Below are 352540 nucleotides of genomic sequence, written 5' to 3' on the forward strand. Positions count from 1 at the left end.
GTTTTAATCATGTCATTGCCGAGTTGAATAAACAGCTAATTGAAAAATAGGAGGAATGCAAGATGGATTTTAAAACAGATTTTAAACCACTAACGGTAGACCCTGACAAAATATATGATTATAGCTTTTCAATCATTGCTGAAGAAATGGGCAATCATGATTTTTCTGAAGATGAATGGAAGATCGTCCGCAGGGTCATTCATGCTTCAGCGGATTTTGAATTGGGAAGAAGTGTCATCATCCATCCAAATGCCATTCAAGCTGGTGTGGAAGCCATTCGCAAAGGAAGGCATGTCATTGCTGATGTGCAAATGATCGAGAGCGGTACAGGCAAAAAAAGATTTCAAAAACACGGCGGGGACGTTCATTGCTATATTTCAGATCCGGATGTGATGGTCGAAGCAAAACGTTTGAATACGACAAGGGCAATCATTTCGATGCAAAAAGCCGTAAAGGAAAATGAAGGGGGCATTTATGCCATTGGCAATGCACCTACCGCTTTACTTGAGCTCATTCGCCTTATTAAAGAAGGGATTGCAAAACCGGACTTAATTATTGGAATGCCTGTTGGGTTTGTTTCTGCAGCAGAATCGAAAGAGGAACTCGCTAAGATCACAGAAGTTCCATTCATTACGAATATTGGACGAAAAGGTGGAAGTACTGTCACTGTTGCCGCATTGAACGCGATTTCCCTTTTAGCTGATAGTTAAAAAACATGGAAAAGAAAGTGAAAAAAGACCCCTCACAAATGCGTCATGGATATACGACGGGAGCATGTTCGACAGCCGTGACCAAAGCGGCATTGACTGCATTGATCACGGGGGATGCACTAGAGGAGGCAACGATTTCCTTGCCAATTGGCCGAGATGCCACTTTCACTATTGAGAAATATGAAATATCGGAAAATGCGGTTAGTGCAGAAACGGTTAAAGATGCTGGAGATGATCCCGATGCCACACATCTGGCCCATATTATCTCTACTGTCAGCTGGTCCGATACACCTGGGATTATCCTGGATGGAGGGACCGGAGTTGGTCGTGTGACCAAACCCGGGCTTCCCGTTCCTGTAGGGGAAGCGGCTATTAATCCTGTACCGCGCAAAATGATTTTAACCACTGTGCAGCAAACATTGGAAGAATTTAAGATCAATAGAGGAGTGAAAGTCGTCATCTCCGTACCCGCAGGTGAAGAAATAGCGAAAAAGACATTAAATGGCCGCTTGGGGATTGTGGGAGGGATTTCCATTTTGGGAACAAGGGGCACTGTCGTCCCTTTTTCCAGTTCCGCCTATATGGCAAGTATCGTCCAGGCTATCAGTGTCGCCAAAGCGAGTGGGTGTGAGCACCTTGTCTTAACGACTGGCGGGCGCAGTGAAAAGTATGCAATGGGCCTACTTCCAGATTTACCTGAGGAAGCCTTTATTGAAATGGGTGATTTTGTAGGCTTCTCACTTAAGCAATGTAAGAGGCAGGGAATTAAAAAGGTCTCACTGGTCGGTATGATGGGTAAATTCTCCAAAGTGGCCCAAGGTGTGATGATGGTGCATTCAAAAAGTGCCCCGGTCGACTTCGGTTTTCTATCGGAAATAGCCCAAAGCGTTGGAGCCGATGATGACCTTGTTCTTGAAATCAAGAATGCAAACACAGCATCACAAGTCGGGGACATGATGTCAGCCATTAATAATTTTGATTTTTTTAATAAACTATGTGAATCTTGCTGTCACTCTGCGATAAACCAAGTGAAGGGCGGCATTGAAATGGAAACGGCGATTTATTCGTTGAAAGGACAATTACTGGGAAGGGCTGTTGGAATTGAGTCAATCGATTAAATTAATTGGGATAGGGGATAACGGTCAGGAAAGCTTACTGCCTCAATATGCCCAATGGATAGAAGAAAGTGAAGTGCTGGTCGGAGGTGAACGGATCTTATCCTTCTTTCCGAACTATTCTGGCAAGAAGATTGCCATAAAGGGCGGCTTAAAAAAGGTCGCGGAACAACTGCAGGATGAAACTCGTCCAACCGTTGTCTTAGCTTCCGGTGACCCATTGTTTTATGGAATGGGAGGCTATCTTTCCAGCAAAATCAACATGGAGGTTTACCCATATTTCAGTTCCATTCAGCTTGCTTTCGCAAAAATGGGGGAAAGCTGGCAAGATGCCTTCCTCGTCAGTATTCATGGCCGCAGTATGAAAGGGCTGGCCCAAAGGATTGATGGGAAAGCGAAAGTGGCCTTACTTACAGACAGTGAAAATAGTCCTGATCAACTGGCTAAATATCTCCTTTCGTTCGGAATGACTGAATACCGGGCATTTGTGGCTGAAAACCTTCAAGGAGAAGCCGAAAAATCTGGCTGGTATGAACTAGATGAAATGACGGAGCGGGAATTCTCTCCCTTGAATGTCGTCATTTTGAAAAGAAAATCAGAAGGTCCAAGCTGGTCCTTGGGGATAGAAGATGAAGAATTTTCGCAGCGTAAGCCGGACAAAGGCCTCATAACCAAAAAGGAAATTCGAGTATTGAGTCTGCATGCGTTGAATCTAAGGAAAAACAGCATAGTTTGGGATGTTGGGACGTGTACGGGATCAATGGCAATTGAAGCGGCCAAGCTTGCATCCGAAGGTCAAATCTTCGCAATTGAAAAAAATGAGCCTGATTTAGAAAACTGTTATCAAAACCAACGTAAATTCCGTACCGATATAACGGCGATTCATGGTAAAGCCCCGCAGGGATTGGAAACTTTTCCAGATCCTGATGCGATTTTCATTGGCGGGACCGGCGGCGAAATGGGAGAGCTGATCAATACTTGCTGCAAACGGCTTAAAGTTGACGGCAGGATCGTTCTAAATGCTGCGACGATTGAGAATCTTTACCGGGCTAATGAGGCATTTGCTGAAGCTGGTTTTCACACTTCCATCATGCATGCGCAAATCTCCAGAAGTAAGCCAATATTGGGAATGAACAGATTTGTACCGCTTAATCCGGTTTATATCATTACTGCACAACGAAAGGAAGACATGAATGAGTAATCTTGGTACATTATATGGCCTTGGCGTGGGCCCGGGCGATCCAGAACTTATTACGGTAAAGGCATTTCGCGTGATTCAGGAATCACCGGTCATTGCGTATCCAAAAAAAAGAAAAGGGAGTAAAAGCTACGCCCATCGCATTGTTGAAGTTTACATTCGTCCTGAAGAGAAGGATATGCTTGGCCTTGTTTTTCCGATGACGAAAGATCAAACGATCTTGGATCGGGAATGGAACGGAACGGTTGAAAAAGTTTGGCAAAAATTAAATGAAGGTAAAGATGTAGCTTTCGTTACGGAAGGCGATCCGCTTTTATATAGTACGTTCATACATATGATGAAATTGATGCAGGAGTTGCATCCCGAAGTCGAAATCAAGACGGTCCCGGGCATTTCTTCCTTTAATGGATCAGCGTCAAGGCTGGGCATCGCTTTGGCTGATGGTGATGATCATGTAGCGATTGTTCCTGCAAGGGATGATTATGAAGCGATGAAGAAGGCGATCGAGGATCATGATGCCGTGGTGTTCATCAAAGTGGCAAAGGTCATCGATTTAATGATTTCCGTTTTAAAAGATTTGGACTTACTTGAAAAGGCATCGGTCGTAACCAAAGTCACTTCCGATGAAGAAGTGATTTGGAAAGTGAGTGAATTGGAAGGACTCGAACTAGAATACTTAACATTGATGGTGGTGAGAAAATGAAGATATATATTGTAGGGGCCGGCCCGGGTGATCCGGATTTGATTACTGTAAAAGGATTGAACATTCTCCAAACGGCCGATGTGATTTTATATACGGATTCATTAGTGAATGAAGAATTGATTGCTAAGGCAAAACCCGATGCTGAGGTGCTAAAAACGGCTGGAATGCATTTGGAGGAAATTGTTGGGATCATGGTCGAGCGTGTTAAAGAAGGAAAGATGGTTGCCAGAATCCATACAGGGGATCCTGCCATGTACGGTGCAATCATGGAACAAATTGTCCTATTGAAGAAAGAGGGTATCGGTTATGAGGTGATTCCTGGCGTTAGTTCGGTGTTCGCCTCAGCAGCGGCAATAGGAGCAGAGCTGACTATCCCTGATTTAACCCAGACACTCATATTAACGAGGGCTGAAGGACGTACACCAGTTCCGGAATTTGAAAAATTACGTGATTTGGCTAGTCATCATTGTACGATTGCCCTTTTCTTGAGTGCGACCTTGACCAAAAAAATCGTTAAAGAACTCCAGGAAGCCGGTTGGAAGGATGATACACCGGTCGCAGTCATTCAACGGGCAACATGGCCGGACCAAAAAATTGTCCGTACCACGTTAGTGAACTTAGATGATGATATGCGTCAAAATGGTATCCGCAAGCACGCGATGATTTTGGCTGGATGGGCTTTGGACCCTGACATCCATGATAAAGATGAATACCGTTCCAAACTATATGATGCGAGTTTCACCCACGGTTTCAGAAAAGGTGTTAAACCATGATCATTGAATTGAAAGAAGCGGAACTTGCTCCCATTAAACGGTCCCACACTTATGCGATCGTAGCGATTACAAAGCATGGTGTCGAGCTGGCGCGAAAATTACATACCCTTTTTTCTAATTCCGACCTATATTACATGAGAAAGTTTGAAAAAGGGGACGAAGAGCACAAAAAGATCCAACTTTTTTCGGGCAGTGTCCGTATGCTATTGCCAGCTTTATTCAAGGAATATAAAGGAATCATACTAATTATTTCTCTCGGGGCAGTAGTCAGGATGATTGCACCCATTTTGAAGGATAAGAAAACGGATCCAGGTGTCGTAGTCATTGATGATAAAGGGGAAAATGTTATCAGTGTACTGTCAGGGCATCTGGGAGGGGCAAATGAACTGACAAAGGAAGTTGCTGCAGCCCTTGATGCAAGAGCTATAATCACAACGGCTTCGGATGTACAAAAAACGATTCCTGTCGACTTATTCGGCCAGCGCTTCGGCTGGATTTGGGATTCAGCAGAAAAATTGACGCCAGTAAGTGCTTCCGTAGTAAATGAAGAGCATGTTGCCGTTGTACAGGAATCAGGTGAACGGAACTGGTGGCATTATGATACGGCATTACCTGAACGAATTATCGTATACCCATCCATTGAAGAAGCGCTTCAAGCAAAGCCGCAAGCTGCTCTGGTTGTGACTCACCGCATGCTTAAGCAGTCGGAAAAGAGGATCCTGGAAAATGGAATCGTGTATCGTCCAAAGGTCATCGCCCTCGGTATCGGGTGCAATAGGGGAACGGAGGCTGCTGAAATTGAGCAGGTGATTGCAGAAACACTAGCCGATTTATCATTTTCATTAAAAAGCGTTAAGGCTATCTGTACAATTTCCTTGAAGAAAGACGAACTCGGCTTGATTGAAGTAGTTGAAAAATATGGCTGGGAATTCGTGCATTATGAACCCGAAGAGCTTAATCAAGCCAAAATCGAAGCGCCATCGGATACAGTATTTAAATACACGGGTGCATATGGTGTGAGTGAACCGGCTGTTAGGATTTATACTAAAGCTGAACAATTGGAGCTGGTTAAGAAAAAATCGGGGAACGTAACCATATCAGTTGGGATCATTCCTTTTTAAGGGGGGAGAAACAAATATGAACGATAGAAGATTGGTAATTGCGGGTACCGGAAGCGGTGTCGGAAAAACGACATTGACCATCGGAATCATGGCAGCCCTCCAGAAGAAAGGCTATACCGTTCAAGGGTTCAAATGTGGTCCTGACTATATTGATCCTACTTATCATACCGCAGTTACAGGACGGGTTTCACGCAATCTTGACAGTTGGATGTTCGAACATGACACTGTCCGGGAAATTCTTAACAAAGCTAATGCAGGAGCTGATATATCGATCATCGAAGGAGTCATGGGCTTCTTCGATGGCAAAAGTCCGTTAGCCAATACAGGATCGACGGCTGAAATCAGCATCATCACGCAAAGCCCTGTCCTGTTGGTAGTCAACTGTGCAAGCATGGCTCGGAGTGCAGCTGCCATCGTAAAAGGATTTCAGGACTTTTCGACCGGTCCTAACATCATTGGGGTCATTGCCAATCAAGTGGGAAGTGTAGGCCATTACAAAATCGTCAAATCAGCCATTGAGCAAGAATGCGATGTACCGGTGCTGGGATATATGAAACGGGAAATGGATATTGATATTCCAAGCCGTCATTTGGGCTTGATTCCTGCGATTGAACGCGGTGAACTTAACCCTTTTTTCGATAAGCTTGAACAATTGGTCATGGAAACGATCGATATCGATCAGTTATACCGATTGTCAAAGACAAATCCCGTTTCCAGTGGGAACTCAAATATTTTTCAACCCAAAAATGAAAGTGACGTGTGCATTGCCGTCGCAAAAGATGCAGCCTTCAATTTTTATTATCAGGAAAACCTTGAATTACTTGAAGCATATGGGGCGAACATCAAGTATTTTTCTCCATTAAAAGGGGAAGAAGTTCCATTGGATGCCGATGGTTTATATCTTGGAGGCGGTTTTCCTGAGGAATTTGCAGCTGAACTTTCCGGTAACGTGGATGCTATCAAATCCATCAGAACCTCCATTGAAAAGGGGATGCCGACTCTAGCGGAATGTGGCGGTTTCATGTTTTTGAGCAAATCGATTGAAACGACTTCCGGAGAGACGCATCAGATGGCAGGAATGATACCGGGCAGGATTAAAATGCAGAAAAAGCTTGCAGCACTAGGATATCGTGAAATTACAGGAACTCCAGGCAATTTTTTAATCAATGAAATCGAGCAGGCAAAAGGTCATGAATTCCACTACTCGACATTTGAAGCGGATGCTGATCTTACACATGCTTATGAAGCCAAAGGCAGATTCGGTTCGAAACAAGAGGGGTGTGTATTGGGCAACCTTGTTGCTGGGTATACCCACTTTCATTTTGCTTCCAATCCAACACTGGCTAAGAACTGGATCGATGCTTGCTTAAAACAAAAAAACAGATCTGCCCATGAAACTATCAACTAGTAAAAGGTATTTTTTGAAGCTTAAGAGGAGGCGCGAGCATGAAACCGGGAAAAGTTCATCTGGTCGGTGCGGGTCCCGGAGATCCGAAACTGATTACGGTATATGGACTGGAATGTATCCAAAAGGCGGATGTCATTGCATATGACAGGCTTGTCAATCCAGAACTATTAAACTATGCAAAAGAAGATGCAGAACTGGTGTATTGCGGGAAATCACCAGGGAAACATCATCTCATTCAAAATGAAATACATGAACTTTTAGTGGAGAAAGCCTTACAGGGGAAAAACGTCACCCGTCTGAAGGGTGGAGATCCATTTGTCTTCGGGCGGGGCGGTGAGGAAGCGGAGATACTGGCTGCTAACGGGATTGAATATGATATCGTCCCAGGAATCACAGCAGGAATCGCAGCACCGGCTTATGCGGGCATCCCGGTAACCCACCGTGAACATGCCTCAAGTTATGCCATTGTGACAGGCCATGGCCGTGATTACAAGGGGCAGGATAACCTGAATTGGCAGGCGTTGGCTCAAGGCATCGATACCATTGCCTTTTATATGGGAATTGGTAATATGCCGTTCATCTGTGAAAAATTGATGGAGCATGGCAGGGATGGTAAAACGCCAGTGGCCGTCATTGAATGGGGCACGACAGATAAACAAAGGACGATCACCGGTACTTTGAGTTCGATTTCTTCGAAGGCTGTAAAAGAAGAAATTCAAAATCCGTCAATCTTTCTAGTAGGGGATGTCGTCCAATTAAGAGAAAAAATCCAATGGTTTGAAAGAGTGATTGAATCAGAGTCCATTATGGAAGGGAATGAGTTGGAATGTCCATCATTCAAGAATTGAAGGAACGCCGGGCGATAAGGAATTACGAAGAAAAAGAAGTGGAAGATCAAAAAATCAGGCAGTTATTGGAAGCGGCTACGTATGCCCCTAACGACCGATTGCGTGAACCTTGGAGTTTTTATGTAATCAAGGGAGAAGCGAAGCACCGGTATGAAAGTTTGGCAGAAAGGTATCTACATGAGCGCTTCCCTACCAAACCAAAATTGATTGAAAGTTCACTGGAAGTTGTTAAGACGACACCGCTCATCATTGTCGTGACTTCTGATATTTTGCCGGATGATCCAGATTCATCCGAAGACAATGTATTCGCGTCTTGTTGCGCTGTCCATTCGATGTGGCTTGCCGCAAAAGAACTAGGTCTTGGATTCGTTTGGCGGACTAGAGGAGTGGGTCTTGTCAGGGATGAACGCCTGCACGAATTTATCGGCTCACCGGATAACAAAAAAGTGATTGGCACCATTTTTGTCGGATACCCTAAAGGAGATCAACCGGTTCCTGCTACTAAAAGGACTTCATACATAGAAAAAACAGTTTGGCTATGAGGGTAGGTGAGTGAGTGGCACGCAGAGGATTAATGCTTATTTATACGGGAAACGGGAAAGGGAAGACGACTGCCTCATTAGGGGTGACTTTAAGGGCAATCGGCAGAGGAATGAATGTCAAATACCTTCAGTTCATAAAATCTCCAGAGCGTACATATGGGGAAGCATTGGCATTGGGAAAATTAGGAGTTAAAATGGAACAGCTAGGTATTGGTTTCACATGGACCAAAACCCCGGAAGAGCATCGCAATGCATTGGCGTTAGCTTGGGAAAAGGTGAAGCTGGCCCTTGCTGATCCGGGCATTGATTTACTTGTTTTGGATGAGCTGAACAATGCTTTAGCCATTTCCAAATTCCCGATTGATGATGTCTTGCCATTGGCTGAAGTCATCGATGCAATTCGAAATCGTCCCGCTCATATGCATATAGTCATTACCGGTAGGGACGCCAAGCCAGAGCTTATGGAAATGGCGGATTTGGTTTCATCGATTGAGGCGACCAAGCATTATTATGACGAGGGTATCGGTGCAGTCAAAGGATTAGAGTTTTAGGGGGTGAGCGTAATGAAGGCACGATCCATCATGATACAAGGGACGTCATCCGATGTAGGGAAAAGTTTGATTTGTACGGCGTTTTGCCGGGTATTTTCCAATAAAGGATTACGTGTGGTCCCTTTCAAATCACAAAACATGGCTTTGAATTCTTATGTAACCTTGGATGGCGGTGAAATCGGACGGGCTCAGGGAGTACAGGCGGAAGCAGCACGGATAACGGCAACGACTGATATGAATCCGATATTACTGAAACCAAAGCAGGATATGGTTTCGGAAGTGATCGTTCATGGAAAGCATTTTCTTGATATGAATGCAAAAAGCTATCGGTCCCAATTTGTCCAGGAAGCCATGCCCATCATCCGTAAATCGGTGGAAAAACTACAAGATGAATATGACATCATAGTACTCGAAGGGGCAGGAAGTCCTGCTGAAATTAACCTTAAGGACCGGGATATTGCAAATATGCGAATGGCTAAACTCACGGATGCGGCTGTCATTTTAGTGGCCGATATTGATCGTGGTGGAGTATTTGCGTCCATTATCGGGACACTTGCCTTATTGGATCAAGAAGAACGAGATAGTGTAAAGGGGATCATCATCAATAAATTTCGTGGCATGCGTGAATTGTTGGACGATGGCATTGAATGGGTGGAAAAGGAAACCGGGATTCCGGTCCTCGGGGTGCTGCCCTATCTAGACGTGAATATTGAAGCGGAAGATTCACTTGCCCTCTCTTCCTTACGTTTTAAAAAACCTAAAAAGGCTGAGTTTCCGATCGATGTAGCCGTCCTGAGATTTCCGCGGATCTCCAATTTTACAGATGTGGATCCTTTTTTCGATGAACCCGGAGTAGGTGTCCGACTTGTTAGCAGTGTCCATGAGTTAGGTAATCCCGATCTGCTAATTTTGCCGGGTACAAAAAACACGATGGAAGATTTAGAGTGGTTGAAACGTATGGGATTGGACGGGGCCATCGATGAACGGCGGAAACAAGGAACGATGATATTCGGCATATGCGGCGGTTTTCAAATGCTAGGGACTAAACTTTTCGATCCCGACGCGGTCGAGGGTGACGGTGAGAACGCAGAAGGGCTTTCGCTACTTCCGGTGGAAACCGTCTTTCAAGCAGAAAAGAAGACGGTACAAATGGAAGGTGTCCTTTCTGCTGGGATAATGGAAAGTCAAATGAATCTTAACGGTTTCGAAATACATTTAGGCAGAACGACATTGAAGTCACAAGTAAGGCCCTTTCTATTATTGAAGGATGGAAGAGAGGATGGAGCCATTTCCAATGACAACCAAGTTATGGGAACATATCTCCATGGAATATTCCATAATCGCTTGTTCACTAGATTACTGGTTAACCAAATTCGACGGAACAAGGGGTTGGATGAAGTGAAGGAAATCGTTCAAAGCGACTCGGAGCGCAGGGAGGAAGCGTATAATCTCTTGGCTTCCCATCTGGAAGAAAACATTGATATGGATACCATCTATCAATGGCTGCAGCTCGAAACTGCAGAAAGTTGAACAAGAGTCAGACGGTGCTTAGTAGGTTGATCAAGTCCCTTTTATCTGCAAGAAAGATCAATTTTGAGCTACAATTCCTTTTATTTAGCCATAATAAGTGACAGAGGCATACAAGATATGTTATGTTGTCTTCTCTACATATTTTATACAAAATAAAAGGATGAGGTGTTCATATGAATAAAACAGAATTAGTGAGCAGTGTTGCAGCACAAGCTGAACTGACAAAAGACGAAGCAAAAAAAGTAGTGGATGCATTGTTTGAAACAATCACGGCTACACTTGCTAAAGATGAAAAAATCCAATTAGTTGGTTTTGGTACATTTGAAGTGCGTGACCGTGCTGCCCGTACAGGAAGAAACCCGCAAACTGGCGAAGAAATACAAATTGCAGCTAGTAAAGTACCTGCTTTTAAAGCAGGTAAGGAATTAAAAGAAGCTGTAAAATAAAAGGTGAACGAAGAAAAAAACCTGGCGATGAAATATGCGCCAGGTTTTTTGTTTACTGACTGATTCGGAAACAGATAATATATACCGAATGTTACTCAGAAATGGAAAAGATAAAAAATCGACTTTGTCATCTATTCGTATGTTGTAAGAGCCATTTGGAGTTTCATTAATTGAAGGGATTAGGGCGTTCCCATGACCAACAATGAAAAAAGCCGACTCCATGAAGCAGTAATGGACTGTAACACAAATGAAAAAAAATTATAGTACTTATTAATAAGGTTTATACTGTGACTATGTTAGGCTAAATGAATAACAGGCTTTAAAACCAAAATAAAAGAGGTGAAAGATATGCTGAAGAAAATAATGAAAAAAATCAAACAGCTTTCCCAAGGCAGCAGTGAGCGAAGACATGGTCATTATCGCCGAGGCAGCAGCAGCAGCCGAGGTTACAAAAGGTATCCCATGAGTGGAAGTGACCGCTACAAGAGAAAAGGGCGGGGCAGCAGCAGCTAATGCAATTTCTCTAATGCAGCTTGCAGATCCAATGAGATTTCACTGATATCTGAATAAGGTTCTTGGATGTCTAATAACCTTTTCAGGATATGCACGGTTTCTTTTTCTAACGAAAGCTCTTCTGTCCAAGGAAGAGCCTTTTTATTTTTGGCTGAGTACGTCGTATAAAGTATATATAAGAGTATCTCTCCCAAGTCGTAAAAATCCTGCCGTTTCAGCTCCAAAATGGATTCCTTTGCAAAATCGGCCGTAACGTTCATTTTAGACAAACCAAAGTCTATCAAAATAGGCTCATGGCCTTTAATTAAAATATTTGGAATACGCAAATCTTGATGGTATATGTCATGGTTGTGTAGATAAGATACTAATTCGACCAGATCTTCAAGAAAAAATAGAGACTCTTTCTCATTGAATGTTATATGATTTAAGAAAATATGGTCTTCTAAATTATCCCCTTCAATGAAATTCATCACAAAATAAACATTCCCGTCATGTGAAAATTTCTCGTGAAATATGGGCATGTTTTTGTGATTTAACATACGTAATATGGAAATTTCATTTTCAAACTGTTTCAGCTCTTTTTTGCTGCGGCGTTTACTTCTCCGAAGTTGTTTGATCACTTTATTCTCATTCGTTTTCAAATCATTGCAATGATAAACAATCCCGTAGCTTCCTGTTCCAATTACAGTAGTGATTTCGTAGCGGTTATGTAAAACCACTCCTTTTTTTAAAGGTATATCTACAAAAAATTGATAGATCTTTCTAAAGGTACGCAAAATGGAAACTTCCCTCACCACTTTCATTTATTTGAATCAAGCACACATATAACCATTTTGATGAACTGAACATGGATAGTTTAACACTGATTTTTGATAATGCGGTAATGAAAGTCTTTTCTTCGGGGAGTTCTTTTGAAAGTCCACAATTAAAAATAAATTTTTCCTATAATTTCACATTATGAAATTATATGGTTTTTAAAAATATTAAGTTTATTATAATGAATTCATAATAAAAGAGTAGGAGGTGACAAGATGGATGGGCGCGAGTTGAGAAATTACTTTGGTGAATTTCCAACCGGAGTTACGATAGTGTGTTGGTTTGATGGGGTTTCCTCGGATCGCCCCGCTTGCTTAAGTGTCAATTCATAAAGAAGCAAAAGCCTGAAATAGCATGAAAGATAAATCTTTTACCATTAAAATTTGCGGGCAGTAAACAGGAACACTTGGATGGAATGCGAACCATGGAAAGAGAATGATGCTGTTGATCATTTATTGTTCATCGATGAGGTCCAGGAATTATATCGCGAAGATTTGGAAGCGCTTACTTTTTATCGAGGGAAAATGGGGGGATCAATATGGGCATTAAAACGGGCGAAGAATATATTAATAGGATTAAATCAAGGAAGCCGGAAGTCTGGCTTGGCGGAAGAGTGGTTGAGGATATTTATAATGAGCCAATTTTTAAACAGCCGATACAAGAAATTGCGAAGTTGTATGACATTCAACATGACCCGGAATATCAAGATGAAATCACCCACATTTGTAAAGAAACCGGAGAACGTGTTAACAATGCTTTCTTATTCCCGAAGACAGCAGAGGATTTGCAAAAAAGAAGTAAACTATTTGAAGTGTATGCCAGGATGACATATGGACTTATGGGGAGAACGCCTGATTTTTTAAATGTCGTGGTCACTTCCATGGCACATAATTCCTGGTTTCTTGATAAATACAACAAAGACTGGTCAAAGAACATCAAGGATTATTATACCTATATTCGTGACAATGATTTATTCTTAACACACGCAATCATAAATCCTCAAAATGATCGAAGCAAGCAATCTCATGAACAAAAAGAAACATATACCCATTTAGGGACCGTTGAGGAAAAAAAGGAAGGGATATTGGTCCGAGGTGCAAAGATGTTAGCCACCCTGGCGCCCATTACTGATGAGGTGATTATCTATTCTTTTCCTGGATTCACACCAGGAGATGAACGTCATGCGGTAGCATTTGCCCTGCCGATCGATACGCCTGGACTGCGCATAATCTGCCGGGAACCAATGCAGGACGGAACACGCTCGATGTTCGATCATCCACTAGCCTCCCGCTATGAGGAAATGGATGCCCTGCTTGTATTTAATGATGTCCTGGTTCCCTGGGATCGTGTCTTCTTATACAACAATGTGGAGGCGGCAAACCGCTTGTATCCAATGACGGGGATCGCTGAACAGCCTGCTCACCAATCGGGCGTGCGTGGATATATTAAACTGGCATTTGCTGTTGAGGTTGCTTGTAAAGTGGCAGACTCTATCGGGGTTGATGGATTCCTGCATGTACAGCGTGATTTGGGTGAACTTGTTCAATCCGTCGAAGTCATCCGTTCACTGCTTCGGGTAGCGGAATATGAGTACACGATCAATGACTACGGTGAGGCCCGGCCAAATCCGGATGCATTGGAAACGATTCGTGGCTTCCTACCGGAGATGTATCCCCGTGCCATAGAGGTGATACAGACCATAGGAGCTGGAGGGCTTTTGATGTCTCCGACAGGGGCCGACTTTGATAATCCCGAATTGCGCAGTGATATCGATAAATATTATGGAGGACGAAGCGGGGTTTCAGCGGAAGAGCGCGTTCGGGTGTTTAAACTGGCTTGGGATTTATGCGGGGAAGCATTTGGGCAGCGCCTCCTTCAATACGAACGCTATTACACGGGTGATCCAGTTCGGAAAAGAGCGATTTTTTATAATAAATATAAGAAAAACAAGAACTTTACCATGGTGGATGAGGTGCTTAACAAACCGAAGCAAGTAGCCATCAATGCGGTTAAACAGTAATTTTAATAGTTGAATAGGGAGGGGGGGCGACATGATTTCGTCCGTTGAGAAGGTAATAAAGATACTTGATTTATTCACTAATGAAGAACCCTCACTTGGAAATAAGGAAATCGCTGAAAAATTGAATATGAGTCCAAGCTCAGCTCATCATTTAGTGAAAACGATGTGTAAGGAAGGGATGCTGATTCAAGTCAAAGATCGAAAATACCGGCTTGGATGGAAGTTACTTGAGTGGAGCAGTAAAGTCATGTATCAGCAGGATATTCATTATGAGGCAGGTCCGATCATAAGTAATCTTGTCCTGCAATTTAGAGGGAATTCTCACATTGGTATGTTTCACGAAGGAGAAGTCAGGTTTGTGATGAAAATGTCGTCCCCTCATGCTGAGCATATAACCACATATATAGGAGCAAGAAAACCAGCTCATTGTACGAGCACCGGAAAAGTATTACTTGCCTTTAATCCATCCTTTATTCAGCCTACGCTTGCAAAAGGGCTATTGAAGCACTCAACAAATACGATAACGTGCATTAACAAATTGAATGAAGAATTAATGGCCGTCCGCAAACAAGGATATGCGATTAGTGATGATGAAAATGATTTTGGGTTATATGGTGTTGCTGCCCCCATTAAATCCTACAATGGCCAAGTTATAGCTGCCCTTAACCTTGTTGGTGAGCGAAATTATATGATTGGGAAAGAAAAAACGAGAATTATTCAGTCTGTGATACGATCTGCACAAATGATTTCAAAACAAGTAGGTTATATGTCGTTAATGTAAATTTTCAGACTATTAAGAACATTGGAGGTAGTTTATTTATGAAAGGATATGCTCAATCTTCAAAATTACAGGCTAGGTCATTAAATCTAATGAAGGTTATTGAAGACAATAAAAATTTATTGAAACCGCCGGTTAATAACAAAGTGCTTTGGGAAGATTCCGAATTCATTGTCATGCTTCTTGGTGGTCCGAATTATCGCCGTGATTTTCATGTAGACCCTTCTGACGAGTTGTTTTATCAGATAAAAGGCTCCTGCTATGTAGAATGCATCAACCAAAGCGGGGAGCGTGAAGTAGTGGAGGTGAAAGAGGGGGAAATGTTTATGCTGCCAGCTGATGTGCCTCATTCTCCTCATCGTGTATCTGATACTTACGGCATTGTCATAGAGCGCAAGCGTGCAAAAGAAGAGCTTGAAGATTTTGTTTGGTTCTGCGGGAATTGTAACCATAAGATGCATAAAGTTACGATCCAATTGACCAATATTGAGGTCCAGGTGAAAGAGGCGATCGAGGCTTTCAACGGAAGTAAAGAACTTCGCACCTGTAGTGAATGCGGTCATGTTATGTCAGAAAACGTTGAGGCTTGGAAATGCGAATAGATTTTCATACACATATTCTTCCGTTGGACCTGCCCGACTTAACCGGTCAATTTGGTCAGGGACGCTGGCCGGTGCTAGAGCAGAAATGTTCTTGCGGGGCGGATATCATGGTAAGTGGAAAACTGTTCAGGAAAGTGACTGACCAGGTATGGGACCCGGAAAAACGCATTCAGGATATGGATGCGGAAGGAGTCGATATGCAGGTTCTCTCACCGGTGCCAGTGACATTTTCATACTGGGCGCCAATTGACCAGGCGCTATACATGTCCCAGTTCCAGAATGATTTCATTGCTGAGACTGTGAACAGGCATCCTGACAGGTTCATCGGTCTCGGTACCGTACCGCTTCAGGATTTGAAAGTGGCAATTGGTGAAATGGAACGCTGTAAATTTGAGCTTGGCCTGGCGGGAATCGAAATCGGTACTAACGTAAACGGAGAGAATCTGGATTCACCTGTTTTATTGGAATTCTTCCAAATGGCTGAAAAATGGAATGTCCCGCTGTTTATACATCCATGGGAGACAATGGCAAAAGACCGAACGGAACGGCATAACCTCATGTATACAGTGGCGATGCCGAGTGAAACGGCATTGGCGGCAGCAAGCATTGCATGGAGTGGCGTCATGGAAAAGTTCCCAGATCTGAAAATCTGTTTTGCACATGGAGGGGGCTCATTTCCATATATTTTACCGCGAATCGATCAAGGGTGGGAAGTATGGCCGGAATTAAGAAAAACATCAATGCCACCAAGCCATTATGCACAAAAGTTTTATTTCGATTCCCTGAACTATGATACCCGGAATATTCAGTATTTGATTGCCCGTTTTGGATATAAGAAAGTGCTGATGGGTTCCGACTATCCATTTTTATTGAGAGAAAAGCCTCCTGGTCAAGTTATTGATGACACGCTAAATCTCTCAGATGAAGTGAAAGCGAATCTACTTGGAGGAAATGCATTGAGGTTTTTAAATTTGGACTCGCGAGGGGAGAAGCATGGAAAAACAGATCAAAGCGCCAGAACAAGTACTTGAGGAACTTGGTATCATGCTTGAGCCTCCAAGGGAAGCGGTCGGCAACTATGTCAGCCACGTCCGGGTGGGAAATCTGATTTTCACATCCGGACAAGGTGTAGATGATTTTCACGGAAAGGTTGGCAAAGAGCTTACGGAAGAGGAAGGGTATCAGGCAGCGAGACAGTCAATGATTAACCTTCTGCGAGTGCTGAAGGATGAGCTTGGAGAACTATCCAGAGTGAAGAAGGTCATCAAAATTCTCGGAATGGTTAATTCAGCCGAAAATTTCACAGGACAGCCCAAAGTATTGAATGGCGCATCTGACCTGCTGGTGGCCGTATTTGGAGAGAGGGGCAGACATGCTCGGTCAGCAGTGGGAATGGCCCAGCTTCCAAATAACACTGCAATTGAAATTGAAATGATTGTGGAAATACAAGATTGAGGCACATGACTAAGCCAGTGTCTCAATGAAGGGAGAGGGATGTTCATGCAAGCAGCAAAAAATAGTATGAATACAGTTAAATCAATAGATTGCCGGCACTTCATTAACGGGGAATTCCTGAACCCAAATCAATCCAAGACTTTTGACAATATCAATCCCGCAACGGAAGAAATACTTGGATGGGTTGCAGAAGGAGGGAAAGAGGAGGTGAATCAGGCTGTTTCTGCAGCAAGAAATGCGCTTAAAGGTCCTTGGAAATCTTTTACCGATAATGAACGCTCGGCGGTTCTAAGGCGAATCGGCGATCTCATTTTGGAAAAGAAAGAAGAACTGACAATGTTGGAGACCCTTGATACAGGGAAACCATATAGCCTAGCACTGGAAATGGACATCAAGCGTTCAGCTCACAATTTCCACTTTTTTGCAGACTATATCACTACACTTGGTAATGAATCCTTCAACCAGAACAACATTGCACTTCATTATTCTATTAGGCGGCCGGTAGGAGTGGTAGGGATGATTAATCCTTGGAATTTACCATTGTTATTATTGACTTGGAAATTGGCACCATGCCTGGCAGCCGGCAATACAGCGGTTATGAAACCAGCTGAACTCACTCCGATGACAGCGACGAAGTTAATGGAGATTTGTAAGGGAGCGGGAGTTCCCGATGGCGTTGTCAATCTTGTGCATGGATATGGTGTAAATTCAGCAGGAGCTGCTCTAAGTGAACATCCGGATGTCGATGCGATAACATTCACTGGGGAAACAAAAACGGGAACGGCGATCATGAAGGCTGCCGCGCCCACGTTGAAAAAAATCTCTTTTGAATTGGGTGGGAAAAATCCGAACATCGTGTTTGCAGACTCGAATCTTGATGAAGTAATCGAAACGACATTGAAATCAAGCTTCATGAACCAAGGTGAAGTTTGTTTATGTGGATCACGAATCTATGTTCAGCAAGGATTGTATGACGAATTCCTTGAAAAGATGGTTGCCCGAACAAAAAAATTAAAAGTCGGGGACCCGTTTGATTCCGAAACGGAAGTAGGGGCTGTAATAGGAAAAGAACATTTTAAAAAAGTGATGACATACATTGATCTGGCGAAAGAAGAAGGAGCGAGAATATTAACTGGAGGAAGAAGGGCAGGACAGTTTGAAAAAGGATTTTTCATTGAACCGACGATCATTGCCGGAGTTACGCGTGAATCCCGTTGTGTACGGGAAGAAATTTTTGGTCCTGTGGTAACGGTCATGCCTTTCGAAACGGAAGAAGAAGTATTGGAGCATGCTAATGACACTCATTACGGACTGGGGGCAACGATCTGGACCAATGATTTAAGGAGAGCTCATCGAGTCGCTTCTAAAATAGAAGCAGGCATTATCTGGGTGAATACCTGGTATTTGCGTGATTTGCGCACACCTTTTGGCGGCATGAAGCACAGCGGCATCGGCCGCGAAGGCGGATCGCATAGTTTCGAATTTTACAGTGAATTGTCAAACGTCACGATTAAACTATAAAAAAGGAGGAAAGCAACATGAACGTTAGTATTACAGATTGGTCTGCCAGGTTTTTAAAAGCGGAAAAAACAGGAATGGGAATTTCAGCCCCTACAAGTGAAATTCCGGATTTGGATGTGGAGGATGCTTACCAAATTCAGCTTGAAACTATTCGAAGGAAAACCCAGGCCGGTCTGTTAGTATCAGGTAAGAAGATAGGCTTGACTTCAAAGGCTATGCAGGAGGTTCTGGGAGTGGATGAACCGGATTATGGACATTTACTTGATGCGATGAAAATGGAAAATGATGGATGTATTTCGAGTTTGCGGTTAATCCAGCCAAAAGTGGAGGCAGAAGTAGCTTTCATATTAAGGAAAGATTTACATGGCCCCAATATTACGGTTGATGATGTAATCGAGGCCACTGATTATGTGGTTGCTTCGATCGAAGTGGTTGATAGCCGGGTGAAGGACTGGGAGATTAAACTTTCGGACACTGTGGCGGATAATGCATCATCCGGCTTATATATTCTGGGAGATAACAAAATTCACTTAAGTGAAATCGACCTCCCTTCCATTCAAATGAGTCTATATAAAAATGGCGAATTCATTAACCAAGGAACAGGTGAAGCGGTACTTGGAAATCCAGCAACGTGCGTAGCATGGCTAGCAAACAAACTGCATCGGTTTAAAGGTTCTTTGAATGCAGGAGAAGTCATTTTATCAGGTGCATTATCAGCAGCGATCGAAGCGAAACCGGGTGACCGGTTTACTGCTGACTTTGGAGAAAAACTTGGTAGGGTATCGGTTAATTTTGAGTGAAAGGAGCCAGCGGCCTTGAAAAAACTAAAAGTAGGCATTATTGGATCAGGTAATATCGGAACGGACTTAATGATGAAGATTCATCGGTCGGATGTTCTGGAAATGTCGGTAATGATTGGTATCGACAAGGAATCAGAGGGTTTGGAGATGGCTAGGATGCATGGACATCATGTCATTGACAATGGCATGGATGGTTTTTTGGAAAGGCCGGAGCTTGCAGACATTTTATTCGATGCCACATCTGCGAAGGCGCATGTTTTTCACTGCAAAGCCTTGGAAAAGATGAACAAGAAGTTGATAGACTTGACTCCGGCCGCAATCGGACCGTTTGTCGTTCCTTCCGTGAATTTAACAGAAAATTTGAATGAGGCGGTTGTTAACATGATTACATGCGGCGGTCAGGCGACAATCCCCATCGTTCATGCGATCAGTCAAGTGGCACAGGTCGAATATGCCGAAATCATAGCGACAATTTCCAGCAGAAGTGCCGGTCCTGGAACTCGGGCTAATATTGATGAGTTCACCCAAACGACGGCAAGGGCCCTGGAAAAGGTGGGGGGAGCGGCAAAGGGAAAGGCCATTATTCTGCTGAATCCGGCCGAACCGCCACTCATCATGAGGGATACCATACATTGTCTGCTTCAATCAGATTCCTTTGATGTGAAAGCGATAACAACGTCCATAAAAAAGATGGCGAAAAAGGTTTCTGAATATGTTCCAGGATACCGCCTGAAGACAGAGCCGATATTTGATGGGAAACAAATAACAGTCCTTCTGGAAGTGGAAGGGTTAGGGGATTTTCTTCCCGTATATGCTGGTAATTTGGATATAATGACCGCTTCAGCTGTAAAAGTTGGGGAAGAAATCGTTAAAAGCCAATTCAAACAATATGTTTGAAAAAGATAATCGGAACTGTAAAGGTGGGGTTGAATTGCATAAAGATATATTGGTTACTGAAGTTGCATTGCGGGATGGCAGCCATGTAGTGGCACATCAATTCACCATTGATCAAGTAAAGAACATGACTGGGAAACTTAGTGCTGCAGGTGTCCCTTATATTGAAGTGTCGCACGGAGATGGCTTGGGCGGATCATCGCTACAATATGGTTTTTCAAAAGTGAATGATATTGAATTGGTGGAAGCCGCTGTTGAAGCTGCAGGCGAATCCGTTATTTCAGTACTTTTAATCCCTGGTATAGGGACGATCGACCAATTAAGAGAAGCCGCTCAAGTGGGGGCGAAAATGGCGCGGATTGCAACCCACGTAACGGAAGCGGACGTCTCAAAGCAACATCTGGAAGCTGCAAAACATCTCGGTATGGAAGCAATTGGGTTTTTAATGATGTCTCACATGGCATCACCGGAAAAACTACTTGAGCAAGCCACTTTAATGGAATCCTATGGAGCGGATGCTGTGTATGTTGTTGATTCCGCAGGTTCTTTTTTGCCCAAAGACGTGAGGACGCGGGTCCGGTTATTAAGATCAAAGCTGAATATCGATATTGGTTTTCATGCTCACAATAACTTATCACTCGCTGTGGCAAATTCACTTGTTGCAATTGAAGAAGGGGCGAATAGAATCGATGGCAGCATCCGTTGTCTCGGTGCAGGTGCTGGTAATACCCAGACGGAAGTGCTTGTTGCCGTTCTGGATAGGATGGGTATCCGTACCGGAATTAACTTATATAAAATGCTTGATCTTTCTGAGGAAGTTGGAAATGCAATCATGCTCAATCCACAGGAAATAACAGACTCGAGTTTAATCATGGGTTATAGTGGCGTGTACTCCAGCTTTTTATTGCATGCAAATAAAGCGGCGAAAAAGTATGGAGTTGACGCCCGGGATATTTTGATGGAGCTTGGTCGACAAAAAGTGGTTGGTGGTCAGGAAGATACCATAATTGAAGTAGCTGAGCAAATGGCGTTTCAGAAAGAAGGGACTTTAAGATGAAACTAGATCAACTGGCAAAACGGGTAGTCGAATCTCAGAAAAACGGTCGTGAGATGGATAAGCTTACATTATCCAATCCTGATCTTACTGTAAATCAAGCATATGAAATTCAGAAGTTGAGCATAAATGAGACGCTCACTGATGATAACAGATTCATCGGGTGGAAGATGGGCTTGACGAGCAAAGCCAAACAACAGCAAGTTGGGGTGGAGGAAGCGATATATGGCAGGTTGACATCTGCCATGGAACTAACTAAACCAGTATTAAAAGTTGGGGAACTCATCCATCCGCGAGTGGAACCTGAATTTGCTTTTTTATTCAAGGACGAACTGAAAGGTGCAAATATAACCGAGAAAGATGTCTGGCCGGCTGTGGAATGTGTATTTCTCGCTCTTGAAGTTATTGACAGTCGCTATAAAAATTTTTCTTTTACACTTACCGATGTAGTGGCGGATAACGCATCCTCCGCCAAACTCCTGCTAAGCAATCAAGCTTATTCTCCGTATCACACGGACTGGTCCCAAGTAGAAGTTACGCTATATCAAAATGGTGAAATACAAAAGAGGGGACTTGGAGAGGCTGTACTCGATCACCCGATTCATTCGATTGTGGAACTGGTAAAAATGATTAGCCGTGAAGGACTTTCCATTCAGGCTGGAATGATTGTTTTGGTAGGCGGAATAACAGATGCCGTTTCCATACAGGCAAACGATGAAATAATGGCAGATTACGGTGAACTGGGGAAACTGACATTACATGTTATAGCATGAAATATGGCAAAAAGGAGGTAATATATTGCGTGAGGTCAATGCTTCGGAAGTGGTAGGTAATAGTAAATTTGGCCGTTTTCATTTAATGGTCTTCTTGTGGTGTTTGTTCGCCATTACCTTCGATGGATTTGATATAGCCATGTACGGAGTAGGTTTGCCATTGATGATGGAGGAATGGAACTTGACGCCAGTCGAAGCTGGCGGAATAGCAAGTTATTCATTGTTCGGAATGATGGTAGGAGCACTCATTTTTGCACCTTTGGCGGATAAAATAGGGAGAAAAAAAGTGCTGGCCATTTGTATAGGTATATTCAGCGTTTTTACATTGCTTTCAAGTTTTGCCCCGAATCCTGCCTTTTTCTCGGTTATGCGATTTATAGCAGCCTTGGGAATGGGAGGATTAATGCCAAATGTCATCTCCTTAATGGCGGAATACTCACCCAAAAAGAATAAGGTGCTCATTGTAACCGCTATGTACTGCGGTTATTCCATCGGAAGCATACTTGCTTCTTTAATTGGAATGTATGTAATGGAACAACTGAGTTGGAGGGTTTTGTATTGGATAGGGGCGCTTCCCTTACTGGCACTGCCATTCTTCATGAAGCAATTTCCTGAATCGCTTTCGTATTATGTTATTCGAAAACAAGGAGCAAAGATTGCTGGAATCCTGAATCGCATTGATCCAGACGGCGACTATAAAGAGTCGGACGATTATGAGTTTGCCAAAGTCCAAGAAAGGGCAAAGGGCTTTCCAGTCAAGAAACTCTTTGAAAATAAGCGTACGCTTAGCACATTTGCGTTTTGGGTAGCCGCCTTTAATTGTTTACTAATGGTATACGGACTCAATACATGGTTACCCAAAATCATGCAGCAGTCGGGATACGGCCTTACATCCAGTTTATCTTTCAATCTTATATCAGGAATAGGACAAATTGGCGGATCGATAATTGGCGGGTACTTAGTTGGGAAAATAGGCCATAGAAGAGTACTTGTATCCCTCTGTGCCATAGGTACGGTCTGTTTTGTCATATTAGGATTGACCTCTAATCCAATAGCATTATATATTCTGATCGCTTTTGGAGGAGCCTGTACAGTCGGCACGATGAATTTAGCCAATACGTATATATCCGAATATTATCCGCGGGAGATAAGGACTACCGGGATAGGCTGGGCCTTGGCTTTTGGTAGAATTGGAGCCATTGTTGCCCCAACATTAATAGGATTGCTGCTGGCTGCAAACTATTCGCCGCAAAATGCATTCATGGCCTTCACCGTTCCGAGCATAATGGCTGCCTTGGCGTTACTCGTTGTGAAAGAGAGGTATGGCAGCTATGATAAACTACAGCTTGAGGGAAATATAAAACTAAAAGCAACGTCGAATATATAATATTGTTTTTTAGTAGATGGCCTATATGTCAGCGGACAGTCATGCAACTGTTCTCTGACATATAGGCCATTTTTTAGAGAATAAAAGAATTCACGAGTAAAATGGCTAAATTCACGAGTAAACCGGCCAAACTCACGAGTAAAACAGTTAAATTCACGAGTAAACAAGTAGAATTCACGAGTGAATTCTGTAATGAAACCCATGGATTAAAGTGCCGTTAAACGCCGGGTAAATGGGGGTTATGCAAGATTGAAAGTTTAGTAACCCTAAATCAAGAAAACTTTTCTAATACGTTTGACAATTGGATTTATCGTGTTAATATAAAGGCAAATGAATTTAATATACAATTTGTACCACTAGGGGTGCTTTATAGGTAAAAGTTGATTTTTTACCGACAAAAGCTGAGATTGAAGTATGACTTTAAGACCCTTAGAACCTGATCTGGTTTATACCAGCGTAGGGAAGTGGGGTCTGGAACTATACATTTCTGTATTATTTCTTGTACAACCACTTTCTTTACGTTTAAGAAAGTGGTTTTTTGTTTGCAAAAAAAGGGGTGATAAGTGTTTTTTTCTGTAACGTTCAATGAAAAAATACAATTTGGAGGTAATGGACATGAAGTTTTCAGAGGAAATCCGTAAGGAAGTTGATCACATTTGGGAAGCTAGTTTTAATCATCCGTTTGTAGCAGGAATAGGAGATGGCACATTGCCATTGGAGTGTTTCCGTTTTTATGTCATGCAAGATGCCTATTATTTATCTCATTTTGCTAGAGTTCAAGCCTTAGGGGCAGTCAAAGCTACAGATTTACATACAACAAGCAGGCTTGCCGGCCATGCACAAGGAACATATGAAGCGGAGTTGAAGCTTCATGAGAATTTTTCCGAGAGATTAGGCATCACAAAAGAAGAACGGGAAGATTTCAAGCCTGCCCCGACTGCCTATGCTTATACTTCCCATATGTATCGTGCGGCTTATTCGGGACATTTAGGAGATGTTATTGCAGCTATCTTGCCGTGTTACTGGCTGTATTATGAGATAGGTGAAAAGCTGCAAGGGTGCATGCCCGAAGAGCCAATTTATCAAGAATGGATAGCGGCTTACGGAGGAGAGTGGTTCCGCACTTTGGTGGAAGAACAAATTGCGAGGCTGGATGAGATTGCTGAAAAAGTAACTGAAGAAGATAAGGCGAGAATGAAAGAGCATTTTATTCTCAGCAGCCAATATGAATACTCATTTTGGGAAATGGCTTATCGTTTAGAGACATGGCCCGTTCATAAGGGAACATTAGAAGTATAAAAGGAGAATGAAACAATGAAAAAAGGATTGAAATTAACGGATATATTAGTCACGATCGTGATTGCGGTAGCATTTGGAATCGTTTATATCCTTTGGGGTTCGATTTATTATTCCGTTAAACCTTTAGGATTACATCTGGATCAACTTATTTATGGAATGTGGTTTATAGCTGGCCCTGTCGCCTTTTTCATTTTACGGAAACCGGGTGTGGCACTTTTGGCGGAGATAGCTGCAGCTTCCGGGGAATTCTTTCTAGGCTCCCCATGGGGGCTGACTGTACTGTTATATGGGGTGGTCCAAGGTTTGTTCGCGGAACTGGTGTTCATGGGGTTCAAATATAAAAAATTCAATATGCCGGTGGCCGTTTTAGCTGCGATGGCTTCCTGCCTGGCATCAGTTATCATGGATTTTGCATACGGGGAAATAGGTGCGCTTTCTACTTGGAATCTATCGTTATTCATGATAGCGAGGTTTGTGGGTTCCATATTCTTTGCAGGTGTGACCGCTTATTATCTAGTTAAAGTCCTGGAAGCAACAGGGGTAACTAATCTTGTGCGTCCGGTTTCCAATAAAGATTATGCAGAACTTGATTAAAAGAAGAGGTTGAGGGCCATGGAACCAATCGTTTCTGTTGAAAAGTTAAGAATGAAATTTCCCGGTGATGAATCTTTGATATTCAAGGACCTATCACTATCATTTGATCAGGGAGAAAAAGTGTTATTGTTGGGACCATCTGGATGTGGTAAGTCCACTCTGTTGCAAGTGTTAAGCGGATTGATTCCGAATTCCATCGAAGTCCCGATGAAAGCGGAGAAATTGAAATGCCCTTCTTCATGGGGGTATGTTTTTCAAGACCCTGATAGCCAGTTTTGCATGCCATTTGCCGATGAGGAAATTGCCTTTGTCCTAGAGAATCTTTCCGTCCCTAAAGAAGAGATGAAAGAGAAGATTCAAAATCATTTCCGTAAAGTAGGATTGAACCTAGACCATACAAGTATTGACACATTATCAGGCGGGATGAAACAGCGTCTGGCAATTGCTTCAGTATTGGCCCTTGAACCAGAAGTGATATTTTTAGATGAACCGACCGCCATGCTTGATCCAGAAGGAACGAAAGAAATCTGGGACTTGTTGAAGGAAGTCGGAAAAGACAAAACGGTTATTATCGTCGAACATAAAATTGACCATGTTTTAGAATTCATCGAACGAATCGTGCTTTTAAACGATGACGGTCAAATCATAGCTGATGGTCCAAGAGACACCATTCTTTCCCTATATAAAAATGAAATGAGAGAACATGGAATTTGGTTCCCTGGTGTTTGGGATGAATATATACAGAGTAATGCACCCACTAGGGAATACCATTTTACAGATGGTTTACCCCTTCTGGATGTGCAAGGATTTAGCGGTTTTCGGAATAAAGAGGAAAAAATACACGTTGAAGAGCTGAAGGTCCATTCAGGAGAATGGATTGTGATCAGGGGAGAAAATGGCGCGGGCAAGAGTACACTTTTGCATGCATTGATGCAATTCATAAAAACGAAAGGTACGTATGAATTAGTGGGGAACCCCATTAAAATGGTGAAAAATCCAACGGATCATATGACGTTTGTCTTTCAAAATCCTGAGTTTCAGTTCGTTGCAAATACTGTATATGAAGAGATTGCTTATTCATTGCGTATTGATAAAAGGCCGCAACAAGAAATAGATGAGAGAGTCCGCTCATTGCTTAAAGTTTTCCGTCTTGAGGCACATCGGGATAAACATCCATTTCAATTATCAATGGGGCAAAAGCGTCGCTTAAGCGTAGCAGCCTCAATCGTAATAGACAAAAAAATCATTCTCCTGGATGAGCCGACCTTTGGTCAAGATTCGAAAAATACCTTTGCATTACTGGAATGGTTTGAGGAATATCGAAGACGTGGAATAACAGTGATCATGGTAACTCATGACGATCATATTTCAAAAAACTTTGCATCCAGGATCTGGACGGTTAAGGACGGAAACGTAATAAGTGATGAAAACATCGCGCAAGCCGGATTTGTTGAGACCAAAGTTAAAAGGAGTGTCATGTAGATGAATGTTTCACACGCAGAAACATGGCTCCATGGAATTAATCCAAGCCTTAAACTTGGTGTGCTGATTGTGTTATGCATCGTGGCGTTATTCATTCACGACCTGAATTATATGATGAATATCACCATTGGCGTATTACTTTTATTTTTGTTTTTTTCCGGGCATTCGATAAAACGCATCCTGCTTTTGTCGATTCCCTTTTGTTTCATTTTTATATCCACCTCTTCTGCCATGATATTATTCGGGCAAGGTGAAAAGCTTTGGTTTGAGTGGGGCCTCATATCGATTACGGAAGAAAGTTTCATGAGGGGATTACTGGTAGGCTTTCGAGCTTTGTTCTTTGCGGTCCTTGGTTTAACTTTTTCCTTAACGACGAGACCAGTGAACTTGTTTTATTCGTTAATGCAGCAAGTTAGGCTTAAACCGAAATATGCCTATAGTTTCATGGCGGCATTAAGGCTGATTCCCATCATGATGGAGGAGTTCCAAACGATACGGAACGCGATGAAGGTACGCGGTTTCGAAAGGGGAAAAGGAATAAAATCGGTATATTTTAAAATGAAAGCCTACTCCATCCCGTTGTTATCCGGAAGCATCAGACGTGCACACCGAATCGCGGTTGCGATGGAGGCAAAGCGATTTACAGACAGTAGGGATCGAACATACTATTATGAATTCGGGTTTTCAAAAAAGGACCATGGTTTCATTCTGTATTTTATCATCCTGCTGTTGGCCGGCTTTTATCTATCGATTCAATTCCCGTTAGTATCCATTTGATTTTATGAGATTGTAACTTTACTAGTTGGGGGTTCTAGTATGAATGCACATGAATTGCATATTATTTCCACTGGGAAACAGCCAATTGAAAAGTTTGTGGAAATCGCTTCAAACATTCAGGAACATGTCGATTTCTTTTATCTAAGGGAAAAGCATAGGAGTGCATCGGAACTCTATCAAGCAGTGAGGCTATTACATGATAATAAGATTCCGCTTTCTAAGATCATCATTAATGACCGGGTGGATGTAGCCTGGGTACACAAAGTATTTGGTGTGCAATTGGCTTTTCATAGTTTAGATGCAGAAGTCGTAAAAGGAGCTTTTCCAGGGATGAATGTTGGCTGTTCGATCCATTCCATGGATGAAGCGAAAGCTGCATTCAGCAAAGGGGCCGATTACGCGATTTATGGACATGTTTTTGAAACGGCTTCAAAAATGGGACTTCCTCCCAAGGGAGTTGAGGAGCTTCATGCAATCACAAGAAATGTCAATCTTCCGATAATTGCGATAGGAGGAATAACACCTTTCAATTGCCAAGTCGTGCTGGATGCGGGGGCACGTGGAATTGCCGTCATGTCAGGTGTGCTTGAAGCTGAAAATCCGATTGAAGCCGTTAAAGAATATGCGAAGTCTTTGGGAAAGGAGACATAAGATGAATTCCATATATGATGCAATCATTGTAGGGGGAGGAGTAATAGGTGGGTCCATTGCATTTCAATTAGCCAAGCGAGGTAAAAAGGTCCTTTTATTGGAAAAAGACAGACTTGCCAGTAAAGCATCCAGTGCTGCAGCCGGGATGTTAGGGGCACAAGCTGAGTTAGATGCTGATAATCCCCTTTTTACATTGGCAAGCCGAAGCAGGGGGATGTTTCCTGCACTTGCGGAAGAATTAAAAGACATAAGTGGAATAGACATCGAATTAGTGAACAAGGGCATGTTTAAGGTGGCGCTATCGAGTGATCAAGTAGCGGAGTTGAAGAACATGATCAGAGTCCAGCAAGATGCGGGACTTGAGGCTGAATGGCTATCGACCGCCGAAATAAGGAAAACGGAACCGCTTTTATCGGATGAGATAAAAGGAGCCATGTTCATTCCGAATGATGGACAAGTTTCAGCCACGAGGCTGTCGCTCGCTTTTACTGAATCTGCAGCTGCACTTGGTGTGGATATAAAGGAATTTGTTCATGTCTCCAATCTGGTTACGGAAAACGGATGTGTAACGGGAGTCGTCACGGACATAGGTGGATTTTCAAGTGAAAATGTCATCGTGGCAGGTGGCGCTTGGAGTGCTTTCCTTCTAGAAAAATCAGGGATCAGACTCGACAGTTATCCAGTAAAGGGAGAGTGCTTTTCCGTCCTGACCGATCGTCCATTGCTTGAAAAGACAATCTTCACACATGGCTGCTATCTTGTGCCCAAAGTTGGCGGAAGAATCATTGTCGGGGCAACGGTTAAAGCGAACACTTTCGATCAAAAGGTAAGTCTTGAGGGGATTTCTACGTTAATTGAAAGAGCAACGCAATTGCTTCCGGCGATTAAAGGAACCGAATTGGAAAAGACATGGGCAGGTATACGCCCCCAAACTGGGGACGGCTTGCCGTACTTTGGTGAACATCCGGCATGCAAAGGACTTTTCATTGCAACGGGGCACTATAGGAATGGCATCTTGCTTTCTCCAATTACAGGTGTACTAATAGCGGATATTTTGGAAAGGAAGGCAAATCCCGAATGGTCCCCTTTTAGATTGGACCGTTCGATACAGCCCCTTTTTACTTGATGGAGGTGGATGAATTGGAATTAACTATTAACGGGGAAAAAATAAGGATTCCTGCTGAAGAATCAACAGTTACAGGGCTTTTACAACACTTTAATCTACATCAAAAAGTAGTGATCGTTGAATTGAATGATGAAATATTAGCAAAAGAAAGTCTAAGTGAAACACTTTTGTCAAATGGAGACAAGGTAGAGATTGTACATTTTGTAGGAGGCGGATGATATGTTAAAGATTGGTTCTCATGAATTTTCTTCAAGATTATTATTAGGTACTGGAAAATATCCAAATTTCGATGTTCAAAAACAATCAGTGGAGGTTTCGGAGACGGAAATATTAACATTCGCGGTCCGGAGAATGAACATTTTTGAAGCCAGTCAGCCCAATTTTTTGGAAAAGCTTGATTTGAAGAAATACACACTCCTTCCCAATACGGCAGGAGCTAAAACAGCCAAAGAAGCAGTGCGCATAGCCCAGCTTGCAAAAGCATCTGGCTTATGTGACATGATTAAGGTTGAAGTCATTGGCTGTCAAAAAACACTGCTGCCTGACCCGATTGAAACATTGAAAGCTGCTGAAGAATTAGTGAAGCTGGGATTCACCGTATTACCTTATACTTCGGATGATGTCTTGCTCGCTAAACGCCTGGAAGAAGTGGGGTGCCATGCAATCATGCCCGGAGCTTCACCAATTGGCTCTGGTCAAGGCATTATAAACCCACTGAACTTACGGTTCATCATGGAACAATCAGAGGTGCCGGTAATTGTTGATGCAGGGATCGGAACACCCTCTGATGCAGCAATCGCCATGGAATTAGGGGCGGATGGCGTATTACTTAACACTGCTGTTTCCGGAGCAAAAGACCCAGTCAAAATGGCGAGGGCAATGAAACTTGCCATTGAGGCAGGGCGATTGGGGTATGAAGCAGGAAGAATCGAAAAGAATGATTATGCGATTGCCAGCAGCCCGGTTGAAGGATTGAGCATTGGATGAATGAGCGTTATTCACGTCAAGAACTTTTTGGTCCTATTGGGGAAGAAGGGCAAATGAAAATTCGCAAAAAACACGTTTTGGTGATTGGAGCGGGTGCTCTCGGTACGGGAACTGCGGAAGGCCTTGTACGAGCCGGAATTGGGAAACTCACCATTGTTGACAGGGATTATGTAGAGTGGAGCAACCTTCAAAGACAACAGCTTTATTGTGAAGATGATGCACAAAAAAGAATACCGAAAGCAGTGGCAGCGAAGAATCGCCTGAATGCGCTTAATTCAGATGTAATCGTAAAATCACTTGTGGCGGATGTTTCGGTTGATGGATTGGCGAAGCTTGTTGAAGGCGTGGATTTGATATTGGATGCCACTGATAATTTCGATACAAGGATGCTTATTAACGATACTGCACAAAAATATAAAATCCCCTGGATTTACGGTGCCTGTGTAGGGAGTTATGGGATAAGTTACACGGTAATCCCAGAGACGACACCATGTTTGAATTGTTTGCTGGAAACGGTCCCGATTGGAGGACTGACTTGTGATACGGCGGGAATCATCAGCCCTGCCGTTCAAACGGTCGTTGCCCATCAAATGGTGGAAGCTTTAAAAATCCTTGTCGAAGATCATGAATCGCTGAGAAACAAAATCGTTTCATTTGATCTTTGGAAAAATGAACATTCATCCATAAATGTAGCGAAATTAAAAAAGGATACTTGTTTGTCATGTGGGTCAAATCGAACGTATCCCCACCTCTCTTATTCAAATCGAACAAAGACCGCCGTTTTATGCGGAAGGGATTCTGTCCAAATCAGGCCGGCAGTGAAGGTTGAAAGAGACTTAGCGGAACTCGAAAATAATCTTATCGCACAAGGTGGTAAGATCGACAGGAATCCTTATTTACTTTCATTTACCATTGGAACCCATCGGTTGGTCGTTTTTAAAGACGGGCGGGCGTTGATTCATGGAACAAAAAATATTGCAGAAGCAAAAACGTTATATCATCGTTATTTTGGCTGAAATGGCACCGACTTGCAATTCACGTTTATACCCGTGAAAGAGTGCCAAAAAAAGATGCCCTTATAATAGGAAGGTATCGAACATTTTCCCAATGTGACTTATTTGCTCAGAAATATAAAACGAAAGCGGTGTCTGCCTTTTTGGGGCGGCACCGCTTTGTTATGGAACGATTATATAAGCAGCTTACATATCATGACTGCTATTATGCTTCTGACGGGAGTGCTGCCTGTTTTTCACCTTATGAGAACCGCTTAACGGTGCTGGTTGACCTGGGTTATTTCCTTTAGGAGCATTTTTTCGCATATCTTTACCATCGTTTTTGTTCATGTTCGATCCCTCCTATCTCTTAAGATAATCAGTCCGTGAAATTTTATTCACATACATATATTTGCAAACCTCGTACATGCTATTGATGGACACTATATTTAAGGAGCTGATTCCAAATGCAGGATAAACAAGATAAGCGAAGGACTTTCCAGGAAGCCCAGCAAAGTTATCAACAAGTATTTGATGTTTACTCATCCATTGAGAAAAGCGCACCGAATTACGGAACGGAATTGAAACATGTGAAGCAGGAAGTGAACGAGGCCTATCAACAAATACAATCTGCTTTAGTCACCGCTTCCGAACATCAGAAAGAACAATTGAAAAAATTCGAACAGGATATCCAGGCAATCGTCAATGAGGTCAATTCTGAGGACTATTGAGTGACAGGTTCTTTCGTCATGAGTCCATGCGCATTAGTCGTGAGTTTTGCGCGTTTTACTTGTGCATTTCCTGATTTTAGAAAGGAATAGGCTTTTTGAAAAATGCAGGACATCTGCCATTTCAAAAAGCCTATCCTATTTAAAGCCTAGAAATGAGGGGAATCATTGGTTTTTCTTTCTTTTTTTATTGTTTTGTCTTTGCATTTCCGATAATGGCGGTTCATTTCCCAGTTCATCATTGTATCCAGCCCCATTACCTTGCGCTTTTGCTGCATTCATACCTGGTATAACATGATTTGCTTTTTGTTTTGTCATTTCGACACCTCCACCCATAGAATGCGATAATGTCGAATGATTATGTATGAAGTATCAATATGTTTTGCTGGAATAATTTATCAGGCCGAAAATAGGGTTATTTTCAAGAAAATGCATATCAGCAAGGCTTCTTACATGCACTTTAATATGTGGGGGATTTTTTTCTATAAGAGAAACTTATCAAAAACAATAACTTTCTTGTTATTTACTTATACTCATTTCTATATTAGTATTAAGTTGAAGGAAGAGTTAGGGTGGGAGAAGAGAGAGAAAATTCGACAAACTAACTTTTTTACTTATATTTATAGTAAACATGGTTTCAGTGGACCAGGTTTTACTTTCATGTGCAGAATACGTTCTGACAGTTTAATAGGGGGTAATATTCATGACGAAAAATGACGTATACCAAGCGCGTAGGTCCTTTGAAATTGATGGGCAACGCTACAACTACTACAGCCTAGACGCTATTGAAAAAGCAGGGGATGGCCAAGTATCACGCCTTCCATATTCCATTAAAGTATTACTTGAAGCGGTACTTCGCCAAGTAGACGGAAGAGTAATCACAAAAGAACACGTTGCGAACCTTGCTAAATGGGGAACAAGCGAGCAACAAGATATAGATGTTCCGTTCAAGCCTTCACGTGTAATCCTACAAGATTTCACTGGTGTTCCAGTTGTTGTTGATTTAGCTTCTTTACGTAATGCTTTCGCAGCACTTGGTGGAGATCCTGACAAAATCAACCCGGAAATCCCGGTTGACCTTGTAATTGACCACTCTGTACAAGTCGATAAAGCGGGTACAATGGATTCCCTAGATGCCAATATGGATCTTGAATTCGAACGTAATGCAGAGCGTTACCAGTTCCTAAGCTGGGCTCAAAAATCATTCAACAACTATCGTGCAGTTCCACCGGCAACTGGTATCGTTCACCAAGTTAACCTAGAGTACCTTGCGAACGTGGTTCATGCTGTTGAAACTCCAAACGGTGACTTCGAAGTATTCCCTGATTCTGTTTTCGGTACAGATTCACATACTACAATGATCAACGGTATTGGTGTTCTTGGTTGGGGTGTCGGCGGTATCGAAGCAGAAGCAGGCATGCTTGGACAGCCTTCTTACTTCCCAGTTCCAAAAGTCGTTGGTGTTAAACTGACTGGCCAACTTCCTAAAGGTACAACAGCTACTGACCTTGCATTGAAAGTAACACAAGTTCTTCGTGCACATGGCGTAGTTGGTAAATTCGTTGAGTTCTACGGCCCAGGAGTAGGTTACCTTCCACTTGCTGACCGTGCAACAATCGCTAACATGGCTCCTGAATACGGTGCTACAGTTGGTTTCTTCCCTGTTGATGCAGAAGCGATCGATTACATGCGCTTAACTGGCCGTGATGAAAAACAAATTAAAGTGGTTGAATCATACTGCAAAGAAAATGGTTTGTTCTACTCTCCTGAAAACGAAGATCCAGCATACAATGATGTTGTGGAAATCGACCTTTCAGCAATTGAACCAAACCTTTCAGGCCCTAAACGCCCGCAAGATTTGATTCCACTTTCTCAAATGAAAAAATCTTTCCATGACGCAATCAATGCACCTATGGGCAACCAAGGTTTTGGCATGGACAATTCTGAATTGGATAAAGAAGTAACTGTTAAATTTGCCGATGGCAAAGAAACGGTAATGAAAACAGGTGCGATTGCAATTGCTGCAATCACAAGCTGTACGAACACTTCTAACCCGTACGTAATGCTTGGAGCAGGTCTTATTGCTAAAAAAGCAGTTGAAAAAGGCTTGACTGTTCCGGATTATGTAAAAACATCATTGGCACCAGGTTCTAAAGTTGTTACTGGTTACCTTCGTGATGCAGGTCTTCAACCATACCTTGATCAATTAGGATTCAACGTAGTTGGTTACGGCTGTACAACATGTATCGGTAACTCAGGTCCATTGGCTGACGAAATCGAAGCAGCTGTTGCTGAGGCAGATCTTCTGGTAACTTCAGTACTTTCTGGTAACCGTAACTTTGAAGGCCGTATTCATCCACTAGTTAAAGCGAACTATCTTGCTTCTCCAACTTTGGTTGTTGCATATGCACTTGCTGGTACTGTGGACTTCGATCTTAACAATGATTCACTTGGTAAAGATAAAGATGGTAACGATGTATATCTTGCTGATATCTGGCCATCACAAGAAGAAGTTAACGCTGCTGTTAAAGCAACAGTTACACCGGAATTATTCCGTAAAGAATACGAAACAGTATTCAACGATAACAAACGTTGGAATGAAATCCAAACAAGCAACGAAGCGATTTATGCTTTCGATTCTAAATCAACATACATTCAAAATCCTCCATTCTTTGAAGGATTATCACCAGAACCGGGTTCAGTTAACCCACTTTCCGGCTTGCGTGTAGTTGGTAAATTCGGTGACTCAGTTACAACTGACCACATTTCTCCTGCAGGTGCAATCGGTAAAGATACACCAGCTGGTATCTATCTTCGTGAAAACGGTGTGAAACCGCGTGACTTTAACTCTTACGGTTCTCGTCGTGGTAACCATGAAGCGATGATGCGCGGAACATTCGCAAACATCCGTATCCGTAACCAAGTTGCTCCAGGTACAGAAGGTGGATACACAACTTACTGGCCAACAGGCGATGTAATGGCTATCTATGATGCTTGTATGAAATACAAAGCTGATGGAACAGGTCTTGCAGTAATCGCTGGTAAAGACTATGGTATGGGAAGCTCTCGTGACTGGGCTGCGAAAGGTACTAACCTTCTTGGCATCAAAACAGTCATCGCTGAAAGCTTTGAACGTATTCACCGTTCTAACCTTGCATTAATGGGTGTTCTTCCACTTCAATTCAAAGAAGGCGAAAACGCTGAAACGCTTGGATTGACTGGTAAAGAAGCGATCGCAGTTAAAATCGACGAAACAGTTAAACCGCGTGATATCGTAAAAGTTACAGCTACTGATGAAGCTGGAAACGTAAAAGAATTTGATGTACTTGTTCGTTTCGATTCCGAAATCGAAATCGACTACTACCGTCACGGTGGTATCCTTCAAATGGTATTACGTAATAAATTAAAAGGCTGATTTCAGCTTTTGGGAAGCGGTAAACCTATTATAGGTTTACCGCTTTTTTTTTGTGTCAAGTTTATGAAACAATGAGATATCATGATATGATTTATAGGAATTGCACTTTTCCGCATACCCTTTTATTGTTAAGATGGAATAGGGAAGTTGTTCTAATTCTGGAAATGGACTAATATTTTTATTGTAATGGGACTAGGAGGACGAGTATGCTTAAAAAAATTATTGCTTCGGTGGCCTTACTATCACTTATTACTGTAGCGATCGTGCAGGCGATGGATAATGAATCGAAGGGAAATGACGAAAAAGATGCTTTGGGCGGATTGAAAATTGGAGCTAAAGCACCGAATTTCTCCCTGAAAACTTTGGATGGTAAACAAGTTGAATTATCGGATTATGAGGGCAAAAAGGTAATGCTCAATTTTTGGGCAACGTGGTGCCCGCCTTGCAAGAAGGAAATGCCGGATATGGAGAAATACACACAACAAGCGGGTGATGATGTCGTCGTACTTGCAGTCAATATTGACCCTGAAAATGATGTACAAGCATTTGTGGAGGATAATGGAATTACTTTTACCATACCGCTGGACAGTCAAAGTGCAAAAAATCCAGTGAATGAGCGCTACAAAATTCTTAGCATACCGACAACTTACTTCATCGACAAAAAAGGCATTATCAGGAATAAGGTAATTTCAGCCATGACATTAAAAGATATGGAACGAAATATAAATAGTATGCAGTAGGGGAACTTTATGTAGTTAGCGAAACTCCTGCCAACCGAGCTAGATGCCTGGCGGCAGTCGGAGGAATGTTTTTGAATACAGTCTGACGGAACCTTTATGAGGTTCCGTTTTATTGTATGTTAACAAAGTTGTCAAACTTTAATGGAAAAATCAAAAAAATTAAAAAATTATTGTTAATGTTCATGGAAAAAGGGTTAAAGTATAGAGAGCGGATAAATGGAATTTTAATCAGGTTAAAAATCTGATAATTATGACAATTCAAGGGATGGAAACCATATAGTCATAATTTTACGTTAATTTGGCAATACTGAAAATTATATTAAAAATAAGTAGGTGAAAAGCATGAAAAAAAGAAAAAGGACATTTGAAGAATTAATTAAAGAAAACAAAAGGGAATTATTGATGGACGTTAAGCAAATGGAAAGACTTGAGGAACGTCTTGAAAAAAAACATATGCAAAAGGCTGAATAGGTTTTGCTTAAAAAGAGCCAGTGCCATGAAGGTCCCTTCAAGGTGCTGGCTCTTTTTTCATGGCTTTTTCAAAAACTGGCATTCATGAATTTCCTCTTTTTTATCCATGATAAGAGAAGGATAAGAGAAGGAGGCGATAAAATGGGTAATCCAAAAAAAGATTCCAAACACTTTAGACCGAGCCATCTAGGGACACAACCAATAGCAGCAGGTGGGAATAACGGTAAGAAAATGCAGGACAAATCCGGGAAACATCCTCAGGTCATTCAAACTAAAGGCGAGTAATCAAGGCTTAATAAAGTAATCGTAATAATATTATGTAAATAATAAAACATGAGGTGAAAATAATGGGCACAAATAAGCACAATCCGGATAATCGTTTAGATAATGTTGAAAAAATTCAAGATGCAATAGAAAATACGGAAGAGAACATAACCGCTGCAAATGAAACGTTATCATTCTCTTCAGGGGAAGAAAAACAGGCAATTCAGGCTAAAAATGAACGAAGAAGAAAGAGCATTGATGGAATGAAGGAAGAAATGCAAGATGAGCAAGAAGCACGGGAAAGCGGTTATAGTAACGATAATATTTAAACAAAAAGGGGAGAAAGAGATGAGAAATCTTTCTCCCCTTTCATTTTAGGTTCAACGCAGGGAATCAGTCTATAAAGACAGCTTAAATGAAATTTGCACAATTGTTATGATAAAATGTTTATTGCAAGAGAAATGAAAGTGGGGAAATAAAATGTTCATAGCAGAAAACGAAATTGAAGTGCGGTATGCAGAGACAGATCAAATGGGTGTTGTTTACCATGCGAATTATTTAATATGGATGGAACTAGGCAGGACAAAATTGATAAATGATTTAGGGTTTTATTATGCTGATATGGAAGCGGATGGCATCCTCTCACCTGTTATGGATATTCAGGCTTCGTATAAAACCCCTGTTAGATATGGTGATAAGGTAAAAATTAAAACCTGGATTGAAAAATATGATGGTTTACGCGTCGTTTATGGGTATGAGATCGTTAATGGGAAAAATGAAGTGGCGGCTACAGGTCATTCTTCCCACGTTTGCGTTAAAAAGGAGAGCTTCCGCCCGATATCCATTAAACGCATGTATCCTGAATGGCATGAGGCCTATGAGAAAAATAAAAAGCAGGATGAATTGGTTTAATTACAATTATTGAGGTGATCAAAAATGGCTTTTGGGATTAAACGGGTAGACGTGGTAGCCTGGAAGCAGAAAATCGATCAAGGCCAAATAGCTTTTTTAACTCATTATTGGCTGGATGACCGATTTCCCGGTTGCAAGACGGTAACAAAGGTCGGATGCAAGGATTTAAGGCGTTTATCGGAGTGGGGTAAGCAATACGGGCTAAAAAAAGAGTGGATTCATCACAGGAAGGATGGCTATTCTCATTTTGATCTTTTAGGGGATAAACAAGCGGAAATTCTTAGGGCGGAAGATATTGAAGAGCGCCTGCTCGATTGAACAAGAAAAAACAGCAGTTTACACCGCTGCTTTATTGTCAAGCACTCTTTTCATATTGAAATTCTGGTTCCGTCAGTTTTTCATTAAAAGTAATAAGTAAATCGTGGCCATCAAAGTACCATAAATCTTTTTCTTCTACATAAAAATTAATCTCGTTCATAGTCGTTGCGGCCGCTGCATTTTCCGGTTCTTCTTGCATGATACCTAATGAAAAGCCGCTTTGGACGGTACTATGCCCGCCATATCTTACATAAAAGCGCAAATGAGAGCCTTCTTGAAGCCCCAGTTCATCAATATACCACTTAGCTGCTTGATCGGAAATGGTCAGTTTCATACTCATTCTCCTTCCTAGAGGTTCGTTATTTAAGTATAAAGTAATTATGCAGTAGATGCGAATAATGTGCGTTTAAGAAAGGAAATAACCATGGATATTATATATAATATTTGTTTCATAACTCGAAAAAGATCCAACGAAGACGAAGTGTTGATGCTATTTCGCCAAAAGGATCCCAATCGGCATAAATGGAATGGCATAGGCGGGAAAATAGAAAAAGGTGAAACCATCGATGAATCGATGGAACGCGAAATTCTTGAAGAAACTGGATTGAAAGTAAGGGGGATGAGCTTTCGAGGGATCGTGACATGGAATGAAACAGGTGGAATGTATGTTTACAGAGCTGAAGATGCAGGGGGAGGGCTATCTGCCTGTGATGAAGGGGAACTTGCCTGGAAGCCATTTCAATGGGTTATGGAGGCAAGTGAAGTTGTGTCCAACATAAAGTATTACCTGAAAGATATATTACAGGATGAACCACCACAAGAATTTGCATGTACCTATGAAAATGAACAATTAATATCAGTCAAAAAGAAGCCTCTGCCTGATATGGCAAAAGAATTGACTTTCAATTGAAAACCGCCCATGTGCGGTTTTTTTGCCTTTTTGATTCCTGAGCCCTTTAACAAAGTGGCAGGGGAATATTGATATATTTATGAAGCAAGACTCTGAAATTATATATTGTGAGGATTAAACGAAATGCCATCTAATTAATTTCCTTATAAAGACGGGGCTTGTAAAAGGGAATCCGGAAATGGTATTACCCGTAAGATCGTTTCGTACCCATATGAGCACACACAAAAATAGCTGCAGATTCCTGCAGCTATTTTGTATTGCCTTTTTCTTTTGCTTCAGCCTCGGCAAGCTTTCTCAGCAAGACTGGTGTAGGCATATGCATGATTTGCTCTAAAGGCAAGTTTAGTGACTTGGATAACTTTAATGCAGTTTCCGGTGATATTTGCAATGGCTTCATGGCACTTTCTCCTAACGATATGTAATAACTAGTTCCAGTGTAGCCTCTGTTCAACAATTATTCAATCCTTACTTGACTCTTTCTCCATTAAACGAATTCCAAACCATTCTTTCGATTTGAAGTTAATGTAAAAATAATTTAGGTCCTTTTACCTTGACAAAAGAATCTTGTAGAGTCCAGAATGAAATATAAATAGTCTGAATGAATCATTTTTTTGGGGTAATCTGATTTCCTTTCAATTAAACGGATATAAAGAACCACATTTTGCTGTTGGGATATAATGGATTAGCTTTGTCATGATTTACAAAATCAGGGGGAGTGGGATATGGGCATTTTCATAAAAGTGAAGCCAATAAAAGCAAACTGGTTTCAAAAAGCAAATGAAACAGATGGCATATTGGATGTAAGCAGTGAACAGGTGAAACTTCAGGTTAATATCATCGATTTAACGGAATACGATTTAAAGCTGATCCATGCTTTTAGAGAGGCAATCGAACCCCAGGTTGAGGGAGTTGTGGATGCCTTTTATCAATCGATTCTGCAGGTTCCTGAATTGAAAGGGATTATAACGGCGCACAGCACAGTGGGAAGATTGAGAAAAACGTTAATTACTCATATGTTATCTCTATTCAATGGTGTGATTGACGATGATTTTGTTAAATTGCGGACAAAGGTGGCGAAGACTCATTATCGTATTGGCTTACAGCCCCGGTGGTATTCATCCGGTTTTCAAAATGTACAGAATCACTTGCAAAGAATTGTCTTTGAACAAACCAAGAATGAAGATGAGCAGCGGGCATTAATATCAGCGATAGGAAAGATACTCAATCTCGAACAGCAATTAGTCCTTGAGGCATATGAAGTGGAACATTTAAAGGCTAGGGAAAATCAATATAAAGAAATAAAAGAGGAAGTAAAAAGGAAAATCTCGTTAGTTAGTGAAGAAGTCTTGTATTTAAGTGAAGAAACGGATGCTTCCGTTAAGCAATTGATAGAAAACGGGCAATTTGTCAAAATGCAGATCGCAACGCGCGCTGAACAATCACTTCGTTCAAAAACAATGGCTGAAGAGGGGCAGAAGCGTATGCAGATCTTAACGGAAAAGATACAAAACCTTGTTAATTTCATGAAAAATGTTGATGAAAAGATCGTTTTATTAAACCAATCTTTCTTAAGCATCACCGAGTTTGTTAAGCTTGTACAGGGAATGGCCGACCAGACAAATTTACTATCATTGAACTCAGCCATCGAGGCAGCACGGGCAGGTGAACATGGTAATGGATTTGCGGTTGTTTCGAATGAGGTCAGGAAACTTGCTGAACAGACTAAAAAATCGATAGCTGAAATAGATGCAATCGTGCAATCATCAAATGAATACATGAAAGATGTTGTTGATTCTGTCCTAAGGGTTAAAGAAGTGGTTCAAGCAGGTGAGAAGGAATCTGGATTAACGGAAAATTCCTTCAATGAAATAATCGGAGTCATCAAAGGGAATATAACGGATTCTGCAGAAATGGAAATGACAATCCAGGGATTAGTGTCAATCATCCAGGAAATCGGTAGCGCTACTGAAAAGGTTTCGAGGCATGCCAGTATCCTGAATAACACGGCAAATGAATTGTAGAAAGTAAAATAGGCCCATGCATACGGGCCTATCTTCACATGGTAATGCACATGTTCTTATAACCATTTTACTTTAGGTTCAGTTTTATCGATAATCCGCTTGATGTTTGCACGATGCCGGTAAAAAATGAAGATCGTTATTATACCGATTACAATAATAAGCGGCAAATCACCAGTATGAAACACTAAACTGTAGATGAGAGCAAGTAGACAAGCAATCATGGAAGAAAGCGAGACATATTTGGATATGTATAAGGATATGAAGAATATGAAAACGGCAAAAACGAAAAATAATGGTTCATATGCAAGAATGACACCAGCAGAAGTTGCAACAGCTTTACCGCCCCGAAAGTTTGCGAAAATGGGAAACATATGACCGATGACCGCAAAAACTCCGGCTAGCAATGGATTCATTCCCAGACCAAGCATATCCGGCAGAAAAGTTGCTAGGGTACCCTTAAGAATATCCATGGTAGTAACGGTTAGTCCTGCCTTGACACCAAGTGTCCTGAAGGTATTTGTCCCGCCTAGATTTTTACTGCCATGCTCCCGGATGTCGATTTTGTAAAATGTTTTACCGATTATTAAACCGGACGGAATCGAACCGATCAGGTAGGCAGCCAGTATAGTGATAAATGTAAGCATTCTATTACCCTTTCTTTAAGAAAAATCTTCTTTTTTTATCACGTTTAAGGAAGATTGTTCCCTTTTTCAAAAATAAACGTGTAGAAATAGCTAAAAACAGCCCTGAAATACCTGTTAAGCTTCTCTTATTGTAACATTTTCGTGACAAAATGGTACGGCTGTCCAAAAAAAAATCCACTAAAAAAATGAATTTTCCTTGATGGACCTACATCTTTTGATATACGTTAAGTTCATGAACGGTAAAAGGTTTAGACTTCCTTATTTTCGTAAATATAAAATGAACGATGCCTCCTTGTATAAATTGTTACAATACGTGGTAGTCTGTATGAACATAAGAAAGTTAAGTGAGTCATGCCTTTTCGAAACTTATTCTTTCTTGTATAATGATTTTTCTTAATAATGGTAATAAACAGCTTTTCTCTGTAAAATACCTTTGTTAGGAATACTCTTTAATCAAATATTACATTTTATTATAAAGGGGATTGAAAAGAATGATAGAAAATCCAAGCAGAGAAGAAATGGGAAAGATGTTGAAAAAATCGAAGCGCATCGCTGTCGTTGGTTTATCTGATAACCCTGAGCGCACTTCTTATATGGTATCGAAGGCCATGCAGGATAGCGGATATGAAATCATTCCTGTAAACCCTGCTGTATCTGAAGTGCTGGGTGTAAAGGCAGTTAAGGCACTGAAAGATATTGAAGGGCACGTCGATATCGTCAATGTTTTCCGCCGTTCAGAGTTCCTTCCGGAGATAGCCAAGGAATTTGCAGAAATCGATGCAGATATCTTTTGGGCGCAGCTAGGAGTGGAAAATGAAGAAGCCTATAATTTTTTGAAAGAAAAAGGACATACTGTCATCATGAATCGATGTATAAAAGTCGAACACGCCCTTACTAAGTAAAATGAAGAGCGGAACTTCCGCTCTTTTTTTAAGGTATCGCTTTATTTCTGGAGAAAAACTGAAAGGCAGCCATAGCGGGCATTGAGCGGTCGGGCAAAATTAAGCCATTAAAGCTTAATTTGATTAAAATAATAAAAGTATATTTGCCAAATGAAAATTTACCGCTACAATTAGAATGGTAGCTATGATACGTTTTGTTCCATACAAATGTGCTAACGCTAATAAAAAGGACAAAAAAATAGAACACTTGTTCTTTGTTCGTGAAAGTATTATACTTGTTATAATGATAATAACGTATAAATGGATTTGTTAAGCTAGTGAGTCATTTCATTGCAGTATGATTTGGCCCGGAAATTGTGTTTAGTAAGGAAAGGGGAATTTCTGTGGCAAAGAAAGTAAAAACAATCGAGTACAATGATGATGCAATTCAGGTACTGGAAGGACTCGAAGCGGTCAGAAAACGTCCCGGTATGTATATCGGCAGTACTGATGCACGCGGACTTCATCATTTAGTGTACGAGATTGTAGATAACTCCGTAGATGAGGCTTTAGCTGGATATGGAGACCAAATTAGTGTGAAAATACATAAAGATAACAGTGTAAGTGTGTCCGATAAAGGGCGTGGAATGCCTATTGGCATGCATAAATTAGGTAAACCGACGCCTGAGGTCATTTTAACGATTCTTCATGCTGGAGGTAAATTTGGACAAGGCGGATATAAAACGAGTGGAGGCCTTCATGGAGTCGGTGCTTCGGTCGTTAACGCGTTGTCTGAATGGCTTGTCGTGACAATCAAGAGGGACGGGTTCATTTACGAACAACGTTTTTTCAATGGCGGAAAGCCAGAAACCACACTGGAGAAAATCGGCAAAACAAATCAAGCTGGGACCAAAATCCACTTCAAGCCCGATCCTAAAATATTTTCGGTGACGACTTTTAATTATGAGATCCTGTGTGAGCGTCTTCGCGAATCAGCTTTTCTTTTAAAAGGCATGAAGATAGAATTGACGGATGAGCGTAACGACCATAATGAAATTTTCCACTATGAAAATGGCATTGAAGCGTTTGTCGATTATTTAAATGAAGAGAAAGAAACACTCCATAGTGTAGTCAGCTTAGAAGGGGAACAAAATGGGATTGAAGTCGAACTTGCCTTTCAATTCAACGATGGTTATTCAGAAAATATTCTAAGCTTCGTGAATAACGTTCGTACAAAAGACGGAGGCACCCATGAGATTGGTGCAAAAACGGCCATGACAAGGGCATTTAATGATTATGCCAGAAAAATGGGGCTATTAAAGGAAAAAGATAAAAACCTCGAAGGTACCGATATACGTGAAGGCTTGTCTTCAATCATTTCAGTGCGCATCCCTGAAGAACTTCTTCAATTCGAAGGACAAACCAAAAGCAAGCTTGGAACCAGCGAAGCCCGTTCTGCAGTCGATTCCATCGTATCAGAGCACCTAGCCTACTTTTTTGAAGAAGATCCGACCACGAGTACCCTATTGGTTAAAAAAGCGATTAAAGCGTTCCAGGCAAGGGAAGCGGCACGCAAAGCCCGTGAAGACGCAAGAAGCGGGAAAAAACGGAAAAAATCCGATGCCATCCTTTCCGGGAAATTAACACCAGCCCAATCGAAAAATCCCGAACGAAATGAATTGTATCTTGTAGAAGGTGACTCTGCTGGGGGGTCCGCTAAACAAGGGCGGGATCGCCGTTTCCAAGCAGTTCTACCTTTGCGGGGTAAAGTTATCAATACGGAAAAGGCAAAACTGGCGGATATTTTTAAAAACGAGGAAATAAATACAATCATCCATGCCATCGGCGGAGGTGTCGGGGCGGAGTTCAATACGCCGGACACTAACTATGATAAAGTGATCATCATGACTGATGCCGATACGGATGGGGCCCATATCCAAGTGCTGCTGCTGACTTTCTTTTACCGATATATGAAGCCGTTAATAGAGTCAGGAAAGGTTTACATTGCCTTGCCCCCTTTATATAAAGTGAGCAAAGGGACAGGGAAGAAAGAAGTCATTGAATATGCTTGGAGCGATGAGGAGCTCCAGGGAGCGATAGACAAGGTGGGGAAAGGCTATATGATTCAGCGCTATAAAGGGCTGGGTGAGATGAATGCCGATCAATTATGGGATACGACCATGAACCCGGAAACAAGGACATTGATACGTGTGAAGATCGATGATGGAGCACGTGCAGAAAGACGTGTGACAACTTTGATGGGAGATAAGGTTGAACCGCGTCGTAAGTGGATTGAAGCCAATGTCGCTTTTGGTCTCGAAGAGGAATCGAATATTTTAGATAATGAAAATATGTCGATTGAAGAGGAGGTCATTAACGATGGTATTTGAAGAAACGTTTCGGGATTTGCCGCTTGAAGAGGTAATTGGTGACCGCTTCGGCCGTTATAGTAAATATATTATCCAAGATCGGGCACTTCCTGATGCAAGGGACGGCTTAAAACCGGTGCAGCGCAGGATATTGTATGCGATGCATGTCGAAGGAAACACTCAGGAAAAAGGATTCAGGAAATCCGCAAAAACGGTCGGTAATGTAATCGGTAACTATCACCCTCACGGAGATTCATCCGTTTATGAGGCAATGGTTCGGATGAGCCAAGACTGGAAGCTGCGGAAGGTCATGGTCCAAATGCACGGAAACAATGGTAGCATTGATGGTGATCCGCCTGCTGCGATGCGGTATACGGAAGCAAGGCTTTCATCGATTGCCTCCGAGATGCTGCGGGATATTGAAAAAAGGACGGTCGATTTTGTACCGAACTTTGATGATACTTCAGAAGAGCCCATTGTATTGCCTGCAATGTTCCCTAACCTGCTTGTAAACGGCTCTACAGGAATTTCAGCCGGCTATGCCACTGAAATCCCCCCACATCAACTAGGTGAAGTCATTGATGCTGCCATTATGCGAATCGATAAGCCGGAAGCGACAGTCGCTGATTTAATGACTGTCATTAAAGGGCCGGATTTTCCTACTGGCGGTATCATTCAAGGAATTGAGGGCATTCGTAAGGCCTATGAAACAGGTAAAGGGAAAATAATCATTCGCGGGTTGGCGGAAGTGGAAACGATTCGGGGCGGCAAACAGCAAATCGTCATCACTGAAATCCCATATGAAGTCAATAAAGCAAACCTTGTTAAGAAAATGGATGAATTCCGTCTAGACCGGAAAGTGGAAGGTATCGCCGAAGTAAGGGATGAGACCGACCGTACAGGACTGCGCATTGTCATCGAACTGAAAAAAGAAGCAGATGCAAATGGAGTTCTGCATTATTTATACAAAAATTCCGATCTCCAAATTGCATACAATTTCAATATGGTTGCGATTTATAAAAAACGGCCAACATTGATGAGCCTGCCTAAAATGCTCGATGCTTATATCGAACACCGTAAAGAGGTAATCGTGAACCGTTCACGTTATGAGCTGCAAAAGGCACATGACAGGGCACATATCGTCGATGGATTGGTGAAAGCTTTATCCATATTAGATGAAGTCATCGCTGTCATCCGGGCTTCTAAAGACAAACGGAACGCTAAAGATAACCTCATAGCTAAATTTGCTTTTACAGAAGCGCAAGCTGAAGCCATTGTCTCCTTGCAGTTATATAGGCTGACAAATACGGACATTACAGCACTTGAAGCAGAGGCAGCGGAATTGAAGGACAAAATTGAGGAATTGACAAAGATTCTTGGCAGTGAAAAAGTTCTTCTTCAAGTAATTAAAAAAGAACTTCGATTCATTAAAAAGGGCTTTGATGACGGACGGCGTTCCAAAATCGAAAAAGAGATTGAAGAAATCAAAATAAATCTTGAAGTCTTGATTGCGAGTGAAGACGTGATGGTTACCGTTACGAAAGAAGGCTATGTCAAACGGACATCGTTACGATCTTATGCAGCGTCAGGAGGTCTTGATTTTGGCATGAAGGATTCCGATCGCCTGCTCCAGAGGCTTGAGATGAATACAACAGATGTCCTGTTGCTGTTCACATCCAAAGGGAACTACCTCTATTGTCCAGTTCATCAGCTTCCTGATATTCGCTGGAAGGAAACCGGACAGCATATCGCGAACATCATTCCAATCGACAGGGAAGAACAAATCATAAAAGCGATTCCAATCAAAGATTTTACCATGCCGGAATTCTTAGTGTTCATCACGAAAAATGGCATGGTGAAAAAGACAGAATTAGCTTCCTATAAAGCCCAGCGTCATTCAAAACCGCTGGTTGGTGTCAATTTAAAAGGTGACGATGAACTGGTCGATGTCCATCATACCGATGGGCAGGCTGACCTTTTCCTAGTCACTCATAATGGCTATGGTTTATGGTTTGATGAAGAAGAAGTAAGTGTTGTCGGTGTCCGGGCAGCCGGAGTCAAAGGGATTAACTTGAAAGAAGATGACTATGTCATTGGCGGAAAAGTTTTGGCCAAGGATAGTAAAGAATCGATCTTTATCGTTACACAGCGCGGGGCCATAAAGAAAATGAAATTAACCGAGTTTGAAAAAACGAGCCGGGCAAAACGCGGTGTCGTGGTCTTGAGGGAATTGAAATCGAATCCTCATAGGGTCATTGGTTTCGATATCATTAACAAAACCGACAGTCTATTCATTCTTTCCGAAAAGGGAACCATTGAAACGATTCATGCCGCTTCATTAAAAAATCATGATCGATATACGAATGGATCATTTGTTTTTGATGAAACGGTTAGTGGAAAAGCGAAAGAATTATGGAAAATATCATTGGAAGATGACACCGCCATAGAGCAGTGAATCATTTTTTTGAACGGGATGCTGCCTTGATCAGCATCCCGTTTTATTTTCCTGAAAATGATCAGTTATATCCACAGGCCAGCACTACAGTTGAGTCTTTTTACGAAAGTAATGTCTTAATTCAAAAATGACTTATTGAGTCAAATTTAAATCCTAGTATTATGAACCTAATATTATTAAGAAAGCAGCAAATAATTCAATTTTGAATTTTAGCATTAACTGAATCAACGTATCAAAACGATTTATTTTTGGCACACTCCTTGCATATTGTTAGTATGACTTCTTTATTTTTGAATGAAGAAAGGGGAGGACCAATGGATAGACCTTGGATAAAGCATATCCCGTCCGGAAATCCAATCGAGATTGATATTCCTGAAATTTCATTGACAGAACTATTTTTTCAATCAGTCGAACAGTATTCGGATAATACAGCGGTAACGTTCATGGAGGAAAGGTATACATATTCAGAGTTGGGGAAGTTAGTGAAAAGATGTGCCCGCTTGCTTGCTGATGAAGGGATTGGAAAGGGAGATCGTGTGGCTATCATGCTTCCTAATTGTCCCCAATATCCAATTGGTTTTTTTGGAACTCTTTTGAATGGAGCCATTGTTGTCCAAATCAATCCAATGTATAAGGCGAACGAATTAATGCATGTCCTGAAAGATTCAGGTGCAAGGCACATCATTGTACTCGACGATTTATTGCCCATAGTTGAAGCCGTCATAGCTGAAACGGATGTTGAAAAGGTGTTGATCGTGTCTCTGGAAAAGGGAAAATGTGAAATGACAAAAAAACTGCTATCTGTAACAGAGGCGGATTTCACTGTGGAGATTGAACCTGCTAGAGATGTCGCCGTCCTCCAATATACTGGAGGAACGACAGGGCGTTCTAAAGGCGCGATGCTAACCCATCGTAATATCGTAGCCAATACGCTGCAAAGTGCAGCCACTTCAAGAATCAATACTCAAAAGGGGAAGGAAAGGGTACTGGGCGTTTCCCCATTATTTCATGTTTACGGCATGACTTCAGGGATGAACCTGACGTTTTATAATGGCGGGGAATTAATTCTTGTATCCCGATTTCAGGTAACGGAGATTGTCGATATTATCACTAATCTTAAACCGACTATTTTTCCAGGGGTACCGACGATGTATATTGCTTTATTACAATATTACCAGTCCCATCCATTTGATTTGCATACTTTGAAATCTTGCGTTTCGGGTTCGTCACCATTGCCATTGAATGTATTGTCAAGGTTTAACGAACTTAGTGGAACAAAGATTGCTGAGGGCTATGGACTGTCCGAGGCGTCACCAGTCACGCACCGGAATCCAGTCAGCGGCCTGCAAAAACCCGGAAGTATCGGGATTCCGATACAAAATACGGATGCAGCCATAATTGACAGCATTACAGGAGAGCCAGCCCTCTTGGTTGATACACCAGGTGAATTGGTCATTAAGGGTCCACAGGTAATGAAAGGTTATTGGGGCATGCCTGAAGAGACGCGGCAGACGATTCAAAACGGATGGCTGCATACCGGTGATATGGCCAAGATGGATGAAGATGGCTTCTTTTACATTGTGGGACGGAAGAAAGAGATGATCATCGCAGGCGGATTCAATATTTATCCAATTGAAATTGAAGATATACTATACAGCCACCCTAAGGTTCTGGAAGCTGCCGTCTTTGGCGTTCCCGATCAATATCGCGGTGAAACGGTACATGCAGCGGTAGTTCTAAAACCAAGTGAAAGAATAACTGAAAACGAATTGAAGGATTATTGCCGAAAGCAGCTCGCTGCCTTCAAGGTCCCAAAAGCGATCACATTTGAAAGTGAACTTCCGAAGACGGCGGTCGGTAAAATTTTAAAACGCAAGCTTCAAGAAAAACATATCGCTCATTCGAACTAGATATGAAAGCGTTAACAACCAATTCGCAGATAAAGGGGAATGCAAATGGACTTTCGCTTAGATGAAGACATCCTGCTACTTAAAGAAAATATACGCCAGTTTATCGAAGAACAAATCGATCCATTTTCCATGCAGATAGAGGATGAAGATCATATCCCGGAATCCATCATAAATTTATCGAAGGAAATCGGGCTATTCGGACTTAGTATCCCGGAAAGGTATGGCGGACTCGGAATCGGGATGGTGGGAAAATGTGCTTTATATGAGGAAATCGGCAAAACACATAATGGATATACCACTCTGATTGGGGCCCACACCGGTATAGGGACGGTAGGGATAGTTGAAATGGGCAATGAAATGCAAAAGGAAAAATATCTACCAGATATGGCAAGCGGTAATAGAATTGGCGCTTTTGCTTTAACTGAGCCTGCAGCGGGGTCCCATGCTACGAATCTCAAAATGACGGCGGTCAAAAATGGCGATAAATATATTTTAAATGGTACCAAGCATTATATAACGAATGCAGATGTAGCAGATATTTTTACAGTTATGGCCGTTACAGACAAAGATAAAGGGGCGAAAGGGATCACCTCATTCATAGTAGAAAAGGATTTTCCGGGTTTTAGAGTTGGTAGCCTGGAAAGGAAGATGGGTCTTCGAGGCTCACATTCGGCCGAATTATTTTTTGAAGATTGCGAGGTTCCTGCTGAAAATGTACTGGGGGACGTCGGCCAAGGGTATGTAAATGCCTTGAAAATCCTTGCAAATGGTCGGGCAGGCCTTGCTGCCCGTAATTTAGGTTCCTGTCAATACCTGCTCGATCTTTCTACCAAATATGCCACAGAACGTGAACAATTCAATGTCCCGATCATTGATCATCAAGCCGTATCCCATATGATTGCCGAGATGGCAATGGAAATAGAAGCACTTCGCTCATTCACATACAGGGTCGCATGGATGGTCGATCAGAAAGAAAAAATCATTAAAGAAGCGGCCATGCTCAAGTTGTATGGTTCGGAAGTATATAATCGTATCGCTGATAAGGCCGTTCAGATTCATGGCGGGATGGGATATATGAAGGATTATCCAGTTGAACGTTTCTATCGGGATGCCCGAATCACCAGAATATATGAAGGTACGTCCGAAATCCAAAAGAATATCATTACCGGGCAATTAAAGAGAAAATATCAAAACTAGTCTAATTGGAAAGCGGAGGGGTTAAAATGGATTTACGACTATCAGATGAACAAAAAATGGTGCAAAAAACAATACGCAAGTTCGTGGAAAATGAATTGATTCCATTGGAAAATGAAGTACTTCGCAATGAAATGGCAGGAAAACCTAGTTTACCAGAGGGGACATTGAAAGATTTACAGGAAAAAGCAAAAAAAGCCGGGTTTTGGGGCATTAATACCCCGGAGGAATTTGGCGGGGCAGACCTAGGTCAGCTCATGATGGCAATTGTCTTGATGGAAGTATCAAAAACGTTTGTACCATTCAGTTTTGGAGGTTCGGCTGATAACATCCTTTATTATGCAAATGAAGAACAGAAACAGAAATATCTGATCCCTACGATTAATGGTGAGAAAAAGTCCTGTTTTGCCATGACGGAACCGGGAGCTGGGTCCGATACGAGAAATATTAAAATGACGGCAGTAAAAGAAGGGAACGAATGGGTGCTGAACGGTGAAAAAACGTTCATTACCGGAGGAAATGATGCCGATTTCGTCATGGTCATTGCCGTAACAGACAAAGAACGTCATCAAGCGACCGGAACGGAAGGGGTAACCTGTTTCATTGTAGACCGTGATATGGGCTGGAGATCAGAGTATATCAATACGATGGGAGAATGGGGACCGGCCGGTTTAGTTTTTGATAATGTCAGGGTACCCGAAGAAAACATCTTAGGGGAAGTGCATGGCGGTTATAAACTAGGCTTGGAATGGATAGGGTTTGCAAGATGGATCGTAGGCGCACGCGCTGTCGGTTCTGCAGAAAGATTGCTGCAAATGGCAATAGAATACGCTAAAGAACGAGTCACATTTGGTAAACCGATCGCTGAGCGCCAGGCCATTCAATGGCAGATAGCTGATTCGGCTGTAGAGATTGAAGCGGCAAGATGGCTTGTATTGAATGCGGCTTTTACACTTGATAATGGAGAAGACAACCGCCATTTAGCTTCAATGGCTAAACTCTATGGAGCCAATATGGGGAATCGTGTCGTGGATCGAGTATTGCAGATACATGGTGGCATGGGCTATACGAAGGAGCTTCCCATCGAACGTTGGTACCGCGAGGCAAGGCTTTGGAGGATTTATGATGGTACGGATGAAATACAGCGTATGATCATTTCCCGAAATTTGATTAAGGGTCATGTTAAATTAGGACAATTCTTATAATAGATTAGGAGGAAACGATTATGTCAGGGAGATTTTCAGGGAAAACAGCTTTAGTTACAGGTGGAAGCAGGGGGATTGGCCGGGCGATCGTCGAACTGTTTGCCAGTGAAGGCGCAAACGTGGCGATTATCGATATCAACGAAGAGGTTTTGACAGCAACAGGAAATGAATTAAGGGACAAGGGTTATACCATTTTTACCAAAGTGACCAACGTGGTCAATCCAGAAGAGGTGGAAGCATCGATAAAAGAAATAGCCGACACATTCGGATCGCTTGATATTCTCGTGAATAATGCTGGGGTCATCCGGGATAATTTACTTTTTAAAATGACCGATTCAGATTGGCAGACGGTAATGGATGTGCATTTAAAAGGTACTTTCAATGCAGTACGTGCCGCCCAGAAGCATATGGTTGCAAATAAGTACGGAAGAATCATCAATATATCATCCACTTCGGCCCTTGGGAACCGCGGGCAGGCTAATTATTCAGCCGCAAAAGCTGGGCTTCAGGGGTTAACAAAAACACTGGCGATTGAACTTGGCAAATATGGGATAACGGCTAATTCGGTCGCACCAGGCTTTATCGAAACCGAAATGACGAAAGAAACAGCTAGGCGGGTGGGAGTGAGTTTTGAACAATTCATCCAGGATAGGGCAAATAGTATTCCGGTTGCCAGAAGCGGTTTGCCAAGTGATATTGCTCATGCTGTTGCATTCTTTGCCGATGAGGCATCCTCATTCATTAGCGGGCAGGTTTTATATGTTGCGGGCGGTCCAAAAAATTAAGGGAAAAGGCGGGATGTTATGTTCAACGATAGTATTGGAAAACGATCCAAACCCGTTATAAATATAGTTGAACGGGGAGCCGTAAAAAAATTCGCATTATCGATTGGTGATCCCCACCCGATTTTCATTGATGAAGAAACAGGCAGGCAATCAAGGTACGGTACGAATATCGCTCCACCAACTTTCCCAAGGGTCTTTGATTTTGGGACGATTGAAAGCTTAAATCTCCCGAATAAAGGCTTGATTCACGGTGAGCAGGTATATCGCTATAACAGGCCGCTGAAGGTAGGGGAAGAAATCAGCTGTTATACGGAAGTGAAAGACTATTATGAGAAAAAAGGGAAACAAGGGGAAATGGGATTTCTAGCCTTTAAAAATTATGGGACGGATGCAAATGGGGAAATTGTCTTCACTGCTGAACAGCTTGTCATTTTAAATGAAACGATCAGAAGGATGGTGATGAGTAAGTGACGACATTAACCGAACTTCATATTGGTGACTCGTTACATTCTATCGAGCTTGCACCTGTAACGCGACTGGACCTCATTAAATATGCCGGCGCATCAGGTGATTTCAATCCCATTCATACCATTGATGAGGAAGCAAAAAATGCTGGTCTTCCAGGTATCATCGCACATGGAATGTGGACGATGGGAAACCTCGCAAAGCTATTCAGTAATCTTTATGAAATTGGCTTTATCGAAGAATACAAGATTCGTTTCAAAGGCATGGTTTTCCTGAATGATGTCATAACTCTTCAAGCGGATCTAAAAGAAAAAAATGGGAATAGATATTTTTTCAACGTAGCGGCCACTAACCAGTCAGGTAAGGAAGCGATCAGTGGAGAGGTTATTTTTAAGACTTACTGAGGTAAAGTAGTGATGAAAATTATTTCATCACTACTTTTTTTAGGAGCGAAATTCGACAATTTTAAAGGAGTTTCGAAAATTATCCAGAATTGTACTTAAAAAGAATTCTTTTTGCGGCGGTGAATAGTAATGAATCAAGTGAAACAGGATTCTCAGCTTAATTTGCTCAAAGAGTGGACCTTTCCTGCACTAGTCGTGGATTCTGCAAATCGGATTAAGGATTGGGGAAACTATTTTAATCAATTGTTAAGCCAGGATGGTAATAATACATTAACCGAACAATTCGATGAGTGGCAATTTCTCGATAATAAAAGGCTTGCAGCTGCAAGGCTGCATGATAAACGGTATTTATTTTTATTAATGAAACAAATGGATGCTGACAATATTCTTTATATAGGCAGGGAAACAGAATTTTTGGACGATTTACTGATTGATGCTCATGAAACGGATAAATTGAATCGCGCACTGGATGCAATAATCGAAAATTCCTATGATGGAATATACATCACCGATCAAGATGGAATCACACTTTATACCAATTCGGCAATTGAACGGATCACAGGCATACCAAAAGAGTATTATATCGGCAAATCTGTGGACCAATTGATTAAACGCGGCATACTGAATGCGTCGGTGACTCATAAGGTAGTGAAGCTGAGACGAACGGTATCAGTCGTACAGGATAATTTTGCGGGAAAGGAGACATTGATAACAGGGAGTCCCGTTTTTAATGCAGAAGGGGAAATAGAGCAAGTCGTTACGAATATAAGGGATTTATCTGATTTAAATGAACTGATGCATGAGTTGACGAAAGCTAATGAACTGAATAATCAATATAAGCAGGAAATTGAGAAACTGCGGAAGATAACGAGCAAAGATGGAGTCGTATTCGTCAGTGATAAAATGAAAATGATTTATGAGATAGCAGAAAGAATATCGGATATTGATGCGACAGTACTCATACTGGGGGAAACGGGTGTTGGAAAGGATGTCCTTGCCCGAAATATCTATAATCGGAGCATCCGATCTAAAAAAGGAGACTTCATCAAAATAAATTGCGGGGCAATTCCCGCTGATTTATTGGAATCCGAGCTCTTTGGATATGAAGGAGGGGCATTTACCGGAGCCAATCAAAAAGGAAAACCAGGGATGTTTGAACTGGCAGAGAGTGGTATCCTATTCCTGGATGAAGTCGGTGAGCTTCCCCTGCAACTTCAGGTGAAGCTGCTCCGGGCCCTTCAGGAAAGGGAGATTCAAAGAATCGGAGGTACAAAACCAAAGAAAATCGATGTTCGCATAATAGCAGCCACGAACCGAAATCTTTCGGAAATGGTTAAATCGGGTGATTTTCGTGAAGACCTCTTTTATAGGTTGAATGTCATTCCGATCACGATACCTCCTCTAAGGGAAAGAAGAGAGGATATCTTGGCATTGACTGACTTGTTTTTAACAAAAGCAAACGAACAATATAAATTCTCAAAAGAAATAGATTCGCGGTTGAAGGAATATTTTTATCAACATGATTGGCCAGGAAATGTCCGTGAATTGATTAATATAGTGGAAAGGCTCGTCGTGCTGACGGATAATCGAATATTATCGATTAACGACCTTCCGGAAGAATATCAGCCGGAAAATCGGAATCAACCGAACCTCAATGCTACCTTAACTTTAAAAGAAGCGGTGGAAAGAGCCGAAAAGGAAATTTTGACGAAAGCGGCTCAAACTTACCAAACTACATATGAAATAGCAGAAGCCCTGGATTCCAGTCAGGCAACAATCGTGAGGAAACTTAAAAAATATCGATTAAAGGTCAGTGGAAAAGAATAGATGAGTTTGAACTGTAACTCCCATTGTTAGAAAAATGGGAGTTACAGTTTTTTTGACTATACGATAGGCGAAAATTCAATAAAAAATATAGATTGAATGTAAACCAAAGACGAAAAAATAGATTGGAGCAGCAGTGTCCAACCTAGATTCACCAGCTGTAAACATCTTTGGCTAGAGCAGGTTCTTACTGAGGAAACCAGTCTGCACCCACAACCACGATTATTGGGATGAATAGCAGGAGAGGGTATGATACAGCGTGGTAGAATAAAACTATATTTATTTACAGTTCCGATAAATAAGAGGAAAAGCCGATTTATACATGGGAGGAGGAATATGTAAGGTTACAGAATTAATTTATCAACTCAGATTTTCGCTCAAAGCTTCAGAATGTCAGAGACAAACAGGGGAAATTATCAATAAGATATCTGATTAAATCCTATTCAATATATTGATTTAAACGGGTTTATTAAAGCTTTAAAACTTGGTAAGCCATTGAAAATCATGTATATTATTTTTATACACATACAAGGGTAGTGGATCATTTTAATTGGAAAATATATATAAAGAACCAGCTACACTAGTTCAGCCTAATTATTTTCAAATAAATCACTAGAAGGGAGATATAGAATTTGGACTCACTCCAGTTAATTGAATATGACATAGCCCTGCTTGTACGTCTAACAACATCCCCCAGTAGACAAATAGGCAACCTAGATCGATCCGAGTTTTTATTGCTAAGTGAATTGGATAAGCATGGGCCACTAGGCATTAATGAATTGTCAGACCAATTGAGACTGAATGTGTCTACCGCAAGTCGCCAGGTTGCCGCTATGGAGTCAAAGGAATTCATTCGCCGCTATCCAGATCCGAAAAACGGAAGAATCAGCTTAATTGTCATGACGAAAGAAGGGCAAGAAATATTACATAATGCTCAGAAGTCTCGTCAAGAAAGATTATCCGATATTCTTAAAGACTGGTCAGAGGAAGATTTAAACGTTCTTCAGAGGAATTTAACACGTTTGAATCAGGATATTAAGAACTGGAAACAAAGATAATCCGAATTTTGATAAGCAGAAACAGTATTGTTTATTACATTTTAATGAACCTTTTCATGAAAAAGCCTAATTCAAATGTTCTTATTTGAATTAGGCTTTTTCATTTTTCCGTGTTATAGGTTTGTTTGGGTAATATTTTTATTGCTATATTTTATATATGTTGTATAATACAAATTGTAAATAGCAAGTTTGGGTAAGTTGCATGTTTAACTGCTCAATATGAATGGATGGTGAAGACTTTTTTCTTTTAAAAATATTAATGAATGGAATTTGACATTCAAAATTAGCTTAGAAAGAAAGGGGGAATTATATGAATTCACAAAATAATGTTTTGAGTGGCGAGATAAAGAAACCCCTCTTGCCGGAATATGTGCTCATATCTATATTAACGTTATTTTCATTTGGGCCTCAATACTTTACAAGTCTTTCCTATATCTTGAATCAAATGGTTATTCAAAATGGACTTAACTTAAGTACACACGTTATGTTACTTCCATCCATTTGCTCAAATTTGGCTTTTTCGCTAGGTCTCCCATTTGGACGTATCCTTCCCATGAAATATGGAACAAGAAAAATTTATCTTACTTTCATTTTCATATTCCTTGGTGGAACGATCATCAATATTCTATGCTGGGGGATCATTCCGCTCACCCTTGGCAGATCACTCCAAGGTTTAGGGGCAGGTGTATTGTTTCTGACAATCCTACCGCTTAGTTTAAGGTCTTACCCAAACAAGGTGCGGAATCTGTTTATATTGTTTGCGATAGGTGGTTTATTTGGTTGCAGCGCGGTAGGTGCATTTGTTGGATCCTTATCTTTAAGTATTTCTGAGTGGCGATGGATATTCTTGTTAAATATTCTCTCATCCCTCATTTGCCTTATAATCGGGTTCAGAATCTTACCCAAAACGAAGCCAGAGTTAAATTCAGGAACGATGAAACATAACATGAAAGGAATTTTCTTATTCACCTTATTAATATTGGACTTGATTTTCCCGCTGTATAACTTACAAGAACACGGATTAACATCAAATCAGGTTTGGCCATTTTTTGTGATTGCTCTTCTATTGGCGTTATTGTTCATAGCGGTTGATTTTAATGCTGTTGATCCCTTTATTCCAATCCGATCATTGTGGTCAGCAAAAACAGTTTCAGGAACAATTATGGCTTTAACTGCTCATATTGCTCTTATCGTCGCGATTGCAGGAGCTAATGGGTTTTTGCGTAACATTCTTGATCCTCCATTCATATACCTTACTTATTTTTATTTGTGGTTTTTTGTTGGATTCTTGGCGTCAGGTATCGTCTGTACTCTGCTGTATGACAAATGGGGTGCAGGCAGGCTGGGAATGGTAGGTTCCATCATCATAATAATGATCAGTATTCAATGGAGATCAATGGGAACCGAGGTTTCTTTAACGGCAATAAATGTTCAAATGGCTTGTATTGGCGTAGGCGTAAGCATGGTGCTATTATCAGGGGCATTGGGAACAGCACTAGCAGGTGACATTCACAAGGCAGTACTACGGTCGTCATCCCTGCATTCTATGAGAAATTTATTTGGTTCAATTGCTGGACCAGTAATAGGATGGTTTGCTTATCGAATGCATGCGATTCACTATGAAGATGTTCGAGGGGAAATATCACTATTGAACCCCGAAACTAACTCAGAGATGGCCGGATTGGTCCGCAATTATATCAATAATGGACATACACTGACAGAGGCAAAAAGCATGGCCTATTATTCAATGGGTGTGAATAGTCAAAAAGGTGCGCTTCTAGGAGCTTACCATGATTTATTTACCATTCTCCTGGTATTAGGCATAATCATGTTGTTAGCTTCCATCGGAAAGGCTGTAACGGGCAAAGGAAGGTCGCTAGTGCAGAAAGAGCAGCATATTTTACTTCCAGCACCATTGGAAAAAACGAATAAAAAGGGGAAATACGTATGAGTAAAGGTCGTTTAATAATAGCCAATATTTTGGGTGTTCTTGTTGTAATTGCTTTGCTAGCAGGCGGTGCATACTTTTATTATCAAAATGAGAACTTTGTTAAAACTGATGATGCGAAAGTATCTGCAGACATGGTTCAAATTGTAGCACCAGCTTCTGGTATGCTCAAAGATTGGGATATTAAAGAAGGTAAAGATGTTACAAAAGGAAAGGCAATAGGAACAATTGATGAAGAAGGTCAAGCCGTTTCCATAAAGTCTACCATGGAGGGAACGATTATTAAAAATGGAGCCGGAAATGACCAGTTAGTACAAGGTGGCCAAGTGCTAGCCCAAGCTGCAGACCTCAAGCATTTATACATTACAGCTAACATCAAGGAAACAGATTTAAAGGATATTGAAAAAGGCGATTCAGTGGATATAAACGTAGATGGGGATACCGATGTAACTTTCGAAGGAAAAGTAGAAGAAATCGGCTATGCTACTAAATCTGTATTTTCGACTTTACCAGAATCGAATACGGGCAATTTCACAAAGGTCACTCAAAAAGTTTCTGTTAAAATCTCAATTATGAATCCATCTGCCAAAGTACTTCCTGGTATGAATGCTAAAATCAAAATCTCGTTGTAGACGAAAATTAGCATGAATTCATCCAAGAGGAGTGGAAACTTTTATGAAAATCTATGTAGTCTATGATAGTGAAGGTGAACATACAAAGGCATTGGCATATTCAATAGTAGAAGGTGCGCAAGAAGTGCATGGTGCAGAAGTGCATATGGATCATGTGGATCAGGCAGATGTATATAAGCTATCAGAAATGGATGCGATTGTATGGGGATGTCCTGGACATTTCGGTACGATTAGCTCTGGATTGAAAGCTTGGATTGATAAATTAGGCTTCTTATGGGCAGAAGGTAAGCTGATAAACAAAATTGGTGCTGTATTTTGTACGACTGCTACCGTCCATGGAGGATTAGAAGCAACGATGCTTAACCTCATTACTCCCATGCTTCACCAAGGGATGATTATCGTGGGCTTACCTGGTAATATTCCGGAAAATGCTCTATATGGATCTTATTATGGGGTAGGGGTTTCCTGTCCTGTTGATAGTGCAGATTTTCTTCCTGAGCAAGCCCAAGAGTTAGGAAGAGCTTTAGGAAAACGTGTAGCCGAAGTCGCACGAACTTCAGCACATGTACAGTAAGGAGTTGGGCAGATGGTGACCATTATTGCTTGTATAGTATTGGCTATGGCTGTTATCGCGGGATTGTTCAAGATAAATTTTTGGTCATCCTCAAAAGAAGAAGAGGTACATGAAACGGTTATAAACGAAATTGGTAAGGAAGCTTTCCATTCACCTGACAAATCTGAATTGGTTCCAGAGGAGACTCTAACCGGTTCCGCTGGGAAGGTTAAGCACATGAACGATCAGGCCTACCGCCAAGCCCTTCAATGTTTCCAGGATACGATGCAGGAAGATTTAAACCTCAAGCGATTGGCTATGAAGGATGAAGAATATAGAAAAGCTTTAAAAAACATGAATCGTAAGCGTGAGAATGAAAAAAACTGAGAAGTGTAGAAAAATTCCTAAGGATTAACTAACTCTAAAAAGTGAGGTAACATTAAATCGTGAGTTAAGTACACCTGCAAGGTAACGGTTCTTAGACATTATAATGCGTGACCCATTCGATCGGTAAGAGATTAGAGGAATAACAATAATATAATAGGTGATCTCTGTGGTAAAAGCTGATAAGGAAATCTTGACGAAAGCGGCTTAAACCTAGCAAATTACCATGAAATCGGAGAAGCGCTTGATTCCAGTCAGGCAACAATTGTGAGGAAACTTATAAAATATCGATTAAAGGTCAGTGGAAAAAGAATAGGAAAGTATGAACAGCACCTGCAATTTTGGATATTATCCAAATTGGAGGTGCTGTCTTTTTGACTGAATTCCTAATTATATTTACGCTTTTTTGGGGGATGACGGGCTTTATTACCTTAGAATAATTATTGGTTCTTAGGTTGCGTTTTTGTGCATTATTACCTGCTAATGTATGAAATGATGGAAGTTATAAACGGGATTTTTTGGTTCCTTTCCTTTTAAATTTTTTTATTGATTCAGAAATGATTTTTTCAGTCAATAGTGAATGAAGGACATCCCGTATGGAACCGATACTTTTGAGATTTTACAATTCAATAATGAATTTACAGACTGGTTATTAGCCTTATTGAAGGTAATTTAATGTTTGGCACAGCACTTGCATTTAATAACAGGAAATTAATCTACGGAATGATCCTCCCATGGAAGGTGCGAGGTGAAAGGGGTGAAAAAACCCGACGGCTACCATGGATAAACCGTCATTAAACAGAAAATGGAATCATTGGCTTTCCCTAAATACAGCTTGTCTGCACAATCGTTACGCCTAAAAAAATGAAAGCGCTAACAATGAATCAAGAGAATTTTCCGCAACACCTAAGCTATTCTATAGGCGGAGAATAACAGGGAATTAAAGCTTATTGGCCTTCCCGAGATGTTGATGCTATGGGAGAGTATGTGAAAGTGTTTTTAATACAGATGTGTGCTTTTAAAATATGGACAGGATTGTGAGCCAGGAATGAACAGCAAAGTGAAATTCATTAATTTTCAAGGAGGAAGTAAATGGAAATTTTGATCCAGCAGCTTTTTAATGGTTTGACGATTGGCAGCGTATATAGTCTTGTTGCACTGGGATTGACGCTAGTATATGGAATTTTGCATATTCCGAACTTTGCACACGGTGCCCTATATATGTTGGGAGGATATATCACGTTGTCAATGATGACATTATATGGGGTCAATTACTGGATTGCCATGTTCGTATCCATTATCGTTGTTGGTTTGTTGGGAGTCCTTTTGGAACGTTTCGTGTTCCGCCTGTTAAGGGAGGCACCTCCGTTGCACGATAAGATTGCAGCCATCGGCATTCTCCTTTTTCTTGAAGCTTTTGCCCAATTTGTCTGGGGTGCCGACTTCCATACTATGACTTCTCCATATGGTCAAGTCGTCAATATCCTGGGACTGACGTTCACACTTCAGCGATTATTGATCATCGTGTCAGCTATCGCAGTAATGGTTTTACTTTACCTTTTCCTAAAAAAAACTTATGCAGGTTCGACGATAATTGCAATGGCCCAAAGCCGTGAAGGGGCATCATTAGTAGGGATCAACATTAATAAAGTCGCGATGCTTACCTTCATGATATCGGGGGGATTAGCAGCCATCGCTTCATCCCTTGCATCACCGATTAATCTTGTTTTTCCCGGCATGGGGCATTTAGTCATCCTAAAAGCCTTCGTCATTATCATATTGGGTGGGATGGGCAGCATCCCGGGGGCGATCGTAGGTGGATATATCCTAGGTTTCAGTGAGAGCCTGGGTGCAACTTATATTTCAAATGATTATAAAGACATCATTGCATTCATACTTTTAGTCATCATATTAACGGTGAAACCAACAGGTCTTTTTGCAAAGGGGGAGAGGTAGTGTGAAGATATTAACGAAAAGAAATGGGATTATCGCTCTTATCGTCTTTGCTTTTTCATTCCCCTATATCGCGCAAAACGATTATTATCTCCATATGCTGACACTTTCGTTCATCTGGGCGATAGCTGTTTATGGAATCAATTTATTATCAGGCTATACTGGATATCTCTCGCTTGCACATGCTGGATTTTTTGCGATTGGAGCATATTCTCTTGGCCTGCTCACAGTAAAAGCGGGAATGAACTTTTGGCTGGCACTAATATGTGCATGTTTAATAACATGTGCCATTGGGTTTTTAATCGGTTTGATTGCGCTGAGGACAAAGGAACACTTTTTCGCGATTTATACCCTATGTGTGGGTTACATCATATATCTGGTGATCGATAAATGGGAGGGACTTACAGAGGGGGTTAGGGGATTGATCGGGATCCCTGCTCCTGGGAATATAGGGCCGGTCACATTTGATACTGCAGCATCCCAATATTATCTCGTTCTCATTTTCCTGCTTGCAGTGATTTTAATCGTGTATCGAATTATTCGCTCGTTGACCGGCAGAACGTATATGGCCATCAGGAACAGCGAGGACCTTGCACAAACGATTGGTATATCCACAATGAAGAATAAGTTAACCGCATTTGTCCTATCCACATTCTTCGCAGGTTTGGCAGGTGCCTTGTATGCTTCATTCATTCGTTTCATTGGACCTGATATCGGATCAACTGCCATCATGTTCGATCTATTGATGTATTTATTGGTTGGTGGAATCGGGACACTTTCAGGTCCATTGGTAGGAACATTATTATTAGTAATCCTGTCGCAGAATCTGCAATTCCTTCAAGAATATCGAATGCTGATATTCGGACCATTACTTACGGTGATCATTATCTTTTATCCGCGCGGAATAGCAGGGGCCTTCTTTGATTGGCAAAGAAAGCGAAAAGATAATTCGCTGTCCGGGGTTAGGGGCGAATTGCACATAAAAGCTGAGGAGGGATGAATTTGCTAATCGAAACTAAGAATTTGACAAAGCGTTTCGGAGGATTGGCGGCCGTCAATAATGTGGATTTTTCAATTGAAAAAGGTAGAATCAATGCAATAATCGGGCCAAATGGTGCAGGGAAATCCACTTTTTTTAACTTGATCAGTGGCTTTCATCGACCAACTTCCGGGACGGTTCTTTTTAAAGGGATTGATATCACCAAACTTCCTGCCAATGAAATAGCGGGGCTCGGAATTTCAAGAACCTTTCAAACGACAAGCCTTTTCGATCAATCGACCGTGTTGGATAATGTCATTGTCGGTCATAGACTGCGAACAAAATCCAATTTGGTGGATGCCATTCTAAGAACAAAACGTTTAAAACGGGAGGAAGCGGCTTGCAGGGATAAGGCTATGGAGGTGCTTGATATTGTCGGATTAACGGAATCGGCTGACAGAATGGTCTCGAGCATCTCGCAGGAGGAAAAGAAACGGACAGCCATTGCCCTAGCCCTAGCGACAGAACCGGAAATCATCTTTCTTGATGAACCTGCTGCGGGAATCAACCCGGATGAAACGGAAGGTTTGACAGAACTGATTAAAAAATTGAATCGATCGGGACTGACCGTTTGTTTAATCGAGCACAAAATGCATATGATCATGAACTTGGCAGACCACATCATGGTCCTTAATTACGGAGAAAAAATTGCCGAGGGCACACCTAAGGAAATCCGCGGAAATGAAGCGGTCATTAAAGCCTATTTGGGAGGGAGTGCCAGTGCTTAAGTTAACAGATGTCGCCGTGAATTATGGAAGTTTCACTGCGATAAACCATGTGAATATCGAAGTTGCCGAGGGAGAGATCGTTGTTTTGCTAGGAGCTAATGGGGCAGGAAAAAGCACGACTTTTCGTTCAATAAGCGGAATCAGTAAGCTTTCCAAGGGGGAAATCCATTTTCAAGGCATGCCGATAGGGGGCCGTGCCCCGGATAGGAATGTCCGGGAGGGGATCGTTCAGTGTGCCGAAGGACGTAAACTGTTTCCACAGATGACCGTTCAGGAAAATCTGCGGATGGGTGCCTATGTGCATCGAAAGAAAAAAGCGGAGATCAAGGATTCCTTGGAATACGTTTATCACTTATTCCCGATTTTAAAAGAAAAGCATCATGATGAAGCGGGAAGCCTGAGCGGCGGCCAACAGCAAATGCTCGCAATTGGAAGGGCTTTGATGTCGAAACCGAAATTGTTGATGCTTGATGAGCCTTCGGTGGGACTCGCTCCACTCATTGTCGAACAAATGTTTCAAGTCATTGAAGAAATAAACCGCGAAGGAATCACAATCCTGCTTGCTGAACAAAACGCGAATGCTGCCCTAAGCATTGCAGATAAAGGATATGTTTTTGAAAATGGGGAAATTGTCGTTCAAGGGACAGCAAGTGAGTTATTAGCCAATGATGAAGTAAGGAAAGCGTATATTGGGGCCTGAATAAATTGAATGGGGGATTTTTATGAAAAAACTGAAAGTATTATTTGTCTTTCTCCTGCTAACCATCACTGTTTTGACCGGGTGCAATAAAGGGGATAGCCCTGTGTCTAGCAGTGGCAGTAAAGGAAAAAATGACAATGTCGTAAACATCGGTTTTAGCGGTCCTTTAAGCGGGGCAGCAGCGTTATATGGGAAACGGACATTGAATGGTGTCGAAATGGCCGTCAATGAAATTAATGATGCTGGTGGTTTTGAAGTAGATGGTAAGAAATACACGTTGAACTTAGTATCGTTGGACGATAAATACTTACCTAATGAAACCGGGTCGAATGCTAAACGTTTAATTCAGGAATATGATACGCCGATCATTTTCACGCCTCACAGCGGAGGCGTGCTGGCACTTCAGGTTTTTAATGAACAAGAGGAATTCATCATTGGTGCATATACGAGTGAACCGGCAGTGACCGAGAGCGGAAATTCATTAACTGTTCGAATTCCACCGAATTACGAGGGGTATATCGAGCCTTTTACAACATATGCGATGGAAAACTTCGGCAAGAAAATTGCCGCTTTGCCAACATCTTCGCAATACGGTAAAGACTGGACGGAAGCCGTGCTCCCACATTGGGAAAAGCAAGGCGGAAAAGTCGTTTATAATTCTTCGATTGATTTCGCCAAAGAAACCGATTTCTTTACGATTGTCACAAATGCCTTGAAAAAAGATCCTGATGTGCTATTCATCGGTGGAGCTTCGGAACCTACGGCAAAAGTGGCGAAGCAAGCTCGGGAGCTAGGATTTAAAGGCGGTTTCATCATCATGGATCAAGCAAAGCTGGATCAAATGAAGCCGATTGCAGGTTCATATGAAACATTGGAAGGCTCGATTGGCGTTCTGCCATTGATGGACTCAGATGAAGAAGCAGTGCCTGCATTCGTCGAGAAATATCAAAAGAATTATAAGGAAGATCCAAGCTCCGAAGTAGGATTGAATTATATCGCCATGTATGCGTTTGTGGAAGCGATGAAATCTGCAGGCAGCGTTGATGATGCCAAGGCCATCCGTAAACATATGCAAGACGGACTTTCAAATATAGGGCCAGATCAAAAAATATACGATATTCCCTCGATTGATGAAAATGGAGGATTTGCATCAACTATTGTCGTCGGTGCAGTAGAAAACGGGAAAGTGGTCCCTATCCGTTAACTGGGTAAAGGAGTGCAGGTGTACCGGGTCTGGCGTAGTATACTAGTTTAGCATTTTGCAAAATTGCGTGTATCGTTCCTAATAAGGTGACGGTACACGTTTTTTTGTTGAAAAAATCCACACTAAAAATAGTAGGCTCCTTTGGGTAAATTAAGCCACTCTGAAAGGGATAGATGCAAGTCCGCCAGCATCGGGGTTTTGAAGAACGGAGATTGCCGGTTAACAAATTTTACAAAAATATCTTGTCTCTTAGTAATGAAAACGCTATCATTGAATATAATATGAAATATAATTTCATTATTTTCTATTAAAAAATGAAATTATATTTAAGTGATTGTTTATAGGAGGATTCAATTGTCTATGGAAGAACATTTGCGTTCATTAACGACTGAATTACGGAACGAAAAGACGATGAATATCGACAGTGTTAATACAATGGACATCATTTCTGCAATCAATAAAGAAGATTTTAAAGTGGCAGCAGCAGTTCAGGAGGTATTGCCAGAGATTGAAAAGGCAGTTGAATGGGCTTGCGAATCGTTAAAAAAAGGAGGGAGACTCATATACATCGGAGCAGGAACGAGCGGAAGGCTCGGAGTGCTGGATGCCGTGGAATGTCCCCCGACTTTCAGCACTCCGCCTGATAGGGTGCTGGGAATAATCGCAGGAGGGGAAAAGGCATTTGTTCGGGCTGTTGAAGGTGCAGAGGATAAAGAAGAGTTTGGGGAAAATGACCTGATTGACGTGGCGCTTACAGCAAATGATACGGTTATTGGCATTGCGGCAAGCGGGCGCACTCCTTATGTGAAGGGCGCTTTACGTTATGCAAGAAAGGTCGGGGCTAAAGCGGTCGCTTTATCATGCAATAATAACGCGAGCATCACGAAAGAAGCTGATATAGGGATTGAAGTGGTGGTCGGGCCGGAAGTGTTAACAGGATCCACGAGAATGAAAGCGGCAACCGCACATAAAATGGTACTCAATATGATTTCAACGGCAACCATGATCCGATTGGGCAAAGTCTATGAAAATCTTATGGTCGATGTAAATGTCAGTAATCAAAAACTGAAGGACCGTGCAGTAAACATCATAGAAACAGTAACGAATGCTGACTATGATCAAGCTTTGAATACGCTTGAAAAGGCAAATAATCAAGTTAAGCCAGCGATTGTCATGATAAAAACGGCAACAGATTATGAAAAAGCAATGGAGTTACTGGAAAAAGCGGATGGAGATGTCAGAAAAGCCATCTCGATCTATGAAGATTAGGAGGGAAGCAATGGCTACAGGAGGATTATCCATTATACAGACGATGTTGAGCAAGCTGCCGCAATCAGAACAAAAACTAGCGGAATATATTCTACAGAATCCTCATGAAGTTGTGAACAGCACTGTACAGGAATTAAGTACGTCTGCCCAAACAAGCGGGGCTGCTGTTATTAGGTTGTGTAAATCGCTTGGAATAAAAGGATTTCAAGATCTGAAAATAAGGATTGCTGGAGATTTGATGAAGACGGTTGAACAGGGCTACCGGGATATCGAGCCTTCTGAATCACTGTACCGGATTGTGGAAAAAACAACGAGTAATTCGATTCAGACCATCCGGGACACATCTGAAATAATCGATCATGATAATCTCAAACATGCCATAACGCTGATGCTGAATGCAAAAACCGTCCACTTTTGCGGTGTGGGTGCTTCGAATATAGTTGCTGCGGATGCTCAGCAAAAATTACTTCGCATCAATAAAGGAGCAACGGCTTTTACAGATATGCATTTAGTTGCAACCCTGATTGCAAATGCTGATGAGAATGACATCGTTTTTGCCATTTCATTCTCTGGGGAAACACCTGAAGTTGTCAATATATTGAAGCTGGCAAAGGAACGTGGGGTCAAGACAATCGGGCTGACTCATTATGGCCAAACAACGGTATCTTCTTTGTGTGATGCCACTTTGTTTACATCCTATTCGAATGAAGCACCATTTCGAAGTGCAGCAACATCCTCACGATTGGCGCAATTATATATGATTGACATTTTGTTTTTGGGGATGGCTTCAGAGCAATATGAAGAAACTGTCCAATATATTGATAATACCAGGACTGCCATTAAATCGATGACAGATCGATATAAATGATTAATGCGAGATTTGACAAAGGGGGCTTATGAATGGGTAAGGGGGATAAGTACGCCAGTTTAGCAGAAGAGTTATTGGGGAAATTAGGTGGGGCATCTAATGTTGCCGATGCTGCACATTGTATGACCAGACTGAGGGTATTGCCAATTGATCGTTCGAAAGTAAAAATGGAAGATATAAAAAATACGGAAGGCGTTTTTGGCGTCATTGAAGAGGAAACGATACAAATCGTCCTCGGGCCAGGCGTGGTGAACAAGGTTCATACAGAATTTGAAAAGCTTCTGGAGGAAGCTTCGGGAGATTTGAACTTAAAAGAAGTAGCCTCGAAGAATAAATCAGAGATTGATAGGAAAAACGCAAAACCGTTTAAACTTTTTTTACGCAGGATTGCAAGTATTTTCATCCCTTTAATTCCAGCCTTAGTGGCATCTGGTTTGATTACCGGTATTACAAAGGCAATCGTTCAAGCGGGCTGGCTTGCAGCAGAATCACAATTAGCCATCATTTTAACCGTTATCGGATCCGGTCTGTTTGCCTACTTGGGGATTTTGGTTGGGACCAATGCTGCAAAAGAATACGGCGGATCACCTGCACTTGGTGCCCTTGCTGGTATCTTGGTCATAAACCCGGCCGTCGGCGACATTTCATTGTTCGGTGAAAATTTGCTCCCTGGCCGCGGTGGATTGATAGGAGTACTCTTTGCAGCTATTTTCATAGCCTTGGTGGAAAAACAGGTCAGGAAATTCATTCCTCAATCACTGGATATCATTTTGACGCCAACCATCGCTTTACTCATTACCGGGATTGTCACTTACATTGTATTTATGCCGGTAGGAGGGTTTTTATCGGATGCCATTACGAATGGGTTATTGAATGTATTGGATTTCGGTGGTGTTGTAGCTGGATTCGTGCTTGGGGCTGCTTTCCTCCCTCTCGTCATTACTGGTTTACATCAAGGTTTAACGCCTGTCCATCTAGAATTGATAAATTCGATTGGTGATGATCCACTGCTTCCCATTTTGGCGATGGGTGGCGCGGGCCAAGTGGGAGCGGCATTTGCCATCTATATGAAAACGAAGAAAGCAAGTTTGAAGAGAGCTATCGGAGGAGGCCTTCCTTCAGGAATGCTAGGTATTGGTGAACCCCTTATATTTGGAGTGACCCTGCCATTGGGCCGGCCCTTCTTAACTGCATGTTTAGGTGCAGGAGTAGGCGGAGCATTCCAAGCTCAATTCGGGATTGCCACGTCTTCCATCGGTGTGTCCGGACTGCCGCTTACCTTTCTAGTTCATCCAAACCAAATCGCCCTGTTCCTTGCTGGGTTGTTCATTTCCTATATAGCAGGGTTTATTTTTACGTATCTGTTCGGATTTAAAGATGAAATGGCGGTTGAATTTAAGTGATCGGAATTTCTTTTTATCTACAGGACCCGCATGCAGAAACACAAATTATACATGCTGCTAACCTAGGAGTGAAGAGAGCATTTACCTCGCTCCATATTCCTGAAGAAAAGGGAGACCTCGTGAAGAGGATGATCAGGCTTTTAAAGCTTGCAGAGGACTATGGAATGGAAATCCATGCAGATGTCTCATTAAATACGCTTGATCATTTGGGGATTAACAAATTTATGGATTTATGGCCATTAGGTATTAAAGGGATTCGCCTTGATGATGGGTTCGATAAAGAAACGGTCATATCTTTATCTAAGGTGTTTTCACTCTCACTAAATGCAAGTACGTTGAATGAAGATGAACTTTTAGCCGTGCTTGGGGGCGGAGTGGAACCGGAAAGTCTGATAGCTTGGCACAACTTTTATCCAAGGCCTGAAACGGGCCTTGAAGAAGAGTTCTTTCATGAACAAAATAGAATGTTCAAGAAATACGGCATACCGATCTTTGCTTTCATCCCGGGTGCAGGAAGTAAACGCGGTCCTCTTCATGAGGGTCTTCCAACGCTTGAAAAACACAGGTTGATGAATCCTTACGCCGCCGGAATTGAGCTGATCCAGCATGTGGAAGGAGTTTACGTTGGAGATCAAGGAACGGAGGGTAATTTGCTTGAGAATCTAACTGCATATAAAAATCTGAACATTCTAACCATTAGAATAGCATCCCGACTTTTGCAAAGCGGTCAGTATAAATTGAGGCCAGATGTTTCTCAAGATGTTTTCCGGCTGCAGAATACCCGGGTCACCGCAAATGTTGAGCCGAGTAATACAGCTGCACGAAGCCTTGGATCCATAACGATGGACAATAATGCTTATGGAAGGTATCGGGGAGAGGTTCAAATTTGCAAAAGAGACCTAGGGGCAGACCACCGAGTCAACGTTATAGGAAGAGTTATAGAAGAAGATATTCCCTTGCTGTCCCTTCTAAAGCCTGGTCAAACAATAAAACTTATAATTGAGTAAACAATTGGACTCAAAGAATCCAGGGATAAATGGATACATTTCATGAAGGCTTTTTAAAGAGGCGGCTGCTGGGATTCCCGATGCTGCCTTGATTTCTTTATAGTATCTATATAGTTCATTTCCATTCATTTTTACCCTTCACGGCAGTGGTTTGGAATTGTTGCTAACAGAACTGAAAAGAATACAAGGGAGGAAGCCTGAATGATAAAAAGGATATGTGCCCCAGCTGGAATCGCATTATGTTTGGTTTTATCCATTATGGGAGGGAATGCGACAGCAAAGGGATACGAGAATGAAAAAACGGTTTCTGATATTCAGGAAATCGTAGAAAACATGACAATCGATGAAAAAGTCGGTCAAATGCTCATGCCGGATTTTCGTAATTGGCAAAAACAAGGAGAAACAAAGGCAACCGGGTTTATTGAAATGAACTCGGAAGTTGCAAGCATCATCAAAAAATATCATCTGGGCGGTGTGATTCTGTTTGCTGAGAATGTAGTCGATACCGAACAAACGGTTCGGCTCACGGATGGTTTGCAGATGGCAAGCCCGGACCTTCCGCTGTTCATAACGATTGATCAGGAAGGAGGAATCGTAACTCGTCTTCAAACTGGAACGAACCTTCCTGGTAATATGGCACTTGGTGCAGCCAGAAAAGAGAGTTACGCTTATCAATCTGGAGAAATTATTGGTAAGGAACTGTCGGCACTTGGCATAAATGTCAATTTCGGACCGTCTGTCGATGTCAATAATAATCCTGGAAATCCTGTTATTGGCGTTCGTTCCTTCAGTTCCGATCCGGAACTTGTATCAAAGCTTGGCATTCAGATGATAAAAGGATTGCAAAATCAGAACATGATAGCGACGACCAAGCATTTCCCTGGCCATGGAGATACAGCAGTCGACAGTCATTATGGCCTTCCCCTTGTTTCTCATGATAAAGAGCGTTTGCGCTCCATCGAGCTGCCTCCTTTCCAAAGAGCCATCGATGCTGGAGTTGATATGATGATGACTGCACATGTTCAATTTCCTGCATTCGATGACACTACCTATATCAGTAAAAAAGACGGTCAAGAAATTATGGTTCCTGCAACGCTGTCACAAAAGGTCATCACGGGTCTATTACGTGAAGAAATGGGATTTGATGGTGTTGTGGTTACAGATGCTTTGAATATGAAAGCCATCGCGGACAACTTCGGACAGGAAGAAGCTGTGGTCCTTGCCCTGAAATCTGGTGTTGATATTGCTTTGATGCCGGCACAGGTTAATTCGCTTCAAATGGAAAAGAATATAACCTCAGTATTCAATGCAGTGAAGGCGGCAGTGGCAAGCGGGGAAATTCCTCTAAATCAAGTCAATCTTTCTGTAACGAGGATACTTGAACTAAAAGTGAAAAGAGGGATATTAAACCCGGAAGATACTCCTATAGATAAAAAAATCGAAACCGCGCTTCAAGTGGTCGGGAATGAAGATCATTTAAAAAAAGAAAGGAAAATGGCGGAAGATGCCATCACTCTATTGAAAAATGAACACAAAACATTGCCTTTCAAACCTAAGAAAAATGATAAAGTTTTAATTCTTGCTCCTTTTGATGACCAAGTTGAATCAATGTCCAGGAGCATCAGCGAATTAGCTGATAAAAAGAAAATAAAGAAAGTCCAAATAACGGGTATGAGTTTTTCAGGAAAGTCATTTACAGATCAAGTGGCCAGACTCATTGATGAATCGGATTTTGTCATAACTGGTTCCTATATTGTTAAAAACGATCCGGCTGTCAATGATGGAGTGATAGATGACAGCATACAAGATTCGTCGAAGTGGGCAACAGCCTTCCCTAGAGCGGTCATGAATCATGCAAAGAAAAAAGACAAAGAATTTGTTTTAATGAGTTTAAGAAACCCATATGATGTTGCAAACTTTGAAGAAGCGAAGGCGGTTCTTGCTGTTTACGGGTTTAAAGGGTATTCGAATGGGCGTTATAGACAGCCGAATATCCCGGCAGGCATCTCGACCATTTTTGGAGAATCAAGACCTAAAGGCACGTTGCCGGTCGATATACCTTCAGTAACTAAGCCCTCTGAAAGCCTTTATAAATATGGATATGGATTAGACATTAAATCTGGAAGACCCATTAAAAAATAAGGAGAGAAGCAATTTGAAAAGAATGATAATCCTATTTGCCATTTGCATGCTTTCTTTCGGCATCGTTTCCTCAAAAAGTGTAACAGCTGTTAAAGAGAAGAAAAAACAAAAGGTCAGTCCTGGTATTGAAGTTCTTTTAAAAGAAGAAAAGAACGTTTTAAGCGGAAAGAAAGTCGGCTTGATTACGAATCCAACTGGCATCGACTCTAAAATAACCAGCATCGTCGATCTCCTTCATGATGATCCGGATATTAATTTAACGGCTTTATTTGGTCCTGAACATGGAGTGCGTGGAGATGCGCAAGCTGGTGCAAGCGTTGAATATTATATTGATGAAAAAACAGGATTGCCCGTTTATAGTTTATATGGCAAAACGAAAAAACCGACGCCTGAAATGTTAAAGGATGTTGAGGTCCTTGTTTTTGATATCCAGGATGTCGGAACACGCTATTACACTTATATCTACACGATGGCTTATGCAATGGAAGCAGCCAGAGAAAATGATATCCCCTTTATCGTGCTGGACCGGCCGAACCCACAAGGCGGGGAGTCGGTAGATGGGCCGGTCCTTGAACCTGAATTCTCATCGTTTGTTGGGTTGTATCCAATCCCGCTTAAGCATGGGATGACGGTTGGGGAACTCGCGACTTTGTTCAATAAGGAATTTAAAATTGGAGCAGATCTCAAGGTCATCAAGATGAAAGGCTGGAAGCGAGATATGGATTATGACGATACTGGTCTCCCTTTTGTCTTGCCGTCACCGAATATGCCGACAGTTTCCACTACTTTCGTATATCCGGCTACAGGCTTGATCGAGGGAACAAATGTCTCGGAAGGCAGAGGAACGACCAAACCATTCGAGTTGATAGGTGCTCCATATATAAACAGTGATGAGCTTGCTGGGAAATTAAATGCATTAAGGTTACCCGGTGTGAAATTCAGAGCAGCGTCCTTTACACCTACATTTTCAAAACATGCAGGTAAACTTAGCCACGGAGTGGAAATTTATATAACGGATAGAGAAGAGTTCAAGGCTGTCCCTACTGGACTTCACATCATCAAGACCATTCAGGATCTATATCCCGGTGATTTCGAATTCCTTGCGGCCAACAATTTCAATTTATTAATTGGCAATGGCTGGATAATGTCAAGAATTAAAGCAGGTTCAACAGTAAATGAAATCTTGAAAGAATATCAAGTAAGGCAGGATGCCTTTAAAAAGGTTCGCAAAAATTACTTGCTCTATAAATAACTGAAAAAAGAAAAGTCCGGGTTGGACTTTTCTCAGTTTGTAGACAAAAGGGGTTCGGAATTAAAAAATTCTGAACCCCTTTTGAAATTCCCTCTGAATTTCGCCTAAAGTTAAGAGATTGGGGCTCTACGAGCCCACTATATTAGCCATTTTTGACCTAGCCATGTCCAATTGGTATCTTCTTTAAATTAATGGCAGCCTCCATTTTACGAACCAAATGGATCGGTGGCACCAGTTGATCTAAAGTAATCAGTTCAAGTTGATCTCGCTGAATAGAATCATGTTTAGAAAGCATCCTCATCACCTCAGGTTCTAATACTTCTATTTTAAAACAAAAATGACTCTAGGCAAAAGTGTTCTATCTAAAAGGTAAGACAAAGTTGATTGGAAAGGAAGGTACGAGACTCCTGCGGGAAAAGCGCGTCTAGGGGAGACCCCGCAGGCGAAAGCCGAGGAGGCTCCCCGACCGCCCGCGGAAAGCGAGTGACCTACGTTCCAATCAACGTCCAAATTGTACAAGACATAAAAATAGACAAACTCGATTTTCATCGAGTTTGTCTACAGTCTGAGAAAAGTCCGGTTGGACTTTTCTTTTTTTATGGGCTTTCGAAGGAGGAGTAAATCGCTAAGACTTTATTCCTGAATATAGTCAAATTTATAAATGAAATGAAGTTCTAAAATGGAAGGAACCGTTGTCTAATAGAATATGGGGTTTGCCCTAAATCAGTAATTGTCAGGAGGAAAGCGGAATGAAAAAATATCTTCAAAAAATAGGGCGTTCCTTGATGCTGCCAGTAGCCGTATTGCCGGCAGCCGCCATTTTAATGGGGATCGGTTACTGGATAGATCCAGCAGGATGGGGAGCGGGAAGTCCGTTAGCAGCTTTCTTAATCAAAGCAGGTTCTTCGATCATTGACAATATGGCTATCTTGTTTGCCGTTGGAGTGGCGTTGGGGATGTCGAAAGGAAAAGATGGAGCTGCCGCTTTGAGCGGGCTCGTAGCCTATCTAGTCGTAACGACATTGCTTTCCACGGACTCGGTTGCGATGCTGCAAGGAATTGAGGCAAAAGATGTAAATCCAGCATTTGTGAAAATAGAGAATGCATTTGTCGGAATCCTTTCGGGCCTTATAGCGGCAGCTATGTATAATCGGTTCAGTAAGGTCGAGCTGCCTGATGCACTCGCCTTCTTTAGCGGTAAACGCCTAGTCCCGATCCTTACTGCCGTTGTCATGTTACTGGTTTCCCTTATATTATTCTTCGTATGGCCACTCATCTACTCCTGGTTAGTTATATTCGGGGAAGGAATAAGTGAATTAGGTGCTGCTGGAGCAGGACTCTATGGATTCTTTAATCGGCTTTTGATACCAACAGGTTTACATCATGCGTTAAACTCCGTATTCTGGTTCGATGTAATAGGACTTAACGATATCGGTAAATTCTGGGCTGGAACAGGAATAAAAGGAACCACAGGAATGTATCAAGCCGGATTCTTTCCCGTGATGATGTTCGGTTTGCCGGCAGCAGCTCTTGCCATGTACCATACGGCAAAATCACGGAAGAAAAAACAAGTGGCCTCATTAATGCTCGCAGCCGGCTTCGCTTCATTTTTCACAGGCGTTACTGAACCTTTGGAATTTGCTTTCATGTTTGTTGCACCAGCCCTATTCGTTGTGCATGCCTTATTAACAGGAATATCGTTGGCTATTGCTGCGACTTTCCAATGGACAGCAGGGTTCGGTTTTAGTGCAGGATTCATTGACTTTGTTTTAAGCTCAAGATTGCCAATGGCAAATGAACCTTATATGCTGCTTCTTCAAGGACTGGCTTTTGCAGTCATCTACTATTTCTTATTCCGATTCTTGATAACTAGGTTCAATTTAATGACTCCCGGCAGAGAAGATGATACAGAAGATGAGCTTGATGGCGGAGGAGCGATTGCGGAAGCAGACAGCGGTCAAGGCGGGAATAATGAGAGCAAATTCTTTGGAATGGCTTCCGCTATTTATGAGGGATTAGGCGGAGACGCTAACGTAACATCTGTAGATAACTGTGTTACCCGTTTAAGGGTTGAAGTGGAAAATATGGGAGCTGTCGATCAGAATAAAATCAAATCAGCAGGGGTTGCCGGAATCAATATTGTGGGTCCCCAAAGCATTCAAGTCATCGTAGGGACACAGGTACAATTCATAGCTGATGAAATAGAAAAGATCAGGCGGCAATAGATCTAGTAAAACTGCATTTTGCCTTATAATGAAAAAATCTACGATCAGAATAATAATTTCTGATCGTAGAGATTATTATGGTAAAGTAATGATTTTTAAAGTGCGAAAGATTTAATTAATAAACTCTGCTCTTAAAATAGAATAAAACGAATCAATGTTCTATAATATATAAGGGTATAATGAAGGATTTGCCATGAAGCTTAGAGAAATAGTAAAGGAGCTCGTCCGTCAATCATTGATACATCGCTGATGAAGGCTGCATACATACATAACAACCTTTAAAACACGATTGAACAGGGTACTAAGATACTGAGCAAGCGATATCTTATGAATTTTTTCTGCCTTTAATATAAGGGAGGTTCCGGTCATGTATAAACAAAAAACCAAAGAGACGGACAGTAGTGTCATTGAGTTCATCGAAAACGTCGATAATCCGAAAAAACGTGAAGATGCCTACGAATTGTTGAATGTTTTTACCGAAACGACAGGTTATGAGGCAAAGATGTGGGGACCGAGCATAATTGGGTTCGGAACCTATCATTATAAATATGAATCAGGTCACGAAGGCGATGCTCCCCTGGTAGGCTTTTCACCTCGAAAAGCAAAAATCAGTTTATACTTTGCTCCAGGGGATAAAAAAAGAGAAGAATTATTACAGGCATTTGGAAAACACACTTCCGGAAAAGCGTGTGTGTACATCAATAAAGTGGCAGATATCAATATTAATGTATTGAAAGAATTGATTAATCAATCTGTCAAGTTTTTGAGAGATACATACCCGGACAATGAAATATAATAAAATGTTTGTTTAAGAGGAACAAGAAAGCGAGTGGGATTGAAAATGAAAAAAGTTAAAGTGGGCATAGTTGGGTACGGATTGTCAGGAGCTACTTTCCACGCGCCATTACTAAGTGTTTTAGAGCAGTTTCAAATAGCGAAAGTTGTGAGCTCCAATAAGGAAAAAGTCCAAAAAGATTTGAAAGATGTGGAAGTGGTAGGCAGCTTAGAGGAAATTCTTGAAGACCCATCCATTGATTTGGCTGTTATTACGACACCGAGTGGTTTGCATTATGAAATGGCCAAGCAAAGCTTGTTAGCCGGGAAGCATGTCATCCTCGAAAAGCCGATGGTTGTGGAGGCTTGGGAGGCGGAGGAGCTCATCAAGATTGCTGAGGAAAAGAATCTTCTTTTAAGTGTCTATCATAACCGGAGATGGGATAATGACTTTTTGACCGTGAAAAAACTTATGGATGATGGAGTGCTTGGGGAAATCAATACATACCAAGTCCATTATGATCGATACCGGCCTGTGGTCAGGGATAGATGGAGGGAAAAACCGGGCCCGGGATCAGGCATGCTTTATGATCTAGGATCGCATCTCATCGATCAAGCACTTCATTTGTTTGGATTGCCGCAATTCGTTTCGGCAGATGTATTTTCCCAAAAAGAAAATGCAGAAACAGATGATTATTTCCATGTGATATTAGGATATGAAAAGCTGAGGGTTATCTTGCATTCAGGCTCAATCGTTCCGTATAATGGACCGCGGTATCAGGTGCATGGAAGTAAAGGATCATTTATCAAATACGGTCTTGATTGCCAAGAGGCAGACTTAAGTGAGGGGAAAAAACCATTGGATGACTCTTGGGGTGCAGATGATCCCGAATTCTATGGTAAGCTGGTTACGGTTGAAGGAGAAAATGAGATACATGAAACCATTGAAACACTGCATGGTTCTTATTTAACGTATTACCAGGCAGTTGCCGATAGTATATTGAACGGGAAAAAAGCTCCAGTCACTGCCCAAGAGGGGTTAGCGGTCATTAAAATCATTGATGCGGCTTTTGAAAGCAGTAAAGGAAAGAAAGCCATTTATATTTAAATGAAATTAATTTCCCTTTATAACAAGATGAAATGAGAAAACTGAATGATAAGCGGCCTTATTCTAAAAATAAGGTCGCTTCAGAATGTAGACAAACTCGATGAAAGTCGAGTTTGTCTACATTTTTTTATGGCTTGTACAATTTGGACGTTGATTGGAACGTAGGGCACTCGCTTTCCGCGGGCGGTCCGGGAGCCTCCTTGGCTTTCGCCTGCGGGGTCTCCCCTGAACGCGCTTTTCCCGCAGGAGTCTCGTACCTTCCGTTCCAATCAACTTTGTTTTAACTTTTAGATAGAACATTTTTGCCTAGAGTCATTTTTGTTTAAAAATAGAATTTAAAACTTGAGGTGTTGAGGATGCTTTCTATACATGATTCTATTCAGCGCGATCAACTTGAAATGATTACTTTAGATCAACTTTTTTATTTTGGTGAAATAAAAGCTTCAACTTTAGTAAAGAATGGAGCAAATACTCGTGAATTCGAGTGTTACGGAAGATTTTGAGCAGTTTCCGCAAGAAAATGGAGCAGAGTATCCGAGAGTTGGGGACGTTACTCGTGAAATTGACGCATTTACTCGTGAGTTTGAAGCAAATATTCGTGAATACAAATATTACGCATGATTTTGAGCTAAATCCGCATGAAATAGGAGCGAATATCCGAGAGTTGGAAGCGTTACTCGTGAATTAGAGCCATTTACTCTTGAATTTGGAGCAAATACTCGTGAAATTGACGCTTTTACTCGTGAGTTTGAAGCAAATACTCGTGAATTCGAGTGTTACGCAAAAATATGTGAAGTTTCCGCATGAAACTGGAGCTAGTTCTCAAGAGATTGAAATGTTATTCGTTATTAAACTGTTTTGGAGGATTTCAATTAAAAGAAGAATGGATAAAAAAATCATAATGAAAACCCCCGGATAGCGGATGCTACTCGGGGGTTTCGTTAAGGAATAAATTTTGAAATGCCATTTAAGCTCTAAGATAAGGCCTTTGCATGAAGAGATCGCTTTTGCCAAGCCATAGTAATCATTAAAGTAATGAATAAGAGGATAAGGCCCAACATGAACGGATAGGTAATGTGGACATCATACATCATTCCCGCAAGTGTTGGTCCGAGCACATTTCCGATGCTCATATACGCATTATTCATACCCATTGCAAAGCCTTGCTCATTCCCTGCCATCTTGGAAATCAGTGTGTTAAGAACTGGACGTAAGATGGAAGTGGAAAGGAAGATGATAAGTGAAATTAAAAAGAAAATCAGGTAATTTGATGCAAAAAGTGATAGAAGGAAACCGATGGCTGCAACACTGATAAAGATATTCAGCACATTCACTTCCCCGAAACGCTGTACGATCCGGTCGACGACAAACAATTGAACTATTACACTGACGATACCGGTGGCTGTAACCATTACGGCGATGTCCTTTGGAGTTGAATTGAATTGATTATCAAGATAAAGACCAATTACAGATTCATACGCCATTAAGCCAAAGCTCATTACAAGAGTAATGATGAGTGGGATGAAATAGGGCTTTTTCACGGATAAAGCAATCTTCCGAAGCATCGTTTCAGTTTTTGCATCCATGGATTGAGTAACCTGTGCCGTTTCGCTTTCTTTTAAAACAAAAATCGAAAATACGACTGCTGATAGGGATACCAGCGCAGAAATCAAAAAAGGAAACTTCAAGCCAAAGTCAGCTAAAAAACCTCCAATTCCTGGACCGACTACAATTCCCAGGGACATGGCGGCAGATACTAAACTATTGCCTTTAGCGCGTTGATCAAATGTGGTGATATCAGCAACATAAGCAAAAATTGCGGGTATAAGCAAAGCTGCCCCGATTCCGCCAATGATACGTGAAGCATATAATAACCAAATGGAATTGACTGCATAAAAAATAAACATGGATAATGTCAAACCGACCAATCCATAAATAATCATTTTTCTGCGCCCGAATTGGTCAGTCCATTTTCCGGCAATTGGCGAAAAGATAAGTTGTGCACCTGCGAAAATGGCAATCATTAGGCCAGCAGCGGTTCCACCTTGATTAATGGAGGCCAGGTATGCTGGTAAAATGGGAATGATGATGCCGAAACTCCCTATTGCGATAAACATATTGATCATGAGGATAATGATCTTTTTGCGTTGTTCTGCTGACATGGACAGCCTCTCTCTCTCTTTAAAAATCAATAACCAATTTAATTCGCATGGTTAATTTTTTGATACGTTAATTATGTTATAGTTTTAGATAGATAGTGTCAATAAGAAAGGATTGTCAAACATGCATTCAAGTGAATTGTATAATTTACATCTAGAGATTGGGGAATTAAGCAGCCTATCACAGGAATTGGTGGAACCGTTATTGGTTAAATATGATTTAACTACTGTGCAGTATCGCGCATTGCAATTAATAGTCTTAAATGAATCCATAGCTGTTAAAGATGTTTCGAATCATTTGAAAATTAAACCTGCAGCAGGAACTGCACTAATTGATCGGCTTGAACGGAAGAAGTTGATTGAGAGGGTACACAGTGAGGATGATCGGCGGGTCGTTTTTATCCAATCCACCGAAAGTGGAAGGAATACCTATCATTCCATCAATAAGTGTTTTACCAAAACCTTTCGTGACTTTTATAGCGTCCTGAATGAAGAGGAAACGGAACGACTCAAACAAATCGTTGGGAAACTTACCGAACATCTATCGGCATGCATAGATAATAAAATATAATCTTCCTGACGTGTACAGTTTCCATTATAATAGAAAGAAGAAGCACTATATATTATTAAAGCAGTGAATTTCACTGTTTTTTAGGAGGTTAAATTATCGGAATAATTAAAAAACATTTGGATTATTCATCCCCTTGAGTAAAGCGGATAGGTCATTCAAAAATCTTTATATGGAAATCCATTAAAGAAGATATGACGGCTGGAAAATGAATATGTATTAAAAGGATACGAAGTTTTTTTCTCAGGATCCATCATGACGAACCCAGCAGGGTGCTGTATACAGTGAATCTGGAAAGAAGGAGATGGTAAAAATGTTTTCCCCATTAACTCCAATTGATTGGAAGCGCAGGGCCGTAAAATATTATCCCCATAAAGTGGCAGTCATCGATGAAGAGAAAAAGTTTACATATAAGGAATTCGGGCAGCGAACAGATCAACTTTCCAAAGCTTTGTATTCTTCGGGAATTGAAAAAGGTGACCATATTGCAGTTATGTTGCCAAATACGCATTATATGTTGGAATGTTTTTATGGCATTTGTCAAATGGGAGCGGTAATGGTTCCTTTGAATTATAGGCTTGCTGCAGAGGATTTGGAATTTATCATCAAGCATAGCGATTCAAAAATGTTGATAGTCGATGAAGAATTCACCGCTCCGATCGAAAAGATCATTACTAAACTTTCCTTGGAAAAGATCATCATCGTGCCTGTTGAAGGATATGAAACCACTTTACCTGGAATAGATTATGAGAGTTTCATCTTGCATGCAAATGATGATGGACTGCCAGAGGTTAAAATCGATGAAAATCAACTTTTGACTATAAATTACACGAGTGGAACGACTTCAAAACCAAAAGGGGTCATGTTAACTCATCGTGGGAATTACATGAACGCCGCTAACTTCATTTATCACCTAGGAGTGAAGCATGACGATGTATACTTACATACCTTGCCAATGTTCCACGCTAATGGCTGGGGAGGGGTATGGTCGGTAACGGCTACTGGCGGGACTCATGTATGTTTAAGGAAAGTCGATCCCCCTCTTATCCTCAAATTATTCGCCCTTCATAATATTACATTGTTATGTGGAGCGCCTACTGTCGTCAATATGCTGGTAAATGATCCTAAAGTAAAAGAAACAAATATCAAAGTGCGTCCACGGATGGCAACAGCAGGTGCTCCTCCAGCAGCAGCGCTTATTCAAAAGGCACAAGAAATCCTTGGTTTGAATATGATCCACGTATATGGATTAACAGAAACTTCCCCATTCATCCTATATAACGAGTGGAAGGATGAGTTTGAAGCTAAATCGGCGGACGAACAAGCAATAATAAAGGCAAGACAAGGGATTGAATTGGTTTTCAATGGGGAAACGATGGTAGTCAATAAAGAAGGGAAAGAAGTCGCTTGGGATGGAAAGGAACTGGGGGAAATCATTACTCGCGGCAATGTTGTAATGGAAGGATATTATAAGGATCCGGAAAAGACGTCCGAAGCAATTAGGGATGGCTGGTTTCATACCGGGGATCTGGCAGTTACCTATCCTGATGGATATATTGAGATACAAGACAGGGCTAAGGATTTAATCATTTCCGGCGGGGAAAATATTTCTTCAACAGAGGTAGAAGGGGTATTGTATAAACATCCAGATGTTTTGGAGGCTGCGGTCATTGCCATCCCAGACGATAAATGGGGAGAAACGCCTAAGGCAATCATTGTGCTGCAGCCCAATGCAAAAGTGACAGAAAATGAGATCATCACCTTTTGCCGCTCAAAAATGGCTCACTTTAAAGCACCGACAAAAGTTGAATTCGTAGAGTCTTTACCGAAAACGGCAACAGGTAAGCTACAAAAATACCGTTTGAGGGGAATCCATTGGAAAGGATCGAAAAAGGTAAATTAAAGGCTTTAATTATAGGGACGGATTGTCATAAAAAGTTAAAATCAAATGAAGTTCAGCAAAAAAACAAGACCAAGAATGCATTTAAAAAAGCATTCTTGGTTTTTATATTATGGAAAGCAACATTTTCTCGGTATTACTAGGAGCAGGATGGATTAATTAACGGGGCCTTTTAAATGGAAGATTTGACTTGTGTAAAAATATATACGTCATATTAGATAAACTTGGTTTTTTACCACTAACATAGACTGATACATGATAAGTGTGCTTTCCGGAATAAAATGCTGCTTTTAAACTATTAGGACTGCCAGCAAGTGCTGATGCCAGTGCAGTAGCTACTTCTGCTGGTTCGGTTGGGCCACCTGCAAACACAAGAGTACTTACGATGCTTAACCATGTTGCTCCCTTTTGATGAGCCTTTACCATCTTTCCTAATTGGGTATTTGTTAGTTTAGCTTGATGAGCAATAGGTTTGCTCATTTCAATGATGCTTGCTGTTGGTTGTATTTGTAACATCATCACTAATTAATTTGACTTCCACAATGGGGTTGACTGTTGATGAAGGTATAGTTTCATTTTTCTCTTCGGCCAATGTATTGGGGACATATGAGAATACTAATAAACTTATTATTAGTATTGAAAATAAGGATTTTTTCTTCATTTTCATAACAATATCTAATATTTTTTTGGAAAATTGGTATAATACCATACTATATAACTATATGTTGAGGTCAAAATAAATATGGAAACTAAGGAAAAAAGCTTTAAAACAGTAATAATTGTACTTATTTCTATATGTCTAGGTTTTATAATCAGGATGTCCTCAGTAATACTAGCTGATCGAAATTTATTATCTATGTACAACATAGACCTATTAATTTTATTTATAGCAATAATTGGATTAATTATATGGTTGAATAAAAAGAAAAAAAGGATCTAATTCTTCAGTTTGGAGACAAAAGGGGTTCTATAGCGAGTGTCTTGGAGGAACCGTTCAAACCCTTTAAACCCATTAGTCTTTATTCTGACTTAGAGTTAGTTTTTTAAGAAAAAGCATTATTTCCGGATAATTAGAGTAGAAACTTTCATCAATAAATTTTGTGAATTCGTAAAAAAAAGGCAGGAAGAAAAACAGATTGTTTTTCTTCCCGCCTTTTTTTATGGGTAGCATGAAAAATTTTAAAAAACCTAATGAGATTATATTATATGAAGAAACTAAGAAGCACAAAGAAAAAATAGCCTTGATCTTATAAAAATTCTGTAAATTTAATCAAACATTATAACGTTATATTGATTAGTTCGACAAAATATGATAATCTATTTTTGTAAAGAGAAATTAATGAATTCTTATACAATTCAGTGTAACCGTATACAAAGTACTTTCAATCGATAGGATGTACCGAAAAGGATGAGGGAAATGACAGATACGTTAGTTCTGAAGAATGTAAAAATGGTAGAGGGAAAAGCAGCGGATATCATCCTGGAAAATGGGATGATTAAGGAAATTGCACGACCCGGAACTGCAACAGGAGATAAGATAATAGATTATGATCAAAAAGTTTTTGTTTCGAGCGGTTGGATTGATATGCATGTACATGCTTTCCCGGAATTCGATCCTTATGGTGATGAGGTTGATGAGATTGGATATAAAACTGGTGTAACAACGGTCATAGATGCGGGAAGCACGGGGGCAGATAGGATAACCGATCTGGTTAGAAGTTGTGAAAATTCCAAAACGAATGTTTTCGCCTTTCTGAATATTTCGCGGATTGGATTGAAAAGGGTTGATGAGTTATCGGATATTTCATGGCTGGACGAAGGGGAATTAATGAAGGCAATTTCCAAGTACGGGGATTTTGTCGTTGGACTTAAAGCGAGAATAAGTAAAAGTGTAGTTGGTCCAAATGGTGTCGAGCCATTAAAAATCGCTAGGAAGTTCTCGGCTGAAACGGGTTTACCATTAATGGTTCATATCGGTTCAGGGCCGCCTGATATTAAGGAAGTCCTTCAATTACTTGAGGAAAAGGACATTATTACTCATTTTCTAAATGGTAAAGCGAATAATTTATTTGATGAAAGAGAAGAGCCGCTGCCTGAGTTGATTAAGGCAATTGAACGTGGTGTACATTTGGATGTAGGTCATGGAACGGCAAGCTTTTCTTTTAAAACTGCAGAAATGGCTAAAAATCGGGGAATCGGCTTCAATACGATCAGTACGGATATATATCGGAAAAACAGAGAGAATGGGCCAGTTTTTAATATGGCAAATGTGCTTACAAAATTTTTGTACCTCGGTTATCCATTAAAAGAAGTAATAGATGCGGTTACGGTCAATGCAGCAGCTTGGTTGAATAAACCAGAGCTTGGAAGGATTTCAGCTGGGGATATTGCGAACCTGACTTTATTCTCGATCGAGAATGAGCCGACCCTTTTATTGGATTCCGAAGGCGAAAAAAGGATGGCAGAAAAAAGAGTTGTTGTAAAAGGAGTGGTTATAAATGGAGAATTCATTGAATGCTAAATACGGTTTGAAAAGAGTCATCAATGCAAGCGGAAGAATGAGCATATTGGGAGTCTCTGCCCCAACTGACACAGTGATGGACGCGATGAAAAAAGGTGGGCAAAATTATGTTGAAATTTCTGATTTAGTCGATAAGTCAGGCCAGCATATAGCGAATTTGCTTCATTCTGAAGCAGCGGTGGTCGTAAACTCAGCATCAAGCGGAATTGCGCTTTCAGTAGCGGCAATCGTTACTGAAGGAAACAGAAGGAAAAGCGAAAGGCTTCATCAAGATCTTATTCAAAAGAATGAAATCATCATGCTGAAAGGCCATAACGTTCAGTATGGTGCACCGGTTGAAACCATGATTTATCTTGGCGGCGGAAAATTGGTTGAAGTTGGATATGCAAATGAAGGGAAAGCAGAACATATTACGGAGGCCATAAATGAAAATACTTCCGCTATTTTATATGTGAAATCGCATCATGCTGTCCAGAAAAATATGATATCGGTCGAAGAAGCATGGGAAGTGGCCAAAACGAATAATATCCCTCTGATTGTCGATGCAGCAGCGGAAGAAGATTTGGAAAAATATGTACAATTCTCCAACCTGGCGATTTATAGTGGTTCAAAAGCCATTGAAGGACCCACATCCGGTATCGTTGCTGGCAGAAAAAAATATATCGAATGGGTAAAGGTTCAATTGCACTGTATAGGAAGGAGCATGAAGGTTGGAAAGGAAACGACCTTTGGTCTGCTTCAGGCATTGGATGAGTATTTTGTCAAGACGGATAATAACGAAAAAGAAAAAGCTAGTTTACAAGTTCTCACATCACTTGACTCGATTGATGGCGTAAAAGTAACGATAGTTCAGGATGAAGCCGGACGTGCCATATATAGAGCACGTATTTCCATAAATCCTTTGATAATGGAAACGACGGCGAAAGAAGTGAACGAGCAGCTCAAAAATGGGGATATCGCCATTTATACACGAGATTATGGGATACGGCAAGGCTTTTTCGATATAGATCCGCGTCCATTGCAAGGTGATGATATAAATGTCATTGAATCACGATTAAGAACCATATTAGGAGGAAAACAAGGATGACAAACATAAACAAACGGTTATTGAATGATCGTGTAGCCTTAAATGTACTTGCAAATAGTGTGGAAAATGCAGTGGAAGTCTTTGAAGCAGCTGAAGGACATGTATTGGTTGGTGTACTCTCAAAGGATTATCCAACTGTCGAAGCAGGTGTTACAGCAATGAAAGAATATGGGGAAGCCATTGATGAGGCCGTTTCAATTGGATTGGGCGCAGGCGATAATAGACAGGCTGCAGTTGTCGCAGAAATAGCAAAATACTATCCAGGCAGTCATATTAACCAGGTTTTTCCGGCTGTTGGTGCTACGAGGGCCAATTTAGGCGAGAAGGATAGCTGGATAAATTCACTTGTTTCTCCAACTGGGAAAGTCGGTTATGTGAATATCTCCACTGGTCCAGTAAGTGCAGGCGCCAGTGAAACTGCCATTGTGCCAATCAAAGCTGCCATTGCGCTCGTTCGCGATATGGGAGGAAATGCTTTGAAATATTTCCCTATGAAAGGGCTGAAGCATGAAGATGAATATCGTGCTGTAGCAAAAGCTTGTGGTGAAGAGGGATTTGCTTTGGAACCAACAGGTGGAATCGACTTAAATAATTTCGAGACGATATTAGAAATTGCATTAGAAGCAAAAGTGCCTAAAGTCATTCCCCACGTATATTCTTCCATCATTGATGAAGCGACTGGTAAAACGAATGGGGAGGATGTACGGAATTTATTGGCCATGACGAAAAAATTGGTTGAAAAATATGCCTAAAAGAATTGTGGCATTCGGGGAAGTAATGATGCGTTTGCAGGTACCAGGGCATGAATTGCTATCACAGGCTAACACGCTGCAATACTCCTTTTCAGGCACGGGAGTAAATGTGGCTTCTGCGATGACAAAACTTGGACATGATGGGTATCTTGTGACAATGTTACCGGATAACCCCCTTGGTGATTCAGCAATTTCAGCTTTGCAGGGCTTAGGAATCGGCAGGAACTACATCTCTAGAGGCGGCAAATACATGGGGATGTACTTTTTGGAAAATGGATTTGGACAGCGGGCGAGCCGTGTCACATATTCCAATCGACTGGAAAGCAGTTTTAATACTGCCACCTTATCCGATTATGATATGGATAGGATTTCGAAAAAGACGGATATCATCCACTTTTGCGGAATCACGCTTGCAATGGCGGAAAATGTACGGGAAAGCATGAAGGTGCTGGCTAGAAAAGTCAAAGAAAAAGGCGGTACAGTCTGTTTCGACTGCAATTACCGACCTTCCTTATGGGAGGGAGGTTACACTGACGCAAAGCCTCATTATGAAGAAATGCTTTCTTTGGCTGATATCGTCATGATGAATGAAAAAGACGCCCTTTATATTTTAGGAATGAAGTCAGAAGGCTCCACAAGGGAAGAACAGCTTGTTGAGTTGATCCCTGAAGTGGCCAAGCGATTCAATATTCAATCGATAGCGGGGACACATCGTTCGATCAACAGTGATAATAGCCATACGTTGAGGGGGTATATATACAAAGAAGAAACATTTTACTTTTCCGATATCCTATCATTTTCCGTATATGATAGAATAGGTTCAGGCGATGCTTACACCAGCGGAATCTTACATGGCGAATTGCTAGGTTATTCCCCTGAAAAGACAGTGCGATTTGCTGCTGTATCAGGAATGCTGGCATGTACTGTCGTTGGAGATACTCCTTTGGCAACCGAAAAGGAGATACTCTCGTCAATGGAAGGTAAAATGGAAGATATTAAAAGATAAGGCAGGAGATTAGGAATGAATGTGAACAGGAAAAATGGACCGATGTATTTACAGATAAAAGAAATATTAAAGGATCGTATTTTACATGGGGTTTATGCCATCGACACAAACATTCCCTCCGAGCCTCTTTTGGAAGAAGAATTTAACGTAAGTAAGGTCACTGTCCGTAATGCAATCAAAGAACTCGTGCAAGAGGGGTATGTTGAAAAGAAAAGCGGCAAAGGCACTAGAGTCATAGCAAATGGTTCGATTGTCAAACTTTCCAAAGGGAAACGTTTCACAGAGCTGTTGGTGGAGGAAGGGCACTCCATTTTAAAAAAGGTGTTAAACATAAGTCAGATTGACCTTTCTTCAGACTCTAAGCTGCATTCTTTATTTGGTGCCCGTTGCATAAGTATCGAACGGATATATTTATTGGACAATGAACCTTATATTTACTTTACACATTATATTTCACTTGATTTAAACCAAGAAGAGATTAAAGAGGTCCAAATCAATTCTTTGTACCGCTTTTTGGAAGAGCAAAACGTCAAACTTGAAACATTCAGAGATGAGTTTGCCGTTGCTATCGCTCCGGATCACATTTGCGAAACACTGAAAATCGAAAACAATAGTCCAGTACTAAAGAGGATTAGGATTTCCAGTGATGGGGACGGAAATGTTACGGAATACAGTGAAGGTTATTACAACACGGCTAAACAGAACTACATTGTGACATATAACGAGCCGGTACAATAATCCCATTTATTGTATTGGTTTGAATGTAAGCGATTTCTTGGGAATGGGGAGAATATATGGATCTATATTTATTAGGAATCACGCTGATAGCAATCGTAATCGTCATTTTGGGGGTATCATTGTGGAAATGGCATGCGTTCATCAGCCTGACTGTTGCCAGTTTATTTTTAGCGATTTTTTCCGGACTGCCAATGGACAAAATCGTTGGAGCTTATGAAACGGGTGTCGGAGCGGTCCTTGGGCACCTTATTGGAATATTGGCCTTAGGGACCATCCTAGGAAAGATGATGTCCGACTCTGGAGCTGGAATGCAGGTTGCTGACTTTTTCATTAATAAATTCGGTGTGAAAAACCTGCCATGGGCAATGCTTTTATCTGGTTTCATCATTGGCATTCCGGTATTTTTCGAGGTTGGTTTAGTAATATTGCTTCCTTTGGTCATTTCCATTCGTAAATCAACCAAAGTGAACATCTTGTTAATTGGTATTCCAGTACTTGCTGGTTTATCGATCGTACATGGGCTGGTGCCTCCGCATCCTGGAGCCATGACAGCTATTGGAATTTATAATGCTAACATGGGGCAGGTACTTCTGTACTCATTGATCATCGCATTCCCGACGGCTGTAATTGCGGGACCGCTATTCGCAAAATGGATTCATAAACGGGTTATTCCTGTTGGAGAACCGGAATTGATCCGTGTCGAAACAAAGTCAAGTGGATTACCCGGCACTGGAGTATCGTTCTTCATCATCCTTTTGCCAGTATTGTTGATGGTTTTAACTGTAGTGGCGCCTTATCTGCCGCTACCGGGTTCGATTGAAAAATTCTTATTGTTTATCGGAAGTCCAGTGATCGCCCTATTAATCTCCTGTTTTGCAGCTTACTATTTCTTGGGCTACAGACAGGGAATGGACAAATCACTAATTAAAAAGTTGACGGAAGAATGCTTATTGCCATTAGCATCCATAATTCTAATTATCGGTGCTGGCGGAGGGTTCAAGCAAATTTTAATTGATAGTGGCGTAGGGACTGCGATCGCTTCCATGTCTGAAGAAATTTCTTTATCACCGATCGTTCTTGCATTCCTTGTGGCCGGATTGATTCGGATTGCCACAGGTTCTGCAACCGTCGCTTTGACCACGGCAGCAGGGATCGTTTCACCGGTCGTTGCCAATATGACGGGTGTTAATCTAGAATTGCTCGTAATTGCCACGGGAGCAGGCTCACTCATGTTCTCCCATGTTAATGACGCCGGTTTCTGGTTAGTAAAAGAATACATGGGACTAACCGTTAAAGAAACTTTCAAAACTTGGACAGTGATGGAAACATTACTTTCCTTCGTTGCATTCGGTTTGGTTTTAATTTTCGATATATTCATTTAATTAAAATGAATTTCTGCAATGTCTGATTAAGTAATATTTACCTCCGTGAACTGTCTTGGGGTGACAGATCACGGAGGCTTTTATATATTTATGAACATACTGGGGATGAGAAAATGACCGGCTGTATTTTTAAAGATAGGTCGTTGCGGAAAAACAGAAACAAAAGTCATCCACAATGGGGAGTAGTTAGTCTAGTGAAAAGGGTGGAGCTTCATCCAGGAGATGTTTGTTTGGCTCCTCGAAGATATAAGTCCTGACAGAGACTTCTATATTGCAAGATTGACAGCTTCCCGTTTACATATTCATTCTGAATATAATCCAATAAATCATTGGCATGGTTAGGCTTTTGACGTTTTTCCTGAATATAATGGAGAATTAAAACTTCTATATTCACACACTCACCTTACTTGACAAGTATTTTTTTCCATAAATAATATAACATGGGCATTCAAAAAAATATCATTTTTTGAATATTTTAACTATCGACATATTTATACAAATAAAGGAGTGATTCGGAGTAACCGATGGGAAATTTTATCGGGTAATGCAAAAAATGAGCGATATTATTTCGACTTACTTTTAAGTCGGCACAAGAAAAACCCCTGATAGATCAAGGGTTGGAGGTATAAAAATGATTTACAAGGACTTCATGCTTGTATCTTTTGTACATGTATAGGTGATAAGCGCAGTTCTGCGGATTCTCTCTTAATGGAGAATAAATAAGCTGCCAAACCTAAGAGGGCTGTAAAAATCAGCATGGCGATCGATGAACTGAAGTCCCCGCCAGACAAGTCACGAAGCCATCCCATGATATAGCTCGAAAAGCCGCCCATGATATTCGTGAATCCAATTAGACCTGCGGCTCGTCCTGCCGTTTCAGGTGTTGAATATTTTACCATGAGCATATTGCTTAGGTGGAACACACCGCCTTGACATCCCATTGCCAGTCCCATACATAGTCCGGCCAAAATAGGATTGGGGATGAAGACAGCTACAGTCAAAAAGACAGCCGTCAATGAAAATAGAATCGTGGCCATCAAACTTGGACGTCTGGTTTTGTCAGCCAGAAAACCGCATGCCAAGACAAATCCTAAAGCGAATAGCCAGGAAAGTGAAGTAATGCTTGACATTCCTTCCTTTTCGAATCCTTTTGCTTCAATGAGATATGTAGGAAGCCAAATGCTGATTCCGAAAAATAAGAAGGAGCATACGAGCATGCCGAACCAAACGATCCAGAAACGATAATCTTGGGCAAAACTCTTCTTGTTCTCGGAGGGGGCGATTTCTCTCATTTCATCATCCGTTTGGCGAATGAATGCCAATTCCTCCTTACTTATAAGGGGGTGCTCTTCTGGTGTATTCCTCGTCATTAAGATGAACATCGGGATATTTATAAATAAGTTGAAAGCAGCAAGCATAAAGAAAGCTGCTTGCCAGTGGAGTAAAGATATCACAAGCACCAAAAACACGGCTCCCATTGCCGGTCCTAAATAGTTTCCGGTAAGCCAAGATGCCTGGGCCCTCCCCAATTCGCGTTTATTAAACCAGTTAGAAATGAGCTTTCCGGAAACCGGAATCATCATCCCTTCACCAAAACCAAGAATGATCCTGCTAATTAAAAATATTTCATATGAATTTGCCAGTCCTGACATAATCATCGTGATTGTCCAAACGAATAAACCGGCGATGGCTGTTTTTCGGGCACCTAATTTATCAATGATGAATCCCCAAAAAAGATTTGAAACTCCATAAGCAATGGTGAATACAAAAGATAGAAGACCGATCTTTGCATTTTTGTCAGCACCTGTCATACCAAGTGCATGCAAGAATTCTGGATCTGTTTGAATGATGGAAATGCCAACCTTATCAATTTGTCCGAAAAACCAAAAGAAAAAAATTGGAACGGCAATATACAACCATCTTTTTTGCCCATTTAACATAATACCATCTCCTTATCGCTTTTTAGCATTCCTTAAAACACTTACCATTGAGTATAAGTGTTTTAAAGTTACCCCTTTAGAAAGGTACTAGTTTTGAATATTCATTTAAGAGTTATCTCCCGCCTTTCTTTATAATTTTGATAGATAAAAAGTAACTGTAGTGTTTTGTAAGGAAAACAAAGTTTTACTTTCTTAACGATAAATTAAAATAATTTGATTGTCAATTTAATATTTTGATAATTTTCTATTTTTAGAATATAAGCGCTTTCAGTTCAATATCGAACTTTGTTTCATCCTATGGAGGAGATGGAACTCTATCAAGCAAGGACCTAAAATGGAATTAATTCTACTTCTTTGTGTCCAAAAAAATTATTAAAAATTCTGACTTGTTGATATTGAATTTAAAATCAGGAAAATTTATAATTCATTTATATTGTTTTGTATATGAAATACGTAATACGGAAAATATCGTGATTTGACAGAGAATATCGAAGTATGAAATTTATTTATTTGTTTTTACTGCTGTGATTGGTTATATTTGGTTATATAACAACGAGCTTTTCTATTGAAACGTCAATTAAGCTAGGCCTTCCAAATAGTTTTATATATGTAAATATGCTTTAATTGACACATAAACACTATTCTATTTATACATGAAGAGTAAAGGATTGTATGGTAGTAATGGTTGCCAATTTACGATACTGATTCTTTAACAGGAATAGGGATAAGGAATAGAGCTTAAAGACACCATCTCGGTTAAAAGTTCCCGGCTTTTACTAGCCGTTTTCCGGAAGTGGTGAAAGCCTTGATTATATCTGATGTGACTCGTAGACCAGTTGTTGTTAGCAGGAAAGAAAGAAAACGGAAACTTCTGAATTGATTACAATCCATCTAAATATGATTGGAAAAACTTGCAAAGCAAAGGCCAGTGCACGCTACTGGCGCCAAAGTTCCTGTCTAGTTAAGGTAGTAAAAGAAAATAGGCAACGATTGAAGTATGCATCAAAACATTCACAAAATGAACGATCGGAAAAAAATGTACATATACTTAAAGTTCTTCTTTCTAGGTACGAAGAAAGTTTTACTGATTGAGTTATAGTCAGAAGAAAATGAGATTTATTCACAACGGGGGGGAATACTCGAATGGCAAGCGAAGAAAAAGAGAAAGAGAAATATAGTGCTAATTCATTGGTTAGGGGCTTGGAAATCATTAAGCTCTTTAATGAAGTACAGCCGAGCTTGTCTCTTTCAGAAATAGCAAAACAACTGGGAGTAAGCAGAACCGTACCATATCGTTTATTATTTACATTACAAAATATTGGTTATTTATCTCAGGATGAACATACCAAACGTTATAGTTTAACTCCTAAAGTTCTTGAATTGGGGTTCAGCTTTTTGAATAGCTTGAAATTCCAGGAAATTGTCCAACCTTATATGGAGACCTTGCGTGATGAAATCGGAGCCTCCTGCCATCTGTCCATTTTGGATGGACAGGAAGTTGTTTATGTTGGAAGTGCCCCGATCAGAGGTGTATCCGCTGTCAATGTGAACATAGGTTTGCGGCTGCCGGCACATGCTTTGGCCAATGGAAAATTACTTTTGGCATATCAACCGAAAGAATTGCTCATGCAAATGTTCAAAATATCGAACCTTACTCCTTATACAGACAAAACACTCACCGCGCCTGGTGAATTTCAAAAACAGCTGGAATCCATTCGGCAAAATGGTTATTCGATGACAAGCGGGGAATTCCACCCTGGCATCCGTTCCGTTGCCGCCCCGATCTTTGATAGGACCGGGAATGTATTGGCTGCCTTGAATGTCGTGGCAACAGAGTCTGCTTATCAGGAGGATTTCATCGATAAAATTGCCTTGCCGAAACTGTTGGAAGTTTCTCGTCAGTTATCCGTTTATATGGGATATAGCGGGGTTAAGCCATATCAACACGAAGATGTCTGAACGATTTAAAATTGATTAATAAGTGAATAACCTCTTTCGAAAGTGTGGATCTCCCAATAGGGAAATCCACACTTTTTTGTGTTAAGAAAAGCAAATCGTTACAAGTTTATCCCATAGAGGTGAACGTTTGGATTATAAAAATAGTTTTAAATATTCTAAAAATTAATTGACAATGAAGCGGTTTCATTTTAGACTTAATTCATAGACAAAACAATGTTTTGCTTATGAAACATAATTCGGTTTAGAAACAACAAATAAGGGAGGAATTTTAAAATGACAAAAGAAACTTTCTCAGTGAAGGATTTTGAAAAAAAATATGTTGCCCGATTGAAAGACCGTACTCTTGATTGGAATGTCTTGAAGTTCCAAGAAGAAATTGATCCCGCTTATAGACGCGCACAGATGAGATATATTGGACGTGGTGCCACTGCCAATAACGATACGAATGTAATTGCAGGTGAACATTTCACTTTAAGTACGATGGTGCTTCCTCCGGGATGTATCGGTCCTTTGCACCTTCATGACGATGTTGAAGAGGTGTTTTTCATTCTTGAGGGTGAAGTCACGGCATTAATTCAAGAGGACAGCTACAGTGAAGTGCATGAAATCAAATTAAGTGCGAGAGACTGCATAAGCAGCCCACCGGGGGTTTATCGGGGAATTAGGAATGACGGGGATGTAGAGGCGCGCATGCTAGTGATGCTTGGGGCAGTGAAGCCTAACTTACCGACATATCCTGAAGGCAGTGAACTGGAAGAACTGCGTAAACAACGCTCTAAAGAAAGAGAAGCCATCATTAAAGATTGATCATTTAGCCGAAAGGGCACCTGCATTATGAAAATTAATGAGGCGCCCTTTTCGATTAGATTGTTAAATATGGCCAATGCGAATGATCAAAAGGGCAATCTAAATTATGGGAGGTATAAAAAATGCTTGGGATTACTCATTTACGACATATAAGCATGATAACTCCGAATTTCGACGATCAAGCAGAGTTTTATGAAAAGGTTTGGGGTCTGGATAGAGTGGATGTTCCGGAAGAGGAGAATACGGTTTATTTCCGGGGGGCTGGACCGGAACATCATATTCTTAGCCTTCACAGGGGAGAAAAACGAGGATTGCACCATATAGCTTTTGGCATGGTAGATAAAAATGCGGTGGACCGTGCAGCAGGGATATTACAATCGAAGGGCGTTCGAATTATTGAACCGCCAGGATATTTGGATGAAGCAGGTGCAGGTTATGGCCTGCGGTTTATTGATCCGGAAAACCGCGTAATCGAGCTTTCGGCTTGGGTGGAAGTGCAAACGTCTATTTGGAGCAAGAAAAATGTTGATCCAGTGAAATTGAATCATGTTGTAATGAACACGAAGAACTTAGATATGATCGTTGAGTTTTATACGGATGTACTTGGTTTTAAAGTCACTGATTGGAGTGAGCATCAAATGTCATTCCTACGGTGCAACAGAAAGCATCACTCCATCGCCTTCAATCAAGATGAGCATGCGTCAGTCAATCATATCGCATACGAAGTCGATTCCGTGGATGAATTGATGCGAGGAATAAGCAATGTCCGAAAAGCGGGCTTGTCTGAACTTTGGGGACCTGGACGTCATGGGCCGGGAGACAATATTTTCTGTTATTTTCAAGACCCAGGCGGTTTTGTAATGGAGTATACATGTTATCTGGAAACGATCGAAGATGAATCTGAGTGGAGAGCACGTGTATGGAAACGGGTTCCGCATTTAATGGATCAGTGGGGGATTGCAGGGCCGCCGAAACCTGAAGCGCGCAAAGCAATGGGAGGAGATCCCGATCCAGGCTGGGTTGATTCTCATATAGGTGGTTCTGTCATGGCGAAAAAATGAGGAGGAGTTTGATTTCCTCCCATGATTCTTGCGCTAGTTAGCTTCTTGTTGATAAAGGACAGCATTTGAGGAAAATGGCTTTGAAAAGGAGTGAAGAGAGTGGATTTAGGATTGCAAGGAAAAGTGGCTGTCATTATGGGCGGCACGTCGGGCGTGGGATTAAAAACAGCAGAAATGTTTTTAGCTGAAGGATCGAAAGTGGCTATTTGCGGCAGAAGTGCTGAGCGTATGGAAAGTGCACAAAGTCAATTGCTCTCATTTGGTGAAAAGGAAGATATTTTTGCATCAACATGTGATGTCACCTCAAAATCGGATGTGGATTCTTTCATTAATGGTACCGCTGAGAGGTTTGGCGGAATCGATATTTTGGTGAATGCAGCCGGTCAAAGCGTGATGGGTCACTTTTTTGACATAACGGATGAGCAGTGGGAAGAACAGATTCAGTTAAAGTTCTTTGCCATCATATATGCCGTTCGTGCTTCGCATCCTCATTTAGTGAAAAGGGGAGGAGGGCGGATCATTAATATTAATGCAACGCTTGCCAAAGAACCTGAACGTCATATGGTAGCGACTGCAGCAGCAAGGGCTGGCCTCCTTAATTTAAGTAAAACCTTGTCCCAGGAATTGGCATTTGACAATATATTGGTGAATTCAGTGAGTCTTGGATTGATCCGGACCGATCAATGGGAGCGAAGAAGGTTGAAAAATGCGCCTGATATGGACCCTGAAGAGTATTACGGGGACCTAGCGAAAAAACGGAATATCCCTCTCGGCCGCGTAGGGGAAGCGGAAGAAGTGGCCAGTGTCATTGTTTTCCTTGCTTCAGACAAAGCAAGTTATGTAGCGGGTTCGACGATTGAGACGGCAGGAGCGATTGGAAAGGCAATATAAATATATTACTGAAAAAGGTAGGATAACGCGATGAAAATACATGAAGAAATAGAGTTTACGACCGCCGATTCCATCGTAAAGGAGCTTGTTCAAGCAGGTGTGGAAGCTGCTTTCGGGATTGTCAGCATTCACAATATGCCCATCTATGATGCAATTCTTAGGGAAGGGAGCATCAAACTCATTTGTTCACGCGGTGAGAGCGGTGCCGTAAATATGGCTGATGGATATGCACGCGCCACCGGGAAATTGGGTGTAGTGATTACCAGTACTGGAACAGGGGCAGGAAATGCAGCTGGTTCACTAGTGGAAGCTTGGGCAGCTGGTGTCCCTCTTCTTCATCTAACAGGTGAGGTGGCTTCTTCTTATCTTGGTACAGGCAAAGGATACATACATGAGTGTAAAGACCAGCTTTCAATGATGAGCGGAGCTTGTAAAAATGCAGCGAGGCTTAGAAACCCTGACCAAACCGCAGCAGTAGTAAGGAAGGCAATCCAAGAAGCTTTAACTGCACCAACGGGTCCGGTTACATTGGAAATTCCAATTGACTATCAATCGGTGATCATAGAAGATCTTTCAGTCGAAGGGCTACGAACTTCACCCTCTGAAACAAATTCAATGCCAATTATTCCTGAACTAGCCGTTCAAAAAATGGTAAGCGCAAGCCGTCCTGTCATATGGGCCGGTGGTGGAGTCATCAGTGCCAATGCTTCGCAAGAGCTGCAAAAATTGGCGGAAATCCTTGGTGCAGCGGTTATAACCAGTCAGTCAGGAAAAGGTTCGATTCCAGAAAACCATGAACAATGCATCGGACATTTTGCGGCATATGAAACAACAAAAGAGTTTTTAAGAAATGCAGATTTATTGATTAGCGTAGGTGTAAGGTTTAGGGGGAATGAAACATCCAACTGGAAAGTGCCGGTGCCACAAGAACATATAGCGATCGATGCGGATTGGCAGGCCATTAACCGGAACTATAAAGCCACGTTAGGTTTGGTTGGCGATGCAAAAGATATGCTTGCTGCCATCATTCAAAAGCTTGAAGAACATTCAGTTCATGCAGAGCCATCTTATTTACAAGAAGTTCTTTCACTTAGAAATGAAGTGCGCGCTCAACTCAGGGAAACGCTTGGACCGTATGAGCAATTTGTGGATGGCATGAGGGAGATATTACCAGAGGATACCATTCTAGTTCGTGATGTGACCGTACAGGCAAACGTTTGGGGCAGCCGTTTATTTGAAATCTATGAACCGAGAACATCGATTCATGCATCAGGCGGCGGAATTGGTCAAGGTCTTCCAACAGCAATCGGTGCCCAAATGGGATGTCAAGATAAAACCGTCGTTCTTATGGCTGGAGATGGTGGGTTTATGGTGAACGTCGGGGAAATGGTTACGGCAGCCGAAGAAAACTTACCAGTTATCATCGTATTGTTCGATGACTCAGGCTATGGAGTTCTTCGCAATATTCAAACAGCTGCATATGGTCGGCAGGTAGCTGTGGACTTATTGAGCCCTGATTTTGTGAAGCTGGCTGAGTCCATGCATTTTGATGCAGTGCGTATTGGTTCTGGAGATGAGTTCATATCCGAACTGAAAAAGGCTAAGGAAAGACGTAAACCTTCAATGATCGTTGTTGATATGGAAGCTGTGGGGCCAATGGCCAAACCATTTGGCGGACCACCGGGAGCTGCGGAAGCATTTAAGCCCAAAAAACTATAAGGAGGATTGAGAATGATTTCGACATACCCATTTGTTTCAGGAAAATATCTAGTTAATGGAGAATGGATAGAATTACCGGAAAAAGTCGATGTTGTAAATCCAGCAAATACATCGGAAGTAGTTGGCCAGGTGGCAAAATGCTCTGAAGAAATCGTGAATGGCGCTATTGAAGCGGCAGAAAATGCTTTTGAAACGTGGTCTCGCTCTGATATTGGGGAACGGGCAAACAGGATGAACACCGCGGCAGAAGAACTATCAAAAGTTATCGAGGAAAATGTTACAGTGTTTGTACGTGAGAATGGCAAAACACTTGTTGAAGCTAAAAAGGATTTACTGCGCTGTGTTGAAGTCATGAAGGGCTGTGCAGCAGAGTTACTTGATTGGTGGAAGCCTGAAGTGCTTCCAGGAAATCAAAAAGTCCAAATCCGAAGAAGGGCAAGAGGAGTCACGGCAATAATCACACCGTGGAATTCTCCGATGATATTAACATTTAAAAGGGTGATACCTGCTGTTTTGGCAGGCAATGCCGTTGTCGTAAAACCTGCAACGAATTGTCCCTTAACGATCATGACCTGTTTAAAAGTAGTTGCTGAACATTTTCCTCCAGGAGTCATCAATATAGTCTCAGGATCAGGAAAAGCAATCGGCGATACACTATGTTCCGATTCACGCGTAAGGACATTGGCGTTTGTCGGAAGTACGGAAACCGGGAAAGATATCATGAAAAAATCAGCTGGAAATCTGCAAAAAGTATATATGGAACTTGGCGGCAATGATCCTGCCATCATCTTGGAAGATGCCAATTTGGATGAAGCAGCTATCAAACGTTTGAGGATGGGGATTTTACGAGCAGCGGGTCAGGTTTGTTCTGCTGTAAAAAGAGTGTACGTCCAAGAATCACGATATGATGAAGTTGTGGAGAAGCTGACCAAAGAGTTCAGCCGGATGGTGATCGGTGATGGAATTCAGCCTGATGTAACCATGGGTCCATTGAATAATAAAGCACAATATGACTTTGTGAATGGCTTGATCGAACGTACCGCCAAGTCAGGAGGAAATATAATCACAACCGGCATCCAGCTGAATCCGGAAACTTGGGATAAAGGTTATTATATGCTTCCTTCCATTATTACTGGCGTCGATCAGCAGAGCGAATTGGTTCGAGTGGAACAATTCGGACCGATCATTCCAATTTTACCTTTCAATGATATCGATGAAGCTGTAAAATTAGCGAATGATAGTGAGTTTGCGCTGCGTGCATCTGTTTGGACCGAGAATGAAGATATCGCTGTCGAAATGGCAGATCGCCTTGAAGCTGGTGCGGTATTCCATAATAATCATACCGTTTTCAGCGACTTGGCCCTGGACTTCCCTGGCTTGAAAGAAAGCGGTGTTTCGCGGGAAACAAGACATTGCGGGTTGGAATTCTTTGCGGACTCATACGGGTTTGCTGATTGAGGAAGGATGAAACTACATGAAGTTAGGTTTAATCGGGTGCGGTAATATCGGAAAATTTCTGCTTCAGGCCATTAATAACGACGGACTTCTTCCAGGTGGAAGAATCGTTGCGATTTATGCCCGCCGTGAAGAAGTTGCGGCACAATTAGCTGAAGAATTCAGGACACAGCCATATCGTGATGTCGACGAACTTCTTAAATCCGATGTTGATTTAGTCATAGAGGCTGCAACGATAGAAGCAGCTGAAGAGTATGCATTGAAAGTGCTTAAAAGCGGGAAGGATCTCTTGCTAAGCAGCATTGGCGTTATGGCGAATTCCGCCTTTGAAGAACAATCAAACCAGATTTGTAAATTGAATAACGTGAATATTCTCCTTCCGTCTGGTGCGATTGGAGGTCTAGATGTACTTAAATCGGCAAAAGCGGTGAATGGCCTTGAATCTGTTTGCATCACCACAAGAAAACCGCCAAACGCATTGCCGGCAGGGTCTTCAGTGACAGAAGAAACGGTATTATTTGAAGGAACTGCTGCAGAAGCGATCAAGCAGTTTCCGAGAAACATTAATGTTGCGATTGTGCTGTCTATGGCTGGTCTTGGATCAGAAAAGACGAAAGTGAAAATCATTGCCGATCCAAATGTGTTAAAAAACAATCACCTGATAGAAGCGTCAGGTTCGTTCGGGAAACTGAAACTGGAAGTGGAAAATGATCCGATGCCAAATAACCCGAAAACGAGTTATCTAGCGGCATTAAGCGTTTTGGCGACTCTGCAAAACAAGGAAAAAAGCGTTCAGATCGGGTAATGCATAATGATGTAAAGCTTGGAAGGGAGAGAAAAAGTATGCTTAAAACTGAAAAATCCTTAGAAGAAATGTCGAAACAGCAAGTTGTTGACTATTTGAACGAAACGGTTAAACCAGAGGAAGGCGTTATACCTGCATACCTCCTTGGAGACCCAAAGGTTTATGATATAGAACATGAAAAAGTGTTTTTGAAAACATGGGTTTTTATCGGCCATGATTCTGAAGTACCGAACAAAGGAGACTTCATGACCCGTGAACTTGCTGGCTACTCGCTCATCATTACTCGTGATGCTGAAGGGGAAATCAGGGCGTTTTATAATATGTGCACCCATCGCGGAATGAAACTATGCCGTGCAGATAAAGGGAACAAGTCATTATTTACTTGCCCCTACCATGGGTTTAATTTTAAAAACACTGGTGAACTCGTAGGAGTGCCATTACAAAAGGATATATATGGGGGTAACCTTGACCGCTCGGAAATGGGCCTTCACAAAGTAAAGCTTGAATCCTATAAAGGTCTTTTATTTGGAACTTGGAATGAAGATGCAGAGCCGCTTGAAGAGTTTCTTGGAGACATTAAATGGTATTTGGATATCCTTGTAGGACGTGCAGAAATGGAAGTAATCGGAGTTCCGCAAAGATTCGTTGTTAATTCAAACTGGAAAGTTGGTTCCGATAACTTTGTTGGTGATTCCTATCACACGATGGTCACACACGGATCCATTGCCAAACTGGGCATGGTGCCCAATGCTACCTATTCAAAGCGCGGTTTTCAAATCCATACGGATAACGGGCATGGACTAAACTTAGGGACTCCTAATCCTGACTTCGCTTTTCCGGAAGAATTGAAAGATGAATTTAAAACTAATTTGTCTGAAGAACAATATGGAGTGTTATCAAACTTAAAGAATATGATTGGGAATGTCTTCCCTAACTTATCATTTTTAATATCCCATACAAAAATCAAAGACCAATTCATCTCCAACACTTCAATAAGGATGTGGCGGCCAATCGGTCACAATAAAATGGAAGTGATTGCTTGGATGCTCGTGGAAAAGAACGCCTCCCAAGATTGGAAAGATAGATCAAGAGATTCATTTATCTTGACCTTTAGTCCATCCGGTATTTTCGAACAGGATGATACGGAAGTTTTTACTGATATAACTGAAGCAGCCCAAGGCCCAATGCCTTTCCTAAAGAATCTAACCTACAATTATACAATGGGTCTTCATCGTGAACCAGTTGATTTTATAGGTCCTGGTGTTGCTTACGATGATAAATTCACTGAAGCGAGCCAAAGGAATTTTTACAAGTACTGGCTTGAATTGATGACGAAATGATAAGCGGGAGGGGGAACGGAAATGAATGTGGAGAAAATGTTGCTCAAATGTCAATTTGAACAGTGGCTGTATGATGAAGCTCAATTACTCGATGATATTGAATTTGATGATTGGTTCGATTTAATGCACTCGAGCTTACGTTATCAAATGCCTGTACGTGTTAATAAAGAAGGGGTGGAACGCCCGGATTATTCAACGGACATGTTTACATTTAATGATGATATTGAGCTGCTGAAACTGCGAGTGGATCGTTTGAAAACGGATTATGCTTGGGCGGAAATACCGCCATCAAGAACACGGCGTTTTGTCTCAAATGTACGCGTTAAAGACTATGTTGAAGGTGAAAAGGCAGTCGTCAAGAGCTACCTGCTTATCTATCGGAGCCGCAGCACGGATATTCAGCATGATCTTATTTCAGGGGAACGAAATGATGAATTCATTTTCGAAGAAGGTAAATGGAAACTTTCAAAACGAATATTCATTGTTGATCAATCAACGATAAATACCAGAAATCTTGCTATCTTCGTATAATATTGACTTGAATAAAAAGAGATAACAAGGAGGCTGGTTACAATGGCAATGGCGTTAAAGGATAAAGTAGTGTTGATTACTGGAGGCAATTCAGGTATCGGAGAGGCAGTCACAAGACGTTTTATACAAGAAGGGGCAAAAGTCAGCATCATCGGCCGCTCGATAGAAACGCTAAATAAAATGAAAGAGGAATTTGGTGAAGAAATCCTCATTAACCAAGGCGATGTAAGCAAATATGAAGACAATGAGAGGGCTGTTCAGGCCACTGTCGAGCAATTTGGAAAACTGGATGTTTTCGTTGCCAATGCAGGAGTCTTTGATGGATTTGCTAAATTTGCCGACGTAACGCCCGATGCACTTTCCGATGCATATGATTTTCTGATCGATATTAACGTTAAAGGATCCTTCTTCGGTGCTAAAGCCGCTCTTAAAGAACTGCAAAAATCGAATGGCAATATTATTTTCACCGTATCCGGTGCCAGTTTCTATCCTGATGGCGGCGGGGTGTGGTACACAGCAAGCAAGCATGCCCAAATAGGGCTGATGCGCCAACTTGCCTTTGAACTTGCTCCTAAAATCAGGGTGAATGCTGTAGCGCCTGGTGGCACTCTGACCGCATTATCAGTCATTCCTCCCCTACGTCCATTCGTTAAAATCGTGGATAATGAAACGAAGGCCAATAGCATTAAAAAAAGAAACCCTCTTCAGCTTGCACAGCTGCCCGAAGATCATGTAGCTGCATATGTCCTATTAGCATCGGACGCAGCACGTGCAATCACCGGCGAAGTCATCTCCAGTGATGGAGGATTGTCCGTTCGCGGACTGGGTTGAGTTCATAATAAAATAAACTATGGGAAGTAGGTTTATTAGTATGGCTGAATCACTATTGGGCAATAGGAATATTAATCAACTCGCATTTGTTGTAAAAGATATTGAAGCTGCTAATCTAGCTTTCACAAGACTGCTGGGCATTAAGAAGGCAGAACCATTTCTAACTGGTGACAGTTCTGTTTCGAAAGTCACTTTTAGAGGTGTAGCAACGGAATCGCAATCCAAACTGGCTTTCCTGAATACGCCGACCGTCCAATTTGAACTAATAGAACCCGATAAAAATCCAGGAACGATGCGTGAGTTCCTGGATGAAGTAGGTGAAGGGATTCACCATATAGTTTTTGATGTGGACTCTATCCAAAAGAGGCTGCCAATCATGGAGAAAAATGGTTACCCAGCTTTGCAAACGGGTGAATTCACCTCAAGTGACGGCCGATATGTATATGTGGATACACTAGATGATCACAAAACGTTAGTTGAACTGCTTGAAAGTGCGGAGCCAAGAGTAATGGCATGGGAAAGACCGGAAGATGACAGCATTCAGCCGCTACTAGGGACTAACAAAGTGGAACAGCTTGCGTTTGTTGTCAAAGACCTTGATGCGGCTTCAGATGCATATTGTAAGTTGTTGGGTGTTGAAAAATCTCCCATCATCCATTCTGGTTCATCCGATATTACAAACGTGATTTACAAAGGGAAGCCCACTGAAGGCAAATCAAAATATATGTTCATCAATACTCCGTTCATTCAAATTGAATTGATCGAGCCTGGCGAATCACCCAGTACGTGGAAAGATCATCTTGAAACATATGGTGAGGGTGTTCACCACATCTCTTTTGTCGTTAAAGACATGGAGGCTAAAATGAAGATGCTGGAAGAAATGGGCTATCCGGTCATACAGACAGGAAACTTTTTTAACGGAAAAGGCCGGTATGCCTATATGGATACAAAAGCGACCTTTAAAGTGATTATTGAATTGCTGGAACGTTTTGATGAGTAAACAAGTAACAATGATCATCAAAAGGTGTTTGGATGAATTGTCTGGGCAATTGGAACTTACATAATTAGAAATAAGAACCCCAGGGGTCATTCAATCGAAAAACCTAGCCATTTTCCCACCTAATCAGCTGATTAACTACCTAGAAGCGCAACCGTAAAAAGCATACAAGGCAATGGTCGGGAAGGGGACTTCAACCATGGCCTTGTACGGTTCGAATAAAAGTGAAAAATTTAACATCAATATGGATCGTATTGACCTTTATTGATTTTTCTACATCTTTGTCACGAATTGCCTGGATTAACTGTAAGTGCTCGTTGTTTCGTTTCTCATATCAAGATTTATCAACCAATGTAACATCCTCGTTACGGGCCGATAAAAAGGAAATTCAAAAAGAAAGCCATGATGAATCTGTAGTCTTTTGGAGAAAGGTATTTCTCGAGTAGGAATATAATAAGCGGTGAAATTCAATGTTTGCACGAATTTCCGCTATTCGGTCATTTTTATTTATTGCTTGTTGCAGTTTATCCGTTGCCTATTCCAGTTTTTTTCTCCTCTTCCGTAATTCCTTCACAGTCTTTTTGTATAGAATGGTTTTCGAGCATTTTTCTGATTTCCAATTCCTCCTGCAAAAGTTCAATATCCACATTGGATATGACCATCCCTATGCACAGGTTTCACCTGAAGCAAATTTTCCTGTTCCAAGTTCCCCAAAGCTTCACAAACCGGTGTACGGCTACAATTGAATTGCTGGGCGATATCATCTTCCGTTAAACGGACTCCGGGCAAAAATATCCCTTCAATGATCGCATTTATAATAACAAAAAATATAGCTTCCCTTAAGGGCTTAGAATAATAATGTTCTATTTGTTCTGTACTATATTGATAGTGACTGGTTTCCATGGTGTTTCTTGAAAAATATAAAAGTATATTTATTTATCTTAAAAAACGAGTGAAGTCATTTCAACGCTTCATACTTTTTATTATTTATAAAATTCAATGGGATGGATGAAACTATTTATTACTAAAGACGCTCAAAAGGCTATCTGTCCATATTGGCAGGGGATAAATCAGGGAAGCCCCCACCCAAGCTGTAACTGGGAAACTGCCTGATACTTTTGCGGAAAAAAGGTGGTAATAGAATAAGCGGAAGCACTAATAGTAGGTTTTGATATCATTTTGCCCTGACGAATGATGGATATGAAAATTCTTTTTAACAGATAACCATGCTAGAAGGGAGATTCATGTTGCTCGATTACATAAAGATGCTATGATTGAAATCGAAGCTTATTTTAAACGAAAGAGAATATAGATTGATATTTTCTTTCTTTAATATACATAGAGGAAGCAGGAGGAGTTATTAATGAACTTAGCACAATTTCCCAGGAAACGATATACACCGACATATACACCAGTTGAGAAACTAGATCATTTTTCTGAAGTTCTTGGGGGCCCATCCATTTACGTTAAACGAGACGATATGCTTGGTCTGACGGCAGGCGGAAATAAAACAAGGAAACTGGAATTCCTTGTTGCCGATGCATTGGACAAAGGCGCGGATACATTGATTACATGTGGAGGCATTCAATCCAATCATTGCCGCTTGACACTAGCTGCTGCGGTTAAAGAGAAAATGAAATGCATCCTTGTGTTGGAAGAGGGCCTTTCAAATTCTGAACCGAATTTTAACGGTAACTATTTTCTCTACCATTTATTAGGCGCTGAACAAATCAAAGTAGTGCCTAATGGAGCTGACTTAATGCAAGAAATGCAAAAAGTGGCTAAAGAAGTGACAGAGAAAGGACATCAACCTTACATCATCCCGGTTGGGGGATCCAATGTCATTGGTGCGACGGGATACGTTGCATGTGCTCAGGAGATCTTGGCCCAGTCCTTTGAGCAAGGAATTGATTTGAAAGCAGTTATTTGTGTAAGCGGCAGTGGAGGAATGCATGCTGGTTTGGTGGCAGGATTTCATGGAAATCACAGTGGAGTATCGGTAATTGGAATAAACGTAAGCAGAGGGAAAGTTGAACAAGAAGAGAAAGTTTTTCAGCTTGTTAAGGAAACTTTAACACATATCGGCATTCCGAATTCACTTCCTCGTGAGGCTGTTACGTGTTTTGATGAGTATGTCGGCCCGGGTTATGCTTTGCCTACACCTGAAATGGTGGAAGCAGTCAAGCTAATGGCAAGAACGGAAGGGATACTGCTGGATCCGGTATATACGGGGAAAGCGGCAGCAGGACTCATCGATTTAATACAAAAAGGCACCTTTAAGCCGGAGGATAACATTCTATTTGTTCATTCTGGCGGTGCTTCATCGCTATACGCCAATACGTCTCTCTTTAATTGAGATTTTACGAACCAACTGGTTCGCCTGCACCAGTTGGTCTAAAGTAATCATTTCAAGTTGTTCTCGTTGAATAGAATGATGTTCCGAAAGCATCCTCATCACCTCAAGTTTTTAATAAATCTATTTTAAAACAAAAATGACTCTAGGCAAAAGTGTTCTATCTAAAAGGTAAGTCAAAGTTGATTGGAACGGAAGGTATGAGACTCCTGCGGGAAAAGCGCGTCTAGGGAGACCCCGCAGGCGAAAGCCGAGGAGGCTCCCCAACCGTCCGAGGAAAGCGAGTGCCCTACGTTCCAATCAACGTCCAAATTGTACAAGTCATAAAAAAGGACAAACTCGATTTGGAGTTTGTCTACAGTCTGAGAGGATTCTACAGTTGTAGAATCCTCCTTTAATGTTACTTTTCGATTAAAGACGTCGTATGATCAAAAACAACTTTTCCATCAACGATCGTTAGCTGTACCTTTGTATTGGGAATTTCTTCTACTGGTATTTCAAAGAGATTTCGTTCTAATACTACGATATCAGCAAGTTTTCCTACTTCTAATGTTCCCAATTCCTTCTCCCTAAAGGAACCATAAGCTGATCCGGCTGTATAAGCTTTCAATGCTTCGGCAAGTGTGATGCGCTCATGTGGATGCCATACCGTTTTTCCGCTGCTGTCGATTCTCGTTACTGCCCGATAGATTTGCAGAAGCGGATCAAGGGTATCGATTGGGAAGTCCGTTCCGAATGCCAATTTCGCTCCGGCTTCTTGCAGTGTATTAATCGAGAAAACATACTTTTCTCGTTCTGTACCAATCCGCTCGGTATAAACACCTCTTTCAGACATCGCAAAGTGATCCGGCTGCATTGAAGCGGTCACGCCTAGCTCTTTGAAACGATGAATATCATCAGGGTGGATCACTTCAATGTGTTCAACAGAATGACGCGAATCTCGTTTACCGTTTGTCTTTTGCGCTTCCTCATAGGCATCTAAAGCAAGGCGAATCGCTCCGTCGCCAATTGAATGAAAACGAATGCTGAAGCCTTCTTTATCAGCATCAACGACCCATTTTTTGATTGTTTCAGGAGGGAACGATGATTCACCTCGTGTATTCGGTTGATCAGCATAAGGTTCAAGTAAATAAGCGGTACGGGCTGTAATGACGCCATCGATAAATTGTTTAAGTCCTGACACACGAAGTTTGTCCGATTGATACGTATCTCGTAATTTTTGGACACGTTCAAGATTGCCATTTAAAGCTGGCCATAAATGAATACGGGCAGTTAAATCTCCATTGTCTTCAAATTCTTTGAAAACATCATAATCATTAAGCATTTCCAATGCTTCTATTGCGAATAAGTCGTGGACGGATGTTACTCCTAAACCAGCCGCATGAGTGAGGAAATTCGTGAAAAGTTCTCTCTTTTGTTCTTTTGTAAATTCATAGGCATGGAGGATAACCGCGTCCATTGCTTTTTCGTATAAAAGACCATTAGGTTCCCCATTTTCGTCTTTTCCAATCATTCCATACGAAGGGTTTTCCGTATGACGGGTAATATTAGCGATTTCAAGTGCCTTTGAATTTACCCATGCGTAATGACCTTCGGCGTGAAACATAAGCACCGGACGGTCGGGGAGAATGCGGTCCAATGAAGACCGATTCGGTAATTGCTGCGTATCCCAATATCCTGCATCCCATGAAGCGCCGATTATCCAAGGATCTTGCGGGCGCGATTCGGCAAATTCACGAATCATTTCCAACGCTTCTTCTTCTGAACGGGCTGGGAATAAATTGGCACTATTCATCGAAACAGCCCCATCCATCATGTGAAGATGGAAATCATGAAAACCCGGTAGAATAAATTGGTCATTAAATTGATGGATTTTGGTATTCTCGCCTGAATAAGGTTTAACCTCCTCTTCAGAACCAACCGCAATGATTTTATTGTCCTTAATCGCAATTGAGGCGGGCTCAGGTTGATCAGAAAGTCCTGTAAATACAGCATTACTTGAAATAATTACATCAGCTAGTTGTTGATTCATTATCTATCATTCCTTTCAATTCTATAGAATAGCTTCTAATATTAAGCTTGTTCAATGGCAAGCTCAGGAGGCGGCTGTCTAAACATTTTTGTAAGGTTAAGAAGGTACACAAATCCGATCGCAAACCAAGTTCCTCCCAGTATTAACGAATAGATGTCTAACTTTATCCAAAAGAAACCTGTAAGAGAAGCTCCAATTAACGGAATGATAAGGTACCGAATGGTCCCCATTAAGGAGCGCTGCTTTTTTCGGAAATAATAGTGAGCGATAACCGAAATATTAACGAAAGTAAAAGCGAATAATGCACCAAAATTTATAAGAGATACGGCAGTTGTAAGGCTTAAGAAAAGTGCGCTTAGAGCAACGCCTCCTATAATTAATATGTTGAAGACAGGTGTACGATATTTAGGAGAAAGATATCCAAATATTTTGGCAGGAAGTACACGTTCACGTCCCATTGCAAATAAAATACGTGAAGCACTTGTTCCTGACGCAATAGCTGATGAAAAACTTGACATGATTCCTTCAGCAAGCATATAACTTATCAAAAAGTTCCCCCCGATATACATTGCAATTTCCATATAGGCAGCTTCCGGGGCTTTAAATGATTGGTAGTCAGGCCAGACAAGCTGTAAAAAGTACGAACCGATAAAATAATATAATCCACCAATGATTGTTACAAGATAAATGGCCCTAGGTATGGATTTTCGCGGGTTTTTCGTTTCTTCAGAAAGAGTTGTTACTGCATCAAACCCTAAAAAGGAAAAGCATAAAATAGGGATTATGGACATGAAGCCCGGCATATTTATATTTGAATCAATAAACGGGAGGATCGAAAAAAGCGTTCCTGCACCTTGACCATTTAAAAGCCCCTTTATTGAAAAAATGATGAACAACGCAAGTGTTCCGAATTGCAAGAATAGAAGCCCCATATTAAGCTTAGCCGCTACCTTAATACCGAGAATATTTATAATCGTAACCGTGACGATAAAGAGAATAATCCAGACGTACATAGGAATTATAGGGAAATAGGCTTTCATTGCAATTCCTAACAATAGAGCACTGATCATTGGACTGAACATATAATCCAGTATAATGGTCCAACCTACGAGAAAACCAATGTGAGGACTTAGGGATTTTTGCGTAAACGTATAGGCTGCACCCGCATTTGGAAAGGCTTTGACCATTTGAGCATAGCTGTAGGCTGTAAATAGCATAACGATAAAGGCAACGATATAAGCAGTAGTGATCATCCCGTTCGTGCTATGAACAGCAACTCCATATGTTGAAAACAAAGTAGTTGGGGCCATAAAGGCCAAACCAAAAAATACAACATATTTTAATGGAAGTGAGCGTTTAAGAGTTGGTGAGTTTGAATTATTCATATATCAGTCCCCCTATTTAAATGGCTGCATCATAGTCATTCTTTATTCCAATGCCATACTGATTCTGCAAAGCAGACTTATCTCCATGCCCAACTTTTCTATAGTTTTTATTTTCCATAGAATGGTCTATTTTCGTATTGAATTTCTAAAAATAATAAGCTGCATATTAAGTAAACGTTTGATGACAAAGATGTACATCCGCTAGTTGATCCTCTTATTCCGAATCGTTTACTTATCTTACTAAAGACCCGGCATAATCATAAACTACTTGACCGTCAACCATTGTTAACAGTACCTTTATATCTGGTATTTCTTCCACGAGTACTTCAAAGAGATTTCTTTCCAAGACGATGATATCAGCAAGTTTACCTGCTTCCAATGTCCCTAATTCCTGCTCTCTAAATGTACCGTAGGCTGGGCCACTGGTATAAGCTTTCAATGCTTCGGCAAGTGTGATGCACTCATGTGGATGCCATACCGTTTTTCCGCTGCTGTCGATTCTCGTTACTGCACGATAAATTTGGAGGAGCGGATTCAAAATATCAATTGGGAAGTCCGTTCCAAAAGCCAGTTTCGCACCGGTTTTTTGCAAAGTATTAATCGAGAAGACATACTTTTCTCGTTCAGCACCAATTTGTTCGGTGTAAACACCTCTTTCAGACATCGCTAAGTGATCTGGCTGCATTGAGACCGTAACACCCAGCTCACTAAAACGATGAATATCATCTGGATGAATAACTTCAATGTGTTCTACGGAGTGTCGTGAATCTCGTTTACCATTTGTCTTTTGCGCTTCCTCATAGGCATCTAAGGCAAGACGGATTGCTCCATCTCCAATCGCATGAAAACGAATGCTGAAGCTCTCTTTATCTGCAGCAACGACCCATTTTTTGATCGTTTCAGGAGGGAAAGACGTCTCACCGCGTGTTTCTGGTTGATCCGCATAAGGCTCGAGTAGATAAGCTGTACGGGCGGTAATGACACCATCGATAAATTGTTTCAGTCCCGACACACGGAGTTTATCCGATTGATATGTCTCTCGCAATTGTTTGGAGTGCCCAAGATCGCCATTTAATGCAGGCCATAAATGAATCCGCGTTGTTAATTTACCGTTGTCTTCGAATTCTTTGAAAACATCTAGTGATTCTATTGTCTTTAAACCATGTAAGTCATTGACAGAAGTTACCCCTAAGCTTGCTGCCTGTGCCAAGAAATTGGAGAAGATTTCATTTTTTTGTGAATTTGAAAAATTAAATGCATGGCGGATAACCGCATCCATTGCTTTTTCATATAAAATACCATTGGGTTCTCCATTTTCATCTTTTCCTATAATGCCATAGAAAGGATTTTCCGAATGACGAGTAATATTAGCAATCTCCAAAGCTTTCGTATTCACCCATGCATAATGGCCTTCAGCGTGAAACATGAGTGCCGGACGGTCAGGAAGAATATGATCCAATGAATGGCGAGTCGGTAATTGTTGTGTATACCAATAACCTGCATCCCAAGTAAATCCGATTACCCATTGATTTTCCGGTTTTGATTCGGCGAATTCGCCAATCATTTCCAGCGCTTCATCTGCTGAGCGAGCGGCGAACAGATTGACACTATTGAGGGCAACGGCACCTTGCATGATATGAAGGTGGAAATCATGGAATCCCGGCATAATTAATTGGTCTTTAAACTGATAGATTTTCGTGTGCTCACCTGCGCAGTGTTTAATTTCTTCCTCAGTACCAATCGCAACAATTTTATTGTCCTTAATTGCAATGGAGGCGGGTTCAGGTTGGTCGGAAAGACCTGTAAATACAGTATTACTTGAAATAATTACGTCAGCTAGTTGTTGACTCATCATCAATCATTCCCTTCTTTTATAGCTCTATTATTAAGCTTCCTCAAAGGCAAGCTCAGGAGGCGGCTGCCTAAACATTTTCGTTAAGTTTAATAGATAAATTAATCCGATAAGAAGCCAAGTTCCACCTAGTATTAGTGAATGTTTATCTAGTTTTATGAAAATCAATCCAATTAGTGCTGCTCCAATAAGCGGGATAATCAAATATTGAATCGTTCCTTTAAAAGATCTCTGTTTCTTTTGAAAAAAATAGTAAGAAACAACTGAAAGATTCACAAAGAAAAAGGCAAATAACGCACCAAAACTAATAAGTGATACAGCTGTCGTTAGATTTAAGAAAAGAGCGCTTAATGCAATCCCGCCAATGAGTAAAATATTGAACACAGGTGTCCGGTATTTCGGTGATAGATAGCCGAAGATTTTTTTCGGCAATACATTTTCCCTTCCCATCGCATACAAAATACGAGAGGCGCTCGTTCCCGATCCAACGGCTGAAGCAGTGGTGGAAGTTAGCCCCACTGCTACAAAGAAGCTCACAAAAATGTTTCCGCCTATATACATCGCGATCTCTAAATAGGCGGATTCAGGGTTATTGAAAGAATGGAACTCCGGAAAAATTAGTTGTGCAAAATAAGAACTTGTGATGAATAAAAATCCACCAATCATCGTTATGAAATAGATCGCTTTTGGCAACGTTCTCGTAGGGTCCTTCGTCTCCTCTGACAGAGTAGTTACTGCATCAAAGCCTAAAAAGCTAAAACATAGAATAGGGATAACAGTTAGGAGAGCAGGTGCGCTAATTTCAGGATCATAAAAGGGAACGGTGGAAAATAATATCCCTGCTCCTTTTCCTTCAAGAAGACCTTTAATGGCCAAAATAAAAAAAATGCAAACAATAAAAATTGCAAGAAAAGCATATACGTATTAAGTTTCGCTGCTAATTTAATGCCAAGGATGTTGACTGCAGTAATAATCACAATAAATAAAATGATCCAAACAAACATCGGAATGGATGGAAAATAAGCTTTCAATGAAATTCCGACGATTAGGGCGCTGATCATCGGGCTAAATATATAATCAATGATGATTGTCCAACCAACGATAAACCCTATATGTGGACTTATTGATTTTTGCGTAAACGTATATGCTGCTCCTGCTTTTGCGAACGCTTTCACTAATTGGGCATAGCTATAAGCTGTAAATAACATGACAACTAAAGCAATAGCATAAGCCGTTGGCATCATCCCGCTGGTGCTGTTTACAGCAACCCCATATGTTGAGAAAAACGTTTTTGGAGCCATGAAAGCCAATCCGAAAAAGACGACATACTTCAAAGTAAGAGTACGTTTAAGAGTTGGTGAATTCGGCATTAATCAATCCTCCTTGTGAATTTTTTACTAATGATCGTACACATTCATTAATGTGCACTTCACGAATAACTGGATTATTCGGATTATTTAATTAAAAATTCCGTATATTCAGTTAATGGATAGGTTATTTGTCTGGGCTCATTTTTGTTTTTAAGGATAACCAACATAAATAGTATCTACTTGTGAACGGATACAACTTGAGCTATGACTGAATGCTTTTAACCATTTTTTCACAATTGCCTGTCCTCTAATCGGCCGCAGAAAGGAGTTGGTAAAGAAGAGTAGCATAATGCAAGGAACAACGTGGCCTTGTCTTTTTGATTTCACACTTTTTAATAAAAGGTATCACTCCTTAGAACAAAATGATTTTTCAAAATAATGGTTTGCTATTTTCATTTAGGAAAGCATCACTCCATTCAATATGTATAAATCCATTATAAAGTCTCGTCTAACACCAGAGTAAACAGCTTCGATACAAAAAAACAGCCTTCAAAATGATAATACTTTCATTTCGAAGGCTGTTCACTTGTTACTTTTTCTTTAATCGGAATTTGTATTTCATAATAAGCTTCATCATATTGATCGGTCAGAGAAACGTCAACCTGCATAATTCGAAAGGCGTCACCGGTAATAATATAGTCATGAGTATCGCAATGATGGAGTAGCTTTTTTAGCTGGGTTAGCATTTTCTCCCTTGTGAGTCCTCCATAATAGGAACATAAAAATAGCCCATTTTCAATTTTTTGGGTTGGTTGCTCTGACTCCTCATCCTGAACAAGAATGAATGATTGAGATTGATAGTCACTTAGGTTAGCGGAAAAGTCAGATGATTGACGAATTTCATCAAAATACTCTTTCTTGATAAAATCTCCAAATTTATTGCTGGCCAAAGCAGGAATGATTCCACCAATCTTGTTTTCGAGCTCCAAATATCCAAAATAAAGGTTTTCTGTATCCGCCCAACTTACCGATCTGGCTAGCTGGATGTATTCCCGTTCTTCAAATTGTTTTATCACGATATCCGAATTGCTGTAACTGTTTGTGAAATGTTCAATATTGTATAATCGTGTCATCAAAATATTGTGGATATGTTGCAATTTCTTAATTTCTTCCTGTATATTAGCCATTGATTTTTGAAGTGATTGAACCGACTTTTTGACATTGCGGTTCGTAAGAAATTGCTTGATTTCCTCTAAGGAAAACCCGATGCTCCTTAACTCTTTGATCGTTCCGAGAACCTCATACTGGGAAATGGAGTAATAACGATAGCCAGTTTCGGGGTCAATATGATAAGGCTTTAGCAATCCAATTTTATCGTAATGACGCAATGTATCTACGGTTACACCTCGCAACTTCGCCATTTCTCCTATACTAAGCTTATTTTGCATGGCTTTTCTCCTAACCAATACTGAATTTATATATATTAATAACATGATTTCCCCCTATTATAAAGTAGCGATTCCTGTTGTGTATAGCTAGTGCCAGGAATATTTGTAGAGCACCACATTCATAAAATTGCAGTCACAAACTTAACATCCAGTATTCGATTTAAACAGGGTTAACCATTTCAGCTCTTGAAATGAATATACTTTTTTGGACTTAAAGAATCAAAATGCAGAAGAGGTAGTACAGTTCAACAGTTTTTCTTGGAAACTTGTAACCGAAACTTCCAGGCGGCCAGTACAAAGCAAAAGCGATGGTTTTCCAATTAGAATGGATATTATTTATTGCATGTTTAATGAGTAATTTGAAATGAGGGAACATATGTTTTATAATGTAATTTAAGTAATTATCCATCGAAATAGGGGAGGTATTATATGTATATTTCAATTTCAGATTTTATTAAAGAATGGAATAAAGAAGCCATACTCACTCAAAATGTCTTGGATAGTTTGACTGATGAATCCTTAGAACAACAAGTTTATTCTGAAGGTCGCACTTTAGGAAGAATTGTGTGGCATTTCACGACGAATATTCCAGATTATCTAGCTCATTTCGGGTTAAAGATAGACCGGATAGAAAGTTCGGAAAACGTTCCATCTTCAGCCCGCGAAATTGCCATCACTTTTAAAAATGTAAGTTCTCATGCAGCCAAAATTATTGAACAACAATGGACAGACGAAACCCTGGGACAAATACAAGAAGCGTTTGGAAGACAGGAAACAAATGCTTCCATCCTTATGGGGCTAATCAAGCATATTGTACATCATCGCGGACAAGTTACGGTTCTGATGCGTCAAGCAGGAATTAAACCTTCTGGGGTTTATGGACCGCCAAAAGAAGATTGGGTTCATTTAGGTGTGGAAAATCCACCGCTTTAATGACTTATGAATGCTTAAGTTAGGATCTTCTACATACCGGGCATTGGCGAATAATTAAATTCTAGTACTCCATATTATGACTGAGTTAATAATATGTTTTAGCATCCTTTGAAGGGTGCTTTTTTATTTTGCGAAAGAAGGGTTAAAACGCAGCCCTTATTTTTCCATCTGAAGCTAATGAAGGTAGGATAGATTCGTTCTTCTCCTTTTGGTTAGGCTCTATTAAATCATTAGTGCAGAATAGTTCTTTAAGATTATTATTTATAATCATGCTATTTATAAGCCGCCATATGCTGAACCCCGCCATAATTACCACAACCACCGGCACAACTATATCCGTCAATGATCAGGAGTTAAACAAAACGACTATAAAGACGAAATCTTTACCAAATCAATTAAAGCTGACTGAAAGTTTCTAGTTATAAATATCTGGATTTTGTTGAAAAATGTCGTTATTTGCGAATATCATTATCGTCATTTCTGAGATATTATAATATTGAATGAACTTTAATACATTGAAGTAATAATGCATTCTTTATATCGGGGCTCAATTAAGTGAGTGGAGGAAAATAAATGAGTGTAATCATCGAGAAGAAACGTATGGAAAACTATACTCATATGGAAGATGCAATGTTGGTAGGGAAAATCCATAATGGTGATGAGGATGCACTGGACTTTTTAATCAATAAATACAGATGTGTCGTTCAATCAAATGCATTGAAGTATTTTTTAACGGGTGGAGATAAGGAAGACGTCTTTCAGGAAGGGATGATTGGGCTATATAAGGCCATTCGGGACTACAAAAATTGCAAAAAGGCGTCTTTCAGATCATTTGCGGAACTGTGCATTACAAGACAAATCATAACGGCCGTTAAAGCGGCTATTCGCCAAAAGCATTCTCCCTTAAATAATTATGTTTCATTGTATATGCCTATCCATCAAGGGGAGTCGGAACAGGGTCTAATTGATCTAATCCCTGAACAGAGACAAAATGACCCAGTCACAATCTTAATAAAATCAGAAGAAATTTGTGATATTGAGCTAATTTTAACCGAAGTCCTTAGTGAGTTGGAAAGCAGTGTCGTGGACTTGTACCTGGAAGGAAAAACTTATTTAGAAATATCAAAGGAACTGAATGTTCAAAAAAAGACGATCGATAATGCACTTCAGCGGGTAAAAAGGAAGCTGGAGCGGCACCTCGAGTCAAGAAGAGTGGAAGAATAATAACAATCATTCTTTAAACTTTCGGTCATTATTAATTTGTAAAATAACATTGAAACAATTAATAGAATAGATAAAAGCACTTGTTAAAGCATTTTCCTGGTAATGGAGCAGTTAGTGCAGTGATATCCCATGGGAAATAAAATCCCTCTAGGTAAATGCCGATAAAAAATTCTCTGAGTATATACACAAAAAAGCCCAACTGAAACACATGGGCTTTTTACTATGTTCATTTTTTAATTCACTCTCTTCAATTGGAGATTATATCTCAATGTTTCATCGTCTGAATATAATTTGTATCCAAGTCCGTCACTGTAATTGAGGAAGACTTTATCCGGAAGATGCTTTTTAGACTCACTTGAAATTAATATGGGGACTCCAGCAATTATGAATCTCTCATCATCTTCGTTCTTATTATCAATTTTCAATTCATGCTCCACATAAATTGAACAGCTCCCAACATAAATGGCTTCAATACGAACACCTTCATTCTCTTTATAATTCACTTTTAATAGTTGTTCAATCGCTGCTTCTTTAATCTCAATATTCATAAAACCCGCTCCCATATTATTTTTTATCTATACAATCCTCTATTTATTCGTATACCCAATTGTTTATAAGTTAATGTACATAAGAATGACAAGTTTGGATTTACTGAGACTTCTTATTAAGTAAAATAAAGCCGATGTTCTTGGTCATCAGGCTTATGATTGTTTAATAAAATCACAAATAAGATCAAACACCATGTGTCAGTAACTCCATCTTTGGAATAGCTTCCTTCGCAATGATCATCCTATCGGCTTTGCTTTCATGGGCCACTTTTTGTTTAATTCAGTTATAAAAGTCTTTACATTTTTTTTATCTTTCATAATGGGGGAATAGACGTATGAAAGTGTCCTGTTAAAGGATTCATCTTTTACCTGAATGATAGAAAGGATTTTATTTTGTACATCCCTTTCAATGACACTTCGGGAAAGCAGGGCAAGCCCTGAGCCGTTTTTTATAAGTGTTTCTTTAATTCCTTGATTACTGCTTATCGTGAGTATCGATTTAATTTTCAAACCATTTGAGCGTATGACATGGTTAAGGTATTCTCGTGTACCAGATCCAACTTCCCTCGTTACCCATGCTTGGTCATGTAAATCAGTAATCTCCACATCGTCTTTATTAGCAAGTTCATGATTGTTAGAAGACACAATGAATAGCTCATCTTGCATGAATGGGTGAACAGAAAGCTCTTTTTCGTTAGTTTGACCTTCGATTAAACCAATATCCACTTTGTATAGCCGAACGGCTTGAACGATTTCTTCGGTGTTCCCAATTACCACTTGAAGTTCAAGTTCAGGATATTCCTCTTGAAGGTCGATGAGTAAAGAAGGAAGGATATACTCTCCTATTGTAAAACTCGCACCTATCTTTAATTCGCCCTTTATGGACCTATCGTGTTCCTGTATGTCTTGTCTGGTCTGTTCATAGATTGTGATCATTTGCTTGGCCCGGTCGTAAAGAATTTCTCCCGTTAAGGTGACTTTCAAAAATTTAGGAGAACGGAGGAATAATTTGGTTTGGAACTCTTCTTCTAATTTTTTAATATGTAAACTAACACTTGGTTGCGACATAAGAAGAATTTCTGCTGTTTTTGTAAAATTCTTGACTTCCACAAGGGTCACAAATGTTTTTAGAGCATCATAGTACATAGAAATTCCTCCTTATTATTAATATTCTTAATAGTTATAATAAATTATATATATTTTACTAATGATGTACCTTCCAGTAAAGTTTTAATGAGAAACTTATTTTAGGAAGAGTATAGGCTGGGAAAGCTATTGTCCTTTGTTGCGTGCCAGGAACCTATATAACTGTATTTTTCATTTTTTTTGCAGTTAAAACCGACTTGGTCTATAGGAGTAAACGAGTTAATTAATTTATGGATCGAAGTAAAATATTTAAACCCACTCGTTATACATAATAATCAACTAAGATAAGTTAATATCCCTTTGTGAGGTGGAAATCGTGCAACTTCAGGTAAGTAACAGTCCCTTTAATCAAGAGCAAGCAGAGCTCCTTAACAGCCTGCTGCCAAGCTTGACCGAAACACAAAAAATTTGGTTGAGCGGTTATCTGACTGCATCTTTGTCAGTTTCGAACACAAGTTCAGCCGACGCCCCGGAATTGGAAGCTCAAAGCGGCGGGAAGACAATATCAAAAGAAGTGACCATCCTGTATGGTTCACAGACGGGCAATGCTCAAGGGCTGGCAGAAAATGCGGCGAGTAAGCTTGAGGGTAATGGCTTTCAGGTTACCATTTCATCCATGAGTGACTTTAAAGTCAACAATTTGAAGAAAATCGAAAATCTTCTGATTGCCGTTAGCACGCATGGAGAAGGTGATCCGCCGGATAATACATTGTCTTTCCATGAGTACCTTCATGGCAGGAGGGCACCAAGCCTTGAGGGTCTCCGCTATTCGGTATTGGCGCTTGGGGACAGCTCATATGAGTTTTTCTGTGAAACGGGAAAACAATTCGATAAACGCTTGGAGGAACTTGGGGGGACACGGCTATTTCCGCGAATGGACTGTGACCTTGATTATGATGAGCCTGCTTCCGAATGGCTGGAAGGAGTCATTTCCAGTTTAAGTGAAGGGCAAGTCCGTTCTGCTGCTGCAGTTCCCGAAGCAAAAGCTTCTGTAAGTGAACAAACTTATTCGAGAACAAATCCGTTTAAAGCGGAAGTGTTGGAAAATATAAATTTGAACGGCCGTGGCTCCAATAAAGAGACACATCATCTAGAGTTATCTCTTGAGGGTTCAGGTCTTACATTCGAACCTGGTGACAGCCTTGGCATTTATCCGAAAAACGATTCGGATTTAGTGGATATGCTTCTTATGGAACTGGATTGGGATCCTGAAGAAACCGTGAAGGTCAATAAGCAGGGGGAACTTCGTCAGCTTAGGGAATCGCTCATCTCCGACTTTGAAATAACGGTATTGACCAAATCGCTCATTGAACAAGCGGCACAGCTTTCTGGTAACGAGGATTTAAAGGAACTTTTAAAGCCAGGTAATGAAGAAAGATTAAAAGAATATCGAGAAGGCCGTGATTTGCTTGATTTTGTCCGTGATTTTGGTTCATGGGGTGAATCGGCGCAAGAGTTCGTATCGATCCTTCGGAAAATGCCAGCCCGTCTGTATTCGATTGCGAGTAGCTTATCCGCCTATCCGGATGAAGTGCATTTGACAATCGGAGCTGTCCGGTATGAAAGTCATGGGCGGGAAAGAAAAGGGGTCTGCTCGATTTTATGTGCGGACAGATTACAGCCAGGGGACTTGCTGCCCATTTACATTCAGCATAACCAGAACTTTAAGCAGCCAAAGAACCCAGATACGCCAATTATCATGGTTGGACCCGGAACAGGCATTGCCCCGTTTAGATCCTTTATCCAGGATCGCGAAGAATCGGAAGCGAAAGGGAAAACGTGGCTCTTTTTCGGAGATCAGCATTTCGTGACGGATTTCCTTTATCAAACTGAATGGCAAAAGTGGTTGAAAACAGGTGTACTTACGAAAATGGATGTGGCCTTTTCCCGCGATACGGATGAAAAAGTGTATGTTCAAGACCGGATGCGCGAGCAAAGCGGGGAATTATACGAATGGCTTCAAAAAGGGGCAGCTGTATACATTTGCGGTGACGAGAAAAACATGGCACATGATGTCCATAATACGCTTATTGAGATCATTGAAAAAGAAGGCAATATGAGCCATGCTGATGCGCAAGCTTATCTTGAAGAAATGCAACAGAATAAACGCTATCAACGTGATGTATATTGAAATTTGGAAGAAAAGGAGATTACAACATGGTGAACCCACTATTGAAAGCACCAGCAGGCCCGCCAAGTGATGTTGAGCAAATTAAAGAAAGAAGCGATTATTTGCGAGGTACACTTGGTGAAGTGATGCAGGATCGGATTAGCGCCGGTATTCCGGATGATGACAATCGACTGATGAAACACCACGGCAGCTATTTGCAGGACGATCGGGATCTGCGTAATGAGCGTCAAAAACAAAAACTGGAGCCTGCCTATCAATTTATGTTGCGTGTTCGCATGGCCGGCGGGGTTGCACAGCCTTCTCAATGGCTTGTTATGGATGACCTTGCCCAGAAATACGGTAACGGAACCTTGAAATTGACAACAAGGCAGACGTTTCAAATGCATGGTATTTTAAAATGGAATATGAAAAAAACCATTCAGGAAATCCATGCTTCCATGTTGGATACAATCGCTGCATGCGGAGATGTAAACCGAAACGTAATGTGCAATTCGATTCCATTTCAATCAGAAATCAATTCCGAAGTATATGAATGGTCGAAAAAATTGAGTGATTATCTATTGCCGCGTACAAGGGCGTACCATGAAATCTGGCTGGATGAAGAAAAAGTAGTCGCTACTCCGGAATTGGAGGAAGTCGAACCAATGTACGGAAAGCTTTATTTGCCAAGGAAGTTTAAAATAGGCATTGCGGTCCCGCCATCCAATGACATTGATGTCTACTCCCAAGATCTTGGCTTCATAGCAATTGTTGAAAATGGGAAACTTGTTGGTTTTAATGTGGCGATCGGCGGCGGTATGGGAATGACCCACGGTGACAAGGCGACATATCCTCAATTAGCCAAGGTAATCGGCTTTTGCCAGCCAGACAAAATACTGGATGTGGCTGAAAAAATCATTACGATTCAGCGTGATTACGGAAACCGATCCGTACGGAAAAATGCCCGGTTCAAGTATACGGTTGACAGGCTTGGGCTCGAACCGGTAAAAGCTGAACTGGAAAATCGTCTAGGATGGAAGCTGGAGGAAGCGAGAACTTACCATTTTGATAATAATGGCGACCGCTATGGATGGGTAAAAGGTATGCAGGGTAAATGGCATTTTACACTATTTGTCGAGGGTGGCCGAATTGCCGATATCAATGATTACAAGCTGATGACCGGTTTGCGCGAAATCGCAAAGATCCATACGGGTGATTTCCGATTGACTGCCAATCAAAACCTGATCATTGCAGATGTGTCAAGCCAGAAAAAGAAAAAAATCATAGAATTGCTTGAAACGTACGGTTTGACGGATGGTGCACATCATTCGGCGCTCAGACGCAGCTCGATTGCATGCGTGGCGCTTCCGACATGCGGGTTGGCAATGGCCGAAGCAGAGCGTTATTTGCCGATTCTGATTGATAAAATCGAGGCCATCGTTGATGAAAACGGCCTGAGGAATGAAGAAATCACGATACGCATGACTGGTTGCCCGAATGGATGTGCCCGGCATGCACTCGGTGAAATTGGTTTTATCGGTAAGGCACCTGGTAAATATAATATGTATCTCGGTGCTGCTTTCGACGGAAGCCGATTAAGTAAAATGTACCGTGAAAACATCGGTGAAGAAGAGATATTAAAAGAGTTGCGTGTACTTCTTTCCCGATATGCAAAAGAACGTCAGCAAGGAGAGCATTTCGGCGACTTCGTCATCAATGCAGGGATTGTTAAAGAAGTGACAGATGGAACGAATTTTCATGATTGATTAAAACAAATGAGAGACAGGAATAATTTCCTGTCTCTTTCGGTATTCAAAGGTTTTCCGGAGTGGCTGGAACACCAATATGTTGATTCATGACCATACACATCTATCTTCTATTTATTTGACTTGCTGTTATTTTTATAGGCTACTTCTGCTTCAATCTCAATGAGGAAATCCGGCGAAACCAAACTTTCAACGCCTACTGTTGAACGAGCTGTTTTCACTGGATTTTCTTTTGTATTAAAGAAAAGAGCGTAAGCATCGAACCAACCTTGATAGTCTGGTGCATTTCCCTTGTTTGGATCTGGCGCGACATACACACGCAGATAGGTTACATCAGCGAGGGAAAGTCCTATTGTTTTCAAATCTGCTTTTAATTTCTCTAAGATTCCGATTGCCTGCTTTTCTGTATTGCCATATCTCTCATAAGTGGTTTTTCCATCCTTGTTTAAAAGAGGAGCTACTGTTCCGCTAAACAATAACCGGTTATAACTTTGAGGCACGGCAACTGAACCGGAAATCGCAGAAGTTGGGGACCCAAAAAAGGTCACTTTATCCGATTTCAATTCATCTTGTTCGTTACCTGCGGAAGCAAATGAGTATCCTGCGATTAAACATATACTTAATACTGAGAAAGCGATGATCGATTTCATAGGTGTATTCATATAGTCAGCTCCTGTTATTAATGTAACAACGATAGGTAATTTGTCTCCTTGGAAGGGACTTTACCTTCTTTTAAAAATTCTTCATGAATCCGGCTAACCATAATTCTTGCTGTTTCAGAAGCACCTGCTTGCCATCATTTAAATAACTGAGCTGTTAACCAGCAATTTAATACAGTTTTTGCGATCAGATGAAGAATTCTAAATGCCTATCGACCATTTATTATTCTGAAACCCCTGTTTGGATGATGTTAACTTTGGTTTCTATATTAATGTCCATTGTCGGATAAATATCTTTCCAATGTTCATAGGTCAATTTTTTATTTTTGGTGTGATATTTTTCCTTAAGGCCAATCGGATCAAGGGATTTTTTCTGAAAATCTTTAATAAGTCGGTTTGCTTGTTTGGTTAAATCAGCTTCCATTTCCTTTTCAATTTTCTTTATCATCTTTCTATTGGTTAGGTTTTCACTGCGCATGGATTCCTTGATTTGTCCTTTAATTTTGATCTTAATCGTGATAGAGGGATTTCTCTCTGAGCTTGATACCTCATAACTTGAACCGCTTCGGATACTTTCCACTACGATATCGCTTTCTTTCTTGTCTTTTAATTTGAATTTATATATTCCCCGCCTATGATGCTGAACTAATGTCTTGAAAATGAACATATCATCGGTTCGAACTTTCGTGACCATCTTATCTTCATGAAATAGGGCCACTCCAGAAACAGTAACTTCATTATTAATTAATTTAATTAAAGGAAGATACGAATCGCCGCCAGTTTCTAGAGCGTTTCCTAAAAAAAGATGGAGGTTAGTATCGGGTCCGTTCCCCGTTTCATTTTGTTGATTAATCAAATCCGATAAAAAGATCCCAATATTCACATTCGTATTTGGTGGTTTCGTATTTATGACATTCTTGACCTTTCCTTCAACGATGGCCAAAATGACCCTGTTTCCAAGTTGTGGCTCACGGTAGAGATAATCGGTCAGTTCTGTCATTCCGATTTCACGAACCATTTTCTCGCTGAATAAAATGATGCGTGTCTGTCCAAGCAATACCGGCTTATCCGCTTTTTTGGAAACGACAGCCTGAACATCACTCGTTGTCGTCGATGTTCCAGTTAAGATTTGATATTTACCCATCTTGTCCTGTTGGAAGATAGGGATGACGAACATTCCTTCGACATTATCATTCTTCAGTATATCGTAGCCAATGGCTTGGGACATATTGACTTCGTCTACCACCCTCGGCTCGGCGCAGCTACAAAGGAGGGGAAGAGCCAAGATAACAAGAAATAATAATTTTCTCATATACGTTTCCTCATTTTCTTTATAGAGATGATGACCAAAAGAAGAGGCAAGTATAAAGCAATAAAGAGTATGCCGTATGGATCGACTATTTTACGCAAAATATAGAGGGAATCGATATCAAAAACAAATATATTGGTTAGCAGGATAATAATCGACATCCCCCATAATGGATACTTTTGCTGAACATTGAATAAGCGTTTGAAACCTCGGCTTGCTGCCCAAAAGGCGATGGTCATGTTAGGTATGATAACGATGGCCCACCAAGAAACATCTATATATTCAAATCGCTGGATAAAGGGCAATTCAACAATGCTGGTCATTGACAGTGTCGGCCATATAGTCAGTTCCAACTGTTTTTGTGAATAAAAAACAAGTGAAACCAAATAAACGAATACGGTTATTAAGGTTGTCGTTAAGGCCCCGCCATGAGCATATTTTTGAGAAGTTTTGGCATCTTTGATGAACGGATAATACATAACGATCGTTTCAAAACCAAGCAGCGTTAATGAGGTGCTTCTGGCTCCTTTCAAAATATCCAATAGAGTGTGGTGGAAAACAGGGAGCAAATTGGTGAATTCAGAGTATTTCATGGCATAGAATAGGACAAATAAAAGCCAGTATGTCAAAATGGAGCTTAAAAAAGTAATACCCGTAATTGTTCGGAACCCTCCCGTATTTATATAATAAATCAGGATAAGAAATACTAAAGCAAACGCCCAAGATGGTACCTCTTCAAACATCCATACATGTATGACATTTATATAACTAATCATGACTGTCATTCCTAGGATCAAAAAGTAAAGAATGAATAATAGACTGAAGAAATTCCCCATCCATTTTCCGAATGCATGATTATTGGCCGAAATTATATCACCAGGGACGATACTGAAGATTTTATATATGACCCAAATCATTATATGAACGATCAGGCCGGCTAGTAGTATCGAAATCCAGCCATCGGTTCCCGTTGTCTTCGCTAAAACTCTTTGAAAACTTAAAACGCCTATTCCCGTTTGCATGGAATGCACTAAAAAAAACACATAAAACGGTGACACTTTATACTTTTCATTAACTCCAGCTTGGTTCATATAGGACCCTCATTTAAATTTAAATCATTCATTAAAATCATTTTTTTTGATTCTTGCTTTTTTGGGCTGTGGCTGTCTGGTTATATCATCAGGCCGTAAATTTACAGGCCGCGACTTTAAAAGATTAAAAGGAAGCCGAACAAAGCTGTCTTTCCAATCTTGCATGCGAAATGGGTAGATCGGTTCGAGGTACGGGTGTCCCATTGATGTTAATTTGATAAGGTGGGTCATCAAAAACACGGTTGCTATGGTAATGCCGAGCAGCCCCCAAATTTGGGCCCCGATTAAGAAGGGGAACCGCAGCAGCCGAATGGCATTCCCCATTTTATAAATGGGAGTAACAAATGATGCCAATGCCGAGAGGGCAACGATGATCAATAAGATATTACTGGTCAAACCAGCTACAACGGCTGCTTGACCGATAACGATACCGCCCACGATACCTAATGTCTGACCTACCTTTGTTGGCAGCCTGGCAGCCGCTTCCCGTAATAACTCAATGGAGATCTCCAGGAATAATGCTTCGATCAAAGGCTGAAAAGGTATTAAGTTCCTTGAAGTGACGATCGTTTCCAAAAGATCTTTAGGAATCAGTTCATAATGATAGGTCAGCACGGCTACATAAATAGGAGTAGCAAATATCGAAAAAGCGACTGCGAATATTCTTAGTAAACGGAAAGCAGATGCCGGAATCCACGGCATATTATAATCTTCCATGGTGATAAAGTATTCCAAGAAAATGGTTGGAGTAATAAGTGCAGAGGACGACCTATCGATTAACAGGGCTACTTTACCTTCAGCCAATGCACTTGCGATGCGATCAGGCCTTTCCGTATTTAGAAAAAGGGGAAACAAGGTATTTGAATTATCATATAGCAATTGCGCGAGATTGGACCCGTCCAATATTTCATCAAACTCTACGTCATTGATCCTTTGTATAACATTATCGACATTTTCCTGATCAACGATTCCTTCTATCGATAAAACTGCCACTTTCGTTTTAGACAAGTATCCCACAGTCATTTCACTTACTTGCAATCCGGGGACAGGAAGTCTTTTTCTGACTAAATTCAGATTGATATCAAGATCCTCGACAAATCCTTCTTGAGCACTTATGATTCCAAATTCAAGTTCAGGTTTCTCAACTTGTCTCCCTTGTTGGGCCGCAACATTGATTAATAGGCATTCATCAAGACTTCCATCTAAACGAAGTGCGATTTCGCCTCTCATGATCCTGTCTTCAATTACAACCCTGGTACTGGTGATCAGTGTATTTTCAATAGGAACGTTTTCTTTTATTTGCTCCAAATTTATCGTTTCCAGAGTAGGTATGACAGAAAGAACACTTTCATGAAGTACCTGTGCATCGATTAAAGAGCGATAAAAAGAGACCCAATAGCCTACACCATTATATGTTCCTTGATGGTTTATGAAATCATTGGATGAAGATAGGGTATTGAATAGGTCCCTTACTTCTGAAACTTTATCTAATTCTTCATTGTTTTCGTTTGGTTGATTTGGCTTTTTTTTGAACGTTCTGCGGTTAAACAATGTTGTCACCTCTGCACTAAAGCTTATTCTCCTAGCATTTGCAATTTAATTACAAATTAACCATTTTGGATGTTAATGTTGCTCGCTTTAGAAAGGGATACCATTAAAAAATGGTGTAAAAGCTGCCTCCATTTCCTGTAAGCATGTCATTTCCAAAATCTGTTCAGTCAGGCAACAGGACGTGAAACATATGAAACAGCCATAGAGTATATTTTTGAAGGGAAAACACTTTTATTTATAGATGGAATAGCAAATGGTTATGGCTTGAATCTGGAAAAGGAAAAAGTTCGTACACTGGGTGAACCTTCAACAGAGAGGGTTGTCCGTGGACCGAAGCTTGGGTTTATCGAAAGTCTTCAAGAAAATATTGGCTTGATAAGGCAATATTCGAACCATCCCAACCTTATCATCCAACAACAGAAGTTCGGGACGATGGAAAAACGGGAAGTTGCTTCGATTTATTTTGAAGGAAAAGCGAGCGATTCTTTGCTAAAAGAAGTCAATAAACGGATAAATGAAGTGAAAGCTACTGTTCTCCAAGACTCGGGGATGCTTGAGGAATTAATTGAAGATACATCTTTTACACCTTTCCCGCAAATCCAGAATACGGAGCGTCCAGATAAAGTATTGGCAGCTTTGCAGGAGGGCAGGGTGGTCATCATGGTTGACGGCTCGCCTTTTGCATTGATGGCACCAACGACAATCACGATGCTGCTGCAGTCGCCGGATGATTATTATGAAAGATGGGTAGCAGGGTCTTTTTTGCGTATACTTCGCTACTTTTCTTTATTTGTTACCGTATTCCTTTCAGGGATTTATATATCCTTGGTCTCGTTTAACCCTGGATTGCTTCCGTCAGGACTGGCTTTGTCAATAGCAGGTACAAGGGAAAATGTGCCCTTTCCTCCATTTGTTGAGGCAATCATCATGGAATTGACGATCGAGCTGCTTCGCGAAGCAGGCATTCGGCTCCCGTCACCCATTGGGCAAACGGTTGGGTTGGTCGGAGGAGTCATTATTGGCCAAGCGGCCGTTCAAGCGAATATTGTGAGTTCCCTCATGGTCATAATCGTTTCGATCACGACGATTACCTCTTTTACGGTACCACAATATAGCTTTGGCCTGGCGTTCAGGGCATTAAGGTTCGGGGCGATGATTTTTGCCGCCATTTTAGGTTTATACGGAACCACATTATTCTTTATCATCGTTATCAGCCATTTGTCAAAATTAACCAGATTCCAAAAGCCATATTTTCAACCAATGGATTTTATCGGTAAAAAGACCTGGAAGGATGCGTTTCTACGATTACCGAAGCGGAAAAAAGGGGGGGATTCGCTTGAGCCAATCCGAAGGCAAAATTCTTAGTGGTGAATTGGCAGCGATCATTTCATGCAGCATGTTAGGAATTGGAATGCTGACCCTTCCAAGGACGATAACGGAAAAAATCCATTCGATAGATGGATGGATTGTCTTAATTTCTAATGGAATCATTATTGCCCTTTTCGTATGCTTATTGGTTGTTCTGTTAAAAAAACATAATGTCGCTGACTATTACACATACATGGAGGAGGCCTATGGAAAGTGGCTCTCCAAAACTTATTGGGTTGGTCGTGGTGTTGTACTTTATAGGCGTGGCCAGCTTTGAAGTTCTTGCGATGAGTGAAATGGTCCGGTTTTATTTATTGGAGGAAACCCCGGTTGAAATCGTGATACTTACCATGATTTTAGCGAGTGTCCATCTTTTGACAGGCAAAATTAAAGCCATAGCAAAGGTGTGCGTTTTCTTTCTTCCTTTGACTATTTTCATCGTCTTGCTCATTTATTTGTTCAGTCTCAGGGTAGTCGATCTTAAAAACATGCAGCCAGTTCTTGCGAAAGGTGTTCTCCCTGTGATGAAAGGAATGGGCAGGGTCTTTGTCTTTTTTTGGGATTGAACTTTTCATCTTTTTATTTGGAGTCATTAAAAATCAAACCAAGGTAAAAAGTGGCGTTTTAATCGGTTTTTTAATCCCGCTGATACTATATGTCATTACATATGTTCTGGTAGTGGCTACGCTGACTGTTCCGGAGGTCATGGCAGTTACTTGGCCAACCATTTCTTTTATTCAGTCCTATGAAGTAACAGGGATATTTTTAGAACGTATGGAGCTATTTCTCTTGATCACCTGGATTCTTCAATTTTTTTTAACACATGCGATTTACTATTACTTCGCAGCAGAGGGACTGTCGAAATTCTTAACAATTCATATACGACTAATCTCATTATTTTGGTTCCCGTCGTTTTTTTCTAGCCAAAATTCCTAAAAATACAATCGAGATTTTTAAAATGAGCGATTTGCTGGGATATGTATTTCCCATGATATTGTTTGCATTGCCAATTATTACATTCGCAATCGTTCAAGTGAAAAGGAGCAGAAGAAGCAGATGAAAAGATTATGGTTGATCTTGCTTATTCCTTTGCTGACAGGCTGTTGGGACAGTAAAAATATTGAAGAATTGTCCCTTGTGGTGGGAGTGGGGATCGATAAAGGCAAAAAGAAAGACGAAATCATGTTAACACAGCAAATTCTGGTGCCGCCAGGAAATAGTGTTCAGGAGAATCAGGCCCAATTAAAATTTAAAAATGTTACCGTCAGTGCCAAAACGCTGCATGAAGCAATTAGGGATTCTTTACTCATAACCAATACGGTTTTAACCAATCATCAGCGAATCATGCTCATTAATGAAGATGTATTAAGGAAAATCCCGATGGAAGCGATCATTAATCAGTCAATACGCGATAATAATACAAGGAGAAGCTGTCTTGTTTTATTAACAAAGAGACCGACGAAAGAAATTTTGGGACGATCAGACGATGGGGAGATTCCTTCTAATGTAATCTATGAATTGAAAAATAATGACAATCGAACGAATAAGATCCTTCCTCCTCTAACACTTGGCAAAGCATCCTCAAGTTTGCAATTCAGATGGAAGCTTTGCCATCCAGGCGGTTGATATTAGAAGGGGGAAATTAAAATTGGAGGGTGCAGGGGTTATCAACAATTCAAAGTTGGTCGGGGTCATGAATGATGAAGATATAGCTGCATTAAATTGGTTGAACGGAAAGGTGAAAGGCGGAATAATCGAAGCGGAGCAACATGGAGAGCCTTTAAGTGTTGAAATAATTAATAGGACAAGGAGGAAAATCACCACGGAATTGGACGGTGATCATTTGACGATAAATATAAAGGTCGGTTACACTGGAAGACTTTCGGAGGATTGGTATGGTAAGGAAAATTCATTTGATGAAGCCTATATAAAAGAGATTGAACGTATTGCCGAGGATGAAGTGAAAAAGGATGTCGAAAAAATTGTATACAAATTACAGAATGAATATAAAATTGGGGTAGCGGGATTGTATCGGTATGTGGAAAATCAGCATCCAAAGTTTTGGGAGAAAAATAAGCAGAAATGGGACGAAATTTTCAGTAAAGCCGATATTAATTATGAAGTGGACTTAAGGATTGTAGACTTCGGTTCAAAAGGGGGGATAAAGTGAATGGGCATAAGAATGAAAACCTTCCAAATGGAAGGTTTCAGAATGTAGACAAATTCGATTAAAATCAAGATTGTCTACATTTTTTCTTGTACAAATTTGGACGTTGATTGGAACGTAGGGCACTCGCTCCAATCAACTATGCTTAATAATTTGAAAAGAAATCCTTTTGCCTACAGTCTTTTTTGAGTTACATAACCAAGGAAATGGTCCATTCAAGGCCCACCGAATGTTCTAGGCAGATTCGTCACTTCATGTGCAACCCTGATTCCGGATTGAATGGCTCCTTCAATCCATGCTGGTACGGTTGATGTATGCTCCCCAGCGAAGTGGACCCTTCCTTCAGGAGTTGGGATGTATGGAAACAAGTCCGTTTCCTGACCAGGCTTAAACATGGAGAAAGCGCCGTAGGAATACTGATTCAATGTCCAGCTATAAGAAGCTCCTGATAAAAAATGATCATATACTTGATTACCATGGATTACTGCCAAATTTTTCAATGCGTGTTGTATACGATCTTTTTCCGGAAGGATATCCCATAAAGTGGCGTCATCTTCCCATGTATAACTTGCTAAGATGAGACCGGATTCACTCTGGTTGCTCGTTTGGCTGGGGTAATAAGAAAATCTAATGGGTAAATCTGTCGTCAATTTACCGCCGAAGATTCCTTCCTTTTCCCAAAACCTATGCGTGAACTGGAGTCCAATTTTTGTTGAAGCGGCATAATGGAGTTCCCTTATTGCCTTCCACTTATTATGGGAAAAGGAATTCCGGGGTTCAATATCTATAAATTGCAGCAATTGAAGAGGGATCGTCACGATGGCAAGATCACCGGTAACCGTTAAGGGGTTTTGACTTTGAGTATGTTTGGAATGGATGGTGACTTGATTATCATGTTGGATGATCTTTGTCACTTCATATCTGAAGATTAAATTATCCTTCAATTCCGGTAGAAAGGCATAAGGAAGCCGATCATTTCCTCCTTCGATTGAAAAAAATTTCACGTCTGGATTAAAGAGCGGCATAAGCTCCCGAAGTATGGCCGGAAAAGAAAGTTCCGGGAATCCTTCTAAACCCATCAGAACTTTGATGCTTTCAATCGCCCCTGTTGATAGACTGATTCCGACTGGATTGTACTGCAAAAAGAAGCTCATGGAGTATTTATCAAACTCTTTAATGACTATTTCCCAATTCCTGCGTGGATTTTGAATGATGAAGTCAGTCACAGGCTTGATTGCCATGTTAAGTAATTCTTCAGCTGTTTTACCTCTTTCATGGGGAGCTACAGGGTACCTCAGTATATCCGGGTTCTGCTGGTATATGGCAGCGGTCGTCTTGATTCCATTGGCATAAATGGGATCATTAGGAGTCGCATTCACAAAAGTGTTGACTCGTAGACCATACTTCTTGATGTATTCAGCAACTAAGTAATGATAATTAGGAATGCGCATGGCACCGGCTTCAAGGTAGGAACCTTCTGAAAATGGCTCCCGTATAGTCAAAACACGCCCTCCGACCCTCCCGGTTGCTTCCAATATCGTAACATCGTGCCCCACTTGTTTTAAAAGGGATGCTGCAACCAACCCAGACATGCCGGCACCAATGATAATGATTTTTTTTGGGATCTGAGAAGGCCCCAGGCCATTTCTGATAACAGCCAGCATTTGATCTGGTGATAGCGGATCTTTGAAAAGGGACAAAGTGTTTTTCTCCTCTCTTGTTACACTTTCTATATGGGATTTACGCTATCTTATTCCTACTGGGTTACCATTTATGAAGGATATTCAATAATTTGTCATCTAAATGCTTAGTAACAAATTTTTTTAGTGCATTGGTGAAATCCACGTAAAATATATATCAAAAATAACCTCGATAGAATATATACTAAACAATCAACCAAAAACATCATTAAGAAAATACCGACCTACTGCAAAACCTATGAAAAATTAGTTTGTGGAATATTATTAAATATTTTCCTTTACAGAGGAGATACTACCAAGAGACAAAGGGTAGAAAGGAAGACAGTATGGATCATATACAAATGGCCCGCGCAATGTTCGGGACGAATATGGCTGTACATATCATATTTGCAACGATCGGCGTCGGGTTGCCGATGATGATGTTGGCAGCGGAATTGATGTATCAAAGGACTAAGGATTTACAGTATGTCGTCATGGCTAAACGTTGGACCAAAACATTAGGGGTTTTGCTTGGGGTCGGGATTCCGACCGGTACGATTGCGGGTGTGCAGCTTTCACTATTATGGCCTGGGTTCATGGAAGTGATTGGACGCGTCATGGCGCTTCCATTCCAGATCGAGATTTATGCATTCATGGTTGAAGCGCTGTTCATGTCAATCTATGTGTATGCTGCTGAAAAAATCAAGCCATGGGCCCGAATCGTGAGTTTATTTTTTGTTGCATTCGGAGCATTGGCTTCGGCTGTTTTGATTTCGAATGTCCATGCTTTTGAAGGGACACCTGCTGGGTTCCGGTTTGAAAATGGGGAAATCGTCGATGTCGATCCTTGGGCGGCATTTTTCAACCCAAGTTTCTTGGTGACGGCAGGACATACGGCCCTGACTGCTTATACTACAGGCGCTTTTGTCGTGGCGTCCGTCGCAGCCTATAAGATGCTGAAAAATAAATATGGCACTGCTGAATTTAATTTTCACCAAAAAGCACTGAGGCTCAGTATTGTCTTGGGCTTGGTTTTTTCGTTTTTGACGGCATTGAATGGTCATGCGACTACACAGCATTTATATAGGGAACAGCCGGAAAAACTGGCAGCGGCAGAAGGGTTGTTTGAAACACAGGACCATGCCGGACTTACCTTGTTCGGTTATACCGATAGGGAAGCCCAGGAAGTGAAGTATGGGATTGAATTCCCATGGTTATTAAGCTTTCTATCTGGTAATAGCTTCGATACGGTCGTGACCGGTTTGAACGATTTTCCGGAAGAGTATTGGCCGCCGCTTTATGTCCATATCTTATTCAACGCAATGGTCATGATTGGTTCAGGCTTAATCGCGTTGGCACTGTTTGCATTGGTATGGAATAAATGGCTGAAAAAGGAGACATATCCGAAATGGATTCTTTGGCTGTTTGTTGCGTCAGGGCCGCTTTCTGTGATTTCAATTGAATGCGGTTGGATTTTTGCCTGTACAGGCAGACAGCCATGGACGATATACAGGATGCTGACCACGGAGGATTCAGTGACTTCGTACGAAAACCTTGGATTTTTATTCACGATGTTCATTATTGTATATATCATTTTATGCGTTTCTGTCGTGTTTACACTTTTGTATTATTTCAAACGTCATTCCGTAATGGATGATATATATAAAGCCGAACAGAAAGATGTAAGGCTTTTTGATTCGAATTCATAAAAGGGGGGAAGGCGAATGAGTGATGCTCTTCTTGCAATAACACTGGTCTGGGGCTTTATTTTTCTTTATGCCATCATGGCCTCTATGGATTTCGGCGCGGGCTTCTGGGCAATGACTTACATTAAAAAGGAAGAAACGAATGCTACCAAGATCGCAAATAGCTATTTATCACCAACTTGGGAAGTGACCAATACATTTGTCGTTGGTCTTGTGATTGCGATTTACAGTTTATTTCCAGGTGCGGTTTTCCCGATAGGGGTAGCCTTGATTGTTCCAGCGAGCCTGATACTTGTCCTGCTATGTATTAGGAGTGCTTTCTTGGTTTTCTCGCATAGCGTTGACAAATATGAAAAAGCGTTAACGTATATCTCAGGATTGACGGGATTGATCATACCGGGGCTATTAATTAGCGTTTTGCCGATCACTCACCTTGGGTTTGTCGAAGGCGTGAGAGGAAATGAAGAATTGAATTTATCTAAACTTTTCACGAGTCCGAATGAATATGCATTTGTAGGGTTCGGGATTATGAGCACGCTTTTTTTATCATCTTTGCTCCTGTCCGATTACTCAAAACAGGCCGACGAAATGAAAGCATACAAAATATATCGCAGGGATGCGATGATAACGGGACCGCTTATGTTGGTCATGGCTCTGTTGGTCATGCTCACGTTAAGAAACGAAGCGAATTGGATTTACCAAGGAATGATGAAAAACTCTGCATTGTTATTCGTCTCGCTCATTTTTTTCATCATTAGCGGGATAGCACTGTACCTACCCTATTTTTCTAAGCAGGAGGTTAAAGGGATGCCACGCCTCGCTGTCATTGCGATTATCATACAGTATTTAATCGGCAGTTATGTTTATGGTATCGCTCATTTACCTTATATCATCTATCCAAATGTCACGATTCTATCAGGATTTACCGATCCAACCTCATTTCGGGCCGTGTTTGCCACGTATATCGTGGGCTTTGCGATATTAGTCCCAGGGTTCTATTATTTCTGGTCCATCTTCATGAAAGATCAGCGTAGAAAGTTCAAACGGCGACAAATGTCAAATTAGTTCATCTTTGAAAAGAGAGGTTATCACTATGAAAAAGTTAGATCTGCTAAAATATGCGGTTTTAGTCATCTCACTATTTTTGAGCTATCAAGCGGTTGAAGCGCATGATAAAAATTTTCAGGTGGATGGCACATATATATCAACAAAAAGAGATGTAACAGGTGACCAGAAAATAGACATCATCCAGGTTCAGGGACTGCCTTATGAGGAAGGTAGCAAGTTTCTGAAAAAAATTGAGTTAAGTGTGGAAAGCAATCGCCGTACAATCGACGTCCCGCTTGAAGCTGGGTATAATCCAGATCTAAAGGTTGCCGACTTGAATGATGATGGGGTCCAGGATGTATTGGTTACGGTTTTGATGGAAGGTAGAGAGCGGGTGATATCCAGTTACGCCTATACATTCAAGGATGGAAAAGTGAAGGAGCTGGAAGTACCGCCATCCGTTCCCGTAATGGCACAATTTCTTGACGGATACAAAGCGGAAATCATTATTGAAGGTCAAAAACCTGTGGTGATGGATGTCAGTTCCAGAAAACAAGCTTATGATAAATTGGGCATTTATCAAAATGGAAAACTAAATGAACCGACAGAGCTTTTGGTTGATCCTTACTCTTCACTGGATTTCAAGACCGTTTTTGGAAAAGGAAAAGCGCTTATTGGAATCCAAAATGTAAAAGGGTCCGATGAGCGTGATCCGATACTGGAGATCAAATCAGTATGGAAATATAATAATGGATGGCAGCTTGTAAAAGCCCAGGTTAAACCGGTCAAGGGTAGTAAATGACATGGTATCGACTGTTTCTTAAATAAACTGGATTGACAGCTCTTGGTTTTGAGGGCTGTTTTTTTGTTGATAATTAAAAATTGACAATTTTTAATTATTTGGTAAAATCTAAATAAATCCAGTTTATACATAATCAAACTCTTTCTTCTGGATGGAATGTAAGCGGATACAAAGGGGGTGCAGTCTTACGGAGTTAAAAGAAAAAATAATTGAAACATCGTTGACGCTCTTCGATCAGCATGGTTTTCATGGTGTCTCCGTCAACGAAATCGTTAAGGCATGCGGAACTAGCAAAGGTGGTTTTTATCACCATTTCTCTTCCAAAGATGAACTCTTATTTGTCATCCATGATTACTTTATTTCATATGTTTTAATAAAAGCACAGGAAGCCATTTCAGAAAGTACCCATCCAACAGAAAAAATGCAAAAGATCATTCAATCATTTGTTAAAGTTTTTGACCTCTATAAACCACACATCTCAGTTTTCTATCAAGAAAGCATTTACTTGAAACCACCTTATGTTGAAGCAATCAAAAAAAAGCGTCAAACGTATAAAGAAATCATTTTTTCCGTTATCAAAGAAGGTATTGACAAGGGAGTATTCCGCAGCGAATTGCCAGTGGAAATTACCGGAATGTCAATTCTAGGCATGGTGAACTGGTCCTACAAATGGTACAAAAGGGACGGCGGAAAAACGATCGACGAAATCGGTGATATTTACGTGGATTTAATTCTGAATGCCCTATTGATAGATAAACAAAAAGAAGCGGAAATCACTCAGCCATTTTTACTGAAGAACCAAGTTGTTGCGGATTGAACAATCAACTTGATTTGTACAGACCAACTAGTCGGTCTCAATAGAAAGGGGAATGAACATATGGATTTTTCACTTACAAAAGAACAGCAGATGATTAAGGAAATGGTTAGGGAGTTTGCCGAAAAGGAAATTAAACCCATTGCGATAGAGTTGGACGCAAAGTCCATGTTTGCGGAGGATGTATTCAAAAAAATGGGGAAACTCGGATTGCTTGGAATTCCGTTTCCTGAAGAATATGGCGGTTCGGGCGGAGATACGATTTCGTATGCCATTGCCGTTGAAGAGGTTGGCAAGGCGTGCGGGGGAACCGGCTTAAGTTATGCCGCAGCCGTTTCGCTTGGGGCAAGTCCAATTTACTATTTTGGAACCGAAGAACAAAAGCAAAAATATCTGGTTCCAATCACGACCGGTGAAACCCTGGCAGCTTTCGGGTTGACAGAGCCTAATGCGGGTTCCGATGCTGGCGGTACGAGAACGACTGCCGTGTTGGATGGTGATGAATATGTGATTAATGGCGAGAAAACATGGATAACAAATGCCAGCTATTCAAGAACGGTTACGGTCACTGCTGTATCGGGAAAAGATTCAAAGGGCAAAAAAATCATCTCGGCATTCATCGTGCCAACCGATACCCAAGGGCTAACGATCAATAGCAATTATGAAAAAATGGGAGTCCGGGCTTCCAATACTTGTGAAATCATTCTGGATAATGTCCGGGTGCCAAAGGGAAATTTATTGGGAGATCCAGACAAAGGGTTCAAACAATTCTTATTCACGCTTGATGGAGGACGGATTTCCATTGCAGCTTTGGCCGTCGGTATCGCTCAGGCTGCCTTTGACAGAGCTTTAGCTTTTTCAAAAGAGCGTATTCAATTCGGTAAAACCATATCAAATTTCCAGGCCATTCAATTCAAGCTGGCAGACATGGCGATGGAAATCGAATTGGCGAGGAATATGGTATATAAGGCTGCATGGTTAAAAGACAATAAAAAACCTTTTGCAAAGGAAGCGGCATACGCCAAGCTTTTTGCAAGTGAGACCGCGTTCCGCGCCAGCAATCAAGCGATTCAAATTCACGGCGGCTCTGGTTACATGCGCGAATATGAAGTGGAACGCTATTTAAGAGATGCTAAGTTATTGGAAATTGGTGAAGGCACATCCGAAATTCAAAGACTCGTTATCGCCAGGCAATTAGGCTGTTAATTTTTACGGGACGTAAAATGAACGATGATGTTTGGGTTCATTTTGGTGAAAAGCAGATGTTATCTATACAGCAAAAAGCGTTCATTCTTACCTTTATTTGATTAGGAGGAGTTTGATGTCTGATTTGCTAGATGTTACTGTCGGGAAACTGCTTGAAAGGACAGCTGGACAATATGGTGATAATGAAGCGGTTGTATACCATGAACTAGGCCTGCGCCATTCTTATCGCGAATTTGAAAAGATTTGCCGAAAGGCTGCCAGGGGGTTCATGTCACTGGATATAAAAAAAGGGGAACATATTGCTATTTGGGCATCCAATAAACCGGAATGGCTTATATCCCAATTTTCCACCGCAAAAATGGGCGGGGTGCTGGTAACGGTCAATACTAATTACCGCACAAGTGAACTGGAATACCTGCTGAAGCAATCCGATTCGACGACGATCATCCTGATGGAACAATATAAGGATCATTCTTATATAGATACGCTGTATGAAATCGTACCTGAATTGAAAAATGCAGAACCAGGAAAATTACAATCTGAGAAACTGCCAAAATTAAAAAATATCATCGTTTTAGGTGAAAAACGTTATCCCGGTACGTTTTCGTGGGATGAAGTCATTGGCGGGAGCGAATCCGTTTCGGAGGAGTCGCTGGACATGAGGATGGAGGAATTAACTCCAGGTGATGTGATTAATATGCAATATACATCAGGGACGACAGGATTTCCAAAAGGAGTGATGCTGACGCATTCCAACTTGGTCAATAATGGATTGAATGTCGCGGAATGCATGAAGCTTACCGAAGCTGACCGGCTTTGCATCCCGGTTCCGTTTTTTCATTGTTTCGGCTGTTCCCTTGGTACGATGGCATCTGTTTCAGTAGGGGCAACAATGGTGCCGGTCGTGGAGTTTAATCCGCGCATTGTCCTTCAGACAGTTGAAGCCGAAAAATGTACGGGGCTTCATGGTGTACCGACGATGTTCATTGCTGAACTTAATCTCGATGACTTTGACGATTATGATTTAAGTTCGTTACGGACTGGTATCATGGCAGGCTCCACATGTCCGATCGAAGTCATGAAAAGCGTGGTGAATAAGATGGGCATCTCGGAAATTACAATAACTTATGGTCAAACGGAATCTTCTCCAGGAATTACGATGACGAGAACGGATGATCCGATCGAACTTCGTGTTTCTTCAGTGGGAAGGGCGTTGCCGAAAGTGGAAGTGAAAATTGTCGATCCGGCTACAGGGGATGAAGTCCCGCGTGGCACACAGGGTGAACTCTGTTCCAGGGGATACCATGTAATGAAGGGATATTATAATAACGCGGAAGCCACTGAGCAGGCGATTGACCGGGAAGGCTGGCTTCATACGGGAGATTTAGCGGTGATGGATGAAAGGGGTTATTGCAAGATTACTGGCCGGCTGAAAGATATGATCATCCGTGGAGGGGAAAATATTTATCCCCGTGAGATTGAAGAATTCCTCTATCAACATCCTGCAATTGTCGATGTCCAGGTGCTCGGCGTTCCAGATCAGAAGTATGGGGAAGAGGTAGCCGCATGGATCATTTTGAAAGCAGGAGAAACCCTTACGGAGAAAGAATTGATAGAGTATTGCAAAGGGAAAATATCTTTTCATAAAATTCCGCGTTACATTCAATTTACCGATGCTTATCCAATGACTGCATCCGGAAAAATCCAAAAGTATAAGCTTCGGCAACAAACTCTTGACCTACTAACGGAACGCACTAAATAAGGAGGATATCGAATGATTCGAAAAATTCTTATCGCAAACAGGGGAGAAATAGCATCGCGCATTATTCGTACATGCAAGAAGCTGGGAATACTTACTGTCGCTGTCCATTCGGAAGCAGATTCGGATTCGCCTTTTGTGGGATTGGCGGATGAGGCATATTTATTGGGTGGTCCGAGAGTGCAGGAAAGCTATTTAAACGTCAATAAGATTTTGGAAATAGCTAAGGAAACCGGAGCGGATGCCATTCATCCTGGATATGGTTTTCTTAGTGAAAATGCAGATTTCGCACGTTCATGCGAAGAAGCCGGCTTGATATTCATTGGTCCCAAACCAGAGATCATCCAGCAAATGGGCAATAAAGTCGAGGCGAGGAAAAAGATGGAGCAAGCCGGTCTTCCATTGGTGCCTGGATTTTCACGTCCGTTAATTGATAGTGCAGAAGCGGCAGCCGTTGCCGAAAAGATTGGCTATCCAGTCATGTTAAAAGCAGCAGCAGGCGGCGGGGGAATCGGCATGCAAGCCGTTGCTAATGAAGATGAACTAACCAAAGCCTTCGAAGGGAATCAAAAACGTGCCCAATTATTTTTTGGAAATGGAGATATGTTCATAGAAAAATTAATTGAGAAGCCTCGTCATATCGAAATTCAGGTATTGGCGGATTCCTTTGGGAATGCTGTTTACTTGTGGGAAAGGGAATGCTCCGTTCAAAGGCGCCACCAGAAGGTCGTGGAAGAGGCTCCATCTTCTTTCCTTGACGAAGAAACAAGAAACAGGATGGGAATGGCTGCAGTGAAAGCGGTAAAATCCATCGGTTATAGCAATGCGGGCACTCTCGAATTTTTAGTAGATGCAGATAAAAACTTTTATTTCCTGGAAATGAATACACGCCTTCAGGTAGAGCATCCTGTCACTGAAGAAATTACGGGACTGGACTTAGTCGAACAGCAAATTAAAATTGCATCGGGCAACAAATTGGATTTCACCCAAAGTGAGATTAAACAGGACGGACATTCCATTGAAGTGCGCATTTATGCTGAAGATCCGAAAACCTTTTATCCAGCACCGGGGAGAATCACCACCATGGAACTTCCGGAAGGTGAAGGGATTCGTCATGAATTGGCGGTTCATGGAACATCGGTCGTATCCCACTTTTATGATCCGATGATCGCCAAATTGGTGGTGAGCGGCGACTCAAGGGATAAAGCGATTGAGAGATTAAGAGAAGCGCTGGCATGCTATAAAATAGAAGGAATTAAAACAAACCTTCCTTTGTTGATGGAAATAATTTCTCATGAAGCTTTTTCCCAAGGAGATACGACTACGGATTTCATTGCGAAATATATTCAAAAATTGACTGTATAACTTAAAACACAATGTTCGGGAGGAAAATAAAATGGCAGAATTAAAGGCAAGCATGGCAGGAAGCGTTTGGAAAATCGTAGCAAATGAGGGGCAAAGTGTAACCGACGGACAGGATATCATTATCTTGGAATCGATGAAAATGGAAATCCCCATTGCAGCCGAGGAAGCTGGCACCATTAAAGAACTAAAAGTGAATGAAGGGGATTTCGTAAATGAAGGCGACGTTTTGGCCGTCATTGAATAAAGGGACGGAGGGGTATGATGAATTGGCCAGAAAAAGTGACAATTAAGGAAGTTGGACCCCGTGACGGGTTGCAAAATGAAAAGGTCATAATACCTGCACAAAGCAAAATGGAGTGGATCGATCAGCTCTCTGATACAGGATTATCTTATATAGAAGTGACTTCTTTCGTACACCCAAAGTGGATTCCCCAATTGAGTGATGCCGCCCTGGTGGCTAAGGGAATAAAGCGCAAGCCTGGTATCACTTATGCGGCCCTTGTACCGAATCAAAGGGGTCTGGAGTCGGCCCTTGAAGCCAATATGGATGATATTTCCGTGTTCATGTCATCTAGTGAAACGCATAATCTAAAAAATATCAATAAGTCGATTTCCGATACCTTTCCAATATTGAAGGATGTCATCAGGACAGCAGCAAATAGCGGGAAAACGGTTAGGGGCTATGTTTCAACCGTTTTCGGCTGTCCGTATGAAGGGGAAGTTTCGACTGATCAGGTTTTCCGTGTTTGTGATCAACTTTTTGAATATGGCATCGACGAAGTCTCATTGGGTGATACCATTGGGGTCGCGTCTCCAAGGCAGGTTGCACTGTTCCTTGAACAGGCTGTAAAAAGATATGATATGAGCCAAATTGCCCTCCATTTTCATGATACAAGGGGAATGGCACTCGCAAATATTCTTGAATCACTGAATTATGGTATTGACACTTTCGACTCTTCGCTCGGAGGTTTAGGGGGATGCCCGTATGCACCAGGCGCGAGCGGAAATGTGGCTACGGATGACCTGGTTCATATGCTACATAAAATGGGGATTCACACAGGAATCAATCCCGAAAAGCTTATGAAGGCTGCGGCCATGGTTCAAAGCTTTTTGGAAAAACCATTGCCTAGCCATCAGATGGCTGTAAATAACGCACAATAAGCGAAATCGAGGTGAAGGTATGACTTCATTAGTTGATATAAGGTATGAAGAAAAGGGAATTGCCCTCGTGACCTTGAATCGGCCGGATGCTGCTAATGCTTTATCCACAGAATTGCTTCATTGCTTAGTCGAAGGGCTGGATGAATTGAAGAGAGATTCCAATTTACGAACAGTCATTATAACCGGAGCAGGTGAAAAGGCGTTTTGTGCAGGTGCGGATCTTAAGGAAAGAGCGGGTATGAATGATGATAAAGTCAAGGAGACTGTCAAGTTGATCGGAGACACGATTACGGCTGTAGAAAACCTTCCAGTACCGGTCATCGCCGCGATTAACGGTTCGGCTTTTGGCGGTGGGCTGGAATTGGCACTCGCTTGTGACATACGCATCGCATCGGATACGGCAAAGGTGGGGCTGACTGAAACTTCATTAGGCATCATCCCTGGTGCAGGCGGTACACAGCGACTGCCCCGGATAGTCGGAATGCCGACAGCGAAAGAACTGATTTATACGGCAAGGAGATTGGATGCAAAAACGGCACATGCCTTGAAAATCATCAGTCATGTATATTCACCCCAACAATTACTTGAGGAAGCGAAAAAATTGGCTAAGGAGATTGCGGTCAATGCCCCATTAGCACTCAGGGCTGCAAAAGCGGCGATCAATCAAGGGGCTGAGACTGACTTGAAAACAGGATTGCAAATTGAAAATGACTGCTATCAGACAACTTTAAAAACCCTTGACCGACTGGAGGGTCTGTCAGCATTCAAGGAAAAACGCAAACCGGTATATAGAGGCCAATGATTTCTTTGAAGGAGGAACAGGGATGGTAACGACGGATAAACTAACCGAAACGGTTGAAACGATTAAAAAAGGCGGTTTAGAAAAGTATCATCAAAAAAACGCTGAAAAAGGAAAGCTTTTCGTACGTGAACGTCTAGAGCTGCTTTTCGATGAAGGGGTAGAAATAGAGGACGCTTTCTTTGCCAATTGTGCAAGTGTTGGTCTGCCTGCTGATGGTGTGGTTACGGGCATCGGAAAAATCAATGGTCAAAGGGTCTGTGTCATGGCCAATGATTCGACTGTAAAAGCTGGATCCTGGGGAGCAAGGACCGTCGAGAAAATCATTCGCATTCAGGAAACAGCCGAAAAGTTACAGCTGCCCCTTCTTTATTTAGTCGATTCTGCCGGGGCACGAATTACGGATCAAGTAGAAATGTTTCCGGGCCGCCGAGGAGCGGGCCGCATCTTTTACAACCAAGTGAAGTTATCAGGAAAAGTCCCGCAAATTTGTCTATTGTTCGGTCCGTCCGCCGCCGGCGGGGCATATATCCCAGCTTTTTGTGATATTGTCGTAATGGTTGATGGCAATGCATCCATGTATTTAGGTTCACCGAGAATGGCGGAAATGGTCATTGGCGAAAAGGTGAGCGAAGAGGAAATGGGCGGGGCGAAAATGCATTGTTCCGTTTCAGGCTGCGGCGATGTACTTGTCAAGTCGGAAGAAGAATCGATCGCGTTTGCGCGCAGGTACTTAAGCTATTTTCCAGGAAATTATCAAGAAAGATCTAAAAGCGTAAAACCTGAGCTGCCTGCGGATTTCGAAAAAACTTTGGAAGAACTGATTCCTAAAAATCAGAATGCTGCCTTCAATATGTACGACCTGATCGATAGGGTTATAGACAGGCAATCATTTTGTGAAATCAAAAAGCTATTTGCCCCTGAATTAATCACTGGGCTTGCAAGGCTGAATGGTCAAACGATAGGGATCATAGCCAATCAGCCGCGAGTCAAGGGCGGCGTCCTGTTCCATGATTCAGCTGATAAGGCTGCCAAGTTCATCAACTTATGTGACGCTTTCCATATACCGCTGTTGTTCCTGGTGGATATTCCAGGATTCATGATTGGGACGAAGGTCGAACGGGCAGGAATCATTCGCCATGGTGCGAAAATGATCTCGGCCATGAGTGAAGCCACTGTTCCCAAGATTTCCGTCATCGTCCGTAAAGCTTATGGTGCCGGACTATATGCGATGGCCGGTCCCGCTTTTGAACCGGACTGCGTTCTTGCCTTACCGACGGCATTGATAGCGGTCATGGGGGCTGAAGCTGCGGTCAATGCAGTTTATGCCAATAAAATCAATGCGATGGAACCAGAAGAGCGCCCTAAATTCATCGAACAGAAGCGCAATGAGTATAATGAAGATATCGATATTTACCGCTTAGCCTCTGAAATGATCGTTGATGGCATCATCCAGCCGAATGACCTGCGTGATGAATTGAGCGCGCGCTTTGAAGCGTATAGCAGTAAGCAATTGACATTTACCGATCGTAAGCATGGGGTCTATCCCGTATAAAGTGTTCAATAAAAAAGCCCGGTTCATCATGACTGGGCTTTTTTTCATGGAATAAAATGAATGGTTATTTAAATAATTAGAAAATTTTTCTGATTTAGAGTTGCTAAATCACACAAGGAAGAGTACTATAATTAGTAATTAAAGATTTACTAATTACTTAATTCCATACTTAGTGAAAGAAAGTGAGAGTTGCCATGGCTCAGCAGGAAAAAAGGAAATATATTACTCCAGATGGATACACAGCAGATATTGCGATTTTTACTATTACTACGAAGAAAACGGCAGAGAAAGCCCCGCCTGAAATGTTTTTGAAGCTATTATTAATCAAACGTGCCTCAAAAGATAAGGAAGGAAGCCCCAATGTTGAAGGAGATAAATGGGCTTTACCCGGAGGCTTTGTCAATGCTGCCGAGACTGCCTATGAAGCAGCTAAACGGGAATTGAAAGAAGAAACGGGCGTAGCTGGATTCCATGTCAAGCATTTCGGGGTCTATGACCGCCCAGGGCGCGATCCCAGGGGATGGATCATATCCAATGCTTTTTATGCAATTGTCCAGGAAGAGTTTCTTCATCAAAGAAAAGCGAATGACGACGCAGCTGAGGTTGAATTGTTCACGATTCAGGAAGCCTTACAATTAGATCTTGCATTTGATCATTATACAATTATTAACGATGCGATGAATGTATTGAAAAAAGAAATGGTGCAAACGACGATAGCCCAAAAATTCCTGCCGGATGAATTTACACTTTCTGAACTGCAACGGGTTTTGCTGACAGCCAGAGATGATGCAAAAATCAGTGCAGACTCACTTTTTTATGCAAAAGCCCCGAAACTTCCGTTTTTGGAGAAAGTATTGGATGAAAAGGGAATGCAAAAGAAAACGAAACGTAATTCCTATCGGCCTTCACAGCTTTACCGGTTTAATGCAGAGGTTGTCATGGACTCTATTTACTATTAAGGGGGAATTGGTGATATGGGAAAAAAGGCATTGATCAATATAGATTATACGTATGACTTCGTTGCAGACGGGGGTTCATTGACCTGCGGGAAGCCAGGTCAGGATATCGAGAAGGAACTTGTCAGCATAACCAAGGAGTTTATCAAACAAGGCGAATATACGGTATTCGCGATTGATTTACATGAAGAAGGAGACCGCTTACATCCCGAATCGAATTTGTTTCCACCGCATAATATTAGCGGTACAATGGGTAGAGACCTATATGGGGCGTTAAAAGAGGAATATGAAACAAATAAAAATCAAAAGAATGTTCATTATATAGATAAAACACGTTATTCGGCCTTTGCAGGAACGGACCTTGATATCCGCCTGCGGGAACGTCACATTACCGATGTATATTTAGTCGGAGTTTGTACAGATATTTGTATTTTGCATACGGCAATCGACGCTTATAATTTAGGCTATAAAATTTTTGTATATGAACATGCAGTGGCCTCGTTCAATGATGCCGGTCACCATTGGGCGCTTGGACATTTTAAAGGATCTCTTGGAGCAACCATTCTATAATTTCGATACAAGCAACAGAATAGAAGGGAAGCGAATGCTTCTCTTTTGGGAGGAACTATCCATGGAAAAAAAATACAACGATGACAGTTACGCATTACACACTGACCTATACCAAATTAATATGGCTCAAACTTATTGGCAGGACAAAACACATAACCGCAAGGCAGTTTTCGAGATATTTTTCAGAAAACTTCCATTTAATAGCGGATATGCGATTTTTGCAGGACTTGAAAAAATTGTCCATTACCTTCAAAACTTTTCCTTCTCGGAAAGTGATATCGACTATTTAAAAAATGATCTGCACTATGATGAAGAATTTTTGAAATATTTGAAGAACATCCGTTTCACGGGAGAGATCCGCTGCATGAAAGAGGGGGAACTCGTCTTCGGCAATGAACCGATTTTACGGGTGGAAGCACCGCTTGGTGAGGCTCAACTCATAGAAACTGCGTTGCTTAACATTGTGAACTATCACACACTCGTGGCAACAAAGGCATCACGCATCAAGCAGGTCATCGGAGAAGAATCTGCCCTAGAATTCGGTTCAAGGCGGGCTCAAGAAATGGATGCCGCAATTTGGGGAGCGAGAGCGGCCTATATTGCTGGCTTTGATTCCACTAGTAATGTACGGGCTGGAAAGCTGTTCGGCATTCCGGTTTCAGGGACGCATGCACATTCCATGATCCAAGCTTATAAAGATGAATATACGGCTTTTCATAAATATGCTGTTTCCCATAAAGACTGTGTATTCTTGGTTGATACGTATGATACATTGCGTTCTGGCATCCCAAATGCAATCCGTGTTGCCAAGGAGTTGGGTGATAAAATCAATTTCATTGGCGTCCGTCTTGACAGTGGTGATTTAGCTTACTTATCAAAAGAAGCAAGACGTATGCTTGATGCTGCAGGGTTCCATGATGCGAAGATTGTCGCTTCCAATGACCTTGATGAATATACAATCATCAATCTGAAACAACAAGGAGCAAGAATTGACATTTGGGGCATCGGAACCAAATTGATTACGGCTTATGACCAGCCAGCGCTGGGTGCTGTTTATAAAATGGTTTCAATAGAGGGCGAAGATGGGAATATGAGAGATACAATCAAAATTTCTTCTAACCCTGAAAAGGTTACGACACCTGGCTTAAAACGAGTATATCGAATCATCAATAAAGTGAACCATCATGCTGAAGGTGATTATTTGGCAATGGAATATGAGAAGCCGCAGGAACAGGAAAAATTAAAAATGTTTCATCCTGTCCATACATTCCTAAGTAAATTCGTCACGGATTTCGATGCGGTTGATCTGCATGTGGATATTTTCAAGGATGGAAGTTTGATTTATGAATTGCCGACCATAGATGAGATCAAGGCCTTCACGCAAAAAAATCTCCAAGTATTATGGCCGGAGTACCTTCGTGCACTTAATCCTGAAGAATATCCGGTAGATCTAAGCCAGGATTGTTGGGATAATAAAATGAGGAATATAGATGAAGTTAAAGCCAAAGTTGAAAGAATGCTAACGAAATGACCAATCTATTTTATTAGAAAGCGGGGCAATGCCAATGCGTCCATTACAAAAAGAAATCGTAAAAAAATTACTTGTCCAGCCAACGATCGATCCCGAAGCCGAATTCAGGAAAAGTGTTGATCTATTAAAAGGGTATATGAAGAAAAATACGTTTCTGAAAAGCTTTGTACTTGGAATTTCCGGAGGTCAAGATTCAACACTGGCGGGCTATATTGCCCAAACCGCTGTCAATGAATTAAATGAAGAAACGAATGGCAGCGACTATAAGTTTGTTGCTGTAAGCTTGCCATATGGAGTACAGGCAGATGAAGATGATAGGCAGCTGGCTTTAAAATTCATTAAGCCAAGCCAAACGGTTACAGTCAACATCAAGGAAGCGGTGGATGCATCTGTCAAAGCTGTGGAAGAAGCAGTTTCTGAAAAGCTATCGAATTTCTTAAGGGGAAATGTTAAAGCACGAGAGCGAATGAAGGTGCAATATGATTTAGCCGGGCTGTATAAAGGCGTTGTGCTTGGTACGGACCATGCAGCTGAAGCGATCACAGGTTTCTTTACGAAACATGGTGACGGTGCAGCGGATATCATTCCTTTATACCGCTTAAATAAAAGGCAAGGAAAAGAAATCCTAAAATTCGTGGGTGCTCCTGAGCGCCTTTATACGAAAATACCAACGGCCGATTTAGAAGATGACAAACCGTTACTTCCTGATGAAGTGGCTTTAGGCGTTAGCTATGATGAAATCGATGATTATCTTGAAGGCAAGGAAATAAGAACGGAAGCAGCTGAAATCATCGAAGGATGGTATACTAAAACCGAACATAAACGCAATGAAGCCATTAATGTTTATGATACTTGGTGGAAATAACGAGTGAAAACTAAGATAAGTTATCCCGCATCACATAAGATGCGGGTTTTTTTGCAAGACCAAACAAGCACCTTGGCCAATACATCAGTAATGAAAATTTTACCGGCAAAGGGGGACTCTTACATATGGATTTATCCAGGAATATTGAAGCAACGAGCAAGGAAATTGAATTCTCGGGTGTAATCAGTGTGAAAGCGGGAGATGATCTGATCCATAGTTCAGAATATGGCTATTCCAATCGAGCGGATGAAATCATGAATACGACCGAAACAAGGTTCGGTATTGCTTTCGGTTGTAAACTGTTTACCGCGATAGCCATTTGCCAGTTAATACAAAAAGGAAAGCTTAGGTTCGATTCTAAGCTTAAAGACTGTGTTCGGATCATGTTTCCTAATTTCAATCAAAATGTGACCATACATCACCTCTTAACACACACTTCGGGCATCCCTGATTACTTTGATGAAGAAGTGATGGATGATTTTGAGGAGCTATGGAAGAATAATCCGATGTACCATGTAAAAGGATTAAAAGATTTCCTGCCTATGTTTCAAGATGAGGTGATGATGTTTCAACCCGGGGAAAGGTTTCATTACAATAATGCAGGCTATATTTTATTAGGATTGATTGTTGAGGAACTAACCGGACTTGAATTTACCGAATATATCGACAAGAACATCTTTCTGCCTTGTGAAATGAAAAATTCCGGTTATTTTTCCATGGATCAGCTACCTAAAAATACTGCATTAGGGTACATAGACGAAGAAAATGGAGCATGGAGAACCAACGTTTATTCCCTTCCCATCAAAGGCAGTGCGGATGGAGGGAAGTATATTACCACATCAGATATGTTCAGGTTTTGGGATGGGTTATTTTCCAATCAGTTACTGAATCAAGAATATACCAATCTCTTATTGGAAACCCATATTGCTACAGAAGATGAAGGGGAATACTATGGCTATGGTATATGGATCCGTAAAAAAAATGACGCGATTTTTAAATACCACCTTATGGGGTATGACCCGGGGGTAAGTTTCAATTCTGCGGTATATCCGGCAAAGCGATTGAGAACCGTCATTACTTCAAATAAAGGCATGGGTCCATACCATATTACTAGAGCGATCGAGAAAGAAGTATAAAAATAAATGGAACCTTTCCACTAATGGAGGGTTCCATTGTTTATAGTCAATCCGAATTCATTCAAGTATTTTTTAAGAAAGGGACGATTTCGCATTCAATTGATAAATTGGTTCCAGAACTTCTGGAGTTTCAAGGGAAGAACCCCTTCTGTACCCTTATTCAAGAACGAATCTTTAATGATGCGGCACACCAATTTTTTATTGTCGGAAATCTTTAAGGAGGTAGCTTTCTTAGGTTTCAAGGCTTTTCCAAACAAAGAATTTGTATATTTAAATATCTTGAAGTAGAGTATATTTAATATACTTTATTTTATCCGGTATTTTCCGATGGAGGTTCTTTTTACATTATGAAGGCAAGATATGAACTAGCGAACATGAACTTAACAGTAAGCAATGTGACTTTACGTAATGCTGCGGATAGCTATGTCCTCTTGAAAGCTGCAGATGATCAAAATAATGAAATCACGATCAAGCTTTCCCACGAACAAGCAGAATTTCTGGAAGCGGAATTAAGGGAAGTAAATCGCCGCCGCAGGGAAAATAGTCCTGATATAACAGGAAATGATCAGGAACGTATTAATGACGACGATTCTTTTAATCTGTTCAGCATTGATTTATTCAATGAAAATGAATCGAAGTAATTCCCCGAATCATATTTGCTTCTCTGTAACCTTGCTTTCGATTTAAGATAATGCTACAGAGAATTTATCATTCCCGCCAATACAAAACCCAAATTTCCAGTTATTGAAAGGCATTTGGAATGTTTTAAGCAAGGTGACCTATCGTTACCTTTATTTTGATTGCTTGAAAAAATTCTTCACCAATAGGAATAAGGATGATAGTACAGCAAAAACCATGAAAAATACGATGAACCCCCATAGGCCTATCGCCGCATCTTGAAACTCCATATTTCCTCTGCTGGTAAGGGCTTGCTGTATCTCAATGGCAAATACTAAAACAACCATGACTGTAAAGGTATAAAGGAAAGAGAGTATCGTTATACCAAAACGCATCCGGGCAATTAAATTAGATAAAAATAACACGAACAAAAATATGATGATACCGATGATTCCCATTATCCAAAAATGCAAATCTTTGTCCGTTGCATTTGAATTTAATGTGTCACTTACAAAGAATAGGATGAAATCGTGAAGATTATTGACGATTTCAGCTAATATCTGGATGATTTCTTTCATTTCTCACACCTCCAATCCTTAGATTATAGCAGGTTATAAATCTATATAGAAGAGGGAAGGTCATCGAGGCTCCCAGACTGACCTTCGGTGGAAGTAATGGGAAATCCAAACATGCTTGGAAACGAAAAAAAAACATAAATGAATGAAGAAATCAGTTCATGTAACGTCAGCTAAATAAGGGTAGACTGAACAAAATACATAGGAAAATAAAGTAATTCAAGGAAAGCAGGAGTGCCTATTTCCAATGTTTTAACACCTTAGGGATCTAAACCATAATTGTTTTAATCGGAATGCTAGAAAAAAATATTTTTACTTAATGATTTCATGGTTGGAGGAAAAAGTATGAATGATATACATAATCATGTGTTAACAGTAATTGATTTTATGAAAACCGGACACAAAACTTGCTTTGTGAAGGTCATCGGTTTTGATGCTGAATCCGGACAGGACTTTGAAGGTGAAGTTAAATTTGTCGGTGATTTGCCTTTTGGTGATTTAATACATCCCGAGCGGTCACATTTATCTTCCTCTTGCAGGGAATTTGTTCGGGATGACTTGCTGCATAGATACAGTCAAGGACAGTTTGAATGAAGTGTCGGAAATTTATATAGAGAATTCAAAGGGTTTACTTGTTTAAAATTGGTAAAATGCCGGGTATAAAGAATATGGTATGTAGGAATTTTTTTATGCCAATCTTCTCTTTTAACTGACAAAATAGCATATTTCTCCCTATTTAACTCTCGGACTATAATCCTTATAATATTAAATAGGAAAATATGACATTTAGTGTAGGATTATACTGTTTCTGAGGTGAGTTTCATGGTATATGCAGATATTTTGAGTAATATACACTCTGCTATCTCCAGTAAAAAAGCTGATTTAAATGTGAAAATTGATCGATTAGAAAATGCGAAAAACGATATTATAAAAGAGCAGAGCATGTGTCTTAACGAGATTAGGAAAATAAAAGACCCTGAGCTTGGTGGCAGCTGGACAGGGAACCGTTCGGATCACTTTCAGGATGCCCGTCATGATGCCTACAATGTGATGTTCGGTATCATTCATGACGATTATGATGATTACCAATGGAAAATCGAGGCGATGATTACAAAGCTGAATGCCGAGAATACACTTCTGAGTATAGCGGGGAATATAGCCCAAGAAGCCGACTCCCTTTTGAACAAAGGAGAAGAGGCATTTGAGCAGCTGGAAAGTAAAATATCCGATTTAAAAAGGCGGTTGTTTTAATGACGACAATCAAACTGAATCATCCTGCCGTAATGAAGCAAGTCGATCAAGTGAAGACGGCACTTGGTACAGTCACGCTTGGAAATTTGCCGGCAGGCGAGCTTGGCAACAATAAATTGGAATTCACTTCGAAATGGATCGATCGGGAAACGAACCTGGAGAAGGTCTTCGAGCAATATATCAAAATCGTCCAGAAAAATGTGGAAGATACCCGTGCCAACATTGACTTATTAAAAGAACAGGATGAAGCCATCGCTCATACGTCTTCACATGGGTATCCTGTGAGATGAAAATATATGAAGCCGAGACATTGACGGCCGCAACCCAGTCGCGTGCCAAGCAATATGAAGACCTAAAGAAGGAAGTCGCAGCCCTGAAAAAGGAATTTCAGGGCATTGTCGGCCTGGATAACGAGTTTCAGGGAGCCGGTGCTACCGCCATCAAAAGCTTCTATGAAGCGCAAATCGAGGTGGCGGACGCCTGGATGGAACTATTCACGACCCAAATCAGTTTTTTGGAAGGCATACCGGCCAGTCTGGAAGAGGCGGACCTCTCCGGAAATACGGTGGTCGAGGTTCCCTTTTTAGATGGCGAAGTGACGAACGGCATCAACCAAGCGAAATCGCTTGTCGATGAACAAGCGAACGATCTCCAAAGAATCCTGAACAGCATTGATGATATCCTGCCTCTTGATATGTTCGATCAAAAGGACTTTAATGAAAAAATCACGCTGGCCGGGTATAGACTGGATGACACCGTGACAAAGGTCGAGAATGTCGACCGGCAATTGGTCGAGGAATATGATGTGTCCGTCGGGCAGGAAAACGTGGCCGTTGGCCTCTTCCGTGCCTTGCTTGATGCCACCAAACAGGACGGCAACGTTTCGCCGATGACGTTCGATCAGTCGGCATTCAAGAGCAGTGACGTCTATCAAGTGAAGGATGAAGTCGCCGGTCAGATGAAAGACTATCAAACCTTCAAAAAGCAGCAAGCCGAAGCCCGGAAAATCGAACAGGAAATGGAAGAACTCGAAAACCGCCCATGGTACGAAAAGGCCTGGGATACGACAAAAACCTTTACAGGGGAATTCACGGGATATTATGATTCTATCAGGGCCTCGACCGGAGTCGATCCAGTAACGGGCCGCAAGCTGTCCGATGCCGAACGAATCGCCGCAGGCGCCATGGCAGCCGCTGGATTCATCCCCGTCGTCGGCTGGGCCGGACGGGCCATCAAAGGCGGAAGCGCCCTATACAAAACGGCCAAAGGACTCAACGCAGCGGACCACGCGCTCGATGCCTATAAAACGACAAAAGGCTTTAGCCTCCTCCAGAAAACCGAATACGGGATATACGGGCTCCTCGCAGCCAACGGCCTCGGTGAAGCGGCCACAGGCAAAGACATGTTCGGCAACCAGCTGACCGAGGAACAGCGCAAGAACGGACTATTGATGGCACTCGGAATCGGCGGTGTGGCTGGTGCGGCGAAGGTCGCCGATAAAGTAGCAAGCGGTACAAAGTTCATCCCTTACAGCAAGGAATTTGCGCAAAAGCAGGTTCAGAAGGTTCAAGCCTTCGGCAGGGAAATCGGCAAGGTGGAAGTACCTCTCGGGATTAGGGTCGAAGAATTAGCGACGGCGTATGGAAACAACTATAAACATGTCACATTTGATAAAACGACGATTAAGGATATCGTGCAGAAGTTTGCGGTAAAGAGTGATGGTGGTAAGGGTGTAAATGGAACTGGAAGTAAATCGGATATTAACGTTGGGAAAGAAGATTTGGAAAGACTTAGAAAAAAACTAGGTGTTCCTGAAACTCAAACAATTGCTATTGGAAAAACAGATATAAAAGGTTTAGAAGGTATAGTATTTGAGGGTGGCTCTCCCAAAGTTAGAAAAGAAGCAGGTTTACCAAGTTTGGATGAACTATATCCTGGTCGTGAAATTAAAGCTCCTTATAATAGAGCAATAAGAGGACATGCCCAGTTCATGGATCATGCAGAAGAAGGTATAATAGCTGAATTTGAGGATGCTGTTAAAAAAGCACGACTTAAACCAGAAGATATGAAGGGAACACTATATATCCATCAGTCTAATCCAAACGGAATTTGTAATAAATGTACAAAAGGTTTGTTTGATCCTGTTCCAAATGATGAAAGAGGAATATTTAAGCAAATGACTGATATGTATCCTAATTTAAAAATTAAGGTAACGACTGAAATAAATCCAAGTTTACCAAAACCAAGAGATACATTATCCTTTGAGGTAATAAATGGATTGCCAGAAAATGTGGTTAAAATAAGAAAATAAGTAGGGAATGATAGTTATGGATTTTATCAATAATCTCAATGCAGTGGCTAAGGTTGCAGTAGGATTAGTAATAGCTGAAAATATGTATAATATAATTAGTATGAATGAACTCGGATATAAAACTGGTAGAGAAGCTCTAGATTCCTGTTGGAAATGGCTAGAAGGTGAAAAAATCGATGCTGATGATTTGTGTAACTACATAGATAGCGAAGATTATGTAGATGTAGCTGAGTTTGCAAATAAAGAAAAGGATGTACAAAAACAATATGCATGGTATTCAGTTTTAGATGCTGTTTCTTATACAACTTATCAAGCATATAAAAAGGAAAAAAGAGACTTTGTTCCTCAAGTGATTGAAGTGATTGATGATGAAACGTTAAGAATATTAGGTGAAAATGCAATTGAATCTGGTTATTTTAATATTGAAAGTCTAAATAATGTAAAAAAATACTTATTGGAAAACTACTCATTAAACGATAATATTGAAAACTATAATTATATAAAAAGGGGTAGTTTACCGTTGTTCTAACAACATAAAATAGACCTTCTTCCTAAGGGAGAAGGTTTTTTTACTTAACAATACTTATTAGGTGAACCTGAGAATGTTAAGAAAAATTGAAAATAGAGCAGGGGGGATAAAAAATGAATGAATCAAAACTAAATGAATATTATCAGAAAATAGCTCAAACTGTATATGAGATGATTCCAGAAGAATGGAGTAAAGTAATTTTGTATGGAGAAGTTAATGAGGGGACAGGGACTGCGTTCTTTTTCTATCAGTCTAATATTAATGATAAACTCATATATAGTCACGATATCCCTGAATTACATAGTATTAGTAGAATAGAGATACATGGCGGAGGTTAATAAAGGTTTTAAAAGAATTATCAGATGAATTTAAAGATAATTATCAATAACAATTGACCAATTTAACTTTTACTTTAGAAAGTACAGGAAAATTTAAGGTTGACTATGATTATGAAGATCTATCAGATGCAGATGATCACGAAAGAAGGGTTATTTGGGAATATAATCGTTTGGGTCTTTTAACTGAATATGATAAGATTATTTTAGAAGAATACCTCAAGAAAGAATAATGGAGGATAAGAAAAGCTTGTTTTTTTGTATGACCTTAACGGTAAAGTTAAGGTCTTTTCATTGTAGAAATAGAATATGTATCGTTTTAAGTTATATCGGGCTCCTCAGATAAAAGGCCGTTAGGTCTAAGAATATTTATAGATAAGAAAATGGATTTACTGACCTCAGACAGGAACGTGTTCAAATACAAGGGGTACAAAGTTCATCCCTTACAGCAAGGAATTTGCGCAAAAGCAGGTTCAGAAGGTTCAGGCTACAATAACAGACATCGCGAGATCAGGAAAAACCACGTTAAAAAATATAGGTGACGAACTAGGTAAAAAAGAAATACCTAAACGGATAAGTATGGAACAAGTTTCCCTCGCAGGAGGACCAAACCTTCCCCAAATTATAATGGAAAAACAGACAATTAAGGAAGCCTATCAGAAATTCACGGTGAAGGATAAAAAAGTAGAGGGTGCTTCAGGGGAGAGTGTTCCTAAGGGTACGCGTAAAGATAATTCTGGAGTAAGTGAAGTCAAAACATTTATCGACAAAGGGCAACAGTTTACAAATGGTAGAAAAAATAGGTTAAAGCCTGATATTAGGTATAAAACTGGAGAGTATGATTACTTATATGAAACAGATAATTTAGGTAGGATTACAAAATTTGAAACAGAGAATTTACAATAAGCAGAAAGAAAAGACAGATTGTCACACAGCAAAAATACACCAGGTAAAGTAAAAGGTCAAGACCATGCAAGGCATTTGGCAGGTGATAGGTTTGGAGGATTACCTAAAATTTACAATTTGGTATCGCAATTATCTGATGTTAATTTGAAGAAATATAAGAAAGTCGAAGATAAATGGGCTGCAGCTCTAAAAGAAACACCACCAAAAAAGGTAACAGTTGATGTTGCTATAAATTACTCTGGGAATGATATGCGCCCAGACAAATTTATAGTTAATTACACTATTGATGGTAAGCCGGGCAGTGCAAAATTTTAAAATTTATAAAAGGAGTGCAATATAGTATGAAACAATTTGAAGATAGATTTAGTGAATTGCAAGCTGATATGATATCCATTTGTATGGAATATGTTGAAGATAGAGCCGATAAAGTATATGTTTATGCTTCATGTGAAGAAGATATGATATCGAGCAGTTTCTTTTATTTAATTAACAATAAGTATGTAGAATGTCATAAGGTGAACGATGCATTGGAAAATGGGGACGAAAGATATGATGTATCTACAGAACGACAGTTTATGGTATTAAATATTATCAATGATGATGCCGAAAAAATTGAAGAATTATGCAAAGAATACGAAAGAGACATGCCAACGGAGTTGAAATTAATATATGATGCTAAGAGTGGCAGTCTTCAAGCTGAATACAAGTATGATTTAGTACATACAAATGATGATATAAAAACGGCAGATGATTTTGCTGATGAGTGGTTTGAGGAGATAAAAAATAATAATCTTTAAATTGTTTAGATTTAAAGATATGCTCTAATTTGAATTCATAACTCATGAAGATTATGTCATCATGGAGTTATATAACCAGGGTGAGTAATGAATTAATTTATATAACTAGTTAAACAGCATCTGTTGCCTAAAAGGCATCAGGTGCTGTTTGTTTTTCTGGGAAGATATTCAAGTATAAAACATAAAAGAAGGAATTCACATTTAAAGAATTCCTTCTTTGCATACTATTTGTTAAGAAATGATTTTTCGAAAAATTCCAGAAGATGCTCTAGAGTGATTGGATCACTGTAAGTGGATGCTTTACTATTTATTTCAAATATACGATCGTTCTTAACTGCAGGTATATTTTTCCACGTTTCGGTCTCCACAAATGAATTAACTACGTCCGGGTTTTTACTAAAGATAATATAATCTCCAGTATATTCAGGAAGCACTTCAGATGAGAGGACATAAATGCCGGATTTAAGTGCCTTTTCTTTTACTTTTTCAGGCATTTTCAAGTCCATTGCTTGATACAATATTTCTGTTCCGCGTGCATAATTATTTCCAAATACATAAAACTCTTTAGCATCATTTTCAATGACAGAAACGGTTGCATCTTCACCAATTTTTGCACGTATCGCTTTTCCTGCTGTTTCTGCACGCGTTTCGAAATCATTAACCCATTCTTTTGCTTCCTTTTCTTTGTTTAAAAGTTTTCCAATCTCTATTTGCTGTGATAAATAATCTAATTTTCCCCATGTGAATACAACAGTCGGAGCAATTTCATTAAGCTTTCCGATATTTTTCATCTCGGATCCGGCTATGATTAGGTCCGGTTCAAGTTCAATGATTTTCTCTAGGTCATCTTCTGAAACGACTTCCACTCCCTTTAGTCTATCTTGAAAAAGGGGATTCATATTAGTCCATTGATCTATTCCAACAATATTACCTTCCAAAGCCAATACATTAGGTCCATTGGAGAGAGCAATTATTCTTTTTGGGTTTTTAGGAATCTCAACAGGACCAGTTTCTGATTGATATGTAATTGTTTCTGGTTTTGTCTTGGAATCATTATTTTCGTTCGCTTTCTCGTTGTTCCCACAGGCACTAAGAATAAGTACGAACAAGAGTAGGAAGGGTATGAATAGCTATTTCATTTTGATTTTCTCCTTACTAATTATAGTGTAGGTTAAAAATATACCAAAAAATGTCTAATTAATAATGATATTCATTTTCAATGACTACATCAACATATTAATAGGAATGATAATCATTGTCAATAACTTTCGCCAGATTGCTAAACTCCGTGAACTAAACCGTCACCCCCGCTAGTATTGCGTTTTTCTTCGTAAACCAAGTCTAGTAGCTAAAGGTGAATAACTCATTCAACCGGATGCCGCATCCTAAGAAGAGGGATAAAATTGCTCGGTTCGTGTCATCATTTTCAACATGCGTCGTTAAATACTGGATATTGAGGTCTTCCGATTGACTCTTTTTAAAATGTTGAAGAATATTTGTTTACATAACTATATTATGGTTTAATCGTTGAGAAATCATATATATTTGAACTGAAATTTGGAAGTGTATATAAATCTATAAATATAGTATAGAAAGAAAGAATTATACTAAAAAGTTAAAAGTAGGATTTTTAATCGTGTTAGCAAGTTTTTGTCTTTTATTACTAAACATTTCCGACGCCGGCTTCAGCTCATGTGACCAAATCAAAAAACGGTAATAACCAGTGAAGATGGATCAGTAATATTAACTCAAATAAAAAAAGATGTATGGGGTCATACAACATATACGGAAATCCAAGGTAATAAGGTCGGTGCGAATGGCCTTGTTATTTGGTGATATGATATTCGCGCTGGAACAAAAGAATTCTGGAATCATTGATGAAGCTAACAGGGAAGCTTGGCCAAATACGATGAAGAATTTAATGTATGTTTATAATGATACGAAGATTGTTATTCCTGGCCATAAAACTTGGGGAGATTTCATTTTGCTTCCACATACATTGGAAATTGTCCAGAATCATGGAAAATGAATTGATTTGCATTGCATTCAGTCTAAACTTTTAGCAACTTGTCCACACCTTCCATCAGTCCATGCATATACAATAGTAAGGAGGGTGTTAGGATGGAGATAAATTGTTGTTATGAAGAAAAATGTTTTGAGAACAATGACCCAAGTACAGTATGGTTTCCTGGAAAGCGTTGTAAATGTAAGTGCAAATGCAAAAAAAACAAGCGCCGTTTTTATTAATCACTAAATGAATGACTGTACAAAGTTGTTCAACAGAGGCAGGCCTAGTGGCTGCCTTTTTTATTTGGACATGCGTGATATATATTAGTGGAATTGCGCTGAAATATATAAAGATGAAAAAAACACTCAACCATTATGGCTGAGTGTTTTTAAGATGGGATATAGAAAATTAAAGTTCATTGAACTAAAGTTAATCCCTAAATAGAAGGGCGTTTCGAACATAGTATCCATTATGCGAACTCCCAAGAAATTGAACAGTAACTTGGATTAGTTTATGTAGCAGATAGCACAATCCGATGCTTTATTTTAGTTTAACTAAAATAAGACATTGGTCATCTTTATGTTGGAGAGTGTCCTCTTCATATCTAAGCGATTGTATAACTTCCTCCTTAAGTGTGGATAAAGGGGCAGCAGAATAGGTCTTTAACAATGAGTATAAACGGTCTGAACCTATAGGTTCTTCAACTCCATCTGTATAAAGGCACAGCATACTTTCCTTATTGTATGTAAGGGTATTTGTTTTAAAAATTATATCTTCAAACATCCCAAGTGGTGGCCGATTAGAACGCAACTCATATTGTTTTCGGTTTATATCCTGTAAAAGAACGGATGGATGGCCTGCATTGATATAACTAATTTCTCTCTTATCAGTATCGATTAAAAGGTAGACGGCAGTGCAGTAATGAGAAGATTTACTTGTGTTTTTGAATAAAGAATGGAGATGGTCATCTAATTCCTTCATCACCGTTTTCACTTCTGAACCTTTTAAAATTAATCTTTCAAATATGGAATGTAGTGACATGGTTATTAGGGCAGAAGAAAGCCCGTGCCCCATCACATCAAGTAGGATAAGGCCATACCGTTTGGCGTCAATTTGGTAAAAACCATATATATCACCCGATAATTGATTGGACCCTTTATAATACGCTTGAATTTCAAGATGTTCATTAATAATAGGAACTGGTAAAAGTGTCTCTTGGATTTTTTTGGCAAGACTCAGTTCTCTTTCTGTATCGACTTTATATTTTTCATTTTTTTCGTTCAATTCAATCAGCTTATTCTTTTGCATTTTCATCGTTTCATGAGCAATCTCTAAATCAGCATAAGCCTTATTCCTAGCATTTAGTGCGGTCTCTGCCTCTTTTTTCGCTATAAGAAGCTCATTTTCTAATTCGTTTCTTTTTCGCATTGGAATCACCACACACTCAATAATGGTTCTTCCATCTCGCTCTCTTTGAACAGCGTTGAGTAACACAGGTATTTCTTCATCATCTACAGACTTTAAGGATATATATATTTCCTCAATCTGATTTTCTAACTTAATCAGAGGAACCAGATAAAGCTGATGAAAGAGTATAGCTGAAGCCGAAAGGATAAAATTAATAGGCTGCCCTTGCAATTGATCGAGATTATACCCCAATAATTTAAGTAAGGTTTGATTAACGGATAAAATATCATCTTCTTCTGATAAAGTTAAATATCCGCAGGGTGCCTCATTTAGTTGTTCATTCACAAAAATTCACACCCATCTCTATCTATAAATCGTTTGTCGGAAATTCATCCAAAAACTGTCTAATTAAGAATATCGTCTCTTCAGGATGACTCATATGTGGACAGTGTCCTGTTGCTTTCATCATTTTCAATGTACTATCGGGAAGATGCTTATGAATATATTCACCTACTGCTGACGGAGCAATAACATCTTTGGAACATTGCAAAATGAGTGATGGTACTTTTACTTTCCCTAAGTCTTTACGGTTGTCTGCAAAAAAGGTAACCTCCGCAAATTGTCGTGCGATAATGGGGTCAGTAGAACAAAAACGATTCTCTAAATCCCGTTTAAGCTCTGGGCGATCTGGATTACTCATGACCGTTCCCGCAAAAGCGGTTGCCCAGCCTATGTAATTTTTGTCCATCATATCAATCAATCCTAAAAGTTGTTCCTTCTCGAATCCTCCATAATAATCATTAGGGAGATTCAGGTAGCAAGGGGAAGGACCAACCAGCACAAGTTTAGAAAAATATTCAGGATGTTTAATTGATGCCAGCATGCCAATCACACATCCAACAGAGTGTCCAACAAATATAGCATCTTTTAGATCTAATGCGGAACAAACATCAAGTACGTCTTGTGCATACCCATCAAGAGTACTGTATCTTTCCACATTATATGCCTGTATATCTGAATTACCTGACCCAACATAGTCAAATAGAATAATATGGTATTCATCTTCGAAATCTTTTGCAACTGATTGCCAGACATTTTGATCACAACCAAAACCTGGTGCAAATATCATTGGTCGTGTACCTCTTCCTCTAATCTTTACATTATTACGCAATAAAATATTGGAATTCATGATTGGCTCCTTCTAGAAGATATACTTTCTATATGGTAACACTAACCTTATTCGAATTAAAGAATTACACTTTAGCTGAAAATTGTCTGAGCTTGAACAAGAATGAGGAGAGTGGTATACACTTGGTGGAGTTTCAAGACTTTTGGAAACTCTTGGTCTTACGTATACACGAACCTCTTATACCCGGAAAAGGTCGACAAGGTTCCTTGATATGGAAAGCCTTAATATAAAAAGGGATCATGTATAAAAGAAATACGAGGGATTTTTTGATTAGATCGCTAAGAAAAATATGGTCATGATATTATATTTTATTAGATAAAGGGTTTTTGTATGGGTAACTTAAACATCTCCCTATTTATAACCCAAATCCATGAATATTGTTTTACCCTATCTAATGACTAATTGGAACAATTAAAAGCTAGCTTCAGTTTTTTTAAGCAATTATTTGAATAATAAATCGATATCGGACGCCTTCTTTGTTTTTCCTGTATAATAATACTATATTTTACATTTGGGAGGGATTATTCATGGACCAAGCCAGCAGTTTAATAGGGCTTTTTGCAATCATACCGATTTTGTTTTATTTGGGACTTATTGTTTTAAGTGTTTATTTCATAATTAAGATCATTAAATTCATCAATGCAAAGACAAGATTAGATCAAGAAAGAAATGAAAAGCTGGATGAATTGATAAAAGTGATTGGTAAAGATAAAGAAGATCAAAATAAGTCACTATAATATAAAAAAGCACAATTCCATTAAGGGTTGTGCTTTTTTTATTTAAGAACGATGAAAGCATACTAAATCCACATAAAAAGGGCGATTTTTTGTAACGTCAAGGTAGGTGTACAAGCATTTCCTAATTAGTACCATAACATATTAGGAGGTGATTGAATTGACAGTTAAATTAGAAACTTTATTGGATCGTTCAGAAAAGAATATGAGCAGCGGAATTCATCCAGTCGTAAAAGAATCAGCTTTGGAAATGGTTAAACGGGCATACCAAGAAGGTATTTTCGTGCAAATCAGCGCAGGTTATCGGTCTATGGAAGAGCAAGCAAAGCTATATGGTCAAGGTCGCCTAGGTTATATATACGATGGTAAAAACTATAGTGATTTATCGAAACCGAGATTGACCAACGCGATGCCAGGTCAATCTTATCATAACTATGGACTAGCCATTGATTATTTCATCGTCAGCGATGATGGAAAGAATGCCATATGGACAGTTGATGCAAAATGGAGGCGAGTAGCGGCTATTGGTAAATCCTTGGGCTTTGCATGGGGCGGGGATTGGTCAAACTTTAAAGATTATCCGCACTTGGATATGACGGGCGGACTGACTTATTCTCAGTTAAATGCGGGAACAAAGCCTAGACTGATATCAAAAGTGAATGGAACCACTCCACCAGCTACACAAGTCGAATCTGAAGTCATTGTAAAAGATACACCAGCAAAGGACAGCGGCAATCAAACTATCAAGTCAATTCAGAGGACATTAAATAGCAGATATAGTACAAAAATAGATGTTGATGGATATTATGGTCCCAATACTAAAAAAGCGCTGATCAAGGGTTTTCAAACCGAATTGAATAAACAATATGGTGCAAAGGTTAAGATCGATGGAATATGGGGACCCCAAACAAAAGCGGCTTCACCTAATGTTAGGGAAGGGGCGGAAGGGAATATCACCTATATCCTTCAAGCTGCACTTTATTTGGAAGGACATAATCAACATGGCATGGATGGTATCTTTGGAAGCGGAACGGAAATAGCTGTGAATGCATTTCAAAGGGCCAATGGATTATCAGCAGACGGCATCGCCGGTGAAAATACCTTTGCAAAACTATTTGGATGATATTTGAAATGGAATAGAACGATAATGCTTAAAATTAGCTTAGTGAAAAAGTCCTATGAGGGCTTTTTTTGTATAAATGAAAAAATAGCAGTCATTTTAAAAGTAAATATCCCAATCGTTTAAGAAACGAAGTATAAGAAACGTAAGAATACATATAGGGACAAGAAATGTAACCGCATTTACGAAATGAAAGTACTTTAATGCGGAATGCTTTTTGACTTTAATCACTAAATAGAAGAATGATGAAGTTGCGATCAATGGGCATAACAAGCCAAGATCAGTTAAAATGCTTGAAATTGGGTGATTCATAACACTAAGTCCAATAAGGAATGAAGCAAGGCAGATAACATTGATAACCGACAAGATGGTTGGTATTAACAACAAGTTCTTTTTTACTGTCCCCATAAATTTCGCCTCCTAGGAGATAACCCCACACATATCTTATAATATTCACGATTAGCCAGCAAAGCTTTTGATTAACTGTATACAAAGACAAAATACTCAAAATTTATCCATTCACAAATATGAATTGTAATATTTATCGAGTATTAATGCTCATTTTTATTCACTTAAAATTGACTGAAATATAATAGTTTTTTTAATTTTCCATCACATTTAGACAATAAAGTTAAAGAAGGACATAACTTTATTGGAGGAAAAAAATGAAAAAATTATGGAAAAAGCCAATTTTGCCTATCGCCTCTATTAGTCTGGCATCTGTGATGTTTGTAAATGCCATTCCCGAAACTCCAGTTCAAGCAAAATTGAATGTTCATTCACAAGTGCAAATGAAAAATCATTTGCTTCCGCTTGGAACCCCAAATTTGCAGGAGAAAAGAACTTCCATGAATCTAGCACCAGGAGTGAAGTATACCAAAATCAATCGTGGTGAAACATCTTCTAAAGACTTTTACACAGTGGATGTGGCATTTGTAGAAACCCAAAAGCAGGCAAAGATATTTTTGGGAAATTTAAAGAAAGACGGTTTCAAAAATGCCCATATTATAAAAGAAACGGATCGGGCCATGGATGACCGGAAAAAGGGAGCGCTTGGGTACATTGTTCGCATCGGTCAATATCAGCTGGAAGCGGATGCAGCCGAAATGAGAAACAAGTTATCTGAAAAGGGATATACGGGACTTCGGACTGTGTATACGGGTGAAGACGGAGAGAAAACAACAGGACCATGGGTAGTGAACGTCCTTGAAGTGGATCAGGATCGATTTCATGGGCATGTGGTGCCTGAATTAGCTAATGGTGCAGTGGCAGGAAAAGAAACATTGAGCCAAATATCTGATAGAAAGGATGCCATTGCAGGAGTTAATGCTGGATACTTTGTTATGGGAGAAAAGGATGGAACACCAGGCGATCTTGCCGGTATATTCGCAAGCAAAGGTCAACTTGTCAGTGAAGCTATAAATGGCCGTTCAGCTCTGATTTTATCTACTGTTGAAGAGAAGGCAAACATTGCATCTGTGTCCACGTCAATTCAGGCTACTTCATCTGATGGAGCGGTTAGGGAAGTTGATGGATTAAATCGGAAGCCAGGATTAATCCGCAATTGTGGCGGTGTTGGAGGGGATACGACAACAGAACGGGCAAAACATGATTTTACTTGTAAGGATGAAAGCGAACTTATCCAATATACGTCCGTATTTGGAGAAAAGACAGAATCGGGCGACGGTATGGAAGTGGTAGTAAATCATGCCGGGGTAGTGGCGGAAATCCGAAACAAGCGTGGGGGAGACATTCCAAGCAGTGGTTCTGTTCTTGCGGGAACGGGGGAGGCGGCAGAGTGGCTTCGTGACCATGCCCGACAAGGAATGAAGATTCAAGTGAAAAGTAAAATCATCGGGGATGGAAAGGAATTAAAATTAGACCAAACTACAAGTATGATTAATGGAGGTCCTCGATTATTGGAAAACGGAGAAATTTCCATTAATGCCGTAGAGGAAGGCTTTCACTGGGAAGAAGATCCAGGGTTTTATTATCGTTTTGGGGAACGTCGTAATCCAAGAACGCTTGCAGGAATCAAAGAGAATGGCAATCTATTATTTGTCACCATTGATGGACGCGCACCCGGATGGAGCGTGGGAGCTAATTTTGAAGAAAGTGCGAAAGTCATGAAGTCATTAGGGGCAGTCGATGCCATCAATCTTGACGGCGGAGGATCGACGACCATGACAGTTGGGGATGACCGAGTCACAAGACCATCTGATGCAGCAGGTGAACGCCCGATTGCCGACGGTATTCTGTTAGTAGAATAGATGGGCAGTGATTATCGTCTTCATTTATCGTTTTAGTTCAAGCGGGCCTTCACGAAAAAAATCTCTTCGGTTAGGTTTCTGAAGAGATTTTTTTGTGTGATATTTTGAAATAATTTAATATAGGGTATTTGAAATACCTTCAGCAGTTTTTAACAATAAAGAGATATGTTGTTCCATCGATTCCTTATGCCAGCGAAAGACAGGCCCGGAAATGGAGATAGCTCCAATGACTTTTCCTTTAGCACCGAAAACAGGTGCTGATAATGCAGCTACATTCTTCGTGATTTCTTCCTCATTAATTGAGTAACGGGTATTTACTATAATTTCCAATTTCTCAGAAATGGGAATTGGTGTGCGACGATGTTATAAGGCTTGTACGATAAGTCACGTTCTAATTCTAACCACACATTATTGACACTTATTCTCGCTCAAATGTGGGCATAAAAAAAGAAGACGTTGTTCACGTCTTTCCTTTTTCTTTCCGTTCAATTTCTTTTCAAACGCTTTCTACATTTTCCATATTTACATCGTCCTTCCGTTTAGCTTCATTCAATTTCATATATTTCGTTAAAGTCATTTATTTTTAATGTCGTCATAATAGCTTAAGTTTAAACGGTAATGGTTGGTAATGGTTTAGGAGTTGCCGAGATATGAAGGGTTAGTTTAAACGATAGCATACGTTCATCAGTCCAGTAATAACAAGGGTTCCAAGCGTTAATACTTATGCCAATCGACAATGCCAATGCTTCTGTGCAATGCCCGCACAATACTGGTAATCAAGATGGAAAAACGAGTGTTTTTGCACCTTATAGTTTATAATATTGAATTAAAAGAGAGAGATAAGGACGGTGAATTAAATGGGTTCAATTTCAACTGTTGCTACATACCTTAATGAAAATGCAGAATCATTAGCGAATGAAATCGTTGATGAGATTATCCATAGATTTGATTTTGAAGTTCCTGAAGATGAGATAAAGCAGGGAATTATTGTATATACCGAGTTTATAGAGTTTTTGGCAAAGGCAGTTACTTCTCCTGAAATTACCGTTCCACAAGAGATTATTGACTGGAGCAAAAAGAATGCTGAACGTGAAGCTTCTCTAATGGGAAGGATTTCTAACGTTATAGAACGTTATCATGATACACGATTAGTTTTTATTGAACGCATGACAAAAATCACTATGGAACATGGACTTTCTACCGAGGAAGTTGTTTTGGTAAATAAACGAATCAACTCTATGCTCGATATTAGTATCACTGAGACTATTTTAGCTTTTGAACGGGTTTCTTCAAGTATCATTAAACAGAGTCAAATAGAGGTTAACGAATTATCAGCTCCTATTGTACCTATCCATGACGATATTGCCGTTCTTCCTTTGATTGGTTCCTTCGATTACGATAGAGTTGAACACCTTTTGAACAAGATTGTACCAAGGATTCCTGAACGTAATGTTAAAAATCTTATTATCGATTTTTCAGGTCTTTTGACGATAGATGAAGATGTCGCTGGTTACATCTTTAATGTTAATGATGTTCTTCGTTTGTTGGGTATAAACGTAATAGTGACTGGGATACGTCCAGATTTAGCTGCTACCGTTGTTAGCAGAGGAATTGATTTGTCAGCGCTCTCAACGTATGCAACAGTTAAACAAGCAATAGCAAGCATGAAATAATTGTTTTAAGTCAACCAAAATAAGGTTGGCTTTTTCAGTTTGCAACTATTTTCTGAACTTTCCCCAATATATCCCCTATTATCATTTTCCACAAAAAATAGTTCCTCACAAAGTAACTCCATTATAAAATTAAATTAAATAAGCGTTGATCCACGTAAAGGTTCACGCATTTTCACCGATAACACGAACCCCGATATTGGTCATTGGTTGCCGTTGTCAATTGGTCACGGTGGCACGATTATAGGAAACGTATTTCCGCAGGATAGTTTTATGAATAGAAGTTGGGGAAACACGAACCCATTTAAATGGATTAATAAACAAACAGATCAACGGATAACAACAAGTTTTAACTATCTAGTGCTAATTTTGGCAAATGCAAACGGAGTGCACACCGAACAGTTCCGTAAATTTATGTATTGGTGTTTTGAAAATCAGCGTTCTATTGCAGAAGCAGAAGCAGACCCAAGACCTTCAATTGAAATTTGGAAAGAAGCTAAAAACAAAAACAACTAAGAAAAGACAACTAGGGGGAAAAATAAATGTCCGCAATACCATTAGAAAAATATACTCCAGAAACCCTCAAAAAACTTCAAGAACAAAAGTTTGAAAGCCTAATTTCTCTTAAAGTTTCAAACCTAAAACGAAAGTTATCAGACAAAGAACGGAACGTGGAAAAATGTTTCCTTATCTACCAAGAAGAAAACGACTTTTAAACCGCTATTCGATTGATTCTGGCCTCGACCATTTCAGAAAGCAGTTCTTCTTTTCCTATATAATAGTTAGAGAGTAACCCTTTCGAAATGCCCGCCTGCTTGGCTATATCGCTTATGGAAGTAGCGTAATAGCCTTGTTTTATAAATAACCCTATGGCTGCAGCGCGAATTTTTTCTCTGGATGCTTGGCGAATACGGTCATTCTCCTCGGGTGTACGTGGCATTTTATCTTCAATCCTCCATAAAAGCAGTGAGTTCTTGATATAAAACTTCAGAATGGGTGAGGGGCAGCATATGATCGGCATCCTCTATATCAATGAAACGGATGTTTGGAACCTTTTTGAAACAATCGGCAACTCGGAAATTATCTGCCAAGTCCTTTTTGCCGATAAAGAATAAAGTTTCGGTGTTCAATTCTTCTAATCGCTCCATTGCCGGCGGCCGTGGCCATATCATGCAGAATTCTGCGGGCCACTTAAGCATGCGTCCGAAATGATGCCTGAGCATTTGGACAGTGAGTTCTTTGTGCGGACTATCGATAACAACGTGATATGTTGGTGAATGAAGGGCAAGCTCTAACATCTTATCTATATTGGGGGCACTTTCCAATATCTTGTTATGATATTGTTCAAACTCCTTTGAATAGGGAAAACCAGTTAAAGAAGGAGCAATTAATACAAGTTTCGATACCCTTTCTGGGTAATTAAGGGCGAAATCAGTGGCAATCTGCCCGCCAATGGAAAGACCTATTTATCCTTATTACACTAAATTGCATTTATATTCTTTTGGATTAATAAACATAGAGAGTATACTCTAAAGGTGTAGCTGAATAAGAGGAGTGGTGGATTAAATGGTGAAAATTCGTAAGGCTTTATTTAATGAAGGAGAAATGATTCGTGAACAGAGAGTGAAGGCCTACGAAGAACATGCTCAAAGCATTCCTGAAGGGCATTGGGATGCTCTGAAAAAAGCTATATCGTCAGATGCCGATGAACAGAGGGATGTTGAACTTCTAGTTGCAGAATTAGATGGGGAAGTGGTAGGAAGTGTTGCTTTGTTTCCTGCGAAATCAGATGCCTACAAAGGACTTGTTGACATGTTAGATTATCCTGAGATAAGAATGCTTGCAGTCACACCACAGGCACGACACAAAGGTGTTGCTGAGGCATTAATCAAAGAATGTATTCGTCGAACAAAAGTAAACGGTTCACAGTACATCGGCTTACATACTGCAGATTTTATGAAAACTGCTATGCGATTGTATGAACGTATGGGCTTTGTACGATTGCCGCAATTCGACTTCCAACCTGCTGATGATGGTATCATTGTGAAGGCGTATCGACTATCTATCGAATGAATATGATCAAAAAACAATCACCTTATCATAAGGTGATTGTTTTTTGATTGTAGAATAACAAAATAATGACATCCTAAGAGTTAATCATTTAAAGGCAAAACGACAATGTCGTAAGGATGTGATTCATAACTTAATGTTTAGACATAAACGAAAAGACAGTAAGCCAAAGATAAGCTCACTGTCTTTTTGATTTAATGTTTTAAGTATACTTAATTTATAGGAAACCCTTATTAACATGTTTTAGAGCATAAATTTGATCACAAATTGATCACACAAACGATCACAAACCCCTCAAAAACCCCTCAAAAACCCCTCAAAAACCCCTCAAAAACCCCTCAAAAACCCCTCAAAAACCCCTCAAAAACCCCTCAAAAACCCCTCAATTCTACTAAACCTTCCTACTAATCCGCTCCACAATCTCCATCAAATCATCTGGCTTATGAAACTCAATCGGCGAAACGCCTTTATCGAACTCTATTGTATTGGATTCTATCATTAATACATATTTCCCATTAATCTTTCCTAAATGGATGCTTTCGCCAAAATCGGCTAATAGTCCTTTGACGGATGTACTACCAAGCTTCATTCGCATTTCGGCTTCAGGTGTATGCTCGACAATCTGGGCTGTAGCTCCGACGACTTGGTGCGTTTCAAGCCGTTCCTGAATTTCCCGCTTTTCACCCGTTCCTGAATTTCCCGCTTTTCACTGGTTTCCCAGATTTCCAGGTCCTGTTCGAATTTCTGCAGTTCATCACTGTTTCTTCGAATTGAGCGGATACATGTTCATGGACCATGTGAATGACTTGATTTTTCATGATTTCCGGCATCGATTCGCCATATTCAACGAATTTCAAGAAATCCTCGAAGTAGCGGGCATGTGAGGCCTTAGAAAATGGATTATTATCAGATGAAGACATGGTGATGGTTGAAAAGATAGTGCATAGCAAGATTGAAAAACACGGATTGCCAAAGTATCCAGCTGTACATAAAATTGGGTTTACTAATACTATACTAGATCAATTGAAATTGAATCTGCTAATTAATTAATAACAAGAAATTTCATAGATTAAATATTACATAGAAAACCACGACAGAATACATAATTAATACATAGAAAATAGCATTTAAGATATTAAGACAAGATAAAATTTACATAATACCTCATAGGTAATAAAATACTTATGAGGTGATATTTGTAGTGTTAAGAATAAATGAGCTCGATAATGCAATTGATTATTTAGAAAAAGCTAGCTTTCATTATAAGAACCGAGAAGACAAGTATTCGGATGTTTTTTTATTTGGTGTACTTCATGCATAGAAAAGCACTTAACCTAAATGGTCGAGTGCTTTTTGAGTCTTATTTAATACTTCTTTATTCTTATTAATGAAAACTTTATTTCTTAATATCATTTCTTTATTATTAAGCTCATCATTTAGTTCGGTAGTATTGTTCAGTTTCTCCAGAAGTAAGACTATTGATGGCATTGCTAATAATTCATGGAAAGCTATGTTTGTTTTAATAGATAAGATTTTTAGCTCAGTAAGTTGACGAGGAGATAAAAAAGACTCAAATGGTTGCCTTTCATTTATTTCCATAATTGTATCCTCCATATGATGTGAATGATTAAATTGTAATTTAATTATAAAATAGATAAGTTCTATAAATGTATTAATCATGTAAAGATTTGATGAATTGTAGAAGGTTGGATGAAATTAGGGTAATACCCTGTTAATATGGTAAAAAATTGATAAGGAATAGGGGGAGATTATAATAAGATACAACTAAATACTCAGATGGTTTTTCTGAAGACTCATTTTGGAAGAAGATTAAAAAATTCGGCAAAAAAGCAGGGGTTAAAGTTGTTTATGTAGCTTTACTATTGTTTTACACACTTCAAAAGCCAACTAATCCTGTTTAGGCAAAAAACAGTAATTATTGGTGCATTGGGATATTTCATACTTCCGATTGATTTAATTCCTGACCTAGTCCCAGGTGGATATACTGATGATTTTTCAGGGTTATTTGGAGCATTGATTACTGTTTCAATGTTTATCGATGAGGAAGTTAAGCTAAATGCAAAAGAAAGAATTGGGATTTGGTTTGGTGAAAGTGCAATTTCTGATACTGATTCAGTTGATGATAAATTAAATAAGAAAACTGATCAGGATGAGCAAGATAAAGATGAAGATAAGGATAAATAAATTCAAAAAGAGCACTTAACCAATAGGGAAAGTGCTTTTTTAATTTGTGAGAATGAGATAAAATAATTCCCTACTTTTCTGTACGAACACCTTTAAATTTCCCACCAGAAGTCTTTTGATCCATAAAACGTCCTGTAGATGCACCTCGTTTAACATAGTTACCATTTGGAGCTTTGAATTGGGTTCTGTTTTTTACCGCTCCATCACGATGATTTTTACCTGAATTACCTGCCAGTACGTTGGGATGATACATAGACTAGATCAGTTTACAAACATGATACATTTGGAGCTGGAAAATGAGAAGGGACATATTATTAAGGTGAAGTTTGAAGATCTTGTAGCGGTAGAAGTAATGGAGTGAAAAATGACTAAAGCAAAACCAAAAAGAAAACTGTGGATTAAGAGTAGAACATTCCTAAATGAATTTACAGTAGATGAATACTTGAAAAAAGAAGTGAATTTAATCTTAGCTAAATATACAAAATGAATAGAAATCACCAGTCTATACGATTGGTGATTTTTTATTTTCTATAATTTTACTCGTTACTATTTTCATAGATAATTTAGTGAAATGTGAATATAAGATATTTTGTTTGGAGATTATTATGTAGGACAGGAGAGTGATATTGATTGGATAAAAAGTCAAAGAAAATTAATCCTAATGATGTCGATATGACCGATGTAGAAGTTATTTCAGCGGATAATATCGATATTAATGAATATTTTAGAAGGAAGCTTTTCGAGTGTATAGCCAAAGAAGAAAGTAGGCTGTTTTTGTATAAGGAAAAGAATAAATAGTTTAATTGAAAGGACTATTCTAATGTGAAAAAGAGTAAACCAAGAAAAGAACTGCGAGGAAATGGCTATTTTGTAAATGAACCTAACTACGAATTAATGGCTAAGGCGTTTACGGAACCATACTTTAGTTTTACTAAAGGTGGATCTGGAGATGTAGAATTCGACAAATTAGGCACGATAGCTTTATTTTCTGCATTGGCAAATGATGAAGAAGGGAAACAAAAGGAATTAGATAAAATGAGAGCTCACGTTAAAAGACTTAAGAATGAAAAAAAGAAATAGATAAAGTCTTGTCGTGGTCATCTAGTTTACCCTCTGCATGCAGAGTACCGATAAAAAGGGAAGCAAACAAAACATAGCCCCCAAATACACCATCCATGTAGTATTTGGGGGCTACTTGACGTTTACCTTTATAGCGAATTTACTTAAAATAAGGAACCTTTTTCAAAGCCACACAAACTGGAACGGCAACGATAATTCCTAATATATTTTGAACGAGATCTCCAGGTATCGAAGCTAAAGGTGCAATCCAATTACCGTATAGAATCCCTTCACCAATATAATAAACAGCTATCATAAATGGAATGGAAACGATTGTTGCTATTACATTGAAAGCAATGCTAGTACCGTTGCGACCCTTTGACCAAGCGATTTTACCAACTATATATCCTTGCAAACCACGCGCCACAATGGTGATAGGTGCCCACAACGTCCACCCTCCAACTATATCAAATAACCCCATTCCTATCGCACCAGCAAGAGCTGCTTTTTTAGGACCAAATAAAATAGATGCAATAAAAAGCATAGCTGTTCCTAGATGAACTAACCCTCCATTTGCGGCAATTGGCAGTTTAATATTCAAAAAGAAAGTAGATAGGAACACAAGTGCAATCAACATTGCGGTAATAATTAAATCCATAGTTTTTTGACTTGACCTTGAATAACTTTGTGTATTTTGCATATCTGTAAACCTTCCTAACTAGAATTTTCCTATGATTTTAGCAAAAGACTGGTGTCTATAAAAGTGTCAATTTATTAAAAAACTATGAGGTCAGTTGATAAAAAATACAGATATTATACGTATTGAAAAGATAGAGGAGATGACTGTTTTTAGCTGATTTATGATAAGATAAATAAAGTTTAAAGTGGATAGGCCATATGGAGGTTATTATGAAAAAAGTTGCTGTACTACAGGATTTATCATCTTTTGGAAAATGTTCATTAACAGCTGCAATTCCGGTTCTTTCGGTCATGGGCGTGCAGGCATGCCCTTTACCAACTGCCATATTGACTGCGCAAACCGGATATCCAAGTTTTTTTTGTGAAGATTTTACATCCAAAATGAAATACTTCATAGAAGAATGGAGCAAGCTTAATGTAACCTTTGATGGAATCTATACCGGCTTCGTTACTGGTGAAGAGCAAATTAATAATATTTTCCATTTTTTAGATAAATTTTATACAAAAGAAACCATTTTACTTGTTGATCCAGTAATGGGGGATATAGGAGAAGTCTATAAACTTTTTACCGATGAATTACTGGTACTTATGAGAGAACTGGTGAAGCGTGCAGATGTCATTACACCAAATGTTACAGAGTGCTGTTTATTAACCGGATTGTCTTATGAAAAGCTGCATAGCTATTCAAACGAAGAGGACTATATTAAAGCGATAGAAGAAGCAGGGAATATGTTGCAGCAAGAAACGGGAGCTCAGGTTATCATCACTGGAATGAATCCACCGTCAGCAGATTCAGAGGAGCAGTTTATCGGAAATATGTATTTGGACGGAAGTAGAACCTTTTATAGTGCGACGCAGTATAACGGTGAAAGCTATTCAGGTACTGGTGATTTATTTGCATCTGTGATTATGGGAAGCATGATGCGTGGAGAGAACCTAGAAAAATCCGTACAGCTCGCAGTGGCATTCCTGATAGAGGCTATCAATGATTCCTCCTTGGAGCAAATTCCTAAAGTAGAAGGAGTTAACTTCGAAAAATATTTACGAATGTTATTATGAATGCTTTAAAAAATGGAAAAAATAGAGTAACAAAAGCTCAGCTTTTTGACTAACCGAGCTTTTTGTATAAATCAAATAGTACTTATATTTTGCTGAATATTGTAAAAAATCACTTAAATAATAAGGAAACTTTCTATTTACCTCACAACAGCCAGTATTTATGTTCGTTAAAGTTTGAAAAATATTTAACTTCCATAGACCTTTACAAAGATTAAGAAAAATTACTTGAAGAAAAAACAATATTATCTACAATCGAGGAATTAGAAGCTCTATTTCCTGATAAGGATAGATCAGAAATAATAAAGAAAATGCGTCAATTAGGTTGCTTAGAATTAAAAAATGCGAAAATTCGAGGTAGAGTAAAAACAGATAAAAAAGATAGACCGCCTTGTAAAATTACTTATGCTAATGAGCCTAATATGGAATTAATGGCTAAAGCATTCACTCAACTATATTTTGAAGCATTAAATAAGGGTAAACTTAACGATAAACCTAGGTTTGATGAGGAACCAAAATGTAAAAAAGCTAAGGAATATACCTCAGCTCAGGTAAGGGGAAATAATGTAGAAAGAAAAGCTAGTGATATTAACATTATTTACAATAAATTTCCTGTTTATACAAAACAACCACCAGTCATTTACGATTGGTGGTTTTCTTCGTTAATTAATATCAATATATCATGAATATTTATTTCTAAAACTTCGCAAATCCTACCAATGGTATCCCTTTGATATTGTTTTGTATCGTCATTATATAGTCTTCTAAGTGTTTCAAATTTCAAATCAGTCATGGAAGCTAACTGTCTTATAGATATATTTCTTTCATCAAGAATCTTTTTTAAATTGGACTTAACTCTGATCCCCATGAATAACCCACCTTTTCCTTCTTCATAAATAAAGTATATCACATAGAAAAAGATTGACTACAGAAAGTAGTAATATAAACTACGGAATGTTGTTGACAATTAAACGTAGTCATAATATACTTCACTTAACAACAACGGAACGTAGTCGAATGAGGGGTCTTGAAGGCTTCTAAAGTGGCTGCCAATGGAAGACAAGGGGATTTAGTTCTCCCTACTTAAAAACAGTGTCAGGTTCACGATGAACCTAACAAAAAAATTCAATTAAAAAGGGGATATTTAAATGACAACTCAAACAATTGAAGCTAAAAAGGTATTTATAACTGACAACCCAGCACAATGGATCGTATTCGAAGAAGAAATGCAAGCAGGTTTCAATTATCAACTTGCTTCAATTGAAGACCTTCACGACTACGTAGCAGCTTGTGGTGAGTACTTTACATACAACGTTGAAACTGCAGAAGGTGTAGTTGAGTGGTACACACAAGTGTTTCCTAAATGGTCTACAAATGACTACATCTTTGAATATCGGGTGATTAACTAATGAGCAACAGATACCTTCCTTCCATTACACTAGCCTCTGAAATCCTTGATGAAATAATCGCAGCCCACAGCTAGAAGTTGATGAATTAAAAATGAAACTTGATAAGTACGATAGGAAAGGGAATAAAGAAGCTGCAAAGGTAACTGTAGAAGTATACTTCGCAGCAATGAGAAAGCTAACATCTTATAAGGAAATGAAAAAATCTCTTCCGAACCGCAGTAGACAAGGGGAAATTTTTAACTTTGGAAAACCGGAACGTGAAGTTGTATGAAAACAAGCTTTATAAGAAAAGAGCCTAAGTAGCAGTATTTACTTAGGCTCTTGATAGGCATGCATTTCTAAAAAAATAAATTTAACTTCTTAATTGAAAATAGGTCTTAGAAAATATAAACAAAATAGAGAAACTACTAACAAAAGTTAGTAGTTAGATTTAAGAGTATTAATAGTATTTTAAGGGTCTAAAATTGATCACATACTGCTAACATTTTTGCTCACAAAACTCGGACTATTTATCAACTTTTATTTATGATTTTTTCGATTAGTAGTTGCAAATCATCCGGCCTATGAAACTCAATCGGCGAAACGCCTTTATCGAACTCAATTGTATCGGCTTCTATCATTAATACATACTTCCCGTTAATCTTCCCTAAATGGATGCTGTCGCCGAAATCTGCTAACAGTCCTTTGATGGATGTACTGCCTAGCTTCATGCGCAGTTCGGCTTCAGGTGTATGCTCGACAATCTGGGCTGTGGCTTCAACGACCTGATGGGTTTCAAGACGTTCCTGGATTTCCCGCTTTTCACTCGTTTCCCAGATTTCCAGGTCCTGTTCGAATTTGTGCAGTTCGTCACTGTTTTCTTCGAATTGAGCGGAAACATGTTCATGGACCATGTGGATGACCTGGTTTTTCATGATTTCAGGCATCGATTCGCCATATTCGACGAATTTCAAGAAGTCCTCGAAGTAGCGGGCATGTGAGGCCTGGTGGATTTTCAGCTCGGCTTCTTCGACCATTCCTTCTTCGGGCATGTATGGGTATTGGATGGACTTCATATTTTTAGTGGTGATTGCCATTTCAACGTGCCTAATCAAGGTCCGTTCATCCGAAATGGAAGCAACTTTCGGCTCGAAATCACATTTTAATAGGAAAACGAATGGTTCATCAAGATATTTCGTTAATTTTGCCGATGCGATTATGAAGACACCGCCACGAACGGCACTTGTATCAATATAAGACCGCGTGAATTGTTCATTTTCCTCTTGGAATTCCTGTTTTGTTTTTGCATATCGAACACGGTTAAATACATTGTAATTAGGGTTGGAATCAAGTGCATGTCCTTCTTCGACAATAAAAGAACCAATTTTCGTCGGTATTTGTTCAGTTTTTGGATGACGGTCGACTTTCCGTTTGGAAATCTTCATCAATTCCCCATCCAAAAAATCCTTTAGTGGACTTTCTTCGTATTCTTCAGTATCAAGAGTTTGGAAATGTTTAAAACGCTTATCAGCCTGATCGCCTTTTCCTTCGACTTGGATTAAATAAAAAGACAGATAGGTAATTGTAAAATCCATGAATGTCACCTTCTTCAATTATTAAGCATAATTCCCGTACTTTTTTTAAGACTTAATAAGTATAGTGATGTACTTTGATTCCGTCAAACTATTGGTGCATGAATGATCAGAATAATATTGGAGTATTATTTCATAATAATACATATACAAAAATAACGAATGATCTTATATTGGATTAAAAATATTAGAACTTATACAAGAAAAAATAAATCGAAATACTCCAATAGGTCACTTTATTGATATTAAAATAATGATTGTTAATCCTTATTTGTTAAATATATTGATATTCCTGTTGAATATTCAGGCTTACCTTCCAAATAAAATTTTAAAAACAGAATTTTACAATAATAAATCATTGACGAAGGAAGGGGTAATACGTATAATTTGAAAGTCAGACAATTCAGGAATTGTAGAAATTTGTCGAAATTTCTTCGATATAAATGAAAGTGAATTTATTTGTCTGTAATTTTCAGAATAGTTTATAAAATTTACGGAGGAAAGAACATGAGTATTTTTAGGAAGAAGTCCATTGAGGACTTGTTGAAAAACGCAGGTTCCGGCGGTAAGGGATTGAAACGGGAACTAGGAGCTTGGGATTTAACGATGCTAGGAATTGGAGCGATTATTGGGACAGGCATATTTGTATTAACAGGTACTGGTGCAGTGAATGCTGGTCCTGCACTTTCATTATCTTTCGTCATTGCTGGGCTTGCCTGTTTATTCGCTGCACTTTCTTATGCAGAATTTGCAGCTTCCGTGCCGGTATCCGGTTCGACTTATACGTATGCTTATGCAACTTTAGGTGAATTCGCCGCTTGGATAATCGGATGGGATTTAATTCTTGAATACTTATTGGCTGTTAGTGCCGTATCGGCTGGGTGGTCGGGCTATTTCCAATCATTTTTAAGTGGATTCGGAATTAACTTTCCAGAGAAATTGACGGCAGCACCGGGTTCGGTCGAGGGTGTTACGACTTATATGAACTTGCCGGCTTTTTTGATAGTCATGGCGATTACTTTTTTGATTTCCATAGGTACGAAACAAACGACCAGAATCAATAATATAATGGTCGTTATTAAAGTGTTGGTAGTGTTGTTGTTCATCGTTTCTTCTATTTATTATGTGAAACCGGAAAACTGGCAGCCTTTCATGCCATTTGGTATCGATGGGGTATTTTCAACTGCCGCATTAATGTTCTTTGCTTTCATCGGCTTTGATGCTGTTGCATCTGCTGCTGAAGAAACAAGAAATCCTGGAAAGAATTTACCACGCGGAATCCTCGGTTCCTTGGTCATTTGTGTTGTGCTTTATATGATTGTAAGTTTAATCATGACAGGTGTGGTACCGTATGCACAATTCAGCAAGGCTCTTGATCACCCGATTTCTTTGGTCTTGCAAAGCGCAGGACAAAATTGGGTTGCAGGAATCATCGATCTAGGTGCCTTCCTCGGAATGACAACGGTGATTTTGGTAATGTTGTATGGACAAACGCGAATCATGTTTGCGATGTCACGTGATGGACTGATGCCAAAATCCTTATCAAAACTTCATAAAAAATATAAAACACCTTATGCAGCTTCATGGATATTTGGTATGATAGCGGCCTTATTGGGAGCATTCATACCTCTTGGTGAATTGGCAGAGTTGGTCAACATTGGAACATTGACTGCTTTTACGATGATTTCCGTAGCGGTCATCGTTTTACGGAAAACAAGACCGGATATGAAACGAGCTTTTTATTGTCCGGCAGTACCGCTCGTTCCTGGTCTGGCAATCGTTTTTTGCCTATTCTTGATGATTCAGCTAGGGAGTCATACATGGATAAGGTTTTTAATCTGGATGGCTATCGGAGTAGTCATTTACTTCGCTTATTCCCGTAAGCATTCCAATCTTAACCAGCATGAAAAAAATCATTGAAAAAGACACTTTTTGAGAGTTTCAATTTGACGACTAAAGGAGTTATGAAGGCTATCTCCCCGAACCAAGATTTTAAATGAAAGCTTGGTTATCCTTCATGTTTTTTTGTTTTTTTGCCAGCCAGTTAAATTCAGCAGGAGTGTCGCGAATTTCTTCAATCTTGTGAGGGTTTCATAGAGATGTAAAAAACCAAAAAATATAAACTAGTCTTATTCAAGTGTTCGAAATGAGTCCAGCCTACAGTTTATTCTTAAAATAGATTCCAGTTGATTGGAACGGAAGGTACGAGACTCCTGCGGGAAAAGAGCACCGAGGAGGCTCCCGGACCACCCGCGGAAAGCGAGTGCCTGAAGTGGAAATCAACGTTTATATTCTACACTCTCTCAAAAAAGTATACGATCTGAGACACTCTCTGGAGTGTCTTTTTTGTTTGGACATATATCGTTCATAAGTCTTATGTGAAAGAAGAAAATTTCTCAAAGTGAATTAAGATAAACAGACTTTATGTCGAAATAGTATATATGGGCTAAAAAATGGGGGGCAATTCAATCATGAAAAGAATATGGAGAAATAAACAAAAGATAGATTCTATAGACTACATGCAATATAAAGAACACGTCGGTATCAATATCAAGGAATATCCGAGCGTGTTGAATCAAGTGGACATGATTCATTTGAGCATCGAGGATTTGTGCATAACTCGTTCTTTACAGGAACAAGTGAAGGAACATTTGACACAAATTGTAGGGAATTTTTATAAAAATCTAGAAAATGAACCCTCTTTAATGAAAATCATTAAGGACAATGGTTCTGTTGATAGGTTGAAAAAGACACTGCATCGTCATATGTTCGAAATGTTTAGCGGAACCATTGATGATGCGTATATTAAACAGCGTTATATTATCGCACAAGTACATGTGCGAATTGGACTTCAGCCAAAATGGTATATGAGTGCATTTCAGGATTTATTGCAATCATTGATCATTCATGTGATTTCCAACATAAAAAATATTGAGCAATATCAAGATAACATTCTGGCTGTCACTAAAATTTTTAATTTAGAGCAGCAAATAGTTTTAGAGGCATATGAACTTGAAAATGAGAAGATTCGCCAAAAAGACTTAGCAGAAAAAGAGACGATGAAACTACAGGTCAATCATAATGCAGAGGAATTGGCAGCAATCAGTCAAGAGACCAGTTCAGCAACTCAATTAATGGCAAATAAGGTAGGGGAAATTCATGATTTCACCCAAAAGGGGTCCGAGATTGCCATACATGCAGAGGGAAAGTCAAATGAGGGAGTCGAACTGTTACAGGGATTAGAGAAAAGATTGGTGAAAACGCAGGAGCAAATGACGATCATTTCAAAAGATATGGAGCAGCTTTCCAATACTTCAAAGGAAATTGAACGAATTGTCACGATCATCACTTCCATTGCCGAGCAAACGAATTTGTTGGCGTTGAACGCAGCGATTGAAGCGGCAAGAGCTGGTGAAAATGGTAAAGGATTTGCGGTTGTGGCTGGTGAGGTAAGGAAGCTATCGGAAAATACCAAGGACTCGGTATCTGAAGTAGTGAAATTGGTTAATGGAATCGCTCATTTTACCAACGTCATGAACACGTCAATTTCCATGGTTAGCGGGGAAATTACTAAAGGCACGAAACAAGGAAAAGAAACGGGCATATTTTTTACTGATATAGCAAAGGCCATGCTTTCTGTGAAAGAGCAGAATATTAAGATCACCAAGGAAATGACAGAGCTGAATGATATATTCGATGAAATTAATGAAGCGTTCAATCAAGTGGCCGTTTCCTCGGATCAATTGACTCAATTGACAATGAACTTGTAATGAAGTTGAACGGTTTTGCAGAACAGCTCTATGGGCTCATTTGTATTTTAATAAACAACTCGATAGAATATTTCTAAAAACCCCCAAAGCGGTCTATAAAATATGAACAAACTATAAATAGGGATTTAAATTACTTCCCAATGGATGCCGTTAACAGGCTGCTCAATAAATCACTTGATAAAATATAAGTTTAATGTTATATTAATAAAGCGATGAGCTAATTTGTGTAAGTCGAAGAACAAGCTTTTAGCTAAACGTCGGGATGTGGCCTGACGGTTCTGCGCCACAAACGCATCAAAGACGCCTGCTGCGTGCAGGCGTCTTTTTCATTTTATCGTTTCTTTTTTTGCAGCTTGTACGTCATCTTTGAATTCCTCTTGTATTTCTTCTGTTATTCCCTTGGTTGCATCTTTAAATTCCCTAAGTGAGGTGCCGACTGCCCGTCCGATTTGAGGCAGCTTGTTCGGTCCAAAAACAATTAAAGCTAAAAGAAGGATTAAAATTAAACCGGGAAAACCAATGTTTGATAGCATAATCAGTCACTCCAATCAAATCTATTAGTTAATATTATAGACTCCTTCCATGTATTTGCAAATGGTATTTAGGATATAATATAGTGTTAAACATCCGATGATCTTCGCAAGACAAACACTTTCAATTCCGTCTCCAGTTTATCTTGCACATTCTATCTTAAAATATTTACTTACCCAAGTATGATATTCCCTAAAAAGATATCAATGAAAGTGGGGACGTAAAGTGAAATCAGAGTGCCATTTGATGTTTTGGGCATGAAACTAATGTGGCTGCACCAGCTTAATATTTGGCATGAAATTTTTTTGTTGCATGGGAATGATTAAACTTGCAAGTTTGAAGATATTTCGGTATTATAACTATACAAGCTGCGTTGTTCGTAATGATAATTAAGTTTTAACCTTTAAGCTGTAATAGGGAGTTTTATATTGAAACAGGAATGTTATGCCTCGTCACTGACTTGGACAACAGGATTGCTTCTGCAAACACCCACTTTGAGGAGTGGTGGTTTAAAACTTTCTTACTTGAATACGGCAATTGCGGCTTACTACTTTTATAATTAGAAACCAGTCCGATAAGGGACTGGTTTTTTGTTGTTTTATGGTTTGGAACGTTGAAGATCGGTATAAAAAAAGATGATATCCAGAAATTGCGAATACCATGTTAGTAACCGGGTTATGTGAAGGCTTCAAGAATTATGAATAATATGTGAAAGTTTTTATTGAAATATCAGATAATTAGCATTTATAATAACAATTAGATAACTCGGTTCACTATTTGTATAAAAATATGTGAGTCGAATATTTTTTGAATGATTACGTAAGCGCTATCATTTGGATGGAATTATTGCAGTCACCTAGAGAGGAGAAAGATTTTATGGCTAAAATTAATACGACCGAGGTAATTAGCAACAGTAAATTTAACCGCTTTCATTTAGGATTGCTGGCATGGTGTTTTATCATTATCCTTTTTGACGGCTATGACCTTGTCGTTTACGGAACAGTCGTCCCGTTATTGACAGAGGAATGGAACCTTACTTCCGTGGAAGCTGGGGCTATGGGCAGCTACGGTCTATTTGGAATGTTGTTCGGGGCCATCTTCTTTGGTACATTAGCAGATCGGATTGGCAGGAAAAACGTAATCGCGATTACACTTATTTTATTTAGTTTATTTACGCTTTTATGTGGATTTGCGGATACGCCTACGATGTTTTCGACTTTCCGATTCCTGGCGGGATTAGGGCTTGGGGGCATCATGCCGAACGTCATTGCCTTATTGACGGATTATGCACCGAAAACGATGCGGAGCATGGTCGTTTCAATCGTTTTGTGCGGTTACTCATTCGGAGGGATGCTTGCGCCGATACTGGGCATCCTGGTTATGCCGACACTAGGTTGGGAATCAATATTCTGGTTTGCCGGAATACCATTGTTGTTTTTACCCTTCATGATGAAACGTTTACCAGAGGCTTCGACCCATCTGATCAGAATCAACAAAAAGCAAGAACTGATCAGAATATTATCCAAGGTAAGTCCGGAAAGTAAATTCGACATCAAGGACGAACTTGTGGAAGTAAAAAAAACAGAAGCCAATATGCCGATTGTTGGATTGTTTAAGGATTCCCGTACTCTTAGCACATTGATGTTCTGGATCGCCTTTTTCATGTGCTTATTGATGGTATATGGATTGAATACATGGCTTCCAAAGCTAATGATCGAGGCAGGGTATGCGTTGAATTCAAGCTTAGGTTTCTTGATCGTCCTTCAAGGCGGCGCTATCGTAGGCACGCTTATCATCGCTAAACTTTGTGATCGTTATGGTTCCAAGAAAATGCTTGTGCCGATGTATGCGCTTGGTGCTGTAAGTTTGACGCTGTTGGGAATGGGCGGAAGCTCATTTGTGATTTACACATTGGTAGCGATTGCAGGGGCTTGTACCATTGGTGCCCAAAACCTTGTACAAGCCTATGTTTCCCAGTACTATCCGCCAAATATTAGATCGACTGCACTAGGGGTGGCATCTGGTATCGGAAGGATTGGCGGTATGCTCGGGCCCATACTCGGAGGATTTTTATTATCCATCTCGCTACCCATCCAATTGAATTTCATTGCCTTCGCCATTCCGGGTCTCATTGCTGCGGTTGCCTTATCATTCGTTCCAGTGAAAATGGCTTATTATAAACATGATCATTCGGAACCAACTGAAGAAATGGACGTAGAATCCAATAAAATGAACGTCTTGTGAACTACATGCATGAAATGCACAGTGCTGGGATACCCTCGCTGTCATTTCATGCCTATTTGTTTTTTTAGCCTTTTTTGCCATACTAATGAAATGGCAAATTGACAAGAAATTGCTTAAAGGTTTTCCAGGAATTGTTTGGCGTGACCTACATTTGAGAAAAGTTGCTTAAATGTTCATAATTTCGCAATATGAGTCACTCTTACTATAAAGAATAAATGGTAGAATGATGGTACGGATAATTAATTCTCCCTTGAAGTGGAGCGAACTAGAAATTAATCTCATCTTTTGTGAGGAGTCAATACTTTGAAAATTTTAAAACATGTAATTTTTTGGTTATGCATTATAGGGACATTATTCTCTATGATTTATTTCTTTGTAGCGGACATTCCGTTATATGTTAAATTGTTAGGCGGAGCCATCATCCTTTATCTTGGTTATGATCTAATAACAGAATCAAGGAAAAGAAAGCGTAAAGAAGCCTTGGAAGCTTAATCCTTATACACATTAAAAGCCCTCTTTGATAAGAGGGTTTTTTTGTTGATTAATATGGCTAATCAACTTTGTTTATTGACAATATTTCTAAAAAACTAGGTTAATATTTAGTGGACTTAGTTCTATATATGTAGAATTTGTATTTTTAACTACAATAGAAGTTGTCATTATATGTTAGCTCGGCCAAAAAAATATAGACATCCTTAAGACTACGTCAATAGGAAAAGCAGAAAGAGGGGAAGGAAATGCGCACAATCCAAGTGTCTGAAATGATTGATGCAAAAATTTAACCGTTTTTATTTACAGATTTTATTATGTTGTATCTTTATCATCATTTGTGACGGATATGATATGTTCATGCTTGGGACGATTCTGCCATCTTTGATGGCGGAGTGGAGGATAACTGCTGTAGAGGTTGTTCAGCGGACAAGCACTAGGGGGAGTTGTCGCTTCATTGGGGGCGATGTACCTGATTCCGAACTTTGGTTGGCGGGCAGTGGTTTGGCTTGGTGCACTCCCATTAATTTTCATGCCCATACTATATAAATTGCTGCCTGAGTCAATAAATTATTTCATGACAAAAAATAAGAAAAGCAAATTGGTGAGCGTTCTGAATCAAGTGAAGGTAGACGGGCAATACACCATTAATGATCATTATGTCCTTCAGGAGCAACTCAAAAGTGAAATGAAAGGGAATCCAGTTAAGCAGTTGTTCAAAAATGGCAGGACTTTGAGCACCCTCATGTTCTGGATTTCATTTTTATGTGTTTGTTCGTAATGTATGGTTTGAGTACATAGCTGCCAAAAATCATGGGAGGGGCAGGGTATGAATTAGGTTCAAGCCTGACATTCTTAGTCTTATTGAACCTTGGAGCAGTTTTTGGGGCGATCGTTGGAGGGAAGCTTGCAGACAGATATGGTTCCAAGAGGATTCTGGTTACTTTCTTGGTCATAGGATTCATTACCTCACGATGCTGAGCTTCAAGCCAAGCATGGTCATGCTGTATATACTGATTGCCATTGCAGGAGGTACGACAACAGGTACACAAATCGTAACGAATGCATATGTATCCCAGTATTATCCGAATGAAATCCGTTCTTCAGGTGTCGGCTGGGCATTGGGATCGGCAGAAATGGCGGAATATTCGCTCCTACTTTCTGTGGGGTCCTGCTGGATATGAAGTTGTCATTGCAAGTCAATTTTTTAGCTTTTGCCATACCATGCATCATTGCAGCAATGGCGATTTGGTTCATACAGGATAACTTCAGCAATTTGACGGCAAACAGGCAGGAAAAGAAATTGATATGATGTACACCCAAGCTGGATCACTGTATGGAAATATTCAAATGAAAATCGGTCAAAACAACAAATGGAGATCGTGGTAAAAAAATCAAAGGGCCTTATGCCCTTTAATTTTTTTACTGTCTAGGGCCCCATATAATGACTGAAACACCGACCAAACAGATTACAGCTCCAATCCAGTCATATAAATCAGGGGTTTTCTTATCGATGCCCCACCCCCATAAAACAGAAAGAACAATGAAAACCCCGCCATATGCAGCATATACACGGCCAAAGGTAGGGAACGTTTGGAAAGTTGCAATGATGCCGTATAACACCAACCCGAAACCTCCGGCTAAGCCTAGATAAATGGATTTACCTTCTCTTAACCAAAGCCAAATAAGATAACCGCCGCCAATTTCCGCCAGACCAGCCATAAGGAAAATTACAATAGTAACTAACATATATGTATACCTCGCTTCCTCGTTGAATTTTATCATAGATGAATTGTAAATGATCATCCTATAAAGTGCTGTTATTGAAATTAACTGGGCATCCCCGTTAAGATGAATATGATTCTTCATAAAAGAGATATTGTTATCATGTTGTTTGTGCTGATTTGGTGTCCATCTATCTGTTGTGTTCGATGGGGTTAACATTGCTGGCGCCAAGCTTGATGCTGAACTTGATCAACACAGCTATTATGGTTTTGGGCAATTCCTGCCTGGATTATTATCGATTTTCTTTTTCCGCTCCATAAGACCTGCAGGTATTGCAGCCGGCCTCATTACAGGGGATCTGTTCGCCATAGGTATGCATCCAGCTCAGATGAATTTCTTGAATATTAATATTGGTTTAATCGCTTTATTGATAAACTTCACAGTTGCTTATGCCATCAGTATGTATTTGAAAAGAAAACAGAAAATTCTGACATCCTTTGAAGAACCAATTGCCTACAATAGTATTGAATTAGAAGAAACCTATCCAAAAAACTCTGTCATTGTCGATTAATATTACTTACGATTTATGCATTCGGATTTAATTCGACCATACATTATTGTAATAGGCTCTAATTCGTTAAATATCCAGAAAAAGACCAGTTTTTTACCTCTAACTTGGGTTGCAATACAGATGCAAAGGGTACTATACCTAAATAGGAATATAGTAATCTAGTTGAGGAGTTGCAGCCATGAAATCCCGATCATTTGCATACATGTTAGCGTTATTTCATTCAAGTATTGTCGGCCTATCTTTCTTATTCACGAAAATGGCGATTGCTGAATCGAATCCGCTTGATACTTTGGCGTTCCGGTTCACGATTTCTTTCGCCATCATTTTGTTCCTGGTCGCCGTAAAAGTCATTAAGGTGAACTATTCTTGGGAGTCGATTAAAAATCTTGTACCTCTATCTCTATTATTCCCAACTCTTTTCTTTGCCTTTCAAACTTTCGGACTTAAGTATTCGCAATCCACCGATGCTGGAATTCTTTCTGCCGTCACTCCAATTCTAACATTGATGATAGCTGGATACTTCCTTAAGGAAAAAACATCTTTATATCAAAAACTTTCGATTGTCTTGTCGGTAGTTGGGGTCATTTTCATTTTTGTGATGAAAGGGAGCACCATCAATTTTTCCGACATGCTTGGGATGGTGTTGATCCTGCTATCCTGTATTGCAACGGCTTGTTATACAACGATGACCCGTTCACTTGCCAAGGACCATACACCAGGTGAAATGTCCTTTTTCATGATGGGAACAGGCTTTGTCATTTTTAATGCAGCTGCACTCGTTACCCATTTAAAACAAGGTACGATGCCGGAATTCTTTACACCATGGTCGAGCATGGAATTCATCAGTTCCATTTTGTATTTGGGAATATTGGCTTCATTGGTCACTTCATTATTATCCAATACGATTTTATCAAAAATAAAAGCGTCCCAAATGAGTGTGTTTGCCAATCTTTCCACTGTTGTCACGATTGCAGCAGGAGCTCTCATTCTAAAAGAAAAGCTTACGATCTATGATATATTGGGTTCGATACTAATCATTTTAGGTGTAATAGGCACGAATTATTTTGGAGTGAAGAGAGAGCATTCAATAAAAGTGAATCTTGAGTATAATGAAGGGAAGTGTAAATGAATGAAAAAGGTCCTTCCAAATAGGAATGGACCTTTTTCATTTCCACCATCTTGTTTGAGGGAAATCCGTTGAACCAAGCACTACCGGTTCGCCTATTTGAGGTGTGCAGACCTGGACACCCAGGTCATTGGCTGCTTTTGTTACCCGTTCTATCGGATCTGTCCAGTCATGAAAAGACAATGTGAAACCTGCCCAATGAATGGGAATCATCCGTTTTCCTTTTACATCGATGTGTGCTTGAACAGTTTCTTCCGGAATCATATGGATGGTTGACCAACGTTCATCATATTGGCCGCATTCCATTAAGGTTAAATCAAAAGGACCGTATTTTTCGCCGATTTCTTTAAAATGGCTGCCATAACCACTATCGCCGCTGAAATATACCTTTTCTTGTTTTCCTTTAATTATCCAAGAACACCAAAGTGTCGTATTGCCATCGCCTAAACTTCTACCAGAAAAATGCCTTGCAGGCGTACAAATAAATTGCAAGTCCTTGAATGAAGCTTCATCCCACCAATTATGTTCCTGAATCAGTTCTTGTTTAACGCCCCATCTTTCTAAATGTCCACCGACACCGAGTGGGACAATGAACTGACTGACCTTATCTTTTAACTTCTTTATCGAGAAATAATCCAAATGATCGTAGTGATCATGTGAGAGCAGGACGGCATCGATAGGAGGAAGAGTATCGATATCAATAGGCAGCTCCCCGCTAAAGCGCTTGTTCCCGAACCATGGAAAGGGAGTGGGTGCTTTGCCAAACATGGGATCCACTAAAATGGTTTTCCCATCTAACTCCAACATGAATGCAGAATGACCAAACCAGGTGATTTTATTGGAATTCTTAGAAGCGGGTTCTTTTGTTCCAATTACAATAGGACTGTCGGGCTTCCTCTTTGGATTAGGTTTTAGGAAATCACGTAAAATGGAACCAGTATGTTTAAGACTCATCGCTTGACTGGCAGGAATCTGATTTTGGAATTTCCCTTTGGCAAAATTCTCTTTAGTAGTGAAACTTCTTACTTTTTCTTTGTTAGTCCGTCTTCCAAGCGGAGGATAGAGGTTAAGGAAAAGTAACAAGAGTATAAAAGTAGAAATGAGGATCTTAATAATTTTCATCATGATAGCTTCCTCCAATAGTAATCATCGCTTTTATTAATACCTATCATATCACAGAATTTATACGGTTATTTACTATGATGTCCCACAAGATAAATGATAAAGATATGATTCATAAACTGTAAATCACATTGGGTGGAGAGTTTTTTCTTATGGCAAATGTTTAAGTTTCACCCGTCTCAGGCAGGGAATAGAGGTATATATAATGAATAATATAGAGGACGGGATAAGGAATGTAGCAGCTGAAGGGTAGGGTGATAAATCGATTGTTAATGTTTTTCAGAGTCTTTGTATGGGTAGTATTTATTGCTTTATTAGCCTATGTCATTCTTTCTTGGAAATATAAAGACAAGGTTAGTAAAAGGATTGAAGCGATTCGAAAAACCTGGTATATCATTTTTATACTGGGAGCACTGATTTATTGGAATTTCTATCCGATGAGCATTTTTAATGAGTGGAAAAATTTCTTGATCATGGCTATCGTATTCATCCTGATTGATATGTTTGTGTTCTTGAGCATGTATATATCGAAGATTGGCGATAACGAGCTATCCTATGCAACAAAAGCCGTTGCGGAAAGTGATAAACTATTAACGGATAATAGGGAAAAGGTCAAGAATATGTTTCATCTCCTAAAGAAAGAAGGAATACCTGAGTATTATCAAACGAATAAGGAATACTTGGCTTATTTGAGCATTCTCCTTCAAGCATATGCAGCAAAGGAAGGGATGAACGTGAAAATCCTTCCTTTCAAAACCGAACAGGACAAGCAGTCGGTGATAAATGGGCTTCCGAACTTGAATGGCAGTACCATTCGTGCTACATTGGAAAGAGAAGATACGTATTATAATGATGAAGAAAAAATGGCTTTGCAGCCTGTTAGTATTTTGATGGAACCCTATATCCTAGACGTTAAATCAGAAAGCTTCGTTTCAGAAGTCGATTGTTTATTGATAGCATTATTAATCATGATGTTCGATATGGTCATAAAACAAAAACCAGGTGGTGAAGGATAAATGAGCATTTATGATAAAGCAGGCGACGACGTGTCAGTTACCGTAATCAAACCACAGGTTAAAATACCCGATGTAGGTTTAAGTCCCCACACTAAAAAAGTGATGAAACAGAACGAACGCATTATCCTGAAACAAAAAGAAAAAGCTGCACGCTTCAGCCGGTTAAAAAATGTTTTATAAGAAGGAAGGGGTTTTTCCTTTCCTTATGATATTTAATGGTTAACCCGCATATACTATTCATAATCAAAGAATAGGAAGGGTCTTTCAGAATATGAACAAAAAGCCCGAGAGAGTTAACATCCCGGTCCCCTCCGCTTCACCATCCGAGAAACGGATACATAAGGCAAATGCCGACCTGCTTAAGCTTTTGCAAAGGCTGAAAGCGAAACGTTGGATTTTTTTAAGGTGAAAGAAAGCCAGTCTCCTAAGGAGACTGGTTTTTTTTATTTTTTACATGATCACTCAGGGTGGAAGTATTGAATATTTTTCCGTCCAGACTCTTTGGCCATATACATGGAACGGTCCGCTTCTTTCAAAAGTGAGTCCATTTCCGTCCCATGATGAGGATAAAAGCTAATCCCTATGCTAGCTGATACAAAATGATCATTTCCATTAATGGTAATGGGCATGGCGGATAAACTGTTCAATAATAATTCAGCGTTTTGCTGAGTGCTTTTCATTAAATCCTCACAATGCGAAGGATTTAATAATACAATGAATTCATCACCACCGATTCGAGCCACCTGACTGCCTTCGGGGACGGTTTGCAAAAAACATTCTGCAGCCTTTTTAATGACGTCGTCACCAGTAACATGTCCAAAGGAATCATTGAAAAATTTAAAATGGTCAAGATCGATGTAAAGAAGGGCCATTTCATCGTTCGTTTTATCTTGATGATAATCAAAATAATTATAAATGAAGTTCCGATTATAAAGGCCTGATAAAGGATCCCTGATAATCCCCTTTTCAAGATTGATGGCATGACTAATCAAAGCTGCCATAGACTTAATGAGGGTTAGGTCATATTCTTTAAAAACATGAGGATTAATGTCGAATGCACATAATGTCCCAATGATTTCATCCTCATTCATTAGGGGAGCTCCCATAAAACACCCATTCCCGATAAACCTCGTTGCAGGGTGTCCACTAGTCAATTCATGTTTCCCCAAATTCGGGATAACGAGTGGTTCCAAGCCATTCTCAACAACTAATTTACTATAAGCCATATTATAAGGAAGGATGTCACCTTCACAAATCAACTTTGCATTTCTATTGAAGGACTTGATCATGAAACTCTGGATGGGAGTCACTATAGAAAGGAAAAATGTATTGACCTCAATGGTTTGAGCTAATAGTGCTAATACTTCTTTAGCGATGGAATCAAAATTTTTATAATAGTTGATATCTTGCTGAATCATTCTCAGGCTCCTTTTTTGTCTATATTCTTTTTAGGTTTTCTGGTGATATTTCTTATATTCAAAGCAAAGAAACAAAAGCGTAATCTGAATATCGTGACAGTTGCCCAGATTTCCTCTAAACTCAATTAAGGGGTTGGAATTGTATTATGGATGAATCATGTATCAAGAAAGTTGAAAAATGGACCTTTACTTTATTTTCGGCTTTTTTTTATTATCATTAAATTTGCCTGATTACAAAACGATTCTGGCCAAGGCTGGGTATCTCTTCATAATCCATAAATTCTGATCAGTATTTATAGCATTATACTGTAAATGAAATGGTTAGAGTAACTTTAATGTGCATATTTGGCATATTTATGATATTTACTTAGAGAGTAAAGCAACCTGGCATTTTTGCATCCTCTCATGTTAACGGAGCTCATGAATTTAAATGATAAAACGAATGTACCAAGCTCATTTTAAACAAAAATTTGGGGAGGATAAAAGGAAGTAATAAAGTACATATTGGATAATTCAAAAGGGGATCACTATGGGAAAATTAGAAAGTATATATCCTATTGCTATAGAGAATACAAAAGAAAAAATCATCCAGGATATTGATTTTTATTTAGAGAATCAAGAGACAATGCCTTCTTATTCTGCATATATTTCAGACAGGACGACTTTTATTGAGCAAATTTGGATTAATGTTTGGATAAATAAAGCATCAAATGATGTGCCTAGAAAGGAAAAAAAGGCTTTTTTAAGCGAAAGGGGATTTGTAACGGAAGGTTCAGATCATAAGCTGATCAATAGTATGTTCCGGAACGAATTAAAGAAGTATCGCCCATTTGATGGCTTAACGTGGATAAAAAAAACCTTTGCCGACAATCAAGAGGATTGGGAGAAGAGATATAAAAATGCAAGGGAGAAATTCTTTAGGCGACAAGAAGAACAGCGGCTTGCCAAGCAGCGTTGGAAAATACGCGCAAGGCTGCAAGAAGAGGCCAATTCATTTTTCGAAAATAACTCACTTCTTTTATATTTACATGTCAGGTATTATATTGCCGGTATTTTGGCAAAAGATTTTAAGAATAAGCCGAAATTCCAATATGTCGATCCGTACTTGCTTGAAGAACAATTGGTTGAAGAGGGCGGCTTTCAAGCTGCCGAATACCTAATGGTCACTGACTTTTTCGAAGAGCTGACAGGCGATATCCACTCGTTAATCGGTTGGGGCCGGAACCGTTATGAATATGAAAATTACTACTACAGGTATGAAAGGTTAGTTTCGGATTTCATAATGAAATTAGCCCCTGACAAATACTTGAACCATCTATCTGCCGCACTGCATCATGATTTTTTGGAGTCATATGGGGAAAGGCTGACGGTTGATGCCCTTCAAGGTATACTAAGCGATGAATTGGCCGAGTTGTCTCAGTCCTGTTTTGATGAGCTTCAGGAAGAATACCTTTCTGATTTACTGAAGCTTGAAGGAATTCCTTTTAATGAAATATTGCACGAAGAAATATTTGAAAAAGACGTGGAGAACAGAGAAAGAAGAAAAGCTGAAGTATTGGCAGAAGAAGCCAGGAAGCGGGCAGAAGAGCAAAGGATGATCGATGACATCATCGGTAAGGCCTATACTCCATCATTAGGAAAAAAAGTTAGATATGTTTTGCATATCGGTGAGACCAATACAGGGAAGACGCATAAGGCCCTGGAAAAAATGAAACAAGCGGAAAGCGGTATGTACCTGGCTCCACTTAGACTGCTTGCACTTGAAGTGTTTGATAAATTAAATGCGGATGGTGTACCTTGCTCATTAAAAACCGGTGAAGAAGAAAAGGCTATTGAGGGTGCTAAACATGTCTCCAGTACCGTTGAAATGTTTCATGAAAAAGACTACCATGAAGTAATCGTAATAGATGAAGCCCAAATGATTGCCGATAAAGATCGAGGCTTTTCTTGGTTTAGGGCAATTACGCAAGCTAATGCGAAAGAAGTACACATAATCGGGAGCAATAATATCAAAAAGATGCTTCTGAACCTTCTGAATGAAGCCGACTTAGAACTTCACGAATACAGACGGGAAATACCGCTTGAGGTGGAACAAAGGGAGTTTGGACTGAAGTATACCAAAAAAGGGGATGCCCTCATTTGTTTTTCTAGAAGGCAGGTACTGGAAACAGCATCCCGGCTTAAAGAGAGTGGACATAATGTCAGCATGATATACGGCAGTATGCCTCCTGAAAATAGAAAACGGCAAATAGAATTATTCAATCGCGGTGAAACCTCAGTTGTCGTTGCCACCGATGCGATTGGAATGGGATTGAATTTGCCAATACGCCGCATCGTCTTTCTTGAAAATGAAAAATTCGACGGGACACGAAGAAGAAGATTGACTTCTCAAGAAATCAAGCAAATCGCAGGCCGAGCGGGTAGAAAAGGGATTTATGACACGGGGAAGGTTGCATTTACAGCAGAAATCAAAATCATGAATAAGTTGCTGGAACAGGTAGATGAGCCAGTTCAAACCTTCACTATAGCCCCAACCTCTGCTGTATTTGAACGTTTTCAAAAATATTACCGAAACCTAGGGACATTTTTCGAAATGTGGGAGAGGTTTGAGCCTCCTAAAGGCACGAAAAAGGCTTCGCTATCGGAAGAAAGGGAGCTTTACGAACTAATACGGGATACAGAAATCGAAGCTCGTTTTTCTTTAATGGATTTATATGGTTTCCTGCACATTCCTTTTTCGGCAAAAGAACCAAGTCTGATCAGACAGTGGCTGGAAACGGTCGAAGCGATTGCCGAGAACAGTGACCTTCCTGAACCGATCATCAAGACAAGAAATCTTGAGGAATTGGAGCTATCTTATAAAGCGATAGGTCTTCATCTATTATTTTTATATCGGATGGGTAAGCGTACGGAAGCTGTTTATTGGGAGCGTATCCGTGAAGAAATCAGTGATGGCGTTCATGATCAGTTAAAAGATGAAATGTTGAATTATCAAAAAAAATGCAAGCGCTGTGGAAAAAGGCTTCCTGATGACTCACGTTTTCAAATATGTGACGCTTGTTATCATAGAGGGATTAGAAAGACGCACAGATTCAATTAAACGAATTCTTTTGATAATAACCCGAATAAATTGCATTCGGGTTATTGGTGTATGCATAAATCATTTAGTCGTTCGTTTCGATTTAGCAATAAGTGCTGCTTGCTGCTTCATTCGTTTATCCGCTTTCTTGTCATGCACCACTAGGATTGCATGAATTAATCCAGGGACATAAAAAAATAGTGTGAGGACCAAATTAAGCACAGCCTGAATGGGTTTACCGGCCAATAATACGGCTAATGGAGGGAAAATAATCGCAATTAAGTAAAGAATGGTGAACACTCTCCAATATAATGATTTTTATCTGACTTCGGTTTGTTTCTCTTAATGGTTACTTTACTATAAATGAGCGGCAATTTGGTTACTGATGTTCCATTTTCCTGATGATTCCTCTTGTAATCGCCTTGATAAATATATGCTCAATAGCCCGATTCATACCTACTGAGCAATCTGGCTCAAAGAAGCAGTCTTTTTACCCCGATATACAGGAGGGACATGGTTAATCATCGTTTTTGCTGCCATCGGTCAATGTGTCGCATTTTTTTGTGTTAGAATAATCAGAATACTAACTGACGAAAGCGGGAGATTTATGAAAAAAAAGATAGGCTGTTTGCATGCACACTATACAAATATAGAATACATAGAAACCGCATTCTCGAAATTCGATATTGAATGGCTTCATTTTGTAGATCCGGGATTAATGCAGCGGGTGTCAACGGATGAAAATTTTAATTATTCGGATGCTCAAAAAAAGGTTAAACAACAGGTCGAATGGATTGCCGAATGTAAAGTGGATGCCATCCTGATAACCTGTACAAACTATATTGCGTTATTAAACGAAGAACAACTATCTTTACCCATGCCCATCATTAAAATCGATGAGCCATATTTTGAGCAAATTTGCCAATTGCAGCAACCGCAAATGATATTATTCACGAACCCTGCCACTGTTGAAGGAACAGTCAAACGTTTAACTGCACATGCTGAAAAATATGGGACTGTGGATTTTGAAGTCATCATTATCGACGATGCCTTTGAATTCATTATGCAGGGATTGGGAGAAAGATATAATCAGGAAATCATGAATTACCTATCCCAGTTTAAAAACGAAAATAGACGGCTGTCTGTAGCTCAACTATCAATGGTCGAAGCGGCAAGGAGATATGAACTTCAGACAGGACAGACAGTTTTAAATCCATTGCATGCATTAGTTGATTCCATGATACATCAACTAGAACTAAGTTCCTTGAGTGGCGTTTGAATCCTAGGATGTATGGTGCCGGATGAACGGAATGATTGTTAAATTCAAAAAATGTCTTTGAGTATGAAAAAAAATCATTCATGATCTGGTTTATCGCAATGCAGGGATTTCAGACGACAAGCTCGAAAAAAAAGCGAGTTTGACTGCCGTTTTTTATTTAAAAAACGCTTCAGTTGATTTCAGAAATCCATCCCCTTTCCGCCTACTGTCTGCCAAGCCACATCAAAGCGGCTGCGTTGTCCTGGCTAGCCAGTAATTCGGCAGTCAGGAGTGTCGCAAAATTTGTTCAATCCAATAAGGATTACAGTAAAAAACATGAAGGATAATCTAGTCTTATTATATATTTTAGGTAAAACCCCGTTTCTACAAACTGAAATCCCTATGCAGGGATTTTTTTTATGCCTTTGTACGGATTTGTTCACGGATGTTTTCAAGTTCTTCAAGGGATAGATCCGTTAGGGAATTTTTAATTTCCTCTTCGACCCGTTTTCGGTCAAGCTCCCTATATTCGCTCCACCAATCCCGCAGCCCTTCGGTGTTTTCGAGAAGATACTCTATATCTATTTCTTCTTGCTCATCATCTGATAAATATCGCATGACCGCACCTAATAATCGATTGAGTTTAGCTGCTTCACTTTCCTTATCAGGTGAAGCGGGGGTATCTTTCACTTCTAAATCATCTTTAGCAGGAACATTCCGAGGTGTCATAATATCCTCCTGTTTTTAGTACTAGTGTGCCTAAAAAGGGCGGTTTTCAATAGCTGTTTTTCGTATTTTTGAAAAATTCTTGGTATATAAATTTCAACAAATACCTCGCTAGAATATATAAAAATATCATCATCCTTTAATTAGTTCAAAAAGTAGTCGGTTGGTAAGGGAAAAGGATAATAAAAGGAATAGCTAATGCTATTCCTTACATCAAGCGACTAATTTTCTGCATTCTTCTGCGCATCTCAAACAAGCCTCGGCACATTTTTGACAATGTTCATGATCGTGTTTTTTGCATTCATTTCCGCAGCTTTCACAAATCTTGACACAAACTTCTGCCAACTCTGAAATAAACGGGGTTCCTCTCCCTATCGCCTGTGCTAAAAAAGAGCAAATATCCGCACATTCCCGATCCAAGCGAATGCATTCCACCATCATGTTTACATGTTCTTCTTTTAAGCATGCGTCGTAACAATGATTACACGCGGTGATACAATCATTTAAAGTTTGGATAACAGATGAATAATTTTCATGTGACATGAACAATCTCCTCCTAATATGGTTTTCCCTTACTATTATCCATTAAACTATCCTTTAAACTTCTATTGGGAAAAGGTAAATGGTTCTTTAAAACTGATCGGACAAGTAATGGACTATAGGGAATGAATGAAAGGGACAATGCATAAATTTAAATGAAAGGAGTGGATATATGAAAATGTTCATTAAATTAAGTGTTGCCAGTGTCTCCGGAGCCGTCGTGTATTTGATATATAATGTCAACCAGACGCTGCGTAAAGGAATGGGAACGCTGGAAGAAACAAATAAGACACTGGAAGAGGTAAGAAATGCTGTACATGGATTGACGCAAGAGTCCAAACAACTGATCCACTCTGCCAATCAAATCACAGCGGATGTAAAAGGGAAGATGGAAAATGTAGATCCATTGCTGGAATCCGCTCAAGATGTAGGGGAAATGATTCATAATGTAACCAATTCCATGAAAGAAGCCAGTTTGGAAGGCCGACCCAAGGATTTATCCACACCGTCAGCTCCTTCAACTCGAACTAAAGGTGGGGGGGTTCAAATAAAACTCAAATAGAATCATCATTTATCTTTAAAAACAGGCACCCCGGGATTCACTAACCTATTAAAATAATCGTTTCTACTATTTAATTCAGAGGGGGAGCTTTATCTTGATTATTCAATATAGTATGGCTGCAATCGCTTTAGCCTTCATTTGGTTGGTCGTATTTTTAATAAGTACACTTCAAAAGGGAATGGTCACGATAGGGGAAGCCAATCAAACATTGGCTGAGGTGCGAAATGCCATCCACGATTTGTCCGGCGAATCGAAACAACTATTGCAAACTGCAAATGAAATCACCGACGATGTAAAAACTAAAATGAAAACGGTTGAACCATTATTGGATTCTGCACAGGATGTTGGTGAAGCGATACATTCAGTTACAAACTCTGTTAAAAAAGCCACAAACGGCTTCCGTACAGAGTTTTCCCCGAAAAAAATCAATGCGATCAAACCCAAAAGCCAAATTAGATAAAAAAGAAAAAAATAAAAATGAAAGACACTGCCCGGTTTTGGAGTGTCTTTTTTGATGGTATGTATAATGGCCGTACTCTTATGCCTCATATGGATATCGCCAGTGGTTTATATCTATAAGACCCATTTCTCTCATACAGATCTCTTAACACACTGTATGAGAATATGGAACAAACATAAATTTTGTATGGATTGTAGGACAAGAAATTATTTTTCTGTCTTGTCACCTGTAGAATGACCGGATGTTTTTGAATCACTGGAATGCTTGACGCCTTTACTAACATATGGTTTGGCGCTTTTTTTCTTGTTGGCACTTGTTTTCCAACGATTCCAGCCCTTCTTGCCCGTTCCAGTGCCCGTACCTTTACCTGTTCCGCTCTTAGCCTTAGCTTTACTCATGAAATCACTCCATTACTATTGTATGGTTAGTTTAAACCATTTTACTTGATTATTACCCAAGTATGTTGAAATATACAGTAACGAAGGGGATATGTACAGGGAAAGGCTCAATATTTTTAATCTAAATCTTTATAAACCAATAACAGCAAGGTTTTTGCCGTGCGGAACTTGCTTTTGGCTTCACTTTATCGATATCGATCTTGATTTCGTCAGTAAGATGCTTATGCCGATTTTTTTGCAAATGGTCAAGTAGTGCATGAAGGTTAATAATACCGCACCAGTGTTCATTCCTAAAATGATTCCTCCCATATTAAGAGAAGCCTGAGACCCTAGGATATACATCATTAAAAAGGCAACAATATGGGACCATACCGTATGGATGAAAGCATCTTTCACTAAACCCAGGCCGATGAGATAGGCTTGCATGGGAATGACAAAAAAATGAAAAAGGAAGTAAGGACATAATAATTTTAAATAGTATGCGGCAGATGTTGAAGAAAAAAAGAGGGAGGTCAAAGGTTCCGCAAAGAAATAAATGAAAATCACGGCCGGAACTCCATACAATACGGTGAAAGACATCGATTTTTGCAATAAAACCCTCAATTTTTCTTTATCCTGCCTTTTGTAAGCATTCGAAACATTCGGAATGAGCATGATCATTAAGGAATGCGCGATAAAGGCTGGAAAGAAGCCGATCGTCATTGCAACTCCAGTAAGCATCCCAAAATGCTCTGTAGCCACTACCGCACCGAATCCTGCCGAGAGAAGGGCAGTGTGGATCAAAAAAGGTTGGATGGCATTTGTTATCGCATGAAAGATCCTTAACCCCATGGTGGGCAGAGAAACCGCCAATAACTTTTGCCGTGCATGTTTACCGGTTGTCCGTGAGTTCGTACCGCGCCTCATGATCCGCATTTGAAGAATCAAAAGGTTGATCAAGTAAAGAAAAACGAGGAACTCACTGCCAATCAAAACAAAAAAGGCCATCAATAATGACTTTTCCTGGTTAAAATGAAATAAGTTAAAGATGAGGAAAAGCAAGCCGAATTGAATGATATCTTTTAAAAAGTTGGAAAAGGCGATCTTCCCCATTTGCTGGACACCCATGAAATAGCCTCTTGCAATCGACGAAAAGGCAACTATTGGGATCGATGTGATGAGCAGCCATTTAATATAGGGATGGTATTTGTCCATTATGGATGAGAAGGAAAGTATGAAAGGCATGACTACACACATTACCAATACGACGACTGCAGCCATCTTAAGTGCATGAATGATAAGATTATAATGCATGGCCTGTTTATTTTCCGCAACGAATTTCGAGATGGAAATATGTAATTCAAGGCTGGCGATCACATATATCAAAAAGAAAATTGGCAATATGGACATATAAAGCCCCATGCCCTCTTCGTGTAATTCTCTGGCTAGGAGCATGTTCACTAAAAATTCGATACATTCACCAAAAAACGCTGCGACAATCAAGATGAGCGTTCCTTTATAAAAAGATTTCATGTTGGTCCACTCCTAACAAGGTGTTTGTATAAAGATATGAGACATGCCATGGAATATTCATGAGGAACTGCAGATCACGGCGATACAAAATGCGATTATGCCTATGGCAATCCTTATTAATCGCTGTTGAAAGATAAAAAATTAAATCAGGGTAAGCTCGGGAAATGGAATGAAATAGATTTGGTTACATTCATTTCTAATGGGCAAATCATTAGTCATGACATTCATCAAAGAGCTTCATTTGGTGATATTCCAAACGAGGGCTTTTTTGTTACCATGGTTCCTTTGGTCGAAAGTGTCAGAAGAACATAAGAATGGGACACGAATTTCGCTTTGAAATTCATGCTATATTTTGCTATCCTTTAGCAGAGGGGATGATCAATATGAAATTCACATCTATTAGTCAATCAAATATAGATGAATTGTGCATTGCGTTTGAAAGTTGTCTTACGAAACATGACATTACATTTAAATATGTGGATATGACGGAAGAGAACGGAATCATATCGTTTATTTTTTGTGATGACCCGGAAAATGCGAGATCGGTCGACATGGAAAGTGAACGCTTCATTGGATTGGACACCGATTACATAGCCAAGGAAATTTTAGAGCCAATCCTGCCTAAATTAAAGGAATTTGCACAATATAAAATCATCGATTAAGATGATTTTTTTGTTTTGATATTTGTTTTTATTGCCCAGATGGAATTGGAAATTTAACTTCCTATTTATATACAGGGGTAGTTAGGGGAACTAAAAAAGCTGGAAAGCGGTTTACCATTGGGTAGCTGGCAGGAATGGTGACTAAATAAAAGAAATACCCTGGGTGTGTAAACATCCAGGGTATTTCTTCTTTGAAAAGCAATCTTGATGGATTGTAAAGATCGCTTTTCACCACTTACTATACTTCGCAGCGTTCTGGATTAAATGACCATTTTTTTACCGGCATTTAATTCAACTTCCTGCTTAGGCGTTTCTATGGTCTTGTTTTTCTTCACTCTAAAGTGATAAACCGCATAACATCCAAGGAAGAATGCTCCCCCGCAATACAGGGCCATTCGCTGCTCAGGAACAAATGCTAAACTGATCATGACGATGCAGTTTGTTACTAAAGCAAGAATGGGGATGAATGGGTATAGCGGAACTTTGAATTTCAGATTTTCTATCTTTCCACCTTGGCGGGTATATGATCTTCTAAAAGCAAGAAGACTAGCAGATATGGCAATCCAGCCAATTTGTGCACCTAATCCTGCAAGGGAGAGAAGAAAGACAAATATTGTGTCTGCAGCTACTACACTAGAAAGTAAAGACAAACCGGCAATCGCCAGGGTGATGAGCAGGGCATTAAGCGGAATTCCTCTCTTATTCACCAAACCGAGCTTCGGACTTGCCATACCTTCCCTTGAAAGGGAGTAGAGCATACGTGTGGCAGCATAAAGGCCGGAGTTCGCCACTGACAATAGTGCTGTAAGAATGATGAAATTCATGATGTCAGCTGCATACGGAACCCCGATGCTATCTAGTACAACAACGAATGGACTTTCTGAGATACCTGCTTTTTCCCTTGGAATCATCGCCGAAAGTACAGTTACCGAAAGAACAAAGAAGAAAAGGGTTCTCCACACCGTTTGTTTGATGGATTTTGGTATGACCTTTTCCGGGTTTTCACTTTCTCCAGCGGCAATTCCGATTAACTCTGTGCCCTGGAAGGAAAAGTTCACTGTAATCATTGTGATTAGCAGGGCCGATATCCCATTAGGGAAAAGACCCTCAGCGAAAAAGTTTGAGAAAAATGGAGTCTCTTGTCCACCTTTCATATCAATCAAACCAAACATAGCAGCACCGCCAACGATGATGAACAGAATGATGGCCAATACTTTTATGCTAGAAAAAACAAATTCCGATTCGCCAAATGCCTTTGCTGATAAGGCGTTTAGTGAAAAGATGAGAAAAGCAAAGATTGCACACCACATCCAAACGGGTGATTCAGGGAACCATCTTTGCATAAGCTGGCCTGCCGCCAGAAACTCCAAGGCAACTGTAACTGCCCAGCCTAACCAGTAGAGCCATCCAATGGCAAACCCGGTGCCAGGACCGATGAACTTTGTCGCATATGTCTGAAACGAACCGGAAACAGGCATCGCAACGGATAGTTCACCTAGACAAAGCATCGTTAAATACATGATGAAGCCGCCGACTATGTAAGAGAGGATAGCGCCGAAAGCTCCTGCTTCATGAATGGTATAGCCCGAACCGATGAAAAAGCCCGTACCAATACATCCCCCTATTGAAATCATAAATAAATGTCTTGCTTTCATGCTCCGTTTTAATTCATTTGGTTGATTTTCTGCTGTTTTCATTGAAAAACTCCTTTACCTGATGGGTGCAAACGGTTTCATTTATGGACGTTATTAGGGAATTTTTGTTTTCACAAGTCTAATAGCTTAGAATCTGATTCTTAGATGATGTCGAATTCCCTCCGAAAGGAGATTACTTCTGCATTAAATAAGCATGAGTCAATATACATAGGTACCTATGCAGAATTAATTTCGAAAGCGCCGCTTATTAAAGAAAAGGAAGCCAAGCGTCAGGAAACTAGGGATGTAAATTGATTCAAATCGATCATCCGCCAATGGAGGAAGAAGCTCATAAATGAAGTATGGGCTTTTTCCTATGGAGTATCACTTTAAAGAACTCTCTATCTTTCTATCAAAAACAAAGTGTCCGATTATTTAACTTGAGCCAATAAATCAGGAGTGATATGTTCTTCCGCTCCATAAAGTAATTTTTCCCCAAGCAATGAGCCCATTAATGCGACAGCAACTTCAGCCGTTTTATTATGCTCGTCCAATATTGGGTTTATCTCAACAAACTCTGCCGATGTAATGATATTAGCTTCAGCCAGCATTTCCATGGCAAGATGGCTTTCACGGTAGCTAATGCCTCCCATTACAGGCGTACCGACCCCAGGTGCATCATCTGGATCAAGACCATCAAGATCAAGTGATAAATGTACAAGGTCCGTACGTTCTTTCAGATAGGCGATCGATTCTTCCATCACTTTTGTCATACCCATTCTATCAATCTCATGCATCGTATAGACTTTAATTCCTTTTTCCCTGATTAACTCTTTCTCACCTTGGTCTAAAGAACGGGCACCAATGATGACAATGTTCTCTGGTTTGACTTTAGGAGAATATCCGCCGATGTTTGTCAGTGCAGGGTGGCCAAGGCCCAAACTTACGGCTAGGGACATACCGTGTATGTTTCCTGATGGGGAAGTTTCGGCAGTATTTAAATCTCCATGTGCATCATACCATATTACCCCTAAGTTTTCAGTATTCTTCGCTAAACCTGCTAATGTCCCGATAGCAATGCTGTGATCTCCCCCTAAAACTAAAGGAAAACGATTTGCTTGGATGACTTCATCCACTTTTTGACTCAATTTTTCATTACCTTCTGCTACATCCTGCAGATTCTTTAAATTTGTGTCACTATCACTTTGTGCTCTTTCCTGTATTTCTACTTTAATATCACCTTCATCACGGACAGTATAGCCAATGTTTTCAAGTCTTTCACTTAATCCTGCATATCTGATGGCACTTGGCCCCATATCTACTCCTCTTCTAGTTTGACCAAGATCCATTGGCACACCAATGATTGAAATTTCCTTTTTCATATGTAATTCCTCCTTCGATTTTTCTACCTTAGTATAAGGGTAAAAGGATAGATGACTCAACTCGACATTTTTTTGAATATTTATACGATTGAAAAAAGGGTAAAAGTCCTGGGGTAAAATTCCTATTATTGATTATTTATGAATAGGATATAGTACCATGCGGGGTATGATGGGGATTGGCTGAAATCCTTTGAAATCTGAGATTGTTAAGATTTTTATTCCAGGAATGGAAGTGATAGCGTTACCAATCGGAATCGGTGGCCGAAGGAAGATTCTGAAGATATTGAATATATTTTACTAGTTACATTTATTCATAAAAAGTAGCGGTTTCACCTTAAATGCATGGAAGGATTTTTCATTTTTATATTAAAAAAATTTTTTTGACGTGAGAATAAAGAACTTTTTCTCCAATGTGGTTAACCGCGAGTAACGATTCATTACAAAAAATAGGATAGATTACTAGAGGAAAGTGCCATTTTGAAGGGTTTGTTTCACATATACAAAAAAGGTAAAGAGCGGCTGCCCTTTACCTTCCTGTTAAACTATATGATGGTTTTAAAACTTTTTATGCCATTCCTCATTTTCAAGTGGCACACCTTTGGTACTAATATATTCTACAATCATATTTCCATGTTCAAGAACTTTATCTTTTTTAAGGCCATTGATCATTTCGTTAAAGCGGTCTTCATCTGCATCCTGTTTCTTACGTGAAAGGGTAATCCGAATGGTTGGGGAAACATCGTAATCTTTATAGATGGCTGGCTTATTCGGATCAATGTTCAATTCTTTACCGATCCCCTCATTAAAGACCAAGAGTAATTGATTATAATTGCCTATTTCTTCTTGAATCTTCTCCCAATCTTCGCTTTCTGCAATATCTTCCATTTCCTTGGATATCAACACGTCACCCAGTTCTTTTTCAACATATGGCCTGATTTCCTTCTCTGCATCATCTTGCCATTTATCAGAAAGAAATGTATCCTCCATTTCCCCTGTTTCATCATTAAAGAAAACGAGAAATTGCGTACCATATTTTTCATGTTTCACTTTAGCTGCGTATTCAAAATAGCCCCGGTTTCCCATATTGTCGTATAGGACATCATATATTTCGGTTCCTTCATCAAAAGTTTCCTCTAAATATCTTTCAGCTTGATCCCGAATCTTCTTTTCTTCATCAGGATCTGCTTTCATGCTCTGTGTGAATGAAAACAAAAGGATCACCACACCGACCAAGATGATTGAAAAAACACCTAATAAAGTAAGTAAAATCTTCTTTGTTTTGCTCAAGGAACACCCTCCTGTAATCACTGCTACTTCAAAATAATTCCCATATTATTCTAACATCTTTATCGCTCATTTTACTATGGAAATTGAGCCTATCTTCTCCCAGATGCGAAAACTAAATTACCTGCCCTCCAAAAGATCGGGATACTTTGTTACAATAAATAAATCCTTAGTACCCTAAAGGGAGAGATTGACTTGGAAACCTATCAAAGAAAAATGAACCATAATCGGGATGAATACAGAAAGATGCGGTGGAAACAGCATCGTATACAAGTTACAGGTTTATTCGATGCCGTTTTTTCGAAAAAAGTGTTCGTAGATAAAGTGGCTATCGTCGGAGCAGGCAATTGCGATGATTTGGATATAGAGTATCTGGCAACTAAATGCAACTCCATATACCTATTTGATATTGATATGGAAAGTATGGAAAAGGGTACGGCAAAGTTGCCTGAACGGACCCGGAAGAAAATTCAACTTATTGAAATTGATGTAACAGGCCTCGATAAAGTGGATTTTGATCACCACCTATCTTCCATGCTTAATCGTGGTGAAACGGCAAAGGAAATTATTCGGTATTTAAAGGATACCAAGAATCGGTTAGGTCAGCTTTCTGAACGTGTTTTTGCTAATTATTATAATGATTTTGATATCGTGGCAACTTCCGCCATTTATACTCAACTATTTTATAATTGGGCCATGGAGCTTCTTTCCGATCATGCAAACCACTATCGGAAAAAAGATGCAGAAGAGATGAAGAATGGAATTTTGGATGTAAGGGATGAGATCGTTCGTACAGTGAATCACTCTATATCTTAATGTACCAAGCAAAATGGATTCTGTATTACATGGACTGATATCTTAAAAATCGAACCTGAGTATATGGATACCATTAACGAAGGGCTGAATGCCATCTTTGCATTGGCCTCGAACGTAGGATATGGGGCAGCCTTGATAGGGGTAAAAACGTTTATTGAAAAAGTGGATAAAAGCGAATTAACCCTTCGATACTGGCCATGGGATTTTCAAGAAAACAAACAGTATTTGACCATTGGCATTATCGGGAGAAACAATCGGTTGTAATTGAATAATGGCGGGATAGATAAGCAAATAAGCTGAATCTATCCTTTTTTGATTGGTTATAGTCCCCTTAGGAATAGAGGGGGCTGGTGCCAGCAAACCATGGGAAATAAGACATAATTATATAAAAGGTATAAAAATGCGATGATATTTTTAACTATTTGTCTAATGATTTCACAATCTGGTGTGGATATAATGAATCTATTGAAAACAGAATATTCCGATAAGTGGCGGCAGGGACAACAAAGGAAGAGGTGGCAGAACTGAGGGTGAAACAATAAGGAAGGGGTGTGTTGGTTGAAAGCTGATATCGTGTTCATAAACGGCGAAGTCATAACCGTAAATCAAAAAAATGAAGTAGCGGAAGCCCTGGCAATTAAAGGAGATCGTATCTCGGCAGTCGGAACGAATCAGGAAATCAAGGTATTTATCGGAGAAGAAACAAATGTAATTGATTTACAGGGAAAGTCATTACTTCCTGGGTTTATAGATTCTCATATTCATCTTATCTTGTATGGTGTCAATCAATTGGCAGTAAGCTGTAAAGCTGAACATATCAAATCTGTAGAAGATTTGTTAATCGATCTGAAGAAGAAAGCTTCGACGATCCCTAAAGGTGAGTGGATCCGCGCTTGGGGCTTCAATGAGACCGCAGTGAAAGAAAAACGTTATCCAACAATAGCGGAATTGGATGCTATTTCAACAGACCATCCCATTATCGTGAACCGCACATGCAGCCATATAAGCGTGGTGAATAGCAGGGCGCTAGAGATTGCTAGAATGGATGAAAACTCAGAGAATCCCACTGGAGGGATCATTGAAAAGGATGGAGCGGGGAGGATTACAGGAAAACTCATAGAAACGGCAAATATGATAATGGCCGACAGAGCAAGTTATTCTGAAAGTGAACTGTTGAAAGCAGTGAAAATTGCATCTGAGCATTTCATCGCAGCAGGCATAACAAGCATTCATGAAGCAGGTGCTCATGGTCCTGAAAGTTTCCGTTTAATGCAGCAGGCCATAAAAAATAATGATATTCGTGTTCGTATTTATGCGATGGTCGGTTCATTGAATAATTCTCATGAATTTGTAAATAAAATGATGGATTCGGGAGTCATAACCGGAACTGGGGACGAAAGATTCAAAATCGGACCAGCCAAATTGTTTACGGATGGCAGCAGTACCGGTCCGACGATTGCTACCCGTGAGCCCTATTCGAGTGATCCAGGTTATTCCGGAATTCTTTATTATAAAGAAGAGGAAATCTATCAAGTATTAGGTCAAGCACATAAAAAAGGCTATCAGATCACAGTCCATGCCCAAGGGGACAAAGCGATAGAGATGTATTTAAATTGCGTGGAAAAGGCATTGAATGAATCGCCCAGAAACGATCATAGACATAGAATTGAGCATGCTGGAATAGCTTCGCAAGATTTACAAAAGAGGATGAAAGAACTTGGAGTCATCCCAATCCCCAACCCCCCATTTCCTTATGAATTCGGTGATATATATATTGAACATTACGGCAATAGGGTCAACCATATGTACGCTGCCCGTGATTTTATTGATAATGGCATCTTGGCCGCAGCCGGTTCAGATGCTCCCGTTACTGATCACGACCCTATATTAGGCATACACGTTGCTGTTAATAGAACAAGCAGGTCCGGTACGGAAATAGGTGCGATTCAATCGATTAGCGTATTGGAAGCCATTAAACTATACACATTGAATGGTGCGTTTGCTAGTTTCGATGAAGATGTCAAAGGCAGCCTGGAGGCAGGGAAGCTGGCCGATCTAGTAGTATTGAATGATAGTATATTGAAAGTGGATTCCCAAAATATCAAGGATTTGAAAGTTGAATCGACAATTCTGAACGGGGAGATTCTTTATCATAGGGAAACAATGGTGGAAATATAATCTAGCGTGATTATTCTAAAACAACTAGACCTTCACTTACATTTTTTTGGCTTAAGCGAACGAAGAAGATTTACAGGTTATCTAAAAGGGGGATATTCGCTATGAAAAAGCAAAAATTATTAATTAATGGTGAGAGGCTGAGTCGTACGCTAGAGAAATTTGCAGATTTTGGACGAACAGAAAACAACGGGGTCACACGGCTATCCCTATCCGAGGAAGATCGATTAGTCCGTGATTACTTTTGCGCTTGCTGTAAAGAATTGGGCATGACCATTAAGGTTGATGATATGGGGAATATTTACGCCACTTTAGCGGGACTTGAAAACAAACCACCTATTGTAATGGGATCACATATGGATACCGTAAAAAAGGGCGGGCGGTTTGATGGTATCTTGGGTGTAGCTGCAGGCTTGGAAGTCGTGCGTACTCTGGTCGATAATAATATCCAGCCTAAAATTCCGGTAATGATCGTCAATTTTACGAACGAAGAGGGAGCCAGATTCGAACCTTCCATGATGTCTTCGGGAGTTCTTTCGGGTAAATTCGAAAAATCCGTCATGTTGCAAAAGACGGATAGTGAAGGAACCACTTTCGAAAGTGCTTTGAATGCCATTGGATATGCAGGGGATCAAGAGTCTCGTTTAAAAGAAGCGACTGCATTTCTAGAGTTGCATATTGAACAAGGGCCCATTCTTGAACGTGAATCGCTCACGATCGGTGTCGTTGAATGTGTCCTTGGTATGGTGTGCTATGAGATAGAAGTTACAGGCGAATCCGATCATGCAGGAACCACCCCGATGAATATGAGAAAAGATGCCTTCTTCACCGCGAATAGCTTGATTATGGAGGCTCGTCAGAAGCTAGGCATGCTTGATGACGATTTGGTTTTTACGATGGGCAGAGTGAATGTGTTTCCGAATATCCATACGGTCATCCCTAATAAAGTGGTTTTTTCGCTAGAGGCAAGACATAAGGATTCCAACGTCATCGAAAAGGTGGAGGAAGTCATAAAAAGCCTTATAACTACAGGTTCAGAAGGCGGCTGCGTCATCCAAGCGAAAAAATTGTGGGACAGGGATACCGTGTGGTTCGACAAATCCATTTGCAATTTGCTTGAGCAATCGACCAATTATCTAGGCCTACCTTATAAAAGAATGGTAAGCGGTGCAGGACATGATGCACAGTTTATAGCCAGTTATATACCTACTGCCATGGTTTTCGTCCCAAGCATCAACGGAAAAAGCCATTGTGAAGAGGAACTTACTACTTGGGAAGATTGTGAAAAAGGCGTCAATGTAATATTGGAAACGGTCCTTGCCATCCAGTCATCTTAAGACGAATATATGGTTGGTTGAAAGCGGGTAATGAAAGTAAACAAAGGGTGCTATCAAACCATCAGTTCAGTATGAAAGTCAGCTTGACTGATGGTGATGCATCCGTGTATGGAACCTAAATGGGGGAGGGTATAATTTGGATGCTATTAAGCTATTGCTTTTTGTTCCGTTTATAGGGTTTTTAGGTTTATTGCCCTACGCAAATAAAATAGAACCGTACATATTGTGGATGCCTTTTTTGTTATTTTGGGTTGCATTTTGGATGGTGCTGGCATCGATTATCTTAATGATCGTCTATAAGTTCGATCCTGATAATAAAGGGAGTGATTCTGAATGAATATCTCATTACTCATCATTTCCATCTTCTTGGTTCTAGCACTTTATTTAGGGATAAAAGCAAGAAAAGGGAAGGATATGGACATGGAGCAATTTGCCGTAGGAGGCAGGGGCTTCGGTACATTCTTCATTTTTCTCTTGATAGCAGGTGAAATTTATACAACTTTTACATTCCTGGGCGGAAGTGGGTGGGCTTACTCAAAGGGTGCCGCTGCTTATTATGTTCCCGCCTATATATTCTTAGCCTACGTCCTATCATATTGGCTCGTCCCTAAAATATGGAGATATTCAAAACGGCATTCTATTATCTCTCAGCCAGAGTATTTTGCGTCTAAATATAAAAGCAGGTCAATGGGAATGATCGTTGCTGTATTGGGAAGCTTAGCCCTCGTGCCGTACATAGTCATACAGCTCAAAGGATTAGGTATCATTGTTTCCGAAGCGTCTTACGGAGCAATTTCACCAGTTGCTGCAAGTGTCATCGGTGCTGTAGTTGTAACCACCTATGTTATGATTTCAGGCATTCATGGTTCAGCATGGACAGCCATACTGAAAGATTTCATGATTTTGGTGGTCGTTATCTTTTTAGGGATTTACATTCCATTTCATTATTTCGGAGGCATACAGCCAATGTTCGAGACCGTGCAGGCTGCTAAACCGGAAATGTTGGTTTTGGCAGATCAGGGATTGAGTCAGTCCTGGTTTATGTCCACCGTTTTGCTGAATGCACTAGGATTTTATTTGCTGCCACAAACATTCATGGTCGTATTATCGTCCAATGGGGAAAGGACCCTTCGCAAAAATGCGATTGCATTACCCTTATACACATTGTTGCTGCTGTTCGTTTTTTTCATTGGATTTACAGCCATCATGGAAATCCCGGGTTTGCAAGGAGCGGATGGTGATCTCTCACTTTTAAGGCTGGCGATTCAAACATTCGATCCATGGGTGATAGGGGTTATCGGAGCTGCTGGTTTATTGACGGCACTAGTACCGGCTTCAGTCATGCTAATGGCTGCATCGGTAGGTCTGACAAATAGCTTTTTCAAAGTTCTGGTCCCTGCTGCGACTGAAACACATCAATTAATTGTCTCAAGGATAATCATTATTGGTATCTCAATCATTGCTTTAATTGTAACGGTTACAGGAGGCGAGGCTTTGGCCATCCTGAATATCATGTCTTACAGTTTAATTACGCAACTGGCCCCGTCCTTGTTTTTCAGTTTGCCAAAAACCAATATAATCAATAAGTATGGTGCGATGGCTGGAATATTGGCAGGTGTCCTGATTGTTTTATATGCGACAATTGCGGATGTGAAGGTTGCTACATTCCTGCCAAATACCCCACATGTAATTAATGATATAAGTACAGGCGTCATAGCTTTGTTGATTAATATACTAGTAACATTCCTTGTAAGTGCCCTGACTAAACATATCTCCATGCAACAGACCGAAATGAATGATTTGGACAAGATATCCTGATCCTGATTTCTTTTAAAAGTCTGGAGGAACTGATAAAACATGATTTGGGAGGGCTTTTGTGAAAATTAAAATAACGGCTTGTCAATTTCGTGTAGAAAAAGTGTCAACTTTCCTTGAATTTCAGGAACAAGTAGAAGACTTGAACACCCAAGTTCCCGAAAACTCGGATTATATCATTTTTCCTGAACTGTTAACTATCGGATTATCAGCGGCCTTTGGAGAACAGGATGCTTCGTCCGTTATCAGGATCGATGAATATACCAATCAATACAAAGATCTTTTCAGGTCACTTTCAAGAAAAAGAAAACAGGTCATCATTGCAGGCACTCATCTGGAACGCCGCGAAAATGAATACTACAATATTGCTTATATTTTTGATGAAGACGGATCAGTCGTTGAGCATAAAAAGACTCATATCTTTCCTGCTGAAGCGAATTGGCATACTTCTGAAGGCGATGAATTGGAGGTTTATTCCGTGGGTCCGGTCAAGATAGGAATAGCGGTATGTTATGAAGCGGAGATACCTGAAATTTCAAGGATATTATCAGTGAACGGGGCCGACATCATTTTTTGCCCATCATACACTTTTACAGAGGCTGGTTTTTGGCGAGTTCGCCATTGCGCACATGCGCGTGCAATCGAAAATCAGGTATATTTTGTTCATTGCCCCACTGTTGGTGAACCAGGATCACCCTTGCCGAACGGATATGGCCGTGCCAGTATCCTTAGCCCCTGTGACAGCGCTTGGCCTGCTAATGGAATAGTGGCCGAGGCGGTAATGAATGAACATACCATCATTACCGGTACAGTGGATATGGACGAACTTTATGAGAATCGAAAAAGTGGAGCAGCAACCACCTTCAAGGATCGTAATCGCCGAAAAGGTATGTATGCGAAATATGAGCCATACGAAGGGCTGAAATGATGTGTTGGATCCCGAACCATTGTCGTCCGAATGTAGGTCCAATAAAGTGCGGGGGTAGGTTAAAAAAAATGACCCCTGAAACGAGTTCTTTTACAATACCTGGTTATTCTTCGTGATTTTTCAGTTTGATAGGTGTATTAGTTATAGAACTTATCTATGCTGGCCGAAGGAATCGGAAATTGACTTAATATACAAAATATATTGTCAAATGATTGCTATATATATTAAAATATATATAACCATTTCATATTGTAATAATATAGATAGTCACCCTATTTATACCTGTAATGATGTCTGTAATGGCAGGAGGCACAACAATCATGTTTCAACAGAATACAGTATATATAGTTGGCGAATCGAAGGCACCGTTCAATAATCCAATTACACAGCAATTCAACTGCTTTTTCATCGGGTTCGTCATTGATCGTGATACGCATGAAATAGTGGATGCGGAATGCTCGACCACGATATCGATTACATCACGCTTCATTCAATCCATGTTAGTTGGTAAATCCATTCTTCGGCCCGATGAATTGGAGACAGAAATTGAGCAACGGTATTTTGGTTCATCTCAGAAAGCACTGACCGTCGCCCTTAGAAATGCCAGCATCAAATATCAGCAACTTTATAAGTTATAGCTGCTTCTTTTGTCAGTCGCAATTGAAATCCAGCTGTTAAAGAGTGCGTACGCGCTCTTTGGCAGCTGGATTTTTCTATTTAGTGCCATGCAATAATTAATAGATTAGTGTGAAAAAATGGAAATTACCTTATGTTATAAAATTTAAGGAGGTATGGAATATGATTCAAGATGGTGTGATGTTTGTCTGCTTTTTATTGGCATTTACTGCCGTGGTTGCGGTTGTGGAAAAAAAGATAGGAGGAAAGTTCTTCAAGTATGTTCCTGGTATTGTCCTTATTTATATTGGAGCGGCTCTGATGAAAACATTCGGGGTCTTTTCAGATAGTGAGTCAGTCGAAAGTGCATATAGCACCATACGGGGGCTCCTGCTGCCTGCCATGTTGATGCTTATGCTTTTGCAATGCGATATGCGGAAAATTCTCAAGCTTGGACCAAAGATGCTTTTAACTTTTTTTGCGGCTTCATTCAGCATTATTGGAGGGTTCACTCTTACTTACGTTTTAATGAACGGCTTTTATGCGGAAGGAACTTGGAAGGCATTCTCGGCTTTGAGCGCAAGCTGGACAGGGGGCTCTGCCAATATGGTGATCTTGCAAGGAATACTCGATGTGCCTGAAAATATTTTTGGCTATGCGTTGATCATGGATACAGTCAATTATTCCATTTGGGTCATGTTCTTATTTTGGCTGGTGCCTCTTGCTGGTAAATTCAATATTTGGACAAAAGCGGATACATCTTTCATTGATCAAATGACTTCCGAGCTTGAAGCGGGGGAAACCGCCAAGACGGAATTTGGATTCGTGGAATTGATCGGTTTCTTGGCGCTGGCTTTAATTGTTTCAGCAGGTGCAACCAAAATTGGGGAGAGACTGCCGGTACTCGGTGCCGCTGTGAATGGAACCACTTGGACGATCATCATCGCTTCGACCGTAGGATTAATTCTGGCTGTCACGAAGGTTGGGCGTATTGCCGGTTCCATGGAAATTTCCAAAGTCATGCTTTATATCGTCATTGGTTTAATTGCTTCCCATGCCGATTTTTCACAGCTGTTTCAAGCACCTGTATATATTATTTCCGGCTTTATGATTCTATTCTTTCATGGATTGATCATGGTCATTTTGGCCAAAATCTTTAAGTTGGATCTATTTACAATGGGAGTTGCCTCTTTGGCCAACATAGGAGGCGTGGCATCAGCCCCCATATTGGCAGGTGCATTCAACCGGGCGCTAATACCGGTCGGGATATTGATGGCTGTACTTGGCAGTCTTCTGGGCACCTATTTTGGAATTCTCACATCATATATACTCTCAAGCTTTTAAGGAAGGGTTGTTAATATGAAGATTGAAAGTTTACAAGTATCAGTGGAAACCTTGCCACTTATCAAGCCATTCAAGACTGCATTACGCACCGCAATGGAAATTGAAAACATCATGGTTTCCGTGAAATTGGAGGATGGAACGGAAGGTTTGGGGGCTGCAGCCCCTACGGTTGCCATCACAGGTGATTCTACAAAAGGAATCATGACGGTCATTGAAGAAGTAATCACACCACACCTAATTGGCCGCGACATCGAGAATATCAATGCATTGTCTCTGCTGATCCAACGATCCTGTGTAGGTAACACAAGTGCAAAAGCTGCTGTTGAAATCGCTTTGTACGACGCAGTCAGCAAACGATGGCAGCTCCCATTATATCAATATCTTGGCGGTAAATCTAATGTCCTGAAAAATGATATGACAATCAGCGTTGATGAACCTGAAGAAATGGCAAAGGCGGCATTGTCCCTTATCGAAAGCGGATTCTCTACGATGAAGATAAAACTGGGGAAGGATTGGAAGAATGACGTGGAGCGCGTTGCCTGCATTCGTGCTGCTGTTTGCGAACAGGTTATGATCAGGATTGACGCAAACCAAGGGTGGACAACAAAACAAGCGATTTCCATCATTCATGAAATCGAAGAAAGAAAGCTGAACGTTGATTTGGTGGAACAGCCCGTGCAAGCCCATGATATCGAAGGATTGAAAGAAATAAAACGCTCTGTCCAAGTGCCGATCATGGCCGATGAAAGTTTGTTTTCCCCACGTGATGCCATGAGACTCCTGAATGAACATGCTGTTGATTTCCTTAATATCAAATTAATGAAAACTGGCGGAATTCGACGTGCACTCCAAATCGCCGATATGGCAGAAGCAGCCGGGGTGGAATGCATGATCGGGAGTATGATGGAATCATCCGTTAGTGTAGCGGCCGCGGCTCATCTGGCAACCGCCCATCCAAATATAACGAAGATTGATTTAGATGCCCCATTATGGATTAAGAATGAGCCATTTGAAGGCATTCAATTTATGAAAGATCAACTTCTCATTTCCGATAAACCTGGACTGGGAGTCAAGAGGAAATCCTCTTTTACTCAATAAAAACAATTTCGAAAGGGTGAATGATTTGAAAAGGTTAACCGTTTTTGTTTTATCTTTATTTGCTTTTGGTATTTTAGTATTCAGTCCCAATGAAGCTAGTTCCAGGGAGAAGCAGAGAATTGCCTATGTTGATGTGAACGTGGCCACTCTTTGGACTGAGCCGGGATTATTAAGGGAAATCGATGCCCCTTCTGCATCGAATCCCGCTGATTTGAATGAATGGATCGGCTCAATGAAATATGAAGACAAGCTGTGGCTTGTAGGTAACCTGGAAACACAAGCTTTATATGGTTCTAAAGTGACGATTCTTGAAGAACGGGGTGAATGGGTGAAAGTAGCCGTTGCCAATCAACCTACACCCCGTAATGATATTGGTTACCCAGGATGGATGCCAAAGGCACAATTAAAAGACGGACATTCTTTTGAGAAGCAATTTAAACGAGGACTTGCCCTTGTAAATGCCCCAAAGACCTGGCTTTATTCGGATTCGAAACTTCGGTCCAAATTCATGGAAGTCAGCTTCAATACCCGCCTTCCGCTATTGCAGGTGAAAAAAGATAAAGTGAAGGTGATGACACCGAGTAATGGGGCAAAATGGATGGAAAAGCAAGACGTGTCAGTCTATCAAAATGAAAATCAAATACCAGCCCCAACCGGTAAGGACATCGTTGAATCAGGAAAAGCTTTTTTGGGGCTACCTTACCTATGGGCTGGAATGTCCGGTTTTGGATTTGACTGCTCTGGATTTACGTATACGATGTACCATGCTAATGGAATAACAATCCCAAGAGACTCTTCCATTCAGGCTCAGCATGGCAAAAAGGTTGAAAAAGAAAATCTACAACCAGGTGACTTACTATTTTTTGCCCATGATAAAGGGAAAGGAAAGGTTCATCATGTCGGAATGTATATTGGTGACGGCAAAATGATCCATTCACCTAACAGCTCAACACATGTAAGGATAGATGAAATAAAAACATCGGGATACGGAGAGGAATATGCCGGAGCAAGAAGATATATCGATTGATGCTCAATGGAGATAAACTAGAAAATAGATTATTATTTTGATAGTTTAAATTACTGCAGAATCCAAGGTGATGATTCTGACAATAATCGAAAAATAAGAATTTTTATTGGTATAAGAATTTTTGGAATTTTATTCGAAAAGAAGATTAATCTACCGTTTATATTCGTTTTTTAGCAGGTGGTTTAATTGGAGAATGTATGAAAGATTTTTAAAAGAAAAGTTATCCATAAAAACCATCAGTAGGGGAAAATAATGATTGTCCCCTACTGATGGTACTAAATATAAGTTCTGTTAAAACTATTTAATATAATATTTAACTAGGAGAATTGCACCTTTTATTTGATGGTTTCAAAAAGACGTTCCAAATCCTTATCCATAATGAAAACTTCGATTCTTTCACCTGTTTTAGTGCTTATATCACTGTGAGATGAAAGTACTTTACACCCCGTAAGATCTTCAACTATTTTTTCATAATCCTTAGTGTACATTTCACGAAGTAATGAACGCATTTTTTTCACAAGTTTTTTGCCTGAATTGTGACTCACAAGGTGCTTTTCCTCTACAGTAAGGACTCCCTTGAAACGGGTTATCAACATATCATTGATTATATAAGTTTTCGTTTCCTGAGGTCCTCTTCCAATCAATTCACGCTGGAATTTAATGAATGCTTCGCTTATTTCAGCTTCGATCCTTTTCTTTGTACTTGACATAATGCCTCCAGTTCATCGACGAATTTATGGGATTTATCATAATGCCACGTCTAAGTTCCTGTCAATAACTGTTTGTAAAACTTTAGAAAAAAGTGAAAAAGTTAGTAAAATGAAGAAAAATATCATTTTTAACGATGAATTGGGTGAATATCGTCTTAATTAATCAAATATGAAGGTTTTTAATGGTTTTTATGAGTTTACAAACCTTGAATGAGGAGCGTACAATAATCCTCATGAAAAACAATTAGATACCGGCCAAATCTCAAGTGATTGAGAACGGAGGACCCACTATTTATGGGGTTAATTCTGCATTTGCAAAAGGGATGAGATACTCTTTCGCCATCCTACCCGTCAGCTAACTTCGTCGGCTAAAGCGAAGGAGGTCATAAGACCACCTTGATTCAGGAGGCTTTTTTGTTATGCTATAGCAAAATGGCAATCTGACATTTCCGTAGGTCTTTTTATTATGCCTATAATTGAAAAGGTTTCTTGGAAGACGGATCGTGGAGTAGGCGCTAATGCTTGCTGGGCGTTAAGTAGACCAATGATTACTTTTTCTCCAACTAAATGTTTGTTACTGTATATCTTTCTTTTTCTGATTCGTCATGGTTCATGACGCTGTAGGAAGGAGATTGCATTTGTGCAGTGCTGCAAACTGGGGGAAAAGTAACATTGGTCTATTTTTTTATGCCTTAAAGGACGTCTGTCTGAGCAAAAGAACAGTTTAATGAAACCTATCTTAAAGGAGGTGAAGGAGAATATAGGCTTTATTATTGCGGGAAAAGAGAAGGGGAATGGATAATATATCCATTTCATTGGTGGCTTTTACAAAAATGAATGAATCCTAAAAAGAATATAAACGGTAATTGCAAAGGGAGCGTAGGGAGATGTTCTTATTGATAATCGTCGGGGCGGTAACGTTGTATTTAATACATGCCCTCATATATCCGGAAAAATACTAAGGGTGACTTACGGAGGAGAAGTAAATGGATTTATTGCAAATCGTTGTGGTATTGGTAATTGCGGTTGTATTAGCGATACCAATGGCTAAATATTTAACGGATGTTTATTCCCTTGAATTAACGAAACAAGATCGCGTGTTTGGAGGGATGGAAAGGTTTATCTTTAAGCTATCCGGCATAAAGACGGGAGATATGAAATGGCAGCAGTACACCAAGGCACTTCTGATAAGTAATTTAGTGATGTTTATTATCTCTTATATTATCATTCGCTTCCAAGGGGAGTTACCTGGCAACCCCAGTAAGATTGCCAACATGGAGCCATTGTTGGCATTGAATACAGCTGCAAGCTTTCTTACGAATACCAATTTACAGCATTATAGTGGGGAATCGGGACTTACTTATTTATCTCAAATGGCAGTGATCATATTCCTGATGTTCACGACCCCGGCTACCGGAATTGCTTTATGTATGGCTTTTTTTAGGGGCTTAACCAGCCAGCGGAGTCTAGGAAACTTCTATGTGGATGTAATCCGAACGATTATCCGGGTTCTGCTACCATTATCGATATTGATTGGTTTAGTCCTAGTATCCCAAGGCGTTCCGCAAACATTTAGCCCAACGGCAGTAGCGACAACATTGGAAGGAGACACCCAAAATATAGCAAGGGGACCTGTAGCGGCACTAGAATCCATTAAGCACTTAGGCACAAATGGGGGAGGGTTCTTTGGGGTCAACTCAGCCCATCCATTTGAAAATCCTAATGGTTTCACGAATGTCTTAGAAATATTATCCATGTTTCTTATACCTGCTGCCCTTCCGTTGACTTTTGGATATATGGCGAGGAATAAGAAACTAGGCTGGATCCTATTTTCAGCGATGGCATTCATGTTATTTCTCTTCTTAAGCATTACGTATATTAACGAAAAAAATGGTAATCCAGCTTTGGAGCAAATTGGTCTCTCACAAATGGAGGGGAGTATGGAGGGGAAAGAGGTGCGCTTCGGGGTGGCTCAGAGTGCATTATTCACAAGTATAACTACAGCTGCAACTACAGGATCGGTAAATAATATGCATGATACCCTAACACCGCTGGGAAGTATAGCTCCACTTGCAATGATGATGGTGAATTGTGTATTCGGCGGGGATGGTGTGGGTACGGTCAATATTCTCATGTACTCAATATTGGCTGTATTTCTTGCCGGACTTATGGTGGGACGTACACCTGAGTTTTTGGGTAAGAAAATTGAAGGCCGGGAGATGAAGTTAATAGCTATAGCGATTCTGATCCACCCATTGATCATATTAGTTCCATCTGCCATCGCTTTAGCGACACAAATGGGTTCAGCAGCTATATCAAACCCGGGCTTTCATGGTATTACCCAAGTAGTTTATGAGTTTACCTCATCAGCAGCAAATAATGGTTCGGGTTTTGAAGGATTAGGAGACAATACCCCTTTTTGGAACGTTTCCACTGGTTTAGTCATGTTATTCGGACGTTATTTTTCAATGATTGCCATGATTGCCGTCTCAGGATCATTACTGGTAAAGAAGCGTGTTCCTGAGACTATAGGAACGTTCAAAACGGATAATGGTACGTTCTTTGTCATTCTTTTAGCTTCAGTTTTGATTATTGGAGCTTTGACTTTCTTTCCAATCATTGCACTTGGACCGGTTGCTGAGTGGCTTACGATAAGATAAATGTTGAAAAGGGGCATTTCAAATGAGCAAAGAGCAAATAGCGAATGTAAATAAGAACATGGTTTACGAGGCTGGAATAGATGCACTTAAAAAAATGAATCCAAAAGTTATGTCACGCAATCCAGTCATGTTTGTAGTAGAAGTGGGGTTTGCCATTACGCTTCTTCTATCAATATTTCCTGCGCTTCTTGGCGGAGTGTCTGATAGGGGGTATAACGTTGCAGTATCCATCATTTTATTCGTAACGATCATTTTTTCTAATTTCGCCGAAGCTCTTGCAGAGGGACGTGGAAAAGCACAAGCCAATAGTCTCAAAAAGACAAAGCAGGATGCTAAAGCTAGGTTGATTCAGAAAGATGGTTCCGTAATGATAGTCGATGCCTTGCAATTACGCAAAGGTGATATGGTTTTAGTGAAGGCAAACGATATAATACCGGCGGATGGAGAAATCATTGAAGGAGTGGCTGCTATCGATGAATCAGCGATCACGGGTGAATCGGCATCCGTAATAAAAGAACCAGGGGGAGATTTTAGTTCTGTGACAGGAGGTACAAAAGTCATCAGTGATTTTATCAAAGTGAAAGTCGGTGCAGACCCTGGTGAATCCTTCCTTGATCGCATGATCAATTTGGTTGAAGGAGCAAAAAGGCAAAAAACACCGAATGAAATCGCACTTGGTACATTACTGATTAGTTTAACCATCATCTTTATACTTGTATGTACCACTCTGGTACCGATTGCGTCATATATTCAAGTTACCCTTCCAACCGCTACCCTGGTAGCTTTGCTGGTTTGCCTGATTCCCACAACAATCGGGGGCTTACTCTCGGCGATAGGAATAGCAGGTATGGATAGGGTAACTCAATTCAATGTAATTGCGAAGTCTGGAAAATCGGTGGAAGCCGCAGGTGATATCAATACGATCATCCTTGATAAAACAGGAACAATAACACATGGTAACCGTATGGCATCTGCCTTAATCCCGGCTATCGGAATTAGTCAGGAAGAGCTTAACCAATATGCCGTATACGCATCTTTACATGATGAAACCCCTGAGGGCCGGTCTGTTTTGGAATTAGCCCGAAAAAATGGATTACCTGAAAAATGGCTGGATAAAAACGGTACGGAAGGTATTGAATTTACGGCGGAAACCAGATTGAGCGGAACGGACTTTCCTGACGGAAAAAGGGTCAGAAAGGGTGCAGTTGATACGTTAATGAAATATATAGTGCAAGAGGGAGGGAAAGTGCCTATCGGTTTGAAAGATACTTGTGATGAAGTGGCCAAAAAAGGCGGCACTCCATTGGTTGTCACAGAGGGATGCCGTATTCTTGGCACTATATATTTGAAAGATACAGTGAAACCAGGCATGAAGGAACGTTTTGATGAATTAAGGAAAATGGGTATTAAAACCATCATGTGCACAGGGGATAACCCGTTAACAGCTGAAACAATCGCCAAAGAAGCTGGTGTCGATGATTTTATCGCCGAGGCTAAGCCTGAAGATAAAATCTCTGTCATCAAGCGGGAACAAGCGGATGGCAAGCTTGTTGCCATGACTGGAGACGGTACAAACGATGCGCCAGCATTGGCGCAGGCAGATGTGGGATTGGCGATGAATACAGGGACAAACGCAGCGAAGGAAGCCGCTAATATGGTGGATTTAGATTCAGATCCCACCAAAATCATTGAAGTGGTAGCAATTGGTAAACAGCTGCTCATGACCCGGGGGGCATTGACAACCTTTAGCATCGCTAATGATGTAGCTAAATATTTTGCGATAATACCAGCCATGTTCATGCAGGCAATACCTCAAATGGAAGCCCTGAACATTATGGGATTGGCGACACCCCAAAGTTCCATATTGTCAGCTTTAATATTTAACGCCATCATCATTCCCTTGCTTATCCCCTTGGCAATGAAAGGTGTTAAATATGTTCCCATGAGCGCATCAAGATTATTGACCAGGAATTTGTTCTTGTATGGATTAGGAGGCGTGTTAGTCCCCTTCTTGGGAATTAAATTAATTGATTTGCTTCTTGTAGTCTTAAAAGTGGCTTGAAAATATAAAGTAAGGACGGGTGGAAATCCATGTTGAAAAATTTCCGATTTGTTATGGTGCTTCTAATCATTTGTGGAATGGCCTATCCGATTTTGATGACAGGAATGGCACAGTTGACGATGCCCGCAAAAGCAGAGGGCAGTTTAATTAAAAATAATTCGGGTGAATTGATCGGTTCGGAAATGATCGGTCAAACTTTTAAAGATCCTGGGTATTTTCATGGCCGTGTATCTTCCATTGAATATAATGCGGCTGCATCAGGTACGCCGAACTTTGCTTCTTCAAATGAGGAATTCATAAACCGGACAAAAAAAGTCATTTCAAAGTTTTTAAAAGAAAACCCTACTATCGATAAGGCAGAGATACCATCTGACTTAATGACGAATTCGGGTTCAGGTCTTGATCCCAATATTACCCCAAATGGTGCGAAGGTACAGGTTCCTCGTATTGCTCTTAAAAGGGGATTATCCGAAAAAACAGTATATCTTCTAGTGGAAAAACATACGAGCAGCCGATCACTTGGGATTTTTGGTGAACCCCGAATTAATGTTTTGGAGTTGAATATGGCATTGGATGAATTGAAATAACCATGTTCTGGAGAGTTTAGTAGACTTCCTTTTACTAGAATTGGAGGGCCAATATGTCGGAACAATTTCGAAGGAAAACACCAGACGAAATTCTAGAGTCGATTTCCAATATCAAAAGGGGAAGGCTCAAAATTATACTTGGTGCGGTAAGCGGTTCAGGCAAGACCTACCATATGCTGCTTGAAGGAAATGAATTGAAGGAACGTGGAATTGATGTAGTTGTCGGTGTGGTCAACAAGTCCTGTAGTGGAACACTTAAACAATTAGGCAGTCTTGAACTTATTCCGACTATAGAATGGGAGCAAAATGGACACATAGAACAGGATATTGATTTGGAAAAGATTTATAAACGGAATCCCGAAGTTGTTTTAATTGATCGATTGGCACATAAAAACCATATACATGCAAAAAACGCCACCCGTTTGGATGATGTAAAGGAATTAATTAATAATGAAATCAGTGTTATTACTACCTTGAATATATATGAGTTGAAAGGAGTGAAGAAAGTCGCAGAGCAATTACTGAATGTTTCACTTCACGTAGAGGTTACGCTTCCAGAAGATACATTGACCAAAGCTGATGAAGTACGTTTATTGGACGTCACCCCTGAAGCCATATTAAAACGTCTGCAAAAAGGGGAAATAAGTGAACAAGACGAAGGCCCATTACAGTTTTTCAACAATGGTAATCTAGCCACTCTTAGGGAATTGTCACTCCGGTTTTTAGCGGAAGAAGTGGAAGAGGACCTGACTGAACACAGGGAACAAGAAGGACTAATGGGGCCTTCTGGTGCTACGGAAAGAATATTGGTCTGTGTACAATATCATTGGAATGGCTCCATATTAATAAGAAGAGGAGATCAAATTGCCAAGCGGTTGGGCGGCGAATTTTTAATCGCCAGCTTTATCCCACTATCAAAAAAATTATCAAAAGAGGAAGAAATCTTTAAAAGCTCCATGCAAAAACTGGCCAATAAATTAAATGGGAGTTTTTTTGAGATTACAATGAATGGAGACGAAATAGCAAAAGAAATAGTCGGATTTTCCATGCAGCATCGAATAACACGAATTATCCTGGGTCAATCAAAAAAGCCAGTGTGGGAAGAAGTGGTCAACGGTTCAATAGTCAATAAAATAATGAGAAAGTCAAAGAGAATCGATGTATATATTATGGCAGACCGTGTAAAAGCATTTGGTGAGAGGATCATCCCCGCAATCAAGACGGATAAAAAGAAGGAAAATCCATATCGTAGACTCTCCAATGATGAAATGCACGATAAAGTGGAACGGGTAAAAAAAGGGACATTTAAGATTTTTATCGGAGCTGCTCCTGGTGTTGGTAAAACCTATACAATGCTAAGGGAAGCAAATCAGTTGAAGGAAAACGAAATGGATGTAGTGATTGGTCTATTGGAGGCACATGGTCGAAAAGAGACAATTGCCCAAGTGGGAAACTTGGAAATCCTGCCTAAAAAACGAATTCGATATAAAAACGTAATATTGGAGGAAATGGATCTTGATGCCATTATCAGCCGGAATCCTGAAGTGGTCTTAATTGATGAATTAGCACATACGAACGTACCGGGTAACAAAAATCAAAAAAGATATCAAGATGTAATGGACATTTTGGACGCTGGAATTTCGGTTATTTCCACGATGAATATTCAACATATAGAAAGCTTGAAAGATAGCGTAAAGCAAATTACAGGTGTTTCTGTAAGAGAAACAGTACCTGACAGCATTCTCCAATTATCGGATGAACTTGAGCTGATCGATATTTCACCAAATGCGCTTAGAAAAAGGATGGAGGAAGGTAATATATATGCCATGGATAAAGTGGAACAGTCCCTTAGCCATTTTTTCAAGACACAGAACCTTATAGCGTTGAGAGAACTTGCGCTCCGTGAATTGGCGGATGATGTGGATGACAGATTAGAATCAATGATACGTAAGGAAGGAGTAAGGGGACCATGGAGAAAAGATGAAGTGATTTTTGTCTGTGTCAATCTTAGAGCGGATTCTGAGCGTTTAATAAGAAGGGGATTCCGCATAGCCTACAGACTTAAAGCGGAGTGGTATGTTATTTTCGTCAAACATCCAAATGAACGTCAAGCTGATGAAAAGGTGGTACTTGATAAACTGATAAGTCTTACACATCGCTTAGGAGGCACTTTTGAATTATATACAACGAGGGATAGACGATCTGTGTTCAAGGAGATCAAGAAACAATTACAGACCAAAAAAGCAACACAAGTCATTTTAGGACAATCAGCAAGAACGAGATGGCAAGAAATTGTCGGTGGATCTATTGTAACTCGTCTTCTACGAGAAGTCAGACATCTTGATGTTTTGATCGTAGCTGATTAATTCATTTATCAGGCTGCAATTTTTTGCAGGAGTCTATTTTCCTGTAGTCATGAGGAAAAATATGGTATAATTATTTACGGATATTTCTTAATATTATAAAAGCAAGGGGTTGCCAATGATGATCACTTTTCCAAAACCTGATGTTGAGCAATTTTTACGAACGTTTTCCATTGCTGATTTTGCTGTAAGTCCAGATGAAAAACATCTGGTTTTCAGTACCAATTTGAGCGGCAAGTATAATTTATGGGGAATGGATTTGCCAAACTCCTTTCCTTATCCTCTAACATCCATCGATCAAAGCTGCCAAGGGCTTATATATGATAAGAAGAGCCGGTTTATCATTGCTGGTTTCGATCAAGACGGTAATGAAAATACCCAGTTTTACGGAGTTCCTTTGAATGGAGGGACAATGAAGGAAATCGTTAATCATGAAAATACACGTAATTTCATGCCAAAATTATCGAATGACAGTAAAAAGCTCTATTACACGACATCCAGAGGAAATCCTTCCTTTCTAAATTCCTATTGTTTGGATTTAGAATCAGGACAGGAAAGGCTGGTACTGGAGGGGAAAGATGCAGCGACCTATTTATTTGGCTTCAGCCCTGATGAAGAAACCTTACTTTACTATAAACACTTTGCTAATACATATACTCTTCTCTATGCAAAAAAAGGGAACGAAGATATCCTGCTCACTCCGCCGACAGAGAAACAACACACAGTGAATGATGGGGTTTTTGTTTCGGATTCGATGATATATTTATTGACTGATTATGATTCGGACTTTACCTATTTGGCTTCATACAACCTTGAAACAAACAAATTCTGTAAAGTTAAAGAATTCAAGAATGAGAGTTTTACTGCCATTACTTATTGTAAAGAGAATCAATTATTATATATAACCAGTCAAAAGGGTGTAGAGGATCAATTATATGAAATCAATCTGCAAAATGAAAATTGGAGAAACATCCCCGTGCCATGCAGTGTCATTAATAAACTTGAAGTTGCTGCATCAGGCACGCTTTACTTATTTGGCATGAGTGCAACCAAGCCTCATAATATCTATAAAAATACAGGTGATGAGTGGGTATCATTAACTAAATATACTGTTCCTGGCGTCGATTCTAATGAATTGGTTGAACCGGACATCATTACATACCCTTCCTTTGATGGCCGGGAGATCGAATCGTTATTTTTTAGGGCAAAAAAGGAAAATGACAATGGTGAAGTCATTTTTTGGCCTCATGGAGGACCTCAAGCGGCAGAACGGAAGTTTTTTAGAGCTTCATTTCAATTTTTCCTGAATAACGGTTACAGTATTTTCGCGCCAAACTTCCGCGGTTCTACTGGTTATGGTTTGGAATTCATGAAAATGGTAGAGGGAGATTGGGGAAATGGACCTCGACTTGATAATGTAGCCGGCCTTGATTGGCTGATAGACCAAAGGCATGCACAAAAAGGCAACATTCTTTTGATGGGCGGAAGCTTCGGAGGCTACATGGCCCTTCTGCTGCACGGGCGACATGCGGATTATTTTAAGGCGGTTGTCGATATCTTCGGCCCATCCAACCTATTCTCATTTATCAATTCTGTACCTGAAGACTGGAAGCCAGTCATGGACCAATGGGTAGGAAACCCGGAAAAAGATAAAGAAAAACTAATCGAGTTTTCGCCTATTACCTATCTAGAATCCATGATAAAGCCAATGCTTGTCATTCAAGGGGCAAACGATCCCCGTGTCGTCAAAGAGGAATCGGGTCAAATCGTTCAAGCGTTGAAGGATAAAGGAAGAGATGTCGATTATATGCTTCTAGAAAATGAAGGACATGGATTTTCCAAAAAAGAAAATGAAATTGCTGTCTATCAAAAAATACTCTCCTTCTTAAAGCAATTCACAGCAGTAACAGAAAAGGTATAATACGTATTTTTACAAGTGAAGAACCCCTGCCGCTCACGTTCAAAGTGATGAAGCAGGGGTTTTTAAGTTTTGGGAGTTAGTAAATAGCTTCCTAATACGGCATATAAATCAGTCATTTAAAATTCAGAATTCCCCGAATAAACGCTAGTCACCTAGTCATAAAGTGCTATATAATATACGAAAAAAGTATTTTTTTGTTAAACGGAGTTGATTCGCAATGCCACGGGAATTATCGTTATACTTACTCGTAATTATATTGGCAGGTGCTTTAAGTTTGTTCCTGTGTTTATTTGCAGTATTAAAGATCAAGGATGCACCTGGAGCAAAACCCTATATTATCGTGACATTATTGTCTTCCATTTTTACTTTTTCCTATGCTTTAGAACTTTCCAGTACATCTTTGGAACAAATCATATTCTGGTTAAGGGTCGAGTACTTGGCCTTGCCTTTCATCCCAGTCTTCCTTTTGTTGATGTGCATAGAATATATAGGGCATAGAATCAAGAAGGTATGGAAATATGCACTCTTCATCATACCGTTCATCACCATTTTCATGCATTATACAAATGATTCTCATCACTTTTATTACAAATCAATGGGATTGAGAGGCGATAGTCCTTTTCCAATAATTAAATTGGTGGGCGGCCCTTGGTTTTACGTTCACTCCCTTTTTCTTTTTTTATGTGTGATGATAAGTATAATCATATTGCTAAGGCAGTTGAAAAATTCTTCATTCAGATTCAGGATGCAAATATCAATGATGGTGGCAGGTCTGATTATTCCTATATTATCAAATTACTATTATATAAATGGATTAAGCTCATATGGTATCGATCTTGGTCCTGTATCCATGAGTATCACGTTTATCTTTCATGGTGCGGCACTATTGACTTTTCAAATGTTCAATGTAGCACCGATCGCCAGGGAAACTGTTTTTGAAAGTATGAAAGAGGGTGTCATCGTTTTAAATCAACAGGGTTTGATTGTTGATTATAACCATGGAATGCGCAAAGTCATACCTTTGTTGGATGAACATACTATAGGTAAATCGATTACAAGTGTGCTAAATGGGAATCATCATCTTAGGGAAATAATCGACCTTAAGCAAGACAGTGATTTTACATGCAGCATAAATGGTGATATGGTACATTACCATATTGGTTTTTCACCCGTGTTCAACAAAAGCAACCTGCCTATCGGACAGATCATTACCTTCGCCGACATAACTGAAAGAGTGCTCATGCTGGAAAAGTTGAAACAACTTGCCAGCTTGGACGGATTAACCCAAATATTGAATAGAACATTTTTCATCAAAAAAACGGAAATTTTATTCGATGCTCTAAGCAGGGAAGGCGGTAGTGTTTCAATCATCATGTTTGATATCGATCATTTTAAAAATGTTAATGATACTTTTGGACATGAAGCAGGGGATGCGGTCATAATGCTTGTTGCAAATACTGCAAAAGAATATATTCGGGAAGGAGATCTATTGGGGCGCTATGGTGGTGAAGAATTTATCGTATGTTTGCCGAATACCGCTTTACCCACTGCATATGAGTTGGCCGATGTTATAAGGGAAAAGGTTTCTGAAAGTAATGCAGAGGTTAATGGAGAGAAGATTTCCGTTACCTGCAGTTTCGGTGTGACTCATGCATCAATTGAAGCTGGAGATCGAGGCCATTCCATCCAAACATTGATGCCACTGGCCGACCGAGCCTTATATGCCGCAAAGAAGAATGGCCGAAATTGTGTACGGATCATAGCCTAAGACTATATTATCATTCCTTTAAACCTTGAACTTGTTCTAGGTTTTTTTCATTGTGTTCATAATTGCTATATTCAGTAATCCGTGTGTAAAAACAAATTCCGTATCTTTTGAAGCTGGAGATTACTTTTTACTAGCTCTGTATACTCTATAACCGAGGCTGTTTCCGTAAGAAAAAATGAGGCGGTAATGTTCGTCCATGACTCGTTTCAAAGATTCATTCAAAGGCTGAAGGGGGCTATTTGGAGCTGAAGAATTCATTAATTCCTCTAAGACGGTACTCGATCTCAAGATTTTTACATTTGAAAATCCGTTTTGTCGGAAGGAATTTAACCATTCGGATTGCATCAATAATTCCCTTAAATGATAAAAGTTCATGATTTCCTTTTTTGAGGCAGAATCAAGGCTGGTTTCCGCTGTCATATCAATGGATAACAAAGTTCCTTTTAGTTTGAGGACCCTGTAAAATTCACTGAGTGATTTTTGTATATCAGTGAATGCAGTCGTTGATTCGGCTATGATCAAATCAAAAGAATGATCGTCAAAAGGCAGTTCTTCTATTGAATGCTCATATAGGTCGATGCTTAAGTTAGCTTGTTGGAATCTTTTTTTTGCATGTTTCACCATTTCAGGGTGATGATCAAGCGCTGATACTCGGCAAAGGAACGTTTTTGCCAAGAAAGCTGAGGTTTGCCCTGTCCCGCATCCGGCATCAAGGATTTTTGACGTATGATCGATTTTTTCATTTTTTAAGAGTTGCTTTGTCAGTTCAAATCCACCAGGGTGTGCCCCTTCGATTCCAATTATGGCTAGTGCGTCTTGGTATGAATGGTTCATGGAATTATCTCCTTTGTAAATGTATAAATGTATTTTATGCTTTGGTTTTAAAGAGTGATTTAACCATTGACAAGGAATATGGGAAAGACTTTTAAAGGAATGGTGGGTTTTTAAACCATGCAGGCTAGTCCCCTAATGCATACGATGTAGAATCGACTAACAAGGGGAGTGTAATATGGGATATCATAATTATTATCATAAATGCAGGCAAGGTGTTGGAAGACCGGTTGAAATTCGTACAAGCAGAGGAACCATACATCGGGGAATCATACACCGGGTAACGCCGAACCGTGTATATATTCGTCCATTTAACGGTGGCGGAAACCTTGGGGGTTTTGGTTATGGAGGCTTTAATGCAGGATATGGATGGGGTGCCGCAAATGGATTTGCCTTTGGCGCAATTGCATCTTTAGTCTTTCTCGCATTTCTCTGGTAATGCGAATGATGAAAATATTAAAAAACCTGAAGAATCATCAGGTTTTTTTATTTTGTACCCATTGGGTGGATTCCTAAAAAAACCGGAAAAAATATGTATGGAAGTACAACTAAGATAAAGCAGTGAGTTTTGAATGAATTTGGCTTGTTTGCCGAAGTTAAAAAGACCGTGCAAGACGGAATCCTAGGTCGTCTATGCAAAATGTAGGATGGCTGCGCCGACGACATGTAGCGCCACAACCCCTGGCATCCTCAGCCCAGCTACCTCCCCGAAAAATACGATAGGTGCCGTACACTTGTTCATCATATATATCCCAGCACCATTCCCAAACATTTCCTAGCATATCATGCAGCCCCCATGGATTCGGTTCTTTTGTTCCTATTTCATGGATTTTGCCCCCTGAATATTCGTTATACCAGGCAATGTTATTCAGCTCTCCGTACCTATAACCAGCAGTCCCGGCTTTACATGCATATTGCCACTCTGCTTCTGTAGGAAGTCGAAAACCGTTTGATTCCCAATCACAAACAATGTTTTCACCATTGATAGAATAAGACTCTCCCAGTCCAGCTTTCTGTGAAAGTAGATTACAAAAAGAAATGGCATCATACCAAGAAATATTCACAACAGGTTTTATATCCTGATTAAAAGAATTAAGTGATTTATTTGTAATAGTATAGTAGAAATCCGCAGTAACAGGATAACGGGCAAGAAGAAACGGTCTGATTTCAGCTTTCCATTTGCTTTTAATTCTATCGTCCCTTAATTCTATTTCTCCCCCTGGAACTTTCACCATTGGATAATCAATGTAACTCATTAATTCCTTTGACAATCTACCTTCCTCCTATCGACCTGATTTGCAAATTTCACCACTAGAAGAACACTGGTTTTTTAGTTATACTGCCAGAGATTTAATTTAGAACATAAATGAACGTTTTGGGAGAAGGATGAACACGTTTGACTCACTGGGGATGTGACAGGATTTTGTCTCGGTCGATGTACAATCATGCGGTTAATGAATCAATTTTAGATTGATTACGCCCCATATAATTTATATTAATATGTTTGTAGGTTTCTTATACTTTAAATTATGGGGGAGAGCAAATGAACGAGTTTTTGGAGAAAACAGCAAGATTTGAGCATCGGTTTTGGCTGCAAATCTTAGGAGACCATGCCAGGTTCATCCATGAGTCTTTAGCTCCGGTCGAGGTGGAATACATTGAAATTGCCTCAGAATTCATTCAAATTTTTGATACTCTCCTTGGTAAAGCCAATTCGGAAGAGATTTCGCAACTTACTGCCACAGCAGAACAAGAGACATTAAGATTTCGGGAGTTTAAGCTATGTCTTATAAAAGAGCATCTGGTAGGTAAAATTAAGATACATCTTTCACCTTCATTCATTAATCATATGGTGAACGAATTAGAAGAATATTTAAGATTATTGAAATATTTCAATGCAAATCAAATGCCACCGGTTTTTCATGAACTTCATCATCATTTGCTTTGGCTGCTAGATGCAGCAGGACATGCAGGTGCAATATCATCCAATATGGATGATGTTGAAAAAAGATTAACAGAGAAAAGTGAGCAATATAAAAAACATTTTAATGATTTTTATTTAAAAGCTGTTGAAATGGCTGGATTTTTACGAACCAATCTGTCAACATTCCCAGCATTGGAAAAAATGAATGCGGACGTCACATTGGAAATTAAATTCTTCCAGCACTTCCTGCTTGAATTGGAGGAGCTTGACCTCAGTGCGCAGGCTCTTGGAACTCTTTCGCCATTAATGGCCGATCATATGTGGCGTGAAGAATGTTATTATTTAACGAAACTCGCTGAATCGACAGACATGGAAAAGCCAAACTGCGATCCAGCGAAACCGAGGCTAGTCGAATAAAAAAGCACCTCATGGAGCCCTTTCTTAAATGGGCTCTTTATATGTGCTTTTTTTTGTTGATTACCATTAATGGATGTGATTTATAAAGGAAGTTAATTCCTATCCTTATGTTATACTAGAAGAACTAAAATTAATTATAGAAGTATAGGAGTGCTGAAAGATGTTTGGAAATTCTTCCAATTTGACAGATGGCATTTATTTTGGAGAATCGTTACCACAACAAATCGCTAAACACATTTTAAAAAAAATCATTGAAGGTGAAATAGAAGCTGGAGAGAAAATCGTCGAAGAAGACATTTCCAAAGAATTGAACACTAGCCGTGCACCTGTACGGGAAGCCCTTTATCTATTGCAGGTTGACGGTATTGTTGAGAGGATGCCGCGGCGGGGAACGATCGTCAAGCCATTTTCACAAAAGGAAATCATTGAATATAATGATGTTACGATCGGGCTGATCCAGATGGGCATTGATTTTTCCCAAGGGAAGTGGCACGCAGAATATAAACAATCATTACAAAGGCATTTGGAAATTGCAACAGATGAGTGTGAAAATAGGAATGTAATCGAGTATCAGAAAAGGGCAACACAGATATTTCGCTATATTTTTTCAATCGCTAATAATAAAGCATTATCAAGGTTTTTTGAAGAAGCCAGTCATATTCTCATGGTTTTTGCCCAAAGTCAATGGAATACGGAAACGATGGAAAACTTCCATTACAGATTAAAAATGTCCGTTGAGGCCATTCTAGAAGATGATTTCGTTAAAGCAAAAAATGAAATTCATGAAGCCCTGAGTCGTGGAGTGATGTAGAGTCTTTGACTCTAAAACCAAATTGTCGACAATCGACAAAATTAATGTTATGATGTAATCGTATTCAAACAAGAATATCATCACCAAGATTAAAGGGAGAAAGGGAGAATATTATGCAAGCATTCGATTTTACAGAAAAAGTAGCAATTGTTACCGGCGGCGGCGGGGGTATCGGCCGGGCAGCGTCTATTACACTTTCAGAAAATGGAGCCAAAGTGGTTGTTGTAGACCTTTCCGAAGAGGCTGGCTTGCTAACGGTAAATAAAATCAAAGAAAACGGCGGCGAAGCGAAATTCGTAAAGGCCGATGTTACAAAGGAAGACGACATTAAAAATTATGTTCAAAAAACGATAGATTCCTATGGCAAAATCGATATTTTCTTGAATAATGCCGGGTGGGAAGGCAAAATAATGCCTCTTATCGATTATCCTACGTTTTCGATCAATTAATGTCAATAAATGTACGCGGCGTTTTCTTGGGCTTAAAACATGTATTGCCCCATATGATTGAACAAAAAAGCGGCGCAGTCGTGAATACAGCTTCTGGAGCGGGTTTACTGGCAACGCCAAACATGGTGGCGTATGGCGCAAGTAAACATGCGGTTCTTGGAATGACGAAAACAGCTGGTGTCGAAGTTGCTCCACATGGTGTCAGGGTGAATGCGGTCTGCCCAGGTGTCGTCAACACGGCTATGATGCGATCGATTGAAAGCGGATTTGGCCAAGGTGATTCCGCGGCAGCAGAAACGGCTAGAAAACAGTTGGAAGCAACGACTCCGGATGGCCGGTATGCTGAGCCTCAGGAAATAGCAAATCTAATGATGTATCTAGTATCCGATCTTTCCAGCCACATTACGGGTCAAGAACTTGTAATCGACGGAGGGGCCATTTTAATCTGATAAGCAAAAAACTTTATTAAAGGGGGACCTATACATGAGTTTAAAAGGAAAAGTCATAATAATTACAGGAGCGGGCAGCGGAATTGGTAAGGAAACGGCATATAAATTAGCTGAACAGGGAGCTATTGTCGTAGCGGCTGATTATAATGATGTTGCCGCTAAGGAAACGGCTGAATCTATTCAACAAAAGGGAGGCACGGCATCTTTTGTGAAAGTGGACGTAGCTAAAGCGGAAGAAGTGGAGGCGATGGTCGAAGCAGCAATTGCCAATCATGGCACCATCAATGGCATATTCAACAACGCTGGAATTGGGCTAGTAAAACCATTTTTGGAAATGGATCCAGAATCATACCACAGAGTTGTTGATGTTGACCAACACGGCGTATATTATGGCATGTATTATACAGCAAGGAAGATGGTGGAGCTTGGTGTAACTGGGGCAACGATCGTTAATACAGCTTCTATATATGGGACGATGGTTTCAATTGGCAGCTTTAATTACCATGCCGCAAAAGCTGCAGTCATCGCCATGACTAAATCCGGTGCAATTGAACTTGCGCAATATGGGATTCGTGTCGTCGGCGTTGCACCAGGTTTTATCGAAACGCCGATCATTGGTGAAGATCCAGAGTTCCTGGACAGTTTGGCACTGCTTCATATGAGGAAAAAATTGATTCAGCCAGAAAAAGTTGCTGAAGTTGTAACGTTCTTGTTCTCTGAAAAAGCGGACGCCATTAATGGACAGGTTATCCCTGTTGATGATGGATTCTTAAGCTTTAAAGGATAATTATAATCAAAGGATTTTCGAGATAACTTAAAAAGGGAGTTTTGACAAATGAGCGAACGATTCGATGGCAAAGTTGTAATCATTACTGGGGCAGGCTCAGGCTTAGGACAAGCAGCCGCATTGGAATTGGCTAAAGAAGGGGCTAAACTTTCATTAGTTGATTTAAACGATGCATCTTTGGAAGTGACAAAAAAATTAATCTTGGAAATTGCACCAAAAGCGGACGTGCTTCTGGTCACTGCAGATGTATCGGATGAAGAAGCAGTAAAGAACTATGTAGACAAAACAGTCAGCAAGTATGGCAGAATCGATGCATTCTATAATAATGCGGGTATTGAAGGTAAACAAGCCCCTATGGCTGAATACGATAGCAAAGTTTTCACCAAAGTAACGGACATCAATATCAATGGTGTATTCTATGGTATGAAATACATTCTGCCAATCATGAAAGAACAAGGATTAGGGGCAGTGGTGAACGTTGCTTCCGTAGGTGGAATTCGTGCTGTGCTTAACCAAAGTGCGTACGTTGCGAGTAAGCATGCTGTTGCAGGCTTAACGAAAACAGCTGCCATAGAATATGGTCAATATGGAATCAGCATTAATGCCATTGCACCAGGAGTTATCTTAACGGCAATGGTAGAAGGTTCATTCAGGCAAATAGGCGGGGAAAATTGGGAAGAAGCAATGGCGGATTTCATCAGTGTAAATCCTAAGAAACGCTTTGGTAAACCTGAAGAGGTCGGCCATTTAGTCGCCTTCCTATTATCAGGGGAAGCGGAGTTCATCAACGGGGCAGTCATTCCGATTGATGGCGGACAATCTTCACAATACTAAACGTGTAAAGGGAGTGACAGTATTAGGTCACTCCCTTTTTAATCGTATCCTTTTAGTTAATGACCAAATGAATTCAAACTTTAAAAATCAATACATATGAAACGAAATGCGAACCATTAGAATAGTAACGGAACTCATAAAAAAAAACGCCATATTAAGGCGCTTAACAAACATTTAAGAAGCCAATCGTTACTTTTCTTTATCATGAAGCTTATCTTCATATTCAGTTTCCAACATACCATACAGACCGTTCATTTCTTGTTCATCCGGATCTGCACCAAACTCGTTTCTATATTTTTTCTTTTTATCATCAAGGATTTCTTCTTTTTCATTCTTCTTGTCCATACATATCACCCCAACCAATAGGGTGTCTCATTGTTCGATAAAATATGCATGGTAATCTCATTTGCAAAACATTTAATTGGGTATTCTAAATAGTTATTAGTCTTACTATTTGTTAAGATATAAATATATTAACTTAGAGGTATCGGAGAGAGAATGTGAAGAAGAAGAAACGTAAGAAATCAAAGAAAGTTTTTGTCATATTTATCCTGGTTTTTGCATTTTTGCTCATTAAGGAGATCATGAAAACCCCCTATTCCGAAAATGTTTCCACATCAGTAAATACGCTTGATTCTTTCGCGAACGTAAAAAAGTATAGCTCACTTCTTCAAGGGGAGTTGGCTAAATACGGACTTGAGGAGCATACTTCGACATTGATTGCTTTGATGCAGCAGGAAAGCCGAGGACGGGGCGGTGACCCAATGCAGGCATCTGAGTCAGCGGGTCTTGATCCAAATACAATCACAGATCCAACGGAAAGCATTAAGTATGGGGTGAAACATTTTAAGAGGATCAATGAATATGGCAATGAAAAGGGCGTGGATTTTGCCACGATCATTCAAGCATATAACATGGGAATTGGTTATATTGATTTCGTGGCGAATGAAGGGGGCAAGCATAATGAAGAGCTTGCGAAGAAGTTCTCCATGCTTCAGGTCGAAAAGAACCCCAGGCTCTATGATTGCGGCGGGGACAAGGATAATTTTCGGTACCCATATTGTTACGGTGACTACTCATACAGTGCAAAGGTATCTAAGAACATTGAGGAGCTTGGCAACAGTATATCGGCTCAAGCTGATGGTGAGTGAGGGGAACAAAAAGCCTACTGAATGAAGTAGGCTTTTTGTTCATGGTGATGCTATCTCTTTTGCGGAGTTCAAAGAATCAAAACCATTGTCATTTATTGTTCAACCATGGAAGGAGGTCGTAATGTTTATAGAGTTTCCCGGATTCCTCAATGTTTTGTGAAAGAAGGATATCAATGGAATCAAGTAAAGAGTTTAAGGCTTGTTTAACAGCACCACTCTCAAATTGCTCTAAGGGCACAGGTAACTCTACCTCGTCCAAAATAAAATGTGACCCATCCGGAAGCACCATGATATCAATGATCAAATCTTCAAAGGATAACAACTTATCAGCCATATATGTATTTTTTACAATATTAAAATAGGAACCTAAATAATTGCCTTCATTATCCCTCCAAATGTATAAATTATAAGGGCGGTCCTTCCAATAATAAGCAATCGTATAACTTCCAATGGGTATGTTTAATTCTATAGGACCCGCTTTCATCGTGAACGCATCCATGATTTCATGAAAAAGCACAACATGATGATTTTGTGCGTTTAACAGCAAACAGGCATGTTCTACAATTAAAGAGTCATAGCGGATTTTTCTTTCAATTATTTCATCGCCACGTTGAAGTGCTGTTGTGAATGTTTTGTCCATCATTCTATTTCTCCCTTAAAAACCATCTAGATCATTATGCCATTTGTTTCTTTCCTACATTGGTAAATATCAAAACCTAATTTCACAAGTACCGAGAAATTAGGCTTTAACTACTTCAAAATCGTTCACTACCAGAATGTTGTTTATTGGAACTTATCCTTGATACGCATGCTCTAAAGTTTTAATGTCAATTTTCTTCATTTGGAGCAGCGCTTTCATCATTCTTTCCGATTTTTCAGGATTGGAGTCGTTTACCATCTCGGTTAGATTTTCTGGGATGATTTGCCATGACACGCCAAATTGATCTTTCAGCCAACCGCACACTTGCGCCTTTTCATCTCCGCCTTCCGAGAGTTTCCCCCAATAATAGTCCAATTCTTTTTGATCCTCGCAATGGATGATAAATGATATTGCCTCTGTGAATTTGAATTGCGGACCGCCATTTAATGCTACGAATGTTTGTCCTTCCAACTCAAATTCCACGGTCATCACTGAACCCACTGTCTTTCCATGGATTTGATTTCCTTCATTTCCATAGCTAGTGATTCTTCCGATCTTAGAATTTTCGAAGATGGATGTGTAGAACTTTGCCGCCTCTTCGGCTTGTGAATCAAACCAAAGGTTAGTTGTGATTTTTTGAATTTTGTTTTTCATCATTTTTCTCCTTTTTTGTTTTCATCCTTGCTATATGATCATGGAAATGAGAATGGATTCGATAAGATTAAATACCTTGAAAGTACCCTTTTACTATACACCATTTATGATGAACCAAGATAATGATGTATAGTTAGGTTGTGTTTTGTGTATTCCAACCGATCATTTAACTAATCCCCTTTTTCCTTTGCTTGTTACGATATCCTTGACTCAAGGTGATGGAAATACAAAAGGATATAGAAACTTTTCAGGCGTGAAAAGTCCTATATCCAAATTCCGTTTCTCAGCTTTCGAAGTTAAATTGCCATTGGATTCCGAATTTATCGGTTAACTGACCGTAAATTTTACTCCAGAATGTTTCCTGCAGCTCTAGACCAACCGTGCCGCCTTCACTTAGTTTGTTAAAGATCGATTTAATTTCCTCCACATCATTACCGACATATGCAAGGCTGATATTATTTCCTTCTACAAAAGGCATACCAGGAAAAGTATCTGAAAACATGATATTACTACCATTAATAGTAAGCCTTGTATGCATGACTAAATCTTTCGCTTCTTCTGGAAGGGGAAATTCTGGATTAGGCGGTGTTTCCCCAAAGGTCATGATATTTGGTTGTTCCGTTCCAAAAACCTCTGCGTAGAACTCTACTGCTTGTCGACAATTCCCATTAAAATTAAGATATGCATCAACTGACATGTATCTCACTCCTATTTTCTTATTTTTCATTGCGCCCAATTTATTACTTAATGCATGATTACCTTACGAAAAATTCCGGTGGTTCAATTCCAAGGGTTCTAAGATAAATATAACCCTGTCCCCTATGGTGGATCTCATTTTCCAGGGCATATTGAAGTCTATCAAAGTGGCTTTGTGAGGGACCGAAAAAAGGATCTTTTTCAACCACTCCAAGCGTTTCCTCGGTCATTTCCTCCCACAATTTCCTCGTCTCATCCCTTACTGCTTCGCATGCTGATACGAGTTCTTCTTTGGTGGAAATTACGGCAAAGGAATCTGGAAACTCCCAAATACCCAGTGCAATTCCACGCATATATCCAGTCTCAATGTTCACGACTTCTTTAACCATCTCTGCGAAAGGGCGAAGCTTCCCGGCCGGTGTATAATGGAATAATTCCTTTTCAGGGAAAGCTTCAACCACCCGTAACGTCAATCTCCTGTTGCCTTCCAATATATTTAACAAACCCTCTTTCGAAAGAACCACCATTTCACTCTCCTTTGATCAATACTCTGTATAGAAGTTCTGTGAAAAATCGAAAAGTCCTGCAAATTCCTGAACATAAAGATTGCATAGCTTTTTTAATAAACAATGGAGCAATTCCATTAACCAATAGATAAAGTAAAAAGGGGAAATGTCATATGTTCGGTTCCTTAAATAAAACTATATTAATAAAAAATGATTAAAAAAGGCATTGCGAAATTAATGTATCAGGATGTGTCAGATGACAATTGGGATCAAGAGAACCTAACAAAGAGAAATTTAGTTTTTACTATTGAAAGCATTCGTTATATAGATGCTTATACGAAATGATTAAGCACTACACAAATGGGTAGGGAACTTTAAAGAATTATTTTGATAATTTTGTGGTAAGGATAGGTGCGTATATTGGAGAAGTTATAAAAAGGAATATATATCAAGATTATAAATGGTATGAATATGATTCTGTATATCATTTTTCTTCTGCACTTGATGAAGTGAATAGGGGCATTAAAACGGAGACGGTTCTTTACTCCAAAAAGAGAGATAGAGTTATAGTGCCATTGACTGTGGTAGCTCAACATCTGGAAGGGAGTCCGGCACATACAGATTTCTTGGAATATGTAGAAGAAACAATTAAGCGAAATTCGTAAGAGATATCTGCTTTCCTTAAACAATTGTGTTGGTTTTCAAAAATCTTCCCAAAAGAGGGAAAATTCAATTTTTGTAAATATTGATTAAATCTTTCATTTATTATACGATTTAATCAGTTATATTTTTCCAACCAGCATGATGCTTATACATAAACGATTCAATTAATAACGGAACAAGCAGAAAGGGAGAGAAGCCAATGATTAATAAAGTCGGTCAAATTATGTTATACGTTAATAACCAAGATGAGTCATTGAAATTTTGGACGGAAAAATTCGGATTTAGCAAAATTTCTGAAGAAGATAACGGCCAAGGGCTAAGATGGATTGAAATAGCCCCAACAAAGGATGCACAAACGAGCATCATCCTGCATAATAAGGAATTCATTGCTAAAATGCAGCCTGAATTAAATCTTGCTACACCTTCATTAATGTTTTACTCGGATAACCTTGATGAATTATATAAAGACTTTTCGGAGAAGAATATCAAAGTGGGAGAACTTGTAAATATGCCATCTGGAAGAGTCTTCAATTTTGCTGATAATGAAGATAATTACTTTGCGGTCATGGAAAAGAAGTAAATCATTTAGCTATAGGTAAAAAAACATCAAAACGACTAGAAAAAATATTTTTAGTCGTTTTGATGTTTTTTGATAAAACTACCCTCTTTATGTAACTAGTTAGTCTTCAGGCCTTGGCCCAGCATGAAGTCCAGAGTTCTCAACCGTTTTGATCGGCCGAATGGTTATGTCTCCATTCACGTAAATTTGACAAGATAAACGCAAATGATCTTCCATTCCTTTTTCCTCAAAGACCTTTTTTTCTTTATGTGTGACCTCCAAAAAATCACCTGCCAATATTTCCACTCTGCAAGTTGTACACTTAGCTTTCCCACCGCATCGGTGGAGAATATTTATTCCGTTATCTTCCAATGCCAATACTAATTTTTTTCCCATTTCAACTTCAAACGTTCCTTGGTCAAATACTGTTACATAAGGCATCTTATACCACCTCTTATTATAGGATATCTATCAACAGGTCATTAATATAACTATTCTCTTAACTTGTCCATATGACATAAAATAATGTGAAGTCACTGCTGATTGATAGTAAAGATGAATAATTAATTATCGTGAAGACAAACTTTAAGTACATTCATAATTATTAATGACACAAGGGATAAATAAAGCTAGGGAAAATAAGCATGGTCTTTTAGAGGCAATTAAGATGTCGAATAATTAAAGGGAGGTGCATGCCTGTGAATAATGGCCATTGTGATTTTTCACCAATGAAACAAACGTTAAAAGAGGAGATACGCCAAGTAATATCGGAATTACAGGATAACTTAGAAGCAATGGGTGATGAAAATTATTGTCTTCTTGGAAATTTCGAGAAAATAAAGGATAAATTCATATACATTGATATGAAAGCAGCAACATTTTATTTAAACTGTTATTTGTCACCATTTACGGACAAATATCCCGAATTATCAACTTGCGTTCAAAATTTATCGAATTTGAGACATGGCGGGTTGATTGTGATTCAACGGGGAGATCCCCTTGATTCATTGATTCAACCCGGTATTTCTATAGAAGCGGAGTTAACCCATTCTTTATTGGAATCGATTTTTTTTCCTGGAAATCCACTGCATGATGGTGCCGTTTTGGTTAGTCAAAATCAGATTGTTTCCGCAGCAAATGTCCTTCCGCTTTCAGACAGGTCAACCGGGGGAAAGAAACTGGGAACACGCCACCGCTCTGCTTTGGGTTTATCTGAACGGAGTGATGCCCTTGTATTGGTAGTATCAGAGGAAACAGGAAGAGTTTCATTTGCATTGAATGGGAAACTGTACCCAATTAATACACACGGGCCCATATAGATTCACACCTGGAATATTCAATCGGGTAAATAAGTAATCGCTAGATCCTTTTTAGGCTTTTGTAATTTATAGCTTATTTTATCAGAATTACAGGTACAGAAAATTTCATGAATTAATCAACCCGGTGATTTTTACCGGGTTTTTGGTTGCTTTTTATATAAAAAAAGGCATATGATAAATAAGGAGTCTCAAGCAGATAAGTTATAAAACGAAAGAGGATTTTACATGATAACCATTAAAAGTGAACGAGAAATAAATTTGATGCATGAAGCGGGCAAACTTCTTGCTGCGACGCATAGAGAAATTGCAAAAATGATAAAACCGGGAATCACGACTTGGGAAATCGAAGAATTTGTCGATAAGTACTTGGCAGAGCATGGTGCTACCCCAGAACAAAAGGGTTATAACGGTTATAAATATGCAACATGTGCATCAGTGAATGATGTGATTTGTCACGGGTTTCCGCAAAAGAAAGCCCTAAAAGAGGGAGACATCGTCACGATCGATATGGTGGTGAACCTTAACGGCGGTTTGGCGGATTCAGCTTGGACATATGCAGTCGGAGAAGTTTCCGAAGAAGCAAAGCGCTTAATGGATGTAACCAAGAATGCTTTATATAGAGGCATTGAAGTTGCACGGGCAGGAAATCGTCTCGGGGACATTGGGCATGCAATCCAGTCTTATGCAGAAGGTGAAAAGTTTTCTGTTGTCCGCGATTTTACAGGACACGGAATCGGCAAAACCATGCACGAGGACCCTACCGTCCTACATTATGGTAAGCCAGGTAAAGGTGCCCGTTTAAAAGAGGGCATGGTCATCACGATCGAGCCTATGCTGAATGCAGGAACATGGCATATGAAAATGGACCAAGACGGCTGGACGGCGAGAACGGCAGATGGAAAGCTTTCCGCCCAATATGAACATACCCTCGTCATTACAAAAGAAGATCCGATCATTTTAACGGAACAGTAAGCAAAAAAAAGAAACGGCCTTATCATAGGCCGTTTCTTTTTTTATTTTAAACTATTTCACAATAAACCTCGACAGAATATTCAGAATTCTCCTATCCCACAATAGATCGAATCCAAAAAATTAGTACTAGGCAGTTTGGCATTAAAAACTTTACTATTATGTGGCAGCACAGGATAATAAGGGGAAGGAAGAAATATTTAATTATATACAGTATTAAGGGGGGAATGACTGTGAAGAAAGGGGAGAAACTGTCTGCGACGGTAGAAACCGTTGGGTTGAGCCAGCGCGAATTTTTAACGATTTTCTTACTTCACTCTTTGAGGATAAAAGCGAATTATCCAAGGGCGATTCATCAGGACCTGAAAAATACGTTCACTGGAAAAGTGCATAGCTATGACTATTTATGTAAAATATCGAATACGCTAGTCGAATCCAATCATTTATCATTATATACGAATAAGGGAAGAAATTATTATCAAATAACGGAAAAAGGCAAAGAGCTTTACATATGGTATCAAGAAAATTTCCTGGAACGGTTTTCCGAAGTGAAAAAGGTCATTGATCGCTTCATGTTCGATTTAAGGGGGTCTGGTGAAAACCCACCGGTTGTAAATGAGCTTCCAGAAGAATACAGGTCTTATTTCTCGAAAATAATATCGGTGAAGGACCTTGTCCGTTATGTAACTTTAAAAGCCGCTTTCACTAAGAAACCCATTTATATGGGGGAAATTGGCGATCTGCTTAAAAATCAGTTCGGTTGGATCGCTTCTAACGGCTATTTATACGATTTATCTCATGAAATGGAAGAGAACGGCCTACTTGTCGGAAGGTGGGAAAGTGAAAAACGAACTAAACGGTATTTACGAATAACCGATGAAGGACAGCATCATTACAAACAGATTGCGGATTCTGCGGCCTTTCAAGTCCAGGAAATTCAAAAATACATGGCCAGTGTCGTTATGTTCTTAAAAGAAAAGAGTTATTGATTAGAGAAATGCAACCCCTTAATTTGCAAGGAGAATGAAGTTACATGCTTAAATTGAATTGCTCAAGGGTAAATGTTACTTAAGACACTTCTTAAAAAGGGGGAATGAGTGATGGCGGAAAAACAAGATGAAATGGGAAGCATATTCAGTTTCATTAAAGGCCAGGTAGATAAGCTCCCAATTTCACAATCGAAAAAAACCAAAATGCTCGACCAGCTCTTAAGGCTGAAAACGATGACTGTTGATGCAAGGGAACCGCGAATTGCACTTGTCGGAAGAAGAGGGTCTGGAAAATCCTCACTGATCAATGCGATGTTTGGTCAGGAACGGCAATATGTCAGTTCCGTTAAATCTGGAACGGGTAAGGGGAAATGGTTATGGTACCCGAGTGATGCCGAACCCAAAATTCGTTTACTGGACTCACGCGGGCTGGGTGAGAGTGAAGCTCCTACGGAAGAGTTCGAAGAAGATACACCATTGGATGAATTGATAAAAGCGGTGACTGAAGAACAGCCTGATGTGTTTCTTTTCTTGATTAAAGCAAAAGAAGCGGATTCACGTATTGAAGAAGATTTACAAGAATTGAATAAGCTGCGCAAGATCGTTAAAGAGAATCACCATTATGATGTTCCTGTCATCTGTGTGGTCACACAAGTGGATGAATTAGATCCGCCACATTATAAACAAGTACCTTTTGATGCCAATCCTAAGAAAAAAAAGAATATTGATGAAGCCATCGCTTTGATGTCAAAACGATTTAAAGATAGTGAAATACCACTTTTGAACATTATTCCTACTTGTTCGTATATTGATTTTGATGAAAGCGGAAATATTGAATATGATATGCGTTGGAACATAGATTTGCTTTCTGATTACTTAATTGAGGCCTTACCCAGTGAGGCGAAGCTGAAGACTGCCAAAGCGATGCAGAGCCAATTCGTTAAGAAGAAATTCGCGCGGACGATAGTGGGAACGTTTACGGCAATCGCAGGTCTAATCGGTGCAGAGCCAATACCTTTTGCCGATTTTCCCATTTTGACCGGCATTCAGGGTTTGATGATTGTGGTGATTGGTTTTATCGCGGATAAAGAAATCAATACGAAAACGGCAAGTGAATTCATTGCAGCGTTAGGAATCAATGTTGGCATCGGACTCCTTGTCAGGGAAGGTGTCAGGGCTGCAGTCCGTTTCATCCCAGGAGCTGGTCTAGTCGTTTCCGGTGCGGTAGCGGGTGCCGTCACTTATGGAATCGGGCAAGCCGCGATAGCTTACTTTCTCGAAAACAAAAATATTGATCAGGCGAAGGAGGCTTACAAGAACGCGAACAAAGAATATAAAAATGAAGACATTGACTCTTAATGTGTAGATTCGAACCATAAACTACACTAAGGTGATATGATAAAGTGGAGTTAGCAGTTCTGTTTCTGCTGCTGGATGGTTCAAGATTTTTGTTACTAGAGGAGGAATGATCTTCATGTCGTTTTTTCAATCACAGAAGCAAAAAGAATATATACAAAAATTAGAGGAAGCGATTCAGTCCTTTACCGGCCGATCTGAGGCACTTGATGATTCAAAGGGATTTCCTTATGAAAACATTCAGGAGTTAAAGGAATTCGGATACCCCCAATTAACTTTAGCTAAAGAGCATGGCGGATATGGCGGTTCCTTATATGATTTTCTCCTATGCCAAGAAAAAATAGCTCAATATTGCGGCCCAACAGCCTTAGGAATAGGCTGGCATGTAGGAACGGTACTTTCCTTATCGGAGAAGAGACCATGGGAAAAAGGAGTCATGAAAGAATTGTATGATGAAGTTTCGAAAGGTGCACTAATCAATACGGCAGCATCTGAGGCTGGAACGGGGAGTCCGACGCGCGGAGGCCGACCGGAAACCATCGCGATCAAAAAGGGTAATCAATGGAATTTGAATGGCAGAAAGACTTTTACTACACTCTCTCCCGTCCTTGATATTTTTCTAGTAACGGCATGGGTTCCCGAGGATGAGCGTCTTGGCACATTTTTAGTTCATCGTGATGTAAAGGGTGTAAGTATAGAAGAAACTTGGGATATGATTTCCATGCAGGGGACAGGAAGTCATGATCTGGTGTTAAAAGATGTCAGCCTGCCTGAGAAGTATTATGTCATGAAAAGCAATCCTGGTGAAAAAAGAAAACCTGAAGCGTGGCTATTACATATACCGGCTTGCTACTTGGGAATCGCAGTGGCTGCCAGAAATTACGCAGTCGAATTTGCGAAAACCTATTCTCCGAATAGCTTACCAGGACCAATCAGGGACCTTCCGAATGTTCAACGCACAATTGGGGAGATGGAACTGGAATTGGGTGAAGCACACCATTTCCTCTACTCTGTCGCAGAAAAATGGGTGCGGCAGCCTGAAAATCATGATGAATTATCGAAGCAATTGGGGGCAGTTAAGTTATCGGTCGTCAACAAATCGATTTCCATCGTCGATAAAGCGATGAGAGTCGTCGGAGCCAAAAGTTTACAACGAAACAATCCCCTGCAACGCTACTATAGGGATGTACGCGCAGGAATTCATAATCCTCCGATGGATGATGCGACAATCACCATGCTCGCAAAATCAGCTCTTTATTAATTCTTATTCAAATATTTTTTTGATGGCACTGAAATGATCGTTTCAGTGTTTTTTTCTATTCTTTTTCTAACATTATTTTGTGTTTTCGTTTTAAGTACAGTTTTTAGGTGTAGTCTTTTTTCGTACACATGTAAGACTTCTAGAGTGTGGGGAAAACTAGTATTAGAAAATCTCTGAATCGGTGCTTGGCTTTTTTATGTTTTATGGGCAGTGCAATAAATCGATTGAAGGTAGTGTAGAGAAAAGAACTTTTGAAGTGGAATTTAGTCCAGACATGTACCATAACATTAAAAAAAGAACGTGCGAATTGTAGCACGATTTCTTTTAGAGTAACATATACTTTACCGGGGTATGGTTTATCATTACCCTGGTCGTTAATTGTTTCCATACAATCCTGAGGAAAAAGGAAATGGCGTTTATACTCTGAAATTCGACGCCTGAATACTCTTATAATGCGTTTGTTGATAGTAAACCCGGAAACCTTGCTATCAGGTTAGTCCGATAGAGTTTGAGGTTGATAAAAATTTGAGGAGAATTTAAATTTTATGGTAAAGTCAAGTGCTATCCATTCGTTATAGAGGCCAAATAATAAGGAAAAAGGGGAATTTATATGAACTTAGATGGGGTTAGCAAACATCTATTAATTTGCAACGGGAAAACATGTACGAAAAATGGAGCAGAAGAAGTAACAGAGACGATTAGAGGGGAATTGAAAAACTTAGAACTACAAAAGGAGATTCACACAACAAAAACATTATGCAACGGCCAATGCAAGTATGGTCCGATTGCTGTTCTATATCCACAAGGAACCTGGTATAAAGAAATGAATAAAACAAAAAGTAAAGAACTTATTCGTCAATTGAAAGAAAATGACAATGTTCATCTAGGTTCTGAACTTTATTACCATGATGGGAAAACATTCAAGAACCAGAAGAGTGAATGAACTGTAACATCTCACTTCTATATCTAATAAGGGTTTCTGTATAGGACGCTTTTTGGAAGAAAAAAATTTCGATATTCAGTGGACTGATCATTTTTAACAAATCAGTTGATAATTCTCCCCATTAATACTAATTAAAAATAATGGTAATTGAAAATTGTTCTCTTAGAAAATTCAACAGTTTTACCAATATGGGAAAAGTACCCGATCTTTAAGAACGGGTATTTTTTATATAACATTACCTCAATTTCTTTCCTGGATGGCAGAAGAGGTAACTTTTATTTTCCTCATAATAATTTCACTAGCTTATCATTATCTATCTTGTTATGATTGATATACCTGTCTAAATCTTCGAAAAATATCGAAAGTTCGGTGTAGAAATGAATCTTATGACCAAAGATTTACTGATTAACTTTTTACTTATCCTTTTTCCGATCTTTTTATTGCAAATGAGCTATCTAGTGAAGTACGTATACCGTTTAGATGCATTAAAAGGATCCTTCCTATCGATTTTCCCTATTCTTTCACTTGTGCTATGCATGCTATTTCCCGTTGTTATAGAAGAGGATTTTGTTTGGGACCTTAGATGGATCCCATTTCTGTTAGGCGGTTTATATGGAGGCTATCGGTTAGGAATCATATTGATAGTCATCACTCTTATTATCCGTTATTTATCAGGGGGTGATAATGGATTTTACATATCATGCATCACTTTTCCACTTGTGGGTGTTTCCTTGTTTTTTATATCTAAATACTATTTGAAACTCTCTGTCAGTAAAAAAATTCTCATCGGTATATCATTAATCTTCATTGTACATATTCTCACGCAGTTTATTTCAACAGTAGTATTTGAACTTACTATCGGCATAAGTCTATGGAAACAATACTTCACGATCCAAGTCATTGGAATCGTTGTTGTAATCTTACTATGGGAGGTCATCCTCACTAATTTTCAGGTTCTCGAAAAATTAGTGAAAGCGGAAAAATTGCAAATCGTTAGCCATCTGGCTGCAAGCATATCTCATGAAGTCAGAAATCCCCTTACAGTTACCAGGGGCTATATACAAATGTTAAGCGAAGACGTTTCTTCCCATACAAAAATCAGATATGCAAATATTGCATTGAAGGAATTAGATCGGGCCACGGATGTCATTAATGATTATTTGACGTTTGCAGCCATAAGCCCTGAAAACACGGAGCGATTAAGGGTATCGGAGGAAATTCAGCATGTCGTGAACAGCATAAAACCCCTGGCTGACAATAATGGAACAGAATTGAAGTTATCCTTATTCGAAGATGGAGCTTATTATATCATGGGGGAAAGGAAGAAATTCCAGCAGAGTTTGTTCAATATCTTAAAGAATGGCATAGAATCGATGGACCATGATGGCAAAATATACGTACATTTGATTCATGCTGCCTCCACCATCCAAATTAAGATCCAAGATCAGGGAATTGGAATGACACAGGAACAAATATATCGTTTAGGTGAGCCTTACTTCACGACAAAAAATAAAGGGACGGGATTGGGCATGATGGTTTCATATAGCGTTATCAAAAGCATGGATGGTAGGGTACATGTGTCAAGTGTACAAGGGAAAGGGACATGTTTCTCCATTAACCTGCCCATACATAAATACGAGCCTAATTGAGTTTAGTGTAAATTGACAGTTTTAAAACTCATAGATTACAATTTAAGTAAATTACCAATTATTATGAAATAATTCAATGACGCATTTGATACCTAAGGGAGATGATTGAATGAAATCGCTTACAGATGGACAAATCATTTGGGAACCGACAAAGGAACGAATCGAGCAAACGGTATTGACGCAATATGTGAAATGGTTAAAAGAAAAGAAAGGTTTAACATTTCATGATTATCATGAATTATGGAAATGGTCGGTAGATGAACTGGAGCAATTTTGGGCTTCAATTTGGGATTATTGTGATGTAAAAGCCGGCAGGAAATATGACAGGGTTTTAGCGGAGCAATCTATGCCAGGTGCGAAATGGTTCGAGGGGGCAAGGCTTAATTATGCTGAAAATGCATTATTGAATAATCAAGAAGAGAAAACGGCGATATTTTTTCGTTCCGAACAAATCAGGCAGCAAGAGGTTAGCTGGAAAGAGCTGAAAGAAAAAGTGGCCTCTGTCGCCCATTCATTAAGGAAACTTGGTGTGAAATCCGGTGACCGTGTTGTTGCCTATATGCCAAACATACCCGAAGCGGTGATAGCTTTCTTGGCAACTGTGAGCATAGGTGCCATCTGGTCCAGTTGTTCACCTGACTTTGGGGCAAGAAGTGTCATAGATCGTTTCAAACAGATTGAACCGGTTGTATTACTGGCGGTTGATGGGTATCAATACAATGGAAATGTACATGATAAAACACCAGTCGTCTCACAGCTTAAACAGGAATTGGTCTCTGTTAAGCATACCGTGCTGGTTCCTTACATAGAAAAGAAGATTTTGGAAGTGAGTCTGACAGATACGATTCCGTGGGATGACCTTTTAAAAGAAAAGGCAGAATTATCTTTTGAAAATGTTCCGTTCGATCATCCGCTTTGGATTCTCTATTCATCAGGTACAACCGGGATGCCAAAACCGATTGTACAAGGGCATGGCGGTATATTATTGGAGCATTTTAAATCAACAAGAATCCATCAAGGCATGACTTCCGAGGATACCGTATTCTGGTTTACGACGACAGGCTGGATGATGTGGAATCTCCTTATGGGTGGTTTGCTAAATGAAGGTACCATCGTCCTTTATGACGGCAGTCCTTCTTTTCCGAATATGGAGGTTCTTTGGGAATTGGCGGAAGATACAGGCATGACCTTCTTTGGAACAAGTGCACCATTCCTTACGAATTCCATGAAGTTAGGAAACAAGCCTCTGGGAAAATATGATTTATCGAAATTGAAGGCTCTTTTTTCCACTGGAGCTCCATTATCTGGAGAAGGTTATAAATGGGTGTATGAAAATGTCAAAAAGGATATCTGGCTCAGTTCATCCAGTGGCGGGACCGATGTATGTGCCGGATTTGTGGGCGGAGTTCCAACATTGCCCGTGAGAATCGGAGAGATACAAGGAAGGGCATTGGGTGTTTGTGCGGAAGCCTTTGATGAGCATGGTCAAACATTGATTAATGAAGTCGGGGAATTGGTCATTACCAAACCGATGCCGTCCATGCCGCTATATTTCTGGAATGATCAAGATGGGACAAGATACTACGAGAGTTATTTCGATACGTATCCTGGCATATGGAAACATGGTGATTGGATAAAGATCGACGACAAGGGCAGCTGTATCATTTATGGACGTTCCGACTCGACCATCAATCGTTCTGGTGTACGGATGGGAACTAGCGATATCTACCGGGTCGTCGAAGCGATAGACGAGGTGATGGAAAGCCTAGTCATTGATAGGGAAGTGCTTGGCCGCGGTTCCTCACTGCTGTTGTTCATAGTCCTAAAGCCCGGGGAAAGTCTGGATCCAGCATTGACGGCAAAAATCAAGGAGCAAATCAGAGGGCATGTATCCCCTCGCTTTATCCCTGACCAAATCCATGTCGTTGGACAAATTCCTAAAACGTTGAACGGAAAGAAGATGGAAGTCCCGATACGTAAAGTATTATTAGGTTTCGAGTTTGATAAAGTAGTGAATGAAGACTCCATGGGAAATCCAGAATCGCTACAGTTTTTTAAAGAATTGGCACTCGAGTTGAATGAGAAAAAAATATTCTAGAATTCAGGCGGAGCAGAAAAGCTCCGTCTTTTATTTGTTTTTCCTGAATGGCCTTGGTGTTAATTCCCCAATAAGGTTCACTCTTCTGGAGTGGCCTGCCATCGTAAAAAATATAATACTGTTGGAAATATTTTCTTGACAATTTAAAAACAGATGAATAGAATAAAATGGAAAGTCAGTAAGTACTGACAGTCCATTCGGAGGAAGTGAGAGCATGAGTAGCAGTAATAAGCTTAGTACCGATGATAAGCTGCTGTTGGCGGCAATCGATCTAATTGCAGAGAAAGGGTACAATGGTGTTTCTACTCAGGAAATTGCTGGTTCCGCAGGTTTTAGTGAAAAAACACTATTCCGTCGGTTTGGAAGCAAGCAAAATCTTTTAGAAACGGCATTTGACCGATATCATTATGCTGAAGAGATGACCAAACTTTTTAATGAAGAGCAAATCGTGTGGGATTTGCATTCAGATTTACAACTTATCAGTCGAACATATCATGAAATCATGAATCGTAACCGGAAAATGATTATGATAAGTATCAAGGAGGAAGGCAATTTACCTGGTTTTAGAGAAAAAACACAAAAGCACCCCCAACAGTTACTGGGTATTTTGACAAACTATTTTAACACGATGCATGAAAAAGGAAAACTTATTCCCACAGACCCAGAGCTTCAGGCGTTGTCGTTCATGATGATGAATTTTGGTGCCTTTATGAACAATCTGGATACCGATGAAAACTATCCAACCGTGTCCCTGGAGGCATTTATCATGGAGAGTGTGCAAACATTTACTAGGGCTTTGACTCCCTAGTTTTTGAATAATTATAATGACAGTCAGTACTGACATGCCATGGTGATTGTATAGGATATGTCAATTTTTAATGAACTAAAAAAATAGATTAAATGTCAGGAGATTATGAATATGAAATCAAGTAATACAATAGTATGGATTAATGTATTTACAGCTAAACCAGGCAAGCTAGATGAATTGGTGGCTATCCAAGTTGAAGAGCTGCTCAATTTCAAGGAGGAATCACAAGGTGTTCCCGGTTGGATCAGCAGCCGTTGGCATCGTTCTGTAGATAATGATAAGGCAATTATGGTAACGACCTTTGAGAGTATTGATTTTCATAAAAATTGGTTAGAAAAAAGTGAATTCAGAGAACATCTTAACAAAATAAACCATCTCATTGAAGATACAGAAGGTGGGTACTACACGTTAGTGGAAGAGATTGAAAATATGTAAATCCATCAACTTATAAAGGTTTCTTAAAACAATTAATTGGCCAGTCAGTTTTTACGAGGAGGAGAAAACATTGGAAAAATTAAAGATTGGAATTATCTTAGGAAGCACACGAATAGGACGCGTAAGTCCACAAGTGGGAAATTGGGTTAAAGAAATAGCTGATAAACGAGAAGATGCAACTTATGAAATCGTCGATATCGCAGATTTCAAATTGCCGTTTTTTGGAGAAGGCACTGGTAAAGAACCAGGATTATTAGCTTGGTCAGAAAAACTCTCTAGCTTGGATGGTTTTGTGTTTATCGTACAAGAATATAATCATAGCATTACAGGGGCATTAAAAAACGCACTAGATTCCGCACGTGATGAATGGAACAACAAAGCTGCAGGCATCGTAAGCTATGGTTCAACTGGCGGAGCCCGTGCAGCCGAACATTTGCGTGGCATATTAGGGGAATTACTAGTTGCGGACGTTCGTGTAAATCCAACATTATCGCTATTTACAGACTTTGAAAACTTCAAAACGTTTAAACCAGCTGATTTACACCATGGTAATGTCCATGCAATGCTAGATCAAACAATTGCATGGAGCGGTGCGCTAAAAAATTTACGTTAAGCTTGATAGTTTACTAGCTAGGTCCTTCCTCTCTAACTATTTAACAAAAATTCATGTTAGTAAGTACTGAAACCTAAATAAAAGGTGCAAAAAGCGCTTATTCCTTAAGCTTAAGCAGCTGCTTTCCACATTCAAATCATCTTTGAACTTCAGTTATAAGTGAATTCGGATCGTATATTTTAAACAAAACGAGACAAAACGAGACAGCAATCTCATTTTGTCTCGTTTTGTTTCTGCTGAAAATAGTTAAAGTCCTAATTTTATCGCCTCCCATTTTGGCACGGCAATTGCACTATATAAGATTGACTCGCTATTACTGAATGGGGGCTGAAAAATGGAAACGGTTCAATCGAATGAAATAAAGTTATCACAGGACAAAGCTTATTGGATGTACAAGAAAATGCTGGAGATCAGAAAATTCGAAGACCAAGTTCATGAATCTTTTGCAAAAGGGATTTTACCTGGGTTTGTCCATTTATATGCAGGGGAAGAAGCGGTTGCTGTTGGTGTATGTGCCCACTTATCCGAAAAGGACAGCATTACAAGCACCCACAGAGGCCATGGCCACTGTATTGCAAAAGAATGCGACCTAAACGGGATGATGGCTGAAATCTATGGGAAAGTGACTGGGCTTTGCAAAGGAAAAGGCGGTTCGATGCATATTGCCGATTTGGATAAAGGGATGTTAGGTGCAAACGGGATAGTCGGCGGAGGCTTTCCGCTCGCATGCGGTGCAGCATTAACTGCCAAATATAAAAAGACCGATCACGTTAGTGTATGTTTTTTTGGTGATGGTGCCAATAATCATGGGACATTCCATGAAGGGATAAATCTGGCGGCAATCTGGAAGCTGCCCGTAATATTCATCGCTGAAAATAATGGGTATGGGGAAGCCACGCCTTTCAACTATGCTTCTAGCTGTAAAATGATAGCCGATCGGGCGATAAGCTACAATATCCCGGGTGTCCGGGTGGATGGGAAAGATGTATTGGCTGTGTATAAGGCTGCTGAAGAAGCCGTTCAGAGGGCTCGCAGGGGAGAAGGGCCATCATTGATCGAATGCGTTACTTATCGAAATTATGGCCACTTCGAGGGAGATGCACAGAAGTATAAAAAGGAACAAGACAAAAAGGAGCATAAACAAGAGAAAGATGCGATTGCCCTATTTAGGAATTACTTGCTGAATCAGAATCTGCTGGCGGAAAAAGAACTGATTTCTCTTGAGAATGCCGTTGAGGAATCTATTAAACAAGCAGTCAAGTTCAGTGAAGATAGCCCGTATCCAGAGGCATCCGATTTATTAAACGATGTTTATGTATCTTATTAAACTATAAAAGGAGGAATTGAGATGAGTAGAAAAATCAGTATGTCACAGGCAATAAATGAAGCAATGGCCATGGCAATGAGAAAAGATGAAAATGTCATCCTTATGGGAGAAGATGTAGCCGGCGGTGCAGAGGTCGATCATTTGCAGGATGACGAAGCATGGGGGGGTGTTTTAGGTGTCACGAAAGGATTAGTTCAAGAGTTTGGCCGGGATAGAATTCTTGATACACCCATTGCGGAAGCAGGATATATGGGAGCGGCAATGGCAGCCGCTTCGACAGGCTTGCGACCGATTGCCGAGTTAATGTTCAACGATTTCATTGGCAGCTGTTTGGATGAAGTATTGAATCAAGGTGCGAAGTTCCGTTATATGTTTGGCGGTAAAGCACAGGTTCCCGTGACGATCCGTACGATGCATGGTGCAGGGTTCAGGGCTGCAGCTCAGCATTCACAAAGCCTTTATGCCTTGTTCACCAGCATTCCTGGATTGAAGGTCGTCGTTCCCTCATCCCCCTATGACGCAAAAGGGCTCTTACTTTCAGCCATTGAAGATAATGACCCCGTCATCTTTTTTGAAGATAAAACGCTATACAACATGGTAGGGGAGGTTCCGGAAGGCTACTATACAATTCCAATCGGTAAAGCTGAAATGAAAAGGAAAGGCTCGGATTTGACAATCGTTGCCATCGGTAAACAAGTTCACACCGCGATGGAGGCTGCTGAAAAACTCACAGCTAAAGGCATTGAAGTTGAGATTGTCGATCCGCGGAGCTTGTCACCACTGGATGAAGAATCGATTCTCTCCTCTGTGGCAAAAACAAATCGTTTGATCGTGATCGATGAAGCGAACCCAAGATGCAGCGTCGCAACGGATATTGCCGCACTGGTAGCGGATAAGGGGTTTGATACGCTCGATGCGCCAATTAAGAGGATTACGGCACCACATACACCTGTCCCTTTTTCTCCACCGCTTGAAGATATTTACCTTCCTACATCAGAAAAAGTGATACAAGCCGTTTCAGAATTATTAGGGGAACCTTCCATTCTAGGAGTGTAAATAAATCCAGATGCATGCTCCAGCTTTTTTGCATAGAACTGCAAAAGTTGGAGCAACAAAACCAATGATGGACAAACAAACCATTATGAAGGGAGAAATTAGATATGGCTGTCGAAGTGGTAATGCCGAAATTGGGCATGGCAATGAAAGAAGGCACTGTTTCGTTATGGAGTAAGGCTGTTGGGGATCCAGTCGAAAAAGGTGAAGCAATAGCCAGCATCAATTCAGAGAAAATAGAAATGGATATTGAATCTCCAGCGGAAGGTACGATTCTGAATATAGCTGTTCAAGAAGGACAAGGAGTACCTCCAGGAACCGTTATCTGTTATATCGGAGATCCGAATGAAAAAATAAAGATCGATGAACCTGTTGCTGTAGATACCCAGTTGAAAATTAATGAACAAGAAAAGCCGAAAACAAAAGAGTCCCCCACTTTGCCAATGGGAGATCGATTGATGATCACTCCGGTTGCACGAAAAATGGCACAGGCAGCGAATCTTGACATTGAGAGAATTCAAGGCACCGGGCCAGGAGGAAGAATCACTAAAGAAGATGTCCAGAAAGTAATTGAGAAAAGGGATTCCATCGCGGTAAATACAGAAGAAAGAATAGTTCCGCCAAAACCAGCTTTAGAGAGTCAGCAGCAGATCCCTGTTAAGGGAATGAGGAACATCATTGCCAAACGTATGAAAGAAAGTTTGCAAAGCAGTGCCCAATTAACGCTAACGCTGAAAGTTGATGTCACTGATCTAGTCATTTTGCAAAAACAGGCTACAGAAACGCTGCATAAACACGACTCAACTAAATTGACTATAACGGACTTTGTTGCCAAGGCTGTCGTGCTTTCACTTAAAGAGCACCCTAAAATGAATAGTGCCTATATTGAAGATAATATCATTTTGTATGAGCATATCCATCTTGGATTAGCGGTTGCATTGGAGAATGGACTAGTGGTTCCCGTCATAAGAAATGCCGAAAATTTTACTCTAAGACAGTTATCGAATAAGGGTAAGGAGTTGGCCCGGTGTGCACGTGACGGTCAATTGCCAATTGAAGACATGCAAGGGTCCACTTTTACAATCAGTAACCTCGGGGCATTTGGCGTTGAGCATTTTACACCCATTCTCAATACTCCGGAAACGGGGATACTCGGAATTGGCTCTGCTTACGATACCCCGCTTTATATTGGTGAAGAATTGGAGAGGAGAACGATCTTGCCACTCAGTTTAACTTTTGATCACCGTGTACTGGACGGAGCACCCGCTGCTGCCTTTTTACAAACACTAAAACGGTATTTAGAAAAACCGATCACCGTTATTTTATAGAAAAGGAGGGAAAGCCTTGAATCGTATAGTTATTATAGGCGGTGGTCCTGCAGGGTATGTAGCGGCAATCACTGCTGCCCAGCAGGATAAGGAGGTCATATTGGTAGTCGATGGGCCATTGGGCGGAACCTGTTTAAACGAAGGCTGCATGCCAACGAAATCATTATTGAAAAGTGCCGATACGTATGACTTGGTGAAAAATGCCGGGCAAATGGGAATTCGCCTTTCCCCCCATTCGATTGAAGTCGATTGGGATACCGTACAGGAACGAAAAAGAGAGGTCATCTTTAAACTAGTGAACGGCATTCGATATTTAATGGGTAAGAATAAAATAAAAGTTATAGAGGGCAGAGCTTCTATCCTTTCAAGCAATCGACTGCGGATCGAGAACGGAAATGAAAATGAAGTGATTGATGCAAGTAAGATCATCATTTCAACGGGTTCTGAACCGATTCCACTACCTTTTGCGTCGTTTGATGGTGAATGGATCATTCACAGTGGTCATGCCATGTCACTTCCTGCCATTCCCGATTCCCTGCTAATTGTCGGAGGGGGCGTCATCGGATGTGAATTTGCCAGCATTTATAGCAGGATGGGCACCGAGGTTACCGTTATCGAAATGGGGGAAAAGCTGCTTCCAGGGGAAGATGAGGATATCACGAGCATTCTGCATGAAGAATTGAAAAAACAAGGCGTTACGGTCCATACCTCCACAGCTGTCAAAAACATCAATGCAACCAGTAAAACGGTATATTTAGAGAATAGCGATGGCAAATTGGAAGAAAAACAAGCTGATTACGTACTCGTATCTATAGGGAGAAGACCAAGAGTGAACGGAATAGGCTTAGAGGAAAACGATATTGATTTTTCCCGACTTGGCATTTCGGTGGATGATCGAATGCAAACAAGCAATCCATCGATTTATGCCTGCGGTGATGTGATAGGGGGCATCCAACTTGCCCATGTAGCTTTTCATGAAGGGCGTGTGGCGGCCCTGAATGCCTGCGGTCAATTTGCACAAGTGAATTACCGGGCAATCCCTCGCTGCATTTATACCTCCCCCGAGATTGCCAGTGTAGGCTTGACCGAAAAAGAAGCGGGTCAAAAATATGGTGAAATAAAAGTAGGTGAATTCGCTTTTTCGGCAAATGGGAAAGCTGTCCTTTCCAATAAACCGGTAGGAAAGGTCAAAGTCCTAGTGAATCCACAATATAATGAAATTTTAGGTTTTTCCATTGTTGGTCAGCATGCAACAGAATTGATTGGACAAGGAACGATCATGCTGCATGCAGAAATAACGGCAGATATGATGGAAGATTTAGTGGCGGCGCATCCAACCTTGTCGGAAGCCATACATGAAGCTCTTTTAAATGTTGTTGGTCAAGCTGTGCATTGCTAAAACTGAAGGGGGAATTTGTATGGCTAGCGGTCAACGGATGGCGATAGTCACTGGTGCAGGTCGTGGTATCGGACGTGCCATTGCTTTAAGATTAGCTCAAGATGGATTGAATGTGGTCATTAACGACGTCAATCTGGATACGGCTGAATCGGTCGTGAATGAGATAAGGGAATTTGGACGTGAAAGCTTTGCCGTTAAAGCGGATGTAAGCAATAGACGGGAAGTATTCGAAATGGTGAATCAAGTTGTGGAACGTTTTGGACAACTGGATGTTATGGTTTCAAATGCAGGAATTGCACAAATAAAGCCTCTATTGGAAGTAACTCAAGAAGATCTTGAACAGATTTTCAATATAAATGTAAATGGTGTCCTCTTTTGCCTGCAAGCCGCGGCAGAACAAATGAAAAAGCAAGAAGGCGGGAAAATCATAAGTGCTGCCAGCATCGCCAGTTATAAAGGATTTAGCTTACTAGGTACATACTCGGCCACGAAATTTGCCGTAAGAGGAATAACACAAGCGGCTGCACAGGAATTGGCCCAGTTTGGCATTACGGTGAATGCCTACTGTCCAGGAATAGTCGGGACGCAAATGTGGGATTTAATCGATGAAAAAATGGGTCAATATATGAATCTTGCTAAAGGGGAAACATTTAAAAAGTTTATAGATTCCATAACCTTAGGACGCTCCGAAACCCCAGAAGATGTGGCGAAATTCGTCTCTTACCTTGCTTCACCGGATTCGGATTATATGACAGGTCAATCTATCATGATTGATGGAGGAGTTATTTTTTCATAAACTTTATTGTTTAAATTGAGAAGCATCATGTGAATGATCACATGATGCTTTTTTGTAAACTCAATCTATATATTGTAAGCGAATACATAATCTACTATAATTAAAAAGACCTCGATTAACATCCTATTTTATACTCCATGGTATTTTTCCTCTAGATTGACTGGTCAAATGAAGGTTTAAACCAAATGATTAGAGGAGGATTATATGCTATCCACTAGTTGTTATCTACGTACATGGGAACGCTTTGTCAGTGAAGGTGTCCTCGATTCAAATCGTCTGAATAAGCGAATAATGGAATCCTGGCATCGCTGCAAAAAAGATCAAGTCAACCCATACCTTAATAAAGGCAAACACATTTTGACGAATGAACTATTGGACATTCAAAGAGAAAAAAACTCCTTTCTATTAGAAGTGGCATCACCCCAATTATCCAGGATGAATCAATCGATAAAAGAATCAGGAATGATGGCCTTATTGGTCGATCCGGATGGATATGTCCTTTCACTTTCCGGAAACGAGAAAATCCTCGATGAGGCAGGCAAAATAAATTTTGTGGAAGGCGTATGCTGGACGGAGGGTGAAGTCGGAACGAACGCAATTGGAACAGCGTTGAAAACGGGTGAAGCCGTAATGATCCAAGGTACCGAGCACTATTCAATTGCCTCACACAAATGGAGTTGCTCTGCCATGCCCATTTTAAATGAGGACGGTAAGATATTGGGAGTATTGGATATATCATGTCCAGTAGAATATTTCCACCCATCCATGCTGGGTATGGTAGCCAATTTGGCGTATACGATCGAACAGGAAATGGGAGTGCGTTCCTATAAAAAGGAGCTGGCACTGGCCCAGCACTCGATAGAACTTGCAGAAACCTATCCAGATCTGCCTTTTATCGTCTGTAATCATAAAGAAATGATAATCTCCGCCAGTAAACAGGTTCGCAAAAAAATTCCTCAATCCATTGGGATGGCATTGGCCGATCTTTTGAATCGTGGATATCGAATCGTAAAGGAAAATCCGCTACTATGCAAAGAGGATAATAGGATTTCCGGTAAGTGTTTATTCTTATCAGAGAATTATGGTCATGAAACCAATAGGCTTTTTCCTGCTTCAATTCCTTCAGAAAGGTTTGCCTTCAAAGGGGAAAGAGGGATTAGCGAGTCCTTTCATAACACATTACATAAAGTTAAGCTTGTTGCACCGACAGAAGCAAATGTGTATATATCCGGTGAAACAGGTGTCGGGAAAGAGCTTATTGCCATGGCTATTCATGAAAATGGCATGCGCAAAAAAGGACCGTTCGTCACGATAAATTGCGGAGCCATACCTAAAGATTTAATGGAAAGTGAATTATTCGGGTATGTTGATGGCGCTTTTACAGGGGCTAAACGGCAAGGTCACAAAGGGAAGTTCGAGCAGGCAAATGGAGGAACCATTTTTCTCGATGAAATCGGTGAAATCCCTCAAGCGATGCAAGTTGCCTTACTGCGTGTTCTTCAGGAAAGAAAAATCGTTCCGATCGGCGGCACAAAAAGCATATCATTGGATATTCGCATTATCACTGCAACACACCGTAATCTTGAAGAGCTTGTCAATGAAGGTTCCTTTCGGAAGGATTTATACTATCGGTTGAACGTTTACCCCATTCATGTACCTCCCTTAAGGGAAAGGATTGAAGATATTCCTTATCTGGTCAACTACTTGTGTTCGAAGAATAATTGGAATATTCCATTAACGGAAGAATTATTGAATCGTTTAAAGGAGTACAATTGGCCAGGCAATATTAGAGAATTGCAGAATGTACTTCAGCGATTGACCATCTTACTAGCAGAAGGACCTCTGGATTATGTTAAAGTGTTGAATTCCATGCATTCACAGCCGGTTACACAGCATGATGAGTTCCCTGCATGGGAGGAACCTGGTGGTAAAAAAGGAATCAAGGGAAATAAACTGACGATCCGTGAAAAAATTCAACGGGATCTAATGATAGAGGCATTACAAAAATCAAGAGGAAATGTTACTGCTGCAGCAAAGCTGATGGATATACCAAGAAGTACATTTTACAAGCGGCTCCATAAGTATGGTATATAGACATTCGTATGTACATTATGTAAGAAAAGCAGACTTATAGAAATCCTTGAAAAATGAAAGGGGTATGGCAAATGAAAACGAGAATGACTGAATTATTGGGGATTGAATATCCGATTATATGCGGCGGGATGTTTCAAGTTGGCCGAGCCCCGCTCGCAGCCGCTGTTTCAGAAGCGGGGGGACTTGGCATCATCACTTCGAAAACACAGGTGACACCAGAAGGACTCCGTGATGAAATACGGAAAGTGAAAACCTTGACCAAGAAACCCTTTGCTGTCAACCTGAACCTGTTTCCAAGTCAAACGGCAACCCCGAATGATGAGTTCATCGATATTTTAATTGAGGAAGATGTGAAAATTGTTGAAACGAGTGGCCGAAGCCCAGAAAGTTTAATGCCCAGACTTAAAGAGCACGGCTTTACCGTGTTACATAAGGTAGCGAACGTCAAAAACGCTGTGTCTGCAGAGAAATTAGGAGTCGATGCCATTATTATTGTCGGGAATGAAACAGGCGGACATTCAGGCATGGGGGATGTAGGAACGCTTGTCATGCTCCCTAGAGCCGTTGACTCTGTAAATATACCAGTAATAGCTGGAGGGGGATTTTCGGATGGGAGGGGCCTTATCAGCGCCTTATCACTCGGTGCTGAAGGTATCGTCATGGGGACTCGCTTTATGGCAACGCAAGAAGCACCGATTCATGAAAACGTGAAGCAGTGGATGGTATCGGCCAATGAAACGGATACGGTCGTCATCCAACGGAATATAGGCAGTCCTTCGCGTGTAGCATTAAATGCCGTCAGTAAAGAAGTGGACAAACTTGAAAATGAAGGTGCCACTATAGAGGAATTGATTCCGCTAATTACGGGACAAAGAAGCAAGAAAGTATACTTTGAAGGAAATTTAGATGGAGGCATCTGGTCATGCGGTCAATCCGTAGGACTCATAAAAGAAATATTGACCGTCAATGAACTGATCAAACAAATCGTTCAAGAAGCAAAAAACTCGTTCGAATTCATCCAAAGCCGTATCGAATCCATTCGAACATAAATAACCTAACTGGAACATGTGATCAATAGTGATTTCGTGTTCCTTTTTTTATCTATTAAACATAAAGTTCCATAGGTGGTTAAGAATAGACTTTTTCAAAAATGCATGACCGTTATTTATAACAGAAGAATGATTTATAACTCTAACGAGAAAGGTCAATTCAATAGAAAAAAGCTACATAGCCCATCAATTACTTGCTAACTAACTTTCAGCAACTTCTTAATAAAGACTTTCACAAGTAAAAAACCAAAGAAAAAGGTAATTAACATTTCGTGAGTGTTTACATAACATTTTTATTCAGCTAAATCAAATAAAGCTTGAGATCTTAAAACCATTCTAATTTTTTCTGGCATATTTAATTTCTGAAACTTTTAAACCTTTTTATATGAAATGAAAAATCGACTTTTACGATTTTATTTCACTCATGAGAAACAAGAACTGATTGCTGAAAGTAGATGTGGCTCTAAACAAATTTGATTTGCCTTATAACCCTTGTCAGCTTCCTATTGATTCACTGCATGTTTGCTACACATATGAAAGCGGTCCATGCTTGTTATTGTACATCAAAACTCGATGGCGGATTGAGCATCATTAAGTTTAAAACATTTTTTAAATGTTATTCACGCTATAGGCTGCTATGGGGTTAATTAAGAAGGCTTATAGGAGATTATGTGGCTAAATGGAGGATCTATCATCAATTTCAGATAGAAAGCGGAACTTTCATGATAAAAAACATATTGAATTGTCATTAAGGTAAATTATATTTATATAATTTTTATTGAGTGTTAACTCGTGATTTTTCTCATTTAGCCATTTAATTTATATATAAGAATAATAAAAATGATAAATTATGTAAATAAATCAGGGATATTTAGATTTACTGCAGAAATATTAGATGACGATTCTTTGAATAGGTCTTTAGGAAAGGAAAGGAGGGAGCAATATGAAGAAAAAGATTAGTTGTGCATTTACCCTAGCTGCTTTTTTAATAGGAGGGGCAATCATTTATTACTCAATTTCTATATCTTTATACACAGCTACAGAAGATTTAAATGAATTCCCTGTACCTAAAAATGCTGAATTGGTTCAGTTAAATGAACAAGGGAATAGATATGAATGGTCAAGGGCTTCTGAAGAAGACGGCATTCCATTTGGATATGCAATGGCCCTTAAAGCGAATGAATGGAAAAAGGGGAAAAGTGAGGGCGCTTCAGTTTATACATGAAGGGAAATAAAAAGTAGATTTAATTACCACAACCAAGCAATTAGAGATCCTTAGAGTGAAATGACTAAGGATGATAAATACTAATTGAATAATCCGATCTATAGTATAAAAATGACTGAAAACGAAATATGTTAACAATTAGCAGATAAATTAAAATTCAATATATAAATCAAGAAAATTTTAATGACCGTATCTGATGTGAAATTAGCTTAAATCCAAATCTTATTGCGAATTTAAACCGAATTTTTAATAGAAGATCAATCATTTTAATTGGAACAATATTTATTTACGTTTTAATGTATAAGTTAACAATGACTAATTAATAAAAAAATTATAGATAAATAATGGCAATGATTAAATATAAAAAATTATAGATAAATAATGGCAATGATTAAATATAAAAAATCTGCATCTCGTCTCACTGAGTTAAGTATTCTTAAGATATGAGACAAAATAAACATTAAAAATACAACTTCCTATAATATATATTATGTAAACTAGAAAAAATATTTAATAAAAATGATCCTTTACTTTCATGTCTACCGCCCCTCAACTATTAAGACATTTTTAACAACGACTATCCTTGATATATAGTCATCCATTACGGAAAATATTTTTACGAATGTTTTAGCTTCTTTATTTTCCGTTTGTGATTAATTCTAAATTCCTGTCAAGACTTTCTTTCTAAAATCATTATCTAATTAATAAATATCCTTGTTAGTATAAATCGCTTATTATTTGTTTCATTTCCTTATTCCCGAAATAATTCGCAATTTTTTACAAAATATCCTATTCATGAATCTAAACTTTACAAATATCCCCCAGGGTGATTTGGAAATCCATGTTTTTCCACACGCAACAGGACTCGACAATACTTCTTTTTACGAAAATCATATTACTCAGAGGCAACAATCCATTGTTCGGAATTCGCTTGGAAGACTTGAAAGTTTAGGCTAGACGTTGACATGTCAAACTGGAGAACCTTCATGGTTTAACACTATAGGTAAGACCGTCCAAGTGGAATTAAATGCAGGAGAAAAAGTGTTTGTGTTTATTCAAAATGTGAGTGGAAGTGTTTCTTATAGATCTCTGTCACTTACTGTAAAACGTATAGGACCCCTTGTATCCTCTGCTAAAGAGGAAATAGGAACTATTAAAGCAGAAAGAGAAGTGGAAAAAACAAAAAAAAGCTTCATTGCTCGACTTTTCGGAAAGTGAACAATGAGAAAAAGGGTGAGTAAAATAGATAAGCCAATTTAAGGTCGTAGATTTGTTGACACGACCTATAAGTGTAAAAAAGATGATTTCTTTAATAAAAAAGATGATTTCCTTAATAAAAACAATGATTTCCTTAATAAAAACGATCATAAAAAATGTAAGGATTGTGAACAAGGTCCTCGGGGACCTCAAGGACCTCAAGGACCTCAAGGATTTCAAGGACTTCCAGGACCTCCAGGACCTCAGGGAGAAACTGGACCCCCAGGACCAGGGGGTGCTTTGGCTTATGGATCATTGTACGATCCGTCTGGAAATTTTGTCACAGTGTCTACGTTAAATCCCCCTACTCTGGGGCAGAAGGTTGTTTTCACAACTCCTGGACCGTTATTAGGAACAGCTCCTTTTCCTCCTGGTCTTGGACCTTATACTGATATTGAGGTTCTGACTGCTGGGGTATATGAGATTAGCATGGATTTAACAGCTAGATTGATTAATGCTTCTAACTTGACGTTTAATACCGAAGTGCAGTTCAGGTTATTCATCAATGACACAACCCCGGTTCTTGAAAGTACTTTTGAATCCTTTAATCGTATTACAGGCGGTCCAGGCGGTCAACCATCGCAAGTTGAAACTAGAAACACGATAGGAAGAACAATCCAACGTCGTTTATCCGCAAACGATAGGCTAAGCATTAGAGTCATTACAGCATCTGCCAATGTAACATATAGGTATCCATCATTAGTAGTCACAAAAATCGCCAACTAGCTGCCAAAGTCATTAAATAGGAGCAAGAAGAGCCCTAACCTAAATGTTGTGGGCTTTTTCCGATTTACTGAACGTGGTGTTTTTGGTTACACACTAGTGGAGTCATAATGTCAAAAAATTAGAAAAAGACAGTAGATTTGTTTATTAATTTAGTGACACAAAAACAAACCTGCTGTCTTTGGATTAAATTTGTATTTTTGTTAATCGAATGAAAAACAACACTTTTGTGTCGTTAATCACTCTACTTTATTATTTGTTTTAGCTTCTACTCCACTGATTATTAACTAATGAGAAATATCCCCATACCCTTAATAATTCGAAAAGTGAAATTTACCTTTCTTCAGTTGTCATTAAAGCGTTCATAATGCACTGGCATGATGCTAAAGAAATCTCTTTTATAAAAGAGGTTGTGAAGGAATGTTCTTAAAGTAACCGTGCAGTTCAGTGTAATGCAGTTACGCAACCAGCGCGCATTTGATTGAACCAGTTATATAAACATAATCAATTCCTTTCTCAACATGAAAGAATCCTCCAACAGAATGCTGGAGGATTCTTAAGATTATTATTTAAACTTATCCGGAAACTGCTTTATAACTCCCGCAGAGATAGTATCTGCCATTAAGATTATATGTGTGACCCCTTCGTCAATTGCAATGATTCTAGCGTTCCATTCTTTTGCTAAGCTTGCAGATAAATCATTTGTCACTAATTTCAGGTGCATGTACAGGAAATTTTTTAGATCTTCATTTTTTAAATGGGGGTTGGCACCGCTAAGGAAGGCTGCAATTTCATCAGCATTTCTATACCATTCTTTGTTTAGCTGTTTCACCAAGGCATCATTTCCACTTTTAGCCGCATCTACAATCTTTCCCGCAATAACAATATGCTCCTTAAGCAGATCCGTAAGTTTGTTACCAGCTTTCTCTCCGTATACTGGCTTTACAGCATTACCAATATCCTCCTGATTCTTTAGAAGTCTAGCCAGTACCTGTGTTTGATCCTCCGCTCCAGCGGTGGTTGCACTTGTTATATAATTACTTGTCCAAAATACATGATCAATCCAAAGTCTCCTGAATTCATTTTCGAAGTTTACCTCAGATTGGCTAATACGTTGTACCTGTGGCTTAGCGTATGCGCTAGTCGTTCCGGCCACCATGTTTAGAGGAAATAATAAAATAAATCCCATCAACAATAATTTTTTCATAAAACCATCTCCTCCCAAAGTTAAAAAGTTCCTTTTTATTATTGATATATGCGATTTTTATATGCATAAAATTGCTCGTACTTACCATGTTTATATTAAATTGGAATTAGATGGACTCATATCGTCCAATGTAAGCTGTTTTGTATAAAATCAGGTCATCAATCATGATATTAATCCACAGACACAACTACGTCGCATTGGTGCTTTAAATATGATGAATTAATGTTTAAATTACTTGAAAATTCAGGAATGAGACGCAAAGAATTAGTGAATTTAATATGGGAGCAAGTTAATAGAGAAAGTAGAAAATAAGAACGCCTCCTCCCCCTTCATCCCATTGTCTTACCAAGACTATTAAGCATTCTTTTAGAGGCAAAAATTAAATGTTTTTAATATCAGCAGGACTTATGATCCAGCATGTGTGCAGTGCTTCAAGCAATGATAATTAAATACCAATTTGCAAGTTGCGATTTGCAAGTTGCAATCAGAAAGTCCCCACATTTCCCTTAGTCAAAAGGCTTTGATTACAGGGGTTTCTTCTGTAAGGCCCAGATTAACAGAACATAGGCATTCATTTGATTACTATCTGTATAGTGAAGCTACTACTACAAACAGTCCACCCTCCTGAACGATTAGCTTTTCATTAATTAAATCTTACAGTATCTCGTAATTGGGTTCAGAAAGAAAAAAATAAATTTTTCTTTGGTGTACATAATATAGGGAATAACCAACGATAGTAAAAGTGTTATGAAAAGGGTGAACAAATGGAAAGAAATAACGCGATTGACTTTATTAAATTTTTTGCCATATTATCTGTTGTAGTCATTCATGTGTTCCCGAGGGATAGTCAAATTGGTCTATTTATTCTCGATAACTTCTCAAGGTTTGCGGTGCCATTCTTCTTTACTGCATCTGGTTATTTGTTCGGTCAAAAGATGATCCATAAAAGGGATTCCTTTGATTATTTTAAAAGGTATATTATAAAAATCTTGAAACTGTATTTGTGCTGGCTCTTCTTTTATATGATGTTTGATGTTCTAATTCTTTATAAAGATGCTACCGATGTACCAAAGGAATTTGCGCAATACATTAATCATTTTTCTTTTCTTGACCTTATATATTACGGAACTGGGACTAGCGGATACCAATTGTGGTTTTTAACCGCATTAATTTGGAGTGTTATCATTCTATTCGGTTTTTTTAAGTTAAAAAAAGCAAGGCTTCTTTTAACCATTAGCTTAATATTCAACCTGTTAGGTCTTTTCGGACAATCTTATTCGGTGTTCTATGATCTTCCTCTGAGTACACGGGATGCTTTATTCATTGGTCTTTTTTATACAACTTTGGGATTCTTCTTTGCGGATGATAAATTCTTTAAAAAGTCGGGAGCAATAACAGCCAAAACCAATTTATCATTAATTTTAATCTTCTTTATTATCCAAGTGGTAGAAGGATACTTATTAGAAAAGATATTGTCGGGAAGTCATGGGGAATATTTTATTTCTACTATCTGTTTAACTGCATTTCTTTTTTTATTTGCATTAAATAATAAAACATTGGGGAAGGATTTGTTCATTACTAAAGTTGGAGGAAGAGCTCTAGGTATATACATTGTTCATGTAGTCTTCATCGATATTTTTGATTTAATTATATCGGCACTAAGGCTGGATCATATATCTGACAATCTTTTCTTAAAACTATTTGAGACTCTCCTTATAATTACGATGTCTTACATTTCTTATGACCTACTTCAATATTTCAAAAGGTGTTTAAGCAAAATGGTAACAAGCAATTAGTGGAAAGTTAAAACCCTTACTTAAGTGCAGGGATTTTGTAGACAGCAAAAAAATCCCTGCTGGGAGCATGGGATCTCTTTTTCTATTACATATAATTAAAGCTTGGTCTCCACCGGATGAACTGGCGCTTTCTCTATACTGTCGCCAGCATGTTTTTTTGACCAGTAAGTCGCGAGAATTGGTCCGGATATGTTGTGCCATGCAGCAGCCAGGACGCTTGGAAGGGCTGCCAGCGGGCCGAAATGTGCAGTGGCAAGCGCAACACCTAACCCGGAGTTCTGCATGCCCACTTCAATCGAAATCGCTCTTCTATTCACTTCATCAAGTCCAAGCACTTTTGCTGCTAAGTAACCAAAAAGTAGCCCAAATCCGTTATGAAGCATCACGGCAGTAAAAATAAGGAACCCGGAAGAAGCAATGCTAGCTGCGTTGCCTGAGACTACTGCGCTTACAATAGTTATGATGGCTGCTACCGAAATAAGTGGTAAAACGGTCAAGCTTTTTTCAACTGCTACTGGGAAAAACCGCTTAATGGCCAATCCTAAAACAATCGGAAGAAGGATGACTTGTACAATGGACTTAAACATATCAAAAAAATCAACCGGCATCCATTGTCCTGCCAGCAAAAGCAGAAGCAGTGGTGTCATGATTGGGGCAAGTAAAGTTGATACCGAAGTCATAGCTATCGATAAAGGTACATTCCCTTTTGCAAGATATACCATCACGTTAGAGGCTGTTCCGCCTGGTACACAGCCAAGCAATACCAGACCTGCAGCTAATTCGGCTGGTAAATTCATGAGTTTAGCAATAAGGAATGCTACAGATGGCATAATTATAAACTGGGCGCAAACTCCAATTATCACGGGCAGTGGTTTAGTAATGATGATTTTAAAATCAACTGCCTTCAACGTGAGCCCCATTCCAAACATGACAACGCCAAGCAATATTGTAATAAATCCCCCCAATCCCAAAAATGGCTCAGGAAAAATAAAGGCAATGACGGATATTAAGATAACCCAAACAGCAAAATATTTTCCGGCTACTGCGCTTAATGCTTCTAATACTTTCATTCCATCACACTCTTTCTAGCATTAATATTTTATTTGGATTTAATAAATTATCGGGATCAAGGGCTAATTTGATTTTTTCCATCACAATCAGTGAGTTCCCATGTTCTTTTTCCTGATATTTTTGTTTACCGACCCCAACACCATGTTCGCCAGTACATGTTCCCTTACGTTCAAGGGCATACAGGACAATTTTTTCATTTAGCTGTTCAGCTCTTTTAATCTCTTCTTGATTATTGTTATCAATCATTAAGAGTACGTGATAGTTTCCATCGCCTACATGGCCGACGATCCCACCGGTAAGGCCCAGGAAATCAACTGCTTCCCTTGCATGGTGAATGGCACCGGACAGCTCTGAAATAGGAAGGCAGACATCAGTCACCATCAGTTTTTTCCCAGGATAGCCTTGAATATAAGCATAGGCAAGATTATGGCGAGCTTCCCATAGGCGGTTCCTGGCAGCATTATCTGTTTCAAATTCAATATCGTAACAATTATGTTCAGCTACTATTTCTTTAGTGAACTCTACGTCATGTTTCAACCCGGCTTCATTACCATGAAACTCCAAAAATAGTGTAGGTGCTTCGTTATAGCTTGTATCACTATAAAGGTTAACCTGTTTCATTGATGGTTCATCGACAAGTTCCACCCTTGCTATTGGAACACCTGACTGCAAAATGCTTACAACAGCTTCCACCGCATGGGTCAATGTCGGAAATGATGCTCTTGCCGCCATAACGTGCTCAGGAATTCCGTAAACTCTTAACGTCAATTCCGTAAAGCAGCCAAGCGTTCCCTCTGATCCAACAAAAAGGCCGTTTAGATGGTAGCCTGATGACGATTTAGCGGCCAAATTGCCAGTATGTATAATCGAACCATCTGCAAGTACCACTTCAAGATCACGGACTTGATCACGCATCACACCATATTTAACTGATGTCGTTCCACTGGCATTTGTTGCCGCCATTCCGCCAAGAGTAGCATCAGCTCCCGGGTCAACGGAAAAAAACAAACCGTATTTTTTCAATTCTTTGTTTAGTTGCGAACGCGTTACGCCAGGCTGAACTTTTACGAGAAAATCGTTTTCACGCACTTCCAGGATTTTATTCATTAGTGAAAAATCAATTGTTATGCCATGGTTGTATGGTATGACATGTCCCTCGAGGCTTGATCCCAACCCAAAAGGAACCATCGGGATTTTGTACTTATTTGCCAATTTCACAACTTCACTGACTTGCTGTGCTGTTTCCGGAAATACAACAATATCAGGAAGACTTACAGCATGATAGGATTCATCTCTGGCATGCAATTCTCTTACTGTCTGGTTTTCCGTTACTTGACTTTCCGAAAGGATTTGCTTTAAATCGTTGATTAAATTTACACTAGCCGCTTCCATTCTATTCTCCTTCTTTCTGCTATAGCATCCGTTTTTGTCATATCAAAAACTTTAGTCGTACCTATACCAATATTTAGTTTCTTCTTCTATTCTTCAACTGAGTATCAAGAGATGGTTTCCCCCTCCTTAAATGGCTTTATACGATACCGCTTCCATTTATCGGATAATTGGTCTAACCAATTTTCATTATACTAAATTTTTTGACTTTTTCAACAATTATCCGTTTTATACATTTCTCCATAAAAATATGCTTTATTCTCAATATTTATAGTTAATTTTCCATCCTTATAACAAAAACCCAAATGACCTTTAATAGCCATGTGAACGTAATTTGACTGAATCTAGACCATAATATTTTTACAATATTGGTCTAACCAATTAAAATATCAGATTTTTTGAACAGTTATTTATTTTAATTTTAATATTGCGGATTATCCCCTTGCTTCATAAATGAATGCTTGTTAGAATGATTTCACTAATAGTCGTACCAGCATGTTGTAAGGGTTGTCATGGAAGGATGTGAAGAAAGTAATGGATTCAATACCAGTTAAATCTCCCAAAGTGTACGAAATCATCTTCAATCAGATTAAGGAATCTTTTATTAGCGGTGAATTGAAACCTGGAGATAAATTACCGCCTGAACGCGAATTATCCAACCGTTTTAAAGTGAGTCGAACATCAATCAGGGAAGCCCTTCGAGTATTGGAGATTAACGGAGTCATTGAGATTAGACCAGGTGATGGAACATTTATCAGACAATCTGATGTTCAATCACTGATCGAACAGCTAACCACCTCAATCATCAAGGCTGAGGACAACATGGTCTATGAAATGCTTGAAGTCCGTCGAGTAATTGAAACGGAGTGTGCTTTTCTTGCTGCGCAGAGAGCAAACTCTCTTGATTTACAAAATATCCTTAAAGCTCTAGAAGAAATGGCACGTTCGGAACATGATGAAGAATTAGGCTTGCGAGCAGATCTGCTTTTTCACCATAGTATTGCACAAGCCACAAATAATTCCATATATGCTGGATTGGTTCATACTCTAAGTGACCAAATGAAAAATACGATTCGTGCCACCAGACGGCATCGTTTCGCAAAACCAGGTCATTTTCAAGAAACGCTTCAAGAACATAAAGAAATCTACTATTCCATCGCATTAAAGGACGCGGACAAAGCCAAGCAACTAATGAATGCCCATATCATTCGCATTAGAGAGCAGATGGCTGCGGCTACACTTGAAAGCATTGGAGAAGTAAAAATTGCTGCTTATCCAAATGAAAAAGACAAGCCTCACAATGCTGTAGGTGAAAAATAAAGTTCAGCTTGCAATATGATTAACCCAATATGGAATTACACCTCTAAAATTATCAACTAAGTGATTTTTTAACCTTGGCCTATTAATTGACACTACTTTTCCCAATAAAAAAGCGCCTTTATCAGAGGGCGCTAAGCTGGTTTATTATTGTTAAAAAATTGATCCCCTATATTAAGTAAATGTTGTTTTTATCCTTTTGACATAGTGAAGGAATCAACGTTACATACTTTTAGAGCATTATCAATCAATGAAAGCTGTTCATTAATCATTGATAAGTAGGAAATATGATAGTCATTAATTTGTTCCTTTAACTCCAACAGCTGCGTTTTGTCCCTTAATATAAGGTAAATCTCGTCTGGATGTAACATATCACTTCTCCTTTTAATTAAGATATTACCTTTTACCCAAATTATTACAATCGTTAACTTATAAGTGGATGTTTTGCACTATATTTCACAAGGGATTGCTCGGTAACAGTTCCTTCTTATAGTAAAGGTCCGTTAGTTGAAGTAGCACGACGATCTAAAAAGGCTGTCGTATAGTAGTATTAAACGTCGAATATGCCCCCTTCTTCCCTTGTTGTGTTAGACTTAATAGATAAAACCATATTTTCTTGGTTTTAATTGACTTTTCTTAGTCACACTTGCATAAGCAAAGGAGTGAAGGAAATGGAGAAAATCAGCGTTTTTTTGGATGACTATCGGAAAGCACCCGATGGCTATGTGTTAGTCGAGACTATTGACGAATGTTTAGAGCTATTGCAAAACTTTGATATTGAACATCTCTCTTTAGACCATGATTTATTAAATAAAACCAGGAATGGTTTTATGCTTGTTCAAGAGATGGTGAAAGAAAAACTATTTGCTAATCGCATTACTATTCACTCTGCCAATTCAGTTGGCGGTAAAGCGATGTACAACTGTTTAAAGCAAGCACAACGGAATTTAACTATGCCCCCTGCCATTATCGTATCCTTACGACCATTGCCCCTCAAATTCTTCCCGTCAAAGGTTCTGCAACATTATATAGATATACGGTAACCCCTTCTCAATCTCAATTACATTTCACCATTCTTTTTGTTAGATAAATAGTAAATCGAAAGGGCAACTTTAATCCGAGTTGCTCTTTTTGTATTTCTACTTTGTATAAGAGATTGAATATCTTTCATTGCACACTTTGCCATCATCCGCATGTGAACAACTTACCCCTTTTCCATGGAAAGAGAGTGAACTATTTCCAGTGTTATTGATCATCGAATTACTTTTTCCTTCAGGCTGTGCAACTTCCATAGCATTGTACCGACAAGCAGAAGTTCATACCTGGTTCACATAACGTTTCGCACATATGAAATATGTATTTTAAAATTAGTATCCTCCCTCCTGCCCTATCGCCTAATAAATATTTTGGCGGTTTCTTAAGACATTTCTAGCCACCTAGATCTTTCAATTTTCTGTGATGATTTTTCCTTTTTTGAGGCTTTGTCAACAGTTATCCTTTGTGGTTTTTTGCATTAGCTGCCTCCTGATGTAAACAATAAATTTAATGCTTGACCTAGAGTTGACTCTAAGTTGTAAAGTGGTATGAGTAATGACGGAGGTGATCAATCATGTATCGAATTGGAGAACTCTCTAAACTATTGGGTGTTAGTGAACATACGCTTCGTTATTATGAAAAAGAAGGTTTAGTAGTACCATTGCGTAAAGGAAAGAATCGTATTTATTCTGAAGAGGATAGAGAATGGCTCGGATTCATCCTCCATATGAAAAATACAGGAATGGCCCTTGTTGATATTAAGAAGTATACCTTAATGCGTAAAGATGAAAATGGTGACAAACATGCACAAGAATTGATGGAAATCTTGGTAAAGCATCGAGACGAGGTTGCAGCACAACTGAAGTTTTACGAAGAGAATCTTGAACTGATGAATCATAAAATTTCAAAATACCAGAAATTATTAAACGAACATCAGGATAAGGATTTATTTGATACTTTCGTTGATCAAAAGAAAAAAGGAAATTGAAGTAAATGAAAAGAATGAACATCGTTTCAAAAATGGGCAATCATGTAGCGAAATAGTTGTTTTACAAGACTAGGAGGATGATCTAACAATGATAAAAATAGCATCTATTGAAAAAAACGCAATTTTTCCAATTGGCGAACCGATTGAAAATGAATACTTCTTTGGAACAGCATACTTGGAAATGCTTTTAACTGATTCAGCTTTGAATGCACCAATCGGAAATGTAACATTCGAGCCTGGTGCCCGCAATAACTGGCACACTCATGCAGCAGTGCAAATCCTGTTAGTGACTGCCGGTGAAGGTTGGTATCAGGAAGAAGGTAAACCAGGACAACTTCTAAAGGCTGGGGATATTGTAAATATCCCTGCAGATGTAAAACATTGGCATGGTGCTGTGAAAGACAGTTGGTTTGTCCATCTTGCTTTAACTCCAGGCGAAACTAGTTGGTTAGAACCCGTGTCTGAAGAATATTATCAACAATTATAAAATTTTTATTTGGAGGATGAGAAAATGGCAAATATAGAAGGCAAAGTTGTTGTAATTACTGGTGCATCTAGTGGTATTGGGGAAGCAACTGCAAAATTGTTAGCTGCAAATGGTGCAAAAGTTGTTTTAGGAGCACGCCGCGATGATAGATTAAAAGAACTTAAGGAAAGCATCGGCCGAAATTGTGTTTACGCAGTGACGGATGTTACTTCATTAGAAGATGTTCAAGCCCTCGGAAAACTGGCTTTGAATACATTTGGACGGATAGATGCTTGGATGAATAATGCAGGCGTAATGCCGCAATCGACCCTGGATAAATTACACACCGACGAATGGAATCAAATGATTGATGTGAATATTAAAGGTGTCTTGAACGGAATCGCTACATCCTTACCGCAAATGCGTAAACAATGTGCAGGGCACATCATTAACATTTCCTCTATTGCAGCGCATGGAATTAATGTTGGTGGAGCTGTTTATAGCGCAACGAAAGCAGCGGTAAATATGATTAGTGAAACGTTACGTCAAGAGGAAGCCGTGGCTGGAAGTAATGTTCGGGTGTCGATTGTTTCTCCAGGAGCTATCGCAACAGAATTAACGCAAACTATTACAGATACAGACTTGAAAGGTCCGTTCGAAGAATTATACGATGCTTTTGCGATTAGTCCTGGCCGTATAGCGGAAACGATTCTGTTTGCTTTGAATCAACCTGAAGATGTTACCGTTAATGAGTTTATTGTAAGACCATCTCGACAACAGCCTTAATCGATAAAAGTTTTCTCACTGGGAACATTCCAATAACAGATAGAATAAGACGCAGGTTAATAAAATAGATCACAGCCTGATTGGAATCGAACAGGCTGTGATCTATTTAGTCTTAAAATCAATTGCTATTTAATAAGCCCATTCTGTATTCATTGAATTAATTCATGATTTCACTTCATTGAAAAATTGCGGCAGGTCTTCTTTATGCGCTTCGAGCATTTCATCCAGCATTTTTTTGGCGATGGTGTCTGATGGTACCAAAGGGTTTATGGTCATCGCTACCAAAGCTTTATGATAATCTCCTGTGACAGCCGCTTCAGCAGCCATTCTTTCAAATGATTTAATTTGCTGGACCAACCCCCGGACTGCTACAGGCAGGTCGCCTATGGCGATTGGTCTTGGCCCTTCTTTGGTGATTACACAGTTAATTTCAATGGCTGATTCATCTGGAATACTCGCTATCGCTCCGTTATTACGTGTATTTACTGGCTGAATATCCCGCTTATCATTGTAAATCGAATTGATGAGACTGCAGGCCGCTTCGCTGTAATACGCTCCACCGCGCTTTTCTAGTTGAGTCGGTTTAACATTCAATTCAGGATCCCTATACAATTCAAATAGGTCTTTTTCCAGTTGTTGAACGACCTCAGCCCTCGTCCCATTTGTTGCTGAGGATTCCTTTTCTTCGGCAAGCATTTCATCGGTCTTGTAATAATAACGATGGTATCCGCAAGGAATAATGCCCATTCCTTTAATGAAATCACGATCCCAGGCAAAGCCCGCAATGTTTTTCATCGTCATTTCATTTTCCGGATTCCCGAGCGCATTTATTACTTTATCCTTCACGCTTTTTCCGTCCACATAAACATCAAGTCCGAATACCATATGATTTAATCCTGCAAAATCGACTTGAACCCTGTCTGGATCTACACCCAAAGCTTTTGCAATGCCCATTCTCATCCCAATGGGAACGTTGCATAAACCCACAACCTTTTTGATATTGCTATATCGTAAGACTGCCTCCGTAACCATACCAGCAGGGTTGGTGAAGTTCACAAGCCAGGCATCCGGGCAAAGCTCCTCCATATCCCTGCAGATTTCCAGGATGACCGGTATGGTCCGAAGTCCTTTAAAGAGACCGCCAGGCCCATTTGTCTCTTGTCCGATTACATCATATTTTAACGGAATCCTTTCATCCTTTGCTCTTGCATCAAGTAATCCGACCCTGAATTGGGTCGTTACAAAATCTGCATCTTTCAGTGCTTCGCGCCGGTTTAGCGTAAGGTGAATGTCAATTGGCAGACCTGCCTTTTCAACCATTCTCCTGGCAAGGTTTCCGACGATCTCCAATTTTTGATTCCCTTTATTTATGTCTACAAGCCAGATTTCACTTACTGGAAGTTCATCATACCGTTTGATAAAACCTTCAATCAGTTCCGGCGTGTAACTGGAACCGCCGCCTATTGTCACGATTTTTATCCCATTCTTCAAAATGACACCCCACCATTCTTATTTTTGTCTCATTTCCCGGTACATTCTAATCATTTCCGCAACTAGGTCATTTATCGTCTCAGCACTCATCATTTGATCCTCAGCGTGCAATTCATTAAAAGATGCAATGGCTTCTCTAGTAAAAATATAAAATCTCCTTTTGAGTGTCAGTTAACGACCAAAGTCTCATTTTCATTTTCCATACTCGTATTTATATTTCGGTTTCCATGCCATTTCTCCTTTTATTAGTTGACATACATAGGCTATTAGTGTTGCTGTATAAGTTGAACAGTCTAATTAACGACTTTTGAATGGATTAAGTATACGTAAAACTCGTAAGATACAAAAAAAGCAATTCACATGTAGTGTAATTGCTTTTTTAAAGAAGTGTATGGATATAACTCATGCTAATTAAGCTTTCGTTAATGTTCGATTATCCCCTTACAGGGTAGACTATGGTTTTTTATCGCCAAGTAAAAATAACTACAGCAGATTTTCCCAGGTTTACAATGACATTACTTGTTTTTTACGATGGATAGTATCGTAATGGTGCTTATAATGCAGAGTGTGCCAAGCCACTCGGCAAAACCGAACGTTACATTCAACCAGAAAACGGATATTAAGGTTGCGGATAATGGCTCAACGGAAGCCAATAAACTTACCTCTGAAGCAGATATGAATTTTGTACTTTCCAAATAAAAATATAAAGCAATGATCGTACCGAAAATGATGATGAATAAAACCGCTGAAAATGAAGATAACGTCCATTTGCCTTCAAATTCCCATGGGGGATGGATCATGCTAAAGCATATGCCTCCAATCAACATGCCCCAACCCACAACAATCATTGAACCCCATCTTGAAAGGAGTTTAAAAGGCTGCAATGTATAGAATGCCAAGGCAAAGGCTGATGTTACTCCCCAAAATACTGCCCACCCGGAAATGGAGAGTGTACGTATGCTTCCTCCCGTCACAAGCAAAAAAGTGCCTAAAATCGCTATGATCACAGCTACGCTCACCGTAATGCTTGGAAAACGTTTGGAACGAATGGCTAAATAACAAGTGATCAGTGCCGGGGCCAAGTATTGAAGGACAGTGGCAGTGGCTGCGTTGCCATGTTCAATTGCTGCAAAATATGTGTATTGAACAGCGAGCATTCCCAGAATGGCAAACATGATAATTTGAAGCGTATCATTTTTAGTTTTCCAAATCTCAAAAACTTTCAATCTTTCATTCTTATAAGCGACCCCCAATAAGATGATTCCAGAAAGCAACAAGCGTACAACAGTAAGCCACTCAGGACTGAAACCTTGCTGCTGAAATAGATATTGAGCTGCCGTTCCTGACACTCCCCATAACGCAGCCCCAGTCAGTACCAGTGCAATCCCTTTATTTCTTGAAGGTGATATAGCAACTAAAGTATCATTATTCATTTTTTTCTTCCCCACTTATTACACGTTCCGTATGGGCTTGAATTCTAAAGTAACTTTCTTTCCAATTCTTTTCTATCTCCTTAAGCACCATAGTGAGACTTCCACCCCTAATTGCCTGTATGATTTGATCATGCTCATCAACGGAAAAGTGAACATCACTTACCTGATTGAAATAAAACAGTTCCATTCGTATAAGTTTTTGTTTGAGTCCCGATAGAAGCCGCTTCAACTCATCATTTGTTGAAAGATTGATGTAAATGGAATGAAAGTCATTATCTTTCTGGACGGCCACTATTTGATTCCCCTCGTCGATTGCGTTTTTCACTTCATGATTGATGGATTCCATCTCCATTAAGTGTCTTTCTTCAATGAAATCAAAAGCCTGTTCCATAGCCAGCTTTTCCAGTGTCCAAACAATGGAATATATGTTTAATACCCCTTCGAATCGAATAGGGGAAACAATAGTTGAACGGCTCGGCTTGGTCTCGACAAATCCCTCATCCTCAAGCCTTAAAAGTGCTTCTCTAATAGGGGTTCTGCTTACTCCCAATTGTTCGGCTAATTCTTTGTCGCGTAATTGTTGACCTGGCGTCAGGATCCCCTGGACAATCCAATCCCGCAATATCATGTATGCTTCTTCACGTACAGACGTACGTTTAATTTTTTGTGAATAATTTGAATGCTTCAACGGCTATAACTCCTTAAAATACAGATATATAATATGCAATATATCACATATTGCATACCGTTGGAAGAAATTATAGAAAATTTAAATCTGGGTCCTTTAATAAAACATCAAGCATCTTTTCACATAATAAAAGGGAATCCTTCCATAGTAAAAACACTTCTTTACGATGATGAAAGTAATCCTTCTACCATGAGTCCTCGTGCTTTAGATTTACAACGATTCACTGATTAAAAATAAAGTTCTATTTTTTTGTATACCATTGTATGTATTTTAAAATTCTTAGTACACTAGATTGAGACTAACGGCATGTGTAGTTTATCGCTTTCGGAACTAACAAATATTGGATAGTTTTGGTGAATGAACTGGATACTTCTTCACTTTACTGATTATTTTCAAGTGAAGTTTGTGTTTCTAAAAAAATGTCTTGAAAATATCTTGGTGCTTACCGCATTCATTACATGAATATTCTATTTCCAATGCATCTTCGGTTACTGTATGAACTGTCTCTTTTTTACAAGTTTCACAAAATCTCTTTTCGGATATTTCTTTCATTTATCATTCACACTCCGTTTTTTCATCATTTTTTGTAGCCTTACTATTATTTTGCGAATATCCGACAGAAAAAATACCTTTTTCCTGAAGGGCCAGAGAAAAAGGTACTAAAATTGTTAATTTAACCTTGGATTCCAATACATCAAAGCTGCATGAAACGGATATTCGTATTCGAAAACTCCTTCTTTTTCCACCACATATTTATTTAGGATCGTTTTTACTTCATCATAGGAAAAATGTTCATCAAGAATTTTTGTTGTATTATCTCGGATCACTTCTTCATAGGTGGAATAGATTTTTTTACTTTTCAATTTAACGATCTTACAGTCCGCCAGTATTCCAAGTTGATACAAAACATTCAAGATGTGTATGTAATCCCGTCTTCTTAAATTAATCGTATATCCTCGTTGCTTCAATTCCATATAATGAGGTTTTTCTGGTCCGGTTGTCATACCTACTATCGCTAAACGAGCTGCAGAATCATTCATTTTTAATAAGGTATGACCGATTTCACTCATTCGGTAATAACAATTAAAACCAAATACTACATCATATTTGACTTTTTTGTTATCACTTTCCCACTTATCATGAATTAACTCCATGTTTTCGAAACCTTTTTCGTTTGCCTGGGATTCCAAAAAGCTGATAATGCTTTTGGAACTATCTATACAAGTTAGCTTCCTGACTTTTTTTGCAATATCAAATGTATAATTGCCCCATCCAGGGCCGATTTCCAAAACATGATCATCCTGTTTTAATAATGCCAATAACTCTTGCTGCACAATTTTTGCATAAGGGTCCGCTTTATGTTGTTTTTTCGCTGCAACCTTAGAAGCCCAAAAAGCTTCTTCTGCAGCATCATCTTTTAGCCTGTTAGGTATCTTCCCTGTATGATCTGTCATTGCATGTTTCCAAAGTTCAATATAATCTGTCATCTTGTCTCCCCTGAATTCGTATGTAGTTATCGGTTTTCAAAATAAAGCAAACAGCCAAATACTTCCTCCTTTAAATATATTAGCATACCATAGCTAAAACTTTGTTTTACACATAAGAAAAAGGAGCAAAAACTTTGCTCCTGTATCCATATTGCGTATTTTTCTATATACTTTTATCTTTTCGATAAAGCTGACCACGTATTTTCAAGCCATTTATCAAAGTCTGCTCCTTTTTCACCCTCATATGTATCATATATATCCATTCTCATCTTCTGGAGTTTGTCTTTGAATTCGTGATATGTGTGATTTTCAGGTAAACTCTTCTTGATCCTCACTAAGATTTTGGTCAAACCTTTGATCAACTCACCCTTTTTCCTTGCTGGCAATTGCACATCTTCGCCTAAACTTTTCAATTGACGGTAGGCTGCCTCTTGAACTTTATATACAGAATCATTATTCATGATATGTGTGAGAATGTCGATTACTTGTTTATTTTTTGCTTGACCTAATTCTTCGATTGCATCTAAACGTTCTCTCCAATTAGATTTTCGATTGGCAGATTTTTTTAATTCCTCATAGTTGGCAGGTAGCTCGATACCCTTTGTCTCCTTGTTATTCAAATGAATCATTTCTCCTTCTGTCTTAGTGATCCGGATATCAAACATGTAATCCGAAATGATAATCCCATTACCAAAATGGCTTATTCCATTCTTTATTATACCCTTTTCCATATTTTAATATAGTTAAATTTATCTGCCGTATCGTCAATCACCCGGGTTCCGGGGACGAGATGCTTTGTTTGTCTTCAATTTACCTGCGCCTATCAACTTCAACTTTAAAAGGCATAAATCCTGCCTGGATTCATGCCACTTTGTAGGATGCTTTTATTATTGAACATGTACAAATCTAGTCCACGTAATGTTTTTTATTATCTGGATGAATAGAAAATTTTTTCCGTAAATTGACGAGGTTTACACCAAAACTTTCTTCTAAAAGTTCCCTATGTTTCTCCATGATTTCCATGAGATACAAATCATGAATCATGACTTCTGTAATGGGCATCACTAAACCTACATGCATGGTCCATGCTGCACGGCTATCTTTACCAAGAGAGACTATACCTGCGACAACTTCTGAATCATCTCCACTGATAACAAGCCATCGTCCACCATACTCTTCTGTAATTTCATAACCCATATAATGGAGGTAAACATTTGCAAAATCACAGACGATTTCCCCGTAGGCAATAATTGTTACATTGACCCCACTATTTGCGGCCTGTCTTAGTTCAGGTTCTAATTCATCGAATTCGTCTTCCCAAATCTCTAAGAGTATTCTTTTTTTAGCAGATAATATACAAGCTTTTACCTTATCGAGTATTTCATTGCGCCCCATGATATTCCAGATATTTTCACGATCATTTGCAGATCGTTCGAACTCCGCTAATGATTTTTCTGCCCGTTCAAAATTCTCTTCCGCTTTCATCCGACGGTTTTTTATTAGCTCCTTTGCAGGAACAGGAGTATACTGTGGTGTGTTTCCAGGACTAACCAGAATATCTCCGCGTATGGCGAGACTATCCAGAATTTCATATATTCTTGAACGTGGTACACCGGAATTTTTTGCTACTGCATAGCCTGTTAATGGCGATTCTTCCAATAAGGCAAGATATGCTTTCGCTTCATATTCGGTGAAATTCAGATTTTTTAATGTTTCTAAAATGTTTTCTTTCATAAACCCTCCAACACAACCGTAGTTGCTACCTTTGTAACTAATATTTTAGCAAAAATTGTTGACGTTTTCCATTTTCATCTAATATACTTATTAAGTAGTTACTTTAGTAACCACTATAAAAGTGAGAGGGGGAATTAGTATGGACAGCTTACTTACATACATATCAATAGTGGCAATGATGGTTATTATACCGGGAGCAGATACAATGCTCTTAGTGAAAAACACACTTAGCCATGGTCCGAAAGCGGGACGTTATACCGTTTTCGGAATGGCAACGGGACTTACTTTTTGGACGCTTATAGCCATTCTTGGACTATCTGTTGTCATTGCAAAGTCTGTGATTCTTTTCAGTACAATCAAATATTTGGGAGCCGCCTACTTAATTTACTTAGGAATAAAAAGTTTTTTTGCTAAAAGCGTTTTTTCCTTAAAAGAAATCCAAGCACAAGCAAATACACCTGCGAAGTATTCAAACCGGCACAATAAAGATTCCTTCATGCAAGCATTACTTAATAATATTCTTAATCCAAAGACCGTTTTAGTTTATATAACAATCATGCCGCAATTTATCAATTTGAACGGAAATGTAAACCAGCAATTGATTATATTAGCCTTCATCTTAACCTTGCTAGCTGTACTGTGGTTTCTATTTCTTGTTTATCTAATTGATTACGCAAAAAAGTGGATGAACAATTCCAAATTCCAGAAAGCATTCCAAAAATCAACTGGCGTAATTTTAATCGGTTTTGGGATAAAAACAGGAATTTAAATTCATTTACTAACACATTTAATTTGATTCCATCCGTTCAGATAATTGAACGGTTTTTTTCATTTACGAACCTCACCGATATTTTTTCACATATGGCACTGCATTATTGACTGCAAAGGTTTTTCCGCCTTCATCATTTAAAACAAAAACGTCAGTATTTTCCCATAAGTGCAGGAAATACTGACGAGTAATGTCCTATGAAGTTTGAAGTATTTCTTTTTGTCAATCCAAGCCGCAAGCTTTGGCGAGTATTTCAACAAGGTGCAAACTTTTCATTTGGTTTGCCGCTCCCTTCCTTTGGATGCCAATGCTCATTTGCATTTGGCATCCTGGGTTAACCGTAACAATGGTAGTTGCTTTCGTTTCGTAAAGATTTTTCATTTTCTCATCAAGAATTTTCATGGATTCATCAAAGTGGAGAAGATTGTAAATGCCTCCAGATGCACAGCAACGGTCAAACCCTTCCATTTCGACATAGGAAACGCCTGGTATGGATTGCAATAATAAACGAGGTTCCTTTTGGACCTTTTGAACATTGCGCAAATGACATGAATCTTGATAGGAAACGGTGCCTTGCCATTCTTCAGTGAAGGGTAGCGGCCCCAATTGATGAAGTATTTGACTGATATCTTTTGATTTTTCCGAGAAAGACTTTGCCGCCGCAGCCCATTCTTGATCCTCTGCTAATAGATGTCCATATTCAAGAAGCGAAGCACCGCAGCCTCCTGCGTTATTTACGATTACATCAGCATCCGTTTGCATGAAGGCTTGGATATTCCTCTTTGCCAATGCTTTCGCTTGTTTTGTTTCACCTTGATGGGAATGCAGAGCACCGCAGCAATTCTGATTTTCAGGGAGAATGACCTCACATCCTGCTAAGGTAAGCAGCTCAATGGAAAGACGGTTTATTCGTGACATCATGGAATCCATGATGCATCCAGTAAAAAATGCCACTTTTAATTTCGTTTCCCCTTTTGCCGGCATAAGCGTACCTGGCCGGATACGTTTGGAGGAAGTCTCGATGTCTGGAAGTGCCTGTTCTAAATGTGCAAGGGCAGGGGAAACCTTCTGCAATACTTTTGATGAACGGATAAGCTTGGATAAGCCTGTTTTTTGATAGAGTTGCACTGCACTTCCAATCCTGTTCATTCGTTTTGGATATGGAAAAAGATGAACCAATGCCAGTTTTTTGATTCTTGTCATTTTGTTTTTTTTGTTTGCTGACGGGGAGTTTTCAATGGCTTCTTTTGCCGCTTCCAGTATATGTCCGTATGGCACACCAACAGGACATGCTGTTTCACAAGCACGACAGCCTAAGCATAAGTCGATTGGTTCAGCTAAATCTTTTTGGAAATCTATTTTTCCTTCGGCTGCCATTTTCACTAGATTGATACGACCGCGTGGAGAGGCGGATTCCACACCCATTGATTCATATGTAGGGCATGCCGGTAAACAGTATCCGCATTTTACGCATTGGTTTGTCCAATCATAGGCATCTGAATATAAATTTTGGACCGCAGCATTTGACTCATTCGTTTTGGCGGGTAGATTCATGTAACCAACACGACCCTTGTCTGTCCCTTATCAGGAAAAATCTTCCCAGGATTCAGGATATTATTGGGATCCCATGCTTCTTTAATTTTTTTCATCATATTCACTCCGGTTATTCCTAATTCCATTTCCATATATGGTGACTTTAAAGTACCGATTCCATGTTCCCCGGAAAGTGTTCCGCCTAATTCGATTGCTGCTTCAAAAATTTCACTGACAGCAAGCTCCACTTTTTTCATTTCCGTAATATTTCTTTTATCGGTAATGATGTTCGGATGTAAATTTCCATCCCCTGCATGACCGAATACAACCAAATTCAACCCGTATTTCTCCCGGATATTGTTTAATCTCTCCATCATTGCCGGTATTTGACTGCGTGGAACGGTCGCGTCTTCAGAAATTTTTGTAGGACCCATTTGTGTAATGGCAGGGGAAACCAATTTACGCGCACTCCAAATCGTTTGTCGTTCCTCCTCTGTCTCTGCTATCTTGACGTAGGAAGCACCCTCTGCCCTGCATATATCGGCGCATTTATTGATTTCTTCCTCAATCGCCAATGGGTGTCCATCTATTTCTATGATCAAAATGGCTTCTGCCTGAAGAGGCAATCCGGAAGGACGGTAGCTTTCAACAGCACGGATGCACGCATTATCCATCAATTCCAGGGCAGATGGTAGAATTCCTGACGATAAAATGCTGGTAATGGCATGACCAGAGTCTATCAAATGATTGAAGTGGGCGACAAATGTTTGTTTAGATTGAGGTTTTGGTATTAAGCGGATGATTGCTTCTGTAACAATGCCCAAAGTACCTTCCGATCCCACGATCAATCGGGTCAAATCATACCCTGTTACATTTTTTACGGTCTTTCCACCAGTACGAATGATTTCTCCCGTTGGGGTGACCACCTCCAGGCCTATCACATATTCTTTTGTCGTTCCATATTTCAATCCCTTTGGCCCGCTGGAGTTTTCTAATAGATTCCCGCCAATAGTGGCTACATTGGAGCTGCTTGGATCGGGCGGATAGAATAAGCCGGCTTCTTCAGCCTTTTTATGAATATCAGCCGTAATCACACCTGGAGAGACTATGGCAAGCATATTTTCCCGATCAATGATCAATTTATCCCGCAAAAGGGTCATATCAAGAACCATCCCCCCTTTAACAGGTAAAGGGCCGCCGCTTAGCGAAGTTCCAGATCCTCTAGGGTAAACAGGTATTTTGTGAGTATTAGCCAATTTAACCACTTCACTGATTTCCTCCGCGTTTTTTGGCTGGATGACGATTTCGGGTAAATATTCCCCAAAAGAAGCGTCGTAGCTATAACAATACCTTTCTGCCAAATCAAGAAACATTCTGTCACCTGGAATTACCTGTCGAAGATCGACCAGGGCTTCTTTCTCCATGCTTCTCACTTCCTTTCTTAATAGAAATTGGAAAAGGTCTATCCGTATGTAATATAATGGAATTTTAAGATTCTGCTAGATATAATGATGAAAGAAAAGGAGGTTTTTTTTTGAAAATCGCACTGATTCATGCAACCACAACTGCACTAAAACCAATTGAAATTGCCTTTCAGACCGTTGCACCGAACATTGAACTCCTTCATTTCATGGACACGTCTCTTCTCTCCTTGATGGAAAAGAGCGGCAAGTTAACTCCTGAAATCATCCGCCGCTTTTCTGCATTAGTGAATATCGCCTATGATTCTGATGTTTCATGCATCCAACTTACTTGTTCTGCCTTTAATGACATCACTGCAATTTTACAACCTTTATACTCTGTAAAGTTATTTCGTTCAGATGAGGCCATGCTTGATGAAGCTCTTCGCTATACTCGCATTGGCCTGGTTTCTACCGTAAAAGAAACGCCGATCGCCCTTCAAAATTACTTATTAAATAAGAAACCGGACTGTATGATCGAGTCATTGGTCGATCCCGGAATCATCCATTTATTATCACAAGGAAAAAGAAAGGAACATGACGATCGGGTTAAAAAGATGGTGGAACAATTGGATGGAAAGACAGACGTGATTTTGCTTTCACAATATAGTATGGAACATATCGCAAAGCAGGTTAATCCCTCTGTCCCTGTCCTAACGGCGCCGTTATTGGCTGCGAAAAGGTGTTTGGCCCATTTGAATGGAATGTACACATGAGTTTTCTTCGAAAAAATCATTACTTTGCGAGCATGATCGTTTGTCACATCATATATATCGTTTTTTAACCGTTTGTATGATGCGAACCGCCAAAAACTTTCCCTACACCTTGAATTTTTTCAAGGATGACAATCAGAAGGACTGATATGAAAATAACCACGCTTGATACGGATGCGACGATTGGATTGTAGGCATCCTGCATTTGCGAGAAAATCTCGATCGGCAGTGTTCTCATTTCAGGTGATACCATAAAAAGAGAGACCGTTACATTATCAAATGATGTCAAAAATGCGAATAAACCCCCTGAGATGGCCGCGGATCCAATTAGCGGCAGTGTCACTTTCATGAATACCGTTAGTGGATTGGCTCCAAGTATGGCCGCGGCCCTTTCCAGATTATAATCAAATCCACTTAAACCGGTTAATACGAGCCGCATGACATATGGTATGCATATCACGATATGGGCAATTAAAAATCCTGTGGACGTACCGGCAAGCATCATTGGTGTAAAGTACATTAAGAGTGCAATCCCTAAGACTAATTGCGGCACACTTAATGGAGAAGTTAAAAGGGCCGTAATATACGATTTTCCCGGAATATCATACTTTGCGATGCCAAGGGCACCCAAAGTACCGAATATGACGGAGAAAAGGGCAGCTAATGCTGCGAACTTCGCACTGTTCAAAAATGCTTCCAAAAATTCAGGGCGCTCCAAGATCTTGGCATACCATTGCAGTGAAAAGCCTTCAGCCGGAAAACTTGGATAATTGGCACTTGTAAAAGAAGCGGGAATAACGACAATGAGCGGGATTAAGATATAGATAATGGCCAATACGGCTACTGCAATCCGAAGGCCGCCAAACGTTTTCATCATCGGAATACCTCCTTGAATTTCCCTTTTTCAAACGCTCTGGTAAAGACGGCTACCGATATGACAGTGGTTGCTAATAGAATATAAGAAAGAGCAGATCCGAATGTCCAATGCAGCAGGTTATTAATTTGATCATAGATGACAACAGGCATCACGGGCACGTTGGCTCCCCCCATTAGTGCAGGCGTAACATAAGCACTCATTGACAAACTGAATACGAGAATGCAGCCAGATACGATACCTGGGATGCTTAGCGGCAATGTAATGGAAAAGAACCTTCTGAATGGGCTTGCCCCAAGTATGGCTCCTGCCTTATCAAGAGAAGGATCGATATTATAAAGACTTGCAACGATGGATAAGATCATGAAAGGAAGATATGCATTGGAAAGCCCAATCACAACTCCGATTTCCGAAAACAATAGTTTCAATGGTGCATCTATTATGCCAAGGGCCATCAAGGTTTGATTAATCGTTCCATTAGGCAAGAGCAAAAGGTACCAGCCAAAATTACGGACAACTATACTTACCAAGAGCGGTGACACGATCAAGAGAGTGATATACCCTCTGATCCGCGCTGAACTTTTGGCCATTGTCAAAGCTACTGGATATCCAAGAAATAAAGCAACCAAGACCGAATATAAACTGATCTTCACTGTCAGCCATAATGAAGATAAGTAATAGCTATCGGAAAATAATTGGGTATAGTTTTTTATGCTATAAACTGCCTCCGCTCCTCCAAGATTATCTGTGGATATGAAGCTTAAATATAAAATGTATAACATCGGTATGACAAAGAAACCAAATATGAAAAGCAGAATCGGCGTTAAAAGAAGTAATCCCGGTACCCAGACTTTCCTTTTCTTGCTTTTAGGCTTCTTTTGCGGCTCAATAGGACTCGTTTGCTGTTCTATTTCTTGACTAGCATAACTTCTGATGGGCTCCATCCAATCAACACCTCACTTCCATTTTGCCATGATGAATCGAAAGCGGAAGTCAATACTTGAATACTTTTCCCCTGTAACAGAACATTGATTTCCCATGAGGTACCGAGATAGTTCATTTGGCTGATCTTGGCACGATGGAAATCCAATGGAGATGAAGATTTTTCATCAAGAGAAACAACTTGCAGTTTTTCCGGTCTAATATAAAGCTTTACCTCATCCCCGGTTTTCAGATCACTTTCATTTCCCATGACGTTATTTGTGTCGACATGAGTGATATCAGAACCGATCTTGACTGCAACTTTCCGCTTATCGACAGCAGACACATTCCCTTCAAAACAATTCGATTTCCCGATGAATTGAAAGACGAACTCTGTCTTCGGATGATTGTATATCTCAGTCGGGGTACTGATTTGTTCAATTTTCCCTGCATTCATGACCACGACTCGATCAGACATGGATAGAGCTTCTTCTTGATCATGAGTCACAAAAATGGTCGTTACGCCAATTTCCTTTTGTAAACGCTTAATCTCGGCCCTTAGTTCATGACGCAACTTTGCATCAAGGTTTGAAAGCGGCTCGTCAAGCAAAAGGAGCTCAGGTTCAACAACAAGTGCCCTTGAAATCGCTACACGCTGACGCTGACCTCCTGATAATTCCCTTGGATAACGATTCTCCAATCCTGACATTTTCACTAATTCAAGCGCTTTACTAATCTTCTTTTTTTGCTCAGCTTTCCCGACTTTGCGCAGTTTCAAGCCAAAACTGAGATTTTCATAGACTGTCATATGGGGAAAAAGCGAATAAGTTTGAAAAACCATTCCTAAATCACGCTTGTAAGGCGGAACCTTCGTAACATTATTGCCTTTAATATGGACCTCGCCCCGATCCGGATCGAGGAACCCGGCAATAAGGTTTAAGGTTGTGGACTTTCCGCACCCGGAAGGACCAAGAAGAGTGAGTAACTCTCCTTGTTTCACTTCCAAATCAATGCCATTCAGGACAACATTCGCTCCAAATTGTTTAAACGCGCCTTTTATCTCTACATCATTTTTATTTGAGCCAACCCCTTGAACTGCCTCCAGGTGTTGCCTATTAATTTCCACATCTTTTTTTAATACTTCCATGTGATCAACACGCTCCTTTTTATTTGAGTTTTTTCCCTAATTCAGGAGTAACCTCTTTCGCCCATCTGTCTGACACCTCTGCACGGATCTCAGCAAACTTGGCGAAATCAGGTTTGAATGTTTTATCACTTGCTTTAAGCCCGATTGACTCTTCATATTTGTCTGGAATTTTCATGCCTTCCACTGTCGGATAAAATCCTTTTTCCGAAATTAATGCTTGTGCTTCTTCACTGATTACATAGTTGATGAATTCTAGGGCTTCTTTGCTATTTGGCGTATTTTTCACTAGACCAGCGCTGAAAGCTTGAAGCGGCACGCCTTCTTTAGGCACGGCCATCTTAATCGGAATACCTGAAACGGCTAATTCACCTATGGAATAACTTCCCATGACCGTTACGTCAGCAGCTCCTTGTTGGATAGCTGGCATCATTTGCGTTGAATTTTTATAAAATGTATTGGAATACGCTGCAAGATCTTTTGCCTTTTCGAGACCTGGTTCCATGTTTTCCGTACTGCCGCCGTTTGAAATCGCCAGACCATTAAGGGTATTGAAACCCCAATCATTCGTAATATCTGAAAATGCCGTTTTACCCTCGTAATCAGGTGAGACAAGATCATTCCATGATTCAATTGATTTTAAGCCTTCCTTTTTAAAGGTTTCCGTATTATAAGCTGGTGCAATGACTAAACCAAATGCTGGAGCGGCCGCATTTTCAACCGGAATGAACCGTGAATCCACCGATTTCATATTGGGAACATTGGACTCATCAATTGGTACGATCAGTTCCTTCTCCTTAGCGCGTATAACATCAACCGGTACAAAAAGGGCAACATCTATTTGCGGAGCATTCTTCTGTAATTCCACTTTGGATAGGATTTCACCTGATAAACCGGAAATATAATTAACCGTGATTCCCGTTTCTTCTTTGAATTTTGGGGCAATCACATCTCGGATGGCACTTTCGATGACACCGCCATTACCGGCTATCGTTATTTTTTTCTCTCCTTTTTCACCTGCACCCGTTTGTACAGATTCCCCCGGTTTTTGCGGAGTAGGATTACCACATCCCGCAAGAGCGATCAATACTATTATTGATAAAAGACTCATCAGTTTTTTCATAGTCATTACCTCCCGTTTTTCATTTATTTCCAATAATTCCTTGTTCAGTGAAATAATTCACGGCCCCTGGATGAAAATCCAAGGGAACTTGTTTAGTTGCTTCCGTTATTGAAATATCAGAAGCAGCTGGATGTGTATGCTGCAGTTCAGGCAGATGTTCATATAATGTTTTCACAAGATTGTAAGCATGAGGATCAGACATTTCCTTGTAGGTTACCAGGACATTTTTAATTGAAATCGTTTGGACATTTTTTTTCATCCCCCTGTATGTATCACTGGGAATTTCATTATGAGTATAAACTCCATATTGTTTTTGAAGGCGTTCAATGATGTCTCCCGGTATTGGAATGAAAGTTAGTTCCGTCTGCTTGGATATGAAAGCGATTTCATTATTAGGAATTCCCGAAGAAAAGAAAGCAGCATCAATGGTACCATTTCGTAATGCTTCTGCAGATTGAGAAAAAGAAAGATAGGATAAATTCAATTGATCAGTCGGTAAATCGGATTCTAACAGTATCCGCTCTGCAATAAGCCTTGTACCGCTTCCAGCCGTTCCTACACTAATGCGTTTACCAACTAAATCGTCCAAGGAATCAATATCATTTTGTTTAGTAGAAACAATTTGAACATAATTGGAATATAGGGCCGTTAAAGCTCTTAACTTGGATTTATCCGTTTCAGGCAAATCCAGTACGTCCACTGAGGTAAAACCAATTTCTGCCCGATGACGGCTAACCAATTCAGTATTTTCGATGGAAGCATCGGTGACCTGGGTACCTGACACAGCCCCGTTGTATTTTTCATACATATTTGATAATCTTTGTCCTAATGAAAAGTAAACACCTGTCATATCTCCGGTTCCAATGATTAACATCCTGTTATTTAAATCCTGTCCTTCAGAAGTTAGTTGCCTCTGGATCAAGGTAGTAGCAGGTTTAGATATTTCCTGCTGCTCATTCATAAAAGAACATCCTGTCATGAAACAAAATAACAAAGCGACTTTTATAAAGAGTGCTCCATTTTTCATCGTGATCCTCCTTTCTTAATGAATTTAGATGCAAATGCCATGCCAAGTCGATTTTCTGCTTTAAAACGCAAATTCTGCCGATTTCAAGAATGTTATACAAGGATAAACCGGCAATTTTTTCCGGTTTTCCAGAAAAAATTGCCGGTTAACACGATGAACCCTTTATTCTTCTTTTGAAATGAGCTTGATTTTATCACGAAGGCTCCTTTCAGAAATTTTTAGGATTTGGGCTGTTTTTTGACGATGATTATTACAATATTGAAGAGTGGCCGTTATGACTTTTTCTTCTATCTCTTTCATGGAAATGCCAATGGGAATCCTGAAACTGTTAAAATCGTCGTCCGTGCCATCCGGCTGGAGAATGAACTTCTGTTCTTGAACATATTGCGGCAAGTCGGTTTCTTCCATTTTTTTTGAGTTAGATAGGGCAACAGCATATTCTATAATGTTTCCAAGCTCCCGGACATTCCCAGGGTAATGATAATCCAGTAAAATCCGACGTGCGGTTGCCGAGAACATCTTTTCTTCACGATTCATATCCTTCGCGTGTTTTTTTATAAAATAATCCATAAGGATCGGTAAATCTTCTTTTCTATCTCTTAGTGGCGGCATCGAGATGGGAATGACATTTAGCCTGAAAAACAAATCCTCCCTAAATTCCCCTTCCATCACCATTTGTTCCAGGTTTTTATTGGCTGCACTTATAATACGGACGTCCAATGAGATTTTTGTATTGGATCCCAGAGGCGTCACTTCCCGTTCCTGCAATACCCTTAATAATTTGGCTTGAAGTGGAAGAGGCATTTCACTGATCTCATCCAGAAAAAGGATGCCTCCATTAGCAGCAACGAATTTCCCTTCCTTCCTCTGAGTTGCACCTGAAAATGCTCCCTTCTCATAACCGAACAATTCAGATTCCAGCAGCATCTCAGGAATTGCTGCACAGTTGACGATCTGCATTGGATTGTTTTTCCTTCTTCCCAAAGTATGGATATTTCGGGCTACAAGCTCCTTTCCAGTACCACTTTCACCCGTGATGAGAACACTGGAATCAATATCTTTCACTCTTTCGATCATTGAGAAAATACGCTGCATCGCCTTGCTGTTACCAAGAAAGTTACCAAATCTCTTTTGAATCTCTAATTCTTCATGTAATGTCTCCAATTGATTGGACATCTGTTTGAATTCGGCTGCCCTCATCAACAGCAAAGAAAGTTCTTCAATATTAATTGGCTTTTCAATATAGTAGTAGGCTCCTTTTTTTATGGCCTCAATGGAAGTTTCAATGGATGAATAGGCAGTCATCATGATGACTGTTACGTTAGGTGATATTTGTTTGATTTTCTGGAGGACATCAAGTCCACTTTTATTTCCTATTCTCAAATCAAGTAACACAATATCAAAGTGCTGATTGTCGATTTTCCGTAAACCCTCATCCGGGTCTGTAGTTGTCATGACAACATAAGAATCTTCCAATGCAAAGCTAAGAGCGGTGCAAATAGCAGGTTCATCATCAATCACCAATACTTGCATTTTCATATGACTCCTCCTCTTTCCAGGCTTCTATTCAATATATATAGGTAGTAAAATGGTGAATGTCGTTCCTGAATTAGGGTAACTTTTTACATGGATATCTCCGTTATTTTCTTTAATAAGCCTATACGATAACGTAAGTCCCAAACCGACGCCCTTTTCTTTATTCGTGAAAAAAGGCTCAAAAATATGGTTCAGTTCTTCCTGCTTCATCCCTTTTCCCGTATCCGATATGGTTATCCGCCCTGTCTTTTCGTTCACTTTATCAATGGTGATTTTAATGGTCTTTTCCTTTGTTTCTTCCACGGCATGAATCGAATTCAACACCAAGTTAAGAAGCACTTGTTGAATTTGTTGTAAATCTATATAAAAAATAAAGTCCTCCTCAATCATCTGCTCGAAATTTATTTGGTTCTTTTCCATTGTCACCTTATGAAAAGCAAGTAAGGATATAAGCTCATGAGCGTGGCAATTTGTAATATTTGGCGGACGCGGACGTGCATATTCAATTAAATCGGTAACAATCCCATTCAAGCGGTTAACTTCAGTAGGTAAGTGTTCCATTAGAACTTGTCGGAATTGAGGATTATCATATTTACTCGGAAGTAAATCAATGAATGTTTTAATCGATGTTAAAGGATTCCTTATTTCATGTGCGACACCTGCAACTAGTTGACCAAGAGCGTGCAGCTTTTCTTGTGTGACCAATTTTTTCTCCAATGTTTTCTTTTCCGTCTCATCATTCATGGAAAGTAAGTATCCGGTTTGTATATCTTCAGAATTGAACATCTTATGCATCGAATAAGAAATCACCTTCTGTTCATTTTCCTCATTTAATACCAATATCCGAAAAGAACCCGTACGATTATTCTCATTTTGTTCTTGGTGTAAAGCTTCGAAATTCTTCATCAATTGCGAATGATTCGTAAGATTCAGAATCATTTCCTTGGAAATGTTAAGAATGTCCGATGCCTTTGCATTGCAGCTAGTAATCATGAAATCGAGATCGAATGTTATGATGCCATTATGGATATTGTTTAAGATTTGATCTTTGAACGCTTCAGCATTAGCGATGTTTTGCCGTTGTTTCTCTAAATCCTTATTTAATAAATGTAATTTCAAAGTCTGGTTATGTACGGATTTTTTTAGCTTTTGATTCCATATATAAATGATTAGAAGGATAAGGGCCACGGCAGTTAAGATTATGATCAACCAAAAAATGAATTGTTCGAGTCTGGCAATTTTTTGATTGGATTGTGGCATTACCCATTTATCGATTATCCCATTGATATTTCGGTTTGCCTTAAGTTCTGTGAGTGCATTGTCCATCATGAAAAGAAGCGATTGATTACCCTTTTTCACTGCAATCGTATAATCCGCAGGTTCAATGACTTCATCAAGAATGATGTAATTCTTTTCTTGGCGGAATTTTTTTAAATAGAAATCAGCAGTCCATTTGTTTCCGATGAACACATCAGCTCGGTTGTTCAATAATGTTAAAATTCCGGAGTATTGATTTGAAACGGTCGTTAAGTTTGTATTCCTCATATTGAGAAATGTACTGATAACTGGTGTGTTATGGTCAAGGACAACATGTGAATCACGTAGATCCGTTAACGTATGAATATCCTGTTTCCTTTTACTAGGAATGATTATGGATTGGGACATTGTAAAATAGGATTGCGTGAAATCAAATTGGTTATCTTTTTCGGTATTATAGGTACTTCCGACAATAGCATCAATTGTTCCGTTACTTAAGGCTTTTTCGGCTTCTTCCATCCTCATCGGAATATATTTGAAATCTACGTCATTATATTTCGCTATTTCCTCCATTAAATCAATATTGATACCTGTCAGTTCACCAGCTTCATTTTCAAATGAAAATGGAGGAAGGGCACTTTCTCCAGCAATTATAAATGTTTTTTCTTCAGCAAAAACAGCGGGAGACCATAATGTTTGAACAAAGATTATAAAGCAAAATATACTTAGTTTAAACAGCTGCTTTTTAATTAAGAGCCCTCCTTCTACGTCAAAATCCTTGCAGTCAGTAATCCTTTGTTAAAAACATCATGATTATATACTTCTCCAATTAAGACTTGAACCCTTTAATATGTAAAGAATTCTTAGTATAATCTGACACAATATAACAATAACCTACAAAAGAGTGTGTTTCTGAATGCATAAGCTGCCATATCCAATAAGGATTGCAGTAAAGGAACATGAAGGTTACTCTTGTCTTGTTTTTAGATAAGTACGAAAAAAACGCGTTTGCCTGCAGTTTTTTCTTTGAATAAGTTCCAGATGATTTCAGAAATCCGCTCCCTTTCCGCCGGCTGTCTGCCAAGCCTCCTCGACGCAAGCGTCTGTGGGGTCTCGGTTAGCCAGTTATTCGGCAGGAGTGTCGCAAATTTCTTCCATCCAATAAGGATTGCAGTAAAGGAACATGAAGGTTACTCTTGTCTTGTTTTTAGATAAGTACGAAGAAAACGCGTTTGCCTGCAGTTTTTTCTTTGAATAAGTTCCAGTTGATTTCAAAAATCCGCTCCCTTTCCGCCGACTGTCTGCCAAGCCTCCTCGACGCAAGCGTCTGTGGGGTCTCGGCTAGCCAGTTATTCGGCAGGAGTGTCGCAAATTTCTTCCATCCAATAAGGATTATAGCACTAAAGGAGTTCTATCTTTTAAAACAAATTTGATTGGAACGGAAGGCGTGAGACTCCTGTGGGAAAAGCGAGTGCCTGGAGTTGAAATCTAATTTTTACACCGACTCAAAAAAACTGCAGACAAGACGAGTTCTATTTTTTAAAACAAAGTTGATTGGAGCGAGTGTTCGAGAACCCTGCGGGAAAAGCGTGCCCAAGGGGACCCAAAGGTACAAAGATTGCCCAACTTTCCAATCATTTTAACCCTGAATATGTTATCTTTTTTTTTCTATTTCAAGGGTTTTTAACATTTGCCGTAACGTTCCAAGATGATACGCCAAGTGAGCAATGGTCGTTAGCATTTTCCTGAATCGGAATATTCGAAAAAAAGCCCAATTTTCTCAGTAATAAAATTGAGAAATTGGGCTTTTTTGCTACTCCATAAAAGTGCCATATTATGAAATAACACATTATTTTTAGTGGTATGTTGAAATCATTACTTAAACCTTTATTCAAGATAAGCACCCGTTAGCCATCCATGAAGCGCAAAATTCAGCGCTTCACCACAGAGAATGAAAGTAGGGTTTTTGTGGTCATACTGATATTGGCGACATGAGGTTTAATTTACGGCTCAGTTTTAAAAAATATAAATTGCTGGGTCTACTTTAGTATTGTCATTTTTAGATTTTCACTGTTTTCTACTTTCATGGTAGTTCAAGAAAAGTGACCTTTAAGCATAAAAATCAAGGTACACTTTGGTGTGCAGTATTTTTATTTTCTTAGCTGAAACAAGTAAGCCTGTTACACGGCAGATTGCTTACACTCTATGGATCACTTCTTTGTTTTATCCATTTTATTATTCGGTTGAGTATTTACTTGCGTTACAAAAAGGAGTTCGAATGTACGCAAAGTAGGATGAAATCTAAAACATGATTAATATATTTTCTCATCAAATATATTAATCTTTTAAACCCTTCCCATCGAGAATTTTCTGCATGCATTTTTCGATTCTTGACTCTCGGATTTTGGATTGTTTGGCTTGTGAAAAATAAAGGATGTATGCTCTTTGCCTTCCTGGGGTCAATGCTTCAAAAGCAGTTTTCAAGGCAGGGTTATTATCGAATTTGTTGTGAAGTTCTTCAGGAATTATGAATTCTTCGTTCTTTTTAAATTCCACTTCCAACCCGGCTTTTTCAACTTCAATGGCTTCATGAATATAGGCTTTCAGAATGGATTCCGTTGCAACTATTTCTTGAACATTGGTGAACCGAATCTGGCGCGCTCCCTGTACATTCTCCGTTTGTTGAATTAGAAGCCCGTGGGCATCCTGTAACAAGGCACCTTTGTGAAACAGAAGCGCACAATATTCTTTAAATCCATGTATTAAAACGATGTTTTTATTCTCAAACGTGTAACAGGGGTGCATCCATTTAAATTCTTCGGTCAGCTCACAGTCAAGAACGATATTTCTTAACGTCTCATATTCTTCTTTCCACTTTTTAGCTTTACCTAAAAATTCATCAACCTTAGGATTCGTTCTACTTTTTGTCATCACGGAACACTCCTCTTTTCGAGCAGTTTGCTTTTTTCTTATACGTTAGCTAAATACTAAAAAACAAGGCAGAGGTTTGGTCTTATAATACCTCTAACACGTTATTAAGTTCTTCGCCCATTTTCGCCCAACCATATTTCGCACCATTGAACGCTTGATCTTCTTTTTCGAATCCTGTTTGTTCGAGATGTAAGTGGGTTGTTCCATCCTCGTGCTTTAATGTCCATGTGACTGTAGTGTTTATACCGCCACCTACCCAGGTGTAAGATAACTTATAAGGCTCCTCGACTTCAAGAACTTCGGAATCAATAATTAAATTCCACTGTTCATTCCGAAACTGGAATTTATGTCCGACGACAGGTTTAATATCATTAGCCATTACCCATTTCCCAAGAGTATTTGCATCCGTTAAGGCAAGCCATACCTTCTCGATCGGGCTCTTAAAATTAAAATCTTGTGTTACTGTTAAACTCATTTTTATTCCTCCTCTAATATTTGATTTAAAAGTAATATTCTTTCACTCCAGAATCTTCTGTAAAACGATACCCAATCCTCAATTTCTCTCAACGGACCAGCATTCAGCCGATAACGGGTTTCCCTGCCGACTTTTCTGCTGATTACTAGACCTGCCTCTTTAAGGATTGCCAAATGCTTTGAAACCGCAGTACGGCCCATTTCAAAATGTACGGTCAACTCATTTAGTGGCAATTCTTCCACGTCCGCCAACAAACGTAGCAATTTACGTCTTGTTGGGTCAGCGATGGCTACATAAATATCACGTTCTTGATTTTTATCGTTCAAAATCACCCACCCTTTTAATTGGACACCAATTGGTGTCTTTTATTATATGACACTGATTGGTGTCATGTCAATTTTATTATTGACACACTTTATTTGTTTTATTCTAATATCATCAAGTATATAATTAAATCCTTTTACAACTAAACTGGCCCCGTTAGTTAAAGTGATTCTTATATGATCAATTGCTATTTTTGAATATTGGATATGCTCGTGTTTCAGCAAAGGAGTATCTTGGAATTATATCTTCATTGATAAGCAAAGTGGAAAAGAGTTTCACTGGTTTCCATATCAGGGATGCGCTTAATCATTCGTGAAAGCGTTTATTATTCCTTGATTCACTAGACGGATTGGGTATGGATTATGATGATTCATTCGGAGAGTGGAAGTATATTACTTGAGATTTAACTCAGATACTATGGTACTTAAAAATGAGACACTTTTGATTGCGGAAATTCAGAGGTGGGTGTTACTGGGGATTTTTTTATGACTTCATTTAAGTATATGAAAAAGGAAATAAACTATCAGATATTAGGGATGAGATCATACGAACCCCTCTTATCGACTAAGACTAAAAGTATCTATCTGGGTTTTCAAACAAAGTTGATTGGAACGCGTGTACCAGACTCCCGCGGGAAAAGCGTGTCGAAAGGAGAATCCAGGCGCAAGAGCGCCGAGGGCGGACTTGCCTCCGGAAAGCGAGTGCCCTACGTTCCAATCAGTTTAAAAACTCTCAATATGTTATAGTATTTTTCTATATGTTATATTTTTTTTCTATTTCAAGGCTTTTTATCATTTGCCGTAACGCTCCAAGATGATAAGCTGAGTGGGCAATGGTCGCATTTACATTTGTAAGCCATTTTCCTAAATCGATTGTTTCGATTTCTGCGAAAAGAGATACATATTCTTTATGTAATTCCTCTCTGATTTCAGCCCATCTCACCTCATCAACAGTAGCAATGGTCCAGCTTTCTTCCCAATCTTTTTCAAAGTCTGTGCCATTGATCATCGATCGGATCACCCATAAATAATACCGGGTGTGGTCTGAGTGTGCCGCAATTGTCGATCCGTTTATGGAACGTGAAGCATCTTCTGCGGTTAAGCCATCAAGTGTACCAAAAACCCCGGTAGTCGGTTTTGAATCAGTATAATAGCTCCCTTCATTTCCCGGTCCTTCAAACGTTTCCTTCAAAAGCGTTTTTAGAGAACTTGCCAACGTCTCGCTCATCTCAATCCCCCCAAATGTTTAGTCGACTTCATTACTCTATAATATACTAAGACAAACCAATAAACATTTATATTTTGTTAAATTAATCCAAAAATATCGCGAGTTTAAAGAGTTACTCACTTTTTAGCTTGCATAATAAAAGGCTATCAATTACTTTCGAGTACAGTTAACATGTGGTATTGACGACTCTCTTAACGTGATGAAATAAAAAGGCCATTCCACAGGAACGGCCTTTTTATTTTTGAAAATTATGATTCAGTTTTAGTAGCTTTTCAAACGCTCTTCCAGGGACACAATTCTAAACTTTAACTCTTGATTCGAGTCCAAGCCCCCTATTACAATTTGATTATCTTCCGTAATGGTGACATATCTGAAAATTTCTTCTCCATGAATCTTGATTTTAGTCTCCATTGTCGTTTCCATTTTTGCAAAAACTTGATCTGTGTATGTAAGCGGAAGAAGATCATCTAAACCTTCTTCGGGGCTGCCGAGCCACTTAAACATGAAATCTTTCAATGAATATTGCTCAATCATCGATAAATGATTTTTAAAAATTAATTTGTCAATTGTTATCTCTTTCAACTTTAACCACTCCTCAATAGTATCTAAAGTTTATATGGATAAACTCCTAACATCAAGGGCATTCCAATGACAAACCATTACATTTTGATTACTTGCTTACTGAATAATCCCTTTCCTTCCGTAAAATGGAGTTCGGTAACCTTGAAAACCAATTTTAGATTGATTTTTTCGAAAAAATATCCTTGGATTAACATGAGAGGGATTATTTTCTGTGGTTTGCACGTTTTGTTATAGATGATTATCCATGAAATGAGGATGTTAATTTTAGTCAAAACAGCCCCATTTTTAAAAATGGGGCTGTTTTTATTATACGGATGTAAAACAACTTTCTGTTAAATGATAGTCCTTTAAATTATATATTATATGTCTTGTTTTCCTTTAACACCATTGATTGAATAGCTGATTTTAATGTTGGCATTTAATGAGTGATACACTGAACAGTACGTATTTTTGGATAATTGAATTGCACGGACGACTTTATCTTCAGGTAGATCTCCCTCTAATAAATAATGGATATGAAAATCGGTAAAACGTTTAGGATGATTTTCTGACCGTGCCCCTTCTATTTCTATTTGAAAGGCCTTTGTTTCAAATCGCATTTTCTTTAAAATCATTACAATATCAATTCCTGTACAGCCGGCAAGAGAGTGTAAAAGTAATTCTGTGGGTCTTGCTCCACTATTTTTACCTCCTGCTTCTTCGGCGGCATCCATCTTTATTTCATGTCCCGACGGAGTTGTGCCAGAAAAGGCCAGTTCCCCTGTCCATGTAATCATTGTCTTCATATATTTCGATTCCTCCCTTTCTTGTTGTTTTGTTCTAAAAATAGCCCACATTTCAATTAATGTAAATTTATATCATTTAAGTATTAAAAAATATTGCCGTAATGGGGTCAGTATGCAAATATACATCACTTGGATTCTGGATTTTTTATACCCTAACTTGTGATGATTTTCCATACCTTATATTCTTCCCACAAGTCCTGCTTAGTTAGTCATACTGTAAAATTTGAACGTTGATTACCTCTTCAGGCTTTAAAACCTAAAAAAATATTCCAGATGATTTCAGAAATCCGCTCCCTTTCCGCCAACTGTTTGCCAAGCCGCATCAAAGAAAAGCGGCTTGGCAGACAGTTATTCGGCAGGATTGTCGCAAATTTCTTTAATCTATTCAGGGATTGATGTATACAAAGCAGTAAAAAAACAGAAGGATATTAAGTTTACCAATCATGGTTGTGAGAGCATTCCGAACCACCTTTTGTCGTCTTAATTTTAAATCATAGCCCTATAAACCCATCTACCATGAAGTTTTATAGTTTCCTTTTCCATTCAAAGGAGTTTTATACCTATTATTTTCCCCATCTTGCCAAGTAATAGTGCCATTTTCATCTTTCAGAACGAACTTGAATTCATAGAATCGATCTGCAGCTAAACGAAATGTTCCACTCCAGCTGCCTTCTGTGTTTTGAGTGAGTTTATATTCGTAATCTTCAGGATTCCATCGGCCGATTTCCCCTCTGTCCCCAATTAAGTAAACTCCCTGTGTGGCAGGTACATTTTCAACTGTGAATGTAACGGGAATCGACTTGCCTTCCAATTTATCAGCCATCATCCTGAACTCATTAGTTGGATTTCCTTCATCGTCGAATAAATAAGACATCCTAAGCAATGTAAATCCCTCAAAACCATGGTTAAAAATCATTTCTGCTACATTGTCAAAGCCCCATTCATTATTGATTAGAGGGAGTGCATTTTCCCCGTTTAAAGAAATTCCTTTTTCATTAGCTAAAGAGGCAATATGGGTCACCAAAGTCTTAGGAGCGCTATAGGACGGTGCAGTATGTGCGTCTTGATCTCCCATTTCAAGACAGGTGAATGTGAGGGCCATATTCGATTTTTTAAATTGATTCAATAATTGGGAGTAGTTATGGTACCCGGCACTATACTCTGCTGAATGCGGTATTACTGGATCATTCATTTTCCAATGGACCCCTGAGATTTTAGCTCCAATTGGCACGCCAAAGACTTCATCAAAATGTTTATGGGCAAACTTCGAGATTTTTGCAAGATGCTTTTCGAGTGCTCCTTGATACCACTGCATAAAATCGTATCCAAATCTAGTGTCGATTGCGCCGCCCCTGGTGAAAAATTCATCCCCATTTCCTGGCGGCTGAATCTCATTCCAGTTTTTATACGTTTTGCCCCAAGCGGCATTTAATTTTTTTATCGTGGAATATTTTTCTCTCATGGCAAGCCTGAAATCCCGTTTTGCTCCTTCTGTATAAACTTGAAGCTGTCCCCTCTCAGGATAATCCCAGCCATCGGCATTCTGGTAGGAGGGATATCTTAATTCCCCTGCCGGTCCTGCACTTAGATATATCTTTGCTATTAAACCCTTCTTATCAGCAAAGTTCTCTGCAAAGGATTTGTACAATTCATTGTACTGATCGGCTGTGCCTTCCCACCAAGGAGCAAGTACCTCCTTATTCCAGAAACCACTTTCACTCTTGAAAGCCATGTTTTCGGCAGTGTCTTTATTCCAGAGCCAACTCGGGATGGGGTAGTTGCAATCATCCCCCACATTACCGCCGCATTGGTGCGTAGACAAAATGGGCACCCATTTTAAACCGGAAGCTTTCACGGTTTCCGCATATTTTTTATAATAGGACCAATCAAACTGATTATCTTTTTTACTCTCGACCAATCCCCACCAGATATCTGTCGTAATTGCATATACTCCATTTTCCTTTAACTGGGTCAGTTCTGCTTTAAATGCCTCCCAATCTGATATTTCACCCAATGGGGCCATCACATAAAGCTTGTAATCTGGTTGTACTTCTGCTATTCCAGGTGTATTTGATAAAGGAACAAAATACAGCATAAAGGTAAAAACGCCAACGGATAATTTATTCATGAAACGCCAACCTTTCCCCTATAACTTTATTTGTTTAAATTTCGGTTCATCACCGAAACCGCTTACAATCTTTTTATTTTTTTGTCATTCCTTTACTAGAATTATATTTGTTATGGAAATATTTATCAATTATTTCATCGGAGGAATTTAGTTCAAAAATCGACAAAGAAAAATGGATAGTCTAAGAGACTATCCAGAGCAGCTGGTTATAAAACTATATAAACATTACCATCTTCTATTTCAACATGGAATGTCTTTACACAACCATTATCAGGTTTTTGGACTTCTCCATTCTTGACACTGATTTTCCAGTCATGCATCGGGCAAAATACGTGATCACCACTCACAATGCCTTCCACCAGAACCCCACCTTTGTGTGGGCAACGATTTTCAATAGCCCGGAATTCACCATTTGCTAAATGAAAAAGAGCAATTTCATGAGAGCCAATGGTTACTGTTTTCCCCAGGTTTTTTGGCATTGCATTTACGGTTGAGACCTTTATCTTTTGAAGTGTTTTTCCCATTTAGGCTGCCCCCATATTCATTTATTTGATATAGCCGGAATTTTCACTTTTTGAAATAAACCGGTTTGGATCGCATTGCTCTCAATGATTTCTTTCCACGGTTCTTGCAATACGGATAAGGCCTCATCCAAGCGTTGATTAAGCTCCATCCTTTTTTGCTTATCACCAATAATCTCTTTAATGGTATCGAACCCAACACGCTCAATCCAAACCGACGTTCTTTCTAAATAATTTGCAGTCTCTCGATAATGTTGGATGTACGCCCCCGTAATTTCAATTACCTCATCACTTGTTTTCACTTTACATAATAATTCAGCAGCTCGTAAATGAGTACCGCCATTGCCGCCAATATAAATTTCCCATGCACCGTCAACACCGACAACACCAAGATCTTTGATACCGGATTCAGCACAATTACGAGGACATGCCGACACAGCCATCTTAACCTTATGCGGTGTGCCAACACGTTCGAATTTCTTCTCCATGGCAATACCCAGACCGATTGAATCTTGGGTGCCAAAACGGCAAAAGTTTTCACCGACACATGTTTTCACAGTTCGAAGCGTTTTTCCATACGCATATCCAGAAGGCATATCCAGGTCGGCCCATACGCTTGGAAGGTCTTCTTTTTCAACGCCGAACAAATCTATTCTTTGACCGCCTGTTACCTTAAGTAACTTAACATTATACTTATCGGCAACATTTGCTATTTTCCGTAATTGATCAGGATTTGTGACGCCGCCATACATTCTTGGCACAACGGAAAATGTACCATCCTTTTGAATATTTGCATGTAGCCTTTCATTGACATAGCGGGATTCTTTTTCATCTTCATAGTCAACAGGATGGATCATGCCTAAGTAATAGTTCAGTGCCGGTTTACATTTAGAGCATCCATCACTTGTATTCCAGCCGAGAACATTCATGACTTCACGAGTATGTGTCAGATTTTTTTCGCGTATTTCGGCAACAACCTCATCTCTTGATAAAGTGGTGCACGCACATATTGATTCCTTCTGGTTTGACTTACTGAAATCAGCGCCTAATGTCAGCTCGAGAATATCACCGACTAACGGCTTACAGCCACCGCATGATCTCGAAGCACTTGTGCAGCCTTTTACTTCCTCAATGCTTGTTAAACCGTTAGATTCGATAGCCGTCACAATATCACCCTTCGTTACACCATTACAACCACAGATGATTTCTTCATTTGACATCGAAGTGACAAGGCTGACACTTGGTTCACTTGTTCCAACATTTAAATACTCCGAAACGTCGGCATTTTTATTGATCATGCTCAATAGGGTATTGCTTTCCTTTGTATCCCCGAATAATACCGCACCAGATATTTTCCCATTTCGAATCATTACTTTTTTGTAAGTACCATTCCATTCATTAAATTCCTTGATTGATTTGGCTTGTTCATCCTCGAAAATTTCTCCAGCCGAAAATACATCAACACCAGATATTTTTAACTTAGTAGAAAGCACGGACCCCTCGTAAGCTTTGCTTTCCAGTCCGCAAATCCTTTTGGCTAATACTTTGCCCTGTTCATATAGGGGAGCGACCAAACCATACACCATCTCACGGTGTTCCGCACATTCACCAACCGCAAAAATATTCGGGATCTTTGTCTCCATATAATCATTCACGATAATTCCTCGATTGACAGGGATGCCGGAATTTTGGGCCATTAAAACATTTGGCTTAATCCCAACTGCCATGACCACTAAGTCGGCGCAGATTTCCTCGCCATCACTAAAGCGTAATCCTTTGACATCAATTTCACCTAAAACCTCCTGTGTCTGTTTCCCAAGATAAAAATTCATTCCCTGGCTTTCCAGTTCCCTTTGCAGCATTTTTCCTGCTGCTGGATCTAACTGCCTATCCATCAAATATTCCGAAAGGTGAATTACATCTACCTGCATACCTAGATTCAAAAGCCCCCTTGCTGCTTCAAGACCCAGCAATCCTCCACCAATGACTGCAGCCTTTTTGTTATTTTTAGAATATTCAATCATTTTTTCGCAATCTTCAATATTTCGAAAGGCGGTCACTCCTTTTTTATCAGCTCCCTTTATCGGAAGTATGAAAGGGATCGATCCGGTCGCTAAAATTAATTGATCATATTCTACTTCGCGATTAGTGCCTGAGTAAATGATTTGCTTTGTGGTGTCGATGTTCGTGACTGTTTCACCTGAAAAAAGTGTAATATTGTTCTCTTTGTACCAGTTCCAATCATTTATTGTAATATCATCTATCGTCGTAGCCCCTTGCAATACATTCGATAGTTGGATTCGATCATAATTCGGATGCGGCTCACTTCCGAAGACAGTCACCTCAAACCTTTCCGGTTGAATTTTCAAAATTTCTTCTATACATCTTACTCCAGCCATACCATTCCCAATGAGTGCCAATTTCTGCTTAGACATGTTTTGTCCTCCAATAAGATTTTTTTGAAAGGATGATATGATTGATTATAGGTGACGTCACTTTTTATCGCTACAATCATGTAATAAAATCTTACATAGTTTTTAAAAATTAATAATTAATGTTAGTTTTTATTACAAATATTCAGAAAATTAGGATATAATATCCTTATTGATTCAGCATAAATCAAAATGAGGTGATTTTCATCGTCCAGCAAAAAGAATCTTATATAGATAGAAAGGTTATTTCCATAGGGGTCGTCAGAGAATTAACCGGACTATCCGATAGGCAAATCCGCTATTATGAAGAAAGAAAACTCGTTTTCCCCGAAAGGTCTAAGGGTGGTAACCGTAAATACTCTTTTTCCGACGTCAAGGCATTAGTGGAAATCGCCGATAAAATAGAGGATGGAGTGCAAACCCATGAAATTAGACAGGAAAAATTAAAAGAGAACAGAAAAATTGAACAGGAAAAAATGCGAAAAAAAATGCTGCAGGGCCAATTAAATGCACACTTTGGCCTGCGTAATTGATTTTCGCCCAGAAACCTGAATTATTAGCTGTTCAATGTCCATATTTTACTCTTCGACAACATTTTCACCTTGCAATATTAAAATAGCTGTTAACATTGTTACACTGGACATGATGACTTTCATGTCCAGTTTTCCATTTTCATTACAGTAAAAGTTTTCTAGGTAATCATTCCTTTTCTAAGCGAACTCCTTATCTTTTGTCTTCTCTGAAAACCATGATAATTTCTCGGATAAATTAACCACTTTTCCTATTACGATCATGGCGGGATTGGCAACCTGCTCACTTGTAACGATTGCCACTATTGTATCGATTGTTCCTGTAATAGTTCGTTGAAAACCTGTCGTTCCTTGTTCAATGACTGCAATGGCAGTTTCAGGCTTCATTCCGCAGGAGCGTAATTGTTTACAGATATATGGAAGGTTTTTGATACCCATATAAATAACAATGGTGTCAACACCATGTGTCAAATGATGCCAGTTGATGTTATCAGGTTTACCGGTCACGCAGTGTCCTGTGACAATTGCGAAGGAACTCCCCCATTCCCTGTGAGTCAGGGGAATTCCAGCATAAGCTGGCGCAGCGATTCCAGATGTGATTCCAGGGACTATTTCAAATTGAATTCCATGCTTTGCTAGTACTTCTGCTTCCTCACCGCCTCGGCCAAAAATGAAAGGATCTCCCCCTTTTAGACGAACAATCGTTTTTCTCTCCATTGATTTACTTATTAACAATTGATGAATGCCCTCTTGAGGGACACAATGTATACCAGGCGCTTTACCGCAATAAATGTATTCAGCTCCAGGTTTACCGTAGAAAAGCAATTCACGATTTACCAATCGATCATACAAGATGACATCCGCTTCCGCGATGCATTTGATTGCCTTGACAGTAATTAAGTCCGGATCACCAGGACCGGCACCAACAATATAGACCTTACCTTTTTCCATCCTTTATCCCCTTTTGTTGTTTAGTCATGAAAGCCTGTGTGATGATCTAACCAAAAATATTGTCATGAATAAGAAGAAAACCTCCCCTTAATGAGACTTTAACTTAATATAGGATGTACTTTTACAGCACTTACTTTAAAGCCGGGCATTTTGCATGTCGGGTCTAAATCCTGTGAAACGAGGCGGTTGACATTTTGGGAGTCTGCCCAATGAAAAGGGACGAATATAGTATCATGGCGAATCGTAGGGGACCATTTGCTTCTTACGACAATACTTCCCCGCCTTGATTCGATTTTCACCAAAGTATTGTCTGGAATATGATATTTCTTGGCTGTTTCCGGATGGATTTCCATATATGATTCAAAATTTCTTGCGGCTAATGAAGAGCTTTTTCTCGTTTGTACTCCTGTTAAATAATGTGACATGATTCTTCCTGTTGTTAAATAAAGTGGAAAATCCGTACATGGCTGTTCTTTTGGAACAAGAGGCATATTATTAACCACAACCATGGCCGCCTTTCCATCCGGGTGGGCAAAAGACTTTTCGAATAACCTTTTTGTCCCTTTATGGTCAATGGTTGGGCATGGCCACAATATGCCTCCTTCTTTTCTTAATCGATCATACGTTATACCATAATAATCAGCGGTCCCCCCGCGGCTTGCCACTCTCAATTCTTCGAAAATTTCTTTCGCAGATTGAAAGGGAAAATGCTCCCCTTTCCCAAGAGCTTTCGCTATATCACAAATGATTTGCCAATCATGCTTCACTTCCCCAGGAGATGAAAAACTGGCTTCCCGAAGCGTTACCCGTCCTTCTAAATTCGTCATTGTTCCCTCATCCTCTAAATAAGACGAAGCAGGTAAAATCAAATCAGCCAATCTAGCAGTTTCAGAAACGAACATGTCTACCGCGACAAGAAACTTTAATTTTTTCAATGCCTTTTTGACAAAGTTAGCATTTGGATTCGAAACAATGGGATTGGAACACATTAAAAACATGCCGGTAATTTCACCTTCATTTATCTTCTCTATCATCTCGTATGCCGAGACGCCTTTACGCGGCAATTCAGTCTCATCAATTCCCCATATTCTTGCAATATGTAATCTATGTTCCTCATTTTCAATCATGCGATACCCTGGCAGCTGGTCTGCTTTTTGGCCATGCTCTCTTGCTCCCTGCCCATTTCCCTGTCCAGTGATAGCTCCATAACCCGAATTCACTTTTCCAATTTTCCCTGTAACAATAAGAATATTAAGAAAATTACGAACGGCGGCCGAACCATCTGTTTGCTGCTCAACTCCCCTTGCTGTAAAAATCATCCCTGATTCTTCTTTCCCGAACATTGCAGCCGCTTTTTGGATTTGGTCGCTAGGCACCCCTGTCATTTCTGCAATTTCCTCCAACTTTAAAGATGTAACATACTCTTTAACTTCGTTGTAGCCATTTGCACGGTCCCGGATAAATGCTTCATCAATAAAATCCTCTTCAATGATCACTTTCAATAATCCGTTTGCCAAGGCGGCATCCATCCCAGGTTTCACCTTTAGATGTAAGTCGGCCATTTTCGTTGTTGCGGTTTCCCGGGGATCTACAGCAATGATATATGCCCCATTTTGTTTCGCTTGCTCAAAGTACGGCATGATTGTCGGCTGGCATTCCGCAATATTCGTACCCGCCAAGAAAATGCACTTTGTGAACGGAACCTCTGATAAGCTGTTGGTCAGGCCCCTGTCCATACCAAATGTTTGGCTTGCTGCCGAAGCAGCTGCGGACATGCACAAACGGCCATTATAATCTATATACTTTGTTTTTAAAGCCACTCTTGCAAATTTTCCAAGCAAATAGGCTTCTTCATTTGAAATGGATGCACTTCCATAAACAGATAATGCATTTACACCATCTTCTGCTTGAATTTTAGTGAAATTCTCCTTAATGTGGATTAATGCTTCCTCCCATGATATTCGAACAAATTCCCCATTTTTTTTCAATAATGGGTATTTAATTCGATCTTTATGCAAAGCATGTTGGTGTGCATTCATTCCTTTAATGCATAAGCGCCCCTCTGAGGTTGGATTATCTTTTCCAATCGTCAAATACTTTTTTCTTGTCACTATTGTTTGTTCCAGCAGCTGCATCTTACATTGCATGCTGCAAAATGGACATTGTGTATCATATCGTTTTTCTGATTGGACCTCTTGTTGCTTCGTGCGGAAATACTTTAATAATAATTCGGTCAAGGCTCCTCACCCTTTACTCATGGATTTCTATGGATTTTTCATGGTACAAACATTTATCCGCTTACTAAGTCTTGCATCTAGTTTTCCCTTTTGTTCATTCCCTGATCTAGGCCATTTCCAATCGTTGAGATAGTTGCTGACTAAGTTCATTATCAAACAAAACTTCTCTAACATGAATTAAACCCACTCGTTCAATCCATTTCCAAGTCCGTTCTAAGTAGTTGGCTGATTCCCGATAATATTGAATAAAGCCGATGATGATTTCAATGGCTTCTTCATTTGTGCCGGCTACACATAGCAGTTCACCGGCACGTGCATCACGCCCGCTGCTTCCGCCCACATATATTTCCCAGCCCCTGTCAATGCCCATAACACCTATATCTTTCGTTGTTGATCCTGCACCGTTATGCATACAAGCGGATATGCCCATCTTTATACGGTATGGTGTTGATACTTGCTCCAATCTTTTTTCCAAATCTACAGCAAGTAATAGGGATTGCTGTTTATCACAAGAGCAAACATGTTCACCGATACATGTTTTGACGTTTTGGACGGTGTTACCATATTTCGAACTTAACGGCATATCTAAATCAGCCCACACACCTGGGAGATCTTCTTTTTTCACCCCCATTAAATGAATCCTTTGTTCACTTGTTACCGCAACCTGGGATATTTCATATTTATCGGCAACATTAGCAATTTTTCGCAAGTCTTTTGCATTCGTCATCCCGCCGTACATTTGCGGGATAACTGAGTATCGGTTATCACTTTGAACTGTTGCATTCTTTTTTTCGTTTATGAAAAGAGTTTGCTGTCTGATCTCGTACTCTGGATGAATCATCCCTAAATAATAGCTCAATGCAGGCCTGCAAGTTGAACAACCTTTTGTATTTTCCCATTCAAGAGCATCCATCGCTTCTTGGACAGTCGATACGTCTTGGAGCTGCATTTTATACACGATTTCATCTTCCGTTAATTTCGTACATGAGCAAAATGCAGTTTGTTTCTCATCCTGAGTAGTAAGGTTACTTTGAATATAGGTCAAAAGCTCGGTCACTGCCGGCTTACATCCGCCGCAAGAACCGGAAGCCTTTGTGCATTGTTTAACTTGTTCCACTGTCGATAATCCCTTATTTTGAACCGCTTCAATGATTCCCCCCTTTGAAACAGCATTACAATGGCAAATGATTTCATGATTTGCCATCGAAGCGATTAATCCCTCAGCCGTATTTGGTGACTGGAACAGTGCACGCTTTTCCTCTGACGATACTTCTTGCCGCTTTACTATCATATCGAGTAATCGTGAGCTGTTGTTTGTATCTCCGTAAAGCACAGCACCTATGATTTTTCTTCCTTGAAAAACCAACTTTTTATAAACACTATCCAATTCATCAAAAGTTGTGATGGATTTCGTTGTTTCGTCACCATGGAAATCACCAACAGAAAATAGCTCAACTCCTGATAGTTTCAACTGGGTCGAAAGGACCGAGCCTTGGTATCCGCTGCATTTCATCTCACAAATATGCTTTGCCAGCACTTCACCTTGTTCGTATAGAGGTTTAACCAGCCCATAAACCATGCCTTGATGTTCAGCACATTCACCAACCGCATAAATATCTGGGATGCTGGTTTCTAAATAGTCGTTTACAATAATCGCACGATTTGTATCAATTCCGCTTTCTTTGGCCAACTGAATATTCGGTCTGACTCCCGCAGCCATAACGACCAAATCTGCATCCAGCTCCGTTCCATCCTTAAAACGGACGCGCTCTACACGCTCGTTACCGATTAACTCCTGTGTTTCCTTTTTTAAAAGAAAGTTCATTCCCTGGTTTTCCAACTCTTTTTGCAGTAAAAGTGATGCCGTTGAATCGAGCTGCCTTTCCATTAAATAGTCAGTGATATGAACGACATGCACTTCCATACCAAGGTTTAACAGCCCTCTCGCTGCTTCCAAACCTAACAAACCGCCTCCGATGACGACTGCTTTTTTATGTTTGCGTGAAGTTTCAATCATCTTTTGGCAATCTTCAATCGTCCGAAATGCAATGACGCCTTCTTTATCTACACCTGTGACAGGAAGAATGAACGGGACAGAACCTGTGGCAATTATAAGCTTATCGTAGTAAACTTCCCGTTCTTTGTCTGTTTTTATTTTCCTAGTCTCTTTATCGATTTTTACTACCGTTTCACCTGTGAACAATTGGATATTATTCTCCGTATACCAGTTTCTATCATTTATCGTAATATCTTCAAAAGAGGTGTTGCCTTGAAGCACAGTAGACAATAAGATTCGGTTATAGTTAACGTGTGGTTCACTTCCAAAAATAGTAATCTCAAATGCAGTCGGATCCTTACTTATAATGGATTCAACACAACGTAATCCCGCCATTCCGTTCCCTACTAAGACCAGTTTTTGTTTATACATTTTATCCCCCCAAAAACAAGTACTGTAAAAAAGCCAAACTAAGTAAACAAAGTTCTAGATCTTAACTGAATTCTTTCCGAGTACCCACGTTTTTCTCCATGAAAGCTGAGCTAGGCCCAGGATAAGCAAAGCCACGATTCCAACTGCGGAAAATACTAAAAATCCTGTAGCATATGTGCCAGTAATCTGTTTCAACGTACCTAGTATGTTTGGAACCAAGAATCCGCCAACACCTCCGGCAGCTCCCACAATCCCTGTGATAAAACCTATTTCTTTAGAAAATCGCTGTGGAACTAACTGAAAGACAGCTCCGTTGCCCATACCGAGAAATAGCATTCCGATGAACAGAAGGATCGTAACGGCAGTAAGAGAATAAAGAAAACTAATCCCAAACATACATATAGTGAGACCAATAAATAAAAACATAAGCAGTTTAACTCCACCTATTTTATCGGCAATAAATCCTCCGACGGGACGAAAGAAACTTCCGGCGATGACACATAATGTAACAAATTCCCCCGCCCTTATTCGTGTTAACCCATACTCATCAACAAAAAAGATGCTTAAGAAGCTAGTAAACCCGACAAAGCCGCCAAAAGTCACACTGTAAAGAATACAGAAATACCAAGTGTCCGTTATTTTAAATACGTTGAAATATTCCTTTAGTGGTTTTGCCGGCGGTTGAGACGGTGCGTCTTTTGCGATTAAAATATATACGATAAACACGATGGTTAAAGGAATCAAAGCTAATCCCATAACATTATGCCAGCCAAGAGATTCTGCAAGACGAGGTCCGAACAATGTCGCAAAAAGAGTTCCGCTGTTACCGGCACCTGCAATGCCCATCGCAAGACCCTGTAAATGCGGGGGATACCAACGACTGGCCATAGGAAGTGCTGCAGCAAAACTTGCTCCAGCCACTCCTAGCAAAATCCCTATTAAATAAAGCTCTGCTAAACTTTCACCGAATAACCATCCCCAAAAAAGCGGAATCATTGTAACAAGCATCCCGCCAATTGCGGTTTTCCGCGGGCCGATGCGGTCAGTCAAAAAACCAAGGACGATTCGAAAAAACGAGCCTCCCAAAATCGGAATAGCCACAATCAAGCCTTTTTCAGCTGGGGAAAGTCCGAAATCCTTTGTAATATAGACACCGAGTGCCCCTAATAATACCCAAATCATAAAACTGATATCAAAATAAAGGAATGAAGCTAATAATGACGGAGCATGACCACTTTTTTTCAATTCAGATATTTTCATTTTCATCTCTCCAATACTTTATTAATTGAATATTTGTTTATTTTACTCTTATAAAAGTAAGATTTCTTTGTTTATGTAAGAAAACATCACACACTTTTTTTGCAAGTTATTAAATGTGAATACTTTAAGGTAGGTATTGGTCAAAATTTAATAAATTCATTTCCTTTTTCTTATATAAATCGCATGATATTGTGGTTTACTTAGGTGATGTAAAGTTACAAGCTTGTTTAACTTTTCAGTTATGGCCGGAATAAACTCCAATAACATTTTGAAATATTCGCCATACAAAAAAGAGAAGCCTAATGCTTAAGCTTCTCGTCCAGTCTGTAGATAAACCCGACTATAATGGAGTTTGTTTACAGTTTTTATATTTGTCCGTTAATTCCATTCCAGGCAGCCGCTCCCAAACAACTTTGTTTAACATTAAGATAGAACTCCTTTTGCCAACAGTCTTTTTTGTTTAAAATAGAAGAAATAGAACTTGAGGTGATATCCATTCAGCGCGAACAACTTTAACTGATGACTGCCTCTTCTTTAGAGGCGGGTTCTTCCCACGGCACGAAACAAGGATCTCCTTCATATGATGTGTTATGAACGGCATGAGATATTTAATAATCTGATTCTATGGGGAAAGGTTGGGTGCAATAATATGAAGCAATATCCATTTCAGAACATCCCATTTCAAAATCTTCAGAAAAAAGATATGTCATTTGAAGAGGTATTCGTTCATATTGTTGAGTTTATGGAATTAAATCCTTCCGGTAACTATCAATTAATGGTCGGGACAGATTCGCAAGTACATAAAAAACATACGGTTTTCATTACAGGCATCGTAATACGGCAGGTCGGAAATGGTGTATGGGGTTGTATAAGAAAAGTGATGATCCCTAGAAGGATGCTGCATTTACATGAACGTATCTCTCAAGAGTTGTCGTTAACAGAGGAAATCGTATCACTGTTTACGGAAGAAAGAAAAAATCAGTTAATCGATATTGTCCTGCCTGCTGTATATCAAGGGGCAACGTTCACAATGGAAGGTCACATTGATATCGGGATTGGAAAGCGAAACAAAACCAGTGAGTTTGTAAAAGAAATGGTAGCCAGGATGGAATCCATGGGGGTGGAACCAAAAATCAAACCGGATGCTTTCGTCGCTTCAAGTTATGCCAACCGTTATACAAAACAAGAGTGACTGTTTACAAAAACATGTAATTACCCAATGGTATCCACACTGGATTTTTTAAAGCTGATTGTACAATTTGGTTTGGGAGACTGCAAACGGTACATACATTTTTTCGGTACGCTATTTTAAATAAAGCAAAAAACCGGCCTCAGACCGAGACCGGCTTCAACATTTTAAGATATAAGCCGCCAATGCCGTATTCAGTAAGAAAGTTTTAAACCACCACTCCTCAAAGTGGGTGTTTGCAGAAAAAATCCTGTTGTCCAAGTCGGTGACGAGGCATAACATTCCTGTTTCAATATAAAACTCCCTATTACAGCTTAAAGGTTAAAACTTTATTATCATTACGAACAGTGCAGCTTGTATTGTTATAATACCTGAATTACTCACATGTTACAATGTTAATAATCACCATTTTAAAATCGCTTATGGCTGTGGAATGGATGGAAGCTGGATTAGTTCTTCGTTATTATCAACTATTGATCAAAATAACCGATAAAATCCCCTTGCTCCTTATTTTGCAGATATAATACCGTTTCTTTGTCAGAAATGGTTGGCAGTCCGAATTTTTGATCATACCTCTCAATTCCTTTACCTGTAATGATAATCCAATCCCCTTCCTTTCCTGCTTGTAACGCCTCCTGGATAGCAAAGGTACGATCAGGAATAACCTTCCCGTTTCCAGCGGAGTAATCGCTAAGCAGTTTATTTAGTGTGGATTCCATCCCCTCAATTCCGTCCGAATTCAGATCATCCATTGTCAAAATCAAAACATCACTATGTTCCGATGATACTTTAACCATTTCAGCCCTTTTGGTCGTATCTCGTCCACCCCGGAAACCAAAGATATGATAAATCTTTTTGGCCCCACACTCTTTGGCCGTTTGAAGCATGTGGTGAATGGCATCTGCAGTATGTGCATAATCGATGACTATAGTCGGCCCAGAAGCTTTCTTATATATTTCAAACCTTCCTGGTACACCGGAAAATCGTTTCAGTGAAGTGAGAATTTCCTGTTTTGAAATTGGAAACATCTTCGCTACGGAATAGGCAGCTGTTGCGTTATATAAATTATGAAGTCCAGGTAAAGGTAACTCAATTTTCACAAAGTCATGATTCTCATTCAATAAAATAAAGGGGTTCGTTGCGGTATTATAATTGGTGATGGCTAAATCGCAGCGATTGGATTTTCCAAAAACAAAGGCACTGACATTCTTCTCCCATAAGTATTCTTGCAGTTTTCCCCCCCAGAAATCATCTCCATTAATAATCGCAAGACCACTAGGTTTCAATTTTTCAAAAAGCAGTAATTTTGCCAGGAAATAATCCTCCATCGTAGCATGGAAGTCGAGATGGTCATGATACAAATTCGTGAAGACACAGAAATCAAATTCAATTCCTTCTAAACGGTATTGAGCTAATCCATGTGAAGACACTTCCATTATGACAACCATGTCCCTACTTGCAGCCAGTAAGGAATTCAATTCCATGGTACCTGGAGTCGTATTATGGGAATCGACTTTGTTTCCATTGATAATATGCTGTATCGTACCAATGACTGAACAGGTTACTCCATTTTCTTCTAATATTTGCTGAAGCATATAGCTAGTTGTAGTTTTTCCATTTGTACCCGTAATTCCTATCATTATTTTTTGATTGCTGGGATCACCATAAAACCTTTTGGCGATTTGCCCTAATGCTTTACGGCTGTTCTCCACTCTTAAATAAGGAACTTCCAAACCCTTAATATCGCGACTGCCAATCACAGCCGATGCCCCTAAGCGAATTGCATCATTGATGTAATTATGGCCATCGGACTTATATCCGGTTACGGCAACAAAAAGGAATCCTTTTTTTATTTCTTTAGAGTTATCGGTTACACCTGTTATGGATATATGTTCAACGTCCTTCGGCAAATCCCCGTTTATCGCTTCTATCAATATGTCTTTAAGGATCATTAACTTTTCTCCTTTGTAAGCTATTCACTGATTTTTGCATAAGTACCAATAAGCCCATTTTTAGTATGAACCAGTACTCCCAAAATAATTGTCAATCCAGAATTTGTTAGTTCTGATGACAGTAAAAAGAAAAAAAGAAAAGCAGCCAAAATTGGCTGCTTTTCTTTTGGTTGTAGCTGTATTTAGGTGTTGGAACACCGCAAGATGCTTATGATTGAACTTCCAGAGGTTTCGTTTCGGCCTTCTGATTGTACAATGGTAATATGAAAAACATTCCTATAATAAAAAAGAAAGCGGCGGTTTCAAATATGGCGACGAGTGAAAATTGCTCTTTCAGCACGCCTGCCGCACTCATGGTCAACACCATCGATCCAGTGAATAATGGGCTTAAGATTCCATTGACCCTTCCGATGAACTCGCCCTCGGTCCTCTGCAATATCAATGTATTGATCCCGATTTGGATACAAGGAAGCATTAGCCCGTTAAAGAACTCGGCAGTAAGTGTAATCCAAATATTTGTTGAAAGCCCCATTACCGCCAATCCTATGGCATTCACAAGCATTCCGAAAGCTAATAATCTTTGAGGTGCCACCTTTTTGGCAAAAATCATTACACCGGCTCCGCCTAAAATCATACCAAACCCATTCACCATAAATAACCATTGGAGATTTTCCTTAGGCAGTTCCAGTTGTTCTGTAACAAGGAATATCGAGAGCGGCTGAATGAAACCCAGTCCGAGCCCAGCAGCCAGAAAACATAAACCAAGCAAACTTAGTTCTTTTTTTCGCAATACGTAGCTCATACCGCTTTTCATTTCCTGCCATAATGTTGTTTTTGCTGACCGCTCATTCAGTTTGCGATCTTTTGGAAGAAAGGCGAGTGCTCCAGCTGAAAGTAGAAACGCCAGGCCAGTAATCGCAATCGAGGTGTTTATCCCGAAAGATTGGAAGGCAAATGTACCGAGAATCGGACCTAAAACCATAAATACTGCGAAAACGGTCTGATAAACTGACATGCCTGTCTGGATTTGACTTTCTGGCAAATGCATCTTAAATAGCTTCATGCCCGATGGCTGAGAAAATTGAGAAAGTATCGCCGAAATTAAAGTTGCGAAGAAAACCATTTTCCAACTGCCGAAGATTAGCGAGATAAGCACAGCAAATACGGAAATTGCACTTAAAATATCACACCAAACCATCGTTTTTTTCGGACTCCAGCGGTCAGCAAATGTGCCTCCAATAAATGAAAAAATAAAAATGGGTGCGAATTCTGCTACTGATATCATGGAAATGGCAAAGGCATCTCCATTTGTCTTCTCCATGACGAATAACAAAACGGCAAAATTCCGTACCCATATCCCTATTTGTAAAAACAACCCTGAGAAGATAATGGCCTGGAATACTCGATTTTTAAAAATGTTAGGTTCCTTATTATTTAATGTTTCAGATGTGTTATTCGCCAATATAAAAACCCCCTGTGAAATATCTGGACAGGAGGCAGTACAATACAAATTTAACAAGGCAAAATATCCCTAATCGAAGGACACAATGATCTTTGTTTGTATTTTAATGTACAGACTAATCCTATCCAGAAAAAAATTCGTTTTAAGCACGCATTTTTTCTTTAAAAATAGGATTAAATGATCATTGTTTAAAGGTCACCCTTCCATTTTATGTTATTTTCATAATAATTTATTTAATCTGATAAATCAAGGGAAAAATTAATAAAATAAAACTATTTTTTGGGATGGGTTTGTTCTATTTTTCTAATTAAAAAAAGGACTTCCTTTAAAAGGAAGCCCTTTAATATCCTTAAGCTTCAAAGGGCTGCCGTCGAATATGGCTTCTGCCCTTTGTTACCTTATCCATCATTTTTTCATGACCTTTTCCTGGATTATCTCAAGCAATTGTGTTTCTTCTTTTCAGTTTTCCAATAAACGTTCTTGATTAGGATTGCCCTGTACAAGCAAATGGGAAGATGGCATTAGAATTTGATGCTCATGTAAAGCAGTCATCATTTCAAACCTCACGCTTCTCGATGTTTCAAAGTAATCATCAGGTTTCACAAGTCCCACTATGCATAGTTCATATCCAACATATTTAAGATTCGGATTTAAATCCGTTATGCCTATGTATCTAAAATCCTCTTCAGGTGTACCATCTTCTAGCCTTAGAAGGCTTTCACCATACTTATCATTACAGATAATACATATATCCTCCAACAGACTTTTTACCTTTTCAGGATTTTCCTGGTAACTTACTGTAATGCGTTCAATGATTCGCATTCTCCCTTTATTAAAATTTTGGATCGTCCTGATTTCACTATGTGGGATGGTCAGCAATTTTCCTGACCATTCCCTGATCTGCATGAACCGGATACCGATTTCCTCAATCGTCCCGGAACTTGTCCCGTTGAATGTCACGAAATTCCCGACTCGGAATTCATTATCCGAAAGCCTTACAAATCCCAATAGGATATCCTTAAGCATTTGCTGAGCGGCAAATCCGATCACGACCCCTAAAATACCAGCTCCAGCTAAAATTCCTTTTAGGTCTATAAACTGTCCAATCAAATATATAAGGAAAAGCCCGGATATACCGTACCTAAGAGAAGAACGAGTAACCCCCTGTATTGTTTTTTCGACTTCTTCGTCGAAAAAATTGGATCTTCTAAAGAACCATTCAACCAGTTTATTCAAAATATAATAAACCGCCAATAACAGTATAGCCAATATGAAAAGCCTCAATAATAAAAATTCTTCCCAGTAATCCACAGCAAGCTCAGAAAATTTCAAGATATTCATGTTTTCACCTCTATTTTCACGTTTATTCAGAATCGATTAAAATCCAGTCATCATCCTTTCCGATTATCCCTTTATCAAGGATAAGTCTCGTTTTAAGGCGATAGGATACCCCTCGCTTATAAGGCTCCTTCAATATAGGCAGACAAAAGTTGAAAGGAATTTCGTTGCTTTCCCCTGAATTTATCTCCCTTGTAGACAAAATGGTGCTCGTTTTAAGGATCTCTTCCATTCCCGTAGAATGAGTATCCATGATCAAATCACATTCAATCCTTCTTATTCTTTGCGCAAGGGTACCACCCTTAATCAAAAAATATCCATTTATGCATTCACCGGATTTATACGTATTTTTCGGAAGGATTAAATCTATTTGTGCAGAACCAATTCCTAAAAGTAGCAAAGATTTTCTAAGTATCAAAGAATACACTCCATTTATATTTATTTGTTTTTCTATTAAAACCCAAATGTTTATACATTTCCTTAAGGGGACTACAAAAAAACCTTTACCATTTTGGTAAAGGTTTACTAAAAGAAAATAGACCTTTACCAATAGGTAAGGTCTGGCTAACAACAATATGCTGCCAACAACACCGAGAGCAAAGAGCTCCGTAATGACGACATTGTTGTAAAAGCTACTCCCCTTTGGAGAATGTATTCAAGTATATAATTTATAATACGGTAGAATTAGAAAGTTTGTCAAACCTTTATATTTTATTTTTTTCGGGCTCTGCCCGGGTAATTCGAGTTCTTTGAGCATATCTTGTCATTAATGAAAATATAATGGATGAACTTGTCCAGTTAGAGAATCAACTGCCAGGTTTTAAATAGGCCAGTTCGTGGAATAGGAAGTATGTAACAGCTCCTTCTATTTACAAATCGGTGAACGCGCCTTTCAAAAAGAATAAAGTGAACAAACTATGAAAATTTGATAAAACCTAAAATTATATTTAAAAATTAACAAGATTTCTCTTTTACTTATGCCAAACTTGTTGTAATATAAATGTAACAATTGTAATATTTATTAAACTTTCGTTACATAAGTATCCTATTAGGGATTGGGGAGATATGATATGAAAAAATTTTTAGGTATGCTATTATCTATTATCATTTTATTTTTCACATTAAGTGGTCCGGTTACTGCAAAAACGACATCATTGTCTGACGCAAATGCATTAAAGATAGCCGATAATGCCAGCAAACATTTTTGGAATGCTTTACATGGATACAAAACCCGTTCATGTTCACAAAAAACTTTCAATTATAAAGGGACAGAGTACTCATACCTTTGCCAAGAGTTTAATACAAAAGATAAATTGACTGCCTACTTAGCAGAGACATTTACTAATAATGCAATTGAAAAAGGACTGACTAAATATAATTACATTACCCATAAAGGGAAATTAGCCCGTCCAGTCGGAGATGGCTTTAGCATGTTAGAGTGGAAAAAAGCCAAAATTAAATTGGTCTATCAAAAACAAAACGTTAGGTCATACAATTTAACTGTACCTACAGTCGACGGTGAGTCAGTAAAAAGAACGGTTACCTTTTATAAGTCCGGTTCCGCTTGGAAAGTCAATCAGTTCGATGCAGTTCAATAAAACATTGGTTTAAATGTAACGCCTCATATGCTGTATAGTTAGTTAAAAACTATATGACATATGAGGTGTTTTTTTGTTGTCCCTTGTATCTTGAGAAATAATCTTTCAGACTTGTATCAGCTCACCTTTCACTTCACAAAATATTTAAACAAAAAAAACACAGCTAAGATGCTGTGCCTTAACGGATTTTTGCCTTTCGGAAGCCTTGATAGGTATCGTAGGCCGCAAAAATGATGGAGATGAGTATGAGACCCCAGTATATCGAGCTTTTCCATTCATCGATTGAGAATAGTGTTCTTTGGTATGCAAGGAATTCCGGGTTCAATAAATCAGGATTACTGATGATGATGATGAAAGCCAGAGTGTACAACAGCTGGTATATGGCATGAAATGAAGCTAATTTCAGGGTCCATCGACCTAAAAATAATTTATATATCGCTAAGAGCACCCCAATGATAATGACGCAAGATACCAGCAGCCAATAGGAATTCAATACATCTTGATTAAAAGAAGGTGTCACGAAAATGAGACTGCCATTTCTTTTTTCATAGACGCCTAAGAGGTTTGCTGCATTGAAATAAAGGGCTGCGAAAACAGAAAGGCCTAACAAACTTGCAAAAACCTCGACCATAGGGACCGCTTTTTTCTTTGAAATGTTTGGAATATCTTTTAAGTTTTCCGGTGTCCATGGTTTCAAGTCTTTTGTTACGGGCGACTGGTCTTTTGAAGTATCCAAGCGTTCTAAAATGGCAAATGAAAGCGTTAACCAGAAAAACACTTGGATACCTGTACTGATGATACCTGAAATTCCTTTCCCGATTATTTTAAAAATTGCTTCCATAACCGTATTCCCCGTATCCCGAAACGGATTATCCCCTACTAATGCGATCAGTGAAATGACTGCAGCGATTGGTAAAATCATTTTCAACAGACTGATATAAACATCATAATAACGAGGCCCGATCAGATGCATTGGCCGATCGCGATAACCACTTGCCAGTGTAACCGGATCTCCTAATTTTAAAAGTACCGCTTTCACGTCTTGCTCCGTATGATCCTCCGGAAGCATATCTTCGATTGTGGATTGAAGCTCAAGCGCAATATCCGCCCGGTTTTTTTCTGGCAGCCTGCGGGTCACTTCCTGAATATAAAGTTCAATCAGCTCCATCTTCTCCCTCTCCTTTTAATAATATATAAAGCTCTTGAGATGTTTTTTCCCATTCTTCCTTTAACTGCGTGAAGATTTCTCCCCCATAATCACTTAAAGAATAGTACTTGCGCGGTCTACTTTCAGAAGTATCCCAGCTGCTGGTCACCAATTCTTGTTTTTCCAGGCGGCGAAGCAAAGGATATAAAGTACTTTGATCAATGCTAATTCCAGACTTCTCTAAACGCTGGACAAGCGAGTACCCATACTGCGGAGTTTTGAGCTGACTTAAGACAGCTAACGTCAAAGTGCCTCTGCGCAGCTCAGTGGTTAATGAATTCAGTAAAGTGCTCATCCAATCACCCCTTCTCTATACTATGTGACGTACACCATACCTTATACTATGCATCATACACTATTTTAGTTCTTACAACACCATAAAAATAAAAATATATTTAATTTAAACCATAAAAAAAGAGAAGCGTTTCGCGCCTCTCCTTTTTTCATTATAAATATTACACAAGAATGACCCACAATATCATCGTCGTGATAATCGTGACCACTCCTTGTATTAAGGTAGCCATTGTTTGAGCTTTATAGGCATCCGTCACTTTCATCCCGCTAAATTGGGTGACCACCCAGAAGAAGCTATCATTTACATGGCTTACTGTCATCGCACCTGCTCCAACAGCCATGACTACCAATGCAAGAGGAACAGCCCCTTCAATACCCAACGTTGGAAGCATGGGGGCAATCAAAGATGAAGTGATGACCAGTGATGCTGTCGAAGAACCCTGGGCCGTTTTCAACCCAGCAGCAATTAGGAACGGGACCAACAGGAATAAGGAACCGCTAAAGATGCTGCCCATATCCCAACTTTGGATGATGTCTGCAATCCCCGTATTTTTAATGACGGTACCAAATGCTCCGCCCGCCCCGGTAATCAATAAAATTGGCGCAGCATCCAATAAGGCGGCTCCTATCCAGTTTGTTAATGTTTCTTCATCATACTTAGGCAGCAATGTCAAAGCAGAAATTACTCCGACGAGCAATGCGATGATCGGCTGGCCCAAGAATACGAAAAATGCGGCAATCCCCCCTTCCGTCCCAAAGAGCGTTAATACAGAACTGGCTCCAATCAGGACAATCGGTAAAACGATCGGTAAAAATGATTGTAAGGCAGAAGGCATCTTGCCGAATGAACGGACAATTTCATCATAATCGTAATCCAGGTCACTTCGGTCATCTTCAACTTCTATCTTGGTCGCTACTTTCAGTGACCATATATAACCAGCAAGTGCAGCTGGAATGGCCGTAATAAGACCTATCAAAATGACGGTCCCCAAGTATCCGTCCGCTCCGATATTCCCGGCTGCCGCAATTGGCCCTGGAGTTGGAGGTACAAGTGTATGTGTTGCATACAAACCAGTTGCAAGAGCAACTGACATGGAAGCAACCGCTACTTTTGCGCGTCTTGCCAATGCTTTTCTTAAGCTCGATAAAATAACGAAACCTGAATCGCAAAAAACGGGTATGGATACGATAAAGCCTATCATACTCATGGCAAGCTGCGGTCTTTTAGGGCCGACAATCCTCAATACGACTTCGGCCATTCGTAATGCGGCCCCGGCCTTTTCCAAAATGGTTCCGATTATTGTACCGAAAACGATTACAAGTCCAATGCTCGTCATCAATCCGCCAAAACCGCCGTTAATATTCTCAACTATCTGATCCAGAGGCATTCCGGAAGCAAAACCCACAAATAAAGTGCCTAATAGAAGCGATAGGAACGGATGAAGCTTGAATCTAGTTGTCGCAAAAACAATTAAGAACACGCCGATGGCCAAAACAATAAATAACATAAGATTACCCCCTATTTTTGATCGCTGCCAAAAAAGTCCGCATTACTTGTTCGGCTGAAACTTCCAACAATTCAGCTCCTCTTTCCATAGCTTCCTTTAAAGGCATAGGAGCGTTCACCAAACTATGAACACTCGTTATTCCGTGGTCATATAAAACTTCAATACCTGTTCCGATCGATCCAGTCAAAACAAATACCGGAATACCATGCTTTTTGGCTTCTTGTGCAACTCCCATGGGTGTTTTGCCTGAAGCAGTCTGGTAATCGATTTGACCCTCACCGGTAAAGACACATTCGGCATCGGACAATTTTTCACCCAATTTCGTATACTCCATGACAATATCGATGCCCCTTTTTGTTTCTGCACGGAAAAAGGCTTGAAATGCACCTCCAATTCCTCCTGCAGCCCCAGCACCTGCTTTATCATGCAAGTGTATGCCTGTTTTGATTTCCACCAAATCAGCCCATGATGATAAAGCTTTATCAAGCAATTCAACCATGTCTGGAGTCGCCCCTTTTTGAGGTCCGAATACACTTGATGCCCCATCAGGACCGACTAATGGATTTTGTACATCCGAGGCAATCAAAAATTCGGAATCTGCTATTCTGGTATCAAAATCCTCTGTATTAATGTCTGATATCCGTGATAATTCGGCACCTCCGTATCCCAGACTTTTACCTTCTTCATCAAATACCTTCATTCCCAAAGCCTGGAGCATTCCGACACCGCCATCGTTGGTAGCGCTTCCACCCACCGCTAAAATGAACCTTCGACAGCCATCATTCAATGCTTTTTGTATAAGCTCCCCTGTCCCGTATGAAGTAGTGATCAATGGGTTTAACTCAGCTGGATCGACTAGGCATAGACCAGATGCACTAGCCATTTCAATCACACATGTTTTTTGATCGCCCAAGATTGCATATGCTGCCTGAACATCTTCAAGTAAAGGTCCTTTAACAATCACATCAACTTTTCGACCATTTGTTGCTGTAACAAGGCTATCCATCGTGCCTTCCCCGCCATCCGCAACTGGAACCAATTCTGTCTTTGCATCCGGCAGTGCCCTCCTGACTCCTCGCTCGATTGCTTTTGAGGCTTCTGTTGCTGATAAACTTCCTTTATAGGAATCTGGTGCAATAACAATTTTCATGCTCAGTTCCCCTTTTAATATATTTTGATAATAATTTAATTATAATCTTCAGAAATATTTTAATCATCGTTCATTCTAAACGAAAATTAGTATGACATATTTGACTTTTTTGGCTATACTGTATAGAAAAAATGATCTTCGGGAAAGTTTTCTCTTATTTGCCCATTTTCCTAAAGTACAAGATAGCTAAGGTCTTAAACTACCGACAATCCCCTTTACATGAAAAATCATAGCTTGTTTGCATGAAATATGATTACCATTCTGTTAGCGCAAACTGGATAACCAAATAAAAAAACTCTAGAAGGATGACTTGAATGCTGACCCAAGAAATTGCAATGGAAATTGTCAAACAAACCACCAATAGACTTAACAGAAATATTAATATTATGGATGATAAAGGAATCATCATCGCTTCCGGAAATCATGACCGCATCGACCAATTGCATTTAGGAGCAATGGAAGTACTGAAAACGGGAAAGCCTTTAATCATTCCCGAAAATGATCGTCATCAATGGGTAGGTGTCCTTCCTGGAATTAATTTGCCGATTAATTTTCAAAATGTAATTATAGGTGTCATCGGGATCACCGGAGATCCGACAGAACTTTTGGAATTCGGCGAATTGGTGAAGATGATAACGGAAATGATGCTTCATCAAGCTTTTATGGCGGAACAACTCGAATGGAAACAACACTTGAAAGAATTGGTATTTGAAGACTTATTAAAGGAAGATATCAATCAGCATTCGATTGATCAAAGACTTGAACTGATTGGAATGAAATTAGAACCTCCCTATCAAGTGGGGGTAATGGAAATGAAATTAAATCCGTTAAAAAATAAGAATGAGTTGATTCAAATGACTGAAACTGTTTTTGGTTCCCAGCAAGCCCTTGTTGGGTTCCTGAATGTGAATCGGGTTTTCATTCTCACTACGGCGCTTAGCGGAAATAACATTGACAAAAGCCTGGATTCAGCCATCAAACAATTAAAAGCAAAAGGCTTCGTTATACGAATCGGTTTGGGCTCGATTGTGGATAAGGAATCATACATCGTCCACTCTTTCCGCGAAGCTGAAGCGGCACTTTTACTAGGTGAAGCCGATCAAGCTTTAACTAGATATACTGATGTGGAAACAAAAGCACTGTTGGAAAGGATAGATGAGCGGACGAAACAGCAATTTCAGGAAAGAATTTTAGGCAGCTTATCCGAAAAGTTGATTGAGACGCTGCAACAATTTTTTCTTAGTAACTTAAATATCGGGGAATGTTCAAAAAGAATGTATATCCATCGTAATTCCCTTATATACCGATTAAAAAAAATCAAGGACATTACCGGATATAATCCACAGGTTCTGCATGATGCCATAACTTTACAGTTAGCCATTTGGGTAAGCCAATCGAAAAGGGAAAGTTGAAAGAAATTGTGAGAATAATATTGCCTATTTAAATTATTTGCGTTCCATCCCTATAAAAGCCTTGCATGGAATTCTGTATAATTGATCGAATTACCGAGTAGATTAAAAATACATGATTTTTTTGCATATCAGGAGGGATTGAATGAGTGGCATCGCAAATCTTTTAATTATCCTTGGATTTACCGTTGTTTTCATCATTATCATCGTTTTGGTCTTACTATTACTTTATATGATTTTCTTTGATCGCATGCAGAAGCATCATGCAATTTTAAGAAATTACCCCGTGCTTGGGAGAATACGATACTTTCTGGAAAAAATCGGACCTGAGATGCGGCAATATTGGTTTAATAGTGATAACGAAGGAAAACCCTTTTCCCGTGATGACTATGAACATATGGTGAAAAGTTCAAAATATTTACGGGATGTCATAGGTTTTGGCTCAAAACGGGATTTTGATGAGGAAGGCTTCTTTGTTAAAAATAGCATGTTCCCAAAATTGGCCGAAGAAGAAAAATATGATCGTGAAACTAAAGTGACGACGAAAAGGTACATTCTATTGAAAGACCCGCTTTTCTCACAACGTGAAGAAAAATGGGAAGATGAAGTATCCTCTGCATTCTTATTGGATGATGAAGATGCCGTAATCATTGGCCCAAACACTAAGAACCCTTTTCGACTAAAAGGTCTTATCGGCATGTCAGCCATGAGTTATGGCTCTTTGGGAAAGAACGCAATCACTGCGCTTTCTGAGGGATTGGCTGCAGCAAAAGGCACCTGGATGAATACAGGTGAAGGCGGACTATCTCCTTATCATTTAATTGGCGGTGTCGATATAATCATGCAAATCGGTCCAGCCATGTTTGGAGTTCGTGATAGTTTCGGCGAAATGGATTGGGATGAGTTAAAAAGAAAAAGTGAAATACCTGAAATCAAAGCATTTGAAATCAAATTGGCTCAAGGTGCCAAAACTCGCGGAGGGCATATCGATGCTGAAAAAGTGAATCCGGAAATCGCTGAAATCCGTAAGGTCGTTCCGTACAAAGCGATTGATAGTCCGAATCGGTTTTATCAATACAATGACGTAAAATCCATGTGCGATTTTATTGAAAAAATCAGGGAACATACAGGAATCCCGGTCGGCATCAAAATGGTCATCGGCGGCACTGACAGTGTTGAAGAGCTTGCTAGCTACATGAAAGAAACCGGGAAAGGTCCGGATTTCATTTCATTGGATGGCGGTGAAGGCGGCACAGGTGCATCTTATCAGGAATTGATCGATAGCGTAGGATTGCCGATAAAATCCGCTTTGCCGATTTTGGTATCGACATTGGAAAAATACGGTGTCCGCGATCGGGTTAAAATCATCGCCTCCGGTAAATTGTTCACGCCTGATAGAATTGCGATAGCCCTGGCCATGGGAGCAGACCTTGTTAACATAGCTCGAGGTTTCATGATTGCGATAGGATGTATCCAGACGATGAAATGCCATTCCAATGCTTGTCCTGTCGGGGTAGCCACCACTGATCCGGAATTGCAAAAAGCACTTGTCATCGATGAAAAGAAATACCGCGTGGTTAACTTTCTTGTAACCCTTAGAAAAGGATTATTTCGGATCTCAGCGGCTGCCGGTTTAGAATCGCCTATCCATTTTCAACCTAAGCATATTAGCTATAAGGACGATAAAGGAATTGTTACATCCCTTGAAGATATTATGAAAGAGGTTAATGGTCAAATAGGTTCCAGGCAATGAAAAAAACACCGCCCAAGTATGTTGGGGCGGTGTTTTTTTCTTTTTCAATCAATGAAGCCTTATAAGCTGCAAAAATGTATTAGGCATGTAATCGAATATCCCACTGTCTCCACTTTTCCCTTACCCTCCAGCTTTCCATAGCGATAATAAACATAAGCAGCAGTAATACAAGCGGCATTAGCTAAAATTCGGGATTATCAAAAATTTCAGATGGATTGATAATACCATTTGCCATCACGTTTAAACTTTCTGCACTGGTCATTCAAAAGAAGGTATTCTAGGTGTGCCAATGTTTCACCAACAGCAAATCTGGTTTCGTGAATGGACAGATTTCCAAATAAGATCTGGCAAGCACTTTTTACAGAAATCGGCTCATTCATGTTTTCATGAATTACATGCAACCGGTCCTGATGGTGATCCAACAATTCAACAATTCTTTTATTGGCATTTTGAAACGGTTTCCCATGAGAAGGGATGACATATTCAACGTCCAGCTTTTGTATTTTTTTTAAAGAATTAAAAAACTCTTCCAATGGGTTGCTGAAACCTTTAAACCAATAAGAAATATTTGGAGATATCTTGGGCAATATATGATCTGTCGAGAAAAGGACGCTATTTTCCTTATTGTATAAGGAAATCAGGCCATCAGAATGTCCCGGAGTGAAAAGCACTTCATACTCATATTTGCCAAAATGCAGTTTCATTCCTTCCTCAAGATGATGATTTACGGTAGGATAGGGTTTTACTTGTGGCATGAATCCGCTTTCGTCACTGGATAAGGCCACGGCGACATCTTCTTCCATACCACACGCATTGTAATTTTCTTTAAGCAGATTCAGCGAATCGGCTTCCCAATACTTAGTTCCCGCATGCTCATCGACTTCTGTCATCCATACATCCGCACCGGTCAATTGTTGTAATGTCCCTGCATACCCGAAATGATCTGGGTGATAATGTGTGATGATAATATCGGTAATATCGTGTTTTTCGATAATTGGGTTCCATAATTCCCTTGTCGTTTTGTTATTTAATCCCGCATCAATGATAGTCCATCCTTTTTCACCTTCCGCTAGGAAACAATGGACATGGTCCAATCTAAAAGGCAATGGAATGGTAATTTGAGTAACTTTCAATTCATTCAGCAAGTATAACTTCCCCTTCCGATTTAACTGCATTTACATGAAAAAAATCGAAATTGCTAAAAACAAAACATTTAAGTTTATTAAATATCGTATATCATTAATCAATTCGACGAATTTTCTCAGTTTCCTTTAATCATATCCAGAGCCAATCGATTAAAATCCAGAAGCCATAGCCAAGGGGCAATGGTTAATCCATGAAAATTAAAAAGACCGCCATTAAAATTAATGGCGGCACCTCGTTTTACATATCTTCCTCGATCGTTTGAACAAGGTTGAAAAGAAAATGATAAATTAAATGAAAAGCTTCTTCCAATGACATGTCTTCTTGAAACCCATTAATGTTATCCAAGGCAAAATTCACATCCCATAGCCCTTCGCCCTGGTTAAACATTAAACTGAACGACCCAATTCCTTCTTGGAGTTCCTTGGTTAAATACGTTTTTAAAACATCTCCCATTTTTTTCTGGAATTTCAATCCGAACATCGCATTATATGTACCGAAAACATCATCGACTTCTAACGAAAGTGCCTCAACACCGATTAATTCGAACCATTGTGATTCAAAGTAAAGGAATTCATCTTTGTTTTTTTTCAAATACTCGATCGGTTGTGATAAAAATGCAGAGTTCTCTTCAGAGATTAATTCTTCGCTCTCTTTATTACTGCGCTCCATATAAGCATCCGTAAAACGCGATGCATTTTCTTTTTCCACTATAATGATATCTTCAGCGAGTAATTTATGCTTTTCTACATAATCCTTTTCTTCTTTAAATAACTCAATCTTGTTTTCGATTACGGATTTTGATATGTATGATTCCATTTGTTTTTTTAGCATGATATGTCCTCCTAGTGTCTTTTCAAGCTTTCACAATTTCAATCATAGCATATTCAGTATAGATAAAATAACTTTGTGAAAGAAATTACAATATCAGATATGGCAATCATTTCGAGTCTTCGATATAGTAGTGGTAAGTGTTTATACATATGAAAGAAATGAGATGTTGAATCATGCAAAAAATCATTGTAGTTGGTGCAGGAATTTTGGGAGCTTCCACTGCCTATCAGTTGGCTAAAAATGGGGTTGAAGTGATTATTATTGACCGCCAAGATGTCGGTCAAGCAACATCTGCAGCTGCTGGAATCGTTTGCCCGTGGATATCGCAAAGACGCAACCAAGCTTGGTATCTTCTTGCCAAAAATGGTGCGGCATTTTACCCGGGTTTAATTAAAGAACTTGAACGGGACGGTGAAACCGAGACCGGGTATGCCCAGGTCGGTGCCATAAGTCTGCATACAGATGAAGCTAAACTGAATGCCATGAAGAACCGGGCGACAAAACGGCAAGAAGATGCACCGGAGATGGGGGCGATCACCTTACTTTCCGCAGAGGAAACACGTGCCTTATTCCCGCCTCTTTCCAGCGAATATGCAGCCGTTCATGTGAGTGGTGCAGCGCGGGTCGATGGACGCGCACTACGTGATTCCTTATTGAGGGCTTCACAAAAATACGGTGCAAAACTTATGTATGGCGAGGCTAAACTTACATATAACGGTACTCAAGTGTCAGGTGTAACACTTAGAGATGAATTCATTCCTGCTGATAAAGTGATTGTTTGTGCTGGCGCCTGGGCATCGGAATTACTGAAACCACTGGGCGTGAATTTTCAAGTGACTTTCCAAAAGGCTCAAATCATTCATCTGGAAATGGCAAATGAAAATACAAATAACTGGCCTGTAGTCATGCCTCCGAGTGATCAATATCTATTGGCTTTTGATAATAATAAAATCGTTGCGGGGGCGACTCATGAAAATACGGAAGTTTTCGATAACCGAATGACCGCAGGAGGGCTGCAGGAGGTTTTCAACAAAGCCTTGCAAACCGCCCCCGGTTTGACAGATAGTACGTTTGTTGAAGCAAGGGTCGGATTCCGTCCATTCACGCCGGGATTCCTTCCCGTCATGGGACCTTTACCTGGCTGGGGAGGCATAATCGTAGCCAATGGTCTTGGAGCTTCAGGTTTAACAATGGGCCCATATATAGGCTCACTATTGGCAAACCTCGCACTTGACAGAGAAATTGAAATCGAAATCGAAAATTATGATGTAAGAGGTGCGCTATAAATTTAGCTTCCCTTTAATTAACTTGCTGTATGAACTCGACTGATCAGAAAATGATCAGTTCCGTTTTTTTAAAATGGTCCTTTTCATAAAAAAATCAAGGACCTTAATGGGTCCTTGATTCAGACTGTAAACAAACTCGAGGAAAATAGAGTTTGTCTATTTTTTATGGCTTGGACGTTGCTTTAACTTTTAGATAGAACACTTTTGCCTAGTCATTTTCGTTTTAAAATAGAAGTATTAAAACTTGAGGTGATGAAGATGCTTTCTAAACATGATTCTATTCAGCGAGATCAACTTGAACTGATTATCAACTGGTGCCACCGAACCATTTGGTTCGTAAAATGGAGGCTGCCATTGACTTCACTTTCATTTATGACTTGGTGAAAGATATGTATTCATAGGTAGGACGCCCAAGTGTTGATCCAGTTATTTTAGTTAAACTGACATTCATTCAACATACCTTTGGTATTCGCTCCATGCGTAAAACGATTGAAGAAGCGGAAACAAATATGACTTTCCGTTGGTTCTTAGGCTATGGTTTTCATGATAAAGTACCTCATTTCAAAAATCATGCTGTTCTTTGAAATGAAAAAATAAGAATCTTCCATTTCAATTTATTTCATCTATTTATTAATATCAGGTTCACTTACTTCTTCATAAATAACTTTTAACTCTTCAATAGTGAGTGTTTTTAAAAATTCCTCTAATTCATCCATGTTAATGCCTCCTATAATTAAGAACATTCGTTCCTATTATAATCACCATAATATCAGTAGTAAATAGTTAATTTTACTTTTAACACAAATAGATGAATTATGGAATTCAATAATCAACTGTTTCCCATCCTTTTATACCTACAAAAGATTCAATGAGCATACAGCACTCCTTTTTAACCCACGGTCATTTCCTTTGAAAAATAGTGCTGTAACATCATTTTCATTTGCTCTTTATTTGCTGCAAATTGCTTATGACGATGACCATTCCCTCCAGATGGATGAGGAAATCCTAGAAGTATGTTATTGGCATCCATATAATCTTGACCCGCTAAATAGTTTAAGACCTTGGTAACATTAACGCCTAAAGGAATAATAAGCGGTCGTTCAATGGTACCTATTTCGGTAGCAAAGCCTTCCATTATATTTTTTTTAAGCAACTCGGTCTTTAAAATGTTCGGAGTTGTTCCACTATAGTTTTTTCCGTTATAAAAAACTGGGTAGATTAAAACTGAGGTAGTATGAACGAGGTGACTCGCTTCGTCAAAAAGATCTAGTGTGGACGAAATGTTTAAGTATGTGTGTAATCCAAGCTCATCCAACATTTTAACTAAATTTTTTCTCATCGTTCCTTCAAAACTGGAATTTTTTTTTACTTCGTGCAGGATCTCTTCGTCACCATGCAGGTGCCCTCTTGCATTAATTACGGTAGAATAAGATTTTTTCATTTGATGTAAACCAGGAGTGATTCCGACAATCACCACTTTGGCCCGTTCATTTATATATTCGAAAGGAGCATAATATATTTCGAGTTTTTTCTTTTCTTCTCTTTCAAGCAAAAATTGCTCGCTCTTTATCATTTCATCTTGATAGACAGCAGGTAAAGCTTTAATTAAGTCTTTAAATTGCGTAAACTTAGAAAAATTAGCGATTCCCATAAATTACTACCCCTTCTTCCCTTTATTTATTTTGGCCAATTCAGTATATCAGAAATCCAGATTTGCCACCGACATAGGGGCATTATGAATCTTGTTGGAAACCTCAAAAAAAAGATAAATTGCTTTCCAACCCTTGGATTGAAAAGAATTTATCTTTAAAATGGTATTTGGGGATGAAAAAAATGTTTGGGTTTACAAATTGAAACTATTGATTGAACCTTCCGCGTTGGCGAAGTAATTCACGATTCAGGTTCGGATCCTTTTCAAATGCAGCGCGGCCGTGAAGCCAGAATATGTTGTTGACAACAACTAAATCTCCAACAGGCAGTTCAAGTTCAAGTACACTTTCATCACTTTCTAATGAATTGGATAAATCGCGCAAGTATTTGGCTTGTTCGATTGATTCAGGATAAACAAATTGATCGATAAAACATACACCAGGTTTGTTATTATGATTGAAGAAGGTCAATCTTTCAATTTCCTGGTCAACGTTCTTACTTTTTGGAGCTTTATACGTAAATTTGTGGCTGGATAATGGATGATTCACATACATATCAAGCTCTTTCCAATCGTCTAAATGCAATAAACGTGATTCGCCACCGCGTGCATTTTGTTCGATCATCTTCATCATTAGTAACCAGTCCGTTGGTTCATCTACAAAGGTGCCATCCGTATGAAGTGTAAATAAACGATAAGCCTGACGTAAATATGAATCACTGCTATCCGTGTCTTGAACACTGAAGCGGGCATAATATTTCCCTGACATGGAATCATGGTTTGGAGTTCCCAGCAAGTATGAAATGGCCGTTGCAAAAATGACATATTCATCTGTATTCTCCGTGACACCCTCCAAGCCAAGGGTGAAGCCGCCGGATTCCCGATCATGAACGATGTTACGAAGCAATTCACCAAAGTCTTCCCCTACTTGATCCAAAAGATATGAAGCAATGATGAGTCGTGCATATGGCGTATATTCCAGATGTTGAACAGACTGATTATCCTTGGATACCGTTTCTAAAAAAGCAGCAATCGCCTCTTTTGAAATTTCAATATGATATAAACGGCTGGATTGAGGGTGAACTTTCACCTCGTATTTTTCTGTTTTCCTTTCAAACTTCGCTCTCTTTTTTTCTGCAATGTTCATGAATGATTCCTCCTGTTATTTGTAATATAGGTGACAAAGTTAACAGGAAATATAAAAAGCCAGTCGCACATGATCCCCAAATAAAATGGGAATCCAACTGTACAACTGGCTTATATTCACTTCACTGCTCTATGCAAATAGAGTCACAGCGAATATGCAGTTTATGTATGATTTATTTTTCCTGTTTCCAATCATTAAGATCTTTACACGATTCTGAAAAGGTATTTTCCAAAAGGTGTTAATGTCATAATATTGGCTTAATTACATTAAAACGTTTTTCCGTAAAAATGTCAACATCTTTTACAAATTATTCTGATAAATCATTTTACTAACTTGGTAGTTTCGTTTTTTCTGCCGCTTTAATTTGCTGAAAATGGAGATCCAGGTCCTTCAAGGCAGCAATCAATGCATTAGCCGCTTTCCCCCGATAATAAGATGTAATCGATTCTATCGCTTCATCAACACCATCATTTAAACTGATCCCTTTTAATACACGCCCAATAAATTCCCGTCCATGCTCTGTTGCCAGTGTACAAGAAGCCTCCAGGACAACACCATATTTAGCATCGACTTCTGCAGTGATGGTCAAAGTTTCAAAGACACTTTTCGCCGCCATCCCTTGAGGTAAACGTGCGTGACCTGCAATAAAAATTGTTTTACCATTGAACATGAGGCCTCTTCCTCTCTTTAACAAATATTATTTTGTCAATACAGCTTCCAATAAGTGTGTTTGTTCCGGAATGCGGGTAACAACCTCTTTTCCAATTTCAATGGAGGCTGTTGCTGCAGGTGACGGTGCATTACAAACATGAATGGTCCGTTTCCCCATTATAATATGAAAATCATCCACCATATTACCATCATCCTGTAACGCCTGTGCCCGGACTCCAGCAGGTGCAGGGATTAAATCATTTTCTTGAATTTCCGGAATCAATTCCTGCAGGCTTTTCGTAAATTGCTTTTTACTAAAAGAACGGACATATTCATCCATCCCTTCCTTCATGAATTTACTGGCCAGTTTCCAAAAACCTTTATAGCTTAAAACTTCAGTTAAATCCTTCGCATTGAAGTCAGTTTTTTTATAACCTTCACGTTTGAAACTTAGTACAGCATTTGGTCCAGCATCTACTTCGCCGCTAATCATCCGTGTGAAATGAACTCCTAGAAATGGAAACTTAGGGTTAGGTACCGGATAAATTAAATGATTGACAAGAAAGCGCTTTTCGGGCTTCAATTTAAAATATTCACCCCGAAACGGGACAATTTTCATATCAGTTTTATACCCCGCGGCTGCTGCGATACGGTCACTGTGCAATCCAGCGCAATTAATGACTATCCTTGCTTTTATCGTCCCGTTGTTCGTAGCGATGATGACTTCATCAGAATCCTCGTCAATCTTCTCCACCTTTGTATTCAGCTTGATTTCACCGCCGTTGCCTCGGATGATATCCGCCATCTTTTCACTTACCTGACGATAATTGACGATGCCAGCTTGCGGGACGCGAATCGCTCCAAGTCCATTAACATGCGGTTCAATTTCCTTTAACTCTTCCACACCGATTCTTTGGATAGCTAGCCCATTTTGTAAACCGCGTGAAAATAAATCATCTAGAAGGGGCAACTCTTCTGGTTTTGTTGCAACAATGACCTTGCCGCAAATATCATGATCAATTCCATGCATCCTGCAGAATTCCGTCATTGATTTGCTTCCTTGACGGGCAAACCGTGCTTTGAAACTGCCTGGTTTATAATAAATTCCTGAATGGATTACGCCGCTGTTATGCCCCGTTTGATGATCTGCAACAACAGCCTCTTTTTCAATGACTACCACTTTAGCATTAGGAAACCGCTGATAAAGGGCCATTCCCGTCGATAAACCTACAATTCCCCCGCCAACAATTGCGAAATCATACACAATTAACACTCCTTTTATTGATGATTTTTAGTATTCAGCAACTCCATATACGTAATTAAATTGTTCTTAGTCCGTAAGATGTGAAATTCTACTGCTGCCCTTAGTTCTGCAGGATCCCCTCTTAGTACCGCTTCATATATCATCCGGTGTTCCCGTTGCGTTTCTGGGTAATAATCAATCAGCAAATTCGGCGCAATGGGTGAGATCCCCAACGTTTCTACCATTTTTTGAACTCTTGGCCATGGGCACCCTTTTCGGAGGGTTTCATGAAAAGCCGCATTCAAAAGGATATAATGTTCATTGGTTTCATCAGATAACTGAATCCCTTCCATTTCAATCAAAATTCCCTTTAATTTTTCTTTATCCTCCTTTGTTAAAAAAGGAAGCGACTTTTCTACAGCAAGGCCTTCAAGCAGAGACCTGGTATGATAAATTTCTTCAATATCATCCCGGGTAATCGGTGTGACGATTGCTCCTTTATGAGGAACCATTTCCACCAACCCCAACATTTGAAGTTGTGTAAGGGCTTCACGAATGGGCATTCTGCTTACTTCCAGGCGATCTGCCCACTCCTCTTGGATGAGTCGCTCCCCCTTTTTCAACGTCCCATTCAAAATCGCCTTCCTAAGACTTTTCGTTACATTTTTTACGATTGTAGATTTATCTCTTTTAGAATTAGCATTATCCAATCCAGCGTCCACCTTTCGATATTGGATACAATTAAAACTATATCAACTTAATAAAGCGATTACAATACAGAAAATTAAATAAATTGTATCCAATTAAAAAAACACTGGATACATTCCTAGGTAAACATCTACTTCTCTCATATAAAGATAATTTATGGCATTCATTTATATGTAGCTATACACTAGTGATTTAAAATAATCATCTTATATTGTTCAGTTCAGTATAGAGAAGTTTTTTTTGGATGAAATTCCATTTAAATCAAGTCTTTTTGTATCAAGATACATTAATATCTTATATGCAGGCTCCAACCGTGTTAAAATCAAACAAATATAGTTATGAAATACAAAATATGAAATTGATAAAAGTCATTAGAATAAAGGGGAAAATTGCATGGCAGAATTAATCGATTGGAAAAATAGTGCTCACGGGCATAAATTCATAGCATCTTTTAGCGGAGGAAAGGATAGTGTCTTAGCCTTATATAAAGCATTGAAGGTTGGAGAAGCTGTAGGGCTGATTGTCATGCTGGAGGAGGAAGGAAAACGTTCCAGATCCCATGGAATGCCTCCGGAACTCATAAAAGCCCAAGCTGAATCAATAGGTTTGCCTGTATATACTGCGGCTGCCAGTTGGACTGATTATGAAAAGGTATTTATGCGCCTTTTAGAAGATGCAAAGAATCAAGGAGCAGAAGTGTTGGTAACTGGAGACCTGGATATGCCTGCCCATGGCTGTTGGCATGAAAAGGTTACGAAGAATGCCGGGTTGAAGCTTGGAATGCCTTTGTGGGAAATGAACCATCGTCAAGCTGTCGAAGAGTTCATGAATCTAGGATTCGTTACGATCATTGTAACCGTTAATTTATCATTGGGAATGCGAGAGGATGATTTAGGACGAACGTTAACCCATGAATACGTGAAGGAACTTGAAGCTCGCGGCATTGACCCCTGCGGAGAAGGTGGAGAGTTTCATACAACAGTAATAGATGGGCCTATTTTTAAACAGCCAATTCCAGTTCGTAAATGTGTAATTATTAAGGACGGGGAGTATGCGTTTTTACCTTTGGAGCTAGATAAGATGACGAATAAGAGTACCTTATAACCGAACTTATTACCAATATTCCTGGCAACCACTCTATACTGCACCCCGATTATGTGATGTTCTTTAACGATTGAGGTGCAGTTCATCTAAGGAGTCCTTTAACAGTAGGATAATATCACTTTAGTTAACATAATGATATTATAGTTACTTCATTTTGCAGCAACCATTCATTACTGATAACTTTCTGATTTATTATTTGTTAAACCGGAGAACAACAGATTTTTAAAAGAAAAAATATTTCTAATATACTATATTGATAAGAAATTGAGCGATTTATAAAAATCAGTAGAGGTGATATCAAAAAAAAGACTATATATTTGAAGTGAACCCAAAAAGTTAGACACTTTATTTAATTAGGCAACCTTGAGGGCATGAACCCGGTAATCTACTGGGCTCATGCCTTTTAATTTTCCCTTGATTCGTCGATGATTGTAGTAATGGATATATTCTTCCAGTTCTTGTTTGAAATGCTCCATGCTTTCAAATTCTTGAAGATAGAGTAATTCGGATTTTAATAAGCCAAAGAAGTTTTCAATGACCGCATTATCGAGACAATTTCCTTTTCGGGACATGCTTTGTTTAATGTTATGTCTTTTCAAATCATGTGTATTGTTTCATCTGGTAATGCCAGCCCTGATCTGAATGGAGAACGGGGGAATCTTTCGATTCCAAGCGCATTAAGGCTTGGTCAAGCATCTTGGAGACTAAGGGATAAACAGGACGTGATTCGATATTGTAAGCAATAATCTCTCCATTAAATAAGTCTAGGATGGGCGATAAATACAACTTTTCACCGTGTAAATGAAATTCAGTTACGTCCGTAACCCATTTTTGATTTGGCTTTGTTGCCTTAAAATTACGATTGAGGATATTAGGCGCAACCTTTCCAATCTTGCCTTTGTATGAACGGTATTTCTTCATACGGACCAGACACTTTAGTCCCAACTCCTTCATCAATCGAAGGACCGTTTTATGGTTCATTGAAATCCCTCTATTACGTAATTCCAATGTAATGCGTCGATACCCGTATCTCCCTTTATTCGTATGAAATATCTCCTGGATAACTGGCTTTATTTCTTCGTATTTATCCTGACGCCCGAAGGCGTTTATCCAATAATAATAGGTACTCCTTGCGAGATTTGCGACGGACAGAAGGAGCTTTAAATTAAAATCTCCCCTTAGTTCATGTACTACTTTCGCTTTTTGCGTTCGGACGCTTCGCTTTCTTGAACTAAGGCTCTCAACTTTTTTAAATATGCATTCTCTGCACGTAATCTTTCATTTTCAGCCTGTAACGCCTCTAATGACCCTTCTACTGGTTTTTTCTTCGTTTCAAGAGCGTCAACGCCGTACTCCTCCAATTGCTTTAGCCAATTAGTAATAGTAGAAGGAGAAGCAATGTTATACACAGCAGCTGCATGGGTACTAGACACTCCAAAATCGTTCATATAGTTTAGTACATCCATCTTAAAGCTAATATCATAATTTGTATAGGTAGACATTAGCCCTTCTATTCCATGTTCTTTATAATGCGCCACCCATTGCTTTAAAGGAGTCAAACTGATATTAAATTGATTGGCTACAGTTCTAAATGAGTCCATTCCTTCTAAATAAGCAAGGACGGCTTTTAATTTCAACTCTAATGAATATTTTGTCATAAAAAAGCACCTCCAATTGTTAGATGGTGTCTAATAATTGGGGTGCAGTTCAATTCTAGTCTTTTTTGAAAAGTCATTCGGTTGATTTAAAACTATTGCCCGACCAAAACTCTTATTTTTTTAAAATCCTCAGTGAAGGTGATTTTCCTAGTAAAAGGAGCGTTTCCCCTTCCGAAAGCCCTTTCTCTCCGCACCAATGATGCCGGTTTTATCTATCCTTTAAGAAATATAACGAAATAATGTTTCTCTATAATAACGCTCTTCTAAAGGACTGTGTTATCCATATAAATAGAATGAAAAATACAGGAGTTGTCTTTGTCCGTTCAGTTAATAATAGAAATCCATTAATGTTTCGTCCATTAAATCCTGTGTGAGTCCTATGTAAATCATCGTATCTTTTGGATTGGAATGATTAAGGATTTGTTGCAGTAAAGCGATATCCTTGAATTTTTGGTAATGCAAATAGCCGAAGGTTTTTCGGAGGGTATGTGTACCGACATCCGGAATGTCTGCCATTTCAGCCGCTTTGTTCAGAACCCGATAGGCCTGCACCCTAGTGATTGGACCATTACCTTTTCGACTTGGAAATAAATACTGTTCATTTTTCAGGTTCGATTTCCGGACATACTTCCTAACTTCCTTACGAAGTTGAGGATTGACAAGAAACCGCTTAATTTTATCTGTTTTTTGCTCCACGATGACTATATGCGTACCCTCAAGGATGTCTTTCACTCGCAATTGTAAAAGGTCGCCTATACGTAACCCGATGTTTATCCCGATCGAAAACATCATATAATCCCTGTAGCTGCAATATTTTAATAGTGATTTTTTCATCTTTTCTATGTGATCCAACCTGCGTATCGGCTGGACATTTTTAATTCTTTGAGAGGTTGCTTGCATGAACGGCTCATTCCCCTTTCTCCTTCTTTCATTGTACGTGAACAGCTTAAAAAAAGGCAAGTTTTATAAATTTTGATACGCTTATAAACCTTGATTTAACGGGATTTCGAATGTATCAATAGAGGTCCTTTGTTACATTCGGAATATTCTTATAAATTCGTCCCAAAAAGAGCTAATAATCTACTACCCTCCTTTCACCGTCTTATAGCTTCATAGAGCGCTTTTAATCGGTTCTTGACTTATGACTCCAATGAATTAAAACAATAGCTTTAAAAGCCAAATATGGAGCTCGTTTTTTTGACTTTTATTATATTTTTGTAAAATAATGTATAGAATATCTTCCTTCCAATCAATGCTAGTAACAAATCCACTTTCAGTTTATTTGTCAATTCATTTAATTTATTATAATATAATTATGTAAACTTATCTATTAAACATTTCTTCATTTTAAATTTAACAAAGAGAATTCAATTTACTTCCCTTTGTCAAATATTCCCCAATCCATTAATGAATATAAAAACTGGCATCATCAATGATTTCTATGTCTTTGTGACTTTTCAGCTCCTCCATCAACTGGAAAAGCGCTCCATCTTTTTGTTTTGCTTCAATCATGCAATCGAGATGTGGTAAGCTTCCCTTTATTTGTTGCAAAAATTCCATGAACATAGCAGTATCCACAAAGTCAGCATGTGCTCGATATTCTTTATCGGACCTTGGACTTGAAATATGCATTTTAGGAGGTAGTTCGGAATTACTCCAGGTATTCAATATTCGGTCCCAATGATCTTTCCAATCTTCACTTGGTAAATGATGTGCGAGGTGATGGTGATAATCAAAAACCATCGGTATTCCTAATTTCTCACATAAATAAAGGGTTTCCGACAATGTAAAGGTAGTATCATCATTCTCAAGAATGACCATTCTTTGAATCGATTCCGGAATCAAACCCCAATTATGGATAAACTGCTCTAATGCCTGTACATGCTCGCCATACCCCCCGCCAACATGTAAAACACAGCGGTGTTCAGGATCCACTCCCATTTTTTTTAATAAAGTATAATGCATCCTTAATGTTTTTAAGGATGTTTTCAGAATCTCGATATTTGAACTATTCAAGATGACAAAATGATCTGGGTGAAAATCTATCCTTATTTTTGGGTGATTCTTTATGAATGTTTTTAATTTAGCCAGTTCTTCTGAAATGGGATCTATGTAATCCCATTTTGGAATTTCCGGATGATTGGCTAAAGGGATAAGTTTTGAAGAAAGCCTAAAGAACTGAATATTATTAGCTTCGTTATGAATCAATAAACGCCAGCAATTATGAAGATTGGATATTGAAAGGCGTTCGAGCTTCCTTATCGCTGCATCTCTGTCCTTAATCTTCGAAAACTGAGCATAAGTCATCGTTTGGGATGGTGAACAGTTTGGCACAAGATTACTCATGGCTACATAACCAAGGCGGATTAATGTCAAGGTGATATCTCCTTTACGGTTGAATGTTTAATGGAAGTATTCCCCTTTTTGACCAATAATATATATGTGAAAAATCCACCGCTCCAAGAAATTAAAAAAATGGCCTTTTTCCGAAAGAATATCGGGCCAAAGCCATTTTTCCAAGTTATCATTTCAGTCTAGAATTTCATGCTTTTTTTCACTCCCACTTCAGGGGTAGGAGTTGGTTTAGCATACCCACTTTTATATTTTTCATCGACTTTATTCCGGATCTCTTTGACGCTCATGCCGTCATTCAAGTCCAATATGGATTGCGCAGCAATTTCCAAGCAAACTCCGCATCTTGTCCCGTGGTCATCCCAAACCACTTCACCATTTTTTTTATTCTCATGGATAAAACAATCATAATTATTTTTATGGTTAGCTGACTCTCCGCAACCGCAGTAACAAGGTATTTTTTCTAGTAAATCTTTATTTTGAGCAACAGCTAAATAGATTGTCTTCATATCCTCTGGTTTTTCAGCTAAAAAATCCGGTGCTATTTCCTTACTGCTGGTCTCCTCCTGAAGATCTCCGGATACCGTATGCTCTGAATGTCCTTCATGTCCGCTTTCTTTTTGTACAACACTTTCCTTTTCACTTGAACAACCTGAAAGTATTATCGAAAAACAGATTCCCATAGTGACCGTCATTAATTTCAGCTTCATTTTTACACTCCTTGACCATTTTAATACTCCCATTTTATGGCACGCAAGCTGTTTCTACAAGTATAAGTTTCCTTATTATAAGAAATAAAATGACAAGCATACTATTAATGACTTTCCGATACGACTTCGTGCATATTTATAGAGTATAAATCACACTTTAAGAAGAAAGAACGAGGTGATCTTGTCGTGAGAATGCTGCCATCACTGTTTATTTTGTTAGGCACATATTTCCTTATTATACTCCTTGATAAATTACAGGGCTTGAGTATATTCCACTCTTTCTATAGTATCAAACAATATTTGATAGTAGCTCGTGGAGAAGATTACTTTCTACTCATTACATTCACTATAATCTTTCTTATTTTGAACGTATTCTCAGTAAAAAAGAACCGGCAGCCTCCATCTTCATGATACTGCCGGTTTTAATTTTTGTTTTATATATACCGTAAGCAATAAAAGAATGGGGATTCCAATGAGGAAAGGTAGATGCAAAAGGTAAGGGACGACTTTTAACCCTTCATTTATATGTGCCTGATAACTAGGAGCAATCATAATCGAAGAGATGAAAATAACACCGCCAACAAGATAAATGAACATAGGAGAAGGTTTCATTTGAAATAAGTCCGCTGCGCCAATAATGGCACAAAAAAAGAAAATCGAAATTTTAATAAAGCCTAAAATGATCATTAAAACAAGAATAAAGGTATCCAGTCTTTCAATAAAATCAGCGATATTAATATAACTCACGGCTGTAAGAGCTGGGAAATTAGACCTTAAAACCGCCTCGGGACCTAATACAGACAAGAGAATGATCGAATTAAGAGTTAATGAAACCCCACCTATAATTATCGCAAAAAGGCCCACTTTAACGGCAGAACTCTTTTTATTCAAATACGGAAGGATCATCGTAAACGTAATTTTTGGTCCTCTAATGACCGTTTGGCTTGTCGGCTCGGTTATGGCACGGGATGGCTGACTTTTCGTACTGGCGATGAATGCTTTTTACTGCCATTCAATAATACAACCGTATCTCCTGTCAAAACCGCTGATAGGAATTCCTGCCAACTTTCTTTAACGGATAATTGGGATACCGTTAGAATATGGCTAGCTCGTTCTTCTACCTCTGTAAATATTTGTTTGTTTTCTTTAAACCAATCTATTAATGGTTCAACTATGTTTTCATTAATGATGGTAGCATCAGCCAAACCATCAAGGTGGATTACAGCTGCCTGTACCGATTTATCGTGTGGAGATTCAATCATTCGAACAGACAAATCTGAACTGTTCCCGAGCTCGTTCTTCAATCTCTTTACATTATCATTTACCTCGCAGGATAAGGTGCCATTGGTTGTAGATTTTTCTTTAGCTCTTTTAAGAGAACGTCCTATTCTCACTTTTCCGCCCCTTACTGATTAAGTGTGTGTATCTGTTCGTTTCACTGATGATTGACTTTATTATTTGTATCTAATATAAATATATGTAATAAAAGGCTAGTGAAAAAAGTTTTGATAGTACTTTCCATCGAAAAAGCCGATGTTTCCTTATAAGGGAATCATCGGCTTTAATATTTTGGTGGGAATTATTCACCATCACTCAAGTCAAAGTCAATTTCGCAGACGATTTTACGTCCGTTTCAATAATATTAACGTGCTACTTTATTTCTTACTTTTAGATAAGGTTAGCGGAATGGTTACGAGTGAAACTCCTGCTGCGATCCAAAACCAGCTGGTGTTTCGTTTTTTTTCGCTTCCGCTTTTACTGGGTATACTCGATCCGTATGATTTTCTGGAGGTCGGCCGTTCTATGTCAGCTGTTTCATTCGTTTTATGCAAATGTTGATTTTCGGGTAATTGGGTCGTTCTTTCTAAATCGCTTGTATCTCCTCCCATTCCTTTAATGAAGGTCAGCAGGAAAGTCATGGCTTGTTTGACTTCTTTGTCATTCAAGGAACGCAGTAACGCTAAATAGCTTGGCTTTTCTGGCGTTTTATCAGCTTCAGCTACACGGGCAATCCCTGAGTTGATTTTCAGGATTAGCGGTTCAAGCTGCTGAACATTAAGTGTTCCTAATGTGCCAAGTATGAGAAGCAGATTTTTCAGCGTATTTGCCGTTTCTGGGGTGTCCGCTGTCTTGACAAGAATGTTCAGCACTTGATCCCCTTCCTTCAACAAGCTGTTAACCATCGATAATATCCCACAATCCTGCATGCCCTTCATGACTTCAAACGTTTCTTTAATCACTTCTTTATTTTCCAATAGGGTACGCTGGATATCCTCTAATTCGATCCTTCTTCTTTCTTCATCACTAATGCTGATTCGATTGATCACTTTTGTCGCTTTAGCCACGGTTCCTCTCCTCCTTTTTGATCTTCAAGAGGTCACCAGGGAATATATAATCTTCGCGGGCCCATTTTTTTTGTACTTGTACACCCATTTGCGGTTGAGGATTCCCATTACGATGGTTGATGCTCGGCAATGGATTGTCTCCTTTGACCCTAAGAACTTCCATTTTTGCTTGAACTTCCTTATAGGCAGGAGTATCAGTATCTTTATCTGAATGGCTGCTTGTCAATTGGTTGATGGCCCCGTCACCTGAATCGTTCATTGGAAGATAAACTTCTTTACCTTTTACACGATCCGTAATTAGACATTCCACTTTTGCATGTCCATACGGTGAAGTGAGCCGAACAAGGGTGCCATCCTCAAGCCCTCTATCTTTTGCCAATTCCCGGGATACCTCAAGGAAGACTTTTGGCGTTTTGGAACTGATGCCTTTTGATTTATATGTCATGTTTCCTTCATGGAAATGTTCCAATAAGCGGCCATTATTTACATGGATATCAAACTCATCCCCAAAGTCAATCGGTTTGGTCCATTCGACTGGAAATAACTTCGCTTTTCCATCGGGAAACGGAAAAGCTTCCGTGAATAACAGTGGAGTATCTTTACCATCTGAAGCAACTGGCCATTGAAGACTTTTATAACCTTCCAAGCGTTCGTAATTTACTCCAGCATATAATGGTGATAGTTTAGCTGCTTCATCCATGATGTCACTTGGATGCCCATAATTCCAACCCGCTCCTAACGAATTCGCCACATTCATTATGATTTGCCAATCAGGCTTTGAGTCGCCAAGCGGTTCAAAGACTTGATACAGACGTTGTATACGGCGTTCGGTATTCGTGAAAGTACCTTCTTTTTCAAAGCTTGGGCTTGCTGGAAGGACAACATCGGCGAATTCAGCCGTTCTTGATAAGAAGATATCTTGTACCACAAAGAAGTCCAGTTTTTCAAATGCTTCATGGACATGATTGATATTCGAATCGACCAGCCCCATATCTTCACCTTTTAAGTACATGGCTTTAATGGTACCTGAATGAATCCCTTCGACCATTTCATGATTATTAAGGCCAGGGTTTTCGGGTATTTTTGCACCCCAGATGTTTTCATATTTCGCACGTACCTTTTCGTCCGTTACTTTTTCATAACCTGGCAAGCGATCCGGCATACTGCCAAAATCACTGGCTCCTTGTACATTATTATGTCCGCGTAAAGGGTAAGTACCTGTTCCAGGTTTACCGTAGTTGCCCGTTATGAGCAATAAATTGGAAATTGCAGTACTCGTATCACTTCCTCCGCCATGCTGGGTAACGCCCATTGCCCAAAGAGCTGCAACGCTTCCCGCTTCATGAATGGCTTTTGCCAACGTAATTAAATCTTCCTTAGCTACGCCTGTTACTTTTTCCGCATAATCCATTGTGTAGGGTTCTAAAGTCTTGATATATTCCTCCATCCCATTTACACGATTATTAATGAAGTCTTTATCTGTCCAACCTTTATCGACGATATATTTAGTGACGGCCGATAGCCATATCATATCCGATCCCGGAGCAGGCTGGATGAAGAGGTCGGAACGGTCAGTCATTTCATGCTTTCTGATGTCTGCGACTATCAGCTTCTGTTTACCTAGTTTATGGGAACGCTTGATTCTTGTAGCCAACACGGGATGTGATTCGGATGTATTGGAGCCTATGATCAATACAAGTTCGGACTTTTCGATATCCTTTATGCCCCCTGTATCTCCGCCATATCCAACCGTTCTGAATAGTCCCAAAGTAGCCGGTGTCTGACAATACCGGGAACAGTTATCCACATTATTCGTGCCGATGATGCCCCTTGCCAGCTTTTGCATTAAATAGGACTCTTCATTGGTGCATTTGGAAGACGTTATGAAAGCCATCGAATCCGGACCGTGAGAATCTTTGATTTTGCTGAATTTACGGGAAATCAATTCAAGGGCTTCTTCCCATTCAGCCTCTCTGAACGCATCCCCTTCTCTAATTAAAGGTTTTGTTAGTCTTTCTTCACTATTCACGAAATCCCATCCGAATTTCCCTTTAACGCAAGTCGAAATTCCATTTGCAGGTGCCTCCACTTGCGGTTCGATCTTAAGGATTTTACGGTCTTTGGTCCAAACGTCAAAGCTGCATCCTACACCACAGTATGTACAAACCGTTTTCGTCTTCTTGATCCTTGCATCCCTCATGGCGGATTCCATATCTGAAATCGCTAAAATCGAGCCATAACCCGTTTCAACATTTTTCGTAATTTCTATCATAGGTCGAAGAGTTTGTTTAGCGATGCCAGTTAAAAATCCGGCTTCACCCTCCATTCCTTTTTCCATCATTGCATTACACGGGCAAACGGTGGAACAGTGCCCACATGACACACATGAAGATTCATTGATTGGAACATTGTCATCCCAAATGACACGCGGACGTTTTGCTTCCCAATCAATAGTCAATGTTTCAGTGACCTGTACATCTTGACAAGCTTCAACACAACGGCCGCAAAGGATGCATTGATCCGGGTCATATCGATAGAATGGATTCGTCCGATCTACTTCATAGGGTTTTTGATCAAAAGGAACACTTTGATGATTTACCTTCATTTCCTTTACGGTATTGTGTATTTCACAAGTGCCATTATTATAATCGCAAACCGTACAATAAAGCTCATGGTTATATAATATCTTGTCCATCGCCATGACCTGTGCTTCTTTTACCTCTGCTCCAACTGTATCGATTACATCCCCATCTTTGATCTCGGTGGAACAAGATCTAACTAGTTCTCCATTAACGCTCACTAAACATGTATCACATGTTTCGATAGGACCTAGGCTAGGGTGGTAACAAACATTCGGGATTTCAATGGAACTATCCGTCAGCATTTGTAATATTGTTTGATTACCTTCCAGACTGGTCTCAGCACTATTGATTTTTATATGCACTTTCTCTGGCAAAATAATCGCTCCCCTCTTAAAAAACGATAAAATTCATCATTTGGTATTTTCTACCCTCGCACAAATTTTCTCAAACTTGTGAAAGTGAATAATGGAAGTCTTCATTCGACCAATTTCTTATTAGAAAATGAACTAAAGCCGAAGTGAGACATAGTATTCACTCACTTCGACTTTAGTATCATTGATTAGAGTTTGCTTTCAATACAAACGAACTTAAAGGGGCAACGGTTATCTGACTCCCTTTAATCCTATCAATTTCTTCCAGGCCCGCACGCTGACCATCCACTAAAACGGACCAATTACCTTCGTGCGGAAGAGTAATGGTTATCTCATCCCAATTTGCATTATGAATCACTGCCATTTTATAATCTTGATGTTGTAAGGTGAACGCAACCGCATTTGGCGGAGCATCAATGAATTGTAATTGCTCCTCAATTTCTTCGGGTGTGCTTAACCTAAAAACAGAATGATTTTTCCTGAGAGAAATCAGCCCTTTCATATACTCCACTTCCCGATCTAACTCCGCTCTCCTTTTCCAATCCAACCTGTTAATCCAATCAGAAGATTGATAGCTATTTTCATCTCCATCCTTCGTGCGCATGAACTCTTGTCCTGCATGTATCATTGGAATCCCCTGTGACAGTAAGACAATTGCCGAAGCTAATTTATGCATCTGTTTCCGTTTTTCTTCCGTAGCATCTGGATTAGTGATGAGCAGCTTATCCCATAAAGTATAATTATCATGTGCTTCAACATAATTGATCACTTGATCTGGTCGTTGATATGTTGCAATATCTTCATCATATTTCAGACCACCAGCGATGCCTTTTTTTATAATATCTTCCATTCCTGGTTTGCCATTGACGAATCCCTTATCATGTTCATTCATGACAAACCCTTTTAAACCATCACGGATCGCATCATTAAAGTGAGCGATTCCAGGCATTTTAAAAGCATTCTTTTGATTTGCTTTCAGCTCTTGGGCCAAGGGGGTATCCATATCCCAGCCTTCGCCTAAAACAATGAGGGTCGGATCAATTTCTGCCAGTGCCTTTTTCACTACATTCATCGTTTCCACATCGTGAATACCCATTAAATCGAAACGGAAACCATCAAGGTTAAATTCCTTTGCCCAATAGGTTACGGATTCAACGATGAATTTTCGCATCATTTTACGTTCGGAAGCAGTATCATTTCCTACACCAGTTCCATTAGATAAGGTGCCGTCGGCGTTATAGCGAAAAAAGTAAGTGGGAACGAGTTTATGGAAGTTTGAGTCCGCCACAGAATAAACGTGATTATATACTACATCCATGATTACTCGTAACCCGTGGTCATGTAAACCTTGAATCATTTCCTTTAACTCCCGGATCCTGACTTTTGGTTGATACGGATCAGTTGAATAAGAGCCCTCTGGGGCGTTATAATTCTGTGGATCATATCCCCAGTTATATTGTGGTTCATTCAATTTCTTTTCATTGACTGTAGCAAAATCAAATATCGGGATCAACTGAACATGGGTAACACCTAGATCTTTAATATGATCAAGACCCGTTTTCACTCCTTCTGGACCTTTGGTTCCGGCTTCCACTACTCCTAAGAATTTACCTTTATGGTGGATTCCGCTTTCAGGATGAATCGATAAATCCCGTGTATGCAATTCATAAATGACTATGTCCTCAGCTTTTTCAAGAGGTGGTTTATCCCGTGTCCACCTTTTTGGGTTCGTATTTGTTAAATCTATCACGACCCCTTTATCACCATTAACAGTAACTGCGCGAACATAGGGATCGACGGCTTCACTCCAGGTTTCTCCCACTTTCACTTTATATGTATAAATCAATCCATCCTGATTTCCGTTCAGCTCAATGATCCAGGTCCCCTTTTCGGAACGAACCATTTGAATCTCCATTCCATCTGTATCATCCCAATGTTTATAAGTAACTAGCTTGGCTTCAGATGCAAGTGGTGCCCATAACCGGAATGCCGTTTTATCTTTAAGATAGGAATTTCCTAAATCTTTGCCTTCATAGAAATATAAATCATCCAATTCTGACGGGTTTACCGGATTAATATTAGCAATCGGCAGGGATTCCAACTGATTTTCCGTTTCATTATCCATAGGTTTTTGATTATTTTTATTTTCCTCTTCAAAATAAGAAAGTGAATCTTTAATAGGTCATTCCTCCATTGAAATTCCCATTTTAGAACAGGAATTATTCATTTTTATAATCATGAGTGAAACTTCCATAATGTTATGATTCCACAGGCATTACACATAAAAACATCCGATCTGCAAATTATGTCGAAAATTCAGAAATCTATATTTAATAATCGAAAGCAGCAGGTCATTTTGCTGGACCTTACTTATCGTTTAATGAAAAGTGAATCCAAAAAAAGAAAAAAATGCCTCCATAACAGTTTTACGGTCTTGGAGGCATTTCTAGTACTCTTTATGGTGTTTTAATAATTTTCACTGAGTTATCTTCAACAATTGCAGTGAAGTTCTTAACTTCAGGCTGCTCAAAGATAAAGTCTGTGATGCCATCTTCGAGCTGTTCTTGAAGAACACGGCGGAGCGGTCTAGCCCCGAAAGTTGGGTGATATCCGAGTTCAATTAGCCTTTGTTTCGCTTCATTGGTCACATCTAAAGATAAACCATTTGCAGCAAGTGTTTCGTCTAGCTCGTGAATCATGATATCAACAATTTGCAGAAGATCTTCTTTCTTCAATGCAGAGAATTCAATAATGCTATCGAACCGGTTCAAGAATTCCGGTTTGAAGAAGCTGCCTAAAGATTGCAGGATTGAAGCCTCCTCCACAGCTGAACTTGTACCGAATCCCATTACTTTTTGTTTCTCACCGACTCCTGCATTACTCGTCATGATGATCACGGTATCTTTAAAAGTAACGGTCCGGCCTTGACTGTCGGTTAAGCGGCCATCTTCCATGATTTGCAGGAACATATGCATGACATCCGGATGTGCCTTTTCGATTTCATCCAATAAGATGATACTGTAAGGCTTGCGGCGAACTTTTTCCGTCAATTGTCCAGCTTCCTCATGTCCTACATATCCAGGAGGAGAACCGATTAATTTAGAGACACTGTGTTTCTCCATGAATTCACTCATGTCAAGACGAATCATAGCGTCCTTGTCCCCGAATAATTCCTCAGCAAGAGTTTTCGCCAATTCGGTTTTACCGACTCCTGTCGGACCGACGAAAAGGAAAGAACCGGTAGGACGATTTTTGGACTTTAACCCGGCACGACTTCTTCGAACGGCCTTGGATACCTTTTTGACAGCCTCTTCCTGCCCAATTACTTTTTTCATCAGCTCCGCTTGGAGATGAACCATTCTTTCTTGCTCATCTTCTTGGAGCTTACCTACAGGAATGCCGGTCTTTTGTTCGATGATATTTTGAATGTCTTCAACAGTAACTGTTGGCTTAATTGCATCTTCCCCGGCTTGCAATGACTTTTCCAGTTTTTCTTCTTCATCACGAAGAACGGCAGCTTTTTCATATGCTTCTTCTTTTAAGGCCATTTCTTTTTCTTTATAAATTTGCGCCAGTCGTTCTTTCATGTTTTCTACCTGGCCGTCTTCTATGGTCAAGTTCAATTTGGAACCAGCTTCATCCATTAAGTCTATTGCCTTGTCAGGGAGGAATCGGTCTTGAATGTAGCGGTTTGAAAGTTCAACTGCCGCTTTTAGGGCTTCCTCACTATATGTTACACCATGATAAGATTCATAACTTTCTTTTAAACCGCGTAAGATCACCAGTGCCTCAGCCGTTGTAGGTTCGTTAACCTGTACAGGCTGGAAACGTCTTTCAAGGGCACCGTCTTTTTCAATTTTCCTATATTCTGATAAAGTGGTTGCTCCGACAAGCTGAAGTTCGCCGCGTGCAAGTGCAGGCTTCAAGATATTTCCTGCATCCATTGATCCTTCGGCCGAACCTGCTCCCACAAGTTGATGAATTTCATCGATGAATAAAATGACATTTTTCCTTTCCTGTAATTCGCTGATCAATTGCTTCATTCTTTCTTCGAATTGCCCTCTAATTCCAGTATTGGAAACAAGGGACGCTACATCAAGCATATATACTAGCTTATTACGTAATTTAACTGGCACTGAACCTTCAACAATCGCTAAAGCAAGACCTTCAGCAATGGCTGTTTTACCGACACCAGGTTCACCGATTAAAACTGGATTATTTTTATTGCGTCTGTTTAGAACTTCAATGACGCGTTTGATTTCTTCATTTCGTCCGATAACCGGATCAATAAGTCCTGCTTTAGCAGCATCGGTCAAATTGCGGCCATACTCCTCAAGCAATCCTCCGTCCTCGCCATGTTCAGCTGAATCCGGTTTTGGTACACCATTATAATTAAATGGATTGAATGAATTTGGAGATCCGTTAAATTGGAATTTCCCCATATCCATTCCGCCCATAGCTGCTCCAAGTTTGTTTCGCTCTTCTTTATAACAAGTGGAGCACAGTTTCACATCATGCTCCTGACCATTCATATTTAGGTGAACTTGAATATTAGCTTGGTTTACATGGCATTTTTCACAAAGCATGTAGTACTCCTCCTTTAAAAAATTAAATTGAAAATAAATCTTTGACCTTCTTTGACTTTCTGACTTTATTATACATTGACCTTCTTTGACTTTCAATAATTTTGTCTGGGAATTTTTTTGAATAAAGGAATTCCTTCGATTTGGTTTGCTTAGCATATTAAACTATCCATTTCCAGTCAACTAAAAAGCTTTAATGAATGCTTCATATTTTTGACATTACCCATTTCAGGACCCGATAACCTAATCTATTAACACAACACACATTCACCTTTTTCAGGACTAATCATAGTCTTGTGCATATGACTCATCCACTCTTATTTTTGAAACAAAAAAAGAGACTACATTAAGTCTCTTTTTTTTAGAGGTAAAGAAGATGTGATTTCTTTGTTAAATAGGTAGCTTGTAATCGCTGGTGTTTTATAAGCTGCATCTGCTGCAACGGCTTCCGGTTTTCCAACTTTCTCAATCACTTGTTCAACTAGCTCTAAAATTTGATTGTCATGTGTATTACCAGGTGTTTTAATCATTCCCAATACATAACCGTTACGGTCTGCGGCCGGTGGATTGAATAGGAAAACTGTTTTGTTCGTTCATCTTTCACATAGTAGACACTCTCAGAATCCGTAGTACTTTCTTTCATTGCTTTGATTGCTGCCTTAGCAAATTTATCTGGCTAAGGCTTCTTTCTATGGTTTTCATTTGCGCTTATTCGAATTGGCTTTCACATGTGTGGAATCCACGAATAAGTATTCAGCACTTATTAACTTCCTATCAGCAGCTGTTAAGATGTGACATAAAATCTGTTCAAACAGGTCAGTATCTTTAAAGCGTCGCTCATATTTTCCCCGAATGTGGAGAAGGAGGTACTTTATCATGGAAACCTTAGCCTAAGAACCAGCGGTAAGCCAATATTTGTTTCAGCTCCTTCAATTGTTTACCAGGCAACGAATACCGAAAGTACATTGAATAAATGTCAGTTTAACTAAAATACTGGATTAATACTTGGGCGCCCTAACTTTGAATACATATCTTTCACCAAGTCATAAATGAAAGTGAAGTCAATGGAAGCCTCCCATTTTACGAACCAAATGGTTCGCCGGCACCAGTTGATCTAAAGTAATCAATTCAAGGTGATCTCGTTGAATAGAACGATGATTCGAAAGCATCCTCATCACCTCAAGTTTTAATAGATTATTTTAAAACAAAAAAGACTGTAGGCAAAAGTGAACTGCCCCGTAAATGTTAGACACCAAACTAACATTTACGGGGTGTTTTTTATGGCTAATTTTTCTGCCGAACAGAAAATATTCATTGTACGACTTTACCTTGAAGGAAAGCACAGCTATATGGATCTTCAGAAAATATTTGAAGTTTCGTATCAAATGATTCA

332 protein-coding genes, 2 other RNA genes, 10 pseudogenes and 2 riboswitches (1 of these 346 running past the window's edge) are annotated in these 352540 nt (G+C 39.7%); of the genes and pseudogenes, 226 read left to right on the forward strand and 118 right to left on the reverse strand.

Translation table 11 applies throughout. From position 1 onward, the window contains the following. The 14 genes from cobK to ACZ9AO_RS01690 form a co-directional block, all read left to right on the forward strand. Positions 1–50 carry the end of a precorrin-6A reductase gene (gene cobK / locus ACZ9AO_RS01625; protein WP_251539233.1) on the forward strand. The gene continues 721 nt to the left of window position 1, outside the view, so the window shows 50 of its 771 coding nt (coding positions 722–771); its start codon lies beyond the left edge, outside the window; it ends in the stop codon at positions 48–50. 12 nt (positions 51–62) lie between these two features. Continuing rightward, complete coding sequence (locus tag ACZ9AO_RS01630; RefSeq protein ID WP_034312499.1) at positions 63–710, forward strand: precorrin-8X methylmutase; 648 nt, start codon at positions 63–65, stop codon at positions 708–710. A gap of 5 nt (positions 711–715) precedes the next feature. Next, a complete protein-coding gene (locus tag ACZ9AO_RS01635) occupies positions 716–1828 on the forward strand; it encodes a cobalt-precorrin-5B (C(1))-methyltransferase (protein ID WP_476108299.1) in 1113 nt (370 codons plus the stop codon). Continuing rightward, on the forward strand, positions 1812–3026 hold the full coding sequence (cbiE, locus tag ACZ9AO_RS01640) for a precorrin-6y C5,15-methyltransferase (decarboxylating) subunit CbiE (protein WP_476108473.1): 1215 nt from the start codon (positions 1812–1814) through the stop codon (positions 3024–3026). The genes ACZ9AO_RS01635 and cbiE overlap by 17 nt, the downstream gene beginning before the upstream one ends. Continuing rightward, positions 3019–3726, forward strand: a complete 708-nt coding sequence (gene cobI, locus ACZ9AO_RS01645; protein WP_251539235.1) for a precorrin-2 C(20)-methyltransferase — start codon at positions 3019–3021, stop codon at positions 3724–3726. The genes cbiE and cobI overlap by 8 nt, the downstream gene beginning before the upstream one ends. Further along, positions 3723–4499 carry a precorrin-4 C(11)-methyltransferase gene (gene cobM / locus ACZ9AO_RS01650; RefSeq protein ID WP_251539237.1) on the forward strand — a complete coding sequence of 259 codons (777 nt, stop codon included), beginning with the start codon at positions 3723–3725 and terminating at the stop codon, positions 4497–4499. The genes cobI and cobM overlap by 4 nt, the downstream gene beginning before the upstream one ends. After that, complete coding sequence (locus tag ACZ9AO_RS01655) at positions 4496–5620, forward strand: cobalt-precorrin 5A hydrolase (protein ID WP_476108300.1); 1125 nt, start codon at positions 4496–4498, stop codon at positions 5618–5620. Before cobM ends, ACZ9AO_RS01655 begins: the two co-directional genes overlap by 4 nt. A 16-nt stretch (positions 5621–5636) precedes the next feature. Next, the gene (locus tag ACZ9AO_RS01660; protein WP_476108301.1) at positions 5637–7028 is read left to right on the forward strand and encodes a cobyrinate a,c-diamide synthase; all 1392 of its coding nucleotides are present in this window, start codon (positions 5637–5639) and stop codon (positions 7026–7028) included. A gap of 38 nt (positions 7029–7066) precedes the next feature. After that, positions 7067–7876, forward strand: a complete 810-nt coding sequence (cobA, locus tag ACZ9AO_RS01665) for a uroporphyrinogen-III C-methyltransferase (RefSeq protein WP_063593325.1) — start codon at positions 7067–7069, stop codon at positions 7874–7876. Further along, positions 7855–8418: a nitroreductase family protein gene (locus ACZ9AO_RS01670; protein WP_057275916.1), complete on the forward strand. Its 564-nt coding sequence runs from the start codon at positions 7855–7857 to the stop codon at positions 8416–8418. The genes cobA (ACZ9AO_RS01665) and ACZ9AO_RS01670 overlap by 22 nt, the downstream gene beginning before the upstream one ends. Before the next feature lie 14 nt (positions 8419–8432). Further along, on the forward strand, positions 8433–8969 hold the full coding sequence (locus tag ACZ9AO_RS01675; protein WP_048678477.1) for a cob(I)yrinic acid a,c-diamide adenosyltransferase: 537 nt from the start codon (positions 8433–8435) through the stop codon (positions 8967–8969). Between the two features lie 12 nt (positions 8970–8981). Then, positions 8982–10499, forward strand: a complete 1518-nt coding sequence (locus tag ACZ9AO_RS01680) for a cobyric acid synthase (RefSeq protein WP_476108302.1) — start codon at positions 8982–8984, stop codon at positions 10497–10499. A gap of 173 nt (positions 10500–10672) precedes the next feature. Beyond that, positions 10673–10945 carry an HU family DNA-binding protein gene (locus ACZ9AO_RS01685; protein WP_034312477.1) on the forward strand — a complete coding sequence of 91 codons (273 nt, stop codon included), beginning with the start codon at positions 10673–10675 and terminating at the stop codon, positions 10943–10945. A gap of 348 nt (positions 10946–11293) precedes the next feature. Beyond that, positions 11294–11458: a hypothetical protein gene (locus tag ACZ9AO_RS01690; RefSeq protein ID WP_170974019.1), complete on the forward strand. Its 165-nt coding sequence runs from the start codon at positions 11294–11296 to the stop codon at positions 11456–11458. Here ACZ9AO_RS01690 and ACZ9AO_RS01695 read toward each other — a convergent pair. Next, complete coding sequence (locus ACZ9AO_RS01695) at positions 11455–12234, reverse strand: protein kinase domain-containing protein (protein WP_476108303.1); 780 nt, start codon at positions 12232–12234, stop codon at positions 11455–11457. The genes ACZ9AO_RS01690 and ACZ9AO_RS01695 overlap by 4 nt on opposite strands. A 578-nt stretch (positions 12235–12812) precedes the next feature. Between ACZ9AO_RS01695 and ACZ9AO_RS01700 the strand changes: the two genes are divergently transcribed. The 20 genes from ACZ9AO_RS01700 to ACZ9AO_RS01795 all read left to right on the forward strand — a co-directional run bounded on the left by ACZ9AO_RS01700 (position 12813) and on the right by ACZ9AO_RS01795 (position 31490). Next, positions 12813–14294 (forward strand): 4-hydroxyphenylacetate 3-hydroxylase family protein, encoded by a 1482-nt coding sequence (locus tag ACZ9AO_RS01700; RefSeq protein ID WP_476108304.1) that lies wholly within the window; start codon positions 12813–12815, stop codon positions 14292–14294. Between the two features lie 31 nt (positions 14295–14325). Then, positions 14326–15075 (forward strand): IclR family transcriptional regulator, encoded by a 750-nt coding sequence (locus tag ACZ9AO_RS01705; protein ID WP_476108305.1) that lies wholly within the window; start codon positions 14326–14328, stop codon positions 15073–15075. A 38-nt stretch (positions 15076–15113) separates the two neighbouring features. Next, complete coding sequence (locus ACZ9AO_RS01710; protein WP_476108306.1) at positions 15114–15674, forward strand: 3-hydroxyanthranilate 3,4-dioxygenase; 561 nt, start codon at positions 15114–15116, stop codon at positions 15672–15674. Beyond that, on the forward strand, positions 15659–16705 hold the full coding sequence (locus ACZ9AO_RS01715) for an amidohydrolase family protein (RefSeq protein ID WP_476108307.1): 1047 nt from the start codon (positions 15659–15661) through the stop codon (positions 16703–16705). Before ACZ9AO_RS01710 ends, ACZ9AO_RS01715 begins: the two co-directional genes overlap by 16 nt. Further along, the gene (locus tag ACZ9AO_RS01720) at positions 16668–17129 is read left to right on the forward strand and encodes a RidA family protein (protein ID WP_034312460.1); all 462 of its coding nucleotides are present in this window, start codon (positions 16668–16670) and stop codon (positions 17127–17129) included. Before ACZ9AO_RS01715 ends, ACZ9AO_RS01720 begins: the two co-directional genes overlap by 38 nt. A gap of 45 nt (positions 17130–17174) precedes the next feature. Further along, positions 17175–18650: an aldehyde dehydrogenase gene (locus tag ACZ9AO_RS01725; protein ID WP_476108308.1), complete on the forward strand. Its 1476-nt coding sequence runs from the start codon at positions 17175–17177 to the stop codon at positions 18648–18650. Between the two features lie 17 nt (positions 18651–18667). Next, on the forward strand, positions 18668–19450 hold the full coding sequence (locus ACZ9AO_RS01730; RefSeq protein WP_476108309.1) for a 2-keto-4-pentenoate hydratase: 783 nt from the start codon (positions 18668–18670) through the stop codon (positions 19448–19450). 15 nt (positions 19451–19465) lie between these two features. Continuing rightward, the gene (locus ACZ9AO_RS01735) at positions 19466–20347 is read left to right on the forward strand and encodes an acetaldehyde dehydrogenase (acetylating) (protein WP_251539274.1); all 882 of its coding nucleotides are present in this window, start codon (positions 19466–19468) and stop codon (positions 20345–20347) included. Between the two features lie 34 nt (positions 20348–20381). Next, entirely contained in the window at positions 20382–21401 is a 1020-nt protein-coding gene (gene dmpG / locus ACZ9AO_RS01740) for a 4-hydroxy-2-oxovalerate aldolase (RefSeq protein ID WP_476108310.1), read from the forward strand. Continuing rightward, positions 21398–22171 (forward strand): 2-keto-4-pentenoate hydratase, encoded by a 774-nt coding sequence (locus ACZ9AO_RS01745; RefSeq protein ID WP_476108311.1) that lies wholly within the window; start codon positions 21398–21400, stop codon positions 22169–22171. Before dmpG ends, ACZ9AO_RS01745 begins: the two co-directional genes overlap by 4 nt. A 25-nt stretch (positions 22172–22196) precedes the next feature. Continuing rightward, positions 22197–23558, forward strand: coding sequence for an MFS transporter (locus ACZ9AO_RS01750; protein WP_476108312.1), 1362 nt, complete (start codon positions 22197–22199; stop codon positions 23556–23558). A gap of 348 nt (positions 23559–23906) precedes the next feature. After that, positions 23907–24038: riboswitch (TPP riboswitch) on the forward strand. A 135-nt stretch (positions 24039–24173) separates the two neighbouring features. Continuing rightward, positions 24174–24857 (forward strand): thiaminase II, encoded by a 684-nt coding sequence (gene tenA / locus ACZ9AO_RS01755; RefSeq protein ID WP_476108313.1) that lies wholly within the window; start codon positions 24174–24176, stop codon positions 24855–24857. 15 nt (positions 24858–24872) lie between these two features. Beyond that, positions 24873–25451 (forward strand): ECF transporter S component, encoded by a 579-nt coding sequence (locus tag ACZ9AO_RS01760; RefSeq protein WP_034312445.1) that lies wholly within the window; start codon positions 24873–24875, stop codon positions 25449–25451. A gap of 18 nt (positions 25452–25469) precedes the next feature. Beyond that, complete coding sequence (locus tag ACZ9AO_RS01765; protein WP_476108314.1) at positions 25470–26933, forward strand: ABC transporter ATP-binding protein; 1464 nt, start codon at positions 25470–25472, stop codon at positions 26931–26933. Next, a complete protein-coding gene (locus ACZ9AO_RS01770; RefSeq protein WP_476108315.1) occupies positions 26934–27710 on the forward strand; it encodes an energy-coupling factor transporter transmembrane component T family protein in 777 nt (258 codons plus the stop codon). A gap of 39 nt (positions 27711–27749) precedes the next feature. Next, positions 27750–28361, forward strand: a complete 612-nt coding sequence (gene tenI, locus ACZ9AO_RS01775) for a thiazole tautomerase TenI (RefSeq protein ID WP_476108316.1) — start codon at positions 27750–27752, stop codon at positions 28359–28361. Position 28362: 1 nt separating this feature from the next. Beyond that, positions 28363–29487: a glycine oxidase ThiO gene (gene thiO / locus ACZ9AO_RS01780; RefSeq protein ID WP_476108317.1), complete on the forward strand. Its 1125-nt coding sequence runs from the start codon at positions 28363–28365 to the stop codon at positions 29485–29487. 14 nt (positions 29488–29501) lie between these two features. Continuing rightward, positions 29502–29705, forward strand: coding sequence for a sulfur carrier protein ThiS (gene thiS / locus ACZ9AO_RS01785; RefSeq protein ID WP_063593343.1), 204 nt, complete (start codon positions 29502–29504; stop codon positions 29703–29705). A 1-nt stretch (position 29706) separates the two neighbouring features. Further along, positions 29707–30474 carry a thiazole synthase gene (locus ACZ9AO_RS01790; protein ID WP_251539288.1) on the forward strand — a complete coding sequence of 256 codons (768 nt, stop codon included), beginning with the start codon at positions 29707–29709 and terminating at the stop codon, positions 30472–30474. Further along, positions 30471–31490 carry a thiazole biosynthesis adenylyltransferase ThiF gene (locus tag ACZ9AO_RS01795; RefSeq protein WP_476108318.1) on the forward strand — a complete coding sequence of 340 codons (1020 nt, stop codon included), beginning with the start codon at positions 30471–30473 and terminating at the stop codon, positions 31488–31490. The genes ACZ9AO_RS01790 and ACZ9AO_RS01795 overlap by 4 nt, the downstream gene beginning before the upstream one ends. A 183-nt stretch (positions 31491–31673) precedes the next feature. Here ACZ9AO_RS01795 and ACZ9AO_RS01800 read toward each other — a convergent pair whose 3' ends face one another. Further along, positions 31674–31817, reverse strand: a complete 144-nt coding sequence (locus ACZ9AO_RS01800) for a small acid-soluble spore protein P (RefSeq protein ID WP_063576391.1) — start codon at positions 31815–31817, stop codon at positions 31674–31676. Between the two features lie 116 nt (positions 31818–31933). Here ACZ9AO_RS01800 and ACZ9AO_RS01805 point away from each other — a divergent pair, with 116 nt between their 5' ends. Next, complete coding sequence (locus ACZ9AO_RS01805; protein ID WP_048678629.1) at positions 31934–32197, forward strand: hypothetical protein; 264 nt, start codon at positions 31934–31936, stop codon at positions 32195–32197. Between the two features lie 162 nt (positions 32198–32359). Here ACZ9AO_RS01805 and sspO read toward each other — a convergent pair whose 3' ends face one another. Continuing rightward, complete coding sequence (gene sspO / locus ACZ9AO_RS01810; protein WP_034312428.1) at positions 32360–32512, reverse strand: small acid-soluble spore protein O; 153 nt, start codon at positions 32510–32512, stop codon at positions 32360–32362. 385 nt (positions 32513–32897) lie between these two features. On the opposite strand from sspO, the gene acnA reads away from it, so the two are divergent. The 7 genes from acnA (at position 32898) to ACZ9AO_RS01845 (ending at position 38314) form a co-directional block, all read left to right on the forward strand. Next, a complete protein-coding gene (acnA, locus tag ACZ9AO_RS01815; RefSeq protein WP_476108319.1) occupies positions 32898–35609 on the forward strand; it encodes an aconitate hydratase AcnA in 2712 nt (903 codons plus the stop codon). Between the two features lie 206 nt (positions 35610–35815). Then, positions 35816–36349: a redoxin domain-containing protein gene (locus tag ACZ9AO_RS01820; protein WP_053534825.1), complete on the forward strand. Its 534-nt coding sequence runs from the start codon at positions 35816–35818 to the stop codon at positions 36347–36349. 342 nt (positions 36350–36691) lie between these two features. Beyond that, entirely contained in the window at positions 36692–36820 is a 129-nt protein-coding gene (locus ACZ9AO_RS01825; RefSeq protein ID WP_072272906.1) for an FbpB family small basic protein, read from the forward strand. Between the two features lie 141 nt (positions 36821–36961). After that, positions 36962–37105, forward strand: a complete 144-nt coding sequence (locus ACZ9AO_RS01830; RefSeq protein ID WP_057275900.1) for an acid-soluble spore protein N — start codon at positions 36962–36964, stop codon at positions 37103–37105. Positions 37106–37167: 62 nt separating this feature from the next. Further along, positions 37168–37413 (forward strand): small acid-soluble spore protein Tlp, encoded by a 246-nt coding sequence (gene tlp / locus ACZ9AO_RS01835; protein WP_048678618.1) that lies wholly within the window; start codon positions 37168–37170, stop codon positions 37411–37413. Positions 37414–37564: 151 nt separating this feature from the next. Next, positions 37565–37996, forward strand: a complete 432-nt coding sequence (locus tag ACZ9AO_RS01840) for an acyl-CoA thioesterase (RefSeq protein ID WP_034312417.1) — start codon at positions 37565–37567, stop codon at positions 37994–37996. A gap of 24 nt (positions 37997–38020) precedes the next feature. After that, the gene (locus tag ACZ9AO_RS01845) at positions 38021–38314 is read left to right on the forward strand and encodes a hypothetical protein (RefSeq protein WP_054396157.1); all 294 of its coding nucleotides are present in this window, start codon (positions 38021–38023) and stop codon (positions 38312–38314) included. 37 nt (positions 38315–38351) lie between these two features. Here ACZ9AO_RS01845 and ACZ9AO_RS01850 read toward each other — a convergent pair whose 3' ends face one another. Beyond that, positions 38352–38648, reverse strand: a complete 297-nt coding sequence (locus ACZ9AO_RS01850) for a HesB/YadR/YfhF family protein (protein WP_034312410.1) — start codon at positions 38646–38648, stop codon at positions 38352–38354. Between the two features lie 90 nt (positions 38649–38738). On the opposite strand from ACZ9AO_RS01850, the gene ACZ9AO_RS01855 reads away from it, so the two are divergent. After that, a complete protein-coding gene (locus tag ACZ9AO_RS01855; protein WP_251539292.1) occupies positions 38739–39224 on the forward strand; it encodes an NUDIX hydrolase in 486 nt (161 codons plus the stop codon). A gap of 247 nt (positions 39225–39471) precedes the next feature. Here the strand turns inward: ACZ9AO_RS01855 and ACZ9AO_RS01860 are convergent, their stop codons facing one another. Then, entirely contained in the window at positions 39472–39621 is a 150-nt protein-coding gene (locus tag ACZ9AO_RS01860; protein ID WP_065310839.1) for a YycC family protein, read from the reverse strand. Positions 39622–39946: 325 nt separating this feature from the next. On the opposite strand from ACZ9AO_RS01860, the gene ACZ9AO_RS01865 reads away from it, so the two are divergent. Beyond that, complete coding sequence (locus ACZ9AO_RS01865; RefSeq protein WP_476108320.1) at positions 39947–41245, forward strand: protoglobin domain-containing protein; 1299 nt, start codon at positions 39947–39949, stop codon at positions 41243–41245. A gap of 56 nt (positions 41246–41301) precedes the next feature. Here the strand turns inward: ACZ9AO_RS01865 and plsY are convergent, their stop codons facing one another. Beyond that, complete coding sequence (gene plsY, locus ACZ9AO_RS01870) at positions 41302–41889, reverse strand: glycerol-3-phosphate 1-O-acyltransferase PlsY (protein WP_095393705.1); 588 nt, start codon at positions 41887–41889, stop codon at positions 41302–41304. A gap of 491 nt (positions 41890–42380) precedes the next feature. Between plsY and ACZ9AO_RS01875 the strand changes: the two genes are divergently transcribed. The 26 genes from ACZ9AO_RS01875 to ACZ9AO_RS02000 all read left to right on the forward strand — a co-directional run bounded on the left by ACZ9AO_RS01875 (position 42381) and on the right by ACZ9AO_RS02000 (position 73521). After that, on the forward strand, positions 42381–42791 hold the full coding sequence (locus tag ACZ9AO_RS01875) for a CoA-binding protein (RefSeq protein WP_034312397.1): 411 nt from the start codon (positions 42381–42383) through the stop codon (positions 42789–42791). A gap of 383 nt (positions 42792–43174) precedes the next feature. Next, positions 43175–45160 (forward strand): DNA topoisomerase IV subunit B, encoded by a 1986-nt coding sequence (gene parE, locus ACZ9AO_RS01880; RefSeq protein WP_048678600.1) that lies wholly within the window; start codon positions 43175–43177, stop codon positions 45158–45160. Continuing rightward, positions 45150–47594, forward strand: coding sequence for a DNA topoisomerase IV subunit A (gene parC, locus ACZ9AO_RS01885; protein WP_048678599.1), 2445 nt, complete (start codon positions 45150–45152; stop codon positions 47592–47594). Before parE ends, parC begins: the two co-directional genes overlap by 11 nt. A gap of 314 nt (positions 47595–47908) precedes the next feature. Continuing rightward, the gene (locus tag ACZ9AO_RS01890; RefSeq protein WP_476108321.1) at positions 47909–49504 is read left to right on the forward strand and encodes a long-chain-fatty-acid--CoA ligase; all 1596 of its coding nucleotides are present in this window, start codon (positions 47909–47911) and stop codon (positions 49502–49504) included. Positions 49505–49549: 45 nt separating this feature from the next. Then, positions 49550–50701: an acyl-CoA dehydrogenase family protein gene (locus ACZ9AO_RS01895; RefSeq protein WP_034312386.1), complete on the forward strand. Its 1152-nt coding sequence runs from the start codon at positions 49550–49552 to the stop codon at positions 50699–50701. A 26-nt stretch (positions 50702–50727) separates the two neighbouring features. Further along, the gene (locus ACZ9AO_RS01900) at positions 50728–51903 is read left to right on the forward strand and encodes an acyl-CoA dehydrogenase family protein (RefSeq protein ID WP_053534833.1); all 1176 of its coding nucleotides are present in this window, start codon (positions 50728–50730) and stop codon (positions 51901–51903) included. 20 nt (positions 51904–51923) lie between these two features. Then, a complete protein-coding gene (locus tag ACZ9AO_RS01905; protein ID WP_048678590.1) occupies positions 51924–52688 on the forward strand; it encodes an SDR family oxidoreductase in 765 nt (254 codons plus the stop codon). Positions 52689–52706: 18 nt separating this feature from the next. Next, positions 52707–53159, forward strand: coding sequence for a MaoC family dehydratase N-terminal domain-containing protein (locus ACZ9AO_RS01910; RefSeq protein ID WP_251539298.1), 453 nt, complete (start codon positions 52707–52709; stop codon positions 53157–53159). After that, positions 53156–53557 (forward strand): MaoC/PaaZ C-terminal domain-containing protein, encoded by a 402-nt coding sequence (locus ACZ9AO_RS01915; protein WP_053534836.1) that lies wholly within the window; start codon positions 53156–53158, stop codon positions 53555–53557. Before ACZ9AO_RS01910 ends, ACZ9AO_RS01915 begins: the two co-directional genes overlap by 4 nt. Before the next feature lie 129 nt (positions 53558–53686). Then, complete coding sequence (locus ACZ9AO_RS01920; RefSeq protein ID WP_082196382.1) at positions 53687–55384, forward strand: sigma-54 interaction domain-containing protein; 1698 nt, start codon at positions 53687–53689, stop codon at positions 55382–55384. 629 nt (positions 55385–56013) lie between these two features. Next, the gene (locus tag ACZ9AO_RS01925; RefSeq protein ID WP_053534838.1) at positions 56014–56439 is read left to right on the forward strand and encodes a MarR family winged helix-turn-helix transcriptional regulator; all 426 of its coding nucleotides are present in this window, start codon (positions 56014–56016) and stop codon (positions 56437–56439) included. Between the two features lie 310 nt (positions 56440–56749). Further along, positions 56750–58390, forward strand: coding sequence for an MFS transporter (locus ACZ9AO_RS01930; RefSeq protein WP_476108322.1), 1641 nt, complete (start codon positions 56750–56752; stop codon positions 58388–58390). Then, complete coding sequence (locus tag ACZ9AO_RS01935) at positions 58387–59019, forward strand: HlyD family secretion protein (protein WP_251539302.1); 633 nt, start codon at positions 58387–58389, stop codon at positions 59017–59019. Before ACZ9AO_RS01930 ends, ACZ9AO_RS01935 begins: the two co-directional genes overlap by 4 nt. Before the next feature lie 43 nt (positions 59020–59062). After that, complete coding sequence (locus tag ACZ9AO_RS01940; protein ID WP_476108323.1) at positions 59063–59593, forward strand: NAD(P)H-dependent oxidoreductase; 531 nt, start codon at positions 59063–59065, stop codon at positions 59591–59593. Positions 59594–59605: 12 nt separating this feature from the next. After that, on the forward strand, positions 59606–59959 hold the full coding sequence (locus tag ACZ9AO_RS01945; protein WP_476108324.1) for a hypothetical protein: 354 nt from the start codon (positions 59606–59608) through the stop codon (positions 59957–59959). 1089 nt (positions 59960–61048) lie between these two features. After that, a complete protein-coding gene (locus tag ACZ9AO_RS01950) occupies positions 61049–61912 on the forward strand; it encodes a branched-chain amino acid ABC transporter permease (protein ID WP_476108325.1) in 864 nt (287 codons plus the stop codon). A 1-nt stretch (position 61913) separates the two neighbouring features. Next, positions 61914–62909 carry a branched-chain amino acid ABC transporter permease gene (locus ACZ9AO_RS01955; protein WP_375541139.1) on the forward strand — a complete coding sequence of 332 codons (996 nt, stop codon included), beginning with the start codon at positions 61914–61916 and terminating at the stop codon, positions 62907–62909. After that, positions 62906–63676: an ABC transporter ATP-binding protein gene (locus ACZ9AO_RS01960; protein WP_375564063.1), complete on the forward strand. Its 771-nt coding sequence runs from the start codon at positions 62906–62908 to the stop codon at positions 63674–63676. Before ACZ9AO_RS01955 ends, ACZ9AO_RS01960 begins: the two co-directional genes overlap by 4 nt. Beyond that, positions 63630–64376, forward strand: a complete 747-nt coding sequence (locus ACZ9AO_RS01965) for an ABC transporter ATP-binding protein (protein WP_207118035.1) — start codon at positions 63630–63632, stop codon at positions 64374–64376. The genes ACZ9AO_RS01960 and ACZ9AO_RS01965 overlap by 47 nt, the downstream gene beginning before the upstream one ends. 22 nt (positions 64377–64398) lie before the next feature. After that, positions 64399–65580, forward strand: coding sequence for an ABC transporter substrate-binding protein (locus ACZ9AO_RS01970; RefSeq protein WP_048678565.1), 1182 nt, complete (start codon positions 64399–64401; stop codon positions 65578–65580). 360 nt (positions 65581–65940) lie between these two features. Further along, on the forward strand, positions 65941–66849 hold the full coding sequence (gene murQ / locus ACZ9AO_RS01975) for an N-acetylmuramic acid 6-phosphate etherase (protein WP_476108474.1): 909 nt from the start codon (positions 65941–65943) through the stop codon (positions 66847–66849). Positions 66850–66859: 10 nt separating this feature from the next. After that, the gene (locus ACZ9AO_RS01980) at positions 66860–67717 is read left to right on the forward strand and encodes a MurR/RpiR family transcriptional regulator (protein WP_063593364.1); all 858 of its coding nucleotides are present in this window, start codon (positions 66860–66862) and stop codon (positions 67715–67717) included. Between the two features lie 32 nt (positions 67718–67749). Then, positions 67750–69120, forward strand: coding sequence for a PTS transporter subunit EIIC (locus ACZ9AO_RS01985; RefSeq protein WP_063593365.1), 1371 nt, complete (start codon positions 67750–67752; stop codon positions 69118–69120). Continuing rightward, a complete protein-coding gene (locus ACZ9AO_RS01990; RefSeq protein WP_476108327.1) occupies positions 69117–70127 on the forward strand; it encodes a MupG family TIM beta-alpha barrel fold protein in 1011 nt (336 codons plus the stop codon). The genes ACZ9AO_RS01985 and ACZ9AO_RS01990 overlap by 4 nt, the downstream gene beginning before the upstream one ends. A 201-nt stretch (positions 70128–70328) precedes the next feature. Further along, positions 70329–72269 carry a glycoside hydrolase family 3 protein gene (locus tag ACZ9AO_RS01995; protein ID WP_476108328.1) on the forward strand — a complete coding sequence of 647 codons (1941 nt, stop codon included), beginning with the start codon at positions 70329–70331 and terminating at the stop codon, positions 72267–72269. Between the two features lie 46 nt (positions 72270–72315). Continuing rightward, the gene (locus tag ACZ9AO_RS02000) at positions 72316–73521 is read left to right on the forward strand and encodes an exo-beta-N-acetylmuramidase NamZ family protein (RefSeq protein ID WP_476108475.1); all 1206 of its coding nucleotides are present in this window, start codon (positions 72316–72318) and stop codon (positions 73519–73521) included. Positions 73522–73678: 157 nt separating this feature from the next. Here the strand turns inward: ACZ9AO_RS02000 and ACZ9AO_RS02005 are convergent, their stop codons facing one another. Further along, positions 73679–73816, reverse strand: a complete 138-nt coding sequence (locus ACZ9AO_RS02005; protein WP_476108487.1) for a hypothetical protein — start codon at positions 73814–73816, stop codon at positions 73679–73681. Positions 73817–74270: 454 nt separating this feature from the next. Between ACZ9AO_RS02005 and nagE the strand changes: the two genes are divergently transcribed. The 4 genes from nagE (at position 74271) to ACZ9AO_RS02025 (ending at position 78249) form a co-directional block, all read left to right on the forward strand. Next, on the forward strand, positions 74271–75746 hold the full coding sequence (nagE, locus tag ACZ9AO_RS02010; RefSeq protein WP_289349838.1) for an N-acetylglucosamine-specific PTS transporter subunit IIBC: 1476 nt from the start codon (positions 74271–74273) through the stop codon (positions 75744–75746). 367 nt (positions 75747–76113) lie between these two features. After that, a complete protein-coding gene (locus ACZ9AO_RS02015) occupies positions 76114–76542 on the forward strand; it encodes a DUF1801 domain-containing protein (protein ID WP_063593369.1) in 429 nt (142 codons plus the stop codon). Between the two features lie 45 nt (positions 76543–76587). Beyond that, positions 76588–77628, forward strand: a complete 1041-nt coding sequence (locus ACZ9AO_RS02020) for an oxidoreductase (protein ID WP_251539318.1) — start codon at positions 76588–76590, stop codon at positions 77626–77628. A 474-nt stretch (positions 77629–78102) separates the two neighbouring features. Beyond that, positions 78103–78249 (forward strand): hypothetical protein, encoded by a 147-nt coding sequence (locus ACZ9AO_RS02025; RefSeq protein ID WP_476108329.1) that lies wholly within the window; start codon positions 78103–78105, stop codon positions 78247–78249. Between the two features lie 353 nt (positions 78250–78602). Here ACZ9AO_RS02025 and ACZ9AO_RS02030 read toward each other — a convergent pair whose 3' ends face one another. After that, positions 78603–79790 carry an MFS transporter gene (locus tag ACZ9AO_RS02030; protein WP_034312334.1) on the reverse strand — a complete coding sequence of 396 codons (1188 nt, stop codon included), beginning with the start codon at positions 79788–79790 and terminating at the stop codon, positions 78603–78605. A 121-nt stretch (positions 79791–79911) separates the two neighbouring features. Here ACZ9AO_RS02030 and ACZ9AO_RS02035 point away from each other — a divergent pair, with 121 nt between their 5' ends. Together ACZ9AO_RS02035 and ACZ9AO_RS02040 are read left to right on the forward strand one after the other, a co-directional pair. Beyond that, complete coding sequence (locus ACZ9AO_RS02035; protein WP_251539322.1) at positions 79912–80358, forward strand: MarR family winged helix-turn-helix transcriptional regulator; 447 nt, start codon at positions 79912–79914, stop codon at positions 80356–80358. Between the two features lie 310 nt (positions 80359–80668). Next, positions 80669–82258, forward strand: coding sequence for a long-chain-fatty-acid--CoA ligase (locus ACZ9AO_RS02040; protein WP_476108330.1), 1590 nt, complete (start codon positions 80669–80671; stop codon positions 82256–82258). Between the two features lie 156 nt (positions 82259–82414). On the opposite strand, the gene ACZ9AO_RS02045 is transcribed toward ACZ9AO_RS02040, so the two are convergent. Continuing rightward, on the reverse strand, positions 82415–82777 hold the full coding sequence (locus ACZ9AO_RS02045; RefSeq protein WP_476108331.1) for a hypothetical protein: 363 nt from the start codon (positions 82775–82777) through the stop codon (positions 82415–82417). An 895-nt stretch (positions 82778–83672) separates the two neighbouring features. On the opposite strand from ACZ9AO_RS02045, the gene ACZ9AO_RS02050 reads away from it, so the two are divergent. From ACZ9AO_RS02050 to ACZ9AO_RS02075, 6 genes are read left to right on the forward strand one after another with little or no spacing between them, the layout of a single operon-like run. Further along, complete coding sequence (locus ACZ9AO_RS02050) at positions 83673–84776, forward strand: amidohydrolase/deacetylase family metallohydrolase (protein ID WP_476108332.1); 1104 nt, start codon at positions 83673–83675, stop codon at positions 84774–84776. Further along, positions 84754–85863 carry a DgaE family pyridoxal phosphate-dependent ammonia lyase gene (locus ACZ9AO_RS02055; protein WP_476108333.1) on the forward strand — a complete coding sequence of 370 codons (1110 nt, stop codon included), beginning with the start codon at positions 84754–84756 and terminating at the stop codon, positions 85861–85863. The genes ACZ9AO_RS02050 and ACZ9AO_RS02055 overlap by 23 nt, the downstream gene beginning before the upstream one ends. After that, a complete protein-coding gene (gene dagF, locus ACZ9AO_RS02060; RefSeq protein WP_251539332.1) occupies positions 85860–86615 on the forward strand; it encodes a 2-dehydro-3-deoxy-phosphogluconate aldolase in 756 nt (251 codons plus the stop codon). The genes ACZ9AO_RS02055 and dagF overlap by 4 nt, the downstream gene beginning before the upstream one ends. After that, the gene (locus tag ACZ9AO_RS02065; protein ID WP_476108334.1) at positions 86608–87621 is read left to right on the forward strand and encodes a sugar kinase; all 1014 of its coding nucleotides are present in this window, start codon (positions 86608–86610) and stop codon (positions 87619–87621) included. Before dagF ends, ACZ9AO_RS02065 begins: the two co-directional genes overlap by 8 nt. A 15-nt stretch (positions 87622–87636) precedes the next feature. Then, positions 87637–88359: a GntR family transcriptional regulator gene (locus ACZ9AO_RS02070; RefSeq protein ID WP_048678855.1), complete on the forward strand. Its 723-nt coding sequence runs from the start codon at positions 87637–87639 to the stop codon at positions 88357–88359. A gap of 56 nt (positions 88360–88415) precedes the next feature. Continuing rightward, positions 88416–89741, forward strand: coding sequence for a GntT/GntP/DsdX family permease (locus ACZ9AO_RS02075; protein ID WP_054396071.1), 1326 nt, complete (start codon positions 88416–88418; stop codon positions 89739–89741). Between the two features lie 211 nt (positions 89742–89952). Here the strand turns inward: ACZ9AO_RS02075 and yppF are convergent, their stop codons facing one another. Both yppF and ACZ9AO_RS02085 read right to left on the reverse strand, forming a co-directional pair. Next, positions 89953–90135, reverse strand: a complete 183-nt coding sequence (yppF, locus tag ACZ9AO_RS02080) for a YppF family protein (protein ID WP_055348417.1) — start codon at positions 90133–90135, stop codon at positions 89953–89955. 253 nt (positions 90136–90388) lie between these two features. Next, positions 90389–91681, reverse strand: coding sequence for an MFS transporter (locus tag ACZ9AO_RS02085; RefSeq protein ID WP_476108335.1), 1293 nt, complete (start codon positions 91679–91681; stop codon positions 90389–90391). Between the two features lie 1143 nt (positions 91682–92824). Here ACZ9AO_RS02085 and ACZ9AO_RS02090 point away from each other — a divergent pair. The 11 genes from ACZ9AO_RS02090 (at position 92825) to ACZ9AO_RS02140 (ending at position 104080) form a co-directional block, all read left to right on the forward strand. Beyond that, positions 92825–93640, forward strand: coding sequence for an IclR family transcriptional regulator (locus ACZ9AO_RS02090; protein ID WP_063593378.1), 816 nt, complete (start codon positions 92825–92827; stop codon positions 93638–93640). A gap of 273 nt (positions 93641–93913) precedes the next feature. Continuing rightward, on the forward strand, positions 93914–94447 hold the full coding sequence (locus ACZ9AO_RS02095) for a cupin domain-containing protein (RefSeq protein WP_034312308.1): 534 nt from the start codon (positions 93914–93916) through the stop codon (positions 94445–94447). A gap of 122 nt (positions 94448–94569) precedes the next feature. Then, complete coding sequence (locus ACZ9AO_RS02100; RefSeq protein WP_262868810.1) at positions 94570–95508, forward strand: VOC family protein; 939 nt, start codon at positions 94570–94572, stop codon at positions 95506–95508. 99 nt (positions 95509–95607) lie between these two features. Further along, positions 95608–96399 (forward strand): SDR family oxidoreductase, encoded by a 792-nt coding sequence (locus tag ACZ9AO_RS02105; RefSeq protein WP_251539342.1) that lies wholly within the window; start codon positions 95608–95610, stop codon positions 96397–96399. A gap of 30 nt (positions 96400–96429) precedes the next feature. Further along, complete coding sequence (locus ACZ9AO_RS02110) at positions 96430–98118, forward strand: thiamine pyrophosphate-binding protein (protein WP_476108336.1); 1689 nt, start codon at positions 96430–96432, stop codon at positions 98116–98118. A gap of 12 nt (positions 98119–98130) precedes the next feature. Beyond that, a complete protein-coding gene (locus tag ACZ9AO_RS02115; RefSeq protein WP_476108337.1) occupies positions 98131–99576 on the forward strand; it encodes an aldehyde dehydrogenase family protein in 1446 nt (481 codons plus the stop codon). A 16-nt stretch (positions 99577–99592) separates the two neighbouring features. Further along, positions 99593–100378 (forward strand): aspartate dehydrogenase, encoded by a 786-nt coding sequence (nadX, locus tag ACZ9AO_RS02120; RefSeq protein WP_034312299.1) that lies wholly within the window; start codon positions 99593–99595, stop codon positions 100376–100378. Between the two features lie 38 nt (positions 100379–100416). Continuing rightward, positions 100417–101718, forward strand: coding sequence for an aromatic ring-hydroxylating oxygenase subunit alpha (locus ACZ9AO_RS02125; RefSeq protein ID WP_034312297.1), 1302 nt, complete (start codon positions 100417–100419; stop codon positions 101716–101718). 21 nt (positions 101719–101739) lie between these two features. After that, entirely contained in the window at positions 101740–102249 is a 510-nt protein-coding gene (locus ACZ9AO_RS02130) for an aromatic-ring-hydroxylating dioxygenase subunit beta (protein ID WP_034312295.1), read from the forward strand. Between the two features lie 42 nt (positions 102250–102291). Continuing rightward, complete coding sequence (locus tag ACZ9AO_RS02135; protein WP_476108338.1) at positions 102292–103080, forward strand: SDR family NAD(P)-dependent oxidoreductase; 789 nt, start codon at positions 102292–102294, stop codon at positions 103078–103080. A gap of 40 nt (positions 103081–103120) precedes the next feature. Next, positions 103121–104080 carry a VOC family protein gene (locus ACZ9AO_RS02140; protein WP_476108339.1) on the forward strand — a complete coding sequence of 320 codons (960 nt, stop codon included), beginning with the start codon at positions 103121–103123 and terminating at the stop codon, positions 104078–104080. Positions 104081–104465: 385 nt separating this feature from the next. On the opposite strand, the gene ACZ9AO_RS02145 is transcribed toward ACZ9AO_RS02140, so the two are convergent. After that, complete coding sequence (locus tag ACZ9AO_RS02145) at positions 104466–104600, reverse strand: FCD domain-containing protein (protein ID WP_476108476.1); 135 nt, start codon at positions 104598–104600, stop codon at positions 104466–104468. 113 nt (positions 104601–104713) lie between these two features. Beyond that, positions 104714–104980 carry a GntR family transcriptional regulator gene (locus ACZ9AO_RS02150; RefSeq protein ID WP_476108341.1) on the reverse strand — a complete coding sequence of 89 codons (267 nt, stop codon included), beginning with the start codon at positions 104978–104980 and terminating at the stop codon, positions 104714–104716. 460 nt (positions 104981–105440) lie between these two features. Between ACZ9AO_RS02150 and cuyA the strand changes: the two genes are divergently transcribed. Further along, positions 105441–106433: a D-cysteate sulfo-lyase gene (gene cuyA / locus ACZ9AO_RS02155; protein WP_476108342.1), complete on the forward strand. Its 993-nt coding sequence runs from the start codon at positions 105441–105443 to the stop codon at positions 106431–106433. 397 nt (positions 106434–106830) lie between these two features. Here the strand turns inward: cuyA and ACZ9AO_RS02160 are convergent, their stop codons facing one another. The 5 genes and pseudogenes from ACZ9AO_RS02160 to ACZ9AO_RS02180 form a co-directional block, all read right to left on the reverse strand. Beyond that, positions 106831–108462 carry an amidohydrolase gene (locus ACZ9AO_RS02160; RefSeq protein WP_476108343.1) on the reverse strand — a complete coding sequence of 544 codons (1632 nt, stop codon included), beginning with the start codon at positions 108460–108462 and terminating at the stop codon, positions 106831–106833. 41 nt (positions 108463–108503) lie between these two features. Beyond that, on the reverse strand, positions 108504–109847 hold the full coding sequence (locus ACZ9AO_RS02165) for an APC family permease (protein WP_476108344.1): 1344 nt from the start codon (positions 109845–109847) through the stop codon (positions 108504–108506). Between the two features lie 232 nt (positions 109848–110079). Then, on the reverse strand, positions 110080–111699 hold the full coding sequence (locus tag ACZ9AO_RS02170; protein ID WP_476108345.1) for an amidohydrolase: 1620 nt from the start codon (positions 111697–111699) through the stop codon (positions 110080–110082). A 33-nt stretch (positions 111700–111732) separates the two neighbouring features. Then, positions 111733–113069 (reverse strand): annotated as a pseudogene (locus ACZ9AO_RS02175) (APC family permease). Between the two features lie 506 nt (positions 113070–113575). Beyond that, complete coding sequence (locus ACZ9AO_RS02180) at positions 113576–114457, reverse strand: MerR family transcriptional regulator (protein ID WP_142398470.1); 882 nt, start codon at positions 114455–114457, stop codon at positions 113576–113578. A gap of 429 nt (positions 114458–114886) precedes the next feature. Between ACZ9AO_RS02180 and ACZ9AO_RS02185 the strand changes: the two genes are divergently transcribed. After that, positions 114887–115390 (forward strand): DinB family protein, encoded by a 504-nt coding sequence (locus tag ACZ9AO_RS02185; RefSeq protein ID WP_251539361.1) that lies wholly within the window; start codon positions 114887–114889, stop codon positions 115388–115390. A 573-nt stretch (positions 115391–115963) separates the two neighbouring features. Then, positions 115964–116614 (forward strand): RNA polymerase sporulation sigma factor SigH, encoded by a 651-nt coding sequence (gene sigH / locus ACZ9AO_RS02190; protein WP_063591239.1) that lies wholly within the window; start codon positions 115964–115966, stop codon positions 116612–116614. Between the two features lie 233 nt (positions 116615–116847). Here sigH and ACZ9AO_RS02195 read toward each other — a convergent pair whose 3' ends face one another. Both ACZ9AO_RS02195 and ACZ9AO_RS02200 read right to left on the reverse strand, forming a co-directional pair. Continuing rightward, positions 116848–117162, reverse strand: coding sequence for an iron-sulfur cluster biosynthesis family protein (locus ACZ9AO_RS02195; protein WP_063593390.1), 315 nt, complete (start codon positions 117160–117162; stop codon positions 116848–116850). 237 nt (positions 117163–117399) lie between these two features. Beyond that, positions 117400–118308, reverse strand: coding sequence for a LysR family transcriptional regulator (locus ACZ9AO_RS02200; RefSeq protein WP_063593391.1), 909 nt, complete (start codon positions 118306–118308; stop codon positions 117400–117402). A 316-nt stretch (positions 118309–118624) separates the two neighbouring features. Here ACZ9AO_RS02200 and ACZ9AO_RS02205 point away from each other — a divergent pair, with 316 nt between their 5' ends. Together ACZ9AO_RS02205 and cysI are read left to right on the forward strand one after the other, a co-directional pair. Continuing rightward, positions 118625–120439, forward strand: a complete 1815-nt coding sequence (locus ACZ9AO_RS02205) for an assimilatory sulfite reductase (NADPH) flavoprotein subunit (protein WP_476108346.1) — start codon at positions 118625–118627, stop codon at positions 120437–120439. Between the two features lie 26 nt (positions 120440–120465). Further along, a complete protein-coding gene (gene cysI / locus ACZ9AO_RS02210) occupies positions 120466–122184 on the forward strand; it encodes an assimilatory sulfite reductase (NADPH) hemoprotein subunit (protein WP_476108347.1) in 1719 nt (572 codons plus the stop codon). A gap of 110 nt (positions 122185–122294) precedes the next feature. Here cysI and ACZ9AO_RS02215 read toward each other — a convergent pair whose 3' ends face one another. The 4 genes from ACZ9AO_RS02215 to ACZ9AO_RS02230 form a co-directional block, all read right to left on the reverse strand. Continuing rightward, the gene (locus ACZ9AO_RS02215; protein ID WP_476108348.1) at positions 122295–122846 is read right to left on the reverse strand and encodes a Rid family hydrolase; all 552 of its coding nucleotides are present in this window, start codon (positions 122844–122846) and stop codon (positions 122295–122297) included. 220 nt (positions 122847–123066) lie between these two features. Further along, positions 123067–124155 (reverse strand): Ger(x)C family spore germination protein, encoded by a 1089-nt coding sequence (locus tag ACZ9AO_RS02220; protein WP_476108350.1) that lies wholly within the window; start codon positions 124153–124155, stop codon positions 123067–123069. Then, positions 124152–125243, reverse strand: a complete 1092-nt coding sequence (locus ACZ9AO_RS02225) for a GerAB/ArcD/ProY family transporter (RefSeq protein ID WP_251539372.1) — start codon at positions 125241–125243, stop codon at positions 124152–124154. The genes ACZ9AO_RS02220 and ACZ9AO_RS02225 overlap by 4 nt, the downstream gene beginning before the upstream one ends. A 24-nt stretch (positions 125244–125267) precedes the next feature. Beyond that, complete coding sequence (locus ACZ9AO_RS02230) at positions 125268–126794, reverse strand: spore germination protein (RefSeq protein ID WP_476108351.1); 1527 nt, start codon at positions 126792–126794, stop codon at positions 125268–125270. A gap of 159 nt (positions 126795–126953) precedes the next feature. Here ACZ9AO_RS02230 and ACZ9AO_RS02235 point away from each other — a divergent pair, with 159 nt between their 5' ends. From ACZ9AO_RS02235 to ACZ9AO_RS02255, 5 genes and pseudogenes are all read left to right on the forward strand, one after another. Beyond that, positions 126954–128159, forward strand: coding sequence for a spore germination protein (locus tag ACZ9AO_RS02235; RefSeq protein ID WP_476108477.1), 1206 nt, complete (start codon positions 126954–126956; stop codon positions 128157–128159). Then, positions 128131–128439 (forward strand): GerAB/ArcD/ProY family transporter, encoded by a 309-nt coding sequence (locus ACZ9AO_RS02240; protein ID WP_251539377.1) that lies wholly within the window; start codon positions 128131–128133, stop codon positions 128437–128439. The genes ACZ9AO_RS02235 and ACZ9AO_RS02240 overlap by 29 nt, the downstream gene beginning before the upstream one ends. 10 nt (positions 128440–128449) lie before the next feature. Beyond that, positions 128450–129098, forward strand: a pseudogene (locus tag ACZ9AO_RS02245) (GerAB/ArcD/ProY family transporter). Positions 129099–129218: 120 nt separating this feature from the next. Continuing rightward, on the forward strand, positions 129219–129788 hold the full coding sequence (locus ACZ9AO_RS02250; RefSeq protein WP_476108352.1) for a Ger(x)C family spore germination protein: 570 nt from the start codon (positions 129219–129221) through the stop codon (positions 129786–129788). A gap of 22 nt (positions 129789–129810) precedes the next feature. Continuing rightward, complete coding sequence (locus ACZ9AO_RS02255) at positions 129811–130332, forward strand: Ger(x)C family spore germination C-terminal domain-containing protein (RefSeq protein ID WP_476108353.1); 522 nt, start codon at positions 129811–129813, stop codon at positions 130330–130332. A 212-nt stretch (positions 130333–130544) separates the two neighbouring features. On the opposite strand, the gene ACZ9AO_RS02260 is transcribed toward ACZ9AO_RS02255, so the two are convergent. Beyond that, a complete protein-coding gene (locus tag ACZ9AO_RS02260) occupies positions 130545–131993 on the reverse strand; it encodes a flavin monoamine oxidase family protein (RefSeq protein ID WP_476108478.1) in 1449 nt (482 codons plus the stop codon). Positions 131994–132355: 362 nt separating this feature from the next. On the opposite strand from ACZ9AO_RS02260, the gene ACZ9AO_RS02265 reads away from it, so the two are divergent. From ACZ9AO_RS02265 to ACZ9AO_RS02345, 17 genes are all read left to right on the forward strand, one after another. Further along, entirely contained in the window at positions 132356–133717 is a 1362-nt protein-coding gene (locus ACZ9AO_RS02265) for a cytochrome ubiquinol oxidase subunit I (protein ID WP_054396021.1), read from the forward strand. 15 nt (positions 133718–133732) lie between these two features. After that, the gene (locus tag ACZ9AO_RS02270; protein WP_053534903.1) at positions 133733–134779 is read left to right on the forward strand and encodes a cytochrome d ubiquinol oxidase subunit II; all 1047 of its coding nucleotides are present in this window, start codon (positions 133733–133735) and stop codon (positions 134777–134779) included. A gap of 28 nt (positions 134780–134807) precedes the next feature. Then, positions 134808–135563: a hypothetical protein gene (locus tag ACZ9AO_RS02275; protein WP_421162269.1), complete on the forward strand. Its 756-nt coding sequence runs from the start codon at positions 134808–134810 to the stop codon at positions 135561–135563. Positions 135564–135714: 151 nt separating this feature from the next. After that, the gene (locus tag ACZ9AO_RS02280) at positions 135715–136380 is read left to right on the forward strand and encodes a TetR/AcrR family transcriptional regulator (RefSeq protein ID WP_476108354.1); all 666 of its coding nucleotides are present in this window, start codon (positions 135715–135717) and stop codon (positions 136378–136380) included. Positions 136381–136440: 60 nt separating this feature from the next. Further along, positions 136441–137583 (forward strand): acyl-CoA dehydrogenase, encoded by a 1143-nt coding sequence (locus tag ACZ9AO_RS02285; RefSeq protein WP_476108355.1) that lies wholly within the window; start codon positions 136441–136443, stop codon positions 137581–137583. A 124-nt stretch (positions 137584–137707) separates the two neighbouring features. Then, positions 137708–139345, forward strand: a complete 1638-nt coding sequence (locus tag ACZ9AO_RS02290) for an AMP-binding protein (protein ID WP_251539624.1) — start codon at positions 137708–137710, stop codon at positions 139343–139345. Positions 139346–139357: 12 nt separating this feature from the next. Beyond that, on the forward strand, positions 139358–140707 hold the full coding sequence (locus tag ACZ9AO_RS02295) for an acetyl-CoA carboxylase biotin carboxylase subunit (protein WP_048680678.1): 1350 nt from the start codon (positions 139358–139360) through the stop codon (positions 140705–140707). 31 nt (positions 140708–140738) lie between these two features. Then, positions 140739–140951 (forward strand): acetyl-CoA carboxylase biotin carboxyl carrier protein subunit, encoded by a 213-nt coding sequence (locus ACZ9AO_RS02300; protein WP_034312225.1) that lies wholly within the window; start codon positions 140739–140741, stop codon positions 140949–140951. 14 nt (positions 140952–140965) lie between these two features. Continuing rightward, a complete protein-coding gene (locus tag ACZ9AO_RS02305; RefSeq protein WP_285856411.1) occupies positions 140966–141868 on the forward strand; it encodes a hydroxymethylglutaryl-CoA lyase in 903 nt (300 codons plus the stop codon). A 19-nt stretch (positions 141869–141887) separates the two neighbouring features. Continuing rightward, positions 141888–142670: an enoyl-CoA hydratase gene (locus ACZ9AO_RS02310; protein WP_318291721.1), complete on the forward strand. Its 783-nt coding sequence runs from the start codon at positions 141888–141890 to the stop codon at positions 142668–142670. A gap of 22 nt (positions 142671–142692) precedes the next feature. Beyond that, positions 142693–144222, forward strand: coding sequence for an acyl-CoA carboxylase subunit beta (locus tag ACZ9AO_RS02315; protein WP_476108356.1), 1530 nt, complete (start codon positions 142693–142695; stop codon positions 144220–144222). Between the two features lie 194 nt (positions 144223–144416). After that, positions 144417–145181, forward strand: a complete 765-nt coding sequence (locus ACZ9AO_RS02320; protein ID WP_072272934.1) for an NUDIX domain-containing protein — start codon at positions 144417–144419, stop codon at positions 145179–145181. Positions 145182–145196: 15 nt separating this feature from the next. Next, on the forward strand, positions 145197–145748 hold the full coding sequence (locus ACZ9AO_RS02325) for a cysteine hydrolase family protein (protein WP_034312211.1): 552 nt from the start codon (positions 145197–145199) through the stop codon (positions 145746–145748). Between the two features lie 61 nt (positions 145749–145809). Beyond that, positions 145810–147279, forward strand: coding sequence for a nicotinate phosphoribosyltransferase (locus ACZ9AO_RS02330; RefSeq protein ID WP_034312208.1), 1470 nt, complete (start codon positions 145810–145812; stop codon positions 147277–147279). 34 nt (positions 147280–147313) lie between these two features. Further along, positions 147314–148144 (forward strand): ammonia-dependent NAD(+) synthetase, encoded by an 831-nt coding sequence (nadE, locus tag ACZ9AO_RS02335; protein WP_063593412.1) that lies wholly within the window; start codon positions 147314–147316, stop codon positions 148142–148144. A gap of 125 nt (positions 148145–148269) precedes the next feature. Beyond that, positions 148270–149280: a serine hydrolase domain-containing protein gene (locus tag ACZ9AO_RS02340; protein ID WP_476108358.1), complete on the forward strand. Its 1011-nt coding sequence runs from the start codon at positions 148270–148272 to the stop codon at positions 149278–149280. 347 nt (positions 149281–149627) lie between these two features. Then, complete coding sequence (locus ACZ9AO_RS02345; protein ID WP_063593415.1) at positions 149628–149921, forward strand: hypothetical protein; 294 nt, start codon at positions 149628–149630, stop codon at positions 149919–149921. Positions 149922–150071: 150 nt separating this feature from the next. Here the strand turns inward: ACZ9AO_RS02345 and ACZ9AO_RS02350 are convergent, their stop codons facing one another. Next, positions 150072–150476, reverse strand: a complete 405-nt coding sequence (locus ACZ9AO_RS02350) for a hypothetical protein (RefSeq protein WP_048680706.1) — start codon at positions 150474–150476, stop codon at positions 150072–150074. Between the two features lie 342 nt (positions 150477–150818). Between ACZ9AO_RS02350 and ACZ9AO_RS02355 the strand changes: the two genes are divergently transcribed. The 10 genes from ACZ9AO_RS02355 to ACZ9AO_RS02400 all read left to right on the forward strand — a co-directional run bounded on the left by ACZ9AO_RS02355 (position 150819) and on the right by ACZ9AO_RS02400 (position 156602). Next, a complete protein-coding gene (locus ACZ9AO_RS02355) occupies positions 150819–151067 on the forward strand; it encodes a hypothetical protein (RefSeq protein ID WP_063593417.1) in 249 nt (82 codons plus the stop codon). 228 nt (positions 151068–151295) lie between these two features. Then, entirely contained in the window at positions 151296–151724 is a 429-nt protein-coding gene (locus tag ACZ9AO_RS02360; RefSeq protein ID WP_251539401.1) for a YwqH-like family protein, read from the forward strand. Then, positions 151724–152014: a YwqI/YxiC family protein gene (locus ACZ9AO_RS02365; RefSeq protein ID WP_054395992.1), complete on the forward strand. Its 291-nt coding sequence runs from the start codon at positions 151724–151726 to the stop codon at positions 152012–152014. Before ACZ9AO_RS02360 ends, ACZ9AO_RS02365 begins: the two co-directional genes overlap by 1 nt. Next, positions 152011–154035 carry a ribonuclease YeeF family protein gene (locus ACZ9AO_RS02370; RefSeq protein ID WP_476108359.1) on the forward strand — a complete coding sequence of 675 codons (2025 nt, stop codon included), beginning with the start codon at positions 152011–152013 and terminating at the stop codon, positions 154033–154035. The genes ACZ9AO_RS02365 and ACZ9AO_RS02370 overlap by 4 nt, the downstream gene beginning before the upstream one ends. Before the next feature lie 16 nt (positions 154036–154051). After that, on the forward strand, positions 154052–154564 hold the full coding sequence (locus ACZ9AO_RS02375) for an Imm6 family immunity protein (RefSeq protein WP_251539405.1): 513 nt from the start codon (positions 154052–154054) through the stop codon (positions 154562–154564). Positions 154565–154677: 113 nt separating this feature from the next. Beyond that, the gene (locus tag ACZ9AO_RS02380; RefSeq protein ID WP_251539407.1) at positions 154678–154902 is read left to right on the forward strand and encodes an immunity protein YezG family protein; all 225 of its coding nucleotides are present in this window, start codon (positions 154678–154680) and stop codon (positions 154900–154902) included. 53 nt (positions 154903–154955) lie between these two features. Then, a complete protein-coding gene (locus ACZ9AO_RS02385) occupies positions 154956–155132 on the forward strand; it encodes an immunity protein YezG family protein (protein WP_251539409.1) in 177 nt (58 codons plus the stop codon). A gap of 346 nt (positions 155133–155478) precedes the next feature. Continuing rightward, positions 155479–155805 (forward strand): CYTH domain-containing protein, encoded by a 327-nt coding sequence (locus tag ACZ9AO_RS02390; RefSeq protein ID WP_251539411.1) that lies wholly within the window; start codon positions 155479–155481, stop codon positions 155803–155805. An 18-nt stretch (positions 155806–155823) separates the two neighbouring features. Continuing rightward, on the forward strand, positions 155824–156120 hold the full coding sequence (locus tag ACZ9AO_RS02395; RefSeq protein WP_476108361.1) for a DNA/RNA non-specific endonuclease: 297 nt from the start codon (positions 155824–155826) through the stop codon (positions 156118–156120). A gap of 26 nt (positions 156121–156146) precedes the next feature. Continuing rightward, positions 156147–156602 (forward strand): immunity protein YezG family protein, encoded by a 456-nt coding sequence (locus ACZ9AO_RS02400; RefSeq protein ID WP_098184845.1) that lies wholly within the window; start codon positions 156147–156149, stop codon positions 156600–156602. 224 nt (positions 156603–156826) lie between these two features. Here the strand turns inward: ACZ9AO_RS02400 and ACZ9AO_RS02405 are convergent, their stop codons facing one another. Beyond that, positions 156827–157726: an iron-hydroxamate ABC transporter substrate-binding protein gene (locus ACZ9AO_RS02405; protein ID WP_476108479.1), complete on the reverse strand. Its 900-nt coding sequence runs from the start codon at positions 157724–157726 to the stop codon at positions 156827–156829. A gap of 692 nt (positions 157727–158418) precedes the next feature. Between ACZ9AO_RS02405 and ACZ9AO_RS02410 the strand changes: the two genes are divergently transcribed. Then, positions 158419–158631 (forward strand): hypothetical protein, encoded by a 213-nt coding sequence (locus ACZ9AO_RS02410; RefSeq protein ID WP_476108362.1) that lies wholly within the window; start codon positions 158419–158421, stop codon positions 158629–158631. 519 nt (positions 158632–159150) lie between these two features. On the opposite strand, the gene ACZ9AO_RS02415 is transcribed toward ACZ9AO_RS02410, so the two are convergent. Continuing rightward, on the reverse strand, positions 159151–160362 hold the full coding sequence (locus tag ACZ9AO_RS02415; RefSeq protein WP_476108364.1) for a SpoIIE family protein phosphatase: 1212 nt from the start codon (positions 160360–160362) through the stop codon (positions 159151–159153). Positions 160363–160384: 22 nt separating this feature from the next. Further along, positions 160385–161206: an alpha/beta fold hydrolase gene (locus ACZ9AO_RS02420; RefSeq protein ID WP_476108365.1), complete on the reverse strand. Its 822-nt coding sequence runs from the start codon at positions 161204–161206 to the stop codon at positions 160385–160387. A gap of 527 nt (positions 161207–161733) precedes the next feature. On the opposite strand from ACZ9AO_RS02420, the gene ACZ9AO_RS02425 reads away from it, so the two are divergent. Next, positions 161734–161943 carry a hypothetical protein gene (locus ACZ9AO_RS02425; protein ID WP_251539424.1) on the forward strand — a complete coding sequence of 70 codons (210 nt, stop codon included), beginning with the start codon at positions 161734–161736 and terminating at the stop codon, positions 161941–161943. A gap of 157 nt (positions 161944–162100) precedes the next feature. Beyond that, positions 162101–163063 carry a peptidoglycan-binding protein gene (locus tag ACZ9AO_RS02430; protein WP_476108366.1) on the forward strand — a complete coding sequence of 321 codons (963 nt, stop codon included), beginning with the start codon at positions 162101–162103 and terminating at the stop codon, positions 163061–163063. 96 nt (positions 163064–163159) lie between these two features. Here the strand turns inward: ACZ9AO_RS02430 and ACZ9AO_RS02435 are convergent, their stop codons facing one another. Beyond that, positions 163160–163468, reverse strand: a complete 309-nt coding sequence (locus ACZ9AO_RS02435; RefSeq protein WP_476108367.1) for a hypothetical protein — start codon at positions 163466–163468, stop codon at positions 163160–163162. A gap of 257 nt (positions 163469–163725) precedes the next feature. Between ACZ9AO_RS02435 and ACZ9AO_RS02440 the strand changes: the two genes are divergently transcribed. After that, on the forward strand, positions 163726–165330 hold the full coding sequence (locus ACZ9AO_RS02440) for a phosphodiester glycosidase family protein (protein ID WP_476108368.1): 1605 nt from the start codon (positions 163726–163728) through the stop codon (positions 165328–165330). 114 nt (positions 165331–165444) lie between these two features. Here ACZ9AO_RS02440 and ACZ9AO_RS02445 read toward each other — a convergent pair whose 3' ends face one another. After that, complete coding sequence (locus tag ACZ9AO_RS02445; protein ID WP_476108369.1) at positions 165445–165660, reverse strand: IclR family transcriptional regulator domain-containing protein; 216 nt, start codon at positions 165658–165660, stop codon at positions 165445–165447. 527 nt (positions 165661–166187) lie between these two features. Here ACZ9AO_RS02445 and ACZ9AO_RS02450 point away from each other — a divergent pair. From ACZ9AO_RS02450 to ACZ9AO_RS02460, 3 genes are all read left to right on the forward strand, one after another. Continuing rightward, a complete protein-coding gene (locus ACZ9AO_RS02450) occupies positions 166188–167003 on the forward strand; it encodes an STAS domain-containing protein (protein WP_430026521.1) in 816 nt (271 codons plus the stop codon). 270 nt (positions 167004–167273) lie between these two features. After that, positions 167274–167516, forward strand: a complete 243-nt coding sequence (locus ACZ9AO_RS02455; RefSeq protein WP_476108370.1) for a hypothetical protein — start codon at positions 167274–167276, stop codon at positions 167514–167516. A 26-nt stretch (positions 167517–167542) separates the two neighbouring features. Beyond that, positions 167543–167716 (forward strand): hypothetical protein, encoded by a 174-nt coding sequence (locus ACZ9AO_RS02460; RefSeq protein ID WP_476108371.1) that lies wholly within the window; start codon positions 167543–167545, stop codon positions 167714–167716. Between the two features lie 5 nt (positions 167717–167721). On the opposite strand, the pseudogene ACZ9AO_RS02465 reads toward ACZ9AO_RS02460, so the two are convergent. Both ACZ9AO_RS02465 and ACZ9AO_RS02470 read right to left on the reverse strand, forming a co-directional pair. Further along, a pseudogene (locus ACZ9AO_RS02465) lies at positions 167722–167940 on the reverse strand (TetR/AcrR family transcriptional regulator); the annotation flags it as partial. Between the two features lie 7 nt (positions 167941–167947). Next, on the reverse strand, positions 167948–168466 hold the full coding sequence (locus ACZ9AO_RS02470; RefSeq protein WP_476108480.1) for an alpha/beta fold hydrolase: 519 nt from the start codon (positions 168464–168466) through the stop codon (positions 167948–167950). Between the two features lie 100 nt (positions 168467–168566). On the opposite strand from ACZ9AO_RS02470, the gene ACZ9AO_RS02475 reads away from it, so the two are divergent. Continuing rightward, positions 168567–169073: a GNAT family N-acetyltransferase gene (locus ACZ9AO_RS02475; protein WP_377393852.1), complete on the forward strand. Its 507-nt coding sequence runs from the start codon at positions 168567–168569 to the stop codon at positions 169071–169073. A 388-nt stretch (positions 169074–169461) separates the two neighbouring features. Here the strand turns inward: ACZ9AO_RS02475 and ACZ9AO_RS02480 are convergent. Next, positions 169462–169960: pseudogene (locus ACZ9AO_RS02480) on the reverse strand (DUF3898 domain-containing protein); the annotation flags it as partial. A gap of 439 nt (positions 169961–170399) precedes the next feature. Beyond that, entirely contained in the window at positions 170400–170669 is a 270-nt protein-coding gene (locus ACZ9AO_RS02485) for a hypothetical protein (RefSeq protein WP_476108372.1), read from the reverse strand. Between the two features lie 230 nt (positions 170670–170899). Here ACZ9AO_RS02485 and ACZ9AO_RS02490 point away from each other — a divergent pair. The 3 genes and pseudogenes from ACZ9AO_RS02490 (at position 170900) to ACZ9AO_RS02500 (ending at position 172355) form a co-directional block, all read left to right on the forward strand. Beyond that, positions 170900–171275, forward strand: a pseudogene (locus ACZ9AO_RS02490) (YkvA family protein). Positions 171276–171905: 630 nt separating this feature from the next. Continuing rightward, positions 171906–172073 carry a hypothetical protein gene (locus ACZ9AO_RS02495; protein WP_476108373.1) on the forward strand — a complete coding sequence of 56 codons (168 nt, stop codon included), beginning with the start codon at positions 171906–171908 and terminating at the stop codon, positions 172071–172073. A 24-nt stretch (positions 172074–172097) separates the two neighbouring features. Then, a complete protein-coding gene (locus ACZ9AO_RS02500; protein WP_476108374.1) occupies positions 172098–172355 on the forward strand; it encodes a hypothetical protein in 258 nt (85 codons plus the stop codon). Positions 172356–172494: 139 nt separating this feature from the next. Here the strand turns inward: ACZ9AO_RS02500 and ACZ9AO_RS02505 are convergent, their stop codons facing one another. Further along, entirely contained in the window at positions 172495–173034 is a 540-nt protein-coding gene (locus ACZ9AO_RS02505) for an ECF transporter S component (protein ID WP_096340597.1), read from the reverse strand. Between the two features lie 209 nt (positions 173035–173243). Between ACZ9AO_RS02505 and ACZ9AO_RS02510 the strand changes: the two genes are divergently transcribed. After that, complete coding sequence (locus tag ACZ9AO_RS02510) at positions 173244–174092, forward strand: pyridoxamine kinase (protein ID WP_476108375.1); 849 nt, start codon at positions 173244–173246, stop codon at positions 174090–174092. 308 nt (positions 174093–174400) lie between these two features. Beyond that, positions 174401–174775 carry a hypothetical protein gene (locus ACZ9AO_RS02515; protein WP_476108376.1) on the forward strand — a complete coding sequence of 125 codons (375 nt, stop codon included), beginning with the start codon at positions 174401–174403 and terminating at the stop codon, positions 174773–174775. Here the strand turns inward: ACZ9AO_RS02515 and ACZ9AO_RS02520 are convergent. Then, on the reverse strand, positions 174730–174957 hold the full coding sequence (locus tag ACZ9AO_RS02520) for a helix-turn-helix domain-containing protein (protein WP_394572493.1): 228 nt from the start codon (positions 174955–174957) through the stop codon (positions 174730–174732). The two genes, ACZ9AO_RS02515 and ACZ9AO_RS02520, sit on opposite strands and share 46 nt — an antisense overlap. 280 nt (positions 174958–175237) lie before the next feature. Here ACZ9AO_RS02520 and ACZ9AO_RS02525 point away from each other — a divergent pair, with 280 nt between their 5' ends. Both ACZ9AO_RS02525 and ACZ9AO_RS02530 read left to right on the forward strand, forming a co-directional pair. Further along, positions 175238–175498, forward strand: a complete 261-nt coding sequence (locus ACZ9AO_RS02525) for a hypothetical protein (protein ID WP_476108377.1) — start codon at positions 175238–175240, stop codon at positions 175496–175498. Between the two features lie 91 nt (positions 175499–175589). Beyond that, on the forward strand, positions 175590–175769 hold the full coding sequence (locus ACZ9AO_RS02530; protein ID WP_476108378.1) for a hypothetical protein: 180 nt from the start codon (positions 175590–175592) through the stop codon (positions 175767–175769). A gap of 241 nt (positions 175770–176010) precedes the next feature. Here ACZ9AO_RS02530 and ACZ9AO_RS02535 read toward each other — a convergent pair whose 3' ends face one another. Continuing rightward, positions 176011–177072 carry a DUF3900 domain-containing protein gene (locus ACZ9AO_RS02535; RefSeq protein ID WP_476108379.1) on the reverse strand — a complete coding sequence of 354 codons (1062 nt, stop codon included), beginning with the start codon at positions 177070–177072 and terminating at the stop codon, positions 176011–176013. 504 nt (positions 177073–177576) lie between these two features. Here ACZ9AO_RS02535 and ACZ9AO_RS02540 point away from each other — a divergent pair. Both ACZ9AO_RS02540 and ACZ9AO_RS02545 read left to right on the forward strand, forming a co-directional pair. After that, a complete protein-coding gene (locus tag ACZ9AO_RS02540) occupies positions 177577–178989 on the forward strand; it encodes an amino acid permease (protein ID WP_476108380.1) in 1413 nt (470 codons plus the stop codon). Between the two features lie 551 nt (positions 178990–179540). Next, positions 179541–180839, forward strand: a complete 1299-nt coding sequence (locus ACZ9AO_RS02545) for a protoglobin domain-containing protein (protein ID WP_476108381.1) — start codon at positions 179541–179543, stop codon at positions 180837–180839. A 326-nt stretch (positions 180840–181165) separates the two neighbouring features. Here the strand turns inward: ACZ9AO_RS02545 and tatA are convergent, their stop codons facing one another. Then, a complete protein-coding gene (gene tatA / locus ACZ9AO_RS02550) occupies positions 181166–181372 on the reverse strand; it encodes a twin-arginine translocase TatA/TatE family subunit (protein WP_034312109.1) in 207 nt (68 codons plus the stop codon). Between the two features lie 360 nt (positions 181373–181732). Here tatA and ssrS (ACZ9AO_RS02555) point away from each other — a divergent pair. The 6 genes from ssrS (ACZ9AO_RS02555) to ACZ9AO_RS02580 all read left to right on the forward strand — a co-directional run bounded on the left by ssrS (ACZ9AO_RS02555) (position 181733) and on the right by ACZ9AO_RS02580 (position 185415). Beyond that, a non-coding RNA gene (gene ssrS, locus ACZ9AO_RS02555) (6S RNA) lies at positions 181733–181920 on the forward strand. Between the two features lie 326 nt (positions 181921–182246). After that, positions 182247–183614 carry an MFS transporter gene (locus ACZ9AO_RS02560; RefSeq protein ID WP_063593484.1) on the forward strand — a complete coding sequence of 456 codons (1368 nt, stop codon included), beginning with the start codon at positions 182247–182249 and terminating at the stop codon, positions 183612–183614. A 303-nt stretch (positions 183615–183917) separates the two neighbouring features. Next, entirely contained in the window at positions 183918–184106 is a 189-nt protein-coding gene (locus ACZ9AO_RS02565) for a hypothetical protein (protein ID WP_053534951.1), read from the forward strand. Between the two features lie 415 nt (positions 184107–184521). Next, the gene (locus tag ACZ9AO_RS02570) at positions 184522–184884 is read left to right on the forward strand and encodes an MFS transporter (protein WP_476108383.1); all 363 of its coding nucleotides are present in this window, start codon (positions 184522–184524) and stop codon (positions 184882–184884) included. A gap of 193 nt (positions 184885–185077) precedes the next feature. Beyond that, positions 185078–185287, forward strand: a complete 210-nt coding sequence (locus ACZ9AO_RS02575) for a hypothetical protein (protein ID WP_251539442.1) — start codon at positions 185078–185080, stop codon at positions 185285–185287. Beyond that, positions 185284–185415, forward strand: a complete 132-nt coding sequence (locus ACZ9AO_RS02580; RefSeq protein WP_285856415.1) for a hypothetical protein — start codon at positions 185284–185286, stop codon at positions 185413–185415. The genes ACZ9AO_RS02575 and ACZ9AO_RS02580 overlap by 4 nt, the downstream gene beginning before the upstream one ends. 110 nt (positions 185416–185525) lie before the next feature. On the opposite strand, the gene ACZ9AO_RS02585 is transcribed toward ACZ9AO_RS02580, so the two are convergent. Then, the gene (locus ACZ9AO_RS02585) at positions 185526–185852 is read right to left on the reverse strand and encodes a YnfA family protein (protein ID WP_251539444.1); all 327 of its coding nucleotides are present in this window, start codon (positions 185850–185852) and stop codon (positions 185526–185528) included. Positions 185853–186027: 175 nt separating this feature from the next. Here ACZ9AO_RS02585 and ACZ9AO_RS02590 point away from each other — a divergent pair, with 175 nt between their 5' ends. Next, positions 186028–186399, forward strand: coding sequence for a hypothetical protein (locus ACZ9AO_RS02590; protein WP_476108384.1), 372 nt, complete (start codon positions 186028–186030; stop codon positions 186397–186399). Between the two features lie 178 nt (positions 186400–186577). After that, positions 186578–187528: a DMT family transporter gene (locus tag ACZ9AO_RS02595; RefSeq protein WP_251539446.1), complete on the forward strand. Its 951-nt coding sequence runs from the start codon at positions 186578–186580 to the stop codon at positions 187526–187528. Positions 187529–187564: 36 nt separating this feature from the next. Here ACZ9AO_RS02595 and ACZ9AO_RS02600 read toward each other — a convergent pair whose 3' ends face one another. Next, the gene (locus tag ACZ9AO_RS02600; protein WP_476108385.1) at positions 187565–188650 is read right to left on the reverse strand and encodes an MBL fold metallo-hydrolase; all 1086 of its coding nucleotides are present in this window, start codon (positions 188648–188650) and stop codon (positions 187565–187567) included. 269 nt (positions 188651–188919) lie between these two features. Here ACZ9AO_RS02600 and ACZ9AO_RS02605 point away from each other — a divergent pair, with 269 nt between their 5' ends. Together ACZ9AO_RS02605 and ACZ9AO_RS02610 are read left to right on the forward strand one after the other, a co-directional pair. Continuing rightward, a complete protein-coding gene (locus ACZ9AO_RS02605; protein WP_226990501.1) occupies positions 188920–189663 on the forward strand; it encodes a type II toxin-antitoxin system SpoIISA family toxin in 744 nt (247 codons plus the stop codon). Then, positions 189664–189843, forward strand: a complete 180-nt coding sequence (locus tag ACZ9AO_RS02610; protein WP_251539447.1) for a hypothetical protein — start codon at positions 189664–189666, stop codon at positions 189841–189843. Between the two features lie 278 nt (positions 189844–190121). On the opposite strand, the gene ACZ9AO_RS02615 is transcribed toward ACZ9AO_RS02610, so the two are convergent. Then, the gene (locus ACZ9AO_RS02615; RefSeq protein ID WP_476108386.1) at positions 190122–191081 is read right to left on the reverse strand and encodes a sensor domain-containing diguanylate cyclase; all 960 of its coding nucleotides are present in this window, start codon (positions 191079–191081) and stop codon (positions 190122–190124) included. Between the two features lie 529 nt (positions 191082–191610). Here ACZ9AO_RS02615 and ACZ9AO_RS02620 point away from each other — a divergent pair. Next, positions 191611–194181 carry a helicase-related protein gene (locus ACZ9AO_RS02620; protein ID WP_251539452.1) on the forward strand — a complete coding sequence of 857 codons (2571 nt, stop codon included), beginning with the start codon at positions 191611–191613 and terminating at the stop codon, positions 194179–194181. A 60-nt stretch (positions 194182–194241) separates the two neighbouring features. Here the strand turns inward: ACZ9AO_RS02620 and ACZ9AO_RS02625 are convergent, their stop codons facing one another. Beyond that, positions 194242–194451 carry a YqaE/Pmp3 family membrane protein gene (locus ACZ9AO_RS02625; protein ID WP_063594959.1) on the reverse strand — a complete coding sequence of 70 codons (210 nt, stop codon included), beginning with the start codon at positions 194449–194451 and terminating at the stop codon, positions 194242–194244. A gap of 316 nt (positions 194452–194767) precedes the next feature. Here ACZ9AO_RS02625 and ACZ9AO_RS02630 point away from each other — a divergent pair, with 316 nt between their 5' ends. Continuing rightward, on the forward strand, positions 194768–195439 hold the full coding sequence (locus ACZ9AO_RS02630; protein WP_289349925.1) for a hypothetical protein: 672 nt from the start codon (positions 194768–194770) through the stop codon (positions 195437–195439). A gap of 396 nt (positions 195440–195835) precedes the next feature. Here the strand turns inward: ACZ9AO_RS02630 and ACZ9AO_RS02635 are convergent, their stop codons facing one another. After that, a complete protein-coding gene (locus ACZ9AO_RS02635; RefSeq protein ID WP_034312065.1) occupies positions 195836–196147 on the reverse strand; it encodes a hypothetical protein in 312 nt (103 codons plus the stop codon). Positions 196148–196357: 210 nt separating this feature from the next. Beyond that, a complete protein-coding gene (locus ACZ9AO_RS02640; protein WP_251539458.1) occupies positions 196358–196687 on the reverse strand; it encodes a four-helix bundle copper-binding protein in 330 nt (109 codons plus the stop codon). Positions 196688–196856: 169 nt separating this feature from the next. On the opposite strand from ACZ9AO_RS02640, the gene ACZ9AO_RS02645 reads away from it, so the two are divergent. Then, positions 196857–197246, forward strand: coding sequence for a DUF948 domain-containing protein (locus tag ACZ9AO_RS02645; protein WP_251539461.1), 390 nt, complete (start codon positions 196857–196859; stop codon positions 197244–197246). Positions 197247–197340: 94 nt separating this feature from the next. After that, complete coding sequence (locus ACZ9AO_RS02650) at positions 197341–197706, forward strand: DUF948 domain-containing protein (RefSeq protein ID WP_476108387.1); 366 nt, start codon at positions 197341–197343, stop codon at positions 197704–197706. 206 nt (positions 197707–197912) lie between these two features. Here the strand turns inward: ACZ9AO_RS02650 and ACZ9AO_RS02655 are convergent, their stop codons facing one another. Both ACZ9AO_RS02655 and ACZ9AO_RS02660 read right to left on the reverse strand, forming a co-directional pair. Continuing rightward, positions 197913–198104 carry a DUF3934 family protein gene (locus ACZ9AO_RS02655; RefSeq protein WP_034312059.1) on the reverse strand — a complete coding sequence of 64 codons (192 nt, stop codon included), beginning with the start codon at positions 198102–198104 and terminating at the stop codon, positions 197913–197915. A gap of 180 nt (positions 198105–198284) precedes the next feature. Beyond that, complete coding sequence (locus ACZ9AO_RS02660; protein WP_251539462.1) at positions 198285–199616, reverse strand: oligosaccharide flippase family protein; 1332 nt, start codon at positions 199614–199616, stop codon at positions 198285–198287. 383 nt (positions 199617–199999) lie between these two features. Here ACZ9AO_RS02660 and ACZ9AO_RS02665 point away from each other — a divergent pair, with 383 nt between their 5' ends. Then, positions 200000–200278, forward strand: coding sequence for a hypothetical protein (locus tag ACZ9AO_RS02665; RefSeq protein ID WP_157830982.1), 279 nt, complete (start codon positions 200000–200002; stop codon positions 200276–200278). Positions 200279–200538: 260 nt separating this feature from the next. Here the strand turns inward: ACZ9AO_RS02665 and ACZ9AO_RS02670 are convergent, their stop codons facing one another. From ACZ9AO_RS02670 to ACZ9AO_RS02680, 3 genes are all read right to left on the reverse strand, one after another. Further along, positions 200539–201975 carry an amino acid permease gene (locus tag ACZ9AO_RS02670; RefSeq protein ID WP_053534968.1) on the reverse strand — a complete coding sequence of 479 codons (1437 nt, stop codon included), beginning with the start codon at positions 201973–201975 and terminating at the stop codon, positions 200539–200541. A gap of 368 nt (positions 201976–202343) precedes the next feature. Beyond that, on the reverse strand, positions 202344–203294 hold the full coding sequence (gene rocF, locus ACZ9AO_RS02675) for an arginase (protein WP_367232331.1): 951 nt from the start codon (positions 203292–203294) through the stop codon (positions 202344–202346). A gap of 555 nt (positions 203295–203849) precedes the next feature. Then, on the reverse strand, positions 203850–204581 hold the full coding sequence (locus ACZ9AO_RS02680; RefSeq protein ID WP_251539463.1) for a hypothetical protein: 732 nt from the start codon (positions 204579–204581) through the stop codon (positions 203850–203852). A gap of 192 nt (positions 204582–204773) precedes the next feature. Here ACZ9AO_RS02680 and ACZ9AO_RS02685 point away from each other — a divergent pair, with 192 nt between their 5' ends. The 11 genes from ACZ9AO_RS02685 (at position 204774) to ACZ9AO_RS02735 (ending at position 215733) form a co-directional block, all read left to right on the forward strand. Beyond that, positions 204774–205394 (forward strand): hypothetical protein, encoded by a 621-nt coding sequence (locus tag ACZ9AO_RS02685; protein WP_476108388.1) that lies wholly within the window; start codon positions 204774–204776, stop codon positions 205392–205394. Positions 205395–205457: 63 nt separating this feature from the next. Continuing rightward, positions 205458–205658 carry a hypothetical protein gene (locus ACZ9AO_RS02690; protein ID WP_476108389.1) on the forward strand — a complete coding sequence of 67 codons (201 nt, stop codon included), beginning with the start codon at positions 205458–205460 and terminating at the stop codon, positions 205656–205658. Between the two features lie 294 nt (positions 205659–205952). Next, entirely contained in the window at positions 205953–207572 is a 1620-nt protein-coding gene (locus tag ACZ9AO_RS02695) for an amidohydrolase (protein ID WP_251539465.1), read from the forward strand. A gap of 101 nt (positions 207573–207673) precedes the next feature. Further along, positions 207674–208906, forward strand: coding sequence for an allantoate amidohydrolase (locus tag ACZ9AO_RS02700; RefSeq protein ID WP_476108390.1), 1233 nt, complete (start codon positions 207674–207676; stop codon positions 208904–208906). 136 nt (positions 208907–209042) lie between these two features. Then, positions 209043–209243, forward strand: a complete 201-nt coding sequence (locus tag ACZ9AO_RS02705) for a DUF3311 domain-containing protein (protein ID WP_476108391.1) — start codon at positions 209043–209045, stop codon at positions 209241–209243. Continuing rightward, on the forward strand, positions 209240–210724 hold the full coding sequence (locus tag ACZ9AO_RS02710) for a sodium:solute symporter family protein (protein ID WP_476108392.1): 1485 nt from the start codon (positions 209240–209242) through the stop codon (positions 210722–210724). Before ACZ9AO_RS02705 ends, ACZ9AO_RS02710 begins: the two co-directional genes overlap by 4 nt. A 58-nt stretch (positions 210725–210782) precedes the next feature. Further along, the gene (locus ACZ9AO_RS02715) at positions 210783–211649 is read left to right on the forward strand and encodes a carbon-nitrogen hydrolase family protein (protein WP_476108393.1); all 867 of its coding nucleotides are present in this window, start codon (positions 210783–210785) and stop codon (positions 211647–211649) included. A gap of 320 nt (positions 211650–211969) precedes the next feature. After that, positions 211970–212287 (forward strand): DUF3870 domain-containing protein, encoded by a 318-nt coding sequence (locus tag ACZ9AO_RS02720; protein ID WP_476108394.1) that lies wholly within the window; start codon positions 211970–211972, stop codon positions 212285–212287. Between the two features lie 160 nt (positions 212288–212447). Then, on the forward strand, positions 212448–213608 hold the full coding sequence (locus ACZ9AO_RS02725; RefSeq protein ID WP_251539473.1) for a DUF819 family protein: 1161 nt from the start codon (positions 212448–212450) through the stop codon (positions 213606–213608). A gap of 15 nt (positions 213609–213623) precedes the next feature. Continuing rightward, on the forward strand, positions 213624–214706 hold the full coding sequence (locus ACZ9AO_RS02730; protein WP_476108395.1) for a dipeptide epimerase: 1083 nt from the start codon (positions 213624–213626) through the stop codon (positions 214704–214706). A 25-nt stretch (positions 214707–214731) separates the two neighbouring features. Then, complete coding sequence (locus ACZ9AO_RS02735; protein ID WP_251539475.1) at positions 214732–215733, forward strand: C40 family peptidase; 1002 nt, start codon at positions 214732–214734, stop codon at positions 215731–215733. A 335-nt stretch (positions 215734–216068) separates the two neighbouring features. On the opposite strand, the gene ACZ9AO_RS02740 is transcribed toward ACZ9AO_RS02735, so the two are convergent. Further along, on the reverse strand, positions 216069–216443 hold the full coding sequence (locus ACZ9AO_RS02740; RefSeq protein WP_048686417.1) for a Na-translocating system protein MpsC family protein: 375 nt from the start codon (positions 216441–216443) through the stop codon (positions 216069–216071). A 243-nt stretch (positions 216444–216686) separates the two neighbouring features. Then, a riboswitch (cyclic di-AMP (ydaO/yuaA leader) is annotated at positions 216687–216828 on the forward strand. 601 nt (positions 216829–217429) lie between these two features. Here ACZ9AO_RS02740 and kdpA point away from each other — a divergent pair. The 6 genes from kdpA (at position 217430) to ACZ9AO_RS02770 (ending at position 227804) form a co-directional block, all read left to right on the forward strand. Further along, the gene (gene kdpA, locus ACZ9AO_RS02745) at positions 217430–219103 is read left to right on the forward strand and encodes a potassium-transporting ATPase subunit KdpA (RefSeq protein WP_476108397.1); all 1674 of its coding nucleotides are present in this window, start codon (positions 217430–217432) and stop codon (positions 219101–219103) included. A gap of 22 nt (positions 219104–219125) precedes the next feature. Further along, positions 219126–221165, forward strand: coding sequence for a potassium-transporting ATPase subunit KdpB (gene kdpB, locus ACZ9AO_RS02750; protein ID WP_289349938.1), 2040 nt, complete (start codon positions 219126–219128; stop codon positions 221163–221165). A 29-nt stretch (positions 221166–221194) separates the two neighbouring features. Continuing rightward, positions 221195–221752, forward strand: coding sequence for a potassium-transporting ATPase subunit KdpC (kdpC, locus tag ACZ9AO_RS02755; protein ID WP_476108398.1), 558 nt, complete (start codon positions 221195–221197; stop codon positions 221750–221752). Positions 221753–221805: 53 nt separating this feature from the next. Further along, the gene (locus tag ACZ9AO_RS02760; RefSeq protein WP_476108399.1) at positions 221806–224118 is read left to right on the forward strand and encodes a histidine kinase; all 2313 of its coding nucleotides are present in this window, start codon (positions 221806–221808) and stop codon (positions 224116–224118) included. A gap of 118 nt (positions 224119–224236) precedes the next feature. Next, positions 224237–226036: a S9 family peptidase gene (locus ACZ9AO_RS02765; RefSeq protein WP_476108481.1), complete on the forward strand. Its 1800-nt coding sequence runs from the start codon at positions 224237–224239 to the stop codon at positions 226034–226036. 217 nt (positions 226037–226253) lie between these two features. After that, positions 226254–227804 (forward strand): histidine kinase N-terminal 7TM domain-containing diguanylate cyclase, encoded by a 1551-nt coding sequence (locus tag ACZ9AO_RS02770; protein WP_476108400.1) that lies wholly within the window; start codon positions 226254–226256, stop codon positions 227802–227804. A gap of 120 nt (positions 227805–227924) precedes the next feature. Here ACZ9AO_RS02770 and ACZ9AO_RS02775 read toward each other — a convergent pair whose 3' ends face one another. Continuing rightward, positions 227925–228638: a class I SAM-dependent methyltransferase gene (locus ACZ9AO_RS02775; protein ID WP_476108401.1), complete on the reverse strand. Its 714-nt coding sequence runs from the start codon at positions 228636–228638 to the stop codon at positions 227925–227927. 175 nt (positions 228639–228813) lie between these two features. On the opposite strand from ACZ9AO_RS02775, the gene ACZ9AO_RS02780 reads away from it, so the two are divergent. After that, positions 228814–229074, forward strand: coding sequence for a hypothetical protein (locus ACZ9AO_RS02780; protein ID WP_476108402.1), 261 nt, complete (start codon positions 228814–228816; stop codon positions 229072–229074). Between the two features lie 157 nt (positions 229075–229231). Here the strand turns inward: ACZ9AO_RS02780 and ACZ9AO_RS02785 are convergent, their stop codons facing one another. Then, positions 229232–229870 (reverse strand): formylglycine-generating enzyme family protein, encoded by a 639-nt coding sequence (locus ACZ9AO_RS02785; RefSeq protein WP_476108482.1) that lies wholly within the window; start codon positions 229868–229870, stop codon positions 229232–229234. Between the two features lie 308 nt (positions 229871–230178). Between ACZ9AO_RS02785 and ACZ9AO_RS02790 the strand changes: the two genes are divergently transcribed. The 6 genes from ACZ9AO_RS02790 (at position 230179) to ACZ9AO_RS02815 (ending at position 234306) form a co-directional block, all read left to right on the forward strand. Beyond that, on the forward strand, positions 230179–230976 hold the full coding sequence (locus ACZ9AO_RS02790) for a DUF2935 domain-containing protein (RefSeq protein ID WP_476108403.1): 798 nt from the start codon (positions 230179–230181) through the stop codon (positions 230974–230976). A 160-nt stretch (positions 230977–231136) separates the two neighbouring features. Beyond that, positions 231137–231787, forward strand: coding sequence for a GntR family transcriptional regulator (locus ACZ9AO_RS02795; protein ID WP_251539490.1), 651 nt, complete (start codon positions 231137–231139; stop codon positions 231785–231787). A gap of 113 nt (positions 231788–231900) precedes the next feature. Beyond that, on the forward strand, positions 231901–232236 hold the full coding sequence (locus tag ACZ9AO_RS02800; RefSeq protein ID WP_476108404.1) for an SDR family NAD(P)-dependent oxidoreductase: 336 nt from the start codon (positions 231901–231903) through the stop codon (positions 232234–232236). A gap of 26 nt (positions 232237–232262) precedes the next feature. Beyond that, on the forward strand, positions 232263–232685 hold the full coding sequence (locus tag ACZ9AO_RS02805) for an SDR family NAD(P)-dependent oxidoreductase (protein WP_476108405.1): 423 nt from the start codon (positions 232263–232265) through the stop codon (positions 232683–232685). A gap of 34 nt (positions 232686–232719) precedes the next feature. Beyond that, positions 232720–233472 (forward strand): SDR family NAD(P)-dependent oxidoreductase, encoded by a 753-nt coding sequence (locus ACZ9AO_RS02810; RefSeq protein ID WP_476108406.1) that lies wholly within the window; start codon positions 232720–232722, stop codon positions 233470–233472. A gap of 48 nt (positions 233473–233520) precedes the next feature. Continuing rightward, positions 233521–234306 carry a glucose 1-dehydrogenase gene (locus ACZ9AO_RS02815; protein ID WP_476108407.1) on the forward strand — a complete coding sequence of 262 codons (786 nt, stop codon included), beginning with the start codon at positions 233521–233523 and terminating at the stop codon, positions 234304–234306. Positions 234307–234495: 189 nt separating this feature from the next. Here ACZ9AO_RS02815 and ACZ9AO_RS02820 read toward each other — a convergent pair whose 3' ends face one another. Continuing rightward, positions 234496–234651: a DUF4021 domain-containing protein gene (locus tag ACZ9AO_RS02820; protein WP_082609346.1), complete on the reverse strand. Its 156-nt coding sequence runs from the start codon at positions 234649–234651 to the stop codon at positions 234496–234498. Between the two features lie 155 nt (positions 234652–234806). Here ACZ9AO_RS02820 and ACZ9AO_RS02825 point away from each other — a divergent pair, with 155 nt between their 5' ends. Next, complete coding sequence (locus tag ACZ9AO_RS02825; protein WP_251539492.1) at positions 234807–235457, forward strand: lysozyme family protein; 651 nt, start codon at positions 234807–234809, stop codon at positions 235455–235457. Positions 235458–235545: 88 nt separating this feature from the next. On the opposite strand, the gene ACZ9AO_RS02830 is transcribed toward ACZ9AO_RS02825, so the two are convergent. From ACZ9AO_RS02830 to ACZ9AO_RS02845, 4 genes are all read right to left on the reverse strand, one after another. Beyond that, positions 235546–236097 carry a DUF402 domain-containing protein gene (locus ACZ9AO_RS02830; protein ID WP_476108483.1) on the reverse strand — a complete coding sequence of 184 codons (552 nt, stop codon included), beginning with the start codon at positions 236095–236097 and terminating at the stop codon, positions 235546–235548. A 153-nt stretch (positions 236098–236250) separates the two neighbouring features. Next, positions 236251–236751: a VOC family protein gene (locus ACZ9AO_RS02835; protein ID WP_251539493.1), complete on the reverse strand. Its 501-nt coding sequence runs from the start codon at positions 236749–236751 to the stop codon at positions 236251–236253. Between the two features lie 283 nt (positions 236752–237034). Beyond that, on the reverse strand, positions 237035–237448 hold the full coding sequence (locus ACZ9AO_RS02840; protein WP_048686391.1) for a VOC family protein: 414 nt from the start codon (positions 237446–237448) through the stop codon (positions 237035–237037). A gap of 58 nt (positions 237449–237506) precedes the next feature. Beyond that, a complete protein-coding gene (locus ACZ9AO_RS02845; protein ID WP_251539494.1) occupies positions 237507–237974 on the reverse strand; it encodes a DinB family protein in 468 nt (155 codons plus the stop codon). Between the two features lie 841 nt (positions 237975–238815). On the opposite strand from ACZ9AO_RS02845, the gene ACZ9AO_RS02850 reads away from it, so the two are divergent. After that, the gene (locus ACZ9AO_RS02850; RefSeq protein ID WP_251539495.1) at positions 238816–239196 is read left to right on the forward strand and encodes a VOC family protein; all 381 of its coding nucleotides are present in this window, start codon (positions 238816–238818) and stop codon (positions 239194–239196) included. 99 nt (positions 239197–239295) lie between these two features. Here the strand turns inward: ACZ9AO_RS02850 and ACZ9AO_RS02855 are convergent, their stop codons facing one another. Continuing rightward, positions 239296–239616: a 2Fe-2S iron-sulfur cluster-binding protein gene (locus tag ACZ9AO_RS02855; protein WP_251539496.1), complete on the reverse strand. Its 321-nt coding sequence runs from the start codon at positions 239614–239616 to the stop codon at positions 239296–239298. Between the two features lie 257 nt (positions 239617–239873). On the opposite strand from ACZ9AO_RS02855, the gene cdaS reads away from it, so the two are divergent. The 21 genes from cdaS (at position 239874) to ACZ9AO_RS02960 (ending at position 263869) form a co-directional block, all read left to right on the forward strand. Next, on the forward strand, positions 239874–240494 hold the full coding sequence (gene cdaS / locus ACZ9AO_RS02860; RefSeq protein WP_251539497.1) for a sporulation-specific diadenylate cyclase CdaS: 621 nt from the start codon (positions 239874–239876) through the stop codon (positions 240492–240494). A 225-nt stretch (positions 240495–240719) separates the two neighbouring features. Further along, positions 240720–241466: a type I methionyl aminopeptidase gene (gene map, locus ACZ9AO_RS02865; protein ID WP_476108408.1), complete on the forward strand. Its 747-nt coding sequence runs from the start codon at positions 240720–240722 to the stop codon at positions 241464–241466. A 230-nt stretch (positions 241467–241696) separates the two neighbouring features. Further along, a complete protein-coding gene (locus ACZ9AO_RS02870; protein ID WP_048684497.1) occupies positions 241697–242452 on the forward strand; it encodes a PadR family transcriptional regulator in 756 nt (251 codons plus the stop codon). Positions 242453–242563: 111 nt separating this feature from the next. Continuing rightward, the gene (locus tag ACZ9AO_RS02875) at positions 242564–243811 is read left to right on the forward strand and encodes a GTPase family protein (protein WP_476108410.1); all 1248 of its coding nucleotides are present in this window, start codon (positions 242564–242566) and stop codon (positions 243809–243811) included. A gap of 115 nt (positions 243812–243926) precedes the next feature. Further along, positions 243927–245069, forward strand: coding sequence for an acyl-CoA dehydrogenase family protein (locus ACZ9AO_RS02880; protein ID WP_421162325.1), 1143 nt, complete (start codon positions 243927–243929; stop codon positions 245067–245069). 610 nt (positions 245070–245679) lie between these two features. Beyond that, positions 245680–246012 carry a (2Fe-2S) ferredoxin domain-containing protein gene (locus ACZ9AO_RS02885; protein ID WP_251539499.1) on the forward strand — a complete coding sequence of 111 codons (333 nt, stop codon included), beginning with the start codon at positions 245680–245682 and terminating at the stop codon, positions 246010–246012. 386 nt (positions 246013–246398) lie between these two features. Beyond that, complete coding sequence (locus ACZ9AO_RS02890; protein ID WP_476108411.1) at positions 246399–247661, forward strand: ATP-binding protein; 1263 nt, start codon at positions 246399–246401, stop codon at positions 247659–247661. A 109-nt stretch (positions 247662–247770) separates the two neighbouring features. Next, a complete protein-coding gene (locus tag ACZ9AO_RS02895; RefSeq protein WP_476108412.1) occupies positions 247771–249759 on the forward strand; it encodes an acetoacetate--CoA ligase in 1989 nt (662 codons plus the stop codon). A gap of 214 nt (positions 249760–249973) precedes the next feature. Further along, entirely contained in the window at positions 249974–250567 is a 594-nt protein-coding gene (locus ACZ9AO_RS02900; protein ID WP_476108413.1) for a TetR/AcrR family transcriptional regulator, read from the forward strand. A gap of 111 nt (positions 250568–250678) precedes the next feature. Next, a complete protein-coding gene (locus tag ACZ9AO_RS02905; RefSeq protein WP_476108414.1) occupies positions 250679–251002 on the forward strand; it encodes an antibiotic biosynthesis monooxygenase family protein in 324 nt (107 codons plus the stop codon). 70 nt (positions 251003–251072) lie between these two features. Beyond that, positions 251073–251615, forward strand: a complete 543-nt coding sequence (locus tag ACZ9AO_RS02910; RefSeq protein WP_323596841.1) for an NADPH-dependent FMN reductase — start codon at positions 251073–251075, stop codon at positions 251613–251615. 334 nt (positions 251616–251949) lie between these two features. Next, the gene (locus ACZ9AO_RS02915; RefSeq protein ID WP_476108416.1) at positions 251950–252942 is read left to right on the forward strand and encodes a thiamine pyrophosphate-dependent dehydrogenase E1 component subunit alpha; all 993 of its coding nucleotides are present in this window, start codon (positions 251950–251952) and stop codon (positions 252940–252942) included. Between the two features lie 21 nt (positions 252943–252963). Then, on the forward strand, positions 252964–253998 hold the full coding sequence (locus ACZ9AO_RS02920; RefSeq protein ID WP_098936477.1) for an alpha-ketoacid dehydrogenase subunit beta: 1035 nt from the start codon (positions 252964–252966) through the stop codon (positions 253996–253998). A gap of 104 nt (positions 253999–254102) precedes the next feature. Continuing rightward, a complete protein-coding gene (locus ACZ9AO_RS02925; RefSeq protein ID WP_476108418.1) occupies positions 254103–255323 on the forward strand; it encodes a dihydrolipoamide acetyltransferase family protein in 1221 nt (406 codons plus the stop codon). Positions 255324–255339: 16 nt separating this feature from the next. After that, positions 255340–256722, forward strand: a complete 1383-nt coding sequence (gene lpdA, locus ACZ9AO_RS02930; RefSeq protein WP_476108419.1) for a dihydrolipoyl dehydrogenase — start codon at positions 255340–255342, stop codon at positions 256720–256722. Positions 256723–256741: 19 nt separating this feature from the next. Continuing rightward, positions 256742–257518: an acetoin reductase gene (locus tag ACZ9AO_RS02935; RefSeq protein ID WP_476108420.1), complete on the forward strand. Its 777-nt coding sequence runs from the start codon at positions 256742–256744 to the stop codon at positions 257516–257518. A 204-nt stretch (positions 257519–257722) separates the two neighbouring features. Beyond that, complete coding sequence (locus ACZ9AO_RS02940; RefSeq protein ID WP_476108421.1) at positions 257723–259612, forward strand: sigma-54-dependent Fis family transcriptional regulator; 1890 nt, start codon at positions 257723–257725, stop codon at positions 259610–259612. A gap of 71 nt (positions 259613–259683) precedes the next feature. Continuing rightward, a complete protein-coding gene (locus tag ACZ9AO_RS02945; protein ID WP_476108422.1) occupies positions 259684–260661 on the forward strand; it encodes an NAD(P)H-dependent flavin oxidoreductase in 978 nt (325 codons plus the stop codon). A 943-nt stretch (positions 260662–261604) separates the two neighbouring features. After that, complete coding sequence (locus tag ACZ9AO_RS02950) at positions 261605–261886, forward strand: hypothetical protein (RefSeq protein ID WP_476108423.1); 282 nt, start codon at positions 261605–261607, stop codon at positions 261884–261886. 1017 nt (positions 261887–262903) lie between these two features. Beyond that, positions 262904–263104 (forward strand): hypothetical protein, encoded by a 201-nt coding sequence (locus tag ACZ9AO_RS02955; RefSeq protein WP_251539523.1) that lies wholly within the window; start codon positions 262904–262906, stop codon positions 263102–263104. Positions 263105–263428: 324 nt separating this feature from the next. Next, positions 263429–263869, forward strand: coding sequence for a hypothetical protein (locus ACZ9AO_RS02960; RefSeq protein WP_476108424.1), 441 nt, complete (start codon positions 263429–263431; stop codon positions 263867–263869). A 562-nt stretch (positions 263870–264431) separates the two neighbouring features. Here the strand turns inward: ACZ9AO_RS02960 and ACZ9AO_RS02965 are convergent. Continuing rightward, a complete protein-coding gene (locus ACZ9AO_RS02965; RefSeq protein ID WP_476108425.1) occupies positions 264432–265073 on the reverse strand; it encodes a glycosyltransferase in 642 nt (213 codons plus the stop codon). A gap of 764 nt (positions 265074–265837) precedes the next feature. Here ACZ9AO_RS02965 and ACZ9AO_RS02970 point away from each other — a divergent pair. Further along, positions 265838–266869, forward strand: coding sequence for an acyltransferase (locus tag ACZ9AO_RS02970; protein WP_476108426.1), 1032 nt, complete (start codon positions 265838–265840; stop codon positions 266867–266869). A gap of 95 nt (positions 266870–266964) precedes the next feature. Here the strand turns inward: ACZ9AO_RS02970 and ACZ9AO_RS02975 are convergent, their stop codons facing one another. Together ACZ9AO_RS02975 and ACZ9AO_RS02980 are read right to left on the reverse strand one after the other, a co-directional pair. Beyond that, entirely contained in the window at positions 266965–267939 is a 975-nt protein-coding gene (locus tag ACZ9AO_RS02975) for a bile acid:sodium symporter family protein (RefSeq protein WP_251539526.1), read from the reverse strand. Positions 267940–267943: 4 nt separating this feature from the next. Then, on the reverse strand, positions 267944–269332 hold the full coding sequence (locus ACZ9AO_RS02980; RefSeq protein WP_476108427.1) for an FAD-binding oxidoreductase: 1389 nt from the start codon (positions 269330–269332) through the stop codon (positions 267944–267946). Positions 269333–269863: 531 nt separating this feature from the next. Here ACZ9AO_RS02980 and ACZ9AO_RS02985 point away from each other — a divergent pair. Beyond that, complete coding sequence (locus tag ACZ9AO_RS02985; RefSeq protein WP_476108428.1) at positions 269864–270649, forward strand: FadR/GntR family transcriptional regulator; 786 nt, start codon at positions 269864–269866, stop codon at positions 270647–270649. A gap of 188 nt (positions 270650–270837) precedes the next feature. On the opposite strand, the gene ACZ9AO_RS02990 is transcribed toward ACZ9AO_RS02985, so the two are convergent. After that, positions 270838–271017, reverse strand: a complete 180-nt coding sequence (locus ACZ9AO_RS02990; RefSeq protein WP_251539533.1) for a hypothetical protein — start codon at positions 271015–271017, stop codon at positions 270838–270840. Positions 271018–271317: 300 nt separating this feature from the next. Here ACZ9AO_RS02990 and ACZ9AO_RS02995 point away from each other — a divergent pair, with 300 nt between their 5' ends. The 4 genes from ACZ9AO_RS02995 (at position 271318) to ACZ9AO_RS03010 (ending at position 273921) form a co-directional block, all read left to right on the forward strand. After that, a complete protein-coding gene (locus ACZ9AO_RS02995) occupies positions 271318–271689 on the forward strand; it encodes a cyclic-phosphate processing receiver domain-containing protein (RefSeq protein ID WP_057277645.1) in 372 nt (123 codons plus the stop codon). Between the two features lie 566 nt (positions 271690–272255). Further along, positions 272256–272669: a MerR family transcriptional regulator gene (locus tag ACZ9AO_RS03000; protein ID WP_476108429.1), complete on the forward strand. Its 414-nt coding sequence runs from the start codon at positions 272256–272258 to the stop codon at positions 272667–272669. A 97-nt stretch (positions 272670–272766) separates the two neighbouring features. Further along, positions 272767–273156, forward strand: a complete 390-nt coding sequence (locus ACZ9AO_RS03005; RefSeq protein WP_476108484.1) for a cupin domain-containing protein — start codon at positions 272767–272769, stop codon at positions 273154–273156. A 24-nt stretch (positions 273157–273180) separates the two neighbouring features. Next, positions 273181–273921 (forward strand): SDR family oxidoreductase, encoded by a 741-nt coding sequence (locus ACZ9AO_RS03010; protein WP_476108430.1) that lies wholly within the window; start codon positions 273181–273183, stop codon positions 273919–273921. A gap of 162 nt (positions 273922–274083) precedes the next feature. Here the strand turns inward: ACZ9AO_RS03010 and ACZ9AO_RS03015 are convergent, their stop codons facing one another. From ACZ9AO_RS03015 to ACZ9AO_RS03040, 6 genes are all read right to left on the reverse strand, one after another. Then, entirely contained in the window at positions 274084–275412 is a 1329-nt protein-coding gene (locus tag ACZ9AO_RS03015) for a 6-phospho-beta-glucosidase (RefSeq protein ID WP_476108431.1), read from the reverse strand. Positions 275413–275927: 515 nt separating this feature from the next. Further along, positions 275928–276845: a DMT family transporter gene (locus tag ACZ9AO_RS03020; RefSeq protein ID WP_476108432.1), complete on the reverse strand. Its 918-nt coding sequence runs from the start codon at positions 276843–276845 to the stop codon at positions 275928–275930. After that, positions 276838–277533 (reverse strand): GntR family transcriptional regulator, encoded by a 696-nt coding sequence (locus ACZ9AO_RS03025; RefSeq protein WP_476108433.1) that lies wholly within the window; start codon positions 277531–277533, stop codon positions 276838–276840. Before ACZ9AO_RS03025 ends, ACZ9AO_RS03020 begins: the two co-directional genes overlap by 8 nt. 668 nt (positions 277534–278201) lie before the next feature. Further along, complete coding sequence (locus ACZ9AO_RS03030; RefSeq protein ID WP_476108434.1) at positions 278202–279020, reverse strand: methyltransferase domain-containing protein; 819 nt, start codon at positions 279018–279020, stop codon at positions 278202–278204. 173 nt (positions 279021–279193) lie between these two features. After that, positions 279194–279649, reverse strand: a complete 456-nt coding sequence (locus ACZ9AO_RS03035; protein ID WP_063594967.1) for a HEAT repeat domain-containing protein — start codon at positions 279647–279649, stop codon at positions 279194–279196. Positions 279650–279926: 277 nt separating this feature from the next. Beyond that, positions 279927–280754 carry a TrmB family transcriptional regulator gene (locus ACZ9AO_RS03040; protein ID WP_048684436.1) on the reverse strand — a complete coding sequence of 276 codons (828 nt, stop codon included), beginning with the start codon at positions 280752–280754 and terminating at the stop codon, positions 279927–279929. A gap of 139 nt (positions 280755–280893) precedes the next feature. Here ACZ9AO_RS03040 and ACZ9AO_RS03045 point away from each other — a divergent pair, with 139 nt between their 5' ends. After that, the gene (locus ACZ9AO_RS03045) at positions 280894–281523 is read left to right on the forward strand and encodes a homoserine/threonine efflux transporter (RefSeq protein ID WP_251539545.1); all 630 of its coding nucleotides are present in this window, start codon (positions 280894–280896) and stop codon (positions 281521–281523) included. 222 nt (positions 281524–281745) lie between these two features. On the opposite strand, the gene ACZ9AO_RS03050 is transcribed toward ACZ9AO_RS03045, so the two are convergent. Both ACZ9AO_RS03050 and ACZ9AO_RS03055 read right to left on the reverse strand, forming a co-directional pair. Next, positions 281746–283077 (reverse strand): (Fe-S)-binding protein, encoded by a 1332-nt coding sequence (locus ACZ9AO_RS03050; protein WP_251539546.1) that lies wholly within the window; start codon positions 283075–283077, stop codon positions 281746–281748. Continuing rightward, on the reverse strand, positions 283074–284480 hold the full coding sequence (locus tag ACZ9AO_RS03055; RefSeq protein WP_251539547.1) for an FAD-binding oxidoreductase: 1407 nt from the start codon (positions 284478–284480) through the stop codon (positions 283074–283076). The genes ACZ9AO_RS03050 and ACZ9AO_RS03055 overlap by 4 nt, the downstream gene beginning before the upstream one ends. Before the next feature lie 110 nt (positions 284481–284590). Here ACZ9AO_RS03055 and ACZ9AO_RS03060 point away from each other — a divergent pair, with 110 nt between their 5' ends. Continuing rightward, the gene (locus ACZ9AO_RS03060) at positions 284591–285232 is read left to right on the forward strand and encodes a hypothetical protein (RefSeq protein ID WP_202187122.1); all 642 of its coding nucleotides are present in this window, start codon (positions 284591–284593) and stop codon (positions 285230–285232) included. Positions 285233–285296: 64 nt separating this feature from the next. On the opposite strand, the gene ACZ9AO_RS03065 is transcribed toward ACZ9AO_RS03060, so the two are convergent. From ACZ9AO_RS03065 to nirB (ACZ9AO_RS03140), 16 genes are all read right to left on the reverse strand, one after another. Continuing rightward, complete coding sequence (locus ACZ9AO_RS03065; RefSeq protein ID WP_094246734.1) at positions 285297–286103, reverse strand: ABC transporter permease; 807 nt, start codon at positions 286101–286103, stop codon at positions 285297–285299. After that, positions 286103–287047, reverse strand: coding sequence for an ABC transporter permease (locus tag ACZ9AO_RS03070; protein WP_048684420.1), 945 nt, complete (start codon positions 287045–287047; stop codon positions 286103–286105). Before ACZ9AO_RS03070 ends, ACZ9AO_RS03065 begins: the two co-directional genes overlap by 1 nt. Further along, complete coding sequence (locus ACZ9AO_RS03075; RefSeq protein WP_134781678.1) at positions 287011–288171, reverse strand: ABC transporter ATP-binding protein; 1161 nt, start codon at positions 288169–288171, stop codon at positions 287011–287013. The genes ACZ9AO_RS03070 and ACZ9AO_RS03075 overlap by 37 nt, the downstream gene beginning before the upstream one ends. 19 nt (positions 288172–288190) lie before the next feature. Continuing rightward, positions 288191–289291: an ABC transporter substrate-binding protein gene (locus ACZ9AO_RS03080; RefSeq protein WP_251539548.1), complete on the reverse strand. Its 1101-nt coding sequence runs from the start codon at positions 289289–289291 to the stop codon at positions 288191–288193. A gap of 19 nt (positions 289292–289310) precedes the next feature. Further along, positions 289311–290318, reverse strand: coding sequence for a TAXI family TRAP transporter solute-binding subunit (locus tag ACZ9AO_RS03085; RefSeq protein ID WP_476108435.1), 1008 nt, complete (start codon positions 290316–290318; stop codon positions 289311–289313). A 162-nt stretch (positions 290319–290480) separates the two neighbouring features. Beyond that, positions 290481–291857 (reverse strand): sigma-54-dependent transcriptional regulator, encoded by a 1377-nt coding sequence (locus ACZ9AO_RS03090; RefSeq protein WP_226990466.1) that lies wholly within the window; start codon positions 291855–291857, stop codon positions 290481–290483. Between the two features lie 24 nt (positions 291858–291881). Further along, on the reverse strand, positions 291882–293903 hold the full coding sequence (locus tag ACZ9AO_RS03095) for a transporter substrate-binding domain-containing protein (protein WP_476108485.1): 2022 nt from the start codon (positions 293901–293903) through the stop codon (positions 291882–291884). Positions 293904–295448: 1545 nt separating this feature from the next. Next, complete coding sequence (locus ACZ9AO_RS03100) at positions 295449–296042, reverse strand: YdeI/OmpD-associated family protein (protein WP_476108436.1); 594 nt, start codon at positions 296040–296042, stop codon at positions 295449–295451. An 82-nt stretch (positions 296043–296124) separates the two neighbouring features. After that, entirely contained in the window at positions 296125–296517 is a 393-nt protein-coding gene (locus ACZ9AO_RS03105) for an SRPBCC family protein (protein ID WP_063593577.1), read from the reverse strand. 2 nt (positions 296518–296519) lie between these two features. After that, entirely contained in the window at positions 296520–296843 is a 324-nt protein-coding gene (locus ACZ9AO_RS03110) for an ArsR/SmtB family transcription factor (RefSeq protein WP_251539553.1), read from the reverse strand. A gap of 751 nt (positions 296844–297594) precedes the next feature. Continuing rightward, complete coding sequence (locus tag ACZ9AO_RS03115) at positions 297595–298068, reverse strand: hypothetical protein (RefSeq protein WP_476108437.1); 474 nt, start codon at positions 298066–298068, stop codon at positions 297595–297597. A gap of 261 nt (positions 298069–298329) precedes the next feature. Beyond that, on the reverse strand, positions 298330–298650 hold the full coding sequence (locus ACZ9AO_RS03120; protein WP_048686366.1) for a hypothetical protein: 321 nt from the start codon (positions 298648–298650) through the stop codon (positions 298330–298332). A 359-nt stretch (positions 298651–299009) separates the two neighbouring features. Then, complete coding sequence (locus ACZ9AO_RS03125) at positions 299010–299435, reverse strand: OsmC family protein (RefSeq protein WP_034306763.1); 426 nt, start codon at positions 299433–299435, stop codon at positions 299010–299012. Between the two features lie 511 nt (positions 299436–299946). Continuing rightward, a complete protein-coding gene (locus ACZ9AO_RS03130) occupies positions 299947–301563 on the reverse strand; it encodes a family 14 glycosylhydrolase (protein ID WP_476108438.1) in 1617 nt (538 codons plus the stop codon). A 206-nt stretch (positions 301564–301769) separates the two neighbouring features. Then, complete coding sequence (nirD, locus tag ACZ9AO_RS03135) at positions 301770–302087, reverse strand: nitrite reductase small subunit NirD (protein WP_048686360.1); 318 nt, start codon at positions 302085–302087, stop codon at positions 301770–301772. Positions 302088–302104: 17 nt separating this feature from the next. Continuing rightward, complete coding sequence (nirB, locus tag ACZ9AO_RS03140) at positions 302105–304519, reverse strand: nitrite reductase large subunit NirB (protein WP_251539562.1); 2415 nt, start codon at positions 304517–304519, stop codon at positions 302105–302107. A 194-nt stretch (positions 304520–304713) separates the two neighbouring features. Here nirB (ACZ9AO_RS03140) and ACZ9AO_RS03145 point away from each other — a divergent pair, with 194 nt between their 5' ends. Continuing rightward, a complete protein-coding gene (locus ACZ9AO_RS03145; RefSeq protein ID WP_275452473.1) occupies positions 304714–305049 on the forward strand; it encodes a MerR family transcriptional regulator in 336 nt (111 codons plus the stop codon). A 177-nt stretch (positions 305050–305226) separates the two neighbouring features. Here the strand turns inward: ACZ9AO_RS03145 and cobA (ACZ9AO_RS03150) are convergent, their stop codons facing one another. The 4 genes from cobA (ACZ9AO_RS03150) to ACZ9AO_RS03165 form a co-directional block, all read right to left on the reverse strand. After that, a complete protein-coding gene (gene cobA / locus ACZ9AO_RS03150) occupies positions 305227–305997 on the reverse strand; it encodes a uroporphyrinogen-III C-methyltransferase (RefSeq protein ID WP_476108439.1) in 771 nt (256 codons plus the stop codon). Positions 305998–306095: 98 nt separating this feature from the next. Next, the gene (gene nasC / locus ACZ9AO_RS03155) at positions 306096–308234 is read right to left on the reverse strand and encodes an assimilatory nitrate reductase catalytic subunit NasC (RefSeq protein WP_476108440.1); all 2139 of its coding nucleotides are present in this window, start codon (positions 308232–308234) and stop codon (positions 306096–306098) included. A gap of 106 nt (positions 308235–308340) precedes the next feature. Beyond that, complete coding sequence (gene nirB / locus ACZ9AO_RS03160; RefSeq protein ID WP_476108442.1) at positions 308341–310662, reverse strand: nitrite reductase large subunit NirB; 2322 nt, start codon at positions 310660–310662, stop codon at positions 308341–308343. Positions 310663–310716: 54 nt separating this feature from the next. Then, complete coding sequence (locus ACZ9AO_RS03165; RefSeq protein WP_251539570.1) at positions 310717–311922, reverse strand: nitrate/nitrite transporter; 1206 nt, start codon at positions 311920–311922, stop codon at positions 310717–310719. A 649-nt stretch (positions 311923–312571) separates the two neighbouring features. On the opposite strand from ACZ9AO_RS03165, the gene ACZ9AO_RS03170 reads away from it, so the two are divergent. Beyond that, positions 312572–313114, forward strand: coding sequence for a ribonuclease H-like YkuK family protein (locus ACZ9AO_RS03170; RefSeq protein WP_095392054.1), 543 nt, complete (start codon positions 312572–312574; stop codon positions 313112–313114). Positions 313115–313283: 169 nt separating this feature from the next. Here the strand turns inward: ACZ9AO_RS03170 and ssrS (ACZ9AO_RS03175) are convergent. The 5 genes from ssrS (ACZ9AO_RS03175) to ACZ9AO_RS03195 all read right to left on the reverse strand — a co-directional run bounded on the left by ssrS (ACZ9AO_RS03175) (position 313284) and on the right by ACZ9AO_RS03195 (position 318281). Next, a non-coding RNA gene (gene ssrS, locus ACZ9AO_RS03175) (6S RNA) lies at positions 313284–313470 on the reverse strand. Positions 313471–313581: 111 nt separating this feature from the next. Continuing rightward, entirely contained in the window at positions 313582–315063 is a 1482-nt protein-coding gene (locus ACZ9AO_RS03180; protein ID WP_476108443.1) for a UDP-N-acetylmuramoyl-L-alanyl-D-glutamate--2,6-diaminopimelate ligase, read from the reverse strand. A gap of 208 nt (positions 315064–315271) precedes the next feature. After that, positions 315272–316525: an MFS transporter gene (locus ACZ9AO_RS03185; RefSeq protein WP_476108444.1), complete on the reverse strand. Its 1254-nt coding sequence runs from the start codon at positions 316523–316525 to the stop codon at positions 315272–315274. Positions 316526–316984: 459 nt separating this feature from the next. Continuing rightward, entirely contained in the window at positions 316985–317866 is an 882-nt protein-coding gene (locus ACZ9AO_RS03190) for a mechanosensitive ion channel family protein (RefSeq protein WP_048686051.1), read from the reverse strand. Between the two features lie 22 nt (positions 317867–317888). Further along, positions 317889–318281 (reverse strand): sporulation protein, encoded by a 393-nt coding sequence (locus tag ACZ9AO_RS03195; RefSeq protein WP_063594970.1) that lies wholly within the window; start codon positions 318279–318281, stop codon positions 317889–317891. Between the two features lie 652 nt (positions 318282–318933). Here ACZ9AO_RS03195 and ACZ9AO_RS03200 point away from each other — a divergent pair. Beyond that, a complete protein-coding gene (locus ACZ9AO_RS03200) occupies positions 318934–319461 on the forward strand; it encodes an IseA DL-endopeptidase inhibitor family protein (protein WP_476108445.1) in 528 nt (175 codons plus the stop codon). A 178-nt stretch (positions 319462–319639) separates the two neighbouring features. On the opposite strand, the gene ACZ9AO_RS03205 is transcribed toward ACZ9AO_RS03200, so the two are convergent. From ACZ9AO_RS03205 to ACZ9AO_RS03220, 4 genes are all read right to left on the reverse strand, one after another. Continuing rightward, the gene (locus ACZ9AO_RS03205; RefSeq protein WP_476108446.1) at positions 319640–320629 is read right to left on the reverse strand and encodes an HAAS signaling domain-containing protein; all 990 of its coding nucleotides are present in this window, start codon (positions 320627–320629) and stop codon (positions 319640–319642) included. Then, on the reverse strand, positions 320616–320963 hold the full coding sequence (locus ACZ9AO_RS03210; RefSeq protein ID WP_251539580.1) for a PadR family transcriptional regulator: 348 nt from the start codon (positions 320961–320963) through the stop codon (positions 320616–320618). Before ACZ9AO_RS03210 ends, ACZ9AO_RS03205 begins: the two co-directional genes overlap by 14 nt. Positions 320964–321123: 160 nt before the next feature. Next, positions 321124–322470, reverse strand: coding sequence for a GntP family permease (locus ACZ9AO_RS03215; RefSeq protein WP_251539582.1), 1347 nt, complete (start codon positions 322468–322470; stop codon positions 321124–321126). Between the two features lie 4 nt (positions 322471–322474). After that, entirely contained in the window at positions 322475–323620 is a 1146-nt protein-coding gene (locus ACZ9AO_RS03220; RefSeq protein ID WP_476108447.1) for a glycerate kinase, read from the reverse strand. A gap of 314 nt (positions 323621–323934) precedes the next feature. On the opposite strand from ACZ9AO_RS03220, the gene ACZ9AO_RS03225 reads away from it, so the two are divergent. After that, the gene (locus ACZ9AO_RS03225; protein WP_476108448.1) at positions 323935–325032 is read left to right on the forward strand and encodes a CdaR family transcriptional regulator; all 1098 of its coding nucleotides are present in this window, start codon (positions 323935–323937) and stop codon (positions 325030–325032) included. Positions 325033–325174: 142 nt separating this feature from the next. Continuing rightward, positions 325175–326782, forward strand: coding sequence for an FMN-binding glutamate synthase family protein (locus ACZ9AO_RS03230; protein WP_054395772.1), 1608 nt, complete (start codon positions 325175–325177; stop codon positions 326780–326782). Between the two features lie 206 nt (positions 326783–326988). Here ACZ9AO_RS03230 and ACZ9AO_RS03235 read toward each other — a convergent pair whose 3' ends face one another. Both ACZ9AO_RS03235 and ACZ9AO_RS03240 read right to left on the reverse strand, forming a co-directional pair. Beyond that, positions 326989–327927, reverse strand: a complete 939-nt coding sequence (locus tag ACZ9AO_RS03235) for an MBL fold metallo-hydrolase (RefSeq protein ID WP_476108449.1) — start codon at positions 327925–327927, stop codon at positions 326989–326991. A 238-nt stretch (positions 327928–328165) separates the two neighbouring features. Next, a complete protein-coding gene (locus tag ACZ9AO_RS03240; RefSeq protein WP_251539593.1) occupies positions 328166–328759 on the reverse strand; it encodes a branched-chain amino acid aminotransferase in 594 nt (197 codons plus the stop codon). Between the two features lie 173 nt (positions 328760–328932). Between ACZ9AO_RS03240 and ACZ9AO_RS03245 the strand changes: the two genes are divergently transcribed. Beyond that, positions 328933–330045, forward strand: a complete 1113-nt coding sequence (locus ACZ9AO_RS03245) for an NAD(P)/FAD-dependent oxidoreductase (protein ID WP_476108450.1) — start codon at positions 328933–328935, stop codon at positions 330043–330045. Positions 330046–330303: 258 nt separating this feature from the next. Continuing rightward, a pseudogene (locus ACZ9AO_RS03250) lies at positions 330304–330608 on the forward strand (transposase); the annotation flags it as partial. Positions 330609–330934: 326 nt separating this feature from the next. On the opposite strand, the gene ACZ9AO_RS03255 reads toward ACZ9AO_RS03250, so the two are convergent. From ACZ9AO_RS03255 to ACZ9AO_RS03275, 5 genes are all read right to left on the reverse strand, one after another. Continuing rightward, entirely contained in the window at positions 330935–331696 is a 762-nt protein-coding gene (locus tag ACZ9AO_RS03255) for a uracil-DNA glycosylase family protein (RefSeq protein WP_476108451.1), read from the reverse strand. A 205-nt stretch (positions 331697–331901) separates the two neighbouring features. Beyond that, positions 331902–332840 carry a glutarate dioxygenase GlaH gene (gene glaH / locus ACZ9AO_RS03260; protein WP_095392070.1) on the reverse strand — a complete coding sequence of 313 codons (939 nt, stop codon included), beginning with the start codon at positions 332838–332840 and terminating at the stop codon, positions 331902–331904. A 328-nt stretch (positions 332841–333168) separates the two neighbouring features. After that, on the reverse strand, positions 333169–333510 hold the full coding sequence (locus ACZ9AO_RS03265) for a DUF3870 domain-containing protein (protein ID WP_251539600.1): 342 nt from the start codon (positions 333508–333510) through the stop codon (positions 333169–333171). A 27-nt stretch (positions 333511–333537) separates the two neighbouring features. Continuing rightward, entirely contained in the window at positions 333538–334755 is a 1218-nt protein-coding gene (lhgO, locus tag ACZ9AO_RS03270) for an L-2-hydroxyglutarate oxidase (RefSeq protein ID WP_476108452.1), read from the reverse strand. Positions 334756–334769: 14 nt separating this feature from the next. Beyond that, complete coding sequence (locus ACZ9AO_RS03275) at positions 334770–335444, reverse strand: GntR family transcriptional regulator (protein ID WP_476108453.1); 675 nt, start codon at positions 335442–335444, stop codon at positions 334770–334772. 391 nt (positions 335445–335835) lie between these two features. On the opposite strand from ACZ9AO_RS03275, the gene ACZ9AO_RS03280 reads away from it, so the two are divergent. Continuing rightward, on the forward strand, positions 335836–336546 hold the full coding sequence (locus ACZ9AO_RS03280) for a Dph6-related ATP pyrophosphatase (protein WP_476108454.1): 711 nt from the start codon (positions 335836–335838) through the stop codon (positions 336544–336546). A 353-nt stretch (positions 336547–336899) separates the two neighbouring features. Here ACZ9AO_RS03280 and ACZ9AO_RS03285 read toward each other — a convergent pair. From ACZ9AO_RS03285 to ACZ9AO_RS03300, 4 genes and pseudogenes are all read right to left on the reverse strand, one after another. Beyond that, a pseudogene (locus tag ACZ9AO_RS03285) lies at positions 336900–338204 on the reverse strand (IS3 family transposase). 327 nt (positions 338205–338531) lie between these two features. Further along, on the reverse strand, positions 338532–339104 hold the full coding sequence (locus ACZ9AO_RS03290; RefSeq protein WP_194719377.1) for a site-specific integrase: 573 nt from the start codon (positions 339102–339104) through the stop codon (positions 338532–338534). A gap of 504 nt (positions 339105–339608) precedes the next feature. Then, complete coding sequence (gene uvsE, locus ACZ9AO_RS03295; RefSeq protein ID WP_476108455.1) at positions 339609–340580, reverse strand: UV DNA damage repair endonuclease UvsE; 972 nt, start codon at positions 340578–340580, stop codon at positions 339609–339611. A gap of 158 nt (positions 340581–340738) precedes the next feature. Then, complete coding sequence (locus tag ACZ9AO_RS03300) at positions 340739–341266, reverse strand: PCYCGC motif-containing (lipo)protein (RefSeq protein WP_476108456.1); 528 nt, start codon at positions 341264–341266, stop codon at positions 340739–340741. Positions 341267–341458: 192 nt separating this feature from the next. Between ACZ9AO_RS03300 and ACZ9AO_RS03305 the strand changes: the two genes are divergently transcribed. Next, entirely contained in the window at positions 341459–341677 is a 219-nt protein-coding gene (locus tag ACZ9AO_RS03305; protein WP_476108486.1) for a YczF family membrane protein, read from the forward strand. On the opposite strand, the gene ACZ9AO_RS03310 is transcribed toward ACZ9AO_RS03305, so the two are convergent. The 7 genes and pseudogenes from ACZ9AO_RS03310 to ACZ9AO_RS03340 all read right to left on the reverse strand — a co-directional run. Next, positions 341672–342157 (reverse strand): GerAB/ArcD/ProY family transporter, encoded by a 486-nt coding sequence (locus ACZ9AO_RS03310; protein ID WP_476108458.1) that lies wholly within the window; start codon positions 342155–342157, stop codon positions 341672–341674. The genes ACZ9AO_RS03305 and ACZ9AO_RS03310 overlap by 6 nt on opposite strands. Positions 342158–342222: 65 nt before the next feature. After that, the gene (locus ACZ9AO_RS03315) at positions 342223–342660 is read right to left on the reverse strand and encodes a spore germination protein (protein WP_476108459.1); all 438 of its coding nucleotides are present in this window, start codon (positions 342658–342660) and stop codon (positions 342223–342225) included. A gap of 429 nt (positions 342661–343089) precedes the next feature. Continuing rightward, a pseudogene (locus ACZ9AO_RS03320) lies at positions 343090–343611 on the reverse strand (helical membrane plugin domain-containing protein); the annotation flags it as partial. Then, entirely contained in the window at positions 343604–346567 is a 2964-nt protein-coding gene (gene fdhF, locus ACZ9AO_RS03325; protein ID WP_476108461.1) for a formate dehydrogenase subunit alpha, read from the reverse strand. The gene fdhF and the pseudogene ACZ9AO_RS03320, both read right to left, overlap by 8 nt. Positions 346568–346745: 178 nt before the next feature. Then, positions 346746–348632: pseudogene (gene pulA / locus ACZ9AO_RS03330) on the reverse strand (type I pullulanase); the annotation flags it as partial. Positions 348633–349020: 388 nt separating this feature from the next. Next, positions 349021–351150 (reverse strand): ATP-dependent Clp protease ATP-binding subunit, encoded by a 2130-nt coding sequence (locus tag ACZ9AO_RS03335; RefSeq protein WP_251544154.1) that lies wholly within the window; start codon positions 351148–351150, stop codon positions 349021–349023. Between the two features lie 362 nt (positions 351151–351512). Then, positions 351513–352316: pseudogene (locus ACZ9AO_RS03340) on the reverse strand (transposase); the annotation flags it as partial. Positions 352317–352540: the final 224 nt, after the last annotated feature.

The organism is Peribacillus sp. TE19612 (genome assembly GCF_056279465.1).

Bases quoted from the DNA above. Each gene is read 5' to 3' on its own strand.
- ACZ9AO_RS02355 (WP_063593417.1), top strand. From the start codon at position 150,819: ATGAATGATATACATAATCATGTGTTAACAGTAATTGATTTTATGAAA.
- ACZ9AO_RS02135 (WP_476108338.1), top strand. From the start codon at position 102,292: ATGGCAATGGCGTTAAAGGATAAAGTAGTGTTGATTACTGGAGGCAAT.
- ACZ9AO_RS02810 (WP_476108406.1), top strand. From the start codon at position 232,720: ATGAGTTTAAAAGGAAAAGTCATAATAATTACAGGAGCGGGCAGCGGA.
- glaH (WP_095392070.1), bottom strand. From the start codon at position 332,840: ATGAACATTGCAGAAAAAAAGAGAGCGAAGTTTGAAAGGAAAACAGAA.
- map (WP_476108408.1), top strand. From the start codon at position 240,720: ATGATAACCATTAAAAGTGAACGAGAAATAAATTTGATGCATGAAGCG.
- ACZ9AO_RS02330 (WP_034312208.1), top strand. From the start codon at position 145,810: ATGGAAAAAAAATACAACGATGACAGTTACGCATTACACACTGACCTA.
- ACZ9AO_RS02225 (WP_251539372.1), bottom strand. From the start codon at position 125,243: ATGAACCAAGCTGGAGTTAATGAAAAGTATAAAGTGTCACCGTTTTAT.
- ACZ9AO_RS02380 (WP_251539407.1), top strand. From the start codon at position 154,678: ATGAATGAATCAAAACTAAATGAATATTATCAGAAAATAGCTCAAACT.
- acnA (WP_476108319.1), top strand. From the start codon at position 32,898: ATGACGAAAAATGACGTATACCAAGCGCGTAGGTCCTTTGAAATTGAT.
- ACZ9AO_RS02855 (WP_251539496.1), bottom strand. From the start codon at position 239,616: ATGCCTTATGTAACAGTATTTGACCAAGGAACGTTTGAAGTTGAAATG.
- ACZ9AO_RS02260 (WP_476108478.1), bottom strand. From the start codon at position 131,993: ATGCTGGCTGTTATCAGAAATGGCCTGGGGCCTTCTCAGATCCCAAAA.
- ACZ9AO_RS03035 (WP_063594967.1), bottom strand. From the start codon at position 279,649: ATGATTCATTTGAATAACAAGGAGACAAAGGGTATCGAGCTACCTGCC.
- ACZ9AO_RS02995 (WP_057277645.1), top strand. From the start codon at position 271,318: ATGGAGAAAATCAGCGTTTTTTTGGATGACTATCGGAAAGCACCCGAT.
- ACZ9AO_RS01760 (WP_034312445.1), top strand. From the start codon at position 24,873: ATGAAAAAAGGATTGAAATTAACGGATATATTAGTCACGATCGTGATT.
- ACZ9AO_RS02055 (WP_476108333.1), top strand. From the start codon at position 84,754: ATGGAGAATTCATTGAATGCTAAATACGGTTTGAAAAGAGTCATCAAT.
- ACZ9AO_RS02580 (WP_285856415.1), top strand. From the start codon at position 185,284: ATGAAGTTGTCATTGCAAGTCAATTTTTTAGCTTTTGCCATACCATGC.
- ACZ9AO_RS03165 (WP_251539570.1), bottom strand. From the start codon at position 311,922: ATGAAAATATCTGAATTGAAAAAAAGTGGTCATGCTCCGTCATTATTA.
- ACZ9AO_RS02980 (WP_476108427.1), bottom strand. From the start codon at position 269,332: ATGGAAGCGGCTAGTGTAAATTTAATCAACGATTTAAAGCAAATCCTT.
- ACZ9AO_RS02425 (WP_251539424.1), top strand. From the start codon at position 161,734: ATGGACCAAGCCAGCAGTTTAATAGGGCTTTTTGCAATCATACCGATT.
- cuyA (WP_476108342.1), top strand. From the start codon at position 105,441: ATGAACTTAGCACAATTTCCCAGGAAACGATATACACCGACATATACA.
- ACZ9AO_RS02605 (WP_226990501.1), top strand. From the start codon at position 188,920: ATGTTTTTCAGAGTCTTTGTATGGGTAGTATTTATTGCTTTATTAGCC.
- ACZ9AO_RS02970 (WP_476108426.1), top strand. From the start codon at position 265,838: ATGGAAAGAAATAACGCGATTGACTTTATTAAATTTTTTGCCATATTA.
- ACZ9AO_RS02610 (WP_251539447.1), top strand. From the start codon at position 189,664: ATGAGCATTTATGATAAAGCAGGCGACGACGTGTCAGTTACCGTAATC.
- ACZ9AO_RS02110 (WP_476108336.1), top strand. From the start codon at position 96,430: ATGAAAATACATGAAGAAATAGAGTTTACGACCGCCGATTCCATCGTA.
- ACZ9AO_RS03130 (WP_476108438.1), bottom strand. From the start codon at position 301,563: ATGAATAAATTATCCGTTGGCGTTTTTACCTTTATGCTGTATTTTGTT.
- ACZ9AO_RS03265 (WP_251539600.1), bottom strand. From the start codon at position 333,510: ATGTTCAATGGTAAAACAATTTTTATTGCAGGTCACGCACGTTTACCT.
- ACZ9AO_RS02070 (WP_048678855.1), top strand. From the start codon at position 87,637: ATGAATGTGAACAGGAAAAATGGACCGATGTATTTACAGATAAAAGAA.
- ACZ9AO_RS02020 (WP_251539318.1), top strand. From the start codon at position 76,588: ATGAAAAAAGTTAAAGTGGGCATAGTTGGGTACGGATTGTCAGGAGCT.
- ACZ9AO_RS02620 (WP_251539452.1), top strand. From the start codon at position 191,611: ATGGGAAAATTAGAAAGTATATATCCTATTGCTATAGAGAATACAAAA.
- ACZ9AO_RS02160 (WP_476108343.1), bottom strand. From the start codon at position 108,462: ATGAATCAACAACTAGCTGATGTAATTATTTCAAGTAATGCTGTATTT.
- ACZ9AO_RS02560 (WP_063593484.1), top strand. From the start codon at position 182,247: ATGGCTAAAATTAATACGACCGAGGTAATTAGCAACAGTAAATTTAAC.
- ACZ9AO_RS02640 (WP_251539458.1), bottom strand. From the start codon at position 196,687: ATGTCACATGAAAATTATTCATCTGTTATCCAAACTTTAAATGATTGT.
- ACZ9AO_RS02220 (WP_476108350.1), bottom strand. From the start codon at position 124,155: ATGAGAAAATTATTATTTCTTGTTATCTTGGCTCTTCCCCTCCTTTGT.
- ACZ9AO_RS02345 (WP_063593415.1), top strand. From the start codon at position 149,628: ATGAAGGCAAGATATGAACTAGCGAACATGAACTTAACAGTAAGCAAT.
- cobM (WP_251539237.1), top strand. From the start codon at position 3,723: ATGAAGATATATATTGTAGGGGCCGGCCCGGGTGATCCGGATTTGATT.
- ACZ9AO_RS01805 (WP_048678629.1), top strand. From the start codon at position 31,934: ATGCAGGATAAACAAGATAAGCGAAGGACTTTCCAGGAAGCCCAGCAA.
- ACZ9AO_RS02900 (WP_476108413.1), top strand. From the start codon at position 249,974: ATGAGTAGCAGTAATAAGCTTAGTACCGATGATAAGCTGCTGTTGGCG.
- ACZ9AO_RS01935 (WP_251539302.1), top strand. From the start codon at position 58,387: ATGAGTAAAGGTCGTTTAATAATAGCCAATATTTTGGGTGTTCTTGTT.
- ACZ9AO_RS02275 (WP_421162269.1), top strand. From the start codon at position 134,808: ATGAAAAAGTTAGATCTGCTAAAATATGCGGTTTTAGTCATCTCACTA.
- ACZ9AO_RS01940 (WP_476108323.1), top strand. From the start codon at position 59,063: ATGAAAATCTATGTAGTCTATGATAGTGAAGGTGAACATACAAAGGCA.
- ACZ9AO_RS02365 (WP_054395992.1), top strand. From the start codon at position 151,724: ATGACGACAATCAAACTGAATCATCCTGCCGTAATGAAGCAAGTCGAT.
- ACZ9AO_RS01875 (WP_034312397.1), top strand. From the start codon at position 42,381: ATGATAGAAAATCCAAGCAGAGAAGAAATGGGAAAGATGTTGAAAAAA.
- ACZ9AO_RS02040 (WP_476108330.1), top strand. From the start codon at position 80,669: ATGTTTTCCCCATTAACTCCAATTGATTGGAAGCGCAGGGCCGTAAAA.
- ACZ9AO_RS01725 (WP_476108308.1), top strand. From the start codon at position 17,175: ATGCAAGCAGCAAAAAATAGTATGAATACAGTTAAATCAATAGATTGC.
- ACZ9AO_RS02050 (WP_476108332.1), top strand. From the start codon at position 83,673: ATGACAGATACGTTAGTTCTGAAGAATGTAAAAATGGTAGAGGGAAAA.
- ACZ9AO_RS02315 (WP_476108356.1), top strand. From the start codon at position 142,693: ATGGTAACGACGGATAAACTAACCGAAACGGTTGAAACGATTAAAAAA.
- ACZ9AO_RS02215 (WP_476108348.1), bottom strand. From the start codon at position 122,846: ATGAATACACCTATGAAATCGATCATCGCTTTCTCAGTATTAAGTATA.
- ACZ9AO_RS02530 (WP_476108378.1), top strand. From the start codon at position 175,590: ATGAAACTTGATAAGTACGATAGGAAAGGGAATAAAGAAGCTGCAAAG.
- ACZ9AO_RS02170 (WP_476108345.1), bottom strand. From the start codon at position 111,699: ATGAGTCAACAACTAGCTGACGTAATTATTTCAAGTAATACTGTATTT.
- ACZ9AO_RS01635 (WP_476108299.1), top strand. From the start codon at position 716: ATGGAAAAGAAAGTGAAAAAAGACCCCTCACAAATGCGTCATGGATAT.
- ACZ9AO_RS01905 (WP_048678590.1), top strand. From the start codon at position 51,924: ATGTCAGGGAGATTTTCAGGGAAAACAGCTTTAGTTACAGGTGGAAGC.
- ACZ9AO_RS02535 (WP_476108379.1), bottom strand. From the start codon at position 177,072: ATGGATTTTACAATTACCTATCTGTCTTTTTATTTAATCCAAGTCGAA.
- ACZ9AO_RS02540 (WP_476108380.1), top strand. From the start codon at position 177,577: ATGAGTATTTTTAGGAAGAAGTCCATTGAGGACTTGTTGAAAAACGCA.
- ACZ9AO_RS02880 (WP_421162325.1), top strand. From the start codon at position 243,927: ATGTCGTTTTTTCAATCACAGAAGCAAAAAGAATATATACAAAAATTA.
- ACZ9AO_RS01945 (WP_476108324.1), top strand. From the start codon at position 59,606: ATGGTGACCATTATTGCTTGTATAGTATTGGCTATGGCTGTTATCGCG.
- ACZ9AO_RS02765 (WP_476108481.1), top strand. From the start codon at position 224,237: ATGATCACTTTTCCAAAACCTGATGTTGAGCAATTTTTACGAACGTTT.
- nirB (WP_251539562.1), bottom strand. From the start codon at position 304,519: ATGTCTAAGCAGAAATTGGCACTCATTGGGAATGGTATGGCTGGAGTA.
- ACZ9AO_RS02965 (WP_476108425.1), bottom strand. From the start codon at position 265,073: ATGAAAAAATTATTGTTGATGGGATTTATTTTATTATTTCCTCTAAAC.
- ACZ9AO_RS01795 (WP_476108318.1), top strand. From the start codon at position 30,471: ATGAATGAGCGTTATTCACGTCAAGAACTTTTTGGTCCTATTGGGGAA.
- ACZ9AO_RS02730 (WP_476108395.1), top strand. From the start codon at position 213,624: ATGAAGATTGAAAGTTTACAAGTATCAGTGGAAACCTTGCCACTTATC.
- ACZ9AO_RS02475 (WP_377393852.1), top strand. From the start codon at position 168,567: ATGGTGAAAATTCGTAAGGCTTTATTTAATGAAGGAGAAATGATTCGT.
- ACZ9AO_RS03115 (WP_476108437.1), bottom strand. From the start codon at position 298,068: ATGAGCGAGACGTTGGCAAGTTCTCTAAAAACGCTTTTGAAGGAAACG.
- tenA (WP_476108313.1), top strand. From the start codon at position 24,174: ATGAAGTTTTCAGAGGAAATCCGTAAGGAAGTTGATCACATTTGGGAA.
- ACZ9AO_RS02760 (WP_476108399.1), top strand. From the start codon at position 221,806: ATGTCGGAACAATTTCGAAGGAAAACACCAGACGAAATTCTAGAGTCG.
- ACZ9AO_RS02015 (WP_063593369.1), top strand. From the start codon at position 76,114: ATGTATAAACAAAAAACCAAAGAGACGGACAGTAGTGTCATTGAGTTC.
- ACZ9AO_RS03125 (WP_034306763.1), bottom strand. From the start codon at position 299,435: ATGAAGACAATGATTACATGGACAGGGGAACTGGCCTTTTCTGGCACA.
- ACZ9AO_RS01790 (WP_251539288.1), top strand. From the start codon at position 29,707: ATGTTAAAGATTGGTTCTCATGAATTTTCTTCAAGATTATTATTAGGT.
- ACZ9AO_RS02100 (WP_262868810.1), top strand. From the start codon at position 94,570: ATGCTTGGGATTACTCATTTACGACATATAAGCATGATAACTCCGAAT.
- ACZ9AO_RS01830 (WP_057275900.1), top strand. From the start codon at position 36,962: ATGGGTAATCCAAAAAAAGATTCCAAACACTTTAGACCGAGCCATCTA.
- ACZ9AO_RS02595 (WP_251539446.1), top strand. From the start codon at position 186,578: ATGAAATCCCGATCATTTGCATACATGTTAGCGTTATTTCATTCAAGT.
- ACZ9AO_RS02455 (WP_476108370.1), top strand. From the start codon at position 167,274: ATGAATAGAAGTTGGGGAAACACGAACCCATTTAAATGGATTAATAAA.
- cysI (WP_476108347.1), top strand. From the start codon at position 120,466: ATGGTGAACCCACTATTGAAAGCACCAGCAGGCCCGCCAAGTGATGTT.
- ACZ9AO_RS02520 (WP_394572493.1), bottom strand. From the start codon at position 174,957: ATGGGGATCAGAGTTAAGTCCAATTTAAAAAAGATTCTTGATGAAAGA.
- tatA (WP_034312109.1), bottom strand. From the start codon at position 181,372: ATGCTATCAAACATTGGTTTTCCCGGTTTAATTTTAATCCTTCTTTTA.
- ACZ9AO_RS01680 (WP_476108302.1), top strand. From the start codon at position 8,982: ATGAAGGCACGATCCATCATGATACAAGGGACGTCATCCGATGTAGGG.
- ACZ9AO_RS03085 (WP_476108435.1), bottom strand. From the start codon at position 290,318: ATGAAAAATGGAGCACTCTTTATAAAAGTCGCTTTGTTATTTTGTTTC.
- ACZ9AO_RS02410 (WP_476108362.1), top strand. From the start codon at position 158,419: ATGGCCTTGTTATTTGGTGATATGATATTCGCGCTGGAACAAAAGAAT.
- ACZ9AO_RS01840 (WP_034312417.1), top strand. From the start codon at position 37,565: ATGTTCATAGCAGAAAACGAAATTGAAGTGCGGTATGCAGAGACAGAT.
- thiO (WP_476108317.1), top strand. From the start codon at position 28,363: ATGAATTCCATATATGATGCAATCATTGTAGGGGGAGGAGTAATAGGT.
- ACZ9AO_RS03045 (WP_251539545.1), top strand. From the start codon at position 280,894: ATGGACAGCTTACTTACATACATATCAATAGTGGCAATGATGGTTATT.
- nadX (WP_034312299.1), top strand. From the start codon at position 99,593: ATGAAGTTAGGTTTAATCGGGTGCGGTAATATCGGAAAATTTCTGCTT.
- ACZ9AO_RS01690 (WP_170974019.1), top strand. From the start codon at position 11,294: ATGCTGAAGAAAATAATGAAAAAAATCAAACAGCTTTCCCAAGGCAGC.
- ACZ9AO_RS02920 (WP_098936477.1), top strand. From the start codon at position 252,964: ATGAGTAGAAAAATCAGTATGTCACAGGCAATAAATGAAGCAATGGCC.
- dagF (WP_251539332.1), top strand. From the start codon at position 85,860: ATGACAAACATAAACAAACGGTTATTGAATGATCGTGTAGCCTTAAAT.
- ACZ9AO_RS01825 (WP_072272906.1), top strand. From the start codon at position 36,692: ATGAAAAAAAGAAAAAGGACATTTGAAGAATTAATTAAAGAAAACAAA.
- ACZ9AO_RS03090 (WP_226990466.1), bottom strand. From the start codon at position 291,857: ATGAAAATGCAAGTATTGGTGATTGATGATGAACCTGCTATTTGCACC.
- ACZ9AO_RS02585 (WP_251539444.1), bottom strand. From the start codon at position 185,852: ATGTTAGTTACTATTGTAATTTTCCTTATGGCTGGTCTGGCGGAAATT.
- ACZ9AO_RS01655 (WP_476108300.1), top strand. From the start codon at position 4,496: ATGATCATTGAATTGAAAGAAGCGGAACTTGCTCCCATTAAACGGTCC.
- parC (WP_048678599.1), top strand. From the start codon at position 45,150: ATGGTATTTGAAGAAACGTTTCGGGATTTGCCGCTTGAAGAGGTAATT.
- tenI (WP_476108316.1), top strand. From the start codon at position 27,750: ATGAATGCACATGAATTGCATATTATTTCCACTGGGAAACAGCCAATT.
- ACZ9AO_RS01980 (WP_063593364.1), top strand. From the start codon at position 66,860: ATGGCTACAGGAGGATTATCCATTATACAGACGATGTTGAGCAAGCTG.
- ACZ9AO_RS02000 (WP_476108475.1), top strand. From the start codon at position 72,316: ATGCTTTCTTTCGGCATCGTTTCCTCAAAAAGTGTAACAGCTGTTAAA.
- ACZ9AO_RS03040 (WP_048684436.1), bottom strand. From the start codon at position 280,754: ATGAAAGAAAACATTTTAGAAACATTAAAAAATCTGAATTTCACCGAA.
- ACZ9AO_RS02370 (WP_476108359.1), top strand. From the start codon at position 152,011: ATGAAAATATATGAAGCCGAGACATTGACGGCCGCAACCCAGTCGCGT.
- ACZ9AO_RS02945 (WP_476108422.1), top strand. From the start codon at position 259,684: ATGAAAACGAGAATGACTGAATTATTGGGGATTGAATATCCGATTATA.
- ACZ9AO_RS02935 (WP_476108420.1), top strand. From the start codon at position 256,742: ATGGCTAGCGGTCAACGGATGGCGATAGTCACTGGTGCAGGTCGTGGT.
- ACZ9AO_RS02295 (WP_048680678.1), top strand. From the start codon at position 139,358: ATGATTCGAAAAATTCTTATCGCAAACAGGGGAGAAATAGCATCGCGC.
- ACZ9AO_RS02450 (WP_430026521.1), top strand. From the start codon at position 166,188: ATGGGTTCAATTTCAACTGTTGCTACATACCTTAATGAAAATGCAGAA.
- cobI (WP_251539235.1), top strand. From the start codon at position 3,019: ATGAGTAATCTTGGTACATTATATGGCCTTGGCGTGGGCCCGGGCGAT.
- ACZ9AO_RS02600 (WP_476108385.1), bottom strand. From the start codon at position 188,650: ATGATGAAAATTATTAAGATCCTCATTTCTACTTTTATACTCTTGTTA.
- ACZ9AO_RS02515 (WP_476108376.1), top strand. From the start codon at position 174,401: ATGCGTCAATTAGGTTGCTTAGAATTAAAAAATGCGAAAATTCGAGGT.
- ACZ9AO_RS02505 (WP_096340597.1), bottom strand. From the start codon at position 173,034: ATGCAAAATACACAAAGTTATTCAAGGTCAAGTCAAAAAACTATGGAT.
- ACZ9AO_RS02670 (WP_053534968.1), bottom strand. From the start codon at position 201,975: ATGAAAACAGCAGAAAATCAACCAAATGAATTAAAACGGAGCATGAAA.
- ACZ9AO_RS01705 (WP_476108305.1), top strand. From the start codon at position 14,326: ATGATTTCGTCCGTTGAGAAGGTAATAAAGATACTTGATTTATTCACT.
- ACZ9AO_RS03100 (WP_476108436.1), bottom strand. From the start codon at position 296,042: ATGACAAAAAGTAGAACGAATCCTAAGGTTGATGAATTTTTAGGTAAA.
- ACZ9AO_RS02510 (WP_476108375.1), top strand. From the start codon at position 173,244: ATGAAAAAAGTTGCTGTACTACAGGATTTATCATCTTTTGGAAAATGT.
- ACZ9AO_RS02725 (WP_251539473.1), top strand. From the start codon at position 212,448: ATGATTCAAGATGGTGTGATGTTTGTCTGCTTTTTATTGGCATTTACT.
- ACZ9AO_RS01710 (WP_476108306.1), top strand. From the start codon at position 15,114: ATGAAAGGATATGCTCAATCTTCAAAATTACAGGCTAGGTCATTAAAT.
- ACZ9AO_RS02125 (WP_034312297.1), top strand. From the start codon at position 100,417: ATGCTTAAAACTGAAAAATCCTTAGAAGAAATGTCGAAACAGCAAGTT.
- murQ (WP_476108474.1), top strand. From the start codon at position 65,941: ATGGAAGAACATTTGCGTTCATTAACGACTGAATTACGGAACGAAAAG.
- ACZ9AO_RS02775 (WP_476108401.1), bottom strand. From the start codon at position 228,638: ATGAACCATTCATACCAAGACGCACTAGCCATAATTGGAATCGAAGGG.
- ACZ9AO_RS03280 (WP_476108454.1), top strand. From the start codon at position 335,836: ATGGCAGAATTAATCGATTGGAAAAATAGTGCTCACGGGCATAAATTC.
- ACZ9AO_RS03020 (WP_476108432.1), bottom strand. From the start codon at position 276,845: ATGAATAATGATACTTTAGTTGCTATATCACCTTCAAGAAATAAAGGG.
- sspO (WP_034312428.1), bottom strand. From the start codon at position 32,512: ATGACAAAACAAAAAGCAAATCATGTTATACCAGGTATGAATGCAGCA.
- ACZ9AO_RS02140 (WP_476108339.1), top strand. From the start codon at position 103,121: ATGGCTGAATCACTATTGGGCAATAGGAATATTAATCAACTCGCATTT.
- ACZ9AO_RS02065 (WP_476108334.1), top strand. From the start codon at position 86,608: ATGCCTAAAAGAATTGTGGCATTCGGGGAAGTAATGATGCGTTTGCAG.
- ACZ9AO_RS03245 (WP_476108450.1), top strand. From the start codon at position 328,933: ATGCAAAAAATCATTGTAGTTGGTGCAGGAATTTTGGGAGCTTCCACT.
- ACZ9AO_RS03300 (WP_476108456.1), bottom strand. From the start codon at position 341,266: ATGAAGCTGAAATTAATGACGGTCACTATGGGAATCTGTTTTTCGATA.
- ACZ9AO_RS03240 (WP_251539593.1), bottom strand. From the start codon at position 328,759: ATGCTAAAAAAACAAATGGAATCATACATATCAAAATCCGTAATCGAA.
- ACZ9AO_RS02740 (WP_048686417.1), bottom strand. From the start codon at position 216,443: ATGTCAAGTACAAAGAAAAGGATCGAAGCTGAAATAAGCGAAGCATTC.
- ACZ9AO_RS01950 (WP_476108325.1), top strand. From the start codon at position 61,049: ATGGAAATTTTGATCCAGCAGCTTTTTAATGGTTTGACGATTGGCAGC.
- ACZ9AO_RS02420 (WP_476108365.1), bottom strand. From the start codon at position 161,206: ATGAATTCCAATATTTTATTGCGTAATAATGTAAAGATTAGAGGAAGA.
- ACZ9AO_RS03075 (WP_134781678.1), bottom strand. From the start codon at position 288,171: ATGGAAGTATTAAAAAAAGATGTGGAAATTAATAGGCAACACCTGGAG.
- ACZ9AO_RS02905 (WP_476108414.1), top strand. From the start codon at position 250,679: ATGAAATCAAGTAATACAATAGTATGGATTAATGTATTTACAGCTAAA.
- ACZ9AO_RS01745 (WP_476108311.1), top strand. From the start codon at position 21,398: ATGAAACTAGATCAACTGGCAAAACGGGTAGTCGAATCTCAGAAAAAC.
- ACZ9AO_RS02005 (WP_476108487.1), bottom strand. From the start codon at position 73,816: ATGCTTTCTAAACATGATTCTATTCAGCGAGATCAACTTGAACTGATT.
- ACZ9AO_RS02400 (WP_098184845.1), top strand. From the start codon at position 156,147: ATGAAACAATTTGAAGATAGATTTAGTGAATTGCAAGCTGATATGATA.
- ACZ9AO_RS01865 (WP_476108320.1), top strand. From the start codon at position 39,947: ATGGGCATTTTCATAAAAGTGAAGCCAATAAAAGCAAACTGGTTTCAA.
- ACZ9AO_RS02340 (WP_476108358.1), top strand. From the start codon at position 148,270: ATGGATTTATCCAGGAATATTGAAGCAACGAGCAAGGAAATTGAATTC.
- ACZ9AO_RS02815 (WP_476108407.1), top strand. From the start codon at position 233,521: ATGAGCGAACGATTCGATGGCAAAGTTGTAATCATTACTGGGGCAGGC.
- ACZ9AO_RS02350 (WP_048680706.1), bottom strand. From the start codon at position 150,476: ATGAAAGAAATCATCCAGATATTAGCTGAAATCGTCAATAATCTTCAC.
- ACZ9AO_RS01855 (WP_251539292.1), top strand. From the start codon at position 38,739: ATGGATATTATATATAATATTTGTTTCATAACTCGAAAAAGATCCAAC.
- ACZ9AO_RS01670 (WP_057275916.1), top strand. From the start codon at position 7,855: ATGTCCATCATTCAAGAATTGAAGGAACGCCGGGCGATAAGGAATTAC.
- ACZ9AO_RS03180 (WP_476108443.1), bottom strand. From the start codon at position 315,063: ATGATCCTTAAAGACATATTGATAGAAGCGATAAACGGGGATTTGCCG.
- ACZ9AO_RS03225 (WP_476108448.1), top strand. From the start codon at position 323,935: ATGCTGACCCAAGAAATTGCAATGGAAATTGTCAAACAAACCACCAAT.
- ACZ9AO_RS03055 (WP_251539547.1), bottom strand. From the start codon at position 284,480: ATGGAGAAAGAAGCCCTGGTCGATCTTCGACAGGTAATTCCAGGTGAC.
- ACZ9AO_RS02660 (WP_251539462.1), bottom strand. From the start codon at position 199,616: ATGAAATCTTTTTATAAAGGAACGCTCATCTTGATTGTCGCAGCGTTT.
- ACZ9AO_RS02360 (WP_251539401.1), top strand. From the start codon at position 151,296: ATGGTATATGCAGATATTTTGAGTAATATACACTCTGCTATCTCCAGT.
- ACZ9AO_RS02375 (WP_251539405.1), top strand. From the start codon at position 154,052: ATGGATTTTATCAATAATCTCAATGCAGTGGCTAAGGTTGCAGTAGGA.
- ACZ9AO_RS02200 (WP_063593391.1), bottom strand. From the start codon at position 118,308: ATGTACTATGATGCTCTAAAAACATTTGTGACCCTTGTGGAAGTCAAG.
- ACZ9AO_RS01630 (WP_034312499.1), top strand. From the start codon at position 63: ATGGATTTTAAAACAGATTTTAAACCACTAACGGTAGACCCTGACAAA.
- ACZ9AO_RS01720 (WP_034312460.1), top strand. From the start codon at position 16,668: ATGGAAAAACAGATCAAAGCGCCAGAACAAGTACTTGAGGAACTTGGT.
- ACZ9AO_RS01800 (WP_063576391.1), bottom strand. From the start codon at position 31,817: ATGAACAAAAACGATGGTAAAGATATGCGAAAAAATGCTCCTAAAGGA.
- ACZ9AO_RS02780 (WP_476108402.1), top strand. From the start codon at position 228,814: ATGGGATATCATAATTATTATCATAAATGCAGGCAAGGTGTTGGAAGA.
- ACZ9AO_RS01965 (WP_207118035.1), top strand. From the start codon at position 63,630: ATGAAGCGGTCATTAAAGCCTATTTGGGAGGGAGTGCCAGTGCTTAAG.
- sigH (WP_063591239.1), top strand. From the start codon at position 115,964: ATGAGTGTAATCATCGAGAAGAAACGTATGGAAAACTATACTCATATG.
- ACZ9AO_RS02950 (WP_476108423.1), top strand. From the start codon at position 261,605: ATGAAGAAAAAGATTAGTTGTGCATTTACCCTAGCTGCTTTTTTAATA.
- ACZ9AO_RS02875 (WP_476108410.1), top strand. From the start codon at position 242,564: ATGGCGGAAAAACAAGATGAAATGGGAAGCATATTCAGTTTCATTAAA.
- ACZ9AO_RS02325 (WP_034312211.1), top strand. From the start codon at position 145,197: ATGGGAAAAAAGGCATTGATCAATATAGATTATACGTATGACTTCGTT.
- ACZ9AO_RS02850 (WP_251539495.1), top strand. From the start codon at position 238,816: ATGATTAATAAAGTCGGTCAAATTATGTTATACGTTAATAACCAAGAT.
- ACZ9AO_RS02265 (WP_054396021.1), top strand. From the start codon at position 132,356: ATGGATCATATACAAATGGCCCGCGCAATGTTCGGGACGAATATGGCT.
- ACZ9AO_RS02390 (WP_251539411.1), top strand. From the start codon at position 155,479: ATGGAACAAGTTTCCCTCGCAGGAGGACCAAACCTTCCCCAAATTATA.
- ACZ9AO_RS03070 (WP_048684420.1), bottom strand. From the start codon at position 287,047: ATGGAGCCCATCAGAAGTTATGCTAGTCAAGAAATAGAACAGCAAACG.
- ACZ9AO_RS02440 (WP_476108368.1), top strand. From the start codon at position 163,726: ATGAAAAAATTATGGAAAAAGCCAATTTTGCCTATCGCCTCTATTAGT.
- ACZ9AO_RS02435 (WP_476108367.1), bottom strand. From the start codon at position 163,468: ATGGGGACAGTAAAAAAGAACTTGTTGTTAATACCAACCATCTTGTCG.
- ACZ9AO_RS02635 (WP_034312065.1), bottom strand. From the start codon at position 196,147: ATGACACCTCGGAATGTTCCTGCTAAAGATGATTTAGAAGTGAAAGAT.
- ACZ9AO_RS03205 (WP_476108446.1), bottom strand. From the start codon at position 320,629: ATGGAGCTGATTGAACTTTATATTCAGGAAGTGACCCGCAGGCTGCCA.
- ACZ9AO_RS03255 (WP_476108451.1), bottom strand. From the start codon at position 331,696: ATGGGAATCGCTAATTTTTCTAAGTTTACGCAATTTAAAGACTTAATT.
- ACZ9AO_RS03335 (WP_251544154.1), bottom strand. From the start codon at position 351,150: ATGCTTTGTGAAAAATGCCATGTAAACCAAGCTAATATTCAAGTTCAC.
- kdpC (WP_476108398.1), top strand. From the start codon at position 221,195: ATGTTGAAAAATTTCCGATTTGTTATGGTGCTTCTAATCATTTGTGGA.
- ACZ9AO_RS03215 (WP_251539582.1), bottom strand. From the start codon at position 322,470: ATGTTATTTATTGTTTTGGCCATCGGCGTGTTCTTAATTGTTTTTGCG.
- ACZ9AO_RS01685 (WP_034312477.1), top strand. From the start codon at position 10,673: ATGAATAAAACAGAATTAGTGAGCAGTGTTGCAGCACAAGCTGAACTG.
- ACZ9AO_RS02035 (WP_251539322.1), top strand. From the start codon at position 79,912: ATGCATTCAAGTGAATTGTATAATTTACATCTAGAGATTGGGGAATTA.
- ACZ9AO_RS02085 (WP_476108335.1), bottom strand. From the start codon at position 91,681: ATGTTAAATGGGCAAAAAAGATGGTTGTATATTGCCGTTCCAATTTTT.
- ACZ9AO_RS01960 (WP_375564063.1), top strand. From the start codon at position 62,906: ATGAATTTGCTAATCGAAACTAAGAATTTGACAAAGCGTTTCGGAGGA.
- nadE (WP_063593412.1), top strand. From the start codon at position 147,314: ATGCGTCCATTACAAAAAGAAATCGTAAAAAAATTACTTGTCCAGCCA.
- ACZ9AO_RS02710 (WP_476108392.1), top strand. From the start codon at position 209,240: ATGAATATCTCATTACTCATCATTTCCATCTTCTTGGTTCTAGCACTT.
- ACZ9AO_RS02770 (WP_476108400.1), top strand. From the start codon at position 226,254: ATGCCACGGGAATTATCGTTATACTTACTCGTAATTATATTGGCAGGT.
- ACZ9AO_RS02700 (WP_476108390.1), top strand. From the start codon at position 207,674: ATGAAAAAGCAAAAATTATTAATTAATGGTGAGAGGCTGAGTCGTACG.
- ACZ9AO_RS02030 (WP_034312334.1), bottom strand. From the start codon at position 79,790: ATGTCAGCAGAACAACGCAAAAAGATCATTATCCTCATGATCAATATG.
- ACZ9AO_RS02305 (WP_285856411.1), top strand. From the start codon at position 140,966: ATGATGAATTGGCCAGAAAAAGTGACAATTAAGGAAGTTGGACCCCGT.
- ACZ9AO_RS03190 (WP_048686051.1), bottom strand. From the start codon at position 317,866: ATGAATATCTTGAAATTTTCTGAGCTTGCTGTGGATTACTGGGAAGAA.
- plsY (WP_095393705.1), bottom strand. From the start codon at position 41,889: ATGCTTACATTTATCACTATACTGGCTGCCTACCTGATCGGTTCGATT.
- ACZ9AO_RS02250 (WP_476108352.1), top strand. From the start codon at position 129,219: ATGAAAAGATTATGGTTGATCTTGCTTATTCCTTTGCTGACAGGCTGT.
- ACZ9AO_RS02485 (WP_476108372.1), bottom strand. From the start codon at position 170,669: ATGGAAATAAATGAAAGGCAACCATTTGAGTCTTTTTTATCTCCTCGT.
- ACZ9AO_RS01890 (WP_476108321.1), top strand. From the start codon at position 47,909: ATGGATAGACCTTGGATAAAGCATATCCCGTCCGGAAATCCAATCGAG.
- ACZ9AO_RS02545 (WP_476108381.1), top strand. From the start codon at position 179,541: ATGAAAAGAATATGGAGAAATAAACAAAAGATAGATTCTATAGACTAC.
- ACZ9AO_RS02985 (WP_476108428.1), top strand. From the start codon at position 269,864: ATGGATTCAATACCAGTTAAATCTCCCAAAGTGTACGAAATCATCTTC.
- ACZ9AO_RS02940 (WP_476108421.1), top strand. From the start codon at position 257,723: ATGCTATCCACTAGTTGTTATCTACGTACATGGGAACGCTTTGTCAGT.
- nirD (WP_048686360.1), bottom strand. From the start codon at position 302,087: ATGGGAAAAACACTTCAAAAGATAAAGGTCTCAACCGTAAATGCAATG.
- ACZ9AO_RS01920 (WP_082196382.1), top strand. From the start codon at position 53,687: ATGAATCAAGTGAAACAGGATTCTCAGCTTAATTTGCTCAAAGAGTGG.
- ACZ9AO_RS02665 (WP_157830982.1), top strand. From the start codon at position 200,000: ATGAAATTCACATCTATTAGTCAATCAAATATAGATGAATTGTGCATT.
- ACZ9AO_RS02990 (WP_251539533.1), bottom strand. From the start codon at position 271,017: ATGTTACATCCAGACGAGATTTACCTTATATTAAGGGACAAAACGCAG.
- nirB (WP_476108442.1), bottom strand. From the start codon at position 310,662: ATGTATAAACAAAAACTGGTCTTAGTAGGGAACGGAATGGCGGGATTA.
- ACZ9AO_RS02890 (WP_476108411.1), top strand. From the start codon at position 246,399: ATGACCAAAGATTTACTGATTAACTTTTTACTTATCCTTTTTCCGATC.
- ACZ9AO_RS02800 (WP_476108404.1), top strand. From the start codon at position 231,901: ATGCAAGCATTCGATTTTACAGAAAAAGTAGCAATTGTTACCGGCGGC.
- ACZ9AO_RS02895 (WP_476108412.1), top strand. From the start codon at position 247,771: ATGAAATCGCTTACAGATGGACAAATCATTTGGGAACCGACAAAGGAA.
- cobA (WP_476108439.1), bottom strand. From the start codon at position 305,997: ATGGAAAAAGGTAAGGTCTATATTGTTGGTGCCGGTCCTGGTGATCCG.
- ACZ9AO_RS02845 (WP_251539494.1), bottom strand. From the start codon at position 237,974: ATGGTGGTTCTTTCGAAAGAGGGTTTGTTAAATATATTGGAAGGCAAC.
- ACZ9AO_RS02460 (WP_476108371.1), top strand. From the start codon at position 167,543: ATGTCCGCAATACCATTAGAAAAATATACTCCAGAAACCCTCAAAAAA.
- ACZ9AO_RS02630 (WP_289349925.1), top strand. From the start codon at position 194,768: ATGAAAAAAAAGATAGGCTGTTTGCATGCACACTATACAAATATAGAA.
- ACZ9AO_RS02090 (WP_063593378.1), top strand. From the start codon at position 92,825: ATGGCAAGCGAAGAAAAAGAGAAAGAGAAATATAGTGCTAATTCATTG.
- ACZ9AO_RS02095 (WP_034312308.1), top strand. From the start codon at position 93,914: ATGACAAAAGAAACTTTCTCAGTGAAGGATTTTGAAAAAAAATATGTT.
- tlp (WP_048678618.1), top strand. From the start codon at position 37,168: ATGGGCACAAATAAGCACAATCCGGATAATCGTTTAGATAATGTTGAA.
- ACZ9AO_RS01850 (WP_034312410.1), bottom strand. From the start codon at position 38,648: ATGAAACTGACCATTTCCGATCAAGCAGCTAAGTGGTATATTGATGAA.
- ACZ9AO_RS01820 (WP_053534825.1), top strand. From the start codon at position 35,816: ATGCTTAAAAAAATTATTGCTTCGGTGGCCTTACTATCACTTATTACT.
- ACZ9AO_RS02645 (WP_251539461.1), top strand. From the start codon at position 196,857: ATGAAAATGTTCATTAAATTAAGTGTTGCCAGTGTCTCCGGAGCCGTC.
- ACZ9AO_RS02075 (WP_054396071.1), top strand. From the start codon at position 88,416: ATGGATCTATATTTATTAGGAATCACGCTGATAGCAATCGTAATCGTC.
- ACZ9AO_RS02790 (WP_476108403.1), top strand. From the start codon at position 230,179: ATGAACGAGTTTTTGGAGAAAACAGCAAGATTTGAGCATCGGTTTTGG.
- ACZ9AO_RS03210 (WP_251539580.1), bottom strand. From the start codon at position 320,963: ATGAGCACTTTACTGAATTCATTAACCACTGAGCTGCGCAGAGGCACT.
- ACZ9AO_RS02270 (WP_053534903.1), top strand. From the start codon at position 133,733: ATGAGTGATGCTCTTCTTGCAATAACACTGGTCTGGGGCTTTATTTTT.
- ACZ9AO_RS03200 (WP_476108445.1), top strand. From the start codon at position 318,934: ATGAAAAAATTTTTAGGTATGCTATTATCTATTATCATTTTATTTTTC.
- ACZ9AO_RS02820 (WP_082609346.1), bottom strand. From the start codon at position 234,651: ATGGACAAGAAGAATGAAAAAGAAGAAATCCTTGATGATAAAAAGAAA.
- ACZ9AO_RS03010 (WP_476108430.1), top strand. From the start codon at position 273,181: ATGGCAAATATAGAAGGCAAAGTTGTTGTAATTACTGGTGCATCTAGT.
- ACZ9AO_RS02655 (WP_034312059.1), bottom strand. From the start codon at position 198,104: ATGAGTAAAGCTAAGGCTAAGAGCGGAACAGGTAAAGGTACGGGCACT.
- ACZ9AO_RS03080 (WP_251539548.1), bottom strand. From the start codon at position 289,291: ATGAAAAAACTGATGAGTCTTTTATCAATAATAGTATTGATCGCTCTT.
- ACZ9AO_RS02300 (WP_034312225.1), top strand. From the start codon at position 140,739: ATGGCAGAATTAAAGGCAAGCATGGCAGGAAGCGTTTGGAAAATCGTA.
- ACZ9AO_RS02310 (WP_318291721.1), top strand. From the start codon at position 141,888: ATGACTTCATTAGTTGATATAAGGTATGAAGAAAAGGGAATTGCCCTC.
- ACZ9AO_RS02525 (WP_476108377.1), top strand. From the start codon at position 175,238: ATGACAACTCAAACAATTGAAGCTAAAAAGGTATTTATAACTGACAAC.
- ACZ9AO_RS02795 (WP_251539490.1), top strand. From the start codon at position 231,137: ATGTTTGGAAATTCTTCCAATTTGACAGATGGCATTTATTTTGGAGAA.
- ACZ9AO_RS01930 (WP_476108322.1), top strand. From the start codon at position 56,750: ATGAATTCACAAAATAATGTTTTGAGTGGCGAGATAAAGAAACCCCTC.
- ACZ9AO_RS01765 (WP_476108314.1), top strand. From the start codon at position 25,470: ATGGAACCAATCGTTTCTGTTGAAAAGTTAAGAATGAAATTTCCCGGT.
- ACZ9AO_RS02115 (WP_476108337.1), top strand. From the start codon at position 98,131: ATGATTTCGACATACCCATTTGTTTCAGGAAAATATCTAGTTAATGGA.
- ACZ9AO_RS02285 (WP_476108355.1), top strand. From the start codon at position 136,441: ATGGATTTTTCACTTACAAAAGAACAGCAGATGATTAAGGAAATGGTT.
- ACZ9AO_RS02185 (WP_251539361.1), top strand. From the start codon at position 114,887: ATGTATATTTCAATTTCAGATTTTATTAAAGAATGGAATAAAGAAGCC.
- ACZ9AO_RS01910 (WP_251539298.1), top strand. From the start codon at position 52,707: ATGTTCAACGATAGTATTGGAAAACGATCCAAACCCGTTATAAATATA.
- ACZ9AO_RS03065 (WP_094246734.1), bottom strand. From the start codon at position 286,103: ATGAAAACGTTTGGCGGCCTTCGGATTGCAGTAGCCGTATTGGCCATT.
- ACZ9AO_RS02885 (WP_251539499.1), top strand. From the start codon at position 245,680: ATGAACTTAGATGGGGTTAGCAAACATCTATTAATTTGCAACGGGAAA.
- ACZ9AO_RS02180 (WP_142398470.1), bottom strand. From the start codon at position 114,457: ATGCAAAATAAGCTTAGTATAGGAGAAATGGCGAAGTTGCGAGGTGTA.
- ACZ9AO_RS03305 (WP_476108486.1), top strand. From the start codon at position 341,459: ATGCTGCCATCACTGTTTATTTTGTTAGGCACATATTTCCTTATTATA.
- ACZ9AO_RS02785 (WP_476108482.1), bottom strand. From the start codon at position 229,870: ATGGTGAAAGTTCCAGGGGGAGAAATAGAATTAAGGGACGATAGAATT.
- ACZ9AO_RS02320 (WP_072272934.1), top strand. From the start codon at position 144,417: ATGGCTCAGCAGGAAAAAAGGAAATATATTACTCCAGATGGATACACA.
- ACZ9AO_RS03000 (WP_476108429.1), top strand. From the start codon at position 272,256: ATGTATCGAATTGGAGAACTCTCTAAACTATTGGGTGTTAGTGAACAT.
- ACZ9AO_RS01860 (WP_065310839.1), bottom strand. From the start codon at position 39,621: ATGAAGCCATTGCAAATATCACCGGAAACTGCATTAAAGTTATCCAAG.
- kdpA (WP_476108397.1), top strand. From the start codon at position 217,430: ATGGATTTATTGCAAATCGTTGTGGTATTGGTAATTGCGGTTGTATTA.
- ACZ9AO_RS01985 (WP_063593365.1), top strand. From the start codon at position 67,750: ATGGGTAAGGGGGATAAGTACGCCAGTTTAGCAGAAGAGTTATTGGGG.
- ACZ9AO_RS02835 (WP_251539493.1), bottom strand. From the start codon at position 236,751: ATGAAAAACAAAATTCAAAAAATCACAACTAACCTTTGGTTTGATTCA.
- kdpB (WP_289349938.1), top strand. From the start codon at position 219,126: ATGAGCAAAGAGCAAATAGCGAATGTAAATAAGAACATGGTTTACGAG.
- ACZ9AO_RS03230 (WP_054395772.1), top strand. From the start codon at position 325,175: ATGAGTGGCATCGCAAATCTTTTAATTATCCTTGGATTTACCGTTGTT.
- cobA (WP_063593325.1), top strand. From the start codon at position 7,067: ATGAAACCGGGAAAAGTTCATCTGGTCGGTGCGGGTCCCGGAGATCCG.
- ACZ9AO_RS02615 (WP_476108386.1), bottom strand. From the start codon at position 191,081: ATGATTCAGCAAGATATCAACTATTATAAAAATTTTGATTCCATCGCT.
- ACZ9AO_RS02720 (WP_476108394.1), top strand. From the start codon at position 211,970: ATGTTTCAACAGAATACAGTATATATAGTTGGCGAATCGAAGGCACCG.
- ACZ9AO_RS02130 (WP_034312295.1), top strand. From the start codon at position 101,740: ATGAATGTGGAGAAAATGTTGCTCAAATGTCAATTTGAACAGTGGCTG.
- ACZ9AO_RS02575 (WP_251539442.1), top strand. From the start codon at position 185,078: ATGCTGAGCTTCAAGCCAAGCATGGTCATGCTGTATATACTGATTGCC.
- ACZ9AO_RS03050 (WP_251539546.1), bottom strand. From the start codon at position 283,077: ATGAATCTACCCGCCAAAACGAATGAGTCAAATGCTGCGGTCCAAAAT.
- ACZ9AO_RS03220 (WP_476108447.1), bottom strand. From the start codon at position 323,620: ATGAAAATTGTTATTGCACCAGATTCCTATAAAGGAAGTTTATCAGCA.
- ACZ9AO_RS03030 (WP_476108434.1), bottom strand. From the start codon at position 279,020: ATGACAGATTATATTGAACTTTGGAAACATGCAATGACAGATCATACA.
- ACZ9AO_RS01845 (WP_054396157.1), top strand. From the start codon at position 38,021: ATGGCTTTTGGGATTAAACGGGTAGACGTGGTAGCCTGGAAGCAGAAA.
- ACZ9AO_RS03290 (WP_194719377.1), bottom strand. From the start codon at position 339,104: ATGCAAGCAACCTCTCAAAGAATTAAAAATGTCCAGCCGATACGCAGG.
- ACZ9AO_RS02280 (WP_476108354.1), top strand. From the start codon at position 135,715: ATGGAATGTAAGCGGATACAAAGGGGGTGCAGTCTTACGGAGTTAAAA.
- ACZ9AO_RS03170 (WP_095392054.1), top strand. From the start codon at position 312,572: ATGAAGCAATATCCATTTCAGAACATCCCATTTCAAAATCTTCAGAAA.
- ACZ9AO_RS02975 (WP_251539526.1), bottom strand. From the start codon at position 267,939: ATGAAAGTATTAGAAGCATTAAGCGCAGTAGCCGGAAAATATTTTGCT.
- ACZ9AO_RS02165 (WP_476108344.1), bottom strand. From the start codon at position 109,847: ATGAATAATTCAAACTCACCAACTCTTAAACGCTCACTTCCATTAAAA.
- ACZ9AO_RS01970 (WP_048678565.1), top strand. From the start codon at position 64,399: ATGAAAAAACTGAAAGTATTATTTGTCTTTCTCCTGCTAACCATCACT.
- ACZ9AO_RS03105 (WP_063593577.1), bottom strand. From the start codon at position 296,517: ATGAGTTTAACAGTAACACAAGATTTTAATTTTAAGAGCCCGATCGAG.
- ACZ9AO_RS01995 (WP_476108328.1), top strand. From the start codon at position 70,329: ATGATAAAAAGGATATGTGCCCCAGCTGGAATCGCATTATGTTTGGTT.
- ACZ9AO_RS02840 (WP_048686391.1), bottom strand. From the start codon at position 237,448: ATGTCAGTTGATGCATATCTTAATTTTAATGGGAATTGTCGACAAGCA.
- ACZ9AO_RS01660 (WP_476108301.1), top strand. From the start codon at position 5,637: ATGAACGATAGAAGATTGGTAATTGCGGGTACCGGAAGCGGTGTCGGA.
- ACZ9AO_RS02150 (WP_476108341.1), bottom strand. From the start codon at position 104,980: ATGGAAACCAGTCACTATCAATATAGTACAGAACAAATAGAACATTAT.
- rocF (WP_367232331.1), bottom strand. From the start codon at position 203,294: ATGAAAAAGGAAATTTCAATCATTGGTGTGCCAATGGATCTTGGTCAA.
- ACZ9AO_RS02690 (WP_476108389.1), top strand. From the start codon at position 205,458: ATGGATACCATTAACGAAGGGCTGAATGCCATCTTTGCATTGGCCTCG.
- nagE (WP_289349838.1), top strand. From the start codon at position 74,271: ATGAAAAAATATCTTCAAAAAATAGGGCGTTCCTTGATGCTGCCAGTA.
- ACZ9AO_RS01900 (WP_053534833.1), top strand. From the start codon at position 50,728: ATGGATTTACGACTATCAGATGAACAAAAAATGGTGCAAAAAACAATA.
- ACZ9AO_RS02915 (WP_476108416.1), top strand. From the start codon at position 251,950: ATGGAAACGGTTCAATCGAATGAAATAAAGTTATCACAGGACAAAGCT.
- ACZ9AO_RS02925 (WP_476108418.1), top strand. From the start codon at position 254,103: ATGGCTGTCGAAGTGGTAATGCCGAAATTGGGCATGGCAATGAAAGAA.
- ACZ9AO_RS01700 (WP_476108304.1), top strand. From the start codon at position 12,813: ATGGGCATTAAAACGGGCGAAGAATATATTAATAGGATTAAATCAAGG.
- ACZ9AO_RS01770 (WP_476108315.1), top strand. From the start codon at position 26,934: ATGAATGTTTCACACGCAGAAACATGGCTCCATGGAATTAATCCAAGC.
- ACZ9AO_RS02830 (WP_476108483.1), bottom strand. From the start codon at position 236,097: ATGGACAAAACATTCACAACAGCACTTCAACGTGGCGATGAAATAATT.
- ACZ9AO_RS01895 (WP_034312386.1), top strand. From the start codon at position 49,550: ATGGACTTTCGCTTAGATGAAGACATCCTGCTACTTAAAGAAAATATA.
- ACZ9AO_RS01730 (WP_476108309.1), top strand. From the start codon at position 18,668: ATGAACGTTAGTATTACAGATTGGTCTGCCAGGTTTTTAAAAGCGGAA.
- ACZ9AO_RS02195 (WP_063593390.1), bottom strand. From the start codon at position 117,162: ATGAATATTGAGATTAAAGAAGCAGCGATTGAACAACTATTAAAAGTG.